The 461373-nt window shown below is 52.7% G+C and carries 347 protein-coding genes, 1 tRNA gene, 5 pseudogenes, 3 riboswitches and 1 other annotated feature (2 of these 357 running past the window's edge); of the genes and pseudogenes, 266 read left to right on the forward strand and 87 right to left on the reverse strand.

The features are described from left to right. The 6 genes from NST04_RS31040 to NST04_RS31065 form a co-directional block, all read left to right on the forward strand. Window positions 1-300 carry the 3' portion of an ABC transporter substrate-binding protein gene (locus NST04_RS31040; RefSeq protein ID WP_341187670.1) on the forward strand. Its footprint begins 1113 nt before the window's first position, so only the last 300 of its 1413 coding nucleotides appear in the window; the start codon falls outside the window, past its left edge; it ends in the stop codon at window positions 298-300. Window positions 301-368: 68 nt separating this feature from the next. Then, a complete protein-coding gene (locus tag NST04_RS31045; RefSeq protein ID WP_341187671.1) occupies window positions 369-1268 on the forward strand; it encodes a carbohydrate ABC transporter permease in 900 nt (299 codons plus the stop codon). A gap of 13 nt (window positions 1269-1281) precedes the next feature. Continuing rightward, window positions 1282-2181: a carbohydrate ABC transporter permease gene (locus NST04_RS31050; protein WP_341187672.1), complete on the forward strand. Its 900-nt coding sequence runs from the start codon at window positions 1282-1284 to the stop codon at window positions 2179-2181. Window positions 2182-2269: 88 nt separating this feature from the next. Then, window positions 2270-3658, forward strand: coding sequence for an FAD-dependent oxidoreductase (locus NST04_RS31055; RefSeq protein ID WP_341187673.1), 1389 nt, complete (start codon window positions 2270-2272; stop codon window positions 3656-3658). Continuing rightward, window positions 3592-4791: an SGNH/GDSL hydrolase family protein gene (locus NST04_RS31060; RefSeq protein ID WP_341187674.1), complete on the forward strand. Its 1200-nt coding sequence runs from the start codon at window positions 3592-3594 to the stop codon at window positions 4789-4791. The genes NST04_RS31055 and NST04_RS31060 overlap by 67 nt, the downstream gene beginning before the upstream one ends. Window positions 4792-5022: 231 nt before the next feature. Next, entirely contained in the window at window positions 5023-6030 is a 1008-nt protein-coding gene (locus tag NST04_RS31065) for a glycoside hydrolase family 130 protein (protein WP_341187675.1), read from the forward strand. A gap of 370 nt (window positions 6031-6400) precedes the next feature. Here NST04_RS31065 and NST04_RS31070 read toward each other — a convergent pair whose 3' ends face one another. Beyond that, entirely contained in the window at window positions 6401-7600 is a 1200-nt protein-coding gene (locus NST04_RS31070; RefSeq protein WP_341187676.1) for an ROK family protein, read from the reverse strand. Window positions 7601-7826: 226 nt separating this feature from the next. On the opposite strand from NST04_RS31070, the gene NST04_RS31075 reads away from it, so the two are divergent. Beyond that, window positions 7827-8198: a hypothetical protein gene (locus tag NST04_RS31075; protein ID WP_341187677.1), complete on the forward strand. Its 372-nt coding sequence runs from the start codon at window positions 7827-7829 to the stop codon at window positions 8196-8198. A gap of 56 nt (window positions 8199-8254) precedes the next feature. Here NST04_RS31075 and NST04_RS31080 read toward each other — a convergent pair whose 3' ends face one another. Then, window positions 8255-8710 (reverse strand): CBS domain-containing protein, encoded by a 456-nt coding sequence (locus NST04_RS31080; protein ID WP_341187678.1) that lies wholly within the window; start codon window positions 8708-8710, stop codon window positions 8255-8257. A 119-nt stretch (window positions 8711-8829) separates the two neighbouring features. Here NST04_RS31080 and NST04_RS31085 point away from each other — a divergent pair, with 119 nt between their 5' ends. Next, on the forward strand, window positions 8830-9264 hold the full coding sequence (locus tag NST04_RS31085) for a MarR family winged helix-turn-helix transcriptional regulator (RefSeq protein ID WP_341187679.1): 435 nt from the start codon (window positions 8830-8832) through the stop codon (window positions 9262-9264). 326 nt (window positions 9265-9590) lie between these two features. Here the strand turns inward: NST04_RS31085 and NST04_RS31090 are convergent, their stop codons facing one another. Beyond that, window positions 9591-11096 carry an amidase gene (locus NST04_RS31090; RefSeq protein WP_341187680.1) on the reverse strand — a complete coding sequence of 502 codons (1506 nt, stop codon included), beginning with the start codon at window positions 11094-11096 and terminating at the stop codon, window positions 9591-9593. Between the two features lie 104 nt (window positions 11097-11200). Beyond that, a complete protein-coding gene (locus tag NST04_RS31095) occupies window positions 11201-11782 on the reverse strand; it encodes an LOG family protein (protein WP_076162447.1) in 582 nt (193 codons plus the stop codon). 593 nt (window positions 11783-12375) lie between these two features. On the opposite strand from NST04_RS31095, the gene tyrS reads away from it, so the two are divergent. Together tyrS and NST04_RS31105 are read left to right on the forward strand one after the other, a co-directional pair. Beyond that, complete coding sequence (gene tyrS / locus NST04_RS31100; RefSeq protein WP_036696801.1) at window positions 12376-13635, forward strand: tyrosine--tRNA ligase; 1260 nt, start codon at window positions 12376-12378, stop codon at window positions 13633-13635. Between the two features lie 487 nt (window positions 13636-14122). Continuing rightward, the gene (locus NST04_RS31105; RefSeq protein WP_341187681.1) at window positions 14123-14491 is read left to right on the forward strand and encodes a hypothetical protein; all 369 of its coding nucleotides are present in this window, start codon (window positions 14123-14125) and stop codon (window positions 14489-14491) included. A gap of 141 nt (window positions 14492-14632) precedes the next feature. On the opposite strand, the gene NST04_RS31110 is transcribed toward NST04_RS31105, so the two are convergent. Both NST04_RS31110 and NST04_RS31115 read right to left on the reverse strand, forming a co-directional pair. Next, window positions 14633-15121, reverse strand: a complete 489-nt coding sequence (locus NST04_RS31110) for a YfbM family protein (protein ID WP_341187682.1) — start codon at window positions 15119-15121, stop codon at window positions 14633-14635. A gap of 42 nt (window positions 15122-15163) precedes the next feature. Then, window positions 15164-15349, reverse strand: a complete 186-nt coding sequence (locus NST04_RS31115) for a hypothetical protein (protein ID WP_341187683.1) — start codon at window positions 15347-15349, stop codon at window positions 15164-15166. Window positions 15350-15570: 221 nt separating this feature from the next. On the opposite strand from NST04_RS31115, the gene NST04_RS31120 reads away from it, so the two are divergent. From NST04_RS31120 to NST04_RS31130, 3 genes are all read left to right on the forward strand, one after another. Further along, window positions 15571-16602 carry an FIST signal transduction protein gene (locus NST04_RS31120; protein WP_341187684.1) on the forward strand — a complete coding sequence of 344 codons (1032 nt, stop codon included), beginning with the start codon at window positions 15571-15573 and terminating at the stop codon, window positions 16600-16602. A gap of 116 nt (window positions 16603-16718) precedes the next feature. Further along, on the forward strand, window positions 16719-17780 hold the full coding sequence (locus NST04_RS31125) for a methyl-accepting chemotaxis protein (protein ID WP_341187685.1): 1062 nt from the start codon (window positions 16719-16721) through the stop codon (window positions 17778-17780). 6 nt (window positions 17781-17786) lie between these two features. Beyond that, window positions 17787-18032, forward strand: a complete 246-nt coding sequence (locus NST04_RS31130) for a hypothetical protein (RefSeq protein WP_341187686.1) — start codon at window positions 17787-17789, stop codon at window positions 18030-18032. 175 nt (window positions 18033-18207) lie between these two features. On the opposite strand, the gene NST04_RS31135 is transcribed toward NST04_RS31130, so the two are convergent. After that, window positions 18208-20196: a beta-galactosidase gene (locus tag NST04_RS31135; RefSeq protein WP_341187687.1), complete on the reverse strand. Its 1989-nt coding sequence runs from the start codon at window positions 20194-20196 to the stop codon at window positions 18208-18210. A gap of 561 nt (window positions 20197-20757) precedes the next feature. Here NST04_RS31135 and NST04_RS31140 point away from each other — a divergent pair. The 9 genes from NST04_RS31140 (at window position 20758) to NST04_RS31180 (ending at window position 35112) form a co-directional block, all read left to right on the forward strand. Next, window positions 20758-21729, forward strand: coding sequence for an ABC transporter permease (locus tag NST04_RS31140; protein ID WP_341187688.1), 972 nt, complete (start codon window positions 20758-20760; stop codon window positions 21727-21729). 16 nt (window positions 21730-21745) lie between these two features. Further along, entirely contained in the window at window positions 21746-22630 is an 885-nt protein-coding gene (locus tag NST04_RS31145; protein ID WP_036696562.1) for a carbohydrate ABC transporter permease, read from the forward strand. A 36-nt stretch (window positions 22631-22666) separates the two neighbouring features. Beyond that, a complete protein-coding gene (locus NST04_RS31150; protein WP_445667976.1) occupies window positions 22667-24274 on the forward strand; it encodes an extracellular solute-binding protein in 1608 nt (535 codons plus the stop codon). A 90-nt stretch (window positions 24275-24364) separates the two neighbouring features. Then, a complete protein-coding gene (locus tag NST04_RS31155) occupies window positions 24365-26731 on the forward strand; it encodes an AraC family transcriptional regulator (protein ID WP_341188106.1) in 2367 nt (788 codons plus the stop codon). Window positions 26732-26851: 120 nt separating this feature from the next. Beyond that, entirely contained in the window at window positions 26852-29635 is a 2784-nt protein-coding gene (locus tag NST04_RS31160; protein WP_445667966.1) for an exo-rhamnogalacturonan lyase family protein, read from the forward strand. After that, a complete protein-coding gene (locus NST04_RS31165; protein WP_341187689.1) occupies window positions 29632-30327 on the forward strand; it encodes a DUF1961 family protein in 696 nt (231 codons plus the stop codon). The genes NST04_RS31160 and NST04_RS31165 overlap by 4 nt, the downstream gene beginning before the upstream one ends. A 99-nt stretch (window positions 30328-30426) precedes the next feature. Then, window positions 30427-31227, forward strand: a complete 801-nt coding sequence (locus tag NST04_RS31170) for a polysaccharide deacetylase family protein (protein ID WP_341187690.1) — start codon at window positions 30427-30429, stop codon at window positions 31225-31227. 43 nt (window positions 31228-31270) lie between these two features. Then, a complete protein-coding gene (locus NST04_RS31175) occupies window positions 31271-32536 on the forward strand; it encodes a hypothetical protein (protein WP_341188108.1) in 1266 nt (421 codons plus the stop codon). Beyond that, window positions 32536-35112: a glycoside hydrolase family 88/105 protein gene (locus NST04_RS31180; protein ID WP_341188109.1), complete on the forward strand. Its 2577-nt coding sequence runs from the start codon at window positions 32536-32538 to the stop codon at window positions 35110-35112. The genes NST04_RS31175 and NST04_RS31180 overlap by 1 nt, the downstream gene beginning before the upstream one ends. Window positions 35113-35623: 511 nt before the next feature. On the opposite strand, the gene NST04_RS31185 is transcribed toward NST04_RS31180, so the two are convergent. Then, complete coding sequence (locus tag NST04_RS31185; RefSeq protein ID WP_341187691.1) at window positions 35624-35803, reverse strand: hypothetical protein; 180 nt, start codon at window positions 35801-35803, stop codon at window positions 35624-35626. A 202-nt stretch (window positions 35804-36005) separates the two neighbouring features. Between NST04_RS31185 and NST04_RS31190 the strand changes: the two genes are divergently transcribed. Together NST04_RS31190 and NST04_RS31195 are read left to right on the forward strand one after the other, a co-directional pair. Continuing rightward, on the forward strand, window positions 36006-37391 hold the full coding sequence (locus NST04_RS31190) for an MATE family efflux transporter (protein WP_341187692.1): 1386 nt from the start codon (window positions 36006-36008) through the stop codon (window positions 37389-37391). Window positions 37392-37603: 212 nt separating this feature from the next. Continuing rightward, window positions 37604-41608 (forward strand): endo-1,4-beta-xylanase, encoded by a 4005-nt coding sequence (locus tag NST04_RS31195; RefSeq protein WP_341187693.1) that lies wholly within the window; start codon window positions 37604-37606, stop codon window positions 41606-41608. A 439-nt stretch (window positions 41609-42047) separates the two neighbouring features. Here the strand turns inward: NST04_RS31195 and NST04_RS31200 are convergent, their stop codons facing one another. Beyond that, entirely contained in the window at window positions 42048-42641 is a 594-nt protein-coding gene (locus NST04_RS31200) for a TetR/AcrR family transcriptional regulator (protein WP_341187694.1), read from the reverse strand. A gap of 116 nt (window positions 42642-42757) precedes the next feature. Between NST04_RS31200 and NST04_RS31205 the strand changes: the two genes are divergently transcribed. The 3 genes from NST04_RS31205 (at window position 42758) to NST04_RS31215 (ending at window position 45240) form a co-directional block, all read left to right on the forward strand. Beyond that, window positions 42758-44176 carry an MDR family MFS transporter gene (locus NST04_RS31205; RefSeq protein WP_341187695.1) on the forward strand — a complete coding sequence of 473 codons (1419 nt, stop codon included), beginning with the start codon at window positions 42758-42760 and terminating at the stop codon, window positions 44174-44176. A 153-nt stretch (window positions 44177-44329) separates the two neighbouring features. Beyond that, window positions 44330-44884 (forward strand): STM3941 family protein, encoded by a 555-nt coding sequence (locus tag NST04_RS31210; RefSeq protein ID WP_341187696.1) that lies wholly within the window; start codon window positions 44330-44332, stop codon window positions 44882-44884. 77 nt (window positions 44885-44961) lie between these two features. After that, window positions 44962-45240 (forward strand): hypothetical protein, encoded by a 279-nt coding sequence (locus tag NST04_RS31215; protein ID WP_341187697.1) that lies wholly within the window; start codon window positions 44962-44964, stop codon window positions 45238-45240. Window positions 45241-45566: 326 nt separating this feature from the next. Here the strand turns inward: NST04_RS31215 and NST04_RS31220 are convergent. Then, window positions 45567-45643 (reverse strand) — tRNA-Pro (locus tag NST04_RS31220). Between the two features lie 133 nt (window positions 45644-45776). On the opposite strand from NST04_RS31220, the gene NST04_RS31225 reads away from it, so the two are divergent. The 14 genes and pseudogenes from NST04_RS31225 to NST04_RS31290 form a co-directional block, all read left to right on the forward strand. Beyond that, complete coding sequence (locus NST04_RS31225) at window positions 45777-46007, forward strand: hypothetical protein (RefSeq protein ID WP_341187698.1); 231 nt, start codon at window positions 45777-45779, stop codon at window positions 46005-46007. Window positions 46008-46152: 145 nt separating this feature from the next. Next, complete coding sequence (gene alaS / locus NST04_RS31230) at window positions 46153-48786, forward strand: alanine--tRNA ligase (protein ID WP_341188110.1); 2634 nt, start codon at window positions 46153-46155, stop codon at window positions 48784-48786. Window positions 48787-49123: 337 nt separating this feature from the next. Next, complete coding sequence (locus NST04_RS31235; RefSeq protein WP_036696603.1) at window positions 49124-49399, forward strand: IreB family regulatory phosphoprotein; 276 nt, start codon at window positions 49124-49126, stop codon at window positions 49397-49399. Beyond that, entirely contained in the window at window positions 49399-49815 is a 417-nt protein-coding gene (gene ruvX, locus NST04_RS31240) for a Holliday junction resolvase RuvX (RefSeq protein WP_341188111.1), read from the forward strand. Before NST04_RS31235 ends, ruvX begins: the two co-directional genes overlap by 1 nt. Window positions 49816-49828: 13 nt before the next feature. Beyond that, a complete protein-coding gene (locus tag NST04_RS31245) occupies window positions 49829-50137 on the forward strand; it encodes a DUF1292 domain-containing protein (protein ID WP_036696606.1) in 309 nt (102 codons plus the stop codon). After that, complete coding sequence (locus NST04_RS31250) at window positions 50130-50435, forward strand: DUF1292 domain-containing protein (RefSeq protein ID WP_036722601.1); 306 nt, start codon at window positions 50130-50132, stop codon at window positions 50433-50435. The genes NST04_RS31245 and NST04_RS31250 overlap by 8 nt, the downstream gene beginning before the upstream one ends. 185 nt (window positions 50436-50620) lie before the next feature. Next, window positions 50621-51667, forward strand: coding sequence for an endolytic transglycosylase MltG (gene mltG, locus NST04_RS31255; protein ID WP_341187699.1), 1047 nt, complete (start codon window positions 50621-50623; stop codon window positions 51665-51667). 47 nt (window positions 51668-51714) lie between these two features. Further along, a complete protein-coding gene (locus tag NST04_RS31260; RefSeq protein ID WP_341187700.1) occupies window positions 51715-52647 on the forward strand; it encodes a peptidase U32 family protein in 933 nt (310 codons plus the stop codon). 248 nt (window positions 52648-52895) lie between these two features. Then, the gene (locus tag NST04_RS31265) at window positions 52896-54218 is read left to right on the forward strand and encodes a peptidase U32 family protein (protein WP_341187701.1); all 1323 of its coding nucleotides are present in this window, start codon (window positions 52896-52898) and stop codon (window positions 54216-54218) included. Window positions 54219-54705: 487 nt separating this feature from the next. Beyond that, the gene (locus tag NST04_RS31270) at window positions 54706-56763 is read left to right on the forward strand and encodes a methyl-accepting chemotaxis protein (protein WP_341187702.1); all 2058 of its coding nucleotides are present in this window, start codon (window positions 54706-54708) and stop codon (window positions 56761-56763) included. A 671-nt stretch (window positions 56764-57434) separates the two neighbouring features. After that, entirely contained in the window at window positions 57435-59321 is a 1887-nt protein-coding gene (locus NST04_RS31275; RefSeq protein WP_341187703.1) for a cache domain-containing sensor histidine kinase, read from the forward strand. A 21-nt stretch (window positions 59322-59342) separates the two neighbouring features. Further along, on the forward strand, window positions 59343-60644 hold the full coding sequence (locus NST04_RS31280) for an ABC transporter substrate-binding protein (protein WP_341188112.1): 1302 nt from the start codon (window positions 59343-59345) through the stop codon (window positions 60642-60644). A gap of 48 nt (window positions 60645-60692) precedes the next feature. Next, the gene (locus tag NST04_RS31285) at window positions 60693-61754 is read left to right on the forward strand and encodes a LacI family DNA-binding transcriptional regulator (protein ID WP_341187704.1); all 1062 of its coding nucleotides are present in this window, start codon (window positions 60693-60695) and stop codon (window positions 61752-61754) included. 260 nt (window positions 61755-62014) lie between these two features. Further along, a pseudogene (locus NST04_RS31290) lies at window positions 62015-62377 on the forward strand (transposase); the annotation flags it as partial. A 372-nt stretch (window positions 62378-62749) separates the two neighbouring features. On the opposite strand, the gene NST04_RS31295 reads toward NST04_RS31290, so the two are convergent. After that, window positions 62750-63925, reverse strand: a complete 1176-nt coding sequence (locus NST04_RS31295) for a glycoside hydrolase family 130 protein (protein ID WP_341187706.1) — start codon at window positions 63923-63925, stop codon at window positions 62750-62752. Beyond that, the gene (locus tag NST04_RS31300; protein WP_341187707.1) at window positions 63922-65154 is read right to left on the reverse strand and encodes an AGE family epimerase/isomerase; all 1233 of its coding nucleotides are present in this window, start codon (window positions 65152-65154) and stop codon (window positions 63922-63924) included. Before NST04_RS31300 ends, NST04_RS31295 begins: the two co-directional genes overlap by 4 nt. A 257-nt stretch (window positions 65155-65411) precedes the next feature. On the opposite strand from NST04_RS31300, the gene NST04_RS31305 reads away from it, so the two are divergent. From NST04_RS31305 to NST04_RS31335, 7 genes and pseudogenes are all read left to right on the forward strand, one after another. After that, the gene (locus NST04_RS31305) at window positions 65412-66176 is read left to right on the forward strand and encodes a response regulator (protein ID WP_341187708.1); all 765 of its coding nucleotides are present in this window, start codon (window positions 65412-65414) and stop codon (window positions 66174-66176) included. 341 nt (window positions 66177-66517) lie between these two features. Further along, window positions 66518-67894 carry an ABC transporter substrate-binding protein gene (locus NST04_RS31310; protein WP_341188113.1) on the forward strand — a complete coding sequence of 459 codons (1377 nt, stop codon included), beginning with the start codon at window positions 66518-66520 and terminating at the stop codon, window positions 67892-67894. Between the two features lie 106 nt (window positions 67895-68000). After that, a complete protein-coding gene (locus tag NST04_RS31315; protein ID WP_341187709.1) occupies window positions 68001-68882 on the forward strand; it encodes a carbohydrate ABC transporter permease in 882 nt (293 codons plus the stop codon). Between the two features lie 4 nt (window positions 68883-68886). Then, the gene (locus tag NST04_RS31320; protein WP_341187710.1) at window positions 68887-69720 is read left to right on the forward strand and encodes a carbohydrate ABC transporter permease; all 834 of its coding nucleotides are present in this window, start codon (window positions 68887-68889) and stop codon (window positions 69718-69720) included. A gap of 67 nt (window positions 69721-69787) precedes the next feature. Next, window positions 69788-70813 (forward strand): glycoside hydrolase family 130 protein, encoded by a 1026-nt coding sequence (locus NST04_RS31325; protein ID WP_341187711.1) that lies wholly within the window; start codon window positions 69788-69790, stop codon window positions 70811-70813. Beyond that, window positions 70813-70932: pseudogene (locus NST04_RS31330) on the forward strand (acetylxylan esterase); the annotation flags it as partial. The gene NST04_RS31325 and the pseudogene NST04_RS31330, both read left to right, overlap by 1 nt. Before the next feature lie 45 nt (window positions 70933-70977). Continuing rightward, entirely contained in the window at window positions 70978-73047 is a 2070-nt protein-coding gene (locus tag NST04_RS31335) for a methyl-accepting chemotaxis protein (RefSeq protein WP_341187712.1), read from the forward strand. Here NST04_RS31335 and NST04_RS31340 read toward each other — a convergent pair. Continuing rightward, on the reverse strand, window positions 73027-73344 hold the full coding sequence (locus NST04_RS31340) for a hypothetical protein (protein WP_341187713.1): 318 nt from the start codon (window positions 73342-73344) through the stop codon (window positions 73027-73029). The genes NST04_RS31335 and NST04_RS31340 overlap by 21 nt on opposite strands. 175 nt (window positions 73345-73519) lie before the next feature. Here NST04_RS31340 and NST04_RS31345 point away from each other — a divergent pair, with 175 nt between their 5' ends. Next, window positions 73520-75337: a peptidoglycan D,D-transpeptidase FtsI family protein gene (locus NST04_RS31345; RefSeq protein WP_341187714.1), complete on the forward strand. Its 1818-nt coding sequence runs from the start codon at window positions 73520-73522 to the stop codon at window positions 75335-75337. Here the strand turns inward: NST04_RS31345 and NST04_RS31350 are convergent. Continuing rightward, entirely contained in the window at window positions 75286-76539 is a 1254-nt protein-coding gene (locus NST04_RS31350) for an AI-2E family transporter (RefSeq protein WP_341187715.1), read from the reverse strand. The two genes, NST04_RS31345 and NST04_RS31350, sit on opposite strands and share 52 nt — an antisense overlap. Window positions 76540-76762: 223 nt before the next feature. On the opposite strand from NST04_RS31350, the gene NST04_RS31355 reads away from it, so the two are divergent. Then, window positions 76763-78133: a polysaccharide deacetylase family protein gene (locus tag NST04_RS31355; protein ID WP_341187716.1), complete on the forward strand. Its 1371-nt coding sequence runs from the start codon at window positions 76763-76765 to the stop codon at window positions 78131-78133. Between the two features lie 225 nt (window positions 78134-78358). On the opposite strand, the gene ilvD is transcribed toward NST04_RS31355, so the two are convergent. Both ilvD and NST04_RS31365 read right to left on the reverse strand, forming a co-directional pair. Further along, window positions 78359-80044, reverse strand: a complete 1686-nt coding sequence (gene ilvD / locus NST04_RS31360) for a dihydroxy-acid dehydratase (RefSeq protein WP_341149017.1) — start codon at window positions 80042-80044, stop codon at window positions 78359-78361. A gap of 260 nt (window positions 80045-80304) precedes the next feature. Continuing rightward, entirely contained in the window at window positions 80305-81345 is a 1041-nt protein-coding gene (locus tag NST04_RS31365; RefSeq protein ID WP_341187717.1) for an acyltransferase family protein, read from the reverse strand. Window positions 81346-81554: 209 nt separating this feature from the next. Here NST04_RS31365 and NST04_RS31370 point away from each other — a divergent pair, with 209 nt between their 5' ends. From NST04_RS31370 to mgrA, 4 genes are all read left to right on the forward strand, one after another. After that, complete coding sequence (locus NST04_RS31370) at window positions 81555-82304, forward strand: alpha/beta hydrolase (protein WP_341187718.1); 750 nt, start codon at window positions 81555-81557, stop codon at window positions 82302-82304. 47 nt (window positions 82305-82351) lie between these two features. Further along, complete coding sequence (locus NST04_RS31375) at window positions 82352-83122, forward strand: HAD family hydrolase (RefSeq protein WP_341187719.1); 771 nt, start codon at window positions 82352-82354, stop codon at window positions 83120-83122. Between the two features lie 39 nt (window positions 83123-83161). Beyond that, on the forward strand, window positions 83162-83902 hold the full coding sequence (locus tag NST04_RS31380) for an NAD-dependent protein deacylase (RefSeq protein ID WP_341187720.1): 741 nt from the start codon (window positions 83162-83164) through the stop codon (window positions 83900-83902). A 93-nt stretch (window positions 83903-83995) separates the two neighbouring features. Then, the gene (gene mgrA, locus NST04_RS31385) at window positions 83996-84994 is read left to right on the forward strand and encodes an L-glyceraldehyde 3-phosphate reductase (protein WP_341187721.1); all 999 of its coding nucleotides are present in this window, start codon (window positions 83996-83998) and stop codon (window positions 84992-84994) included. Between the two features lie 110 nt (window positions 84995-85104). On the opposite strand, the gene NST04_RS31390 is transcribed toward mgrA, so the two are convergent. Then, window positions 85105-85962, reverse strand: coding sequence for an AraC family transcriptional regulator (locus NST04_RS31390; RefSeq protein ID WP_341187722.1), 858 nt, complete (start codon window positions 85960-85962; stop codon window positions 85105-85107). 235 nt (window positions 85963-86197) lie between these two features. Here NST04_RS31390 and NST04_RS31395 point away from each other — a divergent pair, with 235 nt between their 5' ends. From NST04_RS31395 to pulA, 14 genes are all read left to right on the forward strand, one after another. Then, window positions 86198-87376, forward strand: coding sequence for a galactokinase (locus tag NST04_RS31395; protein WP_036696660.1), 1179 nt, complete (start codon window positions 86198-86200; stop codon window positions 87374-87376). A gap of 1 nt (window position 87377) precedes the next feature. Next, window positions 87378-88364 (forward strand): UDP-glucose 4-epimerase GalE, encoded by a 987-nt coding sequence (galE, locus tag NST04_RS31400; protein ID WP_341187723.1) that lies wholly within the window; start codon window positions 87378-87380, stop codon window positions 88362-88364. An 81-nt stretch (window positions 88365-88445) separates the two neighbouring features. Further along, window positions 88446-90029 (forward strand): UDP-glucose--hexose-1-phosphate uridylyltransferase, encoded by a 1584-nt coding sequence (locus NST04_RS31405; protein ID WP_341187724.1) that lies wholly within the window; start codon window positions 88446-88448, stop codon window positions 90027-90029. 165 nt (window positions 90030-90194) lie between these two features. Beyond that, on the forward strand, window positions 90195-91358 hold the full coding sequence (locus NST04_RS31410) for an iron-containing alcohol dehydrogenase (RefSeq protein WP_341187725.1): 1164 nt from the start codon (window positions 90195-90197) through the stop codon (window positions 91356-91358). A 203-nt stretch (window positions 91359-91561) separates the two neighbouring features. Beyond that, window positions 91562-92098, forward strand: coding sequence for a protease (locus NST04_RS31415; protein ID WP_341187726.1), 537 nt, complete (start codon window positions 91562-91564; stop codon window positions 92096-92098). Further along, window positions 92098-93681 carry a flotillin family protein gene (locus NST04_RS31420; protein WP_341188114.1) on the forward strand — a complete coding sequence of 528 codons (1584 nt, stop codon included), beginning with the start codon at window positions 92098-92100 and terminating at the stop codon, window positions 93679-93681. The genes NST04_RS31415 and NST04_RS31420 overlap by 1 nt, the downstream gene beginning before the upstream one ends. Before the next feature lie 125 nt (window positions 93682-93806). Beyond that, window positions 93807-94514, forward strand: coding sequence for an ABC transporter ATP-binding protein (locus tag NST04_RS31425; protein WP_341187727.1), 708 nt, complete (start codon window positions 93807-93809; stop codon window positions 94512-94514). Then, the gene (locus tag NST04_RS31430) at window positions 94507-96126 is read left to right on the forward strand and encodes a hypothetical protein (RefSeq protein ID WP_341187728.1); all 1620 of its coding nucleotides are present in this window, start codon (window positions 94507-94509) and stop codon (window positions 96124-96126) included. The genes NST04_RS31425 and NST04_RS31430 overlap by 8 nt, the downstream gene beginning before the upstream one ends. A gap of 143 nt (window positions 96127-96269) precedes the next feature. Continuing rightward, window positions 96270-97145: a glucose PTS transporter transcription antiterminator GlcT gene (glcT, locus tag NST04_RS31435; protein ID WP_341187729.1), complete on the forward strand. Its 876-nt coding sequence runs from the start codon at window positions 96270-96272 to the stop codon at window positions 97143-97145. A 238-nt stretch (window positions 97146-97383) separates the two neighbouring features. After that, entirely contained in the window at window positions 97384-99441 is a 2058-nt protein-coding gene (ptsG, locus tag NST04_RS31440) for a glucose-specific PTS transporter subunit IIBC (protein ID WP_341187730.1), read from the forward strand. A 100-nt stretch (window positions 99442-99541) separates the two neighbouring features. Further along, entirely contained in the window at window positions 99542-99817 is a 276-nt protein-coding gene (locus tag NST04_RS31445) for an HPr family phosphocarrier protein (RefSeq protein WP_036696683.1), read from the forward strand. Continuing rightward, window positions 99810-101522, forward strand: coding sequence for a phosphoenolpyruvate--protein phosphotransferase (gene ptsP, locus NST04_RS31450; RefSeq protein WP_341187731.1), 1713 nt, complete (start codon window positions 99810-99812; stop codon window positions 101520-101522). The genes NST04_RS31445 and ptsP overlap by 8 nt, the downstream gene beginning before the upstream one ends. A 202-nt stretch (window positions 101523-101724) precedes the next feature. After that, window positions 101725-102969 (forward strand): MFS transporter, encoded by a 1245-nt coding sequence (locus tag NST04_RS31455; RefSeq protein ID WP_341187732.1) that lies wholly within the window; start codon window positions 101725-101727, stop codon window positions 102967-102969. 328 nt (window positions 102970-103297) lie between these two features. Next, a complete protein-coding gene (gene pulA, locus NST04_RS31460) occupies window positions 103298-105697 on the forward strand; it encodes a type I pullulanase (protein ID WP_341187733.1) in 2400 nt (799 codons plus the stop codon). A 99-nt stretch (window positions 105698-105796) separates the two neighbouring features. Here the strand turns inward: pulA and NST04_RS31465 are convergent, their stop codons facing one another. The 5 genes from NST04_RS31465 to NST04_RS31485 all read right to left on the reverse strand — a co-directional run bounded on the left by NST04_RS31465 (window position 105797) and on the right by NST04_RS31485 (window position 113847). Continuing rightward, window positions 105797-107401, reverse strand: coding sequence for a sensor domain-containing diguanylate cyclase (locus NST04_RS31465; protein WP_341187734.1), 1605 nt, complete (start codon window positions 107399-107401; stop codon window positions 105797-105799). Between the two features lie 530 nt (window positions 107402-107931). Next, on the reverse strand, window positions 107932-109104 hold the full coding sequence (locus tag NST04_RS31470) for an ABC transporter permease (protein ID WP_341187735.1): 1173 nt from the start codon (window positions 109102-109104) through the stop codon (window positions 107932-107934). Then, the gene (locus tag NST04_RS31475) at window positions 109101-109802 is read right to left on the reverse strand and encodes an ABC transporter ATP-binding protein (RefSeq protein ID WP_341187736.1); all 702 of its coding nucleotides are present in this window, start codon (window positions 109800-109802) and stop codon (window positions 109101-109103) included. Before NST04_RS31475 ends, NST04_RS31470 begins: the two co-directional genes overlap by 4 nt. Then, entirely contained in the window at window positions 109799-111304 is a 1506-nt protein-coding gene (locus NST04_RS31480; protein WP_341187737.1) for an efflux RND transporter periplasmic adaptor subunit, read from the reverse strand. The genes NST04_RS31475 and NST04_RS31480 overlap by 4 nt, the downstream gene beginning before the upstream one ends. Further along, on the reverse strand, window positions 111301-113847 hold the full coding sequence (locus NST04_RS31485; RefSeq protein ID WP_341187738.1) for a hypothetical protein: 2547 nt from the start codon (window positions 113845-113847) through the stop codon (window positions 111301-111303). Before NST04_RS31485 ends, NST04_RS31480 begins: the two co-directional genes overlap by 4 nt. A gap of 219 nt (window positions 113848-114066) precedes the next feature. Beyond that, window positions 114067-114355: a binding site (T-box leader), on the forward strand. Window positions 114356-114414: 59 nt separating this feature from the next. Here NST04_RS31485 and pheS point away from each other — a divergent pair. From pheS to NST04_RS31530, 9 genes are all read left to right on the forward strand, one after another. Further along, on the forward strand, window positions 114415-115449 hold the full coding sequence (gene pheS / locus NST04_RS31490; RefSeq protein ID WP_341187739.1) for a phenylalanine--tRNA ligase subunit alpha: 1035 nt from the start codon (window positions 114415-114417) through the stop codon (window positions 115447-115449). Between the two features lie 457 nt (window positions 115450-115906). Then, entirely contained in the window at window positions 115907-118351 is a 2445-nt protein-coding gene (gene pheT / locus NST04_RS31495) for a phenylalanine--tRNA ligase subunit beta (RefSeq protein WP_341187740.1), read from the forward strand. 204 nt (window positions 118352-118555) lie between these two features. Then, a complete protein-coding gene (locus NST04_RS31500; RefSeq protein WP_341187741.1) occupies window positions 118556-121021 on the forward strand; it encodes a hypothetical protein in 2466 nt (821 codons plus the stop codon). A gap of 506 nt (window positions 121022-121527) precedes the next feature. Beyond that, window positions 121528-122517 carry a sugar-binding protein gene (locus NST04_RS31505; protein WP_341187742.1) on the forward strand — a complete coding sequence of 330 codons (990 nt, stop codon included), beginning with the start codon at window positions 121528-121530 and terminating at the stop codon, window positions 122515-122517. Further along, window positions 122514-123947 (forward strand): sensor histidine kinase, encoded by a 1434-nt coding sequence (locus NST04_RS31510; RefSeq protein WP_341187743.1) that lies wholly within the window; start codon window positions 122514-122516, stop codon window positions 123945-123947. The genes NST04_RS31505 and NST04_RS31510 overlap by 4 nt, the downstream gene beginning before the upstream one ends. 36 nt (window positions 123948-123983) lie before the next feature. Then, window positions 123984-125564 (forward strand): helix-turn-helix domain-containing protein, encoded by a 1581-nt coding sequence (locus tag NST04_RS31515; RefSeq protein WP_341187744.1) that lies wholly within the window; start codon window positions 123984-123986, stop codon window positions 125562-125564. A 237-nt stretch (window positions 125565-125801) separates the two neighbouring features. Next, window positions 125802-126857 carry a D-xylose ABC transporter substrate-binding protein gene (xylF, locus tag NST04_RS31520; protein WP_341188115.1) on the forward strand — a complete coding sequence of 352 codons (1056 nt, stop codon included), beginning with the start codon at window positions 125802-125804 and terminating at the stop codon, window positions 126855-126857. Window positions 126858-126944: 87 nt separating this feature from the next. Then, window positions 126945-128456: a xylose ABC transporter ATP-binding protein gene (locus NST04_RS31525; protein WP_341187745.1), complete on the forward strand. Its 1512-nt coding sequence runs from the start codon at window positions 126945-126947 to the stop codon at window positions 128454-128456. A 2-nt stretch (window positions 128457-128458) separates the two neighbouring features. Next, window positions 128459-129652 carry a sugar ABC transporter permease gene (locus tag NST04_RS31530; RefSeq protein ID WP_341187746.1) on the forward strand — a complete coding sequence of 398 codons (1194 nt, stop codon included), beginning with the start codon at window positions 128459-128461 and terminating at the stop codon, window positions 129650-129652. A gap of 722 nt (window positions 129653-130374) precedes the next feature. Here NST04_RS31530 and NST04_RS31535 read toward each other — a convergent pair. Further along, window positions 130375-130761, reverse strand: a complete 387-nt coding sequence (locus NST04_RS31535; RefSeq protein ID WP_341187747.1) for a cupredoxin domain-containing protein — start codon at window positions 130759-130761, stop codon at window positions 130375-130377. A 265-nt stretch (window positions 130762-131026) separates the two neighbouring features. Here NST04_RS31535 and NST04_RS31540 point away from each other — a divergent pair, with 265 nt between their 5' ends. Next, window positions 131027-132148, forward strand: a complete 1122-nt coding sequence (locus NST04_RS31540) for a GGDEF domain-containing protein (RefSeq protein WP_341187748.1) — start codon at window positions 131027-131029, stop codon at window positions 132146-132148. Window positions 132149-132191: 43 nt separating this feature from the next. Here NST04_RS31540 and NST04_RS31545 read toward each other — a convergent pair whose 3' ends face one another. Continuing rightward, the gene (locus NST04_RS31545; RefSeq protein ID WP_036696706.1) at window positions 132192-132539 is read right to left on the reverse strand and encodes a phage holin family protein; all 348 of its coding nucleotides are present in this window, start codon (window positions 132537-132539) and stop codon (window positions 132192-132194) included. 152 nt (window positions 132540-132691) lie between these two features. On the opposite strand from NST04_RS31545, the gene NST04_RS31550 reads away from it, so the two are divergent. The 10 genes from NST04_RS31550 to NST04_RS31595 all read left to right on the forward strand — a co-directional run bounded on the left by NST04_RS31550 (window position 132692) and on the right by NST04_RS31595 (window position 157019). Continuing rightward, on the forward strand, window positions 132692-135058 hold the full coding sequence (locus NST04_RS31550) for an endonuclease MutS2 (protein ID WP_341187749.1): 2367 nt from the start codon (window positions 132692-132694) through the stop codon (window positions 135056-135058). A gap of 31 nt (window positions 135059-135089) precedes the next feature. Then, window positions 135090-135509, forward strand: a complete 420-nt coding sequence (locus NST04_RS31555) for a DUF350 domain-containing protein (protein ID WP_036696710.1) — start codon at window positions 135090-135092, stop codon at window positions 135507-135509. Window positions 135510-135639: 130 nt separating this feature from the next. Continuing rightward, the gene (locus NST04_RS31560; protein ID WP_341187750.1) at window positions 135640-136185 is read left to right on the forward strand and encodes a hypothetical protein; all 546 of its coding nucleotides are present in this window, start codon (window positions 135640-135642) and stop codon (window positions 136183-136185) included. An 81-nt stretch (window positions 136186-136266) separates the two neighbouring features. Further along, window positions 136267-137484, forward strand: coding sequence for an MFS transporter (locus NST04_RS31565; RefSeq protein ID WP_341187751.1), 1218 nt, complete (start codon window positions 136267-136269; stop codon window positions 137482-137484). Window positions 137485-137569: 85 nt separating this feature from the next. Then, window positions 137570-137671: riboswitch (cyclic di-GMP riboswitch) on the forward strand. A 13-nt stretch (window positions 137672-137684) separates the two neighbouring features. Continuing rightward, window positions 137685-141848: a fibronectin type III domain-containing protein gene (locus NST04_RS31570; RefSeq protein ID WP_341187752.1), complete on the forward strand. Its 4164-nt coding sequence runs from the start codon at window positions 137685-137687 to the stop codon at window positions 141846-141848. 25 nt (window positions 141849-141873) lie between these two features. After that, a complete protein-coding gene (locus NST04_RS31575; RefSeq protein ID WP_341187753.1) occupies window positions 141874-145191 on the forward strand; it encodes a fibronectin type III domain-containing protein in 3318 nt (1105 codons plus the stop codon). Between the two features lie 22 nt (window positions 145192-145213). Next, on the forward strand, window positions 145214-146149 hold the full coding sequence (locus NST04_RS31580) for a hypothetical protein (protein ID WP_341187754.1): 936 nt from the start codon (window positions 145214-145216) through the stop codon (window positions 146147-146149). Window positions 146150-146166: 17 nt separating this feature from the next. Then, on the forward strand, window positions 146167-146961 hold the full coding sequence (locus NST04_RS31585) for a hypothetical protein (RefSeq protein WP_341187755.1): 795 nt from the start codon (window positions 146167-146169) through the stop codon (window positions 146959-146961). Between the two features lie 26 nt (window positions 146962-146987). Next, on the forward strand, window positions 146988-156743 hold the full coding sequence (locus NST04_RS31590) for an RHS repeat-associated core domain-containing protein (RefSeq protein ID WP_341187756.1): 9756 nt from the start codon (window positions 146988-146990) through the stop codon (window positions 156741-156743). A gap of 15 nt (window positions 156744-156758) precedes the next feature. Then, the gene (locus NST04_RS31595; protein ID WP_341187757.1) at window positions 156759-157019 is read left to right on the forward strand and encodes a hypothetical protein; all 261 of its coding nucleotides are present in this window, start codon (window positions 156759-156761) and stop codon (window positions 157017-157019) included. Window positions 157020-157239: 220 nt separating this feature from the next. Here the strand turns inward: NST04_RS31595 and NST04_RS31600 are convergent, their stop codons facing one another. Beyond that, entirely contained in the window at window positions 157240-157389 is a 150-nt protein-coding gene (locus NST04_RS31600; RefSeq protein ID WP_341187758.1) for a hypothetical protein, read from the reverse strand. Between the two features lie 374 nt (window positions 157390-157763). On the opposite strand from NST04_RS31600, the gene NST04_RS31605 reads away from it, so the two are divergent. Next, the gene (locus NST04_RS31605; RefSeq protein ID WP_341148988.1) at window positions 157764-158090 is read left to right on the forward strand and encodes a hypothetical protein; all 327 of its coding nucleotides are present in this window, start codon (window positions 157764-157766) and stop codon (window positions 158088-158090) included. A 200-nt stretch (window positions 158091-158290) separates the two neighbouring features. Here the strand turns inward: NST04_RS31605 and NST04_RS31610 are convergent, their stop codons facing one another. Beyond that, entirely contained in the window at window positions 158291-158947 is a 657-nt protein-coding gene (locus NST04_RS31610) for a Crp/Fnr family transcriptional regulator (RefSeq protein ID WP_341187759.1), read from the reverse strand. Window positions 158948-159059: 112 nt separating this feature from the next. Between NST04_RS31610 and NST04_RS31615 the strand changes: the two genes are divergently transcribed. The 3 genes from NST04_RS31615 (at window position 159060) to NST04_RS31625 (ending at window position 161540) form a co-directional block, all read left to right on the forward strand. After that, the gene (locus tag NST04_RS31615) at window positions 159060-159737 is read left to right on the forward strand and encodes a lactate utilization protein (protein WP_341187760.1); all 678 of its coding nucleotides are present in this window, start codon (window positions 159060-159062) and stop codon (window positions 159735-159737) included. A 166-nt stretch (window positions 159738-159903) separates the two neighbouring features. Next, window positions 159904-160530, forward strand: coding sequence for a DUF4291 domain-containing protein (locus NST04_RS31620; protein ID WP_341187761.1), 627 nt, complete (start codon window positions 159904-159906; stop codon window positions 160528-160530). Between the two features lie 290 nt (window positions 160531-160820). Next, complete coding sequence (locus NST04_RS31625) at window positions 160821-161540, forward strand: response regulator (RefSeq protein ID WP_341187762.1); 720 nt, start codon at window positions 160821-160823, stop codon at window positions 161538-161540. Between the two features lie 125 nt (window positions 161541-161665). Here the strand turns inward: NST04_RS31625 and NST04_RS31630 are convergent, their stop codons facing one another. Then, complete coding sequence (locus NST04_RS31630) at window positions 161666-162124, reverse strand: hypothetical protein (RefSeq protein ID WP_341187763.1); 459 nt, start codon at window positions 162122-162124, stop codon at window positions 161666-161668. Between the two features lie 184 nt (window positions 162125-162308). On the opposite strand from NST04_RS31630, the gene NST04_RS31635 reads away from it, so the two are divergent. The 4 genes from NST04_RS31635 (at window position 162309) to NST04_RS31650 (ending at window position 167630) form a co-directional block, all read left to right on the forward strand. Then, window positions 162309-163739, forward strand: coding sequence for a flavocytochrome c (locus NST04_RS31635; protein WP_341187764.1), 1431 nt, complete (start codon window positions 162309-162311; stop codon window positions 163737-163739). Window positions 163740-163764: 25 nt separating this feature from the next. Then, a complete protein-coding gene (locus tag NST04_RS31640; protein ID WP_341187765.1) occupies window positions 163765-164124 on the forward strand; it encodes an FMN-binding protein in 360 nt (119 codons plus the stop codon). A gap of 205 nt (window positions 164125-164329) precedes the next feature. Next, window positions 164330-165943, forward strand: coding sequence for a DcuS/MalK family sensor histidine kinase (gene dcuS, locus NST04_RS31645; protein WP_341187766.1), 1614 nt, complete (start codon window positions 164330-164332; stop codon window positions 165941-165943). Between the two features lie 127 nt (window positions 165944-166070). After that, window positions 166071-167630: a flavocytochrome c gene (locus tag NST04_RS31650; protein WP_341187767.1), complete on the forward strand. Its 1560-nt coding sequence runs from the start codon at window positions 166071-166073 to the stop codon at window positions 167628-167630. Window positions 167631-167771: 141 nt separating this feature from the next. On the opposite strand, the gene NST04_RS31655 is transcribed toward NST04_RS31650, so the two are convergent. Next, window positions 167772-169010: an NAD(P)/FAD-dependent oxidoreductase gene (locus NST04_RS31655; RefSeq protein WP_341187768.1), complete on the reverse strand. Its 1239-nt coding sequence runs from the start codon at window positions 169008-169010 to the stop codon at window positions 167772-167774. A gap of 188 nt (window positions 169011-169198) precedes the next feature. Here NST04_RS31655 and NST04_RS31660 point away from each other — a divergent pair, with 188 nt between their 5' ends. From NST04_RS31660 to NST04_RS31685, 6 genes are all read left to right on the forward strand, one after another. Beyond that, window positions 169199-169432 (forward strand): hypothetical protein, encoded by a 234-nt coding sequence (locus NST04_RS31660; protein WP_341187769.1) that lies wholly within the window; start codon window positions 169199-169201, stop codon window positions 169430-169432. Window positions 169433-169468: 36 nt separating this feature from the next. Continuing rightward, window positions 169469-169867: a spore coat protein gene (locus tag NST04_RS31665; protein ID WP_341187770.1), complete on the forward strand. Its 399-nt coding sequence runs from the start codon at window positions 169469-169471 to the stop codon at window positions 169865-169867. A 168-nt stretch (window positions 169868-170035) separates the two neighbouring features. After that, window positions 170036-170527: an Lrp/AsnC family transcriptional regulator gene (locus tag NST04_RS31670; protein WP_036696743.1), complete on the forward strand. Its 492-nt coding sequence runs from the start codon at window positions 170036-170038 to the stop codon at window positions 170525-170527. Window positions 170528-170540: 13 nt separating this feature from the next. Next, window positions 170541-171758: an aminotransferase class I/II-fold pyridoxal phosphate-dependent enzyme gene (locus NST04_RS31675; protein ID WP_341019845.1), complete on the forward strand. Its 1218-nt coding sequence runs from the start codon at window positions 170541-170543 to the stop codon at window positions 171756-171758. Window positions 171759-172018: 260 nt separating this feature from the next. Beyond that, on the forward strand, window positions 172019-172213 hold the full coding sequence (locus NST04_RS31680; RefSeq protein ID WP_341188116.1) for an aspartyl-phosphate phosphatase Spo0E family protein: 195 nt from the start codon (window positions 172019-172021) through the stop codon (window positions 172211-172213). Window positions 172214-172676: 463 nt separating this feature from the next. Next, the gene (locus tag NST04_RS31685) at window positions 172677-173579 is read left to right on the forward strand and encodes an alpha/beta fold hydrolase (protein WP_341187771.1); all 903 of its coding nucleotides are present in this window, start codon (window positions 172677-172679) and stop codon (window positions 173577-173579) included. Between the two features lie 49 nt (window positions 173580-173628). On the opposite strand, the gene NST04_RS31690 is transcribed toward NST04_RS31685, so the two are convergent. Next, window positions 173629-175650: a methyl-accepting chemotaxis protein gene (locus tag NST04_RS31690; protein ID WP_341187772.1), complete on the reverse strand. Its 2022-nt coding sequence runs from the start codon at window positions 175648-175650 to the stop codon at window positions 173629-173631. Between the two features lie 457 nt (window positions 175651-176107). Between NST04_RS31690 and NST04_RS31695 the strand changes: the two genes are divergently transcribed. The 4 genes from NST04_RS31695 (at window position 176108) to NST04_RS31710 (ending at window position 179585) form a co-directional block, all read left to right on the forward strand. Continuing rightward, window positions 176108-176674: a cob(I)yrinic acid a,c-diamide adenosyltransferase gene (locus NST04_RS31695; RefSeq protein ID WP_341019851.1), complete on the forward strand. Its 567-nt coding sequence runs from the start codon at window positions 176108-176110 to the stop codon at window positions 176672-176674. After that, entirely contained in the window at window positions 176671-177765 is a 1095-nt protein-coding gene (locus NST04_RS31700) for an RluA family pseudouridine synthase (protein WP_341187773.1), read from the forward strand. The genes NST04_RS31695 and NST04_RS31700 overlap by 4 nt, the downstream gene beginning before the upstream one ends. A gap of 485 nt (window positions 177766-178250) precedes the next feature. After that, window positions 178251-178616 (forward strand): arsenate reductase family protein, encoded by a 366-nt coding sequence (locus NST04_RS31705; RefSeq protein WP_341187774.1) that lies wholly within the window; start codon window positions 178251-178253, stop codon window positions 178614-178616. 27 nt (window positions 178617-178643) lie between these two features. After that, a complete protein-coding gene (locus NST04_RS31710; RefSeq protein ID WP_341187775.1) occupies window positions 178644-179585 on the forward strand; it encodes a 5'-3' exonuclease in 942 nt (313 codons plus the stop codon). Between the two features lie 42 nt (window positions 179586-179627). Here the strand turns inward: NST04_RS31710 and NST04_RS31715 are convergent, their stop codons facing one another. Both NST04_RS31715 and NST04_RS31720 read right to left on the reverse strand, forming a co-directional pair. Further along, entirely contained in the window at window positions 179628-180521 is an 894-nt protein-coding gene (locus NST04_RS31715) for a hypothetical protein (protein ID WP_341187776.1), read from the reverse strand. Between the two features lie 80 nt (window positions 180522-180601). Then, window positions 180602-181015: a peptide deformylase gene (locus tag NST04_RS31720; protein ID WP_341187777.1), complete on the reverse strand. Its 414-nt coding sequence runs from the start codon at window positions 181013-181015 to the stop codon at window positions 180602-180604. A 188-nt stretch (window positions 181016-181203) separates the two neighbouring features. On the opposite strand from NST04_RS31720, the gene NST04_RS31725 reads away from it, so the two are divergent. From NST04_RS31725 to NST04_RS31735, 3 genes are all read left to right on the forward strand, one after another. Next, the gene (locus NST04_RS31725) at window positions 181204-182697 is read left to right on the forward strand and encodes an alpha-N-arabinofuranosidase (RefSeq protein WP_341187778.1); all 1494 of its coding nucleotides are present in this window, start codon (window positions 181204-181206) and stop codon (window positions 182695-182697) included. A gap of 10 nt (window positions 182698-182707) precedes the next feature. Next, on the forward strand, window positions 182708-182983 hold the full coding sequence (locus NST04_RS31730) for a DUF6171 family protein (protein ID WP_340022260.1): 276 nt from the start codon (window positions 182708-182710) through the stop codon (window positions 182981-182983). Window positions 182984-183123: 140 nt separating this feature from the next. Further along, on the forward strand, window positions 183124-183777 hold the full coding sequence (locus tag NST04_RS31735; protein WP_341187779.1) for a hypothetical protein: 654 nt from the start codon (window positions 183124-183126) through the stop codon (window positions 183775-183777). A gap of 281 nt (window positions 183778-184058) precedes the next feature. On the opposite strand, the gene NST04_RS31740 is transcribed toward NST04_RS31735, so the two are convergent. Further along, on the reverse strand, window positions 184059-184991 hold the full coding sequence (locus NST04_RS31740) for an ArsR/SmtB family transcription factor (protein ID WP_341187780.1): 933 nt from the start codon (window positions 184989-184991) through the stop codon (window positions 184059-184061). 139 nt (window positions 184992-185130) lie between these two features. Beyond that, a riboswitch (cobalamin riboswitch) is annotated at window positions 185131-185324 on the forward strand. A gap of 285 nt (window positions 185325-185609) precedes the next feature. On the opposite strand from NST04_RS31740, the gene NST04_RS31745 reads away from it, so the two are divergent. From NST04_RS31745 to NST04_RS31815, 16 genes and pseudogenes are all read left to right on the forward strand, one after another. Beyond that, window positions 185610-186374, forward strand: coding sequence for an energy-coupling factor ABC transporter permease (locus NST04_RS31745; protein ID WP_341187781.1), 765 nt, complete (start codon window positions 185610-185612; stop codon window positions 186372-186374). Next, window positions 186374-186667 (forward strand): energy-coupling factor ABC transporter substrate-binding protein, encoded by a 294-nt coding sequence (locus NST04_RS31750; protein WP_341187782.1) that lies wholly within the window; start codon window positions 186374-186376, stop codon window positions 186665-186667. Before NST04_RS31745 ends, NST04_RS31750 begins: the two co-directional genes overlap by 1 nt. Further along, window positions 186664-187452, forward strand: coding sequence for a cobalt ECF transporter T component CbiQ (cbiQ, locus tag NST04_RS31755; RefSeq protein WP_341187783.1), 789 nt, complete (start codon window positions 186664-186666; stop codon window positions 187450-187452). The genes NST04_RS31750 and cbiQ overlap by 4 nt, the downstream gene beginning before the upstream one ends. 12 nt (window positions 187453-187464) lie before the next feature. Further along, window positions 187465-188316, forward strand: coding sequence for an energy-coupling factor ABC transporter ATP-binding protein (locus NST04_RS31760; protein ID WP_341187784.1), 852 nt, complete (start codon window positions 187465-187467; stop codon window positions 188314-188316). 38 nt (window positions 188317-188354) lie between these two features. Beyond that, window positions 188355-189920, forward strand: a pseudogene (gene cobJ, locus NST04_RS34090) (precorrin-3B C(17)-methyltransferase); the annotation flags it as partial. A gap of 48 nt (window positions 189921-189968) precedes the next feature. Then, window positions 189969-191159: pseudogene (locus NST04_RS34095) on the forward strand (sirohydrochlorin chelatase); the annotation flags it as partial. Continuing rightward, a complete protein-coding gene (gene cobK / locus NST04_RS31770) occupies window positions 191156-191950 on the forward strand; it encodes a precorrin-6A reductase (RefSeq protein WP_341187786.1) in 795 nt (264 codons plus the stop codon). The pseudogene NST04_RS34095 and the gene cobK, both read left to right, overlap by 4 nt. 2 nt (window positions 191951-191952) lie before the next feature. Further along, a complete protein-coding gene (locus NST04_RS31775) occupies window positions 191953-192618 on the forward strand; it encodes a precorrin-8X methylmutase (protein WP_341188117.1) in 666 nt (221 codons plus the stop codon). 813 nt (window positions 192619-193431) lie between these two features. Further along, window positions 193432-194628, forward strand: coding sequence for a cobalt-precorrin-5B (C(1))-methyltransferase (locus NST04_RS31780; RefSeq protein WP_445667977.1), 1197 nt, complete (start codon window positions 193432-193434; stop codon window positions 194626-194628). Next, complete coding sequence (gene cbiE, locus NST04_RS31785) at window positions 194621-195847, forward strand: precorrin-6y C5,15-methyltransferase (decarboxylating) subunit CbiE (protein ID WP_341187787.1); 1227 nt, start codon at window positions 194621-194623, stop codon at window positions 195845-195847. The genes NST04_RS31780 and cbiE overlap by 8 nt, the downstream gene beginning before the upstream one ends. A gap of 30 nt (window positions 195848-195877) precedes the next feature. Then, window positions 195878-196753: a precorrin-2 C(20)-methyltransferase gene (cobI, locus tag NST04_RS31790; RefSeq protein WP_341187788.1), complete on the forward strand. Its 876-nt coding sequence runs from the start codon at window positions 195878-195880 to the stop codon at window positions 196751-196753. Then, window positions 196750-197553 (forward strand): precorrin-4 C(11)-methyltransferase, encoded by an 804-nt coding sequence (cobM, locus tag NST04_RS31795; protein ID WP_341187789.1) that lies wholly within the window; start codon window positions 196750-196752, stop codon window positions 197551-197553. Before cobI ends, cobM begins: the two co-directional genes overlap by 4 nt. Beyond that, on the forward strand, window positions 197546-198685 hold the full coding sequence (locus NST04_RS31800) for a cobalt-precorrin 5A hydrolase (RefSeq protein ID WP_341187790.1): 1140 nt from the start codon (window positions 197546-197548) through the stop codon (window positions 198683-198685). Before cobM ends, NST04_RS31800 begins: the two co-directional genes overlap by 8 nt. Before the next feature lie 70 nt (window positions 198686-198755). Continuing rightward, the gene (locus NST04_RS31805; RefSeq protein WP_341188119.1) at window positions 198756-200288 is read left to right on the forward strand and encodes a cobyrinate a,c-diamide synthase; all 1533 of its coding nucleotides are present in this window, start codon (window positions 198756-198758) and stop codon (window positions 200286-200288) included. A 460-nt stretch (window positions 200289-200748) separates the two neighbouring features. Next, window positions 200749-201630 (forward strand): ROK family protein, encoded by an 882-nt coding sequence (locus NST04_RS31810; RefSeq protein ID WP_341187791.1) that lies wholly within the window; start codon window positions 200749-200751, stop codon window positions 201628-201630. Window positions 201631-201797: 167 nt separating this feature from the next. Further along, window positions 201798-202820: an HRDC domain-containing protein gene (locus NST04_RS31815; protein ID WP_341187792.1), complete on the forward strand. Its 1023-nt coding sequence runs from the start codon at window positions 201798-201800 to the stop codon at window positions 202818-202820. A gap of 165 nt (window positions 202821-202985) precedes the next feature. Here NST04_RS31815 and corA read toward each other — a convergent pair whose 3' ends face one another. Further along, a complete protein-coding gene (corA, locus tag NST04_RS31820) occupies window positions 202986-203921 on the reverse strand; it encodes a magnesium/cobalt transporter CorA (protein WP_076158913.1) in 936 nt (311 codons plus the stop codon). A gap of 427 nt (window positions 203922-204348) precedes the next feature. After that, window positions 204349-204480, forward strand: a riboswitch (SAM riboswitch). A gap of 116 nt (window positions 204481-204596) precedes the next feature. Here corA and metA point away from each other — a divergent pair. The 3 genes from metA to mqnC all read left to right on the forward strand — a co-directional run bounded on the left by metA (window position 204597) and on the right by mqnC (window position 208096). Then, entirely contained in the window at window positions 204597-205514 is a 918-nt protein-coding gene (gene metA / locus NST04_RS31825) for a homoserine O-acetyltransferase MetA (protein ID WP_341187793.1), read from the forward strand. Window positions 205515-205562: 48 nt separating this feature from the next. Next, window positions 205563-206729, forward strand: coding sequence for an aminotransferase class I/II-fold pyridoxal phosphate-dependent enzyme (locus NST04_RS31830; RefSeq protein WP_341187794.1), 1167 nt, complete (start codon window positions 205563-205565; stop codon window positions 206727-206729). Window positions 206730-206959: 230 nt separating this feature from the next. Then, entirely contained in the window at window positions 206960-208096 is a 1137-nt protein-coding gene (mqnC, locus tag NST04_RS31835; protein WP_341187795.1) for a cyclic dehypoxanthinyl futalosine synthase, read from the forward strand. Window positions 208097-208192: 96 nt separating this feature from the next. Here mqnC and NST04_RS31840 read toward each other — a convergent pair whose 3' ends face one another. Next, window positions 208193-208894, reverse strand: coding sequence for an HAD family hydrolase (locus NST04_RS31840; protein WP_341187796.1), 702 nt, complete (start codon window positions 208892-208894; stop codon window positions 208193-208195). Window positions 208895-209213: 319 nt separating this feature from the next. On the opposite strand from NST04_RS31840, the gene NST04_RS31845 reads away from it, so the two are divergent. The 22 genes from NST04_RS31845 to NST04_RS31950 all read left to right on the forward strand — a co-directional run bounded on the left by NST04_RS31845 (window position 209214) and on the right by NST04_RS31950 (window position 238603). Then, complete coding sequence (locus NST04_RS31845; RefSeq protein WP_341187797.1) at window positions 209214-213620, forward strand: bifunctional 2',3'-cyclic-nucleotide 2'-phosphodiesterase/3'-nucleotidase; 4407 nt, start codon at window positions 209214-209216, stop codon at window positions 213618-213620. A 537-nt stretch (window positions 213621-214157) separates the two neighbouring features. Beyond that, window positions 214158-216095: a threonine--tRNA ligase gene (gene thrS, locus NST04_RS31850; protein ID WP_341187798.1), complete on the forward strand. Its 1938-nt coding sequence runs from the start codon at window positions 214158-214160 to the stop codon at window positions 216093-216095. 171 nt (window positions 216096-216266) lie between these two features. After that, on the forward strand, window positions 216267-216968 hold the full coding sequence (locus NST04_RS31855; RefSeq protein ID WP_445667978.1) for a 3D domain-containing protein: 702 nt from the start codon (window positions 216267-216269) through the stop codon (window positions 216966-216968). A 134-nt stretch (window positions 216969-217102) separates the two neighbouring features. Next, complete coding sequence (locus tag NST04_RS31860; protein ID WP_156949683.1) at window positions 217103-217249, forward strand: hypothetical protein; 147 nt, start codon at window positions 217103-217105, stop codon at window positions 217247-217249. 318 nt (window positions 217250-217567) lie between these two features. Further along, on the forward strand, window positions 217568-218647 hold the full coding sequence (liaF, locus tag NST04_RS31865) for a cell wall-active antibiotics response protein LiaF (RefSeq protein ID WP_341187799.1): 1080 nt from the start codon (window positions 217568-217570) through the stop codon (window positions 218645-218647). After that, window positions 218648-219712 (forward strand): sensor histidine kinase, encoded by a 1065-nt coding sequence (locus NST04_RS31870; protein WP_341187800.1) that lies wholly within the window; start codon window positions 218648-218650, stop codon window positions 219710-219712. A gap of 64 nt (window positions 219713-219776) precedes the next feature. Then, window positions 219777-220430 (forward strand): response regulator, encoded by a 654-nt coding sequence (locus NST04_RS31875; RefSeq protein ID WP_036722382.1) that lies wholly within the window; start codon window positions 219777-219779, stop codon window positions 220428-220430. Between the two features lie 306 nt (window positions 220431-220736). Next, entirely contained in the window at window positions 220737-221732 is a 996-nt protein-coding gene (locus NST04_RS31880; RefSeq protein ID WP_341188120.1) for an ROK family protein, read from the forward strand. A 154-nt stretch (window positions 221733-221886) separates the two neighbouring features. Further along, entirely contained in the window at window positions 221887-223098 is a 1212-nt protein-coding gene (locus NST04_RS31885) for an MFS transporter (protein WP_341187801.1), read from the forward strand. Window positions 223099-223362: 264 nt separating this feature from the next. Continuing rightward, entirely contained in the window at window positions 223363-225027 is a 1665-nt protein-coding gene (locus NST04_RS31890; protein ID WP_341187802.1) for a S1C family serine protease, read from the forward strand. 130 nt (window positions 225028-225157) lie between these two features. Next, complete coding sequence (locus NST04_RS31895; protein ID WP_036697771.1) at window positions 225158-225844, forward strand: response regulator transcription factor; 687 nt, start codon at window positions 225158-225160, stop codon at window positions 225842-225844. A gap of 1 nt (window position 225845) precedes the next feature. Then, the gene (locus NST04_RS31900; RefSeq protein WP_341187803.1) at window positions 225846-227294 is read left to right on the forward strand and encodes a sensor histidine kinase; all 1449 of its coding nucleotides are present in this window, start codon (window positions 225846-225848) and stop codon (window positions 227292-227294) included. Window positions 227295-227351: 57 nt separating this feature from the next. Then, on the forward strand, window positions 227352-228308 hold the full coding sequence (locus NST04_RS31905) for a 4-hydroxy-3-methylbut-2-enyl diphosphate reductase (protein ID WP_341187804.1): 957 nt from the start codon (window positions 227352-227354) through the stop codon (window positions 228306-228308). A 294-nt stretch (window positions 228309-228602) separates the two neighbouring features. After that, entirely contained in the window at window positions 228603-229649 is a 1047-nt protein-coding gene (gene aroF, locus NST04_RS31910) for a 3-deoxy-7-phosphoheptulonate synthase (protein WP_036697765.1), read from the forward strand. A gap of 14 nt (window positions 229650-229663) precedes the next feature. Continuing rightward, window positions 229664-229942, forward strand: coding sequence for a hypothetical protein (locus NST04_RS31915; protein WP_341187805.1), 279 nt, complete (start codon window positions 229664-229666; stop codon window positions 229940-229942). Beyond that, the gene (gene glnA, locus NST04_RS31920) at window positions 229932-231356 is read left to right on the forward strand and encodes a type I glutamate--ammonia ligase (RefSeq protein WP_036697759.1); all 1425 of its coding nucleotides are present in this window, start codon (window positions 229932-229934) and stop codon (window positions 231354-231356) included. Before NST04_RS31915 ends, glnA begins: the two co-directional genes overlap by 11 nt. Before the next feature lie 141 nt (window positions 231357-231497). After that, complete coding sequence (locus NST04_RS31925; RefSeq protein WP_341187806.1) at window positions 231498-231692, forward strand: hypothetical protein; 195 nt, start codon at window positions 231498-231500, stop codon at window positions 231690-231692. 809 nt (window positions 231693-232501) lie between these two features. Further along, window positions 232502-235249 (forward strand): GH36-type glycosyl hydrolase domain-containing protein, encoded by a 2748-nt coding sequence (locus NST04_RS31930; RefSeq protein ID WP_341187807.1) that lies wholly within the window; start codon window positions 232502-232504, stop codon window positions 235247-235249. Between the two features lie 144 nt (window positions 235250-235393). Continuing rightward, window positions 235394-236278 carry a hypothetical protein gene (locus NST04_RS31935; RefSeq protein ID WP_341187808.1) on the forward strand — a complete coding sequence of 295 codons (885 nt, stop codon included), beginning with the start codon at window positions 235394-235396 and terminating at the stop codon, window positions 236276-236278. A 106-nt stretch (window positions 236279-236384) separates the two neighbouring features. Further along, entirely contained in the window at window positions 236385-237476 is a 1092-nt protein-coding gene (gene serC, locus NST04_RS31940; protein ID WP_341188121.1) for a 3-phosphoserine/phosphohydroxythreonine transaminase, read from the forward strand. A 249-nt stretch (window positions 237477-237725) separates the two neighbouring features. Then, on the forward strand, window positions 237726-238190 hold the full coding sequence (gene trmL, locus NST04_RS31945) for a tRNA (uridine(34)/cytosine(34)/5-carboxymethylaminomethyluridine(34)-2'-O)-methyltransferase TrmL (RefSeq protein WP_036697752.1): 465 nt from the start codon (window positions 237726-237728) through the stop codon (window positions 238188-238190). Window positions 238191-238348: 158 nt separating this feature from the next. Beyond that, window positions 238349-238603 (forward strand): AbrB/MazE/SpoVT family DNA-binding domain-containing protein, encoded by a 255-nt coding sequence (locus NST04_RS31950; RefSeq protein ID WP_036697751.1) that lies wholly within the window; start codon window positions 238349-238351, stop codon window positions 238601-238603. A gap of 385 nt (window positions 238604-238988) precedes the next feature. On the opposite strand, the gene NST04_RS31955 is transcribed toward NST04_RS31950, so the two are convergent. Together NST04_RS31955 and NST04_RS31960 are read right to left on the reverse strand one after the other, a co-directional pair. Continuing rightward, entirely contained in the window at window positions 238989-240056 is a 1068-nt protein-coding gene (locus NST04_RS31955; protein WP_341187809.1) for a phosphodiester glycosidase family protein, read from the reverse strand. Further along, window positions 240053-240460 carry a hypothetical protein gene (locus NST04_RS31960; protein WP_341019923.1) on the reverse strand — a complete coding sequence of 136 codons (408 nt, stop codon included), beginning with the start codon at window positions 240458-240460 and terminating at the stop codon, window positions 240053-240055. Before NST04_RS31960 ends, NST04_RS31955 begins: the two co-directional genes overlap by 4 nt. A gap of 370 nt (window positions 240461-240830) precedes the next feature. Here NST04_RS31960 and NST04_RS31965 point away from each other — a divergent pair, with 370 nt between their 5' ends. The 7 genes from NST04_RS31965 (at window position 240831) to NST04_RS31995 (ending at window position 249304) form a co-directional block, all read left to right on the forward strand. After that, on the forward strand, window positions 240831-241487 hold the full coding sequence (locus NST04_RS31965; protein ID WP_341187810.1) for a response regulator transcription factor: 657 nt from the start codon (window positions 240831-240833) through the stop codon (window positions 241485-241487). Between the two features lie 67 nt (window positions 241488-241554). After that, complete coding sequence (locus tag NST04_RS31970; RefSeq protein ID WP_340942530.1) at window positions 241555-242772, forward strand: aminotransferase-like domain-containing protein; 1218 nt, start codon at window positions 241555-241557, stop codon at window positions 242770-242772. Window positions 242773-242983: 211 nt separating this feature from the next. Beyond that, complete coding sequence (locus NST04_RS31975) at window positions 242984-243676, forward strand: ABC transporter ATP-binding protein (protein WP_341187811.1); 693 nt, start codon at window positions 242984-242986, stop codon at window positions 243674-243676. Between the two features lie 31 nt (window positions 243677-243707). Next, window positions 243708-244481, forward strand: coding sequence for a hypothetical protein (locus tag NST04_RS31980; protein ID WP_341187812.1), 774 nt, complete (start codon window positions 243708-243710; stop codon window positions 244479-244481). A 225-nt stretch (window positions 244482-244706) separates the two neighbouring features. Next, window positions 244707-246164, forward strand: coding sequence for a glycoside hydrolase family 1 protein (locus NST04_RS31985; RefSeq protein WP_341187813.1), 1458 nt, complete (start codon window positions 244707-244709; stop codon window positions 246162-246164). Between the two features lie 247 nt (window positions 246165-246411). Next, window positions 246412-247263: a BglG family transcription antiterminator LicT gene (licT, locus tag NST04_RS31990; protein WP_341187814.1), complete on the forward strand. Its 852-nt coding sequence runs from the start codon at window positions 246412-246414 to the stop codon at window positions 247261-247263. A 139-nt stretch (window positions 247264-247402) separates the two neighbouring features. Next, window positions 247403-249304 (forward strand): beta-glucoside-specific PTS transporter subunit IIABC, encoded by a 1902-nt coding sequence (locus tag NST04_RS31995; protein WP_341187815.1) that lies wholly within the window; start codon window positions 247403-247405, stop codon window positions 249302-249304. A gap of 705 nt (window positions 249305-250009) precedes the next feature. On the opposite strand, the gene NST04_RS32000 is transcribed toward NST04_RS31995, so the two are convergent. Further along, window positions 250010-250900 carry a DUF2161 family putative PD-(D/E)XK-type phosphodiesterase gene (locus tag NST04_RS32000; RefSeq protein WP_341187816.1) on the reverse strand — a complete coding sequence of 297 codons (891 nt, stop codon included), beginning with the start codon at window positions 250898-250900 and terminating at the stop codon, window positions 250010-250012. A 170-nt stretch (window positions 250901-251070) separates the two neighbouring features. On the opposite strand from NST04_RS32000, the gene NST04_RS32005 reads away from it, so the two are divergent. Beyond that, entirely contained in the window at window positions 251071-252966 is a 1896-nt protein-coding gene (locus NST04_RS32005; protein WP_341187817.1) for a PrkA family serine protein kinase, read from the forward strand. Window positions 252967-253143: 177 nt separating this feature from the next. Here NST04_RS32005 and NST04_RS32010 read toward each other — a convergent pair whose 3' ends face one another. Continuing rightward, complete coding sequence (locus tag NST04_RS32010; RefSeq protein ID WP_341187818.1) at window positions 253144-254043, reverse strand: hypothetical protein; 900 nt, start codon at window positions 254041-254043, stop codon at window positions 253144-253146. A gap of 162 nt (window positions 254044-254205) precedes the next feature. Between NST04_RS32010 and NST04_RS32015 the strand changes: the two genes are divergently transcribed. The 4 genes from NST04_RS32015 to NST04_RS32030 all read left to right on the forward strand — a co-directional run bounded on the left by NST04_RS32015 (window position 254206) and on the right by NST04_RS32030 (window position 257433). Next, window positions 254206-254790: a TetR/AcrR family transcriptional regulator gene (locus NST04_RS32015; protein WP_341187819.1), complete on the forward strand. Its 585-nt coding sequence runs from the start codon at window positions 254206-254208 to the stop codon at window positions 254788-254790. A gap of 92 nt (window positions 254791-254882) precedes the next feature. Next, entirely contained in the window at window positions 254883-255815 is a 933-nt protein-coding gene (locus NST04_RS32020; RefSeq protein WP_341187820.1) for an AraC family transcriptional regulator, read from the forward strand. 41 nt (window positions 255816-255856) lie between these two features. Then, complete coding sequence (locus NST04_RS32025; RefSeq protein ID WP_341187821.1) at window positions 255857-256789, forward strand: VanZ family protein; 933 nt, start codon at window positions 255857-255859, stop codon at window positions 256787-256789. 38 nt (window positions 256790-256827) lie between these two features. Next, entirely contained in the window at window positions 256828-257433 is a 606-nt protein-coding gene (locus NST04_RS32030) for a DJ-1/PfpI family protein (RefSeq protein WP_341187822.1), read from the forward strand. Between the two features lie 115 nt (window positions 257434-257548). On the opposite strand, the gene NST04_RS32035 is transcribed toward NST04_RS32030, so the two are convergent. The 3 genes from NST04_RS32035 to NST04_RS32045 all read right to left on the reverse strand — a co-directional run bounded on the left by NST04_RS32035 (window position 257549) and on the right by NST04_RS32045 (window position 262627). Continuing rightward, the gene (locus tag NST04_RS32035) at window positions 257549-259972 is read right to left on the reverse strand and encodes a transglutaminase domain-containing protein (protein ID WP_341187823.1); all 2424 of its coding nucleotides are present in this window, start codon (window positions 259970-259972) and stop codon (window positions 257549-257551) included. A gap of 245 nt (window positions 259973-260217) precedes the next feature. Beyond that, on the reverse strand, window positions 260218-261615 hold the full coding sequence (locus tag NST04_RS32040; protein ID WP_341187824.1) for a SpoVR family protein: 1398 nt from the start codon (window positions 261613-261615) through the stop codon (window positions 260218-260220). A 94-nt stretch (window positions 261616-261709) separates the two neighbouring features. Then, a complete protein-coding gene (locus NST04_RS32045) occupies window positions 261710-262627 on the reverse strand; it encodes an ArsR/SmtB family transcription factor (protein WP_341187825.1) in 918 nt (305 codons plus the stop codon). A gap of 225 nt (window positions 262628-262852) precedes the next feature. Here NST04_RS32045 and NST04_RS32050 point away from each other — a divergent pair, with 225 nt between their 5' ends. The 3 genes from NST04_RS32050 (at window position 262853) to NST04_RS32060 (ending at window position 266550) form a co-directional block, all read left to right on the forward strand. Beyond that, window positions 262853-264649, forward strand: coding sequence for a glycoside hydrolase family 2 protein (locus NST04_RS32050; RefSeq protein ID WP_341187826.1), 1797 nt, complete (start codon window positions 262853-262855; stop codon window positions 264647-264649). A gap of 36 nt (window positions 264650-264685) precedes the next feature. Next, window positions 264686-265801: a glycoside hydrolase family 88/105 protein gene (locus NST04_RS32055; protein ID WP_341187827.1), complete on the forward strand. Its 1116-nt coding sequence runs from the start codon at window positions 264686-264688 to the stop codon at window positions 265799-265801. 119 nt (window positions 265802-265920) lie between these two features. Continuing rightward, complete coding sequence (locus tag NST04_RS32060) at window positions 265921-266550, forward strand: hypothetical protein (protein WP_341187828.1); 630 nt, start codon at window positions 265921-265923, stop codon at window positions 266548-266550. A gap of 108 nt (window positions 266551-266658) precedes the next feature. Here NST04_RS32060 and NST04_RS32065 read toward each other — a convergent pair whose 3' ends face one another. Beyond that, a complete protein-coding gene (locus NST04_RS32065; protein WP_341187829.1) occupies window positions 266659-268911 on the reverse strand; it encodes an FAD-dependent oxidoreductase in 2253 nt (750 codons plus the stop codon). 138 nt (window positions 268912-269049) lie between these two features. Here NST04_RS32065 and NST04_RS32070 point away from each other — a divergent pair, with 138 nt between their 5' ends. The 4 genes from NST04_RS32070 to NST04_RS32085 all read left to right on the forward strand — a co-directional run bounded on the left by NST04_RS32070 (window position 269050) and on the right by NST04_RS32085 (window position 274059). Next, window positions 269050-269847, forward strand: coding sequence for an AraC family transcriptional regulator (locus NST04_RS32070; RefSeq protein WP_341187830.1), 798 nt, complete (start codon window positions 269050-269052; stop codon window positions 269845-269847). Window positions 269848-269954: 107 nt separating this feature from the next. Further along, complete coding sequence (locus NST04_RS32075; RefSeq protein WP_341187831.1) at window positions 269955-270728, forward strand: GNAT family N-acetyltransferase; 774 nt, start codon at window positions 269955-269957, stop codon at window positions 270726-270728. 283 nt (window positions 270729-271011) lie between these two features. After that, the gene (locus tag NST04_RS32080) at window positions 271012-272577 is read left to right on the forward strand and encodes a glycoside hydrolase family 43 protein (protein ID WP_341187832.1); all 1566 of its coding nucleotides are present in this window, start codon (window positions 271012-271014) and stop codon (window positions 272575-272577) included. A 30-nt stretch (window positions 272578-272607) separates the two neighbouring features. After that, complete coding sequence (locus NST04_RS32085; RefSeq protein ID WP_341187833.1) at window positions 272608-274059, forward strand: glycoside hydrolase family 28 protein; 1452 nt, start codon at window positions 272608-272610, stop codon at window positions 274057-274059. 2 nt (window positions 274060-274061) lie between these two features. On the opposite strand, the gene NST04_RS32090 is transcribed toward NST04_RS32085, so the two are convergent. After that, on the reverse strand, window positions 274062-274925 hold the full coding sequence (locus NST04_RS32090; protein ID WP_341187834.1) for an AraC family transcriptional regulator: 864 nt from the start codon (window positions 274923-274925) through the stop codon (window positions 274062-274064). Between the two features lie 73 nt (window positions 274926-274998). On the opposite strand from NST04_RS32090, the gene NST04_RS32095 reads away from it, so the two are divergent. The 4 genes from NST04_RS32095 (at window position 274999) to NST04_RS32110 (ending at window position 278878) form a co-directional block, all read left to right on the forward strand. Further along, the gene (locus NST04_RS32095) at window positions 274999-275889 is read left to right on the forward strand and encodes a pectinesterase family protein (RefSeq protein ID WP_341187835.1); all 891 of its coding nucleotides are present in this window, start codon (window positions 274999-275001) and stop codon (window positions 275887-275889) included. Between the two features lie 55 nt (window positions 275890-275944). Then, window positions 275945-276979, forward strand: a complete 1035-nt coding sequence (locus NST04_RS32100; protein WP_341187836.1) for a dienelactone hydrolase family protein — start codon at window positions 275945-275947, stop codon at window positions 276977-276979. Window positions 276980-277013: 34 nt separating this feature from the next. Then, the gene (locus NST04_RS32105) at window positions 277014-278138 is read left to right on the forward strand and encodes a glycoside hydrolase family 88/105 protein (RefSeq protein ID WP_341187837.1); all 1125 of its coding nucleotides are present in this window, start codon (window positions 277014-277016) and stop codon (window positions 278136-278138) included. 128 nt (window positions 278139-278266) lie between these two features. After that, complete coding sequence (locus NST04_RS32110) at window positions 278267-278878, forward strand: uridine kinase family protein (RefSeq protein ID WP_341187838.1); 612 nt, start codon at window positions 278267-278269, stop codon at window positions 278876-278878. A gap of 81 nt (window positions 278879-278959) precedes the next feature. Here the strand turns inward: NST04_RS32110 and NST04_RS32115 are convergent, their stop codons facing one another. Then, a complete protein-coding gene (locus NST04_RS32115; protein ID WP_341187839.1) occupies window positions 278960-279451 on the reverse strand; it encodes a DinB family protein in 492 nt (163 codons plus the stop codon). 261 nt (window positions 279452-279712) lie between these two features. On the opposite strand from NST04_RS32115, the gene NST04_RS32120 reads away from it, so the two are divergent. The 8 genes from NST04_RS32120 to NST04_RS32155 all read left to right on the forward strand — a co-directional run bounded on the left by NST04_RS32120 (window position 279713) and on the right by NST04_RS32155 (window position 291423). After that, the gene (locus NST04_RS32120) at window positions 279713-282856 is read left to right on the forward strand and encodes an S-layer homology domain-containing protein (RefSeq protein WP_341187840.1); all 3144 of its coding nucleotides are present in this window, start codon (window positions 279713-279715) and stop codon (window positions 282854-282856) included. Window positions 282857-283271: 415 nt separating this feature from the next. Further along, the gene (locus tag NST04_RS32125) at window positions 283272-284402 is read left to right on the forward strand and encodes an IS4 family transposase (protein ID WP_341182832.1); all 1131 of its coding nucleotides are present in this window, start codon (window positions 283272-283274) and stop codon (window positions 284400-284402) included. 291 nt (window positions 284403-284693) lie between these two features. Beyond that, window positions 284694-285443 carry a response regulator transcription factor gene (locus tag NST04_RS32130; RefSeq protein ID WP_341187841.1) on the forward strand — a complete coding sequence of 250 codons (750 nt, stop codon included), beginning with the start codon at window positions 284694-284696 and terminating at the stop codon, window positions 285441-285443. Continuing rightward, window positions 285440-286375, forward strand: coding sequence for a sensor histidine kinase (locus tag NST04_RS32135; protein ID WP_341187842.1), 936 nt, complete (start codon window positions 285440-285442; stop codon window positions 286373-286375). Before NST04_RS32130 ends, NST04_RS32135 begins: the two co-directional genes overlap by 4 nt. Window positions 286376-286479: 104 nt before the next feature. Then, window positions 286480-287397: an ABC transporter ATP-binding protein gene (locus NST04_RS32140; protein ID WP_341187843.1), complete on the forward strand. Its 918-nt coding sequence runs from the start codon at window positions 286480-286482 to the stop codon at window positions 287395-287397. Next, window positions 287390-288082, forward strand: coding sequence for an ABC transporter permease (locus NST04_RS32145; RefSeq protein ID WP_341187844.1), 693 nt, complete (start codon window positions 287390-287392; stop codon window positions 288080-288082). The genes NST04_RS32140 and NST04_RS32145 overlap by 8 nt, the downstream gene beginning before the upstream one ends. A gap of 243 nt (window positions 288083-288325) precedes the next feature. Continuing rightward, the gene (locus NST04_RS32150) at window positions 288326-290140 is read left to right on the forward strand and encodes a PAS domain-containing sensor histidine kinase (RefSeq protein WP_341187845.1); all 1815 of its coding nucleotides are present in this window, start codon (window positions 288326-288328) and stop codon (window positions 290138-290140) included. A gap of 482 nt (window positions 290141-290622) precedes the next feature. After that, the gene (locus NST04_RS32155) at window positions 290623-291423 is read left to right on the forward strand and encodes a class I SAM-dependent methyltransferase (RefSeq protein WP_341187846.1); all 801 of its coding nucleotides are present in this window, start codon (window positions 290623-290625) and stop codon (window positions 291421-291423) included. A gap of 134 nt (window positions 291424-291557) precedes the next feature. Here the strand turns inward: NST04_RS32155 and NST04_RS32160 are convergent, their stop codons facing one another. The 3 genes from NST04_RS32160 to NST04_RS32170 all read right to left on the reverse strand — a co-directional run bounded on the left by NST04_RS32160 (window position 291558) and on the right by NST04_RS32170 (window position 295297). Then, the gene (locus NST04_RS32160) at window positions 291558-292403 is read right to left on the reverse strand and encodes a DegV family protein (RefSeq protein WP_341187847.1); all 846 of its coding nucleotides are present in this window, start codon (window positions 292401-292403) and stop codon (window positions 291558-291560) included. Window positions 292404-292606: 203 nt separating this feature from the next. Then, on the reverse strand, window positions 292607-293467 hold the full coding sequence (locus NST04_RS32165) for an AraC family transcriptional regulator (RefSeq protein WP_341187848.1): 861 nt from the start codon (window positions 293465-293467) through the stop codon (window positions 292607-292609). A gap of 144 nt (window positions 293468-293611) precedes the next feature. After that, a complete protein-coding gene (locus NST04_RS32170; protein WP_341187849.1) occupies window positions 293612-295297 on the reverse strand; it encodes a glycoside hydrolase family 13 protein in 1686 nt (561 codons plus the stop codon). Between the two features lie 63 nt (window positions 295298-295360). Between NST04_RS32170 and NST04_RS32175 the strand changes: the two genes are divergently transcribed. Then, entirely contained in the window at window positions 295361-296053 is a 693-nt protein-coding gene (locus NST04_RS32175) for an HAD family hydrolase (protein WP_341188122.1), read from the forward strand. A 5-nt stretch (window positions 296054-296058) separates the two neighbouring features. Here NST04_RS32175 and NST04_RS32180 read toward each other — a convergent pair whose 3' ends face one another. The 3 genes from NST04_RS32180 to NST04_RS32190 all read right to left on the reverse strand — a co-directional run bounded on the left by NST04_RS32180 (window position 296059) and on the right by NST04_RS32190 (window position 300880). After that, entirely contained in the window at window positions 296059-298377 is a 2319-nt protein-coding gene (locus tag NST04_RS32180; protein ID WP_341187850.1) for a glycoside hydrolase family 65 protein, read from the reverse strand. A 310-nt stretch (window positions 298378-298687) separates the two neighbouring features. After that, on the reverse strand, window positions 298688-299350 hold the full coding sequence (gene pgmB / locus NST04_RS32185; protein ID WP_341187851.1) for a beta-phosphoglucomutase: 663 nt from the start codon (window positions 299348-299350) through the stop codon (window positions 298688-298690). Window positions 299351-299845: 495 nt separating this feature from the next. Continuing rightward, window positions 299846-300880: a LacI family DNA-binding transcriptional regulator gene (locus NST04_RS32190; protein WP_341187852.1), complete on the reverse strand. Its 1035-nt coding sequence runs from the start codon at window positions 300878-300880 to the stop codon at window positions 299846-299848. 585 nt (window positions 300881-301465) lie between these two features. On the opposite strand from NST04_RS32190, the gene NST04_RS32195 reads away from it, so the two are divergent. Beyond that, entirely contained in the window at window positions 301466-309154 is a 7689-nt protein-coding gene (locus tag NST04_RS32195; RefSeq protein ID WP_341187853.1) for a pullulanase, read from the forward strand. Window positions 309155-309480: 326 nt separating this feature from the next. Here NST04_RS32195 and NST04_RS32200 read toward each other — a convergent pair whose 3' ends face one another. Further along, on the reverse strand, window positions 309481-311229 hold the full coding sequence (locus NST04_RS32200; protein WP_341187854.1) for an alpha-glycosidase: 1749 nt from the start codon (window positions 311227-311229) through the stop codon (window positions 309481-309483). Between the two features lie 858 nt (window positions 311230-312087). On the opposite strand from NST04_RS32200, the gene NST04_RS32205 reads away from it, so the two are divergent. From NST04_RS32205 to NST04_RS32235, 7 genes are all read left to right on the forward strand, one after another. Further along, window positions 312088-313422 (forward strand): sugar ABC transporter substrate-binding protein, encoded by a 1335-nt coding sequence (locus NST04_RS32205; protein ID WP_341187855.1) that lies wholly within the window; start codon window positions 312088-312090, stop codon window positions 313420-313422. Window positions 313423-313531: 109 nt separating this feature from the next. Then, complete coding sequence (locus NST04_RS32210) at window positions 313532-314845, forward strand: sugar ABC transporter permease (protein WP_341187856.1); 1314 nt, start codon at window positions 313532-313534, stop codon at window positions 314843-314845. After that, window positions 314842-315690, forward strand: coding sequence for a sugar ABC transporter permease (locus NST04_RS32215; RefSeq protein WP_341020010.1), 849 nt, complete (start codon window positions 314842-314844; stop codon window positions 315688-315690). Before NST04_RS32210 ends, NST04_RS32215 begins: the two co-directional genes overlap by 4 nt. A 117-nt stretch (window positions 315691-315807) precedes the next feature. After that, complete coding sequence (locus NST04_RS32220) at window positions 315808-317988, forward strand: methyl-accepting chemotaxis protein (protein WP_341187857.1); 2181 nt, start codon at window positions 315808-315810, stop codon at window positions 317986-317988. 112 nt (window positions 317989-318100) lie between these two features. Then, window positions 318101-318760 (forward strand): Type 1 glutamine amidotransferase-like domain-containing protein, encoded by a 660-nt coding sequence (locus tag NST04_RS32225; protein WP_341187858.1) that lies wholly within the window; start codon window positions 318101-318103, stop codon window positions 318758-318760. Window positions 318761-319233: 473 nt separating this feature from the next. Beyond that, window positions 319234-320130 (forward strand): AraC family transcriptional regulator, encoded by an 897-nt coding sequence (locus NST04_RS32230; RefSeq protein ID WP_341188123.1) that lies wholly within the window; start codon window positions 319234-319236, stop codon window positions 320128-320130. A gap of 152 nt (window positions 320131-320282) precedes the next feature. Then, window positions 320283-321788: an alpha-glucosidase/alpha-galactosidase gene (locus NST04_RS32235; protein ID WP_341187859.1), complete on the forward strand. Its 1506-nt coding sequence runs from the start codon at window positions 320283-320285 to the stop codon at window positions 321786-321788. Between the two features lie 478 nt (window positions 321789-322266). Here the strand turns inward: NST04_RS32235 and NST04_RS32240 are convergent, their stop codons facing one another. The 6 genes from NST04_RS32240 to NST04_RS32265 form a co-directional block, all read right to left on the reverse strand. Next, window positions 322267-322842 carry a DUF2812 domain-containing protein gene (locus tag NST04_RS32240; protein WP_341187860.1) on the reverse strand — a complete coding sequence of 192 codons (576 nt, stop codon included), beginning with the start codon at window positions 322840-322842 and terminating at the stop codon, window positions 322267-322269. Next, window positions 322842-323174: a PadR family transcriptional regulator gene (locus NST04_RS32245; RefSeq protein ID WP_036692768.1), complete on the reverse strand. Its 333-nt coding sequence runs from the start codon at window positions 323172-323174 to the stop codon at window positions 322842-322844. The genes NST04_RS32240 and NST04_RS32245 overlap by 1 nt, the downstream gene beginning before the upstream one ends. 325 nt (window positions 323175-323499) lie before the next feature. Beyond that, window positions 323500-324660 (reverse strand): sporulation protein YhbH, encoded by a 1161-nt coding sequence (yhbH, locus tag NST04_RS32250; RefSeq protein WP_341187861.1) that lies wholly within the window; start codon window positions 324658-324660, stop codon window positions 323500-323502. Window positions 324661-324774: 114 nt separating this feature from the next. Next, complete coding sequence (locus NST04_RS32255) at window positions 324775-326460, reverse strand: DUF11 domain-containing protein (protein ID WP_341187862.1); 1686 nt, start codon at window positions 326458-326460, stop codon at window positions 324775-324777. Beyond that, window positions 326457-333125: a DUF7507 domain-containing protein gene (locus NST04_RS32260; protein ID WP_445667979.1), complete on the reverse strand. Its 6669-nt coding sequence runs from the start codon at window positions 333123-333125 to the stop codon at window positions 326457-326459. Before NST04_RS32260 ends, NST04_RS32255 begins: the two co-directional genes overlap by 4 nt. Before the next feature lie 281 nt (window positions 333126-333406). Next, window positions 333407-334051 carry a methyltransferase domain-containing protein gene (locus NST04_RS32265; protein ID WP_341187864.1) on the reverse strand — a complete coding sequence of 215 codons (645 nt, stop codon included), beginning with the start codon at window positions 334049-334051 and terminating at the stop codon, window positions 333407-333409. Window positions 334052-334223: 172 nt separating this feature from the next. Here NST04_RS32265 and NST04_RS32270 point away from each other — a divergent pair, with 172 nt between their 5' ends. Next, entirely contained in the window at window positions 334224-334655 is a 432-nt protein-coding gene (locus NST04_RS32270) for a hypothetical protein (RefSeq protein ID WP_341187865.1), read from the forward strand. Window positions 334656-334854: 199 nt separating this feature from the next. Then, the gene (locus NST04_RS32275; protein WP_341187866.1) at window positions 334855-337131 is read left to right on the forward strand and encodes a copper amine oxidase N-terminal domain-containing protein; all 2277 of its coding nucleotides are present in this window, start codon (window positions 334855-334857) and stop codon (window positions 337129-337131) included. An 85-nt stretch (window positions 337132-337216) separates the two neighbouring features. Here the strand turns inward: NST04_RS32275 and NST04_RS32280 are convergent, their stop codons facing one another. Further along, on the reverse strand, window positions 337217-337672 hold the full coding sequence (locus tag NST04_RS32280) for a hypothetical protein (RefSeq protein ID WP_341187867.1): 456 nt from the start codon (window positions 337670-337672) through the stop codon (window positions 337217-337219). A 168-nt stretch (window positions 337673-337840) separates the two neighbouring features. Between NST04_RS32280 and NST04_RS32285 the strand changes: the two genes are divergently transcribed. Further along, a complete protein-coding gene (locus NST04_RS32285) occupies window positions 337841-338218 on the forward strand; it encodes a DUF423 domain-containing protein (RefSeq protein ID WP_341187868.1) in 378 nt (125 codons plus the stop codon). Between the two features lie 86 nt (window positions 338219-338304). Here the strand turns inward: NST04_RS32285 and NST04_RS32290 are convergent, their stop codons facing one another. Next, complete coding sequence (locus tag NST04_RS32290) at window positions 338305-338838, reverse strand: hypothetical protein (RefSeq protein ID WP_341187869.1); 534 nt, start codon at window positions 338836-338838, stop codon at window positions 338305-338307. A 213-nt stretch (window positions 338839-339051) separates the two neighbouring features. Between NST04_RS32290 and NST04_RS32295 the strand changes: the two genes are divergently transcribed. Then, window positions 339052-339354: a YunC family protein gene (locus NST04_RS32295; protein WP_341187870.1), complete on the forward strand. Its 303-nt coding sequence runs from the start codon at window positions 339052-339054 to the stop codon at window positions 339352-339354. A 277-nt stretch (window positions 339355-339631) separates the two neighbouring features. After that, complete coding sequence (locus tag NST04_RS32300) at window positions 339632-340093, forward strand: Dps family protein (protein WP_036692784.1); 462 nt, start codon at window positions 339632-339634, stop codon at window positions 340091-340093. A 76-nt stretch (window positions 340094-340169) separates the two neighbouring features. Here the strand turns inward: NST04_RS32300 and NST04_RS32305 are convergent, their stop codons facing one another. Beyond that, window positions 340170-340649, reverse strand: a complete 480-nt coding sequence (locus tag NST04_RS32305) for a MarR family transcriptional regulator (protein WP_341187871.1) — start codon at window positions 340647-340649, stop codon at window positions 340170-340172. 189 nt (window positions 340650-340838) lie between these two features. On the opposite strand from NST04_RS32305, the gene NST04_RS32310 reads away from it, so the two are divergent. The 8 genes from NST04_RS32310 to NST04_RS32345 all read left to right on the forward strand — a co-directional run bounded on the left by NST04_RS32310 (window position 340839) and on the right by NST04_RS32345 (window position 351571). After that, the gene (locus NST04_RS32310) at window positions 340839-341876 is read left to right on the forward strand and encodes a nitroreductase family protein (protein ID WP_341188124.1); all 1038 of its coding nucleotides are present in this window, start codon (window positions 340839-340841) and stop codon (window positions 341874-341876) included. A 149-nt stretch (window positions 341877-342025) separates the two neighbouring features. Beyond that, complete coding sequence (sufC, locus tag NST04_RS32315) at window positions 342026-342808, forward strand: Fe-S cluster assembly ATPase SufC (RefSeq protein ID WP_341187872.1); 783 nt, start codon at window positions 342026-342028, stop codon at window positions 342806-342808. A gap of 25 nt (window positions 342809-342833) precedes the next feature. After that, window positions 342834-344135: a Fe-S cluster assembly protein SufD gene (sufD, locus tag NST04_RS32320; protein WP_341187873.1), complete on the forward strand. Its 1302-nt coding sequence runs from the start codon at window positions 342834-342836 to the stop codon at window positions 344133-344135. Next, entirely contained in the window at window positions 344132-345358 is a 1227-nt protein-coding gene (locus tag NST04_RS32325) for a cysteine desulfurase (RefSeq protein ID WP_341148910.1), read from the forward strand. Before sufD ends, NST04_RS32325 begins: the two co-directional genes overlap by 4 nt. Further along, a complete protein-coding gene (sufU, locus tag NST04_RS32330; RefSeq protein WP_341187874.1) occupies window positions 345345-345761 on the forward strand; it encodes a Fe-S cluster assembly sulfur transfer protein SufU in 417 nt (138 codons plus the stop codon). Before NST04_RS32325 ends, sufU begins: the two co-directional genes overlap by 14 nt. Window positions 345762-345803: 42 nt before the next feature. After that, window positions 345804-347201: a Fe-S cluster assembly protein SufB gene (gene sufB / locus NST04_RS32335; RefSeq protein WP_341187875.1), complete on the forward strand. Its 1398-nt coding sequence runs from the start codon at window positions 345804-345806 to the stop codon at window positions 347199-347201. 735 nt (window positions 347202-347936) lie between these two features. Continuing rightward, window positions 347937-349706, forward strand: a complete 1770-nt coding sequence (locus tag NST04_RS32340) for an ABC transporter ATP-binding protein (RefSeq protein WP_341187876.1) — start codon at window positions 347937-347939, stop codon at window positions 349704-349706. Then, on the forward strand, window positions 349703-351571 hold the full coding sequence (locus tag NST04_RS32345) for an ABC transporter ATP-binding protein (protein ID WP_341187877.1): 1869 nt from the start codon (window positions 349703-349705) through the stop codon (window positions 351569-351571). Before NST04_RS32340 ends, NST04_RS32345 begins: the two co-directional genes overlap by 4 nt. 102 nt (window positions 351572-351673) lie before the next feature. Here the strand turns inward: NST04_RS32345 and NST04_RS32350 are convergent, their stop codons facing one another. Further along, window positions 351674-351919 (reverse strand): DUF7667 family protein, encoded by a 246-nt coding sequence (locus NST04_RS32350; RefSeq protein WP_341187878.1) that lies wholly within the window; start codon window positions 351917-351919, stop codon window positions 351674-351676. A gap of 268 nt (window positions 351920-352187) precedes the next feature. Here NST04_RS32350 and licT (NST04_RS32355) point away from each other — a divergent pair, with 268 nt between their 5' ends. Together licT (NST04_RS32355) and NST04_RS32360 are read left to right on the forward strand one after the other, a co-directional pair. Beyond that, window positions 352188-353033, forward strand: a complete 846-nt coding sequence (licT, locus tag NST04_RS32355; protein ID WP_341187879.1) for a BglG family transcription antiterminator LicT — start codon at window positions 352188-352190, stop codon at window positions 353031-353033. A 246-nt stretch (window positions 353034-353279) separates the two neighbouring features. Next, window positions 353280-355142, forward strand: coding sequence for a beta-glucoside-specific PTS transporter subunit IIABC (locus NST04_RS32360; RefSeq protein ID WP_341187880.1), 1863 nt, complete (start codon window positions 353280-353282; stop codon window positions 355140-355142). Window positions 355143-355255: 113 nt separating this feature from the next. Here the strand turns inward: NST04_RS32360 and NST04_RS32365 are convergent, their stop codons facing one another. After that, window positions 355256-356296 (reverse strand): HD-GYP domain-containing protein, encoded by a 1041-nt coding sequence (locus tag NST04_RS32365; RefSeq protein WP_341187881.1) that lies wholly within the window; start codon window positions 356294-356296, stop codon window positions 355256-355258. 108 nt (window positions 356297-356404) lie between these two features. Beyond that, window positions 356405-356653 carry a molybdopterin converting factor subunit 1 gene (moaD, locus tag NST04_RS32370; protein WP_340755251.1) on the reverse strand — a complete coding sequence of 83 codons (249 nt, stop codon included), beginning with the start codon at window positions 356651-356653 and terminating at the stop codon, window positions 356405-356407. Between the two features lie 153 nt (window positions 356654-356806). On the opposite strand from moaD, the gene NST04_RS32375 reads away from it, so the two are divergent. From NST04_RS32375 to NST04_RS32395, 5 genes are all read left to right on the forward strand, one after another. After that, entirely contained in the window at window positions 356807-358246 is a 1440-nt protein-coding gene (locus tag NST04_RS32375; protein ID WP_341187882.1) for a bifunctional metallophosphatase/5'-nucleotidase, read from the forward strand. A gap of 75 nt (window positions 358247-358321) precedes the next feature. Further along, complete coding sequence (locus NST04_RS32380) at window positions 358322-359143, forward strand: undecaprenyl-diphosphate phosphatase (protein WP_036692810.1); 822 nt, start codon at window positions 358322-358324, stop codon at window positions 359141-359143. A gap of 58 nt (window positions 359144-359201) precedes the next feature. Then, window positions 359202-360308 (forward strand): HD-GYP domain-containing protein, encoded by a 1107-nt coding sequence (locus tag NST04_RS32385; protein WP_341187883.1) that lies wholly within the window; start codon window positions 359202-359204, stop codon window positions 360306-360308. A gap of 169 nt (window positions 360309-360477) precedes the next feature. After that, window positions 360478-361620 (forward strand): radical SAM/CxCxxxxC motif protein YfkAB, encoded by a 1143-nt coding sequence (yfkAB, locus tag NST04_RS32390; RefSeq protein WP_341187884.1) that lies wholly within the window; start codon window positions 360478-360480, stop codon window positions 361618-361620. Between the two features lie 18 nt (window positions 361621-361638). Beyond that, a complete protein-coding gene (locus NST04_RS32395; protein WP_445667967.1) occupies window positions 361639-362997 on the forward strand; it encodes a hemolysin family protein in 1359 nt (452 codons plus the stop codon). A 25-nt stretch (window positions 362998-363022) separates the two neighbouring features. Here the strand turns inward: NST04_RS32395 and NST04_RS32400 are convergent, their stop codons facing one another. Beyond that, on the reverse strand, window positions 363023-363442 hold the full coding sequence (locus NST04_RS32400) for a GNAT family N-acetyltransferase (protein ID WP_341187885.1): 420 nt from the start codon (window positions 363440-363442) through the stop codon (window positions 363023-363025). Between the two features lie 466 nt (window positions 363443-363908). Between NST04_RS32400 and NST04_RS32405 the strand changes: the two genes are divergently transcribed. The 10 genes from NST04_RS32405 to NST04_RS32450 all read left to right on the forward strand — a co-directional run bounded on the left by NST04_RS32405 (window position 363909) and on the right by NST04_RS32450 (window position 375407). Further along, window positions 363909-364124 (forward strand): spore coat associated protein CotJA, encoded by a 216-nt coding sequence (locus NST04_RS32405; RefSeq protein WP_036692819.1) that lies wholly within the window; start codon window positions 363909-363911, stop codon window positions 364122-364124. Window positions 364125-364127: 3 nt separating this feature from the next. Further along, window positions 364128-364394, forward strand: coding sequence for a spore coat protein CotJB (locus NST04_RS32410; protein ID WP_341187886.1), 267 nt, complete (start codon window positions 364128-364130; stop codon window positions 364392-364394). A gap of 48 nt (window positions 364395-364442) precedes the next feature. After that, entirely contained in the window at window positions 364443-365012 is a 570-nt protein-coding gene (locus NST04_RS32415; protein ID WP_036692823.1) for a manganese catalase family protein, read from the forward strand. Window positions 365013-365184: 172 nt separating this feature from the next. Beyond that, complete coding sequence (locus NST04_RS32420; RefSeq protein ID WP_341188126.1) at window positions 365185-366102, forward strand: Rpn family recombination-promoting nuclease/putative transposase; 918 nt, start codon at window positions 365185-365187, stop codon at window positions 366100-366102. A 439-nt stretch (window positions 366103-366541) separates the two neighbouring features. Further along, window positions 366542-367726, forward strand: a complete 1185-nt coding sequence (locus NST04_RS32425) for an acetyl-CoA C-acetyltransferase (RefSeq protein WP_341187887.1) — start codon at window positions 366542-366544, stop codon at window positions 367724-367726. Between the two features lie 34 nt (window positions 367727-367760). Then, window positions 367761-368501, forward strand: a complete 741-nt coding sequence (locus tag NST04_RS32430) for an acetoacetate decarboxylase (protein ID WP_341187888.1) — start codon at window positions 367761-367763, stop codon at window positions 368499-368501. Window positions 368502-368541: 40 nt separating this feature from the next. After that, entirely contained in the window at window positions 368542-369210 is a 669-nt protein-coding gene (locus NST04_RS32435) for a CoA transferase subunit A (RefSeq protein WP_341187889.1), read from the forward strand. Then, window positions 369203-369865 (forward strand): 3-oxoacid CoA-transferase subunit B, encoded by a 663-nt coding sequence (locus NST04_RS32440; protein ID WP_076155054.1) that lies wholly within the window; start codon window positions 369203-369205, stop codon window positions 369863-369865. The genes NST04_RS32435 and NST04_RS32440 overlap by 8 nt, the downstream gene beginning before the upstream one ends. Before the next feature lie 98 nt (window positions 369866-369963). Then, window positions 369964-374307 (forward strand): S-layer homology domain-containing protein, encoded by a 4344-nt coding sequence (locus tag NST04_RS32445; protein ID WP_341187890.1) that lies wholly within the window; start codon window positions 369964-369966, stop codon window positions 374305-374307. 176 nt (window positions 374308-374483) lie between these two features. Next, the gene (locus NST04_RS32450; RefSeq protein WP_341188127.1) at window positions 374484-375407 is read left to right on the forward strand and encodes an Rpn family recombination-promoting nuclease/putative transposase; all 924 of its coding nucleotides are present in this window, start codon (window positions 374484-374486) and stop codon (window positions 375405-375407) included. Window positions 375408-375492: 85 nt separating this feature from the next. On the opposite strand, the gene NST04_RS32455 is transcribed toward NST04_RS32450, so the two are convergent. Together NST04_RS32455 and NST04_RS32460 are read right to left on the reverse strand one after the other, a co-directional pair. Beyond that, window positions 375493-376254, reverse strand: coding sequence for an SDR family oxidoreductase (locus NST04_RS32455; RefSeq protein WP_341187891.1), 762 nt, complete (start codon window positions 376252-376254; stop codon window positions 375493-375495). After that, the gene (locus NST04_RS32460) at window positions 376251-376637 is read right to left on the reverse strand and encodes a MerR family transcriptional regulator (RefSeq protein ID WP_341187892.1); all 387 of its coding nucleotides are present in this window, start codon (window positions 376635-376637) and stop codon (window positions 376251-376253) included. Before NST04_RS32460 ends, NST04_RS32455 begins: the two co-directional genes overlap by 4 nt. 183 nt (window positions 376638-376820) lie before the next feature. On the opposite strand from NST04_RS32460, the gene NST04_RS32465 reads away from it, so the two are divergent. Further along, the gene (locus tag NST04_RS32465; RefSeq protein WP_341187893.1) at window positions 376821-377426 is read left to right on the forward strand and encodes a DUF1349 domain-containing protein; all 606 of its coding nucleotides are present in this window, start codon (window positions 376821-376823) and stop codon (window positions 377424-377426) included. A 749-nt stretch (window positions 377427-378175) separates the two neighbouring features. On the opposite strand, the gene NST04_RS32470 is transcribed toward NST04_RS32465, so the two are convergent. Beyond that, the gene (locus NST04_RS32470; RefSeq protein ID WP_341187894.1) at window positions 378176-378721 is read right to left on the reverse strand and encodes a hypothetical protein; all 546 of its coding nucleotides are present in this window, start codon (window positions 378719-378721) and stop codon (window positions 378176-378178) included. Between the two features lie 123 nt (window positions 378722-378844). Here NST04_RS32470 and NST04_RS32475 point away from each other — a divergent pair, with 123 nt between their 5' ends. Further along, a complete protein-coding gene (locus NST04_RS32475) occupies window positions 378845-379441 on the forward strand; it encodes a TetR/AcrR family transcriptional regulator (RefSeq protein WP_341187895.1) in 597 nt (198 codons plus the stop codon). A 22-nt stretch (window positions 379442-379463) separates the two neighbouring features. Here the strand turns inward: NST04_RS32475 and NST04_RS32480 are convergent, their stop codons facing one another. Then, window positions 379464-380432 carry an NADP-dependent oxidoreductase gene (locus tag NST04_RS32480; protein WP_341187896.1) on the reverse strand — a complete coding sequence of 323 codons (969 nt, stop codon included), beginning with the start codon at window positions 380430-380432 and terminating at the stop codon, window positions 379464-379466. Between the two features lie 182 nt (window positions 380433-380614). Between NST04_RS32480 and NST04_RS32485 the strand changes: the two genes are divergently transcribed. From NST04_RS32485 to NST04_RS32560, 16 genes are all read left to right on the forward strand, one after another. Continuing rightward, window positions 380615-381202 carry a TetR/AcrR family transcriptional regulator gene (locus NST04_RS32485; protein ID WP_341187897.1) on the forward strand — a complete coding sequence of 196 codons (588 nt, stop codon included), beginning with the start codon at window positions 380615-380617 and terminating at the stop codon, window positions 381200-381202. A gap of 66 nt (window positions 381203-381268) precedes the next feature. Further along, a complete protein-coding gene (locus tag NST04_RS32490; protein ID WP_341187898.1) occupies window positions 381269-382207 on the forward strand; it encodes an aldo/keto reductase family protein in 939 nt (312 codons plus the stop codon). 18 nt (window positions 382208-382225) lie between these two features. Then, window positions 382226-383248, forward strand: a complete 1023-nt coding sequence (locus NST04_RS32495; protein WP_341187899.1) for an SDR family oxidoreductase — start codon at window positions 382226-382228, stop codon at window positions 383246-383248. Between the two features lie 188 nt (window positions 383249-383436). Next, the gene (locus NST04_RS32500) at window positions 383437-384183 is read left to right on the forward strand and encodes a MerR family transcriptional regulator (RefSeq protein ID WP_341187900.1); all 747 of its coding nucleotides are present in this window, start codon (window positions 383437-383439) and stop codon (window positions 384181-384183) included. Continuing rightward, on the forward strand, window positions 384180-384788 hold the full coding sequence (locus tag NST04_RS32505) for a CPBP family intramembrane glutamic endopeptidase (protein WP_341187901.1): 609 nt from the start codon (window positions 384180-384182) through the stop codon (window positions 384786-384788). The genes NST04_RS32500 and NST04_RS32505 overlap by 4 nt, the downstream gene beginning before the upstream one ends. A 96-nt stretch (window positions 384789-384884) precedes the next feature. Further along, complete coding sequence (locus NST04_RS32510) at window positions 384885-385544, forward strand: class I SAM-dependent methyltransferase (protein WP_341187902.1); 660 nt, start codon at window positions 384885-384887, stop codon at window positions 385542-385544. 192 nt (window positions 385545-385736) lie between these two features. Then, window positions 385737-386738 carry a CapA family protein gene (locus NST04_RS32515; RefSeq protein ID WP_341187903.1) on the forward strand — a complete coding sequence of 334 codons (1002 nt, stop codon included), beginning with the start codon at window positions 385737-385739 and terminating at the stop codon, window positions 386736-386738. A 208-nt stretch (window positions 386739-386946) separates the two neighbouring features. Further along, a complete protein-coding gene (galA, locus tag NST04_RS32520) occupies window positions 386947-389325 on the forward strand; it encodes a beta-galactosidase GalA (protein WP_341187904.1) in 2379 nt (792 codons plus the stop codon). Between the two features lie 38 nt (window positions 389326-389363). After that, window positions 389364-391085: a sensor histidine kinase gene (locus NST04_RS32525; protein ID WP_341187905.1), complete on the forward strand. Its 1722-nt coding sequence runs from the start codon at window positions 389364-389366 to the stop codon at window positions 391083-391085. A 36-nt stretch (window positions 391086-391121) separates the two neighbouring features. Continuing rightward, window positions 391122-392681: a response regulator gene (locus NST04_RS32530; protein WP_341187906.1), complete on the forward strand. Its 1560-nt coding sequence runs from the start codon at window positions 391122-391124 to the stop codon at window positions 392679-392681. A gap of 213 nt (window positions 392682-392894) precedes the next feature. Beyond that, entirely contained in the window at window positions 392895-393821 is a 927-nt protein-coding gene (locus NST04_RS32535; protein ID WP_341187907.1) for an ABC transporter permease, read from the forward strand. An 85-nt stretch (window positions 393822-393906) separates the two neighbouring features. Beyond that, a complete protein-coding gene (locus NST04_RS32540) occupies window positions 393907-394770 on the forward strand; it encodes a carbohydrate ABC transporter permease (RefSeq protein WP_445321849.1) in 864 nt (287 codons plus the stop codon). A gap of 67 nt (window positions 394771-394837) precedes the next feature. Next, window positions 394838-396415, forward strand: a complete 1578-nt coding sequence (locus NST04_RS32545; RefSeq protein ID WP_341187908.1) for a DUF3502 domain-containing protein — start codon at window positions 394838-394840, stop codon at window positions 396413-396415. Between the two features lie 109 nt (window positions 396416-396524). Beyond that, a complete protein-coding gene (locus tag NST04_RS32550; RefSeq protein WP_341187909.1) occupies window positions 396525-398879 on the forward strand; it encodes a beta-galactosidase in 2355 nt (784 codons plus the stop codon). Between the two features lie 201 nt (window positions 398880-399080). Beyond that, window positions 399081-402104 carry a hybrid sensor histidine kinase/response regulator gene (locus tag NST04_RS32555; protein WP_445667980.1) on the forward strand — a complete coding sequence of 1008 codons (3024 nt, stop codon included), beginning with the start codon at window positions 399081-399083 and terminating at the stop codon, window positions 402102-402104. A gap of 36 nt (window positions 402105-402140) precedes the next feature. Then, entirely contained in the window at window positions 402141-403250 is a 1110-nt protein-coding gene (locus NST04_RS32560; protein WP_341187911.1) for a response regulator, read from the forward strand. A gap of 82 nt (window positions 403251-403332) precedes the next feature. On the opposite strand, the gene NST04_RS32565 is transcribed toward NST04_RS32560, so the two are convergent. Both NST04_RS32565 and NST04_RS32570 read right to left on the reverse strand, forming a co-directional pair. Continuing rightward, window positions 403333-404169 carry a carbohydrate ABC transporter permease gene (locus NST04_RS32565; RefSeq protein ID WP_036692874.1) on the reverse strand — a complete coding sequence of 279 codons (837 nt, stop codon included), beginning with the start codon at window positions 404167-404169 and terminating at the stop codon, window positions 403333-403335. Next, on the reverse strand, window positions 404169-405059 hold the full coding sequence (locus NST04_RS32570; protein ID WP_341187912.1) for a carbohydrate ABC transporter permease: 891 nt from the start codon (window positions 405057-405059) through the stop codon (window positions 404169-404171). The genes NST04_RS32565 and NST04_RS32570 overlap by 1 nt, the downstream gene beginning before the upstream one ends. 207 nt (window positions 405060-405266) lie before the next feature. On the opposite strand from NST04_RS32570, the gene NST04_RS32575 reads away from it, so the two are divergent. From NST04_RS32575 to NST04_RS32590, 4 genes are all read left to right on the forward strand, one after another. Beyond that, complete coding sequence (locus tag NST04_RS32575) at window positions 405267-407129, forward strand: cache domain-containing sensor histidine kinase (RefSeq protein ID WP_341187913.1); 1863 nt, start codon at window positions 405267-405269, stop codon at window positions 407127-407129. Further along, window positions 407122-408768 carry a response regulator transcription factor gene (locus tag NST04_RS32580; RefSeq protein ID WP_341187914.1) on the forward strand — a complete coding sequence of 549 codons (1647 nt, stop codon included), beginning with the start codon at window positions 407122-407124 and terminating at the stop codon, window positions 408766-408768. Before NST04_RS32575 ends, NST04_RS32580 begins: the two co-directional genes overlap by 8 nt. 122 nt (window positions 408769-408890) lie before the next feature. Further along, window positions 408891-410216 carry an ABC transporter substrate-binding protein gene (locus NST04_RS32585; RefSeq protein WP_341187915.1) on the forward strand — a complete coding sequence of 442 codons (1326 nt, stop codon included), beginning with the start codon at window positions 408891-408893 and terminating at the stop codon, window positions 410214-410216. A gap of 417 nt (window positions 410217-410633) precedes the next feature. Beyond that, complete coding sequence (locus NST04_RS32590) at window positions 410634-412760, forward strand: glycoside hydrolase family 36 protein (protein WP_341187916.1); 2127 nt, start codon at window positions 410634-410636, stop codon at window positions 412758-412760. Window positions 412761-412945: 185 nt separating this feature from the next. On the opposite strand, the gene NST04_RS32595 is transcribed toward NST04_RS32590, so the two are convergent. From NST04_RS32595 to NST04_RS32605, 3 genes are all read right to left on the reverse strand, one after another. Then, window positions 412946-413254 (reverse strand): hypothetical protein, encoded by a 309-nt coding sequence (locus tag NST04_RS32595; RefSeq protein WP_341187917.1) that lies wholly within the window; start codon window positions 413252-413254, stop codon window positions 412946-412948. 17 nt (window positions 413255-413271) lie between these two features. Further along, window positions 413272-413907 carry a hypothetical protein gene (locus tag NST04_RS32600; RefSeq protein WP_341187918.1) on the reverse strand — a complete coding sequence of 212 codons (636 nt, stop codon included), beginning with the start codon at window positions 413905-413907 and terminating at the stop codon, window positions 413272-413274. A gap of 241 nt (window positions 413908-414148) precedes the next feature. Further along, window positions 414149-414568, reverse strand: coding sequence for a MarR family winged helix-turn-helix transcriptional regulator (locus NST04_RS32605; RefSeq protein ID WP_341187919.1), 420 nt, complete (start codon window positions 414566-414568; stop codon window positions 414149-414151). A gap of 385 nt (window positions 414569-414953) precedes the next feature. Between NST04_RS32605 and NST04_RS32610 the strand changes: the two genes are divergently transcribed. The 9 genes from NST04_RS32610 to NST04_RS32650 all read left to right on the forward strand — a co-directional run bounded on the left by NST04_RS32610 (window position 414954) and on the right by NST04_RS32650 (window position 426068). Then, complete coding sequence (locus tag NST04_RS32610) at window positions 414954-415211, forward strand: AbrB/MazE/SpoVT family DNA-binding domain-containing protein (RefSeq protein ID WP_036721536.1); 258 nt, start codon at window positions 414954-414956, stop codon at window positions 415209-415211. 172 nt (window positions 415212-415383) lie between these two features. Continuing rightward, window positions 415384-416112: an HAD family hydrolase gene (locus NST04_RS32615; RefSeq protein WP_341187920.1), complete on the forward strand. Its 729-nt coding sequence runs from the start codon at window positions 415384-415386 to the stop codon at window positions 416110-416112. A 273-nt stretch (window positions 416113-416385) separates the two neighbouring features. Continuing rightward, on the forward strand, window positions 416386-417126 hold the full coding sequence (locus NST04_RS32620) for a response regulator transcription factor (protein WP_341187921.1): 741 nt from the start codon (window positions 416386-416388) through the stop codon (window positions 417124-417126). Between the two features lie 38 nt (window positions 417127-417164). Then, on the forward strand, window positions 417165-418514 hold the full coding sequence (locus tag NST04_RS32625) for an FAD-dependent oxidoreductase (RefSeq protein ID WP_341187922.1): 1350 nt from the start codon (window positions 417165-417167) through the stop codon (window positions 418512-418514). A gap of 122 nt (window positions 418515-418636) precedes the next feature. Further along, entirely contained in the window at window positions 418637-419920 is a 1284-nt protein-coding gene (locus tag NST04_RS32630; RefSeq protein WP_341188128.1) for a citrate transporter, read from the forward strand. A gap of 70 nt (window positions 419921-419990) precedes the next feature. Then, window positions 419991-422135, forward strand: coding sequence for a hydantoinase/oxoprolinase family protein (locus tag NST04_RS32635; RefSeq protein ID WP_341187923.1), 2145 nt, complete (start codon window positions 419991-419993; stop codon window positions 422133-422135). A gap of 12 nt (window positions 422136-422147) precedes the next feature. After that, entirely contained in the window at window positions 422148-422819 is a 672-nt protein-coding gene (locus tag NST04_RS32640) for a hypothetical protein (protein ID WP_341187924.1), read from the forward strand. A 130-nt stretch (window positions 422820-422949) separates the two neighbouring features. After that, a complete protein-coding gene (locus NST04_RS32645) occupies window positions 422950-424755 on the forward strand; it encodes a sensor histidine kinase (RefSeq protein WP_341187925.1) in 1806 nt (601 codons plus the stop codon). Then, a complete protein-coding gene (locus tag NST04_RS32650; protein ID WP_341187926.1) occupies window positions 424752-426068 on the forward strand; it encodes an ABC transporter substrate-binding protein in 1317 nt (438 codons plus the stop codon). Before NST04_RS32645 ends, NST04_RS32650 begins: the two co-directional genes overlap by 4 nt. Window positions 426069-426735: 667 nt before the next feature. On the opposite strand, the gene NST04_RS32655 is transcribed toward NST04_RS32650, so the two are convergent. Beyond that, window positions 426736-427401: a hypothetical protein gene (locus NST04_RS32655; protein WP_341187927.1), complete on the reverse strand. Its 666-nt coding sequence runs from the start codon at window positions 427399-427401 to the stop codon at window positions 426736-426738. A gap of 230 nt (window positions 427402-427631) precedes the next feature. Here NST04_RS32655 and NST04_RS32660 point away from each other — a divergent pair, with 230 nt between their 5' ends. The 5 genes from NST04_RS32660 (at window position 427632) to NST04_RS32680 (ending at window position 434424) form a co-directional block, all read left to right on the forward strand. Then, complete coding sequence (locus NST04_RS32660; protein ID WP_341187928.1) at window positions 427632-429626, forward strand: Na+/H+ antiporter; 1995 nt, start codon at window positions 427632-427634, stop codon at window positions 429624-429626. A gap of 29 nt (window positions 429627-429655) precedes the next feature. Further along, entirely contained in the window at window positions 429656-430216 is a 561-nt protein-coding gene (locus NST04_RS32665; protein ID WP_341187929.1) for a CueP family metal-binding protein, read from the forward strand. A gap of 203 nt (window positions 430217-430419) precedes the next feature. Continuing rightward, window positions 430420-432369, forward strand: coding sequence for a serine hydrolase domain-containing protein (locus NST04_RS32670; protein ID WP_341187930.1), 1950 nt, complete (start codon window positions 430420-430422; stop codon window positions 432367-432369). Window positions 432370-432391: 22 nt separating this feature from the next. Next, a complete protein-coding gene (locus NST04_RS32675) occupies window positions 432392-433069 on the forward strand; it encodes a response regulator transcription factor (protein WP_341187931.1) in 678 nt (225 codons plus the stop codon). Further along, window positions 433066-434424, forward strand: coding sequence for a sensor histidine kinase (locus NST04_RS32680; RefSeq protein ID WP_341187932.1), 1359 nt, complete (start codon window positions 433066-433068; stop codon window positions 434422-434424). The genes NST04_RS32675 and NST04_RS32680 overlap by 4 nt, the downstream gene beginning before the upstream one ends. On the opposite strand, the gene NST04_RS32685 is transcribed toward NST04_RS32680, so the two are convergent. Together NST04_RS32685 and NST04_RS32690 are read right to left on the reverse strand one after the other, a co-directional pair. Continuing rightward, the gene (locus NST04_RS32685) at window positions 434399-435016 is read right to left on the reverse strand and encodes a TetR/AcrR family transcriptional regulator (protein ID WP_341187933.1); all 618 of its coding nucleotides are present in this window, start codon (window positions 435014-435016) and stop codon (window positions 434399-434401) included. The two genes, NST04_RS32680 and NST04_RS32685, sit on opposite strands and share 26 nt — an antisense overlap. Window positions 435017-435059: 43 nt before the next feature. Continuing rightward, window positions 435060-436250: a pectin acetylesterase-family hydrolase gene (locus tag NST04_RS32690; protein WP_341187934.1), complete on the reverse strand. Its 1191-nt coding sequence runs from the start codon at window positions 436248-436250 to the stop codon at window positions 435060-435062. 168 nt (window positions 436251-436418) lie between these two features. Between NST04_RS32690 and NST04_RS32695 the strand changes: the two genes are divergently transcribed. Beyond that, window positions 436419-436766: a hypothetical protein gene (locus tag NST04_RS32695; RefSeq protein WP_341187935.1), complete on the forward strand. Its 348-nt coding sequence runs from the start codon at window positions 436419-436421 to the stop codon at window positions 436764-436766. A gap of 356 nt (window positions 436767-437122) precedes the next feature. Next, complete coding sequence (gene yidC, locus NST04_RS32700) at window positions 437123-437962, forward strand: membrane protein insertase YidC (RefSeq protein ID WP_341187936.1); 840 nt, start codon at window positions 437123-437125, stop codon at window positions 437960-437962. 93 nt (window positions 437963-438055) lie between these two features. Here yidC and NST04_RS32705 read toward each other — a convergent pair whose 3' ends face one another. Then, window positions 438056-438412 (reverse strand): hypothetical protein, encoded by a 357-nt coding sequence (locus tag NST04_RS32705; RefSeq protein WP_341187937.1) that lies wholly within the window; start codon window positions 438410-438412, stop codon window positions 438056-438058. Window positions 438413-438451: 39 nt separating this feature from the next. Beyond that, a complete protein-coding gene (locus tag NST04_RS32710; RefSeq protein WP_341187938.1) occupies window positions 438452-438895 on the reverse strand; it encodes a DUF6843 domain-containing protein in 444 nt (147 codons plus the stop codon). Between the two features lie 101 nt (window positions 438896-438996). Here NST04_RS32710 and NST04_RS32715 point away from each other — a divergent pair, with 101 nt between their 5' ends. From NST04_RS32715 to NST04_RS32730, 4 genes and pseudogenes are all read left to right on the forward strand, one after another. Next, window positions 438997-439437, forward strand: a complete 441-nt coding sequence (locus NST04_RS32715) for a hypothetical protein (protein WP_341187939.1) — start codon at window positions 438997-438999, stop codon at window positions 439435-439437. A gap of 46 nt (window positions 439438-439483) precedes the next feature. Beyond that, window positions 439484-439675, forward strand: coding sequence for a hypothetical protein (locus NST04_RS32720; RefSeq protein WP_341187940.1), 192 nt, complete (start codon window positions 439484-439486; stop codon window positions 439673-439675). Window positions 439676-439924: 249 nt separating this feature from the next. After that, entirely contained in the window at window positions 439925-440128 is a 204-nt protein-coding gene (locus tag NST04_RS32725; protein ID WP_341187941.1) for a hypothetical protein, read from the forward strand. 264 nt (window positions 440129-440392) lie between these two features. After that, window positions 440393-441094 (forward strand): annotated as a pseudogene (locus NST04_RS32730) (class I SAM-dependent methyltransferase); the annotation flags it as partial. A gap of 37 nt (window positions 441095-441131) precedes the next feature. On the opposite strand, the gene NST04_RS32735 reads toward NST04_RS32730, so the two are convergent. Beyond that, on the reverse strand, window positions 441132-441422 hold the full coding sequence (locus NST04_RS32735; RefSeq protein WP_341187942.1) for a DUF6843 domain-containing protein: 291 nt from the start codon (window positions 441420-441422) through the stop codon (window positions 441132-441134). Window positions 441423-442236: 814 nt separating this feature from the next. Here NST04_RS32735 and NST04_RS32740 point away from each other — a divergent pair. Beyond that, window positions 442237-450693 (forward strand): RCC1 domain-containing protein, encoded by an 8457-nt coding sequence (locus NST04_RS32740; RefSeq protein ID WP_341187943.1) that lies wholly within the window; start codon window positions 442237-442239, stop codon window positions 450691-450693. A 98-nt stretch (window positions 450694-450791) separates the two neighbouring features. On the opposite strand, the gene NST04_RS32745 is transcribed toward NST04_RS32740, so the two are convergent. Genes NST04_RS32745 through NST04_RS32770 form a run of 6 tightly spaced genes read right to left on the reverse strand, consistent with a single transcriptional unit; the run spans window position 450792 to window position 457490 of the window. After that, window positions 450792-451922 (reverse strand): YheC/YheD family endospore coat-associated protein, encoded by a 1131-nt coding sequence (locus NST04_RS32745; RefSeq protein ID WP_341187944.1) that lies wholly within the window; start codon window positions 451920-451922, stop codon window positions 450792-450794. After that, window positions 451904-452422 (reverse strand): N-acetyltransferase, encoded by a 519-nt coding sequence (locus tag NST04_RS32750; RefSeq protein ID WP_341187945.1) that lies wholly within the window; start codon window positions 452420-452422, stop codon window positions 451904-451906. Before NST04_RS32750 ends, NST04_RS32745 begins: the two co-directional genes overlap by 19 nt. Window positions 452423-452450: 28 nt before the next feature. Next, window positions 452451-453563, reverse strand: a complete 1113-nt coding sequence (locus tag NST04_RS32755) for a YheC/YheD family endospore coat-associated protein (protein WP_341187946.1) — start codon at window positions 453561-453563, stop codon at window positions 452451-452453. Next, entirely contained in the window at window positions 453560-454933 is a 1374-nt protein-coding gene (locus tag NST04_RS32760) for a YheC/YheD family endospore coat-associated protein (protein ID WP_341187947.1), read from the reverse strand. The genes NST04_RS32755 and NST04_RS32760 overlap by 4 nt, the downstream gene beginning before the upstream one ends. Then, complete coding sequence (locus NST04_RS32765) at window positions 454934-456112, reverse strand: YheC/YheD family endospore coat-associated protein (RefSeq protein ID WP_341187948.1); 1179 nt, start codon at window positions 456110-456112, stop codon at window positions 454934-454936. A gap of 10 nt (window positions 456113-456122) precedes the next feature. Beyond that, window positions 456123-457490, reverse strand: coding sequence for a YheC/YheD family endospore coat-associated protein (locus tag NST04_RS32770; protein WP_341187949.1), 1368 nt, complete (start codon window positions 457488-457490; stop codon window positions 456123-456125). A gap of 351 nt (window positions 457491-457841) precedes the next feature. Between NST04_RS32770 and NST04_RS32775 the strand changes: the two genes are divergently transcribed. Beyond that, the gene (locus tag NST04_RS32775; protein ID WP_036691219.1) at window positions 457842-458183 is read left to right on the forward strand and encodes a YlbF family regulator; all 342 of its coding nucleotides are present in this window, start codon (window positions 457842-457844) and stop codon (window positions 458181-458183) included. A gap of 121 nt (window positions 458184-458304) precedes the next feature. Here NST04_RS32775 and NST04_RS32780 read toward each other — a convergent pair whose 3' ends face one another. After that, window positions 458305-458886 (reverse strand): hypothetical protein, encoded by a 582-nt coding sequence (locus NST04_RS32780; protein WP_341187950.1) that lies wholly within the window; start codon window positions 458884-458886, stop codon window positions 458305-458307. 178 nt (window positions 458887-459064) lie between these two features. On the opposite strand from NST04_RS32780, the gene NST04_RS32785 reads away from it, so the two are divergent. Further along, entirely contained in the window at window positions 459065-459349 is a 285-nt protein-coding gene (locus NST04_RS32785) for a hypothetical protein (protein ID WP_340755146.1), read from the forward strand. Between the two features lie 229 nt (window positions 459350-459578). Further along, window positions 459579-460913, forward strand: coding sequence for a DRTGG domain-containing protein (locus tag NST04_RS32790; RefSeq protein ID WP_341187951.1), 1335 nt, complete (start codon window positions 459579-459581; stop codon window positions 460911-460913). 122 nt (window positions 460914-461035) lie between these two features. Here NST04_RS32790 and NST04_RS32795 read toward each other — a convergent pair whose 3' ends face one another. After that, window positions 461036-461373: the 3' portion of a YtpI family protein gene (locus NST04_RS32795; protein WP_341187952.1), read on the reverse strand. Its footprint extends 49 nt past the window's final position; 338 of the gene's 387 nt are visible here — the last part of the coding sequence; its start codon lies off the right edge, out of view — the gene reads right to left on this strand; it ends in the stop codon at window positions 461036-461038.

A 461373-nucleotide genomic window follows, 5' to 3' on the forward strand; every position in this document is an offset into this window, starting at 1 on the left:
GGGATTGCTGTAGTGCCGGGTATTGTGGAGCAGGCCAAAAAGCCGGAAATTGGCGGTATGGAAGGCTTCCTGGTCGGCGAGCATGACTCGCTCTGGCCTGCTGTGCCGAACGTCACGCCGGAAGGCTCTACCTATGCCGATGCTTTCTTCAAATATATGCTCTCGGGCGGGGATTCCAAGGCTATCGCTGCTGATCTGAATACAAGATATAATGACGCATTGTCCAAAGCAGTGGAGAAGGGCGAGGTTACCGTTACACCGGACCCGGCATTTGATCCAATGAAGCCGCAAGGAGAATAACGGGTTACACAGGGGCTTGTACGGGATTCCCGGATCAGCCCCTTTGCTTTCCCCGAAGGAGACCAATCATGATCTATAAATGGAAAAGACTTGGGGAGAATTCCCTGTTCCTTGCACCGAGCATCATACTGACGCTTACTCTCGGCATCTATCCTCTCATCTGGATGCTGCGCTATATGTTCTATGATTATGCCGGATACGGCGAGGCGCTGTTTACCGGGCTGGACAATTTCAGCCGGCTGCTGCGGGATAGCCTGTTCTGGGAATCGGTCCGCAACACCTTCATCTTTGCCGGAGGAAAGCTGCTGCTGACCCTGCCGCTGTCGCTGCTGCTGGCTGTTATTCTTAACGGCAGATTGCGCGGGTCGAATCTGCTCCGGGGTATATATTTCATGCCGACGGTTATTAGTACCGCGGTCATCTCCGTTGTTTTTTATAACATCTTCAATTCCTATAACGGGATGGTTAACACAGTTCTGATGAAGCTGCATCTCGTCTCCCAGCCGGTAGACTGGCTTGGTCCGAAGCACGCGATGCTGACGGTAATTATTGTAGCGGTGTGGGGTGCAGTCGGGAACTATATGCTGCTCTTCCTCGCCGGGCTGCAGAGCATTCCGCAGGACCTGTACGAGAGCGCGTCCATCGACGGAGCGAACGCCGGAAGACGCTTCTGGAATATTACACTTCCGATGCTGGCTCCGGTAGCCCAGATGGTCATTATGCTGGCGATTATCGCTTCCCTGAAGGGCTATGAGAGCATCATGGTCATCACCGAAGGCGGACCGATCGGCAAAACGGAAGTGATGTATCTCTACCTCTACAAGCTGCTGTTCCCTGTATCCACCGGTTCACCGGTAACGCAGCAGCTCGGTTACGGCAGCGCCGTGGGCTTCGCCACCGCTGTGATTGTCGGAGCGGTAACCGGCCTGTACTTCTTCTTCAGCCGCAAAATGAACAAGGTGTATTAGGAGGCTTATCCAAATGAACGAATCTGTGATATCCAAGCAGCCCGCAGGGCGGCCGCAGACGGCTGACCGGACGCCCGGCTCTGCCGGGAGAATATTGACCCGGACCGTGATGTGGATCTTTCTGCTGGTAACGGCGGTTCTGACCCTGTTTCCGCTGCTGATGACGCTGACCGGCTCGCTGAAGACCGGGGCCGAGATGATGACGGGGGGAACCCTGCTTCCTGCCAAGCTGCAATTTAATAACTATGCCGAAGCCTGGAAGCAGGCCAATTTCGCCCGCTATACCTGGAACAGTGCTTTTATGAGTGTGATGGTGACGGTGGGGACGCTGCTGGTGGCCTCAATGGCTGCTTATGTGGTGGACCGGCGTGATTTTCCGGGGAAAAGGATTTATGTCACAGTGCAGGCGTCCATGATGTTCATTTCAGTCGGGGCCATTGTCCTGCGCCCGCAGTTCGATCTGATGGTTGCGCTGCATCTGAATACTACGCTGTGGGGGGTTATTCTGATTCTGGTCAGCGCCCATTCCAGCACCTTCTTCATGCTGCAGGGCTTCTTCAAGGCGATTCCCCGGGAGCTGGATGAGGCGGCAATGGTAGACGGCTCAGGCTTCATCCGCACCTTCTTCCGTATTATTCTGCCGCTATTGACTCCAGGGCTTGGTGTGGCTGGACTCTTCGCCTTCCGGCATGCCTGGAACGAATATATTCTGCCGCTGGTGTTCACGATGACCAATCCGCAGCTGCAGACGCTGACGGTCGGGCTGGCGAATCTCCGCTATGGCTCTTCGGCAGCGATGCAGATTCACCTGATGATGGCCGGGGCCTGCCTGTCCATCCTGCCGATGCTGCTGGCGTATATTCTGGCGAATAAAACCTTCATCCAGGTGACTGCCGGATCGGTTAAGGGGTAAATAAAAAGTAAGCATATGCTTCCGAAGCGAGTTTTGCGAGGTGGATTCTAGTGATGGCTATGCTATCAAAACTTTTAGGAGGGCAATAATGAATTACGGACATATTACAGTACCGCAGGCAGAGGTGCCGGTCTCCTGCGAGGTAGACGTGTTGGTCATCGGCGGCGGGGCGGCAGGAATTGCCGCCGCGATCTCCGCTGCCGAAGGCGGAGCAAGCACCATGATCGTGGAGCAGCGCGGGTATCTGGGCGGAATGGGCACCGTGGCACTGGTGCCTGCCTTCTGTCCCTACACGGACAAGGTTAAGCCGATTATCCGCGGCCTCGGCTTGAAGCTGATGGAGCGGATGAAGCAGGCTTGTGATCCGGGGTACCAGGAGGAATACCGCGAGCAGCTCGACTGGGTGCCGATTGATCCTGAGGTGTTGAAGCGTGTCTATGACAGCGCTGTGCTGGAGAGTGGTGTGACGCCGCTGTTCCACACCTTTGTCTACGATGTGGTGCGGTCGCCGGATGGCCAGACGATAGAGGGTGTAATGATTGTTAATAAATCCGGGAGGTCCTTCATCCGCTGCCGTTATATCATCGACTGCACCGGCGACGGCGATATTGCTGCCCTGTCGGGCGTGCCGTTTCAGAAGGGCGGCGATGAAGGGGAGCTTCAGCCGGGCAGCATGTGTTATCTGCTGGCGAATGTAGACCGTCCAAGCTTCAGCCGCTTCCTGGCGGAAACCGGAGATACTAGTCAATTGCACCGGACCGTGGAGCAGGCCATCCAGGAAGGGGCGCTGCCGGAAGGGCGCAAATCCATCTCCGGCCTGGCCTGGGTGAGCGATCAGCTGGTCGGCGTGAACTTCGGCCATGTGTTCGGGGTGGACGGCACGAAGGCTGAGGATCTTACGCGCGGAGCCATTGAAGGCCGCCGGACGGTGCTGCGGCAGCTTGAATTCTTCCGCAAGTATGTGCCCGGCTTCGAACAGGCACATCTGGTGGCAAGCGGAGAGCAGCTTGGGATCAGAGAGACGCGGCGCATTCAGGGCGATTATACGCTGACTGTGGACGACTTCGTGGCAGCGCGTTCATTCCCTGACGATATCGCCCGCAATGCCTACTACATTGACATCCATCTGGCGACCAGCAAAAGCGATATGACCTTCAATCATCTGCCGCCGGGCGTCTCCCACGGGGTGCCTTACCGGGTGATGCTTCCGGTAGGCATCCGCAATCTGTGGGTGGCGGGACGTTCTGTGTCCTCGGACCGGGCGGTGCAAGGCTCCCTGCGTGTCATGCCGAATTGTTTCTCGATGGGCCAGGCCTGCGGCACGGCAGCAACGCTTGCGCTCCGGGACGGGGCGGATTCCCGCAGCATCTCGGTTCCTGAGCTGCAGCAGCGCCTGCTGGAGCAGGACGTGTGGCTCGGGGAGAATTTCGTTCCGGGGGCAGCGGGGCAGGATGCGGAAGCGGGGCAGGCGGAGTGAAGAACGAGAACAGCGTTAAGAACGAGAACAGCGTTAAGAACGTGGAGAACGAGAAGAGCGTGGAGTGCGAGAAGAGCGAGAAGAATGTGGAGAGCGTGAAGAGCGTGAAGAATGAGAAGCGCTTGAACAACCTGCGGAGCCTTCCTGTGCATGAGGCGTGGTTTCACGGGGCGGTCTCGCTGGAGCAGCGGCAGGAGGGCATCAAGCCCTGGCGGATTCCCTTCCGCGATTATGATCTGTATCCGCCGGATGGGATCAGCGGCAAGGCGGAGATCTGCTCCGGTATCCGGCTGCGGTTGTCCACCGGATCGGAAACCCTCCTTCTCCGGTTTGAACCGCTTGCGGAGGACGCTTCGCTGGATTGTGTGGCTGACGGCAGTCTGGTCCAGACGCTTCGGCTTGCTGCGGGGGCTGGGGAGGCCTGCTTTACCGGGCTTCCCCCAGGAGTGAAGGAGCTGGAGATCTATCTGCCGCAGAATACCGGTATGACGATCAGCGGTCTTGCCATCGATGATAATGCTGTCGCGGAGCCGCTGGCGGACACACGTCCCCGCTGGGTGACGTATGGAAGCTCGATCACCCAGTGTGTGGCAGCTTCTAGCCCGTCGCGTACCTGGCCGGTGATCGCCGCCGGGGAGATCGGCTATCACTTGACCAATCTCGGCTTCTCCGGCAACTGCCTGATGGAGCCGATGATAGGCCGCCTGATCCGGGATCTGCCGGCTGACCTGATTACCTTGTGCGTCGGCGTGAATATCTATGGCGCAGCTTCTTCCAGCCCGCGGATGTTCAAACCCCTGCTGATCGGTCTGTTGGAGACTATCCGGGAGAAACATACTAAGACACCGCTGGTTGTGATCTCGCCGATCTACGGAACGGAGCGTGAGACAGAGGAGAATCCGCTTGGCTTCACCCTGCCGCTGATGCGCCGGGAGATCGCGGATACAGTGAAGCTGCTGCAGGCGCGGGGCGACCGCCATCTGCATTACCTGGATGGTCTGGAGTGGTTCGGTCCTGCAGACGGGAACCTGCTGACCGATGGTCTGCACCCTGGTCCCGAAGGCTATGAGCTGCTCGGCAGCCGCTTCGGCAGCAGACTGGCGGCTGCGCTTCGGGAAGAAATGCTGCATTAGTACAGCATCAAACCTAAAGTATGGTTGGGCGCGATGAGGACTGAATTGGGACAAATTGTATGTGAAAAACCGAATACAATGTGCCTGCGCGAAGATATCAGACCCAAAGCTGAAAATTGAAAGATTTCACGTGAAAACATATAGCTTAACTATGCATTATGATGCATAATAGGGTTGCAAAGATACTGGTTACGCTTTCATCTATCAAAATTACAAAGGAGAACATGCACAATGAACGATCTGGCAACAGGAACGCTGACTTCAAGTCCGGTGATGGTCCGGCACCCGCTTAACCCGATTTTGAAGCCTTCTGATGTACCCTATGGACCGGCCATGGTATTCAACGCCGGGGTGACGAAATTTAAGGGCAGATATGTCATGGTGTTCCGCAATGATTACGGGGATGAGAGCAAGGGGATCGTGGCTCCCCATCATACGACCAATTTGGGCCTTGCCTTCAGCGATGACGGCGTCCATTGGGAGGTACAGCCGGAGCCTTGCTGGTCCTGGCATGATGAAGAGGTGGTCCGGGTATATGATCCGCGCCTGAGCGTGATCGGTGACCGCTGTTATATGTGCTTCGCAGTCGATACGCGTCACGGGCTGCGCGGAGGGATCGCTGTTACTGATGATTTCCGTTCGTTTGAAGTGCTTAGCCTGTCGCTGCCGGATAACCGCAATATGGTACTCTTCCCGGAGATGATCGGAGGCAAGTATGTAAGGCTGGAGCGTCCGCTTCCGGTGTATAGCCGGGGCGGACGGGACCGCTTCGATATGTGGATGAGCGATTCCCCCGATCTGAAGTATTGGGGGAACCATAAGCTGCTGCTGGCCGTGGAGCAGGTGGCGTATGCCAACGATAAGGTTGGACCCGGTGCGCCGCCAGTGAAGACGGATAAAGGCTGGCTGACCACCTTCCATGCGGTGGACCTCGACCCTTCCCGGGGCAAAAACGGCTGGGAAGACACCTGGAAAAAGCGTTACACCGCCGGAATTATGCTGCTGGACCTCGAAGATCCCAGCAAGATTATCGGCCGGGCGGCAGCACCGCTGCTGGTGCCCGAAGCGGTGTATGAAACGGCCGGCGGCTTCCGCAACGATGTGATTTTTCCCGGCGGGATGATCCTGGAAGACTCGGGCGAGGTCAAAATTTATTACGGTGCAGCCGATACGGTGGAATGTCTGGCGACTGCGCATGTGGATGATCTGCTCCGGCTCTGTCTGGAGCCAGCTCAATAGCCATCAATAGCAGCGACCGTGGGGAGATTATGCATAAAGTGCAACAATACAGCTCAATAGGAGCGGCCATCGCATAAATCCTGCATAAATTGCAACAATACAGCTCCAATTAGCACCAATTCGCCGGAATTCCTGCAAAAGTTGCAACAATAGCTCCACAGCCACTAACCAATGTAGAGAAATCCTGCAAAAGGTGCAACAATGCCGGAGCCATCCAGCAACCGAAAGCAGGCGCAGAGGGGGAATGAGGTGTACAAATCCTGTACAAATACACCTGATTCGGCCAAAAGGGGTACTGGGCGGAAACGAGGTGTACAAATGCACCAGGTTCAGCCTAAAGCGGGGGCAGGGTGAAATTCAGGTACACCCGTCAGCTCGTTAGCTGGTGCAGCACCAGCGCGCATGCGCCTGTTGCAACTGCGCGCTCGCCCAGGCTGCTCCGGGTGAAGCGGACGTTATACTGTCCGCGGTAATAGGTCCGCTCCAGCGCGATCCGCGTGGCGGTCTCGTAGAAATCTGCCGCGAGGAATAGCGGGCCGCCAAGAATGACCTCCTCCGGGTGGAGGATATTAATCAGGTTCGCCAGCCCGGTGCCGCAGGCTGCCGCCATCTCATCAAATAACCGGACCATCACTGGATCGCGCTCCTGGAGCGCTTCCAGCAGATGGCTGAATTCCAAAGCCTCCGCATGCTCTGCCAGAGCACGGAGGCTTATGTTGCTGTCCAGCCGCCAAGCCTCGCGGGCCTGCCCCTCCAGCGTCCGGACCGACACATAGCTCTCCCAGGCTCCGGCGTTGCCGCCGGGAATCAGCGGCGGCACTCCCGTGCGGTCAATGATCATCTGCCCGACCGCACCTTCGGTATCGGACATGCCATAGAGCAGCCGCCCGTCGTTCATAATGGCTGAGCGCAGGCCGATCCCGGCATGAAGGTAGAGCAGGTGATGCTGCATCCGGCTGCGGCTGGCCCAGTATTCGCCAAGCAGTGCTGTATTGGCTCCGTTATCTAGGCACACCGGCACCTGAAGCCGCTGCTCAAGCTGCTCCTTGATGTGAACCTGCGACCAGCCCGGCGCGGGGAACCGGGCCGGGTTCAGGATGACTCCGGCTGTGCGGTCCAGCGGGCCGACCGCACCGATGCCCAGTCCCGCTACCCGGCTGAAGCTGAGCGAGGCGGCTTCAAGCAGCCGCTGAGCCTGCTCCTCAAGGGAAGCCATAAGGTACCCGGGGGTAAGCCCTGCATCCATGCTCCAGGTGTATTCACCAAGCAGCTGCAGATGGAAGTCCGTCAGTACAAGCTTCGCATGGGTACGGGAGATCTCCAGTCCAAGCAGATAAGCATAAGATGGATTCGTCTCATAGAGGGTAGGGCGGCGTCCTCCCGTGGATTCGCCGAAGCCGGCTTCCAGCAGCAGCCCCGGAGCCAGCAGCTCCTCCAGGATACGGGTCAGGGTGCTGATCGTCAGGCCGCTCTCCTCCAGAAGTGTCTGCTTGGAGACGGTCCCGTGTTTTCTGACCGTGAAATAGATCTCTTTGGCTTTGGGATTGGCGATGATTTGGTGAAGCTGCACAGGTCGGTCCTCTCCTTATCCAAGTACTCAATTTACTTTTACAATGACATAAATAGGAGATGGCCGCAACTGGCAGCAGGAGAGCACAAGCTTACAGGGCTTCATTCGTCTATAGCGGCAGGTCGCGCCGTCTGAAGAGCTGGATGCCTAGAAGGAAACAAGCCAGTCCGTTCAGCAGCAGTATGGAGGTTGCCTCTGCCCATGCTGCTTTGAGTTCCGGTAGGAAATGAGGCAGCAAAAATCGCTGAAGGAACTGATCGCCTATTGTATCTATAAGGAGAAAGAGACCTATTCGCACCTGCCGCCGGCGGTGATCAAGGAGATTATGGTCGATAATCAGGAGATGTATCAGTATATTCAGCAGCAATACGAAGATCATATTAGGCCGTTAATGGTGCAAATAGTGGAAGAAGGACAAGCACGCGGGGAGATTACCGATAAAGTATCGGTGCAGGCAGTGCTGCTGGCCATTCAGATCTATATGAAAAGCTCGGGAGAGATGCTGGACGGTCAGGCAGCACATGAGGACAGGGAGGCATTCGTGGAGGAGCTGATCCATATTTTCTTCTATGGCTTATGCGGCCGGGAGCCGCAATAGATGCGGCACCGGCAATTGTCCGTTAGACGGCAGGCTGCATAGCAGGCGCCCGCAGGCTAGAGCAGCGCCTTGAAGGAATGGCGGATCACATCGCCGCGGCTGATGATGCCGACCAGCACGTGGTTCCGTTCGACGGGAACCTTTTTGATCTGCTTTTTGCCGAGGATGGTAGCGATGGCTTCAATGTCTTCTTCGGCATGCACGGTGATGACCTTCTTCTTGGCGATAGCCATTACGTTCAGACCCAGCAGCTTCTGCGCCCGTTCCTCGAACAGCTCATTATCCCCGACGAACACATTAATCTGGAAAAAAGAATCCACGATCAGATCCTCATGCCTGCCGATATAGCGCATGATATCCCCGTCGCTGAGGTAGGCGACAATCTCGTTCCGGTCATTAACTACGGGCATGCCGCTGATCCGGTGGGCAATACATTTCTCAATAAAAGTCCGTACGGTGTCTTCCTGCTTAACCTTGTACACCTGACGGACCATGAATTCATGGGCTTTCATAACGGTTCCCCCTGAAAATTAGCTTTTGCAGAAATAAGTTGTATCATGAAAGTATATACTTGTATTATACAAGTGAAAAGAGTAAAGTCAATGAATAAAAGAGAAGAGGGGCGCCCGGCATGGACAAACATTCAATTGAGACAATAGAGCTGGAAATGGCGGTTCTGTTCCGCCGTCTCACTTCAATTACCACGTTCAAAAAAATCGGCAATCTGGATCGTGCGGCCTACCTGCTGCTGCATCACATTGAGTCTCGTGAGGGAACTGCCGGGATCAAGGCAATCTCCGATGAGTTTCAGCTGGATATTTCTACGGTCAGCCGGCAGGCGGCCTCACTGGAGAGTAAGGGGTTCATCACCCGGGTACCGGACCCTGTGGACGGGCGGGCCTATTCGCTGCAGATTACGGAGACGGGCCAAGCGAGTCTGGAGGAGAACCGGCAGGTCCGGCAGGAGATGATCGAACAACTGCTAAAGGGCTGGTCGGAGGAGGAAGGGCATCTGTTCGGGGAGCTGCTGCAGAAGTTCAATGCAACTTTTCTGGAGGAGGGCTGATGGGGCGCGGAGTTTAAATAACCGGGCCAGCGAGAGCGGGAAGGGTGTTCAGCCTGGGAAGGAAGAAATCTATTGTATTTTATACATTCAGATGATGCAAAAAGGGGCTGTTTCGGCCCACTGTTGTAATTCCTACATTAGATTTCGCAGAAACAGCCTGGATCGGCCAGATCTGCTCCATTCTGCTGCAGCAAATACAGCAGAATGTGTTTTAGGAGTATCCTCCCATAAATCCAAGCAAATGCCGGACAGGATGCATAACAGGGTAAGGGCCGTCCACGGCGTGACTTCACGCTGCGGACGGCCCTTTGCCATACTAGCAGGCTTCAAGCAAAGCCTGCATTCCCGCTCATCCCCACCCACAGCGGGGATTGCTCCAGACAAGCGGCGAGCTGCAGTAGCAGATCCTCGCGTCCTTTGGAGGCCATAACCTGTACGCCGATCGGCATTCCTTCGGCCGTAAGGTGCACCGGCACGCTCATGGCAGGCTGGCCGGTCAGATTGGCGAGCTGGGTGAAGGGCGTGTACGTCAGGCTCGGCTCGAACATCTCGTAGATCATCCGCCGCTGCGCATCCTTCGGCAGCCCGCTGACCTGCATCAGCTTCTCTGTCTCCGCCGCAGTCTGGGTCAGCTCTCCAACCTTCGGCGCGGAGTCCGCATTGGCCGGGGTAATATACAGATCGAAACGGTCCATCAGCGCCGCCATCTGCGCAGCGGCTACATCCCATTCGTGCAGACTGTGTACGAATTCTGCCGCCGAGACCTGCTTCCCGGCTTCGGCCAGCACCCAGGTGACAATATCCACGTCCTCTGCCTTAATTGCACGGCCCATGCCGCTCTCCAGTGAGAGGAACATGGCGGATACTTCTCCTGCGTTCATCGTATAGTAGTTATCCATCAGCCGGACCCCGTTGACCGGGCTCAGCTTCTCTTCCACCTCATAGCCTTCGGACTCCAGCCACTTGACCGTCTTCCGCACGGCCTCTACTGCCTCAGCGGATACCGGTGTTCCCACCGGCGAAGCGGTGGTGAAGGCGATCCGCAGCTTCCGCTGCGCAGGCTTCAGCAGATCGTCCAGGTAGACGCCCGGATACAGCGGCGTCTGAAAAGCCGCTTCCGGCTGCACCACCTGCAGCAGATCCAGCATTGCGGCGCTGTCCCGCACAGAGCGCGTCAGCGCAAAATCAATCGATGCGCCCTGCCACTGGCGGCCGATCCCCGGGCCGACCGGCGTGCGCCCGCGCGTCGGCTTCAGCCCGAACAGGCCGGTGAACGAGGCCGGTATGCGGATGGAGCCGCCGCCGTCACTGGCTCCGGCGGCCGGGACGATCCCGGCGGCAACCGCCGCCGCCGCACCGCCGCTGGAGCCGCCGGGTGAACAGGCGGGGTTCCAGGGATTGCGGGCCGGTCCGTGGAGGAGGGGCTCGGTGATGTTTTTGAGCCCGAATTCCGGCGTATTCGTATGGCCCAGTGGAATGAAGCCGCCGCGCCGGATACGTGCCACATAGTTAGAGTCCCGCTTCGCGACATTGTCCTTCATCAGCAGAGCGCCCGAGGTCAGCGGTTCGCCGCCAATCGCCTGGGAGATATCCTTCAGCAGGAAAGGGACGCCGGCGAACGGGCGGGTGAGATCATCGCCATCGACAGGCATCTCCGCAGCTTCCTTCAGCGCGGCCTCCCGGCGGGTGCGTACCACCGCATTCAGCAGCGGATTCACCTCATCCATCCGGGCATAGGCGGCTTCCACAAGCTCACGCGCTGAGACCTCCCGTGCTTTCACTAGGGCGGCAAGCCCCAGCGCATCATAACCGGAATAAGCAGACAACGACATAGGTATAACCTCTTTCTGGCAGGAACAGGCAAGCTACTTAGCATTCAGGCTATAGCTGCAGTCTCGCGCATAATATATTGCGTTATAAGGAGGGCAGAGACTTTTCAAATGCGATCTTCTGTCAGGTATTGTTTGACCGGGGGAGGGGTGTAGTCTGCCATCTGGCGCAGAATGCCCTCCGGAGTTGTATCGTTCAGCATGATGGAATGATGCTTCTCCTGCATGAATTGTTCCCGGGCCATGTTGCTGAAGAGGGCAATCAGCGGATCATAATAATGGTTCACATTAAGCAGTCCGCAGGGCTTCTGATGCAGGCCGAGCTGCGCCCAGGTGAAGATCTCGAAATACTCCTCCATCGTGCCCGGGCCGCCCGGCATAGCAATGAATCCGTCCGCCAGCTCCGACATCTTAAGCTTCCGTTCGTGCATAGAGTCTACCATTATCAGCTCCGTCAGACGGGTATGCTCAATTTCCCTCTGCTTGAGGAAATGCGGCAGCACCCCGATCACGCGGCCTCCCGCCTGCATCACGCTATCTGCAATAGCACCCATCAAACCTACAGTTGCTCCGCCATAGATCAGCGTAATGTTGCGTGCGGCAAGCTCCTTGCCGAGTAGAATAGCCGATTCCTTGTATACGGGCGAAGCCCCTTCACTGGAACCGCAGAACACTGCGATACTCTTCATAAGCTGCTGACTCTCCTTTGTCTTAAGGTAATGTAATATGCTTTGAAGAACGGTTGTTTCCTCTCCCTAATGTATCACGGATTCAGGTGCATGTAACATTTTTCTCGCTCTGGAGGCAGGCTGGTTAATTACGGCGGTGCTCTGCATTGACAACCATTTTAGAAGCGGCTATACTTTCTGTAATCTTATAGTTGGTATACGTTGAACGAGCCAGTAGCAGCCTTGTCCCTGTTCCCAGAGAGCCGGGGGTCGATGGAACCCGGTACACACAAGCGGACTGTGAATTACGCCTCGGGAGTATCTTGGGTAATGCCAAGCGGAGCTAAGCGAACGATAACTCGCCTGAGAGTGGTACGGACCTGTGTGCAATATGGGGTCTGTGCAATTTGGGTGGTAACACGGTTAATACTAATCGTCCCTGTGTCTGAATAGACAAGGGGCGATTTTTTGTTGTCTGTGTGCTTGGTTATACTGGCTTAGTGCCTGCGCGGGCGGGCTTTTGGCTTCTATGGCTTGATGCGGTATAGCTGCTGTTTTTTTGACGGATATCAAGGGATATAGAACAATCACTTACACAAAAGGGGCTGTACATGTTGAACATTATTGACGAGCTATTGTGGCGCGATGCCATTAACCAGCAGACTGATGCGGACGGACTGCGTGAATTGACAGAGAGTAAGGCGGTATCGCTGTATTGCGGCGTAGACCCTACGGGCAACAGTATGCATATCGGCCATCTGATTCCATTCATGATGCTGCGGCGCTTCCAGCTGGCGGGTCACCGTCCGGTGATTCTGATCGGGGGAGCCACGGGAACGATCGGCGATCCGAGCGGACGCCAGAGCGAGCGCTCGTTGCAGACGCTGGAGCAAGTGCAGGAGAATGTGGATGCCCTGACTGCGCAGATGAAGAAGCTGTTCATTACCGATGGCGACAACCAGGTGCGGATGGTAAATAACTACGACTGGACCAAGGATATGAATGTCATCGAATTCCTGCGTGATATCGGCAAAAATTTCAGCATCAACACGATGCTGGCGAAGGACGTAGTGTCCAGCCGTCTGGACAGCGGAATCTCGTTCACCGAGTTCTCTTACCAGATTCTGCAATCCATGGATTACCTGCACCTGTTCCAGCACGAGGATGTGCAGCTCCAGATCGGCGGGTCCGACCAATGGGGCAATATTACGAGCGGCCTTGATCTGATACGTAAAAAAGAGGGCAACGAAGCCAAAGCCTTCGGCCTGACCATCCCGCTTATGCTGAAGGCTGACGGTACGAAATTCGGCAAATCCGCCGGCGGCGCCATCTGGCTCGATCCGAAGCAGACCACGCCATACGAGTTCTACCAGTTCTGGGCGAACACCGATGACCGCGATGTGGTCAAATACCTGAAGTACTTCACCTTCCTGAGCAAAGAGGAGATCGAAGCGCTGGAAGAGAAGGTAGCCACCGAGCCGCATAAACGCGAAGCGCAAAAAGCGCTGGCCGAGGAAATGACCCGGTTCGTGCACAGCGAGGAGCTGCTGGAGCAGGCCAAGCGCATCAGTGCGGCGCTGTTCAGCGGCGATATCCGCTCGCTGACTGCGGACGAAATCGAGGAAGGCTTCAAGGAAATGCCGACCTTCACAGCAGGCAAAGAGACCAAGAACATCGTAGACTGGCTGGTTGAGCTGGGAGTGGAGCCATCCAAACGCCAGGCGCGTGAGGATATCACCAAAGGCGCGATCTCGATCAACGGCGAGCGCGTGAATGAGCTGGAGACGGAGATTACGGCTGAGGATGCCATCGGCGGCAAGTTCATCATCGTCCGCAAGGGCAAGAAGAACTACAGTCTGGTGAAGCTGGTCTAAGCACAAGCTGCGAAGCGGTTACCGGGAGGGTTGGTGCAGTTCGCCGGAAATTGAGCCAGATCTGGAGCGGTGTTAGGCTGGAACGAGGCTAAGGGTGAACTGGAACGAGGTTGATGTGGTTAGGCTGAGCTTAGATGAGTTAGGTTTGGCCAGATGAGGTAAAGTGAGTAGATGAGTGAGATTTGGCTAATTGAGCTAGGGTGAGAGACAGATAAGTGAGATTTGGCTAATTGAGCTAGGGTGAGAGACAGATGAGTGAGGTTGAGCTAGATGAGCTAGAGTGAGACAGATGAGTGAGGTTGAGCTAGATGAGCTAGTGTGAGGCAGAGAGAGTTAGGTTGAGCTAGATGAGCTAGAGTGAGACAGAGATGAGTGAGGTTGAGCTAGATGAGCTAGAGTGAGACAGAGATGAGTTAGGTTGAGCTAGATGAGCTAGAGTGAGAATGGTGTGAAGTAACTGAGTGATTGGGCTATCCCGCTGTCAGCAGTGACGGGGATAGCCTTTTATGGTGGTAACGGAAGGGGAGATGGATTCCCGCCTCCTCCCCTGACCACAGTTAGGCCGGAAGCGTGGCTGAATCGTGAAATCACAGGGATAAATCCCTCTCATTATGCAGGAAGTGGGCTAAGTGAGGAAATCAAGTGTATAAATCCCTCAGATAAGGCTGGAACTGGGCTGAATGAGGAAATCAAGTGTACAAATCCCTCTGATTATGCAGGAAGTGGGCTAAGTGAGGAAATCAAGTGTATAAATCCCTCAGATCAGGCTGGAAGTGGGCAGAATAAGGAAATCAAGTGTACAAATCCCTCAGATAGGCTGGCGGATGGGAAGAGGGAGGCCGATGAGGTGCATTAGTGCACCTGAATTCGGCGCAAACGGCCGAAACGAGCCAATGAGGAGCACAAGTGCACCCGAATTCGGCGCACGCCCCTCACCCGCCCGGACACCCACCCAGCCCAGCCAGTCCAGCGCATCATCTGACAGGAGAGCCAGGCTTCAAAACAAATAGAAAATAATGCCTTTACCAGCGGCCGCAGTCTGGCTGTAGAACCGCTGGATCTCGGTGAAGAACTGGAGCAGGTAGGCAAAGAAGGCATCCGCATCATCGTCAGACACCGTATCCGGGTCCAGCGGGTAGACCTCCTCCTCGGCCATGGTCTGGAAATCATACTGCTGGCGAAGCTGCGCTTCATCCAGCCCGGAGATGGCGTCAAGCGCTTCGGCCACTTGTCCGGCACGCAGGCAGAATGCCCCGTATGCCCCGAACTCGATGCCTTGGTCTGAATGCAGCGGAACCACATATCCAAGCGGCGCAGGCCCGTCCGATATATCACCGCATAGCAGGTAGTGAATCGCCTCCCAGGTACGGTCGATATCCAGCCCCGGGTATTTGTCTATGTTCAAGCTCTCCAGCGGGGTGCCCCCTGCTGCAACCTGCTGCACCAGTTCATCTTCCATCGCAAAGTAATATCCGCGTATCGCCATTGTAGCAGCCGTCCTTCCGTAGTTGAGATAGAGTAGTTGTGCTTAATCCTCAAGCAGCGCAAGCTTGTCTTCGAGTTCAGCAATCTTAAGCCGGATAGCTTCTGCCCGGGGCTTGTCCTGCGCCTTCACAGCAACTGCCAATTCATCGGCGGCTATGCCGATCTGATACTCCAGATACGTGTAGTCGGATGCGGCGGCAGGGTGGGTGGAGCGTTGGGAATAGGTCATATGCCGAAGCCTCTTTTCTCTGATCTGTGATATATTCATGATACAGGGTTTGCAGGAAGGGCTCAACCTCGTATCATGGAAACCCGGCACAGGCTGCGACATTGTTCACAGACAATGAACCCGGTTCTGGTTTTACCATAGGTAGTATTGAAAATTACAGCTTAATTTTTCAGTAACAGTATGCGGGAGAAATCTCCGCAAAGGAAGGTTTGGTATACATAATGATTGCTGTATCTTTTGACACCTTGGACGAGGCCAGGCACCATCTGGAGGAGCTGGATGTGAACCGTGGCCTGGTGCTGTTCGCTGCGGCTGCGGCTGTCCGGGAATTATCCCGTCATGCGCCTTCGCGGGCAGTATTGTGCTCAACCAAGGGCGAATATACTCCGCAGGGCTACCGCAGCGGCGTAATTACTGGTTTTGAATATGAAGCCGGTATAGCAGAGATTGTGGGCATTCTGCACCCTCCCGTGCTTAGCGCAAGCACGCTGGAGATTGCTTACCGCAAGGTACGGGGCAATCCGAACGCTTTTCTGATGCTGCTCTGTGACGGCACAGGCGGGATGGAAGAGATGCTGCTCTCCTCGCTGTATTTCATGGACCCGCAATTTAAGGTGATTGGCGGCAGTGCGGCTGACGATGAGCGCGGCGAGACTTACCTCTATATAGGAACCCGGCGGGTGCGGAACCTGGGGATTTATTTCAATATGCCTGCCCGCACCGCCCTGGTCAAAGAGAATATATATGTCCCGTCCGGGAAGACGCTGCTGGTGACAGAAGCCGATGTGTTCGGCAGACGGGTCTACTCCTTCAACGGGCGGCCTGCGGCCGGGGAATACGCGCGTGTCCTGGGCGTGCCGGAGAAGGAGCTGGCAGAGCATTTTCTGAGCAGTCCGCTGGGTAAAAGATACGAGGATGATCTGATCATAGCCTCCCCGAAGGCGGTTCATCCGGACGGCTCTGTCACCTTTTACAGCCAAATTATGTCTAGTACTTATGTGGAGCTGCTGAGTTCAACCGATCCGCTGGCAGTACTGGAGGAGACGCTGGGCGGCAGTCCGTTCAAGCCTTCGTTTGTCCTCAATATTAACTGTACGCTGCGGGACCAGTTGTTTACACGGGACGGTCTTTGGGGAGCTTTTGACGAGAAGATGCTTGGGTTCTGCGGCAACACTACAGGCTTCATCAGCTATGGAGAGCAATATTATACTAAGCATGCCAATCAGACGATGATTCTGCTGCTGGTTGAATAAGGGAGAGTTGAAATCGGATGGAGTGGTTAAGCAAACTGCGCACAGCTTGGGGGAGAACTCTCTCTGCTGAAGGCGTTCAAAGTCACAGTAATACAAGCGGGTTAGCGGAGAGAGCCATGGCAGAGCGTGTGATCGCGGTTAAGGATACGGCCGTATCCACAGAGACGGTTAAAGCAGAGGGAAAAGTCGCAATAGATGAAGCGGTCGCTAACACACCAGTACCTTACAGCGGTAAAGATAGCGAAGTATCCTCTGCACATGCTTCAGGCACGGTGTCTTACGGGGAACATACTTATGCCCTGGCGGAGCAGGTACGCCTTGAGACTGGAGCTATCCTGAAGGAAGAGGCCCGACTGGTGGAGGACTTCGAGGCCTTGCGGGCAGGCGGCGGGGAGATGATCGGCCAAATCGCCGGGACTCAGCAGCTGCTGGAGCATTTGAAGACCAACAACGGACAGACTGAAGATCTGATTAATGAAATGTACGGCAGCTTGTCCTACTCCTCCAACAAAATCGAATTTGCCAAGGAAGCCAATATCCAGATCTCTGCGGAAATGCAGAAGGCCTCGGAGGTATTTACGGAGTTCGTTGCTTTGAATGAGGATCTGCGGGAGCATTTCCACAGCATTGAGCAGCTGGCCAAGATTATCACGGATATTGCCGAGCAGACGAATCTGCTCTCGCTGAATGCGGCGATTGAGGCGGCGCGGGCCGGTGAGCATGGACGCGGCTTCGCCGTTGTCTCCACGGAGATCCGCAAGCTTGCTGACAGCACCCGCAGCCATGTGAAGGAGATCATGGGTTCACTCTCAGGAATGACCCGCGTCATGGAGCAGATTCACAGCAAGTCCGGGGATGGAACGCTCGCGATGAACGAGACCACGGCGAAGATCGGTGAGTCCACGTTATACATGAATGAGATTGTAGAAGCAGAGGAGCAGGTCTTCGAGCATCTGGAGAAAATCCAGGAGTCCCAGGAGAGCAGCATGGAGGATGTGGAGCAGATCAACAGCGACCTGCTGCGTATTCTGGAGAAATCGGGCCAGGAAACAGACCAGTTCCGCAAGCTGGTTCTTACCGTTCAGAAGAAGGCCGACCATTACCAGCAGCTGCTGAATCATCTGCATCAGATCGGGCTGCTCCAGCAGGCGGAAGAAGCTGAGAAGACTAACGGATAATCAGATATGGTAAAAGGAAAACACCCGGCGGCGGGAGATACTGCCGGGTGTTTTTGTGTTGTGCCCGGCGTGGGCGCAGGTAACACTCTTCCTCTTGCTGGTGAAACACCAGCCAAGGGGGAGGGCCAAGCCAGCGTAAGCTACACGCGACTTATGATTATGCCACTCGCGTATGATGCGGGAGGGAAAGAGTTGGATAAAGTCCACCTGTTGAGCGGCAACCGCCCTTTTGCCAAAACAGCAATTGGATAAACAGCACTTAAATGAACCCAATTCCTCCAAACTGGCCTAAACGGCCATGATTAGTTGTTGTTTATCCACTTGCTTCCGGAAATTCCTTGGGAACCAGCACAGCAAGCTGCGTTTTTCCACTTGTTTGCTGGGAGGCAGCGTTCTCCGCCATCAGCAGGAGGATTATGATTCACTACTACAGGGCAATCAGCCTGTATTCATAAGCGCCAAGCGATAGCGGACCGGCGGGCACGGGAGTGCCGGTCAACACATCCTGCCCGCTGCGCGGCAGGGTGACGCTGCCGCCAAGCCCGTCCATGTTGACCAGCGTCCACAGCTCACCGTCAGTGCCGCTTCTCGGGCAGAGAATGGTGCCCGGCGTGACATCGCTGCGCCGGGTGACTCCGGCACGGGCGGTGTAATGCTCAATCAGCGCGCACAGCTGCTTGTCGCCCTCGCCGCCCGAGGGCAGCGAGCCGAGCATGACGATGGCTCCCCGGCCATAGGGCTGCTCGGTCAGGTAGGCCAGGCCTGGCGTCCGGCCCGCCGTAATGACGCCGACCGCGGAGGCCCCGCCCGGCAGCGGCTCGAACACCGCGCTCCACAGGGACAGCGGCGCGGAGCAGCCGAAAGCCTCCCCGATGCTGCCCGTCCCCTCCATCGGGTAGACGAAGGTGGTGTTCACCCCGGCGAAGCGCTCCAGTTCTCCCAACGCCGCATCTGTATGCAGAGTATGCTCCGCCGTGCGCCCTCCGCTAAGCGGGCCCACGATCCAGATGCCGCCGGCTTCAGCGAAGGCGAGCGCCTTCTGCATGTATTCCGGCGACAGATAATGAACAAAAGGCGTGAACAGCAGCTTATAGCCGCATAAATCGCCGCCTTCCGGCAGCAGGTCACGGTGAATGCCCAGATCGAGTATCCGCCGGTAGAAATCCCCCAGCAGGGAGCGGTAGTTCAGCTGCCGGTGCGGCTCCGTGGCCAGGAACGCCTTGGCCCGGTCCGAATACGTAATCGCCACCTCGGCCTGCACCGGCCGGGTATTCAGCATGTGCGGCTCAATAAGCAGCCTGGCGGCGGAAGCCGCACGCACATTGTTGTAGCCGAGCGCAGGCTGACCCCAGGCGCTGATGATCGAGCTGTGCGTCTGTTCGCTGCCCGTGCGCTGCTGCCGCCACAGCCAATAGCAGAAGGCGCCTGCCCCTAGCGCGTAGGCAGCCACGGCTTCGGCGGTAAGATAGCCGTCCGGGTGCGGCTCGCCGTAGCTTGTAAGCGAAGCGGCATAGGCCGGTCCGGTCTCCATCAGCCAGAAATCCCGCCCGTGCTTGAACCCGCGCCACAGATCACAGTTCAGCAGATAAGCGTGCCTGTTGGCCTGAGAGGCGTAGGTGTCGAACGAAGCGAAATCAAGCTCCCGGAACAGCTGCTCATTGTCCAGATGAAAAGGAACGTTGCTGTTGTGCGTGATCGGAGCCGCCGAATAGCGGCGGATGATCGCTGCCTGTTCCCCCGCGAACTCCGTGACTTTCTCCATCTGGAACAACCGGTACTGGGTGACGAGCGATGAATTATGCAGAAAAGGCGTAGCCACCGGCTGCGGCACCTGATCAAACCGCTGGTAGGTCTGGCTCCACACGCCGGTTCCCCACGCTGTATTCAGCTCGCGGATGCTTCCGTAACGGTGCTCCAGCCACTCATGCCACAGGGAGCGGCAGGAACCGCACATGCATTCCGCCACATGTGCCTTAAGTTCATTGTCGAGCTGCCAGGCGGCTAGGCCCGGGAGCTGCCCCAGCACCCGGGCCATCTCTTCCGTGATCAGCGCCGCCCGCTGCCGGAAATAAGGATTATTCGTGCAGACATGCTGTCTGGACCCGTGGCTCATTACCGCCCCGTCTGCCCGGATGTGCAGGCGCTCCGGGTGCCCGTGAGTCAGCCAAATCGGCGGGGTCGCGGTCGGCGTACACATGACCGTATCGATGCCGTGATCATGTAGCTGAAGGATATGCTCAGCGAACGGCCGTACATCGATGGAACCCTCCTCCGGCTCCAGCAGCGACCAGATGAATTCGCCCATGCGTACCAGATTAATCCCGGTCTCCTGCATGAGCCGAAGATCCTGCTGCCGCTCAGCCTCCCCCCACAGCTCCGGGTACCACGCAGCACCGTAATATAGTTTTTGCTTCATTCTTTTAACCTCCTGGAAAAAGCCCACACGGGCTCTGTATGATCTTATCTTTCTATTCCCCATCCCTAAGCTATATAGTTTGAACTTGAAAACATAAATTTTGGGAGGAGTGGCGGAAGGGAATTTTGGAGCTGGAGGAGCGGTAGCGACCGCCTGAAAGCTTTCCGCAGGAAAGCTCGCTTCGGAAGCATCAGCTTGTCACCGGATTTCTACCGCGAACAGCGGTCTAATCAAAGAAATCTGCAGAAGGGCAGCGGCCGAAAGCCCAAAACTTCTCTGGAGTCACGACTATCCCATACCGAGTATTTACAAGGTTTAATTTATATAATGTCTCTTCCCCATAATCTCCCGGCATCATATCCGTTCCTCTCACCCACATGCAATAGTAAAGTTTTGCCGGTTTTGGACTTTATTGCGGAAGCGGCGCTGAAGCCATACGCAGCGCTGTCCAAAAAGTCCGATTGCCGGAAAAACACCCGCCAACCATAATAGAAAGCGCAGCCACGGTAATGTAGTGAAGCGAAGTAGCCAGGCTGCTTATCTATACGGAGGTGAATGTAAATGAAGCAAGGAGCGGCATTGGGGGCAGCAGAGGTAAGCGCGGGTACAAGCTTCCGCCGCAGCAGGCGCGAGCAGCGCTTCAGACGGCTGAAGCGGGATAAATGGCTCTACATACTGCTCAGCCCCGGACTCCTATATTTCCTGGTGTTCAAATATGTGCCGATGTGGGGAGTGCTGCTCGCCTTTAAGGATTACCAGCCGTTTCTGGGTTTCTGGCAGAGCAGCTGGGTGGGCCTTGAGCATTTCCGCACGTTTTTTCAGAACCCTGATTTCTTCATGCTGCTGCGCAATACGCTGGTGCTGTCGCTGTATAATCTGGTGTTCTTTTTCCCGGCACCGATTATCCTGGCGCTGCTGCTGAATGAGATCCGGCTGTCTTTTTACAAAAGAACGATTCAGACGCTGATCTACGTGCCCCACTTCATCTCTATGGTCATCGTCGCCAGTATCTCCTACGTGTTCCTTACGACACAGGGCGGTGCGGTCAATGAATTCCTCTTCACGGTTACCGGGCGCAAAATTGATTTCCTCGCCAATCCAGACTGGTTCCGCCCGATGATTATTCTGCAGACCATCTGGAAGGAATGCGGCTGGGGGACGATTATTTTCCTCGCTGCGCTGGCCGGTGTCGATGTGGAGCAATATGAAGCCGCCGTGGTGGACGGAGCCAGCCGCTGGCGCCAGACCTGGCATATTACGCTGCCCGCGATCCGCAGTACGATTGTCATTCTGCTGATTCTGCGGATGGGTACGATTCTGGATAACGGCTTCGAGCAAATCTATCTGATGATGAATGCGCTGAACCGCGAGGTGGCAGAGGTCTTCGATACCTATGTGTATGCGCTGGGAATTACCCAGGGGGCATTCAGCTACAGCACCGCCGTCGGCTTGTTCAAATCGGTGATCGGGGTCGTGCTGGTGCTCGGCACCAACTGGCTCGCCAAGAAGTCAGGCGAATCGGGATTATATTGAAAAGGAGGCCAAGAGTGTGGCTAAACGTTACCGCAGCGCCGGAGAGATTACCTTTGACGTGTTTAATTACCTGGTGCTGGGCATCATCGGGATCGCGGCCATTCTGCCGTTCCTGTTTGTCGTCGCCGGTTCCTTCGCCACCGAGGCGGAAATTACGAAGCGCGCTGTCTTTCTGGTTCCGACGACCATTTCGCTGGACGCTTACCGGTTTATTTTCTCCACGGATACCATTGTCCGCAGCATCGGGGTGTCGCTGTACGTGACAGTGATCGGGACGGCAGTCAATCTGTTCTTCACGGTTACCATGGCGTATCCGATGGCGAAGCGGTACCTGATGGGCCGCAATCTGATCCTCAATCTGGTGATATTCACGATGCTGTTCGGAGGCGGGATGATTCCCACCTATCTGGTAATCCGGGAGCTGCATCTGCTCGATACGTTGAATGCCTTAATTCTTCCGGGGGCGATCAGCGCCTTCAACCTGATTATCGTGAAGAACTTCTTCCAGGAGCTTCCCGCTGAGATGGAGGAGGCGGCGCGCATCGACGGCTGCACGGAGCTGGGGCTGCTGTGGAGGATTGTGCTGCCGCTGTCGAAGCCGGTGCTGGCGACGTTCACGCTCTTTTATGCGGTCGGACACTGGAATAATTTCTTCTCGGCGCTGCTCTATATCAACGATCCGTCCAAGTGGCCGCTGCAGGTGATGCTGCGCCAGATCGTTATGTTATCCCAGTCGGCAGCGGGGGATCTCAGCTCCATGGACCCGAATTTCGTACAGCCGCCGGAGCAGTCGATCAAAATGGCCGTCATCGTGGTCGGCACCCTGCCGATTATGTGCGTGTATCCGTTTCTGCAGAAGCATTTTGCCAAAGGGGTGATGCTGGGTTCAGTTAAAGGGTAAGCGGTTAGTCAACATATAAAGGGAGGCCAAGTGATGATGAAGATGAAGCGGGGCCAAGGTTCACGGTCCGGGAAAAAAGGGTTGTTCACGCTGCTGGCTATGATTATGCTGCTAAGTGTATTGTCCGGCTGTGGCGGAAATGGGGAGAATGCGGGAGCGGGACAGAAGGACCCTGCCGCTGACAGCGGGAAGGCGGACGGTACAGCCAAGGGAGAGAAGCCGCTTGAGCTGACGCTGATGCTGCCGATTTTCAAAACTAATTATCCGAAGGACGGCAGTCCGGTCGCCGCCAAGCTGGAGGAGCTGACGAACACCAAAATCCATTTCGAATGGGTGCCGAATGCGTCGTATGCGGACAAATTCAATATTACGCTGGCTTCCGGCAAGCTGCCTGATATTATGTATGTAGGTGACGTGAAAGCGTCCAGCTTCGTCAATGCGGCGAGATCCGGCGCTTTTTGGGAGGTGGGTCCGTATCTCAAGGATTATCCGAATCTCAGCGGGGCGAAGGAGGTTATTCTGAATAACTCGGCCATCGACGGCAAGAATTACGGGATCTACAGAGGGCGGGCGCTGGGACGCAACGGCGTGGTGTTCCGCAAGGACTGGATGGAGAAGCTCGGGCTTGAGACCCCGAAGACCATGGATGATTTCTATAATATGTTAAAAGCATTCAAGGAGCAGGACCCGGACGGCAACGGCCAGGCGGATACGTACGGCATGGTGCTGGTCAAGTGGACCGGCCAGTGGGCCAGCGGCTTCGATACGATGAAGCTGTGGTTCGGTTCTCCGAACAAGTGGGGCGTGCAGGATGGGAAGCTGGTACCTGAGCATGAATACCCTGAGTATTTGGAAGCGCTTAAATTCATGAAAAAGCTATACGACGAGCAGCTGATCAACGCCGATTTCGCGGTAATGGACAGCTCCAAATGGAATGATCCGGTCGTCAACAACAAGGCCGGTGTTATCGTCGATGTAGTGGATAACGCAGCCCGGCTGGACGACAAGATTCATGCCGCTCTGCAAAAAGAAGGCAAAGACGAGCCCGAACGCCATTATATGGACGTGATCGGCGGTGTGACCGGAGCGGACGGCACGCTGCATACCCTCCCGACCTCCGGCTTCTCCGGCATGCTGGCGATTCCGAAGTCTTCGGTCAAGACCGAGGAGGAGCTGAAGCAGGTGCTGGCCTTCCTGGACCGGCTGAATGATGAGGATTTGCAGACGATGCTGAACTATGGAATTGAAGGCGTGCATTACAAGCTGGTGGATGGATACATCGAACGCTCCAGCGATACCGTTCTGCTGGAATCGGAAGTGGAAGGCCTGAACCAGATGCTGCCGTTCATCCCGGAGGACAAGGCGAAGCAAGTGAAGCAGACCCCGCTGCGGCTGAAGCAGACCGAGGTACAGAAGACGAATGAAGCGACGATTGTGACCAATCCGGCGGAAGCGCTGATCTCGGCAGTCTATACGCAAAAAGGCTCACAGCTGGATAACGTAATCAACGATGCGCGCATAAAATTCATTGTCGGCCAGATGGATGAGGCCGGGTTGAAGTCCGCTTTTGAGGTATGGCGGAAGACCGGCGGAGATGAGCTTGTGAAGGAAATGAACGAATTGTACGCCTCAGCGGGCAAGTAAAACCCGGTCCTGCTCCAGTCTCCGGCCGGTCTGTCCCCGCTGTGGCTGCATAGCTGCAACTCTAAACTAAGGATTCGGCTGGTGAAACCAATGGAGAATGAAGGGGCAGGAGCACGGAACAGGTATACGCGAGGCCGGACGGGACGCAAGGGCCGTTATTACCGCAATAATCTCATTATTGTGCTGATCGTCTCGTCCATTCCCGGGCTGATCATCGGGCTGCTGGTCTATTTTATGGCCGGGGGAAATCTGGAGAAGGAGCTGCTCCGGATGCATAACCGGCAGATTGAGCAGCGGGCGGACAACATCAATGATCAATTGTCTAATCTGGAGCTGATGCTGGCCCACTGGGCATTCGATCCGAAGTTTGACTATGCGCTGAGCAACATGGATTTCATCCGCAATCATGAGCGGGCCTGGGATATTACGAAGACGCTGGTAGTCATGCAGGGCTCGAATTCCATGGTGCGGCAGGTTGAGCTGTATCTGGCCGGTAATCAGCCGGTGCGCTTCGGCACGGAGTACGGGACGCTGGCTGCGGAGGAGGAAGCGCTGTACTCGAAGCTGCTGAAGCAGGAGCGGAGCACGTACTGGACGGAGTGGGCTTTTGAACCGGAGAAGCCGGAGCAGAAGGAGCTGACGCTGGTGCACCACATCCCCGGCGGCAGCCGGGAGCCCTTCGGGGCGCTGCTGCTGCGTATGGATACAGAGAAGGTATCGGCGCTGCTGCGGACCATGACTCCGTACAACACGGGGGAGGTGTTCATGGAGCAGAAATCCGGCGGACTCTTCATCTCGGGGGGCGGGATGGATGCGCCCTCGCCGCTCGTTACGGCGCTGCGGGCTGCTATTACGGGCAGAGGCAGCCAGGACAGCGGCTCATTTCTCTACGACTGGAACGGGGTTACTTATGCGGTGACCTACGGTGATTTCTCGCGGATTGCCAGTGAATGGCGGTATGTATCGGCTTCGCCGATCTCCAGCGTCACCTCTCCGGTGGTCCGGCTGTCCCGGATGATTATCATGGTCAGCTTGTGCGCCTTGTTGCTGGCGGCAGTCCTGTCCTGGATTGCCTCCCGCAAAATCTATTCGCCGGTCCGCCGCCTGCTTCAGACGCTGCTACCCGAACATGCGGCCTCCGGGGAGCGGGTGGATGAGCTGACGCTGATCGAGCGGCACTGGCAGAACCTGCACGGGCAGCAGCACGCCCTCCAGTACACGCTGTCGGAGCAGCTTCCACTTGTGCAGCAGAGCTTCCTGCACCAGCTGTTCCAGGGGTATCTGTATGCCTATTCTGAACAGGATCTGCAGAGCCGGATGAAGCAGTATAAATGGGAAGTGGATAACTGTACATTCGTAGTGCTGTATATCCAGCTGACCGGCATCTCCAGCCTGGAGGCCAAGTTCCGCAGCGGCGACGAGAGCCTGGTCTCGTTCGCGGCCGTGAATATTACCTTGGAGCTTGCCCGGGAGCATTTCGGGCGGGCGGAGACTGTTAATCTGCATGACCTTACCTCCGGTATGCTGCTGATGGAACCGGGAAGCGGCCCGGACCCGGCCCGGGTGGCCGCCTTCGGTGAAGAGCTGGCGGCTACTCTGAGCAGGATGCTTAAGCTTCAGGCTACGGTGGCCTACAGTGCAAGGATCGGGAGCATCTCCGCGATTCCGCGGTCCTTCGAGGCGGCGAAGCAGGCGGCCAGCCACAGCAGGTACGGGGGCGGGAACCAGATCATCAGCCTGGAGCAGCTGGAGCGCGAGGGACAGGGCACACCTATGCCGCAGTATTCCTTCGCGCTGGAACGCGGGCTGATTCAGGCGCTGCGGACCGGCGAAGCGGAGGAAGCGGACCGGCTGCTGGAGGAATTCCTGGAGACGCTCTCCGCAGGCGGCGCGAAGGTGATCGACGTACAACAGGGGATGCTGCATCTGCTCGGCGCGATCCTTCATGCGGTGCTGGAGGCCGGGATGTACCCGAGCCAGCTGTTCGGCGGCAGGAATTTGTATGCCAGCCTCTCGCAGATCCATGAGCCGGGGCTGATTCTCTCCTGGTTCCGCACGCAGGTTATCGCTCCCTTCCTGAAGGAGCTGTGCGAGCGCTCCGACGCCGGGATAAGGCGGACGATTGATCAGGCGATGCTATACATTCAGCAGCATTATATGGACAATATCTCGCTGGACAGCTGTGCGGATCATACAGGCACCAGCCCTTTTCTGCTCAGCAAGTCGTTCAAGCGGGTCACCGGGCAGAATTTCATCGATTATGTAACGGAACTCCGGCTCGAGAGGGCGAAGGAACTGCTGCGTGACACGGATCTGAAGATGAACGATGTCGCCCTGCAGGTCGGCTATCAGCAGAGCTATTTCAACCGGATTTTCAAAAAACAGGAGGACATCACTCCGACACGTTACCGTGAACTGAGCCGGCAGGAGGGGGAGAAGGAGAATGGGACCCGCTGAGCAGGCACCGGCGCCAGAATGACAGCGGCTCACTTCCTGTGATTCCGGCGTCCGCAGGCCTCCTGCTCCGGGAACGGTTCATTCGTCCGGGTGATGTCTTCCATAAGGAGATGACTGAAAATGACCGCAATGTCCTCGGCCCTGCCGGTCCAGCTACGGTGGCTGAAGCCGCCTGCTGCGGCTGCGGGGGTGACCTGGGGTGTCCCCTGGTCCAAGGGAGATCTGAAGCGCGGCGAACTGGCCGCGCTATGTCTTAAAGGGGCGGCAGAAGATTTCAGTCTGCCGCTGCAGAGCCGCCCGGCTGCGTATTGGCCGGACGGCAGCATCAAATGGTCCCTGCATTCTGCCGTATGCCCTGAAGGGAGTACGGCAGGATATACGCTGGAACGCTCCGCCGAGCTTAGCGTGGTGCCCGCAGCCTTCGAGATATCCGTGGAAGAGACGGAGGAGGCGTATATTGTCGATACAGGCAGCATCTTGTGCACCGTGGTCAAGCACGACCCGGGTGTAATCTCCCGCATCATCCGCCGGGACACGGCGGATGCCGGGGGACCGGACGGCAAACGTAGATATTCTGGAGCTGCGGAGGCGGTTGAAGGTGCAGGGGCGGGTGCAGATGCAGTGCAGCAGGTCTACGCCGCAGAGCAGCTTGTGTGCAGCGGAAGCGAGCTGGTCTGTCTCCGCGAGCAGCGGGACATGCTCAGCGGGGAGCTGACGCTGCGGCAGGAGCGGTTCACCGGGGTGACGCTGAAGGCTAGACTGGAAGAGCAGGGACCGGTGCGTGCCGTGATCCGGCTGGACGGACGGCACAGAAGTACAAGGGGAGCCCGGGAATGGCTTCCTTATACTTTGCGGCTCTATTTCTATGCCGGGCTTGCATCCATCCGGCTGGTGCATACCTTCCATTATGACGGCAACCCGCAGCAGGATTTCATCAAGGGGCTGGGCCTCCTGTTCAAGGTGCCGCTTAGCGGTCCGCTGTACAACCGCCATGTCCGTCTGGCGGGCAGCGGGGGAATCTTCAGCGAATCCCCCAAGACGCTACAGACCCGCAGAACCCGGGACAAATATGCCGGTATGTTCGCCGGGCAGCTTGAGGGGCAGAGCCAGCACTTTGATCCCGTAGAGGATGCGTACTTCACGGGACTGCTCCAGGATTCGGCAGTATGGGATGACTTCCGGCTGGTGCAAGATTCTTCTGAACATTACGCCGTCCACAAGCGGACAGGGCCGGACTGCACCTGGATTAAAGGGGCGGAAGGCCGGCGGGCAGGCGGACTGGGCTATGTCGGCTCTGACGGCGGAGGCTTGGCTGCCGGAGTGAAGGATTTCTGGCAAAAGCACCCGTCCGGGCTGGAGATCACTGGCACCTCCGGCGCGGAAGCGGCGTTAACGGTCTGGTTCTGGACGCCGGAGGCACAGGCGATGGACCTGCGCCATTATGATACGAAGACGCATGTCGAGTCTTCCTATGAAGGTGCGGAGGAGCTGCGGGCAACCCCTTACGGCATCGCCAATACGAACGAGCTGACCTTGTGGTGTACCTCGCGGACACCAGATTATGCGCAGCTTCAGCAGATGCAGCAGCAGGAGGATGAACCACCGCTGCTGGTCTGTAAGCCGGAGTATTATCACCGCACCCGGGCGTTTGGACTCTGGAGCCTGCCGGACCGGAGCACGCCGGCCAAGGCGTATCTGGAGGAACGGCTGGAGGGGATCATCAGCTTTTACCAGAAAGAGATTGAACAGCGGAAGTGGTATGGCCTGTGGGATTACGGCGATTTCATGCACAGCTATGATCCGGTCCGCCATGTCTGGAATTATGATCTGGGCGGCTGTGCCTGGCAGAATGCCGAGCTGGTGCCGAACATGTGGCTGTGGGTGAGCTTCCTGCGGACGGGACGTGCGGATATTTACCGGATGGCAGAAGCGATGACCCGGCATACGAGCGAGGTGGATGTATATCATTTCGGGGAATATGCGGGTCTTGGCTCCCGACATAATGTCGTGCACTGGGGCTGCGGCTGCAAGGAGGCGCGGATTGCCATGGCCGGACTGCACCGCTACTACTATTATCTGACCGGCGATGAGCGGACCGGCGACATCATGGACAGTGTGAAGGACGCGGATTATTCCACGGTGACGCTGGACCCGATGCGGGCTTATTTTCCGAAGGATGAATTCAAGACGCATGTGCGGGTGGGGCCGGACTGGGCCGCATTCAGCTCCAATTGGATGACCCGCTGGGAACGCTATGAGGATACAGCCTACCGCGACAAAATCCTAACCGGCATCGGCTGCATCAAAGCAGCCAATCTGCGGCTGATCTCCGGTCCAACCTATGGTTACGACCCCGTAACGGGAATTCTCAGTCCCATGGGCGACGATAACTGGGGCCGGCATCTGGCGATCTGCATGGGCGGGCCGCAGGTATGGTTCGAGCTGGCGATGATGCTGGAGGACCCGGAGTGGGAGGACATGCTGGCGGAGTTCGGTGTTTTCTATAATTTGCCCGAGGAAGAGCAGCTGCTTAGATCCGGGGGTGCGATTACAGGCAAGCAGCCCTTCGAGCATCCGGTATTGAGTGTCGCTATTGCCGCCTATGGCGCATGGGTCAAGGATGACCGGGCGACGGCGGAACGCTGCTGGAGCATATTGTTTGAGAATCCGTTCGGGAAGCTCCGGCTGGAGGAGGAACTGAAGCGGGTTACGTATACGGAAGCGCTCGATGAGATTGACTGGATCAATACGAATGAAGCCTCACAGTGGTCGCTGAATACGATCATTGCGCTGGAGCTGATTGCCGAGTCTCTGCCTGCACGGGAGGCAGGGTCGGGTAGGGGAACTGATGGCAGTGCAGGTGGCGGTGCTGGTGGCGGTACCGGGAAGGAGGCGGCCGAATGACGGTGCAGCTGGCTAATGCAGGCGTTCCTGAGGGCTGGCGTGAGATCTACCGCAGTACACTGGAAGGTCCAGCACAGGTGGAGGGCTTCCATATGGAAGGCGATGGCGCAGTTACTTTTCCGCAGGGACGGCTGCGGCTGGAGAGCACCCGGGGGCCTGAGGAAGGTCAGAAGGCGAATGTGGTTTTCTGGTGCCCTGAGGTTTTTCCGGCGGAGCTTGCCCTCTCCTGGAGGTTCCGTCCGCTGCGCGAGCCGGGGCTGGCCATTCTGTTCTTCGCGGCTGCCGGTGCCGGGGGCAAGGATCTGTTCGACCCGTCCCTGCCGGTCCGCACGGGCGAATATGACCAGTACCACCATGGGGAGATGAATGCCTATCATATCTCGTATTTTCGCCGGATGTGGGAGGAAGAGCGGGCTTTTCACACCTGTAATCTGCGCAAAAGCTACGGCTTCCACCTTGTCGCCCAAGGCGCTGATCCGCTCCCGGATACCGCCGATATGACTGCGGACTACCGGATGCTGGTGGTGAAGCGGGGGGCTGCTGTGACTTTTGCCATCAATGAATTGCCGGTGCTGCACTGGGTGGATGACGGCTCGTCCTTCGGACCGCTCCTTGGCGGCGGCAGACTTGGCTTCCGCCAAATGGCCCCGTTGATAGCGGAGTACAGCGATCTGGCCGTCTATGCTCCTTGAAGCTTGGATAGGTGGCTGGAGTCACGGCTATCCCATAACAAAAAATATACAAGTTCAATCTATATAGGGACGGACGATTACGAAGGAGGTTTTACTGCAATGCCGGGAGTCTATTACTGCTACCCGCAAGGCCGTCATAAGGCGCTGACCATGAGCTATGATGACGGACGGCGGGCGGATGAACGGCTGGTCGGCCTGTTCAACCAGCATGGAATCAAGGGCAGCTTCCATTTGAATTCCGGGCTGCTTGGCGAAGGGGACCGCATCAGGGCTGATGAGGTTGCGGCTCTCTACCATGGACATGAGGTCAGCGTGCATACGCGGAGTCATCCGACGCTGGCGCGCTGCCCGCAGGAGCTGGTCGTGGAGGAGATTATGGAGGACCGCAGGGTGCTGGAAGGACTGGTCCGCCAGCCTGTGCGCGGGATGTCTTATCCGAACGGCTCCTATACGCCGGAGATCAAGGCACTGCTGCCGCATCTGGGCATTGAATATGCCCGGACGGTACAGGCCACCGGAGGCTTCGCCCTGCCGGAGGACTGGCTGGAGTGGCAGGCGACCTGCCATCATAACCGGGAGCTGCTGGCTCACGGGGAGGCTTTTGTGGGGCTGCATAAGCGGCAGTATCTGTATTTGATGTATGTATGGGGACATAGCTACGAGTTCGACAATGACCATAACTGGGAGCTGATGGAGCGCTTCTGCGCCATGGCGGGCGGACGCGGCGACATCTGGTATGCGACGAATCTGGAGCTGGTGCATTACATGAAGGCTTGCCGGGGGCTGATGTTCTCGGCGGCAAGGGAATTTGTCTATAATCCGGGAGCGGCTGCTGTCTGGCTGGAGGTTGGCGGTGCAGTAGTCGAGGTGCCCGGGGGACAGACTGTGGATCTGGGTTGATACAGAACAGGGATAGAGTGAAGGAGGATGTGTTGTGAATCATATGGATCATAGTCAAAAGCTGCACCGGCTGGCCGGGCTGGATATCTCCGCCGCCGGTCCAAGATGTAAAATGCTGCTCGGCGATCTGGACGGGGACGGCCGGGCTGAACTGCTGCTGGTGCAGCCGGATAACCGCCAGGATGTGCGTTATATTCCGCATCAGGTGCAGTGCCTGACGGCGTACAATCTGGATGGCCGTCTGTTGTGGCAGACGGGAAAGCCGGATCCGGAAGCAGGCAGCCAAGGCTCCGATTATCCGGCGCAGATTGCCGATATCGATGGTGACGGGGCTCTGGAGGTACTGTGTGTGATGAATGACCAGCTGCATATTCTGGAGGGGGCGACGGGCAAAGTCAAATCGGTTCACCCGCTGCCGGCGAAGGAGGCTCATGACTGCATCATTATTGCCAACCTGTCAGGCGGCGATTATCCTTCCGACATCATTCTCAAAGATCGCTACCATCAGCTATGGGCGCTGGACCGGGACTTCCGGCTGCTCTGGACCCACCAGGGCAATGTGGGGCATTATCCCTGGGTGTACGATCTGGACGGTGACGGGCGCGATGAGGTGATGGCCGGATATGATCTGCTGAATGCGGAGGGCAAGATGCTATGGAGCTGCAAGGATCTGGACGATCACGCCGATTGCCTGTGGGTCGGCGATGTGAACGGAGACGGGGTACCGGAGCTGGTCATCGGCGGGAGCGTGACGGTGATGTACGGCCGTGACGGGCGCGAGCTGTGGCGGTACGAAGGCTCTGTGGAGTCGCAGCATCTGGCGCTCGGGCGGTTCCGCCCCGACCTGCCCGGCCTGCAGATTGCGGGCCTTGACCGTCTGGTCCGCGAGGATGACGGCAAGGGTCTGCGGGGCAAGGATGCTATGTTCCTGCTGGACCAGTCCGGCCGTGAACTGTGGAAGGAAGAGCGTACTACCGCTGGCTGGCTGACCATTGTTGAAGCGGTCAGCCGGTTCTGGCCGGAGGCACCGGACTATATTCTGGCTTACCGCCGGGGCGAAGCTGTGCTTCCCGCTCTCTATGACGGTTATATGAACATCGTAGCCGGGTTCGCCGAGCAGGGTTATGCCGTGCACGGGGATCTGCTGGGCAGCGGAACGGAGCAGGTCATTATTTATACGGATGACCTGGCCGCCGTCTATGCTGGTCAAGCACTCCCCCTGGAAGCAGTCCACCCCGGGCAGCCGCTGCCTCAGCCCAAACGGCTGTACAGCTCCACCCTGTACCCCGGCGGTGAGGTAGCGTTGTGATGGGGAGCGGGGACGAGAAGGCGGTGTTGAGTGCCGAGGAAGGGCATGCCGTGAAGGGTGCTGCATTGAGAGCGGAGTTGGTGAATAGTGATGCCGTGCAGGATAGTGCATTGAGAGCGGATTCCGTGAAGAGTACCGTGAAAAGTAGCACACCGGGCAGCAGAGGTGAGGTTGCGCAGGCCAACGTTCCAGCCTACTTTGATCCGCGTCATTCCATCGTCCGTACCGCTGGAGATCATACAGAATCCATGCTGGCGGTTATAGCGAACCGCTATATTGGTGCGAATCCGCCGCAGCCTCCGGTCTACCGCGTGCATCTTACGGACAGCTTCCCGCGGCTGGCGGATTGCCGGTACGAGATGAACCTGAAGGAGCGGCTGCTTGAACTGGAGGACGGGGAATTTGTCTATGTCTGGGGGAAGCTATGGAGCGATGCAGATAGCGAAATCCCGCTCGCCCTCAGCTGCTTCGGTCCGGTGACGGTCTATGTTAACAGCGTTGCCGTGTTCGCGTCCAATCTCAACGATGATGTGTTCCCGGACCGCAAGGCGTTCTTTCGTACCGGGCTGACGGCAGGCTGGAATCACTTCCTGCTGGAGTGTACCGCAGTCGGCACCGGCTGCGGCGGGATTTTTGGCACCGGGAGCGTGAAGGGCGCACCGCTGCATTTTCTGGACCCGACTGCGGAGCGCAGCGGCTGTGAGGGCTGGATCTACAGCGCGCCGCAGCAGAGCAGATGGACGCTGCAGCCGGAGGGCGGCGGCGCTCCAGAGGGAGAGGCTGCGGCGCACCGCGCGGAGCCTTCGCGGCGCGTCCGCTGCGGCGAAGCCGCGGAGGCTGCCGAAGCTGCGCTGGCGGCCCGCTGTGCCTGGTATCCGGCGGCCGGCTGGCCGGATGACGAGGCACAGCGCGGGAATCTCGCGCGCGTGCTCGGCGCGGAGCCCGGCGCGAAGGCGCTGGCCTGGAGCCGGCTGGCGGTGAGTGCGCCGGGAGGAATGGACGTCCGGCTGTCCCTCCGCAGCCGGGATGTAGCGGCACTCAAGGTCTACGTGGATGGCAGGCTTGCCGCCATCCAGTCCGAAGAGAGTGCCGGCTTTGAGTGCATGCTGCCGCTGGGCTTCGGCAACCATGACCTGCTGGTCGAGGCCGTGTGCGGCGGCCCCGGGTGGGGCTTCGAGCTGGAAGCAGCTGCGGCTGGGAATGCCGCAGAGGTAGAGGTGAAGGTACAAGTGGAGACTGAGTCTGGCGGGGGGATTGCGGAAGCTTTACCACCCCCCTATCCGCAGGGAAGCATGAATAAGGGAGCTTGTGCCAGTGGAGTCCGCGGCACACTGAAGCTGGTGAGTCCTTACCCGGTGGAAGGGCAGACCGGACCATGGCTGTACCTGGGCCCGTTTCTGCAATCGGCAGCACCGCAGCCTATGGAAGCGGCTTCGATGGATGCTCCCTTCGGTGAAGGGGCAGAGGAATGCTTTTGGCGGGTGGACCGTCCTGGCGGCGCAGTCAGGCCCTATCTGGAGAGTGCGCTGTACGGCCGCTGGAATTATCCGCTCGGGGTAACCCTATATGGTCTGCTGCGTACCGGTCAGGCTCTGGGCGATCCTCATTATTCTGCTTATACCAGAGGACATATTGAGCAGTGTACCCGGCTTCATGCTTATTCGCTCTGGGACCGCAGCCGCTATGGTGCTCCGGGGATCAACCAGCAACTTGCGCTCATGGACTCACTGGATGACTGCGGCTCCTTCGGTGCGACAATGCTGGCTGCCCATGCCGAACAGCCGCTGCATGGAGCACCCGAAACAGCGGCGTATATCGCCCGGTATATTCATGAGACGCAGTCCCGAGATGAGGATGGGGCGCTATACCGGACACGGGGCACCACCGACTTTATGCAGGGAACGATGTGGTGCGATGATCTGTATATGAGCACTCCGTTCCTGAGCCGGTATTATCTGCTGACGGGTGATCCCGCTTATTTGGAAGATGCGGTGTCGCAATTTCTCCATTACCGTAATCGGCTGTTCCAGCCGGAGCTTGGCATTATGCATCATGTGTATGACTACAAATTCAGCAAGCCGAACGGTGTAGCCTGGGGCAGGGGCAACGGCTGGGTGCTGTTCTCGCTGACTGAACTGCTGGAGGTGCTGCCGGAGCAGCATCCGCAGCGGGAAGAACTGTTGGAGTATTACCGGTTGCTGTGCGAAGGGTATTTACGGCTCCAGGACGCCGCAGGATTATGGCATCAGGTTCTGACCGATCCCGATTCTTATGCGGAGGCATCCTGTTCCTCGATGTTCGTGTATGCTTTTGCGCACGGCGTGCGTAGAGGGTGGCTGACAGAGCCCTATCCATATGCCGATGCAGCGCTGCGCGGCTGGACGGCGCTGGCCGAATACTGCATCGACCATCAGGGGAATGTCTATGGCGTCTGCCGGGGCTCGGGCTATTCCTTCAACAAACTATATTACAAAGAACAGCTCACCTGGCAGCTCAACGATACTCACGGAATCGGCATAGTGCTGCTGGCCGGTATTGAAGCGCTTGAGCTCACACGGGAGCTGGAGGCGCAGTAGTATAAGTTGTAATGTAATGAAGGCGGCTTAGAAAAGTAATTTTGATCTTACTGGGAGCGAACGTACCGGGGAAGCAGGCCTTGTGCAGGTTGGTAGCCAGAATGAAAGGGATAAATCCCATTAATTTAGCTAAAAGTGGATGATGAGCGGAAATGAAAGGGATAAATCCCTCTGAAAAAGCTGGAAATGGGCGATGGGCCGAAATCAAAGGGATAAATCCCATTGATTTAGCTGAAAGTGGGCGGTGAGCGAAAATGAGAGGGATAAATCCCTCTTAGCCGTCAGAATGAGGAGCACAAGTGCACTTGAATTCGCTGAAAACGGCTGTGGAACGTAAATGAGGAGCACAAGTGCTCCTGAATTTGCCAAAAGCAGGCTTGGAGCGTAAATGAGGGGCATTAGTGCCCCTGAATTCCCCATAGGCACACAAAACCCCGCAGGCGAAATTTGCTTCCTGCGGGGTTTTTGCGTGTAGTGCCCTACGGGTATGTAGCACAGGCAGGCTGTGCGGTTAATCCTTATCGATCAGCTCGAGCTTTTCAAGGATCTTAAGGGTGGTAACGGCGGATAATTGTACAGCTAGCTGAATGCTGGCCTTGCTGTTTCCACTTTGCTCCAAGGCAGCTTGGTTCTCGGATAATACTTCTTCCGTCACCTGCTGGATCAGACTTTTAACGATCTCATTATTCATAATAGGCTCCTCCTTCCGAATGTAAATCCTCTCATTCTATATTTCGGCCTGACCCAGGATTTTACTTAGGGAGCAGGGAATGTTATCCGCTAATCTGAAGGAAATCCACATATAACACAGACTTGGAGCGGAATCTGTAGTAAACTGGAAGGAATGTATTGTACGCCTGCAATTATTCTACAGAAAAGAATGTGATCAATGTATGCAGCTTCAAGCTCCTCAACCGGCCAAGAAATGGCTGGAAAAATATCTGTCCGGAGACAGCATGGATTACCGGCAAATTATCGCCTTGTTTCTGCCTATTCTCATTGACCAGGCTTTCATTATCGGACTGAATCTGGTCAACACTGCGATGATCAGCTCGTCAGGGATGGCGGCGGTCAGCGCGGTGAATATGGTGGATTCCCTGAATATTTTTCTGATCAATGTGTTTGTGGCGATTGCGACCGGGGGGACGGTGGTGGTTGCACAGTATAAAGGAAGCAGGAACGACCGCATGGTCTCCCAGGCTACAGCCGGCTCGGTAACCTCGGTCTCGCTGCTTGCGGTGGGAATCGGTCTGCTGCTGATGTCCTTCCATACGCCAATTCTGAATCTGCTGTTCGGGACGGCGTCCGCTGATGTGCTGGACAATGCCCGGGTCTATATGATCGGCAGCAGCATCTCTTATCTGGGGATTGCTGTGGTTCAGGCGGTATGCGGTGCGCTGCGGGGCGTGGGCCGGACGCGGGCTTCGCTGATGCTGTCACTGATTATGAACGTGCTGTACGTTATCCTCAATGTTGTCTTTATTAATCTGCTGGACATGGGTGTGCTGGGCATGACACTTGCGGTCAATATTGCGCGTTATGTGGGGATGGCCTGTGCCTTGATCTATCTGTTCAAGTTCGATTCGGTACTGCGTGTGCAGTTCCGCGACCTGTTCCATGTACCAATTACGATGTTGCGCAAAATCATGTTCATCGGCGTACCGTTCGCCGCAGAGCAGATGTTCTTCAACGGCGGCAAGCTGCTGACGCAGATTTTCATTGTCAGCCTTGGCACGTATGCCATCGCCACGAATGCGATTGCCGGATCACTGGCGATGGTCTTTCAGATTCCGGCCAGTGCGCTGTCGCTGACGATTGTGACCGTGGTCGGCCAGTGTATCGGACGGGGGGATGTGGCGGATGCCCGGAAGTTCATCAAGTCCTTCCTGTGGATCGGTTCCGCCTCTTACGCCTTGGTGGCCTTGATCCTGATGCCGCTGTTCCACCCGCTGGTGTCTATTTTCTCCCCGCCTGCGGAGATTATCGATGATCTGTTCGTGGTGCTGCTGGTCAATGCAATCGCCCAGATTCCGCTGTGGGCGTTCAGCTTCATTCTGCCATCTGCGCTGCGGGCAGCCGGAGATTCCCGCTTCACCTCAATTGCTTCAATGCTGACGATGTGGCTGTTCCGGGTAGTGTTCGGCTATATTCTCGGGATTGTACTGGGCTACGGGGTGCTGGGGGTATGGCTGGCGATGAACTGCGAGTGGGCGGTCCGCGGAGCGGTATTCCTGTGGCGCTTCCGGGGCAAGAAGTGGTATGCGCACAAGCTGATCTAGATCCTGCCGGTAAGAAGACTCCTGATTCAGGGGTCTTCTTTGTTATGCAGTCAGCCGGAATCATCTATAAAAAGCACGGTACAACCTTTAATTTCAGGTAAGACGCACTTTGGTCCGTATGCTACGATTTGGGTGGTGAAGGAGGAGGCTCCCATATTAGCTGTAAGCGCTTAACTCATTAAAACCCAAATTCATACAGAGGAGTGCAATGCATGAAGAGAATAATCAAGCAAGTCTCTCTGGTGCTGCTGGCAGCCCTTCTGCTTCTTCCGGCAGGCGGGTATCTTCCGGCGGCGGAGGCAGCCGAGGCACAGACCACGGTATATCATGAGACCTTCGCGAACGGGGCAGGTAAGACGAGCCCTTCCGGGGGAGCAATCCTGAGTGCGGTGAAGGAGGTACCTTTTGCAGGAAATGCCGATGGTGCAGCATTATACGTAAACAACCGGAAGGATAACTGGGATGGGGTTGATTTCAAATTCACCGATCTCGGTCTCCAGCATGGAAAAACGTACACCGTAACGGCTGTTGTCTACGTTGACGCGAAGGTGACGCTCCCAGAGGGAGCAGAAGCAGCGCTGCAGACAGTGAATAGCTACGGGAATTATGCAGCAATACCCTATGTGGCAGGGCAATCGGTCACACTGACGAAGACATTTACTGTGGACACGAGTGCCACGGACTCTACTAAGAGAGACCATTCCTTGCGCATCAATTCCAACGACAAGGGAGCCACAGTACCCTTCTACCTTGGCGATCTTCTGATAACGTCAGAGTCCGCTCCGGGCGGCGGGGAAGAGCCAGTGCGTGAACCGGCTTTGCCGTTCAGCAAGATTACTTTTGAAGATCAGGAATTGGGCGGGTTTACCGGCAGAGCCGGAACCGAGACGCTTACCGTAACGAATGAAGCGAATCATACCGAGGACGGTTCATATTCCCTGAAGGTCGAGGGCAGAAGCAACACCTGGCACGGGCCTTCCCTGCGTGTGGAGAAGTATGTGGACAAGGGCAGCGAATATACCCTGTCTGCCTGGGTGAAGCTGATCGAACCGGCGAGCGCGCAGCTCCAGTTGTCCACGCAGGTGGGTAACGATACTGGAGCGAGTTATGTGGCTCTGTCTCCCAAGACGATCAGCACCGCTGACGGCTGGGTGAAATATGAGGGGAGCTACCGCTATAACAGCGTGGGCGGCGAATATCTGACCCTTTACGTTGAAAGTTCCAATAATGCAACCGCTTCCTTTTATATCGATGATATTAATTTCGAGCATACAGGTACCGCACCAGTGGATATTCAGAGGGATCTGACTCCGCTAAAAACAGCCTATCAAAATGACTTCCTGATCGGCAATGCGTTATCCGCCGAGGATCTGGAAGGTGTGCGGCTGGACCTGCTGAAAATGCATCACAATGTTGCTACCGCAGGCAATGCCATGAAGCCGGATGCGCTGCAGCCAACCAAGGGCAATTTCACTTTTACCGCGGCGGATGCGATGGTAAATAAGGTGCTTGCCGAAGGCATGAAGATGCACGGGCATGTGCTGGTATGGTATCAGCAGTCGCCTGACTGGATGAACTTAACCACAGATGCGGCAGGCAAAAGCGTTCCCCTGGGGCGTGACGAAGCACTCGCTAACTTGAGAGCCCACATCAAGGGAGTCATGGAGCATTTCGGAGACCGGGTGATCTCCTGGGATGTCGTCAACGAGGCGATGAATGATAACCCGTCCAATCCTTCCAATTGGCAAGCGGCGCTGCGCAAGGCTCCGTGGTATGATGCCATCGGCCCGGACTATCTGGAGCAGGCGTTCCTGGCGGCCAGAGAAGTGCTGGACCAGCATCCAGAGTGGGATATCAAGCTGTATTACAATGATTACAATGATGATAACCAGAACAAGGCCCAGGCCATCTACAGTATGGTTAAGGAACTGAATGAGAAGTACGCGCTGACCCATCCAGGCAAGCTGCTGATTGATGGTGTGGGGATGCAGGCGCACTACAATATCAATACGAATCCAGATAACGTCAAGCTGTCGCTGGAGAAGTTCATCTCCCTTGGCGTAGAAGTCAGCATTACCGAGCTGGATATCCAGGCCGGCAGCGGGAATAAGCAGACAGAGAAGGAACGGATTGCCCAAGGCTATCTGTATGCCAAATTAATGGATATTTACAAGGCCCATGCTGACCATATCGCGCGGGTAACCTTCTGGGGCATGGATGACCGCACAAGCTGGAGAGCGGAGTCAAGCCCGCTGCTGTTCGACAGGGACTTGCAGGCGAAGCCGGCCTACTACGCGGTCATTGATCCGGCCAAATTCATGGCTGAGCATGAGCCGGATACAGCGGAAGCCAACGTGTCAGAGGCGGTCTACGGCACGCCGGTCGTTGACGGAACAGCGGATGGCATCTGGGCTTCTGCGCCCGAGATGGCTGTGAACCGTTATCAGATGGCCTGGCAGGGCGCAAGCGGAACCACGCGTACCCTGTGGGATGACCAGAATCTGTATGTGCTGGTACAAGTCAATGACGCTCAATTGGACAAAAGCAATGTGAATCCATGGGAGCAGGACTCTGTCGAGATTTTCCTGGATGAGAATTTCGGCCGCACGACCTTCTATGAGAGCGATGACGGACAATACCGGGTCAATTACGACAATGAAGCCTCCTTCAGTCCGGCAGACATTGCTGCAGGCTTCGAGTCGGCAACCAAGGTCACCGGAACTAACTATACGCTTGAAATGAAGATTCCGTTCAAAAAAATCACGCCAGCCGGCGGCACAAAAGTCGGCTTCGACACCCAGATCAACGATGCCAAGAGCGGCGTCCGGCAAAGTGTGGCCGCCTGGAATGATACCACCGGCAACGGCTATCAGGACACCTCCGTCTTCGGCGTGCTGACGCTTAAGGCCAAAGACGGCGCTGAGCCGCCGACGAAGCCGACTATGGCGCCAACACCGGCACCGGAAGCAACGCCGGCACCCACAGCGACACCGGCACCAGTATCCGGCGGTACTAGCTATAGCAGCAGCACACCTGCGCCTAAGCCTGCACCGTTTGATGTCAAGGATGGTGTTGTGACAATCAGACCTGCAGTGAAGACCGAAGGCACAGAGGCGAAGGCCGTAGTTACGGCTGAGCTGTGGCAGCAAGCCCTGAAGCAGGCGGCGCCGGCAGCAGACGGACGGAAGCAGATCATCATCGATCTGGCGAACCTGACCGGCGTGGCCTCCTATGAAGCCCAGTTGCCGTTTCAAGGCCTGAAGACGCAGGAGAAGTACCTGCTTGTCCTTCAGAACGGCCTTGCTACGCTGTCTATTCCAAGTGAGCAGCTCGCAGGGATTACAGCAACCACTGAATATGTTAGCTTCCGGGTCAAGCAATCCACAGCTGAAGGCCTGAATGCCGCTGCTCTCCAGCAGACCGGCAGCCGTCCGGTGGTGGAGCTGAGTCTGCTTGCAGGCGGGCAGAAGGTAGCTTTGCCTGGCAGCAGCGCGATGACCGTCTCTATTCCTTACAAAGCGTCAGCGGAAGAGCAGAGTGAACTTGATTCCCTGCTGGTCCGTTCGCTCACCGATAACGGTGCGTTGTCTCCGGTGGTGAACAGCCGTTACATTGCAGCGAAGGAAGCGCTGGTGTTCCGTACTCCGGAGTTCGGCACCTTTGCCGTTGCCTATGCTCCGCTGGCCTTCACAGATATCGGGAACGTGTCCTGGGCTAAGCAGGCAGCCTCTGCCATGGCTGCCCGCAGTATCATCCCGGACGGGAACAGCCTGTTGGCTGCGGACCCTGTGAACAGGGCAGACTTCACGGCCTCCCTTGTAAAGGTACTGGAGCTTAAGGCTGCTGCTGAAGCAGTTGCAGGCTTCAGCGATGTCCAGAATAACGCAGCATACAGCAAGGAGCTTGCGGCCGCGAAGCAGCTCGGCATCGTCACAGGCTATGCGGATAATACCTTCAAGCCGGCGGGCGTCATCACCCGTCAGGAGATGATGGTGATTGCAGCGCGTGCCCTGAAGGCGGCCGGAATCACGCCTGAAGACAGCGGATCAATAGCATCTTACACCGATGCCGGTCAAATCTCCGCCTATGCCAAGGACAGCGTATCCGCACTGCTGAAGTACGGCGTAGTCAACGGTAAGAACAATAAGCTTGCTCCGGGGGATACCCTCTCCCGTGCGGAAGCAGCGGTGATTCTGTACCGGATCTGGAAGCTGTAAAGTTACTTCTATAAGAAAGAGAAACAGCCAGTCACCGGGGATGTCCGGTGGCTGGCTGTTTGGATTGCGGAGTAATTGCTGAGTGAGGCTGAATGTAGATCGAGGTTACATCTCGATTGATACGCGAGCTTTCTCAACCTTCCGCAGCTGGTTCAAAATCCTGCACAAACTACAACATTTGCTCGCATTACATCCACTGTTATCCGTATTGTTGTACAAAATGCAGGATTATCCCGTCTTGAAGCAGCTTAACGCAGGATATCTTGCATTTCGTGCAACATTCCCCCGGTTTATCCCCATAACATAGAATCCGAGTTGCAAAACTTGCAACACTAGCTACTTACCCCCCATCAGCTCCACATTTAGACGCTGCTTTTGACAGATAAGCGCAAGGCACAGGAGATGCTGAAGAATTGGCATAAAGGTTCCTGACAAGAGTTTACCGCTTCAACACCAGCGGCAGGTACACCTCGTCCACAATATTGGCGATCGTCTCCTCCGACATGGGGGCGTTATACAGCATCAGCTCATGGCGGGCCAGATCGGACGGCAGACTGAGCATTCGGGGGGTCACGGCTTCGGCAGACACTTCTCCCCGCTCAACAGCCCGCTCTAGCAAAATCGACATGGTCCTGTTTTGACGCCCATGGGGGAAAATATAGGAGGCCAGCGGCATATCGCCCATTTCCGCTACAAGCCCGTAGAACGCATTCAACATTGCTTGAATATTATTCTGGTTCATGGCCCGCAGCACCCCGCATACATCATCCCTCAAATTCCCGTGATCAGGCACTTCCTCCAGCGGCAGGGGCACACGGTCCCGGATGGCCGCAAGCACTAGCTCAGCACGGTTGGCCCACCGGCGATAGAGTACGGCTTTGCTTGTTCCCGCGCGCTCGGCCACACTTTCCATCGTAAGATTAGAGTACCCCTGCTCTGTCAACTCTTCCCGCACAGCTTGCAGGATAGCGGCTTCCAGCTCCTTGCCTCTGCGTCTGTTCTTTAATTTATCCTGCTCTTGAGAAGTGGGCATTTCTATCTCAACCTCCACTGGAGAATTTCGTTGCGTTTCCTATGTGGATAGTATATCATAAGCTCAAATAAGAAACTTTTTGTTTCTTATTTAGTGACTGAAGGGAGATGACCCACTTGCAAAATCAGGCTAAACCAGCACTTGAACCGTCTGAACCGCAGGCAGCAGCGAAGAACTTGATGTGGATTCTTATGCTTGGTATTCTGGCTCCAATATTCGATACGACGATAACCAATGTGGCGATTGATACGCTGGTCCGGGAATTTAACGCCTCGGTGTCCACGATTCAGTGGGTGATGACCGGGTACCTGCTGTCGCTTGCGATGGTCATTCCGATAAGCGGCTGGGCCGTGGAGCGGTTTGGGGGAAGGAGGATGTGGCTGTTTTCGCTGGGGATGTTTTTAATTGGCTCTGTGCTGTGCAGCATGGCGTGGAACGTGGAGAGCCTGATTCTATTCCGTACCCTGCAGGGGATCGGCGGGGGCTTGCTGATGCCTATCATGCAGACCTTGGCCGTACGTGCCTACGGAGGAGACAATATGGGCAGAAAAATGGCGACCATAGCTCTGCCAGCGCTGCTCGGGCCCATTCTGGGACCGGTGCTGGGTGGAATAATCGTTAATCACTTGAGCTGGAGATGGATCTTCTTTGTCAATATTCCGCTGTGCGTGGCTGCCATAATTGTTGCTTGGAAAGGGCTCCCTAAGGAAGAGCACAATGCCCGGACGCTACGGCTGGATATGTCTGGATTGCTGATGCTGTCTCCGGCTATCGTGCTTATCCTGTACGGTCTTGGAGAAGTCAGCTCCCACCACGGCTTCGGTCATGCTGAGGTTCTTGCACCAGTCATAGCAGGTGTGGCGCTTTTAGCAGTATTTGTGGTGTATGCCCTCCGCAAAGGAAGCGAAGCATTGATCGATGTCAGGCTGTTCCGGGTACGTTCCTTAACCGTGTCCTCTACACTGTTGTTTCTATCTGGCTTGACCACCTATGGTGCAATGCTGCTCCTGCCCCTGTATCTCCAGCAAGTCCGCGGTGAAACGGTGCTGATCTCCGGCCTGCTGCTCGTTCCCCAAGGCATCGGGATGCTGCTCACCAGATCACTGGCCGGCAAATTGACGGATCAGATCGGATCTAGACCCGTAGTGCTTGCCGGAACGGTCCTTACCATCCTTGGCACTTGGCCGCTGACGCAGCTTGGCGCAGATACCAGCTATTATTTTTTAAGTGCAGTCCTGATTGTGAGGGGGGCTGGATTAGGGGCTGTTTTTCTGCCGGTTATGGCTTCTGCCTATATCGGTCTGTCCTCGAAGCAAGTCCCGCATGCGAGCAGCACCACACGTATTATGCAGCAGATTGGCGGAGCCTTCGGCGTATCGGTTATCGCAATTATTTTGCAAAATGAACTGAATTCCGTCCTGACTCGTGACCCGGCCGCACTGGCTGTTGCCTTCGATCATTCGTTTATGTGGACGATTGCCTTCTCGATTTTGGCATTAATTCCGGCGGCATTCCTGCCAAGAATACGGAAATAAAGCGGCTGGTGCGCATGTGCAATTATGTTTCTTTTCATGGGTAAAATTGTTGCGGAGAGTAGAGTGTTCGGGTACCATTTATAGTTATAATCCCAAGAAACAGGGGATGTATCTGCTGCGGTTCAATGGCAGGCCCTGAAGGAGGACGACTAAATGGACTACCAGCCGTATAACGATGGAGGTTACCAGCCGCTCGTGGTGAAGCCGTTCTGGTTCAAGATCGTTTTGCTGTTAGCGGGATCATTGCTTTTTGTGATAGTGGGGATCTGGCTGCTAAAAATATCCGGGGAGATTACGACGGATCTTGCCATCCTTTTGCGGACGCTGGGAATTGCCTGCACCGTGCTGTTTGGCCTGGCGGCCATCGTCTATCTAATAATGCTGCTGCGCCGCTCCCCGCTGCTGGTGGTGGATGCCCAGGGTATTGATGACCAGTCTTCGGCGATTCCGGGAGGACGCTTGATGTGGGAGGATATTTCGGACATCCGCCTGATCCGTTACTATGGACAACTGAATATCTGCATCTTCCTCGTTGATCCCAAAGCCTACCTGTCCCGGCAACGCGGACTAAAGCGCTGGCTGATGGCCATTAATCTTAGGCTCGCCGGCACACCTGTCAATATAGCGGGTCAGTCCATGCGCCTGCCGCTGGAGCGGATCTATGAGGAGATGGAGCTGAGAAGACGGCTGTGGGCGGGGCGGAGGTAGTCTGTATTTGTTATATCCTGAAGAGGTATCCGTTAATCCGAATTCAGGATATAATATTGAACAAAGGGGTGGTGAGTATGTATCTGGAATTAAAGGATAAGAGCGGAAAAGTGTATCGTTCCTTTATCAATGACAGCCAGAAATCTGTGATTGTAATTAATGACATGGAGTATGAAGTATCCGAAATAATCCAGTATCAGGACAACTCAGATGCTCTTTCAGCTGCGCAAATTGCTGAGCTTGATGCTGATCCCGAAATCGCACGAATGATCCAAGAGTCCAAACAGGATATTATACATGGTTCAATTATCTCTTCAAAGCAAATGATCGAGATGATAAGAAATGGAGAACTTTGATGCGGATAGTCTGGACTAAGAGCGCGGCTCAGAGCTTTTCCAAGATTGAGAGCATCCACTTCTCACCACAGGAAACAGCAGAGTATAAATTAAAGCTGTTCATGCGGATTGAGGACAAGGTGACTCGGTCAGGAAAGCTTTTTCCATCAAGGACTTATAAAGATACTTACTATCTATATTCGTATTGATCGTTATATTGTTTCCTATCAGCCATCTAAGGATGGCTCTACATATATAATTACTGCCTTTAAACATGGAAGACAGAAGTAGGCTTTTTGAAACGCCAAAAAATCGCGAACCCCAAAGCCGCGAATCTTAATTAAAAATGGTCGAGACGACAGGATTCGAACCTGCGGCCTCTTACTCCCGAAGCAAGCGCTCTACCAAGCTGAGCTACGTCTCGACGCTATGAATAATTAAATTATACGCCTGTGTGTAAGCGCTGTAAATAACCTTTTTCATAGCGATTATCAGCTCCTGTTACAGCAAATTACGGCCTGTGATTGACAGATATCCACCCGCTGGCTATACTTGAAATGTTAAAAAGCAAATCGGACAAAGCGTTGATGAAAACAAGTACGCCGGAGCATGGCTTCACCAGAGAACAGGTTCCTTTGCGGATTGCCGCATCGGGTGTGAGAACCTGGGAGACAGGCCGGCTGAAAGCTAATTTCGGAGTGCGGGGACAATCCCGCCGGGGGCACCCGTTAACAGCCGCACAAGGCGATCGTCTGCAGGTGTCCGTGCTTCACGGATCAAGGCGATAACCAGGGTGGTACCGCGATAATCATCGTCCCTGAATATATATTCAGGGGCGTTTTTTGTTTTTGATTTTTCGTGTAACGGTTACGGCAAGAAAGTGTTTTCCGGCCAGCGTGCCGCATTTTAATGAAGAGACGGGAGCTGTACATGATGAAAGCAAGTGAAATCCGTTCCAAATGGCTGCAGTTTTTTGAGAGCAAGAACCACCGTATTGAGCCGAGCGCTTCGCTCGTGCCCCACAATGACCCTTCGCTGCTGTGGATTAACGCAGGTATGGCGCCGCTGAAGGCGTACTTCGACGGCCGGGAGATTCCGGAGAATCCCCGCCTGACGAACTCGCAGAAATGTATCCGCACCAACGATATTGAGAATGTGGGCAAGACGCGCCGCCACCATACGTTCTTTGAGATGCTGGGTAACTTCTCTATCGGCGATTACTTCAAGGAAGAGGCCATCACTTGGGCTTGGGAATTCCTGACCGGCAAGGAGTGGATCGGCTTCGACGGCGACCGGATTTCTGTGACCGTGTATGCTGAGGACGAAGAAGCGTTCAAGCTGTGGAATGAGAAGGTCGGCCTGCCCGCAGAACGCATCATTAAGCTGGGCGACGAGAACTTCTGGGATATCGGAGAAGGCCCGTGCGGCCCGTGCTCGGAGATTTTCTATGACCGCGGTGAAGCGTACGGCAGTGATATGAGTGATCCGGAGATGTATCCGGGCGGTGAGAATGAGCGCTGGCTGGAGGTCTGGAACCTCGTATTCTCGCAATTCAACCATAATAAGGATGGCAGCTATACGCCGCTTCCCAACAAGAATATTGATACCGGTGCAGGCCTGGAGCGCTTCGCTTCCATTCTCCAGGATGTGGATTCCAACTTCGATACCGATCTGTTCCAGCCGATTATCCAGAAGACCGCCGGGCTTGCCGGTGTAACCTACAAGGATAATGTTGAACAGGATATCGCGCTAAAAGTCATTGCCGACCATGTGCGTACCGTTACATTTGCGGTGGGTGACGGCGTGCTTCCTTCCAATGAAGGACGCGGCTATATTATCCGCCGTCTGCTCCGCCGCGCTGTACGCTACGGCAAGACGCTGGGACTGGACCGTCCGTTCCTGCACGAGTTGACTGAGACCGTTGGAGAGATTATGGGAGTATACTATCCTTCCGTGGTCGAGAACCGTGAATATATCGCCAAAATCATCCGTCTGGAAGAGGAACGCTTCCACGAAACGCTGTCCGATGGTCTGGCGATCCTCGGCGAGATCAGTGCCAAAGCCAAAGCGGACGGCCTGAGCACCATTGCCGGTGCCGATGCGTTCAAGCTCTATGACACGTATGGCTTCCCGTTTGACCTGACCGAGGACTTTGCGTCCGAGCAGGGGCTTGCCGTAGACCGCGCCGGCTTCGATGCCGCGATGCAGGAGCAGCGGGACCGGGCGAGAGCAGCCCGTCAGGACAGCGCCAGCATGAAGATTCAGGGCGGTGCCCTGGCTGAGCTTACGGTTAAAAGTGAATTTGTTGGATATAATGACACGGTAACAGAGTCCAAGGTGCTGGCGATTGTGGTTGACGGCGCGCTTCAGGATACAGTTAGCGAAGGCGCCGAGTGTCAGGTGATCCTGGCGTCAACACCATTCTATGCAGAAAGCGGCGGTCAAGTCAGCGATACCGGCGTTCTGACCGGCGGATCAGTGACCGCTAAGGTGAACGGCCTCTTCAAAGCACCGCACGGCCAGCATGTTCATCTGGTTACGGTGGAAGCAGGCGATCTGAAGGTCGGCGATACCGTCCGTGCCGAAGTGAACCGGGCGGAGCGCGAGGATATCGTGAAGAACCACACGGCCACCCACTTGCTGCACAAGGCGCTGAAGGAAGTGCTGGGCAGCCACGTGAATCAGGCTGGCTCTTTAGTAGAAGGCTCACGCCTGCGGTTCGACTTCTCGCATTTTGGAGCCATTACTCCAGAGGAGCTCAGCGATATTGAGCAGCGCGTGAACGCGCAGATCTGGCGCAGCCTTCCAGTAGTCATTGAGAATAAGCCGATAGATGAAGCCAAAGCTATGGGAGCGATGGCCCTCTTCGGAGAGAAATACGGCAATGTTGTCCGTGTCGTTCAAGTTGGCGACTACAGCCTGGAGCTGTGCGGCGGATGCCATGTGTCTAATACAGCGCAGATCGGAATCTTCAAGCTGCTCAGCGAGAGCGGCATCGGTTCCGGGGTGCGCCGGATTGAAGCTGTGACTGGCCGTTACGCCTATCAGTTCACGGAGAGTCAGCTGGACCTGCTGAAGCAATCGGCAGGCCTGCTCAAATCTTCGCTGACCGATGTGCCGAAGCGGATTGAGACCCTGCATGCCCAGGTACGCGAGCTGGGCCGTGAGAATGAATCGCTCCAGTCCAAGCTGAGCGCAACCTTCGCAGCAGAGCTGACCAGCAGTGTAATCACAGTAGGCGGAGGAACGCAGCTTCTTGCGGTCTCCGTGCAAGCCGGCAATATCGATGCTTTGCGCTCGACAGCGGACGAACTGAAGTCCAAGCTCCCGGAGGCCATACTGGTACTTGGTGCTGCAATGGATGACAAGGTGAACTTCGTGGTAGCCGTGCCTCAGGAGCTGGTGAAGAAGGGCTTCCATGCCGGCAAGCTGGTGAAGGAGATCGCTGCAGTCTGCGGCGGCGGCGGCGGCGGACGTCCCGATATGGCGCAGGCCGGAGGCAAGGACGCTTCCAAGCTGGGCGAAGCCTTGAAGAAGGCCGAGGAACTGGTAGCCGCACAGGCTTAAGCGGTATACAGTAATTCCTGTCTGTAAGAAACTGTGGATTTCTATCAAGGGTTGGGAAGCAGCGGTGCTGAGGGCATTTCCTCGGCGCCGCTGCTTTATTCACACAATGTATATTTTTTGGGGTTATTCATTATTGACCCAGGGCTTGCAATAGCTTAAAACCCAAAAAAACATCTATTTTTGTAGACAAAATGCCAAAAAAAGCGCTTTAACTATGGCAGGATTTCCTCGTTGGGGCATGAATATGTTATGATGAGGGCAGCAAGTGAGCTGTACAGCAGCAACTTTGCGAAGCCGCCCGAATCAGGGTGATTTTGCAGAAGGAAGGTGTCACCACATGGACTCCATGGACAAAACGGTCAAATTCAATGTGAAGGGCGACGAAAAGGAAGCCTCTCCCCAGGAAATACTGCTCGCCGTGTACGACGCGCTGGTGGAGAAAGAATATCATCCGATCAATCAGATCGTAGGATATCTTCTTTCAGGAGATCCGGCTTACATTCCACGCCACAACAATGCGAGAAGTTTGGTCCGGAGGAAAGAGCGTGATGAGCTGATCGAAGAACTGGTCCGTTTCTATCTGGCCAATCATCGGGTGGACCAGCCCAAATGATGAAGAAGCTGGGACTGGATTACGGCGACCGCAGAATCGGTGTCGCCACAAGCGATATTTTCGGATGGACAGCACAGTCTCTGGAGACCATTGAGCGGCGCGGCAACGGCAATGAATTCGACCGCATCCGTGAGCTGGTCAAGGAGCACGAAATCGGCGAGATTGTCGTCGGGCTGCCGAAGAACATGAACGGCTCCGTTGGACCCCGTGGTGAAATTTGCATCGAATTCGCGGATAAGCTGCGGGAGCAATTCGATTTACCCGTACACCTTTGGGATGAGCGTCTGACGACGGTATCTGCTGAGCGGGTGCTGATTGACGGGGACGTCAGCCGGAAGAAACGCAAGGGGCTGGTGGACAAAATGGCCGCAGCGCTGATTTTGCAAAATTTTTTGGATGCTAACAGTAAAAGGTGAGGGGTGTGCGGATATGACAAACGAACAGATCGGCCAAGAAGAGGAACCGGAAATTATCTATATTCCTGATGAGGAAGGTAATGAAGAGGAATTCGAGGTCATCATGAAGTTTGAAGTGGACGGATCGGATGCCAAGTATATGATGGTGGTTCCGCTCGATTCCGAGGATGAGGAGACAGATGAGGTCTACGCGTTCCGTTATGAGGAAGACGGCGACGATCTGCAACTCTTCATGATTGAGAACGACGAGGAGTGGGCCATCGTAGAGGAGACCTTCAATACTTTGGTTGACGAGCTGGATGGAGGAGCAGAGAATGACTGAGTTTTCCGCTGATCAAGCGGTATGGACTTCTAAGCTCAAGGAAGTATATGGAGAAACAGTAGAACTGGAGGATGAGCAGGGCAAGTCTTCCGTTTACGATATTATTGCAGAATTTGCTGTGGGTGACCGTGCTTATGCCGTTCTGGCCGGATCGGGAAGAGCTGCGGAGCAGGAAATTCTGCGCATCGTAGTTTCTCCGGACGGACTTCCGGAACTGGAGAGCATTATGGACGATGAAGAGTGGGAGGATATTTCCGAGCTGTACGATGAGCTCACCTTCCCTGCGGATAGCGAGTAGTCGTCGTCTGCAGCAACTTCATGTATGGCAAATACGGAAGAGGGCGGAATTTTTCCGCGCTCTTTTTGCTTATGAGGGACGAAATAATCTTTCCGTTTGCCTGAAAAAAGCTTATGCTATAAAAATAGGTTGAATTTTGGACAATACAATTTTATACTTTATAGTCGGAAAGTGAGGCGTAACATTTGAAAGCCGTGATCCGCACTGTGCTTATCTTAATTCTGGTCCTGGCAGCAGCTGCAGGAGGAGGAGCATGGTACATCTGGAATGGAATGCAGCCGGTCAAGCCCGCAGGGCCGGCCGTAACGGTTACAATAGAGAAGGGTATGGGAAGCTCCCAAATTGCCGACCTGCTTGAGCAAGAGGGCATTATCAAGCATAGCCTGTTCTTCAAAGGATATCTGAAATGGGTCCAGGAGGGCTCCAGCTTCAAGGCCGGCACGTATCAGGTAAGCCCCGGCGACTCCTACGATACGCTGATCAGCCGGTTGAATGCCGGAGATGTTGTGAAGGAAGCTACCGTTACTTTTACAATCCCTGAAGGGTATACTGCGGTTCAGGTGGCAGAGAAGCTGGCCGCTGCATGGAATCAGAAGCCGGAGGTCTTCCTTACGCTGATTGATTCCGGCAAGGGCATGGAAGCCGTAAGCAAGCTGGAGATTCCGGACAATCCGCTGCTGCGCCACCGGCTGGAGGGGTATCTTTTCCCGGAGACCTATGAACTGGCTAAGGACAGCACCCCGCAGGAAGTCATCGGGGCGATGCTGGAGCAGCTGGTGAAGAAGCTGGATACGATTCCTGAGTGGAAGGCGAAGCTGGCGAACCGCGGGCTCTCGCTGCATGAGCTGCTGACCGTTGCTTCACTGGTGGAGCGCGAGGTGGTAGTAGACAAGGAACGTCCGCTGGTGGCCGGTATTATCTATAACAGATTGGATAAGGGACAGAAACTGGAGATCGATGCTACCGTCCAGTACCTGTTGGACAAGCAGAAAGAGCGGCTGTATGAGAAGGACCTGAAGGTAGACAGTCCTTATAATACGTATAAGCAGGCAGGTTTGCCGCCTGGACCGATCAGCAGTCCAGGTCTTGCGTCGATTGAAGCAGCTATGACGCCTGAGGTCTCGGATTATTTCTTCTATGTGACTAAGAAGGACGGCTCACAGGGACATTTATTTGCCAGAACCTACAAGGAACATTTAGCCAATATTCAAAAAAGCAAACAAAATCCGTAAGAACCCGCTACAATAGTAAGGATGAGCAACGCACAGGAGGTAACACGATGAATAACACACCGGAGCTGCTGGCGACAGCGGCTTCTCTGGAAGAAGCGGTAGCGCTGCTGGATGCAGGAGCGAGTGCCCTGCTGGTCGGCGATGACCGCTTTGGTATGCGTCTTGCCGGACATTTTACACTTGAAGACACGGCCGCTGTGGTTAAGCTGGCACATGCCCGGGGCGGCAAGGTATATGTAAGCATCAATGGACTGATTCCCAATACTATGCTGGAGGAACTTCCGGCTTATGTGAAGGCCATCGGTGAACTGGGTGTGGATGGGGTAGAGTTCGGTGATCCCGCCGTACTGGCGGCCGTCAAAGCCGAAGCACCGGGAATGAAGCTGCACTGGAATGCGGAAATGACCTCAACCAATTATGCTACAGCCAATTACTGGGGCCGCAAGGGAGCCACGCGGGTCGTTCTGGCACGCGAGCTGAATATGGATGAGATGACCGAAATGGTCCCTAACCTTGAGGTGGAAGCCCAGGTTCAGGTACACGGGATGACGAATATCTATCATTCCAAGCGTAAGCTGGTAGCAAGCTATATGTCCCATCAGGGCCGTCCGAGCGATGGCGGAAGCCTGGGTAAGGAGCGCGGGCTGTTCCTGATTGAAGCGGAGCGTCCGAATGAGAAGTTCCCGATCTATGAAGACGAGAACGGCACGCATATTATGAGCTCGGATGATATCTGCATTCTGGAGGATCTCCATTTCTTATTAAAAGCTGGCGTACACAGCCTGAAGATCGAAGGTCTGCTGAAGCCTGCGGCCTACAATGTCGCTGTCGTTAAGGCTTACCGTCATGCGATGGACGTCTACGCCGCTGATCCCGCCGAATATGCATTCGAGGAGTCTTGGCTGGAGGAGGTCCGGGCTTTGCAGGACCCGGAGCGTGAACTGTCGTTCGGTTTCTTCTATAAAGAGCAGGTATATTAATATAAAAGGTTTTGTCTCAGCTCTTGTAAGGTTTATCCCATCATCATTGGGTTCAGCAGCGGAGGGGAATTTGGAACTGCAGGAGCGAAGCGTCCGCCTTTGTCTCCGGATGTTATCCGCTAAGCGGAGTAATTCTAAACATCTGGAGACAACAGCGGCCGAAAGTCCAAATTCACCGCAGCAGCGTGTACCACCCGATGTCAGCTTTAAACTCTTGCAGAAGATGAGACACAGAAAGGAGAACAGGAATGGGAACCATGACCAAGCCCCAGTTCAAGGGCAAGCGTTACCGTCTGGACAGACCGGAGCTCCTGGCTCCGGCAGGAAACTTAGAGAAATTGAAATTCGCCGTGCATTATGGCGCGGATGCAGTCTATATCGGAGGACAGAAATACGGCCTGCGCTCAGGCGCGGATAACTTCACCTTCGAGGAAATGCGCGAGGGTGTGGAATTTGCCAAGAAATACGGTGCCAAAGTATTCGTAGCCACCAATATCTATGCTCACAATGAAGATATCGCGGGGATTGAAGAATACCTGCGTAATTTATATGAGGCCGGGATTGCAGCGATTATCGTAGCCGATCCGGTGATTGTCGATACTGCCCTGCGCCTGGTACCAGGTCTAGAGGTGCACTTAAGCACCCAGCAGTCCACGCTCAACTGGCAGGCAGTTTCTTATTGGAAGGAGGAAGGTCTGCCGCGCGTAGTATTGGGCCGGGAGACAAGCCTGGAGGAGATCGCCGAGATCAAGCAGCATGTGGATATTGAGATCGAGAGCTTCATCCATGGCGCGATGTGCTCCTCGTACTCCGGACGTTGTGTGTTATCTAACCACTTCACCGACCGCGACTCCAACCGCGGAGGCTGCTGCCAATCCTGCCGCTGGAAGTATGATCTGTTCGAAGATGCCCGTCCCGAAGGGAATTGGGTATCTGAAGAGGAACAAGCTGAGGCACCTCAAGCGTTACAGCCCGGAATCACCCAGCTGCCGCTGCATCAGCCCGAGGATAACCCGTTCACTATGGGATCGAAGGACCTGTGTATGCTGGAGAGCATTCCCGACCTGATCGAAGCCGGAATTGACAGCTTCAAGATTGAGGGCCGGATGAAATCGATTCACTATGTGGCAACCGTAGTGAATGCCTACCGCAAAGCCATAGATGCTTACATGGCCGACCCGGAAGGGTATGTGCTGAAGCCCGAATGGCTGGAGGAGCTGCAGAAGGCGGCTAACCGTCCGCTGAATACCGGCTTCTTCTACGACACACCGGACCATGAGGACCACATCTATGAACCCGAAGAGAAGGCGGCTCCGTATGATTTCGCGGGACTGGTGCTGGAGTATGATGCAGAGAGCGGGATGGCGCTCGTTCAGCAGCGCAATAACTTCAAGCCGGGACAGGAAGTTGAGTTCTTCGGCCCGGATGACACCTTCTTCAAGCAGACCGTTGGCGAGCTGTGGGATGAGGCCGGCAATCCGCTGGATGTGGCCCGTCACCCGCTTCAGCGTGTGCGGATGAAGGTGGATCAGCCTGTTGCTTATTTCGATATGATGCGCAAGCGAAAATAATAGCTTTACACACTAAGGGATGCCCGTTTACACATGGGCATTCCTTTTTTTTTGCGTGCTAAAAAAGAGGTGTTTTGGGGCCCCCGCAAAGTATCTGAGTAAGCACCTACGCTAATGCTCCACTTTGTGGGGTTATTTTGTATCAAATTGCCTATGCAATTCGACAAAAATATATGAGTATTGAAGCAATTTGCAAATAATGCTAAGAAAAATGAGACTTTGTGCCGATATATAGGGCAGGTAACGCTTACATATATCTTCCAATCTAGGAGATAGGCAGGTGATGGTTATGGGAGCTCCCAATCCGGACAACAAGACAGATAAAACGAAGGAGAGTAGGGTAAAAGTGGCGAAAAACAGTAAAAAGCCAAAGAGCATACAAAAGGCTAAGGCCCAAAAGACAGAAGCTTCACAGACAACAAGCAACACGGCAGAGAAGAGAAATTACAGGACAGTATTGAACAGCTCGCTACGACAGGTGAAGAGGGTGAACCCGACTAAATCCGTTGGGGTGAAGCTGTTCCTGATCTTCTTATCTTCTATCGTGGTGGTGGTCCTGTTCTTAGGACTTCTGTCTTACAACAAAGCGAAGAATACAATTAAAGAGAATGTGTCTGAAGCCAACCGGCAGACGATTATTCAGACCTCAGAGAAGCTGGATATTACCTTGAAGCAGTATGAGAGTCTCGCGCTTCAGTTATATTTTGATACACAGATGCAGGCCAATCTGACAGAGCTGTCCTCAGCGAAGAGCAGCTACGATAAGTTCGTGGCTACAGATGCAATCAGTAAGAAGCTGTCCAGCCAGACGACAACAGATGCCAATATCGTCGCCATATCACTCATTCCGGAGGACCCTGAGATGGGGATCGTCTCCAGCGGAAGCACCGGTCTCGCGGGTGATGATGTGAGAGCTCAGGAATGGTACAAGACTGTGGTCAAGAATTCAAGCTCTTATGAGCCTTATTATACGGAAGAAGCCAAATCCGCCCAGAACTACTGGTTCCCTACAGCCGTTGAAGGCAGCGGCGGCAAGAACCTGGCCATGGTCAGAACGCTTAAGAATCTGGGCTCCAATGCCTCTTATGTAGTCATGCTGGAGCTTAAGAGCACCCTTCTGGAAGAAGCCTTCAAGAGTGTGCAGCTTGGGGATGGCTCACGGATTCAACTGGTTGCCCCGGATGGAATCGTAGTGGCATCCTCGCAGCCTGAAGAGGACGGCAAAGCCACCGTACTGAATTTCATCAAGGACAGCAAGGTGAACAATGACAGCACGGAAGCGAAGGATGAGAACGGCAAGAATATCCTTGCTGTGTACAACCCGATGCAGAAGGCAGACTGGAAGCTTGCCGGTGTAGTTCCTACCGGACAACTGGTTCAAGCTGCCACGCCGATTCTGTTTACCACCTTCCTTGCTGCGGGAGCGGCAGCCGTGCTTGCTATGATTGTCGGCTTCTGGATGGTCCAGTTGATCGCCAAGCCGCTGGCACGCCTCAAGGACCTGATGCTGGAGGGAGCCGAAGGCAACCTGAGTGTCCGTACAGAGTATGTCTCGAAGGATGAGATCGGCCAGCTGTCGGCTTCCTTCAATATGATGATGGGTAAGATTACTGAGCTGGTAGCCCAGACTACAGATACAGCCCGCGAAGTCCTTGAGACTGCGGGTGAGCTGGGGGATGCCTCGCGCAAGACGGCGATCTCCGCCAAGGAGATTGCTGCGGCCACGGAAGAGATTGCCGGCGGTGCCGGAAGTCTGGCCCAGGAAGCCGAGCGCGGCAATGAACTGACTGACCTGATTGCTACGCAGATGCAGAGTGTTATCGCAGCCAACTCCGAGATGGATCAGGCAGCCCGTGGAGTTGGGGAAGCCAGCGGACAGGGTGCTGTACAGCTGGAAGCGCTGCTGGATCAGACCGGACGTACAGGTGAAATGACCTCTGCTCTGGTGGATAGAGTCAATAATCTCAAGGAAACGGTATATTCCGTAATCAAGGTGCTGGATGTGATGAAGAATATTACCCAGCAGACGAACATTTTGTCTCTGAATGCAACGATTGAAGCAGCGAGAGCAGGCGAAGCCGGCCGTGGCTTCATGGTAGTCGCAGGGGAGGTCCGTGAGCTTGCCGACCAATCCAAACAATCCATTGCTCTGGTCGCCGGTATTACAGATAAGATCGTAGCTGAGATGGATGAGACGGTTGCTGTCCTGTCTGAAGTGGCTCCGCTGTTCAAGGAGCAGATGGTATCCGTGAAGAGTACCAGTGAGATTTTCGTGTCCGTTAAGGGTCAAATGGAGGACTTTATTACGAGTCTGGAGTCTGTAACAGGGGCCATCGACAGTCTGAACCATTCACAGGGCGTGCTATCCGATGCTATGGGGAATGTAAGTGCGGTGGCGCAGCAATCCTCGGCAACCTCGGAAGAGGTTGCGTCGCTCAGCAGTGAGCAGCAGAATGTCAGTGATCATCTCGTAGCCTTGTCGAACAAGCTGCAAGGGGCTTCTACCCAACTGGAGAGCAAGCTGTCACTGTTTACGATCAAATAATATTTAGAGCTGTTCTGATTTCAGGGCGTCACGCAAGCCGCATTCGGCTGCGTGATGCCCTTTTTAGTTGATGTACAGGAATGCTGCGCCGAGGGATATGCCCCATGTTTCACAGCCGTACCATTTTTTAAGGAATCCTGCACGAATTGCAACAATGCTGCCCCGTAGAAGCGGTCTATGCTAAAATCCTGCACGAATTGCAACAAATCCTACGCTAACTTGCTCAAAACGTCGGAATTTGTGCAAATAATGCAACAATTGGAGCTTAGCCAGTATTATTATTTAAGGAATCCTGCAAAAAGTACAACAATACAGCTCCTTACAGGCGACCGGTGAGAGAGGCACCAGCATCCTTCACCCGCAGGGTCATTTTATCCATTAGTTGGTCTTTCTCAAAGGTTTACTATGCGTCGCAAGCACCGTACCACAGATATGAAAATATTAGTACCTCTCTATATGCTTGTTCAGTCAACGTCCGCCTGAAAGCTTTCCGAAGGAAAGCTAGCATTGTATGCATAAGCTTGTCACCGGATTTATATAGAAGCTTATTTTGGTTGAGTGCACATCCTTCCTTGTACATCCTTAAGCGAATGCGTATAATAGTTTTGTTAGGGTTTTGTTATTGTTGTTTGCTGAATTAGTTATGTAATCTGAACCAGGGAGAAGGCCGAATGAGAGCAGCACGCAATAACAACTGGTGGTCTTATATCGTGGATATGTCCATGGAGCGCAAGCTGTTCCTGGTCTTTCTCGTCATTATTACGCTCCCGCTATCATTCATCAGTGTGATCAGCTTCAAGAGCTACTCGGAATCCATCCAGGCGAACACAATCGCCTATTCCGAGAAGCTGATCGATCAAATGATGGATTCCATCGATGATTACATAGAAGATATGAAACGGATGTCTTCCATGCCCGCCTACGTCAATGAGATTAAGCAGAATCTGATCCGCTCGAACCGCTATTATGAGCAAAAGCAGATGATGGAAGGCAAGCAGGACACGGCTCGGGTGGCTCCCGGCGATTTGGATCTTCTGCTGTCCATTCAGCGGGGTATCGAAGAGAATATTTCATTTATTAACAATATTAAGCGGGGAACCAATTCGGTCTATATTTTTGATGCCTACGGGAATGGTTACTATTCTGCCAAGGATGGGGGCGTCCGGCTGGATCTGCAACAGAGCTACAGGTTCTGGAGCGAGCAGGTAAAGGGCTCCGGCGGAGAAGCGACCCTTCTGGGAACGCAGGCATATACAAGTAATTTGCAGAGTACCCGGTATGCCTTTACAGTGGTGCGTCCCATTCTGGACGGGCTATGGAAGCCAGCCGGCCTGATCGCGGTGGAGGCTAACTTCAGTAATCTGGAGAATCAGGTGGCGGAGCTGGACAAGGTGACCCGGGGGAAATCGATCCTTGTGGATCAGTCAGGCAAAGTCATCTATGACAGTGAGCAGAAGCTGCTGACTGCGGATATTTCCCGGTCCTCCTTGTTCCGTGCTGCAGAAGGGAGCTCGGGGAGCTTTTATGACACTGTATCCGGCAAGGACCGTCTTAATATCTATTCAAGCTCAACCAAGACGAACTGGAAGGTGATTATTTCCATACCGGTGGACGAATTGACCCGTGGAGTGAAGCTGACCCGCAATGCGACTATAGGCGCTACTCTAATCATCATTGTGCTGGCCCTGATCATCTCGCTCATTCTGTCGTTTGCCCTGACCAAGCCGCTGACCCAAATGATCCAGCTGATGAAAAAAGTGCAGGGCGGCGATCTCGATGTGACCTTCCGCATTAAACGCCGTGACGAGATTGGTCTCCTGGGGCATCAATTCAACCGTATGCTGGCCCGCATTCGTCAACTGATCCAGGATATTTACCAGATTGAGGAACAGAAGAAGGTGGCGGAGCTTCAGGCGCTTCAGAGCCAGATCAATCCGCATTTTATCTACAATACGCTAGAAACGATCCGGATGACCGCAGAGATTAATGATGATGTGGAGGCCGCTGATATGATCTCCATTCTGGGGAAGCTGCTCCGCTACAGCACCAGTGACTTGACCGGCTGGGCAACGATGAAGCAGGAGCTGCTGTATGTGCGAAACTATGTGGAGCTGCTGGGCAGCCGGTATCCCGGCAGATTTGAGCTGACAATGGATGTTCCCGAGGCGCTTGACAACTATTCCATGATTAAGCTGGTTTTTCAGCCGATTATTGAGAATGCTGCGTATCACGGGCTGGATGATACCAAGTCCCGGATGCATCTGAGCATCAAGTGTGAGTATACAGAGCAGAGGCTTCTGTTCCATATCCGTGATGACGGCTGTGGAATGGATCAGGTTACACTGGATAAGCTGAGGGAGAGACTCCGGCATGAAGCCCCTCCGAAGAAGAGCATTAATGGAGGGATTGGGATGGCAAATGTGCACCAGCGCCTTCAGCTTCATTATGGTCCGGCCTATGGGATTGAGGTGTTCAGCAAGCCTGGCGAGGGTACGGATGTAATTTTGTCATTGCCGCTGCCGGGAATTACTCCCTTAATTGAAGGGGAGACCCCTTGAGGAGGAATGGGCTTGAAACGGATGATTGTACGTTTTCCGGTGTATGCCGTGCTGCTTCTGATGCTGCTACTGCTGGCAAGCGGCTGTAACAGCCGGAGCAGTGGAGGGCCTGCCCCGGTTCCGGCTGCCTCTGCCGGAGAGGAAGCGCCTTCTGAGTTGTCCGGTACGATCGTGATGCTGACGAACCGGATTGATCTGATTGAGAATGGAACATTTAAGGGCTATGCGGAGGAATTCAGGAAGCGGTATCCTGAAGCCCAGGTGGAATTTGAGGGTCTCTCCAGCTATGCCACGGATATCCTGGTCCGCTTGTCCACCAAGGACACTGGGGATGTCCTGTTGCTTCCGGTCAATCTGCCTGCGAAGGAACTGGAGCTTTTCTTCGAGCCGCTGAGTGAGGAATTGGCGGCGCAGGAGCGGTTCACGACCTTTGCAACCTTTGACGGCAAGCGATACGGGATGTCTACAGGCAATACCACGAGTGGGATCGTATACAACAAGAAGGCTTTTGAGCGGGCGGGGATTGATCAGGTGCCGCAGACGCTTGATGAATTCTACGCGGCCTGTGCCAAGCTGAAGCAGGCGGGCATCATCCCGCTGTATATGAATTACGGAGCCGTCTGGCCGCTGCGGGAGTGGGGCAATAATCTGGTTAATTATATGACGGGGAACCCCGATTATTTGAATGATATGGTTCATGAGGACAATCCCTGGCAGATCGGTAACGAATGGGGACAGGCTCTGGGGATTGCCAGAACGATGATGGCCAAGGGTTATGTCGAGGAGCAGTTATTCTCCAACAGCTGGGAGATCTCCAAATCCAGACTGGCCAAGGGAGAAGCAGGCATGTATCTGCAGGGGAACTGGACCATCCGGCAGATCATTGATGCAGGCGCTTCGCCAGAGGATATAGGCTTCTTTCCTTTTCCATATGACAACGGTACGGCCCATTATGCGGCACTCAATCCCGACTGGTTCATGGGGGTTAGCAGATTCAGCCGCCATAAAGAGCTTGCGATGGCTTGGCTTCAGTATTTCATCACAGAAACTTCGTATGCGAAAGATTGGGGGTTTCTTCCGGCGAAGGGTTCGGACGAACCCGCTTTACAGCAATATAGTGAGTTCCTTTCCTATCATCCGAAGCTGATTGAGGCTACGGTGCAGACGGATGCGTTCATTGATCTGGCGAACCGGACGAAGCTGAGCTTCTGGTCGGGCGATTATATTCAGGATGTGCTCGCCGCACCGGATCTGCAGAAGTCCTTTGACCAGTTGAATGCGAAATGGAAGGAAGCGCGTATGAGTCAGCAGTCTGCTCCGTAACCATCGGACTCTGCACACCAAGCAAGATCAAATTCTGGAGGTATTGTTGTGGCCAAAAAAGTAACGATGCAAAAAATAGCCGATCATCTTGGGGTCTCCAAGTTCGTCGTATCCAAATCGCTCTCCGGCAAGGAGGGGGTCAATGAGACCACCCGGGAGCGGGTGATTCAAGCCGCCTCTCAGCTGGGATATTTCACCCAAAAAAACGCCTATGTACAAAGTCCGAAGCGCCGTTCGCTGACGGGAGAGCAAGACCGTAATAAGCAATCCGTGCTGGTGCTGATGCCCAATATCCGTTCTCAGACTCAAGATTCACTATATTGGGGCAAAATCGTCGATGGCATTGCGCTGGCGCTGGATCAGGAGGGGCTGGGCATGGTGATTATTTCAGAGCACCGGGCTGACAATTTCGTTAATGTACTCAATCCTGACGGTCTGCTTGGTTTGATCGGAGTAGGGCAGATCTCCACCTCACTGTTGCTCGAAGTGCACCGGATCGGGCTCCCGCTGGTCATGATCGACCATGAGGATGCTTTAATTCCATGTGATACTGTATTTGCGAATAACATCGATTCCATGACCCGGCTCGTCAATCATCTGATAGGCACCGGACATACTCTATTTCACTTTATCGGCAATATCCGTTACTCCCGCAGCTTCCGTGACCGTTGGATCGGGTTCCGCAGCGCCTTGGAGGAGAATCATCTGAAGGTCCCGGCCATAGGTGACGAACTGCTGCTGGAGGGAATGGATGACCAAATGCTCCGCGACGAATTCAGACGCTGGGTAGCCACCCGGAAAGAATCGGATACCCTGCCTACGGCAATTGTGTGTGCGAACGACTTTACAGCCCTCGATGTCAGTGAATTGCTGCGGGAAGCCGGGCTTAGTATTCCCGCAGATCTTTCGGTCACAGGCTTTGATAATATCGAGGATTCCCTGCGGGGGGTTACTCCGCTTACAACCGTTCATGTGCCTAAGGAGGCTATGGGCCGGGCAGCTGTAGAGAAGCTGCTGAACCGTATCCAGAATTCCGCTGCACCGTTGGAGAAAATTCTGATCTCCGCAGATATCGTCCACCGGGACTCTGTGGGGAAGCCGCGGGGTTGAAGCTGATCCAAAAGCTATGAAATGGCTTGGGACGACCCTCTTTTTTGAGTTGGATTAACTTGTGAACGTGGTGCGGACGCTCCGCGAACGGACCGTTGCTACAATCGCTGTGCTCGTAAGAATTTTATTTATTTCTCTTAGCGGTAAAAATCCGGAGAGCAAGGCGACCGCTATCGCTTTTCCGCAATCAGTCCGTCCTCTCCGCTGTTTAAGCGGGAAATGTGCCCACAATCCTTTTAATATTCATAAAAAAGAAATAAATTCCAGAACATCATTTCGTTTGTGTCGTAAATGCCAATGTTCATCGGCTGGACGACGCCATCTTTGACGCAGCCTACCCCGGTGGCGGCCGTGACAGCTATCACCCCAAAATGCTTACCATAGTCATCATTTACGCCTACATCCAGCGAATCTATTCCTCTCGTCAAATCGCCAAAGCGGTACGAGAGACTATTCCCTTTATTTGGCTGGCTGGGCGGCAGCGACCCGTTTTCCGCACGCTGAATTGCTTCTGTTCCCAGCGAATGAAGAACGTCCTTGAGACGGTATTTACCGTCATACTTCAGTTTCTGGTTGAAGAGAAATACGTTTCGCTGGAGCATTACTTTTTAGACGGAATCAAATGTATTAAAACAAGCTACAAATGACCAAAAACTCAAGAAGCAGCGATTCTCCAATAATGAGAGAATCGCTGCTTTTTGAGATTTAAGCTTTTGAAGATAGAGCCCTGTCTCGGCTAGGTTACTTTTGGGACAGCCCCATTAAATCGGCCGGAAGCGGGCCAGATGGAAAACTGAAGGGGTTGTCCCCGAAGTGATTTTCTATGGGCGGCGACAGCCACTTGCAGAAATCTCCGGAAGCCAAAGGATACCTCCATTTTACTTTTTGTTTCTTTTTTAAGGATGGAAGAATAGCATCCCGCTTAAACAGCGGAGCGTCCATCCAAGTGCTCACGTTGATACCACTACGCAATAAAGAGTTGTACCGCTTGTGTGTTATTTCACCTGCAAATTCCGGTCGATCAAAGCGATGCGCTGCTGTACGCAGGCATAGGAACGAAGCGGATCTTCAGGAGTATTCATGACATAATCGAGCAGTTGGTCTACAGTGGTGGCAGCTACATGGATGCGGGTATCGGAGGAGGCATAATAGATAAAGACCTCGCCGTTGTCACGGGCAATGACGCCGTTGCAGAAGACAACATTGGATACATCGCCGACGCGCTCTTCACCGTCTGGAGCAATGTAATGTCCGCCTGGGGCATGAGTCACGCGGTTAGGCTCCGCAAGGTCAGACAAGAAGGCATACAGCACATAGCGCAGGCCGGCAGCCGTATTGCGGACGCCATGGGCGATGTGCAGCCAGCCGAGCGGTGTTTTGATCGGGGCCGGACCTTGTCCGTTCTTCACTTCTTTGATGGTATGGTAGTAGCGCTGGTCCATGATCGTCTCGCGGGTGATAACGGCGTTCTCAATCTGTTCCGATAAGCCCCACCCGATGCCGCCGCCGGAACCGGCGTCAATGAACCCGTCCTGCGGGCGCGTGTAGAAGGCATACTTGCCGTCAACAAATTCTGGATGCAGGACCACGTTGCGCTGTTGGGCCGAGCCGGTCTTAAGATCGGCGAGACGCTCCCAGGTCTTGAGATCCTTGGTACGGGTAATGCCGCACTGCGCAACGGCGCTGGACAAATCGCCAGGGACAGCGTCCGGGTCCTTGCGTTCGGTGCAGAACAGGCCGTAGATCCAGCCATCCTCATGCTGTACCAGGCGCATATCATAGACGTTGATATCCGGATCTGCGGTCTCAGGAAGCACTACGGGGTGATCCCAGAAGCGGAAGCCGTCCACACCGCTGCTGCTCTCGGCAACGGCGAAGAAGGATTTGCGGTCATTACCTTCCACCCGGGCAACGATGTAGAATTTGCTATTCAGTTCAATGGCTCCTGGATTGAATACGCCATTCACTCCGATTCTCTCTGCGAAATAAGGGTTGCTCTCCTCATTGAAGTCGTAACGCCAGATCAGGGGGGCGTGCTCCGCAGTGAGCAGGGGATACTTGTAGCGGTCATAAATACCGTTGCCGTAAGGCAGCTTCTCATTGGGGCGAGTGATGAGTGCCTCATAGCGTTCCGTTAACGCCTGCTTGCGTTGTTCAAAGATTGTGCTCATTGAATAGTCTCCTCTACATGTGATGGTTCGCCAAGCCGTCTAATCATCTCGAAGCAGGCCCGGCTGTTGTGATAGGGGCATTTCCAGGCGCTGACCTTCGGTGCATGGGCCAGCGGCTGCAGGGATTCATCCACTCCCCAGTGCCATTCGCCCAGCTGATGATCAATAATATATTTCTCTGTGAAGCTCCATGAGCTCTCAGCGGCTTCCAGAAAACGCAAATCTCCGGTTAACTGATATGCATTGTAGAATCCGACCATGGCTTCAGCCTGCGGCCACCAGTCTCTGGATTCGCGGGCTTTGTCAATGAAGCCGCTAAGATCTGCCTCGTTCCAGATTCCTCCATCCGGCGCTACCCCCTCAGCCAGTGCAGCTTCGGCCATCGACAGGGATACCTTGCGCACGCGTTCAAGCAGGACCTCATCTCCAAGAACTTCCGCAGCTTCATAGAGCAGCCAGCTTCCCTCTATGTCATGGCCGAAGGAGATATGCTCTGACTTCACCTGCCACTCTTCATCCATGAACAAATGGAAGTGCTTGCCGTCCGAATCCAGGATATGGTCCAGCATCGTTTCGATCAGCTCAGCCAGCTTGCTTCTGAGTGTCTCTGATTTCCATACCCGGTACAAGCCGGTATACCCTTCCAGCACATGCAGGTGAGTATTCATGGATTTCTTCTCATTCATATCCTTTGTGCTGAGACTTAGGGAATCGGTCATCTCCCACTCCCGCGATAAGGCTTCAATATACCCTTTGTGAAGAGGGTCATAACCGTATTTCTCAATCAAATGGAACAATTGGGTGGCTTGGCGCAGGACGTCGTCCCGGCCGGTAGCATGATGGTACTCAGCCAGGGCATAGATGACAAAGGCGAGTCCATAGATTTGTTTCTTGGGCTGTGAAGCAGATCCGTGTTGATCTACCATCCAGAAGAAGCCGCCGAATTCGGAATCTGTGAAATGCTGAATGAGATAATCATAGGCACGGTCGGCCATAGCCAGATAATCTGCGGTTCCGTACATGTTGTAAGCACTTGCAAATGTCCAGAGAATTCGTGCATTCAGTACAAGGCTTTTGTCCGCACCGGGCAACACGTGCAGCTGATTGTCCATTTCACCGATAAAGCCGCCATAAGTATCATCCAGGGTATGCTTCATCCAGAAGCCCAGAATATTGTCTTTCAGCTCTGCTTCCAGCCGGGTGCGCCATACTTCGGTTGCATTGTTCATATTTGTTTTGTTCACTCCTTAATAGTGCTTGCTGGTGTTGGAGTTAATTTTTATAATTGTTATTATTATATTAGTTTATAATGATAACGATATATAACCATGTTATAACCCTTTTCGGCCGGGAATTCAAGCGGGAATTGGATGAAGTCAATTGAAGACTATAAAAGTGGATAGGGGCACATTTTTTAATGGTTATGCAGAGTCTATAATTGTATTGATAGCGCTATCATCAGAGATGAAACGACGGGGGCGATAGGGTGGTAATCCGGATCATGATTGCGGATGATGAGGAAGTGATCCGCCGCGGGCTGGAGAAGATCGCTTCCAGAATGGATGTGGAGGTCAGGGTGATCGGCTCGTACGGCAACGGGCTTGAGGCCTGGAACCATTTGCAGGAGCTAAGCCTGGAGGAGATTGATCTTCTTATTACTGATATCAAGATGCCGAGAATGGATGGATTCCAGCTGATTGAAGCGGCGAGAGGACATCTTAAGCAGCTGCCTATAGCAGTGCTGAGCGGCTTCAGTGAATTCGACTATGCCCGTAAGGCTATGCGCTTCGGTGTACTTGATTATCTGCTGAAGCCCATAGATAAGGCACAATTATATGATCTGCTCAAAAGTGTAGAAGCGGCCCGGCAGACACTTGCGGCTGCTCCCTCCGATGAAGTGCCGCATCAGCCTTCCGAAGGCGGGGAGCATTATGTAGTCGAGCAGATGAAGAGCATTCTTGAGCAGGATTACGGTCTTAATTTCGAGCTTGAGCGGCTGGCTGAGGCCGTGGGAATGAATGCGAGTTATATCAGCAGGCTGTTCAAGCATAAGACAGGTCAGACCCTTACCGACTACTTGATCGGCATCCGCATTGCGGAGGCCAAGAAGCTGCTTCTCCATCATCCGGACCTGAAGAATTATGAGATTGCTGACAAAGTCGGCTACAGCGATCCGGTGTACTTCAATAAGCTATTCAAGAAAATGTGCGGCATGACGCCTAAGGAGTATAAAAGCCGGTACAGATCATAAGCTTGCGTCGCACTTTACAGGAAAAGAGCCCATTGGCACTACCATTTCACTTCTTCAGGGAGTGACAGGGTAGTGTTTTTTCGCGGTTGTGCAGACGTTTTGTTTTTGCTGCCACTATATTTTAAATAACAAAAATAACAAATAGAAGACCAGAAAAAGCAATTGAAACCATCGTTTAAAGGAGTGGTAGGGTCTATAATTGCAATGAAAGCGATAACAACAAGGGATTCTAGATGAATGGAGGATAATTTAAATTCTGTGTAGTAGGAAAATGGATCTCACTGTTATTGTTTTGTTATTATACTATTCCGTTCTAAATGAAGAGAGGGGTCAGAAATATGATGAAAAAAACCAAAGCAGTTACCGGGTTGGCAACGCTGACACTGATGGCCGGTCTATTCTCCGGCTGTTCATCTAACAACAATAATGCCACTAATGCGGCTGCAACCAATGCAGGCGGGAACACAGGCACCGCTGTGGAGGCCACTGCCGCTCCTGAGGGAGATGCAGCTAAAGATATCAAGGGTGATATTACGGTAATTACACAGCGGACGGATATTGTGGATACTGTGTTCAAAGACTACGCCGCCAAGTTCAACGAGAAATACCCGAATGTCAAAGTGAATTTTGAAGCCTTGTCGAACTACGAGGATCAGATCAAAATCCGCATGAGCACCAGTGATTACGGAGATGTTCTGCTCCTGCCTACCAGCGTAGCGATCAAAGACCTGCCGGATTTCTTCGAGCCATTGGGTAAAAAGTCTGATCTGGAGCAGCAATATACAGGCCTCGAAGAGCGGACGGTAGACGGGATTTCCTACGGTATTCCGATTACGGTGAACTTCTCCGGCGTGATCTATAACAAGCAGGTCTTCAAGGATGCCGGAGTGACCGAGGTTCCAAGAACCTTCGACCAGTTCTCCGCTGCACTCAAGAGTATCAAGGAGAAGACGGATGCCGTTCCTCTCTACACGAACTATGCTGCGGGCTGGACGCTGACTCAGTGGGAAGCGGATCTGGCTACCGTTGCCGGAGACCGTGAATATGTCAACATCGGCCAGGTAGCCTCCGACGATAACTTCGTTCCAGGCCAGCCGCACTATGAGCTCTACAAAGTAATGTACGATGCTGCCAAAGAGGGTCTGATCGAAGAGGACCCGACTACAACCGACTGGGAATCCTCCAAGGCAGATCTGGCGAACGGCAAAATCGGTACGATGATTCTGGGCTCCTGGGCCATTGGTCAGATCAAAGGACTGGCAGCGAACCCGGATGATGTAGGCTTCATGCCATTCCCGACCAATGCCGACAAGATTCTGGTTCCGCTGTCTGACGACTATAATCTGGGGGTTAGCATTCACAGCAAAAATAAAGAAGCCGCCAGAGCATGGGTGGACTGGTTCATTAATGAATCCGGTTATCCGACTACTGAAGGGGGAGGCATGAGCCCGGTAAAGGGAGCCGAGCTGCCTGAAATTCTCAAGCAGTTTGAAGGCACAGACATTACCTTCGACACGCTTGCTCCAGCCAAAGCCGGTGAAGAAGGCTGGGTGGATGCCATTGATAAAGAGGCGGAAATCGGCCTGTGGCAGCCTGACTTCAAGAAGGTAATCATCGAAGCAGCAATTGGCAACCGCAAGCAATCCTATGATGACATTATGAAAGAACTGAATGATAAATGGAAAGCAGCCAGAGCCAAAATTGTCACTGCCAAGTAGATTAAAGATCAAAAGAAAGGGGAGATGCCGGCAAGGCATGATCCCCTTCACTTTTTCAGGGATAGAAGCGCAGTGAAGAGCAGTAAGTTTTCAGGAGGTGTGGAGCGTGCCTAAATTGTCTAACCTGAGCTATAAAAATCAACGGATTCTGATCATTTTTTTATTTTCGCTAGTACCCGTAGTTCTCCTGCTGACGTTCTCCTATTTACCTGTCTTTAAAATGTTTCAGTACAGCTTCACCAGCTGGAACGGGCTAAGCAAAAATATGGAGTACATCGGCTTTGACAACTACAAGACGATCTTCACCAAGCCGGAGTACTTCGCCGTGTTCAAGGTCAGCTTGTATTACTTTTTCGCCACCTTTGTCCAGATGGGGCTGGCGCTTTATTTTGCGACGATTCTGAGCTTCAATGTCCGGCTTAAGAACTGGTTCAAGGGGATTCTGTTCTTCCCGACCCTGCTGAACGGTGTGGCGATCGGATTCATCTTCCTGTTCTTCTTCAAGCCGGAAGGCACGCTTAATACCATTCTTGATCTGCTCGGCCTTACGTCACTCCAGCAGAAATGGCTGCTGAATCCGCAGCTCATTAATGTCTCTCTCGCTTTTGCGTCGGTATGGCGTTACATGGGGATGAACTTTATTATCTTCCTTGGTGCAATCTCCTCGATCGGCAGCGATATCTATGAAGCCTCGGAGATAGACGGGGCTAACCGCTGGCATCAGTTCCGGCATATCATCATTCCAAGCATCAAGCGCATCCTGCAGCTCAATCTGATCCTCGCGGTCAGCGGGGCGATTGGTGTGTTTGAGATTCCGTACGTGATGACCGGCGGCTCCAACGGCAGCGGTACTTTTGTCATCCAGACCGTCGATGTGGCCTTCAAATACAGCAAGCTGGGGCTGGCTTCGGCCATGGCTGTGGTCTTGCTTGGTATTGTGATTCTGGTCACCATCCTGCAGCGCATTCTGATCAAGGAGGAGAAATAGAGCGATGCATACCTTGAAATACAACCTGGCGGCTTTCTTCAAATATCTCTCCCTGGTGCTGGGTGCGCTGATGGCATTGATACCGATTGTGGTGGTCTTCTTCGCTTCCCTGAAAACCAATGCCGAGTATGCCTCAACCGGTCCGCTGACCCTGCCGGAGAACTGGCTGAATTTCGCCAACTATTCTAAAGCCTTCGTAGACGGAAACATGCTGCTCGGCTTCATGAACACGATCATTATCGTCCTTATTTCCATTGCGGGCGCTACGCTTACCGGCTCGATGATGGCTTACATTCTGGCCCGCTTCAAATTCAGAGGCAGCAAGGCGCTGATGGGGGCTTTTCTGCTGGCTACGCTGATTCCCGGAGTAACGACGCAAGTAGCAACTTTTCAGATCATCAATGCCCTGGACTTGTTCAATACCCGCTGGGCGCCGATTCTGATGTATCTGGGGACCGATATTATCGCTGTCTATATCTTCATGCAGTTCCTGGACTCGATCTCTGAATCGCTTGACGAATCGGCAATGCTGGATGGCGCCTCCTACTGGACGATCTATTGGAGAATCATTCTTCCGCTGCTGAGTCCGGCCATTGTGACGGTGATTATCGTGAAGGGCGTTAATATCTACAATGATTTCTATACCCCATTTCTGTATATGCCAAAAAGCAGCCTGCAGGTCGTATCTACCGCGCTGTTCAAATTCAAAGGGCCTTACGGCTCCCAGTGGGAGGTCATCTGCGCCGCGATTATGATCGCCATCATTCCGACGCTGATCGCGTTCGTAGCGCTGCAGAAATACATCTATAACGGCTTCGCCCAAGGGTCGGTCAAATAAAGCGGCAAGCCGGGGAGTAACACACCATCGCAGCGGCTGCTGCAACTATTATTGGAGGGATTCTATTATGAGAGAAGTTAAACTGACTGGCAGCCACAGCCTGCCGAATATGCCTTGGCAGGACAGACCTGCCGGGAATGACAATCCGGTCTGGAGACATAGCGATAACCCGGTAATCAAGCGCAATCCGGCCAAAGGGGTCGCCCGTATCTTCAACAGCGCGGTGATCGCTTACGAGGGCAGCTTTCTGGGAGTCTTCCGCGTTGAGGATAACACGACCCGCCCCCATCTGCGGATGGGCCGCAGCGCGGACGGTCTGGATTGGGTCATTGATGAGCAGCCGATCCAGTTCAAGGACGAAGCAGGCCAGCCATACATGCCGCGTTACGCGTATGATCCCCGTCTGGTAAAGGTGGAGGATACCTATTACATCATCTGGTGCACGGATTTCTACGGGGCGGCAATCGGCGTTGCCAAGACACAGGATTTCAAGAGCTTCGTCAGTCTGGAGAATCCCTTCCTGCCGTTCAACCGTAACGGCGTGCTGTTCCCGAAGAAAATAGGCGGGAATTTCGTTATGCTCTCCCGTCCAAGTGACAGCGGACATACGCCGTTCGGTGATGTTTTCCTCAGCGAGAGCCCAGACTTCGTGTACTGGGGCAAGCACCGCCATGTCATGACCAAGGGCGGACAAGGCTGGTGGCAGAGTACCAAGATCGGCGGCGGCCCTGCGCCCATTGAGACCTCGGAAGGCTGGCTGATGTTCTACCATGGGGTAACAGGGACCTGTAACGGCCTTGTCTACAGCATGGGCGCTGTTATTCTGGATGCAGATGAGCCTTCAAAAGTGAAATACCGCTCCCGCAACTTCGTGCTGACACCGGAAGAATGGTATGAAGAAAGAGGCTTTGTCAACAATGTCCTCTTCCCTTGTGCTGCGCTGAGTGACGCGGATACCGGACGGATTGCCATCTATTACGGGGCAGCGGACACCTATGTTGGTGTTGCTTACACCACCGCTCATGAAATCGTTAATTACGTCATTGAGACTCATGAAGAGGTTGGCGATGATGCCGGTCCCGGGAGAATCTAGAGCTTGCCGCATACAACAAAATCACAGCCGTAAAAGATCTGTTGGTATATCATGAGTATGGTCATGAATATCTTCCCTATCTTTCTGATCGGACGCTTCAGATGTTCATGACCTTGTAACGGGCTCCTTCCGTTCAAGAATACATAGAATCCGGCGGTGATTTTTTGAGCAAGTCAACAGTTCGCAGTACATCTATTCTTACTCGGCTGCATCCCTCCAAGTCGCTGGGGATGCGGCTCTTTCTGGTGTTTTTCATCGCGACCATGGGTATTGTGCTGTCTCTGGGGTATATTTCTTACTCTGTGGCCAGGCATACGATTGAGAACAATGCATTGTCCGCTAATCAGCAGACCGTGGAGCAGGCGGCAGAGAAGCTGGATGTGATCCTGCTGCGCTATGAAGATAATCTGGGTCAGCTGTTCTACAATGATGATATTCAGCAGGCAATTGCCTTGGAAGGTCTTGCAGCCGCAGATTCAGCGAAGCGCACAGAGCTCTCCAAGACGATTAAAGGGGAGCTCAATCAATGGCTCACGGCTGTACCCGGGGTGCAGGCAGTGTATCTGGTTCCGCTGAATGAAGTGTTGCCCGCAGCCGGAGCTGGTGAAGTGGATAAAGATTTCCTGGAGGCGATCCGTGATGCAGCATGGTACAAGCAGTTGCAGGAGAAGCCGCAGAGCCAGTGGATTACCGAAGCGTTGAAGCAGGGAGAGGCCGCAGGAGTGGTGCGTTTCGCTAAGTCTGTAGCGGCGGAAGCGGGTCACTCCGGTTATCTGGCAATCTGCGATATTAAGACTACAGAGCTTGACAGCCAGCTGAAAATGGTTGATCTGGGCCCGGGCTCCTATATCCAGCTGCTGACGTCCGCAGATGAGCTGATCGCCTCTTCCCAGCAAGAGGAAACGGACACTTATCTGCGCCTGGGCGGCACTCTGTTCAAGGGCTTAAGTGATACCTCCGGCTCTCTGCCGACCAAGGATGAGAAGGGCAAATCCATTCTTGCTGTCTACGGCACACTGCATACCTCCGGCTGGAGGATGCTCGGTGTGGTGCCTTCCGGCAATCTGACCAAGGATGCGGGACGGATTCTTAACACGACCTACATTGCAGTGGCCGCCGCTGCCGCCGTTGCCGTGCTGATTGGACTCTGGATGGTACGGATGGTCTCGCGTCCGCTGTCACGGCTGCGGGATCTGATGGTCAAGGGCGCAGACGGGGATCTGCGCGTACGCACCGATGTCGTCACCCGTGATGAGATAGGCCAGCTGTCCGGCTCCTTCAACCTGATGATGGAGCAGATTACAGAGCTGGTCGTCCACACCAATGAGACCGCGCGTGAAGTTACGGAAGCAGCGGAAGCCCTTGGCAATGCCTCCCGGGACACAGCGGTGGCAGCGAAGGATATTGCTGCAGCCACGGAAGAGATTGCCGGCGGTGCAGGCAGTCTCTCGCTGGAAGCGGACCGGGGGAATGAGATGACGGCTCAGATCTCGGAGAAGATGGAAGCCGTCATTGCAGTGGCCCATGAGATTGGCGGAACTGCGCACAGCGTGGAGCAAGCCAGTGCAGAAGGGGTAGTCAAGCTGCAGGAGCTGCTGGGCAGAACCCAAGAGACTGGCGACAGGACAGGCAAGCTGGTTCTTAAGGTGAATGAACTTAAGGATACCGCCTCATCGGTGATTCAGGTGCTGGAGGTCATGCAGAGCATCACCCAGCAGACCAATATCCTGTCGCTGAACGCTACTATTGAAGCAGCGAGGGCAGGCGAAGCGGGCAAGGGCTTCACGGTTGTCGCCGATGAAATCCGCCAGCTGGCGGAGCAGTCCAAGCGTTCCATTGCCGTTGTGGGCGAGATTACGGACCGGATCATGCGGGATATGCATGAGACGGTAGACGCCCTGTCCGAGGTTGCGCCGCTGTTCGGGGAGCAGATGGACTATGTTCAGAACACCAGTGAGATCTTCACTAGTGTACAGGGGCAGATGCATCAGCTGATCACCAGGCTGGATTCGGTCTCCTCTTCGATTGACGGCCTGAACCACTCGCAGCAAGTCTTGTCAGAGACTATAGGCAATGTCAGTTCATTCGCGGAAGAATCCTCGGCCGCCTCTGAAGAGGTAGCTTCCCTGACCGGAGAACAGGAGAATGTAAGCGAATATCTGGTTACCCTCTCCGGTAAGCTGGAGAATGCTTCCTCCAGACTGCGGGAGCGGTTATCGAAGTTCAACGTGTGAGCCTAACTTTTTCAGACCGCTTTCCTTCATGGGATGCGGTTTTTTTGTATGCGAAAAACTGACAATAATGGGCCGATAGGGGGTGTGTGGGCCAGATGTAATCGAAAAACCGATCACATTGCGCTGGATGGTGGTGTGTGGGCCAGATGTAATCGAAAAACCGATCACATTGCGCTGGATGGTGGCGTGTGGACCAAATGTAATCGAAAAACCGATCACATTGCGCTGGATGGTGGCGTGTGGACCAGATGTAATCGAAAAACCGGTTACAATTCCCGGGTTCGGGGCTCGCGACATCCACGCTCCCCCTGGCTAAAGCTGGCGCTCGCCAGAATCAAGCAGATGAAGAAACGTGAAGGACTGCTAATGTGTATGAGGCATCAGCATGGTTACCCGTTAGGGTTATTTTGCTTCATGAGGTGGGTATAATATTAGCCATGGTTCTGCAGCCCACTTGATGGAGGAATAGCAATTGCACAAGCTGATTCATAAACGTATATTTTGGGGATGCCTGATCCTGTGTATGCTGCTGGCGGGCCTGATGATCAGGCTGGCCTGGGTACAACTGCTGCTGAAGGATAGCGTAGTAAGCGGCACCCGTTACACGGTAGCTCAGATGGCCGAGCTGCAAAGTGAGCGGGAGACTGTGCTGGATAGCGGAAGAGGGCGGCTGTATGCGAAGAACGGGGAGGCGCTGGCCGGAGAGACGGTCTGGACCGCTGCGCTGTTCCCGCCGGAGGAGGAGCTTCACCAGCCTCATGGTGCAGGTGAATATAACGATGACCAGCAGCTTCACCGGCTGGCTGAGATTCTTGGCGTCAGCTACAGTCAGCTGCAGGCAAGACGGCTAGGGCTAAAGGAGCCGCTGCTCTGGCCTTCCGGCCAAGGCACCGGTCCGCTGGCTCTGACTCTGCCGCAGGCCAGAGAGGTAGAGGCGCTTGAGATAGAAGGCGTCAGGGCACTGCCTTTTGCCCGCAGATATAACGGGTCTGCATCCGGCCGTCAGTGGCTAGGTTATCTGTCTGAAGCTTCGGGTGCAGCTATCACCCAATCCCCTACAGGGCTGAGAATTCCAAGAACCGGCACAGACGGGCTGGAGAAGACGCTGGAGCCGCTCTTGCAGGGTGTTGGGCATACGGAAGCTGTCGCCCAGGTGGATGCACGCGGCAAACGGGTCCCGGGCAGCCCGATCACAATCAAAGCGCCGGGTAACCCCTATTACCCGCTGTCTCTATATACCACTATTGATCTGAAGCTTCAGGAGAGCATTGAGCAGCTGGCGGTGGAAGCAGGGGTGAAGGAAGGGGCGATTGTGGTAATGGACAGCCGGAGCGGAGATATCGCAGCGATGGTCTCCTTGCCGTTCTACAATCCGCAGCAGGTCTCCCCGCAAGGCGGAGAATGGAATAACCGTGCACTACAAGCGGCAGCTCCAGGCTCTATCTTCAAAATTGTTACGGCTGCTGCCGCACTTGAAGCCGGGCTGACCGCACCGGAGGAGTCCTTCTTCTGTGCAGGAGCGTATGGAAAATACGGATTGTCTTGTCCGCACGGCAAAAAACACGGCGCCCTTACGCTTAAGCAAGGGTTCGCCGTGTCCTGTAATACTGTATTTGCTACGCTGGCCGAGCGGCTGAGCGGTATGAAGCTCCAAGCTACCGCGCTTGCCCTGGGACTGGGCCGGAGCATCGGGTGGCAGGCGGAGAATACGCTCGGACTGCCACTCCTGCGGCCGCTGGCCGGGGAGCAGCCAGGGACGATCTTCACTACGCTCCTGCCGGATGACGGCGGGGCGAGAGTCCAGACGGCGATCGGCCAGCGTGATGTGCGGATCACTCCGCTGCAGGCGGCGAATCTGGTCGTCACGCTGCTGCATGGCGGCGAGGTGAGAGCGCCGCGGATTCTGCAGCGGGTTGCTTTTGCCAATGGACAGACGCTTAAAGAGCTTCCGGGACATCTGGCGCCAGCACCGGAGGGTCGGATCTCTTCGGCCACTGCCCATATGCTGCTGGGCATGATGCGCAGCGTAGTCACAGAGGGCACAGGCCGTATGCTGAATTCTTCCGCTTGGCCGCTCGCCGGCAAATCAGGAACGGCCCAGACGCTGGTGCATGGCACGCCCCGCAATAATCAATGGTTCATCGGCTATGGTCCGGTGGACCAGCCGAAATATGCGGTGTCTGTGGCGATCGAGAATGTGGCTCCAGACAGTCCGCAGGCCGCCACCCGCCTGTTCGGTCAGGTGTTCGAGCTGTTGTCGGGTCTGGAAGGCGGATCAACCGGCGCCTGAGGATCTGGACCGGCAGGCTCTACATTAGCATTAGACCCGGCATTTCCGGCCGGACCGTCTCCGCTGCTTCCGGGACCGCCTGCCGTAGATGTCCCCGAGGCCGCGAAAGGCGAGACGACGAACTCCTCCTGCGGCAGATAGATCCACTGCTGGAGATATCCCTGCTGGAGCAGCTCCTTGAGCAGAATCAGCAGAATCGGCGACAGAATGAGGCCTGCAATCCCGAACAGGGAGGAGGACAGAATCACGAAGGAGAGCATCAGGAAGGCAGAGGAGACACCGATTGAATTCCCTGTGATTTTGGGCTCCAACAGTTGTCTAACTACCATTACTACAGCCAGCAGAATGATGAGCCCGATCGCCAGCGGCGTATTGCCGACAATGAACAGATAGATGATCCAAGGGATCAGCACCGCAGGTACGCCGAGCAGCGGCAGCAGATCGACCACGGCGCAGACCAGCGCTATGGTGAGTACATTGCCCGTGCGGAGAATCAGCAGACCGGCAAGAATAATAATGAAGGTGATGCTGATCAGAATCATCTGAGCTTTGATATAAGAACCGATCGCCCTGAACACATTTCCCTGCAGGAAGGCGTAGGCTGTCTTGAACGTCTTCGGCAGCTTCTCGTGGGCAATCCGGCGCCAGTCCTTAATCTCCATACTGAGGAAAAAGGCGAGAATGATCGCAATCCCGAAGTTAGCCATAAAGGAAGAGAAAGAGCCAAGCACTCCGACCATATACTTAAAGAAGGCGACCATCCACTTCGAGAGAATATTGGTGGCATCTGTGAAATAGCCGTTCAGCTTATCCGTCACATCGGATGGAAGCGAATCGATTTTGTGCTGAAGATAAGTCGTAGTCTCTGCGAAATGCTGCTGGACCACGTATGTATATTTGGGCAGATTATTCTGGAGGTGAATCGCCTGGGTCGTAATCAGCAGTCCGGCACCGAACAGTACGCCCAGCAGGATGACCAGGAAGAGGACCACGGAGATCGCGGACGCGAAGGGCTTGGCCATTCCCTTGCGGTTCAGGAAGCGGGCCAGCGGCTCAATCAGCAGAAATACAAAAAAGGACAGGAACACCGGCGCAGCCAGCTGGTACAATTTGCTGAAGCTGAGCATCACTAAATATACAGTTAGAACAAGCAGTCCAATGTCGAAAAAGGTGCGCCAATATTTTTTGTACAGCGGCAGCATAGATTTAAACGACCCCTTTGTGAAGAAAAATTTGTAACCGGCACTTCAACTCATTGTACACGATTTTAATAAAAAACGTCTATTTCTTTGACAGCTGTGTTAAAATAGGAGGTGATGTTTTTTAAAGCTGTCGCTTCTACTTACTCTACTTGGCCGTATCACATCTATCTCCTAAAAGACGTAAGGCGAGCCAAAGTCAACTCTGGAAAAGCGGTGATTGTATATGCAGACTTTGCTGCTCTGGCTTTTTTATATCTCTACTTTTTATGCTTTTATTCCTGGTATGATCAGCCGTTTATTTGGTTATCGTGTCTTCCGAAGAGGGATCGGGCGTACGGATTACGGCCTGACCTTCGATGACGGGCCTGACCCGCATTATACACCGCTGCTGCTGGATCTGCTTAAACGCTACGATGCGAAGGCGACCTTCTTTGTCGTTGGTTCCCACGCGGAGAGACATCCCGAGATCATCAAGCGAATGCATGACGAAGGGCATTTGATCGGAATTCATAATTATGTGCACAAGACGAACTGGCTGATGCGTCCCGCTACGGTGAGGAAGCAGATTGACCGGACGGACGAGATCATCTTCTCCATTACCGGCGAGCGCAGTACCTATTACCGGCCTCCCTGGGGGATCGTGAACCTGTTCGACTTCTCCAAGCGCCGTCAGGTGCAGATTGTGCTGTGGTCGGCAATGTTCGGCGACTGGAAGGAGAAGCTTGGAGCGGAAAAGCTGACCGAGAAGCTCATTGCGAAGCTCGGTCCGGGTGAGGTGCTTCTGCTGCATGACTGCGGGACGACGATCGGCGCCGATCCGAATGCGCCGGAGCATATGCTGATTGCACTGGAACGGATGCTCGCCGAAGCTGAGCGGCGCGGACTGCGCAGCGTCCGGATTGACGAGATGATCAAGGCGGTGCAGCGCTCCCCGATCACGCATTTGTCTTTCGGCAAGCGGCTGCTTGTCGGATTGTGGCTGGCGTGGGAGAAGCTGTTCCAGCTAATGTTCCAGCTCAAAACGATCACGCCGGCAGATCCGTTCCTGCATTACCGTCTGCGCAAGTATCAGGGCAATACGGTACTGATGGACAACGGCGAGACCTTGAGCAAAGGCGATAAGGTCATTGAGCTGCACATCGACAACAGGCAGCTGTTCGAGCTGGGGGTGCATTCCCGTTCTCCGGCTCAGCTGGCGATCCGCATGATCCGCCGGATGGAGAAGGATCTGCCGCTGCTCGCCGTGCATATTGCCGGTGATATCGAGCTGGCCGAAGCGAAGGCGCTCTACGGTGTGAGCATGATTAACCGCGGGCCGGAGAAATTCGGCTTCATGGTGGTGGACCTGCCCAGCGGTCTGTTCGCCCGCTCGACCAAATTCTATCTCAGTGTTCTGCTGAGCGTCATTCACCCCTCAGGCGGGGCAAGGCTCAAGGTACGCAGCGAGGTGCTGGTGCCCAAGATGATGCTGATGCCCGTGTCGCAGCTGCTGAACCAGATGAACCAGCGGCGGCCGCAGAAGCCGGTGGAGCGGGTACACGAAGAGGGACTCACGCTTGAAGCTGAACTGCCTGGAGCAACGGTGGTTCATTGAAGACGAAGCAGTGTTCACAGCACTTATATTATTGATCCTCCGCTGGCCTATCAGGCCGGCGTTTTTTTGTTCCTGCACATTATGCAACAATTCATCCGGATCAGTGGATATTTCGAGCTCAAAGCTGCAGTTCGTGCAACAAAAAAGAGCAGCCCCGGCCGCATATGCGGTTGGAACTGCTCTTATCCTCATTACATTTGCTCAGGCTCAGGCTGTCGCTGACGATTAGATCTTCAGCACGCCGCCTTTACTTGCATTGGTAACCAGCTTGGAGTAACGGGCCAGATAACCAGTCTTCACCTTCGGCTCGAATTCTTTCCAGCCCTGGCGGCGGACCGCCAGCACTTCCTCGTCAACCAGCAGCTCGATCTTACGGTTATTGAGGTCCAGTTCGATGATATCGCCATTCTCTACAAAAGCGATCGGACCGCCCTCAGCCGCTTCCGGCGAGATGTGACCGATGCTAATCCCGCGGGAGGCACCGGAGAACCGTCCGTCCGTGATCAGGCCGACCTTGGCACCCAGACCCATGCCGACGATCTGCGAAGTCGGAGCCAGCATTTCCGGCATGCCCGGTCCGCCCTTCGGACCTTCATAACGGATAACGACTACATGGCCTTCTTTGACCTTGCCGTTCGCGATACCTTCCAGTGCTTCCTCCTGGGAGTCGAAGCAGATGGCAGGTCCTTTGTGATAGCCGCCAACGGAAGCATCCACCGCACCCACCTTGATGATGGAGCCTTCCGGAGCCAGGTTGCCGTAGAGTACGGCCAGTCCGCCAACTTGGGAATAAGGGTTATCGATGGTATGAATAACAGATGTATCCTGGATCTCATGCCCGGTTACATTCTCGGCCAATGTCTTGCCGGTAACCGTCATACAATCGCCGAAGATCGCGCCCGGCTTCTTCAGTAATTCGTTCAGCACGGCGCTTACGCCGCCTGCCCGGTCCACATCCTCGATGAAGATATCGGAAGCCGGAGCCAGCTTGGCCAGGTAAGGAACCCGGTTAGCTACTTCGTTGATGCGTTCCAACGGATAATCGATTTCGGCTTCCTGAGCCAATGCCAGAGTATGCAGCACGGTATTGGTCGAGCCGCCCATCGCCATATCCAGCGCGAAGGCATTGTCCAGCGATTCCTGGGTTACGATATCACGCGGCTTCAGGTCCAGCTTGATCAGCTCCATGAGCTGGGTTGCTGATTTGCGGACGAAGTCTCTGCGTTCTTCGGCTACGGCCAGGATGGTGCCGTTGCCCGGAAGCGCAAGGCCCATAGCTTCGGCCAGACAGTTCATGGAGTTCGCGGTGAACATACCGGAGCATGATCCGCAGGTAGGACAGCCGTATTGTTCGAGTTCGAGCAGCTCAGCATCGTTGATCTTGCCGACCTGATGCGCGCCAACGCCTTCGAATACAGAGGTCAGGGAGAGTTTCTTGCCTTTGCTGTCTACTCCGGCCTTCATCGGCCCGCCGCTGACGAAGATTGTCGGGATGTTGACGCGCAGTGCGCCCATCATCATGCCCGGGGTGATTTTATCACAGTTGGGAATGCACACCATGCCGTCGAACCAGTGCGCGGATACTACCGTTTCCAGAGAGTCGGCAATGATCTCGCGGCTTGGCAGCGAATAACGCATACCGATATGACCCATGGCGATACCGTCATCTACGCCGATAGTATTGAATTCAAACGGAACCCCGCCGGCTTCACGGATGGCTTCCTTCACGATTTTGCCGAATTCCTGCAGATGCACATGACCAGGAACAATATCGATATAGGAATTGCAGACCGCGATGAACGGTTTGCCGAAATCCTCTTCTTTAACGCCTGCTGCCCGCAGAAGGCTGCGGTGAGGAGCGCGGTCGAAGCCTTTTTTGATCATATCTGATCGCATTTTCTTGTTTGCCATGATGACTTTTTCCCCCTAACAGTATTGGTGAAGCGAATATAGTGCCGCATTAACGCATTGCAATCCCGAAATATACGTACCCTGCGGTGATTGGTTACGAACGTTAATAGAGAGTCTATCACAAAAAGCCTGTTTTTTCTACCGGACAATGTGAAGTTTGTCGGCGGGTCACGCATGTAAAGTCTGGGCTAATATACACAAAGAAGCCTATCCCGTAAAGGATAGACTTCGGCAAATTGATATAACGTGGCAGCTTCTTTCTATAGAGAGCGCCGGATGGCGGCACGCTGCAGGGAGATCATCCAGTCTATGGGCGGCTCCACGAGCGGATTCAGCAGACGTCTGACCGCAGGCTGGGCGAGCAGCACCGTGCATCCTACTGCACCGGCGAGCAGCAGGGCTGCTCCGGCGGAGTTGCCGATATAGGCATACAGGCCGGAAATCACCGCCGTGCGGACCACAAAGCCATGCAGCAGAAAAACATAGAGGGTCCGGCGTCCCAGACCGGTCATGCGGCTTAACCCGTAAGGCACCAGGCCCAGAAATGACAGGGAGGCGATGAATTGCAGGCCATAGACCGCCAGCCGGAACAGACCCGCATACCATTCATGGGCGCCAAGCTGCATATAAGTCATACTGCCGTATAGCCAGCCGATGGGGAGATCACTGCCAAACAGGCCGACAGCAAGGAGCAGCAGGAGCGAAGCGGCGGCGGCAATGCTTTTGACATACCGCTGATACAGCTTCACAAAAGCTCCGAAGGAGAAATGGTACCCGATCACAAAAAAGGGCAAATAGACAAAGGTGCGGCTGATGCTGAACCAGATCCCGTCCAGTTGCAGATAACCTACGGCCATTCCTGCCGTAACAGCGAAGGCCAGTTGGGCGCTGCGGGTCCAGCGGCTCATGCCCAGCATCAGCAGGCGCCAGCAGATGTGGCTGGCCAGGAACCAGAGCAGCAGATAAGGAGCAAAGAAGGAATGCTGTATATTATTGACATGAAACAGGGAGGCGTCAAGTAGGGAGTAGAGGCTCTGAAAAATAACATATTGCAGGGCAATCTGCAGGAGTACCTTGCGTCCAGGCGCTCCATGTAAGCTTGAACGGGCAAAGTATCCGGTCACCAGTACAAACAGCGGCATATGAAAACTGAAGATCCACTGGTAAAGCGTGTGAAGTCCGCTCATTTCTTGAATCAGGGGTTCGATCGCATTGGCCACAAAGACAGTTACAATGAGCATGAAGCGCAGGTTAAGAAAAAAAGTCTCTCCGCGCGTGTCAAGCGGGCTTTCCCGGGTCATGACGTAACCTCCAATGAAATTAGGTTTACAGGGGATTGATACTTTAATTTTAAAATACATGATTTCCGGACAATAAATTGTGAAATACATCACAATAGCAAGCCTATCATTGGAAATGTCTGGGGCCAGATGTGGCGAAGTCTTGAAGGTTGTTTGAATTCACCGATTCCCTTATAATTTTCAGTATGCAGTAACCGGGAGTGAACACTATGAAAAAGAATATAATCAGACGCCGTGTGCTTATTGGAGTGGTGTTGGTTCTACTGGTGGCGGGGGTGTTTATATGGAGGTATCTGACCCCGTATAAGCCGGAGGCACGGGCTGAAACCGCCCTGATCTCTGCCGGGGGAGTCACTGTTGAAGAGAATGACAACTGGATCTCGTTCGACCCCTCAGTGGTGCTAGGCACCGCTGTGATCTTTTATCCGGGAGCACTGGTCAAGGCGGAAGCATATGCGCCGCTGGCCCGTAAAGTTGCCGCTGCCGGTCACCCGTTCTACATTGCCAGAATGCCGCTTAATCTGGCTGTAATCAAAGGCGATGCCGCCGAAGAGATTATCCGCGTGCATCCGAAGCAGTCATTCGTCCTGGGCGGACATTCGCTGGGCGGCGTAATGGCTTCACGCTTTGCTGCGGATCATGCCGGCCAGCTGGAAGGCGTTTTTTTTCTGGCCTCGTATCCCGATGAGAAAGGCAGCCTGAAGGACACCACGCTGTCCGTCTTGTCTGTGCTGGGCACGCAGGATAAAGTCGTAGACCAGAAGAGCTATAACAAAGGGCGTTCCTATCTGCCGGGCAATACCGTATATGTGTCGGTTGAAGGCGGTAACCATGCCCAATTCGGCAGCTACGGGGCGCAAAAGGGTGACGGGACCGCTGCGATTACCGAAGAAGAACAGCAGACACGGACCGTCCGGGCGATGCTGGACTGGCTGGGGAATCTGCGCCAGAGCAAATGAACTAACGAATACCGAAGTAATGTAACGTATGCGGAAGGAGCGCTGGAATGCCTGTATTGCACATCAACGAACTCTCCGTTCCCGTAAGCGGCATCCTGTTCGATAAGGACGGCACGCTGCTTGATCTCCTGGCTACCTGGGGCAGCTGGGCTGAGCTGGTGCTTGAGGGGCTGGGCAGCCAGCTGACTCTAATTGGCAGCAGACCTGTAACGGGAGCTGATCTGGCCCCGGTGCTGGGGACGACACATGATGCTTCCGGACGAATTACCGGTTATGATCCCGCAGGTCCGCTGTCCATGGCAACGGCTGAGGAATCCACCGGGATTCTGGCCTGGCAGCTCTATACAGCGGGCGTCCCCTGGAATGAAGCGGTGACGCGCGTGAATGCCATCTCCAAGGAGGCCATGAATGAGCTGCGCCGCCGCCGTACGGCTGTGCCCATGCCGGGATTAATACCATTCCTGGAGCAGTGTGCCGCCGCTTCCCTGAAGCTTGGCGTTGTAACCTCTGACAATCTGTCCACCACCCGCGAGCATCTGGAATGGCTTGGCATCTCGGAATACTTCGGGGCGGTGGTTACCCGCGACCGGGTTAAGTACGGCAAGCCTGCACCGGAGATGGCTGAGAAGGCCTGCCAGGAGCTTGGGCTGCTGCCCGAAGAGGCGGTTATTATCGGTGACAGCAATGCGGATATGCAGCTGGGCCGGGGGGCGGGACTGCGGCTGGCGGTCGGAATCTCACCGGACGGAAGGGCAAACCATCTGCTGGATGCGGATATGGTCGTATCCGGCTACCCGGCACTCCGCTTAACGGTCTGAATGCATGACGAATAGGTACTGAGAGGACAGGTGTAGATCATGGAACAATTACAGCAACTGACTTCCTGGATTCAAAAAAGTAATAATATCGTCTTTTTCGGCGGTGCCGGAACATCGACGGAGAGCGGCATCCCGGATTTCCGTTCGGCAGCCGGTCTGTACCAGACGCAGCACAACTCTCCCTATCCGCCTGAGGTGATGCTCAGCCGCAGCTTTTTTATGTCCTCACCGGACATTTTTTTTGATTTCTACCGCAGCAAGATGATTCATCCCGGAGCGAAGCCGAACGGGGCCCACAGTCTGCTTGCAGAGCTGGAGGAGAGCGGCAGGCTGAAGGCGGTCATTACGCAAAATATCGACGGCCTTCATCAGATTGCCGGCAGCCGCCGGGTTCTGGAGCTGCACGGCTCTATCCACCGCAATCACTGCATGGGGTGCCAGCGCTACTACGGTCTGGAGGAATGGCTGGCGCAGGAAGGCTCTGTGCCGCGCTGCGAGGACTGCGGGGGCATCATCAAGCCGGATGTGGTGCTCTATGAGGAAGCGCTAGATCATGAAGTGCTGGTTGAAGCCGTGGATGCCATTACAGCGGCGGATCTGCTGATCATCGGCGGTACCTCGCTTACCGTTCAGCCTGCTGCAAGTCTGGTCACTTACTTCAGGGGGCAGCATACTGTACTGCTTAACGGCGAGCCTACCCCGTATGACGATCAGGCAGATCTGATTATTACAGAGCGGATCGGAGAGGTGCTGGGCAGAGTGCAGAGACTGCTGGGCTAACGCCCGGTCTTTTTTTGTAGAACCAGATTACTTAAGAAGCCGTGAGTTTAAAGAAGGGTATTCACAAAAGAGAAACGAGAGGCAGGGATTAACATGGTATATGTGGCTAGTGATGAACGGTATGAAGGGATGCGTTACAACCGCACCGGCAGGTCCGGCCTCAAGCTTCCGGCCATCTCACTCGGCCTGTGGCATAATTTTGGCGGCATTGATGCTTATGAGAACGGCCGTGAGATGATTACCCGCGCTTTTGATCTCGGGATTACCCACTTTGACCTGGCGAATAACTACGGGCCTCCGGCCGGATCGGCGGAAGAGCTGTTCGGCAAGGTGCTGGCCCGGGATCTCGCGTCGTACCGCGACGAGCTGGTAATCTCGACCAAGGCGGGATATACGATGTGGCCCGGCCCTTATGGGGACTGGGGGTCACGTAAATATATCCTATCCAGTTTGGACCAGAGCCTGAAGCGGCTGGGACTGGATTATGTGGATATCTTCTACTCCCACCGCCCGGACCCGGAGACACCTATGGAGGAAACGATGGGAGCGCTGGATCATGCTGTCCGCTCAGGCAAGGCGCTGTACATTGGCTTATCGAACTATTCGGCGGAGCAGACCCGGCAGGCTATTGCGATTCTGAAAGACCTGGGCACTCCGCTGCTGATTCACCAGCCGAGGTATTCCATGCTGGACCGCTGGATTGAAGGCGGGCTTCAGGAGGTGCTGGAGGAGCATGGGGTAGGCAGTATTGCCTTCACGCCGCTGGCTCAGGGTCTGCTGACGAATAAATATCTGAACGGCATTCCTGGAGATTCCCGGGCAGCCGGACCTTCGGCTGCGCTGAATGAGAGCCGGATTACGCCGGAGGTGCTGCGCAGAATCCACGCGCTGAACCAGATGGCGGTAGCGCGCGGCCAGAGTCTGGCCCAGTTCGCCCTGCTCTGGACGCTGCGCGGCGGCCGGATCACCTCGGCATTGATCGGCGCCAGCCGGGTCAGCCAGATCGAGGAGAATATAGCCGCGCTGTCCCATAGTGACTTCACGCAGGAAGAGCTGGACCGGATCGAAACGATCCTTAAGACAGAAGAGTGAAGGCTAAGGTACTCAGCCTAAAAGTTGCCTTAAGGTCCAGCTTCCATAAATAACAACGCAAGCAGCCCGCTTCCTGTTCAGGAGACGGGCTGTTGCTCTAGGTGATAGGGCTATTTCTCCCCAGGGTTCACTGTAGCTTGGCGGTAAGCGGTGGGGGACTGGCGGTAAAAGCGCTTGAACTGCCGGGAGAAATACAGGGCATCGGTCAGTCCGACTGATGCTGCTACCTGCTCCACGGACAGCTCAGGGCGTTCACGCAGCAGCTGGCGTGACTTCTCCACCCGCAGCTTGAGCAGGTAAGTGACCGGAGAGAGCCCGGTCTCCTGCTTGAAGATGCGGGAGAGATAAGCACGGTTATACCCCAGACTGCCGCACATCTGTTCAATTGAGACCGGATGGGCATACTGAGAAGCCATGTAGTGAATCATCTGCTTCACCGTCCGCTTGATCTGTGATTCCGCACCCGGCAGCCGGGAGGAGGAGACCAGCAGCTCCGCTGCCTCCCCTGCGATGAGGTACAGATACCCCAGAGAGGTCAGGGCGGCGCTCTCCTTATTGGCATAGAAGGCGGACATCATCCCGGCAAGCGCTCCGGGAATGACACTGCCGCCTGCGGTAGACAGCACCGGGGCGAGCGGCGCGAAGCCTGCCTGCTGCGCAAGCTGACCGGCATCAGTACCGGTGAAGGCAGCCCAGCGGTAGCGCCAGGGCTCCTGCTGATCAGAGATGTAGCTGACCAGCTGGCCCGGATGGATCAGGAAGCAGTCTCCGGCTCCCAGCTCGTACGTATGCTCCTCTGTCCGGAAGACCCCGGAGCCTGATTCAATATAATGGAGCAGATAGTAATCGTAGATCTTGGGGCCTGCCTGATGCAGCGGGAGCGTCTGGCTCTCTCCTGCAAAGAGTACATGCAGCAGCTGCTTATCGTAATATACAGGATTTGATCCTACTGAATAGGTATGTTGCACTGCAAGCCGCCTTTCTGGATCAGAACGCTTCCATAGCTAAGTGTATAGGGAGCGCCCGTTCACTTTTCTTCTTACCGAGTATAGTCTCTTCAGAGACGAAAGTCACATTTGTCCATATATTGCACACATGATTGCATTATCAGGGCAAGTCTGATTTTATTATAATGTAAGCATAAAGGACGCAAGCTATAATCCACAGTCCCAGCACAAGCAGCGAAAGGATGGAGTGTCAATAATGAGCATACAGGAACTTAACAGTACATTTATCAAGAAGTACGGGGAGAGCGGGGAAGCCGCGCGGGTATTCTACGCACCGGGCCGCGTGAATCTGATCGGAGAGCATCTGGATTACAACGGAGGTTATGTTTTCCCGGCAGCCCTGGACTTCGGAACCACCCTGATCGTGCGCCCGCGTACAGACGGCAAAGTTCAATTCGCATCCACGAATTTCCCTTATGAAGCTTCCATCGATTTCAGTGACATCGGTGCAGCCAAGACCGGCGAATGGGTGGACTATCCGGTCGGCGTAATGGTGGAGCTGGCTAAGAAGGGTCACCCGGTATCCGGGGGCTACGATCTTTTGTTCCATGGTGAGATTCCTAACGGCTCGGGCTTGTCCTCTTCCGCTTCGATTGAGGTAGTGACCGGCTTCGCCTTCCTGACGCTGCTTGGCGGTGACACAGATACGGTGGAGATCGCTCTCTTGTCCCAGCGCGCGGAGAACCAGTATGTCGGCGTGAACTCCGGGATCATGGACCAGTTCGCTGTGGCCAACGGCAAGCGCGACCAGGCCATCCTGCTGATGTGCGATACGCTGGAATACAGCCTCGTACCTTTCGTGACGGGCAGCTATAAGCTGGTCATCGGCAACACGAACAAGAAGCGCGGCCTGGTGGACTCGAAGTATAATGAGCGCCGCAGCCAATGTGAAGAGGCGCTCGCTATTTTGAAGCAGGAGGTTCCATCCCTGTCCTATCTGGCTGAGGTGAAGCCAGAGCAGTTCGAGCTTTTGCAGGACAAAATTACGGATGAAACTGTAAAGCGCCGGGCCCGCCATGTGGTAGAGGAGAATCAGCGTGTGCTTGACTCGGTGGAGGTGCTGAAGAACAATGATCTGAAGCAGTTCGGCCTGTACATGAATGACTCCCATGTCTCTCTACGCGACCTCTATGAAGTCAGCTGTGAGGAGCTGGATGTGATGGTGGAAGAAGCACAGCGCATTCCGGGCACACTGGGCTCACGGATGACCGGCGCAGGATTCGGGGGATGTACGGTATCACTGGTACATGAGGATGATGTGCAGCGGTTCATAACGGAAGTTGGAGAAGCCTACAAGAACAGAACCGGCTTGACCGGCGAATTCTATGTATGCGGCATCGGCAACGGCGTGGAAGAATTGAAAGGAGTGAAATAAGATGGCGATTCTGGTAACGGGCGGCGCAGGATACATCGGTTCACACACAGTAGCAGAGCTGCTGGACCGCGGGGAAGAGGTTGTGGTGATTGACAATCTGCTGACAGGGCACCGCGAGGCGCTGCTGGGCGGCAAGCTGTACGAGGGCGACCTGCGCGACAAGGCGCTGCTGGCGAAGCTGTTCTCCGAGAATGAGATCGAAGCGGTGATTCACTTCGCAGCCAGCTCCCTGGTGGGCGAGAGCATGAAGGACCCGGTTAAGTACTACGACAACAATGTCTATGGAACGCAGTGTCTTCTCGAAGCCATGCAGCAGGCCGGTGTGGATAAAATCGTCTTCTCCTCCACTGCCGCCACCTACGGCGAACCGGAAAAGGTGCCTATCGAAGAGACTGACCGCACCGAGCCTGCGAATGTCTACGGCGAGACCAAGCTGACCATGGAACGCATGATGGCCTGGTTCGACAAAGTGCTCGGCATCAAATACGTAGCGCTGCGCTACTTCAATGCTGCAGGCGCACACGCCAGCGGCAAGATCGGCGAAGACCACCGTCCGGAGAGCCACCTGATTCCGCTGGTGCTCCAGGCTGCACTGAAGCAGCGCGAGAATATCGCAGTGTTCGGGGAAGACTATCCGACAGAGGACGGGACCTGCGTGCGCGACTACATCCATGTCAGCGATCTGGCGGATGCGCATGTCCGTGCAGTCACTTATCTGCGCAGCGGCAGTGCAAGCAATATCTTCAACCTTGGCAACGGTCTGGGCTTCTCTGTGAAGCAGGTCATTGAGACCGCGAAGAAGGTTACCGGCCTGGACATTCCGGTTGTGGTTCAGGAGCGCCGCGCCGGAGATCCGGCAGTGCTCGTCGCTTCTTCTGACAAAGCCCGGAAGGTTCTGGGCTGGGACCCGCAGCATGCCGATCTGGAAGGCATTATTCAGAGCGCCTGGAGCTGGCACTCCGCTAATCCGCAAGGGTATGGGGAGTAAGCAGCGGATCTGATTATTGCCCGAAGCTGAAATACACAGAATGCAAAGCGCCGCATAAGGCACCATAGAAGGAGAAATAAAATGCAGAACGATAATAGTACGGCTGCTGCCGCTGAGAAGGCGCTGTATGCAATAGAACAGCTGGTTATGTTTGCCGGACACACGGGACTGATCCAGCCCGCAGATGTGGATTACAGCCGCAATGAACTCCTGGACCAGTTCGGCTTCAGCGAGCCATATCCCGGTGAGTTCACTGAAGCCCCGCTGGACAGCCCGCAGGGCCCGCTGGACCAGCTGATTGATTACGGGTTCAGTCTCGGGCTGATCCCGGAGAATACGGATACGTACCGCGACCTGCTGGATGCGAAGATTATGGGCCTGCTCATGGCCCGCCCGTCCGAGGTGAATGCGGAGTTCGCCGCGCTCCAGGCGGAACAGGGCATTCAGGCGGCAACGGACCGCTTTTATAAGCTGAGCATTGATTCCAACTATATCCGTATGGACCGGGTAGCGAAGAATGTGTATTGGCTTCAGGAGTCGCCGTACGGGGATATTGAGATGACGATCAACCTCTCCAAGCCGGAGAAAAGTCCAAAGGAAATCGCCATGGCCCGGCTGCTTCCGCCACCGGTCTATCCGAAGTGCCAGCTCTGCCGCGAGAATGTCGGCTATGCCGGCCGGGTCAATCACCCGCCGCGTCAGAACCTGCGCGTGATCCCGCTCTCGATGAACAGCGAGAAGTGGTTCTTCCAGTACTCGCCTTATGTCTACTATAACGAGCATTGCATCGTGTTCCACCATGATCATGTGCCGATGAAGCTGACGAAGGATACGCTGAAGCGTCTGCTTAGCTTCGTGGAAGCCTTCCCGCATTATTTCATCGGCTCGAATGCCGATCTGCCGATTGTCGGCGGCTCCATTCTGACGCATGACCACTTCCAGGGCGGACGGCATACGTTCCCTATCCAGAAGGCTCCCAAAGAGGATACCTTCACACATGCCTCGTATCCCGGTGTCAGCTTAAGCACCGTGAAGTGGCCGATGTCCGTGCTGCGGATGCATGCGGAAGATCCGGCAGTGCTGCTGGAGGCAGGCAACCATATCTACGAATCCTGGAAAACTTACAGCGATCCGGCCGCCGAAGTACTGGCGTTCAGTGAAGAGGACGGCGAGAGCGTGCCGCATAATACCGTTACCCCTATCGTGCGCCGGGCCGAGGACGGCGGCTACGAGATGGATCTGGTGCTGCGCAACAACCGGACCAATGAAGAATATCCCGAAGGGATCTTCCATCCGCACCGGGAGATGCACCATATCAAGAAGGAGAACATCGGCCTGATTGAGGTGATGGGTCTGGCGATTCTGCCGGGACGGCTCAAGGAAGAGCTTGACGCCATCGCTGGCATACTCGCGGGCGACACTGCGCTTCTCGGAGCTGTCCAGAGCGAGGGCAAGGATCATCCGCTGGCGTTGCATGCTTCCTGGATTGTAGAGCTGGTAAGCCGCTTCAGTACTTCTCTGAACCGCGAAGAAGCGGTGAAGACCATCCAGAATGAGGTGGGTACGAAGTTCACTCACATTCTGGAGCATGCCGGAGTCTACAAACGCACGCCGGAAGGGCAGGCGGCCTTCCGCCGGTTCCTGAACAGCAGCGGTTTTAACTGAGACCTTGCTTAAGTTAATGATTGCATAATCTACTGTCCCTGCCGGATCCGGCGGGGGCATTTTTCATGGGGCAATGATGATATTCGTCTCAATTTGAATGCGCCAAGCAGGAGGACTATAATAGACAAGTGCTTCACATTCACATACTCATGGAGGTTTACCCATATGCGCAAGTTTGAATTTTATAACCCTACCAAGCTTATTTTCGGACAGGGAACATTGCAGGCACTCCGTACCGAGGTGCCGAAATACGGTAAGAACGTACTGCTGATGTACGGCGGTGGAAGTATTAAACGCAGCGGCCTGTACGATAACGTCATTGCTGAGCTGGCAGAGGTAGGTGCCGTAGTTACCGAGCTTGCCGGAGTGGAACCGAATCCGCGTCTCTCAACGGTACATAAAGGTGTAGCGTTGTGCCATGAGCATCAGATTGACCTGATTCTTGCCGTTGGCGGCGGCAGCGTGCTCGATTGTGCCAAGGCAGTGGCTGTCGGGGCGAAATATGAAGGGGATATGTGGGACTTCGTAGAACGTAAGGCCGCTCCTCAAGGTGCGCTTCCGCTGGGAACCGTGCTGACAATGGCAGCCACCGGCTCGGAAATGAACAACGGCTCGGTGATCACCAACGAGGTGACCAAGGAGAAAATGGGCTGGGGCAGCATCCATGCCTATCCGGCCTTCTCGATCCTTGACCCGGAGAACACCTTCTCTCTGCCGCGTGACCAGACGGTGTACGGTATGGTGGACATCATGTCCCATACGCTGGAGCATTATTTCCATACAGACAGCAATACGCCTTTGCAGGACGGCTTCCTGGAGAGCCTGCTTCGCACCGTGATTGAGACGGCGCCTAAGCTGATTGAGGATCTGAACAACTACGAGCTGCGCGAGACTATTATGTACTGCGGGACGATGGCGCTGAACGGAGTGGTCAGCATGGGCTTTGCCGGTGACTGGGCTACGCACAACATTGAGCATGCCGTATCCGCTGTGTATGATATTCCCCACGGCGGCGGCCTGGCGATTCTCTTCCCGCAGTGGATGAGATATAACCTCAGCACGAATCCTGCCCGCTTCCGCCAGCTGGCGGTCAACGTGTTCGGCATTGGCCCTGCCGGCAAGACCGACGAACAGATTGGCCTCGAAGGCATTGAAGCGCTCCGCCGCTTCTGGGATTCCATTGGCGCTCCGAAGACGCTCGGTGATTACAATATCGACGACAGCGAAATCGGCAGCATGGCCGACAAGGCGGTCCGCTTCGGCCCGTTCGGTAACTTCCGCAAGCTGGAGCGTCAGGACGTTGTTGAAATTTATAAGTTAGCTCTATAAGTTAGTTTTGTAAGTTTGCTTAAGCAGTGAGCCTTTGATAACAAGCCGCTTCCCATCTACGGAGGCGGCTTCTTTTGTCTGTTAATTTTCCCGCTTCCGGCATACATTAATGAGAGCAATCTCCAACTTTGTGAAACCAAGGGCATGTTTGTTGCGTTTAACCTAGTATGACAGTCCGGAAGTAATGACGGGAGGAGACTAACATGCAAACGCTGTATTTGGGCTGTTTGGTGCTGGGCATTCTTTTTGCTGTGGTCAGTGTAGTGGTAGGCGACCTGATTGGGAGTGCACTGGACGGGATTTTTGACATCGTATCCTTTGATTTCCTGAATCCTACCCTATTGGCAGGAGGGATCACTGTATTTGGTGGAGCAGGCATGCTGCTGGGCCGCTACAGCGGACTGGAAGATGGCATGATTCTTGCCTTGTCCCTGCTGGTTGCGGCATTCATGGGCGTATTGATGCATTTGGTGGTAGTGAAGCCAATGAGGAACAGCGAAATGTCGAACGGCTTCTCCATGAGTGAACTGCCGGGGAGGATCGGTGAGGTTACCGTACCGGTCCCAGGCACAGGCTACGGTGAGATTATGGTGAAGTTCGGTGCAGGCAACAGCCTGCATACGGCGGCCAGCTTCGAGCAGCATGCACTGCCGGCCGGAATTAAGGTGGTTGTAGTTGAGGTACGTGAGGGTGTAGCACTTGTGTCTGAATTCGAAGAGAGAAAAGGAGTGGACTTATGATGCTAGAAAATATTCCAGAATCCCTATTTATACCTGCGATAGTAATCGCTGTACTGCTTGTCCTCGGACTCGCCTTCTGGGCCCGTTACAAGACGGTTGGCCCGGATGAAGGCATGATCGTCACCGGTTCCTTCCTGGGCAACAATCATATATCGGATGACGGCTCCGGCCGCAAAATCAAAATCGTCCGCGGCGGCGGTGCGTTCATTCTGCCCGTCTTCCAGAAGGCGGAGTTCATGTCCCTGCTCTCCCATAAGCTCGATGTGACGACCCCGGAGGTCTATACAGAGCAAGGCGTGCCGGTCATTGCTGACGGGGTCGCCATCATCAAGGTAGGCAGCTCCACGGAAGATGTGGCAACGGCAGCCGAGCAGTTCATGGGCAAGCCGATTGAATCCCTGAAGAGTGAAGCGCAGGAAGTGCTGGAAGGACATTTGCGGGCGATCCTCGGTACGATGACCGTAGAAGAGGTCTACCGTAACCGAGACCGTTTCGCCCAGGAGGTTCAGGGTGTTGCCGCCCGCGACCTTAAGAAGATGGGACTCCAGATTGTCTCGTTCACCATCAAGGATGTACGCGATAAGCACGGATACCTGGAAGCACTCGGTAAACCGCGGATTGCCGCAGTGAAGCGGGATGCGGAGATTGCCGAAGCGGAAGCTGTCCGTGACGCGCGGATTCAGAAGGCCAACGCCGAGGAGCAGGGGCAGAAGGCAGAGCTGCTGCGTGATACCAACATTGCCGAAGCATCGAAGGAGAACCAGCTCAAGGTCGCCGCGTTCAAACGCGATCAGGATACTGCCAAGGCGGAAGCCGACCAGGCGTACCACATTCAGGAGGCGCGTGCCAAGCAGACTGTGGTGGAAGAGCAGATGAAGGTTGAACTGGTGCGCAAGGAACGCGAAATCGATATCCAGGCCAAGGAAATCCAGGTACGCGAGAAGCAGTATGACGCTGAAGTGAAGAAGAAAGCGGAAGCAGACCGTTATGCAGTAGAGCAGGCAGCGGAAGCCGACAAGGCCAAGCGCATGCGTGAAGCCGATGCTGTGCAGTACAGCATTGAGACTCAGGCTAAGGCAACCTCCGAGCAGAAGCGTCTGGAAGGTCAGGCGATTGCGGATGCAGAGCTGGCCAAAGGTAAAGCAGAGTCGGAGGTTATCCGTCTGCGCGGTCTTGCCGAAGCGGAAGCCAAGGAGAAGCTGGCAGAAGCCTTCCAGAAATTCGGGGAAGCGGCGGTTCTCGATATTATCGTCAAAATGCTGCCTGAGCTGGCCGGGAAGATTGCCGAGCCGCTGGCGTCTATCGATAAGCTGACTGTGGTGGATACCGGCAACGGTGAAGGAGCTGCGCGTGTCAGTAATTATGTAACCCAACTGATGTCCACAGCCCCTGAGATGCTGAAGAGCGTGTCCGGCATTGATGTCGAGGCGCTGATCAAAGGATTAACTTCGGGCAAGTCGGCTCAGAAGGATGCTGTCAGACACACAGCAGCACCCATAACCTCTGTCGTCACCAGACCAGCACCGGCTGCACCGGTCACTCCGGTACAACCGGTGGAACCTTCAGAACACACTGAAGGATAAGAGCAAGCCACCAAGGTATGGCAGGCAGCAGTAACCGCCAGCCATACCTTTTTTAAAAATATAAGAATGTATAGGTTTCACACTATACATTATCCTTTTATTTCTCGCTGAAACGGAGGCAGGGCATGGAGCTTATACTGGATAATATACGTAAGAGCTTTGACGGCAGGGAGGTGTTGAAAGGGATTGACTTTACCTTTGAGCGAGGCAAGATATACGGCTTGCTCGGCCGCAACGGCGCGGGGAAGACCTCGTTGTTCAACTGCCTGAGCGGGGAAATCCAAATGGATAGCGGCGGTGCTTTTCTGCGGAGAAATGAGGTGAGTCTTCCGCTGCTTGAGGAGGAGATCGGCTACGTATTCTCCTTGCCGATTCTTCCTGACTTCCTGACCGGTTATGAGTTTGTGAAGTTCTACTTGGACATCAATAAGGGCAAGATACAAGCGGACCGGACCATCGAGGAATATTTCGATATCATCCGTTTCGAGGAGGCGGACAGGCACCGTCTGATCAAGGGCTATTCCCACGGAATGAAGAACAAAATTCAGATGCTGTGCTTTATCATTTCCCGCCCGCCGCTGATCCTGCTCGATGAGCCGTTAACCTCGTTCGATGTGGTAGTGGCGCTGGAGATTAAGAAGCTGCTGCGCGAGATGAAGCGGGATCATATCATTATTTTCTCCACTCATATTCTGCAGCTGGCGGCCGATCTCTGCGATGAGCTGGTGATTCTGAATAACGGCACGCTGCGCGAGATTCCGGCGGAGACCCTGCACAGTCCGGAATTTGAAGAGCAGATTATTGCCCTGCTGAAGGATGAGGATCATGATTAACACGCTGAAGGCGATTCTGGAGGTACGGGGGATGTCCGGCGCCAACCGGCTGATGTTCTATCTCCGTAAGCTCCCGGTGCTGGGCAAGCTGATCCCGGCCTCGGTCTACTCGGAAACCACGCTGAAGCGGACCTTATCTGTTATCGTGCATATCTTGAAGGTTCTTATGGCCTTTGTGACGAAGTTCGCTTATCTGGGCATTATGATCTTTCTTCCGGTGAAGCTGATAGGACAAGATATATCCTTAACTCTGCCAGTGCAATACCAGCTCTATTTGCAGATGCTGTTGTGTATAAGCTTCCTCACTTCCGGGGTTTCCAGCGCGGTTATTCTGGAGCCGAAGCGGGATAAATACATATTCGTGAAGCTGATGAGGCTGCCGGCTGAGCGGTATATGCGGACCACACTGACCTTACGCGGGATCAGCTTTCTGGTGACTTTTATTCCGGCGATGCTGGTCTTCGGGAGTCTTCTCGGTGCTCCGCTGTGGCATGGGGCGGTTCTTGGGCTGCTGCTGACGTTCTGGCGTACGGCTTGCGAGGCGCTGCATCTGTGGGTGTTTGACCGCTACGGCTTTGTTATTGTCAAAAAAACAAGCTGGATCTGGACCGCCATCGGCGCTGGCTATCTGCTGGCCTATCTTCCGCTGCTCCCCGGATTTGCGGTAGTAGAAAGCGGAATGCTGTTCAATCTGCCTGTGTTTATAAGCGTATTGGTGCTGGGAGCCTTAAGCGCGGTCTATATCGCCCGTTATAAGGACTATACGAATGCCGTCGATGCCGTCACCAAAATCGATGATCCGCTGCTCGACATGGGCCGGATGATGAAAGAAGCAAGGGTTAAGGATGTTGCTACCCGGGATCAGCACTACTCGGCGGAACAACTGAATCAAGGTAAGTTCGAGGGGAAAAGCGGGTACGCCTACCTGAATGCAATCTTTTTCTCACGCCACCGGCGGCTGATCACCAGTCCGATTGTGCGCAGGCTGGTGATCATTGGCTCGCTCTTTGTAGCAGCTTTGCTGACGATGCTGTTGTCCCAGACCGCTTTTACCAAACTGACTCATTATCTGATTACCGCGCTGCCGACCTTCCTGATCATTATGAACTATACGTCCATTGGCGAACGCCTCTGCAAGGCGATGTTCTATAACTGTGATCTCAGCCTGCTGCGCTACGGATTCTACCGTGAACAATCGGCGATTCTAAGCAACTTCCGCATCCGGCTGCTGCGTATCAGTATGCTTAATCTGATCCCGGCTGCCGCGATCTGCCTGGCGGTGAACCTGCTGCTGCTGCTGTCAGCAGAGAGCTGGGGCGCGGGGGATGCTGTACTCTTTTGCGTGACGATTATGGCGCTGTCCTTGTTCTTCTCGGTGCATCATTTGTTCATGTACTATATCTTTCAGCCCTATAGCACAGAGCTCAATGTGAAGAATCCGTTCTTCACGATTGTGAACAGTGTGGTACTGGGGGTCGGATTCGTCGCGATGCAGTTCAAGAGTGAGCTTGGAATGTTTGCCATGATCGTAGTGCTCTCTGCTGTGGTATATATGCTGGCTGCCCTGCTCATGGTATACAGGTTCTCAGGCCGGACGTTTCGGGTGAAATGAAGGGAGCCTGCGGGTAGTTGCTACACACTTCTAATTTGAGATTCTTGATGTTATGATAAGAGCTTAAGTAACAAATCACACGTTGAACCATGTATCGTGCTGCTGGAATAGATTAGGATTCGCAAGTAAAAGAGGTGTCGCAAGTGAGCAGCATTACCGTGGGCAAGGTGCTTAATAATAACGTGATCATTGCCGAGCATCCCCAGTATGCCGAGGTTGTGGTGATCGGCAAGGGGATCGGCTTCAACCGTAAAACGCGGGACCGGATCAATCTGTCCTCCGTAGAGAAGATGTTCATCCTGCGCAGCCAGGAGGAGCAGGAGCAATATAAGCAGCTGGTGCCGCAGGTGGACGAGAAGCTGATTGAGGTGGTTCAGGAGATTGTACTGCATATTATGCAGAGCAGCCGCCAAACGCTGAATGAGCATATCCATATTGCCCTTACCGACCATATTGCCTTCGCGATCCGCAGAAGCGAGCAGCATATGGCTATTCATAATCCGTTTCTGTACGAGACCCGGGAGATTTATCCGGAGGAATACAGTCTGGCGGAATATGCGGTGGAGCGGATTAATGAGGCCATGAAGGTGACGCTGCCGCCGGATGAGATCGGCTTCGTGGCTCTGCATATTGTCAGTGCGCTCAGCAACCGCCATATTTCCGAGGTGAAGCAGCATTCCCAGCTGATCGGGGATATGGTGGGGCTGGTGGAGGATAACCTGGAATACCGTATTCCGCGGGATTCACTGGATTATTCAAGACTGGTGACCCATTTGCGGTTCGTTCTGGAACGTCTGCGCCGGGGAGAGACTGTACGCGAGACCTCGTCCCTGGATGGACTAATGAAGCGGGAGTATCCCGAGATGTACATGCTTGCCTGGAAGCTGACGAAGGTCATAGAGCAGCGGGTGCGCATTCCGGTATATCCGGCCGAGGTCAGCTATCTGACGATTCATCTGCAGCGTATTGCCCAGAAGAAGGAAGATGAGCCGGAGCTGGAGCCGCCGGAGATCCTCTAGCGATTTTAGGGGTTGCAACTTCAAATCAATGGTGCTACAATGATCCCTGTTATGAATCACAACAGAATACCAACGTGTAACTGATACGATCAGGCATGAGTGATTTACAGTATTATGGTTGTCCAGCCCCATCTCGGGGTACTCTAACGTTAGCGTTAGCCGGGCAATCTGCGTACTGTATTGCTCATGCCTTTTTTGGCTTCTGTTGACAGAAATTAAGGATTAGGAAGTGACCCGAATGTTTAAAAAATTATTTGGCGTTCTGCAGAGAGTCGGTAAGGCGCTTATGTTGCCCGTTGCCATTCTGCCTGCGGCGGGCCTGCTGCTTGGAATCGGGAATATGCTGGTTAACCCGGACTTCCTGCAATATGTGCCTGCACTGGAGAATCATATTGTTCAGGCGATAGCCACAGTACTTATGAACTCCGGGCAAATCGTATTTGATAACCTCTCCCTGCTCTTTGCAGTCGGCGTAGCCATCGGGCTGGCCGGAGGAGAAGGCGTAGCGGGGCTTGCAGCGATTATCGGCTTCCTGGTAATGAACGTAACCATGGGTACGGTAGTGGGCGTCAATGCTTACGTGCTAACCTGGAAGGATTTCTCGTATTCCAGCGTGCTGGGGATACCAACCTTGCAGACTGGGGTGTTCGGTGGTATCCTGGTCGGGATACTGGCTGCGTCTATGTACAAAAGGTTCTTCCGTATAGAATTGCCGTCGTACTTAGGCTTCTTCGCGGGTAAACGGTTCGTACCGATAATGACGGCGGTGACCTCGCTGATGCTCGGTCTTGCACTCACGATTGTGTGGCCGCCGATCCAGCACGGTCTGAACTATGTGTCACAGAGTATGATTAATACCAACCTGACGCTGTCGGCCTTTATCTTCGGGGTCATCGAGCGTTCTCTGATTCCGTTCGGCCTGCACCATATCTTCTATTCACCGTTCTGGTATGAATTCGGAAGCTATATTGACAAGGCGGGCGATCTGGTCCGCGGTGACCAGCGCATCTTCATGCAGCAGCTTCGTGACGGTGTGGAGTTCACAGCGGGTACATTTACTACCGGTAAATATCCGTTCATGATGTTCGGTCTTCCGGCAGCGGCTCTTGCGATCTACCATGAGTCGAAGCCTGAGAACAGACGGGTTGTCGGAAGCTTGATGGTTTCCGCAGCGCTGACCTCGTTCCTGACGGGGATCACCGAGCCGCTGGAATTCTCCTTCCTGTTCGTGGCTCCGCTGCTGTTCGCAGTCCATGCTGTATTCGCAGGACTCTCCTTCATGACCATGCACCTCTTGAATGTCAAAATCGGCATGACCTTCTCCGGCGGGTTCATCGACTATGTGCTGTTCGGCGTCATTCCGAACCGTACCGCCTGGTGGCTGGTTATCCCGGTAGGTCTGGTATTGGCCGTGATTTATTACTTCGGATTCCGCTTCGTTATCCGTAAGTTCAACCTGAAGACGCCTGGCCGTGAGGATGCCTCCGAGGATGAGGATGAGGTTAGCTTGGAGAGTGTGTCCAAGACAGGCGACGATCTGCCGCGCAACATTCTGTCCGCCCTGGGCGGCAAAGAGAATATCACCCATCTGGATGCCTGCATTACGCGTCTGCGGGTTGAAGTGAAGGACAAAGCGGGCGTAGACAAGAACCGTCTGAAGAAGCTTGGTGCTTCTGGTGTTCTTGAAGTGGGTAACAACGTACAAGCGATCTTCGGCACACGTTCGGACACGATCAAGTCACAGATTCAGGATGTCATGAACGGCAGAACACCGGCTGCAGCCCCTGCGGCTCCGAAGCCGGAGCTTGAACAACAGGCAGGCGAGCAGGGTGATGCTATCATACCTGAGGATATCGTATCTCCGGTAAACGGCGAGCTGATGGATATTACAGAGGTTCCCGATGCGGTCTTCTCCCAGAAAATGACCGGTGACGGCTTCGCCTTCCTGCCCTACGACGGCAAGATTGCTTCGCCGGTATACGGCAAGGTATTCAACGTGTTCCCAAGTAAGCACGCCATTGGCATCATGTCAGACGGCGGCAAGGAAGTCCTTGTGCATATCGGGGTCAACACTGTTAAGCTTAAGGGCCAGGGCTTCACGGTTCTGGTGGAGGAAGGCGATCTGGTAGCTGCCGGACAGCCGATTATGGAAGTGGATCTGGAGTATGTGAAGGCGAATGCACCTTCTGTCATCTCACCGGTCATCTTCTCCAACCTGCCGGAAGGCTCCTCCGTGACCTTGAAGAAGCCGGGCAGAGTCAGCATCGGCGACAAGGATATCATCACCATTCAGTAAAATGTGCAATGGCGAAACGCTTCCATTATAATGAAGGGGAGCGCAAGCCTTCACTATAATTCACCATCCCAAATTAACAGAAAGCGAGTTGGATTATATTATGCAAACAACTTTCAGAATTATTGACGAAGACGGAATTCACGCACGCCCGGCAACAGCGCTGGTAAATACAGCTACAAAATTCAAAGGCACTGAAGCTTTTGCAGAAGCTAAAGGTAAAAAAGTTACCCTTAAATCCATCCTGGGCGTTCTGTCCCTGGGCCTTGAAGCAGGAGATACCCTGACTCTTATTACTGAAGGCAGTGAAGAAGCAGAAGCACTGAACGCGCTGCAGGAGGTTATGGTTAAAGAAGGGCTGGGAGAAGTTCATGAATAAAATTTCAGGAATCGCGGCTTCCGCAGGTATTGCAGTAGCCCGTGCCTTTATCCTGGAACACCCGGACTATACCATTACCAAAACAGCGGTCACGGATGTGGACGCTGAGCTTGCGAAGCTGCAGGATGCCCTGGACAAATCCAGAGGCGAACTTCAGACCATCAAAGAGCGTACCTTGGCTGAGCTTGGCGAGAAGAAGGCGGAGATTTTCGAATCACATCTGCTGATCCTTGATGACCCTGAGCTCCTTACCCCTGTAATGGACAAAATCCGTGAGGAATCGGTAAATGCGGACTTCGCACTGAATGAAGTAGCTACTCAATTCGTGGAAATGTTCCAGAACATGAAGAGCGCATACCTGCAGGAACGTGCAGCCGATATGCGTGACGTAACCAAACGTGTGCTGAACCACCTGCTTGGCATTCACTATGTGAGCCCGGCTGAGATCAGTGAAGAGGTTATCGTTATTGCCCTGGATCTGACCCCATCGGATACAGCGCAGCTTAACCGCAACTTCGTCAAAGGCTTCACCACCAATATTGGCGGACGGACTTCCCATTCGGCCATTATGGCCCGTTCCCTGGAGATTCCGGCGGTTGTGGGCACGAAGAACGTGATGTCGCTGGTCAAAGCAGGCGATCTGGTCATCGTGGATGGTCTGAGCGGAGATGTGCTGATCAACCCTTCAGAAGCTGAGGTTGCCGAGTATAGAGCGAAGCAGGAAGCTTACGATCTTCAGATTGCTGAATGGAAAAAGCTCCGCGACGAGCCGACGGTATCAGCCGACGGCAAGCATGTAGAGCTGGCAGCCAACATCGGGACTCCGAATGATGTGACTGGCGTTATTGAGAACGGCGGCGAAGGTGTAGGTCTGTACCGCACCGAGTTCCTCTATATGGGCCGCGATAAGCTGCCTTCCGAAGAGATCCAGTATAACGCCTACAAGACCGTGCTTGAGAATATGCAAGGCAAGCCGGTAGTAGTACGTACGCTGGATATCGGCGGAGATAAGGAGCTGCCTTATCTGGAGCTGCCGAAGGAAATGAACCCGTTCCTCGGCTACCGTGCGATCCGACTCTGTCTGGACCGTCAGGATATCTTCCGCACCCAGCTGCGTGCCTTGCTCAGAGCAAGTGCCCACGGCGACCTGCGCATTATGTTCCCGATGATCGCTACCCTTGGTGAATTCCGTGCAGCCCGTGATCTGCTGCTGGAAGAGAAGGCCAAGCTGCGTGAAGAAGGCAAAGAAGTATCCGACAGCATCCAGCTGGGGATCATGGTAGAGATTCCTTCTACGGCTGTACTGGCGGATCAGTTCGCCAAGGAAGTGGATTTCTTCAGTATCGGAACCAACGACCTTATCCAATATACAATGGCTGCGGACCGTATGAATGAACAGGTATCGTACCTGTATCAGCCATACAACCCGGCAATTCTGCGGCTGGTCAAAATCGTCATCGATGCTGCACACGCCGAAGGCAAATGGACCGGTATGTGCGGAGAAATGGCGGGGGATGCCACGGCTATTCCTCTGCTGCTCGGTCTTGGCCTCGATGAATTCAGCATGAGCGCCACCTCCATTCTGCCAGCACGCAGCCAGATCTCGAAGCTGTCTGCGGCCGACATGAAGGAAATGGCTGCCCAGGCCCTGCAGCTCGGCACAGCCGAGGAAGTAGCCGCACTGGTGCAATCCCGCGTGAACTAATTCGTTCTACTCTGGTTGACTGCATTCCGCAGTTAGCTGCTCCCCGTAAGGGGAGCATTGGTTATAACTCCAACTACTTTACAGCCTCCTTTACAGGGGGCTTTTTTTTCGTGAAGTGAGTTGAATTTCAGCAAATCTGGAACCGCCCGTCCGGGCGTTATTTTATATAATGGGTCCATTACTTTCGGAGGGTGGAACCATTTTGCAGAGATTCAGTGCTTCACAGATTTATTTGCTCCATGTGTTCATGTTGTCGCTTGCGGCCAGTACGATATTTACAACCTACAGTATTTATTATGTAGTTGACCTTAAGCTGAATCCGCTTCAGCTGGTGCTGATTGGAACGGTGCTGGAGTTAACGGTGCTTGTGTTCGAGGGGATTACCGGAGTGGTCGCTGATACCTATAGCCGCAAGCTGTCCGTGATCATTGCCGTGTTCGTTGTGGGGAGTGCTTTTATCCTTGAAGGGAGCATTGTCTGGATCATGCACCCGGCTTCCCTGTTGCCTGCCTTCGGCTGGCTGCTGATCTCCCAGATGCTGTACGGGATTGGCTGGACCTTCCTGAGCGGGGCGGATACGGCATGGATCGTGGACGAGCTTGGAGAAGAGCAGACGGGAAGACTCTTCATGCGCTCCAAAATATTCGGCTTAAGCGCTTCCCTGCTGGGCATTGCGGTCAGCGTAGGATTATCCCATGTTGCGTCCAATCTTCCTTTTCTGGCGGGGGGAGTTATCTATTTCGTCCTGGGATTCATATTGATCCGGTACATGAAGGAGACCGGGTTCGTACGCCGGAAGCGTGAGCCGCAATCCTCCGCTATCCGTGAGCTGGGTAAGACCTGGGCCAGCGGCGCCTCCATCCTGAGGCATCATCCGCTGCTCCTGCTGCTGACGGTTGTAACTTTATTCAGCGGTGCTGCGTCTGAAGGATATGACCGTCTGTGGCCAGTCTTTCTTATGAATGAGGTCGGGTTCCCGGAGATTGGTGTCTCGATGGCGGCTGGCTTCGGGCTGATCAGTGCGGCGACTACTATGCTGGGTGTGCTGGCTGTCTATATGGCCGGGAGAATCATTGATTTGCAAAAGGAACGCCAAGTAGCGGCCGCTTTGTTCCTCCTGACATCCGTCCGTGCCTGCTGCATTATCATGGTGGCACTTGCGCCTAATTTCTACTGGGCGATCGGGGCGGTACTGCTCCTGGGGGTGGTCGGTTCGGTCAGCGACCCGATCTATACCACCTGGCTGAACACGAAGCTGCCCTCCCGGAACCGGGCTACACTCTTGTCGATGATCAGCCAGTCCGATGCCCTGGGCCAGAGCGCAGGCGGTCCGGTTGTAGGTTATATAGGCAGCCGGATCTCTATCAGAGCTTCGCTGCTGTCGGCGGGCTTCCTGCTGGTACCTGTCATTGTGTTATACGGCAGGGTGCTGCGGAAGCGGTCCTGATGTTTTGGATTATTTTACAATTGTCAAGGAGCCGCTGGACAAGTATACTTTCGGTTAACTAGCACCTATAATTTAAATAGCTTAAATCCCCGGCTATCCATGCCGATATAAGGATATATCCGGTGACACAATTCACCCTTAACCCAGACCTGTGAACATACTGTTACATATTATATAAAGAACCCTATGTAGCAATTCCGGCGTCATCCGCTTGCAGAGCTGTGCAAGTACAAAGTATTAGTTAAGGAGAATGTGGACATAGCTTGATAGTAATAGAATGATAGTTCTCCGGGAGTATTACGGATGAGCGTAGGGATGGTGAATAGCAATGAGCAGCAATTATATACAAGCAGAACAAGAAATCGATACCTATCAAGGCAAAGACCTCGGCTTAACCTACACAGCGGAATACTGTGTATTTAAGATCTGGGCGCCGACAGCCTTTACAGTGTCGCTCGTATTATATGCTACAGGCGGAAACGGACTGACTCCGCAGACCGCAGATTACAAGGACAGCGGCAAAATTCTTAGTATGGAGCGTGCTGAAGGCGGAGTATGGACGATCCAGGTGCCCGGTAACCTCAAGGGAAAATATTATATGTACCGCGCCGTATTTGCCGACGGGTCGATTAATGAAGCGGCCGATCCTTATGCAGTAGCTGTATCGGCCAATGGAACGCGGACGGCTATCGTGGATTTGTCCGAGACTAACCCGGACGGCTGGGAGAGCGATGCTTCTCCTGGGCTGCCGCATCCGGCAGATGCTGTAATCTATGAGCTGCATGTCCGCGATTTCTCGTCAGACCCTGGCTCCGGACTGACGTATAAGGGGAAATTCAAGGCCTTCACCGAGACCGGCCTGCGGGATGAAGCGGGTCATCCGCTGGGCATTGATCATCTGGCTGAGCTGGGCATCACGCATGTTCATCTGCTGCCGGTGTTCGATTATCAGACGGTGGATGAGCTGGGCAAGCCAGGAGAAGAACCGGCGTCCTCCATCTTCACAGACTATAACTGGGGCTACGACCCCCAGCACTATAATGTGCCGGAAGGCTCCTACAGCACAGACCCGGCTAACCCGCTTAGCCGTATCCGGGAATTCAAGGAGATGGTTCAGGCGCTGCACAGCCGCGGCATCTCGGTGATTATGGACGTCGTCTACAATCATACCTATGGGTTCCAGAAGGGACCCTTCCAGCCGCTGGTGCCGGACTATTACTACCGCCATGATCAGAGCGGCCGGCTCTCTAACGGCTCGGGCGTGGGCAATGAGCTGGCTACAGAACGGCCGATGGTCCGCAAGTATATCAAGGATTCCCTGTCCTACTGGGCTAAGGAGTACCATATTGACGGGTTCCGCTTCGATCTGATGGGGCTGATGGACAGCGTGACCATGCGCGAGATTACCGAGGAACTGCGGCTGGAGATTAATCCGGGGCTGCTGATCTATGGTGAGCCGTGGACAGGCGGCGACTCGCCGCTTGCCGCCAAGACGCTGAAGGGCGTGCAGCGCGGCAAAGGCTACGCCGTCTTCAACGACAACTTCCGCGCGGCCATCAAGGGAGACAGTGACGGCTGGGGCAAAGGCTTCGTGACCGGGGAATACGGCAAAGAAGGTGCGATCGCGTCCGGGGTGAGCGGGGCGATTCATGAATTCACCGATGCGCCTACAGAGACTGTGAACTATGTAACTGCACATGATAATCTCAACCTGTGGGACAAAATTCTGGCTACCCGGGGACTTCGCGGGGAAGCCGGACTGCCGGAGCTTGAGGGCGGCAAGCTGCGGGGCGGCGGGGATCTCAAGGCCGCAGTAGAGCAGGCGAATCCGTATGTGGGAGTAGATCCCGAGAATGTGCTGGAACATGAGACGGTACGCCGTTCGTTGCTGGCTAACGGAATCATTCTGACCTCGCAGGGAATTCCGTTCCTCCATGCCGGGGATGAGCTGCTGCGCAGCAAATACGGAGATCATAACAGCTATCGCAGCCCGGACTGCATCAATGCGATCCGCTGGGAGAACAAAAGCAAATTCATTGCAGTATTTCAATATTACAAAGGTCTGATTGAGCTGCGCCGGACACATCCAGCCTTCCGCCTGCACGGGCGTCAGGAGATTGAACGCAGTCTGGAGTTCCTGCGCTGTGACAGCGGAGTCGTTGCCTACAGACTGAAGGACCATGCTGGCGGAGATACATGGAATAATATCGTGGTGATCTATAATGCCAATATGGAGCCGGTCACCCAGTGCCTCCCGGAGACCTCCGGCTGCTGGAACATCGTAGTTGATCATACCCATGCCGGACCGGAGGCCTTCCGGCAGACGGACAACGGCAGTGTAGAGGTCGCAGGACTGTCGATGATGGTACTCTATGATAAATACGGGGAGCCCGAGCCAAGATCGAAGATTGTAGAAGTTCATTATGACCGCCCGGACGGCGATTACCGGGGCTGGAATCTCTGGGTGTGGGGTACAGGCATTCAGGATGGGCAACGGGACTTCCAGCACATGGAGGAGGGTCATGCCGTAGCACGGATTGAAGTGCTGCCGGGGACCTCCACGATAGGCTACGTCCTCCGGCTGAACGACTGGGAGGAGAAGGACGGCACCGCTGACCGCTTCATCGACTGCTCAGGCAGCGGGGAGCAGGTTATCAAGGTGACCGTTCGGGAGCGAAGTCCAGAGCATAGGACAGAGCTGGCTGATCCTTTGCAGCAGACCAGCTAGAACATAAGAAGAGCTGATTAGTTCCATCTCCTGTGGGAGGGGAGCTAATCAGCTCTTTTTGGCTAGGAGTTATAGATAGGGAGTCAACTTCTGACAGTGCTAGTTCCGCTGATCACTGTACTTCTTATCCACATGCTCACTGTACAGGTTAGCCTCATTGCCGCCATGGTTCTTGGAGCGGTACATCGCAAGATCGGCGGCACGGAGCAGCTCGTTGATGCTGCTGCCGTGCTGCGGGTACAGAGCCACGCCGATGCTGGCAGAGGTGTGGAAGCTGGAGCCCTGGTTGACGGACCAGGATTTGTTGAACAGCTGGAGCAGACGGTTCAGCAGCTCGTCCAGCATTTGCGGGCTGGTGAAACGGTGCAGCACCACGGCGAATTCATCCCCGCCGATCCGGAAGGCCTGGCCGGAGCCCTTCACGGTCTGCTGCAGCTCCCGGGAGAGCAGCTGCAGGAATTCATCTCCGGCCAGATGGCCGAGCGTATCATTCAGCTGCTTGAACCGGTCGCAGTCCAGCAGCGCAACGGCGATCTCCTGCCGGCGGTCCTCGGGCTGGTTGATCAGGTTCTCCATGTACATTTTGAAATGGGCACGGTTGGGAATCGCCGTCAGATGATCATAGAAGGCCAGCTTGTGCAGCCGCTCCTCATATTGCTTGCGCTGGGTAATCTCACGCGAGACCAGCATGAACTGTGCCGGGAAATTACGGCTGCCTGCAATCGGGGTAACCTTGGTCTCCAGCCATACCCAATGCCCTTCGGCCGAGCGCATGCGCAGCTCGGATATTCTCGGGGAAGACTGCACCACGCTCTTGAGCTTGGCCCAGGAGATCTCGGCTTCACGGATATAGTTGGAGAGCGGCGCCCCTTTGCTTGGCACATAGCCCAGTGCAGTTGCATGGGAAGGAGAGGCATACAGGATCAGACCGTCCGGATCTGTCAGCACAATGAAGTCGGACATCGTCTCACCGATCAGCTGGTAGAGCGATTGCTCGTCCTGCATTTCGTTCTGCAGGGAGATCAGCCTGCGGCTGAGATAGATGATAACCAGAACAAGCAGGAACAGGAATACAGAGTAGACGGCGAACAGGGAGCTTTTGAGATTATTGAACTCTGTCATTACCTGGCTTGCATAGGTATCAATCTTGTCCTCTGCCTGATTCAGGCTTTCCCGTACTTCATTCAGCTCCGTATGTATGGTGAGGGCAGAATAGGAGGCAGGGTTCCAGCTCTTCTGAACCCGCTGCGAGATCAGCTCCCGGCCGTTATCCCTCCATGCGGTAAGCGTGGTTCCGAAGTGATCCAGCTCATTCCTCAGCTCGTCCAGCAGCAGCTCGCTCTGCTTCATTCCATTGAACGGGCTCTTCACCGCATTCAGATTGTAGCGGGCGGTATTGACGCGCTGCAGCGCCTGAGCATTATTGTCTTCGAATTCCTGTGACAGTGTACTGCGCTGCGCGCTGGTCAGCGTCCCGCCGACTGTGGTCTGAAGCGCTAGGGCTGCCTGATACAGATCGCGGTCGGCATTCAGAATGAGCTCGGAATTCTGGTAGACATCACTGTATAAGGAATCGGATAATTTGTTCATCGTATGATTCAGAATCAGCAGGGAGGCCACACTGATCCCAACCAGAAGAACGGTGATGGACGTGAATAATATAATCAGTCTGCGTGTACTTGTGTTTTCCGAAAAAACGGCCACTGTCATCCTCTCCCCGCACAGAACTTTTGCAAATCTCATGGGTGTAGCTTTGGTGCATGCGAAACTTATCCTTATGCGGAATATGGCTTCATGCAGGCATGTAAGAGAGTATACGTTAGCGAGTCCTAGAGAGCAGGGGAAGAAAGAGGCAATAGACAGAATAGCTTCCGGTTAGATCGCGGTTTCTTTTCACCAGTATATAGGACATCCCTTAAGCAGAGCAATTGCTGAAAAAATAATAAGCCCCGTCAGCTTCCGCTGCGGATGCACAGGCCGAGAAGCAGACCCTGGAGCCGGAGTGGAAACAGTGGAGACATATCCGTTACAGCCGATACCAAGAACTAGTATGTATACTTAACTACTATGTAGAGATATTGTGACCTTTGAGTCCTATTACCCACTTTTACTGCAAACGATACCCCTGTGGTATCAATTGTGCATTAAAAATATAACAGAAAAATCCGCCAGCCCAGGAATCTGAGACCAGCGGATGGAACAGCAGATTATAAACTGCTGGGTATAGGAGGATGCTACTCGTTGCGCAATGCATAGATAGGGCGCATTCTTGCAGCCTTGCTTGCAGGAATCATTCCGAAGAGGACACCGATCATCAAGGAGAAAGAAAAGGAGATCAGCACCATATTCCAGGAGGGCGCCACATTCAAGGCGGTATAATGACCGACAGCCCAGCTGGCGCCAAGTCCCAATGCGACTCCGATCAGACCCCCGGTTCCGCTTAAGACTACGGACTCGATCATGAACTGCATCATAATGTTCTTTTTTTTGGCCCCGATGGCCTTGCGGATGCCGATCTCTCTGGTTCGCTCATTGACTGAGACAATCATAATGTTCATAATCCCTATCCCGCCTACAAATAACGAAATACCTGCGATACCGCCAAGGGCCATGGACAGAGTGGAGCTGGTCTCATTCACCGTTTCCAGCATCTCCCGTGAATCAAAGACAGAGTAGGCATTCTCCGCTGCACTGAATTTGGCTGTAAGGCTGGCCTCCAGCTTGGTTTTGACCTCATCCACATTGTCATTGGAAGTGGTGGTGAGCGTAATGGAGCGGACGCCCTTGCTCTGCAGGAACCGTTCGGCTGTAGAGATGGGGATCAGCAGCTTCTCGTCGCTTGAACCGACGCTGGTGGAGCCTTTACTCTCCAGCAACCCGACGATCTTGAAGCTGCTTCCGTTGATCTGTACCTTTTGGCCTACAGGATTATCTGTACCGAATAGATCCTCCGCTGTATCTGATCCGATTAACGCAACCTTCTGCCGGTATTCTGTATCCATCTCAAGCAGGAATCTTCCGGATTGCACATGGAAATCCTGGACCTCTTCGTAGGCAGGTGTAATGCCTTCTACGGATACGGAAACGTTCTCGGTACCGTGCTTGGCGGTTACGTTCCCGGAGATTATCGGGGATACATTATCCACCCCTTCAATCTCACCAAGGGCCAGGGCCTCCTCGTAGGTTAGCGAAGTGGTGGCTCCGCGGCCCGTAATGTTGACGGTCAGCTGGTTAGTTCCCAGGGAGCTTAGGGACTCTGTAATCTGCGAGGTGGTGCCCTGGCCCACAGCGACAAGTGCAATGACGGAGGAGACCCCGATAATAATGCCCAGCATGGTAAGAAAGGCTCTTATTTTGCTGCTCAGAATACTTTTGAAGGCCATTTTCATACTCTGGTACAGCATCATGAGTGCACCACCTTCCGATCCTCTACAAGATCCCCGTCTTGAATCCGGATCACCCGTTTGGCCTGCTCGGCAATCTCCAGGTCATGCGTGATCAGAATAATGGTATGCCCTTGTTCGTTAAGCTCCTTAATCATCTGCAGAACCTCCTTGCCTGTCTTGGAGTCCAGCGCTCCGGTGGGCTCATCGGCAAGAAGAATAGGCGGGGTTCCGGCAAGAGCGCGGGCAATAGCCACACGCTGCTGTTGGCCTCCAGACAGCTCGGAGGGACGGTGATTCATTCGGCTCTCCAGGCCTACCCGGACCAGGGCGCTGCGGGCAATTTCTCTACGCTCCCTGTGGGACATTCCACGGTAGATCAGGGGCAGCTCTACATTCTCTACCGCTGATAATTTCGGCAGCAGATTGAAGTTCTGAAATATAAAGCCGATCTTCTCGTTGCGGATCTGAGCCAGCTTGTTGTCAGACAGCCTGCGGATCTCCTGGCCGTCCAGGAAATAATCGCCTTCATTCGCCACATCGAGGCAGCCCAGCATGTTCATCAGGGTGGACTTGCCTGACCCTGACGGGCCGATGATCGCAACGAATTCACCGTGATCAATGGTGAAGCTCAGGCTCCTCAGAACCGTCATTGATTCTCCGGCCATCGTGAAGCTGTGCTGCATATTCTCAACCCGGATCAGCGGTTCTGGTGAGGTCATCGTCCGCCACCGCCCCCGGAGAAACCGCCCCTGCTGCCCCCGCTGCCCCCGCCGGTGAAGCCGCCCCCGCTCCCGCCGGGAAAGCCTCCGCTCCCGCCGGTCATTCCTCCGCTGCCAAAGCCGCCCATGCCACCACCCATGCCGCCTTGCTGCGGAGAGGTGGTATTGCCTGAGGAAATCACGGTTGGGAGGATCACTTCATCCCCTTCACTTAAGCCGCTGACGATTTCGATGCTGCTCTCATTGTGGATACCGGTCTCCACAGCCACACGCTGCGTGCCGGCGGCATTGCCCGAAGCACTCCGGCTTCCTGCTGCCCTGCCGGAGAACCCGGCGCCGGCCGGAAATTCACCGCCGGAAAACGCTCCGCCCCGGGCTTCTCCGCCGCCCTGAGGGTATCCGCCGCCTTGACCGCTTCCGCGTGCAGCCCTGCCGCCGGTCTGGCCTTCTGCTCCTTCCGGCCGGATTTCGCCTTGGCCGCCGGGAGCCTGTCCGTCAGCCGTGCCACTCTCAGCAGACTTGGAGCCAGCCGCTCCGTTACCAGAAGTTTTGGTGCCTGATTCATTTCCGCCGGTCACCGGCACATTGACGAAGGATTTCCCGTTTATCTTTGTTACAGCTTCGATAGGAACGGTCAGAATATCCTTCTTCTCTTCGATGGTAACCGCCACCTCCGCAGACATGCCGATAAGCACACCCTCCGAGTTATTTAATCCTACAGTGACGTTGAACAGGGAGACACCATTGGAGGAGGTTCCTTCTTTGGCTATATCTATAACTTTACCGGTAAAAGACTTATCCTCAAGGGCATCCAGTGTAATGGTGGAGACTTGATTGAGCTTGATTTTGGGGATATCCAGCTCGTCTACCTGAACGGTTACGCTTAGATTCACGTAATCAGTCATGGTGAACAGCTCTGTACCATTCTGGGCCTGTTCACCGGCCGTAATATTCACGGCAGTGATCGTACCATCGATCGGAGCGGTCAGCGGATCAGGCAGAGCCATATCTTCATGGATGGCAGCGATGGATTCCTGCTGGTCTAAGATATCGCTATTGGCCTTATCAATGGCTTTTTTTGCCGACTCCAGCTCTTCCTCTGCCGCGTTATTCATAGCCAGCGTCTTGTAGCTCTCCTGTTTGTTTTCCAGCTCTGTCTTGAGATTCTCCAGCGACTTTGTGGCTTCCTTCAGCTTATCATCCAGATCGCCCGCGACAAATGTGATCAGCACCGCGCCTTTTTTAACGACATCGCCTTTCTTAACCATGACCGTATCGACCTTCCCGGCTTCTTTGGTACGGATGCTCTCGCTGTTGATTGCCGATACTGCACCTGAACCCGAGACACTCACCAGAATATCCCCCTTACTGGCAACTGCCGTATTCAGCGGGGCGGCGTTGATCTGCCGGTTCTGATCCGGCCAGAGTCTATAGCCCGCAATCCCTGCAATAGCAACGAGGAGTATGGCTGAAGCGATAATAATGATCTTTTTCTTCTTCATTTTGCGGCTCCTTCAGTGGAAGACGTGGCTGCTTTGGCGGTAACCTCAAGGGAATAGGCCTGGCTGGCGAGCTCCGTCCGCATTCCCTGGAATTCATCGTAGAATTTAAGGGCGTAGGTGCCGGAGCTCAGATTTTTGAACAGGACGCTGGTAAGGGTCGTAGAATAAGAGTTGTTTGTTCCCAGAGTCAAGTCGGTGCCAAGCGTCAGTGTTTTCTCGTGAGACTGTCCATAAGGATCTATAACCTGAAGGATGAGCTTATGCTGGTAAGCGCCTGTCTGGTAGGCATTATCCTGATTGAGATTGTAATTGAACGTCACAGCAATGCTGCTTTCGCCCTTGGTGAGTTCCCCTGTAGAGCTGGTAACTGCCAGTGTATAAGGGAAAAGCGGAACGGAAGCCAGATTGGTCAAAGGCGTAACCTCTGCCGGAGCCAGTGTCAGCGCTGCAGTATTCACATATCCCGTCGCAGCCGTTCCTGCGGCAGTCAGCTTGCCATCCGCAATCGACTGGCTGATATACAGCTGAAGACCTGCCGTGTCCAGAGCAGCCGGAACTTTTGCCCAGAAGGTAACCAGTGTTGTGCCCTCAGGGCTGGTTGGCAGCTCAGACTGGCTTACGGTTGCTTCAAAATATTGCCCGTCAGCAGTCCTGAACTGTGCGTACAGACGGGCCAGATCTGCCTGCCGGACTTCGTCGCTGTTCATTTCCACTTCGCTGTACACAAGATTCGAGCCGGTTCCTGTATACAGGAGGGTGGAACGTTCCTTGACGGTGGCTTTTTTGCCGGTGGCCGTGATCTTGAAGGCTTCCCCTGGAGCCAGCGGTGCAACACTTTTAACGGCACTGTCGCTTGTGCTGAGAGAGAGGAACTGCGACACTTCTGTACCCTTGGTCTCCTGGAGGATGAGCTTGACTTGTCTGAAATCCAGGGTATATGGAATATGGGCTTGAACCGATATCTGTGTGCTGGCACCAGGGGCAAGGACTGAAGAGCTGTTGCCCGTATAAGTCTGTGAAGAGGAAGTGAGATCCTTCTGATCCACCAGGAGTATTCCGGTAAAAGCAGGCAAAGTAATGGTCTTGGACGTTGCATTGCGTATCGTTAGTACAGCCTGCACCAGATCCTCGCTGCCCCAAGGCAGACGCAGCAGGGAGTCCAGAGAGACAGCGAACGTGCCGTAGGTATTGGTTACGCTGGTCTCGGCGGCGAGATGAATCTGGCTCTCCGGCTTATAAGGGATGCGGAAATAGGCCACAGGCAGCGTTACTTTATCCGCGCTGGCTGCAGGAGCAATCATGCGCAGCTCCAGCGAATTCTGAGCCAGCTCCAGCGGAACACTGGCGCTCAGCTCAATCAGCTTGTCTTCCAGCGGCTTCAGGGTCAGGCTGCTCAAGGTTGTGGACGTCACCGGGAAGCTATAGCCTTCCGCCGAATTGACGTTAAGCTCATAAGCAGGCAAAGTAACCGCTGTGCTGCCGGTATTCTTCACCCGGAGCTGATAGCTCCAGACACCGTTCCCGTTATCCGCATGCACAGTTGCCTTCAGCAGCTGCATGTCCACGATATTGCTGCCGATGGAGACCTTTTTGGTATAGCCCGCCGCTACAGTGAAATCGGCGGTTACCGCAGCCGGAAGCGCGTAGGAAGAGACAGGCAGGTACAGCTTGAGTCCTTCATCCAGCTTAGCGATCTGTAGCGTTAGCTTGCTGAGATTCATGTAGGAGGGGATCTCGGTCATATAATAGAGCGTCTTCTTCTCCTGAGGCTGAAGCTTGAATTCGGAGCTGCTGTCATCCAGTGTAAGTGTGAAGACAGAGCCGCCCGAGGATTTCAGGTACAAGCTATAGCCCGGATCTGTAAGCACTTTGGTACCCAGATTGGTTAAGCTAAGCCCGACCTTAGCATAGACTTTGCCGTTATATTTGTAGATTTGCACGGATTCGGCTTTGGTGCCGGCTGTAAGGCCGCCGAGTTCAACCTTCCGGGTCTCTCCTGTAAGCGAGGACAGAGAATAATTGGCTGGGACCGTGAACGTGCCTATACGCTGTTCATAATTAGCGGCGCTGAAATTCCAGCCGTAGATGTTGATTTTAAGTCCTTTGACGGAGGCGGCAGTTCCAATATTCGCATAGTATGTAAGGCTGGTGCTTTGCTTTGCGGGGATTTTCTTGACTGTACTGTCTGCGCTGACCGGTATTCCCTTGATGACGCTGCCGCCCGCCGTTACTATTTTGGAGAAATAGTCCGCCAGATTGACGCTGCTGCCGGCAGTATTGGTGTAGGTAAGCGTGTAGGTGAGAATATTACCGCCGGTTTGGCTCTGAATCCCTACATGGCTCAGCTTCACCTGAAGCGTGGTAGCGAGCTTGAGCGCACTTAGACTGTTAAGAGTGGAGACTTCCGTGACCGGGCTTGCTGCTGTGGCAGCCGTAGAACCGGATGAAGCAGCATAGGCCGTGGTTCCCGGGCTTCCTGCGGTTTGAATTGCGGCAAATGTGCTGAGCAGCAGCAGAACAAATGCTTTTTTTCGTGTAGGCATGTAATTTCCTCCTTGAATGATCTCATAAGGCAAAATATCAGCATTGACTGAATGCCCGCTGAAAAAAAGCCTTCAAACCGCGCTGAAGCTTAAAGGAAGCTTAAAAGAAGATAAAAAATAAGCGGAATTAGCGCAGCTTGTCAAACGGGCTGTTTTTGCATATAATAGATGGGCATATCTTCCCAAGCGGAGGATCGAAGTGCAGAGGATATAATCCGCATACATGCAATGATGGAGAAGAGTACGCAGTGCCTGGCTTACAGGGAGGAAGCGCCGCAGATTGAGAGCGTTTCTAAGAGAGCAGAGCTGCCGAAGTTCACTCCGGAGCAGTTCCCTGAATGTACATCAAGGCTTCCTTGAAGAGTGCTAGTAGGGGGGACCGGCCGCAGACCGTTATTTCTGTATAAAGTGAGACAGGTCTTTGCCGTACCGAAAGAGGGAATATTGCTCTTAAGGGAAGCGTACGGCCGTCTAACAAGGGTGGTACCACGGTCTTTTCGTCCCTTTACCGGGAGGAAAGGCCTTTTTTTGTTGAACAATATGAGATTTGAGGGGGCAGTACAAGCCATGAAAGACAAATTGGAAGCACTGAAGGCCGAGGCACTGACGAAGCTGCAGGCGGTGTCCGATCCGCAGATTCTGAATGATCTGCGCGTCAAATACCTTGGCAAAAAAGGCGAGCTGACAGAGGTTCTGCGCGGTATGGGCGGACTAAGCGCGGAGGAGCGTCCGGTGATCGGCCAGGTGGCCAATCTGGTGCGCAGCGCCATTGAAGAGGTGATCGGCGCCAAGCAGGAGCTGTTCCAGCAGCAGGAGACGGAGAACCGCCTGAATGCGGAGAAGGTCGATGTAACCCTGCCGGGCCGCGGCATGCCGCAGGGCGGCATTCATCCGCTCAGCCGGGTGATTCAGGAGATCGAGGATATTTTCATCGGTATGGGCTACAAGGTGGCGGAAGGACCGGAAGTGGAGACAGATTATTACAACTTCGAGGCGCTTAACCTTCCGAAGAACCATCCGGCCCGCGATATGCAGGATTCCTTCTATATTACGGAAGATATTCTGATGCGCACACAGACCTCGCCGGTTCAGATCCGCACCATGCAGGCGATGAACGGGGAGACTCCAGTCAAGGTCATCTGTCCGGGCAAGGTGTTCCGCCGTGACGACGACGATGCGACCCACTCCTTCCAGTTCCATCAGATTGAAGGTCTGGTGATCGGACGCAATATCCGTATGAGCGACCTGAAGGGGACCCTGCAGCAGTTCATGAAGGAGATGTTCGGTCCTAGCGCGGGCATCCGCCTGCGCCCAAGCTTCTTCCCGTTCACCGAGCCTAGCGTTGAGGTGGATGTAAGCTGCTTCAAATGCGGCGGCGAAGGCTGCCGGCTCTGCAAGCAGAGCGGCTGGCTTGAGATTCTCGGCGCCGGTATGGTGCACCCGAATGTGCTGCGGATGGGCGGCTACGACCCTGAGGTCTACAGCGGCTTCGCGTTTGGCATGGGCGCTGAGCGGATCGCGATGCTGAAGTACGGCATCGATGACATCCGTTACTTCTACACGAATGATATGGGCTTTGTGAAGCAGTTCAAGGGGATTTAGGGATTTGGCGGGTGTGTATGGGGCGCGGGCCGGATACTGATAAGCCGGAGGGACGACGGCAGTCCTAATTAGGAATGACTGTAATTGAAGTGCCGGAGGGAAATTTTGGAACTGGAGGAGCGGTAGCGACCGCCTTTGTGTTTGAATTTTTACTGCTATATAGATTGAACTAAAAAATTCAAGTTGAAGGAAAAGTGGCGGAGGGGAATTTTGGAACTGGAGGAGCAGTAGCGACCGCCTTTGTCTGCGGATTTCAACCGTTAAAAACGGGATAAATCAAGAAATCTGCAGACAACAGCGGCCGGAAGTCCAAAACTTCTCTGGAGGTACACTGGAATACAGGAATTTGGGTTAGGACGAAGTTGGCACTATGGCTTGTTGTATATCCGCTTCCGTGCGCGAAGCGCAGGCCGCCATGGAGATCAATACATCTGAAACAAAAAGGAAGTGTGCGATTATGAAAGTATCAACCGCCTGGCTGGCCGATTATATATCGCTGGAAGGGGTTACCGCAGATAGCTTGGCGGACAAAATCACCACCGCCGGCATCGAGATTGACGGAGTAGAACGCCGCAACAAAGGGATTTCCGGGATTGTGACCGGCTACGTGAAATCCAAAGAAAAGCACCCCGACGCCGATAAGCTGAATATCTGCATCGTCGATGCCGGGCAGGGCGAGGATCTGCAGATCGTCTGCGGAGCGAAGAATGTCGCAGCGGGCCAGAAGGTACCGGTCGCGCTGGTGGGCGCCAAGCTGCCGGGCCTGGAAATCAAAAAAGCCAAGCTGCGCGGCGTGCTGTCGCAGGGGATGATCTGCTCGGCCAAAGAGCTGGGCCTGAACGACAAGCTGCTGCCTAAAGAGCTGCAGGAGGGCATTCTGGTGCTGCCGGAGCAGACCGAGGTGGGCCAGGATATTCTCAAGGTGCTCGGACTGAATGACGAAATCCTTGATTTCGATCTGACACCGAACCGTTCCGACTGTCTGAGCATGATCGGTGCCGCTTATGAGGTAAGCGCGGTGCTGGGCCGTGAGCTGAAGCTGGCTGATCCGGCGGCAGAGCTCGTGGAAACGGGCGGCAAGGCTGCGGACTCCATTACGGTTACGATTGAGGATGAGGCATTCTGCAGCCATTATGCCGTGCGTTATATTGCCGGAGTGAAGACCGCGCCGTCCCCGCTGTGGATTCAGAACCGCCTGATGGCGGCCGGGGTGCGTCCGATTAACAATATCGTGGATATTACCAACTATGTGATGCTGGAATACGGACAGCCGCTGCATGCATTTGACGGCGGGCAAGTCCAGGGCGGAACCATCGGTGTACGGTTTGCCCGTGAAGGGGAACGACTGGTAACCCTTGACGGCCAAGAGCGCAAGCTTGAGCCGCAGATGCTGGTCATTGCCGACGGTTCAGGCGCAATTGGCCTGGCAGGAGTGATGGGCGGACTGTCAACAGAGGTTACCGCAGACACCGTTAATATCGTACTGGAATCAGCCAAATTCGATGGCGGAACGGTACGCAAGACCTCGCGTCAGCTCGGTCTGCGCTCAGAAGCGTCCCAACGGTTCGAGAAGGAAGTCGACCCGAATGCGGTCATACCTGCGCTTAACCGCGCGGCTGCACTGATTGCCCGGTATGCCGGAGGAACGGTGCATGAAGGGATCGTCCAGGCCGGAAGTATCGCTGGTCAGGAGAAAGTGCTGCAATTATCGCTGGAGAAGCTGAACCGCTATCTCGGGACAGATCTGTCATTGCTGGAAGTGAAAACCCTGTTCGGACGTCTGCATTTCAAGTGCGGTGATGCGGCTCAGGGAATCGTCGAGGTCGAGGTGCCGACACGGCGCGGAGATATTACGCAAGATGTGGATCTGATTGAAGAGATCGCCCGCTTATACGGCTATGACAACATTCCGACCACCCTGATCGAAGGCACAACAACACCTGGTGCGCTTACTAGACAGCAGTCCCTGCGCCGCGAGCTGCGCCGCCTGCTCTCACTGGGCGGATATCAGGAGGTTATGGGCTATTCCTTCATCCAGCCGGAGCAGAGCAAGCTCTTCCCTATGCTGGCGGAAGGCAAGCAGTCAGTGAAGCTGGCGATGCCGATGAGCGAGGAGCGTAGCGTGCTGCGTACCAGCCTGCTGCCGCAGCTGTTGGACATTGCCCTCTACAACACGAACCGCCGCCAAGGCGATCTGGCGTTGTTCGAAATCGGCAATGTGTTCTTCACAGAAGAAGAAGTCCTTACCCGCCAGCCGAGCGAGCTGCCGGTGCTGGGGCTGCTGCTGAGCGGTACGCGTGCAGCCAAGCAATGGAACGTGGCTGCTGAGCCGGTGGATTTCTTCGACCTCAAGGGGGCGCTGGAGACTGTATTTGCGCATCTGGGCCTTACGGATCGCGTAGTCTATGAAGGGGACGCGCCTGAAGGCTATCATCCGGGACGCTCTGCTTCCATCTATCTGCTTCAGGCAGAGGGCCGTGTGAAGATCGGTTCGATGGGGCAGCTTCATCCCGAGCTGCAGCGCCGGATGGATCTGGAGGATACCTACGTATCCGAAGTCCTGCTCCAGCCGCTCTATGATGCGGCGCGTGCCCAATTGCAGTATAGCGAGCTTCACCGCTTCCCGGGCATGGAACGGGACATTGCGGTGGTAGTGGATGACGCGGTTCCGGCAGGCGACCTGATCGCGGCGATCCGTGAGCACGGGGGTACTCTGCTGCAAAATGTGCAGGTATTTGATATCTACACAGGAGGCAAGATGGAGGCGGGTAAGAAGAGCGTTGCCCTGTCGCTCTTGTACCGCCACACCGAGCATACGCTGACTGACGAAGAGGTTGTGGAAGTGCATGACAAAGTGGTCTCTGCGCTTGAACAAACTTTTGGTGCAGAATTAAGAAAATAGCAGGAATTGTGCAAAGCCGCAGCGAATCCATTTAGAAACAGAGATTCGCTGCGGCTTTTCTGTACCTATGTGAAGTGCGGAGGAACATGCAAATAAATGCAATGGACGCGTGCTTTTGCCAAAGGTCAGGAAATCACGCTACAATAGGAGTAAGAGCAAAGAAACCAACTTAGAATCCGCACACATACAAAGGAGGGCACAACTGTGGCTATGGACCGGACCCGTGTCGCCGTGGAGATATACGGAACTTCCTACAAGCTTGTCGGAAGCAGCACAGAATATATGAAACAGGTCGCCCGTCATGTCGATGAGCATATGCGTGCAATATCGAAATCACATTCCAGACTGGATACGCCGCGGATTGCGGTGCTTACAGCTGTACATATGGCAGAGCAGGCAATCCAGGTTCAGGATTTCAAGAATGAGCTGAATATGCTGACCGGTGAACGCACTGAGCTTCGCGTGGAGGTGTCACGCCTTCAGGAAGCACAGCGTGAACAGCAGGAAGAATATGAGAAGCTGGAAGCCGCAGCGAAGGAAGAGGCTGCGCGGCTGGTTGCCGCCGCCGAAGAAGAACGCTCAAGGCATCTGGAGCAGCAGGAGCAGGAGAGGCAGCTGCATGCCCAGCTGCTGGAGGAAGAGAAGCAGGCGGCGGACGCTGCCCGCGAGCAGCTGGTGCAGGAGCTGAAGGCGCGCGAGGATGAGCTGAAGGCGCTGCGTGAGGGTCATGAAGCAGAGCAGGCTGCAAGCCGCGAGGCAGCACGTCAGGAGCTGGAGGCCGCAGAAACTATGCGGATGCAGCAACTGGAACAGATGAAGTCTGCCCATCAGCAGGAACTGGAGCAGCTGCGCGAGACGCTGACCCGCGAGAAGACAGAGACGTTGTCTGCTCTGGAGCAGGAGTTGCATGAGACGCGGGAGACGATGGGCAGCGAGATCGTGGAGATCCGCTCCACGCTCAGCAAGGAGCTGGCTGATACCAAGGCTGCGCTCACAAGTGAGCTTACCGGGGAACGGGAAGCGCTTGAGAAGGAGCAGGCCAAGACCAAGGAGCTGCGGCAGTCCCAGGGGACGCAGGAGCACCGGCACAAGCAGCAGCTTCAGGAGCTGGAGAAGCAGCTTGGCGAGCTGCGCGGCGGAACCGGGCAGCTCCAGTCCCGGCTGCGGGCAGCGGAGGCCGGGCTGAAGGGCGAACGCGATGCGAGGCTGACGCTGCTGGCGCAGTACGAAGCTGTGCTGAAGCGGGAGGAGCAGCTCGGAGAGGAGCTTAAGCTTGCCGCTGAGCAAGGAGAGCAGCAGAGTGCGGCGCTGGAGGAAGTGCGCAAGCAGGCTGCGGCTTCGCAGAGCGAGGCGGAAGCGCTCCGCAGCAAGCTGCGGGACGCAGAGGACAAGCTAAGCGTTGCGCTGGAAGAGCTGCACACGGCGAACGAGCTGGGCACCCTGCTGAACGAAGAGGTGGAAGGGCTGCGCCAGCAGGTTGTAGCTGCGCAGAGCGAGGCGGAAACGCTCCGCAGCGAACTGCGGGACGCAGAGGGCAAGCTAAGCGCTGCGCTGGAAGAGCTGCACACGGCGAGCGAGTTGGGCAACCTGCTAAACGAAGAGCTGGATGAGCTGCGTAAGCAGGTTGCGGCATCGCAGAGCGAGGCGGTAGAGATCCGCAGCGAACTGCGGGATCTAGAAGGCAAGCTAAGCGAAGCGCAGGAGGAGCTGCACACGGCTAAGGAGCTGGGCAATCTGCTGAACGATGAGCTGGGAGGGCTGCGCCAGCGTTATGAGCTGACGCAGGAAGAAGCGGCAGCACTGCGTACATCGCTGCAGGAGACAACAGATCAGCTCAGCCGTACACAGGTCGAATTCGACCGTACGGCAGAGGAAGCGGCGTCCTGGCAGGAGCGTGCGAACAAGCATATGGAGGATATCAGCGAGCTGGAGATGAACCTTCTGGAAGAGGGAGAGAAGTCGGCAGCCTTGCAGCGCGAAGTGGAGACTCTTCGCGGACAGGCAGACGGCATGGTTCAGCAGCTTGATCAAGAGGCGCGGGTTCGTGCCGAAGCGGAGCAGGAGCTTGCCGTTCAGCAGGAGGCGGCACAGGCAGCCCGCAAGGAACTGGCTGCGCTGCGCGGCCGTTACGAGGAGCTGATCGCCCAGTACGACGAGATTCTGCAGGACGGGGAGCAGCTGAAGGAACGCTGCGAGCTGCTGGAAGCCGAAGGCGAGGAAGCTGCGCGGCGTCTGGAAGAGCTGTATGAGGCAGGTCGTGAAGCTGCGGCTACGGCGATGGAGCAGCAGGAAGCACTTCGCGAGACCCGGGAGTACGAAGCTACCTGGAAGCAGAAATATGAGGAGCTTCTGCAGCGCGAGCAACAGTGGAACGAGCAGGAAGCACAGCTGCGCGAGGAGATTGAGATCTGGCAGCAGGAGGCCGGGGAAGCCGAGGCTCAGGCGGAATCAGTCAGCCGCTCGCGCACCGAAGCAGAGCAGCGGCTGGATGAGATCGGCGAGAGCTATGAGATGGTCCAAGGCCAGCTGCGGCTGGTACAGGCCCAGTTCGAGCTGCAGCAGGGGGAGCTGGAGAAGCTGTCCCAGGAGCATCGCAGCCTGCAGGCGGAATATGCCAAGCTGCAGAGTGAATATAATGAATGGATTCAACTGATCGAACAGGACAGTTGAATGGCGGATGCATCACAGGAAGAGCTGTTGTAAGCAGGAATGCTTAGAACGGCTTTTTCTGCTGTGCAGGGACGGGGGACGGATTCATCCTTAGTGGGACTGCAAGGGAGGGCTGCTGTTCTAGAGTTGGCTGGAGTGAAGTAATGGATAGAAGTAATTTCTAATGGAAGAAAAGTTGGCGATGAGAAGGGTTGAGTGGAGAAGATAGCTAGGCTACCATCTTGCACAAATCCTGCACTAAATACAACATTCGTACCTCTGAAGCAGCTAATTGCGGGAAATCCTGCCTACAATGCAACATCTCAATGCCAATGACCCGCTCCACCAGTAACATTCCTGCATAATGTGCAACATTCGGCGTTCTCAAGCTGCAATCCGTTAGAAATCCTGCAAAATGTGCAACACTTGACGATAACAGCTCATGATGAAGAGAACAAGTGCTTTTGACATAATAAGTATTGCAACCGGTTACAACCCGGGGTAGGATGTTGGTTGAGGTGAACGGGATGGATAAGAAATGGGTCAGCGGCGCAGGGGTTATTGTGCTTTTTTTGCTGCTGTCATATCTGTTTATAGGCTTTGCGCATCATTCCGCCCGGATGGGCAATATCGTTAAGGAATTGAGCGGGGAGCCGATTCAGGACAAGCCCGGATATCATATTGTGCTGATCGAGCAGGAGCGGTACCACCCGTACTGGGAGATGGTCGAGAAGGGGGCCGCGGAGGCTGCAGCGAAATACGGGATAGAGATCGAATTCACGGGACCGGTGCGCAACAACATGGAAGAGCAGATCAGTCTGCTGGAAAAAGCGATTGCCGCCCAGGCGGATGCGATCATCGTGCAGGGGCTCAACGACGAGAAGTTCACGCCGGTGATTGATAAGGCGGTGAACCGGGGGATTCCGGTGATCACGATTGACACGGATGCTCCCGCCAGCCGGAGACTGGCCTATGTGGGGACCGACAATGTAGCTGCCGGTGAGGCATTGGGACGCATGGTAGTGAAGACGACTGGCGGGAAGGGCAAAATAGGTGTGATCATCGGCAGCGAGCTGGCCAAGAACCAGCTTCAGCGCCTGGACGGGCTGAAGAATATCGTGAAAGACTATGGCGGCATGGAGATTGTCGATGTCCGCAGCTCCAACATCTCGCATATGGAAGCAATCCAGCAGGCGGCGGATATGCTTAGGTATCATCCGGAGATTGATGTAATGGTGGGCACCAGTTCAACGGACGCGCTCGGTGTACTCCAAGCATCGAGAAGCCTGAAGCGCGGTCCGCTGACCATTATCGGCTTCGATAACCAGGCGGAGACGCTGGATGCCATCAGCCGGGGAGCAATCACAGCGACTGTTGCACAGCAGCCCTACCTGATGGGGAATATGGCGGTCCGGCTGCTCCATGAGTATTTTAATGGTGCCCATCTGCAGCCCCGGTACTACACAGGAGTGAAGGTACTGGATAAGACCAATGTGCAGGAGGGGGAGAGCCTATGAGTATCCGAGTGAAGCTGCTGATCTGCATTCCGCTGCTGGTGCTGCTGATGAGCTCGGTCTCCTTCGTACTGTTCCAGAGCGGGAAGAATGTGCAGGAGAGCTACCATCTGATGATGAACCGGATCATGCTGTATAAGGAGGTATCCTATGAGGTCGGCGAGAATATGCGCTCCTTGAACCGCTTCATTATGCAGGTGGATACGGACAGCTTCCCGGAGGTGGAAAAGCATCTGGGCGCGGTGCTGGAGCTGCGCAGCAGGCTGGACGGAATGAATACCATCGGGGGCAGCGGCCTTCCGCTGATGAACTACAGCCACCTTATTGATACTTTTGTGGAGCAGGCGGGTCAGATGATTACGGAGATTGACGGACAGGATGCGAATTCGCTGGCAGGTGCCTATATCGAGGCGGAGCAGACGCAGCGGTTCATCCGCGAGGAGGCTCAGGAGCTGGTTGATCTGGAGCTGGACCAATATAAGCCGATCTACGCGGAGATCATGTCCACGACAGCGAAGCTGAACCGGATGGGCAGTCTGCTGGTGATTACTGCGGCGCTGCTTAGTATCTGTATGGCGGTCTGGCTGTCCAGCAGCATTACCGGACCGATCCGCCGCCTGGTGGCAACGGCCAAGCAGATCTCGAAGGGACGGATGGATACCAAGGCGCCGGAGAGCGTCAATAACGATGAGATCAGCATACTGTGCCGCGCTTTTAACGGGATGATTGATAATATCCAGGAGCTGATGAAGGAGAACATTCAGAGTGCGGAGAAGGACCGGCTGGTCAAGGAGCTGGAGCTGAAAATGCTGCAGAGCCAGATCAATCCGCATTTCCTGTTCAACACACTGAATTCCATCGCCAAGCTTGCGTATCTGGAAGGGGCGGCGAGAACCAGTGATCTGACCGTGTCGGTCTCGCGTATGCTCCGCTATAATCTGCAAAAGCTGGACCAGGCCGTTCCGCTGCGCGAGGAGGTCGAGCATGTGAATGAGTATATCAACATCCAGCGGGCCCGCTTCCGGGACCGGATTGCTTTTGAGATGGAGATTGATGAGGAGGCGATGGACGGGATGGTGCCGTGTCTGACGCTGCAGCCGATCTTCGAGAATGCCTTCGTTCATGGTCTGGAGCAGATGGAGGAGGGGGCTATACTTACGCTATCGATCCGTTACCGCAGCGGGCAGGTGGAGATTGTGATCAGTGATAACGGGGCGGGCATGAACCGCGAGACGGTAGCCCGGCTGATGGGCTCGACTCAGCAGGAGGCGCCGCATTCCAGCGGGAAGGGCCAGTCTACCGGGCTTGGGACACATAATGTTTTTAAAAGACTGCATTTATTCTTCGACGGCCAGCAGCTCATCGAGATCAACAGCAGTGAAGGGCAGGGGACGGCGGTGCTGTTCCGGCTGCCCTTCCGGACCTCGGCCTAGAGGCACTCACCTGAAGTGAAGGGGGAAAAGATAACGATGTACAAGCTGCTGATCGCAGATGATGAAGCACTGGAGCGGGAGGGGCTGGAGCTGATGATCCGGCATCTGATCCCGGACAAGTTCGAATTCCTGCATGCCGGGAACGGGCGGAAGGCGATTCAGCTGGCGGAGGAGCACCGGCCGGATATGATTTTCATGGATATTAAGATGCCCGGTATCCAGGGGCTGGAGGCGGTGCGGCAGATCCGGGAGAAGCTTCCGGCGGCGCAGATTGTGATGATTACGGCCCATGACTACTTCGCGTATGCCAAGGAGGGGCTGCTGCTGGGGGTGCGCGATTATCTGTTGAAGCCGGCCCGGCGGGAAGAGGTTGCGGAGGTGCTGCGGAAGCTGATGGCGGTCATTGAGGAGGAGCGGCGGAGCAGGAATGAACAGCTGGAGCTGCAGGAGAAGCTGGCCCATCTGCTGCCGCTGGCCGAGAATGAGCTGACTCTGATGCTGATGCTGGAGCATGTGCAGGATCTGGAACCGGAGCAGCTGGCCGGGCTGCTGGAGCTGCACTTCAGCAAGGGCTACGCGATGGTCCTGTCCTTCCCCCGGCACGGGGAGAGCGGCTGGGAGACATTCCGGCAGTCCAAGCGGGAGATCTATGAGGCGCTCAAGCAGTTTGCCAAAACAGGACTGGGCTGCCTCGCCGGACCGCTGGCCGGGCATCAGCTGGCGCTGTTCATTCCCTTGCCGCCGGGGAGGACAGGATATTCCCAGCGTGTCAGCTCGCTGGACTGGGGGGAGCGGCTCCGCACCTATGCCCGGGAGCGCTTCGGCCTGCCTCTAGGCATCGGCATCGGCTCGATCCGCGAGGGCTGGGACGGGCTTAGCCGCTCTTACCGCGAAGCCGTCCGGGTATGTGCAGACCACCAGCATTCATCCGGTGTGCATCATTACGATGATATGATTCAGAGCTCGGGGCAGACGGCGGTCCCGCTGGATGAAGAGAAGAAGCTGCTTACCGCCTTGCTCCAGCGCAGCAAGCAGGAGGCCGCCCAGCGCTTCAGCCTGCTGTATGACTCCTTCGAGCAGGGAGGGGAGCAGACATTGTCTGCCGTGCGCGGGGAGGTAACCGGCCTGCTGCTGTTTCTGGCCAGAGGCGTTCACTCCACAACCGGCGCGGAGCTGCTGGCTTCGCTGAACGCAGCGGAAGATCCGCGCGCTCTGCGGTTAAGCGCGGAGTCCTGGCTGGAGCGGCTGATCGATGGCCTGGAAGAGGAGCAGGAGCATCACCGGTCCCATGTGCATCAGCGGGCGCTGCTCTATATCAGCCAGAAGTATAAAGAGGATATCTCCATGGAGCAGACGGCTGAATATGTGAACCTCAGCCCGCATTATTTCAGCAAATTGTTCCGGCAGCATGAGGGGGAGACCTTTATTGACTACATCACACGGTTGCGGATTAATGAAGCGAAACGCCTGATCGCTGAGGATCAGCTGAACCTGAAGGAAATCTGCTATGAAGTAGGCTATAAAGACCCGAATTATTTCAGCCGGGTCTTCAAGAAGGCTGCGGGGATGACGCCAAGCGAATTCCGCCAGCAGCAGGAGAAATCGGGTCCTTGCTGAGTAGCAAGGACTTTTTTATGCTGTTGCCCCGGATTATCCTATGAAAGCCGGGGCGGAGAATTACATTACAGCAGGCAAGACCAAGAATGCGGGTGGAGGGCAAATAAGTGCAGGGAATCGCTGCTCCCGGGGCGGTTTTTCCATGCTACACTTTTTTTGTAAGCGCAATCAAATATAAAGCTAACGAAAAGGGGCGTAGCAATAGTGAGAAAATACGGAAGAGCAATTTTCCTCGGGATGGCGGCGATGGTGCTGGCGGCATCGATGGCGGGCTGTGGTGTGGTCTCCAGCGGTGACAACGAGAAGAAGGAATCTGCAGGAGCGGCCAAGGACGGGGACAAAATTGTCATCGGCATGTCCATGGATACCTTGAAGGAGGAGCGCTGGCAGAAGGACCGGGATATTTTCACAGCAAAGGTGCAGGAGCTTGGCGGAGAAGTGAAGGTGCTGGCCGCAAACGGGGATGATGCTACCCAGCTAAGCCAGGCGGAGCAACTGATCTCCCAGGGTGTGGATGTGCTCGTGGTCATTGCCCATAATGCGGAGGCTACGGCTCCGATCGTGGATAAGGCGCATAAGGAAGGTATCAAGGTCATTGCCTATGACCGGCTGATTAACAATTCCGAGGTGGATTATTACATCTCCTTCGATAATGTACGTGTTGGTGAATTCCAGGCTCAGGCAGTCATCGACAAGGCGCCTAAGGGCAACATTGTCTACATCGGCGGCGCGGATACTGATAACAATGCCCACATGTTCAAGGAAGGCGCGATGAATATTCTGAAGCCGCTGGCAGACAAGGGCGATATCAAAATCGTCTACGACCAGTTCTCCAAGGACTGGAAGCCCGAGGAAGCGCTGAAGAATATGGAGAATGCGCTGACCGCGAACAATAACGATGTACAGGGCGTGGTTGCGGCGAACGACGGGACAGCTGGCGGCTCAATCCAGGCGCTGACGGCGCAGGGCATGGCGGGCAAAATTCCGGTATCCGGCCAGGATGCGGACCTTGCCGCGGTACAGCGTATAGCCGAAGGCACACAGCTAATGACGGTCTACAAGCCGATCAATGCGATTGCCACGAAGGCGGCGGAAATGGCGGTGGCGGCTGCCAAGGGCGAGACTATTTCGACAGATAAGACCGTTAACAACGGAAAAATTGATGTTCCATCCGTGCTGCTTGATCCGATTGCCGTCAATAAAGATAACCTGGATGTGCTGATCAAGGACGGCTTCCACAAGCTGGAGGATGTGTACAAAAACGTTCCCAAGGACCAGTGGCCGAAACAATAAGGGCAGCCTGTACGGCAAGCAGATGCGGCGCCAGTGGCGAACCCGCATCTGCTTGCTGCTTGAGGGCCGGAAGGAGGAACGGCAGGCATGGATGTACTTGAAATGGTAGAGATCAGCAAGAGCTTCCCCGGCGTGAAGGCGCTGGACCATGTGAATTTCAAGGTGAAGCAAGGGGAGATTCACGCCTTATGCGGGGAGAACGGCGCAGGCAAATCCACGCTGATGAAAGTGCTGAGCGGACTGTATCCTGCGGGGACATATGAAGGCGAGATCCGCATCGGCGGGGAGAAGAAGGCATTCCACAAAATTACCGATGCGGAGCACGCTGGGATTTCCATCATTCACCAGGAGCTTGCGCTTGTTAAGGAGATGACGGTGGGTGAGAACATTTTCCTGGGGGCAGAGCCGGTGAAGCGCGGGGCGATCCAGTGGAATGAGCTATATCATCAGGCTGCGCTGTGGCTGAAGAAGGTGGGGCTGAACCTGTCGCCGGATACGAAGATCGGCAATCTTGGCATCGGCCAGCAGCAGCTTGTGGAGATCGCCAAGGCGCTCTCCAAGCATACCAAGATTCTCATTCTGGATGAACCAACAGCGGCGCTGACCGAGAGCGAGGTGTCCATCCTGATGGGCATTCTGAATCAGCTGCGGCGCGAAGGCGTGACCTGTGTCTATATCTCGCACAAAATGCCCGAGGTGTTCGCGCTGGCCGATTCCATCACCGTGTTGCGGGACGGGAAGACAGTGGCGACTCTGGACCGCCAGGCGACAAATGACGACCAGGTGGTCTCGCTGATGGTTGGCCGTGAGCTGACGGAGCGCTATCCGCGCGTCCCGCATTCACCCGGGGACAAGGTGCTTGAGGTCGCAGATTATAATGTCTGGCACCCGGAGAAGCGTCAGCAGAAGGTGCTCCGGGATATTGGGTTCACGCTCCGTCAAGGCGAGATTCTGGGCATTGCCGGGCTGATGGGGGCCGGACGGACAGAGCTGGTCAGCAGCCTGTTCGGCGCGTATGGGGGAAGAAGCGAAGGCACGGTGCTGATCGAAGGCAAGGCCGTCAAGATCCGTTCGATTGCCGAAGCGATCAAGGCCGGAATTGCCCTGGTCACGGAAGACCGCAAGCGCCAGGGACTGGTCATGGGAATGGACGTCAAACGCAATACGACATTAGCCACACTCGGCAAGGTTTCAAGGCTGGGAGTCATTAATGAGAATGAGGAGATTAAGTGGTCCGAGCAGTACGTGAAGGATCTGAGAACCAAAACAGCTTCGCTGGAGACACTGGTCGGCACACTCTCCGGGGGCAACCAGCAGAAGGTGGTTATCGGCAAATGGCTGATGACAGGCCCCAAGATTCTGATTATGGACGAACCCACCCGGGGCATCGATGTCGGGGCGAAGTACGAAATCTATAACCTGATGAACAAGTTGGTTGAACAGGGAGTAGCCATTATTATGATCTCCTCCGAGCTGCCCGAAGTACTGGGGATGAGTGACCGGATTCTGGTGATGTGCGAAGGACAACTGGTACGGGAATATGATTGGCGCGAAGCAACGCAGGAGAATATTATGCTGGCCGCCACAGGAGGTAAATAGAGATGCAGCTGCAAAAAGAGCTTAAGGAACCTGAAGCGGTTCCGGCCGCCGGAGGATCGCGCATGCGTACCCTGTTCGGCAAAATGGATATGCGTGCCTATACGATGATTGGCGCATTAATTCTGATCTGGGTCCTGTTCGGCGTGCTGAATCCTACCTTCCTGACCTCGCGGAACCTGTCCAATCTGTTCACGCAGATGTCGGTGACCTCTATACTCGCCATTGGCATGGTACTGGTTATCGTGGCGGGCCATATCGATCTGTCCGTCGGCTCCATCGTCGGCTTGACCGGCGGGATGGCGGCGATACTCAGCAATTGGCTGGAGCTTCCCGCGATTGTAGTGATTCTGGGCACGGTGGCCGCCGGTGCGGTGCTGGGTCTGGTGCAGGGCTGGCTGGTCGCCTATAAAATGATTCCCGCCTTCATCGTCACCCTCGGCGGAATGATGGTGTTCCGCGGGGTGCTGATGGGCGTGACCGAATCGATGACCATTCCAGTATCGGATCCGGTGCTGGCGCTGCTCGGCAATGCTTATTTTGCCTCAGGCTTCGGCATCATTCTGGGTGTGCTCGCAGTGGCTCTGCTGCTGTATAGCGCGTTCACGAAGCGGCGCTCCCGTAAGAAATACGGGTTCACCGTCGCCCCGCTCGGTATGGACATCGCGAAGGTAGCAGGACTGTCCCTGCTGGTGGTAGTCTTCGTGGCCTTGATGAACAATTACAAAGGCATTCCGTTCCCAATCATCTTCGTTATTGTGCTGGCGGCTATTTTTTACTTCCTGTCCACCAAAACGACCTTCGGCCGCCATATCTATGCTATCGGCGGCAATATTGAGGCTGCGCGGCTCTCCGGGATCAACATCAAGCGCAAGACGATGCTGGTCTTCATCCTCAGCGGCCTGCTCGGCTCCATTGCCGCCATCGTGCTGACCTCCCGCCTGGCCTCGGCGACCATTACCGCAGGCAATATGGCCGAGATGGACGCCATTGCCGCCTGTGTGATCGGAGGCACCTCCCTGATGGGCGGAGCCGGAACGGTCATCGGCGCGCTCATCGGGGCGCTGGTCATGACCTCGCTCGATAACGGCATGTCGCTGATGGGACTGGAGTCGTTCTGGCAGTATGTGGTCAAAGGCTCCATCCTGGTCATCGCCGTCTGGCTGGACATTTCCGGCCGCAGCAAGGGTGTGAAGTAAGAAAAGGGGCTGTAGCAGCTGCTTAAGCATACAGAGCAAATAAGCCGGCAGGGATGTTGCCCCTTCCGGCTTATTTGTTGTAGCAGGAAACTATACTATGCGGCTAAGAAAAACCGAACACAATGTGCAGGTGTGTGGAGGTTTGCAGGGAGGATGTATGCGAAAAACTGAACACAATGTGCCGGGACGAGGGGGAGTGGGCGGGATGTATGCGAAAAACCGAACACAATCATTACTGGCAAGGGGGTACGTGGGCTAATGTATGCGGAAAACCGAAAATAATGTGTCGTGCGGGGGTGAGTGGGCGGGATGTATGCGAAAAACCGAATATAATATACCAGTGCGCAGGTGAAAGAGCCCAGTGCAGGCCAAACGAGCCAATGAGGTGCACTAGTGCCCCTGAATTCTTCAGATGAGGGCCAAAACGAGCCAATGAGGTGCACTAGTGCCCCTGAATTCCTCAGATGAGGGCAATAACGAGCCAATGAGGTGCACTAGTGCACCTGAATTCCTCGCATGACGGCCAAACGAGTAAATGAGGTGCACTAATACACCTGAATCCCTCAGATGAGGGCAATAACGAGCCAATGAGGTGCACTAGTGCCCCTCAATTGCCCCTGAGTCACTTGAAAATTGGCTAACGAGCAAATGAAGGAAATGAAAGGGATAAATTCCTCTGAGCCCGCCGAAAGCGGGGTTATTCCACTCGGTTAATTATCCCGCTATTCCACAATAATCTTAGCAGTCATTCCGCTGTGGCCGGAGCCGCACATGATGGCACAGGTCATCTCGTAGGTTCCGGCTTCCTCGGGCAGCACCACCTGCGAGGAATTCTTGGCGTCCAGCCGCAGCTTCATCTCCGGGACCAGTATGCCGTGATTGCCGCTCTCATTTTCGAAGATGATTTTGACAGGGACGCCCTTCTTCAAATGGTACTCCGGCTGGTCAAAGCTATAATTGGTGGCCGTAATCACGAGTTCTTCCTCCGCCGTCAGATTGCTCCCGGCAGCTGCATTGTTAGCGCTGTCAGAATTGCTGCTGTTCCCCCCGCAGGCCGTTAGCAGAAGCGCAAATATAATAGAACATAGAATAGCCGACTTCCTGATCATGTGCATCCTCCTCATCTACTTGGGCAGTTGACCTTAGCATAGCCTAAATCGGTCAAGTTGTCTTGATCAATCTATATAAAAGACTCCAACCGCTGCCGTCACCACCACTGCAAACTTTGTCGAATTTTGCAAAAATATGATGCAAAAGAGTTTAAAATTAATTATAATTAAGCCTAATATAATTAAAGCTTCATATTATCCGGCTAGAAGATCCGGCTAGAAGCAGGGGAGTCAGATCATTATAGATTACGCGTTGCAAAGTGCAGTGAGATGGCACCGGAGAATACTGTATGGCTACTGGATCATCGTATTCTGTCTGCTGCTCGCCCAGTTCCTGTATATGCTGTACTCCCGTTCTGATGAGATGCAGACGATATTCAGTCCCGGCAACGGGCATCTATTCATAGTCTGCAATGTGATGATTATCCTGACTATGGCTTCTGCGGAGGTCTGGCTGCGCCGCTCGCTCCGTTATCATAAGCAGGCGGTTGTGGTCTGCAGCTTCATGGTTTCCTATCTGATGTATTTTGTGCTGGAGCCTTATGTAGACGGTGCCCAGATGGCACTGATGATGCCCATTATGCTAGCCCTCATCTATTTCGACCAGCGGCTGCTGTACTCGCTTGGGGCATTCAGTATTGCATTCTACGCAGGCGTCTACTTTGGGCTTGAACGGACGCTGCTCGGTAAGCCGCTGCTGGAGTTTGTGCTGGTGGAGTGTGTGTATGTTGTCTTTGCCCTGACTGCGCAGGCGGTGATTCTCCGTGGCCGTGAGACGCGCGAATATCTGGAGCAGCTCACCAAGTCGGAGCAGGAGCTGATGGTGGAGCGGGCGATCTCGGACAAGCTGCTGAAGATAGATGCGTTAACCGGCCTGTATAACCACAAGACATTCCATGAATACCTGGATTCGCTGCTGGAGCAGTGTGAGAACAACGGACTGAGGCTGCAGCTTGCGTTAATTGACATCGATAATTTCAAGCAGGTCAATGACAGATACGGACACTGGGTGGGCGATCTTGTGCTCAAGGAGGTGGCGGCCAAGATGAGCAGCCTGATCGGGTTGAATGATTTTGCGGCAAGGTATGGCGGGGAGGAATTCGCAGTGATTTTTACGGATAAAAGCTTCCAGGAAGCCTACGCTGCTGTCGAGCAAATGCGTATCAGCATTGCTGCCATGTGCCATCCGTATGCCGGGAACAAACCCATTACGGTCAGTATCGGACTGTGTCACTACCAGCTTGGAGACGGCAAGGAGCTGCTGTTCCGCAAGACGGACGATTCGCTGTATACAGCCAAGCGCGGCGGGAAAAATGCTGTAGTGACCTCTGCAGTCACTTCCGTTAAAGGACATAAACTTACAGAAAACCCCCAAATTCCGATATAGACCGGGAGCTGGGGGTTTCATTGTCTGCACGTGCCTTGGGCCGTTATTTGCCTGCTTCAAACGGAGTGGATACCGGCAGGAACAGATCGATGATCCCGATGACCAGTGCGGCAAGCAGGGCACCAAGCACCGAGACACTGACACCGCTGACGACAAACTGGGCAATCCAGATGACCAGGGCACTGACCAGGAAGCCGACGATACCGCGTCCGAAGGGCGTTGTTTTTTTGCCGAAAATGCCTTCAACGACCCAGCCGAGCAGAGCGATCACCAGAGCAAGCATGAATGCGCTCCAGAATCCCCCGACCGTGAACTGCGGAACAATCCAGCCGACCACCATCAGCACGATTGCTGCGACCACGAACCGTACTACATGAGCTAAGAATCTCAATGAACTAACCTCCTTTGGCGTTCGCTTAAGGACATGTGCGTTGTTATTGTGGCCCGAAGCCGGTTTTCTATGCCCAGAAATCATACCCAAATAGCGAAAATGGGCTAAATTAGGTATAATGGTTCCATCTATGAAGGGAGCTGTGACAGTAATTGGACGACAAAATTTTGCATACGCTTGAATATCGCAAGATTTTAAATAAATTGATGCAGTATACGCAGACGCCGATGGGACGGCTGACCGCCGAGCTCCTGAAGCCTTCCGGTGATTTCGAAGGGGTGAAGAAGCTCCTGCAGGCTACGGATGAGGCGGTAAATGTGGACCGGTTGAAGGGAATTCCTTCATTCGGCGGCGTGACCGATATCCGGCCTGCGCTGAAGCGTGCATCAATTGGCGGGATGCTGGGCACAGCAGAGCTGCTTGCGGTAGGCAACACGATTGGCGGGGCCCGCCGGGTCAAGCGTTTCCTCCATGCCATGCATGACGATGAGAGCATTCCTGCGCTATTCGCGCAGAGTGATCTGCTGTCGGAGCAGAAGCATGTAGAGGATGCCATCCGCATGTGTATTGACGAGAACGCCGATGTTATGGATTCGGCGAGCACGGAGCTTGCTTCCATCCGCCGCGAGCTGCGCGGGGGAGAGACACGCATCCGTGAGAAGCTGGATTCGATGATCCGCTCGTCTTCGGTCTCGAAGATGCTGCAGGATCAGCTGGTGACGATCCGTGGTGACCGGTTCGTCATTCCGGTCAAGGCGGAGTACCGCGCCCACTTCGGCGGTATTGTACACGACCAGTCGGGCTCAGGGGCCACGCTGTTCATCGAGCCGGAATCCATTGTGGCGATGAACAACAAGCTGCGGGAGACGCGGCTGCGCGAAGAACGCGAGATCGAGATCATCCTGCACCGGCTGACTGCGCTGGTCGGCGATATTGCCGAGGAGATGGCGTATGATATCGACATTCTCGGCGAGCTGGACTTCATCTTCGCCAAGGCGCGTCTTGCACGCGATCTGAAGGCTACCCAGCCGCGGATGAATGACCGCGGATACCTTCGCCTGCGTAAGGGCCGCCATCCGCTCATTCCGGCCGAGCAGGTTGTGCCGCTGGATGTGGAGCTGGGCAATGATTACCGCTCCATCATTGTGACCGGACCGAATACGGGCGGGAAGACCGTGACCCTGAAGACGATCGGCCTGCTCAGCCTGATGGCGATGTCTGGCCTCTTCATTCCGGCCGAGGAAGGCAGCCAGCTGTGTGTCTTCGATGCGATCTACGCCGACATCGGCGATGAGCAGAGCATTGAGCAGAGCCTCAGTACCTTCTCCAGCCATATGACGAATATTATATCCATTCTGAAGCGGATGACACCGAAGAGTCTGATTCTGCTCGATGAGGTCGGTGCAGGAACAGATCCGGCCGAAGGCTCCGCACTGGCGATAGCCATTCTGGAGAATATTCACCGGACGGAATCCCGGATGGTTGCCACTACACACTACAGTGAACTGAAGGCATACGCTTATGAACGGGCAGGCGTTATTAATGCCAGCATGGAATTCGATGTGCAGAGCCTGAGTCCCACTTACCGGCTGCTGGTCGGTGTGCCTGGACGAAGCAATGCGTTCGCCATTGCTGAACGCCTCGGGATGCCAAGCGCGATCCTTGAGCATGCGCGCGGCGAAGTGAAGGAAGAAGATATGCGCGTTGAGCATATGATTGCGTCCCTTGAGGAGAACCGGCTCACCGCAGAGAACGAACGCGTACGGGCGGAAGAGATTCGCCGCGAAGCGGAAGAATTCCGCAAGCGGCAGCAGCAGGAGCTGGAGAAGCTCGAAGGCTCACGCGACAAACGTCTGGAGAAGGCAGAGAAGGATGCCAGCGATCTTCTGGCCAAGGCGCGCAAGGAAGCTGAAGAGATTATCAGCGACCTGCGCCGCCTGGCGCTGGAGGAAGGCGCATCCGTCAAGGAACATAAGCTGATCGAAGCGCGCCGCCGGCTGGATGAAGCAGAGCCTGCACCGCGCAAGAAGGCTGTGCCGCGCAGCACGGTCAAGGCGCCGCGCAAGATTCAGCCAGGGGATGAAGTTAAGGTAGCGAATGTGAATCAGAAGGGCCTTGTGGTTGAGCTGAGCGGTACCAAGGAAGCTGTTGTACAGTTCGGCATCATGAAGATGAAGGTCAATCTGAGTGATCTGGAATTCCTGGCCTCCGCACCGGATGCTCCTCCTCCGGCTCTGCGCAGGGCCACAACGGTCAAGCGTACACGCGATGAGAATATCCGTAGTGAGCTCGATTTGCGCGGTGCGAACCTGGAGGAAGCCATTATGGAGACCGACCGCTTCATCGACGAAGCTTTTCTCGGCAATCTGGGGCAGATCTCCATTATCCACGGCAAGGGGACGGGAGTCCTGCGGACAGGAATACAGGAATACCTCCGCAAGCACAAGCATGTCAAAAGCTATCGGCTCGGGAACTACAATGAAGGCGGCGCGGGTGTGACGGTAGCTGAACTGGAGTAACGCCCTTAGTCCGGCAGAAAGAGGGAAAAGAGTGCAGGATAATATTGATCTTTTGCTGGAACATCCGCTGGGGGCGCTGCTAGGCTACTTCACTGTCGCCATATTGGGGCTGGTCGTCTTTCTGTCCTTCTTCGAAATGGTGACGAAATACAACTGCTGGGAAGAAATCCGCAAGGGGAATGTGGCCGTAGCTATGGCAACCGGAGGCAAAATCTTCGGAATCTGCAACATCTTACGCTTCAGCATTGAAGCAGGGGCATCGATCTATGAGACGATGAAATGGTCGGTTGTAGGCTTTTTGCTGCTGCTGCTGGCTTACTTCCTGTTCGAGTTTTTTACTCCGGTCTTTTCAATTGATGAAGAGATTGCTGCGGATAACCGGGCGGTAGGATTGACAGCCATGCTGCTCTCCATATCCTTGTCCTATGTTATCGGCGCGGCCATATTCTGAATTAGGGGGCAGGGAGATGAAGCTGCTGATTCGGATTCTGTTTTTTTCAGCCCTGGCTTTTGTAGCGGCCGGCATTATATATTTAACGGTGAATTGAACCGAATGTGAGTAAGCGAAGGAGATTATACAGATGGAGACAACAGTTTGCCCATGGTGCCATACCGAGATTGTATGGGATGAGGAGTTTGGACCCGAGGATACCTGTCCTCATTGCAACAACGAGCTTAGCGGTTACCGCACAGTGACAATAGGTGCAGAGGATCTGGAGGATGAAGAGCCGGATACGGCGGAAGCTTCCGGAGAAGAAGAGATCAGCGACGATAATCTGTGGGATGACGACGACAAGGATAGCGTGGTGCCTGTATGGGGGACGCTGACCCAGTTCGGTGACGATTATGACCTGAAGCGTTATGAGGACAAGGTCTCGGCAATTCTGGCTGCCCAGCTGGAAGCGCCGGAATGTCCGCAATGCCATGAGCTGATGCTTCACTCCGGTACGCAGCAGGTGAACGGGTTCACCCCGGCAACGCCGGAAGCGCTGGGCGGCGCAGCCGTGCTGAAGCCTCCCTTCGCGCTGAATCTGTACGTATGCCCTTCCTGCTTCCATGTCCAGCACAGTCTGGCGCAGGAAGACCGTATCCAGCTTGTCCGCAATCTCAGCACCGCAGCCGAATAAATATCGGATTCATGCTTTCCCTGCCGTCTGGACATGTTAGTTATAGATGAAGTGTCTTAGGACGAGCAGGGAGGGTTAAGCATGAGAGGTTCAGAACGGGGACAGGCGGCGCTGCTGCTGGCTGTAGGCGGGCTATACCTTCTGGCTACAGTGCTTGCAGGGACGTTCCTCAACGTATATCTGTGGAAAAGCCGGCAGAACTTCGCCATGATCGGCTGGTTCACCGTGGCCCAGCAGCTTGCCGTGGGTCTCAGCTTTTGGCTGGGCGGCAAGTGGGTGAAAGAACATAACAAAATGAATGCCCTGCGGCTGGGAATTGCCGTATCGGGCTTTTTTTATTTGCTGGTGCTGTGGCTTCGCGAAGAAGCAGTGCATTATATTTGGCCGCTGGGTGGGGTCCTCGGGCTATCCATCGGGCTGTATTGGCTGGCATTTAACATTGTTTTCTTCGAGATTACGGACGCTGCGAACCGCGATTTCTATAACGGGTGGATGGGTCTGCTGGGTTCCCTGACGGGAATAGCCGGCCCCTGGGTGTCCGGCTGGATGATCTCCCGCTGGCAAGGCGGACAAGGCTACCGTATGGTATTCATATTGTCTTTATGTATCTATGGGGTGGCTGCTGTGCTAAGTTTCTGGCTGCGCAAACGGCCGCGCGGCGAAGCCTATCTCTGGCTGGAGCCCTGGCGCGAGCTTACCCGCAGGCGCAGTCCTTGGCGGCCAGTTGCGGCGGCGCTAGTGTTCCAGGGTATCCGGGAAGGCGTATTCTCCTTCCTGATCGGTCTGCTCGTCTACATTGCTGCACAGGAGGAGAGCAAGCTGGGACAGTTCGCCCTGCTGACCTCCGCCGTCTCCCTGATCAGCTATTATGCGGCCGGCAGATGGTTCAAGCCCCGTGCCCGGCTCGGCGGTATGCTGGCAGGCAGTCTGCTGCTCATCGCCTTCCTTCTTCCGCTGCTGTGGAAGGTGAATTTTACCACCCTCCTGATCATGGGAATCGGGACCTCACTCTGCCTGCCGCTCTACATGCTGCCGATGCTGTCCACCAGCTTCGACCTTATGGGAGTGTCCGAGGAGAGCGCCGGCAAACGCGTGGAATTGGTAGTGCTAAGAGAGCTTAGCCTGATGAGCGGCCGCCTCCTTGGTCTGCTGATCTTCATCGCCGTGCTGTCACTGGACCAATCTCCGCAGACCATTACGCTGCTTATGCTGCTGCTAGGTGCGGCGCCGCTGGGGAGCTGGGTGGTGGTGCGGAAGATGCTGGGTTTAAATGTTCACAGAAATAACAATATTATATGATTCAAATATAGGGTATTATTGCCAAGGTAAGTACAGATTGTATTTGAAGTGAATTCAAAATGATTTCGCATGAATTTAACCATTAGAACTAAAAAGGCAAACCTGTACGAAAGTCAGGGACGCAAAGCCACGGGCCTTACCACAGGGCGGGAGATACCCATCTGTGAATGGTAGCCGGGCCGCTCTTTCCGGTGGTTTTTTTGCGCCCTTTTTTAATTGAAGTGTTAAATGAGCGGAGGTCTTTTATGACAAATAGGAAAAGCTTTATATGTAAGGTACTGTGTTTTATCATTTTGGCTCAAATTCTTGCACCTTTTGTAGAATTCTCAGGGATGAAAATTTCCGCACAGGACAGTATTCTCAGGATCCGGTTTCAGCCCGAAGAAGCCCCTGTACAGGACGGAGAGCTTGCAGATTCTGGAGCCGTTTTTAGCGTCAAAAACCAATACTCCTACGGCTGGAACATGGATCATACCGATGCAACAGTCTCAAGAGATACATACGATGACTCCGGCATAAGTAGCCTTACACGAATCCATCCGGATGGAAAATGGGAAATTGCACTAGACAATGGTACTTATGAAGTCTCGGTAACCGTAGGTGACTCTGTATATAGCAGCAACAACTCCCTTTCTGTTGAGAATATCAAAGTGATGGACGGACTCACTCTTGAAGCAGGGCAGCATAGAACAGTCAAGAAGAAGGTTGCTGTCGAAGATGGAAGACTCACGTTAAGTCAAATCAATGCTGCTGGAATGGAGACGGCTCTCAATAGCATAGAACTTTCATTGGTTAATACATACACTCCCGCCTTGATACCGCCTCAAATAAGTATGCCCTTTGAACCCAATAAGGTTGTTGGTGACAAAGTTCTTCTATCGGGAAGCATGACCAACATACACAACGCTCCGCCTTTTATTAGGGTGAACGGCCTGCAGGTAGAAATCTCCCGCCATATCCGCGAACAAATAAAATCTATTGAACAACAAATACAGCAGGTTAGCCAACATGCAGTGGCAATAGGAAATTCGGATATTGAAGCTATTCAAAGCTCTATCCGCTCCAGCGGCAAGAAGCCTGCAATTATTGCAGTCGGACAATTGAATTTAGAATCAAGCGTGACGTTCGGAAGCGCAGAACAGCCTGTCATTGTAATCGTCGACGGCATGAATACGAACCGGAAGCTGAATGTAACGGTGTACGGGTCGCTAATCCTCCGTGGAGGATTAAATGCCAATACGGAGTTGGATGTTAATGTTATCAACCCTGTACCAGATGAGAATCTAGGTAATCTATGGGTACAGGGGACGGTGCATTTAAATAATAATTCCAATGTACATGTAGATAATGAATTGTTTGCAGGTTCTTTGGTCTATAACAATGGTTCGCTCGATCTATCCGCGGAACGGATAGTAGTACAAGGCAATATGAATATCAATACTATGGTAACTATGAATGTAGACGAAGAAATGTCTATTGGAGAAGTGGTTTCCAATAATTCAAGGGCAGAACTAAATGTAGCGCAGGGAGATCTGTTTGTCCGGGACAACGTCAGTGTGAATAATCATCTTAATATCACCACAGGCGGATTATTTGCAGTAGGCGGAAATGTCATCTCGAACCAAAGACCTATAATACATACGGGGAATGAGCAAGCTGGACGTACATTGTTGAAGTATGTTCTGTCGGGCCTTAAGGCCGAGTATTACAGCGGCAATGATTTTACGGGCAAGAAGGCCGTGAAGGTGGATGAATCTATTTCTTTGGCTGGCCCACCTGTTCTGGGTGTGCCGGGGATAGCAGACCAGCATTTCTCAGTAAGATGGACAGGGCAAATTCAACCTAACTATACAGATCAATATACCTTCTCCGCCAGAACGTCAGGTGGAGTCAGACTCTGGGTGAATGATCAGCTCCTGGTGGATGCCTGGACAACGAAGCAGCATGTGGAGCAAGGCACCATCCAGCTTGAAGCGGGGAAAAAATATGACCTGAAGATGGAATACGCTAATGATATGGGGAATCCTCAGGCCAGCTTATCGTGGGAGAGCGAGCAACAGACCCGTGAAGTGATTCCCTCTGTATCTTTAAGACCTTTTTCTATACCAGCAATAAATGCTAGTGCAACAGACTCAGCCATTACATTGAACTGGCCTGCTTTGTTTAATGCAGATGGATATGAAGTGGAATTCGATAAGGAGGTTACTGTCCTCGGCAGTGAACCTGATTTTTCCAAGGGGGAGCTTAGTCCGGGAACTGAACATCTCTATCGTATCCGGGCAATCAGTGGCGACATCAAAGGGGAGTGGTCAATCACTTCATCTTATTGGACCTTGCCAGCTGCACCACTGAATATTCAAATGAATGCAACAAGCCATACCATTACTCTCGAATGGGAGCCGGTCATCGGTGCCTCCAGTTATGAAATCGAGGTTAATAACAGTACGAAGAATATAGGAGCCGTGCTAACTTACCAGGAGACTGATCTGAATCCGAACATGCCCAAAGTATTCCGAATCCGGGCGGTGAACAGCAGCGGAGCAGGGGCATGGAGTGAAGTGGTTACGAAGACTACTCTGGTTGGAGTACCTTCTAAGCTGCAGGGAACGGCAGACGAGCAGTCAATTCATTTGCACTGGGATGCTGTATCAGGAGCCGCCTCCTATGATTTGGAGGTAGACGGAACCGTAAATAATAACATCCTGGATAATTCATATATACATGGAAGTCTCCAATCTAACAGTAAGCACAGTTATCGTGTACGAGCTAAGAACGATGATGGAATCAGTGAATGGAGCAATACCATCACCGTGCATACTTTGCCTGGAGTTCCGCAGAATCTTACAGCACAAGTGGAAGGAAGCTCTGTGCATGTGGCATGGGACCCAGTTACCGGAGCAACGGGGTATGACATCGAGGTAGATGGAGACGTTCTGGATAATGAATTGAAGCTAGAATTCACACATTCACAGCTAGCATTGAATTCAGAGCATACCTACAGAGTGCGGGCGAAGAATGATGAGAGAGTCGGAAGCTGGACCCAAACGATGGTTTACTCCACTCATGCCGGCGTTCCTGCTAATATTCAGACTTCAGCGAAGAGCAACGAAATTACAATAACTTGGGACATAGTTGCAGGTGCGCTAAGTTACGATATTGAACTGGATGGGGCAACCATTCTTAATGTTACGGATAACCTCTACATCCATAAGAAGCTGGCACCCTTCTCCACCCACAAATATAGGGTAAGAGCTTTAAATGCGGCGGGAGCTGCCGAGTGGAGCGGATACGTATCTGCAACCACTACCTTCGGCAAACCCTCTAATCTGAAGGCCTTAGCCAAGAATACAAGTATTGAATTTACGTGGGATAAGGTAGAGAGTGCGACCGGCTATGATCTCCTGGTAGATGGTGAAGTTCTGAATAACGAAGAATCGCTATCCTATAAGCATACTGGATTAGAACCCTATTCCTGGCATAATTATCGGGTCAGAGCGAAGCAGGGAAGCTTCCTTGGAGAATGGAGCGAACCGCTGACGATTTCAACCGTACTCGGGATTCCGGGAAACGTAAAGACTGAGACCAAGAGCAATCAAATCCGATTATCCTGGGATTCCGTTAAGGGAGCCACCGGCTATGAAATTGAAGCGGACGGTACAATTATAGACAATGGTAGCAAGGTAACTTTTACACACACCGGATTGCTGCCAAACACTAAGCACAATTACCGGATACGGGCCAAGAACACTCAGGTCGTAAGTGATTGGAGTGAATGGACTACGATTGTAACTGGGGTTACAGCACCAGAGGTGCCTAAGAATTTTAGAGGCGAAGTTACTGTGAATTCGGTCAAGCTTGCCTGGGATTCCGTGAATGGTGCATCCGGCTATGATTTGGAAGTAGATGGACAAGTGATTTCGAATTCCAATCAGTTGGAATACACACACAGCGGACTTGAGCCCAATACAATGCACGCTTATCGTGTCCGGGCTAAGAATGCAGGAGCCACCAGCGACTGGTCAGAGCTTTTGAAGAAAACAACGACTCCTGCAGTAACGATCAAGCCGGAAAAGGATACTCAGCTTAATTTTGTAATGATCATCCCTTATAAAAGTGACAAATCCGAGCGCAGAGTTACAGTCACCTATAATGCCAATGATCTTGAAGTCATGGATTTGCGCGCAGAGACCCCGGACATAGAGCTTGAGATTGGCAGTATAGCAGGAACACCAGTGAATGTAATCCAGTTTGAACCGGGGAAAATTGTCTTCAGCGTACAAATGAGCAATAAGGCTGCGATGAACACGATTATTTTCAATGCGAAGACGAATCAATTTACTAAAGTAACCTATACCATAGAGTAGATTTAATAGCGGTAGGAGAGGAACTATGAAGGATATGCTGAAAAGATGGATATCTATTTTATGTGTTTTTTTAATGGTTACGTTGATTCTATTTCCAGGGGGATCACAGGTTAAAGCAGCAGGGGAGTCTAATATTATTAGCTTTGCAGATCTCCACTTCGATGGTTTCATAAAAACGGCTGAATATGTTCCGGACATGGGTAATATTGCGGAAATTACGTTGGATATGCCAGGAATTACGCTCAAGAATATTCGCTTTGATCTATCAACAAGACAAATGATCTACGATATCGCCTTGGACCATGCAGCCGTTATGACTTCAGGCTCAAGAACCCTTTGGGACAATGGATATCAACGTACAAGATACTTGGACATAGCTGTTTATGCGAGTAATTCGAGCAATGGTTCAAGTGCAGAGTACTATACACATACAAGTGTAGAAAATTTGGATTGGAATTTCACTACCAGCAACACATTTATATCCAATGCAAGTGATTTTGTTGTGCAGCATGGGGGAGAACTGACTGGTGGAATTCCAACAAAGATCAGTATTGGGGTATATGCAGGGGATAGTAACCATAGGCCATATGAGCCTTCTAATGGATGGAGAAACTCACTATCTGAGTATCTCCCGGAGAAGAACCTTACCTCCAATGCAGCCCCTACAATTACCATACCAACACCCAACGGACAGCAGCTTGGCCCAAGCTCCCTGTTCATTCCTGTAATAGGGGTATCAGATTCGAATGGTGATGCGCTAGAGCTGAAATATTATATAGATTCAGAGGCAGCTGCAAGGGAAAGTAAGACGATAACCAATACAGCTACAACTCAAAATGTATCCTTTAATCCATTGAACATAGCAGCTTTACCGGAAGGCAGCCATACCATCCGCTTTACAGCCAATGACGGAAAAGTCACCACTCAGAATTCTGTAACCATCTTTGTAGATAAATCCCCTCCGGTGATTGGAAATATCAATATTATTTCTTCAGACTCACAGGTTCAGATATCGGGAACAGCCGCAGATTCCATATCAGGATTGGATAACGTTCCATATCATTACACAGTCGGAAGTCAGTCGAGCGGATGGACTACACAGCCAAGCTTTACTGCAACAGGATTAACCTCCAATACCGCATTTTATACCAAGATTGAAGCCAGAGATAAAGTGGGGAATATCGCTGTTCATGAGCAGAATGTCTATACGAGAGCGCAGGTTCCATCACTATCTGTTCAGCAAAATGGTGAAACCTCGCTAATGATGCAGCTTCATGATCAGAATGCAGCTTCAACCCAATATTTGATTCAATCGGGTACTGCATATGTTACTCCTTCCGGCACTCTCAGTTCTTCGCCTGTATGGTTTACCCCGTCTAATAAGACAGTAGTGATTAACGGTTTAACAGCAAATACTTCTTACTCCTTCCAGGTAAAAGCAAGAAATAACGAAGGGGTAGAGACAGGGTTCGGAGGGCCGGCAAGCGGAACTACACTAGCCGCTGCACCGGGCGGAATTACTGCAGAAGCTTCACAGCAATGGATTAAGCTTGCATGGCCTCCATCAGCGGGTGCCTTAGGTTATGAGGTAGAGGCAGGTGGAGCGATTATCAATAATGGAACCTCTACTTCCTATACGCACAATGGATTATTATCCAATACTCAGCACACCTATAGAGTTAGAATTATCAATCCGGGAGGTACGAGTAGCTGGAGTCAGGCTTTTACTCAAATGACACTGCCTGAACCGCCGGTTTCTCCTGTCAATTTATTGACAGTCCCATCGCAGAAATTCGTTTCATTAACCTGGGATTTGGTTCCTCATGCTACGCGGTATGAAGTGGAAGCCGATGGAGTTGTGACGGATAACGGAACCCTTAACTCCTTCACGCACAAAGATCTGGAAGCTTCAACGGATCATACCTATCGTGTAAGAGCAGGTAACTTAGGAGGGGTGAGTGAATGGAGCGCGCCCGCCATACAACAGACTTGGCCTAATCCGCCAGAGACCCCTACGGAAATATCTGCAGTGCAGGATATTCATACGGTAACTGTGAAGTGGGAGGAGATGGAACGGGCCAGCGGCTACGAGATTGAGGTGGACGGGCTAATTATCGACAACAAGCAATTGACCAGCTATACACATGAAGGATTAGATGCACTTAGCGGTCATACCTATAGAATTCGCGCAGTTAATATAGGAGGCAAAAGTAAGTGGAGCTCTCCTCTGGATGTAACCACTCATCCGGAAATACCGGATGTACCCACGAACATCATGACTACAGCGGATGAAGGACAGATTACAGCATCTTGGCACAATGTTCCTCACACGGATAGCTACGATATTGAAGTGGATGGCGGTACTATAACCACTGTGAAGGAGAATCTGTTCGTGCATGACCAGCTCGCTGCAGATTCCAAACATACCTATAGAATCAGAGCCGCTAATATTAGCGGAACAAGCGAATGGTCCAAACCGATAACCATGACTACCATGCCTGCAGGAATGAATACAGATTCCTTAACAAATGTAGTAGCGGTAGTGACGAATAAGTCTATAACTCTGTCCTGGGATACGGTTGCCGCGAATGCAAGATATGAAATAGAAGTAGACGGCAAATTATTGGATAACGCTGCGGACACGATTTATAATCATACCGGACTGAAAGCGGAAGAATACCATCTCTATAAAATTAGAGTGAAGCAAGGAAATGAACTTGGAGACTGGGTGGCAGTATTAGCACTCTCTACACTTCCCAACCTGCCTGACTCCCCTTCCAAAATAGATGGATTTGCCCAAAACAACTCGATTGAATTGCGCTGGGAGAAGATGGACGGGGCGAATGGCTACCAGCTTGAAGTAGATGGAAAGACGATCGATGTCGGTAACAATATAACCTATCAGCATAACGAGCTTACTTCGGGAACCGCTCATACGTACCGGGTAAGAGCAAAAAATACATCAGGAGTGACTGCCTGGAGCCCTTCTCTACAGAAGAGTACTACCAGTCCGGATTACGTGCTTAAAGTTAAGAAGGATAAGGAAGCAAGTCTGACTCTGCTGGCTCAGAATGTGCAGGATTTCAGCGAACTGGAATTTGTAGTGACCTATAATCCGGATGAGCTTGAATTAACCGACTTATATGATTTCACTCCAGCCAGAGATCTCTCTAATGGAAAGATTGCCGGTTCTAATTTAACTGCTACATATACCCCTGGGAAAATCACTTATTCCATCGATCAGAATGTTGTACCCGGAACCTCTTGGTCTGGAGAGATTGCTACGCTCACTTTCAAATCGAAAATAACGGGTGATAGCAACGTAAAAGTTACAGTAGATTGAATGATAAGTAAGGAGAATGGTAATGATCCGCAAGCGAAAATACAGATATATATCCATAGCAATCATAGTGGCGTTGCTGGCTGAAGCAGCCATTGTGACCTTTCCAAGACTTAACCGGGATTCAGCAGTACAAGAGTCTTCCCAGCAACAAGATGAACAGACGGCGGCCGAGCTCTCTAACCTGAGCGGAGTTGCGGCAGTAAAGATTATGGAAATGAAAAAATCAGGTTCTTCATGGAATGAAATTACGGAGTCTCTGAAGCAGCAGCTTCCAGCGAACAATACGGAAGACAAGCAGGGGCGTTCAAATCTGCTTTATGAGGCTGGTCTGGGTGAGGAGTTACTTAAGGAACTTCGTCAGAAGGGCTTCCAGGATGACGAGATCATGGAAGCCAAAATGCTGGCAGAGAGAACCATGCAGCAGTTAAAAGAAGTAGTCAGCAGCGTAGCGTCTATGGTGGAGAAACCAGAAGCATCCGCAGAACCGTTCCGTTCAGATGAAGAGGGATTGCAATATGCGTATGTAACGATTAATGAGCAATTTAATGAGGGAGAGGCCGTTACTCTCCTTCTTACCTTGCAGCAAGAGTTCGGTTCCATGGAGGCCGTAATGAATGAATATTTACTGTCGCTGCAGATTGGGCTGAATCTCAAGGACTATAGCACTGACCCCAAAAAGTATCAGGAAACTAAAGAACAACAAACCATCACACTCAAAGAGAGCGAGATAGTAACGCTGGACGCTCTGGAGAAGAGGATGCTGGAGCAATTACAGCAGGGGAATGAAGCACCCGATCTTGAAGTTTCAGAGAGGGACCCTGACCCCAATAATATTGTAACCGAAGAAAAGGAGTCACTGATTCCCGATATCAATCCGCCTACGGTGCAGGATGTGAGACCGGAAAATCCAGGTGAAGCAGTCAGACAAGAAATTCAGGCGATGAATCCTAATTACTAATAGAGGAGTTAAGAGGAATGAACAAACGCAAGGTCATTCAAGCTTCCGCTTTAATCATCATTCTAGTTTTGGTGTTCCAGGCAGGAGTATTTGCCTATGCTAAGGTGGCCGTTACTCCTAAAGCGGAGACTGAAGAAGGTCAGGAAACGAATGCTGGACCTGTACAGTCTGAAGTGGTTCAGAGTTCATATGATCAGTTCCTGAAAGATTTCAGTGTTCAAGAGACATACCGTAAGCAGATTGAAGAGCTGGTTGCCGGCGGATATAGCCGTGCTGCTGTCATGATCGCCTACGACTTCTTATACCACAACTTCGGGAATGTGAATGATTGGACCGCATTGCTTGAGGCCAGAAGCGCAGGCAAGACCTGGGAGACACTTTTCACCCAATATCGTGAGACTCATAAAGAGTTTATCCCCAGATCCTTCGAATCAGAAGAACTTGAGCTGCTAATGCAGGTGCAAGGAGCGACCTCTGACGATATTATGATCGCGGACAGGCTATCTTTCGTAACCGGTAAGCTGTTTGGAAATTTATTGAATGAGAAACTGAAAAATGGTAAATGGAGCAGTGTTTTCGAACGGGAAAAGGTATTGTATAGCGGAAATCCATTTCCAAGGGTTCAGATAACAGAGGAAGAAGTTCGTAAATATACTGGGGATGGTAAGCTTTCCGAGCAGCAGGTTACACATGCTTTTGTACTGGCACAGAAGCTTGGAGAGTCAGCCAAAGTTGTAGTTGCTAGAGTTGCGCAAGGTTTTTCAGATGAAATGATTATGGCCCAAACCTATACGGAAAAGTACGGAGAATAATTTAACAGGCAGACGGGGGTAGCTTTGTGAAGAAAGCATGTATCCGAATATCATTGGCTTCTTTTATCTTGATGATGTTTTTCTTACCGGCAGCAAGTGCCGAGACTTTACAGGATCAATTGAACAATCTGGTAGGTCCCAAACAAAAGTACAATACTATGCTCTCACCGGCATATTTAAGAACCAATGAAACGATTGACGAAATTAGTCCTCAGAGTGGTTCACTAACCATCACTCAGACAGATTATGTCCTGCCTGGCAAGAACGGATTAGATCTTGAATTCAAACGAATCTATAAGAATGAAACAGCGAATGTGCAAGAGATGGAAGTGAATTATGTAGACGGAGCGTGGGTAGACAGAGCCTTCTCTTACGCCAAAACCTCCTCCTTCTATGAGGATAGATATAACCTTGGTATGGGTATGCGCTTCTCCTTCCCGAATATTGAAGTGAAGGTCAATTCGGACGGCTCCAGCCATAAGTTTTTGCATACAGACAGCGGGGATGTGTATCGCCTTAAGCCTGCGAATCAGGATGGGGCTTATGTATTTTTGCCGGAGGGCCAGACTGTGAAAGATGTGGTAGTCCGTGAGACTGCCGCTTATCACAATGGACAAGCAGACGGAACCTCCAAGTATGTAATGACAGGCAAGGATGGGAAGAACACCTATTTCGCCGAAGACGGCCGGATCTTGGGTATCGTGGACCGGTATGGCAACACTATTAATTTTCAGTATGAATCATTGAATTATTATATGGATGGTCATTCCATTAACAAGAAGCTGATCTCCAAAATTACGGATTCAGTGGGGCGCGATACAACGATTGAATACAAAGAGGATTTCAATTACACAGTAGGCCCGATCAGCATTGATTCTTCTGTAAGTGCGAACAACTATTATAACGCATCGCAAAGCCCCAATAACACGGATTCCGGAGACCTAAAGGGTAAGTTCCAAGTGATTGTCCATCTTCCGGGAGATAAAAGTATTGTGTATGACAAGTCAGCGGCGCTCGTTAATGATTCCAAGCATGTTATACGGACCCGGCTGCAGAGGGTGTATGACACGGATGCGAAACCGAAATTCATGTTCTGGTATGAACAGCCTGATCTGGGCTTCACCTACTTCAATAAAGATAAATATTCTGCGTATTCCCGTTACGAGAATCTTGTACTGGTAGATGAAGTGAAGAGCAATAAGGCGAAGAGCTATGTATACAACACCTACACTAAACGGTTGAACGAAGGCAGTATGCAGTACAGAAAGATTTTTGAGAGTAATGATCTGATCAAGAAAGGGTTCGATCCTGCCAAACCCAACTTTCTGGATAAATTCGTAACCGATACCTATAACAAGAAGACCTACACCTATACCAATGAAGCTGACGGGTACGGCACGGCAGACTATAAGCAGGATGATAAGGCCTATCTTAAAGATACATACCGTTATTACACAACCATTACAGATGTTAACGGCAGCACTGTGAAATATACATACAACGGTAATCAGGAAATGATTCTCACTGAGAAGCTGGGAAAGAATCACAAGGAGACCGTTACCAGTGAGCATGATGAGCTGAAGTTGGTCAAGAAACAAGAGACGCTTATCTATCAAGTAGCTGGCGGACAGGCTACAGGTGAGCCGGTTCATAGCATTGAGAACTACCGTTATGATGAGTACGGCAATATGACCAGTCATACCGGACCCATTGCTGAACGTGACAGCAAGGGTTATCCGGTGAACAATGAACACACCGAACTATTTACCTATGATATTAATAAATATCATATTCTGACCCAGAAGACCTGGAAGCTGGATCAGAATAGGGCGGCTCAGACCAACTATGAGCTTGACAGTAAAGGCAATGTAATTAAAGAGAGCAAAGCAACGAATGATCCGGCGAATCCCTGGCTAGTCACAGAGTACGCCTATGATTCCTATGGCAATCTGATCCGTAAAACGGCACATGACCGTTCGCAGGATTTCACCACGTACTATGAATATAGTATCGATGCCAATGGTACAAATACCAAAGGGGCTTACCTGACCAAGCAATATCAGCAGGCGGATGGCAAGACTTATGCCAAAACCTACGCCTATGATATGCAGACCGGCAATATCCTTAGTGAGATCGATGCGAATGGCAACAAGACATCGTATCAATACGATGCAGTGGGCCGTGTACTCAAGAACATCAGACCGGATAATAAGGCGCTGCAGTACGAATACCTGGAGAGCCCGTATGCCAACTTCAAGATCCAGTACACGGATGCGGGGAATTACAAGTATCTGAATGAGTATGATATTCAGGGGAATTTGTTGAACCATAGCATCAATAGCCAAGGTACATGGGAGAGGTTATCCTCCCTGCAATATGATGCTTTTGGCAATCTGACTAAAGAAATGAATAGTAATGGACACAGTACTCGCTATACCTACGACAGCAATCAGCAGATTGTGGAGAAATCCTTCTATGACAATGATAAGGCGCTTAAGGCAGCTGTGAAAATTGATTATCAGATCAATTCTTCTCCCCAGTTTCCTATGCTTATGACGATTACGAATGAAGAAGGCTATGGTAAAAGGTACTACTATGACCTTGAGAGCCAATTGATCAAGCAAGAGGTTACGCCGGATCGTCAGACGTATTACGCCTCAACCTTCACTTATGACTATGTCGGCAACCTCATAACAGACACTGACGAAGGCAAACATACTACACTTTATACTTATGATGCCTTGGGAAGAAAGATTAGCGCCACTGATGCACTGGGTAACACGACAGAATATGGCTATAACGCGATGGAGCAACCGGTCTCCGAGAAAGCTCCCGGCGGGAAAATCACAGAGTGGATCTACGATGGATTGGGTAGAAACACCATTCAAAAAATATATCAGGCGGGAACTTCGGATTATTTCTATACAAATAGCCAATATGATGCGGTGAATAACAGAATTAAACTTACGCAAGGGCTATATTCAGCAGGAGCTAACAAGGACTCTTCAATAACCTCCTTTTCATATGATTCGCTTAACCAAGTGACAGATCAATATGTCAGCCTGGACGCTGCTAACCGTTCTCACACATCTAACGAGTATGATGCAAACGGGAATAAAACTAAGACTGTAGAATACGCAGATTCAACTGGCGCTAAACAGATTGTACAGAATTATCAATATGATTTTGCCGGAAACATAACGTCAGAGACAGGATCATCCAAAGAAAAAGGGGAGGACGGATCACTTGTAGAAAGAGGGGCCTATCAGACCTTAAACGAATTTGATCTCGAAGGAAACCTTCTGAAGACGAGGCGATTCAATGGTACGGGTTATGATACTGAGGAGAATACGTACAATTATAGAAATCTTAAGGTATCTACCTCCAAGCCTTTTAATGACAAGGGGCCTAGAATCAGCCGTTATCAATACGACAAGTCCGGCAATCTGATTGCTGAGACGTCAGTAATTGATGGAACAGAGCGGACAACCTCTTATACTTACGACGGATTAGGCTTCGCAACTGGGACAACCGATCCTTTGGGGAATTCAAGCCGTTATCAGTATGATACGATGGGCAATTTGCTAAAAACTGTGGATTCAAGATATTCTGCTCTTGCTATGGAACAGGCTCCTGGCATTGAGAATATATATGATGCAGAGAACCGGTTAATAAAGACTATTGCCTTTGACGGAACCAATCGTGAGGTCATTGCTTACAAGGAATATGATGGTAGGGACAACCTTATCAAGGATGTCGATGGAGAAGGGTATAATGCTACTCATCCAGAGCAGTCTATAGGTCTGTTATATCAATACAATGTTGTTGATAAGCCTGTTGAAATTATTTCAGCCCAGGCTGCTTATGAAAACAAACAGCAGGGCATCGGGAAAATCGGCAAACAGCTTATCTATGATGGTTCTGGTAACGTATTGAGCGAGACGGATGAGCTTGGTCATACTACTTCATATCTCTATGATCTTGGAGGCCGTTTGAAGCAAACAACCTATGCTGACGGCTCACGTACAACGGTTGACTATGATCTTACAGGTAAATGGGTCACTATTAACACGGATAAGTCAGGCCAACAGACCAAAAGCTACAATACTATTTTTGGCTCTCCTTACCTAATAGAATATCCAGACGGTACCTCTGAGTCTTTCCGTTATTCATCGCAAGGCGAATTGCTGGAAAGCACAGACCAGAATGGGAAGTCTATTTACTACGGTTACGATTTAGCGGGTAATCAAATATCCAAAAAAGAATATATTCGTGCGGATCAAACCAATACGTATTACCGGTTTACCCTAATGAAGTATGATGAAGCTGCTAAATTGCTCTCGACAGAAACCTTTCAACTCATTGTCTCTAATAAAAATGGAGCCGTAACTCAGACCAGCATGGGGGATCTTACTCAGCAGATCTATGATAAGGGCGGAAGAGTTATTCAGGTTACAGGACCGTTTGGCAGAGAGAGTAAACAGGATTACGACCGTGCCGGGAATGTGATTACGACTTATCAAAAGAGTAGCGATAATAACTACGATATTACACGGAACAGCTATGACTCCAGATCACGCCTTACCAAAAGTGCTTTACTGGTTAAGACTGCAGATATCAGTGCAGGTTTTTTACCGGGTGCTGTTTTTGACAATGAATATGTGGACCGTCTGGAGGCAGCAACAACCTATACCTATTCTAAGAATGATCAATTGTTAAGCCAGAGCGATGCTAAGGGGAACACAACTTCATTCGAATATAATTATAATAAGCAGCTGCTGAAGAAGACGGATGCTATGAAAGGTTCAACACTATATCAATATGATGCTGCGGGCAATGTTCTAACCGAGACCAATTCCATTGGAATGCAAACCCGCTATGAGTATGATGCACTTGATCGTGTGCTGCGTAAAAGTCTGCCCGCTGCAGACGGCGGATTGGCTGTAACACGATACATCTATGACTTAAGTGGTAATCTGATTCGGGAAATCTCACCTAATCAATACAAGAAAGAGCTGGATAGTACCAATCAGGTCTTGAGTATGAAGGGGATGTCGTATACGTATGACAAGATGAACCGCAGACTATCCACAGTATCTCCTGAAGGGACGGTCGTGGAATACCTCGAATATGATGCTAAGGGACAGATGTCCAAAAAAGTGGATGGTCTCAGGTACTCAGGCAATATTGGCTCTTCCAAAGGTACAACCTATTTATATGATGGGCTAGGCCGGCTGATTAAAGAAACCAATGTTCTGGGCGACAGTAAACGGTATGAATATGATGTGCTTGATCATTTGCTGGCTCGAACGGATGAACGGGGCAACACGACTTCATATGAAGTCAATCCTGACGGAACACCTGCTAAAATTATTTATGCAGATGGTGGGTTTTTCAAGTATACCTTTGATAAGCAGGGCAGAAAGACTTCCGAGACCAATCCGCTTGGAGCAGTAACTACTACCAGCTACACTTCATTTGGCAAAGAAAAGGTTGTAAAAGACCCCTACGGGTATACAGTTGAAAACAAATATGATCTTAACGGAAATCTGGTGTCGGTAAAAGATCAAGCAGACAGCATAACCCTGTTCAACTATGATGCCGGAAACAGGCTCATCGAAAAGAAATCACCGCTTGCACTCGATGAGAGCAGAAATGTGATTTACGCTGTAGAGAGCTTCCATTATGATGCGGCAGGAAATATGACTAAGAAGATTGTATCGGGATCAAAAGAAGATTCTGCTAACCGGGAAACTACTTATATCTATTTCGATAACAATCTGCTTAAAGGCGTCATTGACAACAGCGGTGCCAGCTCATCCATGGAGTATGACAAGAATGGTAATCTCATCAAATCAGAAAAGTTGAGAGATTCCGATCTCAAGGATGTGGAGCAGTATGAGTATGATTCCCAGAACCGCATGGTGAAACGGATCGGGTGGCTGGATAAGGCCAATGTTGAAGGTTATTCAGCTCTGCCTAATCTAGCTAATCTAATTGATTCAACCTATCCGGATAGAATCATGCAGATTACAACTTACAGCTATGATGTGCTAGGCAACAAAATTCAAGAAGCAGATCCTAGAGCGAACGGATTTTTGTCCACTGATTCAGCTAACCGTAAGGCATACACTGTAAATTATACCTATGATGCTATGAACCGCGTGGAGAAGGTCATTCGTGCTCTAGGTTCAACAGAGATTGTAAGACAATACAACTATGACGCGGCCGGAAATAAAATTTCGGATAAAGATGAGAGGGGATACGTAACCAAGTATGCGTATGATCCAGTTAACCGGATTACTGTAGTTACTGATCCAGAAGGAAACAAGTTTACAACAGCATATGATCTGGCAGGAAATAAAATTTCAGATACCAATGCCAAGGGCTACAGTATGTCATACACCTATGACAAATTAAATAGAGTATCTCTTACCATTGACCCATATGGTACAGTGGTTGGCAAGAAGATTTATGATGCGAAGGGCAATATGGTCAAGAGCATTGATGCTAAAGGCTATGCGGCAGGAGAGACCGATGGCTCCCGGTATGGAATTATTTATCATTATGATTTAGGCAATCGTGTGACTGCTGCTATTGATCCGGTATTAGCTAGTAAAAATGGTACAAGTAAATTCACTACTGCTTATCAGTACAATATCTACGGTAACCTTATTCAAAAAACGGATGCTCTTGGTAACTCTATTCGCTATGAATATGATAATGCTGGACGCTTAACTCAGGTTACTGATGCGCTGGATGTGGAGGTCAGCTATAGCTATGACCGTATGGGCAACAAGCAGTCCATGAAAGACGGAAGAGGTAAAGTTACGCAATACCGCTATGGATCTTTTGGGGTGCTGCAATCCGTCACGGATGCTGGCAATGCAACCATCAGTTACACCTATGATCTGGCATTGAACAAACAGCGTATGATCGACCATGAGGGGAATAATACGGTATATTCTTACAATAGTCAGAATCTGTTAACTGAAATGAAAGTGGCGGAGACAGGGGACAAAATTAACTATAGCTATGACGAAGCTGGAAATCGGACTGGCATGAATGACGAGAGTGGAACGTATAGCTACACTTATAATTCCCAGAATCAGCTGCTCCAGATTAGTAAAGACAGTAAGGTTCAGATCAAATACACTTACGATGTAATTGGAAATGTAGAATCGGTAACAGACACCTTGAGCTACACCACAACTTACCAGTATGACAAGTCCAGCCGGATGGCCCGTGTTGACTATGATGGTAAAGAAACTGCCTATTCCTATGATAAGAATGGCAACCGTACGATGGTACAGTATGAAGATGGCCTCAAGGAGGTCTATACGTACGATCTGAACAATCGTCTGCTAACCTTAACAAACAAACGGAATAATGGTTCTGAGATATCCAGTTACCGTTATACCTATGATGATGCTGGCCGGCAGATTACCAAGACAGATAGTTTTGGATCAACTGCATACAGCTACGATGATGCTGGCCGTATTAAGCAGGTAGAGTCACCGGGCAAGACGACGGTCTATGCCTATGATGGGGCAGGAAACCGGCAGTCTATGCTGGAGACCTATACCTCGCTGCAGCCTAGCAGTTATATCTTCCCGGATACCAAGCAAGCACTTCAGTATAAATTGAAGAAGAGTGAATACCTGTATTCTTCAAGTAATCAGTTGATGAAGCTTGAAGAGCGGATGAGCGATACATCAGGGAAGGAGTTGCTGCTCAAAACTGTAGATTATCTTTTTGATAAGAACGGGAATGAGCTTAGCCAACGGACAGCCTATACCCAGCCTCATACAACAGCAATGCACCAGTCTACCGGGGGAGATACTTACGAGGCACAGACTAAAGAAATTAATAGTCTTATCGAAAAAGTAACTCAAGCCTATGACGGGTTCAACCGTTTAACGAAAGCTGTCAAGGTGAAGGCGGGAGACCGGACAACTGTAAATTATGTTTATAATGGAGACGGCTTACGGGTAAAGAAAACGGTAAGCAGTGCTAAAGCAGGGAAAATAGCAAAGGAAACGAATTATGTATATGACCGTCAGCATGTGATTCTGGAGATGGACGGAAGCAGCAAACTCAATGTCCGTTACATCCGGGGCATTAACTACATTGCCAGAATGAATCAGGCTAAGGCATATACCTACTATTTGTTCAATGGACACGGAGATGTTGTGCAAACTGTATCATCTGCAGGAGAAGTACAGAACCAATATGACTATGATGTCTTTGGTAATCCTACTTTAAGCATCGAGTCCTATTCGGAATCCATCCGTTATGCAGGAGAGTATTATGATGGGGAGACAGGGCTGTACTACCTTCGGGCACGTTATTACGATCCGTACATCGGGCGTTTCCTGTCAGAAGACAGCTACTGGGGGGAAGACAATAACCCGCTCAGTCTCAATCTCTACACTTATGCCAATAATGATCCGATCCAGTATATCGATCCGACTGGCCACAAAGCCACGGCAAGCTCCATTCAAAGCCAGATCAACCGAAACGACGCTGCTGCGGACCGCCAAGAGCATCTGTTTCTGGCTAAGCAGAAGGCGTCCACACCGCCTCCAAAACAAGAGCCGCCAGCACCAACGAAGCCTGCACAGAATTCGAAGAAGTCTGCTTCGTCGGCGCCAGCAAATAATAATAAAGCAACTCCACCAGCCACGGTAACAAAGCCGCCGGCAACATCAAACAGTGGCTCAACTAGTAGCTCACGTCCATCGGCATCTGGAAGTGCAGCGGCGGCTGCAATATCAAAGTTGCAGCAGAAAAATACAGTTTTGGCAGCAGATCTGAAAAAAGCAAAGAAAGAAGAACAAGTTGTCCAGGCAACTAAAGCAGTCGTGAAGAAAGATCCAGTACCTGTTAAGTCTGCTGCAAAGAGCTCGGGCAGCGGCTCTGTGTTTAATGCCGTTAAAAATGGAACGAAGAACTTAGTTGTAAATACGTTTAACCTAATGATAGGCGACGATGCTAAGCTTGCTTTCGGCAAGGACAAATCGTTCCTACAAAGAAGTGCAGGTTCTGCTAACTTGCTGCTTACTGCCGCTACTTTTGGTGGGTCTGCAATTGTTAAATCTAGCGTTAAAGGTACTATCCAGTTAACGGAAAAAGTAACAGCTAAATTTTTCACATCAGCTGTGGTAAAGGATGCAGCAGAAATAGCTGGAACTAAGGCAATCCAGAAAGCAGCGCAGCAAACTAGTGCAGCAGTAGGGAATCAGACTGTTCAGGAGATGTTGTCGAATAGCCCGAGTGGGCTGTATAGTAAACTGAGACAACAAGGTATTCCAACCACTCTGACGAATGATGAGGTTAAGGCGGCTAATTCGGTTAATCTTAGGATGCAGGCTGAGGGGACGAGTAATGCTATTAATCGGTTTGATGGTGGTCCAGTCCATATCCCCATGGATGCTGATAGGTTCAATAGGATGAAAAATGCTTTTGAAAAGCAAGGTGGTCTGATCGTAAAAGAAGATGAGGCACTTCCACTGTTGAATTATCATGGGGTTGAAGCATCAACTTTAGATGCAACTACTATAGCTTTTAGGCCCAATCCTTCTACATCTGCGGTGTTTGAAGAATTTATTCATGCAACTCAGTACAGAACTGGAAGAGCAAACGGCTCAAATATTATTCAAATGGAGATTGAGGCGAAGGAAAAGTTGATTAACTTTAGAAAAGCATATAGAATACCGAATTCTGAGACTAGAGATACAATTCAACAACTCAGAGAATACAGACAAATGTTGAAGAAATAAAAGGCGGTGAAGCGTATGTTTTCTATAAATGTTGAATTTTCAATGTATATAAAGAGTGTGAATATTGTTGTAATAACTGGAAAGTACCTTGGCGAACTTACAGGGGATTTACTGGTAGATGCAAACAATACTGAAAATGAATATGTAATTAATAATGTTGTGCATATGGGCTATAAAAATCCACAAATGAATAATGACACTATTTCTTTAAATCTTAAACCAAACGGGTATGAAGCAGAAGAGTTAGTAGGTAAATGTTTAATAAGTCCCGATTAATTTCTTGAGAACCCTGATTGGCTTTATGCCATTCAGGGTTTTTCTTTTGGAGAGGGCTACCCTATGCTGAATGAACCTAATATTCAACCAATAAAAAGAAATTACTTATTTAAAGAGATTCTAATTTCATATCTGCTCACCGTTAGCGAAATTCCTTTTCTATTACTTTTCACAACAGCCTAAATTCATTATAAAACTCAATCAAGCCGTCCCGCTTCATCTATGCCAGCTCTCTGGATAGGGCGCTGCGGTCTGCGTCCAGATATTCGGCCATCGCTTCCCGGTCAAAGGGGAGTGTAAAAGCTTCGGTTCCAGCTTCACGCCTAACTCTTGTTAAATAAGTTAAAACCTTATCTCGAATAGTCTGCATAATCAGACAATCGTTCCGGTCATGCAGTTCTAACGCCCGTTTGGCGACACTATCGAAAAAATTGTTCGTGTGTCTTACCGAACTTTGTGCAAGGGCTCAATATGTTTTGAATAGGAATAAACAGCACCTCAAGCGGTTCTATGGCCTGTACTTTCACAGGGAATTTATGTTATTCATGAGAGGCTTCACGTTGCGTGTGCAACATCATTTTGCTTTTTACTATACTATATTAATGACTCAACTTTTTTCGCTTGGGACATTTCAAGAAATAAACTCATCAGGCATGAAAGTCCGTAGAATAGCATTTCACCACCCCTATAGCCAGAGAGAACTTGAACCATTTGTATCCTGAAATTATTAGGAGAGTGACAAGTATGAATAAGGATAAACTTTTTCAAATATTAGTAGACCCATCGGCATCAGATGCGGAAAAAGATGATGCAGTGATTGAATTAGGAGAAAACTTTCAAGATGATGAGACAGTGGAGTTTTTAATCAATGTGTCAAACGAAAGTGACTGTAATGAAATGATTGCAGGAAGTTGCGGCGAGTCAATCGGTCAAATTTGGCTTACGATACAAAGGATAAATTATGACATGTTGTCTCAGTTAAAAGGTATTGCCTTAAAAGAGGTGCTATCCTTAATTAAAGCACAGCGCCCGGAGTGGTACAGAATATATTTGGAATTGTTTCCTCAATAAATTATAGCTAAAGCACTTTGGGGGGGCCACAGCCATTTCATGGCTTATGGGACACACCCTCTATTTTTTATAAATAGAAAGTCATCCCCAATATCATCCAATCAAAGTTAAAAATGCTGAAATCCCCCATAATGACTACCCCACATAAGCGACCACATCAGCCCTGCTTTCCTTTAGTGAAATTCCTTTTCCATTGTTTTTCACAACAGCTTAAATTCATTTCTATAAAACTCAATCAAGCCGTCCCGCTTCATCCATGCCAGCTCTCTGGATAGGGCGCTGCGGTCTACGTCCAGATATTCGGCCATCGCTTCCCGGTCAAAGGGAATTGTAAAAGTCTCCGTTCCCGTTTCACGCCTAACTCTTGTTAAGAAAGTTAAAACCTTATCGCGAATAGTCGGCATAATCAGACAATCGTTCCGGTCATGCAGTTCTAACGCTCGTTCGGCGATACTATCGAAAAGATTGCCAAGTAATTGTTCGTGTGCCCTACCTAACTTTGTGCAAGGGCTCAATATGTTTTGGATAGGAATAAACAGCACTTCAAGCGGTTCTATTGCCTTTACTGACATTGGGCATCTTCGTCCACGGCTGGCTGCTGTGAGAACAGCGGTATATCCGCCCGGGTAATGGAGGGATACAATAATTTGTTTTCCTGTGGGGCTTAATTTCGTACTTTGAGCAGTACCTTGCAATATGATGCCGATGTCATCAACGAAATCGCCCTCCCGGACTACCATCTCATCTTTTGTATATTCTTTCTGTGTGGCTGACAGACAATTAAGCATTTGGGGAATATCATCTGGAGCAATCCCTGAAAATAAACGTGATTGACATAGGGAATCTAAGTTATTCATGATAAGCTTCACGTTGCATGTGCAACATCCTTTTTCTTTTTACTATACTATATTAATCATACATACACACGAAGTTAGCCACCTTGCCTAATGTCAGAACGGAGGAAGAACCATGCAAGCGAAAGAAGATTCAATCAAAGCGAGAAACCGGTTGTTAGCCACCAAGGTCATTAAAAATCTGCAAAGTAGAAAATTTGAAGCTTATTATTGTGACAACGCCATTGAAGCTGCAGAAAAGGCACTATCCTTAATTCCGGAACAGTCTTCGGTATCTTGGGGCGGGTCCGTCACGCTTGAGGAAATCGGGCTTCTTGACCGGGTACGTCATGGCAGCTATACCATCATTGATCGTGATACAGCGCAAACGATGGAGGAACGTTATGACCTCATGCGCCAATCTCTTTTGTGCGGCACTTATTTAACCAGCTTCAACGCCGTTAGTGAAGATGGGATACTGGTCAATATCGACAGTGTGGGCAACCGGGCGGCAGCGATTACTTTTGGACCGAGAAGTGTGGTTGCTGTCGTTGGGATGAATAAGGTGTGCAAGACCGCTGAAGACGCAGTGATCAGAGCCAGAACCTATGCCGCCCCCATTAACGCAAGCCGTTGTTCGAGTTCGTCCAGCCCATTCTTACATTCACCGCAAAAAACGCCCTGTCTGATCAATGGTGCATGCGCAGATTGTAAATCGGATGATTGTATCTGTTCTTACATCGTCGAAACCAGAATGTGTAAGACAGCGGGGAGAATAAAGGTTATTATTGTTGGCGAATCTTTGGGATTTTGAATTTTGAATAAGGATTAATAGCGGCTTTAGGGTAGGAGAATCTCATCTATCCCAAGCCGTTTTTTCTATTTGGTAGGAAAAGTTGTTCTAAAGTTAGACTGAATAGCAGACTCAGAATATACTGATAAGAGCAGCATTAGAAAAAAGTTCGGAGGCAACCATTCAAATGACAACTGTGCGAAAACAACTGGAGCGGACGATAGATACAGAAGACAGAATAATCATGGCCCATTACAATGAGTCAACAGTCCGGGTGTATCAGGCCTATAATCACAAAATTGCAGATGAGGTATCAGAGCTTGGGCAATTCGGGCCTTCTTTTAAAATTGATCGAATGACTTGGATCAAGCCTTCTTTCTTATGGATGATGTACCGGTCGGGTTGGGCGACCAAAACGGATCAGGAGCGGATATTGGCGATTGATATCACCAGAGAGGGCTTCAATTATATTTTGTCACAGGTAGTCCTGTCCTCATATGACCCTGACTTGTATGCTTCCCAAGAGGAGTGGCAGACGAAGTTACAAGCTTCCCAAGTGAGATGTCAATGGGACCCGGATAGAGATATCCATGGGAACAAATTGCCGCGAAGAGCCATTCAGTTAGGTCTCAGGGGCGATATGGTGCATAAATACATCCACGAATGGATAGTAGAAATCAATGATATTACTGAGCTTGTAATCGATACCAGAGAGGCTATACAATCCGGGAAGTTCAGCACGGATCTGCTGCCGAAGGAGACCCCGTACTATGTGGAGGATGCTATTCAAAGAACTTTAGGGATACTTAAGTAAAATTCTTATAGTTTTCATTTTAGGGGCTAGAAAAGTGAAAGTTATTAATGTTTAGGCAAGTTTAGAAATTTAAGTTAAGGGGAAGTGGCGGAGGGGAATTTTGGAACTGGAGGAGCGGTAGCGACCGCCTTTGTCACCGGATTTCTACCTCTAAGAGCGTATAAAATCAAGAAATCTGGGGACAACAGCGGCCGGAAGTCCAAAACTTCTCTGGAGTCACGGCCAAACCCTAACCTAAAATCATTAGTTCAATCAATATACTGTAATTGCACAAAAGACAAGGAGAACCCATGAACATTAGAGTGTTGATCGTAGAGGATGACCCGATGGTGGCGAAGTTTAACCGGCATTATCTGGAGCAGGTTGCGGGCTTTGAGTATGCGGGCTGGGCGGCGACAGGGGATGAGGCAATGACGATGCTGGAGAAGGAGCAGGTCGATCTGGTGCTGCTGGATATATATATGCCGCGTGTCAGCGGGCTGCAGCTGCTCTCTGCTCTGCGGGAGCAGGGGAGCAAGGTGGACATCATCGTGATCTCCGCCGCCAGCGACAATGCCAGCATCCGCAAGGCGCTGCAGAACGGGGCTGTGGATTATTTGATCAAGCCGTTCGAGTTTGCCCGGTTTCAGGCGGCCTTGTCGGCGTATCGTGAAGATTATAAGCTGATGCACAAGGAGCATCTCAGCCAGGAGCAGCTGGATAAGCTGCTGCGGCATTCGCTCGGGACGGAAGAGGAGAAGAACGCTGCCCTGCCGCTGCCTAAAGGACTTGCCGAAGGCACACTGGAGAGCATCTGGAGCACGATTAACCGGCTGGAGAGCCCGGTATTCTCCACGGAGGATATCAGCAGCCATGCGCCCATCTCGCGGATCTCAGTCCGCAAATATCTGGCTTTTCTGACGGAGGCAGGTATTCTGGAGATGGAGCTTAGCTATGGTGCGGTAGGCAGGCCGGTGTATATGTATAAGGTGAGGCCTGAAGGGCATGAACTTATCCGTAAATATCTATGAGCGTTCTCTAAATAAAACGGAGTCACGGTTGTCCCAAGGCTGTCCCAGGCGTTCCATGACTCCATATAGCCGTCACAATAGCTGTGAAGGTTATTAAGCTATGCCATACATAAGCGTGCGCAGAATCAATCGAAGGCCTGCTGCAGAGCCAGCGGACTGAACTCGTTAATGATTTTATAGGCTACCAGGTGCGGGTTGTTCATGTCATTGTCGTAGATAATCATGTGATGCTTGCCCTTCAAAATAATGTCGAACCGCTGCTTCCGGTCGGCCTGCACGATGGTAAGGTAATAGCTGTACTTGTTGTCTGTATTGACATTGCGGGCGGATTTCATCAGGCGGACACCAGAGAAATCATCGTAGATCCGCTTAATTGCTTCCGGATCGGTGATCACAATATCCTTCTGTTCACCGGGAACAGAAGACAGGCGGGTAATTTCCAGTGCAGCGATATCTTCCAGACGGATGGTTCGGGCAACTACTCTTTTGAATGAAGTATAGCGGCTTGCGGTGTAGCTCATCAGGGAGACACCGGCTGCTGCCAGAACAGCACCGGCCAGCCAATATTTTTCGCTTTTTTCCATAGTTTCTGCTCCTCCTAGTGATACGGTTGTATAAGCTCCAATTATAAATCTATAACCACATTCAAGCAAATTCACTACCTTTATTTACTTTATCATTTCTTTAATTACTAAATATTCTAGTCGGGGCTCCTTCAGGTTATGATGATTGTGAAAATATGCACAATGACAATTGGAGGAGAACAGAATGAACAGAAAGAGATGGGGAAGTCTGCTGGGCAAGGGGTTGTTGCTGGCAAGTCTGGTGGTATTGCCTGCCTGTAACAGCACCAAAGGGGAGTCTACGGACATTGTAATTATCGGCGGCGGCGGAGCGGGGATGACCGCAGCACTTGAAGCACATAGCCAGGGAGCCAAGGTCATTCTGATAGAGAAAATGCCGATGCTTGGCGGCAACACCGTCCGCGCGGAAGGCGGGCTGAATGCGGCAGGAACACCCTATCAGGCAGCGGCTGGCATCAAAGACAGTCCGGAGCTGCATTTCGAGGATACCATGAAGGGCGGCAAGAATCTCAATAACCCGGATCTGGTCAGAACGCTTACGAACGGTGCAGCGGCTTCCGTGGAGTGGCTGAAGGAGAATGGAGCCGAGCTGTCTGAAGTGGGACGCGCAGGCGGGGCAAGCGTGAACCGGATTCACCGTCCGAAGGGCGGCGAGGCGGCCGGAAATTTCATCGTCGTTGCGCTGAAGAAGAAGCTGCAGGATGAGAAGATTGACGTAAGAATGCAGACGACAGCCAAAGAGATCGTCAAGAATGATGAGGGTGTAGTTACCGGAGTGAAGGTGACCGACAAGGAAGGCAAGGAGTACACGATCAATGCCAAATCTGTGATTCTGGCCGCCGGCGGTTTCGGAGCCAACATGGAGATGATCAAGGGCTACCAGCCGAAGCTGGAAGGGTTCTCCACCACTAACCAACCGGGCGCAACCGGCGATGGTACAACGATGGCAGAGAAGATCGGCGCCAAGCTGGTAGACATGAAAGAGATTCAGATTCACCCGACCACCATTCCGAATCAAGGCGTGCTGATCACGGAAGGTGTACGCGGAGACGGTGCAATTCTGGTCAATAGCGAAGGCAAACGATTCACCAATGAACTGCTGACCCGCGATGTCGTGTCCCAGAATATTCTGGCCCAGTCCGGCAAGGTAGCTTACCTGATCTTCAATGATGCGCTGCGTGCGAACCTGAAGGCAACCGAGGTTTACTTTGGAATGGATCTGGTCAAAGAAGCGGCAACACCTGAAGAATTGGCGGCACAGATCGGTGTAGACGGCAAAGCACTGGCGGATACACTGAATACGTATAATGGCTTCGTTGCTTCCGGTAAGGATACAGAGTTTGAACGGCCGGATCTTGAGCTGTCTTTTGAAAAGGGAAAATATTATGCAATTCAGGTAACACCGGGAATCCACCATACCATGGGCGGCGTAGCGATTAACACTCAGGCTCAGGTGCTGGATACCAAGGATCAGGTCATTGCCGGGCTGTATGCTGCGGGCGAAGTAACCGGCGGGGTACACGGCGCGAACCGTCTGGGCGGTAATGCACTGGCAGACATCACTACCTTCGGGCGGATTGCAGCAGATGAAGCTGTGAAGGCACTTAAGCAATAGGAACTTTCAGAGGGAGGAATTACTCATGCACAAGTGGACAAAAACCTTGCTGTTCTCTGCCCTTGCGGCTGCAACAGTCCTTACGGCGGGATGCTCTTCATCTTCCGGCAAGTATGTGGACGGGACCTATGATGGAACAGGCAAAGGGGTCAAGAGTGATATTAAAGTGGCGGTAGAAATCAAGGATGAGAAGATCGGCGCCATTACCGTACAGGAGCATAAGGAGACGCAGGCGATGATCGATGCGGCTGTAGAGAATACGATTCCTGAAATTATTGAAAAGCAAACCACAGAAGGCGTAGACGCCCTCTCCGGGGCTTCCGGCTCCAGCGGCGGGATTATTGAAGCGGTGACCCAGGCGCTGGAACAGGCCAAGAAGCAGTAAGCTATCATTCAATTGCTTATAAAAGAGTTGTGGTCATATCACCCGAGCAAGCCCAGCCCTCCTGTCTCCGGCAGAACGGCTGGGCTTGCTTCATTGTTTCATCCCCTAAGAAGCGATCCTCGGGAGTAGCTTTACAAATTCTGATTCAACTAATATAGTTCGAATGGTATAGGAACATGGGACATGAAGGGAGGTCTTCGCACCAGTGGCCAGGAAAAAAAACTACAGTCTGCGCACAATGATTGCCGTCATGGTGTCTGCCGTTGTCCTGCTGGTATTGCTGATTTTATATTTTATTTTCCGGAATCAGATTATTCCACAGACCCGGCAGGCGCTGGAGGATAAGGCGATTACGATTGCCCGTACTATCGCCCTGATTCCGCTGGTCTCGGAGGGGCTTAGTGAAGGCAACAGCAAGGAGATTCAGGACTACACCTCAAGGATCGCCCGCCGCAATGATATTATGTTCGTGGTAGTGACAGATATGAAGGGTATCCGCTATTCCCATCCGGATGCCTCGCTGGTCGGACTGCCCTTTGCGGGAGGCGGCCAGGAGATATCGCTGCGCGGAGGGGAGAGCATCTCCGAAGGGGCAGGGCCGCTCGGCAGATCATTGCGCGGCTTCGTGCCGGTCTATAACAACCGGGGACATCAGGTGGGTGTGGTCATTGCGGGTCTGTCCCTGGAGCGGGTCGAGCGGCTGGTCCTGCTGAATGAGTGGACGATTATTGCGATTCTGGTCTCGGGAGCCTTGCTTGGAGCGGGAGGAGCATTCATTCTGGCGGCCCAGATCAAGCGGATGGTGTTCGGGATGGAGCCGGAGGACATCTCCAAGCTGCTCCAGGAACGCAGTGCGATGCTGGAATCCACGCGCGAGGGAATTATTGCCGTAGATCAGCAGGCGCGGATTACCATCCTTAATATGGAGGCGCAGCGGCTTCTGAGGGCAGCGGGGATTGGCGGGAGCGCGATGAACCGGCAGATTGCCGAGTTTTGGCCGGAGCTGGGTCTGGAGCGGGTATTGGCTGAGGGAGAGGGAATACAGGACCAGGAGCTGGAGCTGGGAGACAGCTCTTTATTAGTGAACAGCCTGCCAGTCCGGGTGAACGGTAACATTGTTGGCGCGATTGCCACCTTCCGGGATGAGACCGAGCTGGCTGTGCTGGCGGAGAAGCTGTCGGGAGTCTCGGTCTATGCAGAAGCGCTGCGCTCCGGTGCCCACGAGTTCATGAACAAGCTGCATGTCATTATGGGCATGACCCATATGGGCCTGTATGATGAGCTGCAGCAATATATTCTGGGAACGGTAAGCAATTACCAGAAGGAGATCGGGTCGATCACGAGACAGATCAAGGACCCGGTGATGGCGGGATTTCTGCTGGGGAAGCTGAGCCGGGCACGCGAAGCGGGGATGGAGCTGCTGCTGACCGGAGACAGCTATTTGCCGGAGCCGGCTGATCCGCAGGTGATTCATGAGCTGATTACGATCGCCGGCAATCTGCTGGATAATGCCCTGGAGGCGCTGGGGGAGCTCCGTGAGCAACCTGTGAAGCGGGTGGAGCTTGCTTTTCAATATGAAGAGGGGCGGCTGCTATGCGAGGTAAGCGACAATGGTCCGGGAATTCCGGCGGGCCTGGGGGAGAAGATCTTCGTTCAGGGCTACTCGTCCAAGGGTGAACAGCGGGGAATTGGCCTATATCTGGTGAAGAAAAGTGTAGACAAACTTGGGGGTCATCTTGAGCTTGCCGCCGGCTGTGGGTCGGGAGCGCATTTTATCGTGGATGTGCCTTATGAGGTGAAAGAGGAGGAGGGCGTGTGAACATTTAGGGTCCATACGCCTGCTTACTTTAGTTACAAAACTCTTTAATAACTTACGGAAGGTTCCACAAACCGCTTCTTTGGCGCTATGATAATTGTGAAAATATGCACAAGGGGGCACAACTCACATGAATAAGAGATTAACAGCGGCGCTTATCCTCATTCTCTCCGTGATGCTGGTGATTGCAGGCTGCGGAAACAACAATGCGGGCAACAGCAAGAATGAGAGCAAGGAAGCGGGCAGCACGGCTACAGAGCCGGCAGCAACCACTGCACCAACAGAGAAGGCAGAGGCCGTGTCGGGAGCATCCGAAGCGAGCTATACTCCGTACGATCAGTTAAAAGATAAATATGATATCGTCATCGTCGGCGCAGGCGGTGCGGGAATGTCTGCTGCGCTGGAAGCCAAAGCGGCCGGCATGAACCCGGTCATCTTAGAGAAAATGCCGGTAGCCGGCGGCAATACTACTAAATCCTCCTCGGGGATGAATGCCTCGCAGACCAAGTTCCAGAAGGAGCAGGGCATCGAAGACAGCAACGAACTATTCTATGAAGAGACCCTTAAGGGCGGACATGATACGAACAATAAGGAGCTGCTGCACTTCTTCGTGGATCAATCCGCAGGTGCCATTGACTGGCTCGATTCCATCGGAATCCGCTTGAACAATATTACAATTACCGGCGGTATGAAGGAGAAGCGTACCCATCGTCCGGAGGACGGCTCGGCCGTGGGACAATATCTTGTAGCCGGACTTGTCCGCAATGTTCAGGAGCAGGGCATTCCGCTGTTCGTCAATGCGGATGTGAAGGAGCTTACGGTACAGGATGGTAAGGTGAACGGCGTGAAGGTGCTGTTCAACCAGGCCGATGACAAAACGATCAGCGCAGCAGCAGTTATTGTAACTACCGGCGGTTTCGGTGCCAACAAAGAGCTGATTGCCAAGGTTCGCCCGGATCTGCAAGGACTGGTAACGACCAACCAGATTGGCAGCACCGGCGACGGCATTGCTATGATTGAGAAGGTTGGCGGAACTACAGTCGACCTGGATCAGATTCAGGTTCACCCGACCGTACAGCAGGAGAAATCCTACCTGATCGGTGAAGCGGTCCGGGGCGAAGGAGCTATTCTTGTATCTGCTGAAGGCAAGCGCTTCGGCAATGAGATGGATACCCGTGACAAGGTGACGGCTTCCATTAATACACTTCCTGAGAAATCCGCTTATCTCGTGTTCGACGCCGGAGTGAAATCCCGTGTCAAGGCGGTAGATCAATACATCAAGATGGGTGTCGTCAAGACCGCAGATACCATTGAGGCACTGGCGGATCAGATGAAGGTTCCGGCCGCTGCACTTAAAACTACCGTGGATACATGGAACAGTGCGGTGAAGAGTAAGTCGGATGCCGAGTTCGGCAGAACTACCGGTATGGATAATGATCTGTCCGGTGCTCCGTATTATGCGATTCAGATCGGCCCTGGGATTCACTATACGATGGGCGGAGTGGTGATCAACACCAACACTGAGGTCTTGAACAAAGACGGCAAGGCGATTACGGGTCTGTTCGCGGCAGGAGAAGTGGTCGGCGGGCTGCACGGCGAGAACCGCATCGGCGGTAACTCGGTAGCCGAGATTATTATCTTCGGACGGCAGGCAGGGATCAAGTCGGCTGAATTTGTAAAAGCGCAATAAGCTATTCTTCTTCTATATATCGTTAATTACCATAAGTGTTCAATCACAAAAAGGGATGCTCCGCAGCCATCAGGCTATGCGGGCATCCCTTTCTATGTTGCAGCTCTCTCTGATGCCGCAGTCTCCCTGAACCAGCTGCCCTTAAGACAGTATCGCCGGGGAGGGCGCAGGCTTCGGCGACCGTGTCAGCGAGAATAGCTCCAGCTCCGGGCGGCTCTTGCCGGCCAGCGTATCTGCAAGCAGCTCGGCGGCAATCATACTGTAGACCGTGCCGTTCCCTCCATAGCCTTCAATGAAGTAGCAGTGCGGGAACTCAGGGTGCGGTCCCATATAAGGCAGCCCGTCATGGGTGGAGCCGAAGACCGCTCCCCAGGAATATTCAGCCTTGATTCCTTGCAGTTCCGGGAACAGGGCTGTAACCTCCTCGACCAGACGCTCACACTGGGAGAGAACCCTAACCTCACGCCGCTCCACGCTGGTAAGCTGCTCATCCTTGCCGCCGGCAATAATCCGGCCTTCCGGAGTCGTCCGGAAATACAGATAAGGCCGGGCCGTTTCCCAGAGCAGACTCTGCTCATGCCATTTCGGAAGTTGGGGCAGAGGCCCGGTCATAATGGCATAGGTGTTGATCAGCTCTGCTCCCCGGTCCTTCTTCATCTCTTGGGTCTCGTACCCCATAGCAAAGACAACCTTCTTGGCAAAAATCCGCCCTTGCCCGGTATGACAGATCACGCCGTCTTCATTGTACTCATAATGAAGGGCTTCGGTATGCTCATAGACCCGGACTCCGCCGGAGTGCGCTTTATGAATCAGGCTGTGTACGGTGCGCAGCGGATTCGTCTCCGCATCTCCTTTGGAATATAGCGCACCTGGCTTGGAGAAGGCATAATGGGCACGGATCTTCTCCTCCTCCCAGAATTCCGAATCGAAGCCGTGCTTCACCAGATTCTCATTCTCCAGCTTCAGCATAGCAACATCTTCCGGCGTACTGGCATACAGCAGACTGCTGCGCTCAATAATCTGCGGATCGATATCCAGCTTGCCGGGCAGCTCAAGAATCGCACGCATGCCTTGCTGGCAGAGTCTGTAGAACAGCACGCCATTCTCTTCCCCGAAGGTATTCATACAGGCAGTCAGTGATTTGTCATTGGCGATTTGCAGCAGGCCCGTATTGGCGTGGGAGCTTCCGGTGCCGACCGTTCTTTTATCGATAAGAACAGTATCTGCTCCACTGAGGGACATGCGGTAGGACATCATCGCTCCGCCCATCCCGCCGCCAACAATGAGACAGTCGCAGTTAATATCTTCTTCCAGCACCGGATATACCGGAGGCTCAGGCAGTGTGTGTTCCCAGGGCAGTTGCCCGCTGACGAGTTTCATAGATCTGTTCGCTCCTTTGTGTCATTCAGAGTAGTATTATTTGCGCTATTGCAGAGTCTCATGCGTCAAGACCCTAAGGATTATTCATTAAGTGTGAGCTTGCTGAATGTGCCTTCCGGCACATAAACAGCCTCCTCCGGAAGCATACTAAGGAACGCTTGAACAACCAGAAGGAGGGATTACCGAACATGCAATCTAACCAAATGCAGGCACTTAGCGGAAAAGAATTGGAATACATTTCCGATTCCATTTCCAATGAGGATTTGCTGATTAAGCAGCTAGCGGCTACAGCCGGAACCACTCAGAATTCAACCGTACAGGGGATCTGCATCCAGCAGATTCAGAGTCATACCCATCACATGGATATGCTGGTCCAGCTGCTCCATCAGCATCAGCAATACGCACCATCGCAGCCGCAATAACAGGCAGTACCCACAAACTTTGAAGGAGGTTTTACTGTGTACGCACAGAATGGAACGCCGTTTATGGCGGATGAAGATTTACTCTACACGATTTTGGCCGATTTGAAGCGGACAGTCCGCGAGTACACCACAGCAGCTACAGAATCGAATTGTCCCGCCGTCAGACGGGTATTCAATGATTTGACTATGGATACCCTCAGAATTCAGGGTGAGCTGTACATGCAAATGTCGCAAATGAACATGTATACTCCTCCGGGCAAAGCGCTGCGCCAGGATGTGGACAAGCAGATTCAGAGTGCCCAGCAGACCCAGCAGAAGCTGCAGCAGTTCGTGCGTGAGAAAACAGGCGGGGCTGGAGCCTATAACCAGAACTCGAACGTTTCGCAGCATCAGCCGAACGTCCAGCAGCATCATAACGGTTCCTATTATATGTAACCCTGGCGGTGGCCCTGTGAAGCATTAGAGCGCTTACCCGGCCATGCAGGAGAAAATACAAAGGGAATGTATCCAGATAGCCCCGCCCCGGCGGGGTTATTTTGTTTGCAGAACGGTACTTTTCATGTCATATTAATACTAAACTCTTTTTTGCAGGAGGCCCTAAGAATGAATGAATTGAAGAGGAAAGTGCTGGAACTGCTCAAGGAGGACGCGCGAAGCTCGACTGCTTTAATGGCGACCCTGCTTGGTGCGGAGGAAGAAGATGTGAAGACTGTTATTGCTGAAATGGAGCAGGACCACGTCATTGTGAAATACGCGACGGTTGTCAATTGGGACAAAGTCGATGATGAACGGGTGACGGCACTGATCGAGGTACAGATTACACCGGAACGGGGCCGCGGCTTCGAGGGGATTGCCGAACGGATCTATCTGTATCCGCAGGTTAAATCCGTCTATCTGATGTCTGGTGCTTATGATCTGCTGGTGGAAGTGGAAGGCCGCAATCTGCGCGAGGTCGCTAACTTTGTGTCTGAGAAGCTGTCGCCGATTGATGCAGTGCTCTCTACCAAGACTAATTTTACGCTCAAAAAATACAAACAGGACGGTATCATCTTTGAAGAGCATGAGGAAGACAACCGTCTGATGATATCTCCGTGAAGGATGTAATGTCATGATCATTAATAACGCACAGCACACAGGAGATAAAGGAAAGTCGATGAACTCTTATTTGGCCCCGCTGGTCCAGCAGATTCAGCCTTCGGGCATCCGCAAGTTTTTTGATCTGGCGGCAGGCAGCAAGGATATTATCTCGCTGGGTGTCGGCGAGCCGGACTTCAAGACACCCTGGCATGTCAGAGAGGCCTGCGTCTATTCGCTCGAACGGGGCTTCACCGGCTACACCTCCAATGCCGGAATGCCTGAGCTGCGCGAGGGTATTGCCGAGTATCTGGAGACCCGCTTCGCCGTGAAGTATGATCCGGCGAATCAGATTATCGCCACGGTCGGCGGCAGCGAGGCTATTGATTTGGCCCTGCGTGCCCTGATCTCTCCGGGAGATGAGATTCTGATTCCCGAGCCATGCTACATCTCTTATTCTCCGATTACGGCTATCGGCGGCGGTATTCCGGTAGGCATTGAGACCTTCGGGAAGAACAACTTCAAGCTGACTGCCGAAGATCTGGAGGCCAAGATCACCCCGCGCTCCAAGATTCTGATTCTCTGCTATCCAAGTAATCCGACGGGCGCCATCATGAGCCGTGAGGATTGGGAGCCGATTGCCAAGGTGGTCGAGAAGCATGATCTTATCGTCATCTCCGATGAGATTTATGCCGAGCTTACCTATGGAAGCAATCATGTCAGCTTTGCTTCACTGCCGGGCATGCTGGACCGGACGATCCTGGTCAGCGGGTTCTCCAAGGCCTTCGCCATGACCGGCTGGCGGATGGGCTATGCCTGCGGCCACCCGGACCTGATCTCTGCCATGCTGAAAATTCACCAGTATACCGTCATGTGCGCGCCTTCGATGGGCCAGGTGGCTGCACTGGAGGCACTTACCAACGGAATGGAAGAGAAGGACCGCATGACAGATTCGTATAACCAGCGCCGCCGGCTGATTGTCAAAGGGCTGCGGGAGGCGGGACTGGAGTGTCATGAGCCGCAGGGTGCCTTCTATGCATTTCCGAGTATCCAGGCCACCGGCCTGACCTCTGACCAGTTCGCCCAGCGTCTGCTGCTTGAATATAAGGTCGCCGCCGTTCCGGGAAGTGTCTTCGGTCTGGGCGGGGAAGGCTATCTGCGCTGCTCCTATGCAACCTCGGTGTCCCAGTTGAATGAAGCGGTTGAGCGAATTGGGGCATTTGTCTCACAGCTGTCCCGGGAAGGGGCCTGACAAGGCTCGACAAAGAAGTAAATCGAACTATAGCCGATCACCTTCTGATATGGTATTATTTTACTCTAAGGACAAGAAACACCTGTAATACACTTACATGGACCTCTTATTCCGGAATAAAGGCGCTTCATATCTGGTTGCATAGAACTACACAGTTCTTATCTGGATGATGCGCAATACTTTTATCAGGAAGGGTGATTGTGCTGAGCGCAGATTATTACTTATCCTCCTATGGCGGGAAGTGTGGTTCCGGAAGCGGGCTGCCTCGCGCCAAAGGAGATGCGAATGCACGCAGGCTCTCGCTGGAAGATGAAATTCAGATGCTCCGCAGCAGAATGGAACAGCTCTTTATGCAGGAGAAGTCCTTTACCTCGGATAATGTAATAGCAATCAGCAGCTTGCTGGATCTCAAGATTAATGAGTATATGAGAGGCCGTCCCCGCAAGAGCAATTAATACAGCAGAATTATACGAAGCGGATGTCTTCCTTTGGGGGGATGTCCGTTTTTTTGTTCATTAGGAAATTATGAATTTCTTTTGTTATGGATAAGTTGTCTATGAAAACCGGACACAAGGTGCCAGTATGGAAACCGAACAATTGGTGCTGCTGCGATGAGAGATGGGCCCCATACTACCTAAGCCCGTAACACTGTATAGAAATCCTGCAAAATGTGCAACAATACCGCCTTATAGAAGCGCCCGATGCTGAAATCCTGCATGAAATGCAACAAAGTCAGCGCTAAGCAGCTCTAAACACCGGAATTCCTGCAAATGATGCAACAATACGCCGCATCTCTTAACATTTTTAGAGAAATCCTGCAAAATGTGCAACAATGAGTCTAGCTAATTCCAAAATGATCCTGTGCTCATGAAGTAAGATTAATAAAAATTTGCCAAGGCGGAAAGGCGGGGGTTTTCTTTGATCAAAATATTCAAAAGCGAGGCCGGCAAAGAACAGGTTCTAAGGTCCTATAACGAGCTTCTTGACGCGTGGGGGACGGAATATCAGGAGCTTGATGTGGAGACCCCTTATGGGACAACCCATTGTATAACAGCGGGGGAGCCGGAGTTACCGCCTTTGCTTCTGTTCCATGGGGTAGGCGATAATTCGGCCGTGATGTGGCTGCTGAATATGAAGGAGCTGTCCCGTCATTTCCGCTGCATTGCGGTAGATACGCTGGGAGGACCGGGGAAGAGTGTTCCAGGTGAGAGGTTCAATAAACGGATCTTTGACCAGGTCGATTGGATCAACAAGGTTGCTGACGGGCTGAAGCTTGAACAATTCTGTGTGGCAGGTGTGTCGAATGGAGCGTATATGGCCTTCAATTACACGGTGAACGAGCCGGGAAGAGTGCTGAGGGCTGCCTGCATGGAGGGAGGAATGGTCACTGCTCCAATTAAAAGCATGATACATACGCTAATGATGATGTTCCCGGAGATTCTTATCCCTACACGCAGCAATCTGCTCAGGGCAGCCCGCAAGCTCAGCTCCCCGGCCTCCGGCCTGTTCGACAAGCATCCTGAAGTCGGGGAGCATCTGGTGCTGTTAATGCAGAGCCATAACCAGCAGGCGATGTTCGCCCATAAGCTTCAGCCCTACGAACAGGAGAAAGCGGTTATGTTCCGGGATCAGCTATACTTCCTGCTGGGAGATTATAAGCTGAAGCAGAAGCGGGAGCTCACTGGAACACTGGACGCTGGCGGGTTCCGCTACACGGTTATCCCGGACGCCGGTCACGGCGTGAATCATGAGCAGCCGGAGAGGGTGAACCGGGAGCTGGTGGCTTTTTTGAAAGGGAATGGAGGCAGAATGATTATATAAAATAACCCCCTGTGTCCGAAGGGACTTATCAGGGGGTTATTTATGCATGTTAGTTTACCTTGAACGCGGCCACGGCCTGCTGTAGCCCATCGGCCATCTTCGCCAGCTCGGTAGAGGCTGCGGCTACCTCCTCCATAGAAGCGAGCTGCTCCTCGGAGGCCGCGGCAGCGCTCTGGGAACGCTCTGCCGCCTGCCGGGCCACTTCTGCCATCTCCGCCACCGAAGAGGTCAGCTCCTCGGTTCCGGCCAGCAGCTGCTCGGAGGAGGCAGACATCTCATGAACCTGGGTATTAATCTCGCCGATGCCGCCGAGAATATCCGTGAACAGACGCCCGGCCTCACCTACCATCCGCGAGCCTTCCTGAACGGCACCGGCATTCGCCAGCACCGCGTCTGAGACTGCCCGGTTGCCTTGCTGGATCTCGAGAATCAGGGTGCTGATAGACCCTGCAGCTTCGGCCGTCTGCTCCGACAGCTTCTTGACCTCACCGGCTACCACGGAGAAGCCCCGTCCGTATTCGCCTGCTCTGGCAGCCTCAATCGCCGCGTTTAAGGCCAGCATGCCGGTCTGATCGCTGATGCCTTTGATCAGACCAATAATGTTGCCGATCTGCTGGGACTGCGCGCTAAGAGAGGTAATCATGCTTGAAGCTTCTGCGGCGGTCCGCTCCATCTCTTCCATCCGTTCGACCGACTCCGTAATGATGGAATGCCCGTTCTGCGCCTGGCCTGCCGCCCGCCCAGCCGCTGCTGCGGTGTCCATCGAGGCCTCCGCGATCCGCTGCACACCTGCGGCCATCTCCTCCATCGCTCTTGCAGACTCGCGGGTGGACTGAAGCTGCTGATCCGCTCCGGCTGACAGATCCTGAATATTCTCGACAATAGCCTCTGTTGTGTGATTGGTCTGGTTGGCGCTAGACATTAATTCCTCCGAAGTCGAGGCGACTTGCAGGGAGTGATCGGCAATGGTCCCCAGCAGTCTGCTCAGATTGGTAATCATCTGGTTCAGATGCCCGGCCATATTGCCGAATTCATCCTCGCTGTCTACCTCCAGCTTCCGCGTGAAGTCTCCGGCAGCCATCTGCTGGGACATCTCATTGACTCGGGTCAGCTTACGGGTTATATAGCGGCTGTATAGATATACGGCAGCTACCGTCAGGATAAGACCCACAAAGCTAACCAGCAGTATAGACCTAAGCAGCCCTTTAAGCGGCGCATACAGCTCCTGTTCCGGCATGGCGAGACCCACGGTCCAGCCGGTATCCGGCAGCTTTTCATAATACATCTGGATGGTTCCGCCGGAATCGGCATAGGTGACCATTCCCTGATTCTGCTGAAGCATTTCTGCTCCCGCTGCGGACAGACTTGCGTTTTTTTCATCGGTTATTTTCAGCTGCATATTCTTCCCGGCATCCGGCCCTGCAATGTAATTCCCCTGCTTGTCCAGCAGGAAGGCCCAGCCTGTATCCCCGACCTCGGTCTGTTCGATCCTGTTCTGCAGCGTCTTGAGATCGATATCGCCGGCCATCACCCCCAGCAAGGTATTCGCAGTATCCCGGAAAGGAACTGAGAACGTAGCCATTGTCGTCCCTGTAATTGTGTCATAGAACGGATCGGTAAATCCTGCATGGTCTCTGCCGATGGTGTACCAGTTCTGCCCGTGATAATTATAATCGGGGTCATTATACTGCTCGGTAGTCACAATTTTGTCGCCGTCGCGGTGGGCATAGGTGGAGAAGTACTTCAGCTTGCTGTCATACCGTCCGGGTTCAAAATAAATGCCCACACCATATGTATCCGGATTGGCTTTCAGCGCGCTAGACAGCATCGTCCGGTATTGATCCAGTGTGAATTCAGCAGCATGACTCTCCAGCGTCCGGGCCAGAACCTCGGGAACCTTGCTGTGCCCACTTAAATTTCCGTTAATTTCGTTAGAAATATCCGATATCTGCACATTCATTTTTTGCGTAACCTCGCGCTGGATAATGCTCTTGGAATACATGTACGACAACAGAGCGACCAGCACCAGCGTGATCAGAAAGATGGGCAGGATGAATGCAAATGTTCTCATACGTATGCTTTTGAACCGGAGCCTGGAAATCCCCTTATGAGCAATATTAGCCATGATAATCCCCCCATTAGATAGTGAAGCTATTGATACCTATATTGAATATCATCGGTTGGAGAGCTGAATTTGTTGTTACTTTTTGTCGAAAAAAATAAAAAAATGTCGCATATCCCAAGTCTGCAGGGTACGACCAAAGGCGGAGACGGCGGCAGACCCGGGGCTGATGCCATCTTTAACCGGCTGTCCAACAAGCTGTATTTCGCGCCGAAGTTCGGCTGAATTAATGTTTTCAGTGATCCGCATGCTGCGGTACTGGAGATGATCCGGGTGGCGAAGCCGGGCACAAGGCTTCCTCTTAAGGGAGTTATTTACATGGCGGAAAAGTTGATCTTTGTTTGCCACCCTACCTAAGAACGATTACACTATTACTATGTGATTTGCAACTTAGGAGGGAAGTATCATGGCGATCTATACGCGTACGGGGGATAAGGGCGAGACCTCGGTGATTGGCGGCCGGGTAGGCAAGGACGATGTCCGCGTCGAGGCTTACGGCACCATTGACGAGCTCAACTGCTTCGTTGGCCAGGCACGGAGCCTGATGGAGGATGAGCGGTTTCTAGATGTCCGTGAGCAGCTGCTGGAGATTCAGCATGAGCTGTTTGACTGTGGATCGGATCTGGCATTCGTGAAGCTGAGTGAGAACCGCTATAAGGTGAAAAGCGAGATGGCTACCCGCCTGGAAGGCTGGATCGATGCGCTTCAGGCCGAGAATCCGGAGCTGGAGCGCTTCATTCTGCCCGGCGGAAGCCAGCTGTCCTCGGTGCTGCATGTCTGCCGGACGGTCTGCCGCCGGGCCGAGCGCCGGGCAGTGACGCTGGGCCGCAGTGCGGAGATTAACCCTGAGGCGGTAATCTATCTGAACCGGCTGTCTGACTATTTCTTCGCTCTGGCCCGTGCTGCCAACACCCGGCTGGAGATTGCTGAAGTAGAATATCTGCGCAGCAAAAAGGTGTTCCGGAACAAATGACCAGCTATTATCCGCCCATCTCTTATATAGTGCCGCCGCTTGAAGACGGCTGGCTGCTCAAAACCATCCTGCAGAAGCGGATGGATGTCTCCCGCAAGCTGCTCTCCCGGCTCAAAATGACCGACCTCGGCATTACCCTGAACGGAGAGCGTGTCTATATCAGCGTCAAGGTCAGCAGCGGGGATGAGGTCCAGATCCGGATGGAGGAGGAGACGTCAGAGGATATTTTGCCGCAGCCGATTCCCTTCGAGATTCTGTATGAGGACGGGCATCTGCTTGTGGTAAGCAAGGCCGCAGGAATGATTGTCCATCCGACCCACGGCCATTATACCGAGACCCTGGCGAACGGAGTAGTTCATTACTGGGCTGAGAAAGGCGAGCGGGTTCGCTTCCGCCCCGTACACCGGCTGGACCAGGAGACCTCCGGGGTGCTGGTGATTGCCAAGAACCCGTACAGCCACCAGCACATCTCCGAGCAGATGATCGCCGGCACGGTGGACAAGCGGTATACCGCGTTCGTACACGGCGTGCCTGCTCTGCCTAGCGGGGATATCGACGGTCCGATCGACCGCGACCCGCTGGAGCCACACCGGCGGATTGTGACGCCGGATGGTTATCCCTCCTTGACCCGTTATGAGGTCAAGGAGGTCTATGGCGAGGCAGCTTCGCGCGTAGAGCTGAAGCTGGAGACCGGGCGCACCCACCAGATCCGGGTGCATATGGGATCGGTCGGCTGCCCGCTGATCGGTGACGGGATGTACCGTCACCCGCTGTATGGGCAGGCGGCTGGCGGCCGCTCGAAGGCGTCAGCGCCGGGCGAACGTGCGGGAGAGTCGGCGCTGACCGCAGGCGGCGAGGAGCGGCCGGTGCAAGAGCAGGCGGTGACCGCAGGCGGCACCGCGCTGTCGCCGGGCGAAGCCGCCCGGCTCGCGCAGATCGCGGAGCTGGACGCGGCCATTCCGCGCCAGGCGCTGCATGCGGTGCGGCTGGCCTTCCGGCATCCGGTGACGCATGCCGAACTGGTCTTCGAGGCTCCGCTGCCAACGGATATGGCGCTGCTGCAGGAGAAGCTGCGGCAGTCGGCACGGTAAGGAAGTGCCGGACCTATCCGGGGCACAGCTTCCAGTTGCAACACCGTGCAGCTTGGCTGGCTACAACCAGAGGAAGAGGCTAAGCAGCATGCAGCCTTTGACATGCGCCGACCGCTCATAGAGTAACCTTTCTGCCGCCACTGGAGTACACCAGCAGGCAAATAAGTGCCAGGCTGCACTTATTTTCAGCTATATGAAGGCTCTGCGGCAAGCAAGTGGAAAAAGTACAACTAAAATTGCCCCATACTCGCAAAGTAACAATTTTTTCCCGATTTAAGTGCCGGAAATCCAACTATTTCCTCCCGCGATGCGGATTTGGAAGGAATAATTGTACATTTTCCATCTATTGAGGTCGGTCGTAATGTCTGTCGTAGTACCGGTGGAGTAAAAGCCGCCGCTATGCAGACGACCCCAACAAAATAAACAGCAGGGACGATCTTTAGAACTAGCATCCCTGCTTCACTTTATAATAGAAGGAGAACCCGATGAGTGACCTCAAGGTATATCAATATCCGAAATGCAGCACCTGCCGCAGCGCAGTGAAATGGCTGAAGGAAGCAGGGCATGAGCTGGAGCTGCAGCATATCGCTGAGCAGCCGCCAACTGTGGAGGAGCTACGCGTGCTGGTGAAGCACAGCGGCCTGCCGCTGAAGAAGTTTTTTAATACAAGTGGTGAGGTGTACCGGGAGCTTGGCCTGAAGGACAAGCTTGCAGACTTAAGCGAAGACGAGCAGCTTGCGCTGCTGTCCGCACATGGGATGCTGATCAAGCGTCCGGTAGTTACTGACGGCAAGAAGGTTACCCTAGGCTACAAGGAAGACCAGTACGCCGAAGCTTGGAGCAACGCCTAAATGAAGGAATACAAGGAGAGGTTACACATGAGCACAGCAACAGAAATGAAGGGCCGGGTTATGATCGTCGATGGAATGGCTCTGCTGTTCCGCGCTTTTTATGCTACCTCTTATGGTGGATATATCCGCAAGACCCGCGCCGGGCTGCCGACGAATGCGGTGTATGGATTTTTGCAGTATTTTTTCGACGCGGTGAGTACGTTTGAGCCTTCACATGTCGTCTGCTGCTGGGATATGGGCAAGGGCACGTTCCGCTCGGAGAAGTATGAAGGGTATAAGTCTAATCGTATTGACGCGCCGCTGGAGCTGATCCCTCAGTTTGACCTCGTGAAGGAGGTTGTGGCGGAGCTGGGCGTGCCGAATATCGGTCTGGTTGGTTATGAGGCAGATGACTGCATCGGCACACTGGCTTCATGCTACAGCGGGGAGTCGGAGGTCTACATTCTTACGGGGGACCACGACATGCTGCAACTGGTGAATGACAGCGTCAAGGTCGTGATTATGAAAAAAGGCCGCTCCAACTATAAAGTGTACGATCCAGCGGAATTGCTGGAAGAACGGGGCCTCACTCCTGCGCAGGTGATCGACCTGAAGGGCTTCATGGGCGACACCAGCGATAATTATCCCGGAGTGAAGGGCATAGGCGAGAAGACGGCCACCAAGCTGCTGACGGAATACGGCACGGTGGAAGGGGTTATCGAGAACCTGCATCTGCTGCCCAAGGGCGTACGCGCCAAGATTGAAGCGGATCTCGACATGCTGCATCTCTCACGGGAGCTGGCGGAAATCCGCTGCGATGTGCCGATAGTATGCGAGCTGGCCGAATGTCTCTGGGAGCTGCAGCGGGATAACGCCGCACGCAAGTTCAATGAGCTGGAGTTCGGCAGCCTGATGCATCTGATCGGCGGAATTGCTGAGGAACGGGATGACCGGGGAATCGTGCAGATTGAGCTGGGGGATCTGGGCTGAAGCCGGAATAGACAGCAAACCAAACAAGACAGTAGATACTCACTATCGTGAGTGTGTACTGTCTTGTTTGCGTGTGAAGAGATAGACCGCATTGTCCTCAGAGGGCGGCACTAGCAGGCGGGATAATTCCTCATTCAGCTCCATGCTGAAATGCTTAGCCTGATCATATGCGTCGAAGTCACCGGTGATTGCCGGGTCTCTTGTGCCGATTACAATGTACAACTCTACAGAATCTGTATTAAAAACATGCTTCTCATACGGGTTGCCGGGCACCGGCCAGGAACAAAGTACAACCTTTGGAGCATATTTGCTCAAGGCGGCTTTGGCATCGGCTTTTTCCACAAAATCGGGGTAGGTGATATAATGCGCCCAGCTATAATCATCAGTTGCCCGGCAGGCTGTGCCGTTATCATTAAGGAATCTTGTCAAAGTACCGTCACCCGCTCCGATCTCCAGGCACGCCTTGTCTCCGATCAGAGCGGACAAACGCTTGATCAACGAACGGGAGTAGAAGCAATAGATTCCCTGTTTATTGACAAGCGGCATCAGCACTTTGGGTCGGATAATCAGCTTCCAGCATACCCGGAACAGAGGGAGCGATACAGGCTTGCGGACAAGCTTTTCCTTGAACAGGAGCTTCTGCAGGATATAACCATCCCAGAGATTGAACCGGACAGGCCCGGAGGCTGATTCGGCGGACACCGCGAGTTGCAGCTGTTCGATCAGATAAATGGCGAAGCGGGCTTTAATAATATTAGGAAGAAAAGCGTTAATGGTGGTTTGATTAAAGCCGCTTTTGACAATTTTGCTCTTCGCTATTTTGGCGCTGCTTGTATAGCTGGCGAGCAAATTTTGGATCAGGTTGGCCCGTTTGTGGCTCGACAGGGCATTGATCTCAAGCAGCACCTCGTCTTTGTACTCCGGATATTCTGACAAAAGGGTACGGGTATCGGTCTCATTCCTCAAAATTTGCTCAGCGGCAGCCTTACTGAAGGTTTGCGATTTGGCGTCCCGGCTCAAATGACAATACCCTCGCAGTGATCCACCTCATGCTGGATAACCTGCGCCGTAAATCCGGTAAAGCTATCCCGGTGCTTCTTGAAATTAGAGTCGAAGTATTCTACCTCAATGTAGTCGTATCGTTTCGCCGGGCGTACGCCTTCAAGCGACAGGCAGCCTTCCTCGGTGTCGTAAGGACGGGTGCGCTTGACGATCACCGGATTGATCATCGAAATCGTCAATTGCTGCTCCACGCGGATGGCTATGATGCGTTTGTTGACGCCAATCATGTCCGCAGCCATGCCGACGCACCGGTCGGAGTTGGCGTTCAGCGTCTCCACAAGATCCATTAACACGGGCAGATCCTTTTCCGTGGCAAGAGCAGATTTCTGGCTAAGCAGCGATATATCTTTACTGATAGGTCTGATCATTATACTCTCCAGTTGTGCTGTATTTGTGTGTCCATAATATCATTTTTGGCGGGGAAGTGAAATGCGGGAATGCGGGAGTTGCTGGTTAAGATAAAGATTGACGAACCGGAGGATGCTTGATTATAATGTTAATATAAGTGTTAAATGATTAACAAATATATTAACTTAAAGAGGAGCGTTAACTTCCCATGGCAGAACGCATTGTACTGAACACCGACATCCGCAAAGGTAAGATTGACCGCAACATCTACGGACATTTCGCTGAGCATCTTGGACGCTGTATCTATGAAGGCATCTGGGTAGGCGAAGATTCCCCTATTCCGAACACCAAGGGTATCCGCAACGACGTAGTGGAAGCGCTTAAGGAAATGAAAATTCCGGTATTGCGCTGGCCGGGCGGTTGCTTCGCCGATGAGTACCACTGGAAGGACGGTATCGGCCCGAGCGAAGAGCGCAAGCGGATGATCAACACACACTGGGGCGGTGCGGTAGAGAATAACCATTTCGGTACGCATGAATTCATGCTCCTCTGCGAGATGCTGGGCTGCGAGCCGTACATCAACGGTAACGTAGGTAGCGGAACTGTTCAAGAGATGTCCGAGTGGGTTGAGTACCTGACCTTCAACGGAGTCTCACCAATGGCCGAGCTGCGTCAGAAGAACGGCCAGGAAGATGCCTGGAGCGTGAAATATTTTGGCGTGGGCAACGAGAACTGGGGCTGCGGTGGTAACATGCGTCCTGAATTCTACGCTGACCTGTACCGCCAATATCAGACATATGTGCGCAACTATGGAGACAACAAGATCCACCGGATCGCCTGCGGGGCAAATGCGGATGACTATAACTGGACGGAAGTATTGATGCGTGAAGCTACCCGCTTCATGGATTCGATCACCCTGCACTACTACACCCTGCCTACTTCGGACTGGAATCATAAGGGCGCGGCTACAGGCTTCGGAACAGACGAATACTTCACAACGTTGAAGAAGGCACTGTTCATGGATGAGCTGGTTACCCGCCATATCGCCATCATGGACAAATACGATCCTGAGAAAAGAGTGGGCCTGATCGTTGACGAATGGGGCACCTGGTACGATGTAGAGCCGGGTACCAACCCGGGCTTCCTGTACCAGCAGAACACGATCCGCGATGCGCTGGTGGCCGGCTTGACGCTGAATATTTTCCACAAGCACAGTGACCGTGTACGGATGGCGAACATTGCCCAGACCGTGAACGTGCTGCAGGCCGTTATTCTGACCGAAGGCGAGAAAATGCTCCTGACCCCAACCTACCATGTATTCAACATGTACAAGGTGCATCAGGATGCAGAATTGCTGGAGCTGACTGTGGACAGCCCGGTATACAGCTATGAGGGAGTAGAGATTCCTGAAGTATCGGCTTCCGCTTCTGTAACCGCAGAAGGCGTAATCCATGTCAGCCTGTGTAACCTGAATCATGCAGCATCGGCAACCCTGCCGCTGGAGCTGCGCGGATTGGCTGGACAAGCATCCGTAAGCGGAACGACGCTGGCCGGAGCTTCCATCGATGCCCACAATAGCTTTGAGCAGCCGGAAGCTGTAAAACCACAGGCATTCAGTGCCTTCAAGCTTGAAGGAGACACCCTTACTGTAGAACTGCCGCCAATGTCGGTAACCGTTCTGGAAATTACTCCGAAGGCGTAAGGAACGCAGGATGACGACCACTTCAACCTGCAAAGGCTGCCGGGAGGAGTACAAGGTCACGGAAGCGCAGATTGCCCGCATTCTGGCGTCCTCCATGTTCAATCCCGGCAATTCGGCTTCCGATGAGGTCTATGCCGAGCGGCTGGCGATCTGCGGGACCTGCCCGAAGCTGCAGGATGGCGTGACCTGTACCGCCTGCGGCTGTATCATTCCTGTCGTGGCCCGGCTGAAGGCCCGCAGCTGTCCGTTGCCGGGCGGCGGCAAGTGGCAGCCGGTGGCGGAATGACGGCCCACGCCTGATGCTTAACGGCAAGGGGCAGGCCCAAAAGATAGGCTAGAAGCCGCTCTTGCCATAAGAGATGCATCGATCACCAAAAGCCCCTCCAACCTGCACAATGCTGCGGTTGGAGGGGCTTTTTTTGCGTTGTGGTGGAGCGGGGGAAGGGAGATGAAAGTGTTAGAGGAGGCGAAGGTGGCGAAGTAAAAGGGATAAATCCCACTGATGCGGTGAGAAGTGGGCTGGATGAGGAAATGAGAGGGATAAATCCCATTGGTGCGGCGGAAAGAGGGCTGGATGAGGAAATGAGAGGGATAAATGCCACTGATGCGGCAGAAAGTGGACTGGATGAGGAAATGAGAAGGATAAATCCCATTGGTGCGGCGGAAAGAGGGCTGGTGGAGGAAATGAGAGGGATAAATCCCACTGATGCGGCAGAAAGTGGACTGGATGAGGAAATGAGAAGGATAAATCCCATTGTTGCGGCGGAAAGAGGGCTGGAGGAGGAAATGAGAGGGATAAATCCCACTGATGCGGCAGAAAGTGGACTGGATGAGGAAATGAGAGGGATAAATCCCTCTGGTGCGGCGGAAAGTAGGCTGGAGGAGGAAATGAGAGGGATAAATCCCCTTGGTGCGGTGGAAAGTGGGCTGGATGAGGAAATGAGAAGGATAAATCCCTCTGGTGCGGCGGAAAGTGGGCTGGAGGAGGAAATGAGAGGGATAAATCCCTCTGGTGCGGCGGAAAGTGGGCTGGTGGAGGAAATGAAAGGGATAAATCCCGTTGGTGGGGTGAGAGGCTGACGGGTTGGATGTTGGGAGGGCATTAGTGCCCCTGAATTTGCTGAAAGTGGGCGATGAGCGGAAATGAAGAGCATTAGTGCACCTGAATCGGCCAAAAGTGGGCGTGAAGCAGAACTGAGGGGTATTGGCTCCAAAAGTAGCTGAAATGAAAACTACCTAATTAGTCTAACTAATCAATCCCCCCTACCTACCTACCTACCTACCTACCTACCTACCTACCTACCTACCTACCTACCTACCTACCTACCTACCTACGCCATCTAAACACCCTAATCAGGCTTTCATAAAGAACCCGGCAAATCTGCCACACCATCCGTATAAAACAGCTCAAACACCAGATCCTCGTTGTAGTTACCGAAGCCTTTCCCGAACAGGGTGAGACCGCCGATGTGCTCGGCATCCTCCTCGACAGAGAGCCGGAAGGTCCATTGTTTGTTACGGATGCCTACCTGATCGAGGGTGACTTCCGACAGCTTTTGCCCGTCCATGAAGGTGCCCGACTGCGTAATCCGCAGCTGCTTGAGCAGGCCGTATTGATTGGTGAGTGCAGGCCACCAGGCCGGGGTGTATTTTCCCGGATTATCTCCGTAGTCACCGGGGCTGGTCCAGAAGCCAAGCGATTGTCCGTTCAGCGTGAAGGTAATATCCGACGGCCAGTTATTGTTAATCGACGGGGCTTCGGAGGCGATCTCCATCGTGATGGCAAGCTCCTCCGGCTGCTGGCTGGACAGCAGGAAATTCGGGATTTTATACTCGACGAACCCCTTGCCGAACCAAAGAATTCCGGCGTTCACCCGCTCCTGGTCCCAGAAGTAACGGGGATCGTCGAAGTGCCCGATGACCCTCTCCGTCGTAGACAGTCCGCAGGTAGGCTCGATCTGGAAGTCGGAATAATGCCCCACCGGGATGTCCTTGCGGTATCCTCTGCGCGGAGTCCGGGCTTGTCCCGGAAAAACAATCTCTGCCCCGTCGGCGGCCAGTGTACAAATCTTCTGCAGCCCGCTTTTACCGGGAGCCATGTGGCTGGTGATCAGCCCGGCGGCTTCCAGCTTTCGCACATGCATGGTCATAATCGCACTGCTGAGCTTGAGGGCTGCGGCCAGCTCCTTCACGTTCATGGGCTTATCGGACAGCAGCCGCAGCATGTGCAGACGCACGGTACTGGACAGGGCCTCGTACACGGGCAGGGATTGTTCGGTTAGATCAAGTTTCATCAGATGCCTCCACGTTCAAGTTATATAGTTAATAATTATATTACTCAAATAAAATTTCTACAAGCCATGATTGGCTGCAGGACAGCTTTTCCAATTTATATCACAGACACGCTGAGCCGGGTCCGCTATGATGTGAGATGAATTAGCGATGAAACAAGGTGCTCTTGCCGGATGCGGCAAGGGATAACAGGGAATCGGGTGCAACTCCCGAGCGGTCCCGCCACTGTATGGAAGAGCTGCACTTCATGAGGTCACTCGGGAAGCCCCGGGGAAGACGAAGCCTGCGGCGCCTGTATTCCAAGCCAGGAGACCTACCTTGTCGACGCACACCACGACTCTACGCGGATAGGAGCGGTGTACGGATAGGTTAATGAGAAGAGGCGTTCTGCCCTGATGGACCGGAGGAATCTTGGAGCTTAGCGAGGGCACCGGTTGATAGCTGCGGGATACAAGGATACGGACCATAGTGATGGGACGAAGTAAGCCCCTTGTTCTGCTTGGCTTCAGGCTGCGCACTCCATCGAATTTGCCTGCGTACATACACTCCCACCCTTTAGGGTGGGTTTTTTGGGCTTTATGATCTTAGATTGGGAAATCAACAAACATGGAGGGTGACAAATGAAAAAACACAGAGGGTGGAGCTTTGCGGCACTGGTTGCCGGATTTACGGTCTACTTTATGCTGAACGAACCGGGTACGGCCCGCGCGATGCACATTATGGAAGGATTCCTGCCGGTAGGCTGGGCGGTGTTCTGGTGGGCGGCGTTTATCCCGTTCTTTGTGCTGGGAATCTTCAAGCTGAGAGTCATGACCCGGGAGAACCCGGAGCTGAAGCTGCTGCTGGGTCTGGCCGGGGCGTTTACCTTCGTTCTGTCCGCGCTCAAAATGCCTTCCGTTACCGGAAGCAGCTCCCACCCAACCGGTACCGGACTGGGTGCGGTAATGCTGGGGCCGCTGCCCATGAGCGTAATCGGCTCGATTGTCCTGCTGTTTCAGGCGCTGCTGCTGGCGCACGGCGGGATCACTACGCTTGGGGCCAATGCGTTCTCGATGGCGGTGGCGGGTCCTTTTGCCGGATATGCCGTGTATAAGCTGATGATGAAGCTGCCGGACCGCGAGAAGCTGGCTTTGTTCTGTGCGGCAGCGGTAGCTGATCTGAGTACGTATGTAGTGACTTCCTTTCAACTGGCGGTGGCTTTTCCGGCGGCGGATGGCGGCGTTCTGGCTTCTTTTCTCAAATTCGGGGGAATCTTTGCCGTGACGCAAATCCCGCTGGCCATCAGTGAAGGGTTGTTGACGGTACTGCTGTGGAATTGGCTGAAATCGTATAGCCCGAATGAATTGTCGCTGCTGAAACGCAAGGTGAACGGAGGAAGAGCCTAATGAGCAATAAAATGAAAAACGGACTGATGCTGCTGGTTGTTATTCTGCTGGTTATTCTGCCGCTGCTGCTGGTCAACGGGGAATTCGGCGGGGCGGATGATGCGGCTGAAGGTGTAATTACCGAGATTAATCCTGATTATAAGCCGTGGTTCAAGCCGCTGACTGAGCTCCCGGGGGAGACGGAGAGTATGCTGTTTGCATTGCAGGCAGCGATTGGTGCCGGAGTGATCGGTTATACCCTGGGGCTGCTCAAGGGCAAGCAAGGCGGGACGAAGCAGCATAGCAGCAAGTGATCCGGCGGATTGACGTTCTCTCCTACAATAATGCGCTGCGCCAGTTGTCCCCTATGTGGAAAAGCTCGTTCGCAGCCCTGATGTTCCTGCTCTCTTACACCGTACATCCGGTACTGCAGGCTGCAATCACCCTATGGATGATGTCCTGGTGTGTATTGCAGGCCCGTATTCCCTTCCGTGCTTATGGCATGCTGTTCGGCACAGCGCTGCTGTTCTATGCGCTTAGCGTACCGGCACTGCTCGTGGAATTCGGGCATCCGGCAGCGGGTCAGGCTGGTATATTCCCGCTTCCGGGACTGAACCTTCCGGTATATGTTACAGCGGCGGGGCTTCAGCGGGCAGGGGGGCTGCTGGCCAGAATCTCTGCTTGCATGAGCTGTTTCTTTTTCCTGATGTTCACTACTCCGTTTAGTGAGCTTTTGCAGGTGCTGCGCAGGCTGCGGATGCCGCAGATTGTCCTGGAGCTGATGCTGATTATGTACCGCTTCCTGTTCCTGCTGAGTGATGCAGCGCATGGTCTGCTGCTGGCCCGCAGACTGCGCGGAGGCCGCCGTGGCTACAAGGCTAGACTGCGGGAGACTGCGGCCATGGCAGGAGCGTTGTTCGGCAACACGATGCACCGTTATTACGGATTATCGCAGGGGCTGCTGGCGCGCGGATTCACAGACGAGATTATTCTCCCGCCATATACAGCGCGTCCTGTGCCGCGGCGCTATTCAATCCAGGCTTATGCCGGTATTGCGCTGCTGCTGCTGGCTGAAGCGTACTTTATCTCTAATACATGAAAGGAGCCGGCCATGGATCAGGAATCTAGCTTGGCTTGTGACGGAGTGGCGTTCCATTACCCGGATACGAAGGAGCCTGCGCTGCATGAACTGACGTTCTCCATTCCAGCAGGCAGCAAGACGGCGGTGCTTGGGCATAACGGTTCAGGCAAATCGACGCTCTTCCTGCATGCCGTCGGCATTCTGCGCCCGCAGCAGGGTACGGTTGTGCAAGGAGGGAAGGCATTATCCTACTCCAAAAAAGAGCTGGCCGCTCTGCGGCGGAGAGTGGGCCTGGTCTTCCAGGACCCCGAGCAGCAGCTGATCCTCAGCACACCGCTGGAGGATGTGTCATTCGGGCTGCGCGGCAGCGGCATGGCTGAACCGGCTATTGCTGCGCGCTGCCGGGAAGTCATGGAACTGCTGAATCTGACCGATCTGGGCGATAAACCGATTCACCAGCTTAGCCTGGGCCAGAAGAAACGCACGGCACTCGCCGGTGTGCTGGCTATGGAGCCGGAGCTGATTCTGCTGGATGAGCCGACCTCGTATCTGGACCCGTTATCGGAAACACAGATGCTGAAGGGACTTGAAGCCATACATGATAAAGGGACAACCATAGTTATGGCTACGCATGATATGGACCTGGCCTACCGCTGGGCGGACTGGATTATTGTACTGGAGCATGGAAGATGCCGGGCGTCGGGGACGCCGGAGGAGATTTTTGCGGGACGGGAGGAGCTATTGTCCATCGGGCTGGGATTGCCGCTGCTGGCTGATTTATGGTTCAGCCTGCCAGCCAGCCTGACCGCAGGGCAGAGCGCTCCCCGCACCGCCGGCGAATTCAAAGTGAAGCTGCATAAGCTGCTTGCGCTTAAAATATAAAAATCTATAGGTTTCACATGATGAACGGGGGAAGAGGAATGAATAAACAAGGGAAACTGCTGATTATCGGCTTCGGCCCCGGAGCGCTGGAGCATATTACCGGCCGTGCACTGGCTGCGCTGGATGAGAGCGAGGCAGTCATCGGCTATACCACTTATGTAGATCTGATCCGGCCGCTGCTGCGGCACCAGGAGATTGTTGGTACGGGAATGACCGAGGAGGTCAGCCGGGCCCAGGAGGCCGTCCGCAGAGCAGAGGCGGGTCAGACCATTGCAGTAATCTCCAGCGGGGATGCCGGTGTCTATGGAATGGCAGGGCTGGTCTACGAGGTGTTGATCGAACGCGGCTGGAGCCGCTCCGAGGGAGTGCAGGTTGAGGTGGTTCCGGGAATATCGGCGATCCAGTCCTGCTCCTCACTGCTGGGGGCGCCGGTTATGCATGATTCCTGCACGATCAGCCTAAGTGACCATCTTACGCCCTGGGAGAGCATTGCTGCGCGTGTGGAGGCGGCGGGGGCAGCGGATTTCGTCATTGCGTTCTATAATCCGCGCAGCGGCAGACGGACGCGCCAGATTGAAGAAGCACGCAATATTCTGCTGCGTTACCGTGATCCGGCTACGCCGGTAGGCATTGTCAAGAGCGCCTACCGTGACCGCCAGCAGACAATCGTAACCACACTGCAGGATATGCTGGAGCATGAGATTGGCATGCTCTCAACCGTGGTGGTCGGCAACTCTGCTACCGTTGTCTATGAGGACCTGATGATTACGCCGCGCGGATATGAACGCAAGTACAGTCTTGGGGCACAGACGCAGACGCTGAAGCCGCACGAGCGGCTGCGTACAGCCGCAGAGCCGTGGTCGCTGGCTGCGGCGGAGTCCGGGCGGGCGGAAGAGGCGGCTGCGCAGAGCCTGGCTGCTGCTCCGCAGGTGGAGCGGCTGCGGAGCTTGTCCGATCGTCTGCCGGCATCCACCGGTTCTTCCTTCGAGCTGGAGATTGCTCCCGCAGCCGGCAGCCGCAGCTTCAGCGGTGAGCAGATGAAGCTGCTGGCTGAGCTTGCAGGCAGCGATGGGCAATTGATCTATACGAAGGACGGGTATTTCCTGCTGCGCGGCAGCCGGAGTGAAGAAGCAGAGGCAGGAGCAAGGCTGCTGGAGGCCGGACTGAATGTAAGTACGCCTGGAGATTACGTGAAGGTGAAGACCTGCGGATTCTGCGAGCTGCGCAGAAGCGGAGCGTTAAGTGCTGCTGTCCGGCTACACACCCTGCTGCATGGAATGGCTGTGCCCAGAGAGCTGCACATCAGCGTAGCCGGTTGCGGGATGGCTTGCAGCTCCGCTGTGCTGGATGACATCGGGCTGGTAATGTCGCGCGGCAGCTATGAGCTGTATCTCGGCGGCAAGAAGTCCGGGCGGGGCGCCCATGCAGGGATTTTGGTGCGTGAAGGGATGGACGAGGAGCAAGCGGTAGCCGCTGTAGCTGCGGCAGTTGAGGAATATAGGATAAATGGCCGGGAGCAGGAGCGGTATCATGCGTTCCGGGAACGGATGGACAGCGCAATCGGGAGTGTAGCCCATACATCCGGCAACAATAACAACATCGAAGGAGTGCAGACGATGAGAACGGTATTGCTGGTGGGACACGGGAGCCGGGTTCAAGCGGGAAATGAGGAGCTGCTGGAATTTACCCGCCTGCTCGCGGCCCGTAAGCCGGAGCTGAAGGTCGAGACTTGTTTCATCGAGCTGGCCTCACCTTCCATCGCTGGCGGCATTGCGAGATGTATCGAGGGCGGTGCGGCGGAGATATACGTTGTACCGATTATTTTGTTCGCGGCGGGGCATTCCAAGCTTGATATTCCAATGGCCATTGATGAGGCCAAGCAGAGATATCCCGGGGTGAAGTTCATCTACGGACGCCCGCTGGGGGTGCAGGACCGTGCCGTGGATATTCTGCTGGAGCGGATTCAGGAAGCAGAACGACTTCCATTGTCGCAGGAGAAGGCGGCTGGCGGAATGGACCTGGAGCTGCGCGGGAACGGTGTATCCAAGATAGAGGATAAGGACACCATCGTGCTGTTGATGGGGCGCGGGGGCAGTGACCCGGATGCTAACAGCGATTTGTATAAAATAAGCCGGATGCTCTGGGAGAAAACAGGCTACCGCAGCGTGGAAAGCTGCTTCATTGCCATCGCCAAGCCGTCGCTTCCGGATGGGCTTGAACGCTGCCTGGCGCTGGGTGCGCGGAGAATTATCGTTCTCCCGTACCTGCTGTTTACCGGAGTGCTAATGCAGCAGTTCGCTGAGAGAGTGGCGCAGTTTGCAGCTGAGCACCCCGGGCTTGAAGTGGAGATCGGCGGCACACTGGGCGCACATCCGCTGCTGGTGGATATGCTGACAGAGCGGATCGGGGAGACGCTGGAAGGCCGTGCCTTCAGCAACTGCGATAACTGCAAATACCGCGATGCAGCCTCTTTGCATCACCACCATCACCATCATGGTGAGGAGGGGCATGGGGAGCATGGACATGCGCATGGGCACCATGAGCATCACGAGCATGGGCATCATGGGCATGAACATCAAGTGTATGCAAATCACAGGCATGAGGAGCACGCGCATGTCCATCACTGTCACGGGGAACATGGGCATTGCGGGCATGGTAATCATGAGCATGCACATCACGAGCATGATGAACATGGGCACACGCATGAGCATAACTGTCATGAGCAGCATGAGCATGCACATTACGAGCGTGCGCATCATGGTCAGCATGGGCGGCATGGGCAGCATGATGTAACGGAGGCGGCAGCTCCGGCAGACGACCTGGCGCTTCGCCAGCCGCGATGATCTTCATGTTATGCGGCACCAGCGACGCACGGGAGCTGGCACAGAGCCTTACGCGCCAAGGCCTGCCGCTGCAGGCCAGCGTAGTGACGCCCAGCGGGGCAGAACGCCTTGCGGCCGCAGGCATCCGCACCCGTGTCGGCAGACTGGACCGTGCGGCGATGATCTCGTTGCTGCAAGCGGGCGGATACCGGGCCGTGGTGGACGGCAGCCATCCTTTTGCGCTGGAGGCTCATGCCAATGCGATGGAAGCTGCTGCTGCGCTGGGATTGCCTTACTTCCGCTATGAGCGGCAGAGTCTTATCTATAACAGCCATCCCCGGCTGTTGCTTGTGCATTCGTATGAGGAGGCTGCGCGCAAGGCTAAGGAGCTGAAGGGCTCAGTGATGCTGACTACCGGCGGCAAAACGTTGGAGATTTTCGCGGAGGAGCTGCTGGGAGATCCAGAGATCCGGCTGACCGTAAGGCTGCTGCCTTGTCTGGAGAATCTGGAGAAGTGCCAAGCCCTTGGGATTGAGCAGCGGAATATTATTGCGCTTCAGGGCCCTTTTAGCAGAGAGATGAATGAGGCCTTGTACCGGCAGTATGGCACCCGGGTGATGATTACCAAGGAGAGCGGAGCTGAGGGCTCGGTGGATGAAAAGCTGCATGCTGCGCTGGATATGGGGTTATATGTGATTCTGATTATGCGGCCGGGGCTGTCGTTTGGGGATGGCGGAACGGTGTTTGTTTCTTTTGATGAGATTACGGCTGCTGTGAAGCAGGCGCTGCTAATGACCAGGAAAGAGGGATGAATGTGGATTTCGGGACAGAATTCAAGCCGGTGACCGTACAGCCGCAGGAGATAGAGGGTCTAAGCTTTCAGATGATTACGGAGGAGCTGGGGGAGCATTCCTTCAGTAGCCTGGAGTATCCGATTGTGCAGCGGATTATTCATGCTTCGGCTGATTTTGAGCTGGGACGCAGTCTGGTGTTCCATCCCGGGGCGATTGAGGCGGGAATTAACGCCATTCTGGGGGGCAAGCCGATTGTGGCGGATGTGCGGATGGTGGAGGCGGGCATTGCCAAGGAACGGATTCAGCGGTACGGCGGCGAGGTCCGGGTACATATTTCAGATCCTGATGTGGTGGACGAGGCGAAGGCGCTGGGAACCACAAGGGCGATCATCGCAACGCGCAAGGCCTGCGCCCAGGCACCTGGGGGAATCTATGTCATTGGTAACGCGCCGACTGCCCTGCTTGAGCTAATCCGTCTGATAAAAGCAGGCGAAGCTCAGCCCGGTCTTGTTATCGGCATGCCCGTTGGCTTTGTCTCGGCGGCGGAATCCAAGGATGAGCTGCGCAAGCTGGATATTCCCTACATCACCAATATCGGCCGCAAAGGCGGCAGTACGATCGTGGTCGCCGCAGTGAATGCATTAAGTCTGCTGGCTGTCCGCCGGGCGGCGGGCGAGCCGGGTTAGCGAATCAGATAGCTCAAGCGTAGGACTGGTGCGTTGTCATACTCTGATAAGGTGTAAGTGTTCTATCTCAAATTATTTACTTCCTTAGTTCTAACAGTATGTTAGTTGAAATTTGTGGCTGGCGTTCTCGCCGATGACCGGGATAATGTGCTTAATTTAGGGATGGCGGTAGCGTGTGGACTCACTAATTGTATTCTGTGCAACAGAATTCGTGATTTTATAGTAGAAATCCGGTTCTGTTGTAGTTCATACACTTGATTTCTGAAAAAACGCTCCATAACACCTCCCTCATCAAATTCTAATGTACAAAATGCAGCAGACTCGCTTTTTTAGCGGATCTGGGGTTTAACTAATGTACAAAGTGCAATGAAGCCAGAGGAAATAGAAATATTTGTATAAAAATCTCCTGATTTGCTTAAAAGCAGCAGTATAATTAGGTTATATAGAGAGTAAGACAGGTTACCTGCCCAGGGCGAACGCTCAGAGGATAGGCTTCAGCAATGTGCAGATTGTTCAGATTGTGAGGATGTATTCTTAGACCATCAGCAAAGAGGGATTGCCATGACCAAGGAAATACCCGAACACACCGTCAGGCAGAACCGGAGCCAAGAAAGCGGGGAGGCAGGGGCGGGGCAGGAAGAGCAGGTAGAGCAAGCGCATGTACTCAGATTCGATCAGGCTGCTGAGCGGTTGGAGCCAGCAGGCGACCCCAAATCCGCAGCGGCAGCCGAGCGGCTGGAGCAAGTGGACGCTCCCGAATCCACAGAGGCAGCTGAGCGGCCGGAGCCAGCAAGCGGCCCCGGGATCGGGCAGATGGCTGTGCAGATGCAGCAGGCTACTGAACCCGGATTCGCTCAGGCACCTGAAGCGTTTGCACAAGCGCCCGGCCCCGGATCGCCCGATCCCGAATCCGCACAGGCAGCGCCTGTTCCCCCACTGCGCAGGGGCTACACGACAGGGGCCTGTGCCGCAGCGGCAGCCGCAGGTGCGGCAACCCTGCTCATTACAGGGGAGAGTCTGCCTGCGGTAGAGATCGATCTGCCGGCCGGGTTCCGTCATACCTTTGAGCTGACCGGCTGGCAGCGTACAGGATCACACTCGGCAAGCTGTGCCACGGTTAAGGATGCCGGAGACGACCCGGATGCGACACATCAGGCGCGGATCGAGGCGGCGGTGAGCTGGCGGGATCAGCCGGGTGTGGAGATTGACGGGGGCCGCGGTGTCGGCCGGGTAACAAAGCCGGGGCTGCCGGTTGGCGTGGGAGAGGCGGCGATTAATCCGGTGCCCCGGAGGATGATTCAGGAGGCGGTAACCGCCGTGCTGGACGAGCATGGTGCAGCGCGGGGGGTGAGGGTAGTCATCAGCGTGCCGGAAGGCGAGAACATTGCCAAGAAGACGCTGAATCCCCGGCTGGGTATTCTGGGCGGCATTTCGATCCTGGGCACGCGGGGCGTGGTGACTCCATTCTCCACTGAGGCCTATAAGGCGAGTGTGGTTCAGGCCATCTCGGTGGCGGCTGCGGCGGGGAACCGGCAGATTGTGCTCACCACAGGCGGCAGCAGCGAGAAATACGCCATCGCGATGTTCGCGGAGCTTCCGGAGGAAGCTTTTATCCAGATGGGGGAATATGTAGGCTTCTCGCTGGAGCATGCCAAGGCTTACGGGATTCGGAAGGTTACCTTCGTCGGAATGGCCGGCAAATTCTCCAAGGTGGCTCAAGGGGCCATGCTGATTCACTCCAAGAACGCGCCCGTCGATTTCGGGTTTCTGGCCTCCGTAGCAGGCCGTGCAGGAGCGTCCCCGGAGCAGGTGCAGGAGATTGCTGCCGCCAACACAGCCTCGCAGGTCGTGGATATGATGACTGAGGCGGGGAATCACATTTTTTTCGAGCAGCTGTGCAGGCATGCCTGTGAACAGAGTCTGGCGCATATGAACGGAGGCATGATTGTAGAAATGGTGCTTATTACAATGAAGGGCCGGGTGCTGGGAAGGGCGGAGATTCATGGATAACCTGATTTACGTGATCGGGATCGGTGAGGATGGCGCCGGCGGCCTGACACCGGATAGCTTAAGTATTGTGAACAACAGCGAGGTGCTGCTGGGCGGCGAGCGGCAATTGAATTTTTTCGGCAGGTATAGAGGGGATAAAATCGTGCTGCAAGGCGGGCTCAAGCCTTTTACAGACAAGCTGGAGGAGGTGTGGCGTAAGCGGCGGACGGTGGTGCTGGCCTCGGGGGACCCGTTCTTTTTTGGGATTGCCGGGTATCTCGTCCGCAGGTTCGGGCCGGAGCATGTGGAGGTGATCCCCCATTATAGCAGCGTGCAGCTTGCGTTTGCGCGGCTCGGGGACAGCTGGCAGGATGCGGAGCTGATCAGTCTGCACGGGCGTCCCATTCAGGGACTGGCCCAGCGGATCGACGGCAAGCACAAAATCGCCCTGCTGACAGACGAGAACAACACTCCTGCGGTTATTGCCTCTTATTTGCAGGAGTTCAGGATGACGGAATATGAGGCGTTTATCTGTGAGCGGCTTGGCGGAGCAGAGGAGGTCTGCCGGTTCTGGACGCTGGAGGAGATGGTGAGCAGGGAGTTCGCGCCGCTTAACGTCGTGATTCTGCGCCATAAGCAAGAGATTTCTGCTCCTGTGAGGCGCGGATTCGCTTATCCGGACGAGGCGTTCCGGCAGCGTAAGCCGGAGAAGGGCCTGATTACGAAGCGTGAGGTTCGCGCTCTGGTGCTGTCGGAGCTGAACCTGTCCGAGGATGCAGTCGTGTGGGATATCGGCTCCGGCTCGGGTGCGGTGGCTGCGGAATGCGCGCGGATCGCCAGGCTCGGGAAGGTCTACGCGCTGGAAAAAAGTGCCGAGAACCTGCCGAACATGGCAGCGAACCGTCTGAAGTTCCGGGCGGATTTTGAAATTATTCAAGAGAAGGCCCCGCAGGGCCTAGCTGCTCTGCCTGACCCGGATGCCGTCTTCATCGGCGGCAGCGGCGGGGAATTAGCGAACATTATTGCGCACAGCGCCGCCAGACTTCGCCCGGAGGGCCGGATTGTGGTTGGGGCAATTACGGTGGAGACACTGCATGGCAGCATGGAGGCGCTTAAGGCCGCAGGGCTGGCCTGCGAGGTCACGATGCTTCAGGCGTCCCGCGGCAAGCCGATTCTCGGCATGACCCGGTTCGACGGAATGAATCCCGTCTATGTGGTCAGCGGCCGGAGGCTTCATTAATCATCAGACAAAACGAAGGAGGAACCCGCAATGAAGACCGATGTAACTTCGCCGCGTGAGCAGGCTGCGGATGGATACGAAATATCGTCAGGAGAAGCGGCCGGGACGCTGTGGACAGAAGCAGCGATGCAGGCGACCAGTGCATTATTTGACCCGCTGGATAGTGAAGAGCTGGCGCTGGAGGAAAGACTGACTCCCCGGGCGATCGGAACGTTATACGGCGTAGGTGTCGGCCCCGGTGACCCTGAGCTGATCACGCTTAAGGCTTGCCGCCTGCTGCGGGAATGTCCGGTGATTGCCTACCCGGCTACCAAGAAAGGGGGCAAATCCTATGCCTATGAAATCATCGAGCTGCACGTAGACCCGCAGGACAAAATCATGCTCGGACTGGTCTTTCCGATGACGAAGGACCCGGAGCTGCTGGCTGGCGGCTGGACCCGCACGGTAGAGCTGTGCTGGGCAGAGCTGAGACAGGGGCGGGATGTGGCTTTTGTGACCGAAGGCGATCCTAATCTCTTCAGTACTTTCATACATCTGTCCCGGCTGATGCAGGAGCTGCATCCCGGTGTGCCGGTCGTCTCAGTTCCGGGAATTTCCTCCGTGCTGGGCGCAGCGGCGGCGCTGGAGCAGCCCCTGGCTGACGGCAATCAGCGGGTGGGGATCATCCCGGCAACGGACGACAGGGAGGCGCTTCGGGAAGCGCTGCTGCATCATGATACGGTGGTGTTCCTGAAGGTGGCTAAGGTGCTGGATCTGGTGCTGGATGTGCTGGAGGAGCTGGGCTTGTCCGGCCGTGCCTCGGTGGTGACCAAGGTAACCTCCCCCTATGAGACCGTCTGGCGCGATGCGCGAGACCTGCGGGGCAAGGAAGTGGAGTACCTCAGTCTGATGGTGGTGAGCAAATGACGGAGCAGAGGTTAGAGTCGAAGGTATATATCGTCGGAGCCGGACCGGGCGACCCGGAGCTGATTACGGTAAAAGGCAGCCGGATTCTGCGCTCGGCAGATCTGGTGCTGTATGCAGATTCGCTGGTCAGCGAGGAGCTGATCCGCAGCGCCAAGCCCGGTGCGCAGGTGCTTCAGAGCTCGGGCATGGATCTGGAGCAGCAGGTGGAGCTGATGACGCTTGCCGTGCAGTCTGGTAAAAGCGTAGCCCGCGTCCACACCGGCGACCCCGCCATGTACGGCGCAATTCTGGAGCAGATGTCGCTGCTGAAGCTCTGCGGCGTCACTTGCGAGATTGTGCCGGGCGTCAGCTCGGTTTTTGCCGCTGCGGCGGCGGTTGGCGCAGAGCTGACCGTGCCGGAGCTGACGCAGACGGTCATTCTGACCCGTGCGGAAGGGCGCACGCCTGTCCCGGAACGCGAGCAGCTGCGCAAGCTGGCGGAGCATCACTGCACGGTCGCGCTGTTTCTAAGTGCATCACTGGCCGGTCATGTGAGCAGTGAATTCCTGGCCGCAGGCTGGAGCCCGGAGACCCCGGTGGCGGTTGTGAAGCGGGCTACTTGGCCGGATCAGCAGATTTTGCGTACAACGGTTGAGAAGCTGGAGGGGGACCTGCGTGATGCCGGCATCACTATGCATGCCATGATCCTGGCCGGCTGGGCGCTGGACCCCGGGCTGACGGACCGCGATCAGCACCGCTCCAAGCTGTACGACAAGACTTTTACCCACGGCTGCCGGGAAGGAATTGGCTCCGGTGAGTAAGCGGTACGCGGCTGTTGCCATTACGCGCAGCGGGATAGAGCTGGCAGTGAAGCTTGGTGCGCAGCTTGGCGAGACTGAGGTCTTTGTCTATGCCAAGTATAGCGGCGGGCTGGAGACGCGGAGCGGAGAGATCACTGTTTTTGACGGACCAGTCAGAGGGTTACTTCCTAAGCTCTTCGGGAGCTATGAGGCGGTCATTCTGTTCTTCTCGCTGGGGGCGGCTGTCCGGCTGAGCGCTCCGCTGCTGCGGGATAAAAGAACCGATCCTGCCGTCATCGTCATCGATGAGCGCGGGGAGCATGTCATCAGCATGCTCTCCGGCCATCTCGGCGGAGCGAACAGGCTGACACTGGAGATTGCGGGGCTGCTGGGCAGTCATCCGGTGATCACCACAGCTTCGGATGTACAGGGCACCTTCGCTGTTGACCTGCTGGGCCGGGAGTACGGCTGGCACGCGGACAGCTTCACCCCCATGAAGGGGGTTAGTGCTGCGCTCGTTAACGGGGAGCCGGTGGCTTTCGTACAGGAGAGCGGGGAACGTGACTGGCTGCCGCCGGGTGCTGAGGTGCCGGAGCATGTCTCTATGTTCGCAAGCAGGGCTGAGCTTCGGCATAGCGGACGCAGCTTCAGTGCCGCGATTGTGGTAAGTGACCGGTTGGCAGAGGAACCGGGGGAGGACGCACCGGCAGATACTGCTCTGGCCGAATACACTGTAGTGTATCGTCCGCGCAGTCTGGTGCTCGGACTCGGCTGCAACCGCGGGACGTCTGCGGAAGAGCTGGAGGCCGTGGTCCTGCACACTCTGAATGAGCTTCATTTGTCGCTCCAAAGTGTGCGGAATGTGGCGACGGCCGGGATCAAGGGGGATGAAGCCGGGCTGCTGGCCTTGTGCGCCAAATACAGCTGGGAGCTGGTTCTGTACACCCCGGAGCAGCTAAATACAGTTGAACTGGAGCATCCGTCTGAGGTAGTATTCAGGGCAACGGGGGCTTACGGTGTCTGTGAACCTGCTGCGCTGCTGTCTTCAGGTGCGCATTCGCTCCTGCTGCCTAAGCACAAGAGCGGCAATGTGACCATCGCCGTAGCCCGAATCGTCTATCCCGGAGAGAAGGAGGGAAGCAGCAGTGAATGAGCCGAGGAAAGCAGCAGGATATGAGCAAGAGCCTGGATCAGCCCCCTGGGAGCCGCAGGCGCGACCCCGCCTGGTCATCGCAGGCACAGGCAGCGGCTCGGGCAAAACAACGGTCACGCTGGGGCTGATGCGCGCTTTTGCCCGGCGGGGCCTCAACGTCCAGGGCTTCAAATGCGGCCCTGACTACATCGATCCCGCCTATCACACTGCGGTCACAGGCCGTCCCTCACGAAATCTGGACTCCTGGATGACTTCAAGCGATTATCTGCGGGAGTATTTTCTGCATGCTTCGGCAGAGGCCGACTTGTCCGTCATTGAGGGTGTCATGGGGCTGTATGACGGCAAGGAGGATACGGCACTGACCGGATCAACGGCGGAAATCGCCATCCTGACCGCCAGCCCTGTACTCCTGGTGGTCGATGTCCGCAGCATGGGCCGCAGTGCGGCGGCGATTGTGCTGGGCTTCCGGCAACTGGAGCCGCAGGTGCGGATTGCCGCCGTTCTGGTGAACCGCTGCGGCAGCGAGGGTCACTACCGGTTAGTTAAGGCGGCCATTGAAGCAGCCTGCGGGATTCCCGTGATCGGCTGGCTCCCCCGCGACAGCGGGCTGGACATCCCGGAGCGGCATCTGGGCCTGCTGCCCGCTGTGGAACGCGGGGAGCTTGCGCCCTTGTTCGACCGTGCCGCCGACATGCTGGAGCAAGGCACGGATCTGGAGCGGCTGCTGGAGCTTGCTGCGGCTGCTCCGGCTGCTCCGGCTCTGAGGGCGCACCCTGTGGCGGCGGAGCAAGAAGCTTTGCCTGCCTGCGTGCAGACGCCGGACCAGCAAGTCCGCCCACTTACATATGAGGCTGACCAGTGTAAATCTGCTGTGCAGATCATACATAAGACACAGGCAGGCCCGGCGGAGCCAAGTCCGGTCATTGCCGTAGCCCGGGACGCGGCGTTCAACTTCTACTACGCCGATAATTTGGAGCTGCTCGCACGTGAAGGTGCTAAGCTGGTGTACTTCAGCCCGCTTAGCGGTGAAGGTATTCCGCCGGAAGCCGACGGCATCTATATCGGCGGCGGCTTCCCGGAAGAATTCGCGGCGGGGATTGCCGCGAACCAGCTGTTCCTCGGCGGACTGAGGTCTGCCGCAGCCGCCGGAATGCCGCTGTATGCGGAGTGCGGCGGCTACATGGTGCTAGCCCGTAGTCTGACTGACCGCAACGGCACGGTGCATGAGATGGCCGGAATCGTTCCGGCCCACACCGTGATGCAGGAACGCCGGGCAGCGCTCGGCTATCGTGAAGTTACGGCACTTCACGATTGTCTGCTGTTGAAGCAGGGCGAACGCCTGCGCGGCCATGAATTCCATTACTCCGTCATGAGCTATCCTGACAGGGAAGCCCGGACCTATGCCTATGAGAGTAAGGGCAGAGGGGGGAGCCAGCCGGAAGGCTACATCAGCGGCAGCATTATGGCTGCTTATGCGCATATTCACTTGGCCTCCCATCTCCCGGCAGCAGCCAGGCTTGTGGCAGCATGCCGGACCTATCGTGGCCGCAAACAAGCTGTGCAGCAGTATGATTCCGATTCCTGCAACCAACAGGTGGAATAACGTATCTTAATTTATGGATTTACATGGGATGTCCGGCAACAAGCGGAGAAACAGCATCTGTTCATATCACCTTTGGCTATTGTAGCTAAAATGGACGAAATGAAGTGTTGTTTTTCCAACTACTGTTCCAGCATAGGCCATTCGTTCATTAGCAAGTGTAGAAAATCCAACTATACCCCGTTCCCGTTCAATCCACCCAAAGACTCATCAGCAAATCACTTCTGGCTACTATATGTCAACCGCTTGTCATACGTTTAAGAGCCACGTATAATAGGACAAGAGAACGCTTTAATCACCGCGCCGGGCCGGTTAACCAGGCATTTTTGTATTAGAAGAGTCTATCGCATTCAGATGAAACTATCATATTGGCTGAAGCCGGCTTTAAGAGAATCTATCGTGGTAAACAAAGTTTATAGAAGCAACAGCATATGGATGCATCAGGAGAAGGGGGAACGCTGCAGTGAAATTGTTGGGAGCGATTGAAGCAGGGGGAACGAAGTTTGTATGCGGTATCGGGAATGAGGACGGGACGATTATCGACCGGGTGAGCTTTCCGACTGCCACTCCTCAGGAGACTATGAGCCAGGTAATGGATTATTTCAGCGGAAAAGCTGTGGAGGCTATCGGCATCGGTTCATTCGGACCGATTGATCCCGTTATCGGCAGCCCCACCTATGGATATATTACAACCACACCGAAGCCGCACTGGGGCGGCTATAATCTGGTGGGAGCCGTGGAGGAGCAATTCCAGGTTCCGATCGGCTTCGATACAGATGTGAACGGCGCAGCGCTGGGCGAATACACCTGGGGGGCAGCGCAAGGTCTGGATAGCTGCCTCTATATCACGGTGGGCACCGGAATCGGTGCCGGTGCCGTGGTAGGCGGGAAGCTCGTTCACGGGCTGTCCCACCCGGAGATGGGCCATATTCTGGTCCGTCGTCATCCTGAGGACCACTACGAAGGCTTCTGCCCTTATCACGGCGATTGCCTAGAGGGTCTGGCAGCAGGTCCGGCCATCGGCAACCGCTGGGGGAAGCCGGCGGGCGAATTGCCTGCGGATCATCCGGCCTGGGCGATGGAGGCCCACTATCTGGCTCATGCTCTTATGAACTATGTGCTGATTCTCTCGCCGCAGAAGATCGTAATGGGCGGCGGTGTGATGAAGCAGAGCCAGCTCTTCCCGCTGATTCATGCCAAGCTGCAGGAGCTGCTCGGCGGATATGTGCAGCATCCGGCGCTCAATGAAGAGATCGGCAGCTATATTGTGCCTCCGCAGCTTGGAGATAACGCCGGTCTGTCGGGCGCACTGGGTCTGGCCAAGCTGGCTTTGGACCGCAAATAGGATCTCCTGACAAAAAGGCATTGACTGTTACGTAATATATGGTATTCTAGGTTTTAACAGTATAGCATTTAAGAGGAAGCACCTCTTTCACGAATTTCGTGGGAGAGGTGCTTTTTTGCGTTCAAATATGTCATGCGTACTGTAAGACGACGAAAGTAGGGATTCATATGCAGATCGTATTTATGAACCGTTTGTGCAGAAGATCAGGAGTGGACGGGGAGGTTTTTGCCCAGCTGTGGATTGGAGAGGAAGAGGGGCAGTGGCGTCTGGGCTGGCGTGACTTCTCCGGCGAGCAGGAGACGGGCGATAGCCTGTGGTATGAAGGCGGATCATGGAATGAGATGCTGTGCGTATACCGGCACGAGCTTGCCGTGAAGATGGGGGAGGGCTACCGCCCGCTGATTGACGGGGTATTCCATGAGGAGGATAATCTCAGCAGCCGCAGCCAGGAGCAGCTTAGGCTACAGTATTACAGTGAGCAGTACGGGAATGAAGACATCTTCGAGGAGCTCTGCACCTGGCGTAGGGGCAAGGCCTCCAGCGAACGGAAGGCGCCTTATATCCTGGCCAGCAACCGTCTGCTGCGCATGATCAGCGCATTTCTTCCCCGCACGGAGGAAGAGCTGCGGCAGCTTCCAGGTGTAGGTGAAGGCAAAGCCTCACAGCATGGCGCAGACTGGCTCAGTATCACTGCGGCGGCCGAGCGTGAGCATGATTTTCCGCTAAGCTGGGTGAATCATGCCATAGACGAAGAGAGCTTCGTATCCTGGCATTATAAGCAGAAGGAGCTTAAGTACAAGAAGGAGCTGGAGCGGCTGAGATTGCGGCGTGTTCTGTTGCAGGGGATCGAAGAGGGGCAAGGGATGGAGCAGCTCAGAGTGCTTAGCGGAGTGTCCCGCCGTGAAGTGCTTGAAGTGGTAGAGGAACTGGAGAAGGACGGATACTCGGCCGAGAAGCTTATTGCCCTGGAGCTGAGCGGAGTGAGCCCCGAAGAACAGAACAATATTTGGACAGCCTATGAACTGATCGGCGACAACTTCCTGAAGCCTGTCCTTTACAAAGCTTACGGCGAACCTTTCGTTCCTGCCGACGGACTCGATCTGTATTACGAACGCCTGCGGCTGATCCGCATCCGTTTCCGGCGGGAGCATCCGGCCGCGTTAGGGGTATCACTCCTCAATAATGATTGAGACTGACGGCCTGCATCGGCCCCAATCTGCAGTCCTGATGACCCGCATTCCTGGGCAGCGCAGACGCATTACATACGGGGGACATACCAAAAAGACGAAGGCTCGCCGGGTCCCGGAATAACCGGGTATACGGTGCCTTCGTCCTTCGTATTCGTCCGCTCTGCTTCATAGCCACTCCTTCTTACGGAAGATAATGAGCATTCCGCAGCCTAGCGTCACCATGACGGCAATAACGCCATAGTAGCCGTACTCGGTGTGGATCTCCGGGATATTGTCAAAGTTCATGCCGTAGATCCCGGTAATCACGGTCAGCGGCATGAATATGGTGGTAATTGCCGTAAACACACGCATGATTTCATTGGCGCGGTTCGCAATACTGGACTGATAAGCTTCGCGTAAGTTGCCCATGAGATCGCGGTACGTTTCGAAGGTTTCAGAGATCTTGACTGCATTCTCATAGATATCACTGAAATACTTCTGCAGCTGATCGTCGATCAGGCGAAGATCCTTTTTGTTGAGCGTGTTGATAACTTCCTTCTGCGGGCCGAGCATCTTCTTCAGCCAGAGAATCTCACTGCGCAGACCAATGATTTCGCTCAGATGCGATTTCTTGGTATGCATGAGGATGTCTTCCTCCAGCTTCTCGATCCGCGCTTCAATCCGGTCACCGACCGAGAAGAAGTTGTCGACAACGAGGTCGATCAGCAGATACAGGAAGCGGTCAGGCGTACTGACCTCCTGCTCCCACAGTACGGGCTTCAGGACACGCAGCTCATGGATCTTCTGCTTCGTAACGGTAATAATATAATGTCTGCCAAGGAATACGTTGAGCGCACGGAGGAAAATTTCCTCATCATCGAACCGGATGCTGTTCACCACGATGAAATAATGACTCTCATAAATCTCCAGCTTCGGACGCTGATCCTCTTCGCTTAGACAGTCTTCCACAGCCAGATCATGCAGGCCGTATATAGGCTGAAGCTCTACAAGGTCCTCCACATCGGCATCAATCCAGTAGAACCCCTCAGCAGGGGCGGTTAAAGTTTCTTCAATGTTGTCAACAGGCGTAAAAACCCCTGCATTTACCAGCCGGATTTTCATCTGATTCACTCCTTATGTCCCTGGTCTTCTCCAGGGGTATGCTAATTTCAGCACACGGAAAAAATCAGCTTGGCCGGTGGTACAATCATGGATGAAGGCCAAAAGACGGTCCGAGAGCATGAAGAAAAAGGGCTCCCGCCGCCGGCAAGCTGATGTTAATCCTGTGTGGTTGTTCATTCTGCACGCATATTCGCGAGCCCGGGTCGCCTTCCATTGTTCTCTCACCTCTTCTTTTCGCCGTTTATTTTGGTTGAAACACTTGTCTAGTATAACGCCGGGATATGGGTCTTACAAGAGAAATTGTTTTCTGTCATAAGGCCCCTTCAGCATTGTATGGACTTGACGAAAAGGAGGTTCATGATTTAAAGTGAAATTTAAGAAAAAGCATCTTTCGGATGCTTAAGGTTATTCAACTGAATACAGCTAAATCTTATCAAGAGCAGGTGGAGGGACTAGCCCGATGAAACCCGGCAACCGGCGTGTGAGCGCACGGTGCTAATTCTTGCGGAAGCTTTGCAGGGCGTTATTCGTCCGGCGGAAGTTCTCTGGCAGATGAGAGGGGCGCATATGACTGCATGATATGACCTTTCTCGCCCGGGAAAGGTCTTTTTTCGCTACCCTGCCTCAGGTTGAACCACCAAGTGGAACCCCATTTCAGTTAAGGAGTGAACAGCAATGCCTATCAAAATTCCCGACAGCCTGCCGGCCAAAGAAGTGTTATCCGGTGAGAATATTTTTGTAATGGATGAAAGCCAGGCCTTCCATCAGGATATCCGTCCCCTGCGGATCGCCATCCTGAATCTGATGCCTACCAAAGAAACTACTGAGACCCAGCTGCTGCGCCTTATCGGGAATTCCCCGCTTCAGGTGGATGTTGTTCTGCTGCATCCCAGCTCCCATACATCGAAGAATACTTCGGCTGAGCATTTGAAGAGCTTTTACGTAACCTTTGATGAGATCAGTCACCGCCGGTTCGACGGCTTGATCGTAACGGGCGCTCCCGTAGAACAACTGGAATTCGAGGATGTCAACTACTGGGAAGAGCTGAAAGTGATTTTTGAGTGGAGCAAGCAAAATGTTACCTCGACCATGCACATCTGTTGGGCGGCGCAGGCAGGGCTGTATCATCACTTCGGCGTGCGCAAGGTGAGTCTGCCGGACAAATGCTTCGGAGTGTTTCCGCATACGATGAGCCATAATAATGTCAAGCTGCTGCGCGGCTTCGATGAAGTGTTCCATGTTCCGCATTCCCGCCATACCGATGTCTCCCGTGAAGATATTGAGCGGAACCCGGAGCTGCAGATTCTGGCAGAATCCGAGGAAGCCGGGGTGTACCTGGTGGCTACGCATGACGGGAAGCAGATTTTTGTTACCGGACATTCGGAGTACGATCCCTTCTCGCTGAAATGGGAGTATGACCGGGATATCGCAAAAGGGCTGGAGGTTGCCTTGCCGAAGCACTATTATCCCAAGGATGATCCGACGCGTACTCCGCCGGCAGTCTGGCGCGCCCATGCGAACTTATTATTCGCTAATTGGCTCAATTACTATGTATACCAGGAGACTCCTTACGATATCGGGGCATTTATCTAAGAGGTTAACTTATTCTTAATAGAAGTAATTAATCAGGAGGCAATGGAGATGGATGAGAAACTGAGAATTGAGAGCAGACTGGCACAGATTGGTTCGATGGAGGACCCCGCCACCGGGGCCATTAATTACCCGATTTATCATGCGACGGCTTTCCGTCACCCTAGACTTGGGCAGAGCACAGGCTTTGACTACATCCGCACCAAAAATCCTACCCGCTCTGTACTCGAAGAAGCGGCAGCAGCCCTGGAATCCGGGGATGCCGGCTTCGCCTGCGCTTCCGGTATGGCTGCACTGACTACGGTGTTCACCTTGTTTGGACAAGGGGACCATCTCATCGTGTCGCTCGACCTGTACGGCGGAACCTATCGGCTGCTGGAACGGATTCTCTCCAAATACGGCATCAGTGCCTCCTATGTAGATACGAACGATCTGGATGGACTGGAAGCGGCCCGCCAGCCGGGGACAAAAGCCGTATTCATTGAGACGCCGACCAATCCGCTGATGATGATTACGGATGTCGAAGCCGTATGTACCTGGGCCCGCCGTCACGGGCTGCTCACGATTGTAGATAATACGCTGCTGACTCCGTTCTTCCAGCGCCCGCTGGAGCTTGGAGCAGATATCGTGGTTCACAGTGCGACTAAGTATCTGGGCGGGCATAACGATGTGCTGGCTGGGCTGATTGTGACCAAGGGCGCAGAATTGTCGGCTGAAATGGCCGTCCTGCATAACTCGCTGGGAGCGGTTCTGGCACCGAATGACAGCTACCAGCTGATGAAGGGCATGAAGACCCTCGCCCTGCGCATGGAGCGGCATGAGAGCAACGCATTGTCCATCGCCCGTTATCTGCAGGAGCATCCGGCGATTGCCGAGGTCTTCCACCCGGGCCTGCCGGACCATCCGGGCTATGCTATTCAGAACCGCCAGTCCTCCGGCAACACCGGGATCTTCTCCTTCAAGGTAAAAGAGGCCGGCTATGTGGAGCCGCTGCTCCGCCATATCAAGCTAATCGCCTTCGCCGAGAGTCTGGGCGGCGTTGAATCGCTGATGACCTATCCGGCGATACAGACTCATGCCGATATTCCGGCTGAAATCCGCGATGCTGTAGGCGTGGATGACCGGCTGCTGCGCTTCTCAGTCGGCATAGAGCATGTAGATGATCTGATTGCTGATCTGGGGCAGGCTCTGGAGGCTGCCCGGAGCGAGCTGGAATAAGACGATGCGCCCCGGACCTGGCCCGGCCTGCGGGATTCGCAGAACGTACAAGCAGCAGTGCCTTCGGGTGCTGCTGTTTAATTTTGCCTGGGACAAGGTCAATTACCGGTCCTGCGCAGCGAAACATTTTTCAAGAACAGCCGATTGTGATACGATGGGAGAACGGACTATTTTTATTTCAAATTGTATTTATCTCATAGACTTCATAGATGAAGAGGAGGCCGTCAACAGTGAGTGCAGTCGATCTTATACTGGATAAGGCACTGAAGGGTGAACGTCTTCAGTTGGAAGATACGGTCACATTGTTCGAGAGCAATGAAATTGAGAAAATGGGTGCTGCCGCAGATGTTATTATGAAGCGCTGGCACCCGGAGCCAGTGACAACATTTGTCATCGGCCGCAACATTAACTACACCAATGTATGTGATGTATACTGCCGCTTCTGCGCCTTTTACCGCAGACCCGGTTCGGAGGAAGGCTATGTGCTTCCTGATGAGACAATCTATCAGAAGATTGCGGAGACCATGAGCGTCAACGGAACCGAAATTCTGATGCAGGGCGGCACGAATCCGAATCTGCCGTTCAGCTACTATACGGATATTCTGCGCGGCATCAAGCAGCGCTTCCCGGAGATTACAATGCATTCCTTCTCACCTGCGGAAATTATGAAAATGGTTGAGGTCTCTGGCCTGCCGCTGGAACAGGTCATGCGTGAGATTCATGCCGCAGGCCTTGATTCCCTGCCCGGCGGCGGTGCTGAGATTCTCGATGACCGTACCCGCCGCAAGATCAGCCGCCTCAAGGGCTCCTGGCGCGAGTGGATGGACGTCATGCAGACCGCACACCGGATCGGCATGAATACAACAGCCACGATGGTGATCGGTCTGGGCGAGAGTATGGAAGAACGGGCGCTGCATCTGCTGCGTGTCCGTGAAGCCCAGGACGAATGCATTGCGAACAAATATGATTCCGAAGGCTTCCTGGCGTTCATCTCCTGGACCTTCCAGCCGGATAATACGAATCTGAAGCTGGACCGCCAGACCCCGGAGGAGTACCTCAAGACCGTAGCCATCAGCCGCCTGGTACTGGACAATATCAAGAACTTCCAGTCCTCCTGGGTTACGATGGGTCCTGAAGTAGGCAAGCTCTCCCTGCAATACGGCTGCAATGACTTTGGCAGCACGATGATCGAGGAGAACGTAGTCTCCTCGGCAGGCGCGACCTACAAGGTCAACATCGAATCGATCACGCAGCTCATCCGCGAAGCTGGCAAGATCCCAGCGCAGCGCAACACGCGTTATGATATTCTGCGCACGTTCGAGGATGCGAATGCGAAGATTGACAATGATTTTATAATGCAGAATTAGAATGAAATAAAGAAAACAAAAATAACGGAGTTAAACTACAAATTGTAGTTTTTACTCCGTTATTTTTGTTGCTCAACTGCAATGCTTGTTCCATTTTTATAAATAGGATAATAAATCGGCTAGCTTTTTGATGTTTAGATATTTTGTGCTTGCTTGAGAATTCGGTCTTGATAGGACTAATACTGCTTGGATACCCAGTGCTGCTGCACCCTCTAAGTTCTGTTCATAATCATCGATAAATACTGTTTCAGTTGCCGGCAAATGCATCGCATCAAGTGCATGGCTGAACATGCCGGGATTAGGTTTGCTTTCTCCAAGTTCAAAACTAAGTGTCATATTATCAAAATAATTATACATACCGGCATTTTTAAGAACTCTTTTGACCGACGGGTCGGTATCTGAAATAACTCCAATCCTATACTTTGCGCTCAGGACTTCAATGGTTTGATTTGTATGATCTAAAAAAACATAATTAGCATCATTGTACACTCTATCATATGCAATGATTTCAGCGTGTTCGTTAGTAAGGTGAATTTCAGGTAACCATTCAGCCAGTGTTTTATAATAATTTGTATACCTTTCAAGCTCCTCATCTTCAGTTTTGTAAACTTCATTTTTGAGGTGCTCATTTGCTTTTGAAATTGCCGTATTCAATTGTTCTTGTGGTATTGACCCTAGAATTTGTGGATTTATGTATTCCAACGCTTTTAATGTTATCCTCCAATCACCTGATGCAGGGCGGAAAATCGTCCAGCCAAGGTCGAGAAATATACCACGTACAGGTTTTTGTATAGTCATTTCAACTCCCCCTATAAATCCTATGATATTGTAAAAATCTATTTATAAAAGAGTAAGTAATCTGTTTTTATTTCCTATTTAACTTGTTCAACAGGCGGAGACCAATTGAATAGGCTTTTTTACGCTTTGTTCACTTAATTCTTCACTTAATTGTAAAATGATATCGTTATTTTTTACAAAAAACGATGAATTAATGTGAGATTTTACACAACAATTTATAAGAGTTAATGCATTTTGATAGATTCATAGGTAGGGCTATGATACAATTTTTCGGACAGTGGTAGAATAATATAGCAATCACAGGGAGGAAATTAGATTTATGGGAGAGAGAAGATGGAACAAGCCGATAGCTTCTTTATTGGCTACCACAGTTCTGGCAGCACAGATGCTGGGCGGAGTATTCAATGTTCCTGTGCTGGAGGCAGGAAAGGCTGAGGCTTCTCCGGTGATAACAAATCCGGGAACCATTAATTTACGCTTGATGAGCACCACTGATGTTCATACGAACGTATATGGATGGGACTATTTCAAGGGTGCCGCCTCCGCGACTGTAGGTCTGGACCGTACTTCAACCTTAGTAAAGACTGCGCGCAGTGAAGCAGAGGGGAAATACAACCTTTTGCTGGATAACGGCGATTTAATTCAAGGAACACCGCTGGGAACGTATATGGCCCAAGTGTCTGATTTCAGGGAAAGCGAAGACCAGATTCATCCGATAATCGCAGCTATGAACCTCATGGGTTATGATGCAGCAACCTTCGGCAATCATGAATTCAATTATGGATTGGATTATCTGGACCGGACCGTTAAAGGCAATGTGAGCAGTGTAACTTATAAAGAGTCTACGGGTGCGAAATTCCCTTATATCAATGCAAATATTTATAATGTATCCGATGGTGAAAATACATTCACTCCTTATAAAATCATCGATAAAGAAGTGAAGGACAGCAAGAACAACACCGTTACAATTAAAGTCGGCCTCCTGGGTCTGGTTACTCCGCAGATTATGGAGTGGGACAAGGTAAACCTGGAGGGCAGGGTAACTGCTAAGGATATTGTGGAAACGGCGAAGAAGTTTGTTCCAGAAATGAAGGGTAAAGGTGTCGATGTTATCGTCGCCATGACGCATTCGGGGTTCGATGCGGCTGCCTCTGGTGAAAATGCAGAGAATGTCATTAACCTGCTGAGCAAGGTTGAGGGCATTGATGCCATTACCTTCTCGCATACCCACAAGGTATTCCCGACGAACGGGGATGACAGCAAGCTGGATGCTTCCTTCAAAGATCCGTCCACCAATAAACCTTATGATAATGATGTAGCCAAGGTAGATAATGCCAACGGACACATTAATGGAACTCCGGCAGTTCAAGCTGGCTATGGCGGGGGTTACCTGGGTCTTATTGATCTGAAAATCGCCCAGAATAGCAGCGGCAAGTGGACAGTAGACAAAACAGCCTCCAAGGCTTCTACGCGCTCTATTGCTGGCGCAGCCGTTGACACCGCTATTGAAGATCTTGCAGGAACGGCACATCAAGCTACGATTGATTACGTGAATCAGCCGCTTGGTGTAACATCTGCGCCGATGAACAGCTATTTTGCTATGGTGCAGGATGATCCGACAGTCCAGATCGTAACCTATGCCCAGCAGCAGTATGTATCTAATTTGATTCATACGAACGAAAATCTGGCCGGTTATAGAAACCTGCCGATCCTGAGCGTCGGTGCACCGTTCAAGGCTGGACGCAACGGCCCTGATGAGTATACAGATATTAAGAAAGGCGACCTTACGATTGCCAGTGCAAGCGATCTATATCTGTACGACAACACGCTGAAGGCGATTGTAGTTAAAGGTTCGACCGTCAAAGAATGGGTAGAGATGAGTGCAGGAGCGTTTAACCGCATCAAGCCATCCATCTCCACGCCTCAACCGCTTTTGAATTCAGCATTTGCTGTGTACAATTTCGATGTGATTGACGGTATTCAATATACCCTTGATGTCACCCGCAATGCGAAGTACAAACCGGATGGCAGCATAAACGATGAGTCCTCCAGCCGGGTCACTTCCATCACTTATGGCGACAAGCCACTAGATCCGGAACAGAAATTCGTGGTTGTTACCAACAACTACCGTGCAAGCGGCGGGGGGAACTTCCCGGGCGTCAAAGGCGCTAACATGATTATTGATTCTCAGATGGAGAACCGCCAGGTATTGATGGATTACATCAAGGAAGCGGGAACAGTCGATCCTACCGCAGACAACAACTGGTCGATTGCACCTATTGAAGGCAATGTTACTGTAACATTCCCGTCTTCACCTAGAGCAGCAGCGGTCGCTCCTGCAAATATTACAACCACGGATACTAAAGATGTAAGAGGTTTTGAGATCTACAACCTTGACCTGAAAAAATCCGCTCCAACCCCAACGGGAGATGTTGAAGTCCATCTGCTGGGCATTAATGACTTCCACGGCCAACTGGACACTACCTCGGTGGTGAACGGGGAAGCAGTAGGCACAGCGGCAACACTTGCTGCATATTTGAAGGAAGCCCGTGCCAAATATGAGAATTCACTGCTGTTCCACAACGGCGACTCTGTGGGTGCATCCGCTCCGGTATCTTCACTGGAACGCGACAAGCCTACGATGGAATGGATGAATCTCATGAAGTTCGACGTCGGCACCCTGGGGAACCATGAGTTTGACCAAGGTGTTGAGGCTATGAAGGCTCAAATCTATGGCGGTAAGGACCCTAAGAACGAGAAAGTTGTTCATAGTGGCGCAGATTTCGATTATATCAATGCTAATGCAGTAGACAGCACTACTGGTAAACCTATTATCACCCCTTATGTAGTAAAAGAAGTTGGCGGCGTGAAGATCGGCTTCATCGGAGTTGTGACCAAAGCAACGCCAAGCAAAGTATCGCCAGCCGGTACAGCCGGTGTGAAATTCCTGAGTGCCGAGGAAGAGGTCGCGGCGATTGAGAAATATGCGGCCGAGCTGAAGAGCAAGGGCGTCAATACGATCATCGTGCTGGCCCATGATCCGGCTACTACCAAGGTTGATCCAGTCACCAAAAAGAATGTATCCACCGGTGAAGCTGTGGATCTGGCCAATGCGCTGCCGGCGGATTCCCCGGTTGATGTTATCGTAGCCGGAGACAATCATGGCTATGCCAATGATACGGTTAACGGTAAGCTGATCGTTCAGGCTTACTCTTACGGAACGGCTTTTGAAGACATCAAGCTGGTGATTGACGGAGTTACGGGTACAGTGAAGAGTAAAACGGCTACTGTAACGAACACAGTTCAGAGTAAAATCGCACCGGATGCTGAAACTAAGGCATTGGTAGACCACTATTTGAATCTTCACCCTGAGCTGACTCAGCCTGTAGGAACTACTGACGGTACAGTAACCCGTACAGATGCTTACACTAAGGAATCAGCGCTGGGTAACCTGATTGCAGATGCGATGCGCAGCGCTGATTTCAAAGACGGTTCTACTCTTCCTGCTGACTTCGCCTTCATGAACCCGGGCGGTATCCGTGCGGATCTTCCGAAGGGCAATGTAGCATTCGGGGATCTGGCGAAGATTCAGCCATTCGGCAACACGCTGGTGAAGCTGACGCTGACCGGACAGCAGATCAAGACTCTGCTGCAGCAGCAATGGGCAGTTAAAGCTGACGGCACCGCAGACACGAAGACCCTGCAAATCTCAGGTCTGAAATATACAGCGAACATGTACCTGCCGGTTGCAGAACGTGTGGCTAACCTGACGAAGACAGACGGAACACCTATTGAAATGTCGAAGAGCTACACGGCTGTAGTCAATAACTTCATGGCTGCGGGCGGCGACAATTATAAGGTATTGACTGAGGCAAGCTCCTCGCTGGCCGGACCGATCGACCTGGATGTATTCTATGATTATATCGTCAACACTTTCAAAGGCGGTGCCATCACCGCTGCCATTGAAGGCCGGATCACCAATGTGGAGAAAGACCCTGGAACGGTTACTCCGAGCCCTAGTCCTAGCTCTAATCCGAACCCGAACCCAGGTAACCCTGGACCGGTTACAACTGCAACACCTAAGCCAACGGCTTCGCCTTCGGCCACTCCAAGTCCGGCTCCTTCGGCAACACCAGCCGCAACGGCAGCTCCAACGCCAAGCCCGGCTGTACCTGTTGTAGCCTTCAAGGATCTGGGTAAGGTATCCTGGGCCGCAGATGCCATTAATGCATTGGCAGCCAAAGGCATTATCAAAGGGATGGACGGCACGAACTTTGCGCCAATGAAGAGTGTAACCCGCGCAGAATTCGTAACCATGCTGGTTCGTTCACTCGAACTGAGCAATTCAGCTTCATCTGCGAAATTCAGCGACGTGAAGCAGGGAGTCTGGTACTCCGATACGATTGCTGCGGCGGTGAATGCAGGTCTTGTAAAAGGCTCCGGCAATGGTAAATTCGAGCCGGGCCGTGAGATTACCCGTGAGGAAATGGCGATTATGATCGCGAATGCCCTTAAGGGTCAGCTGCAGCCGGTTGACGCTGCAACGTTGAACAAATTCACGGATAAGGCCAAGATTGCCCCTTACGCCCAGCAGGCAGTGGCACAGCTGACTCAGATTGGTATCGTTAACGGTGTGGATGCCAAGCAGTTCGCACCGAAGAGTATGGCTAACCGTGCCCAGGCTGCGGTGATCATCTTCCGTATGCTGGAGAACAAAGCTTCATAAAGTCAGAGAGAAGGCCCGAGCTGAAATAGCTCGGGCCTTTTTCTGCCCTGAGGCCGGGCAGCCGTTTTGCGCTTGACGGAAGATAAGCTGAGATTTATAATTGCCTTAATTCATGTTATCAGCGTTGACGAAGATATGAACCGCTTGCTTTGGACCGTTTCAGAGAGAGGAAGCCTCAGGCTGCAACTTCCTCCGGTACCGGCTGTTGGTTTACCCCTTTGTAGCTGCGGTTATGAACTCCTGACGGCTTCCGTACTCCGGAACCTCAACGGATAGTAAGAACCGCCGGTTCATGGCCGTTATCCCTATGCTAACGAAGGATTATATTCTGCAGTGAAGCTGAAGTGTATGCGGCAGCTGCCAGGATGGATCGAATTTGGGTGGAATCACGGGTGCAATCACTCGTCCCTTTGCGGGACGGGTGTTTTTTGTGTGCAGAAGCTATGGGGGATAGCCACTTGTAAGCTTAGGCTTGCGAAGTGAGTGTGTGAAGAGTTCAAGGAAGTATAGTCCAACAAACCTTAGGAGGAAGTAATCATGTCAGTAAATATTAAGCTTCCGGACGGATCGGTCCGGGAATACGCAGACGGCAGCAGCATTGATGATGTAGCCGCCTCTATCAGCAGCGGACTGCGCAAGAATGCCGCAGCAGGCAAGCTCAACGGGATTGTCGTAGACCTGTCAACACCGCTGCAGGAAGGCGATCTGGTAGAGATCGTAACGCTTGATTCGCCGGAAGGTCTTGAAGTGATGCGTCACAGTACAGCTCACCTGATGGCGCAGGCGGTAAGACGCCTGTTCGGCACCAAAGAAGTGAAGCTTGGAGTCGGTCCTGTGATTGAAGACGGCTTCTATTATGATATGGATCTGGAGCATCCGCTCAATCCCGAGGATCTGCTGAAGATCGAGAAGGAAATGGACCGCATCGTCTCGGAGAATCTGCCGATTGTCCGCCATGAGGTCAGCCGGGGAGAAGCGCTGGAGCGCTTCGGCGAGCTGGGTGATCCTTACAAGCTGGAGCTGATTGAAGCTCTGCCGGAAGACAGTGTCATCACGATCTATGAGCAGGGCGAATTCTTCGATCTTTGCCGTGGCCCGCATTTGCCGTCTACTGCCAAGATTAAGGTATTCAAGCTGATGAATGTGGCCGGGGCTTACTGGCGCGGAGACAGCAAGAATAAGATGCTGCAGCGTGTGTACGGCACAGCCTGGATCAAGAAGGCACAGCTGGATGAGCATCTGCGTCTGCTGGAGGAAGCGAAGAAGCGCGACCACCGGAAGCTGGGCAAGGAGCTGGAGATTTTCACCTTCAACCAGTTAGTTGGACAAGGCCTGCCGATCTGGCTGCCTAAGGGCGCGAAGCTGCGCAGTATTCTGGAGCGTTACATTGTCGATCTGGAAGCAAGCCTCGGATACCAGCATGTCTACACTCCGGTACTGGGGAATGTAGAGTTGTACAAGACTTCCGGACACTGGGAGCACTATCAGGAAGATATGTTCCCTAAGATGACTATCGATAATGAAGAGTTCGTGCTGCGCCCGATGAACTGCCCTCACCACATGATGATCTACAAGAGCTCGATGCACAGCTACCGCGATCTGCCGATCCGTATTGCCGAGCTTGGGATTCAGCACCGTTATGAAATGTCGGGAGCCTTGACTGGTCTGCACCGCGTGCGTTCCATGACACTGAATGACTCACATATCTTCTGCCGACTGGACCAGATCAAGAGCGAGTTCATCCGCGTACTGGAATTGATTAAGCAGGTATACAGCGACTTCGGGATTGAAGATTACCGGTTCCGCCTGTCCTACCGTGATCCTAAGGATACTGAGAAATATTATGCCAACGACGAGATGTGGGAGACTGCACAGCGTATGCTGCGTGAGGTAGTCGAAGAAGCCGGTCTGCCGTTCTACGAAGCCGAAGGCGAAGCGGCCTTCTATGGTCCGAAGCTCGATGTGCAGATTAAGACTGTACTAGGCAAAGAAGAGACACTCTCGACCGTACAGATTGACTTCCTGCTGCCGGAACGCTTTGAGCTGGAATATGTCGGCGACGACGGCCAGAAGCACCGTCCGGTTGTCCTGCACCGCGGGATTCTGGGAACTATGGAACGGTTCGTAGCCTTCCTGCTTGAGAACTTTGCCGGTTCACTGCCGCTCTGGCTGTCCCCGCAGCAGGTGAAGATTATCCCGGTATCGTCAGCCTTCGACGAATATGCGAAGGAAGTGGAAGCGAAGCTGCTGAAGAGCGGCATCCGTGCGGAAGTGGATTTACGCAATGAGAAGATGGGCTACAAGATCCGTGAAGCTCAGCTCGAGAAGCTGCCGTACATGTTCGTGGTCGGTGAGAACGAGATGAATGCGGGCAGCGTGTCGATCCGCAAACGCGGTGAAGGGGATATTGGTGCCCGGGCGCTGGAGGAAGCTATTGATTCGCTTGCACAGGAAATTGCCGGACGTGTAATTTAATTCAGTCTGATTACTGAACCTCTGTTATAAGCCTCGTGAGACCGCTATGGTGCGGTGTCATGTATAAAGTTTTGTGAATCGGGAAACCCTCGTACTATGGGGAGGGTTTAACTAATGAACAAAATGGGCTTATACCAGAGGTTTTGGTGTCTTTTCGTCACGATTGTCCTTATGCTGACCGCTGCCGGGATCTTCCCGGATTACGTGCGCAAGTCGGCTCAGGCGAGAGGGATGGAAGACACTGCAGGACAGCATGGAAGCAGTATACAGAAGCAGTCACCCGTTGATCGCCAGCAGGCCGGCTCAGCATCCCGCCTTGGAGGCTCCTCTAGAGCCGTACAGCCGGATGCCGCAGACAAGGCTGCTAAGCCAGAGGTACAGGCAGCTAAGCCTAAGAATGCTGTCAAAGCACCCGGTTCGGTTCCGGTAGCCGCTCCGGCTCCAGAGCAGATTATCACCTCGCTGAAAGTAATGGCGACCGGCTATACAGCCGGATACGAATCCACCGGCAAGACCGCGAAGCATCCGGAATACGGGATTACGTATTCAGGAGTTAAGGTACGGCGGGACAAGAATGCGGTATCCACGATTGCAGCGGACCCGAAGGTGCTGCCGCTGGGAAGTATTTTATATATACCGGGTTACGGATATGGAATTGTGGCCGATACCGGATCGGCAATCAAAGGGCGCAAGATCGATCTCTACTTCAGCACCACCAAGCAGGTCTACAAGGAATGGGGCAAGAAGTCGGTCGTGGTTCAAGTGATCAAGCGCGGCGACGGCAAATGCACGGAAAGTATGCTGAAGAGCCTTGGCCATGCTATCCAGACTTATAATGCGGTTCCGCAATATTTGCTGGAAGAAGCGATTTAGCGGATGCTTACGCTGGACAATCCGGGAGTTTGAATTTATTTTCACGTGAGCATGCATAATACAGCGGACTGCTTCCCATAATATCGACTGGGGCAAATACTTGCTTCTTCCGATACAATAGGGAGGTGATTCTCGTGGCTAATTCCAAGAAACCAAAGGTACAGGAAAATTTCAAAACACCAAATGAAAAATACAATGCAGAGTTCGCTGTTGAAAATGACGGTGCGACTAAGCAAAGCAGCAACTCCATGACCAAACCGGCTCAGAAACCGCAGCAGTAATGCTGGGTTCCCGGTAAGCTCCTGAAGCAACAAGCTGTCCTGCCATGTCCGGATTACGGGCTGGAGGACAGCTTTTTTTAATAGATTTTTATGTTTTGGGGTCCCCGTGAAGTATCTGAGTCATCACCTACGCTAAAGCCCCACTTTATGGGGTTATTTTATATGGTAATAATTTAACTTAATATTCCAGCTGCCTCGGTCTGGAGACTGAGATACAGTTCCTTCTTACGCCGCTGTTCTCTGCCGCATTCTTCCTGTAGACTAAGGCTATAAGTGTTCAAGAGGAAGAGTTGTATTTACGACAAGGAGGATGACATTATGAAACGAAGGTTCACCAGCCAGGTACTCGGAGGCCTGCTCCTCATCGGTCTGGGAGGAATGTTCCTGCTCCGGCAGATGGGCTACACGGATTTCAGTCTGGGTTCACTGATTTCCACCTATTGGCCGGTTATTCTGATCGTGATGGGCGTACAGCGGTTTTTGGCCCCGGATGAGCAGCATTCAAGATTCTCGGCAACACTCGGCGGATTCATCTATCTGGCCATCGGGGTGTTTTTCCTGGGACGGAATTTAGACTGGTTCTACTACTCGGCAAGCGATTTCTTCAAAATGCTGATTCCGGTCATGCTGATCGGCGGCGGATTATCTGTCATCTTCAGACCGCGGCGTAACACTCCGCCTGTACCTCCGGCACCGCCTTCACCGCCCGGCTACTACCCGCCTGGACCCGGTAAGAGTCCGCTGGATACAGCGCCGCCCGCTCCGCTGGAGTCTACGCTCGATCAGCAGTTCGAGCAGAAATTCGGCAAACCGGCTGGCAGCGTGGACCGGAACTGGAATGATTATCTGCATAAGAATGAGGAAGACGCAGACGGTAACCCGCTGCATGCCTCGGCAGATACCCGCTGGGAGGAGAAGCAGGAGCGCCAGGAGCGCAGACGCCAGGAGCGTCAGGAACGGCATGCCCGCCGTCATGGCGAATGGCATGAGGAGTTCCAGGATTCCGGTCATGATAAGGATGCGACGAACCGCTCGGCTTTTATCGGCGATGTGCATATGGGCAAGGAGCATTTTCAGCTGAAGCGGACCAATATTTCACAGTTCATCGGGGATACGGTGCTGGACCTGACCAATGCGCAGATTCCTTACGGCGAGACGAAGATTAATATCTCTGCTTTTGTCGGCGACATTAAGGTATACATTCCAGATGATATGGATCTGGGTGTGTCTGTGAATGGCAGCTCGTTCATCGGTGATATGCAGGTGCTTGAGCAGTCGCGCAGCGGGTTCATGAGCAATGTGCAATGCAAGACGCCGTATTACAAGGAATCAGGCAAAAAGGTCCGCATCAACGTTAGCTGCTTCATCGGTGACGTTAAAGTTAAAACGGTGGGTTAAATGGGGATCTTCAGTAATACCAAGTGGATGCTGCTGGTGTATTTCCTGCTTAGCGGCGGGGTGACGGCAGGGCTGATGTATGCCGGGACATGCCTGGGCTATATTCAGGTGGTGGATACCCGGATGTGGATCTACCTGTGTCTGGGCATTGTACTGTTCACAGTCATCATCGGCTACATCGCCGGTCAGCGGATTCAGCGGCGGATCGATCATCTGGATCTGAATATGCTGCAGGTGGCCAAGGGGAATATGTCGGTTCGGATGCCGGAGAGCGAGGACCAGTCTTTTGCACGTGTCTACCACGAATTCAACATCATGATGGATACGGTCGAGAAGAAGATGAAGCGGCTCCAGCAGCTCGGAGAACAGGAAGTTATTGAGAAGGAAAAGGCAGCGGAGAGCGCGGTACTGGAAGAGCGCAGGCGTATGGCCCGGGATCTGCATGATACGGTGAGCCAGCAGCTGTTCGCTATTCACATGTCCGCCTCTTCGCTGCCTAAAGTGCTTGAACGCAGCGCCGAGCACGGCAGGACGGTGATGGATCAGCTGATCAGCATGTCCCAGATGGCGCAGAAGCAGATGAGGGCGCTGATCGCACAGCTGCGTCCTGTAGAGCTGGAGGGGCGCAATTTGTTCGAGGCACTAGAGAAGTGGTTCCCGGATTACTGCCGTCAGAACGGGCTCAAAGGGGTGAAGGAGCTGGAGCTTCAGGGTGAGCTGTCCGAAGCGATTGAGCATCAGCTGTTCTTGATTATTCAGGAGTCGATGGCGAATATCGTGAAGCATGCCGGTGCACGGGTGGTCAGTCTGTCCCTGCGGGAGGTGCCGCGCCAGGTGGTACTGAGCATCAGCGATGACGGCCAGGGCTTCGAGCATGTGCAGCACAAGCAAGGCTCTTACGGGCTCACGACCATGCGTGAGCGTGCCGAGAAGCTCGGCGGCCAGGTAGAGATTATCAGCCGCAGGGGAGCGGGAACGACGATCCGCGTACATATACCAAAGTTTGTCCAAGGCCGCGCGGAGACGGCTGCTGAAGGGACAGAGGCCGATTCTGAAGAGGCTTGATATGCTCTTGCTGTGATGAAGCTGGGGCTGTATCGTGCTTGTATAATGTTAGGGGGAGTGCAGAATGAGTCTCGTAAAAGTACTGCTTGTAGATGATCACGATATGGTGAGGATGGGCCTCAAAACTTATCTGATGCTGGACCCGATGTTTGAAGTGATCGGAGAAGCAGCCAACGGTCATGAAGCGCTGGCGATGCTGCGCGAGCTGGGACAGGAGTCGCTGCCGGATCTGGTGCTGATGGACCTGATGATGCCGGTAATGAACGGGGCTGAGACCACCCGCGCGGTCCTGGCTGAATTCCCCGGGCTCAAGATTGTCATCCTTACCAGCTTCCTGGAGGATGATCTGGTGGTTGATGCGATTGAAGCCGGAGCTGTCAGCTACGTGCTTAAGACCGTCTCCGCAGAAGAGCTGATCTATGCGCTGCAAGGCGCCTATCGCGGCATGCCGGTGATGACCGGCGATGTGTCGCAGGCACTGACCCGCGGCATCCGCCAGCGCACGGTCCAGGGAGACACCTCCGGCTTGACCGAGCGGGAGAAGGAAGTGTTGCTCCTGATCGCTGAAGGCAAGACGAATAAGGATATCGGCGAGGAGCTGCATATCAGCATCAAGACCGTGAAGACCCATGTCAGCAACCTGCTGATGAAATGCGAGCTGGATGACCGCACTCAGCTGGCGATCTACGCCCACCGCAAGGGCTGGGCGCAAGGGTAGCAGATGCAGGGATTTTTACTAAATCTAATGATCTATATAGATTGAACTAAAAATTTAAGTTAAAGGAAAAGTGGCGGAGGGGAATTTTGGAACTGGAGGAGCGGAAGCGACCGCCTGAAAGCTTTCCGCAGGAAAGCTCGCATCGTAAGCATCAGCAGTCTACGGATTTCAACCGTTAAAAACGGTATAAAATCATGAAATCTGTAGAAGGGCAGCGGCCGGAAGTCCAAAACTTCTCTGGAGTCACGGCTATTCCAAAACATAAAAATATTAGTTCAATTTATATAGTGAACCGATAAGGAGGCTATCCGAATAGCAAACGCCAATCTGATGAAGGAAATTAACCTGAATAATGTGCGCCAGGTGATGAAACGTATGGAGACGGCTACAAAACCCCAGCTAGCCGCAATGACCAAGCTGAGCGTAGTAACTGTGAACTCATTAGTTAAGGAACTGTCCGGGTTAGGGGAGTTGTTTGAAGACTTGGTGGTGCCTTCCAACGGGGGAAGACCTGCACAGACCTATCGTTTTAATTACAATTTCAGCCTCGCATTAGTGATGTACGTGACAGAAAAAGCGGGAAAGGTCCTGGTCTCCGCCACAGTTATCAATCTGAAGGACGATATTCTGATGAAGGATGAACATATCATCCCGGTTTTCGAAAGAGATTTTTTCTATACAATCATTGAACATGCACTGAGTCAGTATCCTGCCATCAAGGTGATTGGCATAGGCATTCCGGGACAGGCGGTAAACGGTGAAATTAAGGTCAGCAGTCTCCGGGAACTGACGGGTTCACGGTTAATAGAAGAGATTGAGACCCGGTTTGGGCTGCCTATTCTGGTGGAGAATGATGTGAATGCAGCGATCAGCGGATATTGTATGAAGCATAGCGAAGGCGAAGAGCAATATTTACTGGGTCTCTACTTTCCGAACGGTTACCCGCCGGGTATGGGGATCTACCTGAACGGCAGCATCCTGAAAGGAAATCAGGGGATGTCAGGAGAGGTAAAGTTCCTTCCCGATATGCCTGAGTGGAGCCTGGAGATGACCCGGGACGCATTCATAGCGGCAACCTGCAGGATCTTGCAGACGGTGAATGCTGTGCTGGCCCCGGATAGAATTGTCATCTATCAGGACAGAGTGGAAGAAGAAGTCTGGACAACGGCCTGGACGGCCTATCAGCTTCAGCATCCCATGCCTGTCTATCCGGAGGTCGTCTTACAGCACACCTTCCAGGATGATTTCGAGCACGGTCTGCGGAGGCTGACTCTGAAGGAGCTAGAGCCGGAGCCCGCCTAGACCGGGCTTACTAATAACCCTTGTTAACTACAGGGGTTTTTTGTTGTTTTTTGGATGAGTAAAACCGCTCCTTGACAATAAATAAGAGAGAGAGCATACTTAGTATATATACTTTATAAAGTTTATTTATTAAGTGGTTTTAGGAGGAGAATCTTTGTCTACGTATTTTTTGATTATTATTTATCTGGCTTTTATCAGTCTGGGACTTCCCGATTCCTTACTTGGCTCTGCGTGGCCCGTGATCTGGCCGGAGATGGGTTCATCGCTGGGATCAGCGGGAATCATCTCGATGATTATTGCCGGAGGGACCATTGTGTCCAGTCTGTTCAGCAATACAATCGTAAAGCGCCTGGGGACAGGTCGAATTACCTTTGTCAGTTGCCTCTTAACCGCCGCCTCATTGTTCGGATTCTCCGTGTCGCCGTCTGTACTGTGGTTCATTGTCATGGCCGTTCCGCTAGGTCTTGGGGCAGGTGCCGTGGACGCGGCGCTTAATCACTATGTGGCTGAACATTACAAGGCCCATCATATGAGCTGGCTGCACTGCTTTTGGGGCATAGGCGCGACCCTGGGACCCATGATTATGTCAGTCAATCTCGTACACGCCCAGTCCTGGAGAGGGGGATATGCGGTAGTTGCCAGCATTCAGTTCGGATTCGCTATGATTCTGTTAGTAACGCTTCCGCTATGGAAAAAGGTTGCTGCCACGCGTGAGCCTCAGCTTCCCGCAGCGCTTAGCGGCAATCTTCAAGATGAAGCGGCAGTGAACCTTAAGCCGCAGGCGGACACTATCCGCTTGCGGGGGGTCAAGCCTACTCTGTTGACGTTCTTGTTGTACTGCGGAATAGAAGCAATGGTTGGACTATGGGGCGCCAGTTATCTGGTGGGCGCAAGGGGAGTTGCGCCAGATACGGCAGCGGCTTGGATCTCCGTATACTACGCGGGCATTACAGTTGGCAGGCTGATTACCGGCTTCATCACGTTAAAAGTCCATAACCGCCTGCTTATCCGTTACGGTCAATTGGTGACTCTTATAGGCGGAGTTATTCTTGTAATCCCGCTCCATCCGGCCCTCTCACTTGCAGGCCTGATATTAATTGGTCTGGGCCTCGCACCGATTTATCCGGGTCTCCTGCATGAGACGCCAGCCCGGTTCGGCAAGGAGAATTCAGCCCGCTTAATCGGGTATCAGATGGCGGTAGCCTATACGGGAACAACGTTAATTCCGCCGTTATTCGGACTTTTATCCGTGGGCACCAGCATTTCCATATTCCCCTTTGCTGTACTTGTGCTCCTGATCTTCATGTTCTGCAGTGCAGAGCGGGTGAACCGGCTGCTGGGCCAATCCACTTTGGGGAGGGAATAAACCGGGTGACTTATATTCTTATATGCGCAATTATCTGGCTGGCAGCCTACTTTCATATGGCGGCTTTTAAAGAACCTATGGAAGTGAAGCCTATCCGTACAGTAGAAGATCTGTTTGATTAATCAACTATTTATTATCGTCTGGGTATCTTTTATCTCCGCTTATATTGTTTTTAATGTGACCTTAAGGTTTACAGTACAAAATAAGGACATCAAAACAAATAACACTTTGCCTGACACGGCAAGGCGCGGGAGGAAAGTAACCATGGACGATAACAAAAACAACTTCAATCGTGAGAACAACTACAATCGTGATCATGAACCGGGACCGGATCGTAAATGGGACAATAATCATAATGATACTGATAACAGCACTAATTCATCCGCAGAAGGCGGCTCCTACTACTATTCTTACGGACCTTTCAAATCGATGAACAATGATGAGATGAACGGCAATGACCCGCAGCATTATAACCGCCGCGAACCGGAGCGGGTAGAGGTTACTCCGCCGCAGCCGGTGAAGTCCTTACCGTATAACACATCGCTCCGTACCACAGGGTATGACGGAAATGGCGGACGAGGCGGCAATCCTCCGGAGGGAGGCAACGGCTGGCAGTACAACCGTAAGCCGAAGAAGCCGGTGAAGGCGGTACTGGTATCTTTTCTCGCGGGAATGGTGGTCTTATCCGGCTCCATGTTCATGGCAGACCGGGGCAACTGGTTCACAGGAGGCCAGGAAGCAACCACGGTTGCAACGAATCCGGCAGGGAAGACGGCTAGCGGCAACGCCAATATTACACCTTCCACTTCCGCAGCGGCGCTGGTCACCGGCTCAGGAGATGTATCCGGCGTAGTTGAAGGGGTAGGGCCGGCAGTCGTCAAGATTGAGACGCTGGTAAAATCCAATAACTCGCGGAACAGAAGCAGCAACCCGAATATGAGTGATCCATTCTCACAGTTCTTCTTCGGGGATCAATTCGGCGGAGGAGGTTCCGGCTCGAATAATTCGGAATCCCAGAATCCATCGAACAACTCGGATCCCTCGCAGCTGGTTCCTTACGGAATCGGTACAGGCTTCATCTATGATTCTGCCGGATACATTTTGACTAACCAGCACGTTGTTGATAATGCCGATGTGATTCAGGTTACGGTGGATGGCAATACTAAAACTTACGAAGCGAAGCTGCTGGGCTCCAGCAAGGATCTCGATCTGGCCGTACTGAAGATTGAAGGCTCGGACTTCCCGTCTGTGGCGCTTGGCGATTCCGACAGCATTAAGGTAGGCTCTGAGGTCGTGGCGATCGGTAACCCGCAGGGCTTCGACCATACTGTGACAACCGGGGTGCTCAGTGCCAGAGGCCGCAGTATTGATATTGCCGAAGAAGACGGCAGTGGTACAAAAACCTACAAAAATCTTCTGCAAACCGATGCCTCGATCAATCCGGGGAACTCCGGCGGACCGCTGCTCAACATGAATGGCCAGGTCATCGGTATGAACGTTGCAGTAAGCAGAGACGCTCAGGGTATCGGCTTTGCGATTCCGGTAAATACCATTAAAGGCGTGGTAGATAAGCTTGAAGCCAATCAGGAAATTCCTAAGGAACCGGTACCTTTCATTGGGGCCACACTTATGACGATTACCGATGAAGTTGCCAAGCAAATGGGGACAACGATTAAAGAAGGCTCTGTAGTGGCTGAAATTGTCTTCAAATCTCCTGCTTATACAGCGGATCTGCGTCCTTACGATATCATTACTGGAATAGACGGTAAGAACTATGCGACTAACCAGGATCTGATTACCTATATTCAGACGCTTAAGGTGGGCGATAAGGTTACCCTGAATGTAGTCCGTGACGGCAAGAAGCTGGATCTGCCGATAACGATCGGCAACAAGAATGATTTCGAGACTGCGCAGACTCAGAAGCAATAAGCACACTAGGCGGTGAGCTGCAGAGCGGAAGGGGCGACCCTTCCGCTCTGTGCTGTTCGCGTACGGATGCGGAGAGACGGGTGCATCTGATACAATAGAGATATATGAATGAGACAATGGGGGCTGCCGGATGCGACCGAATATACTGATAATTGATGATGATGAGAAAATAACCTCTATGCTCCGCCGAGGGCTGGCCTTTGAGGGCTATGATGTCAAGACAGCGTCCAACGGGGCAGACGGGCTGCGTGCCGTTCTGAATAGTGATCCCGATGTGGTCATTCTGGACGTTATGATGCCTCAGGTGGACGGATTCGAGGTCTGCCGCCGTCTGCGGGAGGGCGGAAGCAGTGTTCCTGTGCTGATGCTGACCGCCAAGGATGAAATCGAGCACCGGGTGAAGGGGCTGGACCTGGGCGCAGATGACTATCTCGTGAAGCCGTTTGCCCTGGAGGAACTGCTGGCCAGAGTCCGGGCGCTGCTCCGGCGCAAAAGCGAGCAGGGAGGAAGCACGGATCAGGCGGTCACCTATGAGGATATAACACTGGACGTGGATTCCCGCGAAGTGACCCGTGCCGGACGGCGTCTGGAGCTGACGGCGAAGGAATTCGAGCTGCTGCATCTGTTCATGCAGAATCCGAAGCGGGTGCTCTCCCGCGATCTCATTATGGATAAGATCTGGGGCTATGATTACAGCGGGGAATCGAATGTCCTGGAGGTATATATTGCAATGCTGCGCCAGAAGACAGAGGAGCATGGCGGCAAGCGACTGATTCAGACGATCCGGGGAGCCGGTTACATCCTAAGAGGTGACTAATATGTCCATACGACTGCGGCTCACTGCCTGGTATTCAGGGATTCTTGCCGTTATGCTGCTGGTCTTGTCGGCCGTAATCTACGGCTTTGTCTATATTAATACGTATGGCGATCTGAAAAGCCGGCTCCTGAGCCAGTCCCATCAGGTTGAACTGAAGCAGGGGCTGACCTCTGACGGCTCGCTGCAGCCGGTGCTAGGCGGACCTGCGGGCCAAAGTCTGTTCGCCCAGATGTACATCTATGATCTGGACAGACTAATCCCCAGTCCGAACATGACAGAGATCAGCTTGAAGTTCAAGGTTCCTGCCAAGGAGGATCTCCCCGGAGAAGAGGGGTTCCTGCAAGCCAACTACGGCGGCAATCCTTTTCTGATCTATCAGAAGGGCTTCAACATTAATCTCAATAACAGCAGTTTCCCTGCTGTCCTTCAGGTTGCCGTATATACAGGGGAGCAGGTCACACTGCTGAACCGGCTGAAGAATATTTTGCTGGCCGGTTCCTTCGCTACCCTGCTTGCAGCCTTCACCTTCGGCCTCTTCCTGGCCCGCAAGGCGATGAGCCCGATTGGCAAGGTCATTGAAGCAGCGAACGGGATACAGACGGGTACTGACCTCAGCTCGCGGATCGTCTATGACGGTCCGCAGGATGAAATCGGGCGGCTGATTGAGACGGTGAACAGTATGCTCGGGCGGATGGAAGGCTTCTATACGGGACTGGAGGAGGCCTATGCCACGCAGCGCCGCTTCGTCTCGGATGCTTCGCATGAGCTGCGGACACCGCTTACAACCATCCGCGGGAATATTGATCTGCTGCAAAAGGTCTGGGAGATGAAGCCGGATGACAGCCGGATGTCCGAGGCGGATGTCCGCCAGCTCTCGATTGAATCGGTGAAGGATATTGCTGATGAAGCGGCACGAATGAGCCGTCTTGTAGCAGATATGCTCTCACTGGCCCGGGCGGATACCGGCCGGACCTTCGAGATCGAGCCGGTAGCACTGGAGCCGATGATGACGGAAGTGGCCCGCCGGGCGTCCTTCCTGACGCGCGAAGCGGAGTGGTCTGTCGGTGAGATGGGCCATCTGAACGGGAAGTATATCCTGGGCAATAAGGATTATCTGCAGCAGATGATGTTTATTTTCATTGACAATGCGTTCAAATATACCCCGGCCGGTGAGGTTTCACTGGATGCATTGCTGTATCAGAATCAGGTGGGAATCCGCATTGCCGATACGGGAATCGGGATGGACAAAGATGAGGTGCCGCATATCTTCGACCGCTTCTACCGCGCAGATGAATCCAGAGGAATCACGGAAGGTATCGGGCTCGGACTGTCCATTGCCAAATGGATTATTGAGGAGCATGGAGGCTCTGTTGAGGTGGTTACCCGTCAAGGGGAAGGGACTACCTTTGTGATCTGGCTGCCGCTGCTCTTTGCCCCGCCGCTGGAATAGGGTATAATTGAGTGGCTCCTATTACAGCAGTCATTGACAGCAGAAAGCGGTGAATTCATGGAAGTCATCAAAATCTCTCCCCGGGGTTATTGCTATGGCGTCGTCGATGCTATGGTGATGGCACGGCAGGCTGCGCAGAATCTTGATTTGCCCCGGCCGATTTATATACTGGGCATGATTGTGCACAACAGCCATGTCACGAACTCCTTCGAGGATGACGGAATCATTACGCTGGACGGGCATAACCGTCTGGATATTCTAGATAAAGTAGATAAGGGAACAGTCATCTTCACAGCGCACGGCGTATCGCCAGAGGTCCGTAAGATGGCACGCGCCAAAGGACTGACCACGGTGGATGCCACCTGCCCGGATGTTACGAAGACGCATGACCTCATCAAGGAGAAGGTTGATGAAGGCTGCGAGATTATCTATATCGGCAAGAAAGGCCACCCGGAGCCCGAAGGTGCGGTGGGAATTGCGCCGGAGCATGTCCATCTGATCGAGAAGGAAGAGGACATTGCCGGCCTCTCTATTCCTTCCTCACGGATTGTTATTACGAACCAGACCACAATGAGCCAATGGGATATCAAGCATATTATGCGCAAGCTGCTGGAGACTTTCCCCGGCGCTGAGGTCCATAATGAGATCTGCATGGCTACGCAGGTGCGGCAGGAAGCTGTCGCTGAGCAGGCGGGCCAGTGTGAGCTGGTTATTGTGGTGGGTGATCCGCGCAGCAATAACTCTAACCGCTTGGCGCAGGTATCCGAGGAGATTGCCGGAGTCCCGGCTCACCGGATCGCTGACGTCTCCGAGCTGAATACGGAGTGGCTGAAGGGAATTACCAAGGTAGGTGTGACCTCCGGCGCATCTACGCCGACACCGATCACGAAGGAAGTTATTAATTATCTGGAGCAGTATGACGAAGCAAAGCCGGAGACCTGGGAGATCAAGCGCACGGTCAATATGGCGAAGCTTCTGCCGCCGGTGAAGAATAAGACAGCAAGCACCAGCTGACAGCTCTGAACAGCAATAACATCCTAAACATGTACTCATAGCGATTAACCGGCAGTGCGGCCTGAGAGGGTTGTGCTGCTTTTTTTTGTGAAAAAAGAAGGTCACTCGCCGTTCTGCCACATAGAATTCACGTGTAGCCAGGGGAATAATGGTTGACTGAAAGGGGAATATGCGCTAAGATTACTTTAGTGCTTAAAAGCGTACACGCGTCGTAGCGAGATAGTAAATTTGAGGATCGGCAGTCGGCCGCTCTATTCAACAACACTAATACGGGTTCAAAAGGGGAGCTATCATATGATCGTTATTACATCCAACCAAACACCTCAGGAACAGGTGAATGAGATTATTGCCGTGATTGAGAAGGAAGGCTTGCAGGTCCACCTCTCTGTAGGGGCTGACCATACGGTAATCGGACTGGTCGGGGGTGTCACTCCGAAGCTTGCCGAGCATCTGCGCCAGATGAAGGGTGTAGAGAATGTAGTTAAAATTACCAAATCCTATAAGCTGGCAAGCCGCGACTTCCATCCGGAGGATACGGTTATCGATATCCGCGGAGTGAAGATCGGCGGGGAGAACATGGTTATTATGGGCGGTCCGTGTGCCGTGGAATCACCGGAGCAGATTGATGAGATTGCCCGGCTGGTCAAGGCTTCCGGCGGCCAGGTGCTGCGCGGAGGCGCCTTTAAGCCGCGTACCGGACCTTACAGCTTCCAGGGGGTTGGCGTGGAAGGGCTGACGATGATGGCGGAAGCCGGCAAACGTCACGGCTTGCTGACTATTACTGAGGTTATGACACCGGAATATGTGGATATCTGTGCCGAGCATGCAGATATTCTGCAGGTAGGTACACGCAACATGCAGAACTTTGACCTGCTGCGCAAGCTGGGCACCTGCGGCCGTCCTGTGCTGCTGAAGCGCGGGTTCAGTGCGACCTATGATGAGCTGCTGAATGCGGCGGAATACATTCTTGCCGGAGGCAACCGGGATGTCATGCTGTGCGAGCGCGGCATCCGTACCTTCGAGACCTACACACGCAATACGCTGGATCTGTCGGCCATTCCTGTGCTGCAGAACCTCAGCCACCTGCCGGTAATCTCTGACCCGAGCCACGGCACCGGACGCCGTGAGCTGGTAGCTCCTATGGCCAAGGCCTCGGTTGCTGCCGGCGCCAACGGTCTGATTATCGAGATGCATACCGACCCTGATAATTCCATGACCGGTGACGGCGTGCAGTCCCTGTTCCCTGAGCAGTTCGACAGCCTGCTGCGGGATTTGGAGAAGCTGGCACCGCTGGTGGGCCGCAAGTTCTCTCCGTCTTTGGAGGCTTCGCCTGTAGTATGATTTTCAACGTATAAATGACTATTGAACAGCTCTCTTCTCCCGCTTCAGGCTGGAGGATGAGGGCTGTTTTTGCTGCATATGGGACAAAGGTGACATGGAATCCGGATGAAATTGGCATTTTCACCAAAGCGTCAGAATATCTTACATTGTCGCAAGAAATACCTGACATAAGCATTGACGATGTTAGGTATGCGATTTATAATGACGACAGCAAAAAAATAAAAACAAGAACATTTGATACGATGAGCGGCCTAATGTTCGGAATCTGGGGAGGAATTAAGCATGTCGGTTGAAAAAGTATTGCAGACGATCAAGGAAAACAATATCGAGTGGGTGGATTTCCGGTTTGTAGATTTGGGTGGACGTGCTCACCACATCTCTTTGCCAGCATCCGCAGTTGAAGAAGAAACCTTTGTAAATGGGGTAGCATTCGATGGTTCTTCCATTACCGGCTTCCGGGGGATTGAAGAGTCGGATATGGTAATGATGCCTGATCCAAGCACCACTTACATTGACCCGTTCACTGCTCACCCTACGCTGAACATTATGTGCGACATCTTCACACCTGATGGCGAACGTTATGAGCGCGACCCGCGCGGTATCGCAGTGAAGGCTGAAGAATTCCTGCAGTCCAGTGGAGTAGGTACAGCAGCATTCTTCGCACCTGAATCCGAATTCTTCATCTTCGACGATGTACGTTACGAGAGCGGAATGAATACTTCCTCCTTCTACGTAGATTCCGAGGAAGCAGCTTGGAACACTGGCCGCAAGGAAGAAGGCGGCAACATGGCCTTCAAGGTTGGCGTGAAGGGCGGATACGTGCCTGTAGCTCCAGTGGATTCCCAGCAGGATATCCGCAGTGAAATGTGCCGTTTGCTGGGTGAAGCCGGCCTCGAAATCGAGCGTCATCACCATGAAGTAGCAACAGCAGGCCAGGCGGAAATCAACTTCCGTTTCGACACCCTGAAGAAAACAGCCGATAATCTCCTCACTTACAAATACATTGTGCAGAACACTGCACGTCAATACGGCAAGGTAGCCACCTTCATGCCAAAACCGCTGTTCGGTGATAACGGTAGCGGAATGCACGTTCACCAATCGATTTTCAACGGCGATGCTCCATTGTTCTACGAAAAAGGCGCATATGCCAACCTGAGTGAAATGGCGCTGCACTACATCGGCGGTATCCTGTATCATGCTCCTGCATTGATCGCGCTGACGAACCCAAGCACCAACTCGTTCAAACGTCTGGTTCCTGGCTATGAAGCACCGGTCAACCTGGTCTATTCCAAGGGTAACCGTTCCGCTGCTGTCCGTATCCCGGTTGCTGCTGTGACACCTAAGGGCTGTCGCATCGAATTCCGTACACCGGACTCCACTGCTAATCCTTACCTGGCCTTCTCCGCTATGCTGATGGCTGGCCTGGACGGAATCAAGAAGAAGATCAACCCTGAAGAAATGGGCTACGGTCCGCTGGACAAGAACATCTACGAATTGTCTGATGCAGACAAAGAGAAGATCCGCAGCGTTCCTGGTTCCCTGGACGAAGCGCTGGATGCACTGGAGGCTGACTTCGAATTCCTGACTGAGGGCGGCGTATTCACTAAGGACTTCATCGATAACTATATCGCCCTGAAGCGTTCCGAAGCTCAAGCTGTTGCCATCCGCGTTCATCCGCATGAATACTCCCTGTACTTCGACGTATAAGATAAGCTAGTCTATTGTAATATAGTACGATAGAAAGGCCCCTGGAATCATTGATTCCGGGGGCTTTTTGCGTGCGGCAATTCGTGCTGGAGGGTGGGGTGGAAGGGTGGATAGTATAGGGAAAAGGTGAAAAGGTAAAAGGTGAAGGGGATAAATCCCTCTGATTTAAGTGGGAGTTGGCTAGAAGGTCAGAAGAAAGGGAAAAATCCCTTTGATTTAGCTGGAAGTTGGCAAATGGATGAAATGAAAGGGATAAATCCCTCAGATTCAGCGAAAAGTTGGCTCGGAAGTAAAATGAGAGGGATAATTCCCTCTGTTGGTGCTGCTGCTCATTAAACTGATTGGGAGTAATGATGAAGAGCATTAGTGCACCTGAATCCGGCAAAAGCGGGCAAATGAGCTAAATGAGGAGCACAAGTGCACCAGAATTCGGCAAAATTGGACAAACGAGCTAAATGAGGAGCACAAGTACACCTGAATTCGGCAAAAGTGGGCAAACGAGCTAAATGAAGAGCACGAGTGCACCAGAATTCGGCAAAAGTGGGTAAACGAGCTAAATGAGGAGCACAAGTGCACCTGAATTCGGCCAAAGTGGGCAAACGAGCTAAATGAAGAGCACTAGTGCACCTGAATTCGGCAAAAGTGGGTAAACGAGCTAAATGAGGAGCACAAGTGCACCTGAATTCGGCGAATGGTGGGAAAATGGGCTAAATGAAGAGCACAAGTGCACCTGAATTCAGCAATATTGGGCAAACGAGCTAAATGAAGAGCACAAGTGCACCTGAATTCAGTGAATATTTGCTAGTTGAATAAAGGTGGAAGCTCATTTGCACTTGTTACAAATAGCTTTATATTGTGTTTTCGTAAAGTTTCGTTACAAAAATAGTATTATTGTAATGAAATTGCAATTACATATGATGCTTTGAGCTTTAAAGTATAAAATTTGCACATTTATCTCTGCTCATAAGTTACAAATAACGCTTTACAAAGGGAAATAACGGTGTGATAATGAAACCGAAACCGATTTCGGAAAGCGGTATCGGGAATTTCGGTTATGTGTTATTGCAATTATGTGGTTGAGCAATTATGTGGTCATACGCAAACAAGAAGAGATCTGCTGTCATGGAACAGGGAGGATGAATGTATTGAAGGATCAATCAAAGGTGACAAGAACAGGCTGGAGCTTCACCGGAAATAACGGGGACTTTCGGCTGGAGCAGCCGGACCGGAGCAGCTTTTTATATTTTCCGCTAGTGAATGAAGGGGGCATGATGTCCTCGGTCAGTCCTAAGCTGCATGGTCAGGCCACTTCGGGCCATAATACTTTTCTGACACCACCCATCTCGGTGGAGGATCTGCATAATTCCCGCGCCTCGCGTAATTTCTGGGTATACATTGAAGGCAAGGGCGCCTGGTCGGCTGCGGGTAATTCTGCACGGCAGAATGCGGCATTCTATGGAGAAGCAGCAGATGAATCCTTGCTGGAGGCAGGACTCTTGTGGCATCGAGTGACCCGGGAGAGTAAGGAGCTGGGTCTGAGAGCGGAGATCACAAGCTTCGTACCCTGCGGGAGCGACAAGGTTGAGCTGATGAAGGTGGTACTTACGAACAGCGGTACAGAGGCGATTAAGCTGACTCCTACTGCGGCTATTCCGCTATATGCGCGTTCAGCAGACGATTTGCGCGATCACCGGCATGTCACCTCGCTGCTGAACCGGATCTATACTTCGGCTTGTGGTGTAGAGGTGCAGCCTGCCCTGTCCTTCGACGAACGCGGCCACCGGGTGAATCATACTTCTTACGGGGTATTCGGGACTGACGGGAGCGGAGCGCTGCCAACCGGATTATTCCCGGTGCAGGAGGAATTCATCGGCGAGGGCGGAAGTCTGGACTGGCCGGAAGCAGTCGTGAACAATCTGGCGCCGCCGATTGGGGAAGACGGCGGAGTGCCTTGGGAAGGATATGAGGCGCTGGGGGGACTGCGGTTCGCCGCGATTACTCTGGAGCCGGGTCAGAGCCATTCTTATGTCGTAGTCATGGCGATTGACAATGATAGAATCGATGTGCAGGCGCTGATGGCCAAATATGGCTCGGCTGCGGCTTTTGACGCGTTGCTTGAAGAGAATAAGCGCTTCTGGGCGGATAAAGTCAATACGGTAGAATTCCATACCGGAGATCATGCTGCTGACGAATGGATGAAATGGGTGACACTGCAGCCGGTGCTGCGCAGACTGTACGGCAACTCGTTCCTGCCTTACCACGATTATGGCAGAGGGGGACGCGGCTGGCGCGATCTCTGGCAGGATTGCCTGGCTCTATTAATCATGGAACCTGCGGATGTGCGCAGCCTGCTGCTGAACAACTATGCCGGAGTTCGAATTGACGGCAGCAATGCGACGATCATCGGGCAGCAGCCGGGCGAATTCATTGCCGACCGGAACAATATTCCACGGGTTTGGATGGACCATGGGGCGTGGCCGTTCTTGACTACTATGCTATACCTGGATCAGAGCGGGGATCTGGACTTCCTGCTGCAGGAGCAGACCTACTTCCGTGATACCTTCATGAACCGCTGTAAGGACCGCGATGCCTCCTGGGAGCCGGGAGCAGGAAGCAGTCTGCGGACAACTGCGGGCGAAGAATATACAGGTACTATTCTGGAGCATATTCTGCTGCAGAATCTGGTTCCTTTCTTCAATGTGGGTGAGCATAACAATATCCTGCTGGAAGGAGCGGACTGGAACGATGGTCTCGATATGGCTGCACAGCGGGGCGAAAGTGTTACTTTCACAGCCTTCTATGCCAGTAACCTGCTCGATCTGTCCAAGCTGCTGATTACTCTGAAGGAACGGACGGGCGGAGATACGCTGGAGCTGGCCGAAGAGATGGTACTGCTGCTTGACTCGCTCGGCCAAGCTGTCGATTATGAATCGGTGACGGCAAAGCATGAGCTGCTCAGCCGCTTCTATGCTGCTGCGCCGAATAAGGTGAGCGGAGTAAGAGCTGTGTTGAAGCTTGAAGAGGTTGCAGCAGATCTCGCCCGTAAGGCGGAATGGATCTTCGATCACCTGCGCCGCAATGAATGGGTAGAGAGCGGACACGGCGACGGCTGGTTCAACGGCTATTATAATAATGACGGTGAACGTGTAGAAGGGGAATGGACTGAGAGCACACGGATGACGCTTACCGGACAGGTCTTCCCGCTCCTCGGCCACGCGGCTGCTCCAGAGCAGATTCCAGCGATCATCTCGGCGGTAGAGCGCAATCTGTACGATGAAAAAATCGGCTACCGTCTGAACAGCAACTTCGGCGGCATTCAGCAGAATCTGGGCCGGGCGTTCGGCTTCGCCTTCGGACACAAGGAGAACGGAGCGATGTTCAGCCACATGACTGTTATGTACGGCAATGCGCTGTATAAACGCGGATACGTCAAAGAGGGCCGCAAGGTGCTGGATTCACTGTATAACCTGAGTGCGAACTTCGAGGTCAGCCGGATGTATCCCGGAATTCCGGAATATATCAATGAGCAGGGCAGAGGAATGTACACCTATCTGACTGGCTCAGCAAGCTGGCTGCTCCTGACAATGGTGACTGAAGTGTTTGGCGTCAAAGGCAAGCTCGGCGACCTGCTGCTGCAGCCGAAGCTTGTGAATGAACAGTTTGACGGCGATAAAAGCGCCTCTATCAAGACTATTTTTGCCGGACGTGAGCTGAAAGTCGTCTATACGGCTTCTGGAAGCACGGAGTACGGAGAGTACCAAATACACGCAGTTCGCCTGAACGGGTCTGAGGTAACGCTTCAGCGCGTCTCAGAGGGTGCTGTGATCCCGCGCAGCCTGCTGACAGACCTGTCTGAAGGAGAAGTCCATCTGTTGGAGGTAGAACTGGCCTAAGCCGGAGCTGCTGAACTCTATCGCCTGCACTGCCGGTCCGCGCAGAGCAGGCTTTTCAATATACAAATACACCGTATAGAACGGCCCTGGAAATGCTATGATAGGATGTGCTGCGTCCAACCAGGACAGAAAGGAAAGAGATCAATGACACGTATACTATCCAATGGAGTACTGACCGTAGAGATTGCTGATGTGGGAGCCTATGGAGGCACCCGTTTTGACTGGACAGGATTTATTACAGGAGTGAAGCTGGAGCAGGGCGGGCATACCTTTTGCGTTCCGGAAAGTCTGGTTCCCGGACAGGGTACGGGAGGGAGTGGCCTCTGCAATGAGTTTGGCATTTCCCGGGCAATTGGCTATGAGGATGCTGCTCCTGGGGAATGGTTCCCCAAATTCGGTATCGGGCTGCTGCAGAAGCAGAGTGATGAGCCTTATTCATTCGTAGGGGAGTATCCGCTACAACCATTCCCGGTCACTGAAGCGTGGAGCGGAGACTCGGTTACATACACTGTGCAGCCGCTGGAATGCCGGGGCTACAGCATGCGGCTGGTCAAGACGCTGAAGCTGGAAGGAAACCGGCTGGACATTTCTTACAATGTAGAGAATACAGGGTCTGAAGCGCTGCGGATTGAAGAGTATATTCATAATTTTGTCGGCATCGATGGGGCACCCGTAGGAACGGATTATGAGCTTAGGCTGCCGGGAACGCCGAAGATCGTGGCCCCGGAATCGGCGTATACGGAGAATTTACTCAGCATAGACGGAAATAGCCTGACATGGGCCGGGGAAACGGACCGCCAATTCTATTGCAAACTCGAAGGCTGGGAGCAGGCGGAGGCGGATTACTACTGGGAGCTGATCCATAAACCTACTGGAGCCTGCATCAGAGAGAGCGGAGATTTCGCTGCTGAGCGGATTGCGCTATGGGGAGACAAGCATGTAATTTCACCCGAGGTTTTTGCTGACATCACTATTTTACCGCGTCACAGCAAGGAATGGAGCCGCAGCTACCAGTTTTCGGCCTCCTGAATGCGGTCTAGCTTACCTCTTATGTGAATAATTATACTTGCTGGTGTTTATCGTTATCTGCTATCATAGCGATATCCATATTCATAGGAGAGAAAGGGTGGGAGTTATTTTGAGCAAGAGAGCATACAATTTTAATGCCGGTCCGGCAGCGTTGCCGCTGGCAGTATTGGAACGTGCACAGGCGGAGTTCGTTGAATTCCGGGAGAGCGGAATGTCCATTATGGAAATGTCGCACCGTGGGGCGATATACGAATCCGTGCATAATGAAGCTCAGGAACGCCTGCTTTCGCTCCTCGGCAATCCGCAGGGCTACAAGGTATTGTTCATCCAGGGCGGAGCAAGCACACAGTTCGCCATGGTTCCGATGAACCTTATCGGTGAAGGCCAGGTCGGCAGCTATGTCATGACAGGAAGCTGGGCGGACAAAGCCCTGAAGGAAGCCAAGCTGACAGGCGGCGGCCATGTAGCCGCATCCTCGGCAGACAAGAAATTCCTGGCTATTCCAGAGCTTAGCAGCATCAAGGCTGCGGACAATGCGGCTTACCTGCATATCACCTCGAATGAGACGATTGAAGGCACGCAGTATGCACAGTATCCTGATGCCGGTAATATTCCGCTGGTTGCCGATATGTCCAGTGATATTCTGAGCCGCGACTTCGATGTGAACCAATTCGGCCTGATCTATGCCGGTGCACAGAAGAATCTCGGACCGTCGGGCGTCACCGTAGTGATTGCCAAGGAAGAGCTGATCGCAAGTTCTCCGGCGAATATTCCGACGATTCTGCGGTATGATACTCATTACAAGAACAACTCTCTATACAATACGCCGCCATCCTTCTCTGTATATATGGTTAACGAAGTGTTAAAATGGATTGAGGAACAGGGCGGGCTTGCCGGCACTGAGGCCAAGAACCGTGACAAAGCAGGTCTCCTGTATGATTATATCGACGGCAGCGGCGGCTTCTACCGCGGAGTTGCGGAAGAAGGCAGCCGTTCCATCATGAATGTAACGTTCCGGATGCAATCGGAGGAGCTGGAGAAGCAGTTCATCAAAGCTTCCGAAGCGGAAGGCTTTGTCGGTCTCAAGGGACACCGCAGCGTAGGCGGCTTACGGGCTTCGATCTACAACGCCGTCCCGCATGAGAGCGTGAAGGCGCTGGCTGATTTCATGAAGCATTTCCAGCAAACCCAAGGGTAATCTAAGAACGTTCCTGACCTTCCGCCTGGCAGCGGAAGGTTTCTATGTTTTGGGGTCCCCGCAAAGTACCTGAGTCATCACCCTACGCTAAAGCCCCACTTTGTGGGGTTATTTTGCCCATAACCAGGATCACCTGAGCCCGGCCTGTACCTGCAAGCAGCAAGAATACATCACAGGGACAAGGAAGGCACTGCGGATACTTACTCCGCCCCACTCCTTAAGACCCTACAGAGAGGAAGCATCCGACTTATGGCATTACACATTGTGCTGGTGGAACCGGAAATTCCGGCGAATACCGGCAATATCGCCCGTACTTGTGCGGCGACAGGTACTCATCTTCACCTCGTGCACCCGCTGGGCTTCCGCACAGATGATGCTACGCTGAAGCGTGCCGGACTCGATTATTGGCATGCGGTGAATATTGAATATCATAATTCCTTCAGTGAAGTATTGGAGAAGTATCAGGAAGGGCGGTTCTTCTACGCGACCACCAAGGCCAAGAAACGCTATAGTGATTTCGCCTTCCGGGATGGAGACTTCTTCGTGTTCGGGAAAGAAACCAAGGGCTTGCCGGCAGAGATCCTGGAGGCTGGTCAGGAAACGGCAATGCGGATGCCGATGAGTGAGGCGGTCAGATCGCTTAATTTGTCCAATTCAGCAGCGATTGTGGTCTATGAAGCGCTCCGGCAACTGGATTTCCCACAACTTTTCTAAAAGTTGACATCATTTTTTATTTTTTTCAGCAGGATTCGACATTTTAGTAACGAAATAGTTGATTAGTGCCGAAGAAAGTAATAGGGTACGTGAACTTCGAAGTCAGAAATGGAATGGCACTACTAATCATAAGTTGAACAGGAGAGTGTAAGTTAGATATGAAACCTGCTGGCGTTGTACGTAAAGTAGATCAGCTGGGTAGAATTGTTCTGCCTAAGTCTCTGCGTAAAAGGTATCAAATGAATGAAGGTGATCCTGTAGAAATTCTCGTTCAGGGCGACCATATTATTCTGGAACGTTACCGTCCGAAGTGTGTCTTCTGCGGATCTATGGAAGGCGTAAGCGAATATAAAGACCGTTACATTTGTTCTAGCTGCCTTACCGAGATGACCCAACTGCCAAAACACGCGTAAGCGTAGAGCGCATCAATTATCTACATAGGGTAAAACGCGTACGCGGCGTCTTATAACATGGATGCTGGTTGGACTCGGCTTCAGTGAATAGTGAAGAACACAAAAAGAGCGCCGCACATCAGTGCGGTGCTCCTTTTTGTGGTATACGTCCGGCAGATTGTTAGCGGAGGGCGGGTTACAGCCCCTTAGTCTTGTCGTCGTTGTAGGAAGAAGTAAGAATACCGGCCAGAAACAGTACGAATACCAGGGTCACGATCCAAAAAGTCAGGGAGAACGACATACAGGCACCTCCATTATTGACGATCTTCGTTACCCTGAGTATACCCTTTTAATTTGTAAAAATAAATAAAAATGTGATATTTAGCATTGACGGTTATACTTAGGGTTACTTGAAGAACAGGAAGTTGGTCGGGACGCGGCGCAGATTGCCGTCGGAAGGCTTGTTAATGACCTTGCCGCGGAAAATCATGGACGATGAGCCGCCGCCGTCCAGGTTATAAGCATCGATGACGCCGAGATTGTACAGCTTATCCTGCAGCTCAGCCAGTGTAGCTCCTGAGTTGCCGTTCTCGTTATATCCGTCAGCGACCAGAATCAGCAGCTGATTGTCCTTATAGTTGCCGATGACAGTGCGCGGTGCCCGCTTCGGGGTCAGCTGCCACTTCAGCGGAATGGCGGTCTTGCTCTGATTCTTCAGCAGCACGGGGACAAAGGTTGCCCCGAATACCGGCTCCAGCTGATCAAGCTGGTCACGGCTGGTGAACTTGCCGCCGATCAGCTGGCCGGATTTGTTCAGACCGACGAAGCTGAGATCCTTGTAGCTGGGCTCGAAGCCGTACAGATATTGTCCGCCGACGATGGTGGTCGAGAGCGGATAACGCTTGCCGTCCTGATCAGCGAACCCGCCGGCATTAATACCGGCCGAGGCGCCGTAGCGGTTCACGGCCTGCATGGTGGTCTCCGAAGCTCCCGTGCCGTCACCGGCGAGGCTCATCTTCATGGCTGAGGAATCCTTGAGCTTAATCTTCATTGCGTATGCTGTATAGTTGCCGGGGTTCAGCCGGTATAATTCGATGGTAATCCGGTCGCTGCTGATCACATCGGCGGGAATGCCGAGCCGGGAACTAATCCGGCTGTTATAGATCCGCTCGGGACGGGAGGTCTGGGCTGCTGCTGTGCTGACCAATGCGTTCATGGCATTCGTAGTCTGCTTGTAGAGCTGTGCACTGGTGCCGATAGAGTCTATGGTGTACGCGGCATAGCTCTTAGCCACAGCCAGGTCCTGCTTCAATTGGGCGGTTTCATTCACGGGTCCGGGGTCAGCTGCGAAGGGGGCAGTATTCAGCTTAAGCTCAAGCGGGGGCTGGTACAGCCACAGACAGAGCAGCAGTCCGAACAATGGAGCGGTCAGGAGCATGAAGAACCGGTTCACTCTTTTGACAGGAGTCATCATTTCAGCAAATCCATCTCTTTCTTGAGCGTGTCAAGCTGTTTCTTGACCTCGCTTAATTGCGTGTACAGCTTGTTGCTGTTGTCCGTCTTGTTGCTAGCATTATCCTTGGTGAAGGTCAGCAGCTCGTTGAATGTCTGCACGGTGCTCTGAAGCTCCTTCACTTGTTCTGACAGAACGGCAATCTTCGACTCGTAGTCGGTCTTCAAAACGGTAAGCTGCTGCTGGCTTTGAGATCCAAGCTGGCTCAGCACCTGATCCTTCAGATGATTGGTGTAGCTGTACACGGCATATGCGCCGGCTGCGATCATCAGAATCCAGAACAGTAGAAACCATTTTACGGACGAGCCGCTTCTCTCTGCACTCCGGCGAGAGTGTACCCGGGTCGATTCCGCTAGCGGTTGCATTTCATCACCTCAAGCCATATTTTTTCAAGATAAAGAATTTACATGTTTCGGGGTCCCCGCAAAGTATCTGAATAAACATCGAAGCCAAAGCCTCACTTTGTGGGGGGATTTTTCAAGTCCTCATTCTATCAGACTTTCAGGTTTTTCGCAAAAGTGAAAGAGCCGCGCAGAAACGACAAAAAGTAATTGCATCCTGTTAAACTACTGCGATACAATTTCTATAGATTGGAATATCTGATGGACGTATTCAAGGTAAAAGAAGGAAGAATAGACTTAGACAGCATAGATCCTTGCTTGCGTGTTGACAGGAAACGCTTACAGCGCTTTCCATTCTGGAAAATTATATAGATAGCAGGAGGTCTGGGCATTAATGACGAAGGTCTGGCAGGTGGTCATCGTGGGATGTCATCCCACAAGTATGCTGGGAACAAAATTGATACTGGAAGATGAGGAGGGACTGACGGTATATGGCATGTACGCTACCTGGGAGGAATGTCTCGCAGGCATGGAGGAATCCCGGCCTGATCTGGTGCTGAGTGATTATCAGATGCAAGGTGGAACCATAGAGCAGGTGCTGCCGGATATGAAAAAAAGCTCACCGTGCTCTCACATTATTATCATGACAGAGGAGAACGATAAGGAAATATTCCTGCCCCTGATTGAACTCGGAGCGAGCGGGGTATTGTCGAAGGGAGCCACTCCGGGTCAGCTTCTGCAGATGATCCGCGGTATCCGCGAAGGGTTCCTCTCCATTCCGCTGGAATGGATCGAAAAGGGCTTCCGTCCGGTAGCCTCCTCCAGAGGGCTGGAAGGTGTTTTGCAGCTAACGCAGACTGAGATGTTCATCATGGAACGCATTGTGCAAGGAATTACATACGACAAAATCGCACTTGAAATTGAAGTCAGCCGCCGTTCAATCGATAACTACCTGCGCAAGATTTATGTGAAGCTGGAAGTATCGACAAGAGCGCAGGCGATTGAGAAGTTCGCGCTTTTCTCAAGACAGAACAAGCAAATCTACGCATAATCCCTGTATTACGACATAATGGCGTCAGGACTGGAATATTCTTAAACCAGATAAAGGGGGGAAGCGTATGAAGTATGAGTTTTCTTCGCGCGCACATACATTGTTATCTTCACCGCTGCTGAGTATCCGTAAGGAGACGCGCCGGGGTACGCTGATCTCGCTGGCGGAGGAGCTCCCGGCAGAAGAATTATTTCCGCTGTCACTGCTGTCTGAGGCGGCATCTACCGTGATCTCCACAGATGCAAGTGCGCTGCAATACGGGGAGCCTGAGGGGTATGGCCCGCTCCGCGAATGGCTGACCGGAGATTGGCTCCGCAGTAAAGGAGTGGCGGTAGCCGAAGGAGGAGTGCTGCTGACAACGGGCAGTCAGCAGGCCATCGATCTGCTGTCCAGGGTGTATATCGATCCCGGGGATCATGTGCTGGTTGAGAATCCGACATCTCCCGGTATTCTGCAGGCGCTGCGGATGCAGGGAGCCGTCATTATTCCGGTCCAGGGGGATGGGGACGGCCTGCTGCCGGATCATCTGCGCCGAACGATCCGCAGCTATAGGCCCAAGATGCTGTTCGCTGCGCCAAGCTTCACCAATCCCAGCGGAGTGCTCTGGAGCCTTGCCCGGCGGCAAGAGATTCTGGAGCTGTGCATCTCACATAATGTGCTGATCGTGGAAGATGATTCCTATGGCGATCTGCATTTCCAGCGGAGTGAAGGCCATCCCTCCAAGAGATACCCAACGCTATACGCACTGGAGAATGTCAGCGAAGGCGGGCATGTGCTGTACATTGGCTCCTTCAGCAAGACGGTCGCACCGGCGCTGCGGACGGGCTGGGCGGCGGGAAGCCGCGAGCTGATCGGCATGATGGCTGCCGCCAAGCAGATGGCAGACTGGCAGTCCAGCTCGCTGAACCAGCGGCTGCTGCATCATCTGCTCAGTGTGTCGGCCTTTGATCTGCGGGAGCATATCGCTCTGCTGAACCGCGAATACAATACCCGCCTGAAGCTGATGGCGGAGCTGCTGAAGCGTCCGGCCTGGAAGAACAGTGTGTATGATATGCCGGCCGGCGGCATGTTCCTCTGGGTATCGCTGCCCGAAGGACTGGACGCTATGGCTCTGCTGCGTGCTTCGCTATCCAAGGGGGTAGCCTTCCTTCCAGGCCCGCTCTGCAGTGTAAGCGGAGGCTCAGACCGAATCCGGCTCAACTTCAGCCATCCCGGCCGTGATGAGCTGCTGCTCGGGATGAACCTGATGAGTGAAGCGGTGACTGAGTTCACGGCCCGCAGCTAGAAAACCATCAAGAGCATGATTGATAGGACTTCTTGTAAGAAGAGTGACCGCTTGGCCTTGACGGCAGGCGGTTTTTTGGGTTTCGGGGCCCCGCTATGTGGGGTTATTTGACCGTGCAGGGATCTAGGAAGAACATGCGTCTAATCAATTGTGAAAAGAAACACAATAGAGACCAATGCCTATCAAAGGGGATGCATGTGGAATGCAAGCGATGGAGAATGTACTGGAGTGCAGGAATGTAACGAAACGCTATGGGAAGAAGACCGCGCTAGACCAACTCAGTCTGACGATTCCCACAGGTAGAATCGTAGGGCTGCTCGGGCCTAACGGGGCGGGAAAGACGACGCTGATGAAGCTGATAGTCTCTCTGCTGCGGGATTATAAAGGCAGCCTTACGGTCAGCGGCATACGCCCCGGCCTGGAAACCAAAAAAATGGTGTCTTATCTGCCGGACCGTGAATTCCTGTATCCATGGATGTCGATTGAAGAGAGCATTGCTTTTTTTGACCACTCGTTTGCCGATTTTCAGCGGGAGAAGGCGTATAGCATGATTGCAGAGCTGGGACTGAATTTGCAGGATAAAGTGAAGTCTCTGTCCAAAGGGATGCAGGAGCGGGTGAGTATCTCGCTGGTGTTCGCGCGCAAGGCCCGGCTGTTCGTCCTGGACGAGCCGCTGGCGGCGGTGGACCCTTCCACACGGGATAAGATTATAAGGATTATTCTGGATAACTTCGACCCGGACAGCTCGATTCTGATCAGTACGCATCTGATTCACGATGTCGAGAGCCTGTTCACGGATGTGGTGTTCGTTAATGACGGCAAGGTGCTGCTGCAGGGGAGCGTGGAGGAGCTGCGGCGGGAACATGGTGTGCCGATTGAGGAGTTATTCAAACGTCTGATTTAATCTGTTAAAGACAAGAAAAGGGGAGAACATCATGGTTCAATGGCATCAATTCAAGCTGGAATGCCGGAAGCATTTCGCTGTATTTGCTATCTTCACCGCCTTGAGCGGTCTGGCTAATTTGTATTTTCTGTTTGACCGGGGACAGGATATGGCCTTCGTTTTTCTGCTGGTAAATATGGTGATAGGCATTCTGCTGCCGGTCTATATCTACATGGACTATTACAAGGAGTTCTTCACGGGTGCGATGCCGGTTAACCATCTGCTGCCGCTGCGAACCTCTGCGCTCTTCGGTGTGAAGTCTGCTGTCTTCATGCTGGGTCTTACCGCAGTCTGGTCTACCACTTTGCTGGATGTCTTCTTGAATCCCGAAGGACTGTATCAGCTGCGGATGGCACGCTCCACAAGTCCCGCGCTGGGCGTCACCTACTTCATACTCTCCAAGCTGTGCAGCCTTCCGGCGGGCCTGGCGCTGATTGGTCTGGCCCTGGCAGCTGCCAAAAGATTCCGTAAGCCTGCGCTGAGCCACCTCTGCATTGCTGCCCTCATTGTCCTTATTACCGGCATCCAGTTCGCTCTGGTGATCCGGGGGAGCCAGCATTTCAGTATCGGTTCCTCAGCCGTGGACAGCTTCAAGCAATATGCGAATCTGCTCACGGTTAGCCCGGCGGGGCGGGAGCAGCCGTCCAACATTAACGAGACCATTAACTGGCTGTCGGTCGGCATGAACCTGCTGGTAGCGCTGCTGGCCGGAGCTGCAGGCAGTGCGCTCTTGAACGGGCGCAAATATGAGCTTCACGGAAAATGAGCGGATTTTCATTTGAATTTTACCGGATGCTATGTTAGGCTGGAGTCAATTAAATCTTCCATAAACACATCGTTTACTGGATTGTTACTGGCCGTGCCAGGCAAAACCTAAACTGATGGTGACTGATTTGAACCCGTTCGCCGGGCTCGATGATCTTGCCAGAGGTTTAGGTTTTTCTGTTATATAGGCCATGCAGGAACATCATAATGAAAAGGGGTATGGACTATGGCTACAGTACTTAACGGATTTCCTGAGCATTTCTTATGGGGCGGCGCAACCGCTGCCAATCAGCTGGAGGGTGCTTTTGATCAGGGAGGAAAAGGGCTGTCTACGGCAGATATGATTGCTTTCGTGCCTAAGGATAAGCGCAAAGGGGATCATTCGATGGAGATCTCTTCGGAGCGGATCGCCCGGATTCTTGCCGGAGAGACGGATGACTGGTTCCCGAAACGCGAAGGCGTTGACTTCTATCACCGTTACAAGGAGGACATTGCTCTATTCGCCGAAATGGGCTTCAAGGTGTTCCGGCTGTCCATTAACTGGGCGCGGATCTTCCCGAACGGCGATGACGCTGAGCCTAACGAGCAGGGTCTGCAATTCTACGACGATGTATTCGATGAACTGCTGAAATACGGCATTGAGCCGCTGGTGACCCTCTCGCACTATGAGACACCGCTCGGTCTTACCCAGAAATATAACGGCTGGGCCAGCCGTGAAGTGATCGGATTCTATGTGAAGTATGCGGAGACTGTATTTACCCGTTACCGGAATAAAGTGAAGTACTGGCTGACCTTCAACGAGATCAATGTCATGCTGTTCAGCCCGTATACCGGCGGCGGAATTCTTACAGACCGCGTGGAGAACAAGCTGCAAGCGGTCTTTCAAGGTCTGCACCATCAGTTTGTTGCAAGCGCCTTGGTTACCAGACTGGGACATGAGATTATTCCGGGCTCACAGATCGGCTGTATGCTGGCCCGTATGGAGAGCTACGCGCATACCTGCAATCCGGCGGATTTGCGTAAGAGACAGCAGGAAGACCAGCTGAATCTGTTCTTCACGGATGTGCATGCGCGAGGCAAGTACCCGCGTTATATGAACCGTTATTTTGCCGAGAATCAGATTGAGATTGTCCGTGAGCCGGGGGATGATGAGCTGCTTGCTGCGAATACAGTAGATTTCATCTCGTTCAGTTATTATATGACGCTCACCGTGTCTGCAGGTCCAGAGGGTGAGGCCACGGAAGGGAATCTGCTGGGCGGTATCAAGAACCCGTATCTGAAGGCCTCCGACTGGGGCTGGCAGATTGACCCTGTAGGGCTGCGCATTACCCTGAACAACCTGTACGACCGTTACCAGAAACCGTTGTTCATTGTGGAGAACGGGCTGGGCGCCTATGACAAGGTGGAGGAAGACGGATCGATCCATGACCACTACCGGATTGATTATTTGCGGGAACACATCAAGGAGATGAAGGAAGCGGTAAAGGATGGCGTGGAGCTGCTGGGCTATACGGCCTGGGGCCCGATTGACCTGGTGAGCATGTCGACTTCGGAGATGTCCAAGCGCTACGGCTTCATCTATGTAGACCTGGATGACACGGGAAGCGGCACGCTGAACCGCAGCAAGAAGGATTCGTTTGAGTGGTACAAGCAGGTCATTTCCTCGAACGGTGAAATATTGTAGTTGAAATGGGGCAAGCTTAAGAAGCACAGGCCTTAATAAACCGTTTTCATAAAAGTGTTGTCTTATTTACAATGATATGCTAAGATGCTGCTACAGGTAGAATAACTGGATTGTTACTGTTCATTCAGGCAAAACCAGAAACGGGCACTCTTTTGATGCCGTTTTGGTTTTGCCTTTTTTCACACAATAATGTTGTATCCCCGCGTGGTGGGGGGATTTTATTACTCTGACGGTGTAAGGTGATGGAATGAAAATTGCTAAGGTGCTCAACAACAATGTGGTCACCGTCCTCGATGCCAGCGGGAAGGAACGGGTCGTAATGGGCCGCGGAATCGCCTTCAAGAAGCAGCCCGGGGATGACGTTGAGGATGCCCAGGTAGAGAAAGTGTTCGCCCTGGAGAATAAAGAAGGTTCACAGAAGCTGATGTCGCTTCTCTCGGAGATCCCGCTGGAATATGTGGAATGCACCGATGAAGTGATCCGTTATGCCGAGACGGTGCTCGGGGAGAAGCTGCATGACAGCATCTATATCTCACTGACGGACCATATCCATTTCGCCATCGACCGTCACCGTCAGGGGCTTCAAATCAAGAATGCGCTGCTGTGGGAAATCAAGCGGATGTACCGCAAGGAATTCTCCATTGGACTCAAGGCGCTGCAAATTATCGAGGAACGGCTGGGTGTTCTCCTGCCGGAGGACGAGTGCGCTTTCATCGCGATGCATCTGGTGAATGCGCAGATGAACGGTGAGATGCGGGAGACGGTAAGCATCACGAATATCGTGAAGGACATCTTGAATATTGTCCGGCGTAGCTTCCTCATCGAGCTGGATGAAGAATCACTGGGGTATTACCGCTTCCTCACCCATCTGAAGTTCTTCGCACAGCGGGTGGTTCAGGGCACTCCGATGGAAGAGCGGGACCAGGATCATGCACTGCATGATTTGGTCATGAAGCAGTACCCTGCTGCTCATGCGGTTGCGGTGAAGATAGCGGACTATACCCGCAAGATATACAAAAGGGTCTTGTCCAAGGAAGAAATATTGTATCTGACCATTCATATTGAACGGATTATCCGTAGTGGGGATATAACAGAATAATGTGGTGCAGGATTGCTACTCGGTACAGAGGCAAAACCTAAACCCGGACAGTGCTGGAGGCAGAAGACTGCCTTTCCCCGCTGATCGGCGTTTAGGTTTTTTTTGCGGAAAACATACTATAGCTAAGGAGCAACATCTTATGAATACAAAAGAGCTGTCCAAAGAAATATTGAAGCTTGTCGGCGGAGAAGAGAATATCGATCAGGTTACCCATTGTATGACCCGTCTGCGCTTCAACCTGAATGACAACAACCGTGCGGACAAAGCGGCCCTGCAGAAGACGGACGGGGTTATGGGCGTGATGATTAACGGCGGGCAATTCCAGGTCATTATCGGCAATGATGTGCCGGTGGTCTACAATGACCTGATTGGCAATATGTCCGTTTCTCCTGAGAAGAAGGCTTCCAGTGACAATGTGGAGAAAAAGAAGCAGAATCCGCTGAGCAAGCTGTTCGACTTCATCTCGGGAATCTTCACACCGATCCTGCCGGCCATTACCGGTGCGGGGATGATCAAGGGGATTGTCGCCCTGCTGGTAGCGGTGGGCTGGATGGGGACGGAGAACTCCACGTATATCATACTCTCGGCGATCGGGGACGGCGCCTTCTACTTCCTGCCGATTGTTCTGGCCATCAGCGCTGCCCGTAAGCTGGGAAGCAATATGTACATCGCTGCTGCGATCGGGGCGGCCATTCTGCATCCGACCGTCACCACGCTGCTGGGGTCTGGGGAGCCTGTTACCTTCGCTTCACTGCCGGTGGTAGCTGCAACCTACGCTTCGTCTGTCATTCCGATTGTGATTGCAGTATGGCTGGCCTCCTATGTGGAAAAAGCCGTTGATAAAGTAACCCATGCTTCGCTGAAGCTGATTATCGTTCCGACGGTTACCCTGCTGGTCATTGTGCCGCTTACCCTGATTGCCGTAGGCCCGCTGGGTGTTATTATCGGGGATGGCCTGACAGGAGGCATCAGCTGGCTGTTCGAGAATACGGGACTGTTCGCAGGCCTGCTGCTGGGCGGAACCATGTCTCTGCTGATCATCACGGGGATGCATTATGCCCTGATTCCAATTATGATCGCATCCATTGCACAGCTTGGCTATGACTATATGATTCCGATTATGATGGTAGCAAACTTCGCCCAGGCGGGCAGTGCGCTTGGTGTCTCTCTAAGAACGAAGAACAGCAAGCTGAAGTCCCTCTCCCTGTCTACAAGTATTACGGCCTTCATGGGAATTACAGAACCGGCCATGTACGGTGTGAATATGCGGCTTAAGAAACCGTTCATCGCTGCCCTGATCGGCGGAGCCGCGGGGGGTGCGTTCCTCAGCTTGTTCAAGGTAAAAGCGTATGTCATCGGCGGACTCGCCGGACTCTCCGGTATTCCGATGGTTCTCGGTGCGACCTTTGTCTATTCGGTCATCGGCTTCGCCATCGGGGCGGTAGTTGCTGCGGTTGTCACTTATATTCTCGGCTTCGAGGATGAGCCGGAAGCTGCTGCTGCGCCTGCGGTGACTCCTGCTGAGTCTGTAAACGCATCTGCCGCTGCCGCTACTATAATCGGCACTGCTGTTGAGTCTACGATGGTGAATCAAGAGGTATTCAGTCCGATTACCGGAGCGGTGAAGCCGCTGAGCGAAGTGAGTGACCCGGCCTTCTCGGAAGAGATTATGGGTAAGGGATATGCGATTCAGCCGTCCGAAGGCCGCGTAGTCTCGCCGGTTCAGGGAACGGTGTTCTCGCTCTCGAAGAGCGGACATGCGATTGGTCTGGTCAGCGATAGCGGAGCAGAGATGCTGATCCATATCGGCATCGACACGGTGAAGCTGAAGGGCCTGCATTTCTCGCCCAAGGTAACCGCCGGAACCCGGGTGGCTGTCGGCGATCTGCTGATGGAATTCGATCTGGTGGAGATTGAGAAGGCTGGCTACAGCACAATCACGCCGGTTATTATTACGAACATCCAGCAGTATCAATCCATCCAGCCTGCTGGCGCCAGCTCTGTTAAGGAGAAGGAACTGCTGTATACGGTGCTTGCTTAGGCCGAGCTAGGGGCCGGGCGCGAATAGCGAATGGCTGGAGCTTGGAGTGAATGAGTGAAGAGCTGGAGGTTTGGAGTGAATGAGTGAAGAGCTGGAGGTTTGGAGTGAATGAGTGAAGAGCTGGAGGTTTGGAGTGAATGAGTGAAGAGCTGGAGGCTTGGAGTGAATAAGCCAAGAGCTGGAGTATAAGTAAGTAGGATGTTCTAGAGTATAGGACAGGTAAGTGGATCGAGAAGGTACAAAGGAGTTGTCGCTCGCAGCAGGTCTGCGTGGGGACAACTCTTTTTGTTTGGCCGAATGTGTGCGGAAAACCGAATAGAATATGCTGGGGCGAGGCTGAGTGGGCCGGATGTATGCTAAAAAGCGAACACAATGCGCTGGGCGAAGGCAAGCGGGCCTAATGTGTGTGAAAAACTGAGTACAATCTGTTGGCGCCTGTCCAGGTAACCTTGTTCTGTGGAGATAGGTGGAAAACGAGCATCTAATTTGACTGGATTCCTGAGAATTGGGACTTTAGTTGGAAAAAGTACATTTATTCAGCTGGATTATGCTAGTTGAGCCAAAATGGTGGGAAGTAAGTGTTGTTTATCCAACTAATCTTTCGTGACGGGAAGAACTCAACAAATTAAGTGTTGATTGTCCAACCATTGGAGTGAGCTGCGGACGAACCCCGTGAGGTCCGCTACAGGCCAGGCGCGGGCGGGCCTACAACTTGCCCGCGCTGATCTCCGCGACCCTTGCATACTCGATCAGCGCCGCTTGTCCGGCGGCCGTGAGCGTGTAGCGGCCGCGCTGCACCCGGAAGAACCACGCATAGTAGTTCTTCTGCAGGATCGCAGCGGCGCCGGGCACGCCGCTGCGCTTCCGCAGCGCGGCGGGCGTGACGCCGCGCGCGCCCTCCGCCCGGCTGCGCGCAGCCGCCGGGCCCAGGCCCGCAGCGGCATCATCCGCCGCTGCGGCCTCACCCGCGGCCGCCGTCTCCCCGGCGGCCAGGGCCGTGCCCGGCGCGCCGCTTAGCGCCGCACGCCCTCCGCCGAGGCCGGCCGCTCCGGCGGCTTCGGCCTCCAGGGCTTGCAGCGCTAGTGCTACGCGCAGCGCCTTCTCGCGGTAGGCCGTCACGAGCTTGACGCGCGTGCTGCCGCCGGTGTTGTAGTCTCCGCTGCGTTCGCGGAACTCGTAGAGCAGCCGCTCACGGCGGCGGACCGCACTGCGCGCCTGCGGCGGCGCCTCGCCCGGCTCCGCGAGCACCTCGACGAGCGGGGCCTTCGTCTTGTAGAAGACGACGGTGATCAGCCCGAGGCCGAGCCGGCGGCACAGCCCGGTGAGCTCGCCCCAGCGCTGGTTGACCGCGCCCTTCTTCTCCCTGACACGTTCTACCGCGAGGTAGACGTTAGGGCTAAGCCGCAATCGTTCAATCCCCTGCAGCAGCAGGGCGAGATTGAACGATTTTTTCATCTCCACAATGAGCGGCTGGGCCTCGTCCTCCCTTATGCCCACCAGATCACAGGTCCGCACCTCACCCTTGATGTCATAGCCTTGCCGCTCAAAAAAAATCTTCAAAGGAGCATACAGCTCCGTCTCCTGCTTGATCGCCATTCGTATTCACTCCTGCCCTGAATTGCAGCGTAATTATTCTATAGAAATCATGATTCTCTATTATAGCACAGCAAAAAAGAGGTCAACTATTCCGGGCTCGCCGCATAGGTATGTAATACACTTTCTAAGCTTGGTGGAGCAAGTAGGAGCGCAAGAGGAGGCAGCGAGCCATGGATATTTTTGAGCGTATAGCAACGCATCGGGCTGAGAACAACCGTTTGGCGTGGAGCGGCACTTTCAAGGATTATATAGAACTGCTTAGAGTAGACCCCTCTCCCGCCAAAACAGCTCATTCCCGCGTATACGACATGATCAAGTCACACGGCGTCGAGGACATTAACGGACGTAAACGGTATAAGTTTTTTGAACAGGAAATCTTCGGACTGGACCGTGCGGTGGAGAAGCTGGTGGAGGAATATTTCCATTCCGCCGCCCGGAGGCTGGATGTGCGCAAACGGATCTTGCTGCTGATGGGACCGGTTAGTGGAGGGAAGTCTACCCTGGTCACGCTGCTGAAGCGCGGCCTGGAGCAATATTCGCGCACGGATGCCGGAGCGGTATACGCCATTGAAGGTTGCCCGATGCATGAGGACCCGCTGCATCTGATTCCGCTGGAGCTGCGTCCGGAGATTGAACGGGAGCTGGGCGTACGGATTGAAGGGAATCTGTGCCCGTCCTGCCAGATGCGGCTGAAGAATGAGTACCACGGGGATATTGAGCAAGTAACTGTTGTTCGGGTGCTGCTATCAGAAGAGGAGCGGGTGGGGATTGGCACATTCAGCCCTTCCGATCCGAAGTCGCAGGATATCGCGGATCTGACCGGCAGTATCGACTTCTCCACCATTACGGAATTCGGCTCGGAATCCGATCCGAGGGCCTACCGCTTCGACGGGGAGCTGAACAAGGCCAACCGCGGGATTATGGAATTCCAGGAAATGCTGAAATGCGACGAGAAATTCTTGTGGAATCTGCTGTCGCTGACACAGGAAGGCAATTTCAAGGCCGGGCGGTTTGCGTTAATTTCGGCGGATGAGATGATTATTGCCCACACGAATGAGACCGAATATAAATCCTTCATCTCCAATAAAAAGAACGAAGCGCTCCAGTCCCGCATGATCGTCATGCCGGTTCCCTATAATCTGCGCGTCTCTGAAGAGGAAAAGATCTACGCCAAGCTGATCGGCCAGAGCGATATGAAGCATGTGCATATTGCCCCTCACGCGCTGCGCGCGGCGGCGATCTTCTCGATCCTGACCCGGCTCAAGGAGAGTAAGAAACAGGGGATGGACCTGATAAAGAAGCTGCGCATGTATGACGGCGAAGAGGTCGAGGGCTACAAGGAAGCGGATCTGAAGGAAATGCAGACTGAATACTTAGATGAAGGCATGTCCGGCATCGACCCGCGTTATGTCATTAACCGCATCTCCAGTGCCCTGATAAAAGGCGATCTGCAATGCATGAACGCGCTGGATGTGCTGCGTGCAATCAAGGACGGCCTGGATCAGCATCCTTCGATTACGAAGGAGGAGCGCGAGCGTTACCTGAACTTTATTTCCATTGCTCGCAAGGAATACGATATTCTCGCCAAAAGCGAAGTGCAAAAGGCCTTCGTCTACTCTTTTGAAGAATCCGCCAAAACGCTATTCGAGAATTATCTCGATAATATCGAAGCCTTCTGCAACTGGTCCAAAATCCGTGACCCGCTCACCGATGAGGAGATGGAGCCGGATGAGCGGCTGATGCGCTCCATTGAAGAGCAAATCGGCATTTCGGAGAATGCGAAGAAGGCCTTCCGCGAGGAGATCCTGATCCGTATTTCATCCTACTCCCGTAAGGGCAAGAAGTTCGAATACAACAATCACGACCGGCTGCGGGAAGCCATCGAGAAGAAGCTGTTCACGGATCTCAAGGATATCGTCAAAATCACCACTTCCTCCAAGACACCGGATGAAAGCCAGCTCAAACGGATCAACGAGGTCAGCCGCCGCCTGATTGATGAGCATGGCTACTGCCCGATCTGCGCCAATGAGCTGCTGAAATATGTCGGAAGCCTGCTGAACCGCTGACATAGCTCCACATAGACTTACCACTTCAGCGAAAAGGGAATATCCCGGGCCATCGTAATGGCTTAGGGATATTCCCTTTATGTTGTCTATATTGCCCGAGCCGCTGAGTAGCGAAGTCGTGCAGTGCAGACTGGGCAAGCGGTATTATCAGGTGAGCCCTTATCCTCTTGAAGGCTCCTAATTCTCCTGCTCCTCCTGAGATTCCTGAGATTCTTTAGGCTCCTGGTGCTTCCCGCCAATCTTGAAGCTGAATTGGCCGTTATATTTGCCGAGCTGTCCGCCCAAGCCGATGCCGGCTCCCTGCCCGCCGCCGAGCTGCGCCTTGGCCTCAGCCCCGATGCCCTTCTTGCCGCCAAGCTGAACATGGGAGTCAAGACCTGCGCCTTGACTGAGGCCCAGATGAGCGCCCGCGTCAGCATTCAGCCCGTGATCGCCCCCGGCCTGCGCGCCCATCTGGACATCTGCTCCCTGTCCGCCGCCGAGCTGCGCCTTGCCTTGTGCGGCCACCCCGTATTTGCCGAAGGCCTGGGCTTCGGCGTTCACTCCGAGACCTTGCCCGCCCCCTAGATGGGAATCACCTTGCGCTTCAATGCCATAGGAGGGGCTGCCGATATGGCCGCCTGCCTGTATATTTGCTCCGCTGTACGCCAGTTTTCCTCCGGCATTCAAGCCAATGCCGTGTTTACCCCCTAACTCGCCTCCTACATCGACATGAATTCCCTTGCCGCCGGCCTGACTTGCCCCGGGATGGCCGTCCACCGGCTTGTTCGCGGCAGCCGGATGTCCGCTTTCCAGGACATCCTGCGGTTTGCTGGCATTCTGAAGCTGCTGCCAGCCATCCGTTTTGTCCTCTGCATGGTCATTCTCAAGCTTACTTGGAGCAGCCTGAGATTCGGAGAACCGGGCAGTCTGCGTATTCCTGGCAGTTACACTCTGCTTATCAATCCTCGGAGCGGTCTCCTCAGCGGACTCCGAACGTACCAGGTGGTGATAATGCGAAAAGGGGAAGGGCTGCGGCAAATGCCGATAGCCTGACGGGTGAGCTTGACGGTCCGAATCTTCGTTCCTGTAATTCATGCGGGATACCTCCATTCTTGAATTCATTACAATAGCCTATTCGCCAATATTGGAAGTGATACGTGTCAGATGAATATAAAAGTGGATTGAAATGCCTGAATGGCTATGCTACATTGTGTGAATGAATGAAAAAGGATTCACTCAGATCTGGAGGGTGTACAGATGGAAGATAAGAAAGCAGAGATTTTCAAACGCGGCAAAGAGCTGTTCAACGCCAAAGGCTTCAAGGATACCAATGTGTCCGACATCACCAAGCTGTGCGGTTATGCCGTAGGCACTTTCTATAATTATTACGCATCCAAGGAGAAGCTGTTCATAGAGATCTACCTGCGGGAGAATGAAGAGCTGAAGCGGAGCATGATGGCCAAGGTCGATCTGGAGGATGAGCCCGCCAAGGTGCTTAAGCAGATGATGGAGCTTAATTACAGCGGGATGAATGAGAACCCTATCCTGAAGGAATGGTATAATAAGGCACTCTTCAACAAGCTGGAGAAGGAATTCTTCGAGCATGGCGGGATCGAGGGAATTCAAGAGATGATGAACAGCGGCATTTTGGAATTAATCCGCAACTGGAAGTCGAAGGGAAAAATCAGAACGGACCTGGAGGACGGGATGATTCTTGCCATGTTCAACTCCATACCGTATATCGATATCCACAAGGAAGAGATCGGGGTAAGCTTTTTTCCGCAGCTCCTGGATTATATGGTTGAATTCATTATGCAAGGCTTGACAGATACGCAGCGATAGCAAGGTTGGCAGACATCCTGCCCTGATAAGCCGGGAATACAGCAAGTCTGGAACAGTCCCTCAAGCCGCCGCCTGCTATAATGTATTCACCTATGTCTATTGAAAGGCCGGTGGAGTCACTGAATTACAGCAGAGAGATCGGGCAGACGATTGATTATATTGAGGAGCATCTCATGGACCCGCTGACAGCGGAGCAGATTGCGGCGTATGCAGGGTATTCGCTGTATCATTTTTGCCGGATGTTCAGCCAGTCTCAGAACATGCCAGTCATGGAATATGTGCGCACCCGGAGATTGTCGCGGGCTGCCGTAGAATTATTCAACGGGCGGAGGATTACGGAGATTGCGCTGGAGTACGGCTTCGAGACACCCGGGGGTTTCGCCAAAGCCTTCCGCAAAACCTACGGCTACAGCCCCTCCCAGTACGCGGCGCGGATGAGCGGATATCTCCGGGACCGGTTAGAATATGAGATTAAGGACTATATTGCCGAGCCGGTGATGGTGGCGAAGTCTGCTTTTAACGTAGCGGGGTACGGGATTGAGACGGATGTGGAGGCCGGAAATGCCACGCAGGACGTAGCTTCGTTCTGGTATTACTATGATGGCGACAATCTGGAGGATCAGATGTACGCGAAGCTGAATCCGCCGAAGCACGGGGAGGTCGGCTTGTGCATTCCGGCAGACACTGGCGGCAACGCCGTTTATCTGCTGGGAGTTATAGTGGAGAATTTCAGTAAGGTTACTCCTGACATGCTTACGGCTGTTGTGCCTGCGGCGCAGTATGCGGTATTTACGACACCGCCGGTGGACGCTACGGATGAGGCGAGACCGGAGACTTTTGCCGAGGTGGTCAAGAGTACCTGGAGATATATCTTCGAGGACTGGTTTCCGGGCAGCGGCTATATGCACGACGAAGATAAGCTGAACTTTGAATTCTACGATGAGCGTTGTCACGCCCGGGTGGATTCGGTGATGGAGATTTATGTTCCGGTGCGGGAGCGCAGGTTTCATGAAACTGCTAAGTAGGTTATAGTAATATGTGGAAAATGGAGATAAAGGAGTTAACCATGGCTAAACAACGCAAGATTTTGCTAACGGTTACCGTATTGTACACATTGCTTGTGCTTTATTTTATGTTTTTTGCTTTCGGCAGAGGAGAGGCTTCGGATCATACTATCTACACCTTTATTTTCATGCCTGAAAACTTCATTTTGATGCCTGCTCCGTCTGATCTTTTTCCTCCCACCCTGATGGATTTGGTGGGTTTCGGGAACACGCTTGCGTTTATTCCTTTCGGTATATTGATTCCATGGCTGTACCGGGTCAGCTTCGTCCGGTTCATCACCTTATTCTTCATCGCGATTCTTGTGCTGGAGACAATCCAGGCTCTTACTTTCCTGGGCAGCTTCGATATCAATGACGCTCTTCAGAATTCGGTTGGTGCAGCCCTCGGTTTTGGGGCATACAAGCTGGGCTTCCGTTACCGGAGCCTCGGGCGCAATCTGGCGGCAACGGCTATATCAGGGTTGGTTCTATTTATAGCTTTATGGGGATTAGGGGCGGCGGTAGACAAAGTAATCACTAAGGTAGAGGGGCCGTTTACGGCGATCACGGAATGGACGGACACCTCGGGCAATTCATCCGCAGACAAACCGGACAACATTCAAATCAACGGACAGCAGATACCGCTCCGCTCTAACCTGTATGGCGCTGAAGGCGGAGAGTCCAGAACGTTCACGTACAAGTCTGAAGGTCAGACGACCCTCATCTTCACTTTCGGAAACCCCGAACCCACAGATTATTCCGGTGAGATCAGTATTACCCGGGATGGCCAGGAGATTTTGAATTATAATGGAGATTTTCAGCGTACTAATCCTGAACAGTACCCTGTAGTATATGAGATGCCAGTTGAACCGGGGGAAGAGCTGAAGATCACGATTAAGGGCGAATTGAAAATATGGGATGTCGGGTATAAAAAGATGCAGTTTATCTGGAACTGAGTGCTTAATCTTCCATTAGGAGAGGATAGGTGAGGCTAATGAGAATGGCATTTGTAGTGTTCGACGGCATGACCATTATGGACCTTGTAGGGTTCTATGAAGCAGTGAGCTGGGTAGCCATCCTGAAGGCGAAGGAGGACGTATCCTGGACCTTCTGCGCTAACAAGGCGGAGGTGACGGATGACCGGGGGCTGACGATGAAAGCCAATGAGGTGTTGCCTGACCTGGGGGCATTCGATCTGGTGTTCCTCCCGGGCGGCCATGCGACCCGGACGCTCCGCTACGATGAGGACTTCATAAGCTGGATACGGACCGCAGAAGGTGCACGCTATAAGGTGTCGGTCTGCACAGGTGCATTGTTGTTAGGTGCGGCAGGATTCCTGGAGAGTAAAAAAGCGACCACGAACTCCTCAGCCTACGATTTGCTGGCCCCTTACTGCGGAGAAGTCATTAAGGCCCGGGCCGTCCGGGACGGCGACACCTTCACTGGAGGCGGAGTAACGTCCTCAATCGATCTCGGTCTGTACCTGATCGAGTGCTTAGTGGATACAGACACTGCGCTCCAAGTGCAAAAAAGACTGGAGTACCCCTACTATCAGGCAGGTAAGCTAAGCGATATCTACTATCCGTATGAAGAGGAATAGAGAGGATTCAGCAAGAAAGGCAAGCCCCTACTGCGGGGCTTGCCTTTTGTCCGTATATCCGGCGCATGCACCTTTACGGCTGCTCAATGTGATCGGTTTTTCGACTACATTAGCGTTATTGCTGGGCTGCGGCATCCAATTGAACCGCCACGTAGCTTCCCAGCTCAACCATGCCTGCACTATCCAGCTTAGCGGCATCGTATTGCTTGATGGCCTCGGCGGTTGTCTGCATTAGCTCGGAGCTGTCGGTATTGCCCAGAACGCGCAGGACTACCAGAGTCTCGCCTTTCTTCAGCTGTTCTGCCAGCTTGGTCTTGTAGGCTTCCAGGGAATTTACCTCCAGCCCTTGGGTCACGTAATAATCGTAAGCATTGCTGGTGGCCTTGAACAGAGGCAGCTCGTGGTCCAGCCAGTAGGCCTTATCCATCACATACTCTACATCGGTGGCTGTAGCATCATTGGAGTTATAGAGCAAATAAGGAAGCCCGGTATTGGTAGCGTTGTTGGTCGGGTCAACATTGACCCATTCGTCGCCGAGCTTCACCTTGTTCCAGGCGTGATTTACGCCGCTCATGGTTCCTGTGACGACCATCGAAGGGACCTGGACGAGATCCGAGAGCAGCTGGAAGGTATGGGCATAGCTCATGCATACGCCGACTTTTTTAACCAGAATGCCATAGGTATTGAAAGAATCATTATACTTCGCATCAACTGTCTTGAACTCCTGCTCTTTGGCATTCTCCAGTGCAGCATCGTCATAGACGGTGTTATCATTCAGATAATTATAGATCGCCATCTGCTTCTCATCTGCACTCATGCCTTCCTTGATCGCAGCAGCGATTACTTTATCTGCCTCGGCAAGGATCTCCTTCTGCTTGGAGCGGATGGTTTCGGCAGAATCATCGTAACTCACATTAAGCGTCAGTTTCTCATAATCGTAGCCATAACCACGGAAGCCAAGAATGAGCGGGTTCTGGTAGACTACCTTCTCAATTACATCCACCAGGGCGCGTGCATTCTGCGCCTCCGGGAAGGCTTGCAGCGAGATTTCAGTCTCGCCGTTGATCAGTGTTAATGCAAGATACTCCTCCAGCGCAGAGTCAGCATGAATCAGGTCTGCCCGTATCGTGGTGCCCGGAACCGCCTGCTTGTTGCCTTCCTCTACCTTGTTCTTGGTATTTTCTTTTTGCTGGTCGATGACATTATCTCCAGGTTCGCTGGCGTTCCCGTTATCGCTGTTGTCGATGATGGTCGGTACATCCGGTGCAGGCACATAATCTGTGTCATTCTGCGGCTCTACATATCCCGGATTCGCCTTATTACTCTGGGCGGCTGCAAGACTGGCAATATCGGCTTTCGTCAATTGCGCAACCTGAACATATCCTTTGAGCGCAGTACCTTGAAGTGTGTACGGGACATCAGTTGGACCGGAAGACTTAAGCTTGACCGAACCAGTGTCGTAGAGAACAGTAACTGAAGCTTTGGAGCCATCAATGAACTGGACCGGAACGGTTTTGGGCAGCTCTTTGGCATTCTTGTACAATTTCAGGTTGATGTTATCCTCAGAAGCCACGGTGCGCGGCAGCCGTTTGGATAAAGCCACGGTATCTGCCGAACGGCTGAACCGGGATTCTTTGTCTCCCTGAACAGCAGTGACGTAATATTCCCCTTGGACATTGTTATTCTGTATGCTGGTAATCGTCTCATCTACTATACCGAGCGCACCGCGTCCGTCCTTCATGAAGTCGTTGTACGAAGTACCCTGCACTGTCGCAATCAACAGCGGACGCTGATCCGCATAACCCTGCTCCGCACCGCTGAGCGGTTCATTCGTGTTCTCCATTGTAATGTGGGAAGCACTGTAGATATTGTAGCTCTCAGCGCCCGGCACCTCATTCCACACCAGCGTCAGTCTGCCGTCAGGACTGATGTCGGCATCCAGAGTCGGTGTGGGCAGATCCGATTTCACCGTGAACGGAATGATCACCGGCTGCTTCAGCACAGTTGGCGACTTGGCATCCAGGTCATAGTTGAGCCGGATGTAGTAGACAGGCGCGTTCCCCCAGGAGCTGGCTCCGGTTGCACGCAAGGAATCGGAGGGAAGAACGCCGAAGCCGAGCGGCTTGATGGAGTATACGCTTTTGCCGTCAACAAGCTGTGAGTCCTCAAGGGTCCCTACCTTGCTCTCCGGGAGTGCCTTGATATCGGTATGTACGGATAACGTCTTGCCGATGGCTTCTGAGCCAAGATCAGTATTGAATCTGAAGATGAATTCCATATCCTGCTCCACATTATACATCGGCATGATGCCCGGACTGTGATCTGCTTCGTCTGAATCATACTTCTGCTTCAGATCGTACACAGTCTGTGAAGCCTCTGGCGGAGGGTTCCCTGAAGTGTTCTTCGTCTCGGCAGTTGCCGTAGCAGCCGGGCTGGATGAAGGCGTGGAACTTCCTTCGTTGCTTTTGCTGCCCCCCATGCAGCCTGTCAGAATCACACACATGATGAGCAGCAGTATTGCTATTTGTTTCACTTTCACTAACGTCCTCTCCCGTCTGGTTTCTGTATGAGGGTAATCATGGGCCATCCAGAATTACCCATTATAAATCACAGGAGATATATAACCCATTGGGTTACTATTAAAACAAAATTGGGATAATTTATATTTAAGTATTTTTTGCAGCAGGGTTTGACCTCCAAATCTAATACCATTCAAAAACAAGCCGCAGCGTAATTGCACATAGCAACTACACTGCGGCTTGTTGTGCGAAGCCATATATTACTCTACATAAACCGCCGCTGCACCTTTTTGCCGTCATAGGTGAACAGGGCGTTTTTGTCTTCCACGACAGTCTGCAGATGCACGGTACGGCCCCAGAGGGCGTAGATATGCGGGAGCGTGCGCTCCAGGTATTTCAGATCCAGCTCGACGCTCTCGTAGCGGTGGGCAATCAAGAGTTCGCCGTTCCGCTCATAATCGGCATCCTGGATGACGAGGTACGGGGAGCCGCCGTTCACCCGGGCCAGCACCAGCTGGTCGCGCACATTCTCCCACGCTTTATCGGTAATTTTCCACTCCGGGCCTTTTTTCTCGAACACATAGAGGTCCAGGTCGTTCACCAGTTCCTTCGACAGATAGCTGCGGATGAAAGAGATGTCGGAATCCAGCTCGCGCACCTCGAACATTTTGTCCCGGTCCCAGCGCTTCTCAATGTCCTCGAAAATCTTCAGGCCTAGGTAATACGGATTCAGGCTCTGGCGCGATGGCTGCACCACCGATGAATTCAGCTTGGCGTATTCGACCGTCTCTTCGGCAGTCAGGTCCAGCTCGCGCATAATCCGCTGATGCCAATAGGAGGCCCAGCCTTCGTTCATGATCTTGGTCTCCATCTGCGGCCAGAAATAGAGCATCTCGTCATGCAGCATCGTCATGATGTCGCGCTGCCAGTCCTCCAGAGCGGTAGAGTATTGCTGGATGAACCAGACGATATCTTTTTCCGGCTCCGGTGGGAAAGTACGTTTACCAGCAGTCTCCGGCTCCTGCGGAACAGCATCGGTCTTCTCCAGATCCCACAGCTCACTGTAGGCATTAGGCGGACCAGATCCGCCGGGCGGGGAGTCCTTGCGTTCTTTCATTTTGGCTTCGAGCAGATGAGTCTTGCCCAGCTTGCGCGGCTGGATCAGACTGGGGTCGATATGCTCCTGGATCGCCAGCACGGAATCAATGAAGCTCTCAACGGTGTCTGTGCCATAGGTGACGGAGTAATCATTGATGCGGTCGGCGGTGGCAGCCATGCTCTCGACCATATCCCGGTTGGACATGGAGAAGCGCATATTGTTCTTGAAGAAGTCGCAGTGCGCCAGCACATGCGCAACAATCAGCTTGTTCTGGACCAGGGAATTGCCGTCGAGCAGGAAGGCGTAGCACGGATTAGAGTTGATGACCAGCTCATAAATTTTGCTCAGGCCGAAATCGTATTGCGACTTCATCTTGTGAAACGTCTTGCCGAAGCTCCAGTGCCCGAACCGGGTGGGCATTCCGTACGCACCGAACGTATAAATAATATCCGCCGGACATATCTCATAACGCATCGGATAAAAATCGAGCCCAAACCCGGAAGCAATCTCCGTGATCTCGGCAATCGACCGCTCCAGCGCTTTAATCTCATCTTCACCGGGCATGCATCCATCTCTCCTTCCAGCTTGTGAACCGTTCTTCCTATGTATATGGGGGGAGGGGAGGGAGTATGATGGGCATGCCCAGCCCAAATCCCCCTTATTCCGCTTCCGTATAAAACAACTTAAGCAGAATATTCTGCGGATAATTTCCAAAGTGCTCCCCGAAGATGGTAAGGCCGCCTTTGTTAGTAGAATTCCCGTCAATCCCAATCCTCAGCTTGACGAAGGGGGACTCTTCGATCTTTAGCTCAGCGAGGGAGACCGATGATATTTTTTGACCGTCTATTCCAGTATCCTTTTTGGTGACTCTTAAATGCTTCAACAGGCCGTACTGGCTGAGCTCGTTATTCCACCAGGCCGGTGTTATTTTCCCGCGCACATCTGAGAAGTTCCCCGGTGCCGTCCAGGTGCCTAAGAATACATCGTTGATATAAAAAGCAATATCGCTCGGCCAATTATTGTTGGATTCAGGAAACTCTGATGAGAGCTCTAAGGATAATTCTAATAATTCTGCAGTGAAATTGTGGTTGAACTCATTCGGAATGATATATTCGACGAAGCCCTCCGCAAACCACAGTAAGGAGGCCTCGATCCGGTCATTGGAGACGAAGGTCCGTTGATCATCTAACTTTCCGATAATTTTTGCCTGGCTGGCTAATCCGCAGGTGGGGGTGACTGAGAAATTAGAATAGTATCCCAGCTTGATTTCATTCGTAATGACTTTAAAAGGAAGATGGAGCTTTTGCGGGAAGTTGAGGGCAATATGATCAACCGCAACAATGAAATTCTTCTTTCGGCTGTCGGTAGCCTCCAGATTGTCCTGGAGCTTGATGATCTTGGCGTCCTCCAGTAACCGGATATGGCGTGAGACGATCGCTTTGCTTAAGTTAAGTTTTACGGCTAGCTCACTGACCGTAAGCGGTGTATGTAGCAATAGTCTGAGAATCGAAGCTCTGGTGTCTGATGCCAGTGCTTTCAGAACAGAAATACCATGATCGTCGAGTTCTAAGAACATATGAACCTCCGGTTGTTAACTTTTTAGTTTACAATTAACAGTCTGGTTAAGCGCTAATTTTATTTAGTATACCACAAAGTTGAAAATCAGGAATAACGCTGATCTAACCTTGAAAGAACGCTTTCATCATGATAGTATTTGCTTGCCCGCGAGGAAGATTTACTATCTAAACCACAAAAAGTTAACTTTTATTGTGTGGACTACTAAGATGGGAGCTGAAGCTAAATGACACATAGGATGGAATACCCGCGTCCGCAGTTCGTCAGAGACGCATGGCTTAATTTGAATGGAACCTGGCAATTTGAATTTGATGACAGCAATGAGGGAGCCGCGCAGCGATGGTTTGATCCAAGTGAGAATTTCAGCCAGACCATTCAGGTTCCCTTTGCGTTTCAGACCCCTGCCAGCGGAATACACGATACGACGTTTCATGACTATGTCTGGTATAAGCGCAATTTCACACTTGATCCGGACTGGTATAAGAAGCGGGTGATATTACATTTTGGAGCGGTAGATTATAGAGCTTGGGTGTATGTGAATGGTCAATATATCGGGATGCATGAGGGCGGACACACTTCATTTTCTTTTGACATTACGCATGCCTTAACTGGACAGGAAGAACAGGTAACGGTTCATGTGGAGGACCCATCAACAGACGAGACTATACCACGGGGCAAACAGTTCTGGTTAGAGCAGCCCGAGAGCATCTGGTATACCCGCACGACAGGGATTTGGCAGACCGTGTGGCTGGAGGCAGTAAACCCTGTTCATATTCAGCAGGTGAAATTTACGCCAGATTTGGATCAAGGGAGTATTGGAATAGAAGTGAAGTCTGAGGGACATGGATCAGAAGAATTAGATTTGGAACTTCGTATTTCTTTTGGCGGAGAGCTTGTTATTCAGGACCGGGTACGATTATTACAGCCTATAACACGCAGAATGGTAGATCTGTTTGGTTTGAAAATATTCCGCACAAACTTTCATCGGGCCGGCTGGACATGGAGCCCGGAAACTCCTAATTTGTTCGATGTGGAAATGAAGCTGTACGATCACGGGGTTGAGGTGGACTCTATAGAGTCGTATTTCGGCATGCGGAAGGTTCATACAGAGAATGGTATGGTCTATCTGAATAACAAACCTTATTACCAGAAGCTTGTACTGGACCAGGGGTATTGGCAGGAAGGATTGCTAACAGCGCCGACGGATGACCATCTGAAGAAGGATATCGAATTAGCCAAAGAACTAGGGTTCAACGGTTGCCGGAAGCATCAGAAGGTCGAGGACCCGCGGTTTTTATACTGGGCAGACCGGATAGGGTTCCTTGTATGGGGAGAATGTGCGGCGAACGCCTCTTACAATAATGATGCTGTAGCCCGCTTAACCAAAGAATGGATTGAGATTATTGACCGTGATTTCAATCATCCCTCGATTGTGGCCTGGGTTCCGCTTAACGAAAGCTGGGGGATTCCGCTGGTGAAATCGGATAAGCAGCAGCAGTATCACAGCGTAGCCATGTACAGTCTGATTCATTCATTGGATCATACCCGGTTAGTCATATCGAATGACGGATGGGAAATGACGCTGACGGACATTTGTGCGGTACACAATTATCAGCACGGCAGAGCGGATGAGCCCGATAAATATGAAGAGTTCAAGCGGATTCTTTCTACAAAAGATACCATGCTTGCTTCCAAGCCATCGGCCCGGAGTGTATATGCAGACGGATATGAGCATCGGGGCGAGCCGATCTTGTTAACTGAATTCGGCGGGATAAGCTATAAGGCTGGCGCTGACGACGGCTGGGGATATACCAGTGCACAATCTGCAGACGATCTTGTTCTGGAATACGGAAGAATTATGAAAGCGGTATACGCTTCGAAGATTATTTATGGCTATTGTTATACGCAGTTAACGGATGTGGAGCAGGAGATTAACGGCCTGGTGGCCTATGACCGGACACCCAAATGCGATCTGTCATTAATTAAAGAAATTAACGATCAGTGGCATCTGCGGACCATTTAACCGGAACTTATGAAATGATAAGGAGCTGAAGAATCGATGACAAATGAAAGTTTGCTTCAAAAAATCGGGCTGGTCGTAGACAGGCTTATGAACCTGGGCGGCAGCGATTATGAAAAGGATAAAACCGTGGTTCAGGCCGATACCAGAGTAGGAATTGTGCAGCGCGATTTCGGCATTGAAGAATGGGATTGGCCTCAGGGCGTAGGTCTTTATGGTCTTTACAAGCTGCAAAAGCATTATGGCGATACGCGCTATATGGAATTTTTCCGGAATTGGGTTTCCCGTAATCTGGAGGCGGGCCTGCCCTCCAAAAACATTAATACAACAGCTCCTTATCTGCCTCTGGTGCTGCTCCTGGATCAGCTTGAGCCTTCCAGCGAACTGGAAGAGCTATGCCGGAAGCATGCAGATTGGCTCATCCATGAGCTGCCCAAAACCAAAGAAGGCGGCTTTCAGCACACGGTCACTGCGATTGGCAACCGGGATGGAATTCACCTGCACAATGGACAGCTATGGATTGATACGCTCTTTATGGCGGTTCTGTTCCTGAACCAGGCGGGGCGCAAGTTTAACCGGCCGGACTGGGGGCATGAGGCTGAACACCAGATTCTGCTGCATATCAAGTATTTGTTCGACAAACATACCGGCCTGTTCTTCCACGGCTGGAGCTTCGAACGCAATGATAATTTCGGCAGTATCTTCTGGTGCCGCGGCAATTCCTGGTTCACGTATGGGATCACCGATTACCTGGAAGCCTGCCAGGATTCAATTAGCCCGGGGTTCCGGCGGTTTTTGATTGATACGTATACCGCTCAGGTTAATGCCCTGGTCTCCCTCCAGGCAGCTTCCGGTCTCTGGCATACCGTCCTGCAGGACCCGTCCAGCTATGAAGAGGTATCCGGGTCAGCCGCAATTGCCGCAGGGATCATAAAAGGCATCAAAACCGGTATTCTCGATTCCTCCTATCAGGCTGCGGCAGACAAGGCCATTCAGGCGGTATGCCAAAATATTAGCGCAGATGGAACAGTGCTGAATGTGTCGGCCGGAACCGGTATGGGAATGGATAAGGAGCATTACAAGAACATTGCCCTTAGACCTATGGCGTACGGACAGTCTTTGGCTCTTATTGCATTGTATGAAGCTTTAAAATAAACGGAAAAAAGCCTAATCCCTGAGCGTTTACGCCAAAGGATCAGGCTTTTTTTCACAATAAATTATGTTAAAATCACATTAATTAATACTTGGATATCGACGAACGGGAGGGATAAGTAATGACCGATTTTACAGCGATTCGGGACCTGTTCCATATTACAGAACCGTGCGGATTTGATAAGGAATCATTAACACCATGGATGGAACGCTACGGGCATATTCCGCAGGTGTTGCGGGCGTATTATACGGAGCTTGGGGCCCACTCTGCATTGAACGCGACTCAGGATTTTCTGGTTCAGCCTCAGAATTTTCCGCGTTATATGGAAGAAGACTACTGCATCTTTTATACCGAAAATCAAGAAGCCTGCGTCTGGGGAATCCGTGCAGCGGATATGAAGCTCGATAATCCTCCCGTCTATGTACGCAGCGGAGAGGAATGGGAGCGCCTGCGTTCGTCTGTTAAGGAATTTTTGCTGGCTATGGCCCATTTGCAGGCAGTGCTGGCGATGGAGTATAGCAGCGAAGAATATTGGGACATCGATGAGGCTGCTGCGGAGCGGATTGAGCAGAACTTTCCTTCCCGCCAAGCGGATTCGGATTTGTACACGGGCGTACGTTTTTTTGGCCAGCCGGGTGAATTGATTATGATTATGAACAACAACGGTGGCCATCTGTTAATGTTCGCGGCCGAAGACGAGGAACGCCTTGATGAATTGTACAACCTCTTTGAGCAGTGGACGGAGCAGTAATCCGCGCCTCCCGGCAAAAGTACCGTATACGTGCCAAACAAGGGCCTGACCGCAGTCAGGCCCCGCTCAACACTCCTTCTAACTAAGCCAGACTAATAGCCCAGTCCCTTAACCATACACCCGCACCTCAATAATCTCCGCATACTCGCTGCCGTTGGTCTCCAGGACCATGACCCGCAGGCGGTCGGCTGTTACAGCTTCGTTCAGCGTGTGTACCCGCTTGCGCTTGTGGTTGTCATGTTCCCCGGCAACTGCGGTCCATTTGCCGTCCAGGTAAGCTTCAATACGGTAATCCTTAACGAGCGTCGGCAGGATTTCATATGGCGTAATATGGTGATGCAGGTTGATCAGGTCCTCGTTCACATCGTCATTGAAGGTAATGTGAATCTCGCGCAAGGTTACCGGCTCGTTCCAAGCCAGCTCCAGCCACTCCGGCTGGCCGGAGGCCATCCGGTCGGAGGACCACAGATGTGGCCCGCCGTACGGACGGAGGTAGCCGTCGGTGGCTTTGTCTGCGGCGAAGGCGCTTGTTGGAGCAGACAGGCGAAGGCAGGGAGCCTTGTGGTCATATTTCTTTTTGTCCCATTGCACTACCGGCTGTGCGGGCGGATTCTCGCCGAAGTCCCTTGAGGCAGCGGGGGTCTCGCTATGCCCGTATACCAGCATTCCCGAAGCTGGCTCATCTGCCATATGCAAGGACAGCGCAGCATTGGCCTTGACGGCCAGGAACGCGTTGCGCGGGGACTCCGGCTGCCACTGAACCGGAAGCTTCACCCACTGGACGTCTCCGGCCTGAACGGGAACGGATACAGACTCGACAAACATATGGGGAACATAATTCTCGGACCTTCCGGTCTCCCATAGCTCGACCGTCAGCTCTGCGGCTTCGGCCGCATCGATCAGCAGCTCAATCCCGTCCAGCTCAGGATCAACCGGAACAGTGATGCCGATGTTATCGGTAAGCGTTACGCTGAATGCAAAATCCTCTACAGCGAGCCGGCTCCGCTCGCTGGAGGCGCTGAGCGCAGCCTTCAGCGCCAGATCTGCTTCATCCTCGTTGCGCAGCCCGAGGACGGAAGCATCCTGGCGCAGCATCGTCTGCTGCAGCTCGTTCAGGTGGGCCGCATGCAGTTCGCGCGGCGATATTCCCTTGGCGGCGCAGAGTGCCGCGCCGATACCGGCGGCTTCGCCGATGACCGCGCAGGTAGCCATGACGCGGGTCGTGCCGAACGCGACATGCGAAGCGCTGATGTCGCGGCCGGCCATCAGCATATTGCTGACGTTCACCGAATACAGCGAACGGAACGGAATGTGATAGCTGCCGTCCGAATACATATGCTTCGAGCCTGACTCTGTAGCGTACACTCCCTGCGGCGGATGCAGGTCAATGGACCAGCCGCCGAACGCCACGCGGTCCGGGAATTCATGCTGAGTCAGGATATCATTCTGATTCAGGACATAATCGCCAATGAACCGGCGGTACTCCCGCTTGCCCGGAGTCGAACCGACCCATTCCAGCGTCATGTTGTCAGCGTCGAATTTGCCGGAATTCTTAATATAGTCCCAGATCCCGTAGATCACAGACCACAGCTCGTCGCGGATGGCCTCATTGTCATGAACGGTGTCCTGCTCGCCGCCGAATTCGATCCACCAGTAGGCGCAGCCGTTGTCGCCGCTGCGGATGATACGGCGTTCGGCGATAGCGGTTTGTGTAATATCCTTTGCCATGGCCGGAGCGATATATTTGACCGGATGGCCTGCGTCCTTGGTATAGAAGAGCAATGTGCTGCCGAGCGTAATATCATCGGCAACCAGTGGTGCCCATTCCTCATTATATTCTTCGCGTGCTTCACGGCCCAGCCGGTACTCTGCACCTGCCAGGAAGCCTACCAGGCCATCCCCCGTACAGTCCAGAAAGACTGCGCTCTCAAAAGTAATTCTCCGCTCCGAACCCATCATCCAACCCGTCACGGACCGGATGCTCCGCTGGCCGCTGCCATCCTCGGAAGCATCGACCTCATGTACATCCGTGTTCAGAAACAGCTGAATGTTCGGTTCGGCCTTAACTGCTTCAAGCACAACCATATCCCAGAGATACGGATTGCCGTCTTTGTTGCGGTACTGGTTCTCCACAAACAGCTCGCCCATGATCCCCGTTTCACGGGCATACCGGTGGATACCGTGTGAGGTTGCGCCGCAGACCCATACCCGCACCTCGCTGCTGGAGTTGCCGCCGAGCACCGGACGGTTATTAATCAGCGCCACACGCTGGCCCAGCCGGGCTGCCGCAATCGCCGCGCATACCCCTGCCAGTCCTCCGCCTACCACCGTTACATCCGTGTTGACCGTTTCACTACGCATTGTTGAACCTCTCCTTTGGTGTATGTTAATATATCCGTAGTTTCATGATAGGATAATCATTAATCAAATGACATGCATATATTTTCTTGATCTATATACTTTATTTCGCTGAATAATGCAATCGGAGGGGAGTCAGACATGCGTATGAATTGGTCGGTTCGTCCGGCAGCCTATATCTATTGGGAGCAGAAAAAACAGTTCCTGCTGGAGCACGACACCTATCCTGTGTGGACGTTATTTGCGGTTGAGCAGGGACAATTCGCTTACCGCTTCGGAGACCACGAAGGGGAGGGCGGATTCGGGGACATCATTGTATGTCCGCCGGGGACAACCTTTTACCGGAGAACGCTTAGTCCGTTGACCTTTCATTTCATACAATTCGAATGGGCGGAAGAGGGGGGGCCGGAGGACGCTGCAACGCTTGGAGGCAGTTGGACAGTCAGGGATGTGGAGCGCCTAAGATCTACATACCGCTATATGCGGAGTATCGGAAGAGGGATTCAGGAGGAGCCGGGGTATAGCCGGATGAAGCATATGCTGGAGGATCTCTGGAGGCTGCTTGAAATCGAGCGCAGCAGTGCATCCGAGGAGCTGCGCTCTGAAGAGACAAGTCCGGGCCCGCTGATGCAGCAGGCTAAGCAATGGCTGCTGGAGCACGCTTGTACACCTATGACCCTGCAGGAGCTGGCCGCTACCCTTGATATTACTCCAGTGCAATTAACGCGGCGTTTCCGTGCGGCCTATGGGACGGCCCCTTCAGACTTCGTAACCGGACTCCGGCTTAGACGGGCCTGCCAGCTTTTGGAGGATTCCAGACTGCCCATTGAAGGGATCGCCCAGCAGTGCGGCTACGAGAACGGCTTCTATCTGAGCCGGGTATTCTCAGCGAAGCTGGGATTAACTCCATCCCGGTACCGTAAGCTGCACCGCGTATAATTAATAACAATTGTATAATTCAGCACATTACATTAGTATGTAATTAGTTAATCATCTAATTTTATATGAACTAAATAGTTTTTCGCTGTAGAAAGGATTGAATTGTAATGAAAATAGATGCTTCTGTCATCGCCGCAAGAAATATTATGGATGAGAGCCAAGGTAAGAGTTATCCCACATTTGCGTATTCGGTATTAGATCGTTACATTGACGGGGACATCATCATCGATAAGTCTTCGGCACTGATCGGTACTTCTTCAGGCATTTATACAGTGGTGGGGGATGAGACGAATGACGATTTTGCATCCAGGCTGCTGCACGAATTCAAGCATAGAGAGAGACTAGATCAGAGATTTACGTTATTTTCATCCTCTGAGGGGTGGGATCGCAGAATCAATGAGCTTTTAGGGGCGAAGCTGCAGCGGCTGCAGAGGTATTCTTTTACATTCAATGAGCAGCGTTTCCTGCAATCGGGAAGAGCGGGTATGCAGGAGAGCTTCCGGCTGAACAGGATAAATGAGGAATCGCTTGAGGGGGATAGAGAGTTCGATGCGGTGTACATCCGGAAATATTGGGGATCATTAGAGCGTTTTGCGGACAAGGGCTTCGGTTTCTTTGTTACGGAACACGAAGTAATTGCAGGAGAATGTGTCTCTATATTCTCGTCCGAACAGTATGCGGAGATTGATATCTTGACAAATCCCTTGTACAGGGGAAGGGGCATGGCGGGGTGTGTTGCCAAAGCTTTTATCCTGGAGTGCTTAGAACGTCAGATCACACCAAGGTGGGACTGTGACCTTCACAATATTGCCTCCATCCGATTGGCGCAGAAATTAAATTTTACCGCTCCAGAGACCTATTCGCTCTATGCGAGGAAGTAAGTCTGAATCACACAAGTGATTCTGAACAGTTAAGAGAATATGCTAAGACATTTGATTAAAATAACGAGAGTGAATTCTACTCCATAGTGCAGCGACAGTAAGAGACGTTATCCGTCCCCTGCTGCCGCTGTTTCTGTTTCCAGGACAAGAAAGTATAAAAAACAGGAAAAAGAACATAGAAAGCGCAAGAAAATTAAACTTATACGAACTATAATTGGTTATGCTTACATATCGTTGATTAATTATTCGTACCTATCGCCCGCGTGAAGGAGGACTTCCGAATTTGAGAACATTCCGTAATCCGGTGCTGCCGGGCTTCTACCCTGATCCTTCGGCTATCCGTGTAGGTGAAGACTATTATCTGGTCACTTCAAGCTTTGAATTCTATCCCGGGGTTCCGGTCTTTCACAGCAGAGACCTTGTCCACTGGCGCCAGCTGGGCCATGTGCTGGACCGTCCGTCCCAGCTTAATCTGGACGGGATTCTTCCGTCGAGGGGGATTTGGGCGCCGACCCTCCGGTACCATCAGGGTCTCTTTTATATGATCACGACGTTTGTTGATAATCACAAGGAACCGCATAATTTCTACGTAACCTCCGCTGATCCGGCGGGAGACTGGTCCGACCCTGTCTGGCTGGAGGATGCGCCCGGCATTGATCCCTCCCTGTTCTTCGATGAGGACGGCAAGGTCTATTATACCGGTAACCGGGTGCCTCCCGGAGGCCAGGATTATCCGAAGCATATGGACATCTGGCTGCAGGAGATTGATCTGGTGCAGGGCGGGCTTACCGGCCCAAAGTACAGTCTCTGGCAAGGAGCGCTGAAGACTGCGCATGCCCAGGAAGGGCCGCATCTGTATTTCATCGGAGGCTGGTATTATCTGCTGATCGCTGAGGGCGGCACCGGCCATACCCATGCGGTGACGGTTGCCAGAAGCCGCAGCGTGACGGGGCCCTATGAGGGGCACCGGGCCAACCCGATCCTGACCCACCGCCATCTTGGCAGGGACTATCCCATCGTGAATACGGGCCATGGGGAGCTTGTGGAGACGCAGCACGGGGAGTGGTGGATGCTCTGTCTGGCCTCCCGGACCTGCGGGGGATATTACCGCAACCTGGGCCGGGAGACCTTCCTGACTCCGGTCAAGTGGGAGGACGAATGGCCGGTAGTGAATCCCGGCAAGGGCGTCCTTGAGCTGGAGGGGCCAGCGCCGGATCTGCCGGTGACGCAGTGGCCGCTGTTGCCGGTGCGGGATGATTTTGCTGCCGGGGAGCTTAGCCCGATCTGGAACTTCCTGCGCACGCCGCGCGGCGAATTCTGGAGCCTCAGCGAGCATCCGGGGCATCTGCGGCTGCGGCTGAAGCCGGAAATGCTGGCGGAGACCGGTAATCCGGCTTACATCGGAAGACGGCAGCAGCATCTCAGCTTCAAAGCCGCAGCGGAGATGCGCTTCCGGCCGGAGGCCGCAGGCGAGAGCGCCGGACTGGCCCTGCTCCAGAATGCGGACAACCACTTCCGCTATGAACGGGTGGCAGAGGACGGAGGGCAGCTGTTGAAGCTGACCGTCCGCAGCAGAGGAGCTGAGCAATTGCTGGCCTCTGCGCCGTATGAACTGGATACAGTACAGCTTAAGGTAGAAGCCCGGGGGCAGGATTACAGCTTTTATTATAGAGCCGCAGATTCTGACACCTGGACCGCACTGCATGAACGGGCTGACGGCCGGGTGCTGAGTACGGATTGGGCTGGAGGTTTTACAGGGGCCTATATCGGAATGTACGCCAGTGCGGGTGGAGCGCAGAGCAGCAATGTTGCGGATTACGGCTGGTTCAGCTATGAAGAGCTTGAATAGATCTTGATCAGACAGAGATGGAGGAATACGATGAAAACAATACATGATTCCGCAGCTTATCCAATCCCGGAGCTGCCGCAGATTCCGCAGCGGACCTTCCGTATTACGGACTATGGGGCAGAAGCTGAAGGGCTGTTATGTACGTCTGCTATACAGGATACCCTGGATGCCTGCGCTGCTGCAGGAGGAGGAACGGTTATTATCCCGCCGGGAATCTGGCGCACCGGGCCGCTGACGCTGCATAGCCGGATCAATCTGTGTGCCGAGCGGGGGGCGCTGGTATGCTTTGAACCCGACTACACACGGTATCCGCTGCTGTTCTCCCATTACGAGGGGACTGCCGGCTGGCGCTGCCAGGCTCCGCTGGACGGGGAGGATCTGAGCGATGTAGCCATAACCGGTGAAGGTATCTTTGATGGCAGCGGCGAGGCCTGGCGTCCGGTGAAGCACTTCAAGCGGACGGAACTGGAGTGGAATAGCCTGCTTGCCTCCGGGGGGGCCCTGGATGAACAGGGTCAGATATGGTGGCCTTCCAAGGAAGCGCTTGCTGGAGAAGCTTATGTTCTGCAGCTGAAGGAAAACGGCGAGACAGCAATGGAGGCTTATCTCCCTGCCCGTGCGTATCTGCGTCCTGCGCTGCTGAGCCTGCGGAATTGCCGGAGAGTGCTGCTGGAGGGGCCGACCTTTCAGAACTCTCCTGCCTGGTGTCTGCATCCCATGGGCTGTGAGCAGGTTACGATCAGACATATTCAGGTCCGTAATCCGTGGTACTCCCAGAACGGGGACGGCCTGGATCTGGAGTCATGTACACATGCGCTGGTGGAGCATTGCAGGTTCGATGTAGGCGATGATGCCATCTGCCTGAAATCCGGCAAGGATGAGGAAGGCCGCCGGGCAGGAAGAGCCTGCCGGTACATTACGATCCGCCATTGTACGGTCTATCACGGACATGGCGGGGTAGTGATCGGCAGTGAAATGTCGGGCGGTGTGCATGCGGTCCGGGTGAACGACTGCGTGTTCATGGGTACGGATATCGGGCTGCGCTTCAAGAGTACCCGGGGAAGAGGCGGCGTAGTAGAGGATATCCTGGTGGAAAATATTCAGATGTCAGGCATCGTCCATGAAGCGGTATCCTTCCACCTGTTCTATGCCGGGGTTGAAGGGTCTGAGGGCTATGACGAGCAGGAGGTTCCGGTCACGGAGGAGACTCCGCAGTTCCGTAACATCACGCTGCGGAATATGGCCTGCCGCGGGGCGGCAACCGCGCTGCTGGTGAACGGGTTACCGGAAATGCCGCTTGCTGCGCTTACGGTGGAGAACTTCAGCGCCATAAGCAGGCGGGGCATCATCCTGCGCCATGCAGCAGGGCTGAAGCTGGACGGGATCAGGCTGCAGACGCAGGAGGAGCCGCAGGTACAGATGCATAAGTGCAGTGATGTGGAGCTTGTCCGTTCAGGAGACCTAGCTATCACCGAGCTTTAACCTTAGGACTCCGGTGCAGGCTGTGACCCCGCTTCCTTGCGGTACTGGAGCGGGGTCAGGCCGGTTGATTTTTTAAAAGTTTTATTGAAATGGGACAGATGCTCGAAGCCGACTGCTCCAGCGATCTCCTGAATTCTGTCGGGGGTACCGGCCAGCAGGCGCTGGGCCTCGCGGACCCTGATATGGACGATATATTCCCGGAAATGAAAGCCGGTCAGACGATGAAATACCCGGCTCAAATAAGAGGGACTGATGAAAAAGTCCTTGGCGGTCTCTTCCAGCGTAAGTGCTTCCCGGTAATGGGCGCGGATATAGGTGGCGACATCGGTTACCAGATGGTGCAGCGGATGGCGGGTGCCGCCAGCCTGGGCCGTACTCTCCGAACGCTGGAGCAGGATCATCAGCTCAGTCAATAGGGCAGTAACACAGGTTTCGTAGAAGGGCCGCCGGATGCGGGATTCCTCCAGCATGCGGTTCAGCAGGGACTCCGCTTCATTCTGCTCGCGCAGGGTCAGCCTGAACAAGCGGTAGCGGTGGCTCTGGAACCACTGCTGCTCGTCTCTCAGCACCGGGGGCAGCAGCAGCGGGTCATAATTGATCAGAATCCGCTCGAATTCGGCTTTCTCGGAGCTTGCCGTGGAATGGAGCTCGCGGCCGGGAATCAGTATCAGCTCGCCTTTGTGAACCGTAACCACCCGGTCGTCCACAAAGTATACCCGCTCCCCGTCCGTCAGGTAATACAGCTCAGTCCATTCATGGCTGTGGGGGCGCGGCATCGCAGTGATGCCTTTGCGCTTCATATGCTGGATGCTGAAGCGTCCGTCTTCAAGATGATATTTGGGATTAGGGCCAGATACGCTATTCATACATCTCCTCTTCTCCTGGAAGCTGTTAGAGTTATTATAGAATACATTCAGGTTGCTGTGAAAGGAGCCGTCCATGTTAATTATAGTCTCGAAGAATGCCGGAGAAGGATACAGCAGTCTGCAGGAGGCGCTGGATTCCATTCCTCAGGGGGATATACAAGCCGTAACCATACGAATTAAGCCCGGGATCTACGAGGAAAAGGTTACGATCGCCCGCGAAGCCCCGCCCATCCTGCTGCTGGGAGAGGACCAGCATTCCACCATTATCTCGTGGAATGATAATGCTCATACGCTTGGCGCGGACGGTGAGCCGCTGCGCACCTTCCGCACCGGGACACTGAACGTGTTCGCAGAAGGCTTTACTGCCGAGAATCTGACCATCCGCAACACTTCCGGGCCGGGAACAGGCCAGGCGGTCGCGGCGTTCGTCGATGCCGGGCAGGCTGTGTTCCGGCGTGTACGTCTGTTAGGTGACCAGGATACCCTGTATACCGGGCCGGGGCGGCAATATTATGATGATTGCTACATTGAAGGGGATGTGGATTATATTTTTGGTCCGGCGACCGCGTTGTTTGACCGCTGCCATCTCCATAACAAGCGTTCCAGAGGGTATATCACAGCGGCTTCAACGCCGGAGGGAGCCGCCTTCGGTTATGTGTTCCTGGACTGCCGGATCACCGGCGGCGAAGGGGTAAGTGAGTGCTATCTTGGACGCCCTTGGCGCCCTTACGCGCATGTCGCCTTCATCCGCACGGTGATGGACGGCTCGGTGACCGGGGAAGGCTGGCATAACTGGGGGCAGCCGGACCGGGAGCAGACCAGCCGCTATGAAGAGTATGGCAGCAGCGGCCCGGGCGCATGCCCCGAGGGCCGGGTAGCGTGGTCACGCCAGTTAACTGCGGAGGAAGCCGCACAGTACCGGATTCTGTCTGTGCTGGACGGCTGGCATCCCGAGGGCTATTAATCGCCTGGGCCAGGGTACATCCAGACCCAGGAACCCGGAATTGGAGGATTTTCCGATGGAATCACTGGAACAATATATCAATCAACTGACGGCTTCTGCACCGCGCAGCTCTGCCTTCCGCAAGGACATCTCCTTTGCGGAGTGGCGGGCATCCCTTACCGCCGGATTCATAGAGCGGCTGGGCGGATTTCCCGCTCAGAGGGAGGCGCTTGAACCGGTACAGCTGGAGCGGACGGTCTGCAGCGGATACATCCGCGAACGTATCGAGATCACCACCTACGAAGGACTTAGAATGGCCCTGTATCTCCTGATCCCGGAGCAGCCGGCAGGCTCTCCCTGCCCGGCTGTGCTGGCTATTCACGGGCATGGCTACGGCAGCCGCGAGATTACCGGCTTGAATGCGGACGGGTTGGAGCGGACGGGGGACCCGGGTCTGCATAAGGATTTTGCCGTCGCCCTGGTGAAGCAAGGCTTCGTCGTGGCCGCTCCTGAGGTGCTCGGATTCGGAGACAGGCGTCTGGCTGAGGATCTCGCCAGCGGCGAGCCTGGACGTAATTCCTGTTACCGCCTGTCCTCGGCACTGCTGATGGCAGGGCAGACGATGGCAGGCTACCGCATCTATGAGACGATGCGGGCGCTGGATTATCTGCAGGAGCGGAAAGAGGTTGACGGGGAACGGATCGGCATTATGGGCATCTCCGGCGGCGGGCTGGTGGCGGGCTTCACGGCTGCACTGGATGAACGGATCAGCAGTGCGGTGGTTAGCGGCTATGCCAATACGTTCCAAGCCAGCATTCTCACCCGGCATCATTGTCTGGACAATTATATTCCGGGCATTCTGCTGGAAGCGGAGATGCCGGATCTGCTGGGCCTGATTGCACCGCGCGGGCTGTTCCTGGAGGCGGGAGACGCAGATCATCTGTTTGGTCCCGCCGGCGTGAGGGAGGCTCTGGAGCGGCTGGAGCAAATCTATGCCGCAGAGGGCCATGGCGGGCAGCTTGCGGCGGATTTTTTCACAGGGGGCCATGAGATTCACGGGGAACCGGCGTATGCCTGGCTGCTTAAGCAGCTTGCCGGTCCGCAGGAGTAGGGTTACAGTAACGCAAATGACAGGAGGAATAGAGATGTCTATATCAGAAGCAGTAAGCACAGGCTTATCCCGCAGAATTGCGGATACATTCATCGGTCAATGCAATGAACAAGGGGAGCACGAGTATGTAATGGAGCGCTGGGCGTATGTCCCCGGCATGCTGCTGATGTCAGTGGCCCGGGCCGGGGTTCAGCATGGCGAGCCTGAGTACCTCTCCTTCATGCAGCGGCATATGGACAGCTTCATCGGGGAGGACGGAAGCATCCGCTCCTATTCGCTGGAGGAATATAACCTGGATCAGATCAATCAGGGCAAGAATCTGTTCTGGCTGTACGCTCAGACGGGTGAGCAGCGCTACGCGGAAGCCGCCCATCTGCTGGCAGCACAGCTCATCGGACAGCCCCGGACCTCCGAGGGCGGCTTCTGGCATAAGAAAATATATCCCTTCCAGATGTGGTTGGACGGATTATACATGGCTTCGCCGTTCCTGGCCGAATATGGGGCAGTCTTCGGGCGTCCGGAGCTGATCGATGAAGCCGCCCGTCAGCTGCTGCTGATTGAGCGCAGAACCCGTGATCCGCGTACCGGCCTGTTCTATCACGGCTGGGATGAATCCCGGGAGCAGGAGTGGGCGGATTCCTCCACCGGATTGTCGGCCCATTTCTGGAGCCGGGCGATGGGCTGGTACGCGATGGCCGCCGTGGACTGCCTGGAGCATTTCCCGCTGACCCATCCGCAGCGGGGAACGGTGATGGGGATTTTTCAGCGGATGTGCGGTGCGCTGGTTGAGGTGCAGGATCAGGAGAGCGGCCTCTGGTATCAGGTACTGGATCAGGCGGGACGCAAAGGCAACTATCTTGAAGCGACAGGCTCCTGCATGTTCGTCTATGCGATGGCCAAGGCTCTGCGGCTGCGGTATTTGGAGCCTTCCTTCAAGGCAGCGATGCTAAGCGGTTACGAGGGAATCCTTAAGCATCTGGTGACCGAAGACGAACAAGGCGTCCATCTGCACAAGATCTGCCACGGGGCCGGGCTCAGCAAAGACCGTAACGGCTCCTACGATTACTACATTTCCGAAGCAGTTGTATCAGATGTACCTATGGGTGTGGCACCGCTGCTGCTGGCTTCTCTTGAAGTGGAGAGATACCTTGCCGGGTAATAACACTCAGCGGAATAAGCTTCACCGTTGCCGGGATTTTGCTGGAAGGACAGCCGGTTCCCGGCCGCATTTTATGATAGTATAAGATGTTATTACATCTATCAATGATATGCGGAGGACACAGGTCAATGGATCAGGAATTACAGAGAATTGTCAAGTGGATCAGCGGTCAGACTGCGAGGGTCATCATCGGGATTTCAGGTCATGGAGCATCGGGCAAAACTACATTTGCCGGTCATCTGATCAGCTTGCTCGGGCAGGATAACGTGAATCTATTGAATACGGACCCCTATATTATCAGTTCTAATCTCAGGAAGTTCGCGATGATTGACTATGAATATGACAATGAACAATACCGTGATAAAATGACGGCGTGCCACCCGCTTGCCCATAACGTTGCCGCACTGGAGAGGGACATTCGTATGCTGAAGGACGGCCTCGGCCTGTATACGATGGATACCCACTACACCAAGAGTACGCTGTTATCTTCACGCAACAAGATTAATATTGTGGAAGGCATGAGTGTTGCTTTTACCGACCCGGAATTGTATGACCTCAAAGTATACCTGCATACGGATGGAGAGACTGAGCTGAGACGCAGGGGAATCCGGGATGTGGCTGAGCGGGGTACGGATATCGGATACTTAATGAGATCCCATGAACAGCGCAGGATTCAGTATGAATTATTCATGCATCCGTATCACGAGAGGTTCGATATTGTGATCAGGAATCAGGATTAAGGGTAGTTTATATCTCCAAAAGAATGATAAAAAGCTGAGGCTCCATCTATCCAGATTTCAGTGGACAGACGGGGCCTCAGTTTATGTTTTTGTGACCGCAACTGATGCTGCATACTTGTCTATCTGCTTTTTGTGATGCTTATCGTGGGAGATGAAATCTCTCAGATACTTGCGGATACTGAATTTCTTCCCGTCACCATCGGGATGATTCTGTTCAAGAGCCGCATCGCTGAAGGAGGCTGCAAGCCCGGTAATCTTGGTCCGGTACAGAACGAATTGCCGGGCGGCTTCTTGACGGGTTACTGTTTTGGCGTATAGGACCGCATTGGCATTGAATGCATTGAAGTCCAGATGTGCGGCTGTCAGCGGCAGGCCTTCTTGAATTTTGACCAGGGCCTCCTCATAAAAGTATTTGTCCCACAGCATGATGTGGCAAAGGAGATCCTGCAGAGACCATTTTCCGGCCTCCAGCGGAGCCTCCCAGTCTGCATCTTCGATGCTGTCCAGCGATTGAATATATGGGATGAAGGACTCGAATTCAAGAATGAGCTGCTTGTTGGTTTTGGCTGCCATGATCATACCACCTTGTCTGTCAGATTGAATAAGAGTTTATATCATTCATTATAATATAAGGAACTGGACTACAGCCTGTCAGGTTCATAGAATTTATCTACTGGATGATATATCAGTCATTAGGCGGGGTTTTTCACTTTCCTGGTTAGAAAATAAAAACCGAAAATATACCAATCTTTTACCGGAATCATGCTATAATTTTAACGGATTAATAGGGCTTAAGTAATAGATTTTTATAACTACATAGTCGGGGGAATCGGTTTGTTTATCAAAAGAAGTGTAAGAAAAAAAGTTATCGCAGGGGCACTTGCTGTATGCCTTTCGATCCTGCCGGCTGTCTCAGCTTTTGCGGGCAATGCATCCGATCTTAGTGGAAACTGGGCCAAGAATCAAATCAGTAAATGGATGGATCAAGGACTGATCGCCGGCTACCCTGATGGTGAATTTAAGCCGAATAACCTGGTGACTCGGGCGGAATTAACGGTTTTGATAAATAGGGCTTTTGGATTCACTGAAACGAAAAAAGCTAATTTTAGCGATATCTCCAGCAGTAAATGGTATTATTCAAGTATTTTGCAGGCTAATGCAGCAGGTTACATTCAAGGCTACGAGGACGGGACCTTTAAGCCTGATCAGAAGATCAACCGTCAGGAACTGGCTGTTATCATCAGCAAGTTGCTCAAGCTGACAGCGTCGGCTGCGGCTCCTGAGTTCGGTGATATGGCTAAGAGTGCAGATTGGAGCAAAGGTGCTATCGGGGCTGTAAGCGAGCAAGGTATCATGACGGGTTCCGGTGATGGGAATTTTCGGCCCCTCGCTTATGCAACCCGGGCAGAGACAGTAGTCATTTTGGATAGGGCTTTATCCTTACTAAATGCATCCGGTGAGTATGTAATCATCTATGAAACGCCAGGTACCTATGGTCCGCTGTCAGGAATTTCAGAAGTTGACAGTGATGTAGTGATCAACGTGCCAGGTATCACACTCCGTAATATGAATATCACTGGAGATCTGCTGCTGGGTGAAGGCATAGCTGAAGGTGATGTGCGGCTCCAGAATGTAACAGTAAGGGGCAATACCGCAATTGAAGGCGGAGGGCCTAACAGTATTCATCTTGCGGATTCCACACTGGGTTCTGTACGTGTTGACAAGGAAGAGGGCAGTGTAAGAGTAGTTGCTGAAGGAAAGACCCAAATCCATAACCTTCAGATTCAGTCCGCTGCTGACGTTGAATCCCTCACTGGTGCTGAGATTAGTACACTTACGTTATCACCTGAAATACCAGCCGATGCCCGCATTCTGTTGACCGGCAGCTTCAAGGCTGTAAATATTCTTGCATCACGCCTTAACATTGAAATCAGCGGGGGCACTGTCGAGACAATTAATGTTGATAAAACAGCGGGCAGTAATAAATTGGCTAATAGCAGCAATATCAAATCCATGACAATGAACGCCGGTATACAAATATCAGGCAAAGGCAATATCGCTAATGCGGTAGTCAACGCTTCGGGCATTACAATAGAGAATGCTCCAGGTAAACTTACGATCGGCACTGATGTTCCGGCAGATGTGAAAGTGAATATAGCTGGTTCTGATAAAATGGTAGCTGCGTCTTCTGCAGTACCAACAGCGGCTGTGTTAGTTGGCGGCGGAGGGGGAGGAACTGGCGGAGGCGGCAGTACGGCTGAAACACCGGCGCCAACAGCAACACCAACGCCAGTACCAACGGAGGAACCGACACCAGTACCAACCCCAGTACCAACGGAGGAACCGACACCAGTACCAACCCCAGTACCAACGGAGGAACCGACACCAGTACCGACGGAGGAACCAACACCAGTACCAACGCCAGTACCGACGGAGGAACCAACAGCGGCACCAACGGCAACACCAACAGCGAAGCCAACGGCGGTAACTTCACCGTCACCATCGCCGTTAGCGACACCAACAGCGGTAACTTCACCGTCACCATCGCCGTTAGCGACACCAACAGCGGTGACTTCACCGTCACCGTCGCCATCTTCATCATTCCCGGGGCCAATACCCACACCATGGTCAACGGTGGCCCCCACACCGCCCATTGTAAATCATGGTGTTGTAAAAGGTTTCATTGAGCGAGCAGACGGGAACGCTGCTGATACAGGCATCTTGTACTTAGTACGGGATAACGATCAAATGATTTACACCACTGCTTTAACAAAAGGGGAATTCTCTATAGATTTGCCGGATGGGACGTACAGAATTTACTCCATGCGTTCCACAACTACACAAGAGAATATTTCACTCTACTATATGTTTTACGTTATGAATGGCAAGGCAGACAGGGAAGTGCATATTCTCATTCTTGAGCAGCAGGCAGGTACGATTCAGTATTCGGACGGGACAGCATTTGAGAATGGAGAAATTTTTGTACAGCGCCTCGACAGCGGGCCGATTGGCTGGTATAGTGCCGAAATCCAAGCAGGCAGGTTCAACTTTAATTTGCCGGACGGTCATTATAACGTAGAAATGTTAATCTATGGCGAAACTAACAATCAATTAAGAATTAATTATTTATTTGAGGTCATTAACGGGAAGAGCAATCTGGATATAAAATTGCCTCCAAAAATTGAAGGAAACATTAGCTTCGTGGATGGCTCCCCGATTGGCGACGGATGGCTGGAAATTAGAGAAATGAATGCTCAGAATTTCGGGATTTATACGGTCCCTGTGGTTGCAGGTAAGTTTGATCTTTATTTACCGGATGGAGATTATAACATACTGATGTTTAACACTGAGAATTCAAACAGTATACCCTTGCGTACACAGATAAAGATTGTTAATGGTGAACCTGCCGCCGGACCCATTAATATCAAGGTACCTTTAGCAATATCAGGCAAGATATATAATGAGGACGGAACTCCATATGCTGAAGGAGTATTAATGATCCAAGAGGTTGGTACTGCTTCACCGCTTCTATATTCGGCCCCTATTAAGAAGGGTATGTTTGATTTCTATCTGCCGGACGGCTCATACCGGGTACATCTTTTAGCGGAAAAAACGTCCTCCAGCTACAATACTAAATTTCCGTATTACAGGTTCTCGGTGCTGGATGGACAATCTGATCCGCGTGAGCTTGTAATCCATTTGCCAGCGAATAATGTGACCGGTACTTTGAAATATGATGATGGGACCGCGCTGCCGGATGGTTATATAGAGCTTGGCAGTGGTCTTGGCGGTAAGGATTATGTCAAAACAGCTGAGCTGAAAAAAGGGGAGTTCGGTGCTGATTTTCCGGATGGGGAATACGATGTATTCATCTATTGGGATGCTGAGCATCAGAAGAGAATCGATATAAATCGTAAATTTAAAGTTAAAGAGGGCCTGCTTGTTGATTCCTTGGACATTATTTTGGCTATGGAGTAATAACCGAATATAGCAGATTTCAAAAAGGACAGAGCAGCGATTCTCCATTTACAGGAGATCCGCTGCTTTGTTGCATACTTATTGGCGTATCAGCGGGTAATATGCAATCAACCCAGAGTTAAGCTGCTGAGCAGTGATGCGTATTTAAATAATGTTGCAGATATTACAACTTGGTTCTGTAAATAGCTTTTGTTCGGAGGGGTTTGTTGCACGAAATGCAAGAATTTTTCTATTAATCCCTCTCTAGATGGAGAAATGCTGCAATTCCTACAACAATTCTAATTTATGGACGCTTTTATGAGCAGAATGTTGTATTATGGGTAAGCGTGTTGATTTCCCATAAAAAGGGACAAAAAAGGCCGCCATTTCGGGTAATGGTAAGTACGACCAAACCAAACCGAAATGAGGCGACCTCATGAATAAATATACCCCATTCTTGGCCGTGTTCAAACAAGTATTAACTTCGGAAGAAGTCCAAAAGGTAAGCGGGCAAACCAAGGACTACGAGGATACGGGAACCAAAATGACCGTCGGTGTGTTGTTCGACTACTTTGTCCAAGCCTGCTACCACCAATGGGATGGCTTTCGTCAAAGTGCTCGGGTGGGCTCGAACTACGGTTTGCCCAAGGTTCATTACTCCACCCTTTCGGGCAAAGCCGGTGAAGTGCCTTACGATATCTTCAAGCGTTTGTTTCAAATGCTCGTCCAGAAATGTAACCGGCAAACCCGGCGGCACCTGAATCTGCCTAAAGATCTGCTGCTGATTGACTCTACGACGGTTACGGCAGCCAACTCCCGCATGTCTTGGGCTCCGTATAAAAAATTTAGAGGTGGCATTAAACTGCACGTTGCTTTTTCGCAGGGACAGCATTCACCCGTGAAGGTGGTCGAATCGATTGCCCGGCGTAATGACGCTCCATTTGGAGAAGTCTTGGCCGATAAGGACTACCTTTTAGTTCAGGATCGGGCGTATGGCAAAATCGGTCGATTGGATCAATATGTGCAGCAAGGTCAGTCCTTTGTGATTCGTCTGAAAGACAACCTCCATTTGGTGATGCCGCGAAAGCTTCGGCGACCGGCGGAGGGAGACACCCAAATCGTACGCGATATCACCTGTTATATTGGTCAAGGGAAACACCAATCCGCCCAGCGCCACCGCGTCGTTGAATTTGAAAATGACCGGGGTGAAGTCGTACGTGTCGTGACCGATTTGAGAAAAGAGTCCGCTCAGGTGATTGCTGAAATTTACAAAGCACGATGGGAGATTGAAGTCTTTTTCCGCTGGGTGAAACAGCATTTGAATGTCCCATGTCTATTTGGAACCACCGAAAATGCAGTATATAGCCAATTGTTTGTGGCCCTTACCGCGTATGTGCTTCTGAAATACATTTTTGATGAAATTCATCCGAAGGTACCGGTCTTTGCTAGGCTGACTCTTTGGGAATTTATGCAGTACTGGCGTATATTTAATCTTCCGCTGGAGTGGCAGATTCAGTTGAGTCTGCTCAGGCGTAAAGATCATATAGGTGTTTTTGAAATCCCATAATATAGGTAATCAACACGCCTGCATTATGGGCATGATTTTAAAAAAGAAGCGGCGTACCCTCTACCACATACTGTAAGCTAATGGAGAGCTTGTTGCGGCAACGGCAGTTGGAAGTTGGAAGTTCTTTACTAACTTAGTTCCAGGTATAGAGATAGCTCCTTTTAGTAGAATCGCGTCCGCAGCATTGGTATACTTTAACAAAAGCTCCATCCGATCATGAATTCAATGGTTAGTTTCTTATAGCTGCCTGTTACTACAGGCGATATCAAATAGAAGTACAGGAGGTTCATTATGCAACAGAGAGTGCTGCTGATCGAGGATGATGAAGCGATCAGCGAAATGGTCCATTCTTATCTGACCAAAGAGGGCTATGAGGTGGAGATCGCATATGACGGGGACGTGGCGGTGAGCAAGTTCATGGGCGGCCATGCTTACGATCTGGTGCTGCTGGATCTGATGCTGCCGAAGCGCAGCGGCACGGATGTGCTGCAGATTATCCGCAGCGGCAGCTTTGTGCCGGTGTTGATAATGTCGGCGAAGGACAGCGATGTTGACAAGGCGCTGGGGCTGGGCTTCGGCGCGGATGATTATATTACGAAGCCGTTCTCAATGATTGAGCTGGCGGCCCGGGTGAAGGCGGCGATCCGCCGGGCGGGGTATGCTGCGGCGGGCAGCCAGGCTACTGCCGGGAGTGGGGGGCAGGATGGCGGAGATACACAGCCGGAGAAAGCGAAGGGTATCGAACTGCGCGGACTGAGCGTGGATCTGGATAATTTCTCCGTGCGGAAGAACGGGCAAGAGCTGAAGCTGACCGCCAAGGAGTTCCACATCCTGAAGCTGTTCGTAAGCAGTCCGGGCCGGGTATTCACCAAGGCGCAGATCTACAGCCAAGTCTGGGAAGAGGATTATTATGGCGATGAGAACGTAATTAATGTACATATGCGCAGATTGCGCGAGAAAATCGAGGATGATCCCTCTCATCCAGAGTATATCAAGACGCTGTGGGGGATCGGCTACAAGCTGGGGGATGTGCTGCTGTGATCATTCTGTTGCTGGTTATGCTTGTACTGTTGCTTGTGGTCATTACACTGCAGGTCCTGAATTCACGGCAGCATGCCCGCCAGTTGGACTACATTCATCATAAGCTGGAGAGCATCATAGAAGGCGGATCGCATGAGCGGCTGCTCTTGATGAGCAGCAGTCCGCAGGTTCAGCAGCTGCTGACCGATCTGAACCGTCTGCTGGATGTTAACCATCAGGGAGCGGCGCAGCGAAGCAAGCTGGAGCAATCCATGCGCGGAATGCTGGCGAATGTGTCGCATGATCTGAAGACGCCGCTGACGGTAGTGCTGGGCTATATTGAGACCCTGCTGCATGATGAGGCGATATCCAAGGAAGAGCAGGAACGTATGCTGCGGACGATTCATACCAAGGCCGGGGAGGTCATTGCGCTGATGAACCGGTTCTTCGATCTGGCCAAGCTGGAGTCGGGGGACCGGGATATCCCGCTCTCGCGGGTGGAGCTGGGCGAGGTCTGCCGCCGGAATATTCTGGCCTTCTATGATCTGCTTAGCGAGAGCGGCACGGATGTGCAGATCGAGATCCCGGAAGAGCCGCTACATATCATGGGCAATGATGAGGCACTGGACCGGATTCTGACGAACCTGCTCTCCAATGCGATTACCTACGGTAATGCAGGGGGAGTGCTGGGGCTGAAGCTGTACCCGGACGCCGGACGGGTCTGCATAGAAGTGTGGGACCGGGGCAAGGGTATCGCCGAAGGCCACGAGGATAAGGTGTTCGAGCGGCTGTACACCCTGGAAGATTCGCGCAACCGCGACTATCAGGGCAGCGGCCTGGGGCTGACAATTACGAAGCGGCTGACCGAGCAGATGAACGGCACTATTTCCCTGAGCAGCCAGCCGAATGTGCGTACGGCATTTACGCTCTCTTTTCCCAGACAGTCCTTCTGAAGCTTCTTAAGAATTAAGTAAGATTTCAGTAAGAAAAAAGCAAATTCCGCCCTGTAGAATAAATACCAGGAAGAACAAGAAGAGGCTAAAGGGGATAACGGAAAATGACAACGATACTCCGGACATGGGAATTGACCAAGGTCTATGAGGATAAGGAAATTGTGAGCAGTGTGAATATGGAGATTAAGCAGGGTGAAATTTACGGATTCCTGGGACCGAACGGCGCCGGCAAAACAACGGTGATGAAAATGATCACGAATCTGGTGAAGCCGACGACGGGCGAGATTGAATTTGCCGGGGAAAAGATGACCCACCGCTCTTACGACATGCTGAAGCGCATGGGCAGCATTATTGAATACCCGGTGTTTTACGACAAGCTGAGTGCCCGCGAGAATCTGGCGCTGCATGGGGAGTATATGGGCTTTTATGATGCCAACGCGATAGAGGAAGCACTCGAATTGGTGAAGCTAAGAGCAGTGGACAGCAAGCCGGTGAAGAATTTCTCCCTGGGGATGAAGCAGCGGCTGGGCATTGCCAGAGCGGTCATGACCAAGCCGGAGCTGCTGATCCTCGATGAACCGATCAACGGGCTGGACCCGCTTGGAATCAAGGAGCTGCGCGAGGTATTCCGTATGCTGAGCCGTGATTATGGCATGACCCTGCTGATCTCCAGCCACATTCTGGGTGAAATCGAGCAGATTGCCGACACGATCGGCGTAATTCGTGAAGGGGTGCTGGTGGAGCAGGTGGCAATGGATACCATCCGGAGTCAGCAAACCCAGTATATCGAGCTGGTGACTAGCGAGTGCACGAAGGCTGTCTTCATTCTGGAGGGGAAGCTGGGCCTCCGTAATTACAAGGTGCTTGACCCGCGGACCATTCGTGTCTATGAGGATATCCCGCAGCTGGAGCTGAGCCGGGCCCTGTCCGCAGCAGAGGTGGAGCTGGAGAGTATGAGCAAGAAGCATCATTCGCTGGAGGATCATTTCATGGAACTGATGGGGGGTGTCAAGCATGCTTAAGTTAATCCGGCTGGAGCTGCGTAAGAGTAAATTCACTTTTCTCAAAGGTGTGCTGATTGCGGATCTGGCCATTCTGGGCTTCATGATTCTCATTGCTTTTACGGGCATGGATGAAGGAGAATTCGGGACGTATGGCGATTTGTTTCAAGGGGTATCCGTTTTTGTAAAAGCAATCTATATCATCTTCGCCTCTGTACTGATCAGCAAGCTGGTCATCGACGAATATAAGAATAATACAATCACAGTGCTGTTCATGTATCCGGTACCGCGTAAAATGCTCATGGCGGCCAAACTGATTATTGTCTTTCTGTTTACCTTCTTTACTATTTGGCTGTCTAATATAGTGATCAGCGGTATTCTTGCAGGTATTGGATATTTCCTGCCTGACCTCATTGAGGGAACGCTGACGATGGATCTGGTCATGACCTACTCTATGCAAGCGGGAATGGATGCGCTCTACGCGGCCGGTATCGGACTGATCCCGTTATACTTCGGGATGCGTCGCAAATCGGTGCCAGCTACGATTGTCTCCGCCGTCCTGATCGTGATGCTGATCTCCTCCGGCTTCGGGAACGGAAGCTTCCGCATGGGTGACCTGCTCGGGATCTCGGTTAGCCTTGCCCTGGCCGGGGTGGCGGTTGCCTACTTCTCGATCCGCAATATCGAGCATCAGGATGTAAGCTGACGCCGCTGGAATCGAAGTCGGTTCCACTCTTAGAAATGCAGTTAACAGTGCGGTCCTTCTACAGGACTTGCACTGTTTTTGTCGTTGTGCAGGCAGCCCCAGTGCTATGTTTTTCTGGCGACCGCTTACGTTTTTTTTGCTATAATAGGAACTAATTCAGAGAGTTCTACATAATCAGAGCGTTTTTGCAGTCTTCGGACGCTAACGATAGCATAGTTGAAGCAACAGCGGAGGAGGTGGGCTATGCTTAAAGACTGGGCTTCTATTCTGGACAACGCGCTGTCAGGCGAAAGTACGTATAGAGCGTTGTTCGATCATCATCCGGACTTCATCATTGTGCTGGACAGGCAGGGGCGGTACAGGGACAGCAACCGGATGTTAAGTGCCGAGGAGGCAGGCATACTGAACGAATGCCGGATGCATCCGCCCGGTGAGGTATATTTCGCATCTGCCCTGGCCGGGATTACATCAAGCTTCGGGCTGGAATTGGAAGCTGCGGAAGGACACGAAGGGACGGGCAGAGGGGCCGGCGGTGCGCGGAATGCCGACGGTACCGGAGGTACGGAAAGTGTAGTAAGTGCTGGTGCTGGGGGTGCGGGAAGTGCTAGTGCTGGAAATGCGGGAAGTGCTGGTGCTGGAAGTACTGGTATGGGAGGTGCCGGGCATGCAGTTGTTACGGTACGCTATGTGCCGCTTCACACAGACGAAGGCATTGCCGGTGTATTCGCTATCCTCCATGATCCCGCGAACCGGCCCCTTTCCAGTCTGCTGCATAGCTGGGTGAGCATGAGCAGCAGCCTTGCGGCAGGCGCTGACCGGACTGTGCAGGGAGGAGACGGGGATTCTGCGTATGCGGATGAAATGGCTGCCACGAAGGATGACGATGAGCTGCCGCAGGCTGAATTCATCTTCGAGATGGCTGAGGACAAACGGCTTAGCCTAATTCTGAACTCTGTCTCTGCCGGAATCTTCGGCCTGGACAACCTCGGCAGGACCATCTTCATTAACCGTGAAGGGGCACAGATGCTGGGCTACGAGCCGTCAGAGCTGACCGGGCTGCCCATGATGGAGATGATCCATTCTCTGCATGGAGGTGCGCCCCGCCATTCCCTGCTGGAGTGCCCCATTGTGCTTACCCTGCAAGACGGAGTTACCCGCAGCCTGGCGGATGAAGTCTTCTGGCGCAAGGATGGAACCAGCTTCTTCGTGAATTACCGGATCGCTCCGCTGCTGGACCGGGGGATGATCTGCGGTGTGGTTATTTCCTTCAGCGATATTACGAACGAACGGGAGGTTCTTCGCGCCAAGGAATCAGCAGAGCGGGCTGCACAGGCCAAGTCGGATTTCCTGGCGATGATGAGTCATGAGATCCGCACGCCGATGAACGGAATGATCGGCATGGCCGACCTGCTGCTGGAAACCGAGCTTGAGGAGGAACAGCGCAGCTATGCCGAGATTCTGCGCAGCAGCAGCTACAGTCTGCTGCAGATCCTCAATGACATCCTCGATTTCAGCAAAATGGAGGCCGGCAAGATGCCGCTGCAATCCGAACGCTTCGATCTGCGGGAGATGATGGAGGGCATCATTGATCTGTTCACTCCGAAGGCGGAGGAGAAGAAGCTCTCCCTGCGCTGGTGGGCAGATACCAGTGTGCCGGACATCGTCACGACCGATCCGAGCCGGCTGCGCCAGATTATCGTCAATCTGGTCGGCAACGCGCTGAAGTTCACTGATCGCGGCAGTGTTACCTTGTCAGTCAAGAACATCCCGCTGCCTGCCTCAACGGAATATCTGCTGGAGTTCTCGGTCCGCGATACCGGCGTAGGGATTGCCGACAGCAAGCTGAATCTGCTCTTCCAGTCCTTCTCCCAGCTGCATCCGTCCATTAACCGCAAATACGGCGGGACCGGACTGGGACTTGCCATCTGCAAGCAGCTCGTGGAGCTGATGGGCGGAACGATCTTCGTGGAGAGCGAGGAGGACCGGGGATCGATCTTCCGGTTCATGCTGCCTTTTATGAAGGAAGAGACGGAGCCCGAATACACTCCTGAGGCTTAGCCGGGGCCGGGGCTGACGCTCACTTGTGTTCACGTTTATCGAGTCAAGCAGCTGTATTCTCAACTATCAAGCCAGATAACCCGCTCCCCAAGATACAGTGGGAGCGGGTTATTTCTGTGTGTTATATCCACTCTAACGCATGGGCAGCGCAAACCATTGGATTTTCTCCACTTGCTTATCTTCGATAGGCTCTTAGTAGGATAGCAGTTGGAAAATCAGCACTTAATTTAGGCTAATTCAGCCTAAAAGGTAAAATCATCAATTTTAGTTGCTGTTTTTCCACTTGTTGCTCCATGATCCGCTGAATCCGGCGAAATAAGCTGCGTTTTTCCATTTGCTTGCTGGCAACGGCCATCTTCTTCTCTCAGACTTCTTGGTTCATTTGTAAGAATTTATTTGGCGCAGCCGTTCTGCTTGTTGCATTATAAGTAGATTATAGTAGAAAGTGTCATTTCCAAATTCTTCTTATAAGGGGGAGTAACATGCAAGAGCAGATGTCACGTACGAATAAGGCGGCTTGGGAGACAAAAGCGTATCAGGCTTGGACACACTATCATGGTTCGCCTGAGGAGCTTGCAGTGCAGCTGCAGCAGGACCCCGCACATACGCTGCGGTATTGGCTCAAGTACACAGGCGATCCTTCAGGCTTGAAGGTGCTAAATCTGCTCGGTTCTCACGGCAGGAAGGCGATTTGCTTCGCCTTGCTGGGGGCAGAGGTCACCGTCGTGGATATCTCGGAAGAGAACCGCTTATATGCCCTGGAAGTAGCGGAGTCGGCAGGGGTGAGGCTGAACTACCTTTGTGCAGACGTCATGAATATTCCCGAAGAAGAAGCCTTGGGAACGTTCGATGTGGTGCTGATGGAGTTTGGAATTTTGCATTATTTCGCAGATTTGAATGAGGTGTTTGCCTTGGTCCGCAGGCGGCTGAAGGCAAATGGACGGCTCCTGCTGACCGATTTCCATCCGTTCGCCAGGGCATGGCTGACCACTAAGACGCTTCAGCATCCCACCGGCAATTATTTTGACGATACGCTTAGAGAAAGTGAAATTGCATTCGCCAAGCTGCTTCCTGAAGGGGAGCGTTCCGGCTTAGGGCAAGTGGTGGTGCGGAGCTGGACGTTGGGGGATATCCTGACCTCTGTCGCTTCGCAAGGGTTATCTATCCGTGCCTTTGAAGAAATCAAGAGTGCCGAGCATTCGGGATTCCCCGAATTCTACACGCTGGTTGCCGATGCTACTGAGGTGCAGTTGAGCCCGTTATATCCCGATAGGACAACATAGTACTATGTTCTAAACAAGAAACAGCAGGTCCCCCGGGAGGCCTGCTGTTTCTTGTTGACAGAATGTAATCGAGCAAGCCATGCAATCGGGGCAGCCACTACCGGACTTGATGCCTGCTACTGGCCCCACCCGCTCTAGCGCATATACATCAGACCTACCGTAGCAGGTCCGCAGTGACTCCCGATTACACACCCGGCATGAATGACAGCAATTTCCTCGACACCGGTCTGCGCGCGCAGCGCGGTCTCCAGCATCTTGGCATCCTCTTCTGCCAGCGTATGGGCAATAATGAGCAGCTCCTTGTCCATATCGGCGGCATTCGCCAGCGCATGATGGAGCATCTGCTCTACCGCTTTTTCCTTCTTACCGCGGATGCGGGCAACGGGGACGATGGCCCCGTCCACCAGCCGGAGAACCGGACGGATCTTCAGCAGGCTGCCGATGAAGTTCTGCATGCCCGAGCAGCGTCCGCCCATGTATAAGTAGTCCAGCGTATCGACCACGAATTCCGATTCCACCCGGTTACGGGCTTCGGTAATCATCGCTGCGATGTTGGCAGCGCTCTCGCCTTTGGCTGCGGCACGGGCAGCCTTCATGACCAGCAGCGCGATTCCGCCGCATAAGGTCTCAGAATCTACGACATGCACCCGGCCCTCCGGGAATTCACCCGCTGCCAGCAGTGCATTCTGATATGTAGAGGATAGAGCAGACGACAGGCTGATGTATACGATATCATGGCCGCTGTCGATCACCGGCTGAAAAGCAGTGATGAAGTCACCAGGGGAAGGGGCGGCTGTCTTGGGCAGAGCACCTTTTGCGGCCACCCGGCGGTATACTTCCTCAGGGGTAATCTCTACCCCATCCTTGAATGTGCCGTCCTCAAAGACGACATATAACGGAACAATGCCGATATCATACGTGTCCTTCCAGCCTTGCGGCAAATCGGAAGTGCTGTCTGAAAAGATTTTTACGATAGACATGAATATCTCCTTCACCGATCTCGGATGAGAATACACTAGATTAAGAAAACTATAATCCATTTATTATACCAAGCTTGTGGTGAATCTCAAAACAAAAAAATGTAACCGGACAGACATACAACGCCCCCGCCCATGCCAAAACGGCCTCACCGTCCATGTTAGACAGCGAAGCCGTTCCCGGATACCACATCCAGCCTTGCAGCTTATTTCTTCATTACCGGAATCCATACTTCACAGACATAATCCTCTGAATTCGTATCGCCGGGCGGGTATAGCTCGATCTCAGGTCCGCCGGTATGCTCGTAGCCGGTTCCCGGGAACCATTCCTGATAGATACGCTGCCAAACCCCTTGAATCGCATGCGGCAAGGCACCTTCGGACCGGAATACGGCCCAGCTGGCAGCCGGAATGACAGTGGTCTCATAACCTTGAGCATCTGTCTGAGGAGTACCTTCGACACCGATCCAATAGGTAAGCTGTTCCTTTTTCATATCCATATTCGTGCAGATGCCAAGCCATTCGCGGGAGGCGCTAAGCTCAATCAGCTTGTCGGAAGTGCCGTCCTCATTGCATTCGTCCCAGAACTGCGGGATTCTGCGGAAATTCTCCCCGTCCCGGGTAGTTACCTCTATTGATTTGCCGATGACGGTAAAAGCTGGTTTATCCACGATTTTGTAGTCCATGTCCTGATCTCCCTTCAATGATAGGTGGAATGAGATACGGGGAAAGGCTTTGAGCTGGACGCCTGACTTACGCGCAGCCGAAGGGGTAATCCCATGGGCTTTACGGAACGCCTTGGCGAAGGACTCCGGCGAATCATATCCGTATTTCAGCGCCACATCCAGCACACGGATCTTGGATACGGCCAGCTCCTGGGCGGCCAGTGTCAATCTGCGCTTGCGGATATAGTCAGCCACAGTGAAGCCGGTCAGCATACTGAACATGCGCTGGAAGTGGAACGGTGAGACATAAGCCACCTCAGCCACTTCCTCAATGCGCAGCGTTTCAGTCATTTTTAGCTCCATATAGTCCAGTGCATTCTTCATTCGGATCAGCCATTCCAAAGCTCCCCATCTCCTTCTGAAATCATCCTATCACGCCACCGCACGTATGTTCCTGTTATTCTCTGCTCATTAGTGACAGGTTTCGTCCGGCAGTCTGTCCATCTATGATGCCATGGATGAAGGGATTTGTCAGCCTTCGTTACGCTAACCGATCCGGCAGACTCTGGCCTCGTATGGGCGAAGGGTACTGCGGTCCATGGCTGCTGGCTCCTCTGGATAATTTCCGATGATCGTTTCGTTGACGGCATTCAGCTCCTCTGTAAGCCCTATAGTCTGCGGGGCATCACTGAAGTTAAGCAGGATCAGCCACTTTTCACCTTCCAGGGTGCGGGTATAGGCATAGATATATTCATGCTCCGGCAGCAGCAGATCATAATCGCCATAGACCATAATCAGATGCTGCTTACGCAGCTTAATCAACTGCTGATAATAGTAAAAGACGGAGTCCTGATCAGCCAGCGCCTGCTCCACATTGATCTCCGTATAGCGCGGATTGACCTTCAGCCACGGGGTTCCATCGGTGAATCCGGCATTGCTGGAGGCGTCCCACTGCATCGGCGTGCGGGCATTGTCGCGGCCTTTGGTATGAATCGCCTGAAGAATGGTGTCGTGGTCTGCGCCGCCTTCGGTCACCTTTTCCCGGTACATATTGAGAATCTCGATATCCTTATAGTCATCAAGCGTGGGGAACTTTACATTAGTCATGCCAATTTCCTCGCCCTGATAGATGTAAGGCGTACCTTTGAGCGTGTGCAGCAGGGTAGCCAGCATTTTGGCCGATTGCACGCGGTATTTGCCGTCGTCTCCGAACCGGGAGACCATCCGCGGCTGATCGTGGTTGTTGAGATAGAGGCTGTTCCAGCCCTTGTCTGCAAGCCCCACCTGCCATTTATGCAAAATATCCCGCAGCCCCTTCAGCGTCCACGGCACCACATTCCACTTCCCGCCCGGGCCGGAGTCCACGTCCATATGCTCAAACTGGAAAACCATCTGCAGCTCATGGCGGTCTTCGTCTGTGTAGAGAATGGCGTCCTCGACAGTGGCTCCCGGGGTCTCGCCAACGGTCATTACTTCATATTTGGATAGGACTTCACGGTTCATCTCCTGCAGATACTCATGGACCCGTGGACCATTCATGTAGTATTCGCCGCCGCCTGCCAGCTCCCCGGGTGTGAGATCCTCATGCTCGACCGAAGGCAAACCCTCCACCTTGGAGATCAGGTTAATGACATCCATCCGCAGCCCGTCGACACCCTTGTCGAGCCAGAAGGCAATCATTTTGTAAAGCGCCTCACGCAGCCGCGGATTCTCCCAGTTCAGATCCGGCTGCTTGCGCGAGAAAAGGTGGAGATAATATTCGCCGGTAGCCTCATCCCGCTCCCAGGCGGGTCCGCTGAAGATGGAGCTCCAGTTGTTCGGCAGTGCGCCGTCCGGTCCGCCGGGACGCCAGATGTAATAATCCCGGTAGGGATTATCCTTCGAAGAGCGGGATTCCGCGAACCAGGCGTGCTCGTCCGAGGAATGGTTGATGACGAGGTCCATCATCAGCTTCATGCCGCGTTCATGCAGTCCGGCCAGCAGCTCCTCCCAGTCCCGCAGCGTGCCGAACTCATCCATAATATCCTCGTAATCGCTAATATCGTAACCATTGTCATCGTTCGGCGATTTGTAGACCGGCGACAGCCAGACGACGGTAACGCCCAGCTTTTGCAGATAATCCAGCCGGGAGACGATACCTTGCAGATCACCGATGCCGTCTCCGTTGCTGTCCTGGAAGCTGCGCGGGTAGATCTGGTAGACTACGGCTTCTTTCCAAAAGGTTCTTTTCATTGGGGAACGCTCCTTCTATGGTATATTCATTTTAATAGGCTACAAGAAAAGGAAGTGATTGAACTGACAATCCAAGCGGTTCTTTTTGATTTGGATGGAACACTGCTGGACCGTGACACCTCTCTGTTAAAGTTTGTCCAAGATCAATACCGGCGCTACCCGGAACTTCAAACCGTTGATCATGAGCTGTTTGTCCAGCGCTTCATCGAGCTTGATAATCACGGTTACCTATGGAAGGACAAAGTTTATCAACAGCTCATACAAGAGTTTTCTATTCCAAAGCTGGACTGGAGCTCACTGCTCAATGATTACGTATACAACTTCCAGCAACATTGTTCAGGTTACCCGAATTTGTTAGCTATGCTTACTGAGCTCAAGAATCATGGTCTGAAGATTGCGTTAATCTCGAATGGTTATGGCCAATTTCAATACGATAATTTCAAGGCCTTGAACATCGGGCATTTATTCGATGAGGTGCTTATCTCCGAATGGGAGGGACTGCGCAAGCCAGATCCGGCTATTTTCCATCGCGCTTTGACCCGGTTGGGTGTAGCCGCAGAGCATGCTATTTTTGTTGGCGATCATCCGGATAACGATATACGTGCGAGCCGCGAAGCAGGAATGAAGGCTGTCTGGAAACGGAATGATCCGTTTGTCACAGTGGTCGAAGCGGATGCTGTCATTGATGATTTGGCAGAATTAGTGGAGCTCTTATTGAAAAAAAGCCCCGAAGAAGCCAAATATCTTCGGGGCTGATCAAATTACACCGTGACGGAAGCGCCCCCGGCACTGACAGTGCCCAGCCCATTCACCGTATACTCTTTGCCGTGAATGGTGAGGGAGGCTGGAACCTCGGTTTCGTTGCTGACGGTAACCTGTGCATCGGTCACGGTGACCTTCAGCCGCGAGCCGCGGAACATGATTTTGAACGAATAAGAGGTCCAGTGTCCCGGGTTTGACGGGTTCAGAACCAGCCGGTCATTCAGCACGCGAAGTCCGCCGAAGCCGTGAACAACCGACATCCACGTGCCCGCCATGCTGGTGGTATGGCAGCCATCCTCCGTATCGTTATTGTAATTGTCGAGATCCAGCCGCGAGGTCCGCAGGTACATCTCGTACGCCTTCTCCTTGTAGCCCAGCTCACAGGCCAGAATCGCATGGATGCAAGGGGAGAGGGAGGACTCATGCACGGTAATCGGCTCGTAGAAGTCGAAGTTACGCTTCTTAGTCTCCAGATCATATCGGTCGCCGAGGAAGTAGAGTCCCTGAAGCACATCCGCCTGCTTGATGAAGCAAGAGCGCAGAATCCGGTCCCATGACCATTTCTGGTTCAGCGGCAGGTTCTCCGGCAGCACATCCTTGACCTGGATGATCTCCTTGTCGAGGAAGCCGTCCTGCTGGAGGAAGATGCCGCGTTCCTCGTCAGCCGGATAGTACATTTTGGCGATAATCTCATTCCACTTGGCCGTTTCGCTCTCCAGCAGCTCCAGCTTATCAACCAGCTCGGCGTAACGCGTACCCTCATTCTCCTGCAAATAGGCCAGAGCCTCCAGCGTGTATTCCATCGTCCAGGCGGCCATCCGGTTCGTGTACCAGTTGTTATTGACGTTATTCTCGTATTCATTCGGGCCGGTGACGCCCAGCATGACGTATTTGTCCTTATGCGCCACATAGTTCACACGCTCCTCCCAGAAGCGCGCAATCTCTACCAGCACCTCCAGGCCGTATTGGCCCAGATAAGCCTTGTCGCCGGTATAATTCACATAGTTATAGATGGCATAGGCAATCGCGCCGTTGCGGTGAATCTCCTCGAATGTAATCTCCCACTCGTTGTGGCACTCCTCACCGTTCATCGTGACCATCGGGTAGAGCGCGCCTTTACGGTAGCCGAGCTTGCGGGCATTCTCCTTGGCCTTCTCCAGGTGCTTGTAGCGGTAGATCAGCAGATTGCGGGCAATCGCGGAGTCGGCGGTACTGAGATAGAACGGCACACAATAGGCTTCCGTATCCCAGTAGGTGCTGCCGCCGTATTTTTCCCCGGTGAAGCCCTTCGGTCCGATGTTGAGCCGGTCGTCCTCACCCGTATAGGTCTGATTCAGCTGGAAAATATTGAACCGGATCGCCTGCTGCGCCGACACATCGCCTTCAATAATAATGTCGCTTTCCTTCCACTTGTCACCCCAAGCCGCAGCCTGTTCTGCCAAAAGCGCCACAAACCCGGTCTCCCGCGCACTTTGCAGTGCAGCCGATGCGGCATCCGTGAGCTGTCCCAGCCCGTAATTGCGGGAGGTAACATTCGCAGCATACTTATAAATAACCAGCTGATCGCCGGATTCTACCGGTACGTTCACTGTACTGCCCACATATTTATCCTGCTCCAGCACCGCTGCTTCGGCCGCAACCGGCTCCCCATTCAGCAGAATGTCGAAGACGAAGGCGGAGGTGACATGGAAATCGAGCTTTTTGGTCTTCAGGGTCAAATGCCCGCCTTCTGGTCCGGCCTTCTTCTCCACCTCGTTCCAGAATTTCTCGTCATAGTTGGCATCCTTGTTCTTGATATCGCCGTCCAGGTAGGGGGTTACGGTGATTTCGCCGGAGAAGTTCAGCGGGCTGATGGAATAGCGGATCGCCCCGATCTCATGGCGGACCATGCTGACAATCCGGATGCTCTCTACCTTAACTTCTTTGCCGTCCCGGGTGGTTGCGGTGAAGCTGCGGGAGAGAGTGCCTTCCTTCATATTGAGTACCCGGCGGAACTCGCTGACTCTGCACTCTGCCAGATCCAGCGGCGTTCCGTCCAGCTCAATATTAATTCCAATCCAGTTGGTGCTGTTCAGCACTTTGGCAAAATACTCCGGGTACCCGTTCTTCCACCAGCCAACCCGTGTCTTGTCAGGGTAATAGACGCCAGCCATGTAGCTGCCTTGCAGGCTGGGGCCGCTGTACTGCTCCTCGAAGTTGGCTCTGCCGCCCATGTATCCGTTCCCGATACTAAATACGCTTTCGGATATTTCCTGGGTCTGCGGATCAAAGGACTCTTCGATAATGGACCATTCGTTGATTGTTAAGTATTGTTTCATGATTTTGGCTCCTTTAAGGGGGATGTGAAAAGAACGGTGTGCTCCAGTCTTGCCGGTCCGTGCAGGCCGCTCCGAATGCGAAAGGATGTTACGATCGCTGCCGCTTCTTCACATTCCTTTCGCTTTCTGCGCTGATCACGCACCTATGAGATTTCACACACAGTTCTTTTACAGAGGGTAGGGTAGAAGATGCAAGTGCAGCATCCGGTCTGACTGATGATCTGAGATGATGAATTAAATTGATAAGTGCATACAGTATATGCCGTTTTCTGCACCCGGAGCGAATAAGCTCAGCCTCAGTTACTATTCGTCATACCGTGGCAAAAGATTCCTTCAGCGCAGCAACTGTGAGCTGCTGCAGGGAAGGGACGACGAGCGTTGCTTCGCCTAGCGTCTCGGGAGAGCCGATGCCTACGCTGCGCATACCGGCGCGGGAAGCGGCCAGGATACCGGCTGCGGCATCCTCGAAGACGACGCATTGTGCGGGAGCGGTGTCCAGGGTCTTCGCACCCAGCAGGAAGACCTCCGGGTCCGGCTTGGCCGCGCTGGTATGCGTGCCGTCAATGATGGCATCGAAGTATGGGGTCAGGCCGGTATTGTTCAAGATGGTCATCGCGTTCTTACTGGCTGAGCCGAGGGCTACCTTGATGCCGGCTGTCCGGCATTCCTTCAGGAAGTCCAGGGCGCCGGGCAGAATCTCCGAGCTGTCCATCTTGGCGATATACCCGACATAGCGGTTATTCTTCTGCTCCGCCAGTCTGGCTTTGTCATCTTCGCTAAGCGTGATACCGCCGATCTCCAGCAGGATATTCAGCGAAGCGGCCCGGCTGACGCCCTTGAGCCGCTCGTTATCCTGCTCCGTGAAGACAAATCCAAGCTCCTCGGCCAGCTCCCTCCAAGCAATATAGTGGTACCGGGCAGTATCCACGAGAACGCCGTCCAGATCGAACAGGCAGGCATTGATTTCAGACATGTTTTGAACCTCCTAAAATGATTAGTGAATAAATAGATGTGGGCAACCCGCCAAATGGGCGGAATTCCTGCAAAAGGTGCAACATTCCTGTGCGAATTAGGTCCACGCTGGCGGAAATCCTGCAAAAGGTGCAACATTTCTCTGCACAGGAGGGAGGGCTTTAGAGTAGCCTCGAACATCCCAGAGTGTGTATCAGCCCCGGAGCTACAGGCTCTGTATCAATCCCGGAGCCAGCCCCAGGATCAGCGCTAAGGTCAGCCTAGCTCTATCACCAGCCTCCGTTTCAGCGCCGCCATCAGTCCCGGGCTCTATCACCAGTATCGGTCCCGCCGCTAGCACCAGTATCAGCATCACATTAGCACAGGGGAAACGCCGCTGCCGGCAACACTCTTCTATATCAGCGCAAACGTTTGTACAAAGCTCCAAAAAATAAATGAAGCGAAGGTCTGCTTCATTCATTTTCTTGTACATGCCTTACTGTTGCTTCTACATGTCTTAATTTCCCGGAGCATGCATAGAGGACTCCCGTACGATTAGACGGTGGGGAATGACAAAACGGTTGGTATAACCGTCTTGATTATCCGGCTTCTGAATGTTCTGGATCAGCACCTGCGAGGCTGTATAGCCAAGATGATAAATCCCGATATCAATACTGCTGATAGGAGGACTGGACAGCTCGGAGAGCGGGATATTGTTGAAGCTGACAATTGCCAGATCCTCAGGGACCTTGTACTTCAGCTCGTTCAATCCGCGCAGTACCCCGAATGAGACCATATCATCCACCGCGACAAGCGCTGTCGGACGGTTCGGAAGATTCATGAAGAAGGACATCGCCCTATAGCCGCTGTCCTGCAGGAACTCGCCTTCAACGATCCATTCATCCTTCATTTCCAGCCCCTTACCCTGCATGGCCTTGCGGTAACCCTCCAGCCTGTCGCGTGAAACGATAAGGTTCGGCGGGCCGCTGACGAAGCCGATGCGTTCATGTCCCATAGAGATGAGATGATTCGTCGCATCATAGGCGGCCATGATATTATCATTGTCCACTGACAGAATATCCTCGTAGCGGTCGCTCCGTCCAACCAGGACAAAGGGATAACCGCCCGACTGCAGAAAATCGATCACCGTATCGTCTTTACGGGAATACAGCAGAATAACGCCGTCCACACGGCGTCCCTTGAGCAGACGGGAGACAGCTTCAAGCTCCTCCTTCTCGTTCGCCCCGGAACTGATCAGCACATCATAGCCGGAGCGGCTGGACTGAGTGACGATCCCGCGGATTAATTCCATAAAAAACAAATTGGAGAACAGCTCTTCAGCCGGTTTTGGAAGAATGATGCAGATACTGTTAGTGGTCTTGGATACCAGACTTTTGGCCATCATGTTCGGGGTGTAGCCCATTTCTTCCATAATCACTTTGACCTTACGGGAAGTTTCTAAGCTGATTCTGGGATGGCCTGACAACACCCGGGACACTGTGGAGGGAGAGACCCCCGCTTTCTTGGCAACGTCCTTAATGGTAACTGTCATAGAAACCTCCTAATGGAACCGTTTGCTTTACACAGTAATATTAATCGAAGTGGGGATGATTGTAAATAGTGAAACCTCGCATATGGCGCAATCCCCGCAGCTTATGCGTTCCGGGCATCGTGAAGCGTAGTTGCTTAAGCCATTCTGAGTCTGGAATTAATCCAGGATTTGCGCAAATTCGTGCAATTTTCGGGAGGTATTTGTGCAAAAAGTGTGCAAATAGATTGTGGGATTACTAATCAATCTATTGAAAATAAGTAGTTGACAATTACTTTGCCGGGAGATTAGTATGTTAACGAATTGCAGCAAGCGTTTACAAAGCTGATTTTACAGAGATTTAAGGGAGGATCTCTGGTTGATTCCAGCAATCAATACACTACACTCTTTTTTGCAAACGTTTGCGCATGTTTCGTACTGAATCAGATTAATTTGTAGAGTTTTTAACTTTAAGGAAAAGGAGGTTCATATTCATTTAGTCTGGCCTTAAGCGGCCGTACTTACAGCATTTGTCCGTAAGGAGGGAAGAGGAATTATCCCGGCCCTGCGGGCTTAGGCACCATCAAATTCTTGGGGGGATTAACGGATATGAGATTTGCTATACGGGCTAAGAAAATGTTTACTGTCCTGATGGTTCTCGCTCTGATCTGCTCCGGCCTCGGCATTGGTCCGGCCAGAGTAAGCGCTGCGGCGGTTAAAGCGGTACTTGTTGGCGATCTGCAGACGAAGTTCGCCGGGCTGGACCCGGCGGAGACGAAGGACTGGAACGAGACCTCAACGGTAACGGAGATGACCTATAAGGGGGCGGGCTTGTACATATTCTCAGGCACACTGCCCAAGGGAACCTATGAATACAAGGTAGCTCTTAACGATAGCTGGTCGGAAAACTACGGCTACAGCAGCTATACGAATCCGAATGGAGAGGATGCCGGGGGCAATATCCGGATTTCGTTAACGGAAGAGACCCGTGTGACTTTTTATTATAATGACCTGACTAAGGCTATTGCGGATTCGACGTATTATTCCCCGGTTGCGCCGGAGCGTCTGCCACGGGTTATAGGCAGTGTGCAGACTGCGCTTGGCGATCCGGCTGAGACCTCTCCGGCGGATGCCGGGACGCTGCTTCATGATGCGGATCTGGACGGAGTGTACGAGCAGACTGCGCTGCTGCCGGCAGGTGACTTTACTTACCAGGTTTATCTGCCGGGCGCGGAACCCTCCGCAGGGACGGCTTACCCGGAACCTGCACAGGAGCTTAAGCTGCCTGCGAAGCTTCCGGTAACGTTCCAGTACCGCGTAGCGGACCATAGTGTCTCCGCTCTGTATACCGCTCCTGCCGGAGAAGGTGAGGTACAGCCGGTTCCGGCGGGCCACCTGCGGGTTCATTACTACCGTGCGGACGGCAATTATGCCGATCTGGGCTTGTGGACCTGGGGAGATGTGGCTTCCCCGTCCGCAGACTGGCCGAAGGGTGCGGTCCCCTTCCCGGCGGGACAGACGGATGCCTACGGCGCATATGTCGATCTGCTAGTCAAAGATGGGGCGAAATCGGTCTCCTTCCTCGTGGTTAACCGCATCAGCGGAGTCAAGGAGATGGAGAACGGCGACAAGACCTTCCTGATCGGCACTCCGCAGACCAATGAGGCCTGGATCAAGGAAGGCTCCAATCTGGCGACGCCTTACGAGCCGGTGTCTCTCCCGGAGAATACGGTGCGGATTCATTATTCGCGTGCGGATAACAATCAGAGCCAGTACGGCCTGTGGCTGTGGGACGATGTAGCCTCGCCTTCCGAAGGATGGCCTAAGGGCGCAACTCCGTTCGCACCGGAGCATAAGGATGCTTACGGTGCTTACGTTGACATCCCGCTCAAGGAGAACGCGAAGACGATTAGCTTCATCGTCATGAAGCCTGTAAGCGGTGACAAGGATGGTCCGGCAGGCAATGAGAATAAAAGCTTTACACTGCTGGACCGCTACAATCAGCTATGGGTGAAGGAGAATGATCCGAACGTCTACACTTCTCCTTTCGGCGAGACGCCGATTGGCCTGTTGTCTGCGGAGGTGCTGTCTGCCGGCAAGCTGGTGCTGGGCTTCACTATGACGGACGGGCTGGACCCTGCTGCGCTGAAGGCCGCTATTACCGTGAAGGATGCGGAAGGGACGGCCATTCCGGTCACAGCGGTGACGATTACGGGCGGAGGCACCCTGGAGGTGGCTACTGGTGCTTTTGACCTGGGCAAGATTCCGCTCCGTGTAACTTACGCCGGGACAACGGTATCCGCTTCCACCGGCTGGAGAATGCTCGATGAGATGTACAATTACACCGGGGATGATCTGGGAGCCACGTACCATCAGGACGATCATTCGGCAACGCTGAAGCTGTGGGCGCCGAAGGCAAGCTCTGTAACTGCCGTGGTATATGATGCAGCGGATGCTGACCGCACGGTTGGCCGTGTGGAGCTGACCCTTGGTGAGAAAGGTGTCTGGTCGGCCCGGCTGAGAGCCGCTGATCTCGCAGGTGCACCCGGTGCCGGGGATGTGAGAGGCTTTTACTACCAGTATGAGGTCACGAATGATGCGGTCACCCGGCAGGTGCTTGATCCCTATGCCAAGTCGATGGCGGTGTTCACCGTGAATACGGCGGGGGAAGCAGGCGCAGGCGGCGATACGGTCGGCAAGGCGGCTATTGTTGATCTCACCACAACAAATCCGCCAGATTTCAAGGCGGCAGATATTGCGGGTTATGAAGAGCGGGAGGATGCGGTAATCTATGAGGCCCATATCCGGGACTTCACCTCTGACCCTGCGATTCAGTCCAGTCTGGGCGGGGAGCGTTGGGGCTCTTATGCCGCTTTTGCCAAAAAGCTGGATTATATCAAGTCCCTTGGGGTGACCCATATTCAGCTGCTGCCGGTCATGGCCTGGTATTACGGGGATGAGACGCGGATGGACGAGCGGGAGCCGGATTACTCGGCTCAGGGCAATGAATACAACTGGGGATATGATCCGCACAGCTATTTCTCCCCGGATGGGGCGTATTCCCAGCATCCGGCTGACCCCGAAGTGCGGATCAGAGAGCTGAAGGGCCTGATAGACGCGGTGCATGAGGCCGGAATGGGCGTTATTCTTGACGTGGTCTATACCCATATGGCCAAGAAGGAATTGCTGAACGATATTGTGCCCGGATATTATGCCTTCCAGGATGCGCACGGTAATTTCATTGGCGGCTTCGGCAACAATCTGGCGACCAGCCACAAGATGGCCGAGAAGCTGATGGTGGATTCCGTGAAGTACTGGTTCGAGGAATATAAAATCGACGGGATGCGCTGGGACATGATGGGCGACGCCACAGCAGACGCCGTCCAGGCGGCTTATGACGCTGCGGCTGCTATCAATCCTAAGGCGCTGTTCATCGGCGAAGGCTGGATTACCTTCGGAGGAGATGCGGGTGAGCCTGATCTCAAAGGAAAAGGCGCAGACCAGAAATGGATGGACAAAACGGACAGCGTCGGCGTGTTCTCCGATGAATTCCGCAACGAGCTGAAATCGGGCTTCGGCTCGGAAGGAGAGCCGCGCTTCATTACCGGCGGTGCGCGTGATCTGAATACGATCCTAAATAATATCAAGGCCCAGCCATCCAATGTTCCGGCGGATGATCCGGGCGATATGGTGCCTTATATCGAGGCGCATGACAATCTGACACTGCATGATGTGATTGCCTTAACGCTCCGTAAGAATCCGCAAATTGCGGAGAATGAGCTGGAAATCCAGAAGCGGATCAGGCTTGGCAATCTGCTGCTGCTGACTTCACAAGGAACAGCCTTTCTTCATGCAGGACAGGAATACGGGCGCACGAAGCAGTGGATGGCGGCAGGCGTTCCCGAGCAGAAATATACTGAGGTCCGGGATGCCGGGGACCAGTCGGTCAGTTATTTCATCCACGATTCCTACGATTCGTCTGATAGCGTGAATAAGTTCGACTGGGCTGCAGCAACGGATGCAGTGAAGCATCCGGTACAGAATGAGACCAGAGCCTATACGGCCGGACTGATCCAGCTCAGGAAATCGACCAATGCCTTCCGGCTTGGCGATATAGGGCTGGTGAATGCCAATGTCAAGCTGATCCAGGCTCCGGAAATGAAGGCGCAGGATCTGGTCATCGGCTACTCCAGCAAGGCTACGGATGGAACAGGCATCTATTATGTCCTCATGAACGGCGATAGCAAGGCGAGAACGCTGACTTTGCCGGAGGATCTGTCCGGGGCAGAAGTGCTTGCCGACAGCGATCAGGCCGGAACACAAGCGATTGCTCCGGCGGAGCAGAGCGGCTTCCGCGTGAACGCTGAAACGATTACGATCGACCCGCTTACCTCGGTGATCCTGCGCAAGGAGGCACCGGCAGCGGTGTTAACCAAGCTGGCAGCCGACAAGTCTGCCTATACACTGCAGGCGGGCGGCACACATCAGGCCAAGGTGACTGCCACCTACGATGACGGAGCCTCAAGCACCGTTACCGCCAAGGCGCAGTATGTATCGGATAAGCCGGAGATTGTCACGGTTACGAGCAAAGGTCTGATCAAGGGATTGAAGGCAGGCTCGGCTACCCTAACGATTACGTATGGCGGCTTGTCCGTTCAAGTCGCGGTTGAAGTCACCGCTCCTCCGGCGGACAGCAAGCGGTATGTGCAGTTCACCTACACTCGTCCTGACAAGGACTACAAGGATTGGAGTGTATGGCTGTGGTATACCGGAGCCACTGACGGCGAGGTTAAGCTGCCGGAGCCTGAAGAAGGTTCCGCAAGCTCCAGCGTGCTAATCGAGGTGGGCAAGGAGGCCACCCGGGTAGGCTTCGTGCTGATCAAAGGCCTGGACTGGGCAGACAATAAACAGGATATAGCGGAGGACCGCTATATTGAGCTGGCGCCGGGCGAGCTTTTCACCAAAGTCTATGTCACCAGCATGGTTCAGGAGCTTAACGTGATGCCGGCTATCCGTGGTCCGCTCCTGCAAGGAGAAGCTGTAACGTTCCTCTACCGGGATGACGAGCTGTTCCGCAGCGGGGATATGTCGGCCATTACGGAAATGAAGGTGAAGGTGAACGGAACAGAATATCCGATGACTTATGATCCGGCTAAGGAGTGGTTCAGCTACCGGCTGGAAGGACTGCAGGAGGGCACTTATAAATATAGCTTCCTGATTACCAAGGATGGTGTAACCCGCGGGCTGACGGACCCGCACAATACGGTGGACGGCGAATCGGTGATCCGCTACCACAAGCCGGAGGTGCAAATTACAGCAGAAGCCAGCCCGCCTGCGGTGAACTTCAATGAGAACGCTGTGATTACGGTAAAAGTAGCCTCTGCGGAGGAAGTGTCCTACACGGATGCTTATCTCGATCTTACTGAACTGGGCGGGCCTGCCGAGGTCAAGCTCGATACCGGGCTGATGCAGCAGACCGTGTCGGTGAAGCAGGATGTAACGGCCGGACTTAAGGAGATTCCCGTGGTCCTGGTGGACCAGTACGGCAATGTGCACCGGCAGACGGCTGAGATAGAAGTTAAGGCCAGAACGTATAGCGGCGCAAAGGCGGATTTTGACTGGGAGGAGGCACGGATCTACTTCGCACTGACTGACCGCTTCAAGGACGGCGACCCTGATAACAATGAGAATGTGGATACAACCCATCCTGAAGCGTATCACGGCGGCGATTTCAGAGGGATGATTGATAATCTCGATTACCTGAAGGAGCTTGGCATCAACACACTCTGGATTACACCGGTTGTCGATAATATCGATTTCAACCAAGGGGTAAGCTTCGGCGGCAAGCAGTATGCCTACCACGGGTATTGGGCGAAGGATTTCACCAAGCTTGATGAGCATCTGGGTGATATGGATACCTTCAAGGAGCTGATTGACAAGGCGCATGACCGTGGCATCAAAATCATGGTCGATGTTGTGCTGAATCATACCGGCTACGGGCTGAAGGAGAGCGACGAACAGTCTGGAGTGACGGCAGAGGACAAGGCGCGCTTTGCAGGTATGCTACGTACAGACGGAGTACAGGCAGACAAGGATGTCATCCGGGGCGAACTGAGCGGGCTCCCGGACTTCCGCACCGAAGATCCTGCAGTCCGCGAGAAGCTGATCGCCTGGCAGACCGGTTGGCTGGATAATGCACGTACAGAGCGCGGAGATACGATTGACTATTTCCGGGTAGATACGGTTAAGCATGTGGAGGATACGACCTGGAAAGCGTTCAAAAACGCGCTGACCACGATTGATCCAAGCTTCAAGCTGGTGGGCGAATACTTCGGCGGAACCGCCGATAATGACGGGGGGACGCTGCAGAGCGGCCAGATGGACGGGCTGCTGGACTTCGGCTTCAAGGAGCAGGCGAAGCGGTTCGCCGGCGGGTCCATTACCGCTGTCGATGCCTATCTCCAGGAGCGTGAAGCGAAGATCAGCAACACCCGCATGATGGCGCAGTTCCTGAGCAGCCATGATGAAGACGGCTTCCTGTCCGAATACGTGGACGGGGACAAAGGCAAGCTCAAGGTTGCCGCCGCCCTGCAGATTACAGCCAAAGGCCAGCCAGTTGTCTATTACGGCGAAGAACTGGGCCGCTCAGGCAAGAATGCGGGCAATATGGCTGAGGGAGAGTTCAGCAGGAACCGCGGGGATATGCCGTGGGATCAGCTTGCCGCTGAGCAGGGGCTTCGCGATCACTACAAGAAGCTGTTGAATATCCGTGCGAATTATTCTGAAGTGTATGCCAGAGGAACCCGCAGCTGGCTGGCAGGTAATGATGAGTCCGGGTATTTAGCCTTCAACAAGCAGTATGGCAAAACGAATATTGTGACGGTTATCAACAGCAAGGCGGAAGGTCTGAACGTGGAGATTCCTGTTCCGTATGCCCCTCTGTCAGCAGTGAAGGATGAATATAGCGGCAAGGAGTATACGGTATCTGCTGCCGGGAAGGTTAGCATTGATCTGCCGGGCAGAGATGCTGGCGGTACGGTCATTCTGTCGGCGAAATCCGAGGTGGTGGTGCCGACGCCAACGCCAACGCCAACACCGGCGCCAACAGCAACAGCAACGCCAGCACCGGTGGTAGACTCCGGGAGTACTCCGGTGACAACACCTTCGCCTAGCGCTGCTGCGGTTCCGGGAGATACCCAGGAGATCAGTGAAGCGCAGCTCAGTGCAGCCAAGGACGGCCGATTGGAGCTGCGTCTGGAAGCGGGCAAGACAGCGGTACTGCTCCCGCTCGGGGCAGCCAGTTTACTGGGCAAGAATGAGCTGGTCATACGCTCGGAGGAGATGTCTGTTACGCTCCCGAGTGCAGTACTGGCCGATGCTGGTAACAGGGTTCAAGGAGCGGATGCAGCAGGATCGCGGATTCTGCTGGAGCTTCGTCCGCTGAGTCCGGATGCGGTACAGGAGGAGGTCCGCAGGCTCAGTACAGAGAACAGATTAGCAAGTGCGGAATCTGGAATCTTCGAGCTAAAGCTGCAATTGATCAAGCAGGACGGCACGCGCCTGCCTGTTAGCTTATTCAAGCAGCCTGTAACCTTAACGCTGAAGCTTACAGGCCAGCCGGTGAAGGATTGGACAGGTGTATTTAGTCTGGAGGATGGCGGTGCGCTTCGGTACATGGGGGGAGCAGTCCAGACGGACGGTTCCTACACGGCGGCAGTTACACAATCCGGCAGGTACGCAGTGCTTGAGGTGCATACCTTATTCAAGGATGTACCGGTCACCCACTGGGCTTCTGCTGCAATTACATCGCTTGCTGCGAAGCAAGTCGTTACCGGAGTGAACGCTGAGGCCTTTGAACCGGCCCGGAAGGTGACACGTGCGGAGTTTACGGCACTGCTGATGCGGGCCTTGGGACAGTCCGGTCAAGGGCAGACAACGTTCGAGGATGTCCGTCCGGGTGCGTGGTACGCCTCTTATGTAGAGGCAGCTGCAAGCTTGGGCATCGTCAGTGGACGCAGCCGCAGCTCCTTTGCGCCGGATGCGGCCATAAGCCGTGAGGAGATGGCTGTGATGGCTGTCCGTGCCCTGGAGTTCAAGCAGGGAGAGAAGCTGGCAATGGCTGCGCCACCGGCCGGGTATGCAGATGCTTCCGGCATTCGTGAATGGGCGAAGGCTTATGTCAATGCCGCTACAGCCTTGAAGCTTGTAGAGGGCAGAGAGCAGCGGCAGTTCATTCCGCAGGGGCTGCTGACGCGTGCAGAGAGCGCGCAGGTGATCTATAACCTGCTTCGCCAGTAAGCCTGTATAAGTCGGATTCATAACGAAACAGGGTATTCCGCCAGCCTGACGGCTTCTGCGGAATACCCTGTTTGTGTTGCCGGTAATTGCCGGTGTATGGTGTATTCGGTAGAAATAAACCTCCAGCTGGTTAGCTTTCATCTTCCGCCAAATGCATTTTATCGGCCTGGATTGTGTTTGGAGCATACGTTGACTAACCAATTGCATTTCGTACACTAGAAACCTCCGAATTGGCCGTTAAATCGGACGCTATTGTAGTTCGTACATTTGCCCTCGTTCAAGCGTATACAGCAGATCCAATCCATAAATTTATACCTGACAATACCTTAGGACATCTGGGCCTGAAGTACAGCGAAGCCGTATGCCGGCAGCCGCAGTGACAGCTTGCCTCGTTCGGCGCGGAGCGCTTCGCCGGTCCAGAGATTCTCCCAATTGCGTTCCTGAACATCCAGCCGGAAGGTCTGCACCGTCTCCTCCGTATTGATCAGCACGATGATCAGATCATCGTCCAGACTGCGCTCGTAGGCCAGCTTACTGCCCCCGGCTCCGGCTTCAAGGAAGGTGAAACGTCCGGTACGCAGCGCCGGGTGGCTGCCGCGGATCTCAATCAGCTTACGGTAAAAGTTGAACAAATCGCGGTCCTGCTTCTCCGGGTCCCACTCCATGCATTTCCGGCAATCCGGGTCTCCCCCGCCATCCATTCCGATCTCGTCCCCGTAGTAAATGCAGGGCGTGCCCATGAAGGTGAACTGGAACAGCGCAGCCAGCTTCATGACATTCTTATCACCCTCTGCCACAGTCAGCAGCCGCGCAGTATCATGGCTGTCGAGCAGATTGAAGGCAACCTCGCTGGCCTGGAGCGGGTAACGGGACAGCTGTCTGCCGATCGAATGGGCGAAGCCTTCCGCATCCAGCGTTCCGTAGACGAAGAAGTCAAGCACCGCATCCGTGAACGGGTAGTTCATGACGGCATCGAATTTGTCGCCTTCCAGCCAAGGAGCTGATTCATGCCAGATCTCGCCCAGAATGTAAGCCTCGGGGTTGGCACGCTTCACCACTTTGCGGAAATCACGCCAGAATTCGTGATCCACCTCGTTGGCCACATCCAGACGCCAGCCGTCGATGCCGACCTCCTTAATCCAATACTCTGCGACCTTCAGCAAATATTCCTTCACCTCAGGATGCTCTGTGTTCAGCTTCGGCATCAGCGGCTCGAAGGCGAAGGCATCGTAGGTCGGAATATTGTTCACGACCTGGAGCGGATATTCCCGGATATGGAACCAGTTCTTATACTCCGAATCCTCACCCTTCTCCAGCACATCCACGAACGGGGCGAAGGTACGGCCCGCATGGTTGAAGACCGCGTCCAGCAGCACGCGGATGCCGCGCTCATGACAAGCATCGACCAATCTTTTCAGCGTGTCCACATCACCGAAATGCGGATCGACCTGCATATAGTCCTCCGTGTCATATTTGTGATTGGTGGTGGCAGTGAAGACAGGTGTGAAATAAATGCCCGTAATGCCCAGCTCCGTCAGATGGTCGAGATGATCAATGACGCCCTCCAGATCTCCGCCGAAGAAATTATCCGGCCGGGGGGTTCCGCCCCAAGGCTCCACATTAGCAGGGCTTATGCCGGGATTGCCGTTCGCGAACCGTTCCGGGAAAATCTGATAAAACACCGCATCCTTGACCCAGGCCGGAGGCGTGAAGACATCACCGCGGCTTATGTAGGGGAATTCAAACAGCCGGTTGGGATTCGCGGGACGCTCCTTTTGGAAATCACTCTCTGTCATCCAGATCCGGTCCTGGCCCTGCTGCAGCAGGAAGCCGTATTTCAGCCTGCGGTAGAGCGGCACCGATTCGCATTCCCAGTAATCGAACATCGCATCGGAAGTGAACAGGGTCATCGGAATCAATTCCTTAGTGGTGTCCCAGGCATATTTATCACCCGCCCAGGCGAAAACCTCCGTCAGATCCCCCTTCTTGGCCCGCAGCCGCAGGTGGATGGTGTTGTGATCATAGGCATACGACCAGTTCAGACGGGGACGATGATACACGGCTTCTAATAACATAATAATTCCTCCTAGATTTAGTTTGGCTATATAGATTGAACTTAGATGTTTAAGGTTAAGGGAAAAGTGGCGGAGGGGAATTTTGGAACTGGAGGAGCGGTAGCGCCCGCCTTTGTATTTGGATTTCTACCGCGTAGAGCGGTTTCTAATCAGGAAATCTAAATACAACAGCGGCTGGAAGTCCAAAACTTCTCTGGAGTCACGGCTAATCCCAAAACATAAAAACCAGTTATTCAATTTATATAGATTACGCACCCGATTCTGCACATGGCAAAGAGGCACAACCGCCGGTTAGATTACGCCGAGGTTGTACCCGATAAGGAACAGTGCCTTTAGATTGGTGAAGAATGGGGTGTTTCATGATGGTTTGGATTATAGCACGGAACAAAATGAGGTTCAAGAGGTTTGTACAAACAGTTGCACAAAGAATAAACAACGGGAAACCGATTTCCAAAGTCTGTAAATTGATAATATTTAGCAAATATACAACAAAATCCGTCTAAATACGACAAAAAATGCAGAAATAAATTTTGAAATTGAAGTATAGCGAAGTTATTTAAAGGAATCATGCGATAAAGAGAGTAAAGTTAAAGATATGCATTTTAAATGGCTTAATTTCATTGATTTAACTATGTGCAAACGTTTTTACAACTGCAAGCCTGCTGATGTATTATGAATTCAGGAATGAAGCGCTTTCTAAACCGGGTATAACGTATTCGGAAGAGGCAATGGGAGAAAGCAGAATTTTTTTTGAATTCTCTGAAATCGTTTGCGCAAATTGGGGAGCATCATCGTCAAGTCAAAAGAAGCATCATCGTCAAATCAAGTGATATACACACACAGGAGGGGTTAAAAGGAATGGATCTCAAAAAACTTATGGTTCTCACCGCAGCGTGCTCCATGGCAATCTCAATTACGGCGTGCGGCTCCAACAACAATACCGGGGGAAATGCAGCGGCAACTAATGCGCCTGCGGAAAGTGCGGCAGCTACAGATAATGCAGGGGCTGGCAGCGACAACGCTCCGGCAGCGGGTGAGATCGTCCCTGAAGAAGGCGCTTCCCTAGTGATCTGGGAGAGTAAGGAAGAAAGACAGTTCGCCGAAGAAATCGCGAAGCAGTTCACTGCCAAGTATAACGTACCTATCAAAATCGAAGAGGTTGCCCCGCCGGATCAAGTCGGCAAGCTTACCCAGGATGGTCCTTCCGGTCTGGCTGCGGACGTCATCGTCATTCCTCATGATAATCTCGGCAAGGCGGCCAGCGCGAGCCTGCTGCTTCCAAACGATATTTTTGCAGAACAGACCAAGGCGGAGAATACGGAGGCTTCCATCGTAGGTTCTTCCTATGACGGCGAGCTGTACGGCTATCCTAGAGCGGCAGAGACCTATGCGCTGTTCTATAACAAGTCTCTGGTCAAAGAAGCTCCGAAATCCTTCGATGACGTTATTGCCTTCAGCAAAACGTTCACCGATAAAGCCAAAAACCGGTACGGCATTATGTGGGAAGTCGGCAATATGTACTTTAACTATCCGTTCATCGCCACAACCGGCGGCTACCTGTTCGGCAAAGACGGTACCGACAAGGACGACATCGGCCTCAACAATGAAGGTGCGATCAAAGGTCTGACTGAATTTGCGAAGCTGAAGGAAGTCTTGCCGATTAAGAGCGGTGACATCAACCCGGACATTAAGCGCAGTCTGTTCAACAGCGGGGATGTAGCTATGGATATTACAGGACCTTGGGAGCTTGCCGGATATAAAGAAGCGCTGGGCGACAACCTGGGAATTGCTCCGGTTCCTACCATTGACGGCAAAACTGCCATTACCTTCTCCGGGATCAAAATCTTTACCGTCAACGCCTACACGCAATATCCGAATGCGGCTAAGCTCTATGCCCACTTTGCTTCCGGCAAAGATTCGCAGCTGACGCTTAACAAGCTGATCGGTTCCGTACCAACGAACAATGAAGCTTTGAAGGACCCGCAGATTACGGGTGATCCGTTCGTATCCGCTTTTGCCGAACAAGCGAAGAACTCCCAGCCGATGCCTTCGATTCCTGAAATGGGGAACGTATGGAGCCCGGTGAATGCAGCACTTCCGGCCATCTGGGATAACAATACCGATCCGAAGGCAGCCATGGACAAAGCTGTAGAGCAAATTAAGGACTTGAACAACGGGGCTTCTGCCCAGTAACTACTAAACTACACAACCATCAGCTTACCGTGGAATTAGAGTTGCCCGCCGCATAGTCTGCGGCGGGCAGTTTCCTTGAATTCCGCACGGAGAGGAGAACGGAAGGGAAATGCAGCGACACAAAGCGAGAGCTGGAATACTGTCGGCCATTTTTATGGGATTGGGACAAATATATAACCGCCAATTCATCAAAGGGCTTATGTTCATAGCTGTAGAAGCTGTGGCACTTATCTATTTCATTAGCAATCTGGGAAGAGCCTTCTGGGGGATCACCACACTCGGGGAATCGCCAAGCCGTCTGGAAAAGGTCAAGGGGATTGCCAAAATGGTTCCCGGGGACCATTCCATCGTCATTCTGATTGAAAGCCTGATTACCCTGCTGTTCTTTGTGTTATTCCTGATTGTCTGGTACATGAATATTAGGGATGCCTATAAAATCGGAGCAGAACGCGAAAACGGCCGTCCATCGCATACATTTAAACAATCCGTACGTTATATTCTGGATTATAAATTCGCCCAGAGCTTCCTGTTGCTCCCGGGACTTGGGATTCTGTTCTTCACCATTATGCCGATCATCTTTATGATCATGCTGGCCTTTACCAACTATGCTGCACCGAACCACATTCCTCCGGCCAAGCTTGTAGACTGGGTTGGATTCGAGACCTTCCGCAATCTGCTGGTGCTGAAATCATGGAGCCATACCTTTTACGGTGTACTTACCTGGACGATTATCTGGGCGGTTCTTTCGACTGTAACTACTTATTTCGGCGGAATGCTGGTTGCCCTGCTGATTAACCAAAAAGGTATCCGCTTCAAGGGCATGTGGAGAATGCTCCTGATCATCCCTTACGCCATTCCGCAGATGATCTCGCTCCTCTTGATGCGCAACCTGTTCAACGGGCAGTTCGGCCCGATCAACCAGTACCTGGGTTACTTCGGACTAGGCGGCCTGCCTTGGCTGACTGATCCGTTCTGGGCTAAAGTGACAGTTATCGTCGTGAACATGTGGGTGGGTATCCCGGTATCCATGCTGCTGATTATGGGAGTGCTGACTACCATTCCGCGCGATATGTATGAGGCGGCTGAGGTGGACGGTGCGACCAATTATCAGAAATTCCGCATCGTCACCCTGCCGATGATTCTGTTCTCTACCGCGCCTACACTGATTATGCAGTTCGCCGGTAACATCAACAACTTCAATGCGATCTTCCTGCTGACGGGAGGGAACCCGGTGAACGGGAACTACCAGTATGCGGGTTCAACGGATCTGCTCGTTACCTGGCTGTATAAGCTGACGCTGGATCAGAACAAGAATAATATGGCGTCTGCGATCGGCATCATTCTGTTCATCATTGTTGCCGGGTTCTCCCTGTACAATTACCGCCGGACCAAATCGTTCCAAGAGGAGGATATGATTCAATGATTATCGGACGCAAAGCTGCGAACTTTATTCGCCTCTGCTTAAGCTATATTGTTCTCGTTGCCCTGGCGGTCGCTGCAATCTATCCGGCACTCTGGATACTGCTTGCATCCTTCCGTCCGGGTAAATCCCTGTACAGCAAGACGCTGATTCCTGAGACATTCACCCTCGCCCACTATAAGGAGCTGTTCACCTCACCGGTCTATATGTTTGGAACCTGGTATGGGAATACGCTTAAGATTGCGGTGTTCTCGATGCTGATCGGGGTCGTGCTGACGCTGTTGACCAGCTATGCCTTATCCCGGTTCCGGTTCAAAAGCCGTAAGACTACCATGTCCACACTGCTGATTCTCGGGATGTTCCCGGGCTTCATGAGCATGATTGCCATCTATCTGCTGCTGAAGGAGTTCAATCTGCTGGATACCCATCTGGCGCTGATTATCGTCTATGCGGCCGGAGCGCCGCTTGGTGGAACGCTGATTGCCAAGGGCTTCCTGGACACGATTCCGCGTTCGCTGGACGAAGCCGCACGGATTGACGGGGCGAGTAACTTCGGGATTTTCACCCGGATTATCCTGCCGTTGTCCCGTCCAATGATCACCTATATAGCGCTGACCCTGTTTGTCGGCCCGTGGGTGGATTTCATCTTCGCCAAGCTGATTCTGCGGACCAAGGAGAACTGGACGGTTGCCGTGGGGATGTGGGATATGGTCAATACGATGCAGAATTCCAACTTCACGCTGTTTGCGGCGGGTGCCGTGCTGATCTCCGTACCGATTATGATTCTGTTCGGCTTCCTGCAGCGCCTGCTGGTTGACGGGCTGACGGCGGGGGCAAGCAAGGGATAGGAAATAGCAATTAGACAATGTATCTACGAATAACGGGTGCGGCCTTGAAGCAGTTCTGAGGGGCTGCACCTTTCTTTTGTGGAGAAATCGTGATCTGGATGATAAGGGGAGAATGTAATGCGGCAGCGGCGATTCATTAATTTCAGCTCGGTTGGCGTCAAGTTATTCGTAATTCTGTTCTGTACTATTGTCCTGTTGTCCTCCGTTCTGGGCTTAACCTCCTATTATGCGGCAAAAGGGATCATTACCGATGAGGTGGCAGCTGCCTCCTCACAGTCCATTGTCCAGGCGGCGGACAAGCTGGATTTCCTGTTCGCTGAATATGAAGCGCTCTCCAGGCAATTCGCTGTAGATCCGGCGCTAAAGGCTGACATGGAGACGGTTAATCTTCCAACCGCCGGTACGGTTGCGCGGGCGGCTGCAGAGGACCGGATACGCCGCAAGCTGGACTCCGTGAGAGGATCGGATGAGCGGCTGCTGGGTGTCCGGCTGGTCGCAAGAAGCATGGTGGACGCCGAATCCTACAAATCGACGGGGATTAGCGGTGTACGAAGTGATGAGGGCATCCTTGCACGGATGAAGGAGATCGATAACGCTAAAGGCAATCCCGTCTGGTTCCCCGTCCGGGCTAAAGGCTTCTTCGATGCGTACAGCCAGTCTGCTATGACGATGGGCCGTCTGCTGCGGAATATTCAGAACCCGGCGGCAGAGTATTACATGCTAATCGAGGTGAAGGGCCAGGCGCTGACGGATGTGCTGTCCAACCTGCATATCGGGCTGGGTGGGGAGATTCGCATCCTCGATTTTTCGGGCCGGGTTGCCTACAGTGCTGACGATGCACTGCTCGGGCAGGCTTCTTACATACATACCGGAGAGTTGAAGGCCGGAGCACAGACCGGAGTGCAGAAGAAGGAGGAGCAGAAGCTGCCTGCGGCGGGGAAGAGTGAGGAGCCGGATCTGACCGGGAAACGGGAGAGTGAGGGACAAGAGCCGGCCGGAGCACGCCAGGGGGAGGACTGGAAGCGGTCCTTCACGGCCGGGGATGAGCAGGGGAGTTCGCAGCTTGTAGTCTACCAGCCGCTGAGTACGGCGGACTGGACGCTGATGGGTTACGCTCCGGTGAGTGATTTTACCCGATCGGCCGACCGGCTGCTCTATATTACCTTGCTGGTAGTCTTGGCTGCCGCTCTAATTGGTCTGGTCATCGGCTATGTCCTGGTGCGGCTGATCGGCCGACCTCTCGGCAAGCTGGCCCGGCTGATGGAAGAGGGTGAGCGGGGCAATCTGCAGGTACGGACCAGCTTCAAGGGTCAGGATGAGATCGGGCGGCTGGGCTACAGCTTCAACCGGATGATGGAGCAGATCTCCCGGCTGGCCGGGCAGAGCAGCAACTCGGCTGCGGAGGTATTAGCGACCTCAGAGCAGCTCGTTGCCGCTTCCGGTGCGATTAGCGGTCAGGCCAGTGAGGTCGCAACTGCTACCGGCGAAATCGCCGGGGGGGCGGCCAGTCTGGCAGCCGAGGCCGAGAGCAGCAATGCCAAAGTAGAGCTGATGGGCGGCAAGACTAGCGAAGTAGCAGAGAACAATGCAGTTATGGCAGCATCCGCAGAGAAGGTGATGGAGGTCAGTGACCAGGGAGCGGAGCGGATGAAGAAGCTGGTATCGCAGAGCGAGGGTGTGCTGAAGCTGATGGACCTGATTCAAGAGAATTCAGCCATGCTGCGCGACAGCACGGTGCTGATCCGCAGCATCCTCTCCCCGATGATTGCGATGAATAAGCAGACGAATATTCTGGCGCTGAACGCATCGATTGAAGCCGTGCGCGCCGGTGCCGCCGGAAGAGGCTTCATTGTCATTGCCAATGAGATCAGAGGGCTGGCCAATCAATCGAGCGAGTCGATTGCCTCCGTCTCCCGGATTACCGAGGAGATCAGCGGCCATATCGAGAATACGGTCAAGGTTGTGAGTGAGGCTGCGCCGATGTTTGACAGCCAGCTGGCCTCGGTCCGGGAATCCTCGCTCATCTTCGGGAGTGTAAGGGCCGAGATGGAGGTGTTCAGCGGAGTTCTGAACCAATCCTCGGCGGCAGTCTCCGAACTGGCTGAATACCAGCAGCAGCTGGGACAATCCATGGCGAGTGTGATTTCGGTAGTGCAGCAGACCAGCGCCTCTACGGAAGAGGTAGCGTCTATGTCCTCACAGCAATTCACGGTCAGCAGGGAGCTGGTCGCCCTGTCGCACAGGCTGGAGGAGCTGGCGGAGCAGCTGAAGCAGTCGATGATTTCTTTTCAGGGCTAAAGGGACAAAAGGATGAGGGGAGCGGGTGAGGAAGCATATTGCGGGAGCCTGGGCTTTTCTATAAGATGGATGAGGTTAGATGCAGGATATCCTGAATACTGAAGGTGATGTCATGGACAAGCATTTATTTCTGAACGGGGGCGGTCCGCCGTTTACCCGTGGACTGGCACGGAGGTTCGTAAGCACGATGACAGCAGCCGCAGAACCTGTCGCTGTGTTATTTGAAGAAGGGGAAGACTGGCCGGACTATATGGCTGCTTGCATGCAGCCGCTGGCTGACGCGGGGATAGCCGAATTCTGTTATCTGCCGCTGAAATCGACTCAGGTGAGTACTGCTATAGAGAGTCTCAGGACCTGCGGCGGGATCGTCATCGGGGGCGGGGATACGGATCTGTATGCCGACCTCATTGTGGATACCCCTATCGGTGAGGTGATCCGGCAGCGTTATGAGTCCGGAATACCGGTCGCGGGATTCTCGGCAGGAGCCTTGATTAGCCCGGAGCGCTGTGTAATTTCCGCCAAGGATAATGAGAGCAGACAATTCAAACACCGCAAGGGCCTCAATCTGATTCCTGACCTGCTGCTATCCGTTCATTTCACCCAGTGGGATGAGGAGGAGCATTTACGGACAGCGGTCCGTACCCTCGGCGAGCTGCCGAATTACGGCATTGACGAAGAGACCGGCATCTACCTGCTGAATGGACAGCCCGAAGAGATAGAGGGCGGCGGGGTGTATAGTCTGGTGAATGGAATATTGACAAGAATCCACTGAGGATGATGAACGGGAGCAGAGGGCGCGGGCCTTCTGCTCTTGTTTTTTGCGCGGGGAAGCCTGGGTATGTATGGCGTAAGCAGGCTAGGAAGCGGTGGGCGGAATGTAATCGGAAAACCGATCACAATCGGTTGGCGAGAGGTGCGTGGGCGGAATGTAATCGAAAAACCGATCACAATTGGCTGGCGAGGGGTACGTGGACGGAATGTAATCGGAAAACCGATCATAATTGGCAGGCGAGGGGTGCATGGGGGGGAATGTAATCGGAAAACCGATCACAATTGGCTGGCGAGGGGTGCGTGGGCGGAATGTAATCGGAAAACCGATCACAATCAGCTGGCGAGAGGTGCGTGGGCCGGAGCGTAGACTTGTGGATGGTAGAGGGGGTCACCCCGCTGCTTGTCCTGCCTGCGATCAAGCGATACACTTGTGCTATCGATAATGGCAGAGGGGAGGCGGGCGGTGTGGCGGAGATGAACGGGAGTCTTTTTGAGCAGGGATTGCTGGAGAGGGATTATAGCCCGCACTTTCTGGCTTACTACTACAAGCAATGGAGCAATTACACGATGGCTTACCATCATCACAATTCTACGGAGATCATGTATCTTATCTCTGGCAGCTGCGTGGTGGAGGTGCGGGATGAAACGGGCGGCGATACACCCTTCCGGCTGAAGCGGGGAGAGATGATTCTGCTGGATGCGGAGGTGCCGCACCGGCTGATCGTGGAGGAGGGCTCCTCGTGCCGGATGTTGAATGTGGAATTTGCTTTTACCGAATACGGGGGCGTAGTTCCTTCCATCGGCAGCTTGGCCCGGGAGGAGGAGGTGCTGGCAGAGCTGCTGCGGCATCCGTTCGACAGTCTGGTGTTGTCAGATCAGGAGGAGGTGTTCCATGTGCTAAAAGCGCTGGTGCTGGAGCTGGATCAACGCGGGCGGAAGGGGAGCAGTATGGTGCATCTGCTTTTCGCGGAGCTGCTGCTGCGTCTGGCCCGGCTGCGCATGGAGTCGCTCCCGTCCAGCCAGCAGCCTTCACAGCTCTACGTGCGGCGGGCCATCGAGTTCCTGCACCAGAATTATGACCGGAGCATCCAGGTTAAGGAAGTCGCGCTCTCTGTGAATGTTCACCCGGGCTATCTGCACCGCATCTTCCGGACGCATACTGGGCAGACCCTGACGGACTACCTGAACCAGCTGCGTATGGAGAAGGCGAGGATGCTGCTGGGACAGGGCGAGATTCCGGTAGCGGAGATTGCCGACTATGTGGGGATCAGCAGCAGGCAGTATTTTCATTTGCTATTCAAGAAGTATTCAGGCTGCACTCCTATCGAATACCGCAACTCTATCGAACGCCATTATTGGAGTGAAGAATAGCTGCGTGTCCATTCCGGGCTTGTTATTCTGCACATAAGGTTAGGATTGTTGACAGGTTATCTGCAAAATGGTCATGATATTGGTTACGCTTCCGGCAGCCTCCTTGCTACAATGGACAGGAGTCAATAATTCATTGCCGGAGGATGATTATTATGTCTTTTAAAGTAACCTTTATCGGGGCAGGCAGTATCGGTTTCACCCGCGGACTGCTGCGCGACCTGCTGACTGTGCCGGAATTCCGTAATATTGAAGTTTCCTTCATGGATATAAACAGCCATAACCTGGATATGGTCACCGAGCTGTGCCAGCGGGATATTAAGGAGAATGGTCTGGATATCACCATCTCTGCCACCACGGACCGCAGGGAAGCGCTCAAGGATGCCAAGTACGTATTTTGTACTATTCGTGTGGGGGGCCTGGAGGCCTTCGCCACCGATGTGGATATTCCGCTGAAGTATGGCGTGGATCAGTGTGTAGGAGATACGCTGTGTGCAGGCGGGATTATGTACGGGCAGCGCGGGATTGCGGAGATGCTGGAGATCTGCCGTGATATCCGCGAGATGGCTGCGCCGGATGTGCTGCTGCTGAACTACTCGAATCCGATGGCGATGCTGACCTGGGCTTGCAATAAATACGGCGGTGTGCGGACGATCGGGCTCTGCCATGGTGTACAGCATGGACATCAGCAGATCGCCCAGGTGTATGGCCTGGAGAAGTCGCAGGTGGATATTATATGCGCGGGTATCAATCACCAGACCTGGTATATCTCCGCCAAGCATGAAGGCAAGGATCTGACCGCCGGCCTGCTGGAGGCGTTTGAGAAGCATCCGGATTACAGCCGCACGGAGAAGGTGCGGATTGATATGCTACGCCGCTTCGGCTATTACAGTACAGAGTCGAACGGCCATTTAAGCGAATACGTTCCGTGGTACCGCAAGCGCCCCGAGGAGATCATGGACTGGATCGATATGGGGGTATGGATTAACGGCGAGACGGGCGGCTACCTGCGGATCTGTACCGAAGGCCGCAACTGGTTCGAGACAGACTTTCCAAACTGGATGAAGGACCCGGCGATGGAGTATAGCCCGGAGAAGCGCGGCGAGGAGCATGGCTCGTTCATTATTGAAGGACTGGAGACCGGACGCGTCTACCGGGGACATTTTAACGTGGTGAATAACGGTGTCATCTCCAATCTGCCGGCTGATGCTATTATTGAAGCGCCGGGCTACGTGGACCGCAACGGCATTTCGATGCCGCTGGTCGGCGACCTGCCGCTGGGCCTTGCGGCAGTCTGTAACGTCAGCATCTCCGTGCAGCGACTGGCGGTGGAAGCGGCTGTGCATGGTGACGACAAGCTGCTGCGCCAGGCGTTCATGATGGACCCGCTGGTCGGTGCCGTCTGCAATCCGAAGGAGATCTGGCAGATGGTTGACGAGATGCTGGTGGCCGGAGAACAGTGGCTGCCGCAGTACAGCGCAGCCATTGCGGAAGCTAAGGAGCGCCTCGCTTCCGGTGATCTGATCCCGACGAAGGCGGACAACGAAGGCGCTGCCCGGCTGAAGGTGAAGACGGTGGACGAAATGATGCAGGACCGCGAGGCCGCGAACAAGAACGCCGGGGAATCCGATAAGGGCAAGGACCGCGAGAAGGTGCAGTAAGCGGAGCGGGTGGAGTAGGCATAAGCCTGGGCGAAGCGAATGTTAATTGGAATAAGGGCTGTCCCAAAGTCATGAAATGACTGCTTGGGATAGCCCTTTATTTTGGTAGAGGTGTGGGTAAGCGCGCAGGGACCGGGTGTATGTGTATGCGAAAAACCGAACACAATTTACTCAGGGTAGGCGCTTGGGCCAGATGTATGCGATAAACTGCTCTGCTTGCCGCAATGGGGGAATAGGTGGATTTTGGGCACTTGTTATCGAACCGATCGACGATACTCCGGCAAGAGTTGGAAAAACAACACTTAAATGTTTGCAGAGCGCCCCCTTGGAGCAAAACCGGCCCTAGCAGATGCTGTTTTTCCACTTGTTTACCTGTAATCGTAAGAAATTGAAGAAATAAGCAGCACTATTCCACTTGTTATCTGTCCTGTTGTTAGCTGCCGTGACACTGTCTATTGAAAGGTTGTAAACCAGCCCCTCACTCCCGAATCAGCTTCTCCTGCTGCAGCCGCGCAATCTTGCGGCGGACCGGCAAACTGAGCCACACGAAGAACAGGCCCAGAATGATAACGGACACTCCCACGATGAGGTTGATTTTGTAGATGTTAGAGGAAGTATTCAGCATAATCAGCATGATATTGAAGGAGCCGATGATCAGCTCAAGGAACGCAAGGGACAGATAGACTTTATAGATTCGCTGATAGTGTTTGATTTTGGAATCCGCATCAGTATAGATCTGGAAGGGGCCTTCCGAGGCCTTCCTTCTGAAGAACACCCAGCGCTGGTTCATAAATGCACGATTGGCCTTGGTAGGAGGCCCGGACGGCACACGCTCGGCTCCGGTCTCTTCCATGAATTGCAAGTAGCCGGCCGCCTCCTTAGGGTCCTTCTCCAGCAGCTCAATCCGGTAAATATACTCCCCCTTGGCGCTCTCCTCGAACACATAACGGGCCCAAGAATGCTCCACCAGTGCCCATCCCTTGGCCGACATCTCATTCAGCCACGCTTCTTCCTTCTCGAAATCCATGAAAAATTTGCGTACCACCTGACTCATTACACTTCGCCTCCCAGTAGCTTTCTTCCATTTGTGAGCAACTCGTCAAGCCTTGTCATTTCACTCTGGACTATCGATTTGCCAAGCTCCGTAATCTGATATTCCTTCTTGCGTGAATCTTCTCCACCGGCCAGCAGCTTGATCCAGCCCCGTTCCACCAGCGTGCTTAACGCTCCGTATAACGTGCCTGCCCCCAGCTCTACGCGCTGATTGCTCAGCAGCTTCACATTCTGCATAATGCCGTAGCCGTGCATCGGGGTGAGCAGGGACAAGAGGATATAATAGACGCCTTCGGTCAGCGCCCCGTATTCATTGTTGCCGGACAATGCCATCACCTTCCTTATCTTGCATCTTTGGGTCTCATTCCACAGACCAGGTCATTTCCTTTGTATCCTTCGGCGTTATAGCATCTGACGGTATACCATCTGTCGTTATATCGTCAACCGATATAGTTAGTATATCGGCTGACGATATAATAGTCAACAGAATTATGCGGCGCAAGTTCCAAGCCAGCACAAAAAAACCGCACAAAAACCCCGCACACCGCAAGAAGCAGCAGGGCGGGGCGGGAACTCACAGCGCAAGAATGCGCATAGCGGTTATGGCTTAACTGCTTAATTGCTCGTTGCTCGACTGACAGTCCTGAAGTGAAGCTGCTTAAGCTTCAGTAACCTTTTTGCCGAAAAAAACTTTCAGCGCCTGATACACTTCCTTCTTATCCTTAATCACATAATGCATGAACTGCTCCTGCTTCAGGTGGCGGTAGGCGGACATCAGGGTGCTGCTGCGGTTGTACTGGTTCACCTCACCGTAGCCGAACATATTGCTGCGCTTCAGCAGCTCGCCGATCAGCTTGACACAGCGCTCATTGTCGGAGGTCAGATTATCGCCATCCGAGAAATGGAAGGGATAGATGTTGTACTTGGCAGGCGGATAGCGGCTGTCGATAATCTCCAGGGCTTTCTGGTACGCCGAGGAGCAGATCGTCCCCCCGCTCTCGCCCCGGGTGAAGAAGTCATGCTCGCTGACCTCTTTGGCTTCCGTATGATGGGCCAGAAACACAATATCCACCTTCTCGTACTGGCGGCGCAGGAAGCGGGTCATCCAGAAGAAGAAGCTGCGGGCGCAGTATTTTTCAAAAGTGCCCATACTGCCCGAGGTGTCCATCATCGCAATAATCACGGCATTCGAGTGAGGAACCGTGATGTCATCCCAGGTTTTGTAACGCAGATCATCGGGGCTGATGCTGTGTATTCCAGGGTTGCCGCTGCTGGCATTGCGCCGCAGATTCTCCAGTAATGTTCGTTTCTTGTCGATGTTCGACATCATGCCTTTTTTGCGGATATCATTGAAGACAATCGATTTGACCTCAATCTCTTCCTTATCCTTCGGCTTCAGATGGGGCAGCTCCATGTCCTGGAACAGAATATCCTCCAGATCCTCCAGATCGACCTCGGCTTCAACGGTATCTGTTCCGGGCTGATCGCCCGCTTTATCCCCTTTGCCCGGCTGGGCCGACTGGGAATCGCGACCGAGGACATCGCCTACCTGGCTCTCCCCGTCCCCCTGGCCGACATGCTTCTGCTTGCGGAAATTATAGATAATCCGGTATTCATCCAGACTGCGGATCGGCACCTTCACAATCTGCTTGCCGCCCGACAAAATAATGTTCTCTTCAGTAACCAGATCGGGCAGATTGCCCTTGATGGCTTCTCTGACCTTTTGCTGGTGACGCTCCTGATCCTGATGGCCTTTGCGGTGAAGGGACCAGTCTTCTTTGGAGACGACAAAAGTGTATGGACCGGACGGCTGGGACAAGGATGACCACCTCCCATGGACTGTGTTATTCGGTATTGTCACTACGGAGACTAAGACGAAGCAGCAGGTTGTAACTAAAGTATATTCAGGGAGATGGGGGATATGTGAGCTGTATTATTCACTGATTTCTTCCAGGAGCAGCTTGTAGGTATTAGAACGGGCCTCGCCGGAGTACCGCCGTCCGTCGATGGTGAATAGATACAGGGCAGCCGTAGAGCCTTGAAGATCCTTGCCCATATAATCCGCATTTATTTTGACAAAATAAGTGAGTGTGGAAGTCTGCCCCGCTTCCAGCGTTCCCAGAGCAACGGTTCCGCTATACGGCGTACCGGGTACAGTGATGGCGCTTATTGTAACGATATCGGGATCAATGACGGCACCCTGTGGCACAATCCGGATCACGGAGACCTCAGCCGGATAATTCCCGCTGTTGGACACGTAAATGTTGAATTCTGCGATGCCTCCAGGCTCGACAACGGGCGGCTCTCCCTCAATCTGGATCGAGATGATGGGCGTGAACAGCAACGTGGTCACCGCATTCGAGCGGGAGACCTGCCCGACATTGCGCCCGTCCGGCAGGGAGAATGTATACTGGACCACTCCCTGATTCTGAATGGCCGGAGTCTGGCGGATATCGGTGGCACCCGGAATAGATACGAGAAAATCAATCACCATAACAGCGCCTGCCCGTAAGGTGCCCAGCGGGATTCCGTCTCCGGGGCGCACGCCCCTCTGAGGAACCCCGTCAATACGGACGCTGTCCCAGACCAACAGTACGCTGGGCGGAACGGCGTCCGTGAGCCGTGCGTTCACAGCCAGATTGCCGCTGTTATTCACAGTGAACTCGTACCGCAGATTGTCGCCGGGCGCTGCACTGTAGAGATCAACCTTCAGCCTTACCGATAATCCAGGCTGGATGACCGTAATCTGAACCGTATTGCTTGTGGTCGAGGTTCTGGTGTCGTTAGCGTCATAAGAGATTTGTGCGTTCGCCAGAATCACCGAGCCTGGAGGATTCGAGCTCACCCGGACACGGTAGGAGATCTCGGAGACTGCTTCTGCAGGGAGCGAACCCAGCCCGATGCCTGATGCCGGGTCGGCCTCAGGCTGATAAATCCCGCCAGCGATAACACTTCCGGGAAGGAAGGTGGTGCCTTCCGGAACGGGAAGCGTGACAATGACTCCGGTCAGCGGCCGGGTGCCTTCATTCCTGAGCTGAAGGGTATAAGTGACGACATCCCCAATGAAGGTTGTGGGGGTGCTGGCTGAGAGCAGGGAAGACAACTGGTAAGACAGCAGGGAGACACTAACCGGATTGGAACGGATCTCCCCGTTTACCGCTCTGCCTTCAGGTGTATTGAAGGAATACGTGCCCACCGCCCTGTTAACCAGCTCGAGTGAAGGCGGAAGCGAGATGACAATGACCTGGAAGGCGATACTTACTCCCGAATGAGGAGCGAGCAGGCCAAGGGGAATGCCGGAAGATGGAGTAACCCCCGGAAGGGGCACTCCGTCTCTAAGCACACTATTGGCAATGAACGAGACGCCCGGAGGAAGCACATCCGTGAGGGTGACAACTGCCCCGGTATTGCCGCTGTTCCTGGCGGTCACAGTGTAGACGAGCGTCTCCCCCAGGGAGGCGCTCGGGCGGTCTGCTTGCTTTTGCAGCGATAACACAGGGCCCACGACAAGCGTATTGACGGTATTGGAATAGGTAACCGAGTCGGTGCCCTCTGCTGAGCTGTACAGAACCATGGACTGATTACTTACGACAGGCTGGAGCCGTGAGCCGTCTGTCATATGACGATGACCTGGACCTGGAAGGTTACCGTTGAGGTTGCTCCCGGTGCGATCGTTCCGATCAGGATACCGGTGCCCGGATTTGCTCCGGGACGAGGAGTGCCGTCTACAGTTACGCTGCCTGTAACGAACTGGCTGCCGGCCGGGATCGGGTCAACGAGGACCACGTTGTTGACGGGAACAATGCCGTTGTTGGTGACGGCAATCGTATAAGTGATGATATCACCGACAACCGCATCGACAGCCGGAGTGCTCTTAACTGCGGTTACGTCCGGTGAAGAGACGGGGATGACCAGCGTATTCGATACAGCAGATCCGGAGAGCGAGCGGCCATCCGGCGGCGTGAAGGTAAAGGTTGCGGCGGCCTGGTTCACCAGCTGCTGCGGTGAAGGCAGGGAAGCCAGCGTAACCTGCAGGGTGACGAGCATGGTAACAGTAGCGCCCGCTGGAACTGTACCCAGGTTGATTCCGGTAGTCGGATCAGCGCCGGGAACGGGCTGGCCGTTAACCAGTACGCTGTTCGGAATGAATACAGCTCCCGCAGGGATGGAGTCTGTTAAGGTGACGACAGCCGCAAGATTGCCTGTATTGGTAACGCTGAGTGAATAGGTGACGGTATCTCCCACCGTCGCATTCGTGGTATCGGCAGCCTTCAGAATGCCGATAACCGGCTGGAATACCGGAGTGACCAGCGTGTTGGAATAAGAGGCACCCGAGAATGCGCCGGAGGTGAAACTGATGGAAGCCAGATTGCTTAGTGTGGCTGGATTGGGCAGTGTATTAACCAGGATGTTGAAGGTAACCAGAACGGTAGCTCCTGGAGCTATGGTTCCGAGCGAAATCCCGTTTGCCGGATTGCCCCCGGGCAGCGGAGTGCCGTCCACGACTACGCTGCCGGCCACAAAGGAAGAGCCGGCCGGAATGGGATCACTCAGCACGGCATTATTAACCGGTGCAATGCCGTTATTGGTGACTGCAATGCTGTACGGAACGGTATCCCCCGGGACTGCATCAATTACAGTAGTGCTCTTGGCTACAAGAACATCCGGCGATGATACCGGAATCAGATTGATGTTCGAGCTGGCGGACTGGTTGAAGACGCGTCCATCCGGCAGCGTATAGTTGAAGGCGAGGATGGCCTGATTGCTAAGCTGCTGGCTGGCCGGCAGCGTGTCGATCACTACGGAGAACACTACAGTCAGCGCTGCACCGGCTGCAATACTGCCCAGGGTGATTCCGGTAGCAGGATCAGCACCCGGAGAAGGAAAGCCGTTAATCAGCACACTGTTCGGAACCAGAGTTGTACCTGCCGGAATCGTATCGGTCAGCGTGGCTGAGGCCGCATAGTTACCTGAATTGCTTACATTGACGGTATACACAATGGTGTCGCCTACCGTTGCATTTTGAGCGCTGGAGCTCTTGGCTGCGGCGATGATCGGCTGGAATACCGGAGTGGTCACAATATTGGAGAAGGCCGCACTGGACAGGGCGCCGGAAGTGAAGCTGGCTGAGGACTGATTGTTCAGTAACCCGGAAGGAGGCAGTGCTGTAACCGTCACGTTGAAGGCCACTGTGACGGAAGCCCCGGGAGCGATACTGCCTATGGTCACCCCCGTAGCCGGTGAAGCCGCAGGGCGTGCCACGCCATCCACGAGCACGCTGCCCGGAACGAAGGCGGTCCCGGCAGGCAGAGCATCCGTGAATACTACATTATTGACTGTCGCAATACCGTTGTTGGTTAAGGTTACGGAATACGAGATGGTGTCTCCGATATTGGTTGCGGTGGTTGCGGTAGTTTTGACGACAGCCAGGTTCGGGTTCGAGACCGGCAGGGTCACGGTATTAGTGAGGGAAGAGCCTCCCAGGGTTCTTCCGTCCGGCAAGGTGAAGCTGGAAGCCACGGTTCCCTGGTTGACCAGAACCTGCGGCGATGGCAATGAAGTGATGACCACCGAGAATGTGACAGCTACAGCCGCTCCCGGAGCGATGGTGCCTGCGGCAATTCCTGTGGAGGGATTAGCCTGCGGCAGAGGCAGCCCGCCGATTAGCACACTGTTCTCCTCAAAGGTAGTCCCGGCCGGAATATTGTCCGTGACCGTCAGGCTGGCTCCATAGTTGCCCGTATTGCTGATGTTAATGGTGTAGGTCACGGTATCCCCGACTGTGGCATTGGTGGTACTTGCAGCTTTGGCTGCTGCGATCACCGGCTGGAAGACGGGGACCGCCACAGGGTTGGAGAAGGTCGAGCCGGCGAAGACACCTGAGGTATAAGTGACGCTCGCCTGATTATCAATGGAGGCATCTGCAGGTACGGAGGCGACGGTGACACTGTAAGAGACAACGGCTGAGGCACCAGAGGCAAGCGTACTGACTGGAATCCCTGATGCCGGATGGGCATTAGGGAACGGAACCCCGTTCACGGACACGCTGCCGGGCACAAAAGTGGCTCCATCCGGTGTTGGATCGCTGAGGATCACATTGTTTACCGGGTCTGCCCCGTTATTCGTGATATCGACGGAATAGGCAATGGTGTCACCGATTGCTACTGAAGTGGAAGCGGTGCTCTTGACCACCGACAGGTTGGGGGCAGAGACGGCGATGGTTACGGTATTGGAGACGGCGCTGCCGCTGAGCAGCCGGCCGTCAGGCGGTGTGAAGGTATAGGTAGAAGCTGCCTGATTGACCAGCTGCTGCGGGGACGGCAGGGACACGATGAAGACCGTGAAGCTGACCGGTACACTTGCCCCGGGAGCGACAGTTCCGACAGTAATTCCGGTATCCGGTGCAGCCCCCGGCTGAGGAAAACCGCCGACAATAACGCTGTTAGGGTCAAAGGTAGTACCAGCCGGGATATTGTCGGTTAACGTAACATTGGCGGCCAGGTTACCGGTATTGCTGACCACAACGGTATAAATGACCGTATCGCCAACTGTGGCGTTCAGGTCACTGGCGCTTTTGACAAGCGAGATCTGCGGCTGTGTGACCGGTGTGGTGGTAACATTGGACGATGAAGAGCCGGAGAAGACCCCGGAGGTGAAGCTGACGGTCGACTGGTTATTGACCTGTGAAGGAATCGGCATGGTTATTCTCACCTCGAATGTGACGGCAACGGAGGCTCCAGGCCCCAGGCTGCCGATTGGGATGCCGGCGGACGGAACTGCCAACGGCTGGGAGACGCCGCCGACAATTACGGTTCCGGGAAGGAACGCTGCATTCTCTGGCAAGGGATCGCTGAGAATGATGTTGCTGACAGAGGCAATACTGTTATTCGTCAGCACGGAGGTGAAGGTGAGGATATCACCGGTGCCGGCATCAATGGCATTGACGCTTTTGACCACACTGACATTTGGTGCCGAGACGGGTACGGTAAGGGTGTTCGACACGGTGTTACTGCCAAGCTGACGCCCATCCGGCAGGGTGAACGTGTAGGAGGCCGCTGCGGTATTGGGCAGCTGCTGGTTCGGGGGGAGCGCAGTAACCGTAACAAGGAAGCTGACTACGACGCTGTCACCCGGAGCAAGCGGACCCACCGGAATGCCGGTTAAGGGACTGTACCCCGGCAGCGGCGTTCCGCCTATACTTACGCTGTTGGTCTCGAATACCGTCTGCGGCGGCAGGGCATCGGTCAGATTCAGCATGGCCGCGATATTGCCGGTGTTGCTGGCCAGGATGGAGAAGGAGAGCAGACTGCCGACAGAAGCCTGCGCAGGATTTGAGCTTTTGACAAGTCCAATGACTGGAATGAAGACCGGGGTAGACACTGTATTAGACAGGGCTGTTCCGCTGAATGAGCCGGCCGTAAATGAGGCGCTGGCCCGGTTGCTCAGTTGTGGCGGGCTTGGAATAGAGGTCGCATTAACCTGGAAGACAACGATGCTTGTTGCGCCCGCAGCAAGTGTTCCGAGAGCAATCCCGGCATTAGGATTGGCAGAGGGTACGGCCGTTCCGTTCACCGTGACAGTTCCCGCTACAAAGGCACTGCCTGCCGGAGCCGGATCAGACAGCACTACATTGTTAACAGCTACACCGCTGGGGTTGGATACGGAGACGGTGTAAGTAAGATATTCGCCTACAGCCACAGAGGTGAGATTGGCATTTTTGAGAATCGTGATGTTCGGGGCAGAGACCGGAATAGTTACCGTATTGGATACACTTCCACCGGACAGAGAGCGTCCGCTGGGCAACTGATAGGTGTAGCTGCTGCTGCCCTGGTCCGTCAAGGTTGCCGGAGACGGCAGGGATTGAACAGTGGTGAGGAAGGTTACGGTCAAGGCGGCTCCCGGTGCTACGGACCCGAGCGGAATTCCGCTTACCGGAGAATCTGACGGACGGACCACGCCGTTTACGGTGACGCTTCCGGCGACGAAGGCAGATCCGGCAGGAATCGTGTCAGTTAAGGTTACCGTTGCTGCGAGATTGCCGGTATTTTGGACTTGCAGGGTATACAGCACATTTCCCCCAACCGTGGCGCTGCCGGGGCTTGCGCTTTTGGTAATACCGATCACGGGCTGGTATACGGGAGTCAAGGTTGTGTTGGACTGTGTGATGGCGTTGAAGGACCCAGAGCTGTAAGAGGCCGATGACTGGTTAGCGAGCTGGCCGCTTCCCGGCACAGAGTTGACACTCACCTGGAAGGTTACTGTTACGCTGGTCCCTGGCGCAATGGTGCCTACGGATATCCCCGAAGCCGGATCAGCAGCTGGCCGGGCAGTTCCCGCCACCACCACGCTTCCCGGCACCAGAGTGCTGCCCGCGGGTATCGGATCAGAGAGCACAACATTCGTGACGGCGACGATTCCGTTATTAGTAACCACAGACGTATATTGCAGGGTATCGCCTACAGCGACATCCGGGAAGCTGGCGCTTTTGACAAGGGCGACATTCGGCAATCTGACAGGTATGGTGAGCGTATTGGAGGCTGCCGTACCGTTCACTGTCCGCCCGTCAGGAACCAGGAAGGTATAGGCGGCTGTAGCCTGGTCAACGAGCTGCGGAGGAGAGGGCAGGCTGTTCACCAGCACGCGGAACTGGACGGTCGAGCTTCCTCCTGCTGCGATGGTGCCGATGGCGATCCCGGCGGCGGGATTACCCGCCACAGGCGTACCGTTTACCGTGAAGCTTCCCGGAACATAGGAGCTGCCTGCAGGAATGTTATCCGTGAGCGTAGTAGTGGCGCCGATATTGCCGGTATTGGAGATTTGCAGAGTGTAGAGAATCTGGTCTCCGACGGTTGCGTTGGTAGTATTGGCGCTCTTGACAATGCCGAGAACCGGAGAATATACCGGCAGCGATTGTGTATTGGATGGAATAACCCCGCTCACAATCGGGCCTCCGGCCACACTCTGGAAGGTGAAGGCGGCGGTGGCTGTGTTGGGAACGAACTGCGGATTCGGCAAGGAAGTCACTCTGGCTTGATAGGTAACCGTTATAGAAGTGCCAAGGGCCAGCGATCCCAGCGGGATGCCGGAGGTTATATCATAAGTCGGCCTGGAAACACCGGCCACCACCACGCTTCCTGCGACAAAAGTAAGACCTGCCGGTAAGGTATCCGACAATACAACACTGGCTGCACTTGCCGTACCGGTATTGTTGACCGTTACGGTGTAGGTGACCAGATCGCCTACGATAGTACCGGCGACATTTGCGCTTTTGGTCAAGGAGATCTTGGGAGCATTGATGTCAATTTGCAGCCCGTTGGCGTTAACGACATACGCATCGCCTGAAGTAGTCAAGGTCAGGAGTGCAGAGGACTGGTTATTGACCAGACGCGCAGAGACATCCACATTCGTGATATCCCATCCCTGCCGCCCCCCGACAATGTTGGAGCCCGGACTGCCGTTGGTCTGGTTGCGGGTACCGAACGTTCCGGTCGTATTCAGATTGCCGGCATCATTGTTAATCTGTGAGGCGAAGAAGTTGTTAGCAAAGTTGTTAGGCCCGGACAAGGCGACCTGGGTGGCGGAGGTAGGGCCGAAAAGCGCCTGGTCACCCGAGCGGTTAGCATCTCCTTCCTGGGCGCTGAACTGGATACGTCCGCCTAGCGCGCCGGTAACCGGTGTGGCGAAGCCGGTAATGGTGGTGACCACCGGAGCCGAGGAGGCTTGGACAAGGACTGCGCCTGCGCGCAGAGACATGTTGCGGAAGGGCAGCGACGGATTCTGGTAGATGACGGCAAGTGTCCAGCCCGCATGGTTGGCAGTGGAATCACCAGGAATAACAATAGTCCCGACTACACCGCCAGTGACATAGGTTCCGGCACCGGAGGCTTGAATGGTGCTGGTGACATTGGCGGAACGGACATACGCGAGTGCCCCGCCACCCAGATCCACCGAATTGGCTGTGGCTGAATCGGGGGTGACACTGACCGTGTTCCCGAGCGGTGTAGTAAAGGATACAGGGTTGTTGATTGCCGCGGTGAGATTGACGGTGCCGTTAACATAGGAACCGCCCCAGATCAGCTCGGCATACAGAACCGTGCTTCCGGCAGGGAGTACTAGAACTGCTGCTGAACTGTTGCTCTGATATAAACTGGTAGTGCCGGCAGGGTAAGTGCCGTATACAGAAGCTGTATTGATCGTAGAGAAGCCTCCGATACTGTCCTGTGTACCCGGTACACCGGCAATTTCAGAGCGGCTTAGTCCCAGTGTGTTGCCTGTGAAAGTGATGGCGCCTGTTGCATTAACCGTAGACCGAACGACTAGAGGAATAATTTTCACCTCCTTTTGAATAGAAGCTCTGACAGCAAGTGGAAACGGCTTTGCCGTCCTTGTAAAGGACGGTACCGTTTCAGCGAGAAATAGAAGGATAAGTTATCATGTGAAACAAATAAATTCTTCTATTTTCAAAAAAAAAGCAGACCGGCTCCTGTGTGAGCCGATATGCCATCTTGCTTGTGTTGTAATAGCCTATGTTCCTTTGTGGGCAATCTTGTATGTCCATCTGAATTTTATAACATATATTTCCTGTTCTGCAGGCGAAGCCGGCGCTCTAGCAGCGCCTGTGGTTCAGGCAGCACCTTCCGGCTCATTGCCTCCAGTTCCTCACCCGTAATCTCCCGCTTAATGACGGCGAAGTGGTACATAATTTCATGGATGACATTGGACTGCAGCGTCTTCAGAACCTCCAGCTCTTCCGCATCATACAGATTGTCGTCATACGGATATTGATAGAACAGCTCCATCCGCAGCAGTCTGAAGTCAAACGGCGGCAGCGGTACGGGATAATCCGGGATCTCCGGGCACAGCGGACTCTGATAGGGCTGGAAGAAGCTGCCGGTGAAATAGCGGGGGGTATACTCATCGAACTTTTGCTTAAACATAGGGTTAGAGGCATGCGGGAAGCTATGGGCATAGGGTGAGAGAATGCACACAACCGCTTGGTGCGTGCTTATTCTATAAATCTCTGACATCGCTGCAAACAGATCGTTCACATAAGGCATGACCCGGCTGGCCATCACGAATTCGGCCGTATTGTCGGGCAGGGGGATTCCTTCGCAAATATCGCAGACGATATCCACCCCGGGGTACTGTGTGCGGTCGATTCCCAAATACCCGGACTCTTTGCCGGGGCCGCAGCCGATATCGATTCTCAAGGATACCACTCCTTCAAATGCTGAATAAGGCTCTTCATGTATTGTATTAGTCCGGCGCTTCTGTGCGTACGGCTGATGCCCAGCCCGTAACGGCAAGTTTACACTACCCGTCTTGCGGGGTAATCCTTAGGTAAGGTAAGCAGCACACAACTAAGCAGAGGAGGTACACATCATGAGATTAGAGCGTACGCTACCCGGTATGACAGCAACTGCTATATTAATGTTCACCCTGACGGCTTGCGGCGGGAACAGCCCGGCGGGAGCCCCCGGAGAATCTTCTTCAGCAGGCTCTTCGGGCATCCCTGTACTACAGACGGCGGCGGTACCTCTCGCCAGTCCGGTGCTTAAGTCTAGTCCTTCCGCAGCCGCAGAGTCGGAGAAGATTCAGGGCTCAGGCACTTACGTCGGGCAGATGGACCCCCATTCTGTGGAGATTGTAACAGAAGAAGGGCCCACAGCCTTCGAACTCGGTGCAGGCACAGAGGATGCGCCGGAAGGGCTTGAGATGGATGAACCTGTAGTATTTACTTATGTGGAAAAAATAGTCGGAAAAGATCCTGTCGCGATTCAGCGGGTCTTGTCCAGTCTGACCAAAGCGGACTGATTCGGCAGGGTGCCGGGAACCGGGACTGCAATGGCGGAATATCCCATGGGTATTCTCTGTTGCAGTCTTTTTGCCGTTTTTGGAACCGGCTCCAAAGGTTATTTTTTTGTAACCGGTTCAGAGAGAAACTTTTTCCGCCCGGCTTACGTCAAAGAGATAGCAAAATGAGAGATGTTTCCTATTTCGGGAGGGTGAGCTTGTGAAAAAGTTATGGATTTCGATTGTAGCAGGATTGTTGGTGTTCCCGATGTTGTTTCAGGCCCCTGCCCAGGCAGCAGCTAAACCCATCAAAGTTATTATTGATGGAGTGACCTTGTCCACCGATCAGCCGCCGGTAATGGTGAACGGACGGACCATGGTACCGCTGCGGGCTATCTTTGAAGCCTTCAATGCCGACATCAAGTGGAATCAGAAGACACAGACAGTAACTGCCTCTCAGAATGATACAACGATTGTACTGAAGATTGGCTCCAAAATTGCCACAATCAACAACAAGGCAGTCAGTCTTGATGTGCCGGGCCAGAATCTGAAGGGCCGCACCATGGTACCTACCCGGTTCGTCAGTGAAGCGCTAGGCCGCGAGGTCGGCTGGAATCCGGCTGCGCAGATTGTAACGATCACCACTCCGGTTCCGGCAGGTGGGAATGCGGCTCCGGTATCTGGGGTAACCGCCCAGGATATCGGCGATTATGGAGACGGCCGGGATCTGCAGGTCAGCTTCAACCGTGCGGCCGACGAATCGCTGGTGGATCACTACCGCGTGCTTATCGCCAAGAACGGCACCACACTAAATCTGTCGTCTGCACTGGCAGTAGGGTCCTATAACTACTCTGTTGCTCTGGTAACAGGCGCCAATCCTGTTGTGAAGCTGAATGCAGCCGCCAGAACGATCGACGGTGACCTGATTAAGAATAATCAGGGATATAGCGTATATGTAGTGACAGTCGGCAAAGGCAATAATACCAGCGCAATCTCCAGTGCATCTGCCGTTATTACATTGCAGAACAAGGCTGTTCCGGCATTGGGCACCGTCCAGGCAACGGATGCCAGTGATTACGGGGACGGACGGGATCTCTCCGTCAGCTTCAACAAGCTGGCCGATGAGAGTAAGATCAGCACTTACCGGATCTTCGTAGTCAAAGCGTCGATTTCCCAGGTGTTTGATCTGGGCAGAGCTAATGCGGTGTCCAGCAGCAATTACACGCAGATCAACAAGACGGGGAACAATATCAGCATGAACCTCACCTCCGGCTCCAGAGATACAGATGGAGCGCTGATCAAGACGGGTGTCAGCTACAGGGTATATGTACTGGCGGTTGACAGCAGCAATGCCGCGAATAATGTGCTGTCACCTGCTTCGGCGGCCCTTACACTCGCCAATGCAGGGGTATCCAACCTGAATGTGACCGATGTGAACGATTATAATGACGGGCGGGATTTGAAGGTTACCTTCAACCATGCCTCAGACGAGACTAACATCAGCCAATACCGCATTCTGGTTGTGCCTGCGAACTATTACAGCAGCTTCAACCTAAGTGATGCGAATAACGTATCCAGTGCGAATTATACGGCGGTAAACACATCAGGAACGTACACCGAACAGATTCTGAGCTCCTCCAGCAGAGATGTGCGCGGTTCCCTGATCAAGAACGGCACCAGCTACAGAGTGTATGTGCTCGCAGCAGGCAACTGGAACAATTCGGGCTCAAATGTACTATCTGCTGCTTCTCCGGCGATTACGCTGGTGAATACCTCCGGCCTCAGTGCCATATCGAATCTGAGTGTGAGTGATGTGAACGATTATGGAGACGGCCGTGATCTGAGAGTATCGTTCAATCATGCCGTAGACGAATCTTACATCAGCCATTACCGGATTCTGGTAGTGCCTATGAATTATTACAACAGCTTTAGCTTGTCAGATGCCAATAATGCGGGCAATTATACTACCGTTGGTACATCCGGGGACAGCACCAATCAGGTGCTCGACAGCTCAGCCAAAGACGTACGCGGCGCAGCCATCAAGCCGGGAATCAGCTACCGGGTATATGTATTGACTGTCCGAAACGGCAGCTACCAGGGAGCTAACGTATTGTCGGAGGGATCGGCAGCCATTACCTTATCGGCTAAGCTGCCTGTCACCTCCGTGACGAATGTGACCTATGGCATGGATAACGGTAAAGTTGTGGTTAACTTCACCAAGTCCGCCCGTGAGTCGAATATCTCCGAATACCGGGTATTCGTAGTCCCTTCCAAGCAGAGCTTCGGTACAGCTGAGGCCCTTAGCGTGCAATCGTCTTACTACAGATCGGCAGTCCCCAACGGAAGCAATCTCTCGATAGCGGCTGCAGCCAGAGATATTAATGGTAACCCGATTGTCAAAGGCACCAAGTATAAGGTATACGTGCTTGCGGTAGCCAACAACTCTGGAGTGCAGAACGGCGGACTGTCCGATTCAAGCGAAGAGTTCGAGATCTAAACGTCCAGTCCTGTTTCTATAGTTGCACCAAAAAACACAGCATGTCCCGGTTAGGGGATATGCTGTGTTTGCTGTGGAGCGGTTATCAGGACGCTCCGGCATTCACGAACACAACGGATAGCAGAAGCATGAACAGAAGCAGGAAGCCGGCGTTGATGATGGTGCCGATGACAGCAAATACCTTGCGCCGTCTGCGCAGGGTCAGGCCGATAATGCCGGTAACCGTCCCGATGATATTCACTGCGACCAGGATCAGCATGGTCAGGCCCAGATACATGATCGTTTCGGCCGAATCGGCAATCAGTTTATTATGCTCATTCATCAGAGAAGACGCTTGCGCCCCTACATACACAAAGGTAATGGCATAGCAGACCAGTGTGAGCAGAGCAATTACGAACGAAGCGATACCGGGGCCGGAGTGTTTATAGTCGCGTTTGTTCTCCTGGTATGCGTGATCCGGGTTCGTGTCTTGTTCCGAAGAGCCCCATCTTGCAGACTCGGTTGCGGCGTTGTCCGGTTTGGGAGGTGAATGATAATCCATGGGCTGCACTCCTTGAGATGTAATAGGTTATTACTACCACTTCATCATAACACCGCTCTAAATGCAAGTCTTCAAGGCGCATGAGCTATGGAATAATGCGGCTGGTAAAAGGCGAAGCAGATACGTTAAGATAGGAGAAGTTCAACTCAGGGAAGGAGCTATGTATCCATGCAACGAAGATTGATAGGCTGGGGAGCCTTGCTGGGAATGCTGTCCGTTGCCATTGGGGCGTTCGGATCGCATATCCTGAAGCCAAGAATAAGTGAGCACTATCTGCAGGTGTACGAGACGGGCGTACAGTATCATATGTTCCATGCGCTGGCTCTGATACTTATCGGGCTTGCCGCAGGGCAATGGGGCGAAAGTGTCCGTCTGCGCTGGGCAGGGCGGCTGATAGTTGCCGGGGTGATCCTGTTCTCGGGCAGCTTGTATATCCTCAGTATTTCCGGCATCAAGGTTCTCGGTGCGATTACTCCGCTTGGAGGCGTATGCTTCATTGCGGGCTGGATCTGCCTCGCCTTGGAGGCTTTCTCGCGCAAGAAGTAAAGTGCGGCCGGAGCATATATTCACCACAATAACGGTAAGACGAAGAAGCACCCGCCCCCGGAACCCGGAGGGGGTGCTTCTTCGTCTTACAGAAATTCATCGATTTCATTAAGCTTGAATGTGTAGACCTGCTTCTCGTCCACATGGTATACACTCAGCGAATTCTCAGTTTCGTCAAAATTCAGAATACGGCAGGGCATGGACACCTGCTTGCCATGCCGGTTCGCACGAAGCCGGACCAGCTGGTTATTCTGAATGTACTGCCTGATTTTGCCGAATACATCAGCAGGAGTTTCTACCGGTGCTGCCGCTGGTCTCTTGGCGGCGGGCTTCTCCGCAGGCTTGGCTGCAGGAGGGTCTGCCGGCTTCTCCGGCAACTTCACCTGTACGGGAGAAATTGTCGAACCGTCATTCTTCAGAGACATTTTTGCGGACTTCAGCAGATGATCAATGGCTCTTCCAAGCTCCAGCCCGGAGTTGATGTTGAAATCCGTGACTTTGTCGCTGGCATTCAACATTTCAAGCAGGAACTGCAGCGCAAGCGGGTTCGTTCGGGCATTAATCAGGATGTCGACATTAAATAGATAATTGCCGTCGGTGTGTTGTAGTTTCTTATCCATTAATCCCCCAGCTTAATCGTTAGTCACGATTTCTTTAATTTAAATTAGTATATAAACTATACCACTAAATTAGCGGAAATTATATACCCTCCTGCATAGAAATAAGGACTTCTGACCCTCCAATTTCTCTACGAACTAGGACCATCGTCCACACGCGCTCTGAACCATAAGCATAACCTACAACGTGAATGTGAAAAGAAGGAGGTGCTGCAAATGGTAACGTTAGAGCCTATGCAGGTGGGCGACCATGTCCTGGTGGGTGTTGAGGTGAAGCTGCCCAAAACTACACTGCTCAGCATCAGTACAGACAAGGGATATATCATGTGCGGGGCGCTGGACATTGGACTGCTGAATGAGACGCTGAGCGACCGGCAGATTATTGCGGCAAGAGCTGTGGGGGTACGCACGCTTTCTCAGCTGCTGGCCGCGCCGCTGGAGTCTGTAACTTTAGAAGCGGAGAAGCTGGGAATTGTGCCGGGCATGTCCGGTGCAGAGGCCCTGCTGCTAATGATGTAAGGCGCATAGCGATGGTGTAGTCAGCCAAGGAGCTTCCCTGCCCCTTGGCTGATTGTATTCTGTCTTTGAAGCGTAGCATTAAGCATAACCGGCGACTGCTTGGTTCATCCTACGGGGTAGGACAAAAGCTTGCATCTGGTGACGGGGATGAGGGCTTGCCCGGGGTCAAGCTTGTTTCGCCCTCCAGGCAGAAGGGTAAATGAAGAATAGACAACTGCAAGGCCGGACAATGGACAAGCAGCCGGCTAAATTCTATGGATAAGGAAGGGATCATCTCATGGCTAAAGCATCAAACAAAGTGAACACCGCTTCATTGGAACAGGTACTGAACCGTCAGGTTGCCAACCTGAACGTATTGTATGTGAAGGTGCATAACTATCACTGGTATGTGAAGGGTGAGCAGTTCTTTGCCCTTCATGTGAAGTTCGAAGAGCTGTACGATGATATTACTCTTAAAATGGACGAGGTGGCTGAGCGCCTGCTGAGCATCAAAGGCAGTCCTGCAGCAACTATGAAAGAATATCTGGAACTGGCTACCATTCAGGAAGCCACAGGCAAAGAAGATGCACGCGGTATGGTTCAGGCGCTGATTGAGGATTTCGCTACAGTAGCGGAAGAACTGACAGAAGGCATCGAGCTGGCGGAAGAAATCAGCGACCAGCCGACCGCAGACCTGTTCATCAAGATCCGCACGGATCTGGAGAAGAACCAGTGGATGCTGCGCGCTTTCCTGGGCTGAATGCCGGGTAGCGTCCAATAATGGAGAAGACGAAGCCAAGCCTCCCGCGGGAGGCTTTATTTTTTTAATAGTGGGGTTATTTTGGACTTTGATCAATTATCGTTTGGACGAATTTCAGGGAAGCCTGCAGCTCCGGCTCTGTGAAGGAGTTCATGCTCTCAAGAAATTTCTGTTCAAGGTGCTCATGCATCTTGGCGTGGATGTCAAAGAGCTGTCTGCCTTTAGGGGCAAGGCTGAAGTATACCTCTTTCTTGTTGTCGTTCATCCGGCTTCGCTTGATGCAGCCATCCTGCAGGAGCTTGGTGCTGATTTTGGTGATGCTCGCCTTGGACAGCTTCATTTTGTCCGCAATTGCAGTACTGTTAATCGGTTCGTTATTGCCGATACAATCGAGGACATGAATGCTGGTTAGACTGGTTGATGATAACGTAATCCCGTGCTCCTGCAGGAGATCAGCAAAAGTATTCTCCTCAGCGGTAAAAATTTCTTCTGATAAATGTGATAAATGGATAAAACGGTCATACAGCAGGCGCTTAAGTCCTTCGGCTGGATACATGGGGAAAGGCCACTCCTTCTTATATATATTAAATCTATTCTAATTCATAATTATTTATCAGTAAACAAATGATTAACGGATTTAACTCTTGTGATAACGGATTGACATTCCTCGAATTTAAAAATATAGTTTACTGGTAAATCATTTTATACGCCAAGCTATATTCAGGGAGGAATGAGAGTGAAGAATATGTCCGGCACCATAAGAGAACGGCGGACGATTAGGAGATTCAGCGATATCCCAGTTGAGCAGGGAATTATTGTATCTTTGCTGAATGAAGCTGCCGCTTTATACGAGGCCGAGGGAACACCCCGCTGGCGCTGTCTTTTTGCCGGGGACCCCGAGTCCCGGAATGAACTGGCTGAATGTATGATCGCGAAGGTGAAGGGAAGCACTCTCGCCAAGCTCCTTCCTGCCAAAATGACCGATCTTATGAAGAAGCAAATCATAAATACACCGGCCCACCTGCTATTCATTGCTGAATCCGGTGAAACGGAGCGCCAGCAGGATATCAATTATGCCGCAGTATGCAGCATCATGCAGAGTGTCCAGCTTTTGGGCTGGGAGCAAGGGCTCGGTATGTTGTGGTATACAGATCCAATGATGCTTAGCGAACCCTTTTATAAGAAAATTGGTTTGCAGGCAAAAGAAAGATTTGCCGGAATTCTGGAAATCGGCTACTTTGACAAAGCACCAAAGGGGCGGAAAAGAACGCCGGCTGAGCGAAGCTGGACTATCATTGGTGAGGAGGGCAGCTTGCTTGCAAATTCCGCTCTGCCTGCTCCACAAAGCGTACTGAAGCTGCTGAACGAAGCAGTCTGGGCACCGAATGACGGCATGCGGGAGCCGTGGCGGTTTATCTATGTAACCGGCGGCGAAGTTGCCCGTCAACTCAGCTTCGTAGAGGAGCAGATTGTGCTGCCGTTGCTTCTGGTTGTAGCCACAGAAGAAGCCGATCCTCATAAGCAGCAGGAGAATTATGCCGCAGTCTGCTGTCTCGTCCAGAATTTTCAGCTTCTGGCCAAATCTGAACCGTGGCAGGTACGCCGCCACATTCCGGAATGGGTGTATGAACGGGAACGGTATAAGGCACTTGGACTTCGTCCGCTGGAGCGGATCGTTGCTGTGCTGGAACTGGGCGGGTACAAAAGAGGTCCAGAATCCAGAGCTTTACCTCCAGAAGTAAGAATAGAGCTGAATTCATTTGTAAAAACCGGACCTTTGTAATAAAATTAGTGAGAATCATTGATAATCATCCCGATTCACTTTATAATAATTACAATGTGATAAAAAATCTAAATGCTTGTAATCAGGGTTAACCTGTGACAATACAACTTTCTGATTTCGCAAATCGATCAATGGAGGGAATAATAATTATGGCAGCAGAATTTGTCATTGAGGGACTGAAAGCGACGATTGAAGGAAAAGAAATTCTGAAGGGGATTAACCTTCAGATGAAGGGCGGAGAAATTCACGCGATTATGGGCCCGAACGGTACTGGTAAAAGTACGCTGGCCTCAGCGCTGATGGGACACCCTAAGTATGAGGTTACAGAAGGCACCGCTGTACTCGAAGGCGAAGACCTGCTGGAGATGGCAGTGGATGAACGCGCCCGTGCCGGATTGTTCCTGGCGATGCAATATCCGAGTGAAATCAGCGGAGTAACAAATTCCGACTTCCTGCGCAGTGCGATCAACTCCCGCCGTGAAGAGGGCAGTGAAATCTCGCTGATCCGTTTCATCCGGCTGATGGAAGCCAAGATGAAGGAGCTGGATATGAATCCTGAATTCCTGCACCGTTATCTGAACGAAGGCTTCTCCGGCGGGGAGAAGAAGCGTAACGAGATTCTGCAAATGATGATGCTGGACCCGAAGATCGTCATCCTTGACGAAATTGACTCCGGCCTTGATATCGATGCCCTCAAAATTGTTGCCGACGGCGTGAACTCCATGCGCAGCCCGGAACGCGGATTCCTTGTTATTACCCACTATCAGCGGTTGCTTAACTATATCAAGCCTGACTATGTGCATGTCATGATGCAGGGACGGATTGTGAAATCCGGCGGTCCTGAGCTGGCACAGAAACTGGAAGCAGAAGGTTACGAATGGATCAAGGAAGAGCTCGGCATTGAAGACGAAACTGTAGGACAAGAAGCTTAGAAACGCTGGAAGGAGGAAACCACTTATGACGACGCAAACCATACTTCCCGTGGACGCCCAGCAGCTCAGCGCACAGTCGCAGAGCAGCGGCGAACCGGGCTGGCTGAAGGACAGCCGCTTGAAGGCTCTGGGTCTTGCCGCTGAGCTTGATCTGCCGAAGCTGGAGAAGACGCGGGTTGACCGCTGGAATATCAACAACTATGGGGAATACAAGCCAAGCCAGGCGCTGGCGGCACTTCAGGATGCACCGGCCTCTATTGCCGGGCTGATTGAAGGACAAGAGGAAGGCAGCCTGATTATTCAACGGAATTCAGGGGCTGTGTATGCCCGTCTGGCTCCGGAGCTGGCTGCGCAAGGCGTTATTTTCACCGACTTGCAGAGTGCAGTCAGAGAGCATGGAGACCTTGTTCAGCGTTATCTGCATAAAGCAGTATTGCCTGAAGAGCACTCCATCGCCGCGTTGCATGCAGCATTATGGAACGGCGGGGTATTCCTCTATGTTCCGAAGAATGTCATCCTCGAGACTCCGCTGCAGGCGGTGCTGCTCACGGATGACGCTGAAGCTGCTTTTGTACCGCATATTCTGATTGTAGCCGACACGAATAGTTCCGTGACTTACGTGGATAACTATGTATCGGATAAGTCGGAAGCAGGTCTGCATAACGGAGCGGTTGAGGTCTTCGTCGGTGCTGGCGCTACAGTGAGATACGCTACGGTACATCAGCTCGGACAGGATACTACAGATATTACTTACCGCCGCGCCGTTGTGGAGAATGACGGTACTATTGAATGGATCATCGGTGAGATGAACTACGGCGATACGGCCAGCGATACCAAGTCGGTGCTTAAGGGTAATGGCTCAAGCTCAGATGCGAAGGTCATTGCTGTAGGCTCCGGCTCGCAGAAGCTGAGCTATACTACACAGGCGCAGCATTTCGGACGGAATACACCGAGTGATATGATTACCCGTGCTGTTATGCGGGATTCAGCAACCTCGATTATTAACGGAATTACGAAGATCGAGAAGGGCGCTACCAGAGCTGACGGACAGCAGACAGAGAAGGTTCTGATGCTAAGCCCCAAAGCGCGCGGAGACGCCAACCCGATTTTGCTTATAGATGAAGATGATGTTACCGCAGGCCATGCCGCTTCCGTAGGACAGGTCAATTACGAGCAAGTCTATTACCTGATGTCCCGGGGATTATCGCGGCATGACGCAGAAACACTGATCATTTACGGCTTCCTTGCACCTGTTGTGTCGCAAATTCCACTGGAGGGACTGCGCAATCAGCTCCAATCTCTTGTGGAAAGGAAGTTAGGCCAATGATTAGCAGTCAGATCCGGGAGCAGTTTCCCATCCTGAACCAGAAGATCAACGGCCATCCGCTCGTCTACCTGGACAGTGCGGCCACTTCACAGAAGCCGCGCCAGGTCATTGAGGCGGTCAAGTCTTACTATGAATGGGATAATGCCAACGTACACCGCGGGGTACATACCCTGGGGAGCCGGGCAACCGATGCGTATGAAGGCGCCCGCGAGAAGCTGAAGAACTTCATTAATGCCCGCAGTGTGAAGGAAATCATCTTCACACGCGGGACAACGACCGCACTCAATATTGTAGCTTCCTCATACGGTCCTTCCGTCCTGAAGGAAGGGGATGAGATCGTGATCACCCAGATGGAGCATCACAGCAATTTCATTCCCTGGCAGCAGCTGGCCAAGAACACCGGGGCCACCCTGAAATTCCTGCCGCTGCAGAAGGACGGGACGATTACGCTGGAGGATGCCGAGCAGACGATTACTGCCCGGACGAAGATCGTAGCCATAGCGTATGTATCCAATGTCATGGGGGTTACCCATCCTATCAAAGAGCTTGCAGCCATTGCCCACCGGAACGGTGCAGTAATCGTTGTGGATGGGGCACAGAGCACACCGCATATGAAGGTAGATGTGCAGGACCTGGATTGCGATTTCTACGCCTTGTCCGGGCACAAGATGCTTGCGCCTACGGGTATCGGGGCTCTCTATGGCAAGAAGGCATTGCTGGAAGCTATGGAGCCGGTTGAATTTGGCGGCGAGATGATCGATGATGTCGGGCTGTATGAGTCCACCTGGAAGGAGCTGCCGTGGAAGTTCGAAGGCGGAACACCGATTATTGCAGGTGCCGTCGGCTTAGGGGCAGCGATTGATTTCCTCCAGGAGGTCGGGATGGATGAGATCCACCGCCACGAAATGCAGCTTGCCGCATATGCGGAGCAGAGGCTGTCAGAGGTCAGTGATCTGACGATCTATGGTCCCCGCAACCGTCAGGTGGGGGTAGTCACCTTCAACCTGGGTGATGTCCATCCGCATGATGTGGCCACCGTGCTGGATGCGGAAGGCGTGGCTGTCCGAGCGGGGCATCATTGCTGCCAGCCGCTCATGCGCTGGCTGGAGGTCAGCTCCACCGCCCGGGCAAGCTTCTACCTGTATAATACAGAGCAGGATGTAGACGCACTGGTTCAAGCCTTACTTAAGGCAAAGGAGTATTTCAGCTATGAACTTGGATGACTTATATAGACGCGTAATTATGGATCATTACAAAAATCCCCGGAATCGCGGCTCATTTGAAGACGACGTACTTAAGATCGAGCTCAATAACCCTACCTGCGGCGACCGTATTACGCTTCAGCTTAAGGTGGAGGATGGCGTTGTCCAGGACGCCCGTTTCAGCGGCGAAGGCTGTTCGATCAGCATGTCGTCGGCTTCGATGATGACGGAAGCGGTCAAAGGCCAGACAGTAGCGCATGCGCTTGAGATGGCCGACAGCTTCTCCTCTCTAATGAAGGGTGAGGAAGCAGATTTCGGAGATTACGAAGATATTGAAGCCCTGTCCGGTGTAAATAAATTTCCGGCGCGGATCAAATGTGCCACTCTGGCCTGGAACGCGCTTCGCAAAGGCATAGAAACGTAAAAAAAGCTCATCAATAACATTACACTCAAGGAGGCTGACACCATGGCTAAGAAAGCGCCTGATATGGAGGAATACCAGTATGGGTTCCGTGACGAGCACAAGTCGATATTTCAGTCTGGTAAAGGACTCACGGAAGAAATCGTCCGGGAAATCTCCGCGATCAAAAACGAGCCGGAATGGATGCTGGAATTCCGGCTGAAATCCCTGGAGCAATTCCGCAAGATGCCTATGCCTAAATGGGGCGGCAATCTGGACGATCTGGATTTCGAGGATATTCAATATTACGTAAGACCTTCCGAGAAACAGGGCAAGACCTGGGAGGAAGTTCCTTCCGAGATTAAGGAGACCTTCGACAAGCTGGGGATTCCGGAAGCGGAGCAGAAGTTCCTTGCAGGTGTCTCTGCACAGTATGAATCAGAGGTAGTCTATCACAGCATGCAGAAGAACCTTGAAGATCAGGGTGTTATCTTCACGGATACGGATTCCGCGCTGCGTGATCACCCGGAACTGTTCAAGAAGTTCTTCGGTACGATCATTCCTCCTGCTGACAACAAGTTCGCCGCACTTAACAGTGCTGTATGGTCAGGGGGCAGCTTCATCTATGTTCCGAAGGGTGTGAAGTGTGAAGTTCCTTTGCAGGCTTACTTCCGCATCAACTCCGAGAACATGGGACAATTCGAGCGTACTCTGATTCTGGCAGACGAAGACAGCTTCGTGCATTACGTTGAAGGCTGTACTGCCCCGATCTACAGCACGAACTCGCTGCACAGCGCCGTGGTTGAGATTCTGTGTATGAAGAATGCACGTGTCCGTTATACAACCATCCAGAACTGGGCACCGAACATCTATAACCTCGTTACCAAACGTGCGGTTGCTGAAGAGAATGCTACCATGGAATGGGTAGACGGCAACATCGGCTCCAAGCTGACGATGAAATATCCGGCAGTGGTGCTTAAGGGCCGTGGAGCAAAGGGTTCTGTATTATCCATCGCAGTAGCGGGCAAGGACCAGCATCAGGATGCAGGCGCCAAAATGATTCACTTGGCACCAGACACCACCTCTACGATTGTCTCCAAGTCGATCAGCAAGCACGGCGGCAAGGTTACTTACCGCGGACTCGCCTCCTTCGGCCGCAAGGCAGAAGGTGCGAAATCCAATATCAAATGCGATACACTCATTCTGGATAACGAGTCCACCTCGGACACGATTCCTTACAATGAGATCATGAACGATAACATTGTGCTTGAGCATGAAGCGACGGTCTCCAAGGTATCTGAGGAGCAGCTATTCTACCTCATGAGCCGCGGTCTCTCCGAAGCCGATGCCACGCAGATGATTATCATGGGCTTCATCGAGCCGTTCACTAAAGAGCTGCCGATGGAATATGCGGTCGAGATGAACAGATTGATCAAGTTCGAAATGGAAGGCAGTATCGGGTAACCGGAAGCTTCCTCCAATACTCAAACCTATAATTAGTGAGTGTCCACAGAACTTTGATGCAGGTTGGTCAAAGGTCTGTGGGCATTTTTGTGTTTTATTAGGGCTGCTTGAGTTTTTTCTGTAGTAGGGATGAGGCGGACTGAGAAGCTCTTATTTCTTCAAAAAAGCTCATATTGGTGCTGAAACGGACTGAGTTTCCCTTATATTGTCTTTAGAGATGTTAAAACAGGGACGGTCTGTGAAATAAAGGAACCTAAGTCCGATTGCTGAGTAAATACTGCTGATTTTCCCGATTAGCGGAATTTCAGTCCTCTTCAGAGGCCATTACGCAATGAAAATACATAAAATACCTTTTATTAGGCTTCCAAAAAGCTGCTTCGCGTCGTTGAATCTTGCTATATCTTAATTGAGCAGTATTTGCGAGGAAATAGCAGCATTTAAAACGACGGGCGTCCTTTAGCCCCTGCTTAAGCCCTGTTTATTCCGAAAAAAGAGGGAAAACGGTGGTTTCTCCCCTTTGCCGCATTAAATTAGGGATGATAAACTGCTTAAAGTCACTAAATTGGAAGCGCTAAAAAAGCTGGCTTACGGTGCGATATTTAGAGGCTAAGTTCTTGCTTACGGAGCAGGTTACTTCGTAAAGCTAAGTTTATGCTTACGAGGAGGTTACTTCGTAAAGCTAAGTTTATGCTTACGGAGCCAGCTTTACTTCGTAAAGCTTTAAGGAGGAGAGATATGGATGTTCTCAGGCAACTGCGGGGCTTTTATCGGGAGAAGCTGCACTATCTGATTCTGTCGATTGTATGTTTGGCGGCCGCAACTGCAGTGGGGCTTATAACCCCCAATTTGTTAAGGAGATTGATCGATGATGTTATTGTTCCCCTAAAGTTTACTGAGGTGCCCGTACTCGCTCTCAGTGTGCTTGCTGTCATTATTGTCAAGGCGTGCCTGCAGTTTGCCCATGGATTTTTCGGCGGACGGCTGGGGAATTTCCTGGCTTACCGGCTGCGCAATGCCTGTTATGAGAAGCTGCAATTTCTGTCCTTCCGGTATTATGATACGGCGAAGACAGGTGACCTGATGTCCCGGCTGACCGGGGATTTGGAAGCAATCCGCATGTTCATCGGCTTCGGATTTGCCCAATTGCTGAATGTGTTCTTCATGGTTCTGTTCGGCTCCATTATGATGTTCACCATCAATTGGCAGCTGACGCTGGTTACTCTGATCACAATGCCGTTTCTGGCGGTAGTTGCACTCAGATTTGAATCCAAGATTCATCCGGCCTTTCAGGAGATGCGCCTGGCGTTAAGTTCCCTGACAACGGCTGTACAGGAGAATGTCACCGGGGTAAGAACGGTCAAATCGTTTGCCAGAGAGGCCTACGAAGTTGAGAAATTCTCACACCGTAATGAACGTTATAAAGATAATCAGATTTTTGCGGCCGAGCTGTGGAGTAAATTCTTCCCGTTCATGGAACTGCTGGCTTCGGTCAGTGTAGCTATTCTGCTGGGTGTCGGCGGTACACTGGTTATTAACAAGCAGATGTCGCTGGGTGAGCTGGTTGCGTTCTTCAGCCTGATCTGGTACATCATCGGTCCGGTCTGGGGACTTGGGTTCCACATCAACAACTATACCCAGTCGAAAGCCTCCGGCGAACGTGTGCTGGAAGTGCTAAATCAGCAGATTCATGTAAAAGATAAAGAGAATGCCCGCGAGCTTGTTGCAGCTGAAGTGAAGGGAGAGGTGGAGTTCGACCATGTCACCTTCGCTTACGGAAACAAAATGCCGGCAGTCAAGGATATTCATTTCCATGCCGAGCCCGGTGCGGTCATTGGCTTCCTTGGCGGAACGGGGTCCGGTAAATCCACGATTACCCAGCTGATGATGCGTGCCTATGATGTGAATCAGGGGAGTATCAAGCTCGACGGTGTGGATATCCGCGAATTCCAGGTCCGCAGTCTGCGTTCGCAAATATCGACGGTGTTCCAGGAGACCTTTCTGTTCTCCTCATCAATCCGCAATAATATCTCTTATGGACTGAAGAATGTCAGCATGGATGAGATCATCCGTGCCGCCGAGCTGGCAAAAGCGCATGACTTCATTATGGAGATGCCGGAAGGCTACGATACCGTAGTCGGGGAGCGCGGGATGGGTCTCTCGGGCGGTCAAAAGCAGCGCATTGCCATCGCCCGCGCACTGCTGAAGAATCCGCGGATTCTTATTCTGGATGATGCGACCAGTGCGGTAGATATGGAGACGGAGCATGAGATTCAGGCCGGCTTCCAGGAGGTTATGCGCGGACGGACGACCTTGATTATTGCCCATCGGATATCTTCCCTGCGCCATGCCGATCAGATCATTGTCATGAATGAAGGTAGAATGGTCCAGCAGGGCACCCATCAGGAACTGATCGCGGTCCCGGGGCCTTATCAGGATGTGTACCGGATTCAGTACGCCGATTATTTAGCCAGGGATAACGGACGAGAGGCAGGTGATCCGGCATGAGTCTTGAGACCTCCAAGCAGACTGCTGACGGTGTATTAAATACCGACAACAGTAAGGTTGAAGAACAGACGCTTGAAGAACGTTTTATCTATAAAGACGATGATGTGATTGACAAGGCTTTTGACTGGAAGCAGTTCACCCGCTTATTCAGCTATATGAAGCCATATGCAAGGCAGATGCTGCCGCTGGTCTCAATTATGATGATTCTGGGCACGATTACCAAGCTGACAGTTCCGTTCCTGACCAGTATGGCGATTGATAAAGCGATTGCTCCAAAAGACGGAAACACCAGCTTGACACTGCTCTACACATTAACAGCCAGTGTTATCATTCTGTATCTGATTCAATGGATTGCCGGCGTATACCGGATCAAATATACGAATGTGATCGGCCAGCGGGTGATTTATGACCTGCGCTCGGACCTGTTCCGGCATATCCAGAAGTTGTCCTTCAACTTCTTCGATAAACGTCCGGCCGGATCAGTCCTCGTCCGGGTGACCAATGATATCAACTCGCTGCAGGATTTGTTCACCAACGGGGTCGTCAATCTGATGATTGACTGTGTGCAGCTGTTCGGTATTATGATTATTCTGCTGCTGATCAACTGGAAGCTGGGGCTGGCCGTGATGATTACGGTGCCTATTATGTTCCTGATCTCGACCAAGCTGCGGCAGAGAATCCGAATTGCCTGGCAGGATGTGCGCATGAAGAACTCGCGGATCAACTCCCATCTGAATGAGTCCATTCAAGGGATCCGTGTCACACAGGCCTACACTCAGGAAGAAGAGAACATGCATTATTTCGATGCCATGAATATGGACAGCCGGAAATCGTGGAACAAGGCCTCGGCCATGAACCAGGCGTTTGGTCCGATCATTGAAGTCACCGGCGGCTTCGGAACGATGATTCTCTTCTGGTTCGGGGCTTACCTGATTCAGTCGGGAGAGCTTACGGTTGGCTTCCTGGTTGCCTTCAGCAGTTATGTCAGCAACTTCTGGGACCCGATCAACCGGCTGGGACAGATGTACAATCAGCTGCTGGTTGCAATGGCTTCCTCCGAGCGGATCTTCGAGTATCTCGATGAGCAGCCTGCGGTTCAGGATAAACCGGGAGCGACCCCGCTATCCAAGATTAAGGGAGATATTCACTTCGATAATGTTGTGTTTGAATATGAGAAGGGCCGTGCGGCCCTTAAGGGCATTAACCTGGATGTCCAGGCAGGCCAATCCATTGCTCTCGTAGGACATACCGGCTCCGGCAAAAGCACGATCATCAACCTGATCGGCCGGTTCTATGATATCAAGAGCGGCGGCATCACCATTGACGGGCGGGATGTCCGCGATGTTACCCTCCAGAGTCTGCGCGAACAGATCGGGATTGTTTTACAGGATACCTTCATCTTCTCGGGAACGATCCGCGACAACATCCGCTTCGGACGGCTGGATGCTACGGACGAAGAGATTGAAGCGGCCGCCAAGGCCGTAGACGCCCATGATTTCATCGTCAAGCTGCCTGCCGGCTATGATACCGAAGTCGAGGAGCGGGGAAGCGCACTGTCCATGGGACAACGCCAGCTGCTGTCCTTCGCCCGGGCGCTGCTGGCCGATCCGCGGATTCTGATCCTCGATGAAGCGACCGCCAGCATCGATACAGAGACGGAGATCAAGATTCAGGAAGCGCTGAAGCTGCTGCTTCAAGGCCGGACCTCCTTCATCGTCGCCCACCGGCTCTCGACCATCCGTCATGCGGATAAGATTGTAGTGCTGGATCACGGCGAGATTAAGGAAGAAGGCAATCATGCCGAGCTGACCAAGCATGACGGCATTTATAACGGTTTAATTGAAGCACAGTTCCGCTTCTTATAGAAGCACCTGTAGAAGCAGATACAGCAGCCTGGCCCCGATGTGGGGATGGGCTGCTGTTTTTATGTGCTGGAAAGTATAGGTGGCGCGCTGAGTTCCTTTCCATCAAGACCTTTTCCCCGGCTTCCCGCTTACCCGGACCTCCAGCAGCTGCGCGCTGATCTCTTGTTGCCACCCGGTATCATGAGTATCCGCTGCCAGCAGGGCTTCGATATGGAGACGGGCCATTTCCCAGCAGTAAACGGTGTTGACATGCAGGCAGTGCTGAAGCTCGTCTTGCTCTGCCGGAGCCAGCGGACGCTTCAGACTCAGGGTATATAACTCGGCAAGGCGCTGATGAACCGCAAGCATCATATCTCCTCCTTGGATTACTGTCTGCTATTAGCGTGGCCCTCGAGAGCCGGTTTCAAACCGGAATGAAGCCTAATATGAATATTCAGATCTTTAGAATAAATAAAGTTCTTGAAATCGCTTTTATTTATGCTACAATAGCAGTAATACAGGATTGTGACCGGTAACGCGGGCAATGCCTAAGCTGATGCGAGTATCATTTTACGAATGATATTGGGATCAACTTAGGCTTTTTTTGTACAAACTACACATCAGGAGGTGAATAGAGATGATTATCGAGAAGGTGCTGAACAATAATGTGCTCCTGACCAAGAACCAGAAGGGCAAGGAGGTTATTGTGATGGGCAGAGGAATTTCCTTCAATAAGGTGGCGGGGGATTATGTTGATCCTGCTAAGGTGGATAAGATTTTTCTGCTGAACGAGAATGAATTCACCGCCCGGCTAACTGAACTGCTGAATGATATTCCCGTAGCTCACCTGGAGCTGGCCAGCAGCATCGTCACCTACGCGAGTGGAGTGCTGCACACGGAGCTGAACGATAATCTCTATCTTACGCTGACGGATCATATCCATTTCGCGCTGGAGCGTTTTGAGAAGGGGATTCAGCTGAAGAATGCGATGCTGTTTGAGATCAAGCGCTTTTACCGGAAGGAATTCGGGATCGGGCTGGATGCCCTGAAGATGATTGAACAGACCACCGGCCTCTCGCTGGGTGAGGATGAAGCCGGATTCATTGCCCTTCACCTGGTCAATGCCAGGATGGATGGCACGGAGGTAAGATCGACGATCAAGATGACAGAGATCGTTCAGAATATTCTGAACATCGTTACCTATCATTATAAGGTGGTGCTGGACGAGACCTCACTTAACTACTCGCGGTTCCTGACCCATCTGCAGTATTTTTCCATGCGGGTGCTGAAGAAGGAGACCAATAATAGCGGGGAAGAGTTCCTGTACAACCAGGTGAGAGTTACCTATGTCAAGGCTTTCGAATGCGTAGGCAAGATCAATGAATATCTGGAGAAATCGCATGGTCAGAGCCTCAGCAAGGACGAATATGTCTATTTGACGATTCACATTCAGCGTGTAACTGAACGCAATAACCTGGAGTAACACGTAACATGTAACACATAACATACGTAAGACTACAATATTTCATATATTTTCATATCATCTGTCAGGGTGTAACTGGTTATGCAGGCAAAACCTGAGCTGATGGCAAAAAAGCGTGTACTAACGTCTTTTTTTGCCTTGAGTTCAGGTTTTTCTTGTTTGCAGAGGGGAACAAATAGAATACGCTGGCACCATTCGCCTCTGCAGCGATGCTTATATTACAGATCTCAAAAGGAGCAAACCCAAATGAGCAATAAAGACTTATCCAAACAAATTATCACACTCGTTGGCGGAGAAGGAAATGTGAATTCTGTCTTCCATTGTGCCACACGCTTAAGATTCAAGCTGAAGGATAACAGCAAAGCCAATAAAGCAGCGCTGGAAAAAACGCCGGGAGTCATTACAGTCGTCGAGAACAGCGGACAATTCCAGGTGGTTATCGGCAACAATGTCAGCCAGGTATTCGAGCAGATTATGAAGGAAACCTCGCTTCAGGATGCGGAGAAAAGCGGCGGCGACGAGAGCTCGGAGAGTACCGGCGTTCTAGGCAAAGCGGTAGACATTATCTCAAGCATTTTCTCGCCGATCCTTGGAGCACTGGCCGGAGCAGGGATTCTCAAGGGCTTGCTGGCTCTGATTCTGTCCCTGGAGTGGATCAGCGCTGCCAGCGGCACTTACATGATCCTCAATGCGGCTGCCGACAGTGTATTCTATTTCCTGCCTGTCTTCCTTGCGGTTACAGCAGCGCGTAAATTCAAGGCGAATCAGTTCGTGTCGATTGCCATAGCCGGAGCCCTGATCTATCCCGCAGTCATTGCGGCCGTAGGCTCGCCTGACCCGCTGCACTTCCTGGGGATCAAGATCGTACTGATCAACTATTCCTCCAGCGTGATCCCGATTATTCTGGCGGTATGGGTGCAATCCTATGTGGAAAAATGGTTCCGTTCGTTCATTCATGAGTCGGTGCGCAATATTCTTGTTCCCATGTTCGCACTTCTCATTGTGATTCCGCTGACGTTCCTGGCCTTCGGACCGGTAGGCTCCCTGATCAGTGACGGATTGGCTTCCGGCTACACTTGGCTGTACAACCTCAGTCCGCTGGTGGCCGGAGCGATTGCCGGGGCGTTCTGGCAGGTATTCGTAATCTTCGGGGTACACTGGGGCTTCGTGCCGATCATGCTCAGCAATATTGCTACCTTGGGACAGGATACCATGCTGCCTATTCTCAGTGCGGCCGTCCTGTCACAGGCCGGAGCTGTATTCGGCGTATTCCTGAAATCGAAGAACCCGCAGCTTAAGGCGCTCGCTGGTTCCTCCACCCTGTCGGCAGTCTTCGGAATTACAGAACCGACGATTTACGGTGTTACCCTGAAGCTCAAAAAACCGTTCATCTACGCCTGCATCTCCGGTGCTATTGGCGGTGCGATTATCGCCACAGGCGGCGCAAGAGCATTGTCCTTCTCGCTGCCGGGTCTGCTGGCCCTGCCGACATATTTCGGCACCGGATTTGTCTGGGTAGTCATTGGTATCCTGGTAGCTTTTGTACTGGCCGCTGTACTGGTATTAGTGCTTGGCTACAAGGAGCCTGAGACAGATGCTGCGGCATCCGTTAACTCAGGAGGAACTTCGGTTACGACTACACCGACGCTGATTGATAAAGAACTGGTTGTAAGCCCGCTGGCGGGAATGCTGCATCCGCTGGGCACTCTGCCTGACGAAGCTTTTGCTTCCGGCGCCATGGGTAAAGGCATTGTAATTGAGCCTTCTTCGGGCATCTTAACCAGCCCTGTGAACGGCACAGTAACTACTGTATTCCCGACAGGACATGCTATCGGCATCACTTCGGACGGCGGTGCGGAGCTGCTGATTCATGTCGGTGTCAACACCGTGAAGCTTAAGGGTCAGCATTTTACTAAAAAAGTGAAGGAAGGCGACAAGGTGGTCAAGGGTCAGCTATTGCTTGAATTTGACCTCGAAGCTATCCGTGCGGCCGGATTTGTAACGGCGACACCGGTGATTGTCACCAACTCGGCACAATACCTTGATGTGCTTAAGAGCACAGGAACAGAAGTACCTAGCGGCGAACTGCTGCTCACACTCATCCGGTAAAAGTATTGGGGCTATGACTGCTGTCATATTACTCACGAATAAGGGCTGTCCCGGCTTGGCCAATTAATGGCTCACTCGGGACAGCCCTTTCGTGTGAAAATGCTCAGGTAAGGCTACTCCATATAAATCTCAACGACGGCAATTGTGCGTTCGCGTGACAGGTCAAGGAACCTGCCTTCGCTCTGTACAAGCGGACGGAAGACATCCAGCGGGTTGTTCATCACGATCACACCCATATCTCCGGTGCTCAGCAGAACGCGCTTGCCGATGAAGTTAGGCATCAGGTGATTGATGAAAGCCTGGACCGGTTTGCCGTTCAGTTTGCCGAAGCTGAGGGAGTTGATCTCACGCAGAACGGAAATCAGCTCCTGCTTGGACTGATAGACCCGGTGAGTGGTCATAGCGCTGTAAATATCCGCAACGGCTGCGATTTGGGCGTAGGGATGAATATCTGTCTTGGTCAGCTGCTTGGGATAACCGGAGCCGTCCTCGCGTTCATGATGCTGCAGGGCAACCAGAGCTGTGAAAGGATCGTTCATGGAATTCTGTATGATTTCGTATCCGTAAACCGTATGTAATTTGATCTCTTCGTATTCTTCAGGTGTTAATTTGCCGGGTTTGTTCAGGATGGCGGGGGAGATGCGGCATTTGCCGATATCGATCAGGTATCCCGCACGTCCGATCTCATAGCATTCCGTCTTGGAATATCCAAGCCACGAGGCAAGATAATAAGAGAGCATGCCTACCTGCAGGGAATGGTTGTAAGTATAATTATCCTCCCTGTCCAGCAGCAGCAGCAGTGTCACTACATCCTTATGTTTGTCCAGCGTGGACAAGGTCGGCTGAAGAATATCATCCACTACGGATTGATTGAAGCTGCCTTTGCTGAGCGCTTCCATATATAGAGACTCAAAACCGTCAATCGTGGTATCGAAGCTGCTGGCTGCGGCCTGAATGATTGAGGTCCGGCTGGAAGGGGCGGGCTCTTCCTGTACCGCTTCAATATCTACATAATCAACGCCGTGCTGTATCAGCTTGGCGATTTCCTCCATTTGCAGCCGTGACCCCTTAGGGAGTACATGCAGCCCGCGGGAGCTGAAGGTATCCATCCGCAGATGATCACCCGGTTTAAGATCCATCACGTGTACTCTCAATGAATAGGCCACCTTACTATAGCAATTTTTTACAGCATAGCAACAAAGTCCGCAATATTCAATGGTGTATGTGAAGCTGTGCAGATTCGCGGAAGGAGAACGGTGCGGTTAGCCGCCGGACACAGGCGGAATGAAGGCCACCTCTGAGCCTTCGGTAATATCCGTATCATCAGGCGCATATTCCTGATCAACGGCTACCAGAGATACACTGATCTGCGGCGCGGCATCGGGATAGGAGGCGGAGAGGAGTTCCTTCAGCCGGCCTGCTGTTACAGGGGACTCATGGGCGTGGAAGACCAGAGTGGAGGAGCCGATAATTTCGGCCAGACCGGCGAACAGCCGGATCGAGATATGCATGCGTTCTTCACCCTTTCTGGACTTAAGCTTAGGACAGCTTATAATGATTACAATATACCATATTGAGTCTGAAAATGTTATGCTAACTCTAGAACAGAACAAGCCTGCCGCTTACTTTATAAACGGCTGTACAAGTGGGAGGGAAGCCAGCTTATGAAGCCTGGGCCGCAAAGATTAACCATTATTCATACCAATGATATACATAGCCACTTTGAAATGATGAGTCCGCTCGCGGCAGTGATATCCTCGATGAAGGCAGCGGCGGGCGAGGAGCCGGTGCTGCTGCTTGATATCGGTGATCATATGGACCGCGCTGCTGTAGAGACGGAAGGCACGATGGGACAGGCCAACATCGATATTATGAATTTGACCGGATACGATGCAGTCACCATCGGTAATAACGAAGGCCTCACCTTCTCCAAGGAGATGCTATCAGCCATATTCACAGGCTTACAGTGTCCTGTAGTATGCTGCAATTTCCTGGAGTCCGCTACCGGCGAGCCGCCGCACTGGATGCAGCGCCGCGCGGTTCTGGAGAAAGACGGGATCAAGATTGGACTAACTGGTGCAACGGCGGCGTTCACCTCCTTCTATTCCTTGCTTGGCTGGGATGTGCTGGACCCGGAAGAGGCGCTGCGCGAGCAGGTTCAGCTGCTTGCCCCGCAGGTGGATATCGTGATCATTCTGTCACATCTGGGGCTGCCCGCAGACCAGAGGCTGGCAGAGAAGCTGGAAGGCGTGCATGCCATTCTGGGCGGGCACACCCACCATATGCTGGAGCAGCCGCAGATGATTAACGGGACAGCCGTATGCGGCGCCGGCAAATTCGGCCGGTACGCCGGGCGGGTGGTTTTCGAGCGGGAGCAGCCAGGCGGAGCATTTCACCTGGCCGAAGGAGGCTGCACGGCAGTCGATCCTGCCTTGACGGAGGAGCTTATCGCTCCGGCGTCAGCGATCCATCTGCAGCGCGGCCGTGAGGCTCTGGAGGAGACGGTTGCCATCAGCGACCGCATGCTGCCGCTGGATCTGCAAGGGGAGTCCCCCTTTGGCAACCTGCTGGCACAGGCGGTCCGCCAGTTCACAGGCAGCCCCATCTCACTTGTTAATACAGGCCAGCTGCTCGGCCCGCTGCCGGAAGGCAACATCACCGCAGGCATGCTGCATGCCTTATGTCCTTCTCCAATTAACCCATGCACAGTACAGCTGACAGGCAAGGATATCCGCATTGCACTGGAACAGAGTCTGATGGCAGAGTTCCGCAATAAGGTCATCTATGGATACGGCTTCCGGGGAGAAATGCTGGGCACCCTGGCTGTGGACGGATTAAAAATCTTGTACGATCCAAGGGTCATGCCTTATGATAACGGTATTGCGATTTTTGCCGGCGGGGAGCAGCTGGAGGATACCAAGGTATATAGTGTTGGCACGCTGGATATGTTTACGTTCCGAACAGGCTATGAGAGTATAGCCAATGGCCGGGAGGCGGTCTATTTGCTGCCTCATTTCCTGCGCGATCTGCTGCGGATGGAGCTGCAGCGGCCGGGGAGTCTGGATGAGTGTGAAGCGGTTCGCTGGGAGAGGCAATCCACCTGATGATCCACACCATGTAGTATCAAATTGATAGTTAACGCATTACCAGGTTTCATTGACTAGATCAGGAGGAGTAATATGGATACAATTACAGCCATTATTCTGGCAATTGTGGAAGGAATCACGGAGTTCATTCCGGTTTCTTCGACGGGACACATGATTCTAACGACTAAGCTTCTGGGATTTAACGAGCAGGATTCGATTATGAAGACTTATGAGATTGTGATTCAGCTGGGGGCCATACTGGCCATTGCGCTGGTCTACCGCCAGCGGATTGTGAATCTGCTTGGCTTCGGCCGCAGAGACAGAGGGGGCGTAATGCCGGCAGCCCGTCTGAACCTGATTCATGTGCTGCTTGGCATTGTGCCTGCGCTCGCTGTAGCTTTTTTTGCAAGGGACTTTATTAAAAGCCTCTTCGGGGCATCCACCGTCCTCTGGGCGCTGGTAGCAGGCGGTATTCTGATGATCATTGCCGAATGGGTCAACAAACGCAAGATCCGCGTGACGGCGCATGATCTGGATGATCTGTCTTACGGGCAGGCACTCTCAATCGGACTTTTCCAGATTATTTCCGTCCTTTGGCCCGGGTTCTCCCGCTCTGGCTCAACAATTTCCGGGGGGATGCTGAGCGGGGTGAGCTACAAGGCTTCGGCCGACTTCTCCTTCCTCATCGCGATTCCGATTATGTGCGCGGCCTCGGGATATGAGCTACTGGATTCGTACAAGAATTTCACGAGTGAGACCATCGGGTATTTTGTCATCGGCTTCATTATTTCCTTCATCGTGGCCTATGTGGTGGTAGTTCTGTTCATGAGAATGATCCAGAAGATCAGACCGACGCATTTTGCTATCTACCGCTTTATCCTCGCAGCCGCCTTCTGGCTGTTTATTATGCGTTGATTCTCAGCTTGGCATCACAGATAAGCAATTTTACCGTTAAAGGCAGGAGTGAGCCAAGTTGCGTCTAGTATCCGTCAATCGGCTTCAGCCGGGAATGAAGCTGGGTAAAAAAATATATAATGATGAAGGGCTGGTTCTGCTAGCGGACGGAGTGGAGCTTACCGATTCCCTGATTAAGCGGCTCGCCAGAATCGATATCGGCTATATCTATATTGAGGATTCGCTCACGGAGGATATTGTGATCCCCGGAATGCTGCAGGATGAGACGCGCAATCAGGCGCTCAAGGTGATTCGTAACCAGTTCCAGCAGATGTCCGGTGCCTCGGGGATTACCAAAGGCTTTTATCATCTGGATAAGAAGTTCTCCAAGGTGATGGATTCCATCCTCGACGATATGTCCCTGCAGGAGGACCCGATGATCATGCTGCTTGACATGCACACGGCTGACAATTATCTGTACGTCCATTCCCTGAACGTATGCCTGTATACGCTGGTGCTTGGCATTGCCCATGGCTACAGCAAAGAAGAGCTGCGGGTCATCGGGCTTGGTGCGCTGCTGCATGATATCGGCAAGACACAGATTCCTGTAAAAATTGTACAAAAGCCCGGTATGCTCAGCGAAGAGGAGTTCCGTCATATGCAGGCGCATACCGAGATCGGATACCGTATTCTCAAGGAAGAGCCGAATATTCCTCTGCTGGCAGCTCACTGTGCCTTGCAGCATCATGAACGGATTGACGGTTCCGGCTATCCGCGCGGTCTGACGGGTCCGCAGATCCATGAATATGCGAAATGGCTGGGGGTAGCCGATTCCTATGATGCGATGACCTCCAACCGGATATACAAAAAAGCCATGCTGCCCCATCAGGCGGTAGAAGCGCTGTACGTCGGCTCAGGAACCTTGTATGAGCAGAAGCAGCTGGAGTTATTCAGAGACCGCGTGGCCATCTATCCGCTGGGGCTTACGGTGAAGCTCAGCTCCGGCGAGAGCGGTGTGGTAGTCAAGATTGATCCCAGCACGCCGCACCGGCCTGTGGTCCGGGTACTGAACGGACCCGAAGGCGAAACGGTTACCCCCTATGAACGTGATCTCAGCAAAGCCCTCTCTGTAGTCATCGTGGATGTGACGGACGGGGGAGAACCTGTAGTGAAAAGTACCGGATAGGTGTTCTGCGCAGCGAGGAGAGAATAGGGTATCTGCAGGAATTGCGGAGCTGTATTCTCTGCCTTGCTGTTTTTTTGAGTAGTCGTGGTATGATATAGCTTAAGTTATCGTTCTTTTTCTTTTGTTTTGGGTTAATAATAAGGAATAAGCATTAAAGGAGCATTAAGAAATGAGTATATTAGAGCCATCATCATCTATAATTCCTGTAAAAGAGCTGTCGCCGGAATATGATCCGTGGGACCCGATTACTTCACTCCGCGAATACGGGCAGCATGTACTGACCAGTGTAGAGATGACGGTCACGAATCTGTGCAACATGCGCTGCGAGCATTGCGCTGTCGGCGATAGCCTTACGATGAAAGAGGGAGAGCTGCTGCCTTTGACCCAGATGCTGAAGCGTCTGGAGGAGGTAGAGCACCTGCAGACCATCAGCATTACCGGCGGGGAGCCGATGTTCCGTGCCGGAACGGTGGAGAATACTATCGTACCGCTGCTGAAATATGCACGGGAGCGGGGTATCCGTTCACAGATCAACTCGAATCTGACCATGCCGTATTCCCGTTATGAGCAGCTGCTCCCTTATCTGGACGTTATGCATATCTCGTTCAACTATGTGAACGGCGATGACTTCCACGAGGTGGGCTTCGCGAACAGCGGTCACCTGGTCTCGAAGGAGGCCGCCTACCGGCTGTACGACACGATGCTGGAGAATTCCCGCCGGCTGAGCAGCGATGGAATGCTGATCTCTGCCGAGTCGATGATCAACTACCGTACACACACCAAGCTGCCCGAGATTCACCGGCTGATTGGGGACATGGGGGCAAGACGTCATGAGGTACACCCGATGTACGCATCCAGCTTCGCTTCGAAGCTGCCTGTGCTGTCGCTCCGGGAGATGAATACTGCGATTCATTCCCTCCTGGATCATCGTGACCCGGAGATGTGGATGCTGTTCGGCACGCTGCCGTTCTTCGCCTGCAGCTTCCTGGAGGAAGACCAGCAGCTGCTGAGCAGACTGCGCAGCGAGAAAAATGTAACGCTGCGTAATGATCCGGACGGAAGAAACCGGGTCAATGTGAACCTGTTCACTGGCGACGTCTTTGTAACGGACTTCGCTGATATATCCGCTTTTGGCAATATCAGCAGCGCGAAGCTGGATGACATTTTCACCGAGTGGCAGACTAAGCATCCCTTGAATCAGCAAGTGAACTGTTACTGTGATGCAGCAGGCTGCTGCGGGCCTAACCTGCTCGTAGCCGATATGTATTATCCCGGGGTCGATTTCAAAACCAGAAAAGCGATCACCTTGTAGAAATGGGGCGTTATTATAGTGCATACGGAATTTGAAATAGGAAGATTAGTGCTTAATCTTTTGCTCGTTCTGGTGCTCGTATTATTAAATGGTATCTTCGTTGCGGCGGAATTCTCGCTGGTCAAGGTCAGACAGTCCCGTCTGACCCAACTGGTCAGCGAAGGCAATAAAATGGCCGGCTATGCGCTGAAGGTCAACAAGCGGCTGGATTCGTATCTGTCGGCCACCCAGTTCGGGATTACACTCGCTTCTCTTGGACTCGGCTGGGTCGGGGAACCGGCGATCTCTGAGCTGCTGGTGGAGCCTCTGATGTATCAGATCGGTGTTACTGACCAGACGTTAATCTCTACGGTATCTGTGGTTATCGGCTTCTCCATTATTACGTTCTTACATATTGTGCTGGGGGAACTGGCACCGAAATCTTTGGCTATTCAAAAAACGGAAGGCTCAGCATTGCTGTTGTCCGCTCCGCTGATGTTCTTCTATAATCTGTTCCTGCCCTTCATCTGGGTCCTGAATGCGTCAGCGAACGCACTGCTGAGACTGTTCGGCGTGGAGCCGGCCAGTGAAGCCGAGGCTGCTCATTCAGAGGAGGAAATCCGCATTCTGATGAATCAGAGCGCGAAGAGCGGGGTGATCGACCAGGATGAGATGAAGCTGATGGATAACATCTTCGAATTCTCGGACCTGCTGGCCCGTGAGGTGATGCTGCCGCGTACCGATATGGATGTACTATACAGCAATCTTCCGCTGGAGGAGAACATGCGGATCATTACAGAAACGAAGCATTCGCGTTATCCGGTAGCCTTTGAGGATAAGGACCGGATTATCGGTTTCATCCATATCACGGATCTGTTGTTCGCCCCGCCGGAGCAGCAGAATGATCTGGCTTCCCTGGTCCGGCCGATTCTGAACGTGCCGGAATCGATGGAGATCAGCCATGCGCTCCGGCTGATGCAGAAGAACAAGGCCCAGCTGACGCTGGTCGTTGACGAGTACGGCGGAACGGCGGGGCTGCTGACCGCTGAGGAGATCCTGGAGGAGATCGTCGGCGATCTGCATGACGAGTTCGAGGATGAACGACCCAGCGTGGAACGCAACGGGGATTACATCTCCGTGGAGGGCCGGATGCTGATTGAAGACGTCAACGATCTTACGGGCGTCGTGATCGAGGATGACGAGGTGGATTCCATCGGCGGCTGGCTGTTCAAGGAGCTGGAGGGCAATCCGGCCAAGGGCAAGCAGGTGGTCGTTGGCGATGTCACCTTCGAGGTGGAGGAATCTACCCGGCTGCGGATCACCCGGATCAACATCCACCGCGAGCCCGCGCCAGAGCCTGAAGAAGATGCGGAAGGCGCGGAAGAAGATAAAGAGTAAGCGGAGTATATTCCGCGCTCTTTTGTTATAGCATCTTTGTGAAGTATTTTGGAGACTCTGAGAAACCTTGCCGATTATAGAACCGATGTGCGTCAACTCTCCGGGAATGGCAATGTACCTGGATTCTGTCGCAGTTTCTTTTTTTAGCTGCCTGGCTTGCGTATTCTTCAACTTCACGTCCAATGCCTGTACTTCTTGTTGTTGAATCAACAACAAGATAACTAATGCAAGCAATGTCCCCTGGAAGAGCTAGCTGGGGAATATAGTGCAACGAAATGCAAGCTACAACTCGTCCCTCATCTTCATATACCATTAGCTCTTCGTCAGGATGAGCGATTAACTTTTCTATATTGCCTTTAATAAAAGAGCCGGTATTAGGATATCCCAGTTGGTCAAGTAAAGAGGATATTTCCTTCCAATCATCGGCGGTTGCTTGTCTAATCATTGCGTACACTCCTCCATGCAAGAGATATTGAAACAACATCAACAATATCCCCTGAGAAAGAGTGTGTCCAGAACCACAATCAGGTCAATTCTATCGTCGGCTGGTACTTGATAAGGAGCAGGCGCGGCTCTAGGTGAAGATCCCGGGGGCTGGTGGATGAGCGGGAGGAGTTCTTGGTTGATCATAATGAGTCAAGTTAATACCCAGTGGGAAGCTCCGCTTGCAGCCGAAGGGGATACAGAGGACGCGGAGGAAGATAAAGAGTATGCTGAAGAGCCGCCAGAATAGCGGCTACCTTTACAACAGGGTACATCACGCAGCCATGACAGGGCTGCTGATGTACCTTGTTTTTTTGCGCAGGGGTTCTTTTCCCCTCAGGAGCGGTCATAAATTAGTTACGAAGGTAACTGTCAAAGATCTGGAAGCATGAAGGTATGCTCTCAATAATTATGAGGAGGAATGATCATTGAACTCCCAGGATCGCGTATGGACACCGTACAGGGGACCGTTTGATCCTTGTCCGCCGGTGCCGTTCAAGACGTATGTTGTGCCGCCGAATCAATTCGTCACGTTTCAGCCCCCGAATCTGCCGCAGTTCTCCCTGCCGGAGGCGCTCAAGCATGGAACGTTATGGCCATCGCTATACAGCCCTTATGAGTCCAAGTTCAAAGGAGGGAAGTAGGCTATGGAAGCTAATCCTTGCGAGCCCCGTTATTACGAGATGCTGGAGCAGCTGCAGGTCCTTGATTTTGCACTCGTAGAGCTGAATCTGTTCCTGGATACTCATCCGGACGATGTGAAGGCGATCGAGCAGTTCAATCAGCTGACGTATGAGCGCACCAAGCTGGCGAACCAGTTCCAGGAGCTGTACGGACCTCTGCAGAATTTCGGCCGCGCCTATTCCAAGGCTCCATGGCAATGGATCGAGAGTCCCTGGCCTTGGCAAGTCTAAGACATGAAGCCGGAAATGAAATAGCCTTAAGGAGGGGGAAGTTCACGAATGTGGATCTATGAGAAAAAGCTGCAATACCCGGTGCGTGTCGGCAAATGTGATGTGCGGATGGCCCGGTATCTGATGGAGCAATACGGCGGTGCGGACGGCGAGCTGGCTGCGGCGCTGCGCTATATGAACCAGCGGTATGCTATACCCGATAAGGTTATTGGGGTACTAACGGATATTTCCACCGAGGAATTTGCTCATCTCGAAATGATCGCCACCATGATCTACAAGCTGACCAAGGACGCTTCGGTGCAGGAGCTGGAAGCCGCAGGCTTGGGCCCGAACTATGCGCAGCGGGATCATGCGCTGTTCTACAACAACTCTGCCGGTGTTCCGTTCACAGCCGCCTACATTGCGGCCAAAGGCGATCCGATCGCTGACCTGTATGAGGACATCGCCGCAGAGGAGAAAGCCCGGGCTACATACCAGTGGCTGATTGACATGACCGACGATGTGGATCTGCAGGACAGCCTCAAGTTCCTGCGCGAGCGGGAGATCATTCATGCGATCCGGTTCAAGGAATCGGTGCAGATTTTGATCGAGGAGAAGGATAAGAAGCGGGTGTTTTGACAATGATGAATACACATATAAAATAGACAATTTGACAAGAAGAGCCACAGGAGTATCATCTGCGGCTCTTTTTTCATTCAATACGAACATATGTGCTTTTTGTTATATTGAATTCCATTAAAATGGGATATGCTCACAAGAAACAGGCAAGATATAACAGGAGGCGACTAAAATCCCCTTACCGCATGATGAAGCATTTAAGAAGCTGCTGGAGACGTTTTTTCAGGAATTTATTGAGTTGTTTTTTCCTGAGCTTGATGCAATGCTGGACTATAGTGAAACCCGGTTTCTGATGCAGGAATTGCTAGTGGATATTGTTGGCGAGGAAGCGCGGGAGCTGGATCTGCTGCTGGAGATCCGCTACAAAGGGCTGGACGGTTATATTCTCATTCACCTGGAGCCGCAGTCGTATCGGGATTCACGGTTTCATGAACGAATGTTTATTTACTTCAGCCGACTATTTGAGCGCTACCGTAAAGAGCATAAGCTGATTATACCGATTGCGATTTTTACTTCAGATGAGATCAGGGAAGAGCAGGATACCTTGGAGATGGTTATTCCTGAACATCATATCCTGCGCTTTCAGTTTCTCAAGGTGGAATTGCGTAAGCAGAACTGGCGAAGATTTATTGATTCGGACAATGCAGTGGCTGCTGCGTTACTGGCCAAGATGGGTTATACTACAAGAGAAGCGAGAGAGGTGCGCCGGGAATTTCTGCGCATGTTCATGAAGCTGAAGACACGGCTCGATCAGGGTCGGCTGGCGCTTGTGATGTCAGTGGCAGATTTATATTTCCAGCCGGACCGGGCGCAGGATGAAGAGATTATAAAAGAATTGATGATACAATACCCGGAGGAGGGTGAAGCGATTATGGAACTCATGCCAGCCTGGAAGCGTTGGGGATATGAAGAGGGTATAGCTGAAGGAATAGAACAGGGAATAGAGAAGGGCATAGAGCAAGGCATAGAACGCGGGATAGAAAAAGGCCAGGCGGAGATTATTCGTAAATTACTGCTTCACGGACTCACTCCGGAAGAGGTCTCCGAAGCGGTGGAGTTACCGATGGAGAAGATTAAGAAGCTGATGTAAGCAGGGCTCCTCCAAATACTGAATAATATGCTAAGAGTGCTGCACAAACCGTCTCCAGACCCAAGCAAGGGCCGGAGGCGTTTTTTTATGTGAACTCTTTTGGTATGTTTTCATGTGATTTTCTGAAATAACCATTAATAACCAGAATATCAAAGGAAATGCTAGTATAACCTCGTTGAGGGATTGTACAAGGGCCTAGAGGTATTCGTATGTAAAATTATGTATATTTTTGAGTGTTGAGGAAACTGGTGTTTAGGCTTACACTGAATATGTAAATAAATACCAAATAATCAGACGGAGGAAGGCGATCAAGGCGGCTGAGCCGATCAAGCTAATTAAGCTGATTTAACCGATCTAAGCCGCAACGCATACTCTCTCATACATCGTGATAAATACCCGCATGTAAGTCCAATACCATTAGAAAGGAATGTGAGATTTTGTGAACAGAATTGCATTGGTAAGTCCCTTACGGACTGCAGTTGGTTCATTTAACAACGGACTTTCGACACTAAGTGCTACGGAATTAGGAGCAAAGGTGATGACGGCCTGCCTTCAGCAAAGCCATGTGGAGCCTGCGCTAGTGGAGCAGATCTATCTGGGCAATGTCCTTCAGGCAGGCGAGGGCCAGAATCCTGCCAGACAGGCGGCGCTGCAAGCCGGTATCCCCATTGAAGTTCCTGCAACAACCATCAACACCGTTTGCGGTTCAGGGCTTCATACCGTTGCTTTGGCTTACAATTCTATTCGGGCTGAACAAGGGAGTGTTCTCCTGGCCGGGGGGATGGAGAGTATGTCTAACGCCCCTTATGTGCTGAAAAATGCAAGAAACGGTTACAAGCTTGGGAATAGCGAGCTGATAGATACCGTGGTGGCTGATGGCCTGACCTGTCCGATCAATAACTATCATATGGGCATTACTGCCGAGAACATTGCCGAGAAATATCATATTTCACGACTGGAGCAGGATGAATTTGCCTATGACAGCCAGATCAAGGCCGCTGAAGCTAAACGGAAGCAGGTTTTTGCAGAGCAGATTGTGCCCGTGATGACCAAAATCAAAAAGGAGACAGCCTGGTTCGCGGAGGATGAGCATGTAAGAGGAGAGGTCAGCAAAGAGAAGCTTGCTCATCTGAAGCCTGCTTTTAAGGAAAACGGGTCGGTTACTGCCGGAAATGCCTCGGGGATCAATGATGGAGCGGCGGCTGTGCTGGTCATGTCGGAAGATAAATGCAAGGAGCTTGAGGTAGAGCCTTTAGCCTATATTAAGGGCTATTCCCTGGTGGGCGTAGATCCTGCCTACATGGGAATGGGTCCGGTAAGGGCCATTAAGTCGCTGCTTAAGGACCAGGGCATTCCTCTTGAGGCCATCGATTTGTTCGAGATTAATGAAGCCTTTGCGGCACAGGCTATAGCGGTACTGCACGAGCTTGAGCTTAATCCGGAGAAAGTGAATGTTAATGGCGGCGCGATTGCGATTGGACATCCAGTCGGGGCCAGCGGAGCCAGGGTACTCGTTACGCTGGTCCATGAAATGGTACGGAGATCATCGCATTATGGTATAGCCAGCTTGTGCATCGGAACGGGGATGGGCATTGCTATGCTGGTAGAGAACGCACGTTATTAACACAACTCTGACAGAAAGGGAGTTTAAACTCATTATGAATGCAAAAGAGGTTCTTGCGCTGCAATCCATGCCTGCGGCCAGTCCGGGTTACGGGCGTCCGCCTTACCGCTTCATTGACCGTGAATTTATGGTTATCACTTATGAATCCGACCCTGCGGCGATCAGACAAGCGGTCCCGGAACCCTTGCAGCCTGATGGAAGTAACACCGTGTCATATGAATGGATCAAGATGCCTGATTCGTCGGGCCTGGGAAGCTATGAGGAGAGCGGGATCGTGATTCCGTGTATTTTTCAGGGGGAGCCCTGCAATTTTGTAGCCCAGATGTATCTGGATAATTCGCCTGCCATTCTGGGAGGACGGGAGATCTGGGGGTTCCCCAAAAAGTGGGCCTCTCCCCGCCTGACCGTTGCAGGTACGGAGACGCTGACCGGCACGCTGCATTACAACGATGTTCTGGTGGCCGTGGGAACTATGCCTTACAAGCATAGTGTGTTGGATGCAGAGGATACAGCCAGAGCTATCACTACGACCCAAGTGAATCTGAAACTGATCCCCGATGTGGATGGGACCCCTAAGATTGCGCAGCTGGTTGCTTACACTCTTGAAGATGTTCATGTAAAAGGATCTTGGACCGGGCCGGCCCGCTTAAGCCTGGTCCCCCATGTGAATGCCCCTGTGGCCGATTTGCCGGTGAAGACGTATCGCGGCGGAAAGCATTTTATTGCTGATCTGACGCTGCCCTATGGCAAAGTCATTCATGACTATATCCAGTAACCAGCTTTTTTCCAAATAATGAACAAGGAGCCTGAAATCTATGATAAACAAATTAATCTCCGCCGAAGATGCCGTGAAGAGGGTTAAGGATGGAGACACCGTGATGGTCGGCGGTTTTCTGGCTGGAGGCCACCCCGAAGAGCTGGTGCGTGCGCTTGTCGAGACTCATTCTGCGGGTAATCTCTCGCTCATCTCCAATGATACAGGTACCCCGGAATTATCGATCTATAAGCTGGTCAAAAGCGGCCGGGTCAAGCGCATCTATGCCTCCTACATTGGCTCCAATCCAGAGACCGGAAGACTGCTGATGACCAAGGAAGCGGAGGTGAATCTCTATCCGCAGGGCACGTTAGCTGAGAAAATCCGGGCCGGAGGAGCGGGGTTGGGCGGTGTGTTAACTCCTGTAGGAGTAGGAACGATTGTAGAGGAAGGCAAAAGAAAGCTTGATATCGACGGAAAAGAATATCTGCTAGAGCTGCCTCTCCATGCAAATGTGGCGCTGATCCGGGCCCATAAAGCGGACGAGGCGGGGAATCTGGTGATCGACGGCTCTTCCCGGAACTTCAATTTTGTGATGGCGATGGCGGCGGATTATGTAGTAGCTGAGGTAGATACTTATGTGAAGCTCGGGGAGATTGATCCCAATCATGTCAACGTCCCGGGGATTTTGATTGATGCTATTGTAAAGGTGGGAAATACGCATGAATAACCGGGAATTTATTGTGAGAAGAATCGCCCAGGAATTCAAGGACGGCGATGTAGTGAATCTGGGGATCGGGATGCCGACCCTGGCGGTAGACTATATTCCCGATCATGTCCAGATTATGCTGCAGGCGGAGAACGGAATACTCGGAGTAGGCCCCAAGGCGGCGAAGTCAGAGGAAAACATCGACTGTATCGATTCTGGCGGCAGCTTCGTGACCACGATGGCCGGAGCCTGCTATTTTGACAGCGCGGTCTCCTTCTCAATCATCCGTGGAGGACATGTAGACATCACCGTGCTGGGTGCGCTTGAGGTTGATGAGCAGGGCAATCTGGCCAGCTGGATGATTCCGGGGAAAAAGGTCCCGGGTATGGGCGGGGCTATGGATCTGGTCGTCGGAGCCAAGCGGGTCATTATCGCCATGGACCATGTGAGCAAGGACGGGCAGCCGAAAATAGTCAAAGCCTGTAAGCTGCCCCTGACAGCGGTGCATGTCGTAAACACGATTGTCACTGAAATGGCGGTCATCGAGGTGATCCCGGGCCAAGGGCTGATGCTGATGGAAATCGCACCGGGTCTGACGGTAGAAGACGTTCAGCAGGCAACCGGGGCCGAGCTATGGATCTCACCGGACCTGAAGGCGATTGCTGTCGCTGTCTAATAAAATAAAATTTAATATGCTTACATTGTGATGATTCTACGAACATATTACGCCGTTATGCTGACTATTAGTACAGACAACAAGGAGCGTGAAAGTTCGTGAGTAATTATCCATTTGTAAAGAAAGTATGGAGCGGGATCTTGGCTATGACGGTTCTGCTTCCCACTCTTACCCCAGCTCTATCTCCGTTACCGACTGCCTTTGGGGAGGCCGCGGAGACCAGCGGGGTCGTGAAGGTTGAGGATTTTGAACAGGTGAGCTTAGCGGACTTAACCTTTGACAGTGCCCGCATTCATAGCGGCAGTCTGGCGCTGGAGTCGAATCCGAAATACGTACATAGCGGAGCGAAGTCCCTGCGGATTGATTATGACTTCATTGGCATCACTGATAACCCCTCCCAGGTTGCCGTTGGTCCGGCGACTCAGCTGCCGCTCACGAACAGAACCCCTAAAAGAATCGGGATGTGGGTATACGCCAATCAGGAAGGTCATGGTCTTACCTCCAAGTTCTACGTTTCTTCTACCGGTAAATCCAAAACGTATGAAATCAGGAGTGAAGAGACCGGGATCGACTGGAGCGGGTGGAAGTATGTTGAGGCGGATATAGGTTCAGACTTGACTATGCCGGGAACGCTGGCTTTCTACTTCCAGATGAAAGAAAGACAAATGAGCAAAAAGAATAAAGGCTCGATTTGGATTGATGACGTCAGGCTGATCTATGATGAACCGCTGGATGAAGATATGGATGTGCCTGTATTAAGTCCGGCGTCACCTGCTCCTAATCAAACGTTGAGCGCCCCCGTCTCTGACCTTATTCTGTCAGCGGAGGATGCCAAGTCGGGCATTGATCCGGATTCCATCCGCTTAACGGTGGATGGTCAGGCTGCGGCACCGTCAACGTATGCCTATGATCTGAATCTTAAGCAGATCACCTATCACCCGGAGCTCCCGCTGGACGGAGGGTATCATCAGGTGCTGGCGGAAGTGAAGGATAGGGCCGGCAATCCGGCAGCGGCCGAATATGCTTTTCAGATTGAGCATGGGGCCCGATTCACCTTGGAAGCCCCGGAGGAGGCTGTCAGTAATGAGACCTACCAGTTGAAGCTGAAGGCGACCGACGTAGGCGAAGCCAAGAGCTTCCAGGCCAGAATCAAGTTCGATCCAGCGACATTGCAGGCCAATGTGATTACTGCACGTTCCGGCCTCAGCCATGTGCAGACGGTCATCGACAATACAGGCGGCTATGTTGAAGTCAGTGCAGAGGGATTGCAAGGGGATCAGGCGGATGCGCTGGCAAGTATTGATTTTGAAGTGAACCGGTCTGCGAAAATGGAACGCGGCGAGACGGCTAAGCAGATGGCCATGGTAGAGGGCAGTTTCGGATATGGAAGCGGGACGCCAGTTCGTTCCTTCGCCTCTCCGTTAAGTTATAAGATCGGGTTTCCTTACAAGATCAGCATCAAAGGATCAGGCCTGCATACTCAGAGTATCATCTCGGTTACCTCCCGCGCAGGAGCGCCGGTGGAAGGAGCCGGGATTGATTTTACCGATACCAGCGGTCCTCAGACTTATGTGAATGTAACCGCCGATGGGTCCAAAGTATATGCCAAAGCCGATTCAGCATCCGCAGTGTTGCTTGCTGTAGAGAAGAACACGCGGATGTTCGCCACGGCAGGCAGTGCCTCCGGATTCATCAAGGTGTATTTGCCGGATGGCAGCAAGGCGGGGTACATCTCATCCGCAGATGTGGAGCAGAGTGATCTTGCCGCAGGAATCGGCTTGACGGATGCCAAGGGAGAGATCCATACGCCCCTGACGAACCTTGCCATTGGCACTTGGAGCGTGCAGGCTGTCAAGGATGGCGGGACCAGCGAGAGTATCAGTATGAATGTTGTAGCGCCGTTTGGCGGGGCAGATCCGCAATATGTGCAGACCTTTGTCACCGAAGATATGAAGACGATGCTGAGTGTAGGGTGGCAGACCGCGCCAACTGTTCAAGAAGCCTACATCCAGTATATGAAAGATAGTGATTGGGTGGACAGTGACCTGGCGAATGCTCCGGCAAAAGCAGCCATGCAGCGTGCGCTCTCCGAGGTGGAGGTCATTCCTGAGGTTGCAGGCGGACCTATGGGCGAAATCAAGTTTCATCACGCATTAGTCACCGGTCTTGAGCCGGGAACGGGCTACCGTTACAGAGTCGGCTACGATGGCCATTGGAGCGATTGGTCCAATTACAAGACGGCGGAGGTTGCACCGGACAAGCCTGTTTCCTTTATATTTGTAACCGATTCGCATACCAAAGGGGACAATGGGCTGGAGACCTATCAGCAATTGATCAAGCATGCGTTCACTAATTATCCCGATACCCAGTTCGTTATGCATGGCGGTGATATGGTCGATGACGGGGCGGTTTTGAATGAATGGAACCAGTTCTGGCTAGCCTCTTCGGTCTATTCCTCCTCTGTTCCTTCAGCGTATGCCATGGGGAATCATGATGTAAAAGGGGGAGGGAAGTATATTTTCGCCAAAGGATTGGGGCTACCAGTGAATGGGCCTGAGATCCAGAAGGAGTATGCCTATTCGTTCGATTCAGGAGAGGTGCATTTCATAGTGCTGAACTCTGAAGCAGACGAAGTAACGATGGGCAAGCAAGCGGAGTGGCTTCGGCAGGATCTTCAAGCCAGTAATAAAAAATGGAAGATTGTCATGTTCCACAAACCTGCCTACCATACCGAGGATGGACGCGGCAATCTGATTGAATACACACAGACTTATTTTGCCCCTATTCTCGAAGAATTGAAGGTCGATCTGGTGCTGGAAGGCCATGACCATGTATATGCTCGGACCTATCCGATGAGCAAAGGCAAGCCACTGCCAAGCGGAGAGCAAGGAACGGTCTATCTGGACGGCGGGGCGTCCGGCTGGAAGTTCTACGATGGAAGCAAATACGAGTATCTTGATTTCATGTTTGACGAGGATGTTCCGGTCTACTCTGCCATTCAGGTGAGTCATGATAAGATCGTAATTCAAGCCCGCACTACGCAAAGCACAGAATTAATTGACAACTATACGATTGTGAAAAAGGATGAGCGGACCGTGACCTCTGTGGCTGTAGCCCCGGCTGAATTGAAACTGAATGTCGGTGATAAGCACGCGACGGTGCTCACGGCTACCTATAGCGATAACTCCACTGCCGATGTCACGAATCAAGCCATATGGACATCTTCTAATGAGCAGGCAGCTACAGTAGACGCGGAGGGTGTCATTCATGCCGTTGAAGCGGGCGAGGCGACCATCCAGGCGAATTACGGCAACCTGCCGCCAGTGAAGCTATCGGTAACTGTTCAGACAGAAGGTACGCTGCCTAAGCTGCTGAAGCTGACCGCCGATCCCGGTACACATACCTTGCAGGTGAATGAACAAGCGGCATCCGTGATTACGGCGGTATATGACAATGGAGTAAGTACAGTGGTTACAGATCAGGTCCATTGGACGACCTCAGATCCTGTAATCGCCTCGGTATCGGACAAGGGGATCATTACGGGTGTTGCAGCGGGGGATGGAGTAACGATTACAGCTTCCTTCGGCGGCTTAACCGTTGCGATTCCCATCGTGGTTGAGGGCGGAACGGTACCGGTGGTAAAGCCGACGCCGACACCAACGCCGACACCAACACCAACGCCGACACCAACACCAACGCCACAAACGGGAGTAACACCGGCAGCCACGCCAACACCAAAGCCGGCGGTAACACCGACAGCGTCACCAACAGCAACGATGACACCGGCACCAACACCGGCAATAACTGCAGGTCCCGCGAAGCCAACCTTAACCAGGCCTGTGCTGAAAGACAGCTTGGACTTAAATAAGGTTAAATCTATCGTAGCCAAAGGCCGGACAGCTGCTGTTGTTAAGTTCCAGGATGTACCTGCCGTTCTGTGGAGTGCATCATTCATTGAACGTGCTGCCCGGATGGGGATGATAACCGGTTATGCGGATGGTTCCTTCCATCCTGACGCCAAAGTAACACGCGCCGAGTTTGCTGCCATGCTTGCAAAAGCTTTTGGCCTGACGGGCTCGCAAGGGGCTGGATTCTCCGATACACAGGGGCATTGGGCTTCGGAGGCACTTGCGGCGCTTAAAGAGCATGGTGTGATCCAGGGCTACGCCGATGGTTCATTCCGCCCCAAACAGCAGGTCACCCGTGCGGAAGCTGTAGCTATGCTGGCGCGTCTTACGAACTATGTTCCCGGTGCACCGGCGTCATTCTCTGACCTCGCAGCAAGCTGGGCGGCAGAGCCAATCCATGCCTTCGCTAATGCGGGAATTGTCTCGGGGAAAGGCAACGGCGCCTTTAAACCGAATGATCCTACTTCCCGCGCTGAATCCGTAGTGATGATTATCCGGCTCTTGGATAAGCTTCTTGAAGCGGGTAAGGAGTAGGTTAGTTAGATAAAGCTGATGCTTCTGATCAGTCGAGGGCAGCCATTTAATCGGGGCTGCTCTTTTTTTACGGATAAAATAAGAACACATGTGCGTTTTATTATACCGAATTCCATTGAATTGGAATATACTCACAACAAACAAGTTGTATATAACAGGAGGCGACTAAAATACCCATACCGCATGATGAGGCTTTTAAGAAGCTGCTGGAGACGTTCTTTCAGGAATTTATTGAGTTGTTTTTTCCTGAGCTTGATGCAATGCTGGACTATAGTAAAACCCGGTTTCTGATGCAGGAATTGCTGGTCGATATTGTTGGTGAGGAAGCGCGGGAGCTAGATCTGTTGCTGGAAATCCGCTACAAAGGACTGGATGGTTATATTCTGATTCATCTAGAGCCGCAGTCGTATCGGGATAACCGGTTTCATGAACGGATGTTTATCTATTTCAGCCGTTTGTTTGAGCGCTACCGTAAAGAACATAAGCTGATTATTCCGATTGCCATCTTCACTTCAGATGAGATCAGAGAAGAGCAGGACACCTTGGAAATGGTTATTCCTGAGCACCAGATTCTACGCTTTCAATTCCTAAAGGTAGAGCTGCGTAAGCAGAACTGGCGAAGATTTATTGATTCGGACAATGCAGTGGCTGCTGCGTTACTAGCCAAGATGGGGTATACTACAAGAGAAGCGAGAGATGTGCGCCGGGAGTTTCTGCGCATGTTCATGAAGCTGAAGACACGGCTCGATCAAGGTCGGCTGGCGCTTGTGATGTCAGTGGCAGATTTATATTTCCAGCCGGACCGGGCCCAGGATGAAGAGATTATACAAGAATTGATGATACAATACCCGGAGGAGGGTGAAGCGATTATGGAACTCATGCCAGCCTGGAAGCGTTGGGGATACGAAGAAGGTATAGCTGAAGGGATAGAAAAGGGTATAGAGAAAGGTATAGAACAGGGGATAGAGCAAGGAATAGAACAAGGAATAGAACAAGGCCAGGCGGAGATCATCCGTAAATTACTGCTTCATGGATTTACCCCGGAAGAGGTCTCCAAAGCGGTGGAATTACCAGTGGAAAAGATTAAGAAGCTGATGTAAGCAGGCCTTCTCCAAATAACGCATGTGTACCAAAGAGACCGTCTACCCTAAGACGGTCTCTTTGGCGTGTTCTGATGCAGATCTTTTATTCAATATAGCTCTTCGTCGCTTCATACATCTGGGCCGCGTATTCGTCAATCCGGTCCCGTGACATGCGCAGACGGCTCACAGATGTACCGTATCCGATCTCCTGAAGTCCGTCAGCGAGTCCCTGGAAAATCCCATCCGTGAACGCCTCCAGCGGTTCCCCGTGCACATGCAGTCCTGATCCGCCGAGATCTGTATTTACGGCTGGCGGGGCGACCTCGATAACTTCAACGCGGGTCCCGGACAGCTGGAGCCTTAGACTCATGGTGAAGGAATGAAGGGCTGCCTTCGTTGCTGAATAGATCGGTGCGATGGCGAACGGAGTAAAGGCCAGGCCGGAGGTCACATTCATGATAGTTCCAGCTTCCTGTGCTGCGAAGAAAGGGGCAAACAGCATAGCCAGATGAAGAGGGGCTTCAAGGTTGGTGGTGATTTCCTGATTGAAATCAGCCCAATGGTTCCTCACATCCGCTGTCTGTACATTGAAGCGCTGCTGAATCCCGGCATTGTTCACCAGGACATTGACTCCGGGATAGCTTGCAGTTACCCAGTCGAACAAAGCGAGACGTTCAGACTCTACCATTAGATCACACGCACGGGTAATCAGGCCGGGGAATTTGTCCTTAGCCGACTGCAGCACCTGCTCACGCCGTCCAGTAATAATGACCGTGTTCCCTGCTGAGATGAAACGTTCAGCCATCGCCAGCCCAATGCCGGAGCCTCCGCCTGTAATCAGAATGGTGTTTCCTGAGAGCTTCATGATAAAACCTCATTTCCTTTAGTTTCTAAGTAATTCGTATACCGTTTTATTTTCTTATCAATGCCCTGCAAGGCTTCGGTCATGAGCGTGATTTGTGCCAGTACAGCCTGTTTGTGTTCTTGAAACATGGCGAGCCGCAGCGCAGTCGTGCGCTCCCCTTCCGCCATCCAGTCCACATATTGCCTGATCTGGCTTATGGGCATCTGTGTGTTTTTCAGATAGAGGATAATCTTAAGAAAAGCAAGGTAATCTTCCGTGAAAATCCGCCTACCCGCCTCATCCCGCTCCACCCGGGGCAGCAATCCCTTCTTCTCATAATAACGTATGGTAGATTCCGGAATCCCGAGCCGGGCTGCCGCTTCGCCAATGGAATAATAATTCATCTGGAGGCCTCCAAGTGATGGTTTAGGTGTCGACATTTATAGAATACGACTTAAACCATGGTTTAACTCAACCTAATATTCAAGAGTCTGTCAAAATATTGCTATATGTTATTTTTCCATTTTGCTATAGGATGTGATTGCTTTGCAATTAATTAGAAATATCCAAAAACAGGAGGACTACCAATGACCAAGGCTGATTACGCAGCGTACCAATGGATGAATGAGGGGAACATCAGGGTTGAGGAGGACAGTATTATAGTAGAAGCGACTGCTAACAGTGATTTCTTCTGCAATAACGGGGCGGTTGCGGAAGAAGGGCTGACGCCTGAGAGCCTGACCAATGCGCCGTTCTTCTATACTGAAGTAACCGGGGATTTCGTGCTGCGGGTGAAGGTGAGTCATGACTTCCGGGACACTTACGATTCTTCTTCCATTATGATTATGCAGGATCTGTCGGTCTGGGCGAAGGCCTGCTTCGAGCTGACGGATTTCGATACCCATGCGGTGGTCAGCGTAGTTACGAACCAGACCTCGGATGATGCGAATGGCTGTAACATTGACGGCAATGAGGTATGGCTGCAGGCCGCCAGATCCGGGAATGCCTTTGCATTTCATTATTCGACCGATGGTGTACGGTTTGATATGATGCGCTTCTTTACTCTTCCGGTGGGAGATACAATCAGGGTCGGGTTGTTGGCGCAAGCCCCTACCGGCAATGGCGGGGACAGAATATACAAGAATTTCTCACTGGAGCAGCGGACGGTGAAAAATATAAGAGCCGGCGTATAGCCGGCTTTTTTGAAAATATAAGAATGTATAGGTTTCACGCTATACATTATCCTTCTATTTCTCGCTGAAACGGTACCGTCTTTTAAAAGGACGGCAAAGCCGTTTCCACTTGAAGATATATTTTGGCTCCTCCGCAAAGTACCTGAGTCATCATCGAAGCCCAAAGAGGCTGTCCCATCGCTCCTTTGGGAATGGTTGGGTGGTACCTCCATTTTACCATAATGAGCGATTTTTTTAGGATGGACAAATCATTTTCCGCTTAAACAGCGGAGCGGGCAGAACGACCCGCGTAAAAGCGAAGCGTTCGCCTTTGTGTCCGGATTTTCACCGCTAAGGGGAATAAATAAAATCTGGACACAACAGCGATTGTAACAACGTTATGTTTGCGGAGCGTCCATCCCAAGTGCTCACGTTGATCCCACTCCGCAATAAAAGGCTGTCCCAAGCAGCCTCTTCATGGCTTTTGAGACAGCCCCCATTAATTCAAGAGTACTTATACACTACATTTGCTCATTTTACTCACTTTTGGTGAATTCAAGAGTACTTATACACTACATTTGCTCATTTTACTCACTTTTGGTGAATTCAAGTGTACTTATACACTACATTTGCTCGTTTTGCTCACATCTGGTGAATTCAGGTGTATTTATACACTACATTTCCAAGTGCTCACGTTGATCCCGCTCCGCAATAAAGGCTGTCCCAAGCAGCCTCTTCATAGCTTGTGAGACAGCCTCTTATTTTTCTATTCAGCTCGGACCTTTGGCCTGACGGGGCCAGATGAAATAAGTAACGGTGATGATCAGGTCAATGCCGACCACGATAGACCATACGGTCAGGATACTTGACAGCGCCTCCGTACGGGCGGCATCGTCAATCCAGATGATGAGACCATACAGAATGCCGGCAGCGAGCACAAAAGAGAGCAAGTGCTTCACCCAGCCCTTGAAATAATGCCTGGCATGGTCCATGCCGTAACGCTTGGCCGGCTTTGCCCCTTGCTTGGTAACATAGTAGCGGAAGCGTTCGTCGGCCCAAGCAATCATGCTTTTACCGAATATAAGGGAAATGGAAATATACACGGCTGCAAGCGCATGTGCTGTCGTAGCGGTAGCGCCTCGTGACAAATCCACGCCGGAGATCATTAACAGAAGGATATCGAGGACCGGAGTCATCGCCAGGAAAATCAGCCCCAGTGTAGGACGCTTGAAGATATAACGCGCTGTAAAGCCTGCAAGAATAACCACCCAGAACAATACCTCACAGGTAACAATCGCCCATGCAACCAGATTCATATCGCACCCCTTGTTATAGTTGATAGTAAGTATAGCCTAGTCGAAGTATAACAGCGGATTTTAAATAATACAACCGTATTATTTAAATTGTGCTTAACCATTCGGGTATGCTACAATGTGCTCATGCCAAAAATTGTAGATCATTCCGAACGAAAATCGAATATTGCCGAAGCCACCTGGCGGGTCATTATCCGGCAGGGAATCAAAGGGGCAACAGTGCGAAATATTGCTGCTGAGGCGGGGGTATCCTTGGGTGCGCTGCGCCATTATTTCTCTACCCAGCAGGAATTGCTGGAGTTTGCTATGAATCTGGTGAAGGAGCGCGTAACAGCGAGAATTGTGGACATTATGCAGTCGGAGCTTACCCCACGGGAGCAGATTATGCGGGTGCTGCTGGAACTGATCCCCACCGACGACAGCAGCATGGCTGAGATGGAGGTATGGTTCGCATTTACCTTTCATCTCAAGACTGCCGGGGAGAAGCCTGCTGAGCTTAATGATGCGATCTATCCGCTGACTGTCCAAATTATTGACTATCTGGATCAGCAGGGGCTCCTCAAGCCGGGGCTGGACAAGGACGATGAGGCCGAGCGGCTGTATGCCTTGATTGACGGGCTGGCCCTTCATGCCATGCTTGAGCCTGACCGGATGAATAAACAACGTGTGATCCGGGTGCTGAATGTTCATCTGGAATCTATCTGTATTCCAAGTGTGACATAATAGTCTATCTCGGTATAATATTCTATTCCTGTTGTCTCAGGATCACTAGTTTCCCCCGAATTTTCCTGGTTTCATAATGATTATGTGCATCTACGATCCCTTGCATGTTAAAAGGAAAAATCTCCTCCACATGCACCTTAAGCTTATGCTCGCGTACTTGCTGGATAATGGAAGCCAGATCCCTTGGGTTCGGCTCGATATAGGCAAACTGGGCTTCGATTCCGCGTACCTTGGGGTGGGTGGCGATCAGCGGGTCTATCAGGGAAATTAGCCTTCCGTTGTCACGCAGAATCTGGAGGTTCTTCTGTTCGGTTGCTCCTATTCCAGTGTCCGCATCAACCACCGCCTCTCTCACCATATCCAGTACAATATCTACTGTGCCGCCGGCAGCTTCTGCAAAATCAGTGGCCCTGTAGTCAATAACCTCATCCGCTCCAAGCTTCCCCACAAATTCATGATTATATTCCCGGGCGGTAGCCAGGACATAAGCTCCGTGCTGCTTGGCCATTTGCACCGCAAGATGCCCTACACCTCCAGCGCCTGCGTGAATAAGAATCCGCTGGCCGTAATTCAGCTTGCCGTACTGAAATAACGACTGCCAGGCTGACAAGGCCGCAGCGGGCAGGGCGGCAGCTTCCTGAAAGGAAAGTCCGGGCGGAATTCCAATAGCTGAGTTCTCTTCCATAGAGATGAAGTCTGCATAACCGCCGCCGGATCTGGAGAGCCCCATAACGCGGTCGCCGACCTTCAGCCGTGACACATTTTTCCCAATCGCCCTCACTATTCCGGCTACTTCTACTCCCAGCACATGGGGGAACTGGAGCTGCATTAACTCCTTGAATGCGCCTGAGCGCACCAGTTGGTCAGCGGAACTGACAGTTGTGGCGTACATTTCAATGAGCACCTGAGTCTCGGTGATAGCGGGAGTAGGGAGTACTTGTTCTGTGAATACTTCGGGATTACCATAATGCTGAATAGCAATTGCATGCATAGCTGAAGCCTCCGGTCAGTGTATTTGGAACCTCTGTTGATTTACGGGTAGACGTTCACTATAATGATCCTACCAGTGTGCTATAGCTGCATCAATTGCTAGAATGTCGGAATGTGTTCAGTATTGTACAGAATCTGGAGAAGTGTACAATTCAAGGCGAACGGGTGAAGAAGGGGTAATCTATGGATAGAAGGATACGTAAGTCGCAGGAGGCCATTATTGAAGCTTTTATCCAGCTGATTGCAGAGAAGAACTTCGAACAGATCACGATAAACGAAATAGCCGAACGGGCCAATGTAAGCCGGGGCACCGTTTATTCGCATTACACCGACAAATACGATCTGCTGGATCAGTGCATCAGGACACATTTTGTCAAGCTGATTGACAGCTGTCTGCCGTGCGGCGAGCAGGCGCTTTTTCCTACGGAGGCGGCTCTGCACTATACGTTCCGTTACCTCGATGAGCATGCTTCCTTCTATGCAGCGGCGCTGGCTAATCAAGGGGTTCCCGCGTTCCGAAACCGCCTGCAGGCGGTACTGATGCGGGGGTTCGACAAACAGGTGGATATGAGCGGCATTAACAAGATGATGGACAAGGGAATTCTGGTGCAATTTCTGGCTGTGGCCATGACCGGTATGATCGAACAGCTGGTTACGCGTGCAACGCCCTATTCAGCAGCAGAGCTGGCCGGGCAATTGTGGGCGCTGATGGAGCGCAACCAGATGGTCCCGCTGTCCGCTCCGCTTTCTATTTCTACCAATTTGTTCTAGAATGAATAGGTGCATATAGCAACCGGTTGGCGGGACCCGCCGGATTCAGAGAGGAGCAAGGGATTAATGAAATACCGCAGATTAGGTGGAACCGGACTTAAGGTCAGTGAGATCAGCCTGGGAAGCTGGTTGACCTACGGAGGATATGTGGAACAGGACAATGCCGTTAAGGCCATTGAAACCGCTTACTCCCTGGGCATTAATTTTTTTGATACCGCGAATGTCTATGAGAAGGGGGCAGCGGAAAAGGTGCTGGGAGCTACCCTGAGCAGCTATCCGCGCGAATCCTATGTGCTGGCGACCAAGGTGTTCGGGGTAATGGGTGACGGTCCCAATGACCGCGGCCTGTCCCGGAAGCATATTACCGAGCAATGCCATGCCAGCCTGAAGCGGCTGGGCGCTGAATATGTGGATTTGCTCTACTGTCACCGGTATGATCCGGACACCCCGATCGAAGAGACGCTGCGGGCGCTGGATGATCTGGTCCGTCAGGGCAAGGTGCTGTATGTGGGAGTCAGTGAATGGACAGCGGCGCAGATGACCGAAGCTCTTGCGGTTGCTGACCGGTATCTGCTGGATCATATCGTGGTCAATCAGCCGGTCTATAATATGTTTGAACGATATATCGAGAAGGAGATTATCCCGCTTGGCCTGCGTAAGGGCATTGGACAAGTCGTATTCTCCCCGCTCGCTCAAGGTCTGCTGACCGGCAAATACAGCTCGGTCTCCGATATTCCGGCAGACAGCCGGGCTGCCCGGCTGGACTGGATGCGCAAAGGAATTACGGAGGAGAAGATTACAAAGGTTCAGGAGCTGGGCAAGGTTGCCGCTGAACTGGATATCTCCGTAGGCAATCTGGCGCTGGCCTGGATTCTGCGCCAGCCTAATGTATCCAGTGCCTTGGTCGGCGCGAGCCGCCCTGAGCAGGTAGAGGAGAATGTGCAGGCTTCGGGTATTGAGCTGAATGAGGATATACTGGCACGAATTGATGAAATTATCGGTTAAGAGAGAGGGAGGATACAGATGAAGGTTCTATTTATCGGAGGAACGGGGCTTATCAGTCAGGCGGTTTCCCGGCTGGCAGTGGAACGGGGAATAGAACTGTATCTGTTCAACCGTGGAGAGCGCAGCGGCTTCGTGCCGCAGGGTGCACAGGTGATACACGGTGATATCCGTGACAAGGAGCAGGCAGCCGAGGCGCTGAAGGGGTATGATTTCGATGCTGTAGTCGACTGGATTGCCTTCACGCCGGAGCATGTGCAGACGGATATTGACCTGTTCACCGGCAAGACGCGGCAGTATATCTATATTAGCTCGGCTTCCGCGTACCAGAAGCCCCAGCGTAATTACCTGATTACCGAAGAGACCCCGCTGGTGAACCCGTACTGGCAGTATTCCCGGGACAAGATTGCTTCCGAGGAGCTGCTTCTGGAAGCTTATCAGAGCAGCGGCTTCCCGGTGACGATTGTCCGTCCTTCCCATACTTACGGAGATACTGCCATTCCGGCGGCGCTGACCAGCTGGAGCCATCCTTGGTCTCTGGTGGAACGCATCCGCAAGGGACAGCCGCTCGTCATTCATGGCGATGGCACCTCTCTATGGACGTTGACGCATAATACTGATTTTGCCAAAGGCTTCGTTGGTTTGCTGGGACTTCAGGAGGCCATCGGAGAAGCGGTTCATATTACCTCGGATGAGGTGCTGAACTGGAATCAGATCTATGCGGCCATCGGGGAGGCCGCAGGCCGTGAGCCGAAGGTGGTACACATGTCTACGGACTTCATCGCTGCGAATACCCCGGCCGGAACCGCGGACGGGCTGATCGGGGATCAGGCAGTCAGCAGTGTGTTCGACAACAGCAAGATCAAGCGTCTGGTGCCAGACTTCCAAGCCACCCTGCCGTTCGCGGAAGGCGTGAAGCGGTCGGTTGCCTGGTTCGAAGCCCGGCCGGAACGCTGCACCTCAGACCATGACTGGTCCAAGATGCTGGACGGTTTGCTTGCTAAACATGGCGTCGATGCGAAGCTGCTTAGCTATTATGTATAAGTAGATTTTACAGATACAAGTCCTATAGATTACGCTGAACAGGTGCTGTCCGTTAACGGGTAGCGCCTGTTTCGCTTGCGGATCGGTCTACCTTGAATATTAGGGATTGAGTAGGACGTTACGTCACAGTTTATAATAAAAAACACGGTACTTATAAATCTATAACGGTAATACAGGGGGGGGATCATATGGAGCTCACGGTGGGCAAATTCGCCAGCGCTGTTAATACGACGATAAGGACACTAAGATATTATGAGAAAATCGGACTTCTTGTTCCTGAGAACAAAAACGGCGCCAATCAGAAAATTTATAATGGAGATGACCTCAAGAAATTCTATAACATACAGCTGCTCAAGAGTATGGGCTGGCCGCTAACCGAAATCAAACGAATGCTAGAAGAGACCGCGTATTCTTTTGGAGAACTGATGGAAATGCAGGAGGCAGTGCTTCTTGATAAGCGGAAAATAATAAACGAATCCTTGGAAATGATAGCCCGAATCAAGAAACTAATGAATGAAACGGGCGAGTTGAGCAATGAAGATCTGATGCTGCTCATGAATGCGATCCGGTTAGAAGAAGATCAAAGAACGATTTTACAACAATACTTCCCTGCAACCACGGTGGATAAAATTATGCCCAAAAATAAACAACAACAGATAGCATTCGATCGGTTAAACCGGAGGTTATTGTCTTTTTTTCAGACATCCATTCACCGCGGACTGTGTCCTGATAGTCAAGAGGTACAACGAGAGTTACAGGAAGTTTTAGCCGTTATTCCGGTATCTATGAACGAGCTGTTTCATTCAGACCCGGCCTTGGACAAACCATCGGAGCTTTTGAAGGCTTTATTGCCTGATGATATGGCGGAATTTTTCGCTGAAGCGATTCATGTCTTTTATAACAACCAGTTTGAAGGCAGGGGGAATAGAAATTGAGTGAATTAAGTAACCGGCAGCATAATAAATGGCTGCTCCAAATTGTGTTAGGTCTAGTGCCGTTTTTGGTGTTAGGCGCAGCACTCATTGCAATTTTCCGGTGGGGTGAAATCATTCCCTATATCCAGTCCTTGTTTGTTCCCGGTGGGAGGTCTTTTCTTAAAGTTACCTTACTGGGTCTGATCGCCGGTACGATTATAGTGCTTATTTCTGTGGGGCTTATCATAAAAACAAAAACGGTGCTTCCTCAGTCGGAAAGTACGGAGCTTATACGTAATATCATGAGAACTCCAAGCGGCATTGCCGTCAGCTCACTGGGCGGAGGAATTGTAGAAGAATTTTTCTTCAGGGGCGTATTAATTGGACTGTTTACAGGTTATGGCTCTTTCCTTGATGGAGTTGTGATTGTCATAAGTACTTTTTTATTTTGGGTTATTCATATCCCCCAGTATAAAGGGGTACGTTTGGCTTACGGATTAGTATTCATTAATGGCCTGATATTTGCTTTATTATTCTACTTTACGGATTCGTTGATTCCATCGATTATTGCCCATGCCATTTATAATCTGGGTATAGGAATCTACTTTATGAAGCTTACGAAATAATCCCCATGTCAGGCTGCTGCGAGGTTATAGCATGAAACCGGGATTCGTGAATATACTCTCACTACCGAAATCCCCACGAGTAAAGGAGTCCTGGCCATGCCGACACATCCTTACGTCTCCCGTTTTTTTGTAAATACCGATGCACGCCGTGACAAGCTGGTTTATGATTTGCCGGAAGCCTGGTGGAGCCGTCCGTATGAATACGAATGGTGTACGCATTTCATCTCACCGTATGATGTGGTACTGGACGCAGCCTGCGGAATTTCACACCCGCTTAAATTTTATCTTGCCGAGCATAGCGCTGAGGTCTATGCCTGTGATAAGGATGCCCGGATTCTGTCGCATGAAGCGATAATGGAGAATATCACCGAGGATGCCGGAGCAGCTGCAGCCCGCCAGGTGGAGGCCGGACCTGTGAACAGGCTGCATCTCGCCCAGGCTGATCTGACCTCACTGCCTTATGAGGATGAGAGCTTTGATACGGTTTTTTGTATCTCGGTGCTGGAGCATCTGTCTGTGCAGGAAGCAGTACTGGCTGTCCGTGAGTTTCATAGGACGCTGAATGGAGAAGGACTGCTGGTGCTGACCTTTGATCACCCTACAGTCAACCTGCCGCGGATGAATGAAATTCTGCTGCAGGCCGGCTTTCAGTATTGGGGCGAGACGGATTTCAATCTTCCGGCAGATGCCGTGCGTACAGATCAGTGGGGCGGCCTAAGCTGCTTCCGGGCAGTGCTCAAAAAAGCGCAAATCTAGCAAAGTTCATCCATCATTTGGTTGTTTCCTTCCATTGTAGTAGAATAGCTTCAAAGGCAGAAGAAAGAAGGAGACAATCTCATGGGGATGATCAGCAATGATCTGGCTGTACATGCTTAACTGCTTCAGTCATTATTATATTACATTAGAAAAAGGAGCTAGAGCACTTTGCGCAGATATGCTGTTATATTCATGATTCTGCTTCTGCTGGTCCCTGCCGCTGGGATAAGCGCCAAGGGGGCTGCCCCGCAGGAGGAGATCCGCCTTGCGTTTGCCGGGGATATTCTGCTGGACGGCTTTGTCGGCGACCAGATTGCCAAGTATGGCGTTGATTTCCCGTTCGCCAAGGTAGCACCGGTGCTGCAGAAGGCAGATATGGCTTTTGCCAATCTGGAGACTCCGGTCTCTGTGCGCGGAACTGCAGCCAGTAAGACGTTCGCCTTCCGCTCCAAGCCGGCGGCACTTGCGGGATTAACCAAAGCGGGGATCGACGGTGTCACCGTAGCTAATAACCACATTCTGGATTACGGCCGTAACGCAATGCTGGATACGCTGATTCATCTGGATAAGAACAACATTGGGCATACCGGTGCGGGTGCCAATATTGAGGAAGCCTTCAAACCGTATGTCAAGACCGTCAAGGGCAAGCGGATCGCCGTTCTGGGTACAAGCCGTGTGCTATCTGACCCCTCCTGGTATGCAGGCAAGAACAGCCCGGGTGCAGCTTCCGCTTATACGGCAGAGCCGCTGCTGAGTGCAATTAAGAAGTCTGCCAAGGATAATGATTATACGGTTGTATATATTCACTGGAATCAGGAATTCAAGGATTATCCTGAAGCGTATGCCCGCAAGCTGGCCAAGCAAATGATCGACAGCGGAGCAGATATCATCCTGGGTGCGCATAGTCATTGTCTGATGGGCATTGAATATTACAAGCATAAGCCGATCTATTATTCACTGGGCAATTTTGTGTTCAACCGTTCCACACGTGGCGGAGACAAAACCCTGCATTCCATGCTGGTTAATTTCACCATTAACCCGTCAGGGGTAACCAGCAGCATTACACCGGTCAAAATCATTGGCGGCCAGCCGAATTTCATGGGGGATGCCTACAATAAAGAGACCATCAAGAAGCTGAACCAGCTCTCCTTCAATGCGAAGATTGCAGCGGGCGGGGCGGTCAGCGAGAAGTAGTGAGGCAAGCTGCGCATGAAGCAGCTCAATCTATATGAATTCTTATCCTATAAGCCCGGGGAGCCGTTTCCTAATTCTCTCCGGGCTGTTTGGCGTCTTTCCGGTATTATTCATTTTGTGCTATTCATTCTTAGCATTGTGCTAACCGCGCTGAGTGATTCTACTCTACAATAGGAATATTAGTTCTGCCAAGGAGGATGACACATCAGTGAGAACGGGAATCGCAAGAAGCAAAGTGAATTTTGACGGGAACTGGGGCTTCTATCAAGGGGAGCTTCATATTCCTTATGCCGTTAAGGGCGGAATGACCGGCGGTATTACAGATGCGGGCTCTCTCCGGGAGGGGGAGTGGCTGGATATCGCATACCATGATAAAGGAATGAGCGAGCAGCCGCTGGAATGGACGGGCGTCAGCCTGCCGCATGACTGGTGTGTGGAGCAGGAGTATGTCCGCGATGAGGGCCTAGGCTCCAGGGATGGCAGCCATGGATATCTGCCCGGCGGGACGGGCTTCTACCGCAAAACCTTCGCGCTTCCGGCAGAAGCTGACGGTTCCAAGTGGAAGATCCGCTTCGACGGGGTATCGGGCACCAGCACAGTCTGGGTCAACGGGCATCTGATCGGCTCGCATCAGGGCGGATATATCGGGTATAGCTATGATCTGACGGATGTGCTCCGCTATGGTGAGGAGGGCTTGAATGTCATACTCGTCAAGGTGGATGCTACAGAATGCGAAGGCTGGTGGTATGAAGGCTGCGGCATTTACCGGCATGTCTGGCTAGAGTCAACGGACCGCCTGCATGTGGCCGAATACGGCACTTATATTATCACACCGGAGGTAATAAAAGAACAGGCTGCGGTTCAGCTTCGTACGCGTATCCGCAATGATTACACCGAGGGGAAGCAGATCTCTCTGCGTTCCGTTATCTATGATGCGGATGGAATACAGGTCGTCGAGGAGACGGCGGAGGCCTATGCGGACTGGTATGCAGAAATAGAGCTGGAGCAGAGCTTCAGCGTGGAGCAGCCGAAGCTCTGGAGCCCGGAATCTCCTTATCTGTATAGGGCGGAGACGGCTGTTATTGTTGACGGACAAGAGCTCGACCGGTATGAGACCGTGTTCGGTATCCGCAGCATCCGCTTCGATCCGCAAGAAGGCTTCTTCCTGAACGGGGAGCCGCTGCTGATCAAGGGGACTTGCAATCACCAGGATTTCGCCGGGGTCGGCGTAGCATTGCCGGACAGTCTGATTGAATATAAGCTGAAGCTGCTTCAAGAGATGGGCTCCAATGCCTACCGCAGCGCCCATCACCCGCCAACACCTGAGCTGCTGGATATCTGTGACCGGATCGGTATGCTGGTGATGGACGAGAACCGTAAGCTGGACAGCAGCCCGAATGGACTGAGCCAGCTGTCACGGATGCTCTACCGTGACCGCAACCACCCGAGCGTCATTATCTGGGGTCTGGAGAATGAAGAGGTGCTTGAGGGAACGCTGACGGGAGCCCGGGTGCTGAAGACACTTGCGGACTGGACACGCCGCATAGACCCGACCCGGCCGACCTGTGCAGCGATGAACCACGGCTGGCATGAGAACGGCTATAATGACGCTGTTGAGATTACAGGGTATAATTACGGGCACAGGCAAGACTTGAACATCGACCTCCGGGATCATGAGCGGCACCCGGACCGCCTCATGATCGGCAGTGAATGTGCCAGTTATACTGCCACTCGGGGCATCTATGAAGATGATCCGGTTAAGGGTTATTGCTCTGAATACGGTACGAATATCCCTTCATGGGGCTGTACTCCGCAGCAGGCATGGAGCGATCTGGTGCAGCACCGCTTCCTGACCGGCGTGTTCATGTGGACAGGCTTCGATTACCGGGGGGAGCCTACTCCCCATCTCTGGCCCTGCATCAATTCGCATTTCGGGCTGATGGATACCTGCGGCTTCCCGAAGGACAGCTATTACTACATGCAGTCCGTATGGAGGGAGGAGCCGATGGTCCATGTGCTTCCGCACTGGAATTGGCCCGGGTCCGAAGGTAAGCCGGTTGAGGTAAGGGTGTTCGCGAATACCGATACGGTCGAGCTGAGCCTGAACGGCAGAAGTCTGGGGGAGCAGCAGGCGGATATGAACGGGTATTTGTCGTGGGAGGTTCTCTATGAACCAGGTGAGCTGCAAGCCGCCGGCAAACGGGACGGCCGTGTTATCGCTGAGAAGACTGTGGTCACCGCCGGCCAGCCGTACCAGATTGCCTTGTTCCCTGACCGGTTAGAGGCGCAAGCGGATGGTTCGGATACAGTTCCGGTTCGTGTAGCTGTGCTGGACAAGCAGGGCTATGTGGTTCCGGCGGCGGATCACGAGATCCGCTTTGAGGTTGCTGGCGCAGGCAGGCTGCTCGGCGTTGGCAACGGCAATCCAAGCAGCCATGAGCCGGATAAGTCGGTGCTGCGGCGTGCTTTTAACGGCTGGTGTCTGGCGCTGATTCAGACGGCTGCCATAGCGGGCGATATACAGATTCGGGCTGTCTCTCCTGGACTTGCGTCTGCGGAAGTGGTGCTGCGGTCCGTTTCAGAATAGAATAGCTATAACGAATTCTATGCAGAGGATGTCAGGGAATGATGCCCAAGCTTAAGAAGTACATGCCTTTCACCTATAAAATGATGATTCCGTATCTGCTGCTGGTTCTGCTTACGGATGTGTTCATCGGCTATATCTCCTATTCGATGCTGACCGATTCCCGGACAGAGATGGCCGAGTCCAACATCCGAACAGGCATGGAGCAGTCGAGGAACAATATCCGCTATCAGATGGATGAAATACAGCGGATGTCGGACAACCTGTTCGGCAGCCAGCCGTTCCAGCGTGCGCTCGAAATGAAGGGGACCCCATTTGAGATCTATCTGACGATGCTTGACGAGATTGTCCCTCAGATTACCGCACCGCTGCAGCTGTTCGGGAACAAGATCCGCTTCATGCTCTACACCCCGAACGCTGATCTGAACATTGTGTCAGGCGATAATTTGGATGACCCGATCATTACCAGTGATTACTATATTCTGCCCCTGGACGATATTACAGGCAGTCCATGGTACCGGTCACTGAAGGATTCCAAGCGCGATAATTTGTGGCTGCAGATTGATACGGATCAGAAGCTGGGCAACCTCTCGCATGTGCGCAGACTCGTCAACTTCAGTGATTACAAATCGCTGATCGGTTATGTGCGGATCACAGTATCGCTGGAGGATCTGTTCGGCGGCTTCGATACCTTCCCGCTGGAGGAAGGGATTACGCTGCGGCTTGTGGAGGAGACCACCGGGGATATTCTGTTCCAGCGCGGTCCCGCCAACAATAGCAGCGGACAAGAGAATTTCCTCAGGCTGCAGGAACCGATTCCGGGCAGTAACTTCATTATTGAAGCCATAGTTCCGCATAAATATCTCACCCAGGATGCCGGACGGCTGCGCCGTGTGATTATCGCGGTCTGCAGTCTGAGCTTCCTGGTTATGACCTTGATCGGGTATGTGGTGGCACGGATATCCGGCCGCAAAATGAGCCGGATCGTAGGCCTGGTGCGTTCCTTCCAGGACGGGAACTTCCAGAAGCGCATCCGCTTCTCCGGCAATGATGAATTCGTGCAGATCGCAGACTCCTTCAATGATATGGCCTCCAACATTCAGGGCCTGATCAACAGCGTGTATGTGCAGGGAATTCAGAAGAAGCAGGCGGAGCTGGAGGCCCTGCAGGCGCAGATCAATCCGCATTTTCTATACAATACGCTCTCCACAATCAGCAGCCTGGCTAATCTCGGGGAGATCGGCAAGGTCACGGAGATGGTCCAGGGGCTGTCCCGGTTCTACCGGCTGACGCTCAATCAGGGCAATGTCTATATTGAGCTGGAGAAGGAGCTGGACCAGGTGGCTACGTATCTGGAGATTCAGCGGGTCAAATACGCGGATGCCTTCACGCTGCACGTGGATGTGGAAGAGGAAATTCTGCATATGCAGGTAATTAAGCTGCTGCTCCAGCCTTTTGTGGAGAACATATTCAAGCACGCCTGGTTCGGTGAGACCATTGCCATACGGCTGACCGGCAGGCGGGTGGGGGACAATATTGAACTCAAGGTTATCGATAACGGGATCGGCATGCGCCCTGAGGGAGTCAAGCGTATGATGCAGGGTCCGAGCCAGTCAGGCGGTTACGGTGTGAAAAATGTGGATGAGCGGATCAAACTCAGATACGGCGAGGCGTACGGGGTTAGTATTGCCAGCTTCTATGGAGGCGGGACAACCGTGCGGCTGCTGCTCCCTGCCGGACTTCAGGATCATGAGGAGCTGTAGAAGCCAGCCTTATAAGTACAGGAGGACAAGATTGCGATGAGTATCAATGTATTGCTGGTTGACGATGAAGCGATTGATCTGGAATGGCTGCGGCGCAGAGTACTGGCCAGCCCGCTGGATCTTGCAGTGGTAGGAACGGCGAACAGCGGCTTCAATGCGCTTAAGATCATGGAGCAGGAGCGGGTGGATATCATCCTGTCAGACATACGGATGCCTATTATGACGGGGACGGAATTTGCGCGCCGGGCGAAGGTACTGAATCCGAAGGTCAAAATTGTTTTCATCAGCGGCCATGAGGATTTCAGCTATGCCAAGGAAGCAATTGAGATCAATGCCTCCGGTTATTTATTGAAGCCTGTAGAAGACAAGGATCTCTACGAGATGCTGGAATCTCTGTCTGCCGCTCTGGAGCAGGAACGGGAGAAGAACCGTTCCTTCACTGAGGCGTTGTCTCTGGTTAATAAGGAGCTGATTCTGCGCTGGTTCGAGGATGCATCGCCTGAACCTGCGGAGCAGCATCTGCGCAGTGCCCTGAGTCCGCTGCTCATGAAGGGGGCGGCTGCAGCGATTATTGAGATCGATGATCTGGAATGGAAAATGCGTGACCTGTCCGAGGAGGATGCGCGGGTTAAGACGCGGCAGATGGCCGGACTGATTAGAGCGTTCGTAGAGAGCAACCAGCTGGGAACGCTGATTCCTGTCCATCATCACCGGTTCGTCATTCTGTGCAGCCTTCCGCCGGACAGCTTCCTGAGTCTGCTGGATGAGCTGATTAAGCAGATGGCCGTGAGCTCACCCTGCACCTTGACCATCGGGGTCGGGCGTTACGCCCAGGATGAGGCGGGGCTGCATGAATCCTACCAGCAGGCAACGGCAGCACTCAGTGCAAAGTGGCTGCTGGGCAAGAACCGGCTGATCCGCGACAATCTGGAGTCCTCCCCGCGCGGAACGCCGGGAGCAAGAATTGAGCAGACCGTTGTGCAGCTGCTGGAGGCTATCATCCAGTACGATCTGGTGGCGATTGACGATCATCTGCTGGAGCTGTTCACGAGTGCCGGCAAGAAGGATGTCTATGAGCTGATTATCCGTATCACCTCCAAGCTGCATGCGGACCTGCAGCAGCAGAATGAGAATCTGTATGAGCTGCTCCAGTGGGAGTCCCATCAGCCGGATATCCTGTTCCAGTTCGAGACGATTCACGATATCCTGTCGTGGATGAGACGGAGATTCTTCGAGCTGTCGGAGCTGCTGTATGTGAAGCGGCAGCGGCAGAAGCGCAAGCTGATCGACGAGATTATGAATTATGTCGAGGAGAATCTGGAGAAGAAGATCACCTTGAAGGAGGTAGCCGCCCACTTCGACTTCACCCCGAATTATCTCGGCTTCCTGTTCAAGGAAGAATACGGAGTTCCCTTCAGCGAGTACGTTAACGAACGGAAAACAGGCAGAGTGTTCGAGCTGCTCAGTGATCCGACGCTTAAGATCTATGAGATAGCCGAACGGATGGGCTATAAGAATATCATCTATTTCAACCGTCAGTTCAAGCAGATCACCGGCATGACGCCGGGGGAATACCGCAAAAAGCAGAAGATATAAGCTTTATTTTAAATATAGAATTCCCACTTGCCAAACGTTGCCAGCTCTGGTTTTCAAATCAGAGGCAACGTTTTTTGTTTTTTTGGAAAGTATATATATTTAAACGGATCGTTGAAAAAGTATTAGTTTTAGTTGATAGCCCTAATCCACACCGGATGGACGCTTATTTATAATAAGGCTATAGAGAAATGGGAATGGGAAAGGGGATTCAAGATGAAACAGAAACAACACGGATTCTGGGATGACGTCAAGAAATACAAATCCTTGCTTCTTATGCTGACACCGGCAGTATTGTTCTTTCTGCTATTTGCTTATCTGCCCATGTCGGGCATTGTGCTGGCATTCAAGCAATTTGATTATACGGGCGGGGTATTCGGCAGTCCGTGGAACGGGCTGGATAACTTCAAATTCTTCATTGATTCCGGTGACGCCTGGCGCGTAACCCGAAATACAGCGCTATATAATATCGCATTCATCGTTGTGAACAACGTGCTTCAGATCTTCGCAGCCATCCTGCTGTTCGAAGTAGCGGGCAAATGGTTCCGTAAATTGACCCAAACGGTATTGTTCCTGCCTTATTTCATTTCCTGGGTTGTTGTGGGCGCGATTGCGTACAACCTGTTCAACTTCGATGTAGGTACAGTCAATGTGCTGCTGAAGGGACTGGGCATGCAGCCAATCGATATTTATAATACGGCAGCCTACTGGCCGTTCATTCTGGTCATCGTATCCGCGTGGAAGACACTCGGCTACGGAACGATTATGTATCTGGCCGCGATTACAAGCATTGACACCGAGATGTATGAAGCCGCCGAAATTGACGGCGCGAATATTTTCCAGCGTATTATGAAAATTACGATTCCGAACCTGATGCCGACAGTCATCATTCTGGTGCTGCTGGCGATCGGTAATATCTTCCGCGGAGACTTCGGGATGTTCTACAATATGGTCGGCAACAACGGCCTGCTGTTCTCGTCCACCGACGTAATCGACACCTTCGTCTTCCGCTCGCTGACCACATCCAATGAAATCGGGATGTCTGCGGCAGCCGGCTTCTACCAATCTCTGCTCGGCTTCGCAACCATCATGCTGGCCAACTACGCAGTACGCCGATACGATAAGGATCGCGCTCTATTCTAGGACAAGGAGGTAATGCCCGATGAGTTCAACCACTGCTAATATTCAATCACCGGAAGTACGCAGAAAGCCTGCAAACCGGGACAAAATGGTGCTATCCGTCATCGGATACGTAACCCTTACGATACTGGCCATATTCTGTATCTTCCCGTTCATTCTGGTGATCTCTTCCTCTCTAAGTGAAGAGAGCGCGATTATCGAGAAAGGGTTCCAGATCTTCCCGACCGCCTTCTCGACAGAAGCGTACAGCCTGCTGTTCAAGTATCCGGCTGAGATGCTCAGAGCGTATGGCGTGACGATCTCCGTTACAGCCATCGGTACGATCGTCGGATTGTTCCTGACATCAATGACAGCCTACGTGCTGTCCCGGAGAGATTTCAAATGGCGCAGCCGCTTCTCCTTCTTCTTCTTCTTCACTACATTGTTCAGCGGCGGCCTGGTTCCATGGTATCTGATGATCATCAACTACCTGCATCTGAAGGATACACTTCTGGTACTGATTCTGCCGATGATGATGAACGTCTTCTATATTATTGTCATGAAGTCCTTCATGGGCAGCATCCCGGATGCGATTACAGAATCCGCCAAAATTGACGGAGCCGGCGATTTCCGGATCTTCATGCAGCTGATTGTGCCGTTGTCCAAGCCCGCCCTGGCGACCATTGGTCTGTTCATTGCCTTGGCCTACTGGAATGACTGGTATAACGCACTTCTCTTCATCTCCAAGTCGGAGCTGATGCCGCTGCAGTATTATCTCTACAAAATGTTAGGCAACATGGATGGAATGCGTAAGGCGATGATGGCTTCCGGTGCGGTAGTCAACACGGACCTGCCAACCGAAAGTCTGAAGATGGCCATGACGATTGTGGCTACAGGGCCGATCCTGCTGGCGTATCCGTTCATCCAGAAGTATTTTGTAACAGGACTTACGATTGGTGCAGTCAAAGGATGATCACAGGGTAACCTGGTTATCAATATAAGACTTAGGGCAACTATTACTTAAGGGGGAAATATCGGTCATGATGAACAAGAAAAAGAAACTTACAGTAACGCTTGCAACGATGATGGCACTAGGGACGGTCCTCAGTGCATGCGGCGGCGGCAATAATAACGCGAATACAGGAGCGGAGGCTACTAAGGCTCCAGCGACATCGGAAGGAGCAACCAATTCAGGCGCTCCGGACACCTCCAAAGAAGTAAAGCTCAAAATGATTCTGCTCGGGCCACAGCCTGGGGATTATGATAAGGTCTTCGGAGAGCTGAACACCAAGCTCAAGGAGAAAATCAATGCTACTGTAGAAACTGAATTCCTCGACTGGTCCGACTGGACCCAGAAATACCCGCTGAAATTCGCGGCGAACGAAGATTTCGACCTCGTGTATACTGCAAACTGGGCCTTCTATAACGATCAGGCGCTGAAGGGCGGATTCCTGGAGCTAACGGATGATATGCTGACCAAGTATATGCCGCAGACCTGGGAGGCTATGCCGAAAGTAAACTGGGCGCAGGCAAAGGTGGACGGCAAGCTCTATATGGTTCCGAACAACAATGTTGAAGTAACCGACAAAGTGGTGCTGTACCGCGAGGATCTGCGCAAAAAGCTGAACCTGCCGGAAATCAACAGTCCTGAATCGTATGCGACTTATCTGAAGGCGATTGCCAAGGATGAAAAAGGGATTACTGCCTTTGGAGCCAAGCCGGCGGACGGCTGGAAATTCCATGAGCTGGATCAGACGCTGCTTGAGCAGAACAACAACTTCAACCTGGTAGATGCAAGTCTGCTTCCGCTGGCGTACAAGCTGGATGATGCGTCCGGTAAAGTCTTCAATATCTATGACACACCCGAATTCACTTCCCTGCTTAAATATTACAAAGACCTGGCCGATAACGGCGCGTGGTCCAAGAACGTAGTCAGCAACAAAAATGATGTATGGCAGGATGTCAAAGCAGGCAAGGTATCCTCTTATGCGCATAACCTGGGTACTGTAGCTGCTAACCTGGCTGAAATGCGCCGTGACAAACCGGATGTAGAGCTGGGCATTGCAGATCTGACCCCGGACAAAAAGAAAATTGCTGCGATCTCGACGCAGAACGGGATGTCCGTGCATGCAACCTCCAAGAATCCTGAGCGCGCCCTGATGCTGCTCGATTTACTGCAGAATGACAAAGAAATTCATGATTTGACGATGTACGGTATCGCCGGAAGCAACTACAATCCGGAAGGCGACAAGAAGTTCACCGCCGGTCCTGCTGCCGCTAACTACACAGGCTTCTCGAACTGGGGCTGGAACTCCCCGCTGAACCGTCAGGATGCAGCTTATCCTAAGGAAGCGGACGATATGTTCAACACTTGGCAGTCCAGCATCTATCACTTCCCGCTCGAAACCTTCGTCTTCGACACTACACCAGTGAAGAACGAAGTGGCTAACATCGGTAACGTAATGCTGCGTTATGCCATTCCGCTGGAATACGGATTGATTGATGATCTGGCTAAAGGCCAGGCTGACCTTATCAAGCAGCTGAAATCAGCAGGTCTGGATAAAGTACAGACTGAAATGCAGACACAGATCGATGCATTCCTCGCAGCGCAGAAATAACAGCATAAGCTTACGGGCTGCTCCAAAGCATTAGCTTTGGGGCAGTTTTTGTGAAATTATAGGTATAGGTTGTACATGAATTATACTTTTCGGCAAAGGAGCAATTCTTATGAAGTATACGATTCAGGCTCATGTGTCTCCCAAGAATATCTACCCGTCTACGCTGCGGCTGGGCGGAACCAGCCCTCAAGGGGATGAGCTCAGCTTCACCAATTATTATATGGAACTGAATGGCAAGCCCTATTTCGCCATCTGCGGCGAATTCCATTATTCCCGTTATCCTGAAGCAGACTGGGAGAGCGAAATCCGCAAGCTGAAGCTGTCGGGAATCAATGTGGTGGCGACCTATATTTTCTGGAATCATCACGAAGAGCTTGAAGGCGTGTTCGAATGGGCGGGCAACCGCAATCTCCGGCGGTTCGTGGACCTGTGCCGGGATAATGGCCTCTACGTCATTCTGCGTGTGGGTCCGTTCTGTCATGGCGAGGTTCGTAACGGCGGATTGCCGGACTGGCTGTTCGGGCGCGAATTCGCGGTCCGCTCCAATGATGAGGGCTACCTGAAGTATGTGGACCGCCTGTTCCGGGAGATTGGCACTCAGGCCGACGGGCAGATGTTCAAGGATGGCGGCCCGGTGATCGGTATCCAGCTGGAGAATGAGCTGAATGCTGCGGCTGCACTCTGGGAAGAAACTGCCAAGCAGGGTGATGAATACCTCAGCGGCGGTGTTAGCGGTGAAGCGGGGTCAGAGCATATGCGTCTGCTTAAAAAGTATGCGGTGGATTCGGGTCTGATCGCTCCGATCTATACCAGCACCGGCTGGGGCGAGGCGCCGTTCCTGGAGGATGAGGTGCTTCCGCTGTATGGCGGGTATGCCTATACTCCTTGGAGCATTAGTGATCCGAATCAGGTCCAGAAGCCAACGCCGGAATATGTATTCGTGAACTTCCATGACGACAAGGCACCGGGCGGCGAATTCAACCCGCCGTACCCGCGGACGAAATACCCGTTCGCCTGCTGTGAGATGGGCGGCGGCATGCAGACCTGGTATCTGTCCCGGTTCCAGGTCGAGCCGGAAAGTGTCATCGCCATGACTTTAATGAAGCTTGCCGGAGGCTGCAACTTCATCGGGTATTATATGTTCCATGGCGGAACGAATCCGGTGGGAAGAACGGGATACCTGAACGAGAGCACTACCCCGAAGCTGACCTATGATTTCCAGGCGCCGATTGGCGAATTCGGCCAGATCCGCGAGTCGAATCATCTGCTTCGTCCGCTTCATTATTTCCTGCGCCGGTTCGCAGACCGGCTGGCACCGATGGCGACTGTGCTGCCCGAGGGGGCAGAAGCAGTTACGCCGGAGGATGCGCATACGCTGCGTTATGCCGTCCGCACAGACGGCAAGTCGGGATTTGTGTTCGTCAATAATTATCAGGACCATGTGGAGATGGATACACACGAGGAGGTTGTATTTGCGGTAGAACTGGGAGAGGAGACGCTGAGCTTCCCGCAGCGGAGCAAGCTGACGGTTCAGCCCAAAGCTTCCTTCCTGCTGCCGTTCAACTTCGCGCTGGATGGTCTCAATCTTAAGGCTGCCACAGCTCAGCCTGTAACGGTGATTGAAACGGAGGAAGCAGCCACCTACTTCTTCTCTATGCCGAAGGGTGTCGACGGTGAGTTCCAGATCGATGCAGCTTCCGGCATTCTTGATGTGACTGTGGATGCCGGGGACGTAGGAGAGAACGGCGGCTACAATGTGCTGATTCCGCATGACCAGTCTTCTATGATTGTGATCCGGCGGGAAGGAGCCCGGGAAGTCCGTATCTATGCCATGAGCGCTCGTGAAGCAGCGACCTTGTGGGAGCTTGAAGAGAACGGCCGCAGCCGCCTCATCTTCTCAACGGTTCCTCCGGTTCAGACCCCGGGCGGGATGGAATTCATCAGCCAGGGGCAGCATGCATTCACCTTCCGTGAATATTCAGGCGGCGCTGAAGCGGCAACGCAGTGGAATACGGCCCAGGCGGATGCAGTTGTCAGCGGACGACAAGAGGGCTGGTTCCAGGCTTATGATGTGCTGGTTCCGCAGAAGGAAGTTGCGGTTACCATGCGCCGGATTCAGGACCACAAGGTTGTCCTCCAGCTGCCTGAGGATGTCCTCGAGAGTATGGAAGAAGTACTGCTGAGCATCGACTATACCGGAAATGTAGGCTATGCCTTCGCTGCCGGACAGCTGTTCCACGACCATTTCTATAACGGCTTGCCTTGGGAAATCGGCCTGTCGCGGTTCCGTGAGGTGCTGCGCCGGGGCGAGATCGTACTGGAGACCACGCCGCGCCGCACCGGTGCCGTCAAGCTGGCTGACGATGCCGCCATGGCTGTGGAGAAGGTATTCGAGGGCGAAGCTGTTGCCGTGTTCCATAGTGTGACTGCAACGCCGGTGTACCGGATCGGATTAACAAGATAATGCAAGTAGGAAGCACTGTCCAGGAACCTCCACTGGATGGTGCTTTTTTCTGCTTGAGTATTTTGTGAGATTTTTATAAGTGTATTAAGTTAGAATGAGAACATCGATGTTTTGAACTGGAGGCTGTTTGTGAGAAAGGTAAATATCCGCAGACTTGCGGGAATCGGCATATTTTTCTTGATTGTTTTTTCTTTGATCTTTATGATCTTCTCACTGACCCGCCCTCCTCAAAGTAAGGTAAGAGTGGAGAAGGGAATACTGGATCTGTCCAATTGGAATCTCAAGCAGCAGGGAGTCGTGAATTTGGATGGTGAATGGGAGTTCTATCCGGATGAGCTGCTGGGCCCTGCGGATTTCCGGCAAGGCCAGTATGATTCTCCGCCTGTCTATTTGAAGGTTCCCGGCACCTGGCGAGGTAAGCGTCCCGATGGCGGGATCAGCAACAGGGGGTCAGGCACCTACCGTCTGCAGATATTATTGGAGGATACCGATGAAATACTCGGCTTGAAAATAAGAAGCATACGCATGGCCCACCGTCTGTTTATTGGTGGACAGGAGGAGGGGGCCAGCGGTCTTCCTTCCACCGACAAAAGCGCGTTTCAACCAGGCAACACACCCTATTCGGTATTTTTTCATCCGGATGCCCGCAAGCTTGAGGTTGTGATTCAAGTCTCTAACTACAATTTTGTCACCGGAGGAATTGTGAACTCCCTCACGCTTGGAGCACAAGAGGACATCACCCGTCGCAATATGGTACAGATCGGTGCGGATATCGGAGTCATTTTGATCTTGGCCATGTTCGGTGCCTATCACCTCAGCTTCTATTTTTTTGGTCGCCAAGAGAAGGAGTATCTGCTTAGCGGAATTTTCTTATTGTTTCTGGCCCTGCAGAACTCCTTGTATGGAGAAAAGATGTTTCAGCGTCTCCTGCCGTCTGTTCCCTTTGATTTTTCGTATAAGCTGCTGGATGTCAGCCATTTTCTTAGCGCGATACTGATTATTGTGTTCTTTTGTACCGTAGAGTCGCACCTGATGTCGCTGCGCAGGCTGAGGCTGATTCTTACCCCGTTTATGGCTTATCTTGTTATGGTTGTTCTTTTGCCGTATGGGGTGCATATTCGTGTGAAATATTTCTTCATATTATATCTCTGGATCGTTATGCTCGGCATTGTAGCGAGAATGGTCTATTTATATATCCGCAGGCAGAGTCAAGTGGAAGATCGTGCGGAGCTGATGCTGTTCATTGGCGGAGCCACTGCGCTGATGATCTATCTGATGAATGACGGCCTCTATTCCGAGAATATTGTGCAGAGTAATTTTACAGGAAGATGCGGGGTTATTGCATTTATTGTGCTCATTAATATCCTGCTGGCTGTAAGGTTCTCGAATGCGTATGCCAAAACAGAGATTCTATCGCGCAAGCTATGGACGGCGAACCAGCTTAAGGACGAATTCCTGACGAATACCTCTCATGAGATCAAGACACCGCTCCATGGAATTATGAATATGACCTCTTTTTTACTGGAGAATCAGGAAGAGAATCTGCATGCAGGCCAGAAGCAGAACCTGTGGCTGATTAAGGATACGTCTACTAAGCTGTCGATGCTGATCCAGGATCTGATCGATGTCAGCCGGCTTAGGCACGGAGAACTGCGGCTGCACCAGACCGCCGTTGATCTGAGAGTGGCTGTCCAAATCGTATATGATATTCTCCGGTTCGAGCTGGCGGGCAAAGAAGTGCAACTGCTCAATCAGGTGGAAGCTGGTACCTGGGTACTCGCGGATGAGAGCAGACTGCGGCAGGTGATGTATAACCTGGTTCATAACGCGATCAAACATACCCGTCAGGGATCGATTCAGATTACAGCGAGATTAGCCGGGAGTGAGGTTTTCATTGAAGTGGAGGACACCGGAACGGGGATATCAGAAGAGAACCATGCGGCGATCTTTGAATATTTCGAGCAGGTGGACAGGCTGCTGCCGCAGGACGGATATACCGGAATGGGGGTAGGTCTGTATATCAGCAGGAAGCTGGTGGAGCGTATGGGCGGCGTGATTCGGGTGGCTTGGTCCGAGAAGGGGAAGGGAACCCGCATGGTATTTACGCTGCCCGTAGTGGACCCTGTTCCCGAAGATCAACAGACCGCCGAACCTTACGCGCTGCATACCGATGTTGATTATACGGTGCTTGATGTACTGAACCGGGAAGGGCAGACCATTCTGATTGTAGACGATGAGGCCTCCAACATCCATACACTGCTGAATATTCTCCGCCGTCATGAGTATAATGTGCTGGTAGCCTTTTCCGCTAAGGAGGCATTGACCAAACTGCAGGAATATCAGCAAGTGGATCTTGTCATTCTGGATATCATGATGCCGGGTACATCGGGGATAGAATTATGCCAATCACTGCGCAGCCGTCACTCTATACTGGATCTGCCGATTCTGTTCGCCACCATCAAGGATGCACCTTCCGATATTGCACTGGGCTTCCGGGCCGGGGCGAATGATTTTGTGACCAAGCCCTTTGAGAGCGAGACGCTGATGGCCCGGATTCATAACCTGCTGGCCATGAAATCGTCGATTCAGGAAGCGATCCGGCATGAGCATGCGTTCCATCAGGCCCAGATCAAACCGCATTTCCTGTATAATGCGATGAGCAGTATCATCTCATTCTGTTATACCGATGGCGTCAAGGCAGCTTATCTGTTAACCATGCTCAGTCAATATATGCGCTTTATTCTGGATATGGACCGCTCCACACTCGTCATTCCGTTGTACCGGGAGCTGGAGCTGATTCAAGCCTATGTGGAAATTGAACAAGCCCGCTTCGGGGAGAGGTTCGACTATAGCAGCCAGGTGGATGATTCCCTGAAGGCAGTGAATATCCCATCCCTCTGTATCCAGCCGTTTATTGAGAATGCCATCCGTCATGGACTGTTCGAGAAGGAGGGGCAAGGCAAGGTTGCCTTAAGGATTCAGGCTGGAGACGGATACATGAAGATCTTAGTCGAAGATGACGGTGTCGGCATTCCCGCTGACCTGCTATATACATTGAACAGTCAAGGAGCGCTGCAAGGAAGCATCGGTATTCAGAATATCCGCAAGCGTCTGGATACGATTCCGGGAGCCAGCTTAAGCATTCATTCGGAAGCAGGCAGCGGGACGAAGGTTACGATCTATCTGCCGCTCAGCGGCTCCGGGCAAGGGGCTTCTGAGGATTAGGAGTAAATATGATTCTGCGTGAAGGAGGGGGTTTCTATGTTTCGGACGATGATCGTTGAGGATGAACGGCCAATCCTGGATTTAATGAAGGTACTGGTTGGCCAAAATAGCAATTATAGCATTGTTGGAGCTTTTACAAATCCGGTAGAGGCCTTGGCGAATCTGCAGGAGCTGCAGCCGGATATCGTGTTCATTGATGTGGAGATGCCGAGGATGAACGGGCTGCAGCTTGCCGTGCATCTCCGTGAACAGTTGGGTCAGGCAGAGATTGTGTTCACTACGGCTTATAAGGATTATGCGCTTGAAGCATTCGAAGTAAGTGCACTTGATTATATTCTCAAGCCTGTCACGCCGCAGGCGATTCAGCGGGTCACCGGGCGGCTGTTCAAGCACCGGTCAACCCTCATTCCCGCAGAGACCCTCAAGTCCAGCTTCTCTATCCGCTGCTTCGGTGAATTTGAAGTCCTTAATCCGGACGGACTCCCGGTTCACTTCCGAACCCGCCGGACCGAGGAATTGTTCGCTTATCTTCTGTGCCACCCTGGCCGGTATATCAGCAAGTGGAAGCTTATTGATTTGTTATGGCAGGATGCGAAGGGTGAGCGGGGATTATCCAATCTGCATAATACCCTGTACCTGCTAAAAAAAGTCCTGAAAGAGAACGGAATTCCGATGAGCATACAGAAGCTTAATGACGGTTACATGCTGGACACAGCAAATAAACAATATGATCTCCTTCTGTATCATCAATTGCAGCAGGTCCACAGTGAGGGCAGATTGACTGCAGAGCAAGCCGAACAACTCTGCTTGCTGTATCAGGGGCCGCTGCTGGAAGGCAAGAATTACTTATGGAAGATCCCGTTAGAGGAAGCATATTTCAAGCAATATACAGCAATGGTCAGGGAATTGGCGGCGGCAGAGCTTACGGCTGGAAATGAAGCGGCAGCGGAATTACGTCTGGAGCAATACTTGTCGCTGCATCCGCTGGAGGAGGAAATGAACCGCCTGCTAATCGGTATGTATCGGAGACGCGGCGCAATGGAGAATATCAGCAGGCTCTATAAGCAGTTTGAAGCGGCTTGTACAAATGAGCTGGGGCTTGAGCTGCCGCCGGAAATCAAGAATGAATGGCTGCAGACTCATTAGGGTATCCCGCGGCAAAAAGAAAAGGCGTCCCATGTAGCCGTTACGGCTTACAGGACGCCTTTTTGCATGGTGCTAACAGGGATCAGCCCTTAACCGCCCCTGCGACAACACCCTTCACAATGTATTTCTGCAGGAAGATGAATACTACGATCGATGGAAGCACCGCCATTACCATAGCGGTCATGGCATACTGCCAGTCCGAGGTATACTGGCCTACGAAGGTGTAAGCCGCCAGCGTTAACGTCTTCGTCTCAGGTGAACCATTGACCATCAGCAGCGGGAGCAGGAAGTCATTCCAGATCCACATGACATCGATGATCACAATGGTCGTGGTGACCGATTTCAGCAGCGGAAAGATGACGCTGAAGAACAGGCGGAAGCCGGAAGCGCCGTCAATCGTCGCGCTCTCATCGATCTCTGTCGGGATACCCTTCACGAAGCCGTGATAGATGAACACTGCCAGCGGAGCGCCGAAGCCCCAATACAGGAGACCCAGTCCCCAGGTGCTCTCCGACAGGTTGAGGTTTTTGGCGGTCTGGAGGACCGTCAGCATGATCGACTGGAACGGGATCAGCATCGGCATAATGCACAGGAAATACAGGACACCGCTCCATCTGGTTTTGGTCCGGGCCAGCTTATAGGCGGCGATGGAGGAGATGAATACGATACCGAGCAGGCCGACACCGGTAATGATGAAGTTGTTCAGGAACAGCCGCGGATAGTTGATGAATTCCCAGACATAAGAGTAGTTGCTGAAGGTCAGCTTCTGCGGCAGGGCGATGACATCGGTCATGACCTCGCCGAAGCTTTTGAGCGAATTGATAATGGTCAGAAACAGCGGATACAAGAACAGCAGAGACAAGAGGACCAGAATAACCTCCAGGATGATCTTGCCTGCCTTGTTGTGGTTGGTTGTCATTAGGCCTCCACCTCTCTCCGTTTGAAGACGGTCAGCTGGATAATCGTTACGGCAAGCACAGCAAGGAACAGAATGAGCGCTTTGGCTGTACCATAGCCGTACAGGTTGTTCTGGAACGTATCCCGGTAGATATCATAAGCGATACTATACGTAGTTCCGCCGGGACCGCCGCCGGTCAGCGACAGGATGACATCGAATACCTTGATCGAATTGGTGAGCGCCATGAACACAGAGATCGTGATCGATGGGGCAAGCAGCGGCAGCGTAATGCCGAAGAATTTTCTCAGCGGTCCGGCACCGTCTACTGTAGCAGCTTCCTTGAGATCCTCAGGCACAGACTGCAGACCGGCAATGTAAATGACCAGATAGAACCCGATCGACTGCCAGATGGATACGCCCAGGATGGAGATGAAGGCCAGTCCAGGAGTCCCGAGCCAGCTTAGATCAAAGATTGCCCAGCCGGTACTCTCGCCCAGCGAGTTGAAGCCCTGCATGAAGATGAACTTCCAGATGAAGCCGACAATAACGAGACTGAGGATATAAGGGATAAAGAAGGCTGCTCTCAGCCAGGAGGTGCTTCTCAGCTTCATGTCCAGCAGCACCGCCAGCAGAATCGCCAGCACGTTGACTATGATAATGTAGAGCACCGCGTATTTAATCGTGAACCAGGCAGCATTTGAGAAGTTGGTATCGCCGGAGAAGATCTGCTTGAAATTATCCAGCCCGATGAACTTGGGGTGCTTGGAGATCCCGTTCCACTTGGTCATCGAATAGCGGATGGTCATGGCGAAGGGAATATAGAAGGCTACAGCGATACAGATCAGAACCGGGAGAGTGAAGATTCCGAATTCGAATTTCTCGCGCCATCTTTTGCCGGGTGTTTTTAACATGGATGCACCTCTTCTTGAGTTATAGGGTGGGAGTATTAGGCTTGGCTTGCCACACTTAACCATTCCGGTTAGTCTATATTGTGTATTATAGAGCAGACCCGTATCGTCAAAAATGGATTTAAGAGTACAGTTAAGGGTAAAAAGGTGAACGGACTGCGGAGGCCGGACAAGTCCCCAAAACCGGCAGCGGAGAGAGCGGAGAGCATCATGAGAAAAGCGTGGGTTAAGCTAATTGAGCCTTTACTGGCGCGGGTGTCCCGCCGCCTGGCTAACAAGCTGATTCTGTTATTTACGATTATCATCATCCTGGTGGTCAGTTCACTCACCTACATATCCTATAGCATGCTGCAGCGGGAATCGGTCGATAACAGCATTGCCAGTACAGGCAATAACCTGCTTCTGGTCGGACGGAATCTGGAGAGCTACCTGAGCGGGATTGAGCAGCTGTCTCTGCCGCAGATCTCCTATGATGAGTTCAATTATGCGCTTTTGCATGAATCGGAAGACTACAGCTCCCGGATGTACTTGGAGGATTATCTGCGGAATTTGTATTTTTCGCGCAATGATCTGGAGGCTGTATACCTCTATGTAATCAAGGAGCAGAAGTATTATTATGTCACCAAGGAGAACTATAACATCACCGTCCGGGTATCCGAGCATCCGCCTGTTGATGACCTGCCGTGGTATAAGCGGGCGCTTAAGAGTCCATATAACCGTTCCTATCAGTCGTTCGTGGAGGAGCGGCCGGCCAGCGTGAACAGTGCCGATTACCCCGTTAACCGGGGCAAGGTATTCATGGGCTACCACCGGCTGATCCGCTCCATCGTGTCACGCGAGCCGCAAGCGGTATTATCGCTATATCTGAATTCCTCCGTGACCGATGAGATTATGCGGGATATCCCGTTCAGCACCGGAGAGCATCTGATGTACATCAGCCCGGACGGCGAGCCCTTCAAGGTGGATGATAAGGAATTCTACGAGGAGAGCAGGGAGGCGGGACTGGCGAAGCTGCTGACACCGGAGCAGAAGGGGCGCGTAACCTGGTCCGGCAAGGGGCAGAAATACCTCGTAATTTACGATATCAGTCAAAAGGAAGGCTGGAAGCTCGTCAAGCCGATCCCCTACACCCAAATCTATGAGGCGGCGACAACGACGCGAACGTTAAGTGTGGCGATTGGCCTGCTGTTCCTGATCGTCTCTGTGGTGCTGGTCAGCTTCACCTCGAACCGGATCACCCATCCGCTGAAGAATCTGTCGCTCCAGATGCAGCGGTTCAGCACCGGGAGCTTTGATGCGCAGGCGACGGTTGCGGGCAAGGATGAGATCGCCTACCTGTCGCGCCATTTCAACAAGATGGTCGAGAAGACGAATGAGCTGATTAATGAACGCTATAAAATGAAAATCGTTGAAAAGAACGCCGTCCTAAAAGCGCTGGAGGCCGAGATTAATCCCCATTTCCTGTACAATGCGCTCCAGGTGATCTCAACCAAGGCGCTCAAGAACAACAACGATGATATTGTTGAGATGGTGGACAACCTGGCCCTGACCCTGCGATACTGCATTAGCGGCAAGGATGTGGTGCAGGCAAGGGAGGAGCTGCGGCATATCGAACGTTATCTGGCCCTGCAGAAGGCGCGGTTCGGCAGCCGGATGCAGGTGGTGTACGCCTGGGATGAGAGCCTGATGGAGCTGAGAATCCCCAAGCTGTCGCTCCAGACCCTGGTAGAGAACTGCATCAAGCATGCGCTGGAAAAGGTATCGAGTACGGTTACCATCACCATTGAGGCGCATGTTACCGGCACACACAGCGTGATCTCCGTGTTGGACGACGGTCCGGGCATCAGCGGAGAACGGCTGGAGCAGGTGCTGAATTCACTTCAGATCCAGTGGGAGGACCGCGCAGCGGACACGGACGAAGAGGACGGCATGGAGAGTATCGGGCTGAAGAATCTGAACACCCGGCTGAAGCTTTTGTATGGAGAAGAGTCGGGGCTGGTCATTCATAGCACGGAACAGGGAACACGAATGGAGATGCGGCTGCCGCGGGGAGGAGTGGGACAACATGTATAGAGTGCTGATTATTGATGATGAGGAGCCGCTGCGCGAAGCGATTCATATCCTGGGGGATTGGGAGGGCCTCGGTGTAAGCGAGGTGCGGGAGGCGATGGACGGGAAGGCGGGCCTTGAGCTGCTGCGCCGCGAGCGGTTCGATCTGGTGCTGGTTGATATGAAAATGCCGGAGCTGAGCGGAGCCGAGCTGCTGCAGATTGCCGAGCAGGAATTCCCTGACCTGCTGCTGATTGTGATCAGCGGTTATAATGATTTCGAGTATACACGTCAGGCCATCCGCTCGAAGGTGGTGGATTACCTGCTGAAGCCGGTGAACCGTACAGATCTTAACCATGCGCTGCGCAAGGCAGTGGGGGTGCTGGAGGCCAAACGGAAGCGGGAGAGCGAGTTCATCAGCCGCAATATTACACTGAATATGTCGCTGCCTAAGCTGAAGGAGAAGATGTATCTGTCCATCATTGACCGGAGCTTCAAGACCCAGTCCAATGAGGCCTTTCTCCCGCTGATCGGGGCGGACGGGGCGGCCAGCCACTTCGCTGTCGGCCTGCTGCGGATGCTTAATCTGGAGCAGGTACGTAAGGAAAGATTCCATGGAGACCGGGATTTGCTGCATTTTGCCGTAACGAATGTGATGAATGAGAACACGGACGGGCAATTCGAGTCGTTCAGCTTCGCCAGTCCTAAGGGGGAGCGAGAATTCATTGCCATCTTCACCATGAAGGGTGGTTATGAAGCAGATGCGGCCTTCCTGTCGCTGCACCATATGAAGAAAGCGGCCTCTACCTTGAAGGAGCTGTTCGGAATCCTCTGTGCAGGCGGAATCGGGGAGCCTTGCCGCGATTCGCTCAGTATTGCCGCCTCCTATGAGCAGGCCAAAGCCTCACTAGATACGATTGACCTGCTCAGCCTGAGGGGCAGCCTGATTGTGCAGGGCATTGTGATGAATCCCGCAGCGAAGGAACTTCCCTCCCTGACCGGGCGGATGCCGCAGATCCGCAGCGCGCTGGAGAGCGGGAATGTGAACCATGCCCGCAGCATCCTCAGCGAGTTCATCCGCAAATGCCAAGAGACGGAAGGGTTCACGCTCGGGGAGGCGGACCGTACGCTGCAGGGCTTTATTTTGCTGCTGGGCGAGATTGCTGCAGAGCTGGATGCTATGCCGCCGCAGATCCGCAGCGGGAAGGACAGCAGTCTGGCATCTCTGGGCATTCTTAGCGACTTTGCCTCCTTTGAGCAGTTTGCGGGCGTGCTTAACGATATCTTCGACCGTTATGCGGGCGAGATCAGCCGGACAGTAGCCGGAGACCGCAGCAGTGTGCTGGAGAATATTAAGGCGTATATTGATAACCATTATTTCGAGGATATTAAGATATCGATGTTCACGGAACAATATTTCCTGAGCAGAGAGTATCTGATGAAGCTGTTTAAGGGACAATACGGCTACGGCATTCATGAGTATGTGCAAAAGGTAAGGATGGACAAAGCCGCAGCACTGCTGGCCGATCCTGCCCTCAAAATTCAGGATATCTCTGAAATGCTGGGATACAAGGACAAGAACTATTTCAGCAAGGCGTTCCGCAATTATTATGAGTGCTCCCCTTCTGAATTCCGGCTGCGGCTGCCAGGGGTAGAAAAGTGAAACGGTTACATGGACACTTTTTTACCCTCAGAAGTTCACTTATGTACATTCTTATCCTTTTTCTTTTTATTTAGAATGATGAGCAAGACCACAAGATGCAAAAGGAAAAAGGGGGCAACATCATGTTAAAACGATTCATGGCATTATCTGCGAGTCTGCTGCTGGTGGGCGGACTGCTGGCCGGCTGCGGCGGTAATAACACTAATAATGCCGCTAACAACACGGGTGGAACAGCCGGAGCCGGCAATACACCAACGGATTCCGCCAAGCCCGTCACCATTAATATGTTCACCGCCTCTCCCGAATACACAGATGCCTTCAATGCTTATATTGCGGAATACAAGAAGGTGAAGCCGAACGTTACGATCAATCTGGAAATCATGCAGGCAGACTACAATACAGTGCTGAAATCCAAAATTGCCGCCGGCAGCACACCGGATGTGTTCCAGACCACGGCGGGCGGGGATATCGATACTTTTGCCGAATACAGCGCTGACTTGACCAATGAGCCGCTGGCCGCAGCGATGACGGATGCCGTCCGCTCCAACATGAGCTCTACCGACGGCAAAGTCCTCGGACTGCCGGTGAAGGGCAACCTGTTCGTCCTGATGTACAACAAAAAGCTGCTGGCGGATGCCGGCATCACCGAAGTGCCTAAGACAACTGCTGAAATGGATGATGCGATCACCAAGCTTGAAGCCAAGGGCATCACACCCTTCGCCAACGCCTACAAAGAGTGGTGGGTATGGAAGCATATCTTCCAGCACTTCGTAGACGCCGCAGCGACCGATGCCGGAACGGATGCCAAGACGCTCGTAGCGGACTTCATTGCCGGGAAGACGACCTTCAAGGATCATCCGGTGCTGAATGACAACTTCTTCAGCTTCATTGATACAACGGTTAAGCACGGAACAGACAAGCCGCTTGAACGCGACAGCAATGCTGAGGTCAGTGATTTTGCCCTGGGCAAAACAGCCTTCATGACCGGCAAAGGCGCGTGGGATGAAGAAGCGATTAAGAAAATCACCCCTGACTTTGACCTCGGCATCGCCGGATACCCTGTCAGTGACAAACCGGAGCAATCCCAGATTATCACCGGTGCTGACCAGGCACTGCGGATCAATAAGGATTCTGCGGTAGCCGCGGAAACGATTGAGTTCTTCAACTGGCTGTATACTTCCGATTACGGGAAGAGCTGGTTCTCTAACGTAGCGAAGGTCATTCCTCCAATCAAGGATGCTCCGATGCCTGACCTGCAAATGCCTAAGGAAATGGAAGAAATCCTGAAGACGGAGAAATCCGGCGACCTGTCGGTGAACTACTCCCTGGATACGTTCCACCAGAAATTCGGTGAGCTGATGCAGGCTTATATCGGCGGCAGCAAGACGAAGGATCAGGCAATTGATGAAATTCAGAAGGCTTGGATTCAATTCGGGTCTGCGGAATAAAAATAAGGTTTAATGATGGCCTCTGAGGATTGCTGAGAGGCCATCTTTCTATGTAACGCGGATTTTTAGGCGGGGCGGGGGTGTAAGTGGCTGGACGTAACTGCAGGAGCTTTGGATTTCCGGCCGCTGTTATGTTTGGATTTCCCGATTTAAACTGCTCGCCGCAGTAGAAATCCAAACAGCCTATGCTTCCGAAGCGAGCTTTCCTGCGGAAAGCTTTCAGGCGGTCGCTACCGCTCCTCCAATTCCAAACCTCCCTCCGTTACTTCGCCACTTACACGAGCACCACAGGAAATCAGCAGTTACGAATAGAAGAGATGGCCTCCTAATCAGGGGAGGCAGAAAACCAAGAACCCAAGAACCCAAGAACCCAAGAAACCAAGAAAAACATCCTTTATAAGGGAGGCCAAATCAGACATGGACAGCAGGCTCATAAACATAGCCGAGAACGGGCTTTATCTTACGATTGAAATTACCGGGGAGCTGGATGTGCGGCTGCTGCATTTTGGTGCAGCGCCGCTGGAAGCTGGGAGCATTGAAGCGAAGCATAAGGCAAGCTTCCGGTTGCTGGAGCTCCAGCTGTCGGGGGAAGACCGGGCGGAATATCACGGGCGGACGCACCGCGCGTCCTATCCCGGGTTACGGATGGTGTATAGCGGGCATAGGGACACGGTGAATCCGCTGGGACGGAAGCTGGAGCTTACGCTGGCTGACCCGCTGACGTGTGTGAAGGCAGTACAGCATTATCAGTTCTATACCGGTGTGCAGATTGTCCGTTCCTGGACAGTGGTGAGTAATGAAGGCGATGAGGAAGCGGCTGTGGAGTATATCTCTTCATTTGCACTCACCGGAGTGGACAAAGAGGGCAACGGCGACCGTAATGACAAGATTGAAGTGAGTATTGCTCACAGCGGGTGGCAGAGTGAGCTGCAATGGAAAAGCTACAGCCTGCCAGAGCTGGGTATGTCCCATCTCGCTGACCGTGGCTCGAAGCGGATTGCCGCCAGCAATACCGGGTCCTGGTCAGCGGCGGAGCTGCTGCCAATGGCTGTGCTGCGCAACCAGGAGAGCGGGAGCAGCCTGTTCTGGCAGATTGAACATAACGGCTCCTGGCATTGGGAGCTGACGGATCAGGCAGATCAGCTTACACTGCTGGTCAGCGGACCTACGGAACATGACAACCACTGGTGGCTGAAGCTTGCTCCCGGCCAAGCATTCACCTCTGTGCCGGTGGCCGCAGGTGTAGTAGAGGGCGGATTCGGAGAGGCGGCAGAGCAGCTCACTGCATACCGGCGGCTGATCCGCAGACCGAATGAGGATAATGAGCTGCTGCGGGTGATTTTCAACGACTACATGAATTGCCTGTGGGGAAGCCCGACCACGGAGAAGCTGCTGCCGCTGATTGATGCTGCTGCCGAAGTCGGCTGTGAATATTTCTGCATCGACGCAGGCTGGTATGCTCCCGGTGAATGGTGGGATGGGGTCGGGGAGTGGGAGCCTTCGGCTGAGCGCTTCCCGCAAGGCATCAAGTATGTGCTTGATGTGATCCGCAGCAAGGGGATGATTCCGGGTCTGTGGCTGGAGCTGGAGGTGATGGGCATCAACAGTCCGAAGCTTGCGGAGACTGACGACAGCTGGTTCTTCATGCGCCATGGCAAGCGGGTCAAGGACCGCAGCCGCTATCAGCTCGATTACCGTAATCCGGCGGTCATCAGGCATGCCGACAGCGTGATTGCCAGGCTAGTCGAGGAATACGGCGTCGGATACATCAAAATGGACTATAACATCAATGCAGGCATTGGTACGGAGACCGATGCAGACAGCTTCGGGGATGGTCTATTGCAGCATAACCGCGCTTATCTGGCCTGGCTGGACAGCATCTTCGCCCGTTATCCGCAGCTCGTCATCGAGAACTGCTCCAGCGGCGGGATGCGGATGGATTACGCCATGCTCAGCCGCCACAGCATTCAGTCCACCAGTGACCAGGAGGATTATGTGAAGTATGCTGCCATTGCCGCAGGCTCTCCGGCTGCACTGACTCCCGAGCAATCGGCGGTCTGGTCTTATCCACTGCGCGAAGGTGACGATGAAGAGGTCATTTTCAATATGGTCAACTCGCTGCTGCTTCGCGTTCACCAGAGCGGCCATCTGGCCGAGCTTACGCCAAGGCGCCGCGCGCTGGTGAAGGAGGCGCTGGATTATTACAAGTCTATCCGCGCCCACATTCCGCAAGCCTTCGCCTTCTGGCCGCTCGGTCTGCCTGATAGTGGAGGCGAATGGGTCAGCTTCGGGCTGCGTCATGGAGACATCCGCTATATCGCTGTATGGCGGATTGCAGGAGAAACGGCAGCGGTCAAGCTGCCTGTTCCTGAGCTGAGGGGGTGCGACGCGGAAGCACGATGTGCATATCCTGAGGTGCACGGGTCGCAGTGGAGCTGGGACGCTATGGAAGGCAGCTTGACCGTTACCTTGCCCGCTGGCAAGACTGCGAGGCTCTTCGAGCTTCGTTCGCAGGGCCCGCTTCGCCCACCAACAAGAGACTGAACAGCTGATACGGGATACGGGGGTAGTTGCATACAAAAAGGGGTATTTCTGCACCGGAGAATGGCTGCTGAAATACCTTTTTTTGAAATATAAAAATTTATATGTTTCACGCTATAACTTATCCTTCTATTTCTCGCTGAAACGGTACCGTCCTTAAAAAAGGACGGCAAAGCCGTTTCCACTTGCTATCTGATGAAGCTTAGGCTTTTCAGCAGCAGACGGCGGGTGTAATAAAAGGACAAGAGAAGGAGGAATGCGAGAACCAGGCTGAAGGGCAAGCTGAGAAAGACCGGGACCGAATAGGAAGGGGGCAGATTCATCCCTATGGCACTGACTCCGAAGGTCCGCAGTAAGCCTGCGATTGGAGCGATGATGGCACAGATGAAGCTCCCGGCCGTCCAGACGCCCAGTACGGGCAATGCAAAGAGGATGACGACCCCTTTTGCCAGATAGTTCAGCAGGTTGGGCATTGCATCAGAGGAAGAAGATTTCATGTCGTGTACCTCCATCGTTATGTATTCATCTGAATAATCTTGCCTATCTGTGAAAGGGGATGAATGGTCAGCGTCTCCAGGTAACGGATCTCCCGGATGGAGCATCCCGGTCCGAGTGTAACATTCTGTCCGCACACAAGGTCTGCCTGCGTCCGGTACAAGGTGAGGTCAGCCCCTTCAATGACCTCGCAGCGCAGCTTGCGGAAAGGGCTCAGCGGAACAGGGAGCAGCCTGGAGGAGGGGGACACGATAATATCACCTTCAGAGGTCATATGTCTGATCTTGCACAAGGCCCCCAGCTTGATGCGGATGGTGCCGATGCAGGACAAGCGGTCTATACGTACGCAGCCCTCAGCCTTGAATTCTTCTGCGGCAGCCTCACCGGTAACAGCCAGGTATCCGTTGGACGTGATGCTCACGCCCCTGAGTTCAGGAACACGCAGACTTCCGAAGCTGCTCAGCTCCTGTGTATTGCAAGATAACCCTATGGAGCATTCTCCTCTAAGCCGCAGGCGCGCTGTGGTCAAGCTCCCGCTGACATGCAGGTGTCCCAGCACCTCCACATGGGAGGCGTTCATATCCCCCCGGCAGATCCGGGAGCCGTTGATTTTAAGAGGTTTATTGGATTCAGGTGTCGGGTTCAGTGCAGACATAGGTTCATTCACCGCCGTTTAAAGTATTTTAGTAACTATAATATATATTAAATGAAATATATAATCAATATATGTTCTTGACAAGTGGAAACGGCTTTGCCGTCCTTTCAAAGGACGGTACCGTTTCAGCGAGAAATAGAAGGATAAGTTATCGTGTGCAACATATAATTTCTTATATTTACAAAAAAACTGCACTTCCCTAAGGGAAATGCAGTCTGTCCGTAAAGTATAGCCGTCGGTGCTACTCTAACATTCCGCCCACCAGCTCATCAATTCTCTGGAGGACCGCCGAAATTTTGTCGAGGTCAGTGAGTGCAAAGGTGTCGAACAGAGAAAGGATGTGCTGCTTGCCTGATCCGGTGAGAACAATATTGACGACTCTGCGGTCTTCCTTCGTACGTACTCTCTCGATGTATCCCAGATCCTCCAGCTTATCGCACATGAACGAAGCGGCTCCCGGCGTAATGACTAGCCGCTCTGAGATATCCGTAATATTAAGGGAGCCGGTGAGCTGCAGCAGGAACAGCAGCATGATCTGATTCTGCGAGAGTGACCCTTTTTTCGTAATCCGGTCTATGAACGCCTGTGACTTCTGCTGCACGCTGGCCATATGCTCCATGACGGTATAGACGGCTTGCTCTTTCTCAGCTTCTTTGCTCATGGAAACACTCCAATATAGTATATTACGTAAAATATATAGATTGTATATCTTTCTTGTCAAGTAAAGGAAGAGCATAGTTCCAAAGGAGCAGCCGTAAGCTAAGAGGAGAACCGCATCAGCCATGCCCCCGCAGAATATCGGGCAAAAATTGAATGAAAAGAATAAAATGGATATAAAACGGTTTCGGTTATAGATTTGTCGAAAAAACTCTAAACTTTGTCGAATTTTTTGTCGATAAATATCAAAAGATGTAGAAATAAAATTGACAGGAAAGAAATAGCACTTTACAATGCAATTATAGAGTAATCATTTCTACTTATTAGAAGCTTTGATAGCTTTTAACACGCAATGATGATCCAAGTGTTATTTCAAGGGAGGATGCATAATGATGAAAGCAACTGGCATAGTAAGAAAAGTAGATGAACTGGGACGTATTGTGATTCCGATTGAGCTGCGCAGAACAATGGGAATTGACATAAAGGATCCGCTCGAAATTTTTGTGGACGGCGAAAAGATCATTCTCAGAAAATATGAACCTACTTGCATCTTCTCCGGAAGCTCCGAGAACCTGATCAATTTCAAGGGTAAAATGGTCAGCAAAGATGTTCTTGATGAACTGATCTCAAGCTTCGACAACGTATAAGTTAAGGCTCTGAGGCAGTATGCAGTATGAACAGAAGGGATCGCAGTGTAAGCACTCCATGTGTTTGCACTGTGGTCCCTTTTTGTAATTAGGGGTTCGTAGACAACATCTGCTGCTTCCTATATCATTAGGGCGTGTGACCGAAGAACAATGAGAAGGGATGATTCACCTCATGAGCAACGAAGAACAGACACAGGCGGGGAACAGACCGCTGCCGAAATTAAACCAGCCGGAAGCCATCGTGTTTGATATGGATGGTACGCTGTTCCAGACAGAAAGCCTGTTATTGCCCGCCTATCATAAAATGTTTGATATTCTGCGGGAAGAAGGCCTGCATTCCGGCCCGACTCCGCCGGAGGAGCGCATCCTCGGCAGTCTTGGCATGCTGCTGGCGGATATCTGGAAGAACGTAATGCCGGAAGCGGATGAGGCGGTGCACCGCCGGGCGGATGAGCTGCTCCTGCAGCTGGAGATTGAGGGGCTGGAAGCCGGAGGGACGGTCCTGTACCCTAAGGTAGTTGAGACGCTGCGTGCCCTGCACGCGCGCGGAGTGAAGCTGTTCGTCGCCAGCAACGGGCTGGAGGATTATATTCATAGCATCGTAGTCGTGCATGAGCTGAAGGACCTGTTCGAGGGGCTGTACAGCGCAGGCGGCTCGGGCACGGCAACCAAGACCGAGCTGCTCGGCCTTCTGCTGGACAATCACAAGATCGGCAGCGCCTGGATGGTCGGGGACCGTTCTTCGGATGTCCAGGCGGGCAAGGGCAATGGACAGACCGTTATCGGTTGCGCCTATGCCGGCTTCGGGCGGCAGGATGAGCTGAAGGGCTCGGATGTCATTATCTCATCGTTCGATGAACTGATTGAGCTGTACGATAACAGTACCGCACAAGACCTGTAATCAGGTAGGCCAGTAATGTAATCTTTATATACCAGGCAAGCAGAACCGGGTGTCCTTTTCGCCTTTTTTTGGCGTGGTGGGCATCCGGTTTGATGGCTTAAGCAGAGGGTACGGATAAATCTCGAAATTTCATACCTTTTCTCGAATGGGGACCGTTTCTTTGCCGGTGCTCAAATTTTATACTGGTACTGTAAGCGTTTTACAAGGAGTGAAGCTGAGAAGCTTGGCGGAGCGGGTATGGTGGCCGGAATGCTGGATTTGGAGGGGATAGTGTTGCACAAGCTGTTTCTGGTGGAGGATGAAGCTCTGATCCGTTCGGGCCTTAAGCATTTGATTGAGAAGGTCATCGGCGGCTATCAGGTGGTGGGGGAGGCTGAGAACGGAAGGCTTGCGCTGGAGGCGCTCAAAAGCGTGAAGCCGGATGTTCTGATCACCGATATCCGGATGAATGAAATGAACGGCCTGGAGATGATCCGGCGGGTCCGTGACCAGTACCCTGAACTATATATCCTGATTCTGAGCGGATATGCCGACTTCGAATATGCAAAGCAGGCGATTAAATACGGCATCAGCGATTATCTGCTGAAGCCGGTGGACCGCACGGAGCTGGCTCAGGCCCTGGGGGAGTTCAAGCGCAAGCACGGAACCGGGGGCGGGCTGCCGGGCCAGCCGGAGGAGGGCGAAGCGGAGCAGAAAGGCAGACTGTTGATCCGTAAAGTGAAGGAACTGGTCGCACTGCGGCTGGATCAGGAAATATCACTTCAATATATGGCCGAGCAGGTGCATCTGAATCACCAGTACCTGTCGGTGCTGTTCAAGTCGGAGACCGGCCAGAACTTCACGGATTACGTCTTACAGTGCCGAATGAAGCGGGCCAAGCAACTGCTTAAGGAGACGAATCTCAAAATCTATGAGGTCGCCAAATTATCCGGCTATCTAAGCTCGAAGCATTTCATGGCAGTATTCAAGGACCATACCGGCTGCACCCCAACGCAATACAGGGAGCAGCAGTAATGTAACCGTTCACTTTAGAGGAAGAAGGAGGAGCAAAGATGCGGAAATATGAAGTGGTTGTGGCGGGAGGCGGAGTTTCCGGCTCCGTGGCGGCCATCGCGGCTGCAAGAGCAGGCGCCCGGACGCTGATCATTGAGGCAGGGGGCTTCCTCGGCGGAACGCTGACCGCTGCGGGTGTGGGGCCGATGATGACCTTTCACGCGGGGGATAAGCAGGCTATCCGGGGAATTACCGATGAGCTGATTCAGCGGCTCCGGGCGCTCGGCAAATCGCCGGGGCATATCCAGGATGCAACGAATTACACCTATTCGGTGACACCGTTCGATGCCGAAGCAATGAAATACGAGCTGGATCTGATGCTGCAGGAGAGCGGAGGCGAGGTGCTGTATCATACGATGCTGGCCGGTGCTGAAGTATCCGGCAGACGCATTACATCGCTTACCTTGTGCAATAAAGCCGGGCTTAGCAGGATCACGGCGGATGTGTTCATTGATGCTACGGGGGATGGCGATCTGGCGGCCTGGTCCGGCGTCCCATTCACCAAAGGGCGCGAATCCGACGAGCAGTCGCAGCCGATGACTCTGAAGATGAAGATGAGAGGAGTGGACACGGAGAAAATCAAGGCTTATATCCGTGAGCACCGCGAGGATTTTCCGCGCATGAATCTGGATATCACGGTGATGGACTCTGCGGCCAGACTCTCTGTCGTCGGCTTCGACAAGCAGTTCCGTGAAGCGAAGGCGCGCGGCGAGATCAGCATTCCGAGAGAGGATGTGCTATTCTTCGAGACGAGCAATCCCGGTGAGATTATCATGAATACTACGCGGATTCTCGGCAAGGACAGCACAGACCCGTGGAGCCTCAGCGAGGCCGAGGTAGAGGGCCGCAAGCAGTGCCGCGAGCTGGAGATTTTTCTGAAAAAATATATTCCCGGGTTCGAAGATTCCGTGGTGGTCTCCACCGGCCCGTCCATCGGCGTTCGCGGCTCCCGCCAGATCAAGGGCGTGTATACACTGACCGCACAGGATATTCTGTCGGTGAAGCCCTTCGAGGATGTGATCGCCCATTCCGGGTATCCGATTGATATTCACAGTCCGGACGGCGAGGGAACGGCAACGGATCATCTGGAGTGGGGGGCAATGTACGGCATCCCTTACCGCTGCCTGGTCACAAATGAAATCGACAATCTGGTTATGGTTGGCAGATGCCTCTCGGCCACGTTTGAAGCCCAGGCGGCCGTGCGGACGACACCGACAGTAGGCGCAATCGGGCAAGCGGGTGGTACAGCAGCGGCGCTGGCGGTCCGTGCAGGAGTTCCTGTGCAGCAGGTCGATGTTAAGAGCGTGCAGGAGACACTTATAGCGCACGGCGCTTATCTGGAAGTATAACGGGCGGCGCGCCATAACTGTAATATGTGCATCTGTACCTCACAAACGTTCAATAAACTTGGAATTAATTCTTATAACAACGTAAATTCAACAAAATATTAGGAGGAATTGGTTTGGAAACCATGCAAATTATCGGGATTTTACTTGTATTCATTGTGTTTGTGGGTCTGATGATGACCCGCAAGCTGACCACGCTGCTCGCGCTGCCGATGATGGCGATTCTGCTGGCGGCGATTGCAGGCATCCCGCTTCTGTCTGACAACCCGGATACCTTCACCATCACGAAGGGAGTGCTCGCCGGCGGGGCCATGAAGCTGTCCACCGCGATTGCCGGACTGATCTTCGGCGCCTGGTTCGGGCAGATCCTCAGCAAGGTCGGCATCACCAAGACCATTATCCGCAAGGCGGCTGAGCTGGCGGGTGATAAGCCGCTGGCGATTGCCATTATCTTTTTCCTCGCGGCCTCTGTTATCTTCTCTGCTGCCAACGGTCTGGGTATGGTCATTCTGGTCGGAACAATCGCGATTCCCATCATGCTGACGGCTGGGCTGAAGCCCTTTGTAAGCGGCCTGGTGGTGCTGCTGGCCAATGCGGTCGGCGTGGTGTTCAATGTCTCTACGTGGGCCATTTATACTGATGTGCTTAAGGTGCCGACGAACACCATTGCTTCCTATTCCCTCGTCTGTGCCGTTCCGCTGATTGTCATTGCTTTGATTATGATCGTCTACTATACCCGCAAAGACGGCAAAGTCCGCCGTGCCTGGGCGATGCCGCTCAAGCGGGAATTTCAGGCTCAGGACAGCAAGAACGTAAGAGCGATTGCGCTGATCAGCCCGCTTGTTCCGGTACTGCTGGTCTTTTTCCTGAAGGTAGATATTGTGTCTGCGGTGTTCATGGGGGCGCTGGTCACCCTGCTGCTTGCCACACCTAAGCGTCCATTCCATGTGTTGTCGAGTGCGCTGGTAGAAGGGATTCAGGATGTAGCCGGTGCGCTCGGCCTGATGATCGGCATCGGGATGCTGCTCAGTGCGGTTACTGCGCCACAGGTGGCCGCGTTAATCCAGCCGCTGATCGAAGGCATCATTCCAACCAGCCCGCTGATGTATATCCTCGTCTTCACGCTGCTGTCTCCGCTGGCAATCTACCGTGGACCGCTTAATGTATGGGGACTGGGCAGCGGTATCGCTGCGTTGATCGTGGCCGGAGGCATGGCGCCTGTTGCTGCGATGCTGGCTCTGCGTATCGTGAGCAATCTGCAGGCGGTCAGCGATCCGACCAACTCGCACAATGTGTGGATCGCCGATTACACCAAGACGGATATTATTGAGACGCTGCGCAAGACGCTGCCATGGATGTTCGTTGCTGTCATGATCTCGATGATTATTGCGGGAATGATCGCTTTTTAGGCAGCGGCAAGGTACAGTAGCGTCTACAGGATATATGCAGATATAAGCTTCACGGAGAGGAGAACCTGCTATGAGCAATAAACAAGTCAGAATCGGCATCGATGTCGGAGGAACCTTCACGGATGCCGTAGCGATAGATAATGAGACCTTCGAGGTGCTGTCCAAGGTCAAAATGCCCACCACGCACCACGATGAACGCGGAGTAGCCAGCGGGATTGTCCAGATTATCCAGCGGATCATGAGCGAGAACGGCATTCTTCCCGGCGATATCAAGTTCATCGCCCACGGCACGACACAGGCCACCAATGCTCTGCTTGAAGGGGACGTTGCCCGTGTCGGCATCGTAGGGATGGGGACGGGGATGGATGCCCGCAGTGCCCGCTCGGAGACCAATGTGGCGGATATCGAATTGGCGGCGGGTAAATACCTGACCACGTATCACAAGTTCATCGATTCCAAAGAACTTACAGCAGCCGCGATAGACGATGCGATTGATCAGCTGCTGGCTCAGGGGGCAGAGGTCATCGTCGCCTCGGAGGCCTACAGCGTCGATGATCCGGCCAATGAGCTGAGAGTGATGGAGGCGGCCCGCAGCCGGGGAGTATATGCTACCGGCGGACATGAGATTTCCCAGCTCTACGGGCTGAAGACCCGGACGCGGACAGCGGTCGTCAATGCCAGCCTGATTCCCAAAATGATGGAGACCGCCAACATGACCGAGCAGGCGGTCAAGGAGGCGGGAATCACCTCCCAGCTGATGATTATGCGCTGCGACGGCGGGGTCATGAGCATCGATGAGGTGCGCAAGCGCCCGATCCTGACCATGCTGTCAGGGCTGGCGGCCGGGGTGGCCGGCGCTCTGATGTATGAGAAGATCTCGGACGGTATTTTCTTCGAGGTCGGGGGCACGAGTGTAGATATCTCCGTAATCAAGAACGGTAAAGTCATGATCGAGAACGCCCAGGTAGGCGGACACAAGACCTATCTGCGTTCGTTGGATGTACGGACACTGGCGGTTGCCGGGGGCAGTATGATCCAGATCGGCGGGGGCAAGATTACGGATGTCGGTCCGCGCAGCGCGCATATTGCAGGACTGGAATACGAATGCTTCACCGGCAGGGAGAATCTGGAGCAGCCGTCTATCGGCCTTGTCCGTCCGCGCGAAGGGGACCCGGATTATGTTACGGTCCGCAGCGCCGGAGGCCATGAATATGCGCTGACCCTGGCGGGAGCGGCGAATCTGCTGAACCATGTGCCGGAGACAGACTATGCCCGCGGGAATATGGAGAGCACACGGATCGCCTGGCAGGCGCTGGGGGCCCATCTCGGCATGTCTGCGGAGGATGCGGCCCGGGCAGCGATGGACATTGCCATCCGCAAGGTAATGGCGGTGGTGAATCAGATGATCAGCGACTATGAGCTGGACACGGGCTTCATTACATTGGTGGGCGGCGGCGGCAGCGGAGCTGTTCTGGTTCCGGCCATGGCGGCGAAGGAGGGCTTCAAGCACCAGATTGCGAACAACGCGCCGTACATCTCCACGATTGGCGTCGGGATGGCTATGGTCCGCGAGCAGATCGAGAAGACGGTAGTGGGTGCCACAGAGCATGACATCAAGCTGATCCGGGCGGAGATTGTGGAGAAAATTGTCCAGTCCGGCGCGAACGAATCCACCGTCGATGTTACGATCGAGATCGATTCCCAGCGCAATATTCTGCGTGCGATTGCCACCGGCTCCACCGAGCTGCGCTCCAAGGATCTGGCCAGCCGCGAGGTGCCGGTGAATGAGCTGATGCTGACGGCAGCGGATGCGCTGGGCCAGCCGGCGGACAAGACGGAGCTGAAGGCAGCCTCCGGCAGATGGTATCTGTTCGAGTCCAGCGAGATCAAGAAGTCGCTGTTCGGGCTGGTGAAGAAGAAGCTAAGCCATGTCAGCGTGCTGGACCGCGAGGGGGTGGTGCGCTTCAAGAAGACGAATGCGTATCATCTGGCTTTTCTGAAGAAGAATATGGCTGACCGGTTCGCTTCGTTCCTGGAGGAGAATACGATCTATTCGGACGCCAATGCTACGATCCCGAAGACGTTCATCTTCTATAAGGAAAAAATGCTGGATCTGACCGGGATGCAGACTAAGGAGCAGCTGTTCTCCATTCTTGAGGTGGAGACCCAGCTGCTTGAGGACAACAGCGAGCTGCTTGCTGTCGTCTACCAGTAGGAGGTGCACAGGATGATGAAGACAGCGGAACATACGCTTCCGGGCGATGAAGTGCTGGGGTACGCCGAGCTGAAGAACGACCTGCTGTTTCACCGGATACCGTACAGCAAACGGCGATATTATGTGGAGCGCCCGCTTGCGATCGGCAGGGAACAGGCGCTGGCCTTCAAGGCCCGTTACGGCACCGATGTCGGGGCCATCTGCCGGAACCGCGGCATACGTATTGATCTGAATCTGCGAAAGGGCACCATCGGGCAGATCCGCTTCCGCGCCCAGATTGAGCTGTCCGCCAAGGAGCGTGTCATCACGCTGTATCAGTCATCCATGGAGGAGCTGCGGCAATCTGCCGGTGTACTGCTTCCGGGCCATTCCTTCAGCCTGAAGGAGATTACAGACATTCATCTGGCCCATGAGCTGTTCCACGATCTGGAGTTCACGGAGCTGGGGTACACCAACAAGCGGCTGGATGATATCAGCAGCCTCTCCCTGGGTCCGCTGCGCATCCGGTCCAGTGTGACCCGAACCTCGGAGATCGCTGCACATGCCTTCAGCCGCTATCTGCTGGATCTGCCCTGCCTGCCGAATCTGCTGGATTATGCTTATATGATTCACAGCGGCACGCTGACGGCTGCTGAATTCTGGAGACAGACGGAGATATGGGCGGGGGAGCTTGAGCATAGCTGAGCCACAGCTGAACCACAGGCCCTGAGCGGCTGCCCTTCCGCTGGTAAATACACATGGCGAACGGCTCTGACTTCATCCGCAAATTATGCTATGTTGATGTAGGGAATGAGAGTCAGGGAGGCTGCTTCGCATGCTGTTCAGAAAAGGGTCGAATCCAAAATCAATCTATGTGCCGCTGCGCACCAAATTTATTGTCTTATTTTTTCTGCTGATCACGATTCCGTTTCTGATCATCGGTACGATCAGCTACCGGAAATACACCGCCGGCGTCGAACGCAGTACGGTGGAGCTGTCCAATCAGGTGGTGAACCAGATTAATATTAATCTGGAGCGTTATATTAAGGAACTGGACCGCCTTACCCTTACGCCGCTGTACGATGAGGATATGATGCAGATTCTCCGCAAGCACAGGGGCGCAGGCCCGGCCGGCACCTATCTGAGTACGGATGAGACGCTGAAGATGAACCTGTTCATCTCTTCGCTGGCTTTTGACCGGGGGGAGATTGAGAGCATTCTGGTGTTCACCAATGACGGCGGAATTTTCAGTAATCTGGACCAGAGTGTAAGGAAGCGGTGGGACGGCAGCATGGCAGACTGGATGGAGCCTGTGGAACGGGAGGACGGAGGCCTGACCATTCTTCCGCCGCATACCGCAGCTTATTATACTGAGGGGAAGCACGGAATGATCTCGGCAGCCAGGGTGATCCGTGAGCCGTATACTAATGCCAAGCTGGGAATTGTCAAAATAGATCTGACGCCGCGGGGCTTCGGTTCGATTGTATCGACGCTGCGTTCCAGCGGAAGCGGCCTGCTGCAGATTACAGGCAAGGATCAGGTGGTCCTGTACTCTGAAGCAGACAAGCTGCCCGACTCGAGGGAGTCCTATATTACGGCTTCGGCGGAATCCACGTACACGGGACTGAAGGTAACCTCCCTGATTCCGCGCTCACAGCTCCGCGAGGACGCCCGTGAGTTAACCAACTCTACGCTGGTGGTCTCCATTGTGGCCCTGGCGGCGGCGTATGCGGCGGCGATCCTGCTGTCGAACCGGCTGATTAAGCCGATTGCCCATCTTCAGTCGAAGATGAGGCAGGTGAAGCGGGGGTTGTTCCTCGAACGGGCGACGGTGACCACCAGCGATGAAATCGGGCAACTGACCGAAGGGTTCAATACCATGATCGGTGAGATCGACCGTCTGGTCAAAGAGGTGTATGAGACCCGGCTGAAGGAGCGGGAGGCTGAGCTGCAGGCGCTGCAGAGCCAGATTCATCCGCATTTTCTGTACAATACGCTGGAGATGGTGAACATGCTGGCCCTTCAGGGCAATACCCGGGAGCTCTCCGGCGTGGTGACCAGTCTCGGCAAGCTGCTGCGTTATACGGTCGGCCACCGGGAGCAGATGGTGCATGTACTGGATGAAGTGAAATTTGTGGAAGCTTACTCGCGCATTCAGGGTATGCGTCTTGGTGACAAGCTGCAGGTTATGATTCATATCGATTCTTCCTTCGATTATTGTGTGGTCCCGAAGCTGATTCTGCAGCCGCTGATCGAGAATGTTATTGAGCATGCTATGGGGCAGGAGCTGCTGCACCTTATCCTGACCGCTTCTGTGGACGAAGAGGATCTGGTGCTGTCGGTTAAGGATGACGGTCTTGGCATCAGCGGCGCACGGCTGCAGGAGCTTGAACAACAGCTATATGGCAGTCAATCCCGGCCTGCTGCGGATGCTGACCAGGGAGGCTTTGGCCGGATTCAGAAGGGACTCGCGCTGCGTAACGTCCATCAGCGGCTCCGGCTGCTCTACGGAGAGCCTTACGGCCTGAGACTGGATAATACAGCAGAGCGCGGGGTAACGGTCTCGCTGCGGCTGCCGATGAACTGGGAAGCGATGAACGATGCCGTACCCGCAGGGGACAGGCAGGAGGAGGAAGAATGATACGGACAAGGCTGTTAGGGTTTATGGCAGCGCTGTTACTGGTCTCAGGCTGCACACCGGGTGCAGGAGGCGGGGGAGCTGGCGGGACAGACGACAGCGGAAGTGCAGGCCAGGGTACGGCAGCTGTGCAGGAGCGTGTGAAGCTGAAGTTCAGCCTCTGGGGCAATGATGCGCAGAAGGCGATGGTGGAGGGGCTGGTGGATGAATTCGAGCAGCTTCACCCCGGGATCGGGGTGGAGATTATGACGATTCCCTTCGCCGATTATCAGCAGAAGCTGTCGATCATGCTGGCCTCGCGTACCGCGCCGGATGCAGGCTGGCTGGCGGAACGGATGATACCCCAGCTGCTGGAATCAGGTCAGCTGGTGGATATTTCCGCTGAGGTGAAGGAGGACCCTGAATATCATTACGCAGATATCTATCCGTCCACACTCGACATCTTCAAGCGGGAGGACCGGCTGTACGGCATCCCGTTCTCCACGCCTCCGGTGCTGATCTATTACAATAAAGACCTGTTTCTTGAGAAAGGCCTAAAGACGCCAACGGAGCTGTATAAGGAAGGAAAATGGGATTACGATGAATTTCTCAAGGCAGCGCGGAGCCTCACCGATCCGCAGCGCGGCATCTACGGTGTGAAGCTTGTCCGCGACTGGAACAACTGGTCGGATGCACTGCTGCCGCTGTTCTGGTCGCACGGAGCCGAGCTGTTTGACAGCAGCGGCGCGTCGTTTGCGCTGAATTCCCCCGCAGGGAAGGAGGCGCTCCAGCTCTATAGTGACATGATGTTCAAAGACAAGGTGCACCCGCTGCCCGGGGATGAGCTGACCTTCGACAGCGGCCGGATCGGCATGTACACAGACCGCTACAGCTATACCTCGAAGGCCCGTGCGGTCACTGATTTCGCCTGGGATATTGCTCCGATGCCGGCAGGCATCAACGGGACAGGCACCTCGCTGGGCTATGCGGGAGTGTCCGTGTTCGAGACCAGGCATCCGGCGGAAGCCGCGGAGCTCCTGAAGTTCATCACCAGCGCGGAGGCGATGAGCGTGACTGCGCAGTATTTTGTCCCGTCGCGCAAGTCTGTTCTGGAATCCGATGTCTTCCTGCGGGCGGCCTCGGAGCCTTCTGCTGAGAGCATCCAGCTGGCCGTGCTCGACCAGATCGCTACGGCGCGGATCGCGCCCGGCCATAAGAACTGGCAGCAGATTGATACGAAGATCCAGATGCTGCTGGACGGTCTATACACGCAAGAGTCCACCGTTGACGAGTTGCTCGGACAAATGGAGCAGGAAGTTACCCCGCTTATGAAATAAGCGGGGTGTTCGTGTGCTTGTCCGGTTCGCCCGTCCAGCCGAAACAACACTGCTTAGCTGTTATTGCATGCGCACATACCTGCATGTGCCCGCAGCCTGCACACAGTGCATGTGCGCTCCGCACACGCCCGCCTGCTCCTGTAAGCCCCTCGTATTTGCACTAATTAACCACCTTGCCCGACTACCCTAAGGGAGGGCGAAGGTAGTCTCATGTTGAAGCTTAAAAATCCTGCACATAATGCAACATTTTCCTCAATAAAAGGGCAGTAATCGTGAAATGTTGCACAAAAGGCAGGATTCTCCTACCAACCAAGTGGTTATGTGAGAAGAATGTTGCATTTTCTGCAAGAAATCTACCTCACCCCTGAGTATTCAACAGCCCAAGTTGCAAATTCTGCAACATTACTCGGTTGCCCAACCCAACCCAACCCAACCCAACCCAACCCAACCCAACCCAACCCAACCCAACCCAACCCAACCCAACCCAACCCAACCCAACCCAACCCAACCCAACCCAACCCAACCCAACCCAACCCAACCCAACCCAACCCAACCCAACCCAACCCAACCCAACCCAACCCAACCCAACCCCATTAAACTTACTCCAAGTTACTTAAAATAAACTAATCAAATATATTATCCTGCAGGGCGGAACCCGGCCAAACAGCTACAGAAACAAATCGGGCAGGCCCTGCACAGGCTCATAATAACAAATGTACGCTGCTTGCATCACCGGGCGCAGCAGGCCTTTACGGACTAACTCCTGCAGTTGTTTACGCGCTGTCCGAAAGTTCACATCGTATTGGAGCATCACATCTTTGGGGCGTACCCCCTTCTTTTGACTCAAGGAGAGTCTAACAATCTCTCTCTCCAGCGGTGAAAGAGAGAGTCCGGACGGAACCCGGAGCAAGGCTGGGGCAATCACCATTTGCAGCAGCATGCGGCAGATTTCCGGACGATTCTGCACATCATCGAAGGAGAAATGGATGATCCTCCAGCCTAGTCCGTTCAGGTACGTGTCTCTGTTCAACGAGTAGCTGAACCTCTCCCGGTCCATGTCCTTCACATGGCTCTGATAACCATCACATTCCAGGCCGAATTTGCCGTAGGACGGGAGAAAGGCAACATCCAGAAACTGTGATTTACGGTTCCAGTCGTACACTTCATATTCAGGATGCAGGTCATCCAGGTTGCCGAATAGCGGCCACCAGACATTACGCAGCATCAGCTTCTCAGCATACTGGTGCCCCCGTGACAACCGGCCTTTTAGCTCCCCTGATCGGATTGACAAATGCCGGTCCAATAGCAGCTGATACGCTTTTTCAAACTCCATATGTATTCCCTCCTTCATGTTGACAAAAAAAGAACGCCCCCTCTGCCAGCGATGGCTTGGGACGTTCTTCGTCTGACCTAATTATACGTCGGCACATGGGCGAGCGGCAATAGATGCTTTATAGTCCATCTCCAAGAGGATATTTGTCCCAAGATCGTTTATACTGAGTTTAAATAAATAACGTAATTTAGTATCTGCATACGCAAGTGCAGAGATGGAGGTTTGTCCGATTGGAATTATTTGAGTATATTTTGTTGATGCTGGCAGCCGTGTCACTGTCGAATCTGGTGAACCGGTTCATCCCCTCGCTCTCCGTGCCGATCATTCAGATTGCGCTGGGCATGGCCTTAACCTGGCTGCCCCTGCATTTCGAGCTGGAGCTGAACCCGGAGCTGTTCCTGCTGTTATTCATTGCCCCCTTGCTGTTCAATGACGGCAGGCTTGCCGATAAAGTGGCGCTATGGAAGCTGAAAAAGCCGATCTTGCTGCTGGCCCTGGGACTGGTCTTTCTGACGGTAGGGGTTCTGGGATACTTCCTGCACTGGCTGCTGCCGGTCCTGCCCTTGGCGGCTGCATTTGCGCTGGCGGCTGCACTGGCTCCTACGGATGCAATCGCCGTAGGCGCACTGGAGCAAAAAGTAAAAATCCCGCACCAGACCATGCAAATTCTCGAAGGTGAATCCTTGATTAATGACGCATCGGGTCTGGTGTCCTTTCAATTTGCGGTTGCAGCTATGGTCACCGGCGCCTTCTCTTTCAAAACGGCGAGTCTGAGCTTTATCTCCATCTCGCTGGGCGGTGTGGTGCTGGGCCTTGTGCTCACGCTCATTAAATACGGGATCGTCCGCTGGCTGCGCAGGCTCGGGATGGAGAATGTCACGTTACATATGCTGATTGAGATCCTGACGCCGTTTGCTATTTTTATGGCCGCTGAGGAGCTGGGGGTCAATGGAATACTGGCGGTTGTCAGCGCCGGAATTGCCCATTCCTTCGGATATAAGCAGATGAATCCTGAGGTGGCTAAGCTGAGCATCGTGTCCAAAAGCACCTGGGCCGTCATTATCTTCGTCTTGAACGGTCTGGTCTTCCTGCTGCTTGGTACCCAGCTGCCGGAGATCATTAGAACGGTCTGGAACAACCCGGATATTGGGAATGTCCAGATTATCCTGTATACCCTGCTATTAACCGCTGCCGTCCTCGGCCTAAGACTGATCTGGATGCTGATCATGGATATCCCCGAAGGGGAGGAGCCGCGCGGACCGTGGAAGCTGGAATTCAAGAAGGCGCTTATTCTGACGCTGTCGGGGGTGCGGGGTACGATTACCCTGGCGAGTACGATGTCACTGCCGTTTTTCCTGGATGACGGTTCCTACTTTCCGGCGAGGGACCTGATTATTTTCCTGGCGGCGGGTGTCATTCTGTGGACCCTGCTGGCATCTAACTTTCTGCTGCCGCTGCTGCTTGGCTCAGATCATGAAGCGGAGCATAATGCCGAGGAGGCCGAGGCCAAAATCGAAATTCTGCGCAACGTAGTTGCCGGACTACAGGAGCAGGCTACAGATCAGTCCCAGTCCCGGATGGCTTTGAATCATTTGACCGGCACCTACAATGCCAGAATCCGCATGCTGAAGAAGAATGAAGAGGCCGAGGAGATGGAACGGAAGCTCGGGGTGACAGCCTTCAAGTGGCAGAGAGAATACACTATGCTTGCGCTCAAGCAGCACGAGGTGAACCCGTATACGGCATACCGCTTCCTGAACCGGCTGAACCGGCAGCTATTCATATACACCCGTGATCCGCAGTACAAGAATGACCTGATTCCATTCAAAAGTTGGGAAGAAATCACAGGTTTCATTCAGCAGGTCCGCTTAAGCGCGCAAGAGCGGCGTGAGGAATCGAACCGGCTGCAGTCCGGGATCTTCACTTATGTTCTTGAGCGGCTGAGAGAGCTGCAGAATACGGGAGAGATGGAGCCCGAAGTGATCAGCTCCCTGATTCTGCGTTATGAGCGTGGGCGGTTAAGGCTGACCCGGCAGGAGTCTATCTCTGCTACGAAGCGGGAGTTCGAAGAGTCGCTGCACGAGTTGTCCCGGGCGGGAATTCAGCTAGAGCGTGATAACATTCAGCTGATGTTCGAGGCCGGACGGATCTCCAGAGCTAGCATGAAAGAAATGAAACGTGATATTCTGTTCATGGAGCATGATCTGCGGGAAGAAATGGGCTGAATGCCATCTATAAGGAGCTGAATCTTAACATGAACAATAAAATAGTAGCGGGTGCCTGTGCGGTTATTGCAGCGCTGGGAATCTACCTGTATGCGGGAAGCGGGGGAGCGAAGACCACGGAGGTTGCCACAACTCCGGGCAGCAGCCAGTCTGCCAGCCAGGACATCAAGCAAATGGTGGCTGACTTCAGCTCACGGACCTTAACCGCGGAGTCCGCTTCGATTACCTCGACCCAGCTGATCGTGGACAGCGGCGGTTCTAACGAAGCGGTCTATGGGCTGCCGGAGGATGAGTTCTTCCTGTCGGTTGCCCCGTATGTGCAGAATACACATCCCTGTGCGACCCACAGCCTGACCGGCTGCCAGGGAGAGATGGTCGAACAATCCTTCGGGGTAACAGTCGTAGACGCGGACGGTAAGGAGATAATGAACCAGACCGTCAAGTCCCAGCCAAACGGCTTCATCGACCTATGGCTGCCGCGTGATCAGAACTACAAGCTGACCATTACTCATGAGGGCAAAGAGGCAAAGTCCGATATTTCCACCTTTGAGAGTGATGATACTTGTCTTACCAGTATGCAGTTGAGCTGAGCACCTAATGTGCAGGCAATAATTAAATCACACGAAGAACGTCCCAAGTCGTCACCTGGCTGAGGGGCGTTTTTGTGCGTGCTCTGTTTTCCATCCTTGTTAACGTTCCATTCACACTACTCTGATAATCTCTATAAGTGTCAGGTGGATGAAATTCAACCTTAACTATAAAGATGATGCGGAGGATAATAATGTTAATATCTATGAAAAACAGGCTGATCGCTACTTTGGCAATATGCGTTGTGCTGGGATTAGCTACAGGCCTTATATTTCCCGGGAAACATGCCAAGGCGGAGACAGGGCAAGCGTCTTCACCGGGTTCCCGGATTGAAGCGCCTGCCAAGCTTGAGGATACGGCAGGTCTGACTGCCTTTGTAGATGGGATGATGGAAGAGTATATGAACCGGCTGCAGATTCCGGGAGCGGTTATCTCCGTCGTCAAGGACGGCAGGATTATTTTGGCCAATGGGTATGGCAGCTCTAATCTGGAACAAGCGCTACTGGTCGATCCTGCGACCAGTATGTTCCGAATAGCTTCAACAACCAAACTATTTACCTGGACAGCGGTGATGCAACTGGTAGAGCAGGGAAAGATTGATCTGGACACGGACATTAACACCTATCTGAAATCCGTGAAGATTCCTGACACTTATCCTGAGCCCATCACCATGCGTCATTTGATGACTCATACAGCAGGTTTTGAAGAGGGCGGAGTCGGTTATCAGATCACCACTGATCCTGCCGAATTGCCCGGGTCCATTTCGGAAACGCTCAATAAGCATATGCTTGCACGGATCAGACCGCCCGGTGTGATGAGTTCCTATTCTAACTACGGAGCCACGCTTGCAGGTATGATTGTGGAGGACGTCAGCGGTATTCCTTATAATGATTATATTCAGAAGTATATTTTCGATCCGCTGGACATGAAATACTCGACTGTCGTGGAGCCTTTGCCGGAGTCATTCATCCCTTACGAAGTGATAGGGTACAATACTAAGAACGGCAGCTTTATTCCTGGCACACCTACGTTCGAGGGCGGCTTTCGTCCTGCCGGCTCGGCTACCGCATCCGCTGTAGACATGGCGCACTTCATGATTGCACATCTGCAGAACGGGAAATATGGCGGCCGGCAGATTCTAAAGCCTGAGACCGCAGAACTGATGCATTCAACGGCATTTCAGCCCGATAAGCGTCTGCCGGGAGTAGCCCTCGGATTCGCAGAGAAGCGGGTGAACGGGGTAAGATTAATCTCGCATGGCGGCTCCGATCCCATGTTCAATACAGAATTCTATCTTGCACCTGCCAAGCACTTGGGTATTTTCTTATCCTACAATGGCGGTCAAGGCAGCGAAGCTGCGGCCAATCTGCTCCAGGCCTTGTTCAACCGGTATTATCCTGCTCCGGAGGTGGAGCAGCCAGAGTTCGCCGCTTCTGCGGAATCCGTGCAGAAATATGCCGGCTCCTATCAATTTACACGCCGCAACATAAGTGATATTGACAAGTTCTTCAACTTTTTTGCCCAGCTGAATGTTACGACTGTGGATAATAAGATATCCTTGGGAAGCGGCAGTGAACAACAACTGTACAGAGCGATCGCACCTAACCTGTTCCAGCTGGAGGAAGGGACCGATCAGATCGGCTTCCTTACGGATGAGTCCGGCAAAGTTACACATATGCTTTTGGACATAGCCCCGGAGATGCCGCTGGAGCGTACGCCGCTTTTGGATCAGAGTAAGTTTTGGCTTATTCTTCTTGGAGTCGTAGGATTCATCTTCCTCACGGCATTGCCCGGCCCCGTCTTCTTCAGACGCAGGTTCAAGGCGATGACACTCCCGGAAAAGCGGGCCATCCGCTTATCTGCGGGAACTGCCGGTTGGGGGATGTTATCTTTTATAACTCTGTTTATGGTTATAATGTCCATGGACATTATGCAGAAGCTCAGTGGCATCAGTCCGTTGCTGTCTGTCCTCTTAATTATGCCAATCATTATGACGGGCTTGACCTTAGCTCTGTTGGTCTCGGCTATACTGGTGTGGAAAAATAAGTATTGGACCGCCATTAAGCGGGTGCATTACACGTTAGTGGCGCTTGCGGCTGTCGTACTGGCGATCTTCTTCTACTATTGGAATCTGCTCGGCTGGCAGTTTGGATAACGCTTAAGAGAGAAGGATGATCGTGGCTACTATACTGATCGCGGATGATGATGATAATATCCGGAAGCTGATGTCTCTATATCTGCGCAAAGAAGGGTTCAGCCTCGAAGAAGCCGGGGACGGCACCAAGGCCTTATCTCTCATAGAGGACTCACAGATCGACCTTGTCATTCTGGATATTATGATGCCGGGACTGAATGGCTGGGAGCTGTGCAGGGAAATCAGGCGTTCGGATGCCAATCTCCCCCTGCTCATGGTGACGGCCAAAGCGGAATCCGCCCACAAAATCAAAGGGTTTCAGCTCGGAACGGATGATTACCTGACCAAGCCGTTTGATCCGGTGGAGCTGGTGATGCGGGTAAAAGCCTTGCTCAAGCGCTCACTGGTAGTGACTTCCCAGTCTGTGCAGCTCGGCAATGTGGTGCTTAACCGCCGCACCTTCCAGGTTACACGCAGTGGAGCACCGGTCACGCTGCCTTTGAAGGAATTTGATCTTCTGTTTCTGCTGGTCAGCCACCCCAGACAGATCTTCACCAGAGACCAACTGATTCAGCAGGTCTGGGGACTCCAGTATGAAGGGGACGGGCGGACTGTAGATGTGCATATCAGCCGGTTGAGGGAGAAGTTCAGCGGCAACGGCGAGGGTTTTCAAATTGAAACCGCCCGGGGCCTGGGCTACCGGCTGATCCCTGAGCCATGATCAAGACCTTGTATGTTCGGATCATTCTCACGTTTCTCGGCATTATTGTCTTTAGTGTGATCTGTTCCTTTTTCATCGGCTTGTATGTATTTCAGAAGCAAATAAGCTATGAGGCACAGAACGAGATGATTACAGTAGGCAGGGAGATCATTCACCGTTATGATGACGCCAAGCCTACAGATACGGACGAGTTCCTGAATAGTATGGTTAAGGTATCGGCGCATCCTATCCACCTGTATCATCCGTCTGGAGAACATACCTTTTACGGGCTCCCGGATAGTCCGGCTGTGACCATCACCCCCGACGCTGTCCGGCAAGTGCTGCAGGGAAAGGTCTATCGTTCCTCCACGGAAGATAATGATACGTTTATCGGAATGCCCTTTATGCTCAAGGGGGAGTGGCGTGCGATGTTCCTGCAGTACTCTGCCGAGAACGAGCATATTGTCAACCGGCTGGTACTCTTTGTGCTGCTGCTCGTGCTTGTGCTGGGAAGTGTATGTATTGTTGTGGCTGCCAGATATCTGGTGGAGCCGATCAAGGCTTTGACGAATGCCACCAGAAGACTGGCCAAGGGAGATTTTGAAGTGAATCTCCGAATGAACCGTGTGGATGAGATCGGGGAGCTGACGCAGAGCTATGTGGAGATGGCGGGAGAACTGAAGCAGCTTGAGCAGATGAGGCAGGATTTTGTCTCCAATGTCTCGCATGAAATTCAGACACCGCTAACCTCTATATCCGGTTTTGCCAAGGCACTGCAGAACAATGATTTGATTGCGGAGGAGGAGCGTAAGGACTATCTGGATATCATCATTGCGGAGAGTGGACGCCTGTCACGGCTGAGTGATAATTTGCTGAAGCTTGCTTCTCTGGATTCCGAGCATCACCCCTTCGCGGCAGTGTCTTTCCGGCTTGATGAGCAGATAAGGACAATCGTGGTGACCTGTGAGCCGCAATGGTCAGCCCGAAGCCTCGTTATCGATCTGGAGCTGCCGGAGGCAGTTAATATGACCGGAGATGAAGATCAGCTTAAGCAGGTATGGATGAATCTGTTAAGCAACAGCATTAAGTTCACGCCTGAGGGCGGTAAGATCCGCATCCGTATAGACCATAGTGCAGCAGAAGTTGCGGTCACCATCAGCGATAATGGCATCGGAATCTCCCCGGAAGAGCAGGGCGCCGTATTCCAGAGATTCTATACCGTAGACAAGTCGCGGAACGGAAGTAATAACGGGAACGGTCTGGGATTGGCAATTGTCAAAAAAATCGTCTCCCTGCATCAGGGCAGTATTGAGGTAGACGGTGCGGCAGGAGAAGGCACGACGATTATCGTCAGGTTGCCCGTACGCCAGACATAATGAACTCCTTGAATTGCCGGTCCGCTGCCCGGTCTTCCTCTGTAACTATACCGCCCCGCTGATGAGCTAGAATAACGGCTTTTTGCAAATACATGAAATACAGGTGGGTGGACTTCTGCAGAAGATCCAGCCACTTTTTTTGATGCTCAGGAGCCACCGCTGCGGTCTCAAGATTTATGTACCGGGAATACCAGACCTCCATGGCTCTCTTGAAATCAGGCAGTTCCGCCGGATCTTTGGACAGGGTGCTGTAATACACTCCAAAAATAGCATCATAATAGATCAACGCCTCCTCATGCTCTCTAAGCGCCAGATATTGATCCAGAATCTTCTCCAGGGACGGAACAGGCCGGGCAAAATCAAAATCAAACAGCAGCCTGCCAAACATCCGCTCCAGATTATCCACATAGAGCCTAGCAGCTAAATCTTCCTTATCCTTATAATGAAGGTACAACGTGCGGCGGGAGACACCGGCTTGCCCGGCGATCTGAGCCATATCGGTCCGTTCGATCCCCTGAGCACAGAATAGGCCCAGCGCGGCCTCCTTAATGAGCTCTTTGGTCATTTGCATTTGCTTTTCACGTAAATTCAATGATCTTCTCTCCTGTCTTCCTGCGAAAATATTGCGGCTGGATCTACTCCTGAGCGGTTGCCGACGCCTCCAAAAACTCACTGCCTACCGAATAGCGTTTCTGCTGATTGACCGCATCCCCCAGCCACTTCACAAGCTTCACACCATCCTGCTCCGCCTGATAAAAGGTCTCCCGGGTGGAAAAAGTGTGCGGGGTCGTCCCGTTCTCAGCGTTCAGCCCGTAATCCGTCAGATAGTAATAATAATTAGGAACCTTAGCCGCTAGAGCAGCTACCGACTGCCGCATTTCCTCCGACCACGCCTTAATAAGCTTATGGTCCCGTGGACCATTGTAATCGTTGATCTTGTTCTGGAAGTGGATCAGAATCTCATCATATACCGAATAGGCTTGTAAAAGCACCGTACCGGCAGGCAGCAACCGGCCATTCGCCCGAAAAGCAGCCCCGATAATATCTGTCTCCGGCGCATACCCGAAGTTTGCAGTGAAATCCGAGTCCCATTCCTGCTCCATCACCTGCGGCCACTTGTCTGACTTCAGGAAGGAACTGTCCGCATATTGAAAAATCTCGGAGTCTTTATAATGATTGGAGATCTCGGGCGCCCAGAAGGCGGACCCGAATCCCCCCGCGCTCTCGCCTGCAATCAGCAGCTTATCTGGCTTAGCCACGTTCGCATAGATCCAGTCAAGGCTGCTGCGCACATTATTACGCCCGTTATACCGCATGGTGAAGGTGCTGCCGTCCTCTCGCGGATACGTAGCGGTGCGGTTACCAATGTGGAAGTCACCGGTCGAGTAGGGGAGGTAGACCACATTCCAGCCGTGAAAAGGATTATCCGTGTTGTGCGTATCCATCATCCCGCCGAGCAAAGTCAGCATATAGAACGGAATGTCAGCGAAATAGTTGCCTGTATCTCCGCCTTTCATAAAGTTCATGAGCTTAATAGGATGTGCAGCGCTCTGGGCATCCCAACTGACCCCGCCGCCGGAAAAGAAGACGATCCAATTGTTGCTCTCACCGGTTTTGGTCCAGATGAAATACTCTGATCCATCGCTCGAAAGGGTATTCCCGCCCAGCTTGACCTTGTTCCACTCATAAGGCTTCACTTCCGTGATTATGGGCGTAGTGGTCACTGGCCGCTGGATTACGAAGGCATAGACCGCAACAATGGCAATGACAACAACGCTCAACAATCCAATATCCGTAAATATCGTGATTTTCTTCATTCTGCTCATCTCATCGCCCCCTTACTAGAAGTATACGCCGGGATAACTCATTGCACAAGGTGTATACTTTTTCCCCTGGCGCAATTCAACTTTCTCCTTAGTTTTTGGTTTTGCATAAATTACGATATAATTATCCCTAAGATTACCAGTGGAATGATAAGAACTTGGAGGGATTGTATGACACTATCCAAATGCCTCAAGCTTTCAATGACATTGTTATTTGTCTTAATGATCTGTACAGCCTGCCAAAGTCATAAGGAGCAAGGAACGAGCGGCTATATCTCGTTAAATGAATTAGAGAGCTTAGCGGACAAGGGAGCCGCACTGAATTGGAGCGATTTTGACAAGTATCCGTATGAGGATATCGGTTCAGGAGTGTATATAAGAAGGTACCCGATCGAAGGGGAGCAACAGCTGTTAGTTAGAGGGAAAAGCCTGGAAAAACCGCCTGAGCAAATTTCTATTGTGGATCACAAGGGTGAGGAGCAGGATGTGCTGCTATGTGTCAATCTAACGTGCAGGTAAGTGAAACGCCAACGTCAATCTAACGTATGATCCGTATTCAACTTTATCCCATATGGCTCATACGGAGGTGAACCTGGCTGGAGCATTTTTATGACTTGGTTCAATTGGCGTTTTCAATCGCACTTATCTATTCCTTAGTATCATTTCCATTTGCCCATTTTTCTGTACGGGAGATTCACTGGGATCATGATATTGCTGCAGCGGGTTCCACTTGGTATGTGGCTGTCAGACTGTCGCAACCGGACGGCATTCAGCGTTGGATCGTACGTACTGCCAGACGAAGAGAGGCACCGGATGAAGAGGACAATGGTCCTTCCCCACATTGATATTCATACTTTCAATTAGGGAGGACAACGATGAAAAAGATCATGCGGCTTCAACCATGGGCCAAGCCCATTCTCGTATTGTTGATGGCAGTTATTCCGGTCATTATGCTTAGCGGGTGTTCGACAGCAGCCCAAGCAAACCCGATTACTGCCGATTCAACAGGGATATTCAACCACTTTTTTATTTATCCGTTATCGTTCCTGATCAAATTCTTCGCCGATGCATTTCACGGAAACTACGGATTATCTATCGTGCTGATGACGTTCATCATAAGACTTGCGATCATGCCGCTCATGATGAATCAAACCAAGAAACAAATGGACATGAAAGAGAAGATGACCGTCCTCCAGCCGGAGTTAACTGCACTTCAGGAGAAGTACAAGAACGACCTTAGTGTGGATGCAAAAAAGCAACAGCAAGCCGAGATGATGCAGCTCTACCAGAAGCATCAATTTAACCCCTTAAGCATAGGCTGTTTACCGATGCTTCTCCAATGGCCGATCACTCTTGCATTTTACTATGCCATTCGCCGTACCCCGGAGATTGCCGCTCACGATTTTCTGTGGTTTAGCTTGGGGCAGACCGATATGATTTTGCCGTTTATTGCTGCTGCGGTGTATTTCGTTCAGTTCCGCTTGTCTCAATCCGCTTCCGCACAGAATCAGCACAACCCAAATAACCAAATGGCTTTCATCGGGTTGTTGTCACCAATTATGATGGGGGTGTTTTCCTTTGGGATGCCTGCTGCGCTACCCTTATATTGGGTGGTGGGCGGTATATTCATTATCGTGCAGACGATCCTACTGAATAAAATGTACACGAAGCCACATGCAGCAGTTAAAAACCTGCCTACAGATGTAGAAGAATAATAAAATTCGATAAATCAATGGCAGTCTGGGACTTTGTAGTTCAAGACTGCTTTTTTCGTATTTCGACAGAGAAATTGGAATCCGAGGATCAGATTACATTCCCTCAATCGCTTGAATAGCCAGCCTCAACGCCTTAATTCTCCGCTCCAAAAGCGTTCTTTGTGGACTGCCCGCCTTTGACTTGGCATAACTGTTCTCCACCGAAGGGGTTAAACCAGTGAGAACTTTGCCGGCCTCTGCTAAATCTTCAGGTGTATATGGATGAGGCTTTTGATTCCAGACATTTTCCAGAACTGCTAAGCCGATGGATACAGCATGGAGCCGTTTGGTTACCAGGGTAGTATTGGCGCCACTTTGAGTCATTTGGGACAAAGCGCTCTCAAGTTTTTTGACTGTGGATTGCATAGAGGTTATGGATTCCAATTGATCTGCATTAGATACATTTTCCACGTGTGTACTCTCCTTTCCTCACATCGAAATTTATTCACCTTACTTCATAAGCTCAACAGGATATTCAGGATCAGAAGTATTTTGAAGCTGTGTTTCTGTTCCGACAAAAAACTCCTGGACCGTAGGCCCTTCGATTTTACCGGAACCATTAACCGACTCGCCGTCGCCTATATGGTGACCGTGGATCACTTGATCGACCTCTATTTTTTGTTGCTTATTTTGTTCATCATAGTAGTAAAATTCATCGAAAGATATCCCATATTCAACTGGAGTGGACGTTTTTAAAATTCCTGATTCTGGAATGGTATAAATGTTTTTCCCATTAACCTGCTTGATAGGGTCAAGTCCCTCTTGATTATAGATAATCTGCACCCAGCCGACATAATTTTCTGGAATAAGATAAGTGTTTAGATTGCTTGTATTAGAGCTGCAGGCGACGAGGATCAGCAACGAGGGAATCAATACTGAAAGTGCTTTTCTCAAGGCTTAACCTCCGTGAAATTATTGTATATGTAATTAATTATAGCGCTCTGTTCTTCATTTTCATCTCAAATTCCGATAATTACATAAAAAGGGGGCCGAAGATGAAATCATTGAAGACAGGACTCCAAGCCATTCTTTATGTATTAGTGGTGCTGGGACTGCATCTGATCCTGGTTTATTTACTACAGATAAGAATTGAGAGATGGGGAACAGAAGTATCCATAACCTCATTTAAGGTGTATTTTATACCGCTTTTATTCTGTTTGATTAATTCTTTTTTGTTTATAAGGACGCAGCGAATAAAGTACCATATTACCTGGTTTTTGGTAACTACTATACCAAGTTTTTTGTTTATTTTATTTTTCAAAGCAATACAAACGAGTGGAGATTATGAACAGGCAGTCGTTACTATTAATTTTTTTCCGAAATATCAAGTGGAGATGCTCATTCTGCTTCCTTGGGGTATTTCCATTATCCAATTTATTTTGGGCGTATATTACGTAATCAAATTAAGAAAAGATGTTAGGCTTCTGAAAATATAAAAAGGGAAAAAGGATATCGCCGTGAAATAAGCCAAAGGAGAATACGATGAAAACGAGTCTATTTTTTGTTGCGTTAAGCGCAGCAATGGGGGTAGGTATTTGGTTTTTAGTTATAGGAATATTCTTTTCTATTGGTGGTGGTGACCTCTTCACAGTAACTCACTATGATTCTTTATTTTTTTACGCTACCCTTTTTTTGTTATGTATCATAGCCTATCTTTTTTTGCAAAACACCTAATAGAAAAAAATTGCCACTTTTACTTCTTTTTTGTTTTGGGACTACGTTTCTCTTTTTTTCCCTTGCACCTTGGATCATCGAATCAAAATCCTTAGTAAAGCGAGAACTTTCTAACATTAGCTTTTCGAACAATGAAAAGTTTATTGAAAAAGTAGAGGTTATGCTAGAACAAAAAAACTACCGTATTCAGTTGATGTTGAAAAGAGCAGGGTGAGGTTCAAGGAGGTAAGAAGTATTAACATTGTTGTATTGAAAAAAGCTTCCTACCAAGATATTTCTATATACGATATGGAAAAATTACTCGATATGACGTACGGAGAAAGGGTTAGGCTTGGGATTTTAAATGAAAATTATGAAAACCTGCTGATAGATTTTGTGATAGATATAGATAAAAGTGTTAGTTACTGTGAACCATATGAAATATGCGAGGATTTAGGGCTAGAGATTAAATAATTCATTACATAAAAGAAACACATTTATAATTTAGAAGGGCAGGTGAATTAATGCGGAACTTATGTTCACAATACTGATATAGCTGTATCCTTGCATTCAAGCGATGTTCATTGGAATACTGATCTTCAGAAAATTTTTGGACATGCGAAAATAAATCATCCCTGTTCATTAATCTGCACGACACCTTTCGAGAATAGTACCAAAAAGCGTTCTTTCAAGATCATACCCTCCTTCCGGCAATGAGCATATGAGAAGGATTGGCATGAATGGGTATTTGAGCATTTAGGACTTACCGAGGGTTTGAAGATTGCAGAAATTGGTTGCGGAACCGGTGTCTTGTGGGCGAAAAAACTGAGTGAAGTTCCGCTTAGATCTGAGATTGTCTTGACTGATGCTTCAAGAGGAATGGTAGAGACGGCAAAGGGAAGTATCAATGATTCCCTAGATCGGTTTCACTATGAAGTCGTTGATGCTGAGAAGATGCCTTGGCCGGATCATTCATTTGAAGTTTTGATTGCGAACCACCTGCTGTACCATTTTCAGGACCACAGGAAGATTTTCTCTGAAATCAACCGCGTATTGGTTCCTAATGGAATGGCATACGCTTCAACTGTAAGCGCGAACAATTATAGAGAATTATTGCAGCTCATATTAGAGTTTGACGGCAGACTGTCTTTCTTTAACGAAGCCGTTAAAAATTTTAACCTGGAGAATGGCCAGGATATCCTCGGCAAATATTTTAAGGTAACAGCCCAATACGTATTGCAAAATGATATTGTCATACAATCGGCTGCACCGCTCATTTTATATGTGGCCTCCTATTTTAGCGAAGACCAGTTACATATTCTGACCGACAGGTTCAATGAACTCTGCGATTATTTACAAGGGACCCTTGAACGTTCGGGAGCACTGCGTATCACCAATCGAAATGTTTTATTTCAATATCAAAGAGTTTCAACAGGATAGTCAGGATCAGGAGTGTTTTTAAGCTCAGCTTCTGTTCCTACAAAAAAGCTCTGCACCCTAGGCCCTCGATTGTACCGGAACTACTAACCGACTCGCCGTCGCCTATAGTGTAACCGTGGATCATTTGATCTACATCTAATTTTTGCTGCTTATTTTGTTCATCATAGTAGTAAAATTCTTTAAACCCCTCTTGATTATAAATAATCTGGACCCAACCCACATAGTTGTTTGGAATAAGATAAATGTTTGGATTGCGTTTATTAGAGCTGCAGGATGCAAGGAGGACCAATAATAACAACGGTATCAGTAAGAAAAGTGTCTTTTTCAATTTTTCTGCCTCCGGAATTTAACAATTTATATTTGTTTGGTCTTTTCCTTCAAATGGATGACTAAGAATGAAAAAATCTAATTCAGTGGTTAGGTTCTACTATTCATTTTAGTGTTCAAGTTTCCGATGATTACATTAAAAGGGTTTTTAGTATTTAAATTTAAAAAGTAGCAATTAAATTCTGGATACTTAAAACAATTTTACGAAAGTCGGTGATATTAAACAATTAATAAAAAATATAATCGTAAATTTCCTAGTGAAATTAGATATTATGTTAAATTTTAAAAAAATAAAAGAAAAAGAGATTTTTGTGGGGTGAATCTAATTTGAGCGATAGATTTCTTACGAGGGTAAGGGCAATTTCACAAGTTGTTTTAGTAACAGTTTTACATATAAGTGTAATTTTTTTTCTGGAATTAAGATTACAAAATTGGGAGAAAGCTGATATACAACAAGTAGTTATAGTTTATTCGGTTCTAGTAATTATATTATACGTAACTTGTGTGAAGTCATTAGTGACAGGAAAAAAAAGATATAACTTATTTTGGTTTTTAATAAGTACTATTCCTAGTATTAGTTTGTTGTTTCTTCTACATAAAAATAAGGTGAATGACGCTCCTGAATATGGTTTTGTATATTTGAAATTTGACAGTGATTTTTTTGGATTAGTTCTTGTGTTTCCTTTTATTTACTTTGTAATTCAATTAACTCTACTTGTAGCGCTATGGATATTAAAATATCCGAAAGAGTGATTAATTGATTATTATGTCACCCTTAGCCATGAAATTTTACTAAACTTAAGGAGATTGATTGTATGAGAAAAACATTAAGCATATGTTTGAGCTTAATAATGTTTTTTTACTTATTTAGCGGATATGGATTCGGTTTTAATAGTGTTAGCTATGCTAAAGAAGTTGAACAAATAGAGGTGATGCAAAACAAAATTAAACTAGGTTCTACTGATAGTTCAATCGGAATATTAAGCACCTCCGTATATCCAGATTCTAGTGTTGTTAAGTTTGGGGAGAAAATATATATAAACTACAGTTTTAATGATGCTGCACATCCAGTATTAATTAACATCTATAAGGATAATGAATTATTAACAGATCATATTAGTAAAGGTTCGACTTGGGGAGAAAAATTCTCTTATGAACCGAAAGATGAGGGGAAATATAGATTTGTTATTCAACCTCTTGATGCACCTAATTATACAAGGGATTGTGTAGTCACTGTCTACAAAGACAGAATAATATTTATTCCTGGGACAATGGGAACTGAATTGTTCTTAGGACAAGAAAAAAAATGGATGCCAAGTAATAAACCTAGCGCTATTCCTCAAATTCTTAGCTTAAAAATGGATTCTTCGGGTAAGAGCATTCAAAATATTAGTGTTGGTCACAGTATTGATGATTACTATAGTGGCATACGAACGTTTTTTGATAACGAGGGTTATAAAGTTGTAGATTTTGCCTTTGATTGGAGGGTTCGTATAAGTGATAGCGCCGAGAAGTTAAAAGAAGTTATAGATTTAGAGAGAGCTAGTCATCCTTATAGTAATTACTATGTAATAGCTCATAGTATGGGGGGGCTCGTTGCAACTGAATTTATTAAGCAAGGAAATGCAAAATCAATAAATAAGCTAATTACACTAGGAACTCCTTTCTTTGGTTCACCACAAGCAGCGTATATGCTTGAGACTGGAAATCTCACGGATACCTGGGTAGATAGCGTTATTAGTATTCCCATAAAAGAAATTGAAAGAAATATTCCTTCGATTTTCGAATTACTTCCAACCCAGAAATATTTTTCATTTCAGTCGAATGGATATATAGAATCAAAAAGAACATTAGGTCCTGATAAGTCGAGGGGAGAGGTAGTAAAGAAATATAATTTTAATGACACTGTTTCATTTTTGAAAAATAATTCTGCACAGTTTTATAACAAATTATTGTTTGATCAAGCTATTAGTTTTCATTCTTCACTTAATGTAGTTAACAATATAAAAAGTGTTGATTCATACTATTTTGTGGGTGACCAGAAGCCCACATTAGGTAAGTTATCTTACCGTGTTTACTCTGACTATAATCCAATATTTGTTCTTGATGATGTTAGAAATACACAGGGTGATGGTGTTGTGCCTGTTTCTAGCGCCACAGCAGGCTTTCAACTTGATCCCAACCGTACTTTTTATGTAAAGGCATCTCATATCGGCCTTGCGAAAAATGTTGATGTACAGAAAAAAATTCTGAACATTTTAAAGGGACAACCTGATATCGATGTTCCTAATATACGCAAGACAACATTTGAGATGGGAACCTTAAAGTTTAAAGCCGAATGCCCTGTAGAACTGCATGTTTATGATTCTTCAGGAAATCACACTGGACCAAGTGGGTCTACTAACTTTGATTCTAACATACCTGATGCTAACTATTTTACAGATGGAGAAACAAAGATTGCTCTAGTTAACAATACTGAAGACTATAAAGTCCGTATCGTTGGTACAGGATATGGTGAATTAACTTTCTCCATAGTATGGGCGAACGAAAAAGATATTGAAAATAGAACATTGCGTTTTGATAATGTTGCGGTTACTCCCACTTCAGTATTTAAAGCAGATGTTAATCAGAATGGGCAAGTAGTACTTCAGATTGATCAAAATGGTGACGGTAACTTCGAAGGTAGCATTAACCCAACTGTTGAACTGGATCTTGGAGGAACCCAGGACGAAACAATTCCTACCTTAACCTCACATATTACTGGAGTGAAAGGTGTAAATGATTGGTATGGAAAGAACGTTCATTATAATCTAACTGGGGAAGATAATGCCTCAGGTATTTACAAATACTTTTATAACCTTAACGAATCCGAATACAAAGAGTACACAGAACCATTAGCATTGCCTAATACAGGCATATATAATTTCAAGTCGTATGTTCGAGACAAGAATAGAAATGACTCTGAGGTACTAACTGAAACCGTCAAGGTAGACACTACCAATCCTACTGCACCCGTAATGACGGTCGATCCAACAACATGGACGAATAAATTTGTCACGATTAGATTAGACGGTGGGACCGATGCAGATAGCGGTTTTCAAAAATATCAATATAAGATCAATTCAAACGGGGAATGGAAAGACTATACTGCTCCTTTTGTGATCGATTCAGAAGGTCTATACAATGTTTATGCCAGATCAGTAGACAATGTATTTAACCTTAGTGCAGAAGTAACCGGAGTAGCAAAAGTTGATAAGACCAATCCACCTAAACCAATTATGACAGTAGAACCATCGAAATGGACAAATCAATTAGTTACCATAACTTTGTCCGGTGGAGCCGATACGGATAAGGGTTTTCCGAATAGTGGATTTCAAAAGTATCAATATAAGATTGATAGTGGTGAGTGGAAGGATTATACCACCCCTATTATTATCGATTCTGAGGGACTATATAAGGTTACAGCCCGTTCAGTAGATAATGCTTCTAATCTAAGCGAAGAAGTTTCTGGGGAAGCGAAGATTGATAGAACTAATCCGCCTAAACCAACAATGACAGTAGAACCCCTAAAGTGGACCAATAAATATGTCACTGTTACCTTAACTGGTGGAACTGATACGGATAAAGGGTTTCCTAACAGCGGATTTCAAAAGTACCAATATAAGATCGATGGTAGTGAATGGAAGGATTACATTCAACCAATCATTGTTAGTGAAGCAGGGTTGTACAATGTATATGCTAGATCAATAGACAATGTAGGTTTAATCAGCGATGAAGTATCAGGTCAGGCAAAAGTTGACAAGACTAATCCTTCTATGCCAACTGACTTTAAAACTCTTTTGCGAAATTACGATCAAATCACAATATCCTGGAGCCCTTCAATAGATAATATTGGTGTTACAGGGTATGACTTATATCAAGATTCTGTATATAAAGGGACTATAGTTGGCACTGAATATACGTTCACTAATTTGGAAATAGATACTAAATTTCAGTTTAAAATAGTGGCCAGAGATGAAGCTGGTAACTCATCAAATGCTGGAATTTATTATGATAAGACTCCATTAAGTCTGATTAGTGCTGGCATGGCGCATGGATTATATATTAAACCGGACGGAAGCGTATGGACGTGGGGAAGAAATACTTATGGGGAGTTGGGAGATGGAACAACAACATATAAAACAACTGCTACCCAAGTGTATGGAATCGATAATGTAATTTCAGTGGCAGCAGGAGACCATCATAGTTTGGCACTAAAGAGTGATGGTTCTGTTTGGGCATGGGGAAATAATGATAGCGGTCAGCTAGGAACTGGTAGCTACATTTCTTCAGTGCTTCCGGTAAAAGTAGTGGGATTAAACAATGTGATTAGTATAGCTTCTAACAAATATACAAGTTATGCATTACAGAGTGATGGGAGTGTATGGTCTTGGGGAAGCAATTTGGAGGGACAATTAGGAGTGGGTTATGGCGTAAATGTAACTCCGACGTTACCTTCAAGGGTATTGAATCTCAATGGAGTCATAGCACTGTCAGCTAAGAGCGAGACTGCGCTAGCTTTAAAAAGTGATGGGACAGTATGGGGATGGGGGTACAATAATCAATTTCAATTAGGTGGAAATTATACTGATTCTGTGTATGGAGCTCGCAAAATTGTTGGATTAAGCGGAATTACACAAATTGCAGCAGGAAGAGAATGTAATTTAGCGTTAAAAAATGATGGAACAGCATGGAAATGGGGAAGATTGGTCTATGGACTAAATGTAGATATGACACCAGTGTATGTCTCAGATGGAGTCAAAACTATAGGAGCTGGAATTGAGACAGTCATTATCGTGAAAACAGATGGAACTATACAAGTAATTGGATCAAATAGCGATGGCGAGAATGGAAATGGTGACACCGGATATTTGGGTTCTGCGCCTGTGAAAAATTTGACGAATGCAAAATCTATAACAGGTGGACTTGGCTTTGTAATGGCTTCAAAAACAGATGGAAGCGTCTGGACATGGGGGAGAAATGGCCAAGGACAACTAGGGGATGGAACATTAACGGCACGGTTTGAACCTGTGCAGTTATTAGAGAGTGCTCCTCCTCAGGTAAGCCTTATTTCACCACATGGAAGTCAGATATCGCCTGAAAAGGTGAATAGCACACGTCCCTCTATCTTGTGGGATCAAAAAGATGCAGCCTTGACGGTGTTTACGGCTTATCAAGTGCAAGTGTTGAGTGTAACAGGAGAAATCGTCGCAGACTCTGGTGTAATTGAACAAGCGGTAACGGCACCGGATGCAGAGTGGACGATAAATAAAGATTTGCCGGCGGATGAAGCATTACAGGTCCGTGTAAAAGTAAAAGATGAACGGGTGTGGTCCAATTGGTCTGAAGCAGGCTGGCTGGAATATAGTTCTGCACATATGTCAGGAAAACGACTTTCTTTATCAAACCATGGGATGTATGTCAAAGCAGATGGAAGTGTCTGGACATGGGGAGGGAATTGGAAAGGACAAATGGGAGACGGAACTTTGACGGATAAGACTACAGCAGTGCAGGTGCCGGGGCTGATTAATGTGATTGCAGTGTCTGCCGGTGATCTTCATAGTATGGCTTTAAAAAGTGATGGATCTGTTTGGGCATGGGGAAACAATTGGTCAGGACAATTGGGAACAGGAGATTGGAGATCGACTACAACTCCCGTCCAAGTGTCCGAATTAAATGATGTGATAGATATAGCAGCAAACAATGCAAACAGCTATGCGTTGAAACAAGATGGAACAGTCTGGGCTTGGGGGTACGGAAATGGTATTGGCAATGGAACTACTGCAAGTGAAAAAATCCCGGTACAAGTACAGGGATTAAACGGAGTCAGATCTCTATCAGCCATTGATGGGTTTGTATTAGCTTTAAAAAGCAATGGAACAGTCTGGGGCTGGGGTGAAAATAAACACTATCGGCTGCGTGGGGGAGGTACGGAAACAGTAGGCCGGCCGCGTCAAATTACAGGAATAGGGACAAATATTACAGAAATTTCTGCAGGTAACGAGACGAACTATGCTCTTACAGAAGATGGTTTAGGATGGAGATGGGGGGGGGTGAGATTTAATTCTTCCGGATTATCCGAAGAAGACCCTCCAGTACATTTAAACTTTAGTAGCGGGGAGATAACCTCATTTGGAAGTGGAGTGGACACCAAAATAGTGTCATTCACAAGTGGGCAAGTACAGGTTTATGGATCAAATGAATATGGCCAATATGGACGGGGAACAGCAGGAGGATGGACGACTGCAGGTCCGGTAAATAATCTAACGGATGCGGTAGTGGTAGCAGGTGGAAATCGCTTTATGGCTGCTGCCAAAGCGGATGGAAGTGTGTGGACGTGGGGATACAATGACTATGGTCAACTAGGGGATGGAACAGTGACGGCACGGTATGAACCTGTGCAGTTATTAGAAAATGCTCCTCCCCAGGTAAGCCTTATTTCACCGAACGGGGATGAAGCTTCACCTGTAACGATGACTATAACTCATCCATCTATCTTGTGGACTCAAAAGGATGCTGATTTAACGGTGTTTACGGCATATCAGGTTCAATTAATGAATGCAGTAGGGGAAATAATAATTGATTCAGGTGTATTAGAAAAGTCTGCAACCAGCGCAGAAGGACAATGGATCGTGAATCCAGAATTACCGTCAAATGAAATTTTGCAGGTTAGAGTTAGAGTTAAAGATGAGGCTGTATGGTCTGAGTGGTCAAGTCCTGGTTGGATAAAAACAATGGCTACAACACCAACTCCAACAGCTGTGCCAACACCAAGTGCAACAGCGACTCCAACAGCTGCGCCAACACCAAGTGCAACAGCGACTCCAACAGCTGCGCCAACACCAAGTGCAACAGCGACTCCAACAGCTGCGCCAACGCCAAGTGCAACAGCGACACCAACAGCTGCGCCAACACCAAGTACAACATCGTCACCGACAGCAACGCCAACACCAAGTGCAACAGATGCTCCAATAGGTACAATAGAATCTGTTGTCACTGATAATTCAATTCAATACATCTTAGCATCTAATCATGCTGTTTTTAAGGTTGCTGAAGGAAAAGCAACAAGGATACTTGAAGGAGTTAAATCATTAGAGTCATTTGATAACTATGGAAGAATTATAATTGCTGTCAAACAAAGTGGGGATGTTTATGGTATAGCAGCAAATAATGGGGGGTTAATTGGCCTCACAGATTCAAGCGCTGTTACAGAATTTACAAAGCTTCCGATAGAAAATGTTAATAAGGTGTTTTTGGATGGAAACAATGTATTTTACTTGAAGAATGATAAGACACTTTGGGCATCGGGGTTCGAGATGAGCTACAAGATGGGAGTTGGAAATAACCCCGCCATGGGATTAATAGCCCCCGTTTTGAATCCAAACGGGGTAGGGGCTTTACAGAATGTATTGGAAGCTTGGATTTTACCAGCGAATTCATACATTCAGACCACAAATGCGCTTTACTCGGTAGGGACTAATTATAGAAATTATTTAGGTAATAATACTCTTACTGCTAATCAATCGACTAATACTCCAATTGCAGTTATGGGAATTCCAAACCTCTCGGGAAAAGTTGCAACAATGAGTGGTTTGCAGAATGGAAAACTTCATTATAATTTGTCGGGAAGCCCCTTCACACTAGTATTTCAAGTTGGAGCAGATTATTACTACTGGGGAAAAGATCCATATGTTGATAAGCGAGCAACATACCAAGCCACTGCAAAAAAAGCAACGCAACCTATCGCTGGACTCACTGCACAAAGTATTAATTTGTATAAACCGAATGTTTCAGATCTTACTAATTTAGTTCGTGCGCAGGACCACTATAGTTCTTTGCAAAATGGTACTCTGTACACGTTTGGTGTGCCAATCATCTACTTTCTATCACCTACTGCTTTACCGGGATATTCACCGTATATTGTAACGCCTGCAAGCAGGATATCTGGCGTAAAAAAATATTACCCGGTAGGACAATATAATGTTGTTTTAAAGGACGACAACACTGCATGGTTTATTTATGATAATTTTGGAATCGGCAAAATTGAAGGTCCATCAGGTGAGTTAAAGAATGTGAAAGATATCATAGCCACTTATCATGATGGGATGTTCTATCAAAACTTATATACTAATGGTATGAGTGGTGCTTATTATATTTGGGAAGGTAATACAATACAAAAACCGGTATGGTTTTTAAAAGAAAATGGGGATGTATGGGTCACATCTGGATCGTTTAATTCTTCGGAAATCAAATTGATGTCTGGAGTAGATACATTATCCACAGATGGATACTCTGTATTTGCCCAAATGTTTTCGGGTGAGATTTACAATATATCGCAAATTTCTGGGAATTCGTATCAAACTCAAAAAATAGATGGAATCGATTTTTCACCTAAGATCCTCGAAACCCCAATCTATACTTTGTCTAAAGACAAATATAGTCATCAGGTTGTAACTCTAGATTTTGGGAGTGATCCAGAAATTCAGTTAAAAGAATACAGCTTGGATAATGGAGCAACTTGGGTTCAGTATACTCAGCCGATTATCCTCACAGATCCTGGTGCCTATAAAGTCCAGGCAAGGGCAGGAGACGGTGGAGGAATCTATAGTGAAGTCCTCACTATCGATGGAGAAAATAATCCTATTATAATTGATTCAGGGTTTCCCAAAATTATTATTACAGAGGATGGAATCACAGTTGAAACGGGAACTGTTCATGTTGATGTAAAAGCTGAAGTGAGAGTGGACGATGGCGAGTGGGAGCAGTATACTGGTCCATTCCTTCTAACGGAAGGAAGACATGCCGTTGAAGTGAGACTTATTAATCCTATCAATGATGTGTTAGCTAGTTATAGTGAAACCATTGAGGTGCCAGCTCCTGTTTCAATGAAAGGTGCAACGTCGTCTCCAACAGTAACACCAAGTGCAATTGCATTGCCGACAGCAACACCAAGTGCAACAGCGTCGCCGGCAGCAACGCCAAGTGCAACAGCATCACCGGCAGCAACGCCAAGTGCAACAGCGTCGCCGACAGCAACAACAAGCGTAACAGCGTTGCCGACAGCGACACCAAGTGTAACAGCGTCGCCGACAGCGACACCAAGTGTAACAGCAACGCCAGATGTAACACCGTCTCCAACAGCAGCACCAAGTGCAGCTTTACAAATTTTATTTTTTAAGCAACGAGTAAAAACAAATGAAACTATTCAATTTATGAATGGGAATTCTTACTGAATCTTATAACATGAAGGGTTCTAATAGTCACCTTGTAAAATAAAGAACCGCCCCCACAGCAGCCTTGGGGGCGGTTCTTTTACGTCAGTATCTAACTTCTACTCCTCAACCACCTTAGACGAACTAGGCGTGTTCTTATTCTTATACACCCACATTGCGTACTCCAGCGGGCGGACCAGCGCTTTGCGGTAGGTGCTGTTGTCGCCGGAGCGGGCGAAGACCTCGCGGGCGGGCTTGGGGTTGACCTCCAGCACGTAGATCTTGCCCTCGCGGTCGATGGCCAGATCCAGGGCCAGCTCGCAGAGGGCGCCGAAGCTGTCTTCGAGATAGGCGGCAGCCTCGATCCCCAGCTTCTCGGCAGCGCGCATGGCCTTGTCGGCTCGCTCTTCGCTGCCGAGCCACTGCTTCAGCAGCGTCTCTGCCTTCATGGCATGCCCGCCGCCATGCAGGTTCGAGGTGACGCTGCGGGCGGCGCCCACCCGGCCGGCCATGCCGGTGAACTCCCAGTCACCCTGGCCGTTCTTCTGCACCAGCATCCGGTAGTCGTGGAACCGGCCGCTGGGCAGCCGCAGCGGGATGCCCTGCTGCACGAGGAACTTACCGCTGATGCACCACTGGCGGACGATGGTCTCCAGCCGGTTCAGCGACACCTTGCGCGGGGCGATAATCTGGCGGCTCTGGCGGCGTCCCTGGATATCGAACAGGGACTTGCCTTCCCGCTGGCGTTCGATCCGCAGGATGCCGCGCCCCCCGGTGCCGTTGATCGGCTTGACGTAGACGACGGGGCTTACTTTCAGCATCCGTTGCAGATCGGCGGAGGACTGGTAGAGCAACGTCTCCGGCATATGGGGCCGGAAGCGGCTCCGCTGGGAGAAGGTCTGGTGCACCGTCCATTTATTGCGCAGCGGGCGGTTCAGGAAGGTCAGATGATCGTACCGCGCGCGGAAGCGCAGCAGCTGCTGGAAGCGCTGGCTGCGCTGAATCCGGCAGCGGTCATAGATCATATTCGGGAAGGAGCGCCACTTCCGCGACCATACGCCGCTTTTGACATCATAGACCATGGCATGGATCAGGTCCTTGCTGACATGTACATCTGCCGGGGTGAACACAAAGACATCCAGCCCGATTCGGCTGCCTTCGATAATCATCCTCCGGTATACACTCTTCTCTTCGAGCTGCTTGGCGTCGTTCAGATACAGAGTGAGGATGCCTAGGACGGGCTCTGGCACAGGAGTTCACCTCCTTGCGGGAGAATGGCGGGATCAACTGCGCTCCCTGGGGAACGCAAGAGCAGAGTGGACTTGCCTGTAGGGCCGGTAACCAGGTCAACAGCTGCAAGGCCGATGTTGAAGCACATCTTGAGGCTGGCTGCATTGTCGCAGGCGACATGGCATTCCAGCTGACCAAGGCGCTCCAGCTGTGCAGCAAGCAGGGCTGTGCCCGTATGTCTATTCCGGTACAGGGGATGGACGGCGACTACACAGGCCTCCTTGCCGAAGCCGGACACGAAGCTGACGCCTGCGAGCTGGCGGCCGTTCTGACCCCGCACCGTGGCAACGAGCAGGGAGACCCCCGGCAGGGCGAGCTGATCCGGTGTCAGCCGGGCCAGCCTCCTGCACCCGCGAAGGGTAATCCGCTGCTCCCCATACTCCCTCAGGAACTCAAGCAATCCGGTTCGCCTGGATTCCCACTGTACGGGATTGCTATCGTAGAGTGAGGATATCTGCATGGTGTCACTTCCTTTGACGGATAATGGATTATTTGGATTGGCGGGACAGATGATTGCCGTATTGGAAAATGCGTTCGAGCGACAGCTTGCGGATTGCCGGCTCATCGAATTTCATCGGGCGGGAATTGGCTTCAAAGAACCAGACTCCGCCTTCTTCATCGACCCCGAGGTCCATCGACATCTCGCCCAGCATGCTGGAGGAAGCCCGCTCAATCTGCCGGGCAACCAGCAGCGCCGTCGTAGAGACATTCTTCAGGATAACCTCTGCCTGCTCGGGCCCGAAGGTTCCCTCCAGCATGCTGGAGGGGTCTTCGATGCTGCCGCCGCGCGGCACATGGGTGGTGATGCTGCGGGCTCCGGCCAGCCGGGCGCCGATGCCGGTTACCGCCCAGGCGCCCCGGCCGTTCTTCTGCAACAGCACCCGCAGATCGAAGGGACGGCCGCGGTGTCCGGCAAGCACGATCGCTTGCTGGACAATATAGCGGGAAGACCCTTTTTCCCGGCCGATCCGGGCCCACAGCCGTTCGACAGACGCGGCTTTGTAGGTTGTGTTTTTTTTGCCGCTCTGAATCTGCAGCCGGTAGGGAAGGAGAGTGTCCGGCCGGTATCCCAGCCGCATGATGCCTTTGCCCGCCTTGCCCTTCTCCGGCTTGAGATAGAGGCTCTCGTGATTCTTCAGCATCGCGGTAAGGGTCGCTGCGCTGCGCAGGCGGCGGGTCTTAGGCACATGCCTTGAGGTGGCCTTGGATTCCTTGAGCCACTCGAAGAGATTCCACTTATTGAAGAAGCTCGGATTGTACAGCGAGATTTCGGGATGCTCCAGGCACTCGGCGATTTTGCGCGCTACCGGTGCTTTCTCCTCCTCCTCGCGGTTGGGAATCCGGTTATAGATGACCTGCGGCAGAGGAACAGGAATGGCGTACCAGATCTTCCCGCTGGCGGAAGGAATGTAGCCGGTCACGGTCGGTTCATTCAGCTTCAGGTCACGGACTGTGACGACATAGACCATATAGCCCATTTCTCTGCCGGTACGGATAATGTCGCGAAAGTTATTGCGGTTGCCGCGGAACTGCTTAAGCCGGTCACTGGTGGTCAGAATGGCGATTACGGGCTTGCTGGGATCGGGTATCCGGCTGTTCACAAGTCATCCCTCCTGCGGAATTTGCTGAGATACAGACAATGCTCCAGGATGTGCTCAATGGAAGCTTTGCCCTCAGCGCGCAGGGAGGGGTGGCGGAAGATAGAGCGTCCCGGTTTGGCATTGGCCTCGAACATCCAGATATCCTCATCCTGGTCAATGCCGAGATCGAACCCGATCTCGCCGAGCAGATGGCGGTGCTGGATCTCGAGGGATTCTGCGAGCTTGACGGCAGTGGTCTTGGCGCGCTGGAGCACTTCATCTGATCTGGCCCCGAACACCCGGCCGAGGGCCTGCTGCGGGGTCAGTAGCGCTCCGCCGTTCTTCAGATGGGTGGTGACACTGCCCCGTCCGGCTTTTTTGGCACCGATCCCGACCACGACCCATTGATTGCTGCCGTTCTTGTGCATGTGGAAGCGGAAATCTATCGGGCAGTTGTCAATCTCAATAAGGCGGATGCCCTGCTGGACCACATAGTTCTGCATGCTCTGCCCGTGGCGTCCCCGCAGCATACGCATCAGGCTGTCGAAGCTGGTGAAGCGCAGCAGCACGTTCTTGCCACTCCTGCGGTACCGGGCGAAATACCCTTTCTTCGGCAGATAGGTCAGGCGGTAGATGCCGTGTCCCAGGCTGCCGGCGGAAGGTTTGTAATAGACGAAGTGGTGACGGTCCAGCATATCCCGCATTTGTTCGGAGCTGGGGTTACTGTGCGTTTCAGGCACGAAGCGGTTCGCTGCCCCGTCATTCTCCAGCAGCCGGTAGACATCCGATTTGTTAAAGAAGCTCCAGTTGAAGTACGGAATCTTCTTACGTCCGAAGCGCTCGCGCAACTGGTTAATGTAAGGTGAGGTCTCGGCTCTGCGGCTGGGCAAGCGGTTATAGACGACATCCGGCAGGGGCACCAGCTTGCGCTCGAAGCGGCCGCTTGCCGTCAGGAAATATCCGTTGACCTGCTCCTGCTGCCAGTCGATATCCCGCGGCATGAAGGCGAAGATGTAGCATTTATTGCTCCCTTCGCGCAGCAGCTGCTTGATGAAGCCGGTGCGGGAGCCGAAGGGCTGCGCAGCGGAGGCGGGTCCGTCTGAGAGCACACCGACCAGCGGTCCGATCTGCACCTCGTCATTCTGCAGATTGCGCAGGTAGACCCCGCCTGACTTCGGGACCTTGATGGCGCTTTTGACCCCGGAGGCCAGGAAGAGATGCTTGCCGGCACGCTTGATCGGCTTGATCGTGGCCGGGATGGCATCTTTTCCGAGGCGCAGGCGGATATTTTTCTTGCCGGATAATTTCAGGCTTCTCATCAGTTCACCCGAGACATATACTACTCGATCAGGCTGCTTGGTGAAATGTACATTGCAAAAAGTGAGACCCATTTATGAATCCTCCTTTGGAACCATAGATATCATTCTCCCGTGTGAACGGAGCTGCCCGGGAGGCAGCTTGTAATGGCTGCTTGCGGTAAGCAGCAGATGGCGCGCATAGCGCAGCGGGTTCTCGGCGGCGAGTCTAGCAGCCCGGCGGTCGCCCGTCAGCCGGAACACCGTGCGCCCTGGCTTGGAATTGGCTTCCAGCAGATGGATTCTCCCTCCGGCATCGATGCCAAAATCCAGGCCCAGCTCTCCGAGTCTGCCGCAGGATTCTTCCAGCAGCGGAGGCAGGAGCGCAGACGCCATGGTCAGCTCCTCCAGCAGGTCTCTTCCTCCCGCGCCGTATTCGTCCAGCAGGAAGGGGAGGGCGGGAACGGCTGTGCCTCCGCCGTGCAGATTGGAGGTCAGTGATCCCCGGGTGCCGAGCCGGACGGCCATGCCGGTCAGGGTCCAGGCACCGGTGCCGTTCTTCTGCATCAGCACACGTACATCGAACGGCTGTCCTCCGCTGCCGGTGAGATGCAGGTATGGCTGTATGATATAGCGGTGCTGGCCGATGAAGCGGCCGATCCAGTCCAGACCTTCGTCCAGCGTACCGAAAACATATTGAAAAGGTTTGTTATCCCGGTCTCTGCCCCGTACCTTCACTCCGCCGCCTTCGCGTCTGCCGAGCAGAACAGCGTGCAGGGTGCGCTTGCCGTGGGAGCCGGTCCGGGGCTTCAAGAAAACGCCGTATTCCCTTTCAGCTAACATATTGCCAAGCGCTTCGCGGCTGCTGTATAGCTCAGTCTCCGGCAGCAGGGCGGCGGCAGCGGAGCTGCGCCGCAGAATCTCGTAGACTCCCCATTTATCAGGAAGCCCGCGGGACCAGGGCAGACAGCGGGTCAATACAGACAGGGCAGCGGCGGCTGCCCGTTTCTCCTCCGGTGTCCGGTAGAAGCAGCGGTTATAGAGAATGTCGGGCGGAGGAGCCTGCACAGGCTCCCATTGTCCATTCTGCCACTCATATCCGCGGATAGAGGAGCCGTCTGCAGCTACACTCTCCGGATGAAAAACAAGGACCTTCAGCCCATACAGCGGGGCCGCACGGCAGAGATGACTGCAGAACTCCGGCTCTGCGATGGGAGGAATCCCGTGGCGGCGGCCTGTCATAATGCCAAGGAACCCCATTGCTGTTGTGGTCATGATGTCCTCCTTATAACCCGGCCAGATAGCGGCAGTATAGAATCATTTGTTTGACTGAGGGTCTGATTTTCTGGTCATTCAGGGGTGTATTGTCGTTCTTGGACGGCTTGGAGTTGACCTCCAGCAGCCAGATCCGGCCCGATTGGTCAAGTGCGAGGTCGATGCCGAGCTCCCCGAAATGGGCGGGAATGTAGGTCTCAACCCCTCTTGCAATGGCCAGCGCTGCTCTGGGCAGCTGAATCTGGGTGCTTTCTTTGACACCGGCCGGAAGACTGCTTTTGCCGACGGCCTCCTTGACCGTACTGAGCGTACCGCCGCGGGCAAGATTGGAGACGAAATGATTACTTCCGGCGGTCCGGGCCACAATGGAGGTGACGCCCCATTTGCCGGTGCCGTTCTTCTGCACCAATGCCCGGAAATCGACCGGCCGCCGTCCAAGCTCCATCAGGGAGAGACCCTGCTGGATCTGAAAGCGGGTGGTTTTCATCTTGGGGGCAATGGATTGAAATAGCTTCGCCAGACTGGAATAGCTCTGCTTGCGTGTGCCCATCGGAGTGGTAGACAGCAGCCGGTAGCCGCCGCCTTCCTCCTTGGAAATGCGCAGAATGCCCTTGCCCAAGCTGCCGCGTACCGGCTTCAGGAACACGCTGGGGTAGCTGCTGCACATTTTTTTGAGTATGGCGAAGCCGTTCAGGGCATGCGATTCGGGCAAGTACCGCTGCAGGGCGGGGTCCAGCGCCAGCGCCTCGAATACCTCTGTCTTGTCTAGGAACTTTTCGTTGAAGAAGTGGGTTCCGTAGCGGGATTTTACATCTGCCAAAAAATGCTGTACGCTAGGTTTATTCTCTACCTTTCGCGTGGTCAGCCGATTGTTGATCACATCGGCAACAGGAAGACTCAGCTTCCGCCAGCCCTCATCGTATACCCAGCCCTGGATGGTAGTGCTGCGTGATTCCAGCGCTTCCGGGGTGAAGAAATAGACATAGGCGCCTTGGGCGTGGCAGGCATGGGTCAGCTCCCGGCAGAACATGGTGATCTGGCCGAAGACTCGTTCAGGCTGTTCGGGATGGTCCCGGCTCACCAGGACGCCAATCATCGGCCCCAGACGCAGAATGCGGCTGCCGGTGCTGTAGGAAGCGTTAAGCGTCAAGCGCTGTCTTAAGCCAAGCCGCCGGCCGAGCGCCTCACTTACACGCAGGCTGTCGGATTTGGGGACAGGAATTACAGTAACCTCCTGCCGGAAAGAGCCGAAGTTCAGCTGAATGGTTCCGTGCGCCGGTATTTTGAGCCTCTTCATGGATTTGTCGCCTAGCATTACAGCATTTTCCTGCAGGATGCCCGAGTGGACCGTTTGAACCGGGATCTTTAGCTTAGACATCGTGAATCTCCTTCCGGTAGGCAAGCATGGTGCCGGCAATATGAATCTTGAGGGTTACATATCATTCATCATATGGAGACATCTGACCCTTGGTGATTGACCTATTCCCGAAAAAGCCGTGCCGGGCGGATTAATATCGCCGGCAGCCAGGGGGCTGGCAGGCGCATCCGGACCGGAGGGCGGGAGCACAGAAGGAAGTAGGCATGCCCGGGCGGAACTTGCACGGCTGCCAAATTTGGGCGCGGACAGCCCCCGGGGCTGCCTGCTGGACAGGCATAGACCGCTGCCTGCTGAACGGGCGGGGCTTTTGAAGCGAAGCAGAGACGAACATCATTTGGAGGAGGAAATAGAATGAACGTGATTGATAAGGCGCATGAATTAGCGCGTGCTATTAAGGACAGCAGTGAGGTATCGGATATTACCAGTGCAATGAAGGTGATCGAAGCAGATCCGGAGAGCAAGCAGATGCTCGACAACTTCCGCCAGAGCCAGATTGAGCTGCAGCAGCGGATGATGAGCGGGGACATGCCTCCGCAGGAGGACATGGAGAAGATGGAGAAGCTCTTCGAGGTGCTTAACCTGAACCTGGGCATCCGCCGTCTGTTCGACGCAGAGCGCCGCCTTAGTGTGGTCATCGAAGATGTGAACAAAATCATCACAGACAGCCTGTCCCAAATGTACGGCGCTCAATAAGCACCTGCACCGCATCGGGGATGTGTTCTGATACAGGAAAAGGGTGATTTCAGGGCCATACGGCTCAGGAATCCCCCTTTTTTTAGTGTGCCGCTCCATAATTACTGCGAGCTACATTCCGTTAATCCTGCTTGCCCTCTACCAGACACAGCAGAATAGTAGCGGCCATCCCGAGTCGGCGGTCCAGCTTGCCATGGGTGTCCTTTGAGAAATCGGCAGTGATTTTGGTGACAAACGGGTTGAAGTTGTACCGGAACGCAGGAATCACCATTCCTCCGATCTCTAAGTTATATTTCAGCGGAAGGATGGCAACCGCACGGCGCAGTAAGGCGAGGAAGGCGTTATCCTCCTTAATGGTGCCGATCTCGTTATCCTGCGTGTCCAGGATGGCCCATTCGTCCTTGATGAGGGATTTCAGGCCTTTGCGGCGGAGTGCGCCCACTGTTTCTCCGGTCTCCATATCATACACATCATAGGTTGAGCTGATATCAAGAATCTTGCGCGCTTTGATCCGCAGCAGCTCCCTCCCCATCGTCTCGTCGGGGTACAGCGTAATGTCCTCTCTCAGCCGGAACGCTTTCATTTCCGAGAACAGCAGCAGCTCCCCTGAATCACCCAAGATATGTAGCTTTCCGCCCAGCGCAGAGAAAATTTTTTTGCGGGCGATGTAACGGGTCTGGTTATAAATGGGATTCAAGGTCATTCCCTCCTTTGCGATATATCATCTCATACCCGAGCCATGCAGGATAGAAACTGCTAACAAGGCGCTAACATCCTTCTGAAAAATTACGCAGCTTGTCTCATATTTCTGGCCGCAGGTTCATAGAATAGAGATATAGATTCATTTTAACAATCCTGTTGAGCGAAGGAGCGGTCCTGCAATGAGAAAGAAAAGTAAATTCAAGCATTCCGTGTATCTGCTGATTGCCCTGGCCATGCTGTTATACGCGCTGCCGAAGCTGTCTTTCCAGAATGGCTCCGGCTGGGTGCTGGGCTTCGGTATCGTCTGGTGTGTCTTCGCGTTCCTGGTCATTGCCTCGCATCTGCATTTCATTATCGGAGTGGATGAAGAGAAGCAGAAGCGCCTGGATGCCGTCCGTAAGGCCAAGCTGGCTCAGTGGCAGGGCAAGTGGAACGAAGAAGGCCGGGTGTCGCAGAGATCATAGTTCAGGAATAGAGTTAGCTGTGTAAAAAAAGTACCCCCTGTTTGCCGTTGCGGCGGACCGGGGGTTACCTGTGCGTGTCTCTCCTGCCGGGAGTAAGTACCCGGTGTTATATATATATTCCCGGCTGTCATAACTTTTGAAAGATACAGTGTAACCTGCTGTACTCCGGTGCGGACAGCATGTATAATGGGTACAGAATAGTACAGATCGGGGTATGGGGGTGTAACAGTTGGAAGGTCAAGGCGATAACATCACAAAGCATGAACAACTGCTGCAGCACATTGAAAGTCTGAAGGTGGGGACCAAGATCTCCGTCCGTAAGCTGGCGAAGGAGATGGGGGTCAGCGAAGGCACGGCTTACCGTGCGGTGAAGGAAGCGGAGAACCTCGGAATTGTTATCACCAAGGAACGGATTGGCACGGTCCGGGTGGAGAAGAAGCCGCGTAATATTTCCGAGCAGCTCACCTTCGGGGATGTCGTAGATATTGTTGAGGGGCATGTGCTTGGCGGAGCAGAGGGTCTGAACAAGCATCTTCATAAATATGTGATCGGTGCGATGAAGGTCGATGCCATGATCCGCTACATAGATGCCGACAGCCTGCTGATCGTCGGGAACCGCGATGATGTGCACTCGCTTGCGCTGGAGCAGGGGGCCGGGGTGCTTGTAACGGGGGGCTTCGGCACCAGCCGTGAGGTTAAGGCGCTGGCCGATGAGCTGGACCTGCCGGTCATCTCGTCCAGACATGATACATTTACAGTGGCTTCGATGATTAACCGTGCGATCTTTGACCGGCTGATCAAGAAGAAGATTATGCTGGTCGAGGATATCGTGGAGGGCAAGCTGCGGCTGAACACGCTCAAAATCTCCAGCACCGTAGGAGAGCTGCGCGAACTGGCGCAGGCCAGCGGCGAGCAGCGGTTCCCGGTCACGGATGAGTGGAACCGGGTCATCGGGATAATAGGCCGGCGTGATGTGGAGGATCTCAGCGAAGGGCAAATTATTGAAAAGGCGATGGTGCGCAGTCCGGTCACCGCGGCACTCCAGACCTCGCTGGCTTCGGCGGCACAGATTATGATGTGGGAGGGGATCGATTTTCTGCCCATTGTGGACCGCAACCGCAAGCTGGTAGGATCGGTCACCCGGCGTGAAGTACTGCAGAGCCTGCGCGACGCCAGCAATCAGCCGCAGCTGGGAGAGACGTTCGATCATCTGATCTGGAACGGGTTCGCGGATGAGCGGGATGAGGAGGGCAGGCTGTTCTTCCACGGCTTCATTACCCCGCAGATGGCGACCGATCTGGGAACGATCTCGGAAGGGGTTCTGTCCACCCTAATGACTCTGTCCGCCTTCAAAGCAGCCAAGGACATCACCGGGAACGACTACGTACTGGACAATATGTCCACCTATTTCATCCGTCCGGTACAGATTGAGCATTCCATCACCGTCATGCCGAAGCTGCTGGAGATCAGCCGCCGCACCTGCAAGCTGGAGATCGAGATCAGCTATATGGATACCATTGTAGCCAAGGCTGTTCTGATGCTGCAGTCGATTGACCATGGGTAACGGGAATAGCGAGTGACGATGAACGAAGATTCATTTTCGGCAAAATATTAAATAGACCAGGGCTGTCCTGCAGGCGATCAGGAGGGGCAACTGGTCTATTTGTGCTGGCGGCGGCTGAACCCTCAGCTTCCGCTGCGCATCCGGCTATAGTAACTGAAGCTGCGCAGTCCGGAGAAGATATTGAACAGGCCCAGCAGCAGAAAAGCAGCCTCAATGACCACATTAAGCGTCGAGCCGCGGAAGATGAACATCGACATTAATGAAAGCGTGACCAGCATTCCGCCCAGCAGCATATTCATGATCGAGCGTCTGGTGCCTTGGATAAGCGGGTCGGCAGTTCTGCGGGAAGAGATGCTATACGCGGCGGCGCATACCATGAAGATAACCAGCAGGGCAAACAGCAGATACTTAATGAACATAATCATGAACGGCAGCTCCTTTGTGGAAGACCCGTCAGTCA

Source organism: Paenibacillus sp. FSL H7-0756 (genome assembly GCF_038006765.1).
In the GTDB taxonomy this organism is placed as follows: domain Bacteria; phylum Bacillota; class Bacilli; order Paenibacillales; family Paenibacillaceae; genus Paenibacillus_AQ.

Coding starts and splice junctions, on each gene's coding strand:
- NST04_RS31045 (WP_341187671.1), top strand. CDS start 369: ATGATCTATAAATGGAAAAGACTTGGGGAGAATTCCCTGTTCCTTGCA.
- NST04_RS31050 (WP_341187672.1), top strand. CDS start 1,282: ATGAACGAATCTGTGATATCCAAGCAGCCCGCAGGGCGGCCGCAGACG.
- NST04_RS31055 (WP_341187673.1), top strand. CDS start 2,270: ATGAATTACGGACATATTACAGTACCGCAGGCAGAGGTGCCGGTCTCC.
- NST04_RS31065 (WP_341187675.1), top strand. CDS start 5,023: ATGAACGATCTGGCAACAGGAACGCTGACTTCAAGTCCGGTGATGGTC.
- NST04_RS31075 (WP_341187677.1), top strand. CDS start 7,827: ATGAGGCAGCAAAAATCGCTGAAGGAACTGATCGCCTATTGTATCTAT.
- NST04_RS31080 (WP_341187678.1), bottom strand. CDS start 8,710: ATGAAAGCCCATGAATTCATGGTCCGTCAGGTGTACAAGGTTAAGCAG.
- NST04_RS31085 (WP_341187679.1), top strand. CDS start 8,830: ATGGACAAACATTCAATTGAGACAATAGAGCTGGAAATGGCGGTTCTG.
- NST04_RS31090 (WP_341187680.1), bottom strand. CDS start 11,096: ATGTCGTTGTCTGCTTATTCCGGTTATGATGCGCTGGGGCTTGCCGCC.
- NST04_RS31095 (WP_076162447.1), bottom strand. CDS start 11,782: ATGAAGAGTATCGCAGTGTTCTGCGGTTCCAGTGAAGGGGCTTCGCCC.
- NST04_RS31110 (WP_341187682.1), bottom strand. CDS start 15,121: ATGGCGATACGCGGATATTACTTTGCGATGGAAGATGAACTGGTGCAG.
- NST04_RS31115 (WP_341187683.1), bottom strand. CDS start 15,349: ATGACCTATTCCCAACGCTCCACCCACCCTGCCGCCGCATCCGACTAC.
- NST04_RS31120 (WP_341187684.1), top strand. CDS start 15,571: ATGATTGCTGTATCTTTTGACACCTTGGACGAGGCCAGGCACCATCTG.
- NST04_RS31125 (WP_341187685.1), top strand. CDS start 16,719: ATGGCAGAGCGTGTGATCGCGGTTAAGGATACGGCCGTATCCACAGAG.
- NST04_RS31130 (WP_341187686.1), top strand. CDS start 17,787: ATGGTAAAAGGAAAACACCCGGCGGCGGGAGATACTGCCGGGTGTTTT.
- NST04_RS31135 (WP_341187687.1), bottom strand. CDS start 20,196: ATGAAGCAAAAACTATATTACGGTGCTGCGTGGTACCCGGAGCTGTGG.
- NST04_RS31140 (WP_341187688.1), top strand. CDS start 20,758: ATGAAGCAAGGAGCGGCATTGGGGGCAGCAGAGGTAAGCGCGGGTACA.
- NST04_RS31150 (WP_445667976.1), top strand. CDS start 22,667: ATGAAGATGAAGCGGGGCCAAGGTTCACGGTCCGGGAAAAAAGGGTTG.
- NST04_RS31155 (WP_341188106.1), top strand. CDS start 24,365: ATGGAGAATGAAGGGGCAGGAGCACGGAACAGGTATACGCGAGGCCGG.
- NST04_RS31160 (WP_445667966.1), top strand. CDS start 26,852: ATGACCGCAATGTCCTCGGCCCTGCCGGTCCAGCTACGGTGGCTGAAG.
- NST04_RS31165 (WP_341187689.1), top strand. CDS start 29,632: ATGACGGTGCAGCTGGCTAATGCAGGCGTTCCTGAGGGCTGGCGTGAG.
- NST04_RS31170 (WP_341187690.1), top strand. CDS start 30,427: ATGCCGGGAGTCTATTACTGCTACCCGCAAGGCCGTCATAAGGCGCTG.
- NST04_RS31175 (WP_341188108.1), top strand. CDS start 31,271: ATGGATCATAGTCAAAAGCTGCACCGGCTGGCCGGGCTGGATATCTCC.
- NST04_RS31180 (WP_341188109.1), top strand. CDS start 32,536: ATGGGGAGCGGGGACGAGAAGGCGGTGTTGAGTGCCGAGGAAGGGCAT.
- NST04_RS31185 (WP_341187691.1), bottom strand. CDS start 35,803: ATGAATAATGAGATCGTTAAAAGTCTGATCCAGCAGGTGACGGAAGAA.
- NST04_RS31190 (WP_341187692.1), top strand. CDS start 36,006: ATGCAGCTTCAAGCTCCTCAACCGGCCAAGAAATGGCTGGAAAAATAT.
- NST04_RS31195 (WP_341187693.1), top strand. CDS start 37,604: ATGAAGAGAATAATCAAGCAAGTCTCTCTGGTGCTGCTGGCAGCCCTT.
- NST04_RS31200 (WP_341187694.1), bottom strand. CDS start 42,641: ATGCCCACTTCTCAAGAGCAGGATAAATTAAAGAACAGACGCAGAGGC.
- NST04_RS31210 (WP_341187696.1), top strand. CDS start 44,330: ATGGACTACCAGCCGTATAACGATGGAGGTTACCAGCCGCTCGTGGTG.
- NST04_RS31215 (WP_341187697.1), top strand. CDS start 44,962: ATGTATCTGGAATTAAAGGATAAGAGCGGAAAAGTGTATCGTTCCTTT.
- NST04_RS31225 (WP_341187698.1), top strand. CDS start 45,777: ATGTTAAAAAGCAAATCGGACAAAGCGTTGATGAAAACAAGTACGCCG.
- alaS (WP_341188110.1), top strand. CDS start 46,153: ATGAAAGCAAGTGAAATCCGTTCCAAATGGCTGCAGTTTTTTGAGAGC.
- NST04_RS31235 (WP_036696603.1), top strand. CDS start 49,124: ATGGACTCCATGGACAAAACGGTCAAATTCAATGTGAAGGGCGACGAA.
- ruvX (WP_341188111.1), top strand. CDS start 49,399: ATGAAGAAGCTGGGACTGGATTACGGCGACCGCAGAATCGGTGTCGCC.
- NST04_RS31245 (WP_036696606.1), top strand. CDS start 49,829: ATGACAAACGAACAGATCGGCCAAGAAGAGGAACCGGAAATTATCTAT.
- NST04_RS31250 (WP_036722601.1), top strand. CDS start 50,130: ATGACTGAGTTTTCCGCTGATCAAGCGGTATGGACTTCTAAGCTCAAG.
- NST04_RS31260 (WP_341187700.1), top strand. CDS start 51,715: ATGAATAACACACCGGAGCTGCTGGCGACAGCGGCTTCTCTGGAAGAA.
- NST04_RS31265 (WP_341187701.1), top strand. CDS start 52,896: ATGGGAACCATGACCAAGCCCCAGTTCAAGGGCAAGCGTTACCGTCTG.
- NST04_RS31275 (WP_341187703.1), top strand. CDS start 57,435: ATGAGAGCAGCACGCAATAACAACTGGTGGTCTTATATCGTGGATATG.
- NST04_RS31280 (WP_341188112.1), top strand. CDS start 59,343: ATGATTGTACGTTTTCCGGTGTATGCCGTGCTGCTTCTGATGCTGCTA.
- NST04_RS31295 (WP_341187706.1), bottom strand. CDS start 63,925: ATGAGCACAATCTTTGAACAACGCAAGCAGGCGTTAACGGAACGCTAT.
- NST04_RS31300 (WP_341187707.1), bottom strand. CDS start 65,154: ATGAACAATGCAACCGAAGTATGGCGCACCCGGCTGGAAGCAGAGCTG.
- NST04_RS31310 (WP_341188113.1), top strand. CDS start 66,518: ATGAAAAAAACCAAAGCAGTTACCGGGTTGGCAACGCTGACACTGATG.
- NST04_RS31320 (WP_341187710.1), top strand. CDS start 68,887: ATGCATACCTTGAAATACAACCTGGCGGCTTTCTTCAAATATCTCTCC.
- NST04_RS31325 (WP_341187711.1), top strand. CDS start 69,788: ATGAGAGAAGTTAAACTGACTGGCAGCCACAGCCTGCCGAATATGCCT.
- NST04_RS31340 (WP_341187713.1), bottom strand. CDS start 73,344: ATGTCGCGAGCCCCGAACCCGGGAATTGTAACCGGTTTTTCGATTACA.
- NST04_RS31350 (WP_341187715.1), bottom strand. CDS start 76,539: ATGCTGCCGCTGTACAAAAAATATTGGCGCACCTTTTTCGACATTGGA.
- NST04_RS31355 (WP_341187716.1), top strand. CDS start 76,763: ATGCAGACTTTGCTGCTCTGGCTTTTTTATATCTCTACTTTTTATGCT.
- ilvD (WP_341149017.1), bottom strand. CDS start 80,044: ATGGCAAACAAGAAAATGCGATCAGATATGATCAAAAAAGGCTTCGAC.
- NST04_RS31365 (WP_341187717.1), bottom strand. CDS start 81,345: ATGACCCGGGAAAGCCCGCTTGACACGCGCGGAGAGACTTTTTTTCTT.
- NST04_RS31370 (WP_341187718.1), top strand. CDS start 81,555: ATGAAAAAGAATATAATCAGACGCCGTGTGCTTATTGGAGTGGTGTTG.
- NST04_RS31375 (WP_341187719.1), top strand. CDS start 82,352: ATGCCTGTATTGCACATCAACGAACTCTCCGTTCCCGTAAGCGGCATC.
- NST04_RS31380 (WP_341187720.1), top strand. CDS start 83,162: ATGGAACAATTACAGCAACTGACTTCCTGGATTCAAAAAAGTAATAAT.
- mgrA (WP_341187721.1), top strand. CDS start 83,996: ATGGTATATGTGGCTAGTGATGAACGGTATGAAGGGATGCGTTACAAC.
- NST04_RS31395 (WP_036696660.1), top strand. CDS start 86,198: ATGAGCATACAGGAACTTAACAGTACATTTATCAAGAAGTACGGGGAG.
- galE (WP_341187723.1), top strand. CDS start 87,378: ATGGCGATTCTGGTAACGGGCGGCGCAGGATACATCGGTTCACACACA.
- NST04_RS31405 (WP_341187724.1), top strand. CDS start 88,446: ATGCAGAACGATAATAGTACGGCTGCTGCCGCTGAGAAGGCGCTGTAT.
- NST04_RS31410 (WP_341187725.1), top strand. CDS start 90,195: ATGCGCAAGTTTGAATTTTATAACCCTACCAAGCTTATTTTCGGACAG.
- NST04_RS31415 (WP_341187726.1), top strand. CDS start 91,562: ATGCAAACGCTGTATTTGGGCTGTTTGGTGCTGGGCATTCTTTTTGCT.
- NST04_RS31420 (WP_341188114.1), top strand. CDS start 92,098: ATGCTAGAAAATATTCCAGAATCCCTATTTATACCTGCGATAGTAATC.
- NST04_RS31425 (WP_341187727.1), top strand. CDS start 93,807: ATGGAGCTTATACTGGATAATATACGTAAGAGCTTTGACGGCAGGGAG.
- NST04_RS31430 (WP_341187728.1), top strand. CDS start 94,507: ATGATTAACACGCTGAAGGCGATTCTGGAGGTACGGGGGATGTCCGGC.
- ptsG (WP_341187730.1), top strand. CDS start 97,384: ATGTTTAAAAAATTATTTGGCGTTCTGCAGAGAGTCGGTAAGGCGCTT.
- NST04_RS31445 (WP_036696683.1), top strand. CDS start 99,542: ATGCAAACAACTTTCAGAATTATTGACGAAGACGGAATTCACGCACGC.
- ptsP (WP_341187731.1), top strand. CDS start 99,810: ATGAATAAAATTTCAGGAATCGCGGCTTCCGCAGGTATTGCAGTAGCC.
- pulA (WP_341187733.1), top strand. CDS start 103,298: ATGAGCAGCAATTATATACAAGCAGAACAAGAAATCGATACCTATCAA.
- NST04_RS31470 (WP_341187735.1), bottom strand. CDS start 109,104: ATGATGCTGTACCAGAGTATGAAAATGGCCTTCAAAAGTATTCTGAGC.
- NST04_RS31475 (WP_341187736.1), bottom strand. CDS start 109,802: ATGACCTCACCAGAACCGCTGATCCGGGTTGAGAATATGCAGCACAGC.
- NST04_RS31480 (WP_341187737.1), bottom strand. CDS start 111,304: ATGAAGAAGAAAAAGATCATTATTATCGCTTCAGCCATACTCCTCGTT.
- NST04_RS31485 (WP_341187738.1), bottom strand. CDS start 113,847: ATGCCTACACGAAAAAAAGCATTTGTTCTGCTGCTGCTCAGCACATTT.
- pheS (WP_341187739.1), top strand. CDS start 114,415: ATGAAAGACAAATTGGAAGCACTGAAGGCCGAGGCACTGACGAAGCTG.
- pheT (WP_341187740.1), top strand. CDS start 115,907: ATGAAAGTATCAACCGCCTGGCTGGCCGATTATATATCGCTGGAAGGG.
- NST04_RS31505 (WP_341187742.1), top strand. CDS start 121,528: ATGGATAAGAAATGGGTCAGCGGCGCAGGGGTTATTGTGCTTTTTTTG.
- NST04_RS31510 (WP_341187743.1), top strand. CDS start 122,514: ATGAGTATCCGAGTGAAGCTGCTGATCTGCATTCCGCTGCTGGTGCTG.
- NST04_RS31515 (WP_341187744.1), top strand. CDS start 123,984: ATGTACAAGCTGCTGATCGCAGATGATGAAGCACTGGAGCGGGAGGGG.
- xylF (WP_341188115.1), top strand. CDS start 125,802: ATGGCGGCGATGGTGCTGGCGGCATCGATGGCGGGCTGTGGTGTGGTC.
- NST04_RS31525 (WP_341187745.1), top strand. CDS start 126,945: ATGGATGTACTTGAAATGGTAGAGATCAGCAAGAGCTTCCCCGGCGTG.
- NST04_RS31530 (WP_341187746.1), top strand. CDS start 128,459: ATGCAGCTGCAAAAAGAGCTTAAGGAACCTGAAGCGGTTCCGGCCGCC.
- NST04_RS31535 (WP_341187747.1), bottom strand. CDS start 130,761: ATGATCAGGAAGTCGGCTATTCTATGTTCTATTATATTTGCGCTTCTG.
- NST04_RS31560 (WP_341187750.1), top strand. CDS start 135,640: ATGGAGACAACAGTTTGCCCATGGTGCCATACCGAGATTGTATGGGAT.
- NST04_RS31565 (WP_341187751.1), top strand. CDS start 136,267: ATGAGAGGTTCAGAACGGGGACAGGCGGCGCTGCTGCTGGCTGTAGGC.
- NST04_RS31575 (WP_341187753.1), top strand. CDS start 141,874: ATGAAGGATATGCTGAAAAGATGGATATCTATTTTATGTGTTTTTTTA.
- NST04_RS31580 (WP_341187754.1), top strand. CDS start 145,214: ATGATCCGCAAGCGAAAATACAGATATATATCCATAGCAATCATAGTG.
- NST04_RS31585 (WP_341187755.1), top strand. CDS start 146,167: ATGAACAAACGCAAGGTCATTCAAGCTTCCGCTTTAATCATCATTCTA.
- NST04_RS31595 (WP_341187757.1), top strand. CDS start 156,759: ATGTTTTCTATAAATGTTGAATTTTCAATGTATATAAAGAGTGTGAAT.
- NST04_RS31600 (WP_341187758.1), bottom strand. CDS start 157,389: ATGCAGACTATTCGAGATAAGGTTTTAACTTATTTAACAAGAGTTAGG.
- NST04_RS31605 (WP_341148988.1), top strand. CDS start 157,764: ATGAATAAGGATAAACTTTTTCAAATATTAGTAGACCCATCGGCATCA.
- NST04_RS31610 (WP_341187759.1), bottom strand. CDS start 158,947: ATGAATAACTTAGATTCCCTATGTCAATCACGTTTATTTTCAGGGATT.
- NST04_RS31615 (WP_341187760.1), top strand. CDS start 159,060: ATGCAAGCGAAAGAAGATTCAATCAAAGCGAGAAACCGGTTGTTAGCC.
- NST04_RS31620 (WP_341187761.1), top strand. CDS start 159,904: ATGACAACTGTGCGAAAACAACTGGAGCGGACGATAGATACAGAAGAC.
- NST04_RS31625 (WP_341187762.1), top strand. CDS start 160,821: ATGAACATTAGAGTGTTGATCGTAGAGGATGACCCGATGGTGGCGAAG.
- NST04_RS31630 (WP_341187763.1), bottom strand. CDS start 162,124: ATGGAAAAAAGCGAAAAATATTGGCTGGCCGGTGCTGTTCTGGCAGCA.
- NST04_RS31635 (WP_341187764.1), top strand. CDS start 162,309: ATGAACAGAAAGAGATGGGGAAGTCTGCTGGGCAAGGGGTTGTTGCTG.
- NST04_RS31640 (WP_341187765.1), top strand. CDS start 163,765: ATGCACAAGTGGACAAAAACCTTGCTGTTCTCTGCCCTTGCGGCTGCA.
- NST04_RS31650 (WP_341187767.1), top strand. CDS start 166,071: ATGAATAAGAGATTAACAGCGGCGCTTATCCTCATTCTCTCCGTGATG.
- NST04_RS31655 (WP_341187768.1), bottom strand. CDS start 169,010: ATGAAACTCGTCAGCGGGCAACTGCCCTGGGAACACACACTGCCTGAG.
- NST04_RS31660 (WP_341187769.1), top strand. CDS start 169,199: ATGCAATCTAACCAAATGCAGGCACTTAGCGGAAAAGAATTGGAATAC.
- NST04_RS31670 (WP_036696743.1), top strand. CDS start 170,036: ATGAATGAATTGAAGAGGAAAGTGCTGGAACTGCTCAAGGAGGACGCG.
- NST04_RS31675 (WP_341019845.1), top strand. CDS start 170,541: ATGATCATTAATAACGCACAGCACACAGGAGATAAAGGAAAGTCGATG.
- NST04_RS31690 (WP_341187772.1), bottom strand. CDS start 175,650: ATGAGAACATTTGCATTCATCCTGCCCATCTTTCTGATCACGCTGGTG.
- NST04_RS31695 (WP_341019851.1), top strand. CDS start 176,108: ATGGCGATCTATACGCGTACGGGGGATAAGGGCGAGACCTCGGTGATT.
- NST04_RS31700 (WP_341187773.1), top strand. CDS start 176,671: ATGACCAGCTATTATCCGCCCATCTCTTATATAGTGCCGCCGCTTGAA.
- NST04_RS31705 (WP_341187774.1), top strand. CDS start 178,251: ATGAGTGACCTCAAGGTATATCAATATCCGAAATGCAGCACCTGCCGC.
- NST04_RS31710 (WP_341187775.1), top strand. CDS start 178,644: ATGAGCACAGCAACAGAAATGAAGGGCCGGGTTATGATCGTCGATGGA.
- NST04_RS31720 (WP_341187777.1), bottom strand. CDS start 181,015: ATGATCAGACCTATCAGTAAAGATATATCGCTGCTTAGCCAGAAATCT.
- NST04_RS31725 (WP_341187778.1), top strand. CDS start 181,204: ATGGCAGAACGCATTGTACTGAACACCGACATCCGCAAAGGTAAGATT.
- NST04_RS31730 (WP_340022260.1), top strand. CDS start 182,708: ATGACGACCACTTCAACCTGCAAAGGCTGCCGGGAGGAGTACAAGGTC.
- NST04_RS31740 (WP_341187780.1), bottom strand. CDS start 184,991: ATGAAACTTGATCTAACCGAACAATCCCTGCCCGTGTACGAGGCCCTG.
- NST04_RS31745 (WP_341187781.1), top strand. CDS start 185,610: ATGAAAAAACACAGAGGGTGGAGCTTTGCGGCACTGGTTGCCGGATTT.
- NST04_RS31750 (WP_341187782.1), top strand. CDS start 186,374: ATGAGCAATAAAATGAAAAACGGACTGATGCTGCTGGTTGTTATTCTG.
- NST04_RS31760 (WP_341187784.1), top strand. CDS start 187,465: ATGGATCAGGAATCTAGCTTGGCTTGTGACGGAGTGGCGTTCCATTAC.
- cobK (WP_341187786.1), top strand. CDS start 191,156: ATGATCTTCATGTTATGCGGCACCAGCGACGCACGGGAGCTGGCACAG.
- NST04_RS31780 (WP_445667977.1), top strand. CDS start 193,432: ATGGCTGTGCAGATGCAGCAGGCTACTGAACCCGGATTCGCTCAGGCA.
- cbiE (WP_341187787.1), top strand. CDS start 194,621: ATGGATAACCTGATTTACGTGATCGGGATCGGTGAGGATGGCGCCGGC.
- cobI (WP_341187788.1), top strand. CDS start 195,878: ATGAAGACCGATGTAACTTCGCCGCGTGAGCAGGCTGCGGATGGATAC.
- cobM (WP_341187789.1), top strand. CDS start 196,750: ATGACGGAGCAGAGGTTAGAGTCGAAGGTATATATCGTCGGAGCCGGA.
- NST04_RS31815 (WP_341187792.1), top strand. CDS start 201,798: ATGCAGATCGTATTTATGAACCGTTTGTGCAGAAGATCAGGAGTGGAC.
- corA (WP_076158913.1), bottom strand. CDS start 203,921: ATGAAAATCCGGCTGGTAAATGCAGGGGTTTTTACGCCTGTTGACAAC.
- metA (WP_341187793.1), top strand. CDS start 204,597: ATGCCTATCAAAATTCCCGACAGCCTGCCGGCCAAAGAAGTGTTATCC.
- NST04_RS31830 (WP_341187794.1), top strand. CDS start 205,563: ATGGATGAGAAACTGAGAATTGAGAGCAGACTGGCACAGATTGGTTCG.
- NST04_RS31840 (WP_341187796.1), bottom strand. CDS start 208,894: ATGACTATACAAAAACCTGTACGTGGTATATTTCTCGACCTTGGCTGG.
- NST04_RS31845 (WP_341187797.1), top strand. CDS start 209,214: ATGGGAGAGAGAAGATGGAACAAGCCGATAGCTTCTTTATTGGCTACC.
- thrS (WP_341187798.1), top strand. CDS start 214,158: ATGTCAGTAAATATTAAGCTTCCGGACGGATCGGTCCGGGAATACGCA.
- NST04_RS31855 (WP_445667978.1), top strand. CDS start 216,267: ATGCTGACCGCTGCCGGGATCTTCCCGGATTACGTGCGCAAGTCGGCT.
- liaF (WP_341187799.1), top strand. CDS start 217,568: ATGAAACGAAGGTTCACCAGCCAGGTACTCGGAGGCCTGCTCCTCATC.
- NST04_RS31870 (WP_341187800.1), top strand. CDS start 218,648: ATGGGGATCTTCAGTAATACCAAGTGGATGCTGCTGGTGTATTTCCTG.
- NST04_RS31875 (WP_036722382.1), top strand. CDS start 219,777: ATGAGTCTCGTAAAAGTACTGCTTGTAGATGATCACGATATGGTGAGG.
- NST04_RS31890 (WP_341187802.1), top strand. CDS start 223,363: ATGGACGATAACAAAAACAACTTCAATCGTGAGAACAACTACAATCGT.
- NST04_RS31895 (WP_036697771.1), top strand. CDS start 225,158: ATGCGACCGAATATACTGATAATTGATGATGATGAGAAAATAACCTCT.
- NST04_RS31900 (WP_341187803.1), top strand. CDS start 225,846: ATGTCCATACGACTGCGGCTCACTGCCTGGTATTCAGGGATTCTTGCC.
- NST04_RS31905 (WP_341187804.1), top strand. CDS start 227,352: ATGGAAGTCATCAAAATCTCTCCCCGGGGTTATTGCTATGGCGTCGTC.
- aroF (WP_036697765.1), top strand. CDS start 228,603: ATGATCGTTATTACATCCAACCAAACACCTCAGGAACAGGTGAATGAG.
- NST04_RS31915 (WP_341187805.1), top strand. CDS start 229,664: ATGACTATTGAACAGCTCTCTTCTCCCGCTTCAGGCTGGAGGATGAGG.
- glnA (WP_036697759.1), top strand. CDS start 229,932: ATGTCGGTTGAAAAAGTATTGCAGACGATCAAGGAAAACAATATCGAG.
- NST04_RS31935 (WP_341187808.1), top strand. CDS start 235,394: ATGACACGTATACTATCCAATGGAGTACTGACCGTAGAGATTGCTGAT.
- trmL (WP_036697752.1), top strand. CDS start 237,726: ATGGCATTACACATTGTGCTGGTGGAACCGGAAATTCCGGCGAATACC.
- NST04_RS31950 (WP_036697751.1), top strand. CDS start 238,349: ATGAAACCTGCTGGCGTTGTACGTAAAGTAGATCAGCTGGGTAGAATT.
- NST04_RS31955 (WP_341187809.1), bottom strand. CDS start 240,056: ATGATGACTCCTGTCAAAAGAGTGAACCGGTTCTTCATGCTCCTGACC.
- NST04_RS31960 (WP_341019923.1), bottom strand. CDS start 240,460: ATGCAACCGCTAGCGGAATCGACCCGGGTACACTCTCGCCGGAGTGCA.
- NST04_RS31965 (WP_341187810.1), top strand. CDS start 240,831: ATGACGAAGGTCTGGCAGGTGGTCATCGTGGGATGTCATCCCACAAGT.
- NST04_RS31970 (WP_340942530.1), top strand. CDS start 241,555: ATGAAGTATGAGTTTTCTTCGCGCGCACATACATTGTTATCTTCACCG.
- NST04_RS31975 (WP_341187811.1), top strand. CDS start 242,984: ATGGAGAATGTACTGGAGTGCAGGAATGTAACGAAACGCTATGGGAAG.
- NST04_RS31980 (WP_341187812.1), top strand. CDS start 243,708: ATGGTTCAATGGCATCAATTCAAGCTGGAATGCCGGAAGCATTTCGCT.
- NST04_RS31985 (WP_341187813.1), top strand. CDS start 244,707: ATGGCTACAGTACTTAACGGATTTCCTGAGCATTTCTTATGGGGCGGC.
- licT (WP_341187814.1), top strand. CDS start 246,412: ATGAAAATTGCTAAGGTGCTCAACAACAATGTGGTCACCGTCCTCGAT.
- NST04_RS31995 (WP_341187815.1), top strand. CDS start 247,403: ATGAATACAAAAGAGCTGTCCAAAGAAATATTGAAGCTTGTCGGCGGA.
- NST04_RS32000 (WP_341187816.1), bottom strand. CDS start 250,900: ATGGCGATCAAGCAGGAGACGGAGCTGTATGCTCCTTTGAAGATTTTT.
- NST04_RS32005 (WP_341187817.1), top strand. CDS start 251,071: ATGGATATTTTTGAGCGTATAGCAACGCATCGGGCTGAGAACAACCGT.
- NST04_RS32010 (WP_341187818.1), bottom strand. CDS start 254,043: ATGAATTACAGGAACGAAGATTCGGACCGTCAAGCTCACCCGTCAGGC.
- NST04_RS32015 (WP_341187819.1), top strand. CDS start 254,206: ATGGAAGATAAGAAAGCAGAGATTTTCAAACGCGGCAAAGAGCTGTTC.
- NST04_RS32020 (WP_341187820.1), top strand. CDS start 254,883: ATGTCTATTGAAAGGCCGGTGGAGTCACTGAATTACAGCAGAGAGATC.
- NST04_RS32025 (WP_341187821.1), top strand. CDS start 255,857: ATGGCTAAACAACGCAAGATTTTGCTAACGGTTACCGTATTGTACACA.
- NST04_RS32030 (WP_341187822.1), top strand. CDS start 256,828: ATGAGAATGGCATTTGTAGTGTTCGACGGCATGACCATTATGGACCTT.
- NST04_RS32040 (WP_341187824.1), bottom strand. CDS start 261,615: ATGCCCGGTGAAGATGAGATTAAAGCGCTGGAGCGGTCGATTGCCGAG.
- NST04_RS32045 (WP_341187825.1), bottom strand. CDS start 262,627: ATGTTCTTAGAACTCGACGATCATGGTATTTCTGTTCTGAAAGCACTG.
- NST04_RS32050 (WP_341187826.1), top strand. CDS start 262,853: ATGACACATAGGATGGAATACCCGCGTCCGCAGTTCGTCAGAGACGCA.
- NST04_RS32055 (WP_341187827.1), top strand. CDS start 264,686: ATGACAAATGAAAGTTTGCTTCAAAAAATCGGGCTGGTCGTAGACAGG.
- NST04_RS32060 (WP_341187828.1), top strand. CDS start 265,921: ATGACCGATTTTACAGCGATTCGGGACCTGTTCCATATTACAGAACCG.
- NST04_RS32065 (WP_341187829.1), bottom strand. CDS start 268,911: ATGCGTAGTGAAACGGTCAACACGGATGTAACGGTGGTAGGCGGAGGA.
- NST04_RS32070 (WP_341187830.1), top strand. CDS start 269,050: ATGCGTATGAATTGGTCGGTTCGTCCGGCAGCCTATATCTATTGGGAG.
- NST04_RS32075 (WP_341187831.1), top strand. CDS start 269,955: ATGAAAATAGATGCTTCTGTCATCGCCGCAAGAAATATTATGGATGAG.
- NST04_RS32085 (WP_341187833.1), top strand. CDS start 272,608: ATGAAAACAATACATGATTCCGCAGCTTATCCAATCCCGGAGCTGCCG.
- NST04_RS32090 (WP_341187834.1), bottom strand. CDS start 274,925: ATGAATAGCGTATCTGGCCCTAATCCCAAATATCATCTTGAAGACGGA.
- NST04_RS32095 (WP_341187835.1), top strand. CDS start 274,999: ATGTTAATTATAGTCTCGAAGAATGCCGGAGAAGGATACAGCAGTCTG.
- NST04_RS32100 (WP_341187836.1), top strand. CDS start 275,945: ATGGAATCACTGGAACAATATATCAATCAACTGACGGCTTCTGCACCG.
- NST04_RS32105 (WP_341187837.1), top strand. CDS start 277,014: ATGTCTATATCAGAAGCAGTAAGCACAGGCTTATCCCGCAGAATTGCG.
- NST04_RS32110 (WP_341187838.1), top strand. CDS start 278,267: ATGGATCAGGAATTACAGAGAATTGTCAAGTGGATCAGCGGTCAGACT.
- NST04_RS32115 (WP_341187839.1), bottom strand. CDS start 279,451: ATGGCAGCCAAAACCAACAAGCAGCTCATTCTTGAATTCGAGTCCTTC.
- NST04_RS32125 (WP_341182832.1), top strand. CDS start 283,272: ATGAATAAATATACCCCATTCTTGGCCGTGTTCAAACAAGTATTAACT.
- NST04_RS32130 (WP_341187841.1), top strand. CDS start 284,694: ATGCAACAGAGAGTGCTGCTGATCGAGGATGATGAAGCGATCAGCGAA.
- NST04_RS32140 (WP_341187843.1), top strand. CDS start 286,480: ATGACAACGATACTCCGGACATGGGAATTGACCAAGGTCTATGAGGAT.
- NST04_RS32145 (WP_341187844.1), top strand. CDS start 287,390: ATGCTTAAGTTAATCCGGCTGGAGCTGCGTAAGAGTAAATTCACTTTT.
- NST04_RS32150 (WP_341187845.1), top strand. CDS start 288,326: ATGCTTAAAGACTGGGCTTCTATTCTGGACAACGCGCTGTCAGGCGAA.
- NST04_RS32155 (WP_341187846.1), top strand. CDS start 290,623: ATGCAAGAGCAGATGTCACGTACGAATAAGGCGGCTTGGGAGACAAAA.
- NST04_RS32160 (WP_341187847.1), bottom strand. CDS start 292,403: ATGTCTATCGTAAAAATCTTTTCAGACAGCACTTCCGATTTGCCGCAA.
- NST04_RS32170 (WP_341187849.1), bottom strand. CDS start 295,297: ATGAAAAGAACCTTTTGGAAAGAAGCCGTAGTCTACCAGATCTACCCG.
- NST04_RS32180 (WP_341187850.1), bottom strand. CDS start 298,377: ATGAAACAATACTTAACAATCAACGAATGGTCCATTATCGAAGAGTCC.
- pgmB (WP_341187851.1), bottom strand. CDS start 299,350: ATGTCTGAAATCAATGCCTGCCTGTTCGATCTGGACGGCGTTCTCGTG.
- NST04_RS32190 (WP_341187852.1), bottom strand. CDS start 300,880: ATGACAGTTACCATTAAGGACGTTGCCAAGAAAGCGGGGGTCTCTCCC.
- NST04_RS32195 (WP_341187853.1), top strand. CDS start 301,466: ATGAGATTTGCTATACGGGCTAAGAAAATGTTTACTGTCCTGATGGTT.
- NST04_RS32200 (WP_341187854.1), bottom strand. CDS start 311,229: ATGTTATTAGAAGCCGTGTATCATCGTCCCCGTCTGAACTGGTCGTAT.
- NST04_RS32205 (WP_341187855.1), top strand. CDS start 312,088: ATGGATCTCAAAAAACTTATGGTTCTCACCGCAGCGTGCTCCATGGCA.
- NST04_RS32210 (WP_341187856.1), top strand. CDS start 313,532: ATGCAGCGACACAAAGCGAGAGCTGGAATACTGTCGGCCATTTTTATG.
- NST04_RS32215 (WP_341020010.1), top strand. CDS start 314,842: ATGATTATCGGACGCAAAGCTGCGAACTTTATTCGCCTCTGCTTAAGC.
- NST04_RS32220 (WP_341187857.1), top strand. CDS start 315,808: ATGCGGCAGCGGCGATTCATTAATTTCAGCTCGGTTGGCGTCAAGTTA.
- NST04_RS32225 (WP_341187858.1), top strand. CDS start 318,101: ATGGACAAGCATTTATTTCTGAACGGGGGCGGTCCGCCGTTTACCCGT.
- NST04_RS32230 (WP_341188123.1), top strand. CDS start 319,234: ATGAACGGGAGTCTTTTTGAGCAGGGATTGCTGGAGAGGGATTATAGC.
- NST04_RS32235 (WP_341187859.1), top strand. CDS start 320,283: ATGTCTTTTAAAGTAACCTTTATCGGGGCAGGCAGTATCGGTTTCACC.
- NST04_RS32240 (WP_341187860.1), bottom strand. CDS start 322,842: ATGAGTCAGGTGGTACGCAAATTTTTCATGGATTTCGAGAAGGAAGAA.
- NST04_RS32245 (WP_036692768.1), bottom strand. CDS start 323,174: ATGGCATTGTCCGGCAACAATGAATACGGGGCGCTGACCGAAGGCGTC.
- NST04_RS32255 (WP_341187862.1), bottom strand. CDS start 326,460: ATGACAGACGGCTCACGGCTCCAGCCTGTCGTAAGTAATCAGTCCATG.
- NST04_RS32270 (WP_341187865.1), top strand. CDS start 334,224: ATGAGATTAGAGCGTACGCTACCCGGTATGACAGCAACTGCTATATTA.
- NST04_RS32280 (WP_341187867.1), bottom strand. CDS start 337,672: ATGGATTATCATTCACCTCCCAAACCGGACAACGCCGCAACCGAGTCT.
- NST04_RS32285 (WP_341187868.1), top strand. CDS start 337,841: ATGCAACGAAGATTGATAGGCTGGGGAGCCTTGCTGGGAATGCTGTCC.
- NST04_RS32290 (WP_341187869.1), bottom strand. CDS start 338,838: ATGGATAAGAAACTACAACACACCGACGGCAATTATCTATTTAATGTC.
- NST04_RS32295 (WP_341187870.1), top strand. CDS start 339,052: ATGGTAACGTTAGAGCCTATGCAGGTGGGCGACCATGTCCTGGTGGGT.
- NST04_RS32300 (WP_036692784.1), top strand. CDS start 339,632: ATGGCTAAAGCATCAAACAAAGTGAACACCGCTTCATTGGAACAGGTA.
- NST04_RS32305 (WP_341187871.1), bottom strand. CDS start 340,649: ATGTATCCAGCCGAAGGACTTAAGCGCCTGCTGTATGACCGTTTTATC.
- NST04_RS32310 (WP_341188124.1), top strand. CDS start 340,839: ATGTCCGGCACCATAAGAGAACGGCGGACGATTAGGAGATTCAGCGAT.
- sufC (WP_341187872.1), top strand. CDS start 342,026: ATGGCAGCAGAATTTGTCATTGAGGGACTGAAAGCGACGATTGAAGGA.
- sufD (WP_341187873.1), top strand. CDS start 342,834: ATGACGACGCAAACCATACTTCCCGTGGACGCCCAGCAGCTCAGCGCA.
- NST04_RS32325 (WP_341148910.1), top strand. CDS start 344,132: ATGATTAGCAGTCAGATCCGGGAGCAGTTTCCCATCCTGAACCAGAAG.
- sufU (WP_341187874.1), top strand. CDS start 345,345: ATGAACTTGGATGACTTATATAGACGCGTAATTATGGATCATTACAAA.
- sufB (WP_341187875.1), top strand. CDS start 345,804: ATGGCTAAGAAAGCGCCTGATATGGAGGAATACCAGTATGGGTTCCGT.
- NST04_RS32340 (WP_341187876.1), top strand. CDS start 347,937: ATGGATGTTCTCAGGCAACTGCGGGGCTTTTATCGGGAGAAGCTGCAC.
- NST04_RS32345 (WP_341187877.1), top strand. CDS start 349,703: ATGAGTCTTGAGACCTCCAAGCAGACTGCTGACGGTGTATTAAATACC.
- NST04_RS32350 (WP_341187878.1), bottom strand. CDS start 351,919: ATGCTTGCGGTTCATCAGCGCCTTGCCGAGTTATATACCCTGAGTCTG.
- licT (WP_341187879.1), top strand. CDS start 352,188: ATGATTATCGAGAAGGTGCTGAACAATAATGTGCTCCTGACCAAGAAC.
- NST04_RS32360 (WP_341187880.1), top strand. CDS start 353,280: ATGAGCAATAAAGACTTATCCAAACAAATTATCACACTCGTTGGCGGA.
- moaD (WP_340755251.1), bottom strand. CDS start 356,653: ATGCATATCTCGATCCGGCTGTTCGCCGGTCTGGCCGAAATTATCGGC.
- NST04_RS32375 (WP_341187882.1), top strand. CDS start 356,807: ATGAAGCCTGGGCCGCAAAGATTAACCATTATTCATACCAATGATATA.
- NST04_RS32380 (WP_036692810.1), top strand. CDS start 358,322: ATGGATACAATTACAGCCATTATTCTGGCAATTGTGGAAGGAATCACG.
- yfkAB (WP_341187884.1), top strand. CDS start 360,478: ATGAGTATATTAGAGCCATCATCATCTATAATTCCTGTAAAAGAGCTG.
- NST04_RS32400 (WP_341187885.1), bottom strand. CDS start 363,442: ATGATTAGACAAGCAACCGCCGATGATTGGAAGGAAATATCCTCTTTA.
- NST04_RS32410 (WP_341187886.1), top strand. CDS start 364,128: ATGGAAGCTAATCCTTGCGAGCCCCGTTATTACGAGATGCTGGAGCAG.
- NST04_RS32415 (WP_036692823.1), top strand. CDS start 364,443: ATGTGGATCTATGAGAAAAAGCTGCAATACCCGGTGCGTGTCGGCAAA.
- NST04_RS32430 (WP_341187888.1), top strand. CDS start 367,761: ATGAATGCAAAAGAGGTTCTTGCGCTGCAATCCATGCCTGCGGCCAGT.
- NST04_RS32435 (WP_341187889.1), top strand. CDS start 368,542: ATGATAAACAAATTAATCTCCGCCGAAGATGCCGTGAAGAGGGTTAAG.
- NST04_RS32440 (WP_076155054.1), top strand. CDS start 369,203: ATGAATAACCGGGAATTTATTGTGAGAAGAATCGCCCAGGAATTCAAG.
- NST04_RS32455 (WP_341187891.1), bottom strand. CDS start 376,254: ATGAAGCTCTCAGGAAACACCATTCTGATTACAGGCGGAGGCTCCGGC.
- NST04_RS32460 (WP_341187892.1), bottom strand. CDS start 376,637: ATGAATTATTATTCCATTGGCGAAGCGGCAGCCCGGCTCGGGATTCCG.
- NST04_RS32465 (WP_341187893.1), top strand. CDS start 376,821: ATGACCAAGGCTGATTACGCAGCGTACCAATGGATGAATGAGGGGAAC.
- NST04_RS32470 (WP_341187894.1), bottom strand. CDS start 378,721: ATGAATCTGGTTGCATGGGCGATTGTTACCTGTGAGGTATTGTTCTGG.
- NST04_RS32475 (WP_341187895.1), top strand. CDS start 378,845: ATGCCAAAAATTGTAGATCATTCCGAACGAAAATCGAATATTGCCGAA.
- NST04_RS32480 (WP_341187896.1), bottom strand. CDS start 380,432: ATGCATGCAATTGCTATTCAGCATTATGGTAATCCCGAAGTATTCACA.
- NST04_RS32485 (WP_341187897.1), top strand. CDS start 380,615: ATGGATAGAAGGATACGTAAGTCGCAGGAGGCCATTATTGAAGCTTTT.
- NST04_RS32490 (WP_341187898.1), top strand. CDS start 381,269: ATGAAATACCGCAGATTAGGTGGAACCGGACTTAAGGTCAGTGAGATC.
- NST04_RS32495 (WP_341187899.1), top strand. CDS start 382,226: ATGAAGGTTCTATTTATCGGAGGAACGGGGCTTATCAGTCAGGCGGTT.
- NST04_RS32500 (WP_341187900.1), top strand. CDS start 383,437: ATGGAGCTCACGGTGGGCAAATTCGCCAGCGCTGTTAATACGACGATA.
- NST04_RS32510 (WP_341187902.1), top strand. CDS start 384,885: ATGCCGACACATCCTTACGTCTCCCGTTTTTTTGTAAATACCGATGCA.
- NST04_RS32515 (WP_341187903.1), top strand. CDS start 385,737: ATGATTCTGCTTCTGCTGGTCCCTGCCGCTGGGATAAGCGCCAAGGGG.
- NST04_RS32525 (WP_341187905.1), top strand. CDS start 389,364: ATGATGCCCAAGCTTAAGAAGTACATGCCTTTCACCTATAAAATGATG.
- NST04_RS32530 (WP_341187906.1), top strand. CDS start 391,122: ATGAGTATCAATGTATTGCTGGTTGACGATGAAGCGATTGATCTGGAA.
- NST04_RS32535 (WP_341187907.1), top strand. CDS start 392,895: ATGAAACAGAAACAACACGGATTCTGGGATGACGTCAAGAAATACAAA.
- NST04_RS32540 (WP_445321849.1), top strand. CDS start 393,907: ATGGTGCTATCCGTCATCGGATACGTAACCCTTACGATACTGGCCATA.
- NST04_RS32545 (WP_341187908.1), top strand. CDS start 394,838: ATGATGAACAAGAAAAAGAAACTTACAGTAACGCTTGCAACGATGATG.
- NST04_RS32550 (WP_341187909.1), top strand. CDS start 396,525: ATGAAGTATACGATTCAGGCTCATGTGTCTCCCAAGAATATCTACCCG.
- NST04_RS32555 (WP_445667980.1), top strand. CDS start 399,081: ATGATCTTCTCACTGACCCGCCCTCCTCAAAGTAAGGTAAGAGTGGAG.
- NST04_RS32560 (WP_341187911.1), top strand. CDS start 402,141: ATGTTTCGGACGATGATCGTTGAGGATGAACGGCCAATCCTGGATTTA.
- NST04_RS32565 (WP_036692874.1), bottom strand. CDS start 404,169: ATGACAACCAACCACAACAAGGCAGGCAAGATCATCCTGGAGGTTATT.
- NST04_RS32570 (WP_341187912.1), bottom strand. CDS start 405,059: ATGTTAAAAACACCCGGCAAAAGATGGCGCGAGAAATTCGAATTCGGA.
- NST04_RS32575 (WP_341187913.1), top strand. CDS start 405,267: ATGAGAAAAGCGTGGGTTAAGCTAATTGAGCCTTTACTGGCGCGGGTG.
- NST04_RS32580 (WP_341187914.1), top strand. CDS start 407,122: ATGTATAGAGTGCTGATTATTGATGATGAGGAGCCGCTGCGCGAAGCG.
- NST04_RS32585 (WP_341187915.1), top strand. CDS start 408,891: ATGTTAAAACGATTCATGGCATTATCTGCGAGTCTGCTGCTGGTGGGC.
- NST04_RS32590 (WP_341187916.1), top strand. CDS start 410,634: ATGGACAGCAGGCTCATAAACATAGCCGAGAACGGGCTTTATCTTACG.
- NST04_RS32595 (WP_341187917.1), bottom strand. CDS start 413,254: ATGAAATCTTCTTCCTCTGATGCAATGCCCAACCTGCTGAACTATCTG.
- NST04_RS32600 (WP_341187918.1), bottom strand. CDS start 413,907: ATGTCTGCACTGAACCCGACACCTGAATCCAATAAACCTCTTAAAATC.
- NST04_RS32605 (WP_341187919.1), bottom strand. CDS start 414,568: ATGAGCAAAGAAGCTGAGAAAGAGCAAGCCGTCTATACCGTCATGGAG.
- NST04_RS32610 (WP_036721536.1), top strand. CDS start 414,954: ATGATGAAAGCAACTGGCATAGTAAGAAAAGTAGATGAACTGGGACGT.
- NST04_RS32615 (WP_341187920.1), top strand. CDS start 415,384: ATGAGCAACGAAGAACAGACACAGGCGGGGAACAGACCGCTGCCGAAA.
- NST04_RS32625 (WP_341187922.1), top strand. CDS start 417,165: ATGCGGAAATATGAAGTGGTTGTGGCGGGAGGCGGAGTTTCCGGCTCC.
- NST04_RS32630 (WP_341188128.1), top strand. CDS start 418,637: ATGCAAATTATCGGGATTTTACTTGTATTCATTGTGTTTGTGGGTCTG.
- NST04_RS32635 (WP_341187923.1), top strand. CDS start 419,991: ATGAGCAATAAACAAGTCAGAATCGGCATCGATGTCGGAGGAACCTTC.
- NST04_RS32640 (WP_341187924.1), top strand. CDS start 422,148: ATGATGAAGACAGCGGAACATACGCTTCCGGGCGATGAAGTGCTGGGG.
- NST04_RS32645 (WP_341187925.1), top strand. CDS start 422,950: ATGCTGTTCAGAAAAGGGTCGAATCCAAAATCAATCTATGTGCCGCTG.
- NST04_RS32650 (WP_341187926.1), top strand. CDS start 424,752: ATGATACGGACAAGGCTGTTAGGGTTTATGGCAGCGCTGTTACTGGTC.
- NST04_RS32655 (WP_341187927.1), bottom strand. CDS start 427,401: ATGGAGTTTGAAAAAGCGTATCAGCTGCTATTGGACCGGCATTTGTCA.
- NST04_RS32665 (WP_341187929.1), top strand. CDS start 429,656: ATGAACAATAAAATAGTAGCGGGTGCCTGTGCGGTTATTGCAGCGCTG.
- NST04_RS32670 (WP_341187930.1), top strand. CDS start 430,420: ATGAAAAACAGGCTGATCGCTACTTTGGCAATATGCGTTGTGCTGGGA.
- NST04_RS32680 (WP_341187932.1), top strand. CDS start 433,066: ATGATCAAGACCTTGTATGTTCGGATCATTCTCACGTTTCTCGGCATT.
- NST04_RS32690 (WP_341187934.1), bottom strand. CDS start 436,250: ATGAGCAGAATGAAGAAAATCACGATATTTACGGATATTGGATTGTTG.
- NST04_RS32695 (WP_341187935.1), top strand. CDS start 436,419: ATGACACTATCCAAATGCCTCAAGCTTTCAATGACATTGTTATTTGTC.
- yidC (WP_341187936.1), top strand. CDS start 437,123: ATGAAAAAGATCATGCGGCTTCAACCATGGGCCAAGCCCATTCTCGTA.
- NST04_RS32715 (WP_341187939.1), top strand. CDS start 438,997: ATGAAATCATTGAAGACAGGACTCCAAGCCATTCTTTATGTATTAGTG.
- NST04_RS32720 (WP_341187940.1), top strand. CDS start 439,484: ATGAAAACGAGTCTATTTTTTGTTGCGTTAAGCGCAGCAATGGGGGTA.
- NST04_RS32740 (WP_341187943.1), top strand. CDS start 442,237: ATGAGAAAAACATTAAGCATATGTTTGAGCTTAATAATGTTTTTTTAC.
- NST04_RS32750 (WP_341187945.1), bottom strand. CDS start 452,422: ATGCAGATATCCTCACTCTACGATAGCAATCCCGTACAGTGGGAATCC.
- NST04_RS32760 (WP_341187947.1), bottom strand. CDS start 454,933: ATGGGTCTCACTTTTTGCAATGTACATTTCACCAAGCAGCCTGATCGA.
- NST04_RS32765 (WP_341187948.1), bottom strand. CDS start 456,112: ATGACCACAACAGCAATGGGGTTCCTTGGCATTATGACAGGCCGCCGC.
- NST04_RS32770 (WP_341187949.1), bottom strand. CDS start 457,490: ATGTCTAAGCTAAAGATCCCGGTTCAAACGGTCCACTCGGGCATCCTG.
- NST04_RS32775 (WP_036691219.1), top strand. CDS start 457,842: ATGAACGTGATTGATAAGGCGCATGAATTAGCGCGTGCTATTAAGGAC.
- NST04_RS32780 (WP_341187950.1), bottom strand. CDS start 458,886: ATGACCTTGAATCCCATTTATAACCAGACCCGTTACATCGCCCGCAAA.
- NST04_RS32785 (WP_340755146.1), top strand. CDS start 459,065: ATGAGAAAGAAAAGTAAATTCAAGCATTCCGTGTATCTGCTGATTGCC.